This is a genomic window from Rhizobium sp. 01T437 (assembly GCF_056398505.1).
The window spans coordinates 1-416,515 of the sequence record NZ_JBFTPM010000005.1; the positions used below are offsets into that span (position 1 = coordinate 1).

The window sequence follows — 416,515 nt, forward strand, 5'->3', positions numbered from 1 at the left end:
GCCAATCCGCTTGAGTTTCTTTAGAACGAAAGACTTCGTCGCCAGCAGCGCCGCCGCCCTCGTTCAGTGAGTGGGCTTATAATCCCCTCACATCGAAACAGTCAACACCACCCAACCAACTTTTTTGACATTTTTGTAACATGTTGATTTTGTTGACAGTTTTACGGCCTCCGGTCGAAGGGAGGAATTTTCCCGTCAAATCACCCCGTTTCGGATCGACTTTCGCCGATTCCGGCCAATCAGCGTCGGCTTCGTGTGCTGCCTTTATATGGGCCGGCGTGCAGGTGATTTCCAGGACGCTTGCCTCAACCGTCCCGATCGGTAGTTTGACACGGATATATCCATGCCTTTGGGGAGTTCGGAATGCTTGTCCTCGATGAAGATCAGACGCGGTCAGCGCTGCCTTGGGTGCAGCTCATCGATGCAATCGAAGCGATGTTTCGAAGTGATTGCGTTATGCCCGTCCGCCATCATCACGACATGGAGGTTCCAGGAGAAGAGAATGCCACCCTGCTGCTCATGCCGGCCTGGCTTCCCGGACAATATACGGGCATCAAGACGGTTTCGGTGTTTCCCGGCAATGTTCGTCGCAGCCTGCCTGCGATCTTCGGGAGCTATCTGCTTTCTTCTGCGGCAACCGGACAGATGCTGGCCGTCATCGAGGGCGGAGAATTGACGGCGCGGCGGACGGCAGCGACCTCGGCCTTGGCATCGCGCTATCTTTCCCGGACAGATGCAGAAGAAATGCTGGTCTGCGGCACCGGCCGACTTTCACTTAACCTCATGCAGGCACACGGGACAGTCAGGTCGATCCGGCGCTACCGTATCTGGGGGCGCAATAGCGAGGCGGCAGAGAGGGCGGCGGAGGAAGCGCGGGCTCTTGGGTTGCGGGCCGAGGCGGTGAGCGATATTGAAGCGGCCGCAAGAACAGCTGATATCATTTCCTGTGCGACACTCTCCAGTGAGCCACTTGTTCGTGGCGAATGGCTGAGGCCCGGCGCCCATCTCGATCTGGTTGGCGCCTTTAAGCCCAGCATGCGGGAGAGTGACGATGCGGCCGTGTTGCGCTCCGCCGTCTATGTTGACACGAGGGCAGGCGCGCTGAGCGAAGGCGGCGACATCGTCCAACCTTTGAGGAGCGGGCTGCTGAAAGAGAGCGATATACGCGGTGAACTGGCAGAGCTAATATCAGGTGCCTGTGACGGGCGGAAAGATGCACAAGAGATTACCCTCTTCAAATCCGTCGGCGCAGCGCTCGAGGATCTGGCCGCTGCCATCCTTGCCTATGAAATGGTGACGAACCGAAAGTGAAGACGACGCCTTCTTTGCCGGAGCTTCCGGTTTCGCATGTGCTGCCTGATATCAGCGCGGCGCTTGGCAAGGAGAAACGAGCCGTGCTTTCGGCTCCTCCAGGCGCCGGCAAAACGACGCTCGTACCGCTTCATCTGCTCGGCCAGGCCTGGCGCGACGACGGGAAGATCATCCTGCTGGAGCCCCGCCGGCTGGCGGCGCGCGCCGCGGCGAGCCGGATGGCGTCCCTACTCGGCGAGCAGGTGGGCGAAACGGTCGGTTACCGCATGCGCCTGGATAACCGGATATCGGCAAGGACGCGGATCGAGGTTGTCACCGAGGGCGTCTTTGCCCGCATGATCCTCGATGATCCCGAACTCTCTGACATCTCGACCGTCATCTTTGATGAGTTTCACGAGCGGTCGCTGGATGCCGATTTCGGCCTTGCGCTGGCGCTCGACGTTCAATCGGCGCTTCGCGAGGACCTGCGTATCCTTGTGATGTCGGCCACGCTCGATGTCGGACGGGTCGCTGCGCTGCTTAATCATCCGCCTGTTATCGAGAGTACGGGGCGAAGCTTTCCGATTGATATCCGTTATCAGGACCGGCCGGGCGGCGAGCGAATTGAAGAGGCGATGGTGCGGGCGATCGCCGGTTTTCATGCGAGCGAATCCGGATCGATTCTCGCCTTCCTTCCTGGCCAGGCGGAGATCACCCGGACGGCAGAGCGGCTCGAGGGGCGGTTCGGCGCCGAGACGCTGATTGCACCGCTCTACGGCAATCTCAGCCAGAAGGAGCAGGATGCGGCGATCCGCCCTGCTGCACCGAGCACGCGCAAAATCGTGCTTGCGACCTCGATTGCCGAAACGTCGATCACCATCGACGGCGTGCGGATCGTGATCGACAGCGGGCTGCAGCGACTGCCAGTCTTCGAGGCATCAACGGGCATCACGCGGCTGGAAACCGTGCGGGTGTCGCGCGCTTCGGCCGATCAGCGCGCCGGCCGCGCGGGAAGGACAGAACCTGGCATCGCGATCCGCCTATGGCATCAGGGCCAGACCGCGGCACTTCCGGCCTTCACGCCACCACAGATTCTTTCGAGCGATCTTTCCGGTCTCGTGCTCGATCTCGCCCATTGGGGCGTTCAGGATACGAAATCGCTCGCTTTTGTCGATCAGCCGCCGGAGACGACAATCAAGGAAGCACGCGCGCTATTGGTGCAGCTTGGGGCGCTGGACAAAGACGGCGCGTTGACGGCGCGAGGGAAGGTAATGCGCGACCTCGCCCTACCGCCGCGGCTGGCTGCCATGGTGGTTTCGGCTGGCGAATCGGGTCATGCCAGGGATGCGGCGCTGATATCCGTGCTGCTGACCGAGCAGGGGCTCGGCGGCACCAGCATCGATCTGGAAGAGCGTCTCCGACGGTTCAAAGGTGAAAAAGGCGAAAGGGCCGAGGCTTCGAGACGGCTCGCAGGAAGACTCTCAGAAGGCCTCAATAAGGTTTCGAGTGCTGAACCTGCGCTCGCAGGAAGGCTTCTGCTGCATGCGTTCCCGGATCGAATCGCGCTTCAGCGCGGCGCGCGCGGGCGGTATGTCATGGCGAACGGCCGAGGCGCCGAGCTTGCAGAGACCGAGCGGCTGGCCGGCAGCCAGATGCTCGTAATCGCCGATCTGACGGGTCGGGCTGCGCAGGGGAGAATTCTGGCGGCAGCGGACGTCTCCCGCGCCGACATCGAAGCCGAGCTGCCGGGCGAAATCCGGACGGACGATCAGACCTTTTTCGACAGGCAGAGCCGGCAGGTGCGGGCACGCCGAGCCACAAGACTCGGCGCGATTGTTTTCGAGGAAGCGCCGCTTCCGCGCCCGTCGGGCGAGGCGGTGGTACGGGCGCTTGCGCAAGGATTGCAGGAGCTGGGGCTCGATCAGCTTCCCTTTTCCAAGGAGGCTCTACAGCTTCGGGAACGGATCGGCTTCCTACACCGGACGATCGGTGAACCATGGCCCGATATGAGCGAGGAAGCACTGCTTGACCGCATGGAAGACTGGTTCATCCCTTTCCAGATGGACGCGCGAGGGCTTTCGGATATTTCCGCCTCCGGGCTCTCCAACGGACTGATGGCACTCGTGCCACACGACCTGCAGCGCGATCTCGCACGGCTTGCACCAACGCATTTCGAGGCGCCGACGGGGCAACGCCATCCTATCCAATACGACGGCGAAGAACCGACGCTGACGATCCGGGTACAAGAGCTCTTCGGTCTCAAGCAGCATCCGGCGATCGCCGGCGGACGATTGCCTCTGCTGCTGGAGCTTACTTCGCCGGCCCACAGGCCGATCCAGACGACCCGCGACCTGCCGGGTTTCTGGGCGGGCTCGTGGAAGGATGTGCGCGCGGATATGCGGGGGCGCTATCCAAGACATCCCTGGCCGGAAAAGCCTGATGAGGCAGCGCCGACGACAAGGGCAAAGCCCCGTGGTACATAATCCGCCGGCGTTGGAGCGCCGTACGTCTATTCGGACGCACAAAGGACACTCTAACTCTTTGAATCTACGCATCAGGCGTTCCAAAAATCGATTCCGATTTTCGGGCCGATGCTGTAGGAGTGTGGCGTGATTGAGAAGACCGAAATCCAGACACAGGAAGACAGGCTAAGCAGCCGCCGGCTACGCCTGCAGACTTTGGTACGGTTGCGATGGCTGGCGGTCACCGGCCAGGCGGTAACAGTCTTCATCGTCGCGTTCCTGTTGAAATTCCCGCTGCCGCTGGTTGCCAGCTGCTCGCTGATTGCCGCACTCGCCGGGGTGAATTTCTATCTGACAATTCGCTATCCGCCGACCCACCGGCTTGAGCCGCGTGCCGCTTTCGCGCTTTTGGGGTTCGACCTTCTGCAGCTCTGCGCGCTGCTCTTCATTACTGGCGGCCTTGCCAATCCCTTTGCAGCACTGGTCTGCGTTCCCGTCATCATTTCCTTCGCCTCACAGCCGATCCGCTACAGCACTGCATTGATCGGCTTTGCAATGGTCTGCATTACCGTGCTTGCCTTCTCGCCCTTTCCGCTTCCGTGGTTCGACGGGATGGAAATCAACGTGCACAATGTCATGCAGTTCGGCGTCTGGTGTTCGATCGCCTCGACCATGGCCTTTGCCGCCTTCTATGCCTATCGGGTGTCGATGGAAGCAAGCCAGCTTGCCGACGCGCTGGCGGCAACTGAGTTGGTGCTGCAGCGGGAAAAGCACCTATCCCAACTCGACGGGCTTGCGGCCGCTGCTGCGCATGAGCTCGGCACGCCGCTTGCCACCATCAGCGTCGTCGCCAAGGAGATGGAGCGCGAGCTCAAGAATGACGACCGGTTCCGCGAGGATGTGCAGCTTCTGCGCAGCCAGAGCGAGCGCTGCCGCGACATCCTTCGCCGGCTGACGACGCTCTCTGCCGAGGGCGAGGCGCATCTGCGGCGGCTACCCCTTTCCTCGATGATGGAGGAAATCGTGGCGCCACATCGCGAATTCGGCATCAAGCTGGAATTGATAGAGAAGAGCCCGCGCAGGGGCGAGCCTGTTACCGACCGCAATGCCGGCATCATGTACGGGCTCGGCAACCTCGTCGAGAACGCTGTCGACTATGCGCGGGAGAAGGTGACGGTCACGGTCGAGCACGATCACGAAAAGGTGCTCATCGTCATCGAGGACGACGGCAACGGCTACGCGCCCGATATTCTGACGCGGATCGGTGAACCCTACGTCACGAAACGGCAGAGGGAAGATACGGCTGGAGGCCTGGGACTGGGGCTTTTCATCGCCAAAACGCTGCTGGAGCGCTCCGGCGCATCTTTGATTTTCGAAAACCGTGATCCGGAAAATGCCGGCGCTCGCATTCGAATCGAATGGCCACGCGTATTGATAGACGCAAATTCGACAAAATGACTTTGTGGGCATAAACAGAATATAAGCGGTTGACGCATTCGGACATTCAACCGCCAGGACCGTAGCGATGACAGATCAGAACCACGAGATTTCCGCCGGCTCCAACGAGGAGCATATCGGGCCTGACCCGAGCCTGCTGATCGTCGATGACGACGGCCCCTTTCTGCGTCGCTTGGCACGGGCCATGGAGGCACGCGGCTTTCATGTGGAAACGGCCGAATCGGTGGCGGAAGGTGTGGCAAAGTCCAAGGGCCGGCCGCCGAAATATGCGGTGGTCGACTTAAGACTCGGCGACGGCAACGGTCTCGATGTCATCGAGGCGATTCGCCAGCGCCGCGACGACACGCGAATCATCGTGCTGACGGGCTACGGCAATATCGCCACTGCGGTGACCGCCGTGAAGCTCGGGGCTGTGGATTACCTGGCGAAACCTGCTGATGCCGATGATGTGTTTGCGGCACTCACTCAACGGCCCGGGGAAAAGGCGGAACTGCCGGAAAACCCCATGTCGGCGGATCGCGTACGCTGGGAGCATATCCAGCGTGTCTACGAAATGTGCGAGCGCAACGTGTCTGAGACGGCACGTCGGCTCAACATGCACCGTCGCACGCTGCAGCGCATCCTCGCCAAACGCGCACCGAAATAGTCAGACATTATCCACGTTGAACGGCTTGCCGTTTGCCCATTCGGCCATCATCAGCCGCTGTGCGGCTGCGCGCGAAAAGTTGAGCGTTACAGCCTTGCGGGTCGCCGGCGGCAGACGGTGTTCAGGTGCTTCGCGCAGCATATGCGCCCCGTAACCATCTGAAAGAAAAAGGCCGCACTCCTCTGGAAATATATCGACAGGCACATCCTTGTGTGTTGCAAAGAATAGCCGGTCGCAATGCAGACGGTAATCCGGCCATTTGCGATCGACCTTAAAGTCCTCGATCGACGTCTTGATCTCGATGATCCAGACCTCTCCCTTTTCAGAGATGGTAATCAAATCGGCCCGGCGGCCGCTCGCCAGAGGCAGTTCCGGCAGCACTGCGTGGCGCATATCGTGGAGCAAAATCTGCATGCCACGGCGCACCATCATGGCCCTGTCCGATTGCCGGCCATCGATTAACGGATTGTTATTGTAAACGCTCAAAATCGTCATGGATAAGTGTCAGGGGGCCTTGGTCATTGTTGCAAAAAAGCCATGCGCTTTTAATTTGCGGCGCAGATGGATTTTGTCGCACCGCAGCAGCCTTGCAAAGGCAAAGTTAATCGAAAATAAACCATAAGCAACGATGGTCGAAAGACTATCCTCCCTTGCCCCAAAACCTTCACGAGTCATCCATGCGCATCCGCAATGCATTCCCTGTATTTGGCCTGCTGGCGACCCTGGCACTGGCCGGCTGCTCCACGACGTCTGAATCCGCGTCCGTCGATGACAAGGGCGCAGGTCCGACCGTTCAGACGGCACAAATCTTCAATGACGCCTATGGTGTCACGTCGGATGCCGGATACTCCCTGCCGGCAATTCCGATCGACCGCGTCAAGCCGGAATTCCGCCGGCAGATCGTCAGCTACCAGAGCGACGAACGTCCGGGCACGATCATCGTCAACACGCGCGAGCGTCACCTCTATTATATCCTGCCTAACGGCAAGGCCGTCCGGTACGGGATCGGCGTCGGCAAGCAGGGCTTTGCATGGTCCGGCACGGCCTATGTCGCCTGGAAGCAAGAATGGCCAAACTGGCATCCGCCGAAGGAAATGGCCGTCCGTCGTCCTGAAATCGCCAAGTATGTCGAAGACGGTATGGGTCCAGGCCTCACCAACCCGCTCGGCGCACGCGCCATGTATCTCTTCAACGATAAGGGCCAGGACACGCTCTTCCGCCTGCATGGTACCCCGGAATGGGCATCGATCGGCACCGCCGCTTCTTCTGGCTGCATCCGCCTGATGAACCAGGATGTGATCGATCTCTACAGCCGCGTCCGTCCGGGCAAGACCACCTCCAAGGTCATCGTTATCCAGTAAGCTAAAAGCTGAATTCGGTATAAAAAAGGCCGCCGGACTTTTGCGTCCGGCGGCCTTTTTGTATCTGGCATGCTCAGGCTCAGGCGGTCTGCTTTGCCTTGAGCTCGATGCGGCGGCGATGCAGGACCGGCTCGGTGTAGCCGTTCGGCTGTTCCCTGCCCTTCAGGACCAGATCGAGTGCTGCCTGGAAGGCGATCGAACCATCAAAATTTCCGGCCATCTGGATGTAGGCCGAATCGCCGGCATTCTGCTGGTCGACGACGGCGGCCATACGCTTCATCGTTTCGACGACCTGCTCCTTCGTGACGATCTTGTGGTGCAGCCAGTTCGCCATGTGCTGGGCGGAAATCCGCAGTGTGGCGCGGTCTTCCATGAGGCCGACATTGTTGATGTCAGGCACCTTGGAGCAGCCAATGCCCTGGTCGACCCAGCGCACGACGTAACCCAGAATGCCCTGCGCATTGTTGTCGAGCTCGCGCTGGATTTCTTCCGGCGTCCAGTTCGGCCGTACAACGACAGGCACCGAGAGAATATCGGCGAGCTTGGCGCGAGTACGATCTTTCAGGCCTTCCTGCACCTTGGCGACATTGATCTGGTGATAGTGCGTGGCATGCAGAGTGGCGGCCGTCGGCGACGGCACCCAGGCGGTGTTAGCCCCGGCCTTCGGATGGGCGATCTTCTGCTCCAGCATCGCGGCCATCAGATCGGGCATGGCCCACATGCCCTTGCCGATCTGCGCGTGGCCGGAGAGGCCGCATTCGAGGCCGATATCGACGTTCCAGTTTTCGTAGGCTCCAATCCAGGCGGCCTGCTTCATGTCTCCTTTGCGGATCATCGGGCCGGCTTCCATAGAAGTGTGGATTTCATCGCCTGTCCGATCGAGGAAGCCCGTGTTGATGAAGACGACCCGTTCGCGGGCAACGCGGATGCATTCCTTGAGATTGACCGTCGTGYGGCGCTCCTCGTCCATGATACCCATCTTGATGGTGTTGCGCGCCATGCCGAGGGCATCTTCAACGCGTGAGAAGATCTCGACTGCGAAGGCGACCTCTTCGGGGCCATGCATCTTCGGCTTGACGACATACATGGAGCCGGCACGCGAATTCTTGCGGCGTCCCGATGGGCCGACGTCGTTGAGCGCAGTCAGGCCGGTGATCACGGCATCCATGATGCCTTCCGGAACCTCGTTGCCATCGCGATCGACGATCGCCGGATTGGTCATGAGGTGGCCGACATTGCGCACCAGCATCAGAGAGCGGCGATGCAGTTCGAAGCTCCGCCCGCCGGGCGCCGTATAGGCGATATCCGGATTGAGCTTGCGAACGAATGTCGAACCGGCCTTGGCCACTTCCTCCTGCAGGTCGCCCTTCATCAGGCCGAGCCAATTGCGGTAGACGACGACCTTGTCCTCGGCATCGACGGCCGCAATGGAATCTTCGCAGTCCATGATCGTGGTGATGGCCGATTCCAGCCAGACGTCAGAAATATGGGCCGGGTCGGTCTTGCCGATCGCGGTCGAGGCATCGAGCACGATTTCGATATGGATGCCGTTATTCTTCAGGAGAATATGGGTCGGCGCGTTCGCATCACCGCGATAGCCGGCAAAGTGCCCGGCATCCTTCAGCGCCAGTGCTTTGCCATCGACGGCAGCAATCGCCAGAGCACCATTCTTGACGACGAAGGAGCCGACATTCTTCCAGGAGCTGCCATCGAGGGGAACGGCGGAATCGAGGAAATTGCGCACCCAGGCGATGACCCTTTCGCCGCGCTTGGGGTTGTAGCCCTTGCCTTTTTCGGCGCCGTCCGTTTCTGGGATGGCATCGGTGCCATAGAGCGCGTCATAGAGCGAACCCCAGCGAGCATTGGCGGCATTCAATGCGTAGCGGGCGTTCATGACGGGAACGACGAGCTGCGGGCCGGCAAGAGAGGCGATCTCGGCATCGACATTGGCAGTCGAAACCTGAAAATCCGGCCCTTCGGGCAGGAGATAGCCGATCTCTTTCAGGAAGGACTGATAGGCGTCCATATCCGTCGGTGCGCCGTTTCGGCGATACCAATCGTCGATGTTTACCTGCAGCTGGTCGCGCTTCAAAAGCAGCGCACGGTTCTTCGGCGCCAGATCATACACGATCGCCGAGAAGTCGGCGAAGAACTTGTCCGCATCGATTGCGAGGCCCGGCAACACCTCCTTCACGAGGAAATCATGAAGGACGGCTTCGATGAAGAGACCATTCTTTTCAATACGGCTCATGCTGTGTCTCCCTTGCAGTGGCAGCTTTTTTCATGCTGCCACTTTGCCCGGCTTTCATTCACAGTCAATTCAGCAACAATTCGAAAGATTTATGCAGGCTTGGAAACAGTCCGGCGGGTCACGCGCATCGGAAGGCCGTTTTGCGGCTGCGTCGTCAGCTTCTGCACCGGCCAGGGATTCGTCTGATCGGTCGAATCGAAACGGTGGTGCTGCATCAGGACGGCGAGCGCGATAACCGCTTCCTGAAGCGCAAAGGTGGCGCCGATGCAGACGCGCGGACCGGCGCCGAACGGCAGGAACTGGAAACGGCCGATGGAAGCACGGTTTTCCGGCAGGAATCGTTCCGGCATGTAGGCGCGCGGCCGATCCCAATGGAGTTCATGGCGATGCAGCGTCCAGGGCATGACGAGCACGGTGACGCCAGCCTTGATCTCGACACGCTCGCCCTTGGGGCTGGTCCATGAATCATCTGCAATGGCAGCGCGATTGATCGAAGGAGCTGGCGGATAAAGGCGGAGTGCCTCCTCGAAGGCGGCGCGGGTCTGTGGCATCAAATCCGGCCATTCGACCGGTTCTGCGCCTGACGCGAGGACCCTGTCGATCTCCTCTTCCATCGCCTCGCGGATATGCGGGCTGTTTGATACGCAATAGAGCGTCCAGGCGAGCGCGCGGGCGGTTGTCTCGTGGCCCGCACCGATGAAGGTCAGGATATTGTCCTCGATCTCCCCCTTCGTCAGGCCATCGGGACCGGCCTGCTCCAGCAGCAGGGTCAGGAAATCGTTCGGCGCCGTGCTGCGGTCGGCCCTCATCTTCGCAAGCCGCATATCCATGGTGTTGCGGACGATGGCACGGAACTTCTCAAGGACCTTCTGGCCGCCGATGCGCGTCACACGTGGAACCCAGGACGGCGCACGCAGCAGATCCATCGGATCGACGCGGCCCATACGATGCAGCAGCTCGTTGACATCATCGGCGAAGTGGCCGCTCGATGTGACGATCTCACCGGAAAACAACGTGTCTGCGAGAATGGCGAAGGTCAGTTCCGTCATGTCGGTGCTGATATCGAAAATCGTGCCGGCCTCGCCGACATCGGCATATTTGCGGGCGTAATCTTCCGACTGGCGCAGCATCTGGCTGGCAAAGCCCCTGGCATGCCGGGGCGTGAAGACGGGGGCGACGGCCTTGCGCGAGCGTTTCCAGACAGGGCCTTCCGCAGTCAGAAGCCCATCGCGCAGGATCGGGCGCAGGACGAGCTGACGGACATCGGACATGCGATAGTTGTTGGCGTTATCGACCAGCACATGTTTGATGAGGCCGGGATCGTTGACGATCAGCGTTCTCTGGCCAAAGAAATTGGTGCGGATCCAGGGCAGCGTATAGGACGGCTCGCCCCATAGCTCCAGCGGATTACGGAAAATCGTCCTGATGATCTCGAGCCGCGACGGCGGCACAGTGCGCGGCAGCGGTGCCGGCGGAACGAAGGGGTCCGGACGCATGTCCATCAGCATAGCCTTTCCCGGGAGATGTCGGTCCCGGCAGGCTTGAAACTAGAGCAGGCCTTTGAGCTGGTCCAGTTTGTCGTTGATCAGCCAGCCGTAATAATTTTCTTCCGGCCAGACCGTCGTGCCGGAGGAACGATTCCTGGCGGCAAGGGCTGCGGCGCGCTGACGGGAATTGCCGACATTATAGAGTGTCGCCGTGACGCCCGGATTGTCAGAGATATCCATGCCGGCGATCTCCTTATAGTCGTCGATCGATCTGCGGATCGAGGCGGCGACGAAGGCAAGCGAGATGTCTGGGTCCATGATCGCCTTGTAGACCGAGCCGGCATTCTTCTCGTTGAGCTTCGGATAGCCGGAAACGCGGGATACGAGATCAGACAGCATCAACGCCGTCAGTGGGTTGACCTGGCCAAGGCCGAAGGTCTGGCCTGCATAGAAGGGCTGGAAGAAGACGGCGCTGAAGCGGTTGTTCGGGAAGCTCTTGCCGCCAACGGTCTTTCCACGAAAATCGCTTTCCCAGACATCCTCGCGGCAGCTCCAGAGCGTGTAGGAATCGCTCTTGCTGTTGCAGGCGGCAAATTGCGGCCGGTCGACGAAATCGTCGACGTTCTCGCCATCATAGGCAAAGCGGAAGCTCTCACCGGCATAGGAAGCGGCCTTCACGTAGTAGGCCTGCAGGCGGTCATAGGCATCGACATTGTAGGTGTGTTCGCCGACGATCGCACCGATCACATGGATCGGATTGATGCCATAGGCGTTCGAAACCTTCTTGATCTTGCCGAGGAGCTCGTGATCGGTCGACAGGAGGTCGTACACCTTCTCATATTTGATATCGAAGGTCGTCTTGGTGCCCTTGGTGCGGCGGACCGAAGCGCCTGGAATATCCGGCTGCTCGGCATGACGGTTGCCGGGCGGAACAGCCTGCGCCGCAAGCGCAGGAACCGAGCCCGCAATGGTCATGGCAATCACAAGGCTTGTCAAAAGGCGTCGCACGATCTGCTTTCCCGTCTTTCCCTGTCGTCTTCGTGGCGGCTGACTGGACCAGAATCTTGTCCGAATAAAGCCGTACAAAAAACAAAGCGGGCCTTTCACTAAAAAGTAAAAGGCCCGCTGTCGAGAGTTCAGATCGTCAAAGTTTTTGCATTACCTGCGCAAAGACAGGAAACGATGTTTCCCGATCACAGGATGAAGCGCGACAGGTCAGTATTCTGCGCGAGATCGCCAACATGCTCGCGTACGTAAGCGGCGTCGATCTTCACATCCGTGCCGGCGCGATCCGGTGCGTTATAAGAGATGTCGTCCAGCACCCGCTCCATGACCGTCTGCAGGCGGCGCGCGCCGATATTTTCGACGGAGGAGTTCAGATGGACGGCGACATCGGCGAGCGCATCGATCGCGTCATCGGTGAAATCGAGCGTCAGGCTTTCGGTTTCCATCAGTGCCTTGTACTGGCGAATGAGGCTTGCCTCGGTTTCCGTCAGGATGCGGCGGAAGTCTTCCTTGTTCAGCGGACGAAGCTCGACGCGGATCGGCAAGCGGCCCTGCAATTCCGGCAGCAGATCCGACGGCTTGGAAACATGGAAGGCGCCGGAGGCGATGAAGAGGATGTGGTCCGTCTTCACCGGGCCGTATTTGGTGGAAACCGTCGTGCCTTCGACGAGCGGCAGCAGGTCGCGCTGGACGCCTTCGCGGGAAACGCCGGCGCCAACACCGCCATCGCGGGCCGCGATCTTGTCGATTTCGTCGAGGAAGACGATGCCGTCATTTTCAACCGAGCGCACAGCCTCGCGCTGGATGACTTCGTTGTCGATAAGCTTGTCGGACTCGTCGCGGACCAGATCGGTGTAGGAGGCCTTCACCGTGGTGCGCACCTTCTTGGTGCGGCCGCCCATCGCCTTGCCGAACATTTCCGACAGGTTCAGCACACCGATATTGGCGCCCGGCATGCCGGGGATATCGAAGCCGCCCATGCCGGAGCCGGTATCGGCCACTTCGATGTCGATTTCCTTATCGTCGAGTTCGCCATTGCGCAGCTTCTTGCGGAAGCTTTCACGGGTCGCGGGCGAGGCCGTCGCACCGACCAGCGCATCGAGAACGCGCTCCTCGGCGCTCATATGGGCCTTGGCCTGAACCTCGGCGCGCTTCTTTTCACGCACCAGGCCGATGCCGACTTCGACGAGATCGCGGATGATCTGCTCGACATCGCGGCCGACATAACCGACCTCGGTGAACTTCGTGGCTTCGACCTTGATGAAAGGCGCGCCGGCGAGCTTGGCGAGGCGACGGGAGATTTCCGTCTTGCCGACGCCGGTCGGGCCGATCATCAGGATATTCTTCGGCATGACTTCATCGCGCAGGCTCGGATCGAGCTGATGACGGCGCCAGCGGTTACGGAGCGCGATCGCCACGGCGCGCTTGGCCTCATGCTGGCCGATAATATAGCGGTCGAGCTCGGAAACGATCTCGCGGGGAGAAAAAGTAGTCATATCAGATCCGTTTCTTCGGGTGGGTCCATAACCATGAAATGGGCTGGACCATATATTGATGTTCTCGTGTCGAAATGCCGGAAGCCTGCCTTTTCGTAAGCGCGGATCGCTCTTGGATTCGCCGGATCGGGATCGATTACGATCCGCGTCGCGCCGGCAGCGAAAAGTTCGGCAGCCATCTGCCTGACAATCGTGCTTCCGTGACCCTTGCCCAGCAAGTCCGCATCGCCGATCGAAATATCCAGTCCGAGCGTGCCTTTCGGCTGATCCTGATAAGGATGGCCCTCTTCAAGATGCGGATCGTAACTCTGGAGATACGCAATCGGCGCTCCATCCAGTTCCACGATCATCGGCCGTGTTTCCACGCTCGTCATAGACTCCCTGATCGAAGCAAGCTCCTTGTCAACAGCGCCCCACCATTCCGCAATATGCGGCTCACCGAGCAAGCGCGCCAAAAGCGGAAAATCTCCGTCAGCGACATCGCGGAATGTATATCGGGGTACGCTGTCAGCCTTCGACATCCAGCGTTTCCACGATGACGTTGTGGTTCGTATACACGCAGATGTCGGCAGCAATATCGAGCGCACGGCGGGCGATCTCTTCAGCGGACTTGTCGGTGTCGGCAAGCGCAAGAGCTGCGGCAAGCGCAAAATTGCCGCCCGAACCGATGGCCATGACGCCATGCTCGGGCTCCAGCACGTCGCCATTGCCGGTGATGGCGAGCGTCACCGTTTTGTCGGCGACGAGCATCATGGCTTCGAGATTGCGCAGGTAACGGTCGGTGCGCCAGTCCTTGGCAAGCTCGACAGCGGCGCGCATCAGCTGACCCGGATATTGCTCCAGCTTCTTCTCGAGCCTTTCCAGAAGCGTGAAAGCGTCAGCCGTCGCTCCGGCGAAACCGGCGATCACTTCGCCCTTGCCGATGCGGCGGACCTTGCGGGCATTACCCTTCATGACGGTCTGGCCGAGGCTGACCTGGCCATCGCCGGCCACCACGACCTTGCCGCCTTTTCGAACTGTAATAATTGTCGTCATCAAACACCTGCTGCCCCAACTCGCGGGCGGTTACAGCGGGCCGAACATCGGCCCTGTCCAACCCTATGTAAGAGGGTCCGCCGCGATTGCAAATGGCCTGCCTTTTCTGCCCTCGCGCTTCTGGATATTTCGCAATGCGCCTGATAAAGAACCACCTTGATTTCAAGGAGAAAGCCATATGGCCGAGACCGCAGCAAGCCGCACGGGTAGCGTTTCCCGCAAGACCAACGAGACCTCCATTTCCGTTTCCGTCAATCTCGACGGCACCGGTAAATCGACGATTTCGACGGGCGTCGGCTTCTTCGACCATATGCTGGAACAGCTTTCGCGACATTCGCTGATCGACATGGAAATCGGGTCCAAGGGCGACCTGCATATCGACGACCATCACACGGTCGAGGATACCGGCATCGCCATCGGCCAGGCGATTTCGAAGGCGCTCGGCGACCGCCGCGGCATCACGCGTTACGCCTCGATCGATCTCGCCATGGACGAGACGATGACGAAGGCGGCTGTCGATCTCTCCGGCCGTCCCTTCCTCGTCTGGAACGTCTCGTTCAGCGCGCCAAAAATCGGTACTTTCGATACCGAACTCGTGCGCGAGTTCTTCCATGCGCTTGCGCAAAATGCCGGGATCACCCTGCATATTCTCAACCACTATGGTGCCAACAACCACCATATTGCAGAGACATGCTTCAAGGCCGTCGCCCGCGTTCTACGCACGGCGACAGAGATCGATCCGAGACAGGCGGGCCGTGTTCCCTCGACGAAGGGCACGCTCGTCTGAGCCCCAGCAGGGAGCGTCAGATGGTATCCAGCTACGTTTTTCTTGTTCCGCCTGATGGTCAGCGCGAGGACACGCGCACGATCCGCGATGGTTTCTCGTGGCTTGCCTTCCTCTTCCCCTGGATTTGGCTGCTTGCGCATCGCCTCTGGCTTCATGCGATCATTGCTTTCGCACTACAGGCGATCGGCGGCGTGCTGACGGAAGAGCCAGGCTTCGGGCCGGCGGGCATGGCACTTGCCTTCGCGGTCAACCTGTTCGTCGGGTTCGAAGGACAGAATTTCCGCATCCGCAATCTCGCCTCCCGCGGCTGGCGGGAAGAGGCGGCGATCGGCGCTTCCTCGATCGACCTTGCGGAAGAGATCTATTTTTCCAATATCGAGACCGGCGCCGCTCTGAAAGCGCCCGAATGGAACCAGGCTTCCGGCCCACAAGCGCGGCAGAGCCATTCCACGTCCCTCGGTCTCTTCGGTTTTGATGGAGGACGCAAATAATGCGCGTCGCAATTATCGATTACGGCTCTGGCAATCTGCGCTCGGCCACCAAGGCTTTCGAGCGCGCGGCCCGCGAAGCCGGCATCGAGGCGGAGATCAATCTGACCGACAAGGCGGAGATCGTTGCCGCGGCCGACCGTATCGTGCTGCCGGGTGTCGGCGCCTATGCCGATTGCCGTCGCGGGCTCGATGCCGTGCCCGGCATGACGGAAGCCCTGCTCGAAGGCGTCGAGCGGAAGGCGCGTCCATTCCTCGGCATTTGCGTCGGCATGCAGCTCATGTCCTCACGCGGTCTTGAGAAGACGACGACCCAAGGCTTCGGCTGGATTCCGGGCGATGTCGTCGAGATGACGCCTGCTGATCCAGAGCTGAAGATCCCGCAGATCGGCTGGAACACGCTCGACCTGAAACATGAACATCCGCTTTTCGACGGCATCCCAACCGGGCCAGATGGCCTGCACGCCTATTTCGTGCACTCCTACCATCTCGCCGCCGAAAATGCCGGCGACGTCATTGCCACCACCGACTATGGCGGGCCGATGACGGCCTTTGTCGGGCGGGACAATATGGCCGGCTCCCAGTTCCACCCGGAAAAAAGCCAGAAGCTTGGGCTGGCGTTGATCGCGAATTTCCTGCGCTGGGCGCCGTAAAGGCTGGCTTTTAATACGCGCGCCTTATTTCCCCTTTAATTGAAAGGGCAGTTACAGGAGCGCGCCCAATGCCGGCTTCGCGGAAATCAGGCAAGATATTCTACAGGCTGCGACCCTCCAGAGAGGGGCAGCCACCTTTTGTCGATATCAGGCTGCCCGGCGGGACGATCATCCGCCAGGTCGATGAGGCCCTACATCGCAAAGCACTCGCGAACGCGGCCAAGGCACTCAAAGAGAGGCTCGGCGGCTGATGCAGGAAACCTTTCCAGGAAACGAGAATTCACGGCTGCGATCAGGCGAAATAAGCGCCGACGATCTCGCCGAAGCGGTGCTGGAATTCTACATCGAAGGCGAAGACGATCTGATCGGCCTGCTTGCCTATGCTCTTTACGAGCGCCAGAAGCGCGACTTCATCGTCAGCCATCGCAAGCGCAATGCCGGCCGCTCGCCCAACGAGGTGGAAATCGCGGCGGTGACAAGCAACTACCTCTCGGCCGATCTGCGCAGCACGCTGCGCGACCGCGCCTCGCAGATCCTTTCGAGCTATGCCGATACCTATGTCGAAGCCATGGAGCCGCAGATCCAGCTCGTGGCCACCAACAGCGAAGCGCTGCGGCAGGCGCGCGATATCGAAAAGTCCGTGAAGAAGCGCACCGGTTTCTGGCGACAGGTCCGAGTGGCCTTCACCGTAATCCTGCTGCTGATCGTGCTTTTTGCCGCGGTCGCCATTGCCGCTGTCTTTTTTCGTTCGGATATCGTAGATGCGTGGAATGCACTGATGGTGCCCACGACGCTACGGACTTGAGACGAATGATCCTTTTTCCCGCGATCGACCTGAAGGGTGGACAATGCGTTCGCCTGAAGCTCGGCGACATGCAACAGGCAACGGTCTACAACACCGATCCGGCTGCCCAGGCGAAATCCTTCGAAGAGCAGGGTTTCGAATGGCTGCACGTGGTCGATCTCGACGGCGCCTTTGCAGGACATTCGGCTAATGGCGACGCCGTTGAAGCGATCCTCAAGGCCACGAAAAATCCGGTTCAGCTTGGCGGCGGCATCCGCACGCTTGAGCATATCGAGAATTGGCTGTCGCGCGGGCTGCGTCGCGTGATCCTCGGCACCGTTGCCGTCCGTGACCCGGCGCTCGTCATCGAAGCCTGCAAGACATTTCCGGGCCGTGTCGCCGTCGGCATCGATGCCAAAGGCGGCAAGGTGGCCGTCGAAGGCTGGGCGGAGGCTTCCGAACTCGGCATTATCGAACTCGCAAAGAAATTCGAGGGCGCTGGCGTTGCCGCGATCATCTATACTGATATCGATCGCGACGGCATCCTGACCGGCATCAACTGGACATCGACGCTGGAGCTGGCGGACGCTGTCTCCATCCCGGTCATCGCATCGGGCGGCCTCGCCTCGATCGAAGACATCAAGCGCATGCTGCAGCCGGACGCCCGCAAGCTTGAAGGCGCCATCTCCGGCCGGGCCCTTTATGATGGGCGGATCGACCCCAAGGAGGCGCTCGATCTCATCAAGGCCGCACGGGCAAAGGAGACCACATAATGACCCTGAAAGCCCGCGTGATCCCCTGCCTCGACGTCAAGGACGGCCGTGTCGTCAAGGGCGTCAATTTCCTCAATCTGGTCGATGCCGGCGATCCCGTCGAGGCGGCGAAAGCCTATGATGCGGCCGGCGCCGACGAGCTGTGCTTCCTCGACATCACCGCCTCCTCGGACAATCGCGAGACGATCTTCGATGTCGTGGCGCGCACGGCCGAGCAGTGCTTCATGCCGCTCACCGTCGGCGGCGGCGTGCGGACCATTGCCGATATCCGCAAGCTGCTGCTTTGCGGTGCCGACAAGGTCTCGATCAATTCGGCTGCGGTCAACAATCCGGATTTTGTGGCCGAAGCGGCTGACAAGTTCGGCGACCAGTGCATCGTCGTGTCGATCGATGCCAAGCGCCGGCTGACGCAAAAAGTCGGCGGCGACAATCTCAGCGCCTGGGAAATCTATACGCATGGCGGCCGCAACGCGACCGGCATCGACGCGGTGGAATTCGCCCAGAAGATGGTCGCCCGCGGCGCTGGCGAACTGCTCGTCACCTCCATGGACCGCGACGGCACGAAGATCGGCTACGATCTGGAGCTGACGCGGGCGATTGCCGATTCCGTCCGTGTGCCCGTCATAGCGTCGGGCGGTGTGGGTGATCTCGACGACCTGGTGGCCGGTGTGAAGGAAGGCCATGCCAATGCGGTGCTTGCCGCATCAATCTTCCATTTCGGCACCTATTCCGTAGGCGAAGCAAAACACTATATGTCTGAGCGCGGCATCGCGATGCGCCTCGACTGAGTTTGAAAGCAATATCATGAGCGGATTTTCCCTTTCCGACCTTGAGCGGATCGTCGAAGAACGGGCGAAGGCCTCTCCGGACGAATCCTGGACCGCCAAGCTGGTGGCCAGCGGCCAGCAGAAAGCAGCCAAGAAACTCGGCGAGGAAGCGATCGAAGCTGTCATGGCGGCCGTCACCAACGACCGCGATAACCTCACCTATGAAGCAGCCGACGTTCTCTATCACCTAATGGTCGTATTGAAGATTGCTGAAATACCGCTAGAGAATGTCATGACCGAACTTGCGCGAAGGACCGCGCAATCCGGCCTCAAGGAAAAGGCCATCCGGCAGAGTTCATGAGCATCGCGACACAGATTATCGGAGTGGCGGAAAAGCTGGATCACTTCCAGAGTGCATCCTTTTCCCCCTATCACTTCTTCACATCGAAACAGTGGGCGAAGTTTCGTGCCGACACGCCGATGACGCTGACGGCCGATGAGGTCAAACGGCTCCGCTCCATGGGCGACCCGATCGACCTCGACGAAGTCAGGCGCATCTACCTGTCGCTCTCGCGCCTGCTTTCCGCGCATGTGGAATCCTCGCAGCTGCTGTTCGAGCAGCGCAACCGTTTCCTCAGCCTGTCGGACGTGACGAAGACGCCATTCGTGATCGGCATTGCCGGTTCGGTGGCCGTCGGAAAATCCACCACGGCGCGTATCCTGAAAGAGTTGCTCGGCCGGTGGCCTTCCAGCCCCAAGGTCGATCTCGTCACCACGGACGGTTTCCTCTATCCCAATGCCGTGCTGAAGCGCGAGAACCTGATGCAGCGCAAGGGTTTTCCGGAAAGCTACGATACGGGCGCGATCCTGCGTTTCCTGTCGGCGATCAAGGCTGGCCTGCCGGATGTGAAGGCGCCTTCCTATTCGCACCTCGTCTATGACGTGCTGCCGGACGAATATAAGATCGTCGACCGGCCTGACATCTTGATCTTCGAGGGCATCAATGTTCTGCAATCGCGCGATCTGCCAGCTGACGGCAAGATCGTCCCGATGGTGTCCGACTTCTTCGACTTCTCGATCTATATCGACGCCGAGGAAACCCAGATCCACAACTGGTATGTGACGCGTTTTATGCGGCTCAGGGAAACGGCCTTCCGGGATCCGAATTCCTACTTCCATCGTTACGCATCGATCAGCGATGAGGAAGCGATCGCGATCGCGGAGGACCTCTGGGCGAACATCAACCTCAAGAACCTGCGCCAGAACATCCTGCCGACACGGCCGCGCGCGGATCTCATCCTGCGCAAGGGCAAGGACCACTTGATCGAGCAGGTGGCACTGCGCAAGCTCTAGGATTTTGGTGGGTTAGGGATTAACGCGGCGAAGCGTCAGGTTGATGCGCCCGCCGTTCTTCAGAAGCGTCGAGCTGGCCGGGTAGATGCGGTCCACGCCGTGGAAGCAGAGCCGCCCCTCCCCACCCAGAATGACGAGATCACCGCTCGACAGTTTGAAGGACATGGTCTTGTCGTTACGGTTCATTCCACCCACGCGAAACAGGCAGGCATTGCCGAGCGAAATCGAGACGACCGGCGCTTTCAGGTCGTTCTCGTCCTTATCCTGATGCAGGCCCATGCGCGCTTCATCAGAGTAGAAATTGACGAGGCAGGCTTCGGGCGGCTTGTCATAGCCCGAAACATCGTTCCAGATTTCCAGCAATTCCGAAGGGATTGACGGCCATGGCCTGCCGGTCGCCGGATGCATCGGCTGGTAGCGGTAGCCGCGCTCCTTGTCCGTGACCCAGCCGAGCGAGCCGCAATTGGTCATCCGGACCGACATAGGCTTGCCGGTGCCCGGCATGACCGGCACGTAGAGTGGCGCTTCAGCGACTATAGTCCTGATCATGCCCACTAGCGCTTCCTGACGGGCGCGATCCAGATATTCGGGAAGATGGCGGACGCCGCTCAGGAGTTCCGGCATTTCATTCTCCGCCGCCCGGCCGGCCGCGCATCTTCTTGACTTCCGAACGGCCGGATTTTTCCTTCAGCCTCCGTTCAATCGAGCCCTTGGTCGGCTTTGTCTTCTTACGCGGTGGCGGTGGCGGCTTGGCGGCCTCCAGGACCAGTTCCTTCAGCCGCTCGCGCGCATCCTCGCGGTTGCGGTCCTGGCTGCGGAACCGGCTTGCCTCGATCATCAATACGCCGTCCTTCGACATGCGCCTGCCGGCAAGCTTGATCGCATTGGCCTTGACCCGCTCGTTGAGTGAGGGCGAGTTCGGGATGTTGAAGAAGAGCTGGACGGCGGTCGACACCTTGTTGACGTTCTGACCGCCCGGACCGCCCGCCAGAACGAACTGTTCCGTCAGCTCCCATCCGGCGATGGTGATCCTGTCGTTAATATAGAGCGCGTCGCTGGCCATATCGCCTTCTAGCGCATAATGGCTGCGAATTGAAAGCGGGTGAAATCCAGCGCAAGGGCGACGAAAACCCGGCGCTGGCGCGACCGGAAACCCGGCGCTGGGAACACCGGGTTTCACGTGAATCGCCAAGGATTTGGCGAATTATTCGGCAGCGACCTTGATGCCGGGTGCTGCATCGCGCACGCCGCAGTCGACATGATCCTCGAACTTGGCGAAGTTGGCGATGAACATGGAGACCAGCTTTTCGGCCTGCGCGTCATAGGCCGGCTTGTCGGCCCAGGTCGAACGCGGATCAAGGATGCCGGTGTCAACGCCTTCGACTGCGACCGGAACGGCAAAGCCGAAATTTGGATCAGCGCGAAGCTCAGCCTTGGCGAGTTCGCCCGAAAGGGCAGCCGTCAGCAATGCGCGGGTTGCCTTGATCGGCATGCGTTTGCCGATGCCGTAGGCGCCGCCGGTCCAGCCGGTGTTGACGAGCCAGCACTCGACCCCGTGGCGGCCGATGAGCTCCTTCAGCAAGTTGCCGTATTCGGCCGGATGGCGCGGCATGAAGGGAGCGCCGAAGCAGGTCGAGAAGGTTGCTTCCGGTTCCACGACACCCTTTTCCGTGCCAGCCACCTTGGCGGTGTACCCAGAGAGAAAGTGGTACATGGCCTGGTCGGGCGTCAGCTTGGCGATCGGCGGCATGACGCCGAAAGCGTCGGCCGTCAGCATGATGATGGTTTTCGGATGGCCTGCGAGACCGGTTTCCGATGCATTCGGAATGAAATCCATCGGGTAGGCGCAGCGTGTGTTTTCGGTCAGCGACGCATCATCGAAATCCGGCTCGCGGTTTTCGTTGAGAACGACGTTTTCAAGTACGGTGCCGAAGCGCTGGGTGGTGGCATAGATTTCCGGCTCAGCCTCTGCCGAGAGGCGAATGGTTTTGGCGTAGCAGCCGCCTTCGAAATTGAAGATGCCGTTTTCACTCCAACCGTGCTCGTCATCGCCGATCAATGTGCGGGCCGGATCGRCCGAAAGCGTCGTCTTGCCGGTGCCAGAGAGGCCGAAGAAGACAGCGGCATCGCCGGCGGGGCCGACATTGGCCGAGCAGTGCATCGGCATGACGCCCTTGGCGGGCAGCAGGTAGTTCAGCACGGTGAAGACCGATTTCTTCATCTCGCCGGCATAGGAGGTTCCGGCAATCAGAACGATGCCGTTCGTCAGATCGCAGGCGATCACCGTTTCGGTGCGGCAGCCATAACGCTCCGGATCGGCCTTGAAGCTCGGCAGGTCGATGATTGTCAGCTTCGGCGCAAAACTAGCAAGCGCATCGGCCTTCGGACGGATCAGCAGGTTACGGATGAAGAGCGAGTGCCAGGCGAATTCGGTCACAACGCGGGTCGGCAGCGCCTGCTCTGCATCGGCACCGCCGATAAGATCCTGCACAAAGAGGTCCTTGCCGGCGGCGTGAGCGAGCATGTCCTTATGCAGCAGGGCGAAATGCTCCGGCGACATCGGCTTGTTGTTGTCCCACCAGATCTGGCCATCGGTGTCTTCGTCGCGGACGACGAACTTGTCGCGCGGCGAGCGGCCCGTGTGCTGGCCGGTAGTCGCGCGAAGGGCGCCTTGGGCTGTCAGTTCGGCCTCTCCCCGGCGAATCGATTCCTCATAGAGAAGAGCGGCAGAGAGGTTGTAACGTACGCTCCGTACGTCGCTGAAACCGATCGTCGCCAGCTCGATTGCCTGGTTATGAACTCCGAACGTCTCCATAGCTTTTCCCTTCGCTGAGGCGCCTTGGCCGTTAAAATTAGCGCGAAAATAAGAGGAGAAATTTTAAATGGCAATAGCCTTAATCCAAGAAAAGACAATGATATCAAATAATTAATCGATTTAAATTCTCGAAGTCCATTTTAAATCGTTTGAAGACCGCCTGTTGAAACAACTTGTCGCACCACTTCCGATTGCCGCTTATACGGGTAGGCAATCTACCCCTTTATCTTTGCCACAATTTGTTCCACCTTTATCCTCCATAAGCGCAACCGGTCACGAAGACCGCCTGGGGACGACCAATCCGGGAGATTGCGCACTGATGACGGAGACCAACACCATGCCGACAATCGCGCTCGTTGACGACGACCGCAACATCCTCACTTCCGTGTCGATTGCACTGGAAGCAGAAGGATATAAGGTCGAGACCTACACGGACGGCGCTTCCGCGCTGGATGGCCTGCTCGCGCGTCCGCCGCAGCTGGCGATCTTCGACATCAAGATGCCGCGCATGGATGGCATGGAGTTGCTTCGCCGGCTTCGCCAGAAGTCGGACATCCCTGTCATCTTCCTGACTTCCAAGGATGAGGAGATCGACGAGCTCTTCGGCCTGAAGATGGGCGCCGACGATTTCATCACCAAGCCCTTCTCCCAGCGTCTGCTGGTCGAGCGCGTTCGCGCCGTTCTGCGCCGCGCGTCCAGCCGCGAGGCGGCGGCGGCCAGCGGCGGCGTTTCTGCAGCCGGCGCGCCGAAGGCGGGTGCAGTTCAGCAGGCCCGTTCGCTCGAGCGCGGCCAACTGGTCATGGACCAGGAACGCCATACCTGCACCTGGAAGGGTGAGGCAGTCACCCTCACCGTCACCGAATTCCTGATCCTGCATTCGCTGGCCCAGCGCCCGGGTGTGGTGAAAAGCCGCGACGCCCTGATGGATGCCGCCTATGACGAACAGGTGTATGTTGATGACCGCACCATCGACAGCCACATCAAGCGGCTGCGCAAGAAGTTCAAGATGGTCGATACTGACTTTGATATGATTGAAACGCTTTACGGTGTGGGTTATCGCTTCCGCGAAGCAGCCTGACGCCTCGAGGCGCGGCAAGAGACGGTTGAGGGCGGCGGGCCGGTCAAGCTGGCCCCGCCCTCCGAAAGGGCCTGTCATTGGCACAGTTGGTGCAGGAAAGGGATCTGGATGATGCGGAGGGTGTGAGCACCCGACGCGTCAGGGGAAGGCGTTGGTCGCATCCCTTCACCCTTATCCGCCGCATCTTCGGCAATGCCGTCTTTTCGAGCCTGACGCGCCGCATTGTCTTCTTCAACCTTGCGGCCCTGCTCGTCCTCGTCGGTGGCATTCTCTACCTCAACCAGTTCCGCGAAGGCCTGATCGACGCGCGCGTCGAGAGCCTGCTGACACAGGGTGAAATCATCGCCGGCGCGGTTTCGGCCTCGGCCTCCGTCGACACGAACTCGATTACCATCGATCCGCAGAAGCTGCTCGAACTGCAGGCCGGCCAGAGCATTACGCCGGTTCCGAACGACGAGGATCTCGAATTCCCGATCGATCCGGAAAAGGTGGCACCCGTTCTTCGGCGGCTGATCTCGCCGACCCGCACCCGCGCCCGCATCTTCGATGCCGATGCCAATCTGCTGCTCGATTCCCGGCATCTCTATTCGCGTGGCCAGGTGCTGCGTTTCGACCTGCCGCCGGTGGAGGAAGAAAAACAGACCTGGAGCGAATGGTTCACAGCCCTCTTCAACAAGGCACTGCAGCCGGGCAATCTTCCGGTCTACAAGGAAGCGCCTGGTGGCGACGGCTCGATCTATCCCGAGGTGATGAACGCGCTGACGGGTGTACGCGGCGCAGTCGTGCGCACGACTGAAAAGGGCGAGCTCATCGTTTCGGTTGCCGTGCCGATCCAGCGCTTCCGGGCCGTGCTCGGCGTGCTGCTACTGTCGACGCAGGCCGGCGATATCGATAATATCGTGCATGCCGAGCGTCTCGCCATCATGCGCGTCTTCGGTGTTGCGACTCTCGTCAACGTGCTGATGGCGCTCGTGCTTTCCTCGACCATCGCCAATCCGCTGCGCCGGCTTTCGGCGGCCGCCATCCGGGTGCGCCGTGGCGCCAAGGAACGCGAGGAAATTCCAGACTTTTCGGCGCGCCAGGACGAAATCGGCAACCTTTCCATAGCACTGCGCGAAATGACGACGGCTCTCTACGACCGGATCGATGCGATCGAGAGCTTTGCGGCCGATGTCAGCCATGAGCTGAAGAACCCGCTGACCTCGCTGCGTAGCGCCGTCGAAACACTGCCGCTCGCCAAATCCGACGATTCCAAGAAGCGGCTGATGGATGTCATCCAGCACGATGTCCGCCGTCTCGACCGTCTGATCAGCGATATCTCGGATGCATCCCGCCTCGATGCCGAGCTTGCGCGCGTTGATGCCGGCTCTGTCGATCTGGAAGTATTTCTGCGCGACCTCATCGACGTATCGCGCCAGATCCGCAGCACCAAGAAGAAGGTCGAGATAGACTATACCGTCGATCGCAAGCCGAACGTCAAGACGCGCTTTGTCGTCAAAGGACATGACCTGCGTATCGGCCAGATCATCACCAACCTGATTGAAAATGCCCGTTCCTTCGTACCGGAGCAGAATGGCAAGATCACGGTGCGTTTGGTCCGTACCCGTTCCCGTTGCGTCGTCTATATCGAAGACAACGGTCCGGGCATCCAGGCGGAGAATATCGACCGCATCTTCGAACGCTTTTATACCGACCGGCCAGAATCCGAAGGCTTCGGTCAGAATTCCGGCCTCGGGCTTTCCATCAGCCGGCAGATCGCCGAGGCGCATGGGGGTTCATTGCGGGCCGAAAACATCGTCGACGACGAGAGTGGCAAGCTGCTCGGCGCCCGCTTCATCCTTGCCCTTCCGGCCGATGCCGCGGCATGATCAACATCCACGCCACCGCAATCGTGATCGGAAAGACCGGCCTGCTGTTCACCGGCCCCTCAGGCTGGGGCAAGTCGATGACCGCTTTTACCTGCATGGCCGAGGCTCGGCGGCAGGGTGTTTTTTCTGTCCTCGTGGCCGATGATCAGGTACTTCTTTCGAAACAGGACGGAGTAATCACTGCCGCCTGTCCGCCCGCTATTGCCGGGCTCATCGAATTGCGCGGCACCGGGATCGTAAAGCACTATCATATCGCCCAGGCAGCGATGCATTTTGCAGTCCTGCCAGCCAGCGCCACGGGCGAAAACCGGCTCCCTGCGGAGGGAGAAACCGTCGTTCTTGCCGAGGGTTTCGAACTGCCTGTACTGCGACTATTGCCCAATCTTCCCCTGCCTCTTGCCGTGTTGATCGCAAAAGCACCGGAAATAGGAAGTTGAGGCCTTCCGGACGGCCCGATACGGCCTATATATTTATATTTTTATCTTGCACTTCGGCTTTTGATCGCCAAGATGTGCCCCCACCGGTGGACGTAATTGCTGCGTTGCGATATTGGGGCCACGGTTTGCGTATGCCATGGGAGCAGTAATATCATGATCGGACTTGTGCTTGTCACTCATGGCAAGCTGGCTGAAGAGTTTCGTCATGCCGTAGAGCACGTCGTCGGTCCTCAGAAATTCATCGAAACGGTCTGCATCGGACCGGAAGACGATATGGACCAAAGACGACAGGACATTCTCGAAGCCGTTTCCGGCGCAGACGACGGCCATGGCGTCGTCATTCTCACCGACATGTTCGGCGGTACCCCTTCCAATCTCGCAATCTCGGTGATGAGCAGTGGCCACACCGAAGTCATCGCCGGCGTCAACCTGCCGATGCTGATCAAGCTCGCCGGCGTACGCGGCGAGAACAATATGGAAAAGGCACTTGCCGAGGCTTCCGAGGCAGGCCGCAAATACATCAATGTTGCGAGCCGGGTCCTGAGCGGAAAGTAAGAAGCCTCCATGACACCGCTCTCCCGGGAACTCCTTATTATCAACAAGCGCGGCCTGCATGCGCGCGCCTCGGCAAAGTTCGTCCAAACGGTCGATGCCTTCGATGCAACGATCACCGTTTCCAAAGATGGCATGACGGTGGGGGGAACCTCTATCATGGGCCTTATGATGCTTGCAGCAAGCCCCGGCTCCAGCGTCATCGTCTCGGCGACCGGCAACCAGGCTGCCGAAGCACTGAATGCCCTCGATCAGCTCATCCAGAACAAGTTCGGCGAAGAAATCTGATCTTCAGCGCCATATAAAGATATAAAGACTTCTTTATATCCCCGTTGCCTTCACGGCCGAAGCCTGCTAAACGGCGAGCATGACGTGCATTCCGCACGTGTTCGATCCGTTGCGGTCATCGTCGCGTCCTTGCGATGTTTTTGAGATGTTTTCAGCCTGGAGAGCCCTATGAGCACTGAAAAAGATTATGTTGTCGCCGATATCGGTCTTGCAGATTTCGGCCGCAAGGAAATCACCATCGCCGAAACCGAAATGCCCGGCCTGATGTCCTGCCGCGCCGAATTCGGTGAATCCAAGCCGCTGAAGGGCGCGCGTATCACCGGCTCGCTGCACATGACGATCCAGACGGCCGTTCTCATCGAGACGCTGGTCGCCCTCGGCGCCGAAGTCCGCTGGGCTTCATGCAACATCTTCTCGACGCAGGACCATGCCGCTGCCGCGATCGCTGCTTCCGGCGTTCCGGTCTTCGCGATCAAGGGCGAATCTCTCGAAGATTACTGGGTCTACACCGACAAGATCTTCCAGTGGGCCGATGGCGGCCTCTCCAACATGATCCTCGACGATGGCGGCGATGCCACCATGTACATCCTTCTCGGCGCTCGCGCCGAAGCCGGTGAGGACGTTCTCTCCAATCCGCATTCCGAAGAAGAAGAAATCCTCTTCGCGCAGATCAAGAAGCGCCTCGCCGCTTCGCCCGGCTGGTTCACCAAGCAGCGTGAAGCCATCAAGGGTGTCACCGAAGAAACCACGACAGGCGTCAACCGTCTTTACCAGCTCAGCCAGAAGGGCCTCCTGCCGTTCCCGGCGATCAACGTCAACGATTCCGTCACCAAGTCGAAGTTCGACAACAAGTACGGCTGCAAGGAATCGCTGGTTGACGGCATCCGCCGCGGCACCGACGTGATGATGGCCGGCAAGGTTGCCGTCGTSTGCGGTTACGGCGATGTTGGCAAGGGTTCTGCGGCTTCGCTTTCCGGCGCTGGCGCCCGCGTCAAGGTCACGGAAGCCGATCCGATCTGCGCCCTGCAGGCCGCCATGGACGGTTATGAAGTCGTTCTGCTCGAGGACGTCGTTTCCTCCGCCGATATCTTCATCACCACGACCGGCAATAAGGACGTCATCCGCATCGACCATATGCGTCAGATGAAGGACATGGCGATCGTCGGCAATATCGGCCACTTCGACAACGAAATCGAAGTCGCTGCGCTGCGTAACCTGAAGTGGACAAACGTCAAGCCGCAGGTCGACCTGATCGAGTTCCCGAAGGGCAACCGCATCATCCTTCTCTCCGAAGGCCGCCTCTTGAACCTCGGCAACGCGACGGGCCATCCGTCCTTCGTCATGTCGGCCTCGTTCACCAACCAGACGCTGGCGCAGATCGAGCTCTTCACCAAGCCCGGCCAGTACGAGAACAAGGTCTACATCCTGCCGAAGCACCTCGACGAGAAGGTCGCGCGCCTGCACCTCGACAAGCTCGGCGTAAAGCTTACCCAGCTCAGCGAAGAGCAGGCTGCCTATATCGGCGTGAAGCCGCAGGGTCCGTTCAAGTCCGACCACTACAGGTACTGATTTCGCCTTCGATATCCACAAGATGTGGTGGCCCCGGCATTGACAAATGCTGGGGCTTATTTTTTGGGCGCTCTCTTTCCGACGATTCCCTTCCGAAGTATTGTTTTGAGACTTGATTCGTGGCTTCGGAGCTCTCCGTTTTCCACGAAAATGGGATGTCTTGTCGTGATGCGGCACATTAAAGGACGGAGACATACCGAGGATGTCGGAAATGAAACACAGCCTGCCCAGCCAGGTGGAGGGTCGCGCATATGCCGCTGACCGGCCGCTTCAGGCAGGCCGAAAATATAGGTTTGCCGCGGTCCCTGTGACTGCAAGGCAAAAGCATTGGTCTTTGGCACGTATTGCAAAGCTGTGCGCTGCGAGCACTGCAGTCATCGCACCGGCTTGGCCGGTTCTGGCGCAGGCGCAGCCAAGTATTGGTGCGTCGGCACATCTTTTCACCTCCTCGCAAGTTGTTGGCCTTTCCGTCGTCATTGGCGTTATTTCGGCCGCCCTGCTTTCGACGCTCTGGCTGGTGCGGCAGCGCGGCAATCTCGAAAATGAAAGCCGCGAGATCCGCTCGGCGCTTTCGGACGCGCAGCAGCGCATCTCCCAATATGAGGCGCTCATTGCCGACAAGAACCGGCGCATCGTCATCTGGGATGGCGTCGCCCGGCCGGAACTGCTCGGCCAGCTTCCGCCGGAAACAGGCGCTCCACAGGACAATGAATTCCTTGCCTTCGGTCTCTGGCTGAAGGCGCGATCGGCTTCCGAGCTGGAGCGGGCGGTCGGCCGTCTCCGTGAACAGGCCGAGAGTTTCGACATGGTGATCGAGACTATCAGAGACGAGGTAATCGAAGCACAAGGCCGAGTTTCCGGCGGTCGCGCCTTCGTGCGCTTCGTGGCGCTCAACAATCTGCGCGCCGAGCTGGCTGAATTGAAGATTGAGCGCGATCGGCTGATGACGTCGATCTCGGCCTTCCAGAGCATGCTGGACGCCATCGACATGCCGGCCTGGCAACGTGATACCGCCGGGCGTCTGACCTGGGTAAACCATGCCTATGGCGATGCCGTGGAAGCGCAATCGCCGCAGCAGGCCGTTAATGAAGGCCGTGAAATCCTGACGACGATCGCCCGCGAGCGCATCCACGCCACGGCAACGCCGGAATCGCCTTTCCACGACACAATTTCGACAGTCGTGCGCGGCAACCGCACGTTCTTTGATGTGGTCGACGTAAAGGTCCCCAGCGGCTCGGCCGGCCTTGCCGTCGATGTTTCCGATATCGAAGCGGTTCGCGCCGAACTGGAGCGGACGCTTAAGAGCCATGCTGAAACACTCGATCATCTGGCGACACCCGTCGCCATTTTCGACGGTGATCGCCGGCTGCAATTCTACAATCAGGCCTTCGTCTCGCTCTGGGAGCTCGATATCGCGTTCCTCGAAAGCAAGCCTGACAACAGTGAGCTTCTGGAACGCCTTCGTGCAGCCAAGAAACTGCCCGACCAGCTGAACTGGAAATCGTGGAAGGAAACGGCGCTTTCCGTCTATCGTTCGCTCGATACGCAATCCGACCTCTGGCACCTGCCGAACGGGCAGACGCTGCGCGTCTTTGCGACCGCGCATCCGCAGGGTGGTGCTACCTGGGTTTTCGAGAACCTGACCGAACAGGTGGATCTCGAAACGCGCTACAATACGCTGGTGCAGGTGCAGGGCGAGACGATCGACCATCTGTCGGAAGGCGTTGCAGTCTTCGGGCCTGACGGCCGTATCCGCCTCTCCAACCCCGCGTTCCGGGCGCTCTGGGGCATCACGGAGACCGAAGCCAAACCCGGCACGCATATCCGCGGCATCGGCGAGGCTTGCGCCCCGTCCTATGACCAGCCCGACGGCTGGAAGACCTTTGCAGAGTTGATCACCAGCTTCGACGACGAGCGTCGTTCCAGCCAGGGAACGCTCGAACTGCTGTCTGGCCTCGTGCTCGACTTTGCTGTCATCCCGCTGCCCAACGCTCAGACCATGCTGACCTTCGTCAACATGACCGACAGCGTACGGGCCGAACGGGCGCTGACGGAAAAGAACGAAGCGCTGCGTAAGGCGGACGAGCTGAAGAATGACTTCGTGCAGCACGTCTCCTATGAGCTGCGCTCGCCGCTGACGAACATCATCGGCTTCACCGATCTGCTGCGCACGCCGGGTGTGGGGCCGCTGAACGCGCGGCAGGCCGAATATATCGACCATATCGCCACCTCGTCCTCCGTGCTCTTGACGCTCGTCAACGACATCCTTGATCTCGCGACTGTCGATGCCGGCATCATGCGGCTGAACTATGCGGAAATCGATCTCGCCGACCTTCTCGACGACGTTTCCATGCAGATCGCCGACAGGCTGCAAGAGAGCGGCGTTTCGCTGGAGATCACCGCGCCCGCCTATCTGGGCTCGATCGTTGCCGATCCGCAGCGGCTGAAGCAGATCCTGTTGAAGCTTCTCGCCAATGCCGCCAATTTCTCGCCCGAGGGCGCATCGATTGCGCTGGAGTGCCGCCGGGAAGGTACGGACTTCGTCTTCTCGGTGCGGGATCGCGGCCCCGGCATTTCGCCCGATATGATCGCGACCGTTTTCGACCGTTTCGCAACAGGCGCCAAGAGCGGAAAGCGTGGCGGCGCCGGGCTTGGCCTCTCGATCGTCGACAGCTTCGTCAGCCTGCATAATGGCGAAGTCAGCATCGACAGCGAGCCCGGCAGGGGAACAATGGTGACCTGCCGCATCCCTTCCATCAACCTGCCGCATTCCGTCGCTGCCGAATGACGCAAAGCGACGCTCTCTCGTTTTTCCTGGAAGACGAGGCGGCAACCCTCCGCCTCGGCAATGATCTGGCGCTGGCGCTGAAGGCCGGTGATTGCTTGGCACTGTCGGGCGATCTCGGCGCCGGAAAATCTTCGCTGGCGCGGGCTTTCCTGCGCACTATGGCTGATGATGACGGGCTGGAAGTTCCGAGCCCCACTTTTACGCTGGTGCAATCTTACGATCTGCGCATTCCCGTCTCGCATTTCGATCTCTACCGGCTCGGCGACCCCTCGGAACTGACGGAGCTCGGCTTCGACGAAGCGCTTGAAAACGGCATCTGCATCGTCGAATGGCCCGAGATGGCGGAAGGTGAGTTGCCCGTATCGCGCATCTCCCTGCGGCTCGAACATGAAGGTACCGGCCGTCGTGCCACAATCACGGCGCCGGAGAAGACTGGAGACCGTATCCATCGCGTGCTCGCGATCCGCAGCTTCCTTGCCGATGCCGGTTACGGAGAAGCCAAACGCCGATTCCTGACCGGGGATGCCTCGCTTCGGGCCTACGAATACGTCTATCCGAGCGACGCTTCGCGAAAGATACTCATGGACTGGCGGCCGCATCCCGAGGGACCACCGGTCTATGACGGCAAGCCCTATCCCAAGGTCGCGCATCTGGCACAGGACGCCTATCCTTTCGTCGCGATCGCCGATGCGTTGCGCGAGCGGGGCTTTGCGACGCCGGAGATCTACAAGGTCGATTATGAGCAGGGCATACTGCTGATCGAGGATCTCGGCACTGAAGGCATTCTGGACGAGAACGGCCAGCCGATTGCCGAGCGCTACCGCGCGAGTGTCGCCTGCCTTGCCCATCTTCATTCGATGCAGATCCCGCAGGAAATCCCGGTTACGGCCACACATACGCATCACATTCCGGATTTCGATCGCACCGCCATGAAGATGGAAGTGCGGCTCGTGCTCGACTGGCATATCGCCTGGAAACGGGGCACGGGGCCAACGGATGCCGAGCGTGACGATTATCTGGCGATCTGGGATAATCTGATCGACGAGCTGCAATTGGCCGAGAAGAACCTGCTGCTGCGTGATTTCCATTCGCCCAACATCATCTGGCGCGAACATGAAAGCGACATCCGCAAGATCGGCATCATCGACTTCCAAGATGCGATGATCGGACCGACCGCCTATGATCTTGCTTCCATCGTTCAAGATGCCCGCGTCACGATCGAACCGGATCTCTTCCGTCAGTTGATGGACGACTATCTTTCGCTCCGACAGGCCCAAGGCGGTTTTGACGAAGCTGGATTCATGAAGGCATGGGCTATCATGTCGGCGCAACGCAACTGCAAGCTTGCCGGCCTGTGGGTGCGGCTCTTGCAGCGGGACGGCAAACCCGGCTATCTGCAACATATGCCGCGTACGCTGTCTTATCTGAAGGTGGCGCTGGAACACGAGGCGCTTGCCCCCTTGCGCGAATGGTGCACAAGGGCTGGAATAGTCCCAGTCGAATCATAAGACCGGATCAGTATGACCATCAGACAAGCCATGGTACTGGCCGCGGGGCTCGGAACCCGCATGCGCCCGATTACCAACACGATTCCGAAGCCTCTTGTGAAGATCGGCGGAAAGCCGATGATCGACTATGCGCTGGATTCGCTTGTCGAAGCCGGCGTAGAGCGGGCTGCCGTCAATGTCCATCATTTCGCCGACCAGATGGAAGCTCACCTTAAGAGCTATCCCGGGCTTGATATCCTCGTTTCCGACGAGCGCGAGGCGCTGATGGATTCCGGCGGCGGGCTGGCGAAGGGGCTGAAGCTGCTCGGCCGCGAACCGGTTTTCGTCATGAATGCTGATCTTTTCTGGATCGGCGAGCCGGCGGGTCAACCAAGCAATCTGCGACGATTAGCCGGATTCTTTGATGCCGAGCGCATGGATATGGCGCTGCTCTGCGTGCGCATCAAGGACACGACGGGGCATAACGGCAAGAATGATTTCAGCCTGGGGTCTGACGGTCGATTGACGCGCTATCGCGACGATCCCTCCAATCCGGTTGTTTATGCCGGTGCGATTGTCATGTGCCCTGCGCTGCTGGACGATGCACCCGAAGAACCCTTCAACCTCAATATCTATTTCGACAAGGCGATCGCCCGCGGCCGGCTTTTCGGCATGGTGATGGAAGGTCATTGGCTGACGGTCGGCACGCCTGATGCGATTGACGATGCGGAGGAGACGATCCGGCGGTTCCGGACGTTTGCGTGACGCATGGTAGAGCGGCACCGGCCACGCATTCTGACGATCCCATCCGGCCTTCCCTTCCTGAAGACGCTGGCAAGTTCGCTTTGTGACGGACGCCTGACACCGCTTTTCCGGCATGATCCCGCCGATCCGCTTTCGCTTGCCAAGGTGACGATCTATCTGCCGACCCGACGCGCCGTACGCGTGCTGCGTTCGGAATTCGTCGATCTGCTCGGCGGCCGTTCGGCGATCCTGCCGGTCATCCGGCCACTGGGAGAGACGGATGACGACAGCGGCTATTTTGACGAAGCGCTGCCCGCGACCATCGATCTTGCCCAACCGCTTTCCAATACCGCGCGCCTTCTGGAACTGGCGCGGCTGATCCTTGCCTGGCGCAACAAGCTGCCGGAGATCGTCCGACACATCCATTCGGAATCGCCTCTCGTCGCGCCAGCAAGCCCGGCGGATGCCATCTGGCTTGCCCGCAATCTGGCGGAACTGATCGATTCGATCGAAACCGAGGATCTTGCATGGTCTGAACTCGGCAAGCTCGATACGGGTGACTATGCGGCCTGGTGGCAATTGACGGCGGAATTCCTGCAGATCGCCAGTGCCTTCTGGCCGGACCGTCTGATCGAACTTGGGCGATCGTCGCCGGCCCGCCATCGCAATGCCATTCTGCGCGCCGAAGCCGGCCGGCTCTCGATGATGAGGCCTGCCGGTCCGATCATCATTGCCGGTTCGACGGGTTCGCTTCCTGCCACGGCCGATCTCATCGGCACCGTGGCGAACCTTCCAGAAGGCGTGATCGTGTTGCCCGGCCTCGACCTTTCCATACCGGAGGAGCACTGGTCTCTGGTCGCTCCTGATCTCCTGCCGGGTCAACGGGCCAATCCAGCGAGCCGCACACATCCGCAGTATGGTCTTTCCCTTCTGCTGAAGCGGCTGAAACTCACCCGCGAGGACGTTCAGCCGATCGAGGAAGCGGAAGCCGATCTGCGCTCTCGGGCGGAAGTCCTCTCGCGGGCGCTGACTCCATCGGAAGCCACAAGTGGCTGGGGCGATTGGAAAAAAGACCTGCCGGAAGGGACCGTTGCCGCGGCATTCGCGGACGTATCGATGATCGAAGCCGCCAACGAGCGCGAGGAGGCGACGGCGATTGCCGTTGCCCTGCGGCTTTCGCTGGAACAGCCGGGCAGAGATGGCGAAAGCAGGGCCGCGCTTATTACGCCAGACCGCAATCTGGCGCGCCGTGTTATGGCGGAGCTTTCCCGCTTCGGCATTCTCGCCGACGATTCGGCCGGTACGCCACTTTCGGCAACGCCGCAGGGCACGCTGCTGCAATTGCTCCTGGAATCGACGCTGCGTCCCGGCGATCCTGTCGCCATCGTTTCGCTGCTCAAACATCCGCTTGCCCGCTTCGGGCTGGAGCGTGGCTTTCTGACCGGGGCCGTCGAGGCATTGGAGTTGCTGGCACTGCGCGGCGGCGTGACGGAAGTGAATATCGGATCGCTCGAACAGCTGCTCGACCATCAGCTTTCGGAACAGGCGCTCGACAGGCACGTGCCGGTGTGGCGCAAATCGCTGCCATCTGAAGCGGCAGAGATGGCCCGCAGGTTAGCCCAGAAAATTGAACGTGCCGTGGAGCCGCTGGTTTCGGCGCTCGTGCGGCATCGTGGGGATGATGATGGCCAGACGACGGGCATCGCGCTCTCGCAATGGGCCGAACGGACGGGCCGCGCTCTGGAAGGTATCGCTGCCGACGAACATGGCAATCTGGCAAGCCTCTGGTCCGGTGAAGCGGGCGATGCCCTGGCAAGCCTGCTTGGCGAAGTCATCGATACCGATGGCCAGATGGAAGCGGATGGGCCGCAATGGATCGATATCATGGTGGCGCTCTCCGCCGGCCATGCCGTGAAGCCCGGTGCCCTCAGCCACCCTCGCCTCTTTATTTTCGGTACGCTGGAAGCGCGCCTGCAAAATGTCGATACACTGATCCTCGGCAGCCTCAATGAAGGATCATGGCCGGGACAKACCGCCAACAATCCCTTCGTCTCCCGTATGATGAAGACAGAAATCGGGCTGGAGCCGCCGGAACGGCGCATCGGCCAGCTGGCACATGATTTCGAGATGGCGAACGGCACGCGCCATCTGATCTATTCACGCGCCTTGCGTCAGGGTTCGACGCCAACGGTCGCCTCCCGATGGCTGCAACGGCTGCTGGCGCTCGGCGGCGAAGATTTCGAAGAGCAATTGCGCAAGCGGGGCGCGCGCTTCGTTCACTGGGCAAACCAGATAGACCTCGGTGACAATCAGGCGCCAGCGCAGAGGCCCTCCCCAAAGCCGCCACGGGAACTGCAGCCCAAATCCTATTCCTTCAGCGAAGTTGGCCGGCTGCGCCGCGACCCCTATGCGATTTATGCGCGGCGCGTGCTGCGGCTCGATCCCGTCGACCCGTTCAATCGCGATCCGGGCGCGGCGGAACGCGGTACTCTCTACCACAAGATCATCGATCGCTTTGTTCGCGAAGACCATATGGCAGGAACGCAGGAGGCGGCAGCGGCGATGGAAATCATCCTGACCGAACTCTTCGACATGGAGCAGTTGCCGCCGCATATCGACGCCGTCTGGCGGCCGCGCTTCCGCGAAGTTGCGCGCGCTTTCCTCAACTGGGAGGCCGGGCGGCAGCCCGATGTGCAGAAGAGGCTGACGGAAGTGAGGGGCGGCGTCGAACTCGAGGGGATCGATATCCGGCTCACCGGCGTTGCCGACCGTATCGATATCAAGGGGCCAAACAGCGCCGACATCATCGACTACAAGACCGGCTACAACCCCTCTCCCACACAGGCCCGCGCCTTGCTCGACCCGCAGCTCGCGCTTGAGGCCGCCGCCCTTCAGGCCGGCGCTTTCCGTGATGCCGGCAGCCTGGTACCGAACGACCTCCTCTATGTCCGCTTGCGGCCGGGCAGCCGCTTCCTGGTGGACAAGGTCAATAATGAGGAGGCCAACAGCGACAAGGCAAAATCGGCAATGCAGCTTGCCGAGGAATCGATCGACCAGCTGGTGAAATTGGTCACCCTGCTGCAGTCGGGCGAACGAGGTTTTACCTCGCGGCTGATCCCAGCCCAACAATTCGATTTCGGCGGCGATTACGATCATCTTGCCCGCGTTGCGGAATGGGCAACCGCTGACCCGGAAGGAGGAGGCGATGAATGATCCGACCGCGCTTCCCGAGGGCGATGATCCCGGTACCTGGATCGGCTGGACGACGATCCAGCAGGCGATCGCTTCTGATCCGGCCCGTTCTGCCTGGGTTTCGGCCAATGCCGGCTCCGGCAAGACACATGTTCTGACCCAGCGGGTGATCCGGCTGCTGCTTGCCGGGGCACGGCCTTCCGCCATTCTCTGCCTCACCTATACGAAGGCTGCCGCCTCCGAGATGTCGAACCGCGTTTTCGAGCGGCTGGCAGAATGGGCGATTTTTCCGGATGAGGAACTTGCGAGACGCATCACCCAGATCGAAGGTCGTGAGCCGGATTCGCTAAAGCTCGCCGAAGCAAGACGACTGTTTGCCAAGGCGCTGGAAACACCCGGTGGGCTGAAGATCCAGACGATCCACGCCTTCTGCGAAGCGCTGCTGCACCAGTTTCCGCTGGAAGCGAACGTCGCCGGACATTTCTCCGTCCTCGATGACCGGGCGGCAGAGACGCTGCTTGCCGATGCGCGACGCTCGCTGCTGACGGCAACGGCACCGGAGAACGACCGGAACCTCGCTGGCGCCTTCACCTATGTGCTTAATCTCGGCGATGAAGCCGGGCTTGAAAATCTGCTCGGCGAGATCGTTGCCAACCGCAACGCCATACGCCGCTTCATAACCGCTGCCGAACAGCATGGCGGCGCCGACAAGTTGCTGCGAAAGAAACTCGGGCTCTCAGCTGACGATACGGAAGAGGGGCTGGCCGAGCGATACTGGCCCTTGCCGGGGCTCTCGGATGCGGTGCTGGAACTTTACCTTTCGCTCGCCGCTGCAAAGGGTGGCGCGAAGGCTCAAGACGTCGCCGAGGGCTTGCGTCGTGCCGCCCGCGAACGGGATGTTACCGCGCGCGCGCAGATTCTGGAGAAAGTTTTTCTGACATCGAAAGGTGAGCCGAAGACGGACGGGCAATTCTTTGTCAAGGCGATGCTTGCCGAAGCACCGCAGCTTAGTGATGCTATCGCTTCTGCGCGTGCGCATGTCGTCAATTGCCGCGACCGGCTGAAATTGATGCGGATGCACACAGCAACCCATGCCGCTCTCGTGCTCGCGGACCGTCTGAACCGGGATTATGAGGAGCTGAAAAAGCAGCGCAGCCATCTCGACTTTGAGGACCTGATCACCCGCACTGCGGACCTGCTCACCAAGAGCGGCGTCGGTCCGTGGATCCATTACAAGCTCGATCAGGGTATCGACCATATCCTCGTCGACGAGGCGCAGGATACCAGCCCTATTCAATGGAGCGTTATCCAGTCGCTGGCGGAGGATTTCTTCTCGGGAGAAAGTTCGCGGCCTGTCGTCCGGACACTGTTTGCCGTCGGTGACGAGAAACAGTCCATCTATTCCTTCCAGGGCGCGCGGCCGGAGCGGTTTTCCGAGGAGAAGGAACGAACGCAGCGTCGCGTGCAGAACAGCGGCCTCGCCTTCTCGACCGTTCGCCTGCCGCTGTCCTTCCGCTCMACCTCCGACGTGCTGCTCGCCGTCGATCACATCTTCACCCCACCGGAGAATGCACGCGGCCTCGGCACCGAGCCGGTCGTTCATCGCTCCAGCCGTATCGGCCACCCTGGGGCCGTCGATCTCTGGGAAATGGTCGTGCCCGATGTCGTGGTAAAGGACGAGGACTGGACTGCTCCCTTCGACGCGACGCCCGAGAGCGCACCAGCCGCCGTTCTTGCACGGCGCATCGCTCACACGATCGGTACTCTCGTCGGACTCGAAACGATCGTCGAAAAGGGCAAGGAACGCTTCATAGAAGCCGGCGATATCCTCGTTCTCGTCCGCAAACGCGACGCCTTCGTCAATGCGCTGACGCGTGAACTGAAGCGGCGTGGCGACATTCCCGTCGCCGGCGCGGACCGGCTGGTACTGACCAGTCATATCGCCGTACAGGATCTGCTGGCGCTCGGCCGTTTTCTGCTCCTGCCGGAAGACGATCTTTCGCTCGCCGCTCTCCTGAAAAGCCCTCTCTTCAATCTTTCGGAGGAGGATATTTTTGCGGTTGCAGCGCTGCGCGACGACCATGAAAGCGTCTGGCACCATCTTCGCAAATATGCCGCTGACGGTAATGAGCGCCTCGGCGCGGCCGTCACAAGGCTGGAGCTCTTTCTTGCCCAGTCCCGAAGCCTTTCGGTCCATGATTTCTATGCCCGTGTCCTCGGCAGTCATGGCGGCAGGCGGCAGTTTCTGGCGCGTCTCGGTAGCGAAGTCAGCGATATCCTCGACGAATTCCTGACCTTTGCGCTCGATCACGAGACATCGGGTCTCCCCGGCCTGCAATCCTTCATCTCGACGCTTGAGCTTGAAGCGCCGGAAGTGAAGCGCGAACAGGACAAGGGCCGCAACGAGGTGCGCATCATGACGGTGCATGCCTCCAAAGGTCTCGAAGCGCCAATCGTCTTTCTGGTCGATGGCGGCTCCAAGGCTTTTACCCACACCCACCTGCCAAAGCTCCGGCTGCTTGATGCCGGGCCGGACGAGCCGCCGATACCGGTGTGGATTCCCGTCAGTGATCTCGGCAATTCGCTGACGTTGACCGATGCAGCACGCATCCAGCTTCTTGCCGAAGAGGAATACCGGCGCCTGCTCTACGTGGCGATGACACGCGCCGCCGACCGGCTGATCGTCTGCGGCTATCGCGGCGTGCGGCTGAACAACGACACCTGGCATATGATGATTTCCACTGCGCTCGATGCGGAGCATCCGCATGTCGAAAAGGCAACGTTCTCGGGCCCGGACGGAGAGTGGGACGGCATGCGCTGGCGTGTGCCGCAGGTCGAGCGCAGCTTCGAGCGAATGGACCGTGCGCCTGAGCGGGCAACGGTCGAAATGGTTCCCCCAGACCTGTTCCGCCCTCTACCGCCGCAGAAACAATTGCCGCGGCCACTCAGCCCTTCCGGTGCCGGAACGATCATTGATGAGGAGGCCGATGATCTCCTGGTGACCTCACCGCTCTTCGGCGATCAAGAGGGCAGCGATCGTTCCCTGGAAAAGGGCCGTCTTATCCATCGGATGCTTCAGGCTCTTCCCGATATTCCGGTGGAGGAGCGGGCCGATGGAGCGAAGCGTTATGCTGAACGCGCCGCGCGATTCTGGCCGGCTATAGAGCGGCAGGCTTTAGTCGATTCGGTTGTGAAACTATTGCATGATGAGAGGCTTCAAGCCGTCTTCAATGTTCATGCTCAGGCAGAAATCTCGATCATGGGAACCTTGACACTGGAAGGCCGGGAGTATGCAGTCTCCGGTCGGATTGACCGGCTTGCTGTCCTGCCAGACAGCGTCGTCATTCTGGACTACAAGACAAATCGCATTCCACCGACAAGCGAAGACAAAATCCCTTTTGCGCACAAGGCGCAGCTTGCGATCTATCGAGAAATACTGAAGCCGCTCTATCCTGCCAAACGGATCGATTGCATGCTGGTCTATACGGAAAATGCGACCATCCATACTCTTGGCGAACAGGCTTTGGCTTCGGCACTTGCAGGACTCAACACAAAGTGAAATATCGGACATTGAAATTCCGGCACCGCACCCTCACATGTTACGCAACAGCAAATTCCGGTAAAGGAGCAGCCTATGGCTACCGTTAAGGTCGATATCAACAACTTCCAGTCGGAAGTTCTGGAGTCCGCAGAACCCGTCGTCGTCGATTTCTGGGCTGAATGGTGCGGTCCGTGCAAAATGATTGCTCCGAGCCTCGAAGAAATCGCGACGGAACTGGCCGGCAAGGTCAAGGTCGCCAAGCTCAACATCGATGAAAACCCGGAACTGGCCGCCCAGTTCGGCGTTCGCTCGATCCCGACGCTCGCGATCTTCAAGGGCGGCGAAGTTGCCGATATCTCGATCGGCGCAAAGCCGAAGACGGCGCTTTCCAACTGGATTTCCAGCGCAGCCTGATGATATCGATAGTTCGATGCAAAAAGCCCGGCACTTGCCGGGCTTTTTCATTTAGGGGGTGTGCCGTTTTCCGCCAGCACGTCGCCCACGAGATAAAGAGAGCCGCCTATGAGGATACGCGGCGGCGGCGCCTCCGGGTCAACAGTCGAAGCGATGGCGTCCAGGGCGTCGATGACTGATGACATCGGCTCGGCCACGAGACCGGCATCATAGGCGGCGTGGGCCAGAATCACCGGATCGACCATTGCTTCGCTGCCACGGATCGGCACGCAATAGATCTTCTCTGCCAGGTCCGCGAAGGCCTTGAAATAGCCGACCGGGTCCTTGGTGTTGATCATGCCCGATATCAGGAACAGCGGACGGGACTGGCGTTCTTCGAAATTCGCCATGGCTTCAGCAATCACCTCACCGGCACCGGGATTGTGGCCGCCATCGACCCAGATTTCCGACCGTGCCGGCGCGTGGCTCAGAAGCCTGCCTTCCGTCAATTTCTGCAGGCGGCCGGGCCACTCCACCGTTTCCATTGCCTTTTCCATCATCGACTCGGCGACGGTAAAGCCTGCAGCCTTGACAGCCCTGATGGCGGCTGCGGCATTGGCATATTGATGGCGACCAGGAAGGCGCGGCAAAGGCAGATCCGCGAGGCCGAAATCATCCTGATAGATCAGCCGGCCATATTCCTCGTGCGCGATGAAGTCCTGGCCGAAAACGGCGCTCGGGCAGTGCAACCGCTCGGCCGTCGACATCAGCACGTCAAGGGCTGCGTCATACTCCTGATGGCCAATGACGACGGAATGGCCGCGTTTCATGATGCCGGCCTTTTCCGCAGCGATCAGCTCCACCCGGTCGCCGAGATAGGGTTGATGATCGAGTGAAATCGGCATGATGACCGAAACGGCGGGATCCTCGATGACGTTCGTCGCGTCGAAACGACCGCCGAGACCGACCTCGATGATTGCGGCATCGGCTGGATGTTCAGAGAAAAGAATGAAAGTGACGGCCGTCAGTATTTCAAAGACGGTGATCTTCTCCCCGCCATTGGCCTTCGCCACGCGTCGCAAAGCTTCTGCGAAAACTGCATCATCAACCAGTTGACCACGCCCACTTGGAACACCCAGACGGTAACGTTCATGCCAGTTTACGAGATGCGGAGAGGTATGGACATGGACACTGTAGCCGCCCGCTTCCAGAAGCGCGCGGCAGAAAGCCGACGTCGAGCCTTTGCCGTTGGTGCCGGCGATATGGATGACGGGGGGAAGGTTCCGCTCCGGATTGCCAAGCGCCTCCAGAAGGCGCTTGATGCGATCCAATGACAAATCGTAGCCCTTGGGATGCAATCCCATGAGCTTTTCGATCTCCTGCGCCGCCTCACTCACTGCGATCTGGCCTCTGTCTGTCATCGGCCCGCCCTATTCTGTGAGATCTGCTGCTCAGGCGCTCGCCGCCAGAGCAATCACCCCATTGGCATCATTTGCTGCCGTAGCCGGCTTCTTGGTCAGGATTTTCAACAGACGCGCCAGCGTCTCCGGAATATCATGACGCTTGACGACCATGTCGACCACACCATGTTCCAGAAGATATTCCGAGGTCTGGAAGCCCTCGGGGAGCTTTTCACGCAGCGTCTGTTCGATGACGCGCTTGCCGGCAAAGCCGATTTCGGCGCCCGGTTCGGCCAGATGAATATCGCCAAGCATGGCGTAAGAGGCCGTTACGCCGCCGGTGGTCGGGTTTGTCAGAACCACGATGTAGGGCTGGCCTGCTTCCTTGAGCATGTCGACGGCCACCGTCGTGCGCGGCAGCTGCATCAAGGATAGAATGCCTTCCTGCATGCGCGCGCCGCCCGAGGCCGGGAACATGACGAGCGGGCACTTCTCCGCAATCGCGCGTTCGAAGGCTTTGACGATCGCTTCGCCGGCAGCCATGCCGAGCGAACCGCCGATGAAGTTGAATTCATGAACGACCGCGACGAGCCTCAGGCCCTTCACGCTGCCGAGACCGGCGAGGATCGTATCTTCCTGCTCGGTCTTGAGGCGGCTGTCGCGCAGACGGTCGCTATACTTCTTGGAATCGCGGAACTTCAGCGGATCCTGGGCGACCTTGGGCTGCGGCAAGGCTTCATATTCGCCGTTGTCGAACAGGTCGATAAGGCGCGCCTTTGCCGGCATCTTCATGTGGTAGCCGGAAGCGGGAATGACCCACTTGTTGCTTTCGAGGTCCTTGTGAAAGACCATCTCGCCCGTTTCCGGGCACTTGATCCAGAGGTTCTCCGGCACTTCGCGACGGCCCAGCATGGAATTGATCCGCGGGCGAACGTAGTTAGTGATCCAGTTCAACTCGAATACTCCTGATTGACTAGTGCCAATGTGGGGAAACTATTCGGCAGCAACAAGGCGCGCCGAACGCGTTCCTGTGGAAAGACCGCGAACGAGTGTCGCAACGGCCTGAACCGTGTCGGCTGTCGCCTTTCCCTCCGCCGTCAGGGTGTTGGCTACCTGATTGACGATTGCAGTACCGACAACCACACCATCGGCCGAAGCACCGATGACCTTTGCGTGCTCCGCCGTCTTGACGCCGAAGCCGACGCAAACGGGCAGATCGGTATGGTCCTTGATGCGCTTGACCGCACCCGAAATCAGCGACGGATCCGGCAAAACCGAACCGGTGATGCCGTTCATGGAAACATAATAGACAAAGCCAGACGTGTTCTTCAGCACGGTCGGCAGGCGCTTCTCGTCCGTCGTCGGCGTTGCCAGACGAATGAAATTGATGCCCTTCTTCAGCGCCGGGATGCAGAGCTCGTCATCCATTTCCGGCGGCAGGTCGACGATGATCAACCCGTCGATGCCGGATGCCAGCGCATCATCGAGAAACTTCTCGACGCCGTAGATATAGATCGGGTTGTAGTAGCCCATCATGACGATCGGCGTCGTGTCGTTGGTCTTGCGGAAGTCGGCCGCGAGCTGCAGCGTCTTCTTCAGCGTTTGACCGCCCTTCAGGGCGCGCTGGCCGGCCAACTGGATCGCCGGGCCATCGGCCATCGGATCGGAAAAGGGCATGCCGAGTTCGATGACGTCGGAGCCGGCTTCCGGCAGCGCCTTCATGATGCCTAGCGAGGTCTCATAGTCGGGATCGCCGCCCATGAAATAGGTTACGAGCGCCGGGCGGCCTTCCGCCTTCAGATCGGCGAAGCGTTTATCCATACGTGCGGTCATGTCTTTTTACTCACCCATTCCCAGGATCTTGCCGACGGTGAAGATGTCCTTGTCGCCGCGGCCGGAGAGGTTCATCAGGATGATCTCGTCCTTGCCCATCTTGGGCGCGCGCTTGATGACTTCGGCAAGCGCATGCGAAGGCTCGAGCGCCGGGATGATGCCTTCGAGGCGCGTCAGCGTCTGGAAGGCTTCGAGCGCCTCATGGTCCATGATCGGCACGTATTCGGCGCGGCCGATATCGTTCAGCCACGAATGTTCCGGGCCGATGCCGGGATAATCGAGGCCGGCCGAAATCGAATGGCCTTCCTTGATCTGCCCGTCATTGTCCTGCAGCAGATAGGTGCGGTTGCCGTGCAGCACGCCCGGCGAACCGGCGGTGATCGAGGCACAATGCTCGTCGCCCTGTAGGCCCTTGCCGCCAGCTTCGACGCCGACGATCTTCACGCTCTCGTCATCCAGGAAGGGATGGAAGATGCCGATCGCGTTCGAACCGCCGCCGACAGCTGCGATGACGAGATCCGGCAGGCGACCTTCGGCCTCAAGCATCTGCTGCTTGGCTTCCGTGCCGATGACGGCCTGGAAATCGCGCACCATTTCCGGATAGGGATGCGGGCCGGCGGCCGTGCCAATCAGGTAATAGGTGTCATCGACGTTGGTGACCCAGTCACGCAGCGCCTCGTTCATGGCGTCCTTCAGCGTGCCGCTACCGGCAGTGACCGGCTTTACTTCGGCACCCAGCAACTTCATGCGGAAAACATTCGGCGCCTGACGTTCGACGTCGGTCGCGCCCATGTAGACGACGCAGGGGAAGCCGAAGCGGGCCGCGACGGTGGCGGAAGCAACGCCATGCTGACCGGCGCCGGTTTCAGCGATAATGCGCGTCTTGCCCATGCGCTTGGCGAGCAGGATCTGGCCGATGCAATTGTTGATCTTGTGCGAGCCGGTATGGTTCAGCTCTTCACGCTTGAAATAGATCTTGGCGCCGCCGAGATGCTGGGTCAGGCGCTCGGCGTAATAAAGCGGGCTCGGACGGCCGATATAGTGGGTACCGAGATGCTTCAGTTCCGCCTGGAATTCCGGGTCCTTCTTCGCCTTTTCCCACTCGTCCTGCAACTCGAGGATCAGAGGCATCAGGGTTTCGGCCACGAAGCGGCCCCCGTAAATGCCGAAGCGTCCATCTTCATCCGGACCGGAACGGAAGGAATTCGGTTTAGGCGTCTGGTTCACTTTTAACTCCCTGAGGTCGTTTCAGGCAAACATGCCTCTTCGACCGCATCGAAAAACTCATCGATCATGGCTACGCTCTTCACACCCGGTGCACTCTCGACACCCGAGGCGGTATCGACACCCGGTGCCCTGGTGATTGCAAGCGCTTGCCCGACATTGGCCTTGTTAAGCCCACCGGAAAGCATGTAGTCGACACTGTCGTCAAGCCAGGTGAGCAGGCTCCAATCAAAGGAAACGCCGTTACCACCAGGCAGTTCAGAGCCTTTCGGCGGCTTGGCGTCGAAGAGGAAACGGTCGGCGATGCCGATATAGGCCTCGACCCTTTTCAGGTCATCGGCGGTACGAACAGGCAATGCCTTGATAACAGGGATGCCGTACACTGCCTTGATGGTCAGCACGCGCTCCGGGCTTTCGCTGCCGTGGAGCTGCAGCATATCGGGACGCAAAAGCGCAACGATTTCATCGAGATCGTCATTGCTCGGATCAACCACGACGGCGACGATCTTCGTCTTGCCGCGCGCCGGCTCGGCGAGCTTGCCTGCCATGTCAGGCTCGACATATCGCGGGCTCTTTTCGAAAAAATTAAAGCCAATATGCGTCGCACCGCGCTTCAATGCGCGCTCGATCGCTTCAGGCGTCTTCAAACCACAGATCTTGATATCTGGTCTCATGGCAGCGAAGTGACATGAAATGGGCTCAGAGTCGAGCCAATTTGCAATGCTGGCCGCATTTAAGGCAGGCCGCTTAATCGAACTCTATAGCGTGCAACTGACTGCCGTGACGCTTCAGCCAGGACTTCGCCTCTTCCATGTGCGGGCAGAGCTTCTTGCAGAGCGCCCAGAAGTGTGGACCGTGGTTCATTTCCTTCAGATGCGCGACCTCATGGGCGGCGAGATAATCAATCACCGAAGGCGGCGCCATGACGATGCGCCAGGAGAAGCTCAGATTTCCTTCCGAGGAGCAGGAACCCCAGCGGCTGCGGGTATCCTTCATCGAAATGGAGCGGATCGGCGCCTTGATGGAACCGGCATGCAGGCGCGATAATCTCTCAAGATCGCTGCGCGCCTCCTTCTTGAGGAAGGTCGCGATGCGCCGGCCGATATGTTCCGACATGCCGCTGACGCGAAGTACCGGTTTGCCTTCCATCACGACAGCCTCAGTCAGCCCACGCAGGCTGCCCGTGTGCTCGATGCGATGTCTGACACCGCGAAAGAGAATTTCGCCGCCGTCGCGCAGGCCCGTATCTGTCGAGAATTTCGCGAGTTTGGTCAGCAGCCAGCCCTGATGCCGATCAAGGAAGGCGTTGACTTCGCGGGCGGCAAGCCCCTTCGGCACCGTCATCTTCAATGCACGGCCGCCCGGCTCGATACGGAGCGTGATCCGGGTTGCCCGATCATGCTGCTTGATCGTCAAGGGCATCAGACGGCCGGCGACATCCAGCGTCCGCTTTTCGGGCGGCGACGGTTTTTTCGTCGTACGGCGGATCTTCGGAAGCGGAAACATAGGGGTTTTCTATACGATTCGGGGGAAATCCGGGCAAAGAAAAACCGGCATCGTCTCCGATGCCGGCCGTAGATTCTTTATGATCATGCCTTATGGCGTCTGGTATTCGGCGACCGGACCATTGTCGTCGCGTCTGCTGTTCTTGCGTTCGCGCATGAAGCGGTCGAATTCTTCCTGGTCCTTGGCGCGGCGAAGCTCGCGCAGGTAGGAATCGAATTCCTCACGCATTTCATCGAGCTTGCGGCGCTCTTCCTCCATGCGATCGAGCTCGGCCTTGCGCCAATCGTCGAAAGCGACGTTGCCCGTCGAGAAATGCGGGCGGTGACGGCCGTGCGAACGGCGGCAGCCTGCAAAGAAGCCATCCGTTGCCTGGTTGACGTCACGCTTGAAGCCACGCAGCCGCTCGCCGAAGATGATATAGGCAAGCATGGCCAGCCCCAGAGGCCAGAAAACCATGAAGCCGAGGATCATCAAGGCAACGGTAGCCGGAGTCCAATCCGGGCGAAGCAATGCTGACTGGTTCATCGTGCGGTATCCTCGCGTTCAGCACCCGACAGGATGCCGAGTGCTGAAAAAACAGATGGTTACCGCGGAACCGGCCTTCAAGACGATTTCAGGTTAAATCGAACAAGATCTTGAATCGATGGCATTAAATCAGCGTTTTCTAACTCAGGCCGATTTGCCGCCCTTGATGACGCGCTGGACCGGTGGCTTCTTGGCGCGGGAATGCTGGCGCGTGAAGCTGACGATGCGGGGCGCGATCTCGCGGCGAAAGCGGGAACCGTTGAAGACGCCATAGTGGCCGACATCCGGCTGCAGGTAATGCATGCGCATGTGCTCAGGGATGTTTACGCAGATGGTCTGCGCTGCATGCGTCTGGCCGACACCGGAGATATCGTCGTTCTCGCCTTCTACGGTCAGCAAGGCCACGTTGCGGATGGCCGAGGGATCAACGCGCTTGCCGCGATGCATCAACTCGCCTTTCGGCAGCGCATGCTTCATGAAGACCTGCTCGACGGTCTGCAGATAAAATTCCGCGGTAAGGTCCATGACGGCGAGATATTCGTCGTAGAAATCGCGGTGCTTTTCCGGTTCGCCGTCGTTCTTCACCAGATGCATGAAGAATTCTTTGTGGGCGATCAGGTGCCGGTCGAGGTTCATCGACATGAAGCCGGAAAGCTGCAGGAAGCCCGGATAGACAGATCGCATGAAGCCCGGTTGCGGCCAGGGCACGTTCATGACGACATTATCGGCAAACCATTCGAGCGGCCGTTCCTTGGCAAGATTGTTGACGGCTGTCGGATTAATGCGGGTATCGATCGGACCGCCCATCAGCGTCATGGACGACGGGGCGAGCGGATCCTTGGCCTCTTCCATGATCGCGGCAGCGGCCAGCACCGGCACGGAGGGCTGACAGACCGCGACGACATGGGTGTCATGGCCGAGGAAATGCAGCATCTCGATGACGTAGTCGATATAATCGGAAAGGTCGAAGGTGCCTTCGGTCATCGGCACCATGCGCGCATCGATCCAGTCCGTGATGTAGATATCGGCGCTGGGCAGAAGGGCCCCGACGGTGCCACGCAGCAGCGTCGCATAGTGGCCGGACATCGGCGCGACGATGAGGATGCGCGGGTCGCCGCTGTGGCCAGCCGGAACATCGCGAGAGAAATGCAGGAGATTGCAGAAGGAGCGCGCCCAGACGACTTCCTCGCGCACGGAAACCTTCTTGCCGTCGATGACGGTCTCATTGAGCCCGAATTCCGGCTTGCCGTAACGGCGCGTCGTGCGCTCGAACATTTCGAGACTGGCCGAAATGGTGCGCCCCAGCGGGGTCTGTGAGAAGGGGTTCAGCGGATTGGAATAGGCAAAACGCATGATATCTGCTGCAGCGCGGAAAGGAGCCAACGCTGCATGGTTCAATTCATAAAGCTGGTAGAACATGGAGGGCGCCACCTTTCTCTATCCGGCAAAGACGACGCCAATTGAAGGGCACCGGACTCTTTCCGTTAACGCTGGCACATCAACGTAGGCTAACAGGTTTTTGCTGCACAGCAACATAACATTACAGTTTGAAAGAAAAATGCCGGAAAATTGATCTCCGGCATTATCTTGGCGCACAAAGTTTAAGCTTTTCAGCAAGAAAAGTCGTTAACGGTCTGCTACGAAGAGCTGCTTCTGGGTGCCGAGACCTTCGATACCGAGTTCGACGACGTCGCCGTCCTTCAGGTAACGCGGCGGCTTCATGCCCATACCGACACCCGGAGGCGTACCCGTCGAGATAACGTCGCCCGGATGCAGGGACATGAACTGGCTGAGATAGGACACGACGAAAGCCACGCCATAAACCATGGTTTTCGTGGAACCGTTCTGCATCGTCTGGCCGTTGACCTTGAGCCACATGCCGAGGTTCTGCGGATCGGCAACTTCGTCTTTGGTGACAAGCCAGGGGCCGATCGGTCCGAAGGTGTCGCAGGATTTACCCTTGGTCCACTGGCCCGAGCGCTCGGTCTGGAAGGCGCGCTCTGAGACGTCGTCGGAAACGCAGTAACCAGCAACGTAATCCAGCGCTTCGGCCTCGCTCACATATTTCGCGGTTTTGCCGATAACCACGCCAAGTTCGACTTCCCAGTCGGTCTTTTCAGAACCGCGCGGGATCAGCACATTGTCGTTGGGACCAACGATTGCCGAAGTCGCCTTCATGAAAATAACAGGTTCGGGCGGCACGGTTGCACCGGTTTCGGCCGCATGGTCGGAGTAGTTCAGGCCGATGCAGATAAATTTGCCGGTGCCAGCAACACAGGCGCCGATGCGGCCGGGCGCCAGTTCCGGCAGGCTCTTCGGGTCAAGGGCCGCGATTTTCGCTAGACCTGCCGGCGTGATCGCCTCGCCGCCGATATCGGCCACGTGAGCGGAAAGATCACGGATCTTGCCATCGGCATCGAGCAGGGCCGGCTTTTCGCGGCCCGCTTCTCCAACGCGCATCAGCTTCATGAATGTCCTCCTCAATGGAAAGTAGATGCGCCACCTATGAACGAATTATTCATCGGTGTCATTATGACTTGCCACGGAAGCGGTACGCCCGCTTAGAAAATTTCCGCCAGTGATGGACCAACCGGAACGATACGCGTGGGGTTGAGGCTGTCGATCGAATAATAGCCGCGCTTGATGTGATCGAAATTCACGGTCTCGGCAATGCTGGGCCAATCCAGCATCCGCCGGCAGAAGGACTTGAGGTTAACATAGTCGGAGAGACGCCGCAGATTGCATTTGAAGAGACCGTGATAGGCGACATCAAACCGCGCCAGCGTGACGAATAGACGGATATCGGCCTCCGTCGGATGGTCGGCAAAGAGGAAACTGCGTCCTTCAAGCTGCGGTTCAATCCAGTCGAGGCAAGCGAAAACTTCGGCAAAGGCCTCTTCATAGGCAACCTGCGTCGTTGCGAATCCGGTGCGATAAACGCCATTGTTCAAGGACGAATAGATACGCTCGTTGAAGGCATCGATTTCACCGCGTCGAGCGGCCGGATAAAGATCGAGACCGCCGCGGGCAAGATCGCCAAAGCCGCTGTTCAGCATGCGCAGAATGTCGGAGGATTCGTTGTTGACGATTGTTGCACGCTTTTTGTCCCATAGAACGGGGACCGTTGCTCGCCCGGTAAAATGGGGATCCGCTTTTGTGTAGATCTCGTGCATGTAGGTGACGCCGTTCAGTTCATCCGAAGTCGCGCCGGGATAATCGCCAAAACGCCAGCCCTGTTTGCTGAGCGCCGGTTCGACGATCGAAACCGAGATGATGTTCTCAAGTCCCTTCAGCTTGCGGCCGATCAGCGTGCGCGAAGCCCAGGGGCAGATATAGGCGACGTAAAGATGATAACGTCCGGCTTCCGCGGCAAAATGACCCTCGCCGGTCGGACCTGCGCTGCCGTCAGGTGTCACCCAGTTGCGAAAGCTCGATATCTGGCGGACGAAACCACCCTTCTCATCCTTCGCCTGGACCGGCTGCCAGTCCTCGGTCCATTTCCCATTCACCAGCATGCCGCATCTCCTGATCGATCGGATTTGACGGTGCTTTACCGGGAGTTCCTCGCGCGTGTAAGGCCAGTTTCTGGAAACAGATTGTGCACTGGCTGTGACCAAACTTTGCTTGCCAAGCAAGCGATCACGGAAATATCACTTAAGTGATCTCCGCAATGGAATCCCCCGTCCATCGCCAACTTCCGGAAGCTAGCATGACGAAAGCCAATAGCCGCGAATCCGAATATCCAATCGATCCGATGTTTCTCGACCGTTGGTCGCCCCGCGCCTTTACCGGCGAGACCATCGAAGAAGCCCAGCTTCTGACGCTTCTCGACGCCGCACACTGGGCGCCGTCCTCCGCAAATATGCAGCCCTGGCGGTTCCTCTACGCCTTAAAAGGCTCCGCGCACTGGGAAGAATTTGTGAGCCTGCTCAACGAATTCAATCAAGAATGGGCGAAGAACGCTTCAGCGCTGATCTTCGTGGTCTCACGCAGCTTCAACGGCGCCCGCAGCGAGGGACGATCGAGCTATACGCACTCTTTCGATGCCGGCACAGCCTGGGGCCATCTTGCCATGCAGGCCGGCATTTCCGGCTTCTATGCCCATGGCATGGGCGGCATCAAGCATGACGAGATCAAGGAAAAGCTTGAAGTCCCCGATGGTTACCGCGTCGAGGCCGGCATTGCCGTCGGCCGCATCGCCGACAAGAGCATCCTTTCCGAGCGCAACCGCGAGCGCGAATTCCCGAGTCAGCGCAAGCCGCTCTCGGAGGTCGCCTTCAACGGCCATTTTATCGGCAACGATTGATCAGAAAATAAAAAGCCCCGCAAGCCAGATGGCTGCGGGGCTTTTTCGCGACTGATTTTTGGTCAGATATCGAGGTTTGCGACGCTCAGCGCATTGTCCTGGATGAATTCGCGCCGCGGCTCGACTTCATCGCCCATCAGGCGGGCAAAGAGGCCGTCGGCATCGGTCGCATCGTTGACCTTGACCTGCAGCAGCGAGCGAACGTTCGGATCGAGCGTCGTTTCCCAGAGCTGTTCGGCGTTCATTTCGCCGAGACCCTTATAGCGCTGCATCGTCAGGCCCTTGCGGCCGCTTGCGAAAACTGCATCGAGAAGGGCGCGTGGACCGGAAATTTCGACATCGCCATCCCGTCGGCTCAGCGCCGGCGGCGTCTGATAGATTTCCTTCATCCGCGGCGTGAGCTGGTCGATAAAACGGGCATCCTGGGAGCCGATCAGCGCCATATCGAGCACGATGACCTCCTTGACGCCGCGGACCATGCGCTCCAGACGAATGCCGCCCTCGCTGGTGACGCTGCCCTCCCAGCCGCGCTCGGTTTCTTCGGCGATGATATCAAGCCGCCTGGCGACTTCGATCGCCAGTTCCTCAGCGCGTTCGGCATTGCTGACCAGTTCGGCATTCAACGCACCGGCTATGGCCGCCTGTTCGACGACCGCACGATTGTAGCGCGAATGCAGATTGTCGAGCAGTGCGCGCAGGCGTAGGGCATCGTGAATGACCTCGTTCAAGTCCTGTCCGACGCGAACTTCGCCGCTGGCGAGCTTGAGCGCCGCATCGTCCAGACCCTGGGCAATCAAATAGTCTTCCAGCGCCTTTTCATTCTTGACGTACTGCACCGACTTGCCACGCGAGACCTTATAGAGCGGCGGCTGGGCGATATAGAGATGGCCGCGCTCGATCAACTCCGGCATCTGGCGGAAGAAGAAGGTGAGCAGCAGCGTACGGATATGGGCGCCGTCGACGTCGGCATCCGTCATGATGATGATCTTATGGTAGCGCAGCTTTTCGACGTTGAACTCGTCCTTGCCGATGCCGGTGCCGAGCGCGGTAATCAGCGTGCCGATTTCCTGGCTCGACAGCATCTTGTCGAAACGAGCGCGTTCGACATTGAGGATCTTGCCGCGTAGCGGCAAGATGGCCTGATTTTCGCGCGATCGCCCCTGCTTGGCCGAACCGCCTGCCGAGTCACCCTCGACGAGGAAAACTTCGGACTTGGCCGGATCGCGCTCGGAGCAGTCAGCCAGCTTGCCGGGCAGCGAAGCGATATCGAGCGCACCCTTACGGCGCGTTAGTTCGCGCGCCTTGCGGGCCGCTTCGCGTGCGGCAGCGGCTTCGACAACCTTGCCGACGAGAACCTTGGCTTCGCTGGGATGTTCCTCGAGCCAGGTGCCAAGGGCCTCATTGACGAGGCTTTCGACAACAGGACGGACCTCCGAAGAAACGAGCTTGTCCTTGGTCTGCGACGAGAACTTGGGATCCGGTACCTTGACCGAGAGCACGGCAGTCAGGCCTTCGCGACAATCGTCACCGGTGAACGTCACCTTTTCCCTCTTGGTGATACCCGAGGTGTCGGCATAGGAGGTGATCTGACGCGTCAGCGCAGCGCGGAAACCGGCCATATGCGTGCCGCCGTCGCGCTGGGGAATGTTGTTCGTGAAGCAGAGCACATTCTCGTGGTAGCTGTCGTTCCACCACATGGCCACCTCGACGGTGATGCCATCCTTTTCGCCGCGGATCGCGACCGGCTTTTCGACAAGAGGCTTCTTGGCGCGATCGAGATAGGAGACGAAGGCCTCGAGGCCGCCGTCATACATCATCTCTTCCTGCTTGATGTCGGAATGGCGCTTGTCCGTCAGCAGGATGCGGACGCCGGAGTTGAGGAAGGCCAGTTCGCGCAGACGGTGCTCAAGTGTGCCGTAGTCGAACTCCGTCATGGTGAAGGTTCCGGTGCTCGGCATGAAGCTGACTTCCGTGCCGGTCTCGTTGGCCGCTTCGCCCGTCACCTTCAGTGGGGCATCGGCGACGCCATGGGTGAAGCTCATCTCATGGATCTTGCCCTGGCGGCGGATCTTCAGCTTCAGCCAGACGGACAGCGCATTGACGACCGAAACGCCGACGCCATGCAGGCCACCTGAAACCTTATAGGAATTCTGGTCGAACTTACCGCCGGCATGCAGCTGGGTCATGATGACCTCGGCCGCCGAAACGCCTTCGCCAGTATGGATATCCGTCGGAATACCGCGGCCGTTATCCGTCACGGTCACCGAACCATCGGGATTGAGCGCGACGGTCACGATATCGGCATGGCCGGCCAGCGCTTCGTCGATTGCGTTGTCGACGACTTCGTAAACCATGTGATGAAGGCCGGAGCCATCATCGGTGTCGCCGATATACATGCCCGGGCGCTTGCGCACGGCATCAAGGCCCTTCAGGACCTTGATGGAATCTGCGCCATATTCGGTGTTTACGCCGTTTTCCGTCGCGGGTGCATCGGTCATTCTGTTGAGATTTTCCCTGTTGTCGTAAGCAACGGCGCGCCTTGCGAATCACCGGCTTTTTCAATGTCGAATATAGGTTTTTTGCAGCGAGTTCCCAATGGCAAGGCCCTAAAACAAGGCATAAATCAGGGGATTATGACGCTTTTCCGTCCCCTTTGCCGTCATTTTCAAGAAGCGCCGATAACCGGGCGATATCGGCGCTGTCAAGGCTGCGAATTCGCTTGGCCAGACGATTGGCAAATTCGGTATATTCGGGCGGCAGGCCCGAGGTATCGACGACTACGCGCGGATCGGAAGAGCCGGCAACGAGGAAGAGTTCTTCGGCCTCGTCCCAGATGATGTTGAAATAGCCGGCAATGCGCTGCAGCAGATCGAAGCTCGGTACGCCGCGCTTTCCATGCTCGAGCGCCGAGAGATAGGCAGGCGAAACATTGAGCGCCGCCGCCATCTGTTTCTGCGTCACGCCCTTGCGGGCGCGCAGCTTGCGAACTGCTTCTGCAAACGGCGTCACGATGTTTCCCCGGCCCGCCGCGAGAGGCGGATATAGAGGGCGCCTGCGCCACCATGATGTTGGGCCGCTGGCTCATAGGACGAAATCAGAAAACGGAATTCCGGCTTGGAGAACCAGAGCGGCACCGCGCGCTTCAAGGCGCCTTCGCTGCCCATTGAGCTGCCCTTGCCTGTGATGACGAGGACGTGCCGCATACCGCGTTCATGCGCGCGGATCAGGAAATCGAGCAGGAAGGAATGCGCTTCGCTCTGGACCATGCCGTGAAGATCAATCCGTGCTTCCAGCGCCAGTTTTCCTTTGGCGATCTTGCGCTTGACCGGCCGCTCCAGCGGATGGTGGACGCCCGAGGGCTGTTTTACGGGCGCCTGAGCTACCGGTTGCTGCGGAAGCGGCGTGGCCGTCTTCTGCTTTTCCGCCTTTTCCTGTTCGGCTGCCGCTTCGGCCTCCGCCAGGAAGGCGTCGAGCGCAGTCAGTTCATCCGTCTTGCCGGGCATGGGCCGGGTACTGCGAGCGACCCTGCCCCAGAGGATTCTCTCGTCTGAGCTGAGCTTGCGGTCCTTCGCCATCAGAGGAACCTCGCTGCAGCGGCATTGGGGATGAGAATTGCGAAATCGGCATCATTGCGTACCGTTCCCGCCAACTCGCCTGCAGCATGGCCCGAACCGGTGAAAATATCGCCGCGCGCGGGACCGACAATTGCCGAACCGGTGTCCAGCGCCAGCATCAGCCGTTGAAACGGCTTGCCGGCATCGAGATGTGTGAGGCTTTCGGAGCGGATGAAGAATGGAAAACCGAAAGTATGGATCAGGCGGTCGACAGCGAGCGAACGCCCCGCAAGCAGCGGCACCTTCGCTGCGGCGATCGGTCCGGCATTCGGATGGTCCACCGGTGCTTCCCGGAAGAAAATATAGGATCGGTTATGCCAGAGGACTTCGTCGACTTGGTCCGGATGGGTGGCAAGCCATGCGCGGACCGACTGCATGGAAATTTTCGCACGGTCGATCTCGCCACGGTCGATCAATAGCTTGCCGATCGCCGAAAATGCGTGGCCGGCTTTTGCGGCGTAGGTGATGCGGCCGATCCTGCCATCCGGATAGCGCAGACGGGCAGCACCCTGCACATGGACGAAGAAAAGATCGACCTTCGATTTCGCCCAGGCGATCTCAAGACCACGGCCCTCAAGATAGCCCTGATCGATGTCGTGGCGATCCGGATAGGCATCGATCAGCCCATCACGCAAACGTCCAAATGCGTAGGAACCATCAAACTGCGCGGGACGATTATGATCATCGAGATCGATGAGATCATCCGGGCGTCGGTAGACCGGAAAACGAAAGGTCGCATCCTGTCTGTCGGAAACATCGATTTCGGGTTCGTAGAAGGCGGTGACAAAACCACTGATGCCGTCGGTCCGGACAATCCGGAATGGCTGACAGTGCTTTTCAAAAAAGCCACGCGCTTCCTTCGCCGAAGACGGACGAAATGTTTCTGCTTCCTCCAGCAATGGAAGGAGATCGGCTGAACTCAGCCCCAGCGAACCGGTACGATAAGGTTTCGTTTCGGAAATATGCCGGCGACAGGTAGCCATAACTTCAAAAAGGCTGGAGGGATCGTCATCCCTCCAGCCTTCCATTGCGTCGAAACTGACTGCCTGAAGGGCAAAGCCGGCTGCGTCAGTCATGTTCCGATTCAGTCGCGACGAGTTTCCAGTTGGGGTCGCGCGATCGCGTATCGCGAGCGAACGTCCAGAGATCGTTGACCTCCGCGACATTCTCGGCATCGCCGTCGATCAGCGTGTCGCTCTTGTCGTAGGTGGCAGAGATCAGCTGACTGATGATGCGCACGGTGATCTGCGCCTCGCTGCCCTTGGTCTCGGCATGGGTGATCTCAGCCTTGTCGATGCCCACGAAAGTGGACTTCATCTTCTCGCCCTTGTTTTCGCGATCGCTGATCGCCGCGTCGAAGCCATCATAGACTTCTCGGGAGAGAAGGTTCTTCAGCGATTTGCGGTCACCATCAGCAAAGGCCATGACGATCATCTCGTAGGCCATACGGGCGCCATTCAAGAATTCCTTCGGGTCGAAGGAGGGATCAGCTCTGTTGAGCGCACGCAGCGATTCGTTCAGCGGCGTGCCGGCCGGTGCGAAAGCGTCGATGGCGGAAAAGCGGTCTTCCTCTTCCCCGTTCACATCGCGCCGCGGCAGGGTCACGACCTTGCCGGCATCGGCGCTGTCGTTCTGCACGGCATCCCGTGGCGTATAGAGATCACGCGGCGGCTTCTCATTTCCCGTGCGGCGTCCGAGAACGGATCGAAGCTGAAAGAAAATCAGCACCGCCGCCACCAAGAAAAATAATGTGATGAAGTCGTTTGAACTCATATCCCGCCGTTCACTGTTAACATCCCTGATTTCTACCCCCATATAGTCCGGCTATACGAATGATTCAAATCATGGCTGGTATCTTCGCCAGTGCCAAGAGGAGCCCGAGCCACTCGGGGTAAAGAGATGCGTTTTTCCATGCTGCCGGTTTTCGCGCTGCTTCTGCCGCTTGCCGAGATCGCTGGCTTCGTAATTGTCGGCCGCGCAATCGGACTTGCCGCGACGCTGGCGCTTGTCGTACTGGGCTTTGTCGTCGGCTCCTTCCTCTTGCGCCGGCAGGGTATTGGCATCCTGCGCCGCATGTCCGCCGAAGGGCGCAGCGGTACCGTGCCCGGGCGGGAACTGCTCAATCCGGCGATGACTGTCATCGCCTCGCTGCTCTTCATCATCCCGGGCTTTCTGTCCGATATACTGGCGATCCTGCTTCTTATCCCGCAGGTTCGCAATCTGCTCTGGCGGTCGATCGCAAAGCGTTTCGTTGTCGTTGGCGCGAGCGGCGACGGTTTTTCGGCTTCTTCGCGTTCGGAATTTCGAGGCCGGCCAGGCAAGCCGGACGATTCAAAGGTGGTCGATCTCGATGAAGAGGACTATCATCGGGAACCGAACGGCAAGTCGCCCTGGTCTGGCAAACGGCTCGGAGACTGATATGGCGGCGCATTAACTGCGCCGGACGCCCAGGGTTGTAAGCCTATTCCCGAAATGTTAGATGGCGGCACCATTCAATGCCCCTCGAGGAAAATCCCATGGCAGACGATAACAGCAGCAACGGCGCAGCGAGCCCGACCCTTTCGATCCTTGCCCAGTACGTCAAGGATCTTTCCTTCGAAAACCCGGGCGCACCGCGCTCGCTTCAGGCCCGCGACAAGGCACCGGCGATCAACATCAATGTAAACGTCAATGCCAATCCGCTGGCCGAAACGGATTTCGATGTCGTGCTTTCGCTGATCGCTGAAGCCAAGGAAGGCGACAAGACGGTCTTCCACACCGAGCTCGTCTATGGCGGCGTCTTCCGCGTTGCCGGCTTCCCGCAGGAGCACATGCTGCCGGTTCTCTTCATCGAGTGCCCGCGCATGCTCTTCCCGTTTGCCCGCCAGATCATTGCCGACGTCACGCGCAATGGCGGCTTCCCGCCGCTGATGATCGACCCGATCGATTTCGCACAGATGTTCGCACAGCGCGTTGCCGAAGAACAGGCCCGCTCCAAGGTTCAGGCCGTTCCGAACTAAGCCGGTTTTGCAGGCTCTCGAATTCAAATGCCCGGGTTTTGCCCGGGCATTTTTATTTTCAGTTGAGCTGATCGTATTTCGACCAGACGGCCTTTTGACCAAGCTTGGCGACTAGGGCGTCATGTGCCTCAACTTCCGCTTCGCTCAATCGCGGCGCCAGCGGCCGCGGCCTCTCCATGATGGCAGCGACCACGACTTCTTCCACCTCGGTATCGCTTTTGCTCCGGCTCGCAGATCCCGCGACGCCGAGCCCCAGTGCAGCCTGCCTGCCGCCGATCATCTCGATATAGACTTCGGCGAGAAGTTCGGAGTCGAGGAGAGCGCCGTGTTTGGTACGGTGCGAGTTGTCGATGCCGTAACGGCGGCAGAGAGCATCGAGCGAGTTCGGTCCCATTGGATGCTTCCGGCGGGCAAGCGAGAGCGTGTCGACAACGCGATCTGGCAGGATCGGCGGCATGCCGAGCCTGRCAAGCTCGGCATTCACAAAGCCCATGTCGAAAGTGGCGTTGTGGGCGATCCACTTGCCATCGCCGAAAAATTCCAGAATCTGCTCGAAGACATCGGCAAAAGGCGGCTTATCCTTCAGGAATTCGTCGGTGATGCCGTGGACGGCGAGCGCATCGGGATGAACCTTCTGATCACCCGGATTGACGAAGAGGTGCAGCGTTCTTCCTGTCGGAAAATGATTGAAGAGTTCAATACCGCCGATTTCGATGATGCGGTCCGTGCGGTTGTCGAGGCCGGTGGTTTCCGTATCGAAAATGATCTCACGCATGTGGGACTTCTTCCTTCGCTATCCGCTTCTTCAAGTCGGCGACGATATCTGCCACCTGTTCTCTTGTCGTCTCGATGCTGTGGCTGCTATCCACGATGTAGTCGGCCCGACGGCGTTTTTCCGCATCTGATATCTGGCGGGAGAGAATCATATTGAATTTTTCTTCCGTCATGTTCGGGCGCGCAAGCACCCTCTCCCGCTGAATCTGTGGATCGGCGCTGACGACGACAATAACATCCACCCTCTGATCGGCGTCGGTTTCGAAAAGCAGAGGGATGTCGAGCAGGATCATATCTGCTCCCGCGGCCTCCTGCCGTGCCAGGAATTCACTCTCCCGCTTGCGCACCAGGGGATGAACAATCTGTTCGAGCCGCTTGAAGCCAGCTGGATCTCGAGCGAGTTGCCTGCCAAGTTCCTGACGGTCGACGGTACCGTTCTTCATCGTGCCGGGGAAAGCTGCATCGACCAGAGGTGCCGCCTCGCCCGCATAGAGATCGTGCACGACAGCGTCAGAATCGTTGACCGCGACACCGGCTTCGGCAAAGAGCTTCGCCGCCGTCGACTTGCCCATTCCGATGGAGCCGGTGAGGCCGATCTTCAGCATCAGTGTTTTTCCATATCCGCTGTTATCAATGCGCGCAGCGTTTCATCAACGACAGGCCGCATGCCGAACCATTTTTCAAATCCCGGAACCGCCTGGTGCAGGAGCATGCCGAGGCCATCGACGATAGCAAAACCTTGTTCCTCTGCCTGTGCGAGGATCGGTGTTTTCAGCGGCACATAGACGATATCCGTGACGGCTGCGTCCGAAAGCATTGGCGAGAAATCGATGGCGGGTGCCGCCTCTCCGTCCATGCCGAGAGAGGTGGTGTTGATGAACAGCCCCGCCCCTGTCATTACTTCGGCGAGTGCGGCGGTCGGATGGGCGTGGACCTTCGGGCCGAAGCGGTCGGCCAGTTCCTGCGCCCGCTCAACTGTGCGGTTGACGACGTGGATTTCTTTGAAGCCGCGGTCGCGGACCGCCTGAATGACAGCGCGACTTGCACCGCCGGCGCCGAAAATGACGACCTGGTCATGCCGGTCCCATCCGGGATGACGTTCATCGAGATTGGCGGTAAAGCCGCGGCCGTCCGTGTTGGTCGCAAGAAGTTTTCCGTCCTCCAGCCACAGCGTATTCGATGCGCCGAGTTCTTCCGAGAGTTCGTCCGGTTGGTCGGCCAGTTTGAACGCCATCTCCTTGTGCGGGATCGTGACATTGCCGCCAACGAAACCGGCGCTGCCGTTCTTTAACGAGGCGATGAAATCTGCAAAGATTTCCGGGGCAACCTCATGCGCCCGATAGCTACCGGGCAGATCGAGCGTCTTCAGCCAGTAGCCGTGGATCAATGGTGAGCGCGAATGCTTGACGGGAAAACCCGTGACAAACGCTTTCGGCCCGTGTGTTTCACGTGAATCATCCATCGATCGCATCCAGTTCCCGGAGTTTTGCAAGGAGAGGCAACATCGGCAGACCGAGGATCGTGAAATAATCTCCGTCGATCTTCTCGAACAGCTGGATCCCTTCCCCCTCAAGCTGATAGGCACCGACGCTTGCCAGAGCCTTTGGTCCCACGCGCTTGAGATGGCGCGCAATAAAATCATCGGTCAGCGGACGCATCGTCAGTTCCGCATGCGCCACGTGCTGCCATAGGACTTCGCCATCTCTGACAATCGCAATCGCGCTGTTCAAGCGGTGTGTTCTGCCGCCAAGCATGCTCAGATGATTGGCTGCATCCGCCATATCCTTGGGCTTGTGAAAGACCTGAGCGCCGAGCGACATCGTCTGATCCGAGCCGATGACGAGTGCATCGCCGAAGCGCCGGCTGACCTCATCCGCCTTTGCTTCGGCAAGAACGAGCGCCACCTGATCGGGCGTGGCGCCCGATTTTTCCAGAGGGGCCTCGATTGCCCGTTCATCGATGTGAGCGGGATGCGCTTCAAAGGCCAGACCGGCATTTTCCATCAGCATCCGCCGGAATGGGCTCGACGATGCGAGAACGAGCTTTGGTGTCATCCCAGTTCCTCTGGAGCGATTCAGTTGTTCAGCGCTTAACGCAGCTTCGGGCGCAGGGCAACGATCGCCGCTGCCGTTTCCTCGATCGAGCGCCGGGTGACGTCGATCATCGGCCAGTTATGGCGGGCACAAAGAGAGCGCGCATATTTCAGCTCCTCCGAAATTGCTGCACGGTCGGTATAGTGTTCCTGGTCGAAACCCGGCGTCGATCCGAGCAGACGATTTTCGCGGACTTGAGAAATCCGATCCGTGGTGGCGATAAGGCAGACGATCAAAGGTTTGGTCGCGGCCGCCAAAGCCTCGGGCAAAGGCACGCCATAGACGATCGGGATATTCGCGGTCTTGATGCCACGGTTTGCGAGATAGATGCTGGTCGGCGTCTTCGACGTACGGCTGATGCCGACGATGACGACATCGGCTTCGTTATAATCCTCCGGCATTTGACCGTCGTCATGGTCCATGGTGAAATTCAACGCTTCGATGCGCGCGAAGTAGCCGGCATTCATCACGTGCTGAGCGCCGACCCGCCTTCTGGAGGGAGCGCCGAGATAGATCTGGAATGCGCCGATAACCGGTTCCAGAACATTGACCGAGGCCACGCCCATTTCTGCGCAGCGTTCATCAATGATGCTGGCAAGCTCCGGATCGACGATCGTGTAGAGAACAATGCCGGGTTCACTGTCGATCGCCTGAAGCACCGGCATCAGCTGCTTGCGGTTTCTGATCAGCGGATAGACGTGTTCGATCGGCTGAGAAGACTTGAACTGCGCCGACGCGGCACGACCGGCGGAGATCAGAGTCTCTCCGGTCGAGTCAGAAATCAGATGCAGATGGAAGAAGTTCGTTCTGTTCTCCACGCTATTTTCCGCTGCCTGTTGAAAAGACTGGACAGCGAAGAGCTAATGGCGTGGCCGGGATCGAGGCAAGGGAAAACATGCCTCCTTATCCACATCCGGAACTTTCGGAGGTCGTTTCAGAGATGCCTGTGGAGTGTGGGGACTGTGGTTATGCTTCCCAAAACGATGCACAGCTTATCCACAAGATGGGTGACAAAATGAATTCCTGGAACCTTCTGGAATCTATGCGGGATTCGAATTTCCTACCGGTTTAAGCGCAAATATACGAATCTCGGTTCCCGCTAACTCAGCCTGCGCGACAAATCGCGCTGTCAGTGGATGGATTTTAATCCTTGATAGACACCGACTCTAAGAAATAGAAACCTTTTAAAATATCTTTGTATTTTTATAGGGAAGAAGCGCTTGAGCAAAACGCGCCGGAAAATTATGCGGGTTCTTGATGGCGAGACCCTGACGCCCCCACCCCTCTGGCTCATGAGGCAGGCGGGTCGATATCTGCCCGAGTACAGGGAAACGCGCGCGAAGGCAGGAAGTTTCCTCGATCTCTGTTATTCGCCTGATCATGCCGTCGAGGTCACGCTTCAGCCGATACGCCGCTATGGCTTTGATGCCGCTATCCTGTTTTCCGATATCCTGGTCATCCCTGATGCGATGAAGCGCAATGTGCGCTTTACCGAGGGGCATGGCCCTGAGATGGATCCGATCGACGAGGCGGGTATCGCCGGCCTGGATGGAGAAAGCGTTGTCGATTACCTGCAGCCAGTCCTGGAGACGGTGAAGCGCCTGAGGAATGAGCTGCCCACTGAGACAACCCTCCTTGGCTTCTGTGGCGCGCCCTGGACGGTTGCGACCTACATGATTGCCGGTCATGGCACGCCGGATCAGGCACCCGCTCGCCTCTTCGCCTACAGGCATCCGCGCGCCTTCGAATACCTGCTGATGCTGCTTGCGGATGTCTCTGCAGATTATCTCGTGGCGCAGATCGATGCTGGCGCTGATGCGGTGCAAATCTTCGATTCCTGGGCCGGTGTCCTCGGCGAGAGGGAATTTGAAGCTTTCGCAATCCGTCCCGTGGCGCGCATGATCGCGTCGATCAGGGCGCGGCGGCCGCAAGCGCGGATCATCGCCTTTGCCAAAGGTGCGGGCTACATGCTCAAGACTTACCGGCAGAAAACCGGAGCAGATGCGATCGGGCTCGACTGGTCCGTACCACTTGCCTTTGCCGCCGAGCTGCAGAAGGACGGACCCGTGCAGGGCAATCTCGATCCGATGCGTGTCGTGGCTGGCGGTCATTCGCTGGAGGAAGGTATCGACGATATTCTTCAGGTGCTCGGAGATGGACCGCTGATCTTCAATCTCGGTCATGGCATTACGCCGCAGGCGGATCCAGAGAATGTACGCCTTCTTGTGGAGCGCGTGCGTGGCACGGGGGCTGCGTGATGGAAAAGCAGACGGATCAAAAGCCGGGTGCCTATGCCCGCCGGCGTGCCCATTTTGCGCTGGCCTTCTTCGCTCTTCTGGCTGTCGGGCTCTTCGTCTGGAACCCTGATAATCTCTATCTCTGGATCAAGGCCCTTCACATCATCGCCGTGATCTCGTGGATGGCCGGGCTTTTCTACATGCCCCGCCTTTTCATCTACCACACGGATGCAGAACCTGGTTCGGTTCAATCCGAGACCTTCAAGGTGATGGAGCGGCGGCTGCTCAAGATCATCATGAACCCGGCGATGATGTTGACCTGGATTCTCGGTCTTTATCTCGCCTGGTCGGTCTATGGTTTCCACGGCGGCTGGCTACATGCGAAGATCGGGTTGGTTGTCCTCCTGACAATCGTCCATGTTTTTTTCAGCAGAGCTGTCCGGGCGTTCGAACGGGATGAAAACCGTCGCTCGGCACGTTACTGGCGCTTCATGAACGAGGCGCCAACAGCACTGATGATCCTCATCGTTATCCTGGTGGTGGTGAAGCCTTTTTGAAGCCCTGGGGTTGCTGAGGTTAAATTTCAGTCATTTTAAGCAGCCCCCTTGCGGGTCGGGTTCCGACTCGCTATTTTCCGGCCATCTCATCTTCGTGGCATGTGTGTAGAGTTCAGTCGCCTGCGAGCCCCTTTCGCAGTACCGAATACGACCCAACATCGCCTTTCCCCTTATAAAATAACGAGTATTGGTCACTTCATGGCTGAAATGAAGCTTCAGGAACTTAAGAGTAAATCCCCGACGGATCTTCTGGCTTTTGCCGAATCGCTCGAGGTCGAAAATGCGAGCACGATGCGCAAGCAGGAGCTCATGTTTGCAATCCTCAAGGTTCTTGCCAGCCAGGATATCGAAATCATCGGTGAAGGCGTCGTTGAGGTCCTGCAGGATGGTTTCGGGTTTCTGCGCTCCGCAAATGCCAACTATCTGCCCGGCCCGGACGATATCTACATCTCTCCCTCCCAGATTCGCCGCTTCTCTCTGAAGACCGGCGATACGGTCGAGGGTCCGATCCGCGGTCCGAAGGAAGGCGAACGTTATTTCGCGCTTCTCAAGGTCAACACAATCAATTTCGATGATCCCGAAAAGATCCGTCATAAGGTTCACTTCGACAACCTGACGCCGCTCTATCCGAACGAGCGTTTTAAGATGGAACTCGATGTTCCAACCTCCAAGGATCTCTCGTCGCGTGTCATCGATCTCGTGGCACCGCTCGGTAAGGGCCAGCGTGGTCTGATTGTTGCTCCGCCACGTACGGGTAAGACGGTTCTGCTCCAGAATATCGCTCACTCGATTACAGCGAACCATCCGGAATGCTATCTGATCGTTCTGCTCATTGATGAACGTCCTGAAGAAGTCACGGACATGCAGCGCTCCGTGCGCGGCGAAGTCGTCTCGTCGACGTTCGATGAGCCGGCAGTCCGCCACGTTCAGGTCGCCGAAATGGTGATCGAAAAGGCCAAGCGCCTCGTGGAACATGGCCGTGACGTTGTCATCCTGCTCGATTCCATCACCCGACTTGGCCGCGCCTACAATACTGTCGTTCCTTCGTCCGGTAAGGTTCTGACTGGTGGTGTCGATGCCAACGCGCTCCAGCGCCCGAAGCGCTTCTTCGGTGCAGCACGTAACATTGAAGAAGGTGGTTCGCTCACCATCATCGCAACGGCTCTCATCGACACGGGTAGCCGTATGGACGAAGTTATCTTCGAAGAGTTCAAGGGCACCGGTAACTCTGAAATCGTTCTCGATCGTAAGGTCGCTGACAAGCGTATCTTCCCGGCCATGGATATTCTCAAGTCGGGCACGCGCAAGGAAGACCTGCTCGTTCCGCGTCAAGATCTGCAGAAGATCTTCGTTCTGCGCCGTATCCTCGCTCCGATGGGAACGACCGATGCGATTGAATTCCTCATCGACAAGCTGAAACAGACGAAGAATAATGGTGACTTCTTCGACTCGATGAATACCTGATTATTAGCCGGATTCCTCACACTGAGGCTGGTGAGTCGTTCACACGACCACCAGCCTTTTCTGTTTCGAATTAATTCGGAAACGAACTGATAGGCCGAAGACCATATGGAAACGTGGAACGACACCATATTTGCTCTTTCGAGTGGCGCCCCGCCGTCAGGTGTGTCGGTTGTTCGTGTCAGTGGCCCCCAGACCAGTCTAATCCTAGAGGCGCTGATTGGCGGGGTTCCATCACCGCGAACGGCCACCTACAGAACGATTCGGACTCGGAACGGTTTTCCGATCGATGCAGGGCTAGTTCTTTTCTTTCCTGGTCCGGCTTCCTTTACCGGCGAAGACTCTGCGGAATTCCAGGTTCACGGTTCCAGAGCAGTCATATCGGCCCTCTCGAGAGAACTGGCAATCTTTCCCGGGACGAGACTTGCAATGGAAGGCGAGTTCAGTCGTCGCGCCTTTGAAAACGGCAAGCTCGATCTTGTTGAGGTTGAGGGATTAGCGGACCTTATCGCGGCTGAAACGGAAATGCAGCGTCGTTTGGCGCTGGAACAGAGCTCTGGCGGTCTGTCGCGCCTATATGATTCGTGGGCGGAACGAATTACACGCTCCCGCGCCTTGATTGAAGCCGAACTGGATTTTCCGGATGAAGACGACGTTCCCGGGTCTGTTTCGGATCAGATCTGGGTGTCGTTGGCGGAGCTTCGGCGAGAGATGGAGGATCATCTTTCCCATGCTGAAATGGGAGAGATTGTCCGAGATGGTTTTAAAGTTGTTATTGCTGGGGCGCCCAATGCTGGTAAGTCCAGCTTGATGAACTGGTTTGCGCAAAGGGACGTGGCAATCGTTACCGACATAGCTGGCACGACGCGCGACGTGCTTCATGTCGATATCAATCTGAATGGCTATCTGGTCAAGCTCTACGACACAGCGGGTTTGCGAGACACAGCCGATATAGTAGAGCAGGAAGGTATCAAGAGAGCGCAGCTGGCATTGAACAATGCTGATCTCGTGCTCTTTCTGGCCGACATGGGGTCGCCGTCACCAATAGATCCTATCGACTTGGAACGCGCTTCATCGCATGTTATTGTTGGCACCAAGCGGGACCTATATTCTTTAACTGCTTCATACGACCTTCAGATTTCCACGACGACAGGTGAAGGTCTTCCGGAACTTCGGGACTTTGTTTCTTCCTTCATCGAACAGAAGTTTGAGGGATTGTCTTTGTCCGTTCCGACACGGGAGCGACATAAGGATTCGCTCTCGAAATGCCTGACTGCCCTATCGGCGGCAATCGATCAGGCAGAGCAAAGCCTGGAGATCAGGGCGGAATCTTTAAGATTCGCCGGTGATCATCTGGGGCGCATCACTGGACGGGTCGACGTTGAAGATCTTCTTGGCGTCATCTTTTCGGAGTTTTGTATCGGAAAATGATTCACGTGGAACGCCGGCGGCAACGGCGTGAGAAGTTTCACGTGAAACCTTTTGTGGAGTAGCGCATGAGCGCCAGTAGTTATGACGTTATCGTGATCGGAGGCGGTCATGCCGGATCGGAAGCAGCCGCGGCTGCCGCGAGGATGGGCGCGAAAACTGCCTTGATCACGCATCGGCGTGACACGATCGGCGTAATGTCCTGCAATCCGGCCATCGGCGGGCTTGGCAAGGGCCATCTTGTTCGCGAGATTGACGCGATGGATGGTCTCATGGGCCGTATTGCTGATGCCGCAGGTATCCAGTTTCGTATGTTGAATAAGAAGAAGGGTGCAGCGGTGCGTGGCCCGCGCACTCAAGCCGATCGCAAGCTCTATCGACTCGCCATGTTGAATGCCATCGAGGCAATTGAGAACCTTGATGTGATCGAAGGCGACGCATTTGATTTGAATATCAAAAGCAATCGAGTCGCTGGCGTAATAATGAAGGATGGAAGGCTCATCGTAGGCCCGTCGGTTGTTATCACGACAGGCACGTTCCTTCGGGGACTTATCCATATAGGAAATGAGAAGACACCTGCAGGACGCACCGGGGAGCCACCTTCGATGGGGCTTTCAACGACGTTCCTGCGATTGGGTTTGAAGTTGGGCCGTCTCAAGACAGGAACACCGGCTCGCTTGAACGGGAAAACGATTGATTGGGAATCTGTCGGGCGTCAGGCTGCCGATGACGAGCTGGTGCCGTTCTCCTTCATGACCGATCGGATCGTGAATCCACAGGTCGAATGCGGCGTAACGCGAACAACAGAGGCGACGCACCGCATCATCGTCGCTAACCTGCAAAAATCGGCGATGTATTCTGGACAGATCGAAGGTGTCGGTCCGCGATATTGCCCATCGATTGAAGACAAGCTCGTTAAGTTTGGCGAGAGGGACGGACATCAGATTTTCTTGGAACCTGAAGGGCTTGACGACGATACCGTCTATCCAAACGGGATTTCGACGTCGCTGCCGGCCGACGTTCAAGCCGCGTTCATCAGGACGATTCCTGGTCTGGAGCGCGTAGAAATATTGCATCCTGGCTACGCGATTGAATATGACCATGTCGACCCAAGAGAGTTGACGGCAACATTGGAAGTTAAAAAACTTCCAGGGCTCTTTTTGGCTGGGCAGATTAACGGGACGACAGGTTATGAAGAGGCCGGCGCCCAGGGTCTTGCTGCAGGTCTCAACGCCGCATTGTCGAGTGGCAATTCCAAACCTTTTATGTTCAGTCGTACGAACTCCTATATCGGCGTCATGATTGATGACCTGACGACGCGGGGTGTTACGGAGCCGTATCGAATGTTTACATCTCGCGCCGAGTATCGATTGACACTCCGCGCCGATAATGCTGACGCGAGGCTTACGCCAGGTGCGATCGAACTTGGGGGTGTTTCCACTGAACGCCAAGCTCGTTTTGTGGCATATCAAGAAGAGTTGGAGAGCGGTCGAACGCTCCTTCAGTCTCTATCCGTTACGCCGAATGAGGCGCGTAAGGCAGGACTTAACCTCAATCTCGATGGCCAGCGCCGAACTGCCTATGAACTTCTTTCCTATCCCGAATATGCATTTTCGCAGTTGGAGCAGGTGTGGGGAGATCTGAAGTCCTTCTCCGAGAAGGTTGTCGAGGCTCTGGAGATAGAGGCGGTCTATTCGGTTTATATGGATCGTCAGACCGCGGCCATCGAGGCACAGCGGCGAGATGAGGCGCGCTTGATTCCTGAGGGCTTTGACTACAGCAGCCTTTCGGGACTCTCGAATGAGCTGAAGAATAAGCTCAACACACAGAGGCCGGCCAACATCGCTCAGGCTCTGAAAGTGGAAGGCATGACGCCAGCGGCGATTTCGCTTTTGCTGGTGCATTTGCGTCGCGGTGAAAGTGTTCGTGGGCAGGTTGCATAGTCGCTGCAAGGTTTGAGAGTCTTCGGGAATGGAATTAAACGGATTGCGTGTTTCACGTGAAACACAAGAACGTCTGCAATATTTCGCAGAGCTTTTCACGAAATGGGCCAAGGCGATCAACCTCGTCGCCCCTTCGACCATGAGTGATATGTGGAACCGGCATATCGCGGATAGTGCGCAGATATTTCAGATCTCCCCTCACCCGCAAACCTGGATCGATCTCGGAAGCGGCGGCGGTTTTCCGGGTGTGATCACCGCGATCTTCCTGGCCGAACAGCAACAAGGTTGGGTTCACCTGGTGGAGAGTAACAATAAGAAGGCGGCATTTCTGCGCACCGCTTTGCGAGAAACCGGCGCGCGAGGCGAGGTACACGCTATCAGGATCGAAGATGCGCCGGTAGCAATATCTGCTTGCGACGCTATTTCCGCCCGTGCGCTAGCCGATCTCGATAAGCTGATTGAATACGCGGCGCCCTGGATGGTTGGAAAGGATAATAATCGCGCATATTTTCATAAAGGCCGGGATTACCAAAGAGAGATCCAGAAAGCACATGGCCGCTGGAGTTTTGATCTGCTAGAACACAATAGCGCTGTTGAGCAAGATTCTGTAATTCTCGAAATATCAAGTCTCCAGCGCCTGGTCTAACGAAACGGATATTGCGGCAATGGCTGGCGAACGTAATCGGATTATCACCATCGCAAATCAAAAGGGTGGCGTCGGCAAGACGACCACCGCAATCAATTTGGCAACCGCTCTCGCCGCCATTGGCGAGCGGGTGTTGATTATCGATCTGGACCCACAGGGCAATGCAAGTACTGGTTTGGGTATTGATCGACGCAATCGTAAGCTTTCCTCTTACGATCTGATGGTCGGGCAAGCTGGTGTCGCGGAGACCGCGTTGGAAACGGCAGTTCCTAATCTCTTTATTGTTCCGTCGACGATGGATCTTCTCGGAGTCGAGATGGAAATCTCCCAGCAGAGCGATCGCGTCTTCAAGCTCAAAAAGGCGTTGTCTTCCTCTGAGGCGGTGTCTTTTTCTTACATTCTTCTCGATTGCCCGCCTTCTTTCAACCTGCTGACGATGAATGCGATGGCGGCTGCCCATTCCGTGCTGGTGCCGCTGCAGTGCGAGTTCTTCGCGCTTGAAGGTTTGAGCCAGCTTCTGGAGACCGTCAACCAGGTTCGCCGGACGGTCAATCCGCAGCTCGATATTCAAGGCATCGTGCTGACGATGTTCGATGCTCGTAATAATCTGGCGCAGCAGGTCGTCAACGACGTGCGGACTCATCTCGGTGAGAAGGTCTATCACACACTTATCCCGCGGAATGTCCGTGTTTCTGAAGCGCCCTCATACGGCAAGCCGGCTATTCTCTATGATCTCAAGTGCGCCGGCAGCCAGGCCTATCTGCAGCTCGCATCGGAAGTTATCCAGCGGGAGCGGCAGAGACTGGCAGCTTGAAAGAGTGCATGACAGAGTAAGCGAGTTTTGAACATGAATGACGATACATCGAAAAGACGGCTTGGCCGCGGCCTCGCAGCCCTTATAGGCGAAATGGATCAGCCTGTTCCGGCCGAGGCGGAGCGGTCTACGGTCAGCGCCGACCGGATGATCCCTATCGAGTTCGTCATTCGCAACCCTCGCAACCCTCGTCGTTTCTTCGATGATGCCGAGCTTCACGACCTTGCGAGTTCGATCCGCCAGCATGGGATCGTGCAGCCAATCGTCGCCAGAACGCTCGCGCGGGACCGCTATGAAATCATAGCCGGCGAAAGACGTTGGCGGGCAGCCCAACTGGCGGGTTTGATCGAAATCCCTGTTATTATCAGGGATGTTGATGACAAGACAGCGCTGGAAATTGCGATCGTTGAGAACGTTCAACGCTCCGATCTCAATGCTCTCGAAGAAGCGCTCGGGTATGAGCAGCTCATCGCCGAATATGGATATACCCAAAATGATCTCGGTGAGATTATCGGCAAGAGCCGCAGCCATGTCGCCAATTCGTTGCGCCTATTGAAGCTGCCCGAGCCCGTTCGGGACATGCTGGCTGCTGGAAGCCTTTCAGCGGGGCATGCGCGAGCGCTGGTTTCCACATCAGATCCCTCCGCACTCGCGCGTACGATTGTTTCCAAGGGCATGTCGGTGCGCGATGCGGAGAAGCTTGCGCAGCACGACATCAAGGCTCAGTCAGAGCCACACGCGCCCGTTCAAAAGAACCAGAAGGATTCCGATACGCTGGCTCTGGAGCAGACGCTATCGGATACGCTCGGGCTTGATGTATCCATCAATCACAAGGCCAGTGGCGGTCAGATTCGCATCTCTTACAAATCCCTGGAGCAGCTCGAGGAAGTCTGTCGGCTTCTGGAACGCCGCTGATCAGACTTGAGGGCGTCTTGACGACTGCAGTGTCGTTGAGAGCAACGTCTGCATGGCGATGCTGTCTTCCAATATCTGACGCTGTCTCGTTTGAAGGACAGCTGCCTGCAGGCGCTTTGTTTCACGAGAGATGGCGTCTGCACTCCAGCTTTTTAACGCCTGTTCTATAATCGGCTTGCGGCGGAAATGAAGATGTCTGCCCAGCGTCTGCATGATTTGCGCGGGCGGCAGTCTCTTGTCATCCATCTCCGCGCGCATCGTATCGAGAAGCTGAAATTGTCGAAGGCAGGCCTGGAGGACCAGAAAAACTGAGGTTTTGGAACTGGTGATCTTCTGCATCGCATGCAGGAAACTGTTGCTGTTGCCGCTTAATATCGCGTCCACGGCATCATCGACCGAAATTGCACTGGCGTCCCCGATTATTTCGGTAACGTGATGATCGTCGATCGTTCCCATGCCTCGGCAATAGAGCGCCAGTTTGCGAATTTCGTTTCTGGAAGCAATTCTGTCGCCGCCGATCAGCGCGACGAGGGCTTGCCTGGCAGCAGGCGTTATGCCCAACCCTTCGGTGGAAAGTTCGTTGTCGATCAGCGCGTTCAGCGCTCGGCCGTCGTCAGCATAGCAGGGGATGGCAACTGCTGCGCTACGAGCAGCCTCGACTGTCTTGCGTAAGGCAGATCCCTTTTTCAGGTCACCTGCTTCGATGATGATGCTGACTGCTTCAAGGGAAGCGCCGGACAGAAACGCGACAGCATCGACGAGATATTTCTCGTTCGCAGCACCCTTTACCCATATCAGCTTTTCACCGCCGAAAAGACCGATGGATTGGGCTTCATCAACCAACCGGCCAGGCTCTTTCTGCAGATCGCCGACATCAAGCTTGGTGACGGAGAACGGATCGTTCTGATCTATGCCAGTCTTTCCAGCGATCATACCGGCGCGCTCGGAAACGAGTCCACGGTCCGGACCATAGATCAGATAGATGCGGTACAGGCGTGCGGATTTCTGCAGAAACCCTTCAAACTCATGGGATTTGATTTCCGCCACGCCACCGCTCCCTTAGCGGCTGAGTGCGGCGGCGAGATCCGCTCCCACGAATTCGGCCGCCTGATTGGCGGCGCGATTTTCCGCATCGAGAATTGCTCGCTGCTTGGCAAATTCCTGGCTCGGGAAGTCAACCAGAGACGTTGCGGAGCGGCTACCGGCCTTGACAACCTGATTGTCCTTCGTCGTCCGCAACGTATAGCTAACCGTCACGTTCGCGCGTCCTGCGCGAGACGTATCCGAGGACTGAACAAGCAAAGTATCGGCAACGTACGACGAAACTTGCATATCAACCATGTAATCCGGCTTCTCAGGTTCACCGGCACCGCGGGAAGCCAGGAAGATCAGACGATTGCGAACTACCTGTCCGACACGCGTGCCCGCTTCGGAAAAGCCGACGGAGCCGAGCTTTTCGGTAACGCCGGTACTTTCGGAATAGAGCGGCCGAACCTGGCAGGCGGAAAGAAACGCCGTGGACACAAGGATCGTGACGATGCCGGCGCGGCGCGCAAGCTTGCGGGCGAAATCAGACGACAATGTTTACAATCCTCTGTGGAACCACGATGATTTTCTTGGGTGCCTGACCGTTCAAGGCGCTCTTCACCGCGTCCAATTCCAGCACGGCTTCGGTGACGGCATTCTGATCTGCGTCGCGCGAAATTGTCAATTCGGCGCGCTTCTTGCCGTTGATCTGGACGGGCAGGATCACGTCGTTCTCGACGACCAGCGATTCGTCATAGTCCGGCCAGGCCGTATGGGCGATCAGCTCCTTGTTCCCAAGGGTCATCCAGCATTCCTCAGCCAGATGCGGCGTCATGGGCGCAACGAGCTGGATGAGGATCTCGGCGGCATTTCGGATGGCAGCCCGATAGGCTGCATCGCCCTCACCGGCTGCGACCTTCGTCAGCGGACCTGCCAGCGCGTTGACGAGTTCGTAGATGCGGGCGACTGCTTTGTTGAACCAAAGCCTGTCATAGTCGTTCTGGACCGCCTTCAACGTCTTGTGGGCGAGTTGAGAGATTGCGAGGGCTTCGCCGTCTTTCGCCGGCTTCGGTTCCACAGTGGAGAGCACTTCAGCCGCTTCCGAAATCAGACGCCACAGCCGCTGTGTGAAGCGGTGAGCACCTTCAACGCCGGCTTCCGACCAGATCACGTCGCGCTCGGGCGGAGAGTCTGACAGAACGAAGAAGCGGGCGGTATCGGCGCCGTAGGAGGCAATGATATCGTCGGGGTCCACGACGTTCTTTTTCGACTTCGACATCTTTTCGATCGAGCCGATGGTGATTTCTTCGCCGCCTTCCAGCAGATAGGCGTTGCGCTTCCCATCGATCTCCTCGATGCGGATATCGGCGGGGGAAATCCATTCGCGATGCATGCCGGCGCCGCGGCTATAGGTTTCGTGGACCACCATACCCTGGGTGAAGAGACCCTTGAAAGGCTCCTTGACGTCCACGTGGCCTGTCTCGCGCATCGCGCGGGTGAAAAAGCGCGAATAGAGCAGATGCAGGATCGCGTGTTCGATACCGCCGATATACTGGTCTACCGGCAGCCAGCGATTGGCCGCAGCCGGGTCGGTCGGCTGCTTCTCCCAGGGTGCCGTGAAGCGGGTGAAGTACCAGCTGGAATCGACGAATGTGTCCATCGTGTCCGTCTCACGACGCGCATCTTTGCCGCATTGCGGGCAGGCGACGTGCCGCCAGGTCGGGTGACGATCCAGCGGATTACCGGGTTGATCGAAAGTTACATCCTGCGGCAGCTTTACCGGCAGGTCCTTTTTCGGAACCGGTATGACGCCGCAGTCATCGCAATGGATGACCGGAATGGGGCAGCCCCAGTAACGCTGGCGGGAGATACCCCAGTCGCGCAGGCGGAAATTGACCTTGCGTTCGCCCTGCGGCGCATTGCCGAGCAGGGTGGAAGACAGTTTGTCGGCAACGATCTGGAAGGCTTGGTCCGCCGTCTTGCCATCGAGGAAGCGTGAGTTGATCATCACGCCCTCGCCGTCATAGGCGACATCGCCGATGGTGAAGCTTGCGGCATCACCATCCTCAGGCATGACGACCGGCACGACCGGCAGACCATACTTGCGGGCGAAATCCAGATCTCGCTGGTCGCCGGAGGGGCAGCCGAAGATGGCGCCCGTGCCGTAATCCATCAAGACGAAATTGGCGACGTAGACCGGCAGTTCCCAGGAAGGATCGAGTGGATGCTTCACGCGGATGCCGGTATCCATGCCCTTCTTCTCGGCCGTCTCGAGCGCGGCAAGAGAGGTACCGGCACGGCGGCATTCCTCGCAGAAGGCCTCGATGTCAGCATTCCTTCCCGCGGCCTCCTTGGCGAGCGGATGATCAGCGGCGATCGCCAGGAAGGAGGCGCCAAACAGCGTATCCGGACGGGTCGTGTAGACCACCACTTCGGTTTCGCCGGCAGGTGCGGTTTCCGGGACGATCTCCCAACGGATCGTGAGACCCTCAGAGCGACCGATCCAGTTCTTCTGCATCAGCCGCACTTTTTCCGGCCACTGGTCCAGCGTATCGAGCGCGTCCAGCAGGTCCTGGCTGAAATCAGTGATCTTGAAGAACCACTGCGTCAGTTCGCGCTGTTCGACCAGCGCGCCGGAACGCCAGCCGCGGCCGTCGATGACCTGTTCGTTGGCGAGAACGGTGTTGTCGACCGGATCCCAGTTCACCTTGGACTGCTTACGGTAGACGAGGCCCTTTTCCAGGAAGTCCAGGAAGAGATGCTGCTGCTGCTGGTAATATTCGACATCGCAGGTGGCGAATTCGCGGGACCAATCCAGCGACAGGCCCATCGCCTTCAGCTGTGCCTTCATCGAGCCGATATTCTGATAAGTCCAGGATGCGGGGTGTACGCCGCGCTCCATCGCCGCATTTTCCGCCGGCATGCCAAAGGCGTCCCAACCCATCGGATGGAGGACGTTATAGCCGCGGGCACGCTTGTAGCGCGCCACGACGTCACCCATAGCGTAGTTGCGGACATGGCCCATGTGGATACGGCCCGACGGATAAGGAAACATCTCTAGGACGTAATATTTCTCGCGCGGATCGGAGTTATCGGTCTCGAAGACCTTTTCCTCGTTCCATTTCTGCTGCCAGCGGGGCTCGGCATCGCGCGGATTGTAACGTTCGGTAGCCATGTATCAGAATTTCCGGAAAATCAGGGGAGGTTGGTCGAGACCTTCACCATGAAACCAACCAAGCGTCAAGTTTTGCGGGCGCCTCACGCGTTCGATCTTGGCTATGAGGCGATTTCGCAGCGAGAAGTCTTGGCAAGGCCACGGCAGCCCAGTAGTGCATTGCCGATGGATTTATGCCTGTTATCGGGACGGAACGATGGAACTTCAAGAGCGGTTGAAAGAAGTATGGTCCAGGATTGCTGCAGCGGAGCGGGATGCGAGTCGTCCGGAACGTTCCGTGCAGCTGGTGGCGGTCTCCAAGACCTTTGAGGCTGATACCATTCGCCTGGCGATCGAAGCTGGTCAGCGCGTCTTCGGAGAAAACCGCGTTCAGGAAAGCCAGGGAAAATGGCCGGAACTGAAGGCGGAAACGCCCGGCATCGAACTGCACCTCATCGGCCCGCTGCAATCCAACAAGGCTGCCGAAGCGGTTGCGCTCTTCGACGTGATCGAGACCATTGACCGTGAGAAGATCGCGCGTGCCATTGCCGAGGAAATGAAGCGGCAGGGCAAGGCGCTGCGTCTCTATGTGCAGGTCAATACCGGCCTGGAGCCACAGAAGGCCGGCATTGCACCTGACGATACGGCAGCTTTCGTGAACTTCTGTCGCGATGAGCTCGGCCTTGCCATTGAAGGGCTGATGTGTATTCCGCCGGCGGATGAAAATCCCGGTCCGCATTTCGCCCTGCTAGCCAAGCTCGCAGAAAACTGCGGCGTCAAAAAACTCTCCATGGGTATGTCCGGTGACTACGAGATTGCCATTGCGTTCGGTGCTACCAGCGTGCGCGTCGGCTCGGCGATTTTCGGCACGCGTTAACAAATGGCGGAAAACGACCTCTTCGAATCAGAGGATTGCTCATGATTCGAGGAGGTATCCGGTGGCCGTTGTTTGGAAAGCGATAATATTCATTAATACGAAAAAAAGTTTAAGCGGGCGGCTTTTCTGGTTAATGCCCGACCGCACATCGTTAGCGGCATTCCCCTAAGATACTTAAATTATTGAATAATTTTTGCCGATTTCTCGCGCTTTTCCAAAGCCGGTTGACTGTCGCCGCAAGCCCTAACGAGAGCTTAAATTAAATTTTCCGCAAAGCTAATTGAGGAATTATTAACTATGTTGGGCGCAACCATTCGTTAACGGCAATGACCCAGCTCTCTCGGGTTTTGCATGAAGCGTCGCCGTTACCGGACTCGTCCGGATGACCCCTTTCACTTTGATTGCGGAAAACGGAACATGACAAGCATCCTCACCAACAACGCTGCTATGGCAGCGCTGCAGACCCTGCGCGGCGTAAATGACAGCCTCAAGGATACCCAGGGCCGCGTCTCCTCGGGCTATCGCATCGACAAAGCTGCTGACAATGCTGCCTACTGGTCGATTGCAACGACCATGCGTTCGGACAACAAGGCCCTCTCGGCTGTTTCCGACGCTCTCGGCCTCGGCGCTGCAAAGGTCGATACGGCCTACACCGCCATGGACAACGCCATCGACGTCGTCAGCGAAATCAAGTCCAAGATCGTCGCCGCCACGGAAAAGGGCGTCGACAAGACCAAGGTCCAGGAAGAAATCGATCAGCTGCAGGAACAGCTGGTGAGCATCGCTCAGTCGGCTTCCTTCTCCGGTGAAAACTGGGTCGCCGGCGCTTCGGGCACGAAGAGCGTCGTCTCCTCCTTCGTCCGTGACGGTTCTAATGCCGTTTCGGTCAAGATGACGGACTATGTTCTTGATGCTGGCACGCTCGGCAACGTGTTGTTCGGCATGAACAGCAATGGCACGATCCAAACGACGAGCGGCATTATCGGCACCGCATTCAACGGCACTTATGGCAACGTCACCATCGTCATGCCGTCGATTTATGCGCTCGATATCACAACCTTTACCCAAGGCCAGCTTGATGGAGCGCTTTCCGGCGTCGAACTCGTGCTCCAGGCCATGACGAATGCAGGCTCGCAGCTCGGTTCGATTTCGACCCGAATTCAGTTGCAGGAAACCTTCGTCAGCGCTCTGGGTGACTCGATCGACTCCGGTGTCGGCCGCCTCGTCGACGCCGACATGGAAGAAGAGTCCTCCAAGCTCTCTGCCCTGCAGACGCAGCAGCAGCTCGCGATCCAGTCTCTCTCGATCGCCAATTCCTCGGCGCAGAACATTCTCTCGCTCTTCCGTAGCTAATAGCACGCAGGAGAAGGGCAACAAAAAACCCCGCCATTGGCGGGGTTTATTCATTTCAGGATATGACGATCTCAGAAGTGATCGTCTTCATCCTCGTCCTTGGGGGTTGAGCGCAGCGAGCTCAACTTGCGGAAGACGGCATCGGCGTCGATTTCCTTTTCTTCCTCACGCTCGTAGCTCGGCGTCAGACGCTCGGTTTCCTGAGCGGACTGCAGCGTTGCTCCGAGTTCGGCAGCGGTTGGCAGCGGACGGCCCTTGGATGCCTTTTCCACTTCCATGTCGAGATCGATCTGGCTGCAAAGGCCGAGTGTGACCGGGTCCATCGGTGCCAGGTTTGCCGAATTCCAGTGGGTGCGCTCGCGGATCTGCTCGATCGTCGACTTGGTGGTGCCGACGAGACGCGAGATCTGGGCATCCTTCAGTTCCGGATGGTTGCGAACCAGCCAGAGAATGGCGTTCGGGCGGTCCTGACGCTTGGAAACGGGCGTATAGCGCGGGCCACGGCGCTTGGATTCCGGCACGCGGACTTTCGGCTCGGAAAGCTTCAGCTTGTAGTTCGGGTTGCCCTCTGCGCGGGCGATTTCATCGCGGGAAAGCTGGCCGGTGGCGATCGGGTCCAGGCCTTTGATGCCCTGCGCGGCTTCGCCATCGGCAATCGCCTTGACTTCGAGCGGATGCAGTTTGCAAAACTGAGCGATCTGGTCGAAAGACAGGGCTGTATTGTCGACGAGCCAGATGGCAGTCGCCTTTGGCATGAGCAGCTGTTGAGCCATGGATATAGTCCTTCTATCGTCCGCGCCGGTCGCGGTCCGTGGATTGTCACCACAATGTCCGGGAAATATGGCGCTATATAACCGCACTGTCGCAGAATTGCAATTCTTCAGAAATGAAATGACCTTTGTCTAATTGCCGTCATCAGACTACCTGATATGAATTGCGCAATTCGAGTCCCGGTCGCTGCGTCGAAACCATCGGCCGTTGCATAGCCTTGTGAGGAGGAGTTCCCATGTCGGAGAAGATCTATCCGGTTTCCAAACCGGTGAAGACCCGTGCGCTGATCGATCAGGCCAAGTACGAGCAATGGTACGAGGAAAGCATTGAAAACCCCGACAAGTTCTGGGGTAAACACGGCAAGCGCATCGACTGGTTCAAGCCCTATACCAAGGTCAAGAACACGTCCTTTACCGGCAAGGTCTCGATCAAGTGGTTCGAGGATGGCCAGACCAATGTTTCCTATAATTGCATCGATCGTCACCTGAAGACGAACGGCAACCAGACCGCCATCATCTTCGAAGGCGACAACCCCTATATCGATAAAAAGATCACCTATAACGAGCTCTACGAGCATGTCTGCCGCATGGCGAACGTGCTGAAGAAGCATGGTGTCAAGAAGGGTGACCGCGTCACCATCTACATGCCGATGATCCCGGAAGCGGCCTATGCGATGCTCGCCTGCGCCCGCATCGGCGCGGTGCATTCCGTCGTCTTCGGCGGCTTCTCGCCGGAGGCGCTGGCCGGCCGTATCGTCGACTGCGAATCCACCTTCGTCATCACATGCGACGAGGGTATCCGCGGCGGCAAGCCGGTTCCGCTAAAGGACAATACAGATACCGCCATCCATATCGCGGCTCGCCAGCATGTCACGGTCAACAAGGTGCTCGTCGTGCGCCGCACCGGCGGCAAGACCGGCTGGGCGCCGGGTCGCGACCTCTGGCACCATCAGGAAATCGCCACGGTGAAGCCGGAGTGCCCGCCAGTGAAGATGAGGGCGGAAGACCCGCTTTTCATCCTTTACACTTCGGGCTCTACAGGCAAACCGAAGGGCGTGCTGCATACGACGGGCGGTTATCTCGTCTATGCGGCGATGACACATGAATATGTCTTCGATTACCACCCCGGCGATATCTACTGGTGCACGGCCGATGTCGGCTGGGTTACCGGTCACTCCTATATCGTCTACGGGCCGCTCGCGAACTGTGCGACGACACTGATGTTCGAAGGCGTGCCGAATTTTCCGGACCAAGGCCGTTTCTGGGAAATCATCGACAAGCACAAGGTCAATATCTTCTACACGGCGCCAACGGCGATCCGCTCGCTCATGGGCGCTGGCGACCATTTCGTTACCCGCTCTTCCCGCGAGAGCCTGCGCCTGCTCGGCACGGTCGGCGAACCGATCAATCCGGAAGCCTGGGAATGGTATTACAATGTCGTCGGCGACAAGCGTTGCCCCGTGATCGATACGTGGTGGCAGACGGAAACTGGCGGCCATATGATCACGCCGCTGCCGGGCGCCACCGACCTCAAGCCCGGTTCGGCCACCAAGCCCTTCTTCGGCGTCAAGCCGCAGCTCGTCGATAATGAAGGCAAGGTGCTGGACGGTGCCGCCGACGGCAATCTCTGCATCACCGATAGCTGGCCGGGCCAGATGCGTACGGTCTATGGCGACCACGAGCGCTTCATCCAGACCTACTTCTCCACCTATAAGGGCAAGTATTTCACCGGTGACGGCTGCCGCCGCGACGAAGACGGTTATTACTGGATCACCGRCCGCGTCGATGATGTTCTGAACGTCTCCGGCCATCGTCTCGGTACGGCGGAAGTCGAATCCGCCCTCGTCTCGCACAATCTCGTCTCGGAAGCTGCTGTCGTTGGTTATCCGCACCCGATCAAAGGCCAGGGCATTTATTGCTACGTCACGCTGATGGCTGGCAATGAGGGCACAGACGAGCTGCGCCAGCAGCTTGTCAAACATGTGCGTGGGGAAATTGGCCCGATTGCAGCACCCGACAAAATCCAGTTCGCGCCCGGCTTGCCGAAGACTCGTTCGGGCAAGATCATGCGCCGCATCCTGCGCAAAATTGCCGAGGATGATTTCGGTTCGCTTGGCGATACCTCGACGCTGGCAGATCCGGCCGTTGTCGAAGATCTGATCGCTAACCGGCAGAACAAGGCTACGGCTTGAGTCAAAGGGCCGCTCCACCGTCAGGAGCGGCCCTATTCTTCCGCGCAGAAAACCTGTGGTTTGCGACCGCCATCATAGGCGCGGACCAGTCCTTCCGAAAGAAGATCCTGTGCGGGATTGCGCCCATCCGCGAAGGTGACATTGGCGAGAATTCGTCCGAAATATTTGTCGCCGGCGATCTCCCTCAGCTGGATAATGGAGACGCCTGATATCATTTGTTCAAGCGCATCTCGTGCCTCGAGACCAGCCTTCCGGATTTCAGCGCATTTCGAATGGATTTCGGGCGCGTCTATGCCGCGAATGCGGACATAGACTTCCATGGTCTGCTGCGGCCAGGGTGTTGCGGCAACCAGCAGCGTATCTCCGTCAATGATCCGGATAATCTTCGCCGATACAGGTCCTTCGATTTCGTCCCGCGCCGCGAGGGCCGGCACAGACGAGAGAGACAACAGAAGGATCGAGAGTGGCTTGAGCATAACAGGAATAAATTCCGATTATGCCGCAAAGTCAATGGGAATATTTACCTAGAAATCGATCGTGCGGCCATTGATTTCATAGTCACCGAAGCGGGAGGGTTCGGCTCCGCCACGTCCGCCGATCTCCGGTGGCAGTTCCGCCGGCTTAGCGTTTTTGCGGCGCTCCTCGGCTTCGGCCAGTGCACGCTTGGCGGCAGGGGAAAGCATCTTGCGCGGCGGATCGGAGCCCTCTGGCACCGGGGTTTCCACATTATCATTGTCGGCCGTCTGCATGCTGCACTCCCGCCTGAAAATATTGAAAATGGCTGGCGAATAACCAAATCATAGTGCGTTGGCGCCGGGATTTAAAGCATCGCGCCGCAATCAAGGAGATGGAGACCTCTGATGAACCTCGTGCGTACTGCCATGTTGCTTGCCTTCATGACGGCGCTTTTCATGTTTGTCGGCTTTTTGATCGGCGGCCGGGGCGGCATGATGATCGCCTTTCTCATCGCTGCCGGCATGAATTTCTTCTCCTACTGGAATGCCGACCGGATGGTGCTATCGGCCTATCGGGCGCAGGAGGTCGATGAGCGCAACGCCCCGGAATTCTATCGTATCGTGCGCGATCTCGCCCGTAATGCCGGCCTGCCGATGCCGAAGGTCTATCTCTATGACAGCCCTCAGCCGAATGCCTTTGCGACTGGCCGCAATCCGGAGAATGCCGCCGTCGCGGCCTCGACCGGCCTGCTTGCCGCCCTCTCGCCAGAAGAGGTTGCAGGCGTGATGGCCCATGAGCTTGCTCACGTCCAGAACCGCGATACGCTGACCATGACGATCACCGCCACGCTGGCCGGTGCGATCTCGATGCTCGGCAATTTCGCCTTCTTCTTTGGCGGTAATCGCGAGAACAACAACAATCCCCTGGGCTTCGTCGGCGTGCTCGTCGCGATGATCGTGGCGCCGCTTGCCGCCATGCTGGTGCAAATGGCAATCAGCCGCACGCGCGAATATTCGGCCGACAGGCGGGGTGCTGAAATCTGCGGCAATCCGCTATGGCTTGCGTCGGCGCTCGGCAAGATCGCCCGCGGCGCGGCGCATGTGCCGAACTACGATGCGGAGCGCAATCCAGCCACTGCGCACATGTTCATCATCAATCCGCTCTCCGGCGAGCGGATGGACAACCTCTTTTCGACCCATCCGAACACCGAAAATCGTATTGCAGCCCTACAGGAAATGGCACGGGGAGGCTTCGACGTCTCGACGCCGCCGGTTCGCGCTGCTAATCCGACACGCAAATCGCGGTCGGTTCCGAATACGGGTTCCGGCAGCGGTGGCTCGCAACCGCCAAAGGGTCCGTGGTCTTGAATTCAGACGGCAAGAAGAAGCCAGCTCACAAACATAAACCTTCCGCAGAAGGCTCAGCGCCGGCGCCGGTAAAACCCGGCCTGCCGGCGCGTGCTGCTGCCGCCAAGATCCTTGCCGCCGTCGTCGACAAAAAACTGCCGCTCGATGGCGCGCTGGATCACGAGCATGGAAATCCGGCCTACAAGGCGCTTGGGGAAAGCGATCGTGCTCTGGTCCGCGCCATCCTCAACACCACGCTCAGGCATCTGCCCCGCATCGATGCCGCCATTGCCTCGCTGCTCGAAACGCCGTTGCCGGAAGGTGCCCGAGCTTTGCATCATGTGCTTGCGGTAGGTGCTGCGCAGATTCTCTATCTTGACGTTCCCGATCACTCCGCCGTCGACCTTGCGGTCGAACAGGCCAATCAGGATCCTCGCAATCGGCGTTTCGCCAAGCTCGTCAATGCGATCCTGCGCCGTCTTAGCCGCGAGAAGGAGCGCATCCTTGCCGAGATTGCTGACATTCCGCCAATGCCGGCCTGGTTCATCGCGCGGCTTGCGAAAGCCTATGGGGAAGAGCAGGCACTTGCCATTTCCGAATCCCAGCTTGAACCGGCAGCCATCGATCTTACCGTTAAATCCGATGCCGCAGGCTGGGCGGAGCGCCTGAACGGCACTGTGCTACCCACCGGCAGCGTGCGGCTTTCCGCTTTTGAAGGCGGTATTCCCTTGCTTACCGGCTTTGAAGAGGGTGAATGGTGGGTTCAGGATGCGGCCGCGAGCATTCCAGCAAAGCTCTTCGGTGATCTCACTGGCAAGCGTGTTGCCGATCTCTGCGCTGCGCCGGGTGGCAAGACTGCCCAGCTTATCCTTGCCGGTGGCAAGGTGACGGCGATCGACCAGTCCGAAAATCGGCTGAAGCGCTTGTGCTCCAATCTGGAGCGGCTGGGCCTCGAAGCTGATACGATCGCGGTAGATCTCACGAAATTCGAACCGTCGGAGCGTTTCGATGCGATTCTCCTCGACGCGCCCTGCTCTTCGACAGGTACGACGCGCCGGCATCCCGACGTGCTCTGGACGAAAGGCGCCGAGGATATCGCCAAGCTCGCAGCACTGCAGGAGCGTCTTCTGCGCCATGCTATTACCCTGCTGAACCCCGGCGGTGTGCTCGTCTTTTCCAACTGCTCGCTCGATCCGCAGGAGGGCGAAGAGGTTGTGGCCCGTGTTCTCGAAGATGTGAAGGGCGTGGAACGAGTGCCGGTCGATGCCGCAAAATGGCGCGGTATGGAGCAGGCCATTACACCGTTGGGCGAGTTTCGCACGCTCCCTACAATGCTGGATATGTCAGATGGTTTTGCGTCGGGCCTCGACGGCTTCTACGCCGCGATGCTCAGACGCATCTAAATGCTATTATATTCTAACTTCATCACAAAATAATACATCGTAGCTAATGAAATCGGTTTTGATTCATCTATTCTTAACTACGAGGGTCAATAGACAATTGATATGCAGTCCGGTCGGCGTCTTGCGAGCATGTATGTTCGGGAAGCTTGGCGGCGCGGTACGCGCCGTGCCGCACTTCTGCGTTTGCGCTTCTCCCGCCATGCCATACCGGTGCCGGAACGCCTGATCGTCGCGCCGACGGATCTGAGAGGCATCGATTCACACGTCGCCGAAGAAATCATGGACGGCCGGTTTCCGCTTGCCGGTCGTATGTTGGAAACCGAGGGGAAATCCCCCTTCACGTTGACCCTTCCGTCGCGTGCTTTCGCGGTCAGGCTTCATAGCTTCGGCTGGCTGCGGCATATGCGGGCCAACAAGAGTGAGCGCGGTTCGGCCGTTGCCCGCGTGATCGTCGATAGTTGGCTCTCGATCCATGGAGGCCGTATCGAAGGCATCGCCTGGGAGACCGACGTCGTCTCGCAGCGTGTCATCGCCTGGCTGTCGCATTCTCCGATCGTCCTACAGAACGCGGATCGTGGTTTCTATCGCCGCTTCATGAAGTCACTCGCCTTCCATATCGGCTATCTGCGCCGTATGGCGCCCTATTCGGCCGGCGAAGTCCGCTTCCGCCTGCGCATTGCGCTCGCGACGGCTTCTGTCGCCATGCCGGTGCGTGCCTCGACAATCCGGCGAGCCGCCCAGGCGCTCGACCGCGAATTCGATAACCAGATTCTGCCTGACGGAGGCCATATCTCCCGCAATCCACGCGTCGGGCTTGAGCTGCTGCTCGATCTGCTGCCGCTCCGGCAGACCTATGTCAATCTCGGCCACGACCTGCCGCAGAAACTGATCTCCGGTATTGACCGCATGTACCCTGCCCTGCGCTTCTTCCGCCATCAGGATGGAGATCTGGCGCTCTTCAACGGTGCGACATCCACGATGGCGGACGAGCTGATGTCCGTCCTGCGCTACGACGAGACTGCGGGTCAGCCGTTCAAAGCGCTACCGCATTCCCGCTATCAGCGACTTGCCGCCGGCAAGACGGTGATCATTGCCGATACCGGACCACCCTCGCCCGCCTGCTTCAGAACAGCCCATGCAGGCAGTCTCTCCTTCGAAATGTCCTCAGGCCGCTACCGCTTCATCGTCAACTCGGGATCGCCGAAATTCGCGGGTCAACGCTATGTCCAGATGGCCCGCACCACGGCTGCCCATTCCACCGTGGTCCTGAACGATACCTCCTCCAGTCGGTTCTCTCCCTCGGCTTTTCTGGCCCATATGATGACGGAGCCGGTGGAAACGGTTGCCGCCGAGCGCGTGGAGACCGAGGATGGCCGTGAAGGCATCAAGGCGAGGCATGACGGCTATCTCGATGCTTTTGGCGTGATCCATGAGCGGGAGCTGACACTGAACGCCGCTGGCTCCATCGTGACCGGCATGGACCGTTTCGTGACGGACGACCGATATCACAGCGAAGGTCCGCTGCGGGCGGTTGCCCGCTTCCACGTCCATCCCGCCATCGTGCCGCGGCAGAACGATACGGAATCCGTGCTGCTAACGGCGCCGGATGGCGAAAGCTGGTTGTTTTCCTCACCCGGCAATGAAGTGCTGATCTCGGAAGATATTTTCTTTGCCGACAGCGCCGGTATCAGCAGCTCGGACCAGATCGAGATTGACTTCGATTTGGCGGAGAAACCTGAAATTCGCTGGTTTTTATCGCGCAAGGGCTAGCGGCTGTTTGCGCCGGCTCCAAGCTGTGCTAACGCGGCCTCATCAAACGTCCCTTGCCCGGATGTCTCCCGCGAAGCCCGAACGGAGAAGGTTCATGGCCGTCATTTCCAAGAAAATCCCCGCCCCCGACAAGGTCGAGATCAAGACTGCACTGCTTTCTGTCTTCGACAAGACCGGTATCATCGAACTTGCCCGTGCGCTTTCGGCGCGTGGCGTGCGCCTGCTGTCGACCGGCGGCACCTACAAGGCGATCGCGGCCGAAGGACTTGCCGTAACCGACGTTTCCGAAGTGACGCAGTTTCCGGAAATCATGGATGGCCGCGTGAAGACCCTGCATCCCAAGGTGCATGGCGGCCTGCTGGCGATCCGTGACGATGCCGAACATCAGGAAGCCATGAAGACACATGGGATCGACGGCATCGACCTGCTGGTCGTCAATCTCTATCCCTTCGAGGATGTTCGTGCGGCCGGCGGTGACTATCCGACGACGGTGGAGAATATCGATATCGGTGGCCCGGCAATGATCCGCGCTTCGGCCAAGAACCATGCCTATGTCACCGTCATTACCGACCCGGCCGACTATGCCGAGCTGGCCGAGCAACTGTCAGCTGATGCCGGCAAGACGGCCTATGCCTTCCGCCAGCGCATGGCGGCCAAAGCCTATGCCCGTACTGCCGCCTATGACGCTGCCATCTCCAACTGGTTTGCTGAGGCGCTTTCGATCGATACGCCGCGTCATCGCACCATCGGCGGCGTGCTGAAGGAAGAGATGCGCTACGGTGAAAACCCGCACCAGAAGGCCGCCTTTTACGTGACGGGCGAAAAGCGCCCGGGCGTTTCGACAGCCGTCCTGCTGCAGGGCAAGCAGCTTTCCTATAACAATATCAACGATACCGATGCGGCCTATGAGCTCGTTGCCGAGTTCCTGCCGGAGAAGTCGCCGGCCTGTGCGATCATCAAGCACGCCAATCCCTGCGGCGTCGCGACCGGTTCAACGCTTCTCGAAGCCTACAAGCGGGCGCTTGCCTGCGATTCCGTCTCGGCTTTCGGCGGCATCATCGCGCTGAACCAGACGCTCGATGCGGCGACGGCTGAAGAAATCATCCAGCTCTTCACCGAGGTCATCATTGCGCCTGACGTCACCGAAGAAGCCAAGGCGATCGTCGCACGCAAGCCGAACCTGCGCCTGCTCTCGGCCGGTGGCCTGCCGGATGCGCGTGCGGCAGGCATCACTGCCAAGACCGTTTCCGGCGGCCTGCTCGTCCAGACCCGCGACAACGGCATGGTCGAGGATCTGGAACTGAAGGTGGTCACCAAACGCGCGCCGACGGCCCAGGAACTCGAAGACATGAAGTTCGCCTTCAAGGTCGGCAAGCATGTGAAGTCGAATGCTGTGGTCTATGCCAAGGACGGCCAGACCGCAGGTATAGGCGCCGGCCAGATGAGCCGTGTCGATTCCGCCCGCATCGCTGCGCTCAAAGCTGAGGAAGCGGCCAAGGCGCTCGGTCTCGCCGTTCCGATGACACGTGGTTCGGCAGTCGCTTCCGAGGCCTTCCTGCCCTTCGCCGATGGCCTGCTATCGATGATTGCTGCCGGCGCTACCGCCGTGATCCAGCCGGGCGGTTCGATGCGCGATCAGGAAGTCATCGATGCTGCAAACGAGCACAATGTCGCGATGGTCTTCACCGGCATGCGCCATTTCCGCCATTAAGCGGAGCCACGGATATAACCCCCCGGCTTTGCGGCCGGGGGAATTTGTCAGGCGCGGTCTGCCGGATAGGGCGTGCGGATCAACAGCACCAGGCCTCCGGCCAGGAACAGGATCAGCGTCGACATGCCGAGATGCGCCGATCCGGTCAAATAGGTCACGATCGAAAACAATAGCGTTGCCATGAAGCTCGTGGCGCGGCCGGAGAGCGCATAGATGCCGAAATAGCGGCCGGCTTCTTCAAGGCTGACGCTGCGCGCCAGATAGGAGCGCGACGAGGCCTGCACCGGGCCAAAAGCAAGACCGATCAATAGGCCATAGAGGATATAGGCTTTTTCCGCCATCGTGCCGAAAAGCCCACCGCTATCGGCGGTCGAAAGCGGCATCAGCCCGAAGAAAGTGTAGCCCGGGCCGGTGGAGATAATGCCGATCGTGGCCAGCAACAGCATGGTGAGGCTGATGATGACAGTCACCTTCGAGCCGATCCCCCTGTCGACGCGTCCGGCAATCAGGCAGCCGAGGATCGCCACGACATTGAGAATGATTCCGTAGATGCCGATCTCGATCGTTGCCCAGCCGAACATGCCCGCCGCGAAGGCGCCGCCGAGGATCAGCAGGCCGTTGACGCCATCCTGATAGATCATGCGGGCGATAAGGAAGGTCAGGATATTGCGGCGCGTCTTCAGTTCGCCGAGCGTATTGCGCAATTCCTTGAGGCCGAAGCGCACGGCAAAGCCGAAAGGCAGTCCCTTGCGGGCATCCGGTGTAAAGAAAAACATCGGTAGGATGAAGATCAGATACCAGACGGCCGAAATCGGACCGGTGACGCGCGCATCCTCGCCCGTATGAGGATCGAGACCGAAAAGCGGGTCGAGGCCCAGAATGGTCTTGCCACTTTCCGGGCTGCCGGCCAGCAGTGCCACGACGGCAATCAGCACGATCATACCGCCGAGATAGCCAAGACCCCAGGCGGTGTTGGAAAGCTTGCCAACCTCATCCTTGCCGACAAGGCGCGGCATCATGGAATCGTTGAATACGATCGAAAACTCCGCCGAGATCGAGGCGAGGATCATGAAGATGACGGGATAGATAATTGGCGAGCCTGGTGCCGCAAACCAGAGGCAGCAGAGGCTGACGACCTTTATCACAGCGAAGAAGGCGATCCAGGGTTTGCGGGCGCCGGACTGGTCGGCAATAGAGCCCAGTATGGGAGACAGGATGGCGATGATGATCGAGGAGATCGTCGCCATATTGCTCCACATCGTCTGCGCGGAGACGGGATCGGCCGTCAGCCGCGAGACGAAGTAGGGGCCGAAAATGAAGGTGGTGACCACAGTGAAGAAAGGCTGGGCTGCCCAATCGAAGAGCATCCAGCCCCATATGCCCTTCTCCGTGGCTTTCGGCGGCTGCGTTCCTGTCCAGTCAATGCGATTCAAGCGTCCGCTCCTTTTTGGGGCGGACTGTCTCATCTCGCCCGGTCGCGCGCAAGATCGGTCAGGATGCCTGCGGCAACAGTGATGCGGGCGAGGTTCGGATCGGCACCGTCGCTGAGGCTCGCAAGCTCCTCGACGATGCGGTTGATGCGGATCCTGTCCTGCGCATGCCAGGCCTGGACTGGCTGCTTTTCCTTGCCATGATCCGAAAGCGCGGAGATCACGATATCGCGACGGGCGCTGGCGATCTGGTCGATGCTGCGGGCAAGCGCGAGGTTTTCATAGTGGTCCGACGTAATGATGCGGTTGCCCGCAGCAAGCAGCCGGCCGACACGGAAGGTCTGGGTGACGGCGAAATAGTTTTCGGCCGCACGCGGCAGCGCCTCGCCCGTCCGTTCAGCGATCTGCATGATTTCCGGCACGAGGGCGAGGGTCGGTAGGGCTGCAATTTCGGCGGCCAGTTTTTCCGGCAGGCCGGCCTGCTGGTACTCCTGCTGGCGCGCTGAGACTTCGGTTGCCGCCTGCTCGGCAAAGGCGGGTTTGAGTTTTTTCAGGGCAGCCTGCAGCCGGCTAATGATTTCAGCCATCCCGCCTCGGGTCACGCCGGTCTTCAGCAGCAGACGTGTTAGCACGATGAAACTATTGGTGATCTCCTCGTAAATCCGGTTCTGGACCTCGCCGGAAACCTTGTTGTCCAGGGCATCGGTTTCGGCCCATAGCCGGTTGAGATCAAAGCCGTCACGGGCGACGATCGCGGCGCGCACGACCTCAGAGGCAGAGGCCGCTGTGGCATCCATCATGCTCACGGCAAAGCCCGGCCCGCCGCGGTTGATCGCCTCGTTTGCGAGGACAGTCGCGACGATTTCCCGCTTCAGCCGGTGAGTGTCGATGTCGGATGCGTTCGACTTCTGCATCTTGGCCGGGAAGTAGTTGAAGAGCGTGCTGACGAAATAAGGGTCATCAGGCAATTCACTGGCGATCAGCGCGTCGAAGAGCACGATCTTGGCATAGGAGAGCAGCACGCCGATCTCGGGGCGCGTTAGCGGCCGTCCGGCCGTATAACGTTCGGACAGCGAGGCGTCGTCGGGAAGCGTCTCGACCTTGCGGTTCAGCTGGCCGGCTGCTTCCAGCACGCTCATGAAACGGCCGAGTTCCAGGCCGTTCGCGGTTCCTTTCCGGGATGTCAGCGAGATCGCCAGGGATTGCAGGTAGTTGTTGCGCAGCACGAGGCCGGCCACTTCATCGGTCATGCTGCCGAGAAGCTGGTCGCGCTTTGCCCGGCTGAGGCGTTGTTCATGCATGGCGTTTGCCAGTGCGATCTTGATATTGACCTCGACGTCCGACGTGTTGACGCCGGCAGAGTTGTCGATGGCATCGGAATTGCTGCGTCCGCCCTTCAGGCCATAGGCGATGCGGCCCTTCTGCGTGACGCCGAGATTGGCACCCTCGCCGATTACCTTGGCGCGCACTTCGTCAGCCGTGATGCGGATCGGATCGTTGGCGCGGTCGCCCACTTCCGCATCGGTTTCCGACGCGGCCTTCACGTAGGTGCCGATGCCTCCAAACCAGAGCAGGTCGACCGGGCTCCTCAGGATCGCCGTCATGATCTCGAAGGGCGTGGCCACCGCTTTGTCGATGCCGATTGCGGCTACGGCCTCCGGCGTCAGCGTAACCGACTTTGCCGAGCGCGAAATGATCATGGCGCCTTTCGAGAGCACGGACTTGTCGAAGTCCTGCCAGCTCGAGCGCGGAAGATTGAACAGGCGCTGGCGCTCGCGAAGCGTCTTTTCCATATCCGGGTCGGGGTCGATGACGATGTCGCGATGATCGAAGGCGGCCAGCAGCCGGATCTTCGGCGAGAGCAGCATGCCGTTGCCGAAAACGTCACCGGACATGTCGCCAACGCCTGAGACCGTAAAGGGCGTCGTCTGGATATCGATGTCCATTTCGCGGAAATGACGTTTTACGGTTTCCCAGGCGCCGCGTGCGGTGATGCCCATCTTCTTGTGGTCGTAGCCGGCCGAGCCACCCGAAGCGAAGGCGTCGTCCAGCCAGAAGCCCGCTTCCTGAGCGAGGGCATTGGCGGTGTCGGAGAAGGTTGCCGTGCCCTTGTCGGCAGCGACGACGAAATAGGGATCATCGCCATCGAGACGCACTGTATTGTCAGGCGGGATGATGTCGGCGCCGGAGATGTTGTCAGTGATGGAAAGCAGCGTACGGATATAGGTTTTGTAGGCTTCCCTGCCCGCATTGAAGACCTCGTCGCGGCTGCCGCCGATCGGCAGTTTCTTGGGATAGAAACCGCCCTTGGCACCGACAGGCACGATCACAGCATTCTTGACCTGCTGCGCCTTCACGAGACCCAGAACTTCGGTACGGTAGTCCTCGGCGCGGTCCGACCAGCGCAGGCCGCCACGGGCGACGCGGCCGAAGCGCAGGTGCACCCCTTCTACTTCCACGCCGTAGACGAAGATTTCGCGGAAGGGCTTCGGTTCCGGCAGGCCATCCACTAGGTGCGGGTCAAGCTTGAAGGCGAGCATCGCCTTCGGTGTCCCATCGGCATTGCGCTGGAAATAATTGGTGCGCAGCGTTGCATCGACGATATTGACATAGCGGCGCAGGATACGGTCGTCATCCAGGCTCGGGACGTCGGCAAGCTCGGCTTCGATTGCCTGATGCAGTTCGGCGAGCTTCTTGATACGCGCCTTTTCCGACAGCTTCGTATCGAGCGTGTCGTGGAACAGGCGGAAGATCGAAGCGGCGATAACAGGATATTTGTCGAGGGTGGTTGCGATATAATCCTGCGAATAGGCGATGCCGGCCTGGCGCAGATAGCGCGCATAGGCGCGCAGCACACTAACCTCGCGGGCCGAGAGACCGGCCGACAGGATCAGCCGGTTGAAGCTGTCATTGTCGATCGTGTCGCTGAAGGCTGCGACGAAGGCTTCTTCGAGTGGTGCGCCAAAACGTGCGAGGTCAATGTCCGCACCGCTGCGAGCCTCGAGTTCCATGTCGTGCAGCACGACGATGTTGATGGCGCTGTCGGCGGCCGGAACTTCGATATCGAAGGTCCGTTCGCTCAGGACGTTGAAGCCGAGGTTTTCGAGTAGAGGCACGCGGCGCGACAGCGGCAGCTGCTCGCCGGAATGGAAGATCTTCAGCGACAGGATGCGGCCGCGTTCATCGTCCTGGCGATAGTAGAATTCGATGCGGATCGGCTCGCCGGCGGCGCATGCGGCGATGTCGGGCAGATCGCCGACCGCTTCATCCGGCGTGAAGGCTTCCTGGAAGGCGTTGCTGACGCCGAGCTTCGGCGCCTTGGGACCGGCGAGCATCTCGAAGCGGCTGTCCCAGCGCGCGGTGATCTGGCGGATCGTCTCTTCGAGCTTGGCCTGATGGATGCGTGGCGTCTTACCGCCCGAGCGGCCGATGATGAAGTGAACGCGTGCCACGCCGCCTTCCGGGAAGGCCGGATAATAGGCGGAAACGCGGCCGTCATAGACGGTTTTCAGATAGGCGCCGATGCGTTCACGCACGATCGAGTCATATTCCTCGCGCGGTACGAAGATGATGACCGAGACGAAACGGTCGAAATGGTCGATGCGCGGCAGCACCCGCACGCGCGGGCGATCGGCGAGGTCATTGATCTGTTCTGCAAAGGTCGCGAGCAGGGGGGTATCGATCTGGAAGAGATCGTCACGCGGATAGGATTCCAGGGTGTTGTCGAGCATGCGGCCCGAGTGGCTCATCGGGTCGAAGCCGAAATGCTCCTTCACTTTTTCGATCTTGGACCGCAGCAGCGGAATTTCAGAGGCCGAAGAGGTGTAGGCAGTCGAGGTGAACAGGCCGACAATGCGCAACTCGCCTGTCACGTTGCCTTGCGCGTCGAAGCGCTTGACGCCGACATAATCCATATAGGCACGGCGGTGGACAATGGATTTCACATTAGCCTTTGTGACGATCAGGAAATCGGGACCATCGAGGAAGGCGAGAATTTCCGGCGTCGTCGTCACGGCGTCCTTGCCGGTGCGCAGAACAAGAACCTCGGGATTGGAGAGAATGCCGAGGCCTGTTCCCTTGTCGCGTTCGACCTTGGAATCGGGACCCTTGCCGGAATAGACGTAGTCGCGCATGCCGAGGAAGGTGAAGTTCTCGTCGCGCAGCCAGGTCAGGAATGCGATCGCCTCGTCGCGGTCGGCCTTCTTGCGGCTGGCGTTGTAATTCGAAAGCTCTGAAATCACCTCATCGACGCGGGCAACCATCGGCTTCCAGTCGGAAACGGCAAGCTCTACCTGCTCGAGCACTGCCTTGATCCGCTTGATCAGGTCGGCGGCCTGGGAGGGGCTCAGCGGCGAAATGTGAAGCTGGATGTGGCTCACCCGTTTTGCCGGGTCGCTCGGCGCATCGGCGGAATAGAGTTCCGGGGCCTTGCCGTCTTCCAAGATCAAGATCGGATGAACTGCCATGTAGATGTCGCGGTAGGTGCTGGTCACCTCACCCATGACGGATTCGTAGAGGAAGGGCTTATTGTGATCGGTCACCGAAAGGATGGAGATTGCAACGCCATCGGGCGTGACATCGGCGACCGTGTCGATGCTGACGCGCGGCACCTTACCGTTCCAGGCGCCGAGCTCGGCTGCCGAGTGTACGGCGGAAAGCGCAAGCATTTCTGGGGTGTAGAGTTCGAGATCGTCGCCGCTTGCACGGCCGAAGAGGATTTCGGGATCGAGATGGGGCTCGCCGGTCGCGGCCGCGATCTTGCGCGCGCTTTCGATCTGCTTTTCCCGTTTTGGATTGTTTCTGGTGGCCATGGATCATCCCCCCGATTGTTTTGATGTGGGCAAGGTAGCAGAAGGTTCTTCGAAAGAATCCTTAAAAGAGGGCTTCGAAAAGTAGTTTTCGTGCTTTTTTGGCTATGCTGGCGAGAGATTTCGAAAGCTTTTAGGTCGTTTTATGCCGATCGACGGCAAAATGACTTTATCCGGCTTTTCCGTCCCGCCGCACATTTCCACGCTCCCGTGAAGAATGGTTGACAGCGCCTCGTCAAAAAGATCATCAACGGCGGTCGAAATTCGGATTCGGATGCCATGTCGGAAAACGCAGCGGGCGCAGTCATCGTCATCTCCAGCCATGTCGTGCGGGGGTCGGTTGGCAACCGTGCCGCGGTCTTTGCGCTGGAAACGCTTGGCCATCAGGTCTGGGCGCTGCCGACGATCGTGCTGCCCTGGCATCCCGGTCATGGCCGTTCGACACGGCTGACCTTCGCCGAGGCCGATTTCGAGGCGGCGATCGACGACCTCATTCGTGCGCCGTGGATCGGCGAGGTCAAGGCCGTCTTGTCGGGCTACTTCGGCAACGCAGCCCAGGCCCGCTCCGTCGCGAAACTCGTCGCATCCTTGCGCGAGAAGAATCCGGAGCTGCTCTATGTCTGCGATCCGGTCATGGGTGATCTCGGCGGCCTCTACGTGCCGGAAGCGACAGCCGAGGCGATCCGTGACCATCTGATACCGCTTGCCTCGCTCGCAACGCCGAACCGATACGAACTTGCCTGGCTTTCAGGCGCGGCACTCGATGACAACAACGCGGTCATGGAGGCCGCACTTTCGCTCGGCCCCTCTCGCATGCTGGTCACATCGGCGGTGCCGATGATGGCGGGCGGCACCGGCAATCTCTATCTCTCCGGAAGGCATGCTCTGCTTGCCGAACACCGTGTCGTTGAAAACCCACCAAATGGGCTCGGCGACCTGCTTGCCGCCCTTTTTCTCTCTCGCCTGCTCTCGGGCATGGAGGATGAAAAGGCGCTGCAGCTGGCGACCGCCAGCGTGTTCGAGGTGCTGGCGCGCGCTGTCAAGCGCGGCAGCAACGAGCTGATGCTGGCAAGCGATGCCTCCAGTCTTTCGACGCCGATGGCAATGGTACAGATGCGTCACCTTGTTCATCCTGCGCAGCGGCGGAAAAAATAGGTCTCAGGCTTTTGCAGCGCAGCAGTTGATCTTGGCTCACGCGCGCGCTAATCCAGAGACATGATGAGCTTCCCCAACTCCCTGCTGGACGGTTATCGCAACTTCATGAGCGGGCGATATGCCGATGCCCGCGACCGGTATCGGCAGCTCGCGGAAAACGGACAGAACCCGACGACGCTCGTTATTGCCTGTTGCGACTCGCGCGCGGCTCCCGAACTGATATTCGATGCAGGGCCGGGCGAACTCTTCGTCATCCGCAACGTCGCCAACATGGTGCCGCCTTATGAACCTGACGGCCATTTCCATTCCACGTCGGCAGCGCTCGAATTCGCCGTGCAGGCTCTGAAGGTCAAGAATATCGTTGTCATGGGCCATGGCCGCTGCGGCGGTATTCGCGCAGCCCTCGATCCCGATGCCGAGCCTTTGTCATCCGGCGATTTCATCGGCCGGTGGATGTCGCTCGTTCGCCCTGCCGCCGAACAGATCGGCAGCAACGACGTCATGACGCCGGCCGAACGGCAGACTGCGCTGGAGCGGGTCTCCATCCGCAATTCGATCAACAATCTCAGATCGTTCCCTGATATCAAGGCGCTCGAGGAAGAGGGCAAGCTGGAGCTTCACGGCGCCTGGTTCGATATTTCGACTGGCGAGCTCTGGGTGATGGATTCTGAGACACTCGATTTTATCCGTCCCGAAATCTAGGGATAGACCGCTTTATCAGTTTTTTAAGATATTCCACTAGGCTGCGCTTGCAGGCAGCATATGCGCGTGGATTAGTCATGAATTTCGAAGTGCTGAAATTCAAGAATATCAGAAGGGCAGTACTGGCTGCCATTCTGCTGCCCTTCGTCTTCATGATCGCCGAAGGCGTGGTGTTGATCCGCTCCTCGCTCATGCAGTACCGCGCGCTCGAAAATGACCATCTCTTTGCCGATGTTCTTGCTCGCGGAGGATCGATTGCTGCCAATGAGATTCTGGCGGAACTCGTCGCGACGCGAACCTACATCAACAATCCGGACGGGATGACCAGGGCGGCCATGATGGAAAGGCGCAGCGCGCTCGACAGCGAACGCGCGCGTTTCAACGCCAGCCTCCCGCCCGTTGAAACGCTCGATCTCGGTCTGCAGTCACAGCTTTCCGATCTGCGCCTTGCTTACAGCCGTATCGTTGCAGCGCGTTCGGCGGTTGATCAAGGTTACTACGGCAAAGGCGGCAACCCCGTTCATATCTATGGTCAGGCCGGATTGAAGCAGCTCGGTCTCGTCTCGTCGCTTTCGTCAAGGATCCATGATCCTGTGTTGATGCGCAAATCCAGCGAGCTGATGAGTATCCTGCTGACCTATTACGGTGAGCGGCTGATCGGCAACCTTGGCCAGCGTTATTTCGACCAAACCGACTTTTCCGCCATGTCGCATGAGCAGCTCGTTCAAGGCGAAATGATGCTCGGTAACGGCATGGATCGCTTGCGTTTTCATTCTTCCTCGCCTGTCGTCCGGGAGATCCTTGCCTATAGGGCTCAGCCCGACGAGGTCTGGGCCGATACATTCACGAAGGCCATGGTTTCCGGCGCGCTACGGCCGGACAAGGCGATCCGAGACAAATGGATTGGTATCCAGAACGAGCGGCTGGATTTCCTGCGGCAGAAAATCGCCTCCGTCACCGATGATATTCATGTGACCGGACAGAAGCTGTCGATACGCTCGCACATTCACATGACGGTCGTGCTTGCGTTGTCATCCGGATTGGTGTTGCTCGTTGCCCTTATTGTGGCGCTTGCGGTTCGGGGCATCCGTCTCGTCGCCCGTGTCACCGAAGAGCGTGAACTGCTCATCAACGAGCTGCGCAATGCTGCCCAAACCGATCTTCTGACAGGCCTTTATAATCGCCGTGGCTTCGAGGCCGCCGCTTTAGCACTTCTGATGCAGGCTGAATATGGATCACGCTGGATTTCCGTCGTGCTATTCGATCTCGATCACTTCAAGAAAATCAACGACGTGTATGGCCATGACGCAGGCGATATCGTGCTGAAGCACGTAGCCGGCATCGCACGGGAAAGCTTCCGCTCCTTCGATCTGCTGGTGCGCCACGGCGGCGAGGAGTTCATGGCGTTGCTGCCGGATTCGACACCTGAGGATGCGGCCATCGTTGCGGAACGCGTCCGGTTGGCCATCGAGGCTGCTGACATCGCGCTGCCGAGTGGTGAGCATCTGCGGGTTACGGCAAGCTTCGGCTGTGCGGGACGTGCAAATGCCGTGAGCAATCGCAATTTCGATGATCTGGTGAAGCGCGCCGACCTGGCGCTCTATGCCGCCAAGGCCTCGGGACGCAATTGCGTCGTTGCCGGGCCGATTGTTCCTGCCGCGGCACCGCAGGAAGAGCGGCGCAAGGCTGCCGGCGGAACCCACGATTTCCGCAGTTGAAAAACGCCGCATTCGCATGCGGCGCTCGTATCATTTTCCTATTGAACGTCTTTTCAGTTGCCGTCGATCTGCTGACCGATATAGGCGATTGCCTGCTGATAGACCGTTGCGGCATTCCAGCCCTGGATGGCGACGAAGTTCGGCTCGCCCGGCTGGTAACCGGCGCCGGCGCGCCAGCCGTGACCCCTGAGGAAATTGGCAGTCGAGGCCAGCGCATCAGCGCGGGAGCCGACCATATCGACGCGGCCGTCACCGTCACCGTCCGCGCCGAAGCTTACAACGTTGCGCGGCAGGAACTGCGTCTGGCCGATTTCGCCATGGGCAGCACCCCGGGCTTGCGGGCTGAGATAGCCTTCCGAAACGAGCTGCAGGGCTGCATAAAGTTGGTCGGTGAAATATTCCGAGCGACGGCAGTCATAGGCGAGGGTGGAGACTGCGGACATCGTATGCTGGTTGCCCATATAGCTGCCGAAGCCGGTTTCCATGCCCCAGATGGCGATCAGCGGGCCGGCCGGAACACCGAAGCGGCGCTCGATCGAGGCGAAGAGAGCCTGATTGGCGGCTTTCATCGAACGCCCGCGAGAGATGACGGCCGCACCGCCGCGCTTCTTCATGAAAGCGTCGAAGGACAGCTTGAAGCTCTTCTGGCCGCGGTCGGCGGCGATCGTCGGCTTGTTATAGCTGACATTGGCGAAGGCACGGCTCAGGACTGACTGGCTGACGCCATTGGCCGCTGCCGTCTGCTTGAAGTCGGCGACCCAGGCATCGAAACCGGCACTGGTGTTGCCGCATTGGGCACCCTGCGCGAACGCCGGTACCGCATGGAGGACGCCCATTGCCGCGGCGGCCGCCAGAATCAATTTTATCATGCGCATTGAGAAACCCCGCTCTCGATCTGCATAGCTTTTAAGCCGGGCAAGAGAATGCCAGCCACCGGCGACTTTGTCACGATCACCTTTTAGCGAACGCTTATACGGCGGTATTTGCCCGAAAAAGCCCCGCTCGTCGAGCAGGGCTTTAGCATATTATGGTTTACAAATGGTTTCAGGCTGCCTGCTTGCGCGGCTTGACGAGGCCACGATTGATGAGCAGCTCAGCGATCTGGATGGCGTTGAGAGCCGCACCCTTGCGCAGGTTGTCGGAGACCACCCAGATGTTGAGGCCGTTTTCGACGGTCGCATCTTCGCGGATGCGCGAAATGAAGGTCGCGTCCTCGCCGGCAGATTCGTATGGCGTGATGTAGCCGCCATCCTCGTGCTTGTCGATGACGAGGCAACCCGGCGCATCGCGCAGGATATCGCGGGCCTGGTCGGCCGTGATCTCGTTTTCGAATTCGATGTTGACCGATTCCGAGTGGCCGATGAAAACAGGAACGCGGACCGCGGTGCAGGTCACCTTGATCTTCGGATCCAGCATCTTCTTCGTTTCAGCCAGAACCTTCCACTCTTCCTTCGTGTAGCCGTCTTCCATGAAGGTATCGATGTGCGGAATGACGTTGAAGGCGATGCGCTTGGTGAACTTCTTGTTCTCGATCGGATCAGCAACGAAGACGGCGCGTGTCTGGTTGAAGAGTTCGTCCATGCCATCCTTGCCGGCGCCGGAAACCGACTGGTAAGTCGAGACGACGACACGCTTGATCTTGGCGAAGTCATGCAGCGGCTTCAGCGCGACGACGAGCTGGGCGGTCGAGCAGTTCGGGTTGGCGATGATGTTGCGCTTTGTGAAGAGCGAAATCGCGTCCGGATTTACTTCCGGAACGATCAGCGGCACGTCGGCGTCGTAGCGCCAGGCCGAGGAATTATCGATGACGACGCAGCCCTGCTGGCCGATCTTCGGGGAGACGCGCTTGGAAACCTCGCCGCCGGCCGACATCAGGCAGATATCGGTGTCGGAGAAATCGTAATTCTCCAGATTGGAGACCTTCAGCGTCCGATCGCCGTAGGAAACCTCGAGGCCCTGGGAGCGCGAGGAGGCGAGTGCTACGACTTCATCGGCCGGGAAACCGCGCTCGGAGAGAATGTTGAGCATTTCGCGCCCGACATTTCCGGTGGCTCCGGCAACTGCAACTTTGAAACCCATTTCTCAAGCTCTCTTTCTCTTCTCTCCTCTTGTCCGGTGAGGGGGGAAGCGCGATATCATCGCGGCTTCCTGTCCCCAGCCGGGCCGGGGAGAGAGCGGCAGGCCAGAGACGTCAGACGGTTTTCGTCGTCGTTTTGGCCTTGGTTTTGGAAGAAACCGGAACGGCAAAATCCAACCGGGCATTTTCTGCCAGGTTATTGCGCTCAGCGATGGCGTGCTCGTGGCGAACCATGGATATTCCTTTTCCGTCGTTGCTCATAAAAGGTTTTCCACAGGAGTCAAGGTTTTTACGTGTGGGACGAGAGTAGGAGAAGGGCGCTGCAATGCTGCGGCGTTTTGTCATCCCTCTGTCATTGCCGGGGGGTATCCCCGACCCGTTGTAATGACTGCAACGAAAAACGGGGGTTTTTCCATGCGTATGCTTCTCGCCGCTTTCGCGGCCACCACGATTCTTGCCGGCGCTGCTCAGGCAGCTTCGATCTATCCGCTTGATCGCGCTACGATTCTTGCCGGTTCGCCGTTCGACTTCAAGGTCGAACTCAGCAAGCAGGTCAAGCCGGAAGACGTGAAGATCACGGTCAACGGCCAGGATTACAAAACTGTCCTCGGGGGCGAGGCACAGTTCGTCGAGCTGGAAAAGGGCAAAGAAGACAAGGCTCTCGGTTCCGCTCTCCTGCTGCGCGGCCTGAAGATTTCCGCTCCGGGTGCCTATAAGGTCGAGATTGCCGCCGGCGACGAGACGAAGTCTGTAACCTGGAACGTCTACGACACCGCGGCCCAGCCGAAGGCAAAGAACATCATCTTCCTGCTCGGCGACGGTCTTTCCGTTGCGCATCGCACGGCTGCCCGCATCATGTCCAAGGGCATGACGGAAGGTAAAGCGAATGGCCGCCTGAACATGGACGATCTCGAGCGCATGGCGTTCATTGGAACGTCGGCGACGAATGCCGTTGCCACGGACTCGGCCAACACCATGTCGGCTTACATGACCGGCCATAAGACGGCCGTCAACGCGATTGGCGTTTATGCGGACCGTACGCCTGACTCGCTCGATGATCCGCGCGTTGAAACCTTCGCAGAGGCCGTTCGCCGCATGACGAAAAAGTCTGTCGGCATCGTTGCTACGGCCGAAGTCGAAGACGCCACGCCGGCTGCCGTCGTTTCCCATACCCGCAACCGCGGCGACAAGGCCGACATCGTCGGCATGTTGCTCGAAGTCAAGCCGGAAGTCCTCCTTGGCGGCGGATCGGCCTATTTCCTCGGCAAAGAGGTCGCCGGTTCGAAGCGCAAGGACAATCAGGATTACATCAAGCTGTTCCAGGATGCCGGCTACAAGCTCGCGACCGACAAGAACGAGCTTGCGGCCAATGCATCGGCTGAAGGCAACCTTCTCGGTCTCTTCCATACCGGCAACATGGACGTTACGCTTGATCGTGAGTTCCTGAAGAAGGGCACCGTCGACAAGTTCCCGAACCAGCCGGGTCTCGTCGACATGACCAAGGTCGCGCTCGACCGTCTGTCCAAGAATCCGGAAGGCTTCTTCCTCATGGTTGAAGGCTCCTCGATCGACAAGATGTCCCATCCGCTCGATTGGGATCGTGCCGTCGTCGATACCATCGAATTCGACAAGGCGGTCGGTGTAGCCCGCGAATTCCAGAAGGCTCACCCGGACACGTTGATCGTCGTTACCGGTGACCACACGCATGGTGTTTCCATCATCGGCACCGTCGATGACGAAAAGCCGGGCACGGAAATGCGCGAAAAGGTCGGGACCTATGCCGAAGCTGGCTTCCCGAACTACAAAGACGAGAATGGCGACGGTTATCCCGATAAGATCGACGTCAGCCGCCGCCTGTTCCTGAGCGCCAACAACGGCCCTGACCATTACGAGACCTTCCGTCCGAAGCTCGAAGGCCCGTTCGTTCCGGCTATCCAGAACGAAAAGAAGGAATACGTCGCTAACGAACAGTACAAGGATGTTCCTGGCGCCGTCTTCGTTCAGGGCAATATTCCGAAGAGCGGCGACAGCGGTGTTCACGCCGTTGACGACGTCGTTCTGCAGTCGGCCGGCCCGGGTGCTGAAGGCTTCCATGGCTACATGGAACAGAGTGATGTCTACCGCGTGCTGGCAGACACTTTCGCTCTCGGTGCCAAGCAGACGAACTGATCCACCGATCTGGCAAGGCCGCTTGCCGACCTTGCCTCTTTCATCGATCATGATCCCGGCCGCCTAGCGGCCGGGATTTGGTTCCTGGAGATCGCCATGGAAAAATTCTCTTCGCTGCAGCTCAGCAGACGCCAACTGATCAGTGCTGTCGTTACGCTTCCCTTCGTCGCTTCCCTTGCTCGCGCTGCCGATTCTTCGCTCACTTTCAACGAGCTCTACGGCAAGTTCGGTGTGCTCGGGCTCGAATTCTCCGACAAGGTGAAAACGCTTGCCGGCAAGGACATCAGCATGAAGGGCTTCATGGCTCCGCCGCTGAAGGCAGAGGCGCAATTCTTCGTACTGACCGAAGTGCCGATGTCGCTCTGCCCGTTCTGTTCGTCGGATGCGGATTGGCCGGACAATATCGTCGTCGTTTATCTCGGCGAGAAGCAGACCTTCGTGCAGCCGAGCCAGACGATCGAGGTGCGTGGTATATTGGAATATGGATCCTGGCAGGATCCCGAGACTGGTTTCGTCAGCCTGCTGCGCATCCGCCAGGCCGAATATTTCACTGTCTGAGCATCGATGCTGGCTCTCGATATTGAACATCTCGCCGTGACCTTTCCCGGCTTATCGGCGCCTGCGCTCGCGATCGATCATTTGTCGATTGCCGCCGGCAGCCGTATCGCAGTGACGGGCGGCTCGGGCTCCGGTAAAAGTACCTTCGTCAATGTCGTCACCGGACTAGAGCGGGTTCGCGAAGGCTGCATCAGCTGGAACGGCGAGGATATCGTCGGGTTTTCCGAAAGTCGCCGCGACCGCTTCCGGGCGGCCAATATCGGACTGGTCATGCAGGAGTTTCACCTGTTCCCCGGCCTGTCGGCCGTTGAAAACGTGCTGTTGCCGGCGCGGCTTGCACATGCTGCGACGTCGGCGATCATCGCGCGCGCCCATGATCTTCTTGACATCGTCGGTCTCAATCGTGCCGGGCAGAAGATCGAGACCATGTCGCGCGGTGAAATGCAGCGCGTGGCGATTGCCCGGGCGCTCTTGCGCAAACCCGGCGTCGTCGTCGCCGACGAGCCGACCGCCAGCCTCGATGCGGAAAGCGGCGATGCCGTCGGTGATCTGCTGCTCGATCTTGCCGTGGCCGAAGGCAGTACTCTGATCGTCGTGTCGCACGATCCCCGCCTTGCCGGCCGTCTTGATCGCCGCCTTACATTCCGCTCCGGTCGTATCATCGACGATTCCGACATTAAGGGAGCGGCCGCATGATCCGCTTCATCCTCGCCGATCTGCGCCGTCTTTGGGCTGGTTCCCTCGTTGTCGTGCTGCTGGTAGCGCTTGCCACGGCACTCGGCGTTTCCGTCATCCTGCAGGAACGTGCCTTACGTCTTGGCAGCGCCCGTGCGGCCGACAAGTTCGATCTCGTCATCGGCGCGGGCGGCAGCGAAACCCAGCTCGTGCYATCGTCGATCTTCCTGCAGCCGTCTGCGCTGCCGCTGATGTCCGGCGACGTTCTGGCTAGGCTTACTGCCGATCCGCGCGTTGAATGGGCTGCCCCCGTCGGCTTCGGCGATTCCTTCTCGGGCTATCCGATCGTCGGCACGACGAGGGCGTTGACGGAAACGATTTCCGGCGGCTTTTCCGAAGGCCAGGTTTTTGCCAGTGAGGGCGAGGCTGTCATCGGCTCGAACGTCGACCTTGCCATCGGCGGCGAGATCAAGCCGATGCACGGCACGATCGAAACCGGCGGCCATACTCATACCGAGCTCGCCTATCATGTGACGGGGCGCCTGCAGCCGACAGGCACAGCCTGGGACCGCGCCATTCTCGTTCCGATCCAGGCCGTCTGGCATATCCATGGATTCGAAGCGGGCGAAGAGCATGAGCACGCCGCGGAGGCGGATCACCACGAGGAAGGCGTGCACGCGGAAGGTGCCCATGAGGATGCCGACCATCATGCGGAGCCTGATCCCCATGCCGGACTGAACGAGAGCTGGACCGCGGAAACGCCCGGTCTTCCGGCCATCCTCGTCAAGCCGAAGACGATTGCCGATGCCTACAAGCTGCGGCAGGACTATCGCAATGGCACGACGATTGCCGTTTTTCCCGGCGAGGTGCTGACCAATCTCTATGCGACGCTCGGTGATGCCAAGCAGATTCTCGTTGCTGTCGCCTCCGGCGCGCAGGTGCTCGTCGCCGCCTCGCTGATCCTCGTGACTGTCATCCATATCGGCCAGCGTCGGCGGCAGATTGGTGCGCTACGCGCCTTCGGTGCTCCCCGCGGCGCGATCTTCGGCATTGTCTGGCTGGAATTCTTTATCCTCGTCGCCGTTGGAGTCGGGCTCGGCTTTACGCTTGGCTATGGTGCAGCACTCATTCTTTCCAGCTTCTTCTCGCAGAGCAGCGGCGTCAACCTGCCCGTCGGCTTCGCACGCGAAGACGGAACGCTTGCGGTGATCCTTCTCGCCTTCGCCGCTGTCCTCGCCGCCTTGCCGGCGGTGCTCGCCTACCGGCAGTCTCCGGCCCAGGCTTTGCGAGCGTGAAGATTGCAGCGTGCCTGCTCCGCCACGGCAAGAGCCATGCTGCAGCAATTCCGTGCACAAAAATTAGACTAAAGTCATAATCCCAAAGCATCCCTCTTTCTGATGCGTCTTTTCTGTCAAACTCTCGTCAGGCGTGTCGCGGCCAGGGGTATGCTTTGAGGAGAGTAGGCCGCGACCGTTGCTCATCACTCTGTGGAGGACAGACAATGGCAAATGTCGCAAGCGTCGACGGTGCGAAAGCCGGTCCGATGACGGGCGAGGAGAAGAAGGTCATCTTCGCCTCGTCGCTCGGTACGGTTTTCGAATGGTATGATTTCTATCTTTACGGTTCGCTCGCCACCTATATCGGCGCGACCTATTTCACCCAGTATCCGGAAGCGACGCGTAACATCTTCACGCTGCTCGCCTTCGCTGCGGGCTTCCTGGTGCGTCCGTTCGGCGCATTGGTCTTCGGCCGCCTCGGCGATCTCGTCGGCCGCAAATACACCTTCCTGGTGACCATTCTCATCATGGGCTTCTCGACCTTCCTGGTCGGCATCCTGCCGGGTGCTGCTTCCATCGGCATTGCCGCTCCGATCATCCTGATCGGCCTGCGCCTGCTGCAGGGCCTGGCGCTCGGCGGCGAATATGGCGGTGCGGCCACTTACGTTGCCGAACACGCGCCGAACGGTCGCCGCGGCTATTTTACGTCCTGGATCCAGACGACGGCAACGCTCGGCCTGTTCCTGTCGCTGATCGTCATCGTCACGGTTCAGTCGATCATGGGCACGACCGCCTTCGCCGCCTGGGGCTGGCGCATTCCGTTCCTCGTCTCGGTCGTCCTGCTCGGTATCTCCGTCTGGATCCGGTTGAAGATGAACGAGTCGCCCGCCTTCCAGCGCATGAAGGCGGAAGGCAAGGGATCGAAGGCACCGCTGACGGAAGCATTCGGCCAGTGGAAGAATGCCAAGATCGCGCTGATCGCGCTTTTCGGCGCTACCATGGGTCAGGCGGTCATCTGGTACGGCGGTCAATTCTACGCCCTGTTCTTCCTGCAGAACGTGCTGAAGGTCGATCTGCAGTCGGCCAATATCATGGTCGCGATTGCCCTCTTCCTCGCCACGCCATTCTTCGTCATCTTCGGTGGACTGTCGGACAGGATCGGTCGCAAGCCGATTATCATGGCGGGGTTGCTCATCGCAGCAGTCACCTATTTCCCGCTGTTCAAGGCGATGACTTTTACGGCAAATCCAGCCCTCTATGAGGCGCAGGCGACGATCCGGGCAACGGTGACGGTGGATCCGGCGGATTGCAAATTCCAGTTCAATCCGACCGGTACCTCCAAGTTCACCAGTTCATGCGATATCGCAACGGCGTTCCTGACCAAGAACTCGGTGCCTTATGATGTGGTGCCGGGTCCGGCCGGCCAGCCGGCGACCGTGAAGGTCGGTGACGACACGATTACCGGTTACGACGCCGTCGCAGCCGGTGCCGATGCCGCCAAGACCAATGCTGCCTTCGAAAAGGGCGTCAATCTTGCCCTTCATGATGCCGGCTATCCGCTGAAGCGCGGTGCTGCCAAGGTTGCCGATGCCAAGCTCGATGCCTTCATCGCCGCCAATCCGGAACTCACCCTCAATGCCGATGCGATACGCGCCGGCCAGAAGGAAACGCTGCCGGCCGACAAACTCGTTGCCGGCAAGCTGCTGACGGCGGATGAAGCGAAAAGCGTCACCGACATGGCCGTCTACACGATCCCTGGTGGCGGTTCGTTCGCGATGGTGGCCGATCCTGCTCGCGTCAACTGGGTCGGCACGATCGCCGTCCTGTTCGTGCTCGTGCTCTACGTGACGATGGTTTACGGCCCGATTGCGGCGCTGCTGGTCGAGCTCTTTCCGACCCGCATCCGCTATACCGGCATGTCGTTGCCCTATCATATCGGCAACGGCTGGTTCGGCGGTCTGCTGCCTGCTACGGCCTTTGCGATGAGTGCTGCCGCCGGCAATATCTACTACGGCCTCTGGTATCCGATCGTCTTCGCATCGATCACGCTGGTCATCGGCCTGCTGTTCCTGCCGGAAACCAAGAACCGGGATATTCACGCGCTGGACTAAGGCACTTGGATATCGTGAAAATAAAGCCCGGCGCTCGAAAGGCGCCGGGTTTTTCATGCGTTATTTCTCTCATGCGCCATTTCTTATGCGTTTGGGAAGTATCGCTTGGACATCGGCCAGCCATCCGGCGCAAGTTTGAAAAGCAGGCCGTAGCGCGCAAAGACGATTGCCGTCAGGAGCGAGAACCAGGCGCCAAAGGCAAGGCCGGCAATGACATCGCTCGGATAGTGCGCGCCGACCATGACACGCGTCATGCCGAGCCAGATGGCACCGGCGATGAAGGGAACCCGGTAGCGCGGGAAGAGCAGCGCAAAGGCGGCAAAGAAAGCGCCCACTGTGGTCGAATGGCCTGACGGGAAACTCTCCAGTGCTGCATGGCCGGAGAAGGGCGTGAAGGAAAGCACCCCGAGGTCCTGGAAATGTTCGGGGCGCGCGCGGCCGATCGTGCGCTTCAGAAGGTTTGCGAGCAGGCCGGAAAAGACGACGGTCGTAAACAGGTAGGCGCCGATCCAGCTCACATAGAGTGCCTGGGCCCTTGCCTTTGCGCTGTTCAAAAGCTTGTAGCCGGCTCTACCGTGGAAGAAGAGCAGGACGCTGGTGAGGATCAGCCAGGCGGAATCGCCGAAATCGGTCAACATCTCGCCGAAGCGCTGAATGGACTCCGGCAAATGGCCGGCACCGATTGGCGCATCGAAGATCAGCATGGAAAGGATGACGGCGTTCAGCGTAATGAAAAGGCATGCGCGCCACCGCAATGGTGGCATGACGCATCTATTTCTGCGCCAGCGCCTGTCCAAGGAGACTAGAAGTTCCCGCATTCCGACTATCCGTATAACCCTTGGGTATGAGATAGGCGGTAAAAATGCACAGGATTACGACAGAGGGCGGGCTTCCTCAGATAATTCTAATCAATTTTGGTAATGGCCCAATTCGTACCCTGAAGGAGAAGATCAGGCCGAGGTGAGCGGGCGTGGTAGCGGTGGCAAATGCGACCCGTGCGCCGAATGCCAGACCTGCCGCGACATTGTTCATAGGAGCGGGGGAATGCTGGCTTCAAATAAAAAAGCCCTCCGCATGAGGTGCGAAGGGCTGAAAAGCGTTTCACGTGAAATATCAGGCAGAAAGAGCCTTGAACTCGTCGAGGATCGCGTCGCCCATCTCGACGGTGCCGACCTGTCGGCTGCCTGGTGCCATGATGTCGCCAGTGCGGATGCCCTTGTCGAGCACGTTGGCGATCGCCTTTTCGAGGTTGTCTGCTTCCTTGACCAGATTGAAGGAGTAGCGAAGGCACATGGCGAAGGAGGCAATCATGGCGATCGGATTGGCGATGCCCTTGCCGGCGATATCGGGTGCCGAGCCGTGAACCGGCTCATAGAGCGCCTTGCGCTTGCCGGTCTTTCCGTCAGGTGCTCCGAGCGAGGCAGAAGGTAGCATCCCGAGCGAGCCGGTCAGCATGGCGGCAACGTCCGAGAGCATGTCGCCGAAGAGGTTGTCGGTGACGATGACGTCGAACTGTTTCGGCTGGCGCACGAGCTGCATGCCGCCGGCATCCGCCAGCATATGTTCGAGCTGCACGTCTGAATATTCCGCCTTGTGCGTCTCCGTCACGACCTGGTTCCAGAGCACGCCTGATTTCATGACGTTGCGCTTTTCCATGGAGCAGACGCGGTTGTTGCGGGTGCGGGCCATTTCAAAGGCGACACCGGCAATGCGCTCGATCTCGTAGGTGTCGTAAACCTGCGTGTCGATGCCGCGCTTCTGGCCATTGCCGAGATCGATGATTTCTTTCGGCTCGCCGAAGTAAACACCGCCCGTCAACTCGCGAATGATGAGGATGTCGAGACCCTCGACCAGTTCCGGCTTCAGCGAGGAAGCGGAAGCGAGTGCGGGATAGCAGATCGCCGGACGCAGGTTAGCGAAAAGTTCCAGATCCTTGCGCAGCCGCAGCAGGCCGGCTTCCGGGCGTACTTCATAGGGAACGCTATCCCACTTCGGGCCGCCGACGGCGCCGAAGAGCACAGCGTCGGCTGCAAGAGCCTTCTTCATGTCGTCTTCGGAGATCGCGGCGCCATGCGCATCATAGGCGCAGCCGCCAACGAGCCCTTCGTCGGTGACGAAACCGGCATTCATCGCCTCGTTCATGTAAGCGATGATCTTGCGGACTTCGCCCATGGCCTCGGGGCCGATGCCGTCACCCGGCAGCAGGAAAAGATTGCGCACTGTCATGAAACCCTCCGCGGAAAAACAAGCTGCGGCTTCTTAGACCCCGGAAATGGGCATTTCAAGCGAGAGAAGGGGTGAATCGGTACGCTTGCCTCCGCGTCATGTGATGTCTGACAAGGTTGCTCCCGTGCCTGCAAACGAGCTAGAACGACAGGCCTGCCTTTCTTTCCCTGGATATTCTTTCATGTCTTTTGCGCCCCTTCATCTCGACACTCCTCTGATCCAGACAGCGCCCGATTTCAGCGCCAGCGGCAAGCCGCTTTGGTTAAAGCTCGATGCGCTACAGCCTTCAGGCAGCTTCAAGCTGCGCGGTGTCGGCCGGCTTTGCCAGCATGAGGTTCAAAACGGTGCGCGTGAGATCTTCTGCGCCTCCGGCGGCAACGCCGGCGTTGCCGCAGCCTATGCCGGACGGGCGCTCGGCGTGCCGGTGACCATCGTCGTACCTGAGACGACGGCACCTGATGTGCGCCGGACGATTGCAGCAACGGGCGCCAATGTGCTGGTTCATGGTTCTGTCTTCGATGAGGCCAATGCGCATGCGATCGAACTCGCCGAAAGCCGCAAGGCGACCTATGTGCATCCTTTCGACCATCCGCTCCTGTGGGATGGCCATGCGACGCTGATCGATGAGGTGGTGGCAAAAGGTGCCAAATTCGATTGCGTCGTTACCAGCGTCGGCGGCGGCGGGTTGCTTGCCGGCATCGTCGAGGGGCTGAAGCGGAACGGGCTTTCGGACGTGCCTGTCATTGCCGTCGAGACGGAAGGAGCTGCATCATTTCATACAAGCCTCAAGGCCAATGAGCGTATTTCGCTGCCGGCCATTACATCGATTGCTACCTCGCTCGGCGCGCGGCAAGTGGCGCAGCATGTCTTCGATCTGCCGAAGCATCACCCGATCGAAAGTGTTCTCGTCAGCGATGTCGATGCCGTGGCTGCCTGCCTGAAGTTTGCCGATGCGCAGCGCATCCTGGTCGAACCGGCCTGTGGTGCCGCACTTGCCGTTGCCGATGTGCATGCCGGTCTGCTGTCGCGCTTCAACAATCCGCTGATCGAAGTCTGCGGCGGTATCGGCGTGTCGCTTGAAAAGCTCAGCGTCTGGAAAGAAAAGTTTCTCTGAGATCCGGACAAAGAAAAAGCCGGGCGAAAGCCCGGCTCGATCTCAAAGCAATTTGGTGAGGCTCAGGCAGCCCAGGGGTGCGAAGCGGCGTTCTTCTTTTCGAACTCGTCGATCGCCTTGCCCTTTTCCATGGTCAGGCCGATATCATCGAGGCCGTTCAGCAGGCAGTGGCGCTTGAATTCATCGAGATCGAACTTGATCGAGCCGCCGTCCGGACCGGTGATTTCGAGGTTTTCAAGGTCGACCGTCAGAATGGCGTTGGAGCCGCGCTCGGCGTCGTCCATCAGCTTGTCGAGGTCTTCGTGGCTGACCTGGATCGGCAGGATGCCGTTCTTGAAGCAGTTGTTATAGAAGATGTCGGCGAAGCTGGTGGAGATCACGCAGCGGATGCCGAAATCGAGCAGCGCCCATGGAGCGTGTTCGCGCGAGGAGCCGCAGCCGAAGTTGTCACCGGCAACCAGGATCTTTGCCTCGCGGTAAGCCGGCTTGTTCAGCACGAAATCGGGGTTTTCGGAGCCGTCTTCGTTGTAGCGGGCTTCGGCGAAAAGGCCCTTGCCAAGGCCGGTGCGCTTGATGGTCTTCAGATAGTCCTTCGGAATGATCATGTCGGTGTCGATGTTGACGACCGGCAGAGGGGCTGCAACGCCCGTGAGCTTCACGAATTTATCCATGACCTATGCTCCATTTCAGCAAAACGTACTTTCTGATTTTGCATCTATTCCAGTTTCCCGCCGAAATGAAGAAGAATCTTTCGCTGATGGAGGCCACGCGGTGTTTCGCGCGGCCTGCCGATTGCGCGTGTCCCTTTACTTGGACGGTGCATTCAGACCCCAGAGCACGCCGAACGGATCACGAAGCTGGCCGTAACGATCGCCCCAGAACATCAGTTCGATGGGCATGACCACTTCGGCGCCGGCAGCAACGGCGCGATCCCACCAGGAATCGATATCGTCGATAACCAGCTGGATGGCGAAACCTTCATGGCCTTTGAAGGGATGGCCATATTCCGGATAGGCATCCGACAGCATGAGCGAGCTGCCGTTGATGTAGAGATGTACATGCATCGTCCGGCCGCTTTCGTCGACCGGCACGAGATAGGCTTCTTCGGCGCCGAAAGCCTTCTTGTAGAATTCCGCAGCCTCCACCGCGCCATCGACCGTCAGGTATGGCAACAGGCCATTCTTGACCGGCGGCATCTTGACCGGGTTGCTGTCCGTCGTCGCGTCCATGCTCGTTCTCCATTCGCTTTAAATGCCGGCTGAATGCCTGGCCGCTTCAAAGACGTAACAAGGGAACATGAGCCGACAATGTCGGTCAGAATTTTCAGTGAAAAGTGATCAGAGATCGATGATCGTGCCGCGGCCGTCGTTCCAGACACGCATCTCGCGCTTGCCGTCAGTGCGCGCGCGGACGGGAGCGGGCTTCATCTTCATCGAAAGGGCGCGGCCCACCATGAGCACGGTCAGGATACCGCCAACGGCAAGCGTGACCGAGAAGGTGAGAAGCAGCATGGCCACGAAAACGGTAGCGCCGGCAAGCATGAAGAAGATGGAGCGAATGTTCTGCATTGGTTTGAAACCTTTCTACGGAAAGGAATGTGGTCCTTCTTTTTCCTCTCTGCAAGCCAAGCATGGCTTTTTGTTGTCTTGCCGGACTTTGCGAAGCTTGGCACTAATTGGTGATGAGCCGAACACCACCTCTCCGTTCCCTGCGTCTGCGCCGCTCCGTGCTGAGCGTACCCGCCATCAATGCGCGTGCGCTTGAAAAGACCTATTCCCTTGATTGCGATGCCGTTATTTTCGATCTGGAGGATTCCGTCGCGCCCGAGAAGAAAGCGGAAGCGCGCGACAATCTGAAGGCGTTTTTTGCCGGGCGGCCGCTCGAGGGCAAAGAAAGGATTGTCCGCATCAACTCTTTGTCATCCGGTTTCGGGCTGGCGGATTTGGAACTGGTCAAGGCGCTTTCGCCCGATGCCGTTCTGCTTCCAAAGGTGGATGAGCCACAGGATGTGATGGCCGTCAGCGACCTGCTCGCCGAGGCCTATGCGCCGGAAGAGTTGCGCATCTGGGCGATGATCGAGACGCCGCGGGGCGTACTGAATGCCGCAGCGATTGCCGAATCCGGCCGCACGCCAGGCTCGCGGCTCGATTGCCTCGTCGTCGGCCTCAACGACCTGCGCAAGGAAACSGGCGTCTTGCCGCAGCCGGGKCGGACCTATYTSGTGYCCTGGCTGATGCAGGTCGTTCTGGCGGTGAAGGCCTATGGGCTCGATGCGCTCGACAGCGTGTTCAACGATTTTCGGGATGGCGATGGCTTCAATGCCGAATGCGGTCAGGGCCGAGCCATGGGTTTTGCCGGCAAGATGCTGATCCACCCGGCGCAGATTGCAGCCGCCAATATGCATTTCGGACCAAGTGCGGAGGAGATCGCGGAGGCGGAGGCCATCATTGCCGCCTTCGCTGATCCGGCGACGGAGGGGCAGAACGTCATCAATGCGAACGGGCGGATGATCGAGCGGCTGCATCTTGTCCAGGCCGAAGCTCTGGTCCATAAAGCGGACCTGATTTCCCCAAGAAAGCCCGCCTGATGAAACTCTACCGCTTCCTGACCGGTCCCGACGACGCCTCCTTCTGCCACAAGGTCACGGCGGCACTGAACAAGGGCTGGTTGCTGTCCGGCTCCCCAACCTATGCCTTCAATGCTGCGACCGGCCAGATGCAGTGCGGCCAGGCCGTCTTCAAGGAAGTCGAGGGCAAGGATTATCACCCGGACATGAAGCTGTCCGAGCAATAAGTCAGCGTTCAGCAGCCTCTTCGGCGCTTTCCTCGATACGCTCCATGTCATCGTCGCTGAGGCCGAAGTGGTGGCCGATCTCATGGATCAGTACATGGGTGATGATGTCACCCAGCGTTTCGTCGTTTTCGGCCCAGTAGTCGAGGATCGGACGGCGGTAGAGGCGGATGCGGTTCGGCATTTCGCCGGTTTCCAGGGTGAACCGCTCCGAAATGCCGCGCCCCTCGAAAAGGCCGAGCAGGTCGAAGGGTGTTTCCAGCGCCATATCCTCGAAGACTTCGTCATCGGGAAAGTCTTCGATTTCGATGGTCAGATTGGTCGTCAGCTTGCGAAATTCGTCCGGCAGATGGCTGTAGGCCTCCATTGCCAGCGACTCGAAGGTGCTGATCGTCGGCGCATGGCGGTCCCGCCAATCATCGCTCTGGTCTATGCGGGCCATAAATATTCCTTCCTTTGCCGGCCCATATAGAACCTTTATCGCCGATTTTCGAGTGCGGAATCAAAGGCAGGAATAAATTCTTATGAAATGATCATTGACTCTTCATTAGAGCTCTGGAATCTATAAGAACATAACAGGAACAAGACGAGTGGAGAGAACGCCGTGGCGCAGACCGCCCTGGCGCGCGAGCGGCTTTTTGCGCTCCGCGAAACCATTGCCCGACTGGAAAGAAAAGCCGCGCCGGCGCTTGCCGCGGCGGAACGGGAAGCCCTGGCGGAAGGACGCGAGAGGCGGCAGGAATGTATGCTGACGCACCTGCCTTTCGGGGTGGAAGCACTCGATGAAGCGCTGGAAGGCGGCCTTCAGCTCGATGCGATTACCGAATTCCGCGCGGCGAGTTCCGGCGATGCAGGGGCGGCAAGCGGTCTGGCGATGGCCATTGCGGCGCGACTGCAGAAGCAGGAGGAGGATACCCGCAGGCCGCTGCCGCTGCTCTGGATCGGTGATGCCGTCGGCACACTGGAGGCGGGTCGTCCCTATGCTCCGGGGCTGAAGGATTTCGGGCTGAAGCCGGAAAGGTTTTTCCATGCCGCGCCGCGCAAGCTGGAGGATGCACTCTGGCTGGCGGAAGCGGCCATAGAAAGTGCTGCCTTCTCGGCCGTCGTCTTCGAAGTGCGCGGCAATCCCCTGCATTTCGGCCTGACCGAAAGTCGCAGGCTCAGTCTCAGGGCACGCGCCGTCCGCCGTCCGCTCTTTCTCGTCCGCCAGGCCGGGGAGGAGGAGGCGAGCAGCGCTGTCTTCCGTCTGCATGTCGAGCCGGCGCCGTCTGATCTGCGGTCGTTGCCGGATGGATCAAAATTTTCCGGCAGCATCGGCAATCCGATTTTCCGTCTCACGCTGGAGAAGAGCCGCAATCCGGCCCCGCTCTCCTTTCTTCTGGAGTGGAACCCCCATGAACGCGAATTTTTCCCCGTCGACGAGCCAAGCTTCGCTCGGCCTCCAAGCGAACAGTCAGCGCATTCTGGCACTCAGCTTTCCGCATCTGCCAACGGATCGTATCGCCCGCAGGCGATGGGGCCTGTCCTGGCGTTCGAAAGGGCGTCCTGAAGCGGCACCCCTCGTCTGTTCCGGTAAGCTCAACAATGCCATGCGGTTGACGGCGCTGGATGAATTCGCCGAGAAGCTGGGGCTGAGGAAGGAACAGGGCGTTGCCGAAGCGCGCGCCATGTTTCCGGCGCTTGATGTCGTGGAAGAGGATCCTGCGGCCGATCGCCGGCTACTGGAAGGGATCGCCGACTGGTGCGACGGCTATACGCCGATGGTGGCGCTCGACGGCAAGGACGGGCTGTTTCTCGACATTACCGGCTGTGCCCATCTCTTCGGCGATGAAAGCACTCTTCTCAGGGATATTCTCTCGCGACTCTTCCACATGGGGCTCGATGCGCGATGCGCGATCTCCTCATCGCCGGGCCTTTCCTGGGCCGTCTCCCGCTTCGGGCAGGGCGGCGTCGTGGAAGACGAAGAGATGGAGCGTATGCTGATGCCGTTGCCTGTCGCGGCCTTGCGGCTTGAGGGCCAGACTGTCGATGCTCTTAGGAAGCTCGGTCTCAAATATGTCGGCGACGTCATTCATGCGCCGCGGGCGCCGCTGACCCGCCGCTTCGGGCCAACGCTGCTTCTGCGCCTTGATCAGGCGCTCGGCCGTGAGGAAGAACCGATCTCGCCTCGGCTTCCTGTCGCTAGCCTCTCATCCGAACGCCGTCTGGTCGAGCCGATCGGCACGGAAGAGCAGATCCTTGCCGTTACCGGACAGGTCGCCGTGTCGCTAAAACCGTCCCTGGAAGCGCGCGGCGCCGGCGGCCGGGTGTTCGAACTGGTGCTGTTTCGTGTCGATGGCAGGGTTTTCCGCATCTCCGTCGGTGCCTCACGGCCGCTTCGCGAGCCCAAACTCGTTGCCGGGCTGTTTTCCGAGCGGCTGCAGATGATCTATGACGATATCGACGCCGGTTATGGCTTCGAGATCCTGCGCCTGAATGTGCTGCGGCACGACCCGTTCAACGAGGCGCAGGGTGATTTCGAGGGCGACCGGCAGGGGGAGATCTCGCTTTCGAGTTTTGTCGACCGTGTCGCGGCCCGGCTTGGTTCGGACTGCCTGCAAAGCTTCCAGCTTCGCGAGAGCCATGTGCCGGAGCGCGCCGTGATCACGGTGCCGGCAATGGAGAGCCTTCCGGCCCGGCGGAAAGCGGAGCAGGGAAGCGCACTTCCTTTCCGTGAGGAGCGCCCTTTGCGTCTCTTTGCAACGCCGGAACCGGTCGATGTCGCATTTGCCGAAGTGCCCGATGGTGCGCCGCAAACCTTCCGTTGGCGACGCCTACAGCATCAGGTGGCGAGGAGCGAAGGCCCTGAACGGATTGCCATGGAATGGTGGATCGATGGCGATAATGCCGAAGCGCGAGACTATTTCCGGATCGAGGATGAGGCCGGACATCGCTTCTGGATCTATCGCCGGGGTCTCTACGGTGAGAACCCTGATCCTCGCTGGTTCATGCACGGGGTCTTTGCATGAGGCCCGAACCCGCATTTTTCGAGATCGGTGCGAAGACGAATTTCTCGTTCCTGGAAGGCGCTTCGAAGCCTGAAGAGATGGTCGTGCAGGCTGCCTGCCTGAAGCTTGACGGCCTCGGTATTGCGGATCGGAATTCGGTTGCCGGTGTGGTGCGGGCGCATGCGCAAGCACAGCAGCTTGAGGAGAGATACAGGAACAGGGATGCGATTTTAGCCGAGGCGCAGAAGAAGGGAAAAACGGAGATCATTCTCGATCCCGTCCGGGTTCAGCCGGGTGCCCGTCTCGTCTTCACGGACGGAACGCCTGATATCCTTGCCTATCCGCAAAACCGTAAAGGCTGGGCAAATCTCTGCCGCTTGCTCAGCGCCGGCAATCTGAAGGAGGGAGCAGTCAAGGGAACCTGCATCCTGACGGAAGCGGAGCTTATGGAATGGGGCGACGAGATGATGCTCGCCCTTATCCCCGATCGGGCCGCCGTGAATGATCCTGCCCGCCAGTCGGCACTTGAAGAGTATCTGGAACGGTTTCGCAAACGCTTCCGCAAGGCATTTTTCCTGGCGCTGTCGCCGACCTATGACGGCCGCGATCGGCAGGCTTTTGCAGCGCTTGCCATGCTTGCCGCCCGCAACCGAGTGCCGCTAATCGCGACCAATCAGCCACTTTATCATGATCCCGAGCGTCGGCCGCTTTCGGATATCGTGATCGCCATCCGGGAGCATCTGGAGATATCGAAAGCCGGATTCTTTCTGGCGCCGAATGGAGAGCGGTATCTCAAGGATTCACGTGAAATATTCAGGATCTTCCGGGATTACCCGGACGCGGTCGAGAATACGCAGGTGTTTTTTGACAAGCTGAGTTTTTCGCTGAATGAGTTGAAGCACAATTATCCGCCTGAAAACGATCCCGGCGAAACGCCGCAGGAGACTCTCGAAAGGTTGACGAGAGCAGGTGCGGCAAAACGCTATCCTGATGGCGTTCCCGAAAACGTGGCGAAGCAAATCAATTACGAGTTGAAGCTCATCGGCGACAAAAACTATGCCTCTTACTTCCTGACCGTTCATAGGATCATTCACTACGCTCGCTATGTGCTTAAGGTTCTGTGTCAGGGCCGGGGCTCGGCCGCCAATTCGGTTATCTGTTATTGTCTTGAGATCACAGAAGTCGATCCTCAAAAGAGCACACTTCTCTTCGACCGCTTCATTTCGATGGATAGGGATGAACCGCCGGATATTGATGTTGATTTTGAGCACGAGCGGCGGGAAGAGGTTATCCAATCCATCTATAAGAGATATGGCCATGAGCACGCTGGGCTGACGGCTGCGGTCACAAGCTATCGTACTCGTTCGGCCGGACGTGAAATCGCCAAAGCCTTCGGTCTGTCGGAGGATGTCCAGTCGGCAATCAGCAGTCTCGTCTGGGGCTGGTCAGAAGATAATCTCTCAGAGCGGGATGCGAAGGCAGCAGGCCTCGATATCAAGGATCCGGTAACACGGAACGTATTGAAATATGCCTCCGAAATTCTCAGCTTTCCGCGTCATCTTACTCAGCATGTCGGTGGTTTCGTCATAACGCGGGACCGGCTCGACGAGGTCGTGCCGATCATGAAGACGGCAATGCCGGATCGCTATATGATCGAGTGGGATAAGGATGATCTCGATAATGTCAAAGTCCTCAAGGTGGATGTTCTAGCGCTAGGCATGCTGACCTGTTTACGCAGGGCTTTCACGCTGCTTGAACTGCACTACGACGTGAAGAAAACACTCGCCGACCTCGGCAATAAAGAACACGGTGAGGAGGGCGGACCAGTTTATGACATGATGGGTCGGGCCGACACACTCGGCGTCTTCCAGATCGAAAGCCGGGCGCAGATGAGCATGCTGCCGCGCCTGAAGCCGAGAGTGTTTTACGACCTTGTCATCGAAGTGGCCATCGTCCGGCCAGGACCGATTCAGGGTGATATGGTGCATCCATACCTGAAGCGCAGAGAGCTGCAGAAAAAGAATCTTCCAATCGAATATCCAAGCGAGGAACTCAGAACTGTTCTTGAAAGAACCCTCGGGGTTCCCTTGTTTCAGGAGCAAGCCATGCAGATTGCCATTACCGCAGCTGGCTTTAAGCCAGCAGAGGCCGACCGGCTTCGAAGAGCAATGGCGACCTTTAAAAGAACCGGTACGATCGGCAATTTCCAAGAGCGGTTCATTGAGGGAATGACCGCAGATGATCGATATACAAAAGAGTTCGCGGAGCAATGCTTCAATCAGATCAAAGGCTTTGGTGAATATGGCTTCCCCGAAAGCCATGCAGCCTCATTCGCCCTGCTCGTCTACGCATCCTCTTGGCTGAAAGCCTATTATCCCGACGTCTTCTGCGCGGCGATGCTGAATTCGCAGCCGATGGGCTTTTATGCCCCGGCGCAGCTGGTCCGGGATGCGCGCGAGCACGGCGTAAAGATCCTGCCGGCCGATATCAATCACTCAGATTGGGAATGCACTCTGGAGGCAGCGGTTTTTGACCGAGCAAGTGTTGATTTCCGCCACGGCGAGATGCGGGATATCATCAAGACTCGCCACGCTGTGCGACTTGGCCTTCTGCAGATCAAGGGTGTTTCCGTTAAAGATATGGAGCAGCTCGTCGAGAATCGTGGCGAGGGTTACCATTCTGTGCGTGATCTCTGGCTGCGCTCGGGTTTGCAGAAATCCGTTATCGAACGGCTGGCGGATGCGGATGCTTTCCAATCTCTTCAGTTATCACGACGTCAGGCGCTCTGGGCGGTGCGGGCGCTGGATGTGAAAAGCGCAACCGAGGAGCTGCCGCTCTTCGAGAAGGTCCGCCACATCGATCTTCAGCCCGAGCCGGCTGCGAAGCTGCCGGATATGCTGCCGGGAGAACAGGTCATCGAGGATTACCGCTACCTGTCGCTATCCTTGAAAGGGCACCCCGTTTCCTTCCTGCGCAAGGAGCTAGGCAAGGCAGGTGTGATGCGCAATGTCGATCTGCTTCGTGTCGCGAATGGGAGACGAGTGACGATCGCGGGGCTGGTGCTGGTGCGCCAGCAGCCGGGTTCCGCGAAAGGTGTGATCTTCATGACGTTGGAGGATGAGACCGGTGTTGCCAATGCCATCGTCTGGAAGAAGGTCTTCGAAAGATACCGCGCAGTGGTCATGGGCGCTCGGCTGGTGAAGATCTACGGCAAATTACAAAGCCAGAGCGGTGTCATCCATACCGTCGTCGAACATATCGAGGATATGACGCCGCTACTCGGTATCCTTCAGCGAGAGACAAAACGCTTTGGCGTCAGCGAGCGCTCGGACGAGGTATTGCGCCCGACACAGGATCATCGACAGCGGAAGGCGGCGGATATTCTGGCGCGGGACAACCTGCTCGGAAAGATCGGCGAGCGAAGGCCATCAGAACAAGCGAAAGATGGTGATATCGCGGAGACTGCGAGCGTGATGCCGCGCGGGCGTAATTTCCACTGATGGGCCTTTGCAGCCAGGAAATTGATGCTTCTTAAGGACTTAAGGATGCGCTCGCTGGTGTGTGATATCCTGCCGCTGAATCGTGATCGGACGAGGGTCGCGAATTTTCTTGACAGTTCCCATCTTCTTTTGCAGAAAACACGATAGTAAGTGTCATGTTTGGAATGAAGACGTGCTCGTCTGCAGTTGCAATTACATAACCGACAAGGAAATCCGGGACGTCATCAACAATCTTCTCGACGAAGATTGTTGGCAGCTTATCGTGCCGGCGAAGGTCTATCACGCCATGGCCAAACGCGGCCGTTGCTGCGGCTGTTTCCCGAACGTTGTCGATATCATCATCCAGACAACCGAAGATTATCATGCCCGTCGCCACTCGACGGAAACGGAAATATTTGATTTCATGTCCCGCTTGAAACAATTCCACGAGGAAAACAGGAGAGCGGACATTGAAAGGCGACAAAAAAGTCATCGAGCGGCTTAACGAGGCCCTTTTTCTAGAGCTCGGTGCAGTCAACCAATATTGGGTCCACTATCGCCTTCTTGAGGACTGGGGTTACACCAAGCTCGCCAAGAAGGAACGCGCCGAATCGATCGAGGAAATGCACCATGCCGACCGTCTGGTCGCACGTATCATCTTCCTCGAAGGCCATCCCAATCTGCAGACGCTTGCGCCGCTGCGCATCGGTCAGAACGTCAAGGAAGTTCTGGAGGCCGATCTTGCCGGCGAATATGACGCCCGTACTGCCTACAAGAAATCGCGCGATATCTGTCACGACGCCGGCGACTACGTTTCCATGAAGCTTTTCGAAGAGCTGCTGGCAGACGAGGAAGGCCATATCGACTTCCTCGAAACGCAGCTCGAACTGCTCGAGAAGATCGGCGAAGCCAAATATGGTCAGCTCAACGCAGATTCGGCCAACGAAGTCGAATAATTCGTCATCGGCAATCTTATCTCAGCCGGTCGCCTTTAAGGCGGCCGGTTTCGTTTTGGAACGCATTGATGACAGCTTCGTTCGATGCTCAATCTTCTGGGATCAAGCCGGAAAGGTGGCTGAATTCCGCCACGACCCGTTCATAGACCGCGCGCTTGAAGGGAACGATCAGGCCGGGCAGGTCTTCCATCGGCTTCCATTCCCAAGCGTCGAATTCCGGCTCATGGCCGCCGGGCGGCGGGTTGATGGCGATCTCACTTTCGTCGCCCTCGAAGCGGAAGGCGAACCAGCGCTGTGTCTGGCCGCGGTACTTGCCCCTTAGCCCGATGCCGATCAGCTGTGGCGGCAGGTCGTAATTGATCCAGTCCTTGGCCTCGGCGAGCAGCGTCACGGTCCGGATGCCGGTCTCTTCGTAAAGCTCGCGATAGGCTGCCTCCAGTGGATCTTCGCCCTTGTCGATGCCGCCCTGCGGCATCTGCCAGAGCTGGGGCGAACCGTCATACTCCGAATTACCGTCGGGAATGCGCCGCCCGGCCCAGACAAGGCCCTCGCGGTTGAGGATCATTACACCGACGCAGGGGCGATAGGGCAGGTCCTCGGCTTTTACGGTCGCCTGGCTCATGGTTTTCTCCGCTTAGGGATTCTTGGGGTCGTTGACGAGCGCTGCGACGCCGACAATCTCGATGCCGCGCATAGTCGCTTCCTCGCTCCATTTGGAGATCGCGTCAATGCTCTCGTCGAAGGCCGAGGCAACACCGATTGCCTGGCCGTTGCGGCGGGCGATGCGCTCCAGTTCGTCGAGTTTTTGCAAGATGGTGTTCACATCGACCTGGCTGTCCAGTTGCAGGTCGGCGAAAGCGTAAGGAAGCTCCGTGCCTTTGGCGACCACGGCGGTTTTGGACTGCGCGGAAGTCCCGTCGTCGAGGAACAGCAGGCCACGCTTGCCGATATCCCGCATGACCGGTTCCATAGCCTTGGGATCGGAGAGGAAACGTCCGCCCAGATAGTTCATGATGCCGGTATAGTTGGTGATCTCACCCATCGCCCGGTGCAGGCTTTCGAGATTGCGCGCCACAGGCTTCGACGTCAGCAGCGTGTCCGGCCCTGGATCATTAGCTGGATAATCGAACGGCTCCAGCGGCACCTGCAGCAATATTTCATGGCCGCCGCGCCGCGCATCCTGCATCCAGCGCTGCAGACTGTTGCCACTAGCAGCAAAGGCGAAAGTGATTTCTTCCGGCAATTGCTTGATGGCGCGCTGCGTGCCGGTCTGGCTGAGACCGAGGCCGCTGAGGACGATCGCGATGCGGGTGCCGCGCGTGCCGGACCACGGCCGCGCATATTGATCCATCGGCCGTCGGCCATCGGGACCCGTGATAGGCAGCCGGCCGAAGGGTGTCTCTTCGAGCAGATTGTCGTTGGGGATGGCCGCCATGCGAGGATCCTGGCCCATCTGCATGGCGTCGACTAGAACCGGACCGCTGCCGTCGCGCGGGCGAGGGCTGTATTTAGTGACGACAGAACCATCGCCTGTCACCATCCGTTCTACATTGGCACCGGATTGCGGCTCGGAGCGCGGCATGCCGTTTGCCGCCTGATTGCCAGATGCCTGCGGCTCCTGGATCGTATCGGTTGGCGGCGCGGCCGCTGTGTCCTGCAATGCCGGAGGCTTCGACTGCTCGAGGCCATCATTGCGAAATGCGGTGTAAAGTGAAAAGCCGCCAATCGCGACAAGGCAGACGCTCGCGGCAATCTGTCCGATCCGCAATATGCCGGGGCGCTTTCGCGCGGCCTTGCGGTTGCGGCCTAGAGGTGCATGCAGGTCCGTTCCCAATTCGTTGCCACTCCAAAACCGGGAAACAGCAGAAAGTCTCAAGGCCGGGTGAGCTGCCCGGCCTTGAGATCGATGGATTACTTGGCGACGACGGCCTTTTCAGGGTCCGGCGGGAAGGACGGGTCAGTCTTCTTGCCGCGCAACAGATCGAGCGCGTAGTTGAGCTGGACGTCATCCTTGGGATCCGGCGGGACGTAGGCAATCGAGCCCGAACCTTCGTCGGTCTCGCTCTGGCCCTTGATGTGGCCGCGCAAGGCAGATTCGCCCTCGGTCACCATCTTGCCCTGAAGATCGGCCGGAAGGGGCTCTTCCACCTTGATGTCAGGCGTAATGCCGGTGCCCTGGATCGAGCGGCCCGACGGCGTGTAGTAAAGCGCCGTCGTCAGGCGCAATGCACCGTTTTCGCCGAGCGGAATGATCGTCTGGACAGAGCCCTTGCCGAAGGAACGCGTGCCGAGAACGGTGGCACGACGCAGGTCCTGCAGGGCGCCGGCAACGATTTCCGATGCGGAAGCCGAGCCACCGTTGATGAGAACGATGAGCGGCTTGTGGTCCGTCAGGTCGCCCGGACCAGCGTTGAAGCGGCGTGTTTCGTCCGGATTGCGTCCGCGGGTGGAGACCACTTCGCCACGTTCCAGGAAAGCGTCGGAAACGTTGATCGCCTGATCCAGCAAGCCGCCGGGGTTGAGGCGCAGGTCAAGGACAAAGCCCTTGAGCTTGTCGGCCGGAACGGTCGCCTTGATCTTCTGGATCGCCTTTTCGAGATCCGGATAGGTCTTCTCGGTAAAGGAGATGACACGCAGGTAGCCGACATCGTCCTCGACGCGGGACTTCACGGCCTGCACGGCAACGACATCGCGCACGATCGTCAGTTCGATCGGCTTGTCAGCGCCCTTGCGGATGAGTGTCAGCTTGATCGGCGTGTTGACGGCGCCACGCATCTTTTCGACGGCGTCTTCGAGCTTCAGGCCGCGAACAGACTGGCCATCGATTTCCGAGATATAGTCACCGGCCAGAACGCCAGCCTTGGCAGCCGGAGTATCGTCGATCGGGGTGATGACCTTGACGAGTTCGTCTTCCATGGTGACTTCGATACCGAGGCCGCCGAACTCACCCTTGGTCTGGGTGCGCATGTCTTCGGCGTCCTTCGCATTCATGTAGCTGGAATGCGGATCGAGCGAGGACAGCATACCATTGATGGCGCTTTCGATCAGCTTGTCCTCGGCCGGCGGCGTTACATATTGTGCACGCACGCGTTCGAAGACGTCACCGAATACCGAAAGCTCCTTATAGGTCGATGCTCCCGCCGCCTCTGCAGGCACGCCTGCGGAGTAAATGACGCTCATCGCGGTCGCGCCCATCAGTGCGCCGACCAGAACAAGAGAAGCCCTACGAATCATTGCGTGCCTTTCCAGTGTCTTTGGCGGTCCACCACGGTCGGGAATCGACCGGTTTACCGTCCTTTCGAAACTCAATGTAAAGCGTTGGCCGATCTGTTTCCAGCGCCAATGCTGTTGCGCTTGCCACTCTTTTCGCACCCATCACGGCCAGGGGCTCGCCGGAGAAAACGAATTTTCCCTGACGGGTGCTGATCGTATCCATGCCTGAGAGAACCAGGTGATATCCGCCGCCAGCGTCGAGAATGATCATCTGGCCATAGCTGCGGAAAGCGCCGGCGAAAACCACCAGCCCATCAGCAGGGGCCGTCACTACCGTTTCAGGATTGGTCGCGACCGTCATTCCCATGGCCTCGTGTCCGGTGCCGTCGGCATCGCCGAACTGGCGCAGAGTATCGCCTGCCACAGGCAGCTCCAGTTTCGCCTTCAATTCTCCGAAGGGATATGCKGGCGCAATGCGGTTTTTATCGGGCACTCCGCTGTCGGCCAGGGCCTTCGCCTGGGCGCGCTGCTCGTCCGTCAGGAGCTTGCGGTTCTCCTCTGCCTGCCTGGCGGCAGCGGCGGCATCGCGTACGGAGGCGATTTCCGTTTCCATGGAAGCGACGAGGCTTTCGAGCGTCGTTGCCTTGCCTGCCAGCTCCTGAGACCGCTGCTTTTCGGCTTCCAGTTCGGCGGCGTTGGAGCGGCCCAGCTTGTCGTTTTCGGCAAGCAGCAGATCCATGCGCCGCTCCTCCTCCAGGCTGTTTGCCATGGTGGTGGTCAGGCCTTCCCTCTCCTTGGCGCTCGCCGTCTGCAGCGCAGCAAGGCTGGCCAGATCGGCTGCGAGTTTTTCCGTCTCCTTGCGGATGCCTGGCACCACGGCGCCGAGCAGAATGGCGCTGCGAACAGAGGCGAGCGCATCGTCGGGGCTGACGAGAAGGGCGGGTGGCGGGTTGCGGCCCATGCGCTGAAGAGCGGCCAGAACCTCGGCCAGAACGCCGCGACGCTCATGCAGCGAGCGGCGGATGCCGTCTTCCTTGACGCCGAGCTCAGCAAGCTTCTTTTCGCTGTCGAGGATCTTGCCTTCCAGGGATTTGCGCCGCGCGGCGGAATCGATCAGCGCCTGGCGGATGCTTGCCGTGCTCTTTTCCAGATTGCCGATGCTGCTTTGAAGCTCGGTCACCTTATCGGAGGACAGGCTGATGGTCTTCGACAGCTTATCGAGCTCTGCCCTCGTCTCGTCGCGCTTCTTCGCAAGCTCGGCGGCAGGGTCTGGCGGCGGCTGTTCGGCTGACGTGACCGGAGCCGCTGGTTCGGCTGCTGCCGGCGGTGGCGGTGCATCCTGCGCCTGCACGGCAAACGGGTTTCCCGAAATAACAATGGCGGCCACACCGAGCCCTGCGGCAACGGCCGGCAGAAACAGGCGGGATCGCTTGGGGGCAGCTCTCGTCATGCGTGTCGGGGTTTACTCGTTCAAATCGCCCGGAACCTAAGCTGATTTGGGGCTGTTGGCCAGAAAGTTTGAATGAGAAGAGGCTCTGAGGCAAAACACGGCTGCGTGAGTGTTTTGGGCTGCATCAGACGCGATGATAAGGGTGGCCGGACAGGATGGTCACGGCCCGATAGAGCTGTTCGGCAATGAGCGTGCGGACGATCTGATGAGGCCAGGTCATCTTGCCAAGGCAAAGGATCATGTTGGCGCGGTCGTAGAGGGAAGGGTCGAGGCCATCGGCACCGCCGATTGCGATCGTCAGGTCGCGTTTGCCCTGATCGCGGTAGCCGCCGAGAAGATTGGCGAAAGCTTCGCTGTCCAGCGCCTTGCCGCGTTCGTCGAGGAGAATGAGGATGCTGCCTTCGGGGAGCGATTTCAGCAGCATGGCCGCTTCCTCGCGTTTGCGGGTCTCCGCATTGGAGGCGCGGCTTTCGGCCACTTCGGCGATACGAGAGAATTCCAAGCCGACCGCGGGACCGGCCTTTGCAAAACGGTCGAAATAACGGGCCGCAAGATCCTTTTCGGGGCCGGACTTCAGCCGTCCCACCGCAAAAAGACCAATCCGCATTCATCCGCTCCTGCTATGCCGCGCTTTGGAAGCGCAAAGTAAGCTTACCGGCCAGCCGTCTAAAGCTGGCCCGGTCAGTTACCACGTCCCAGGCGCCGGGCGAATGCCAGGCTGCCTGTCAGTGCCGTGTTTCCTCGTCCATATCCGGAGCCGCCCACATCTTTTCGATGTTGTAGAACTCACGAATTTCGGGACGGAACACGTGCACAATGATGTCACCGGTATCGATCAGGATCCAGTCACCGCCTTCCTGACCTTCGACGCGGGCAGTACCGAAGCCCTCGTCCTTGAGATCAGTCAGAAGATGATCGGCGATCGCCATGACATGCCTGTTCGAGCGGCCGGAGACGACAACCATGTAGTCTCCCAGCGCCGATTTTCCGGCAATGTTGATGGTGACGATATCTTCAGCTTTGGAGTCCTCGAGGCTGACGAGGACGGCTTCCAGAGCACGGGCGGCGGCATCGGCGCCACGTTCCGCACCCTTCGGGATAACGGCAAGCGTTTTTCCCTTGGCGTGTACTGTTGTCAGTGCTTTCCCTTTCCTGGAATGACAAACCATGCACAACACGGATCCAGCAGAACCGGATCATGGTTAAGATAGGCATCAAACCATTAATGTTTCAAGACGCGGCGCAGCGCGCGAACGGCGGAAAGCCGCATTTGGCGTCACGAAATCGAGATTTCGACCCTCGGTCGAGCTGGAGTTGCGGTGTACAGCGTCTGCGGTCGGGCGTAAAGTGCCGGTGATTTCCGCAAATACCGACCGAAATGACCGAAACCGCCAAAAATCCGCTCGCACCCGTCCTGCGAATCACCTTTCCCGATGACGATCGCCTCGGCCACGGCAAGATGGAACTGCTCGAGCATATCCGCGAGACAGGCTCGATCTCGGCGGCCGGCCGCGCCATGGACATGTCCTATCGCCGTGCCTGGATGCTGGTTGCCGAGATGAACCGCATGTTCAAGGCGCAGGTGGTGGAATCGCAGCGCGGCGGCCAGAAGGGTGGTGGTGCGGCACTGACGCCATTCGGGGAGCTGCTGCTGGCGCGCTTTCGCGACATGGAAAAGACGGTGCGCACCAGCCTTGCCGATGATCTCGCCTGGCTGGAAAACAACCGCAATCTGCAGCCGGACGGCCGGCGCTGATCAGGCTTCCAGTGCCACCGTCTTGATAACGGCGAAAGCCGGCATGCCCGGGCGTAGTCCCAGACGCTCGCAGGACAGAGCGGTGATGCGCGAGAGCACAGCGTCGCCGGTGCAATCGAGGCGGATCTCGACGGTTCCATCCTCCGTCGGCGAAACCTGCGTGACGGTTCCCTCCAGAATGTTGAGGGCGCTCAACCCTTCCGGCTTTCGTGTTGCCAGCATCACGTCTCGGGCGGGGATGTGGATGCGCACGGGCTTGCCTATGGCGGGCGCGGCACCAGGAACATAGAGCTTGCCCGCCTTCAGCAGCACTGTCGAAATCCGATGGGCCAAATCGATACTTTCGACTGTGCCTTCCAGCACGGCACCCGCTTCCTTTCGGTCTTCCGGGAGCAGCGACGAACGACTGAGGATTTCTGCTGCGGGGCCTGCGGCTTCCACCTTGCCGTCGCGCATGACCACGACCCGATTTGCCAGGCGCGCGACTTCGGAGATCGAATGGCTGACATAGACGATCGGAATATCCATCTCGTCACGCAGACGCTCAAGATAGGGCAGAATCTCCGCCTTGCGGGCTTCGTCCAAGGCGGCCAGGGGCTCGTCCATCAGGAGCAGGCGCGGCGAAGAAAGCAGTGCGCGACCGATTGCGACACGCTGCTTTTCGCCCCCCGACAACTTCGAAGGGCTGCGGGCGAGCAACTGGCCGATGCCGAGCAGGTCGACGACACGATCGAAATTTTCAATGCGTGCGGATTTCGGTGTGAACCAGCGGCCATAGGAGAGGTTTGTCCGGACGCTCAAGTGCGGAAAGAGCCGCGCTTCCTGGAAGACGTAGCCGAAACGGCGGCGGTGCCGGGGAACGAAGATGCCCTTTGCCGTATCCGTCAGCGCCTCGCCGTCGAGCAGGACCCGGCCTTCGGCCGGTCGGGTGAGGCCAGCAATGATGCGGATCACGGAGGTCTTGCCGGAGCCGGAACGGCCGAAGAGCGCCGTCACACCGCGTTCGGAGGTGAAGGCGGCATCGAGCCCGAAGGCGCCGAGGCGATGTCTTGCTTCGACGATGAGCGTCATTCCGGATCGATCCTCCGGCCGGCGAGATACGCGAGGAATTCCGACGCGAGCAGGGCCAGCATGGAAATGGCGATGGAAATGAGGGTGAGCCGCATGGCGACGGCGTCACCACCAGGCACCTGAGTAAAAGTATAGATGGCGGTCGACAGGGTCTGCGTTTCGCCCGGGATATTGGAGACGAAGGTGATGGTGGCGCCGAACTCGCCCATCGCCTTGGCAAAGCAGAGGATCATGCCGGTAATGACGCCGGGAATGATCAGCGGCAGCGTGACGGTCAGGAAGACTAATGCCGGGCTCGCGCCGAGCGTTCCGGCCGCTTCCTCGAGCTTGCGGTCGACGGCCTCGATGGAGAGACGGATGCTGCGCACCATCAGTGGAAAGCCCATGACGCCGCAGGCGAGTGCTGCACCCGTCCAGCGGAAGGAGAGCACGATACCCAGATATTGATCCAGCAGGCTGCCGATCGGGCCGCGGCGGCCGAAAAGGATGAGGAGAATAAAGCCGGTAACAACAGGTGGCAGGATCAGCGGCAGATGGACGATGCCATTCAGGATGGACTTGCCCCAGAAGCGGCCGCGGGCAAGCAGCAGGGCGACGAGGATGCCGAGCGGCAGGCTTGCCACCATGGCGACGAAGGAAATGCGCAGGCTCAGCAGGATCGCCGTCCATTCCTCATCGCTCAAGCCGAACATATCCAAGCGTCATCTTCTCCGAAACAGTGAAGGCCCGCCGAAGCGAGCCTTCACGCTAAGCTTTGGGCGCCAATTACGCAATTATTTCAGGATGGTGAAACCCTGCGCAGTGAAGAAAGGGGCAGCCTTGTCCGACTTCAGGAAGTCGAGATAGGCAGCAGCATCCGGGTTCTTGCTCTCGGCGAGCAGGGCGATCGGATAGATGATCGGCGGATGGGAATCGGCCGGAAAGGTTCCGACGATTGCAACGCCCTTATCGGCGGCCGCATCGGTCTGATAGACGATGCCGTATGGCGCTTCGCCGCGGGAAACGAGGGCGAGGGCGGCACGCACGCTTTCTGAATAGGCAACCTTGGTCTCGACGGACTTCCAGACGCCGAGTTTGTCGAGCGCTGTCTGGCCATACTTGCCGGCCGGAACCGATTTCGGCTCACCCATGGCGAGCTTGCCGTCGCCGATGAGGCTTGCGAGATCGAAGCCCGCCTTGATTTCAACTGGCTTCTGCTTGCCGTTTTCAGCGACCAGAACAAGGCGGTTGCCGAGCAGGTTGGAGCGTGTGTCCGCCTTGATCAGTTTTTTATCGGCGACGTAATCCATCCAGTTCAGGTCGGCAGAAATGAAGACGTCAGCCGGGGCTGCATTTTCGATCTGCTTTGCCAGTGCACCGCTTGCTGCGTAAGAAGCAACAGCTTCCTTGCCGCTTTCCTTGGCCCAGGCGGCGTTGGCCGCATCAAGCGCATCCTTGAGGCTTGCGGCGGCGAAGACAGTTACCTTTTCGGTGGCTGCGGCAGGCGTCGAAAGCGCTGCTGCACCAAGCCAGATGGCCGAGATCGCGGCGGTTGCCAGTTTCATCCAGTGGCGGCGGCTCTGCATAATTTATTCTCCCCGGGCTCGAAATATTTAGACGAATATAACGGCGTGTGAGCTTTGGCTAGAGTTGTATTTCATAAAACATAACGACGGCGGAGACGTGATTTGTCCGCGCCGTCTCTTCACGCATTCGTGAGGCGCATGGCTCCCGTCAAGCCTAGAGTTCGTGAGGCAAAAATGTGGCGCTTCTGCTTGGTAAATGGCAAGGGATCTGGCAAGCCAGTTTGGATCGACCTGTTTTTGCTGATAAAACTGGCAGGGAATTCGATTCAGTTCCACGGAGGTTTGCATTTCGTGCATTGCTGCAATGCACTAGCCTATATTCACCTTCTGAACAAATGTGCTAAAACACAATCATCCGACGGCTTCTCCTCCTCCCATAGCCGTCCGATAGGATCGACAACACTCCTCCTCCCAGTTGTCGATCAAGTTTTAAGCCCGACGCACCTCCTCCCGCGTCGGGCTTTTCATTTCTGGGAACTTTCAAACAATCCGATTTATTCCGYGGCCTTGTGCGAATCGCCGTTGCGGATGGCTGTCGAGCTCAAAGTCGAGCGTGGACCATGAATGAAGGTCCAGGCGGGTGCCGGCTTCTTCCAGAGAACACGGGCATCATCTTCATCGATGCGGGCAAAGGCAAAGGTCTTGGCCATTTTCGAGGAAAGGTAAGAGAGCGTCGAGCCCGGCCGGTCGATGACAGCGATCGGGAAGGTTCGCGCAATATTCTGCCATTTCTGCCAGCGATGGAAATTTTGCAGGCTGTCGGCGCCCATGATCCAGATGAAATGCACATGCGGGTTACGCGCCTTCACGCGGGCAAGCGTATTGGCCGTGTAGCTCACGCCAAATGCCTGTTCGAAGGCGGTGACCTTGATATGCGGGTCGGTGGCAATGCTCTCGCTGCGCGCTATACGCTCCGAAAGTGGTGCCAGATAATTGCGGCTTTTCAACGGATTGCCCGGTGTCACCATCCACCAGAGCTGATCCAGCCCCAGGCGGCGGATGGCGATTTCGGCGACCAGGGCATGGCCTTCATGCGGCGGATTGAACGAGCCGCCGAATAGACCGACGATCATGCCGCGTTCGCTATGCGGCATGCGGAGATAGCGCCGGTCTATATGCTCTGTGGTCACGTCAGGGCCGCGTCTGTCCATGACCGCGAACGCGGTATTTAAAGGAGGTGAGCTGCTCGACGCCAACAGGGCCACGCGCATGCATCTTGCCGGTGGCGATGCCGATCTCCGCACCCATGCCAAATTCACCGCCATCGGCAAACTGGGTCGAGGCGTTATGCAGCAGGATGGCCGAGTCGATCTCCGTAAAGAAGCGTTCGACGACTTCAGGGTCTTCGGCAAGCACGGCTTCGGTATGGTTCGACGAATATTTCTGGATATGGTCGATCGCGCCGGAAATGCCGTCAACGACGGCAACGGAAATGATGGCATCCAGATATTCGGTCGACCAGTCTTCTTCGGTGGCAGGCTTCAGGCCCGGCACGACCTTGAGAACCGTGGCCGAACCGCGAACCTCGCAGCCGGCTTCAATGAGAGCCTCGATCAGTGGCGTCAGATGCGTGCCGATGGCGGCGCCGTCGAGCAGCAGGGTCTCGGCTGCGCCGCAGACGCCGGTGCGGCGCATCTTGGCATTGACGATGATGTTCTTGGCCATTTCGAGATCGGCGGAGGCGTCGACATAGATATGGCAGAGGCCTTCGAGATGGGCGAAAACTGGTACGCGTGCCTCGCTCTGAACGCGAGCAACGAGGCTCTTGCCGCCGCGCGGCACGATAACGTCGATTGCACCATCAAGCCCGCGCAGCATGGCGCCGACAGCGGCGCGATCTGTCACGGGTACAAGCTGGATCGCATGTTCCGGTAGACCGGCTGCCTTCAGGCCCTCGACCATACAGGCATGGATCGCAGCCGAGGAACGGCGCGAATCCGAACCGCAGCGCAGGATCACCGCATTGCCGGCCTTCAGGCAGAGCGCACCGGCATCGGCCGTGACGTTCGGCCGGCTTTCGAAGATGACGCCGATGACGCCGAGTGGCGTGCGGACGCGTTCGATCTTCAGGCCATTCGGACGATCCCAGGCGGCGATGACTTCGCCGACAGGATCGGGAAGAGCGGCGATCGCGCGGATGCCCTCGGCCATTTCCGTGACGCGCTTGTCGTTCAGCGTGAGGCGGTCGATGAAGGAGGTGAGCATGTCCGTGCCCTCCACATCCTTCAAATCCTTGGCATTTTCCGAAAGGATCTGAGCCTTGTTCGCCATGATAGCATCGGCCATGGCGTTGAGCGCCTTGTTCTTGGCGTCGGTTGGAGCAAAGCCCAATGGTCGCGCGGCGGCCTTGGCCTTGCGGCCGATGTCGTTCATCAGCACGTCAATGTCAGGGCTCTGCGCAACTGTATCAAGCATAGCTTGCGTCCTTCTTCTGCCTTTCCGATTTCGAACCAATCTGCGCCGTCATGACCATATCGTCGCGATGGACCATGGCGGCGCGACCGGGATAACCGAGGATCGCCTCGATGTCTGCCGATTTGCGACCGGCGATCTGGCGGGCTTCCTCCGCATCGTAGCTGACCAGCCCACGGGCGACCTCGCGGCCGGAGGGGGCGATGATCGCAACCGTATCGCCGCGGGCGAAATTGCCGGAGATGCTGCGCACGCCAGCGGGCAGCAGGCTCTTGCCAGCGCCGAGTGCGGTGACGGCGCCTTCATCGAGATGCAGCATGCCGGCCGGCTGAAGCTGTCCGGCGATCCAGGTCTTGCGGGCGGTAACGGGCGTGCCCGAAGGCGCAAACCAGGAGGAACGCGCACCGTTTTCGATTGCCGAAAGCGGACTTTCCGTCTTTCCCGACGCGATGATCATGGCGCAGCCCGAAGTCGTCGCAATCTTGCCGGCATCGATTTTGGTGCGCATGCCGCCGCGTGAGAGTTCCGAGGCCGCACCACCGGCCATGGCTTCGATCTCGGGGGTGATTTCCGCAATGGTTTCCAGGAATTGCGCATCCGGATCGAGATGCGGCGGCGCGGTGTAGAGACCGTCGATATCGGAGAGAAGGATCAGCAGGTCGGCACCGGTCATGGTGGCGACGCGGGCAGCAAGGCGATCATTGTCGCCATAACGGATTTCGCTGGTTGCGACCGTGTCGTTCTCGTTGATGATCGGCACGGCGCCGATCTTCAGAAGCTGATTGATGGTGGCGCGGGCGTTGAGGTAACGGCGCCGCTCTTCGGTATCGCCCAAGGTCAGCAGGATCTGGCCGGCGACGATCTCATCGTGTGAGAGGCTTTCGGACCAAGCCCGGGCCAACGCGATCTGGCCGACGGCCGCTGCCGCCTGGCTTTCCTCCAGCTTCAGGGCGCCGGAGGGAAGATCGAGCACCGAGCGGCCAAGAGCGATGGCACCGGAGGAGACCACGAGCACATCGACGCCTTTGGACTTCAGCGCAGCGATATCGGCGCACATGGCATCGAGCCATGATTTCTTCAGGCCGGTCTTGCGATCGACCAAGAGCGCGGAGCCGATCTTGATGACGACGCGGCGATATCGGTCCAGCGGCTTGCGATTACTCATCGCTCTCGTCCTCGTCGGTGAGGATCATGTCGCGATGGCGCAGTTTTGGCGTCTTGGCCGGCTTCTCTACCGTATTGGCTTCGACGATGATGTCGCGCAGCGCGCGCAGCACTTCCGTCATTCCCTTGCCGGTGACGGCGGAAATCAGGAAGGGTGTCTTGCCGCAGGCCTTGGCGAGTTCCTTGGCCTTCTTCTTCAGGGTCGCATCGTCGAGTACGTCGATCTGCGAGAGCGCGACAATTTCCGGCTTGTCGACCAGGTCGTTGCCATAGGCTTCGAGCTCGTGCTTCACCGTCTTGTAGGCCTTGCCGACCTTTTCCTCCTGGGCAGAGACGAGATGCAGCAGTACGCGCGTGCGCTCGACATGGCCGAGGAAGCGGTCGCCGATGCCCACGCCCTCATGCGCGCCTTCGATAAGACCGGGAATATCGGCAAGGATGAATTCTCGCTCGTCGATGGTCGCGACACCGAGGTTGGGGTGCAGCGTCGTGAACGGGTAATTGGCGATCTTCGGCCGGGCGCGTGTCACGGAAGCGAGGAAGGTGGACTTGCCGGCATTCGGCAGGCCGACGAGGCCGGCATCGGCAATCAGCTTCAGGTGCAGCCAGATGGTCTTTTCTTCGCCCTCAAGTCCGGGATTGGCCCAGTCCGGCGCCTGATTGATCGAAGACTTGAAGTGGGTGTTGCCGAAGCCGCCATTGCCGCCTTTTGCGAGGCAGAAGCGCTGGCCTTCCTCGGTCAGGTCGCAGATGAGGCTTTCCTGATCCTCTTCGAAGATCTGCGTGCCGACGGGAACCTTGAGCGTCACGTCGTCGCCGTTGGCGCCGGTGCGGTTCTTGCCCATGCCGTGCATGCCGACCTTGGCCTTGAAGTGCTGCTGGTAACGAAAATCGATCAGTGTGTTGAGGCCGTTGACGGCTTCTACCCAGACGTCGCCGCCGCGCCCACCGTCGCCGCCATCCGGCCCGCCGAACTCGATGAACTTCTCACGACGGAAGGAAACGCTGCCTGCGCCGCCATCACCCGACCGGATATAGACCTTTGCTTCATCGAGAAATTTCATTTTACTTCCAGTACTCGGTGCGTTTGGGCGACCCCTCTTGGCCCATTCGATATAGGCGGTTCAGGCGGAGGTCAAAGAATATCGTGATTTTTGCGAGCTATAACATACAGTACGGCTTCGGTCTCGATGGCAGATACGATCTGGAACGCGTCGTCAAAAGTCTCGAAGGCGCTGATGTCATCGCCCTGCAGGAGGTGACGAGAGGTTTCGTTCGGAACGATTATGCCGACATGCCTGATATCATTGCGGCCCTGTTTCCCGACCATTTCTGGGTCTATGGACCGGCCTGCGACATACATGTCGAGGCGCCGGAAGGCCAGGTTTCCCCGCCGCGCGGCACCCGTTTCCAGTTCGGCAATATGGTTCTGTCGCGCTGGCCCATCCTGTCGACGCGAACGCTGCTTCTGCCGCGCAGCCGCACGGTCGACAAGATCAATTTGCAGCGCGGCGCGACGGAAGCCGTTATTGCCATGCCTGATGGTGCTGTCCGCGTCTATTCCGTCCATCTCGACCACGTTTCCATCGACGAGCGCATTGCGCAACTCCACCATCTCGGAGACCGCATCAATGCGTTCATTCAGGAAGGCGCGTCGCTGACCGGAGCATGCGAATTCGGGCTTCCCGAGCCGCCGCTGCCGGAGGATTACATTATTATGGGCGATTTCAATATGGAGCCGGAATCGCCGGAATACTGCACCTTCGCTGGCGCCTTTGACGGGTTTTACGGCCGCACGGCGCGGATCGGCACGCCGATCGATGCCTTTGCGGCGCTTGGCGCCTATGGGCCCGGCAGCTACAGCTGGATGGATCCGGAAGATCACGGCAGGCGCATGCATATCGATTACTGTTTCGTCAGTTGCGGCCTCAAGGACCGGTTGAAATCCGCTGTCATTGATACGAATTCCCTGGGTTCCGATCATTTTCCCCTCCGGGTCGAGATCGGCGATTGAAAGGACGCCGCCTTAAGCGCGGCGTCCTTCTTATGTCAGGCGACCTTTTTCTGCTGCAGAGCGCCTGGCTGCAGCACGGTTTCGATATGGGCGACCATGGTGTTGCGGGCGAAGGAGTAGATTTCGCTGCAGCCGGTCATCCGGAAACCGAGCTTTTCCTGCAGCCGGAGTGATGCAGGATTGTCGGCAAAGACGCCCGAATGAACCGGAACGTCAGGCATGCGCCGCGAGAAACGCTCGAGCATGGCTTCGGCCGCCTCGCTCATATAGCCGCGCTGCCAGTAGTAGCGGTTCAGCCAATAACCGAGGTGCCAGCGGCCGTGACGAAGTTCGATCGACACATTGCCGATATGGACGTCGTCATTGCCTGTTATTGCCAGTGCCCAATCCGGCATGACGCCCGATATGACCGGAACCAGCCAGTCCAGCGCATCCTGCCGGTCATAGGGGGCGGGAACGCGGGCCAGCATGCGGGTGACTGCGAAATCGGAAAGCGATTCCGCAATCGCCGGAGCGTCACTCAGCCTATGCGGGCGAAGCGTTAGCCTTGCCGTTGATATGACCGGCGCGGGGCCGGGCATCATGGGCTTGGTCCCGGGTCTTTGCAGGGGTGCGGCATTCATGAGATTGCCCCCCAGCTTCTGAGCGACATCCAGGTCTTGCGGTCGAGCCGGTACCATTCGACCGGCACATTGCTGCCTAGCGCCAGCGATGCGGCAAGACCGGATCCCTGGAACTGGAAGCCGCACTTCTGGATGACGCGGCGCGAGGCGACGTTCATGACCCGGCAGCGGGCATCGATCTGCTCGACCTGCTGCCTCGTCCTGAACACCATGTCGACGAGGGCATGGCATGCCTCGGTCATATAACCCTGGTTCCAATAGGGCTCGCCCAGCCAGTAACCGATCTCGACGGTCTTCTCGTCGGTATGCGGTTCCACGCCGCAGCAACCCATGAAGGCGCCGTTCTCGGCCTTGGTGATCGCATAGACGCACTTGCCAATCTCGCCATTTCGCGTACGCCAAACAAAGTCGGCGGCATCATTGGCGGTATATGGGTGCGGCATACGCGATACCATGGTGGCGACTTTGGCGTTGTTGGCGAGATGGGCAAGGGCGTCAATGTCTTCTTCGTGGGGCGCGCGCATGACGAGCCTTTCCGATAACAAGACAGGGCAATCGGTCCTTAACCGCTCCGGCCTCAGCCGTTCCATGGGAGACCGCTGGTCTTCCCTGGGCGACCGTGATTGGTCGACCCTTGTCATTTCGCCTTGCATGTTCAGTCCTCCTGTTTGGACAAAGAAAAAGGGGAGATGGCGCCCCATCTCCCCTGTTTTCTGGACTGAACCTGGTATGGCCAGCCGGGTCGATGAGACGCCGGCTGTTTTAGAGCGCTACCGGCTTATTCCGCTGCTTCCGCTTTCGGCATTACAGACACGTACACGCGACCATTGGCCTTCGTTCGGTAGTCCACATTGCCAGCCGTAAGCGCAAAAATGGTGTGATCCTTGCCGAGGCCGACATTGGCGCCCGGATGCCACTGGGTTCCGCGCTGGCGAACGATGATGTTGCCTGCTACGACGTTTTCGCCGCCGAACTTCTTCACGCCGAGGCGCTTGGAATCGGAATCGCGACCGTTACGCGAGGAACCGCCAGCTTTTTTATGTGCCATTGGAGTTCTCCTTTAAACCTGAAACCCGTTGATCTTACTTGGCGGCCACGATGTCCGTGATACGGACAACCGTGTGATGCTGGCGATGGCCGCGCGAACGCTTCGAATTCTGACGACGACGCTTCTTGAAGGCGATAACCTTCTTGCCGCGGGTCTGGTCGACGACTTCCGCCTTGACGGAGGCGCCGGTTACGAAGGGCGCACCGATCGCTGCGTCGGCGCCTTCGCCGATCACGAGGACTTCGGTGAATTCAATGGAGTCGCCAGCGGTGGCTTCAAGCTTCTCGATGGTCAGCACGTCATTGGCTGCCACGCGATACTGCTTACCGCCGGTCTTGATGACTGCGAACATATTTTGTCCTTTCATGTTCGATCCAGCTCTCCCCGCAAAGCGCAGGTGGCTGTCTTCTTATCAGTCGAAGTTAAGCAGGGATTTCAGGGAACTGGCCCGGAACTCTGGTCTGCCGGTGAAGCCCCACGCGAGCGCGAGGCGGGCAAGGGGCGGATTACTCCACTCCTATTGCGAAAGCGGGATACGCGAGTGACAAAAAGGTGTCAAGGCAAAAGGATGGAAAAGCTTGAGATTTCGGCTTGCCAGTCTGTCATTTGCTCGTTATGAGAACGCCCGCGCCGAACAAGCGCCGACCGAGACCGCGGAGAGGTGGCAGAGTGGTCGAATGCACCGCACTCGAAATGCGGCATACCTGCAAGGGTATCGTGGGTTCAAATCCCACCCTCTCCGCCATCGTCAATCAACCATCGGCAGTAAGGCAGGCTCGCAAGGGCGTCAGCCGGCGGACCGTCGCAATATCGCCTTCGGTCATGCCGGGCGCGTTGCCTGTGACCGCCCCTTCGCATTGGTGGCAGCCAGGCCGGCGAGGCTGGTGGCATCCGAAGCAAGCTCGTAGGTCGGGCCGAGGAAGCTGCCGACTATCGAGCGCGAGGCGTAGCGGCTTGCCGACGCTTCCTGGCTGGCATTCGGAAAGAGTGCTGATGCGCCGGTATGGAGGCTGGGCGCACCCAACTTCTCCAGTGCATGGATGAAAGCGCCGATCGTCGTCATGCCGACGATGCCGCCGACGAGGCGGGTCTTGTCTTCCTGCAGGCCGTGGATCTGCACGCGCTGATTGGAGGCGATGGCGAAGGATTTGAACTGCAGCAGCGCGCCCGACAGGCGTTGACGCAAAGAGCGGCACGTCGCCCACGCCCCTATGACGATGTCGGAATCAACGTCCTTGTTTGATCGCAGCGCGGAAGGCGCGGCGAGCGGTTGCGGCAATCGCGTCGTCGCCCCCGGCTTCGGTATTGGCGACCTTGCCGCCATCAAGCGTTTCGCCGTGGTGGGCGAAGAACCGGCCCAGGTCTTCGGCGCGCTGCTCGCCGATGCCGAGGAAGCCCATATAGGCACGCTCCTTGGCCTGCAGGGAGGCAAAGCCGCTTTGCGCCGCCTTCTTGGCATTCGCCAAAATGCGATTCTGGATCATGCGCGAGGCGAGCGTTTTTTGAAAATCATCCCAATGCAGCAGGCCGGTCATGCGCGAGAAGCCGACTGTCAGATTGCCCAGGAAGCGCTCGAACACGGCGCCGTGGGCATACCGATGTCACGGGTCAACCTGCAGCGCTCACAATATCCGTTCTGGCCAGCGATCATTTATTCTTCAAGAGCCACATCTTGCCTGCCATGGTAATGCCCTGCGCGGAGGTCTCTGGGGTCGCATCTGCGTCCAGGTTCTGCAGAAAGCCGTAGTCTCGCAATTCGTTCAACGTGGTCGTTGTCAGGAATTTCACCTTGATCGGCCGCTCCTTGAAACGGTCGGTCCTGGCATAGGTGACGGTCGCGTTCAGATGGGTCCATTTATTGCCGTCCTGGGCAAACAGGTCACCGTCCTTGGCGAGTTTCAAACCCCTGATCTGGGTCGGCGTCAGCGAAACCATCGTCGCCGGCGCGGTGTCTTTGGTGCTTTTTTCGGTTGTAGTCAAAGTTCGGTCCTTGAATGGTGTAATCGTTTTGAAATGCGGGTCTGTGACATTCTCTGCAGTCGCCTTTTATCGCCGCCCGCAGCACGGACATGGCAGGCCTGGCAGCGGGTTTGCGACCGGCATGTCCGATTTCGACCCGGTACGGTTGGAAGCCGGCGGTGGCGGCTCTTCGGCACGGGCGGATTGCGGATCGGTGGCAGTTCAATACCAACGAAAAAGGCCAGACATCCGCCTGGCCTTCTATGCCTTCATCACCATGCCAGTACATCCGTGGTCATGGGGAGTTAAGCCTTAAGCGGCCTGAAGCTGGCCTGCGGACATTTTGCCGGACCTTTGGTCCTGCTCAAGTTGATAGCCAAGCTTCTGACCTTCAACGATTGAGCCCATGCCAGCGCGCTCGACTGCGGAGATGTGAACGAAGACGTCCGCACTGCCGTCGTCAGGCTGRATGAAGCCGAAGCCCTTGGTGSCGTTAAACCATTTAACTGTGCCGGTGGTCATAACAAACCCTTTCATAGCAACGATTAATCTGCCGCCGGGCGACGCACGGCGGTTGTTTCGACTTTTGAGAGGGAAAGTTGATCAAGAAGCGCAAAGCGCAGCAAAAACAAATAACGGCAAACAAAGTATCGATGGCGCTCTATATCCATTACTGGTTATCGCGTCAACCTTTGTTCCTCAAAGTTTTGAATTCGCTACCAAAGGGTGTATTTCTGTGTCGTTGATCTGGATCACACTCTAATCGGCTCCGGAGATCGATTTTGCGTTCGCGGGCTGGGTTGTGCATGCGACCGACAAGGCCAGCTTTCTCTTCGAGGCGGCAAGCGTCCTGACAGCTCATCCCGCGTGGCTGCTACGCTTCGCGCTTTTTGAAGCGTCGCGACGGGAAGCAATCCAACTGTCAATCTCTGAAGGAGCATAGGCGATCCTTGACCGCTGAGATTGCGGCGTATCAGAAGAAAGGGCGAGGTAACCCGCCCTTCTTGTGCTTCTCATCTGGAAACCATTGCGGCGAATTCAAAGACCATCAATCTTGCGATCGGAATCGAGGGGTTCCGATTGAGTCACCGAACCGGGCTGAAGGTTTGCGAGCAGGGATGAGACTACATTGTCTCCGGTGAAGCCCGCCTCTTTCAACAATTGATCGAGAACAGGCTTATTCGCCTGATAGTTCAGCAACTGGCCGGCAAGTCCGTCGCCGAGTCCGATGTTTCCGCCTTTGGCATCACCGCCGTTGCGTCCCAGCATGCCGCCGGTGTCAAAAATGCGGATATCGGAAATCTTCTCGATCGGCTTCACCGCCTCTGCCAGCGCCTGCGGAATGATGCGTATGCGCTCGCGCAGGATTTCGTAATCGATGATTGCTGCGCTCAACCGGTTGCGTGCTTGGTTTAGGAGAGCTTCGCTTTCGGCTTCCGCCTTGCCGGTTTCCAGAATGCCTTTCGCCTTGATGACCGCAGCGTCTGCCTCTGCCACTGCCAGCGTCTTGATCGCATCGGCCTGGTCGACAGCAGCCTGCTTTTCGGCTTCGGCGCCGACGGTCACGGCGGTCGCTTCGGTTTCCGCCTTCTTACGGGCGTCGATAACGGCGATCTGGCGCTCGCGTTCGGCGATCTCGACAGCCTTGGCGGTCGAAACTTTTTCCTCCGCCGCGATAGCCAAAGCCCTCGCCCCTTCTGCCTTTGCCTTCGCTTCGGACTCCTCGCGGCTCTTGGTTGCGACGGCAATCGCGCTTTCCTGGGAAACAATCTGCAGGTCGCGGCGGGCTTCGGTGTCACGCTGCTGGACGGCGCGGGACGCGTCGATATTTGCGCTTTCACGAACCTGTTTGGCGAGAGCTTCACGCTCGGCAATCGCCTGTTCGGTGGTAATGCGGGCTTCCTCTTCCGCACGCTTGGCAGCCTGCTCCTGCTGGGCGGTTTCCGCGCGTGTCGCGGCTGACTTGTTGGCGATATCGCGCTCCTGGTTCAGTTCGGCTTCTCGCTTGGTGCGCTCGATTTCGAGTGACTGCTGGCGCGCCTCGAGATCCTTCTGGGCGATGGCGACTTCCGTGTCGCGCACGATCTCGTTGCGTTCCTTCTTGCGGCTTTCGGTGATGCGGGTCAGCGTTGCAAGGCCCTGTGCATCGAAGAAATTGTTGGCGTTGAAATGTTTGATGTCGGTTTGGTCGAGGCGGGTCAGCGACACCGATTCCAGCTCAAGGCCGTTTGATTGCAGGTCGGCGCCCACGGCCTCCTGCACGGCCTTGACGAAGTCCATGCGCTGCTCCTGCAGGGCGTCAAGGTTCATGGTGGCTGCGACGGAGCGAAGACCGTCCACGAATTTCGCCTCGATCAAAATCCGCAACTGCTCGGCATCGTTGGTGCGATTGCCGAGGGTTTGCGCTGCGAGTGCGATCGATGAGGCGTCCGGTTTGACGCGCACATAGAATTCCGCGCCGATATCGACCCGCATACGATCCTTGGTGATGAGCGCGTCACCTTCGCCACGCCGTACCTCAAGCCGCAGTGTCTTGAGATTGACGCGCGCTATAGACTGAAAGATCGGGAGGACGACCGAGCCGCCATCAAGGACGACCTTCTGGCCGCCAAGACCGGTGCGGACGTAGGCCTCGTCCCGGCTGGATCTGGTGTAGAGTGTTGCGAAAACCAGGCCAATGCCCAGGATCAGTACAAGGCCGATAATGGCCGGCAATAGCAGATCAAATATCATGGTGACTCCCCGGTATATGTATCCGGCGCCTTCAGCATGTCTGACGGAGCCGTGATGGCTATGAAAATATTGGATTCGTGGTCGACAATGAGGACCTGGGCGCCGATTGCCATGGGTGGTTCGTTCGGCGCGGCTCTGGCCCTGAACGTATGCCAATTGCTGTGCCGGTCCTTGATGCGAACACGGCCGGGCAGCCCTTGATCCAACGGCCCGACTGTCACTTCGCCAGTCCTTCCGATGAATTCGGCGAGGTCGACGGCATAGGTCTCATCACGTGGTACGAGCCGACCGACGATCCTGGTCAGGGAACGGACTTCAGGGATAGCGATAAGAAAAGCAGGCACCGCGGCCACGAGTGTCGGCAAAGGTAACCAAAGGGTTCGGGCAATTGCCTGGAAAACAAAGCCGTTTATGGCAAACATGCCGAGAAACAGCATCAGCAGCACCAGAACCGGAACTCCACCATAGTTGAGCCATGACAGAAGCCCCGACATGCCACTACCGTGATCGTCGGGTAACGCCTTTCCGATCAGTTCGCTGAGCGAAAATCCAATCAAAAGGCAGCACATTTCCAGAAGGGTTAGTGCAGCCAGTATGATTGCCGCAACCGCAAAGGGGGTGGAGTGAGGGTCGAGGAAAAGATCCATTGGCGCTTAATTCTGACCGGCCTTGAGCTGGGCGAGCCGGGCTTCAATAGCCTGTTCACGATGCAGACGGTCAAGTTCGTCCAGTTCTGCGCTTGCACCCTTATCCTCGGACGGAACTCCTGTGAGGCGTGAGACGGCCGCGGCCGCGCGGGCTGCCCCGTCAGTCGGCCGGTTTCGGCCGGCTGCAGTGTCGGAAGCCTCATGCAGATGTTGAAGACTACGCTTCAAAGCGGCGAGCTTTTCTTCTGCCTCACGGCGTGTCGCCAGGATTGCCTGAAGCGCTTGCTGGCCCTCATCCAGCTGTGTTCTGGCGGCCGATAGGGCATTGTCGAGTGCCGCAAGCTGCGCCTCCAGATCGATCTGTCTTGCCACGCCTGCCTTCGCAAGGTCATCTCGATTGGCCGACATGGCTGTGCGGATCTTGTCATCGAGGGTGCGCCGATCAGCTTCGATCTCGCTGCGCCGGGTCTGGATGCGATATTCTTCCGCCCGTGATTTGCCGAGGTCCACGCGGGCTTCATCGGCAGCAGAATCGATGTCACGAAGCGCCTGTTCGACGATCACGATCTTGTTTGCTCCTTCGGCTTTGTCGACGGCAGCATTCGCAAGTCCGGCGATAAGGCGACCTACGCGCGACAATATCCCTTCACTTGTCATGATATTGATCTCCCTTCGGTTTGCATGCGGAGTGACGCCGATATCGATCTGATAGGCACCATTGTTGGCAACGAGCTGAGCCGCAAAGATGTTGATCGATCCGTTCGAATAGCCCGCCACGTCATAAGGAACGATCATCCGGCCACGAACGGTCGCGAGTGACAGCGTTGCGGGTCCCTTTATCGAGAACAGTTTTTCATCCAGTGGCAGTCTTGCCGGTGATATCGGATGGTTGCGATTGGATGCGAAGTCACGCAGACCGAGGGTGACCAGCCTGGCCGGCAGACCGGTTTTCTCCCGAACGGTTTCGTAAGCCAGCTCATGTAGCGTGACGAGATTTGCCCCGCCTTCTTCCGTCAGCATCTCATCAAGCATGGCGATCATTGCCGTATAGGCGGCAAATGTCTCATCCAAAGCCCGTTTTGCCTCGGGATCAGGCGAAAGGTCGTAGCGTAAAATCGATGTGTGAGCTGTTTGTGCCATACAGAAAAATGTAAAGCACTGCTTTTGTGCTTTCAATAGGCAATTTCAGTTTTTGGTTGAATTTTATTTTGGAAATTAATCTGCAGGCATGTATCGGAAGTCGTGCTCTGCTTTTGTGCAGCGTTGTTGCGTGGCACTTCTCAGGAGGACCGTATCACCATCCACGGTGAGGACCATGTTCACACCTGGAAGGCCTGTAAGATCAAGCTGATCAATACGAAGAACGCCGAACAAAGGATGGGAATGACCCAATTCCCGATTAAGCGGATAAATTTATCCCTCTCTGATTGTCTTCGCCAGGTTATGCAATCATTTTTGGTAACGCAATCGTTCAGGGCTTTGAGGGCTGCAATGGTGGCGTTTCGTTCGCGTAACTCTCACAACGATTTGAAAAGAGCTTTTCACTCAGAAAATCGACGAGGACGCGGACCTTGGGCGAGAGTTGCCGGTTGGATGGCCAGAGGAGATGGAACTGGGCAGGGGCGTCTATATGGGCGTCCAGCACGGTGCGCAGTCTGCCGTCGGCTAGCGGGTCGCGCGCGAGAAAATCCGGCATGCAGCCGATGCCCATTCCGCTGATGGTGGCGCCGCACAGGGCTTCCATATTGTTGCACGTCAGTACTGTTCGGGTTCTGATTTCCGGATGGTCAGGGGAGAGGCTGAGCGGCCAAGGCTGCAGCTTTCCGGAATTGGGAAATCGGAACCGGACGCTCCGATGACCTTCGAGATCACGGGGGCAATCGGGGGTGCCGTGTTTCTCCAGATAGGCAGGTGCGGCGCATAGCAAGAGTTGAAACGGGCGCAGCGCACGCGACATCAGTCTTGAATCGGGCAATGTCCCGCTACGGATTGCAACATCGACGCCTTCTTCGATCAGGTCGACAATCCGGTCGTTGAAGTCGAGATCCAGTTCGACTTCCGGGTAGAGGTTCACGAATTCCGGCAGGATCGGCAGGATCAGATGGTAGCTGACCAGCGGCACGCTGACGCGCAACCGTCCCCGAGGGGTTGCGACAGCCTGAGCGAGCGAGGCCTGGGCGTCTTCCAGGTCATCAAGGATACGCCGGCAGCGCTCGTGGAACAGGCGGCCTTCTTCCGTCAGCCGCAAGCTTCGTGTCGAGCGCTGGAACAGGCGGACGCCGAGTTGTTGTTCAAGCGCGGTCACAGCCTTGCCGACAGCCGAGGCGGAAAGGCCGAGAGCCCGGCCGGCGGCGACGAAACTTCCAAGATCCGCCGTTCTGACGAATGCCGTGAGGCCACCCAGAGGTTGGTCCATATGCAGATCCATTCGAGCGGTTTCTTCCTTTATATGCGGAACAAACCATAGGTTATCGAAGAATTATCCTCAATTTATGCTGCTTTCCGCAATCGAAGTCCAGGCGTTTCAGCGCCCCGCGCACCTCCCAAGCGCGTTCCACCCTCGAACCAGCGGATATCCGATGACCGTTCCCCACAAGTTCAAACCTACAAGTATCGCGGAGAAACTCTTCGTCTTGATCGCCGTCTGCTCTGCGGCCGCGGCTATGCCGCTCACCTTCACTGGTCCCGCGGTGGCCCTGCCGGCGATCAGTGCCGAACTTGGCGGCAGTCCCATTGCCCATAATTGGGTCACCAATGCCTTCATGCTGACATTCGGCAGCACATTGATGGCGGCAGGTGCGCTGGCAGACAGCTATGGCCGCAAACGCGTTTTCCTGTGCGGGCTTGCCGCCTTCATCCTGTTTTCCGGCGGGCTTGCCTTTTCGCCTGACATTATCTGGTTCGACAGCCTTCGCGCGCTTCAGGGTTTTGGCTCGGCCGCGGCCTTTTCCGGCGGAATGGCATCGCTGGCACAGGAGTTTGACGGAAAGGAACGCATGCGCGCCTTCAGTCTCGTCGGTGCAAGTTTCGGTATTGGCCTGGCGTTTGGACCGATGGCGTCGGGCATGATGATCGAGGCCTTCGGGTGGCGGGCGATTTTCGCACTCGTGGTTGGCCTCGCTATCCTGGCTTTCGTTTTCGGGGCGGTATTCCTGACGGAAACCCGCGACCCCGAGGCAAGGGGGCTCGATTGGCCGGGCGCGATCAGCTTCACGCTTGCCCTATCGCTCTTTACTTATGGCGTGCTGCGGGCGCCGGAAAGCGGCTGGAGCGATGCTCTTACGCTTGGACTCATTCTTGGCTCGGCGCTGCTGATGGCCCTCTTCTGCTTCATCGAGCACCTCGTAAAGCGGCCGATGCTTGATCTGACGCTCTTCCGCTATCCTCGCTTTGTCGGTGTGCAGCTCCTGGCGGCTGCTCCCGCTTATGCTTTCGTCGTCCTGCTGATCCTACTGCCGGTGCGCTTCGTCGGTGTCGAGCGTTTGAGCGCGGTCGCCGCCGGACAGATGATGATCGCGCTTTCCGGTCCGCTTCTCATCCTGCCGATCGCGGCCGGGCTGCTGACCCGGTGGTTGCCGGCAGCAACGATCTGCAGCGTCGGTCTCGTCATTTCGGCTGCCGGTCTCTTCTGGCTTGCGCACATTCCCGTCGGTTCGGACCATGTGGCGCTTATCGCACCGCTGCTGACGATTGGTATCGGCATCAGCCTGCCCTGGGGTCTCATGGACGGACTTGCCGTCAGTGTCGTGCCGAAGGAGCGTGCCGGCATGGCAACCGGGATCTTCAGTACGACCCGCGTCGCCGGCGAAGGGGTGGCGCTCGCCATCGTCAGTGCGGTCCTCTCCGCACTGACGCAGTCCTATCTTGGAACAAGCCATGAAGCGACAGTGGCGGCACAGCGACTGGTGACGGGGGATCTCTACGGTGCGGGCCAGGCTCTTTCCAGCATGGGAGAACTGGAACTCATCCGTGCCTATAATAGTGCCTTCGGCCTGCTTCTGTGGTTTCTGACCGGCATTACCATTCTGACGGCAATCGTCATTTTCACCTTCATGGGACGAGGTACCGGCGAAGCCGGGGAGGCGGCTGAAGAGTCTATCGCTGTCTGAACATATCAGGGCGGATGAACGTTTTCGCCCTTTTAACTATAGATGCTGAAAAACTACTCTTTTCGAAGCAATTTATCCTGCAAAATTACATCCCGCAGTAACGACTCCTAAAGTCCAGACTGGCACTTTTATTCTCATTGGTATTGCGTGTGCATATTTACTGGCTGGGGTTTTGCAATGAGTCGTAATCGGGATGATTGGGTAAGCCAGCGGGCATATGCCATCTGGGAAGAGGAAGGCCGGCCGCATGGTCGGGGCGAAAGCCACTGGGCACAGGCGCTCAGGGAGTTCGAACAGCTCGAAGCCACCAAGGCTTCTGCCGATGGGAGCGATCTCATCGAAAAGCTGAAGGCAGCAGGGCGCCTGATGCGGGCTTATGACGAGGCTGAGGCACAGGATAGTGAGAGCAGCCGGCGCAAGGCGGCCGGCCGCTAGGCTCGGCTGAGGCCGGCGCCGCAGAGGCGCTTTTATATACTGAATACTAAAAGCCGCTGGCCGTCGTGCCGGCGGCTTTTTCATTGTCAGGCCGGCTTGTTCGCAATCATGACGAAGCCCCAAGCGAGCATCACAGCTCCTTCCGATCCTCCCTGATTACTGGCGAGCGGCCCAACTGAGACCGCGCCGGAGAATGAGGGGCATGTAGGGGTGGCTGAATTCAGCGGCGACATGGCCAAGTGCGGAGTAGAAGACGCGGCCCTCGCCGAAATGTCGCTTGAAGACGACGGGCATCGCGACATTGCGCGCGGCAGRATCGTACTGGCCGGTGAAGGTCGTGGTAGCGAGGATTTCGACCGAGGGGTCGTAATGCAGATAATACTGCTCCGAGCGGTAGTCGAAGTCCGGAATGCCTTCCATCAGCGGATCGTCCTGCCGCGTTACGGCAACCCGGAAGTCAATGATATTGCCGGGATGGGCAACCCAGGTGACGCCGGAGACGTAGCGGAAGAGTGCACTTTCCTTGAAGGAGGTGGCAAGGCAGCCGTGATGGCCGCCGAGGCCGAGGCCACCGCGAACAGCTTCGACCAGGGCATCCGCATGCGGCTTTTCCAGCTTCTCGCCGGTAATGATCGGCACCAGCAGATCGGCCCTAGCGAGAAGCTGCGAGCCGAATATGCCGAGATCATTGGTGATTTCGACTGCAAAGCCATCCTCACGCAGCAATTCGCCGACGATATTGGCGCAGGGTTCCGGCTCGTGGCCCAGCCAGCCGCCCCAGACGATGATCGCCTTTTTCATATTTCCTCCTCTAGGCCTGAATAAGCAGGCTTTCGACGGTAACATTATAGCGCAACGGTTCGTCGGCCAGATGTCGCCCGATCTCTGCGACAACTAAACGGCTGAGACGGCCGCGTTCATTGCCGACGTCGCTAGCGATATAACGAATGGCTTTGATGCGAAAGCCGTTGCCGGCATACTCGAGACGTGTCCGGTTTTCTATGTGGCCGGCAAGTCAATCGCCCTGCCGAAAGGCGCATTCCGTATGCAAGCCGTCTCTAATCTTCTTATTTTTGCAGATATGTAACCGAGATAACTTTTTCCTGACGTGTAACTTGGCTAAGGTCCGCGCATCTGTGGCTTGCAAAAGGTGAGATGTATGGCAGGTGAAACGGTACTCGTCGTCGGCGGCGCTGGGTATATAGGCTCGCATACGTGTCTCGATCTGGCGAACAAGGGCTACAAGCCCGTCGTCTTCGATAATTTTTCCAACGGCCATCGCGAATTCGTCAAATGGGGACCGGCGGAAGAGGGTGATATTCGCGATCGCGCCCGGCTCGATGAGGTGCTGGCAAAGCACAAGCCGTCGGCGATTCTGCATTTTGCGGCGCTGATCGAAGTCGGCGAATCGGTCAAGGATCCGGTCTCGTTCTATGAGAACAATGTCATCGGCACACTGACGCTGCTGTCGGCAGCGCAGGCCGCCGGCATCAATGCTTTCGTCTTCTCCTCCACCTGCGCGACCTATGGTCTGCCGCAGAGCGTGCCGCTTGATGAGACGCACCGTCAGGTGCCGATCAATCCCTATGGCCGCACCAAATATATCGTCGAGCAGGCGCTTGCCGATTACGACCAGTACAAGAGCCTTCGCTCCGTCGTGCTGCGCTATTTCAATGCCGCCGGTGCCGATTTCGAAGGCCGGATCGGTGAATGGCACCAGCCGGAAACACATGCGATCCCGCTGGCGATCGATGCGGCGCTGGGCCGCCGCCAGGGTTTTAAGGTTTTCGGCAGCGATTACGAGACGCGCGACGGCACCTGCGTGCGCGACTATATCCATGTTCTCGATCTTGCCGACGCGCATGTGCGCGCCGTCCAGTATCTCCTGGATGGCGGTGAATCCGTCGCGCTCAATCTCGGCACTGGCACCGGTACCACTGTGAAGGAATTGCTCGGCGCCATCGAGGACGTCTCCAACAAGCCCTTCCCGGTCGAATATATCGGTCGTCGCGAAGGCGATTCGCACACGCTTGTCGCCAATAACGACAAGGCGCGGGACGTGCTGGGCTGGGTGCCGCAGTATGATCTCTCGCAGATCATTCAGTCGGCCTGGAACTGGCATGCGAGATCAAATCATCACTGAACGCGGGTCACGGCCCAACGTTCTCGTCATCACTGCGGATCAATGGCGCGGCGATTGCCTCTCGGCTGTGGGGCACGCCTGCGTCAGGACACCGAATGTCGATGCCCTGGCGAGGGAGGGAACGCTTTTCCGGCGCCATTATGCCGGTGCGGCTCCCTGCTCGCCAGCGCGCGCCACACTTTATACCGGCCTCTACCAGATGAACCACCGGGTCTGCCGGAACGGCTCGCCGCTCGACCGGCGGTTCGACAATCTGGCGCTGGCGGCAAGACGGGCGGGTTACGATCCGACGCTGTTCGGCTATACGGACACGGCGCCCGATCCGCGCGATATGGATGCCAATGATCCACATCTGACGACCTATGAAGGTGTGCTGCCGGGTTTCACTGTTCGCCAGCTTCTGCCGGAGCATGAGAGGCAATGGCTTTCCTGGCTGCGCTTGCGCGGCCACGCTGATGCCGTCAGCCGTGATATCCATATTCCGGTCGGCACTGCAGCAGGGGAAATCTCGAATGCGGCGCCAGCCTATTCACGCGAAGAGACGCAGACCGCTTTCCTGACCGGGGAATTCACCCGCTGGATGGGCGAGCAGGATGCGCCGTGGTTCGCGCATATTTCCTTCCTGCGGCCGCATCCGCCCTTCTCTGTGCCGGAGCCGTTCAACCGCATGTTCAAGCCGAGCGAAGGCCCGGCCTTTGCACGTGCGATAGGCCGCGAAATGGAACAGCAAGGCCATCCCTATCTCGCCTATGCCATGCCGCGTGCCGACAAGGGCAGTTTCATCCATGGGGCGGAAGGGCCGCTCAGCGATTTGAGCGCTGCCGACTTCGACGCCATCAGGTCGATCTACTACGGGATGATCGCCGAGGTAGACGACCAGCTCGGGTGCATCTGGCAAGCGCTGAAGGATGCCCGCGAGTGGTACAACACGATCGTCGTCTTCACGTCCGATCACGCCGAGATGGCGGGTGATCACTGGACCCTCGGCAAGGGCGGCTATTTCGACGGCAGCTATCATATTCCGCTCGTCATCCGTGATCCTGGCGTGGCCTCCGCCGGCGGTATCGTCGAGAATTTCACCAGTGCTGCCGATGTGTTCCCTACGCTCTGCGATCGGCTCGGTATCAGGCCTGCCAATGGCATCGATGGGCGCTCGCTTGCGCCTTTCCTCGATGGCGGCGTGGCGCAGGGCTGGCGGGATGCGGCTTTCTGGGAATTCGATTTCCGGGATATCGCCCATGGCGAGGCGGAGCGGCATTTCGGCCTTCGGTCGAACGAACTGAATCTTGCCGTCATCCGCGACGAGCAATTCAAATACGTGCATTTCACCGCATTGCCGGCGCTGCTCTTCGATCTCGTCAACGATCCGATGGAGCTGCGCAATCTTGCCGATGATCCGGCCTATGCCTCGGTGCGGCTCAACTATGCTGAACGGCTGCTGTCGCTCAGGGCACGGCATCTGGATCAGACGCTTGCCTATACCGAACTGACGGAAAAAGGGCCGGTAATGTACCGGCCCTGATTAAACATCAGAAATTTCCGAGGAAATCCCGCTTGCCGACCGGCGCCCCCTGGTTGCGCAGGATGGCGTGTGCCGTCGTCACGTGAAAATAGAAGTTCGGCAGTGCGAAGAGGGCGACATATTCGATGCCAGGAACAACAGAGCCATTGCGGCCCGGCACGGTGATTTCTCTCACATCGCTACCATCAAGAGCTTCGGCAGTGAAGCTCGCAAGGTAAGCTTCGGTCTTGGCCATACGTTCGCGCAGGTCGGCGATCGTCGCTTCATTGTCCTCGAATTTAGGCGCGTCAGTCGCCGTCAGGCGGGCGAGCGCGAACTTGGCGCTATCGCTGGCGCGCTGGTACTGGCCGGAAAGCGGCAGCATATCCGGGGCGAGGCGAGCGTTTACGAGGATGGTCGGGTCGATCTTCTTTTCCTCGGCATAGGCTTCCGCCTTGTCGAGATAGGTCTTCAGGCTGGCAATGCCGCGCTGGAACATGGGCACGGTCAGGCGATACATCGAAATGGACATTGTCCTGTCTCCAAAATCTTTAAAAAACAGCCGGTGTGCGCAGGCTGTTCGGGGCTCCGACTAGATGGGGATCTCTACAGCTTTCGCAATAAGCGCCTGTGACGGTTCACCGCCCATCATGGCCGGATTGCAACAGGCCGATCATGCAGAATTCGCCACAACAGGTGTCGTCTATTCGGCAACGCAGCCGAAATCGGCAAAGAGGCTTGACGCCGTTTCGATAAAATGGAATGAATATTCCGCGAAACAAATTTTACGGTTTGTTTGTTCCGTTTTGACGGAGCCGCCACGGGAGAGGCGGCGTGGGATTGAGGTCTGCAGACGGATGTCTGAGGCCCCGGCGTGAGGAGGGTGCAGCCGGGCACCGCTTTGTGGAGGAAATGCAATGAAAAAATTCATCCTGGGAACTGCGATGGCGCTCGTCCTGTCGACGGCCGCACACGCAGAAACCGTCGGCGTTTCGATGGCCAAATTCGACGACAACTTCCTGACCGTTCTGCGCAACGGCATGACCGATTATGCAAAGACGCTTAGTGGGGTCACGCTGCAGGTTGAAGACGCGCAGAACGACGTTTCCAAGCAGCAGAGCCAGATCCAGAATTTCATCGCTTCCAAGGTCGATGCGATCATCGTCAACCCTGTCGATACCGATGCGACGACGGCGATGTCGAAGCTTGCGGYCGATGCAGGCATTCCGCTGGTTTACGTCAACCGCCAGCCGGTCAACGTTGACACGCTGCCGGACAAACAGGCTTTCGTGGCTTCCAACGAGCAGGAATCCGGCACGCTGGAAACCAAGGAAATCTGCCGTATTCTCGGCGGCAAGGGCAAGGCCGTGGTCATTATGGGCGAGCTCTCCAACCAGGCTGCGCGCATGCGGACCCAGGACGTTCATGACGTCATCAAGACGGACGAATGCAAGGGACTGGAGATCGTGGAAGAGCAGACGGCCAACTGGGATCGCACTCAGGGCGCCGACCTGATGACCAACTGGCTCTCCAGCGGCATAGAGTTCGACGCCGTGATCTCCAACAACGACGAAATGGCGATCGGCGCCATCCAGGCGCTGAAGGCCGCCGGCAAGGATATGACCAAGGTCGTCGTCGGCGGCGTTGACGCTACGCAGGACGCGCTTGCCGCCATGCAGGCGGGCGATCTCGACGTCACCGTATTCCAGGATGCCGCCGGCCAGGGCAAGGGGGCGCTCGATACGGCACTCAAGATTGCCAAGGGCGAAAAGGCCGACAAGAAGGTCTACATCCCCTTCCAGCTCGTCACGCCTGCCAACGTCAAGGACTTCGTCACCAAGAACTGAGGCAAACGCCAAGCAGGATGCGGGCTCTGCCCGCATCCTTTCAGCCTGTCCGTATCCGGAGGAGATGATATGGCCGTCAGCCCGTCAACCATGGCCGCCGTGCGCGCGAGCGGCGCAGTTCCGAATGCGGAATATCTCTTGAGCGCAGAGGGCGTTCGCAAGGAGTTTCCAGGCGTCGTCGCGCTCGACGATGTGCAGTTCCGGCTGAAGCGCGCCTCCGTGCATGCGCTGATGGGTGAAAATGGCGCCGGCAAGTCGACGCTAATGAAGATCCTCGCCGGCATCTACACGCCCGACAAGGGCGATATCCGCCTGAAAGGGGTCGAAATCCGGCTGAAATCTCCGCTCGATGCGTTGGAGAACGGCATCGCCATGATCCATCAGGAACTGAACCTGATGCCGTTCATGACGGTCGCGGAAAACATCTGGATTCGCCGCGAGCCTAAGAATCGCTTCGGTTTCGTCGATCATGGCGTGATGCATCGCATGACCGAGGAGCTGTTTGCCCGGCTCAATATCGCGATCGATCCCGATATCGAGGTCCGCTACCTCTCGGTCGCAAACCGGCAGATGGTCGAGATCGCCAAGGCAGTTTCCTACAATTCCGACGTCCTCATCATGGACGAGCCGACTTCTGCGTTGACGGAGCGCGAGGTCGAGCATCTTTTCCGTATCATCCGCGACCTTAGGTCCCAGGGCATCGGGATCGTCTACATCACCCATAAGATGAACGAGCTCTTCGAGATCGCCGACGAGTTCTCCGTTTTCCGCGACGGCCGCTATATCGGCACGCATGCCTCGACCGAGGTCACCCGCGACGACATCATCCGCATGATGGTCGGGCGCGAGATCACCCAGATGTTCCCCAAGGAAGAGGTGCCGATTGGCGAGGTCGTGCTCTCGGTCAAGGATCTCTGTCTCAACAGGGTCTTCCGCGACGTCTCCTTCGAGGTGAGAGCCGGCGAGATTCTCGGTGTGGCCGGCCTTGTCGGCTCCGGGCGCTCGAACGTCGCCGAAACGCTGTTTGGTGTAACGCCGGCAAGCTCCGGCACGATCGAGCTTTTCGGCAAGCCGGTGACCATATCCTCGCCGACCGAGGCCATCCGTCACCAGATGGCGTTTCTGACCGAGGATCGGAAAGACACCGGTTGCCTGCTGATCCTCGATGTTCTGGAGAACATGCAGATTGCCGTCCTGCAGGACAGATATGTCAAGGGCGGCTTCGTGCAGCAGGGTGCGATCGAGGCGACCTGCGAAGACATGGCAAAAAGGCTACGCGTGAAAACGCCCAATCTTTACGAGCGCGTCGAGAATCTTTCGGGCGGCAATCAACAGAAAGTGCTGATCGGGCGCTGGTTGCTCACCCATCCGAAGATCCTGATCCTCGACGAGCCGACGCGCGGCATCGATGTCGGCGCCAAGGCGGAAATTCATCGGCTGGTCACCGAAATGGCGCGCAACGGCGTGGCGATCATCATGATCTCGTCCGAGATGCCCGAAGTGCTCGGCATGAGCGACCGCATCATGGTCATGCATGAAGGACGCGTGACCGGTTTCCTCAATCGCGATGAAGCAACGCAGATCAAGGTGATGGAACTGGCTGCGCAGTGATGCGCTGTCCGCGATCGCCAAAGGGAGGTTTGACATGACTACCAAGGCAGCAGAGGGTACGGCTCCGCTCGCAACCCGGCCGAGAAGGCGACGCATGCCGCCGGAACTCAGCATCTTCCTCGTGTTGGTTGGCATTGCGCTCATCTATGAAATCCTTGGCTGGATCTTCATCGGCCAGAGCTTCCTTCTGAACTCGCAGCGCCTGACGATCATGATCCTGCAGGTTTCCGTCATCGGCATTATCGCCGTCGGCGTCACCCAGGTCATTATCACCGGCGGCATCGATCTTTCGTCGGGCTCGGTCGTCGGCATGACAGCGATGATCGCAACGAGCTTCGCCCAGTCCTCTACCTGGGGACGAGCCGTCTTCCCCTCGCTGACCGACCTGCCTGCTCTCGTGCCGATCATGATCGGCCTGCTGATCGGGGCGGCGGCCGGTCTCGTAAACGGTGCGCTCATTGCCTACACAAAGATACCGCCGTTCATCGCAACGCTCGGCATGTTCGTTTCAGCCAGAGGTGTGGCGAAGTGGTATACGAAGGGACAGCCGGTTTCGGGCATCACCGAGCAGTTCCATTTCATCGGAACCAAGGCATGGCCGGTCGTCGTTTTCCTCGTCGTCGCGCTGATCTTTCACATTGCGCTGCGCTACACCCGCTACGGAAAGTTCACCTATGCCATCGGCGCGAACCCGCAGGCAGCGCGCGTTTCCGGCATCAATATCGAAGCGCATCTCGTCAAGGTCTATGTGATTGCGGGACTGCTTGCCGGTCTTGCCGGTATCGTCACGGCAGCGCGCGCTGAAACCGCGCAAGCGAGCATGGGGGTCGGGTATGAACTCGACGCGATTGCCGCGACCGTCATCGGCGGCACCTCGCTCACAGGTGGCGTCGGCCGCATCACCGGCACCGTCATCGGCACCATCATCCTCGGCGTCATGACATCAGGCTTCACGTTCCTCAGGATCGACGCCTATTACCAGGAAATCGTCAAGGGCGTCATCATCATCGCGGCCGTCGTCATCGACGTCTACAGGCAGAAGAAACGAACCAAGCACTGAACCGAAAAAGGGGGGCTTCGGCCCCCTTCATTGTTTCATGGAGAATGGCTGCGATCACAACGAGGGATCCAGGGCTTCCGATGTCTTCAGATGTTGCGTGAGTTTCTGGCGATCACCCAAAATCATCTCGGAAGGAATATCGGCCGGGTAGAAGAGAGCGATTTCCAGTCCCTCCGCGATAGCGTCATCCGTTGGTCCCGGCAGCTCTTCCTCACGCATCCGTGCTTCGAAGACGGTGAGCAGAAAATCGAAGGTTTCGCCTTGTGGTGAAATAAACTTTTTTCGTTCGAGTTCGATCAGATCTACCAGGTCCAAAGACACGCCGATCTCTTCTATTATCTCCCGGCGAAATGCAGCGGAGAAATCCTCGCCCTCTTCGACCGTTCCGCCCGGCAGAGACCAGCCTGCATGCATGCCGCTTCTCTTGGCCAGGACGATTTGGCCTCTGGCATTATGGATGATGCCGATCGCTCCGCCCAACGCCCGGCGGGAAAAGTGCTTGTGTTTCTGTGTCTCAAAATCGGCTTCCGGCAAGGGCTGATCGGCTGTCGTCAGCCTGGCATCCGGGTATTGTCGAATAAGCGCCTGGAAAATTTCCTCACTCATGGGGTTCTCTCAGATCATTGGCAGAAAAAGACATTCCGCGGCGATCGAGCCTGTGGACCGCGGCATCCAAGGTATTTGCGACATTACCTTTTTGCATCGCAAAATTGCACGGTTTCCACATTGCGCATTTGTAAAAAAATAGGTGGCGCTTTCTGCCAGCTTTTCTATTCTTGCCGCTTCGATCCGCCCGTTCGGGCAGTGCAGGAAAGCAGATGCAACTCGTATTCGACGGTCATAACGACGTTCTCCTTCGACTCTGGTCCCATGCGAAAGACGGAAATGATCCGGTTGCGGAATTTGCTGATGGTACGACCGCGGGCCATATAGATGCCCCGCGGTCAAAGGCCGGCGGTCTGGCGGGCGGCCTTTGTGCTATCTACATTCCCTCAGGCGATCTGGTTTTTGCCGATCCGGATGGGAACGGCCATTACGCGACGCCGCTTGCTGCCCCCCTTGATCCACTGCCGTCGCTCACAATTGCTACGGAAATGGCGGCGATTGCGCTCCGGCTCGACCGTGCCGGCGCCTGGCGGCTCTGCCGCACGGTGAAAGATATCCGTAAGGCGATGGCATCAGGCATTTTCGCTGCTGTCATGCATATCGAAGGCTGTGAGGCGATCAGCGCCGATCTTGCTGCGCTTGATGTCTTTTATGCCGCCGGGCTGCGTTCGCTCGGCCCGGTGTGGAGCCGGCACAATATCTTCGGTCATGGTGTGCCGTTTGCCTTCCCGAGCTCGCCGGATACGGCGCCGGGTCTGACGGAAGCCGGTTTCGCGCTGGTGCGCGAGTGCAACCGCCTCGGAATCATGATCGACCTTGCCCATATCACCGAGAAGGGCTTCTGGGATGTGGCGAAGACGAGCGATCAGCCGCTCGTAGCCAGCCATTCCAACGTCCATGCACTGACGCCGGTCGCGCGCAACCTCACCGACAGGCAACTCGATGCGATCCGTGAGCGTCGCGGGCTCGTTGGCGTGAACTACGCCACCGCGATGCTTCGTCCGGACGGCCGCTCCGATGTAGACACGCCGCTTTCCGACATGATCCGCCACATCGACTATCTCGTGAACCGCGTCGGGATCGACTGCGTGGCGCTCGGCTCGGACTTTGACGGCGCTACCATTCCGGAAGAAATCGGTGATGCCTCCGGCAACCAGAGGCTGATTGCCGCTCTCCGGCAAGCTGGCTATGGTGAGGAGGACTTGACCAAAATGGCCAGCGAAAACTGGCTTCGCATTCTGGCTTCGGCGTGGAGGGAAGAGGACGCCTGAAACCAAATAATACTTAGTAATCAATCAAAACAGGGGAACAAACCATGATGATTACCAAACTCAACCGCAGCTTCCGTCTTCTTTCCGCAGGGGCTGCGCTTTCGCTCCTGATGGTAGCAGCGCCTGCGGCCTTTGCAGAGACGCCGAAGGACACGCTCGTCGAAGGTTTTGCCATCGACGACATCATCACGATGGATCCGGGCGAGGCTTTCGAGCTTTCGACTGCGGAAGTCACCAGCAACACCTACAGCCTGCTCGTTCGTCTCGACATGAACGACACGTCAAAGATCAAGGGCGATCTCGCCGATAGCTGGACCGTTTCCGATGACGGCCTGACCTATACGTTCAAGCTGAAACCGGGTCTGAAGTTTGCCTCCGGCAATCCGATCACCGCCGAAGACGTTGCCTGGTCCTTCGAGCGTGCCGTGAAGCTCGATAAGAGCCCTGCCTTCATTCTCACCCAGTTCGGGCTGACCGGCGACAACGTCACCGAAAAGGCAAAGGCCGTCGATCCGACCACCTTCACCTTCACCGTCGACAAGCCCTATGCGCCGAGCTTCGTGCTGAACTGCCTGACGGCAACGGTGGCTTCCGTCGTCGACAAGAAGCTGGTTCTCGATCATGTGAAGCCGGTCACCGTCGATGCCGACCACAAGTACGACAACGACTTCGGCAACGAGTGGCTGAAGACGAATTATGCCGGCTCCGGCGCTTACAAGCTGCGTGAGTGGCGCGCCAACGAAGTCGTCGTCATGGAGCGCAACGACAATTATTACGGCGAGAAGGCGAAGCTCAATCGCGTCATCTACCGCTACATGAAGGAAAGCTCGGCTCAGCGCCTGGCGCTTGAGGCCGGTGATATCGATATCGCCCGCAACCTGGAGCCCGGCGACCTTGACGCCGTGACCAAAAATGCGGATCTCGCGACCACCAATGCGCCGAAGAGCACGGTCTATTATGTCAGCCTCAACAGCAAGAACGAGAACCTGAAGAAGCCTGAGGTCCAGGAAGCCTTCAAGTATCTGGTCGACTACGATGCGATCGGCGCGACCCTCATCAAGGGTATCGGCGAGATCCATCAGACCTTCCTGCCGACCGGCCAGCTCGGTGCGCTGAACGAGAACCCCTATAAGCTCGATGTTGCCAAGGCGAAGGAACTGCTCGCCAAGGCAGGCCTGCCGGATGGCTTCTCGGTCACCATGGATGTGCGCAACACGCAGCCGGTCACCGGCATTGCCGAATCCATGCAGCAGACGCTCGCCCAGGCCGGCGTGAAGATGGAAATCATCCCCGGTGACGGCAAGCAGACGCTGACCAAGTACCGCGCTCGCACGCACGACATATATATCGGCCAGTGGGGCTCGGACTATTTCGACCCGAACTCCAACGCCGATACTTTCACCTCCAACCCGGACAATTCGGATGCCGGCACGGTGAAGACGCTCGCATGGCGCAATACCTGGGAAGCGCCCGAGCTCGACAAGGAAACGAAGGCTGCTCTGCTCGAACGTGACGCCGCCAAACGTGCAGCCATGTATGAGGATGTCCAGAAAAAGTTCCTGGCCAACAGCCCCTTCGTCGTCATCTTCCAGCAGATCGAAGTGGCCGGCTATCGCAAGAGCCTCAAGGACTTCAAGCTGGGTCCCAGCTTCGACACGAACTATGTAGGCCCGATCGCGAAGTGATGAGCCGGCTAGGCTGATCCAGTGAGCATCGTCGAAACAAGACAGGAGGCGCGGCCCCGCAAGGGCCGTGCACTCTCCTTTGCGAAGGCGCTGGGGCGTTTCCTCTTCGCCGCCGCCACCACCTATCTCGGCCTTCTGGCCGTCACCTTTTTCATCGGCCGCGTTGTGCCGATCGATCCCGTGCTCGCCATACTCGGCGACCGCGCGCCGACCCATGTCGTGGAGCGTGTTCGCCGCGAGATGGGGTTTGACCTGCCGCTCTACGAGCAGTTCTACTTCTATCTGAAGGGCATCCTTTCCGGTGATTTCGGCAATTCCGTCCTGACCACCAATCCGGTCATGGTCGATATTCGCCGCGTCTTCCCGGCCACGCTGGAACTTGCGACCGTCGGCACCATCATCGGCTCCTTCATCGGCGTGCCGCTCGGCGTACTCGCTGCCGTGCGCCGCGGCAGCATTGCCGATCAGGTCGTGCGCGTCATCGGCCTCGTCGGCTATTCGGTGCCGATCTTCTGGCTGGCGCTGATCTCGCTCGTCATCTTCTATGCGCAGCTGCGCTGGGTGGCTTTCCCTGGCCGCATCGACATTGTCTATGAATACAGTTTTACGCCGGTTACCGGCTTCTATCTCCTCGATAGTGCCTGGCAGGGGCAGTGGGATGTTTTCTATGACGTCTTCCGCCACATCATCCTGCCGGCCTCGCTGCTCGGCTATTTCTCGCTCGCCTATATTAGCCGCATGACCCGCAGCTTCATGCTGAACGAGCTGTCGCAGGAATATGTGGTGGCAGCCCGCGCCAAGGGCCTATCGGAAAAGCGGGTGATCTGGGGTCATGCGCTGAGAAATGCGGCGGTGCCGCTCGTGACCGTCATAGCGCTTTCCTATGCAGGCCTGCTTGAAGGCTCGGTGCTGACGGAGACAGTCTTCTCCTGGCCCGGCATCGGCCTCTACATCACCAACTCGCTGCAAAACGCCGACATGAACGCCGTACTTGGCGGCACGATCGTCATCGGCACGGTCTTTGTCGGCATCAACCTTATTTCCGATCTTCTCTATCGGATACTCGACCCGAGGACGCGAAACCGATGACGGTTCCGACCACGCCTTCCACGCCCTTGAGCCGCCGTGACTGGTTGCTGTCCGATCGGCCGCGGTCGCGCACGCAGGCTCGGCTCGGCCGCGCCTACGTTACCTGGCGGCAGTTTACGGCAAACCGGCTTGCCGTCGTCGGCCTGCTGATCATCGTGGCGCTGCTGCTGATTGCTGCCTTTGCCAATCTGATCGCCACCCACAATCCCGTTGTCGGCGATCTCATGAATGCCCGCCTGCTGCCGCCCGGCAGCGCCGGCTATCTGCTCGGCACCGACGATCAGGGCCGCGATATCTTCTCACGCCTCGTTTACGGCTCGCGGCTGACACTGCTCGTGGTCGTGCTGGTCGCCATTATCTCCGCGCCGGTCGGCCTCATCGTCGGCACTGTGTCGGGCTATGCCGGCGGCTGGGTGGATGCGACGCTGATGCGCATCACCGATATCTTCCTTGCCTTCCCGAAGCTCGTCCTGGCGCTTGCCTTCGTCGCAGCCCTCGGGCCCGGCATCCAGAACGCCATCATCGCCATCGCCATCACCTCCTGGCCGCCTTATGCGCGCATCGCCCGCGCCGAGACACTGACGGTCCGGCGGTCCGACTATATCTCGGCGGTCAAGCTGATGGGCGCCTCGCCGCTGCGCATCATCGTCCGGCACGTCATGCCGCTCTGTATTTCCTCGCTTATCGTGCGTGTGACGCTCGACATGGCGGGCATCATCCTGACGGCCGCCGGCCTCGGCTTCCTCGGCCTCGGCGCACAGCCGCCACTGCCGGAATGGGGCGCAATGATTGCCTCCGGGCGCCGCTTCATCCTCGACCAGTGGTGGGTGGCGGCCATGCCCGGCATTGCCATCCTCGTCGTCAGCCTCGGCTTCAACCTGTTGGGTGACGGCCTGCGCGATGCCCTCGATCCGAAGGAGGCCGGCCAATGAGTTCGCTTTTGACCGTCGAAAACCTGCGTGTCAGCTATCCGACCCGCACTGGTGTTATCGAGGCCGTACGCGGCGTGTCGTTCACGCTCGGTAAGGAGCGTCTCGGTATCGTCGGCGAATCCGGCTCCGGCAAATCGCAGACCGGCCGCGCCATCATGGGGCTGACACCGACGCACGGTGTCGTCACCGCCGACGCGCTGGATTTCAGCGGCCTCGATCTCCTCAAGGCTTCGGCTGCCGAACGGCGCAAGCTGCGCGGCAAACGTATCGCCATGATCCTGCAGGATCCGAAATATTCGCTCGATCCAGTCATGACCATCGGCAAGCAGATCTGCGAAACATTGCGCACTCATGAGAAGGTCGGCAAAGGCGAGGCGCGGGACCGTGCGCTCGACATGCTGGAAGCGGTGCAGATCCGCGATCCCAACCGCGTCTTCGATCTCTATCCTCATGAGGTTTCGGGTGGAATGGGCCAACGCGCGATGATCGCCATGATGCTGATCGCCGGGCCGGAGCTGCTGATCGCAGACGAGCCCACTTCGGCCCTCGACGTAACAGTCCAGCTCGATGTCTTGAGGATCATGGACCGGCTGGTGTCCGACCGCGGCATGGGGTTGATCTTCGTCTCCCACGATCTGAGGCTCGTCTCCTCTTTCTGCGACCGTGTTATCGTCATGTATGCCGGTCGTATTGTCGAGGAGATTGCCGCATCCGAGCTTCGCAACGCGAAGCATCCCTATACGCAAGGCCTGCTGAATTGCATGCCGCAGATCGGTGAAGACAGGCATCCGCTGCCGGTTCTCGACCGCAAGCCGGAGTGGGCTCTATGAGTACGGCGCTGTCTGCAGACCACCTTGGTGTCGTCTACGACCATTTCCATGCGTTGAAAGATGTGAGCGTTGCCATCGAAAGCGGCGAATCCTTCGGCCTCGTCGGTGAGTCCGGCTCGGGCAAGTCGACGCTGCTGCGCGCGGTCGCCGGACTTGCGCCTGTCAGCGAGGGAACGATCCGCATTCACGGCGAGCCGCTGAAAGGCTCGAAACGCAGCAAAGGCTTCTATCGAAGCGTCCAGATGGTGTTCCAAGACCCCTACGGCTCGCTGCATCCTCGCCAGACCGTCGACCGGCTGCTGCTGGAGCCGCTCGCCATCCATGGCATCCGTGACAGCGAGAAGCGCATCGCCCGGGCGCTCGACGAAGTCGGGCTCGGCAATGGTTTTCGCTTCCGCTACCCGCACCAGCTTTCCGGAGGCCAGCGGCAGCGTGTGGCGATCGCCCGCGCATTGATTGTCGAGCCATCCATCCTGCTGCTCGATGAGCCGACATCGGCGCTCGACGCCTCCGTACAGGCGGAGGTTCTCAATCTGCTGGAGCAGATCCGGCGGGACCGGAAACTGACATTCGTCATGGTCAGCCACGATCTCGGGGTCATCACCCATATGTGCAAGAGGCTTGCCGTGATGCGCGGCGGCGCTGTTGTTGAACGGCTGACATCGGCCGAACTTGCCGCCGGGAGCGTTCACGAGGAGTACACGCGAAATTTGATGATCGCGAGCAAGGGTTTCGTGAAGGCTTGAAAGCCAATGTTTTCAAGCCCTTGAAAAATCTCGCATGCTGCTGGCGTTAAGGATAATGCTTCCCTAAAACACGACCATTCGACTAGACTATTGACAGCTGCCTTAGTTCTGTCATGATCCCGTTAACGACCGTTAGCTTTCGTGATCGATGGAGGTTGAGGCATGTTCTTTCTCGGTGGGATGACCATGGGTTACCTCGATCCTCCTGTTAAGGTCGAGCGGAGGGAAACCGCCTCCGTGACTATCCCGGCGGAAAAGGATCGCCGGTTGATCGAAACATCCCCCAATGCACCCCAGAGCGACAGCGCCGTGGAGCGTTCCTGGATCTGGGCATGGCGCACACTCTGCTGAGTTGACGCCTGGGTGGATTTTCTCTTCCGTCTGCTCTGGACGGAATTTTATCTCTACCTACCTTATAGAGAATGTAAGAATATAAATGCGAGCCGGCAATTCGGCCGCAAAACAAACAGGCGGAGGCGACACATGGCAAATCTGGGTATTTCGCATACTCATGTGAACCAGTACGGATCCGTGCCGGCAAAGAAGCCGGTCACCACGCGGCACAGAATCCAGACCGCGATCCATGCAACATTTTTCACGGCGGCTTTCCTTTTTGTCGTCGCTATGGTTTGCGGCGTCGTCGGCTGACACCGGCGCGTTCGAGGCGCTGACTGATGGCGCCTATTTGATCGAATATTTTCCTATCCGGAACAATTGGGATGCGCTGGCATTCTCCTGACACTTCGGTGTTGTTTAGGGAGAGTGGCCGTGAAAGGCATCCTGCTGTGGCTGATCGGTATCCCGATCCCATCGTCATCCTTCTTTACCTGTTCCACACAGTCTAGCCCATTCCGGAAAGTAGGCCTGAGGCGCTGATAGTGCCGGGAACGTCGTGCAGGCGCATGGATATCGTCCATGCGCCTTTTTCACGCCGGCGGAAGGGAAGCGGAGAAACAGGTTCTCTGACTTGAATTATCGCAAGAATGTCCAACTTTCCCGGGTGGCTTCGCAGAGAGGGCATAAGTCGGCATGACCACTCGCAAAGTTATGTCCGAAGCTGGTCGGTTCGTTGCTCCAAAGCGCTCCGACCGTCCGTTTATCTTGCTTTTCCCGACTTCGAAGATGACCGGCGCGTTCATGCGAGAGTCATCAAAAGCAATGCAGAACCTAGCCGAATTATAACGTCGTTTGGATCCAGAACCGAACCCATGGCCATTTCAAGTCCGTCTCCGAGCCTGTCGTACGAGCCTGAGAACACGCAGATCGACCACAGTGATTCGATCCGCTCGACTTATCTGTCCAACGAGGACATCAGGGCCATGGGCGAAAGCGTCGCCTGCGGTACCGTGAGCGAGTTGCCGGCCTTTACAGCGTTCGATTTCTTTGCGCGCCACAAGGAAAACGAGAGGGAAATCCTGCGCGTCTACCGCACGACTGCGACCGATGCCGAGGCCGGGGAGGCGATCACGCCGGCCGCCGAATGGCTGCTGGACAATCACTACATCGTCGAGGAAGCAATTCAGGAAGTCCGCCGCGACTTCCCGCGCCGGTTCTATCAAGAACTGCCGCTCATGAAAGTCGGCAGCGTCGAAATCCCGCGCACGCTCGTATTGGCCTGGCTCTATGTCGCCCATACTCACGGCACCATCTCACAGGAAAGCCTGACAGCGCTGGTCGACGGCTTTCAGCAGCACGAAACCCTCAAGATCGGTGAGCTCTGGGCGCTGCCGTCGCTGGTGCGTTACGTGCTGGTCGAAAACCTCCGTCGTATTTCGAGCCGCGTCGAGCGMAGCCGCMGCCTGCGCCGTCGCGCCAATGAGGCCGCCAACGAATTGGTGCGTCTCGCCGACACCGCAAAGGCTGCCGCCTATCTGAAGACGCTGGAAGAGCTTGCCGAGGACAACACTTTCTCGACCCAATTCCTCTATCGCATGCGTGATGGTTCGCAGACGTCGAGTCTGGCGATCTCGTGGCTCGACGAACGCTTGGAAAAGCTTGGGCGTGACAGCGAGGAAGCGATGATGGCGGAGCATAGCCGCCTCTCCGCAGGCAATGTCACGATGGGCAACATCATCCGCAGTCTGCGCGAGATCAACGATGCGGAGTGGTCGGTCTGGGTCGAGCAGGTCAGCCACGTCGACAGGTTGCTCTGGGATCAGTCCGACTACGGTGATCTCGACTCCGGTTCGCGCAACAGCTATCGTCGGCAGATCGAAAGGCTTGCCAGGCGCTCGCCGCTGAGCGAGGTGCAAATTGCTCAGCTTGCTGTCGATATGGTGTCCGAGGCCAGGCTTTCCGATGAGCCGCGGCCGCACAAGCCTGATATTGGCGGCTTCATTGCGGGCGCTCAACGCCTAAAATTCGAAGCGCGCGCAGACTACCGCCCGACGCTGGCGCAGCACGTCATTCGCGCGGTGCGCAAATTCAATTGGATGGCGATCGCCATTCCGGTCGCGCTGATCACGATCATCGCCATGGGGATCGTCGGTGGGTTCATGGCCAATGCCGGTATGGGGTCGGTTGAAATCGCCCTGCTGCTCATCCTGTTCGCGTTGCCGGCCTCGGAAGGTGCGAGCGGGCTTTTCAACACTGTTCTCTCTTTCTTCGTCACGCCGGCGCGGCTTGTCGGTTATGAGTTCAAGCAAGGCATTCCGGAGGATGYGCGCACGCTCCTCGTCGTGCCGTGCCTGATTTCTGATCGCGATAGCGTCGACGAGATGGTCCGCAATCTCGAGGTCCATTATCTCGCCAATCCACGCGGCGAGATCTATTTTGCGTTGCTGAGCGACTGGCCGGATAGCGAGGTTGAGGAAACCTCCGCCGATCTCGAAGTGCTGGAATATGCACGCCGGGAGGTCGCTAATCTCTCAGCCCGCTATGCCCATGACGGCAAGACGCGCTTCTATCTGCTGCATCGCCGCCGCCTCTACAATCCATCTGAAGGCGTATGGATGGGCTGGGAGCGCAAGCGCGGCAAGCTGCACGAGTTGAACCTGCTGCTGCGCGGCGACCGCGATACGACCTATCTGCCGGGCGCCAACACCGTGCCGGCCGATATAGAATATGTCATGACGCTCGATGCCGATACGCGCCTGATGCGCGATACCGTCACCAAACTCGTCGGCAAGCTCCACCACCCGATCAACCGCCCGGTCATTAACCCGGAAAGCGGGCGTGTCGAAAGCGGCTACGGCATTCTGCAGCCGCGCGTCACACCGTCGCTGACGACAGGCAAGGATGCGTCGGTCTTTCAACGCGTCTTTTCGATCAATCGCGGTCTCGATCCCTATGTTTTCACGGTTTCGGATGTCTATCAGGATCTTGCGGGCGAAGGGACATTTACCGGCAAGGGCCTCTATCATGTCGATGCCTTCGAGGCTTCACTGAAGGGGCGTATCGAGGAGAATTCGGTGCTCAGCCATGATCTTCTCGAAGGTTCGATGGCACGTTGCGCACTCGTCACCGATCTCGAACTCGTCGAGGACTTTCCGGTACGCTACGAGGTTGAAACCTCGCGCCAGCATCGCTGGGTGCGCGGCGATTGGCAGCTTCTGCCCTATATGTTCAGTCCGAAACACGGCGTCACCGCGCTCGGGCGCTGGAAGATGTTCGACAATCTGCGCCGGTCGCTGACACCGATCACCTGGTTCCTCGCTTCCGTGCTCGGCTGGTATCTGATGGAGCCATTTGGGGCGCTGATCTGGCAGATCCTGTTGATTTTCTGCCTGTTCGTGGCGCCGACCCTTTCGCTCATCAATGGCATCATCCCGCGCAGCAGCGATATTGTCGCCAGCGCCCATCTTTATACTGTCTGGTCGGATATTGCGGCTGCCGATGCCCAGGTGGCGCTGCGCATCATCTTCATTGCCGACACCGTCTGCATGATGGTGGATGCGATCGGCAGATCGCTCTATCGTCTCTTCGTCAGCCGCAAGCTGCTCTTGCAGTGGCGCACAGCGGCCAGCGTCGGGGCCGGCAGTCAGGGCACCATCCTCTCCTACTATAGAGCGATGTGGCATGCTCCTGTTCTGGCGATTCTGTCGGTCGCTTTCGCCGCATTGTCGGGAAGTGACTCATTCCTCGTCGGCATTCCTTTTGCGTTCCTTTGGATCTGTTCGCCCGTCGTCGCTTGGTATGTGAGCCAGTCGGCCGAGACGGAAGACCGGCTCGACGTGCCGGATGTGGTCTCCAGCGAGCTGCGCAAGATTGCTCGCCGCACCTGGCGCTACTTCGAAACCTTCACGACGGCGGAGCAGAACTATTTGCCGCCTGACAACGTGCAGGAAACGCCCCACGTCATCGTGGCGACTCGCACTTCGCCCACAAATATTGGTGTCTATCTCCTGTCCGTCATTTCCGGCCGCCATTTCGGCTGGTTCTCCTTCGAGGAGACGATCGAGCGCCTGGAGCAGACGATCGCCACGGTCGACCGCATGGAAAAGTTCCGCGGCCATCTCTTCAACTGGTATCACACCGATACGCTGCAGACGCTTGGACCTCGCTACGTTTCGGCGGTCGACAGCGGCAATCTCGCCGGTCACCTGATTGCCATTTCCTCGGCCTGCCGCGACTGGGCGGAAGCACCCTCGGCACATGTCCAGGGCAATCTCGACGGCGTCGGTGACACGGCCGGCATTCTCGATGAAGTGCTGGCCGACCTGCCTGACGACCGCAAGACCGTTCGGCCGCTGCGCCGCCGTCTGGAAGAGCGTATTGCCGGCTTCCAGAATGCGCTTGCCGCCGTCAAGCGCGAGCACGAATTTGCCTCGATCCGTGTCATCAACCTTGCCGTTCTGGCGCGCGACATCCAGAACCTTGCCGGCAACCTGCATCACGAGGTGAAGTCGAAGCAGACGGAAGAGGTCACGTTGTGGGCGGCCTCGCTGGTCAAGGTCTGCGAGGCACACATCTCCGATAGTACCTTCGACCTTTCCAATATCGATGCGTTGCGCCCCCGCCTGGTCGCGCTCCGCGACAAGGCCCGCGATCTCGCCTTTTCAATGGATTTCGGCTTCCTATTCCGTCCGGAACGTCGCCTGCTGTCGATCGGGTATCGCGTGGAAAGCGGCGAGCTCGATGCGGCCTGCTACGACCTTCTGGCCTCGGAATGCCGTCTTACCTCGCTCTTTGGTATCGCCAAGGGCGATTTGCCGACGGAGCATTGGTACAAGCTTGGCCGCCAGGTCGTGCCAGTCGGCTCGCGTGGCGCGCTGGTCTCCTGGTCCGGCTCGATGTTCGAATATTTGATGCCGCCGCTCGTCATGCAGGAGCGCGGCGGAGGTATCCTCAACCAGACCAACAATCTCGTCATTGTCGAACAGATGAACCATGCCCGTAAGCTCGGTACGCCCTGGGGCATCTCGGAAGCGGCCTTCAATGCCCGCGACCATAACCTCAACTATCAGTACACGAACTTCGGCGTGCCGACGCTCGGCCTGAAGCGCGGTCTCGGCCACAATGCTGTCATCGCGCCCTATGCCTCGCTGCTCGCCAGCCAATATGACCCGGAAGCATCGCTCGAAAACCTGCAGAGGCTTCGCAAGCTCGGCGCCCTCGGCAAATTCGGCTTTCACGACGCCGTCGACTTCACGCCGACACGCGTTCCTGAAGGCAGGAAATGTGCAGTCGTCTACAATTACTATGCCCACCACCATGGCATGTCGATCGCCGCTGTCGCCAACGTTGCCTTCAACGGCCATCTGCGTGAACTCTTCCACTCCGATCCGGTCATCGAAGCGGCCGAACTGCTGCTGCAGGAAAAAGCGCCACGCGACATCCCGGTCATGAGCGGCAAGGATGAATCTGATACGCCCGCCAGCATCCAGGACGAGTTGATGCGGCCCGTCATCCGTAAAATCGCCGATCCGGCATCGCGCGAACGAGAGCTCGTCTTCCTGTCGAACGGCCATTATTCCCTGATGCTGACGGCAACGGGCGCGGGTTATGCTCGCTGGAACGGTCTATCCGTCTCCCGCTGGAAGGCAGATCCGACCGAGGACCGCTGGGGCAATTTCATCTTCCTGCGCGATACGGTGACCAATGAATGGTGGTCAGCAACATCAGAACCGAAGCGCGTGGAGGGCGAAACAGTCCGAGTGGAATTTGCTGACGAGAAGGCCGTGTTCAGCAAGGTTCTTGGCGAGCTTACGAGCGAGGTCGAATGTATCGTTGCCACCGAGCATGATGCGGAAGCCCGCCGCCTGACACTGTTCAACATAGGTGCGGAAGATCGCTTCATTGAAGTGACGTCCTATCTCGAACCGGTCATCACATCCGACGACATGGACAACGCGCATCCGGCTTTCGCCCGCATGTTCGTCAAAACGGAGATCGATACGCGCGGCGACGTCATCCGTGCCGAGCGCAACAAGCGCGATCCGAACGAAGCGAATATGAGTATCGCGCATCTGATTGTCGACAACGCCGGGGATACGCGACATACGGAATTCGAAACCGAGCGGAGGACGTTCATTGGTCGTGGCCGCAGCCTTTCGAATGCCGCTGCTTTCGATCCGGGTGCCAGCCTTTCCGGCACAGACGGTTTCACGCTGGATCCTATCCTGTCGTTGCGCCGGACGGTGCGCGTGCCGGCCGGCAAGAAGGTCAGCGTGATCTTCTGGACGATTGCAGCGCCTGATCGTGCCGAGGTGGATAAGGCCGTCGATCGCTATCGCCATCCTGATGCCTTCAACCACGAACTCATCCAGGCCTGGACGCGCACGCAGGTGCAGATGCGCCATGTCGGTGTCAGTTCGCAGCAGGCGGCAGCGTTCCAGTATCTCGGCCGCTATCTTGTCTATCCCGACATGCAGCTTCGCGGCGACTATGGCGCCGTCCGGGCCGGCATGCAGTCGCAGTCGGCACTTTGGCCGCTGGCGATTTCGGGCGATTTCCCGATCTTCATGCTGCGTATCGATGACGAGATGGATCTCGAAATCGCCCGCGAAGCGTTGCTGGCGCAGGAATATCTGCGTTCACGCGGCGTGACCGCCGATCTCGTCATCATGAACGAACGGGCCTCCTCCTACGCACAGGATATGCAGCACGCGCTCGACGCCATGTGCGAGGGCGTGCGCCGCATGGGCCAGGCCGATGGTCTGCGCCAGCACATCTTCGCAGTCCGTAAGGATCTGATGGAAGAGGGCACCTATCAGGCGCTGATCGCCGCCTCGCGCGTGACGTTGCATGCGAAGAACGGCAAGGTGATTGGTCAGATCAACCGGGCCCGCATGCTGTTTAGCCCCGTCAAGGAAGAGCCGGAGGACACGGAAAAAACCGAGCGTGCTGGAATGCCGGGCAAGCGCATACCGCCTCTGCCTGCCCCGGCTATCAAGACCGTTGCGATCGAGGAGGAAGGCGATCTCGACTTCTGGAATGGCATCGGTGGCTTTGCCCGCGACGGCAGTGAATATGTGGTGCGCCTGCCGGGCGGACAGGCGACGCCGCAGCCTTGGATCAATGTCATCTCGAATGACCGGTTCGGCTTCCATGTGTCAGCCGAAGGTGCCGGTTTCACCTGGAGCGTCAATTCGCGTGATTACCAGCTCACCTCCTGGTCGAACGATGCGGTCATCAACCGTTCCGGCGAAGCCCTCTACATAGCGGACCTCGAAAGTGGCGCGGTCATGACGCCGTTTGCAGGGCTTTCCCGTCGCAACGATATTCGTTTCGAAGCGCGCCACGGTCTCGGCTATTCCACCTTCTCCAGCACGCAGCATAAGATCGCGCTGGAAGTGACGCAGACCGTGCATCGCGAGAAGCCGGTGAAGCTGCAGCGCCTGCGCCTGCGCAACGCCGGTTCGGCAAGCCGCAAGCTCAGACTCTACGCCTATGTCGAATGGGTCCTTGGGAATAATCCGCAGAAGACTGCCTCTTTCATCCTGTCGAAACGTGACGAGGAGACAGGGGCACTGTTTGCGACGAACCCCTATAGCATCGACTATTCGGATCGCACCGCCTTCTTCGCCGCAAGCGAGACGGTTTCGAGTTTCTCGGCAAGCCGTTGCGAGTTCATCGGCAAGAGCGGGACGATTGAGGCGCCTGTCGCCGTGACTGCCGCCGCTGCTCTTTCCGGCTCCACGGACCTTGAAGGCGATCCAGCGGCGATCCTTGCGATCGATATCGAACTCGGCGCCAACGAAGAGCGCGACGTCACTTTGTTCCTGGGTGATGCGTCCACCCAAGAGGAGGCGCGCACCCTGCTTGCCGATATCAGAAAGGCCTCATTCGATGAGGCGGTGCAGGCGAACCTAGGTTTTTGGCAGGAATTCACCGGCAAGCTGCAGATCTCGACGCCGGATAAGGGCATGAACAACCTCGTCAATACCTGGCTGCCCTATCAGAGCCTCGGCTGCCGCATCATGGCCCGGACGGCCTTCTACCAGGCGAGTGGTGCCTTCGGCTTCCGCGACCAGTTGCAGGATACGCTCGCCTTCGTGTTGCAGGAGCCCGCGCTTGCGCGAGGCCAGATCATCAATGCGGCCTCGCGCCAGTTCCGCGAAGGCGACGTACAGCACTGGTGGCTGCCGGGGACGGGAGCCGGCGTACGTACCATGATCTCCGACGATGTCGTGTGGCTCGCCTATGCGATCGATCATTATTGCAGTGTCAGCGGTGACAAGAGCGTGCTCGATGAGCAGCTTGCCTTCCTCGAAGGTCCGGCCCTGCTGGAAGGCCAGCATGACTCCTTCTTCAAGCCGGAAATATCCGAGGATACGGTAAGCATCTATGAACATGCAGCCCTGGCGCTCGATCTCGCCATTGCTCGCAAGGGAACGAACGGCCTGCCGCTCTTTCTCGGCGGCGACTGGAATGACGGGATGAATCGCGTCGGCATCGACGGCGGGGGCACGAGTGTCTGGCTCGGCTGGTTCCTTGCCGGCACATTGCGCTCTTTCATACCGTATGCCGAAGACCGGGGCGACAAGGCCCGTGCGAAGCACTGGAAGGCGCATCTCATCGAACTCAAGAAGGCGCTCGAAAGCGTTGCCTGGGACGGTGATTATTACCGCCGCGGCACTTTCGACGACGGCACGCGGCTTGGCTCGAAGGAGAGCCTGGAATGCCAGATCGATTCGATTGCACAGTCCTGGAGCGTGCTCTCAGGTGAAGGTGATCCGAAGCGGGCCGTCAAGGCGATGGATGCGGTGCTCGACCAGCTGGTTGACGAAGATGCACGGATCATCCGTCTCTTCACACCGCCTTTTGAAAGGTCGCTGAAGGATCCAGGCTATATCAAGGCCTATCCGCCCGGCGTTCGCGAGAATGGTGGCCAGTACACACATGCCTCGACCTGGGTGGTCATGGCGCTGGCGAAATTGAAGCGGGGTGACGATGCCCTGCGCTGCTTCCAGATCCTCAATCCGATCGCCCATTCGCTGGACAAGGCGGCGGCCGAACGGTATCGCGTCGAGCCCTATGTCGTGGCGGCCGATGTCTATGGACATGCCCCCTATGTCGGGCGCGGTGGCTGGACCTGGTACACCGGCTCGGCCGGCTGGCTCTACCGCGCGGCGGTGGAAGGTATCCTCGGTATCCGGCTAAAGGGTGGACAACTTTTTGTGAACCCGTCGCTCCCTTCCAATTGGGACGGGTTTGCGGCAGAGATCGAACGCGACGGAAGCAAATACCGCATTTCGGTCTCAAAAGCGTCCAATGCTGAAGGCTACACTCTGTCGATAAACGGCAGCGAAGTCGCCAATCCCCACGAGGGATATCCGGTCGGATAACAGCAATCTCCAAGCTGATTTTCCGGCGATTCGCGCGGCCAGAGGGGGAACCCTTTTGGCCGGCGTAGCGTTTGCAAAACGGATAACAGGAGAGACACCATGGCAGGTATGCCGACCAAAGCCATTGGCGCCCAACGAACTTCCATATCAGTGGCGGCGTCCAAGCGTGATACGAGGCTCGATGTGATTCGTGGTCTCGCGCTCATCACGATCTTCATCAATCACGTTCCGGGGCAAATCTTCGAATATATCACGACCAAGAATTTCGGCTTTTCCGATGCCGCCGAAGCCTTCGTGCTGATCTCGGGCATTGCAGTCGGTCTTGCCTATGGCTCGCGCTTCAAGGCGGGTAAGCGGCTGGAAATGGCGATCAAGGCGGCAAAGCGCGCCTTCACGCTTTATCTTGCCCATATGATCACCACTTTCGTGACGCTTGTGCTGTTCATCTGCGGCGCCTGGTTGTTCCACCGGCCGGGGCTATTGGTCGAGATCAATATTCTGGCGGTGCTGATGAACCTGAAGGAGGGCATTCCGGCCCTGCTCCTGCTCGGCCACCAGATCGGCTACAACAATATCCTGCCGATGTATGGCGCACTGATGCTGATGGTGCCGCTGATCCTGCTGCTGAACGAGAAGAGCGCGCTGCTGGCGCTTGCCGTTTCCGGCACTGTCTGGCTGCTTGCGGGCATTTACCAGATCGCGCCGCAGAACATGCTTTTCGAGGGAGACTGGTTCCTCAATCCCTTCTCCTGGCAGTTCCTGTTCACGATCGGCATCGTCTCGATGATGCATGTCAAGCGCGGCGGCACGCTTCCTCGCCATCCGCTGCTTTTCGCGGTGGCACTCGGCTATGTCGTGCTCTCCTTCATCTGGGTGACGGCGCGTCTCTGGGATTTCGGAAACTATCTTGCAGCACTTGGCCTGCCCGCCGTGCTGACCGGCTTCGACAAGACCTTCCTGTCGCTGCCGCGCCTTCTGCATGTGCTGGCGCTCGCCTATCTGGTGATCAATATTCCGGCGGTATCACAAGCTTTCCGCCGCCCGGCCGATCACCCGCTGACGATCCTCGGCCGGCACTCGCTCAATATCTTTGTCGCCGGTACCATCCTGGCGATGGTTGGGCAGGTGCTGCTCTACATTACCAACCGCGACCAGATCATCGGTCCGATCTTCGTGCTTGTCGGCATCGCCGCCCAGTTCGCCTATGCCTATCATCTCGAATACAAGCGCGAACAGGAAAAGACCCGGCCTCTTGCCGGCGGCGCCATTCCGGTGCCCGTCCGCGTCGGCCGTGGAGTGGACGCCTATAGCCAGGGCAAGCGCAAATAGGCAGGCTTTCTTAAGGAAATACGGAGCCGGCGGTCGAAGAGGCCGCCGGCTTTTTCTTTTCGCCGAGCGTTGGATGGCTACGCCTTGACGCTGTTGTTCCAGGTGGAATGCGCAGCTGCAAGCGGGAGGATAAACCTCCGGGATCACTATGAGATTTTGATTTTTTAGCCGTTCGTCACGAATGGAACGGCTACGCGCTCCGCTCCATTTTGGCTTCCTGAGGCAATGCCAATGATAGGGAGCACGAAGATGTACTTCGAACTCAAGGACGCCACAGCCGATATCCTCGCCAGGAGCCGTCGGCATAACGAACTCTGCGATCTTCCGCTTGACCTGATCTCCTCCGAACGCGAGGCCTATGATATTCAGGCGATTGCGCAGGATGCGCTGGGTTTCGAGCGCAAGGGCTATGCGCTTGTCGGCACGAGCGAGGAATCGCGCCGCATCCTCGGTCTCGCAAGGCCGATCTATTCCGAAATTCCCGGTTCTGCACTTCTTGCCGGCACGAAGGAATTCCGGCTGCCGGCAGGCACCATCGGTGTCCAGTGTGAGCTGGTTTTCACGATGCTGCGATCCTATCCGGATATCGGAGAGCCGATCAACCTCGACAGTGCTGCTGAAGCCGTGCTCGATTGCCGCCCGGCCGTCGGCATTCTCGGCCGGCGCACGCGGCGGGTCTTTACGGGAGATTACGCAGCGATCGCCGACTTCGGCCTGCATGTCGCAACCCTCTGCGGTGATCATACCGGGGCGCTGACATCAGCCGATCTTGCCGGTATCGATATTACGACCTTCCAGTTCAAGCAGACGGTCTTTTCGGGGACATCCGCATCGGTCATGGGCAATCCGCTCAATGCCGTCGTCTGGCTGGCAAGCCGGCTTTCGGCGAACGGCAGGCAGCTTCAGGCCAACGATATCGTTGCGACGGGATCGTGCACGACCATTCTTCAGGTTTGGCCCAGCCAGCATCTGGCGGCTGATTTCGGACCGCTTGGACAGGTCGAATGCATCTTTGCGTGACACGCATTTCAAACTGAAAGGACAGGTTATGAGGCCGCAGCGAAAGCCATTCATTGTCGAGATCAAGAAGACGAAACAGTTCTGCCGCAAGCCGGTTCCGGCCGAGGCCAATCGCCCAGACGCCGCAATGAAGACACGGACAAAGACGGCTGTCGGCCTGGCCATCCGGAGCGAGGCGCGCGCCTGATGGCTAGTCGCAACGYTCCTCACGAATATTTCCTGCTTGATGCCGCGAAGGCAGACGGCCCTGTGGTCGGTCATCTTCGCGGCAAACCGATTTCTGCCGTGGTCATCGACCGGAACGGTGGCTGCTATCGGTTTGTCGGCGTTGCCGCCAGAGATGGCCGAGGCCGGCTTGATGTCATGTCGCTCAAACAGGGCGAATGGATCCTTGCACCTGACCTGGTCTATGCAGAAGCGGCTTAGCGGCTCTACGGATCAATCCTTGCCGATGATGATAACAAGCGGGTCTGCCCACAGCGATTCACAGGGAATCCCACGCAACAAAAAGGCCGGAAGAGCGATGCCCTTCCGGCCTTTTGTCGTGTCCTTGCGAAGCCGATCAGGCAGCTTCGGTCGTATGGGCCTTGCGGACTTCGTCGTCCGTCAGGATGCCGCTGGCGCGGAGCAGAGCGGCGAAGCGGCCGTTCGAGTGGCTGAGCTCATCGAAGCTGCCGTGCTCGACGATGCGGCCGTTATCCAGGAACAGCACCATATCCGCCTCGCGGACCGTCGAGAGACGGTGGGCGATGATGAAGGTCGTGCGGTTCTGGCGCAGGTTGTCGATCGCTGCCTTGACGCGGGCTTCCGTCTCGACGTCGAGAGCGGAAGTCGCCTCGTCCAGCACCAGGATCGGCGCATCCTTGAGAATGGCGCGGGCGATCGCGATACGTTGGCGTTCACCGCCGGAGAGCTTGTTGCCGCGCTCGCCGACATGGGTGTCATACTGCTCGTCGCGGTTCTCGATGAAGTCGGCAGCGGCAGCCGCTTCGGCGGCGCGGCGCATATCCTCTTCCGAAGCGTTCTCGCGGCCGAGGCGGATATTGTCGCTGATCGAGCGGTTCAACAGGCCCGCGTCCTGGAAGACGGTGGCGATATAGCGGCGCAGCGATTTGCGCGTGACCTTGCTGATATCATGGCCGTCGACGAGGATCTGACCGCCCTGCGGGTCGTAGACGCGCTGGAGCAGGTTGACGAGCGTCGTCTTGCCGGCGCCGGTCGGGCCGACGATCGCAACCGTCTGGCCGGCCTTAACCTTGAAGGAGACGTTGTGCAGGCCCTGCGAGCTGTTGGCGAAGCCGAAGGAGACGTCGTTGAACTCGACATCGCCCTTGACGTCCTTGATCTCGCCGTTGCCAGCCGGCTCTTCGCGTTCGCGGACGGAATCTTCCAGATTGTAGAAGTCTTCCAGCTTCGAACGGGCTTCGAAGATCTGCGTGGCGAACTGACGCATCAGGTCCAGGCGGGCAATCAGCAGGTTGGCGAAGCCGATGAAGGCGATGACGTCGCCGACGCGCAGTTCGCCATTCTGGACGAGCACGGTGCCGATGACGAGTACGATCATCATGGCGATCGTCGAGGCCATGCGGTTCAGCGCGCTGGCAAGTGCCCACCAGTCGAGTACCGGATACTGCGCCTGTAGCAGGCGATCGGCGAAGGACTTCAGCGCACGCGTCTCGGCATCGATGCGGTTATAGCTATGGAGAACCGAGACGTTGCTGATGGAATCGCTGACATGGCCGAAGACGGTATGATAGTGGTTTTCGACCGAAGCCTGGCCGTCCTTGGTGCGGCTCATGACCACGCGGCCGATGATCCAATAGGCGATACCGAGTACGATCAGGACTGCGGAGAGACGCAGATCCATGGACATCGCAGTCGGGATAAGCAGACCAAGCGCAATGACCGTCGAAAGATGGTTGCGCATGAACTCCAGCCACAGGCCGAACAGGGTTTCGCAAGCGCGCAGCAGCGTGTGCAGCGCGTTGGATGTGCCCCGCTGGTGGTGCCAGGAAAGCGGCATGGAGATGATACGGCCGAATGCCTCGGTCAGAAGCGTCGCGCGGCGGCCATGGGCCAGCCTGTCGGCTTCGCGTGCCACGAGGACAAACGCTATGGTGTTGAAGACGGCAAACGCCGCCCACATCATGAGGATCGGCTTGACCTCGCCCTTGCCGGAAATCGCATCGATGATGCGGCCGAACAGGATCGGCTCGGCGATGGTGATCGCCGCCAATACGATGTTCGCGATAACGACGAGGGATACGCGGAGCTTGTAGGCGCCGAGATAGCGCAGAGCCCTTGCATAGACCTTGAATAACGACACGTCGGAACCTCTTTTTGCATCTGCGAAAAACGGGATGATACGATGCTACAAAAACCTACCTGAACCGACGATTAACGGGATATTCAGGTTTGGAATCCGGCTTCGAAATTCGCGCGTTCGGTGCGATCGCTCAGTGCGATAAGTGACCATAGTTTCGAAATTGTTGCTTAGGCATAGATCGCGACAATTTGCGCTTGCATTCCCTGGAGCGTCTAGCGCACCATCCAGTTTGTGAACTGCAATTTTTTAATAAAGACCGTTCAGCGGCGGGTTATCAGGCCTGCTCCGGCGGCCTCGTTGGTCCGGGCAAGGGGCATTTTGTGCAAATTCATTCTTTAATTCAATTACTTGTTATTCTAGAGGAACATTCCGACAGCGAAAGCGCGGTCGAAGAACTCGACAAGGTGATCCGCGCGAACGGATTCGATTTCTATGGTCTGCTTCGCCATCCCAAGCAAGGAGACAACCCATGGAGTGTGACTATGGCCAGCCGGTGGCCAGACAGATGGTCACACGTCTATACGGTGAAAAAATATGTGCTCGTCGATCCGACCGTGCGGTATCTTGCACATGCGCAGCGGCCCTTCCGCTGGCGCGACAGCATGGCTGCTTTTAGGGCCGACCCGCATCAGCGTCGCATGGAGCAGATGATGGTCGATGCCTTCGGCCATGGGCTGGAAGACGGCTATGTCTTCCCGATCTACGGACGAAACGGCATCCTGGGCAGCCTCAGCCTCGGCGGCAAGCCCGTTGAGCTCTCACCGGCTGAAATCTCGCTTTTCGAGGCGATCGCCCGCAAGGCCTTCTGGCGGCTGCTCGATCTGCAGGGCGAAGCCGCAGCGCTGGAAACGGTGCCGATAACCGACACACAGCTGACCCGGCGCGAAATGGAAATCCTGCATTATCTTGCCGAGGGCATGACCTCGATGGAAATCAGCAAGCATCTGAAGATCTCCAATCATACGGTCGACTGGTACATGAACGGTCTGCAGGATAAGCTGAAGGCGAAGAACCGGCAGCAGGCGGTGGCGCTTGCTTTCCGGTATGGTTTGATTACCTGAGATCTAGAGAAATTCTATTTCGTCGAGACGAGGGAAATTGAACTTTCTGTAACAGCACGTTAAGAATTCTCTTCGCGGGTGCAGCATGGCCCGTTTTTCGTGCTTTGAGGAGAGTACATTGCCCATATCGAAGATTCTTGTCGCCAACCGTTCCGAAATCGCCATCCGCGTCTTCCGCGCGGCCAATGAGCTTGGAATAAAAACGGTCGCGATATGGGCTGAGGAAGACAAGCTGGCGCTGCACCGCTTCAAGGCCGACGAGAGCTATCAAGTTGGCCGCGGCCCGCATCTCGCCCGCGACCTCGGGCCGATCGAAAGCTATCTTTCGATCGACGAAGTGATCCGTGTCGCCAAGCTTTCCGGCGCCGACGCCATTCATCCGGGCTACGGCCTGCTTTCGGAAAGCCCTGAATTCGTCGATGCCTGCAATGCTGCAGGCATCACCTTCATCGGCCCGCGGGGCGATACGATGCGCCAGCTCGGCAACAAGGTGGCAGCACGTAATCTCGCCATTTCTGTCGGCGTGCCTGTCGTGCCGGCCACCGAGCCGTTGCCTGACGATATGGCGGAAGTCGCCAAGATGGCCGCTGCGATCGGCTATCCGGTCATGTTGAAAGCCTCCTGGGGCGGCGGCGGGCGCGGCATGCGTGCCATCCGCTCGGAAGCCGATCTTGCTCGCGAGGTGACGGAAGCCAAGCGCGAGGCGATGGCCGCCTTCGGCAAGGACGAAGTCTATCTCGAAAAGCTCGTCGAGCGCGCCCGTCACGTCGAAAGCCAGATCCTCGGCGATACGCATGGCAATGTCGTGCATCTCTTCGAGCGTGACTGCTCCATCCAGCGTCGTAACCAGAAGGTTGTCGAGCGCGCGCCCGCCCCATATCTGTCAGAAGCGCAGCGTCAGGAACTTGCCGCTTATTCGCTGAAGATCGCGCAGGCGACGAACTATGTCGGCGCCGGCACCGTCGAGTATCTGATGGATGCCGATACCGGCAAATTCTACTTCATCGAAGTCAATCCGCGCATCCAGGTCGAGCACACGGTCACCGAAGTCGTGACCGGTATCGATATCGTCAAGGCGCAGATCCACATCCTCGACGGTTTCGCGATCGGCACCGAGGAATCCGGTGTGCCGAAGCAGGCGGATATCCGCCTCAACGGCCATGCGCTGCAGTGCCGTATCACGACGGAAGATCCGGAGCATAATTTCATTCCGGACTATGGCCGCATCACTGCCTATCGTTCGGCATCGGGCTTCGGCATCCGTCTCGATGGCGGCACGTCCTATACCGGCGCGATCATCACTCGCTTTTACGATCCGCTGCTGGTCAAGGTGACGGCCTGGGCGCCGAATCCGCTGGAAGCCATTTCGCGCATGGACCGCGCGCTGCGCGAATTCCGTATCCGTGGCGTCGCCACCAACCTGACCTTCCTTGAAGCGATCATCACGCATCCGAAGTTCAGGGATAACACCTATACGACGCGTTTCATTGACACCACGCCTGAGCTCTTCCAGCAGGTCAAGCGCCAGGACCGCGCCACCAAGCTTTTGACCTATCTCGCCGATGTCACCGTTAACGGTCATCCCGAGGCGAAGGATCGCCCGCGGCCATCGGAGGATGCCGCCAAGCCGGTCGTACCCTACGCAGACGGCGGCAAGATTCCCGATGGTACGAAGCAGCTTCTCGACCAGCTCGGCCCGAAGAAATTCGGCGAGTGGATGCGCGAGCAGAAGCAGGTGCTGCTGACCGATACGACGATGCGTGACGGTCACCAGTCGCTGCTCGCCACCCGCATGCGCACCTATGATATTGCCAGGATCGCCGGCACCTATGCGCATGCGCTGCCGAATCTCCTGTCGCTGGAATGTTGGGGTGGTGCGACCTTCGACGTCTCCATGCGCTTTCTGACCGAGGATCCGTGGGAGCGTCTGGGGCTGATCCGTGAGGCGGCTCCCAACCTTCTGCTGCAGATGCTGCTGCGCGGCGCGAACGGCGTCGGCTACAAGAACTATCCTGACAATGTCGTGAAATATTTCGTTCGTCAGGCCGCCAAGGGCGGCATCGACCTTTTCCGCGTCTTCGACTGCCTGAACTGGGTGGAGAATATGCGCGTGTCGATGGATGCCGTCGCCGAGGAGAACAAGCTCTGCGAAGCGGCGATCTGCTACACGGGCGACATCCTCAACTCCGCCCGTCCGAAATATGACCTGAAATATTATACGGACCTTGCCGTCGAGCTCGAAAAGGCCGGCGCGCATATCATCGCGCTGAAAGACATGGCGGGCCTCCTGAAGCCGGCCGCGGCCAAGGTGCTGTTCAAGGCGCTGCGCGAAGCGACCAGCCTGCCGATCCACTTCCATACGCATGATACGTCGGGTATTGCCGCGGCCACAGTTCTTGCTGCCGTGGATGCCGGCGTCGATGCCGTCGATGCGGCGATGGATGCACTGTCAGGCAATACCTCGCAGCCCTGCCTCGGCTCCATCGTCGAAGCGCTGCGTGGCTCCGAGCGCGATCCGGGCCTCGATCCGGAATGGATCCGCCGCATCTCCTTCTATTGGGAAGCGGTTCGCAATCAGTATGCGGCCTTCGAGAGTGACCTCAAGGGACCGGCATCGGAAGTCTACCTGCACGAAATGCCGGGCGGTCAGTTCACCAACCTCAAGGAACAGGCCCGTTCGCTGGGGCTCGAGACCCGCTGGCACCAGGTGGCACAGGCCTATGCCGACGCAAACCAAATGTTCGGTGATATCGTCAAGGTGACGCCCTCGTCCAAGGTCGTTGGTGATATGGCGCTGATGATGGTGAGCCAAGACCTGACGGTTGCCGATGTGGTCAGCGCTGAGAAGGAAGTCTCTTTCCCGGAATCGGTCGTCTCCATGCTGAAGGGCGATCTCGGCCAGCCTCCGTCAGGATGGCCGGAGGCGCTGCAGAAGAAGGCGCTGAAGGGCGAGCAGCCCTATACGGTCCGTCCCGGCTCGCTGCTTGACGATGCCGACCTCGACGCGGAGCGCAAGGCGATCGAGACCAAGCTGGAGCGTGAGGTCAGCGACTTCGAGTTTGCCTCCTACCTCATGTATCCCAAGGTCTTCACCGATTTCGCTCTGGCCGCCGATACCTACGGCCCCGTCTCGGTGCTACCGACGCCCTCCTATTTCTACGGCCTCAAGGATGGCGAAGAGCTGTTTGCCGATATCGAAAAGGGCAAGACGCTGGTCATCGTGAACCAGGCCATGAGCGGCACCGATAGCCAGGGCATGGTCACCGTCTTCTTTGAACTCAACGGTCAACCGCGTCGCATCAAGGTGCCGGATCGGGCGCACGGCGCTTCGGGGGCTGCGGCTCGTCGCAAGGCGGAAGCCGGCAATGCCGTTCATGTCGGGGCGCCAATGCCAGGCGTCATCTCGCGTGTCTTCATTGCACCTGGCCAGGTCGTCAGTGCCGGTGACGTACTCGTCTCCATCGAGGCGATGAAGATGGAAACGGCGCTGCATGCGGAAAAGGACGGCACGATTTCTGAAGTCCTGGTCAAGGCCGGCGACCAGATCGACGCCAAGGATCTGCTCGTCGTCTATGCCGGTTAAGAAGACGACGGACAATCGTTTCTGACATCACCCGACTGTGTATGATCGTGTCGTTAAAAAGCTGATTTTTCTATGAGTTAGCAGCCTTCTCGCCTTGCCGGGCGAGGAGGCTTTCTCATAGACTTCAGCTCCCATTACCGCCCCCAAGACCAATCAGGGACCATCTCATGAGCAAGTTGAAGATTGCCGTCATCGTCGGCAGCACGCGTATTGGCCGTTTCGCTGAACATCCGGCCAAGTGGATCGCCGGGCTCGTCGGCCAGCGTTCCGATCTCGAAGTCGAAGTTCTCGATCTTCTCGACTACCCGATGCATTTCTTCGGCGAAGAGCGCGCCACCACGGCGGAAAGCGAAACCGCCGAGCGCTGGAAGAAGAAGCTGCGCGAATTCGACGGCTTCATCTTCACGGTCGCCGAATATAACCATGCTCCGACGGCTGTTCTGAAGAACGCGATCGATCTCGGCGAATTCATCCATAAGCCGGTCAGCTTCGTCGGTTACGGCGGCGTCGGCGGTGCACGCGCCGTCGAGCAGCTTCGTCTGGTCTTCGTTGAAATGAGTGCAGCTTCTGTCAGGACGGGGGTTCACATCGCGTTCAGCGAATATCTTGCCGTTCTGAAGGAAGGCAAGAGCCTCGGCGATTACGCGCATCTGAACGAAGCCGCCAAGAACTTGCTCGATCAGCTGACCTGGTGGGGCAATGCGCTGAAGGCAGCACGTGCCGTCGTCACGGCCGCCTGATCGGAATTTTCGTATGCCGGGATGTTCCCATCCCGGCATCGCCTCAAATATCGTAGGTATGAGCGGCGTTGATGGTAGAGATGAAGCGCTTGGTGCGCTCCTTCTCCGGCGTGTTGAAGATCGCTCTGGCGCTGCCTGTTTCCACCACGCTGCCGGCCTCCAGAAAAACCACGTCATTGGCAATCTTGGAGGCGAGTCTGAGATCATGGGTCGCCATGACCATGGTCGTACCTTCGCGGGCAAGCTGGCCCAGCACATCCACCACTTCCGCTGACAGTTCAGGATCAAGCGCGGACGTCGGCTCGTCGCAGAGCAATACGCGCGGCGAAGGTGCAAGCGCGCGGGCGATCGCCACGCGCTGCTGCTGGCCGCCGGAGAGCGTCGAGGGCCAGGCATCGGTCTTGTGCGCCATGCCGACCTTGGTCAGCAGTTCCATGGCGCGTTCTCGCGCCTTTTCCCTTGGCCATTTCAGGACTGTGACCAGACCTTCCATGACGTTTTCGATCGCCGTCTGATGCGGAAATAGCTGAAAGTTCTGGAACACCATGCCGGTCTGGCGACGGATCTTCTGGATTGCCTGCCAGCCGACACGCTTGCCGGGCGTGAAAGAAAGCGTTTCTTCGCCGAGGCGGATGGTGCCTACGGTCGGGATTTCCAGGAGATTGATGCAGCGGAGCAGGGTGCTCTTGCCGCCGCCGGAGGGGCCGACTAGGGCGGTGACGCTGCCTTCCGGGATGCGGATGCTGATATCTTTCAAGATGACGGCGTCGCCGAAGCGCTTTTCGATATTGGAAAGCTCGATCATGCATTTGCCTCCAGCATTCCGCCATAACGGGCGAAGCGACGCTCCAGCCGCTGCTGCAGCGTCGAGAGTACGGAGCTCAAGGCGAGATAGATCAGCGCCGCCTCGATATAAAGGATCAGCGGTTCGTAGGTGGTCGCGACGATGCGCTGCGCGGCCTGGAAGAGCTCGGGTACTGTGATGGCTGCTGCGAGCGAGGTATCCTTGACCAGTGAAATGAAGGTATTCGACAGCGGCGGTACTGCGACGCGGGCGGCTTGCGGCAGGATGGTGCGGTTCATGGCCTGGCGCCAGCTCATGCCGATAGAATAGGCCGCTTCCCATTGGCCCTTAGGCACAGAGGAGATGACGGCGCGGATAATTTCGGAGCTGTAGGCGCCGATATTCAGCGTGAAGCCGATCAGCGCTGCCGGGAAGGCGTCAAGCAGGATGCCGATGCTCGGCAGGCCATAAAAGATCACGAAGAGCTGGACGAGCAGTGGTGTGCCGCGGATGACCCAGACATAGAAACGAGCAATGGCCGCAACGGGCGCGGGTCCGAAAAGGCGGGCGATCGCGGTGATCAGGCCCAGGATCAGGCCGAAGGCGAAGGAAAGCAGGGTCAAGGGGATGGTGAAGATCAGCCCCGCCCAGAGGAGCGAGGGAAGCGATTCCGCCATCAGTTGGAGCCAGTGCGGCAAGGGCGTGTCCTCAAGAAAAGACGCGTCCGGCGAGTGTTCGCCGGACGCTTTCTCATGCAGCTATAAATGATATGGCGGCAGCGCGAAACCGCCGGTGTCAGGACTTACTTCGAAACGTCCTGGCCGAAATACTTGTCGGCGATCTTCTTGTAGGTGCCGTCAGCCTTGATGTCGGCGAGCGCCTTGTTGATCGCTTCGAGCAGTTCCGGCTCGCCCTTGCGGATGATGACGCCGGAATAGTCGGCATTTTCCTGCTGGGCGACGATCTTCACCGGAGCGTCCGGCTTGTGCTTCTTGAAGTCGAGGAAGGAGAGGCTGTCGTTGATCGTTGCGTCGGCGCGCTTCGTCAGGACGAGCTGGATCGACTGATCGAAGCCGTCGGTGCCGACGAGTTCGGCGCCCGCTTCCGTGGCGATCTTGCCGAAGTTGCTGGTCAGCGACTGGGCGGACTTCTTGCCCTTGAGATCGGCGAAGGTCTTGATGCTGTCGTCGCCGTCGCGAACGATCAGTACGGCCTTCGACGCGATATAGGGTTCGGAGAAGTCGTACTTCTGCTTGCGCGCGTCGGTGATACCGACCTGGTTGATGACGGTGTCATAACGCTTGGCGTCGAGGCCGGCGATCAGGCCGTCCCATTTGCCTTCGATGAACTCCGCCTTGACGCCGAGCTTGGCGGCCACCGCTTCGCCGATCTCGACGTCGAAGCCGACGAGCTTGCCGCTTTCGTCATGATAGGTGAAGGGCGCATAGGTGCCTTCCGTGCCGATCTTGAAGACGCCGGCAGACTTGATGGCGCTGAGGTTTTCGCCGGCATGGGCGGGCAGCAGGGCTGCAGCCTGAATGAGGGCGGCGGCGGCGACGGTTTTCAACCAGTTCATTGTTCTATCCATCCTTGGGAAGATTGTCTTCGGATGGTCGATACATCGCAGAAAATTGCGGTATCGAAAGCGTAGAAAACTGCAAATAAAAGCAGCAACTGCGAATATTTTTCTCAAGCTGCCACTCTAACCACGAATCCGGCTGAAACCGGTATCAGGCCACGGCGCGACGACGCAATTTTTCGCTGACGATGATGATCAAGCCCGCGCCAAGAATCATCACCGCACCAACAACGACATTCTGCGTGGGTACATCAGCCCAAATCAGATAGCCGAGGATGAAGGCCCAGACGAGCGATGTATATTCGAAGGGCGCGAGCACCGACACTGGAGCCTGACGCATGCCTTCAAAGAGGGCGAACTGGGCGCAACCGGCGACGACACCGGTACCGATGAGCAGGGCGAGTTGCGTGAGGGTTGGGGTCTGCCAGGTGTAGATCACGGCAATACCGGTCATTATGAGGAAGAAGACGTTGGAGACCGCAAGCTGGATGATAGTCTTCTCATGCAGCGAGGTTTTGCGCAGCAATACCATGGCGGAAGCCCAGAGTACGGCCGCCTGCAACGCCAGATAGACCGGCCAGGAGATCGTGAGCCCAACCGGATTGCAGGCGATGAGCACGCCGACGAAGCCGACACCGACCGCAAGCCAACGGGCGGGGGTGACCTCTTCCTTCAAGATGAACCAGGCGAGCAAGGTGCCGACGACGGGTGCTGCGTAATAGAGCGTCGTGACCTCGGCGAGCTGCAGATGACTTGCGGCAGTGTAGTATGAAAGCCAGGCACAGAGCAGAAGGATGCTACGGGCAATCATCGGCTTGATGATCGGCGAGGTGATCGCCTGATGCACAAGCTTGCTGCGGCCATAGGCGAGGCAGCCGAGAAGGATAGTGAGACTGCGGAAGAACAGGATCTGCCAGACGGGAATGCTCGCCGTCAAAACCTTGACGATCGCATCATGGAAAGTGAACGCCATATAGGCGGCGGTCGTGAGCAGGATGCCCAGGCTGACGGAGTTTTTCACGGGGATGTACCAGAGGCGGGCTATGCCGGCGGGAATCGGGAATGCCTGATCGATAGTCCTGCCCCTGAAGCCGGTCAATATGCGAGATTTCGCCCTGTTCGTGGAGCTTTGTTTCAGAGCGTCAGAAAACGTGTGATCGTGCATGTTGCGTGCATGTTCGTCAGTGTTTATGCATGTTTTTAGATTTTGAAGGATTGATCCGGTATAAACATGCAAGATTTCTTGTTGCGGGAACGCCAGACTGTCATTTCCGAGCGGCTCAAGACGCATGGCCGCGTGCTGGCTGCGGAATTGGCAGTCGAATTCGGGGTCTCGGAGGATACGGTACGGCGCGATCTGCGCGAGATGGCAGCGGCAGGGCTCTGCGAGAGGGTATATGGCGGAGCATTGCCGATTTCGCCGGCGCACGGAAGCCTGACCCAGCGCATGAGCTTTGCTGCCGAACGGAAACAGGCGCTGGCCCGCGCCGCGGCAGAGGAGATCGTTGCAGGTACGACGGTATTCTTCGATGCCGGCAGCACCAATCTGGCGATTGCCAACGCTTTGCCGGCCGATCTTCCGTTGACCGCCGCCACAAACGCGCCGGCGATTGCCGCGGCCCTGATCGAGAAGCCCGGTGTCAACGTCATCCTGATCGGCGGTCTAGTCGACCGTCAAACCGGCGGTTCGCTTGGCGCCAAGGCATTGCGGGACATGGAGCAGCTAGCGCCCGACGTCTGCATCCTGGGCGCCTGCGGCGTCGATATCGAGGCGGGTTTGACGACTTTCGGCTTCGAGGATGCGGAGTTCAAGAGGTTCGCCACATCCAGGAGCAAGCGGGTCATGGTAGCTGCGACATCGGAAAAATTCGGTACGGCTGCGCCACACAGCGTTCTGCCGGTCGCGCATTGCGAATGCCTTATTGTCGAGCACGATGCGGATGCCGCCATGCTCGAACAATACCGTGCACGCGGGTGCCGGACGATCATTGCGGGCAAGACGGCTTGAGACCGTTCCGCCTTTTACGGGGATCGGGCAGGCAAGCCTGATCAAGAGGAAAGACAAGGAAATGGATAATAATGTGAGTGCAGCGCCGTGGGTACGGAGCGGCTTCATTACAAGGAGCAGAGCGGCGGTCTCGCTGCTCTTTCTCATGAATGGTTTCGTCGTCGGCTGCTGGGCGCCGAAGATTCCCGACTTTGCCGAGCGGCTGGGACTCACCAAGTTCGAGCTTGGGCTGATGATCCTCGTCTTCGGTTTCGGCTCGCTGGTGATGATGCCAATCGCCGGCGCGCAGATCGCCAAGCATGGTTCACGCGTTGTCGTGCGGGTGCTCGCCGTGTGTTTGCTGCCAATGCTTCTGGCGCTGACGCTGGCTCCCAATGTCATCACAGGGGCGATCTCGCTCTTTCTGTTCGGCGGTTTCATGGGCGCGATGGACGTGGCAATGAACGCCAATGCCGTGGCGGTGGAAAAATCCATGCGCCGCGCGATCATGTCATCCTGCCATGCGTTCTGGAGCCTTGGCGGCCTGATCGGCTCCGGCCTTGGCGGCCTGGTGATCTCCAAGCTCGGCATTCTCGGCCACGCAGAACTGGCGACCGTGCTGGCCGCTGTCTTCCTTGCCGTCGCCTGGCCGATGGTCCTGGCCGATCCGCCGCATCCCGATACCAAAAAGGAGAAGACGAAGCTGCCGATGGTGCCGCTGCCCTGGCTGCTCGGTGTTATGGCGCTGTTCTGCATGGTGCCGGAAGGTGCTGTCCTCGACTGGGGTGCGCTTTATCTCAGGCAGGAAATGGGTGCGTCGGTTGCCCTCTCCGGCCTCGGCTTTGCGGCCTTCTCGGCGGCCATGGCGACCATGCGCTTTGCCGGCGATCTCGTCCGCGATCGTCTCGGCGGGGTCAAGACGCTGCGCATCTGCACGCTCTTTGCCATCGTCGGCATGCTGCTTGCGAGCCTTGCGCCGGATGCCGAAATCGCCATCATCGGCTTCGCGCTTTGCGGTATTGGTATTTCGAACATGGTGCCGATCGCCTTTTCGGCGGCGGGCAACATCCCCGGCCTGAAGCCCGGTATCGGCATCTCCGTCGTCACGACCCTGGGCTATTCCGGCATGCTAGTGGCGCCTTCGGTGATCGGCTTCGTGGCCGAGCATGTGGGTTTTGCGGCCGTCTTCATGGCACTGCCGGTGCTGCTGCTCGTCGTTCTCGCATTCTCCAGGCTCGCGCAATATGCCGACGGGGTTTCGGGTGGCGGCCACTGAGCCGCCTCCAAACAAAAGTGATATACGGGGCGGTTGACAAGCTCGCGGGCTTGATCCACCTGAAAGGCTCTGTTTTCCGGGTGCAAGAGCTCTTTATGTCTGCTTTCGATTTCGATCCGAAACCGCGCCGCGCTTCCGTTGCCGTCGATGTCGGCGGTGTCATCGTCGGCGGCGGTGCGCCGGTCGTCGTGCAATCCATGACCAACACGGATACGGCGGATGTGGATTCCACGGTTGCGCAGGTGGCTGCACTCCATCGCGCCGGCTCGGAGCTGGTGCGTATCACCGTCGACCGCGACGAAAGCGCTGCCGCCGTGCCGAAGATCCGCGAGCGGCTGCTGCGCCTCGGCATGGATGTGCCACTGATCGGCGACTTCCACTATATCGGCCACAAGCTGCTTGCCGATCATCCGGCCTGCGCCGAAGCGCTGGCGAAGTATCGCATCAATCCCGGCAATGTCGGCTTCAAGGACAAGAAAGACAAGCAGTTCGCCGAAATCATCGAGATGGCGATCCGCTATAACAAACCGGTGCGCATCGGGGTCAACTGGGGTTCGCTGGACCAGGAACTGCTGACGCAGCTGATGGACAAGAACCAGGCCGAGGGATCGCCGCTTTCGGCCCGACAGGTGACGCACGAGGCGATCGTGCAGTCCGCGCTGCTTTCAGCCCAGCTTGCCGAAGAGATCGGTCTGCCGCGCAACCGCATCATCCTGTCGGCCAAGGTCAGCCAGGTTCAGGATCTGATCGCCGTCAATTCCATGCTCGCCGAACGCTCCAACCATGCGCTGCATCTCGGCTTGACCGAAGCCGGCATGGGCACCAAGGGCATCGTCGCCTCTTCGGCTGCGATGGGCTATGTGCTGCAGAACGGCATCGGCGATACGATCCGCATTTCGCTGACGCCGGAGCCGAATGGTGACCGCACCCGCGAGGTGCAGGTGGCGCAGGAACTGCTGCAGGTCATGGGTTTCCGCCAGTTTGTGCCCGTCGTCGCGGCCTGTCCCGGCTGTGGGCGCACGACCTCGACGGTATTCCAGGAACTCGCGCAGAACATCCAGAACGACATTCGCAAGAATATGCCAATCTGGCGTGAGAAATATCCGGGTGTGGAAGCGCTCAATGTCGCCGTCATGGGCTGTATCGTCAATGGACCGGGCGAAAGCAAACATGCCGATATCGGCATTTCGCTTCCGGGCACCGGCGAGACGCCGGCTGCCCCCGTCTTCATCGACGGCAAGAAGGCCCTGACGCTGCGCGGCCCAAATATCGCCTCGGATTTCGAGGCGCTCGTCATCGACTATATCGAGAAACGTTTCGGCCAGAAGACGGCAGCGGAGTAATCATTCCGCTTTTCGACGACTTGGGGCTGGATGGTACCGCCCTTCTCCTGTCTCAGCTCTTGCGTTCGGCCACGAAGTGGGCAGCGGTGATCAGCAATGCGGCGCGCTCTCCATAGGGAGCGAGCAGTTCTTCCGCGTCCTCGACATGCTGACGCAGGCGCTTCTCCGCCCATTCCATGCCGTGAAGTGCCACCAGCGTTCCCTTGCCGCGTGCGGCATCCTTGCCGGTCGCCTTGCCCATTGTCTTGATATCGGAGATCAGGTCGAGAATATCATCGGCAAGCTGGAAGGCGAGGCCGATCTTTTCGCCGAAGCGGCGCAGGCGCTGCCGGTCTTCGGCCGAAGCGCCGGCAATGATGGCGCCGGCCTCGCAGGCGAAGCGGATCAGCGCACCTGTCTTCATCGCCTGCAGGCGGATGATGCCAGCTTCATCGGGCGCCTGCTTTTCCGCTGCAAGATCAAGGGCCTGCCCGCCGGCCATGCCGCCGAGGCCAGCGGCGCGGGCGATCGCCAGAACGAGTTCTGTCTTGCTGCGGTCTGGCAGGTCGGTTTCCGACGCGGCGATGATGTCGAAGGCGTAGGTCAGCAGGCTATCGCCGGCCAGAATGGCAGTCGCTTCGTCGAATTTGATGTGTACCGCCGGCTTGCCGCGGCGCAGGTCGTCGTCGTCCATAGCCGGCAGATCGTCGTGAACGAGCGAATAGCAATGGATGCATTCGAGTGCTGCGCCGACGCGAAGTGCTGCCTGCCTGTTGCCGCCGAGAAGTGCTGCGCTTTCCACGACAAGGAATGGACGCAGGCGTTTGCCGCCATTCAGGACGGCGTAGTGCATGGCGCTACGCAAGAGGTCGGGACGGGCGATCTCGTCGGACAGTACGTTAGGAGAGAGCAGGAGATCGAGCAGCGCCTCGATCTCGGCGGCGCTGTTTTTCAACCGTGTCTCGAATGTTTCCCGCTTAGCGTCCATGCGCGCTCTTTGGCACGGCAGAACGGCTGCTGGCAACGGAATTGTCGATCACAGCGTCAAGATTTCCGCTGCACTCTGGCAATGACGGTTTTCAGGCGGTATGACAACGACAAGGGCGAAATCGGACTGGGACATTGGATATAGCGCCGCAGACAGAGGAGAGCGTCGATGCGCCGGTTCGCCGGCGCTGGGTTGGAGACCGCCAGGTGCTGAAGCGCATTGTTCTTGCCGTTCTGGCAGTGCTGCTTTTTCCCTATGTGCTGATCCTTCTCTATCTGCTGCCCTTCATCCATCCGGTTTCGACGCTTATGCTGCGCGACCTCGTGCTTCTCCGCGGCTATGACCGGCGGTGGGTGTCGATTGACGATGTTGCGCCTGTGCTCGTGCAATCGGTGATGATGTCGGAAGACGGGCAATATTGCTTTCACGGCGGTGTCGATTGGGGCGAGATGCGTATGCTGGTCGAAGATACGCTGAAGGGCCAGGAGACGCGCGGCGGCAGCACCATTCCCATGCAGACGGCGAAGAACCTCTTCCTCTGGAACAGCCGCTCCTTCATCCGCAAGGGATTGGAACTACCGCTGGCCGTCGGTTCCGACTTCGTTTGGTCGAAGCGACGGCTGATGGAGATTTATCTCAATATCGCCGAATGGGGGCCAGGCATTTACGGTATCGAGGCGGCTGCGCAATATCACTTCAAGGTGCCTGCCTCGAAGCTTACGCGCCGCCAGGCATCGTTGCTTGCGGTTTCGCTACCGAACCCTATCGATCGCAATGCCGGAAAACCCGGACGAGGGCTGCGCAGGCTTGCAGCGCTCATCGAACGGCGGGCGCAGGGCTCGGGCGATTACATCAAGTGCATCTATGATTGAATCAGAACTTGTCGTTGGAAGCGGCAAGCGTCATCTGACATTCTTGATCCTGCCATATGGGCGAATGCATCAGAAATCAAAGCCCCGAGTCGCCCATGACCACCACGACACTTTCGCCCGAGCTTCTTCAGTATTCGAAGACCCATAATCCGGCTCCGCCGCGGCATCTCGGCTCTCGCTATCACAAGCTCGGCGGCTTCCTGCCGGAGCAGGGTAACACGATCGTCTGCCATCCCCCGAGGGGCTCACGAACGCAGCAGGTGCTTATCGAAGCGCGTGAGAGATATCTGGCGATGCCCGAGGCATCACAATTCATCTTCACGCCAATCACCAGCCTCCATATGACGCTTTTTGAAGGCGTGATCGAGACCGGCCGCAAGGAGAACCATTGGCCTGATAATATTCCGCTCGATACGCCGATCGATGACATGACGGAGCTCATGGGCGCGCGGCTCGAGGGCTTCAAAATGTTTGATCCCTTCAAGGTCGCGATCGTCGAAGCTCGTCCGTCCGGCTTGCTCCTCGAGGGTGCGACAGAGGATGACCGCAAGGTTATGCGCGCCTGGCGCGACGCATTCGCCGATCTCCTCGGTTACCGTCAGCCCAACCATGAGAATTACAAGTTCCACATGACCTTCACCTATGCGATCGAGCGGCTGGAAGACGAGGCGCTGCCGCGCTGGCAGGCAATGCTTGACGAGGTGACAGAGGATATCCGCAGCGGGGCGCCTGTACTGGAACTCAACCCGCCGGCCTTCTGTGTGTTCGAGGATATGAACCACTTCCACGAACTGCTGATCTTCGATTTCGAACCCTGACAGGAACACACCATGGACAAGCTGACGCTCTATATCGCCAACAAGAACTACTCTTCCTGGTCGTTCCGGCCATGGATGGCGCTGACGGGCGTCGGCATCGATTTCGAAGAGGTGCTGATCCCCTTCGATTATCCAAACGGCAATCCCAACATCAAGGCGGTCTCGCCGAGCGGCCATGTGCCCCTGCTGCAGCATGGTGCGCTGAAGATCTGGGAATCCTTCGCGATCATCGAATATGTAGCCGAGCTTTACCCAGATGCCGGGTTGCTACCGAAGGATCGTGCCGAGCGGGCGCTCGCCCGTTCGGCCTCCATGGAGATGATGTCGAGCTTCCGGGCGCTGCGCAGCGCTTGCCCGATGAATATCCGCCGGCCGAAGGGCAAGATCGCGCTGCCTGATGGCGTCTCCGCTGATATTAGCCGGATTGAGACGATCTGGCGCGATCTTCTGCAGAAATCCGGTGGGCCGTTCCTCTTCGGTGCCTTCGGCGGAGCGGATGCGATGTTTGCGCCCGTCGTCAATCGCTTCGATATCTATGATCTCGTCAGCAGCGCCGATATACTGGCTTATATGAACGCGATGAAGGCGCACCCGGCCTGGCGGAAGTGGGAAGAAGCAGCGCGAGCCGAGCCGTGGATCGTACCGGAAGACGAAGTCTGAGCGGAGAACTAGAGGCATCGCAAAAAATACATATGGGGACTGGTCAAGACCGCCCCTTGCATGTATAAGCGCGCAAAATTCCGAAATCGCGACATGTCCGTTTCGGCCGCCAGTCTGGCCGTGGGAATGTTTTGCCCGCAAGTGGAGTAAGAGAAATGGCTGTACCGAAGAGAAAAACGAGCCCGTCCAAGCGCGGCATGCGCCGTTCGGCTGATGCGCTGAAGGCTCCGACCTATGTCGAAGACAAGAACTCCGGCGAACTGCGTCGCCCGCACCATATCGATCTGAAAACCGGTATGTACCGTGGCCGTCAGGTTCTGACACCGAAGGAAAACGCATAATTCTTTATGCGGCTTGTCCGATGAAAGTTTTGAAGGCCGGCTCGACGCCGGCCTTTTTCTTTTCAAGATTATTATAATCTTCAGTGCCTTGAAGTGAGGCGGTGATGTCAGGCAGTATTCCCTAGAGATCAGGGAGATTTTTCTGCATGATTACCGCAATGCCGCTGATGGTTATTCCATTTATTCTTTACAATCTGGCGATGCTGGGCCTGATGGGCGGCGGCGGAATTCCCTCGCTCCAGCACGATGTGATCGTGCTGTCGATGCTTTCGGGCGCAATCTGGAGCATGGCGCTCGGCGATCTCTTCATCGTCGTGGCGCTCGTCGTACTCTTCATCGAGATCCTGAAGGCGACCCGGAACGCTTCCGGCAACCTCATCAACCACATGCTATCGATGCTGGTCTTCATCGCTTTCCTGGTCGAGTTTCTTCTCGTCCAGGATGCGGCGACCCAGGTCTTCTTCATCCTGATGACCATTGCGCTGATCGACGTGATCGGCGGCTTTGCGGTGTCGATCCGCAGCGCCGGCCGGGACGTTTCGATCGGCCTATAGGTTGTCGAGCTTGTTCTGCAGCGCGCGAAGCTGTTCCTTCAGCTCGTCGATGTCCTTCGCCTCTGCCTTGCGGCTTTCCTTCGGCGGCGGTGTCATGAAGGGTGAGAACATCTGCATGGCCTGCTGGAACATCTCGGTATTCCGGCGGACCTGCTCCTCGACCATTTGCATGGGAAGCTGCAGGTTCTTGCTGAGCGGCGTTTCACCGAAGGCACGGTTCACCTGCTCACGAATCTGCGACTGCTGTTCCGTGAAAGCGCGCATGGAATGTTCCAGGAAGCTCGGAACGACCATCTGCATCTGGTCGCCGTAGTAGGTGATCAGCTGACGCAGGAAGGAGATCGGAAGCAGCGTGTTGCCGGTCTTCGATTCCTGCTCGAAAATAATCTGGGTCAGTACCGAATGCGTGATGTCGTCACCGCTTTTGGCGTCCTGGACGACAAAATCCTCCCCCTTCTTCACCATCTCCGCCAGGTCTTCCAGCGTCACATAGGTGCTGGTGCCTGTATTATAGAGGCGGCGATTGGCATATTTCTTGATTACGATCTGACCCTCAGTCTTCGCCATATCAGTCTCCCGAACCCCGTCTGATTGTATGGATACTCCTCCACCAGAGACTGTAGACGCAAAAGAAGGGCGGTGACAATCTCTTTGTGCGATGCGGCAACCCCTTTCCCTGTACGGATAAATCCATTCGAGGGCGCTGCAGCAAATGGTGGAATAGTCTTGGCATTTGACTTGCGCCTGCAGCTTTGTCAGTTTCCACTTATATGTGTGATGAGAAACGAGGAAACCACCCCATGAGCAGTTCATCCGTCGTCATCGCCAGCGCAGCGCGCACCGCTGTCGGTTCCTTTAACGGTGCTTTCGGCACAATTCCCGCGCACGAGCTCGGCGCGGCCGCCATCAAGGGCGCGCTGGAGCGGGCAGGTGTTTCTCCCGAAGACGTGGACGAGGTCATCCTTGGCCAGGTCCTGCAGGCCGGCGAGGGCCAGAACCCCGCTCGCCAGGCGGCGATGAAGGCCGGTGTTCCCAAGGAAGCGACGGCCTGGAGCGTCAACCAGCTCTGCGGTTCCGGCCTGCGCGCCGTTGCCCTCGGTATGCAGCAGATCGCGCTCGGCGATGCGAAGATCATCGTCGCCGGCGGTCAGGAATCCATGTCGATGGCGCCACACGCGGCGCATTTGCGCGGCGGCGTGAAGATGGGCGACATGAAGATGATCGACACCATGATCAAGGACGGTCTAACCGACGCCTTTTACGGCTATCACATGGGCGTTACTGCAGAAAATATCGCACGCCAATGGCAGCTTTCGCGCGATGATCAGGACCAGTTCGCCGTCAGCTCGCAGAACAAGGCCGAAGCCGCGCAGAAGGCTGGCCGCTTCAGGGACGAAATCGTTCCCTTTGTCATTCAAGGCCGCAAGGGTGACGTAACCGTCGATGCCGACGAATATATCCGCCACGGCGCGACGCTGGAGGCTATGGCCAAGCTGCGGCCCGCCTTCGACAAGGATGGCACGGTGACAGCGGCGAATGCCTCCGGTCTCAACGACGGCGCTGCCGCAGCCGTGCTGATGAGCGAAGCGGAAGCGTCGCGACGCGGCATCCAGCCGCTTGCCCGCATCGTTTCCTGGGCGACAGCCGGTGTCGATCCGCAGGTCATGGGGACTGGCCCGATCCCTGCCTCCCGCAAGGCGCTGGAAAAGGCCGGCTGGTCCGTCGGCGATCTAGACCTCGTCGAGGCTAATGAAGCCTTCGCGGCCCAAGCCTGCGCCGTAAACAAGGATCTCGGCTGGGATCCCAATATCGTCAACGTCAATGGCGGCGCGATTGCGATCGGTCATCCGATCGGCGCTTCGGGTGCGCGCGTTCTCAATACGCTCCTCTTCGAAATGAAGCGCCGCGGCGCCAAAAAGGGTCTCGCGACGCTATGCATCGGCGGCGGCATGGGTGTCGCGATGTGCTTCGAGGCAATGTAAATAGCGTACTATGCATGTTTCTTGAGGCCTGCCCGAGAGCGGGTTGACAACAACTGGGGAGCGGAACATGAGCAGAGTGGCTTTGGTCACTGGTGGTACGCGCGGCATCGGCGCGGCGATTTCGATGGCGCTAAAGAATGCCGGCTATAAGGTTGCTGCCAGCTATGCTGGCAATGATGAAAGGGCCAAGGCATTTCACGATGTTACCGGCGTCCCGGTCTTCAAGTGGGACGTGTCTGACTATGTTGCCTGCGGCGAAGGTATTGCGAGGGTCCAGGCCGAACTCGGTCCGGTCGAGATCCTCATCAACAATGCCGGCATCACGCGCGATGCGATGTTTCACAAGATGACGCCGCAGCAGTGGCATGAGGTGATCAATACCAACCTCACCGGCCTCTTCAACATGACGCACCATGTCTGGAGCGGCATGCGTGACCGCAGCTTCGGCCGCATCGTCAATATCTCCTCCATCAACGGCCAGAAGGGCCAGATGGGGCAGGTGAACTATTCTGCCGCCAAAGCCGGCGACCTCGGATTTACCAAGGCGCTTGCCCAGGAAGGTGCGGCCAAGAACATCACCGTCAATGCCATCTGCCCCGGTTATATTGGGACGGAAATGGTGCTTGCGGTGCCGGAAAAGGTGCTGAATGAGAAGATCATTCCCCAAATCCCGGTTGGGCGCCTCGGTGAACCCGAGGAGATCGCGCGGTGCGTGACCTTCCTCATTTCCGACGATGCCGGTTTCATTACCGGTTCGACGTTGACGGCCAATGGCGGTCAGTTCTTCGTCTGAACCTATTTCTTCTGGCTGTGGGCGTAGCTGCTCGGGAAGCCGCCGGCACTGTCATAGGGGCCGGCAGATGCGCCATAGGCCGCGAGGGCAATGGTGATGAGGGCGGCGATTGCGATGATCCTGTTCATGGTCGTGTCCCCCTGCGGACGGGCACTCGGATAGTTGCCATCACGCGGTTCGGTTCATTGATGCTGTCAGGCGTTTGGATGACGCCGTCTATTGGCTTTGACGGGCACTTTCTGGACGGCGCGGTCCTGGCTGCGGAGAGCAGCGACTGCCGTCGTGAGGAAAGCCGAGGCGATCAGGACGGCGACGGCGGAATTCAGGAAAATCTGGGCCATGGTAGCGTTCCTTTTCATTCACGGGCGGCACATGCGCTGCCCTTGCGATGTTGAAAGGAATATGCGCTTGGTCCTGGCGGCGCAGTAGATTTGACTTCAGCGACCGATCGTCAACGCGGTGTTGACGACAAAAGCGCGCAAGAAAAACGGGCGCCGAAGCGCCCGTTCAAAATTTCCGATGGGCCGATGCTGATTAGCGGCAACGCGCTTCGTAACGGCGGCCGTAACGGTCGCGATAGATGCAGTAGCCTTGACGTTCGACCGAATGGCCGATCAACGCGCCTGTCAGACCGCCGGCGACTGCGCCGACTGCCGCGCCACCCCAGCTGTTGCTGACGGCGCCGCCGATGATGGCGCCCGTGCCCGCACCAATCGCCGTGCCCTGCTCCGTCGGAGTGCAGGAGGCGAGAGCGCCAATGAGAGCGCAGCTAAGAACAATCTTTTTCATGTCTAACTCCCCAGGTTACCGGCCTTTAAATTCGGCCCATCAGTACAAGAATGATAATGATGACGAGAACTAACCCCAAACCACCGGAAGGTCCATAGCCCCAGCCGCGGCTATAACCCCAATTCGGCAAGGCGCCGACCAATAACAGAATAAGGATAATAAGAAGTATCGTGCCAAGCATGGTGTCTGTCCTGCCTCATTCTCATTTCGACTGGACAAGAAACCCACTTCCGCGTTTTTTGTTCCCGGCTAAACTCTCAGAATATCACGGCGGCGTTATCGCCCATTGCGACAGAAGCCGAATTTAGCCGGTTCCTTCGAAAGCAAGTCGGCGAAATGCTATCGGGCATTTTCAAGCTATGGTTAAAACTTTCTTTGAATACAATATGTTGCGGTGAACAAAGCGGGAAAATGAAAATGTCTCCGATTCGTCAGCGATTCGTTCCGGCTTTGATCAGCCACGGCTTTTCATCGGCCCACCGGCGCCGGCCTGTTTAAGGTTCCGTAAATTCGGCATGCAAAAGATTAACGCGATCCAACAGCTCGGAATGGCTGCGCAAACCCGGAACCCGTATCTTGGGATCGGTGGCGAAAACGCCCACAAGATCTCGCCGTGAACGAAAAGGGAAAACCTCGACATCAGCGATTCGTCTCCGATTCGTTCCGGCTTTGGTCGAAGCGTTAATTTCGGGCTTGACCTTTGCGTTTTTACGATGCGGCAAGAAGCGTTAATCGCGGTTGCCAACATTTGTTCTCATGCGAGTCTACAGATTCAGCATCTAGTGTAAAAAAGCGATTCAAAATCAATACTTAGCCGTGAACAAAAGCTGAATCAGCCGGAGTCAGCGATTCGTCTCCGATTCGTTCTCAAGCTGTTCCGAATCTTAAATCAAAGACTTAGCGGGCTGTGACTTCCATGCTCAATCCAAAGTCTATTTCAAATCTGCCCTTGCGTTTGGAGCTTCGGCTGTCCATGTGTTCTGTGCCTCATTCGCAGCTCCGACTTGACCCTGGGGCGTCACCGCCTCACTTGCATGGAACATGACCCTGACTTCGCAGCCGATGATACTGAGCGGGCGCGGCGTGACCGCGGTGCTCGGGCCGACCAATACCGGCAAGACCCATTATGCGATCGAACGCATGGTGGCGCATGGTACGGGTGTCATCGGCCTGCCGCTCCGCCTGCTGGCGCGCGAAGTCTATACGCGCGTGGTCGAAAAGGTCGGCGCCCATAACGTGGCGCTGGTGACCGGCGAAGAAAAGATCTCGCCGCCGAATGCGCGTTTCTCCGTCTGTACGGTCGAAGCGATGCCACGGGAAACCAAGGCAGCCTTCGTCGCCATCGATGAAGTGCAGCTCGCGGGAGATCTCGAGCGCGGCCATATTTTTACAGACCGTATCCTTCATCTGCGCGGCCGCGAGGAGACGCTTCTGCTGGGTGCTGCCACCATGCGGCCGATCCTGCAGCAGCTTCTGCCGGGGATTACGGTCACGGAGCGGCCGCGGCTTTCCCACCTTCTCTATGCCGGGCAGAAGAAGATCACCCGGCTGCCGCAGCGTTCGGCGATCGTCGCCTTCTCGGCGGACGAAGTTTATGCGATTGCAGAACTGATCCGGCGCCAGCGCGGCGGTGCGGCTGTCGTGCTCGGAGCGCTCAGCCCGCGCACCCGCAATGCGCAGGTCGCGCTCTATCAGGAGGGCGACGTTGAATATCTCGTCGCGACCGATGCGATCGGCATGGGCCTCAATCTCGATGTCGACCATGTGGCCTTCGCGCAGGACCGGAAGTTCGACGGATATCAATTCCGCAACCTCAACCCCGGCGAACTCGGCCAGATCGCTGGCCGCGCCGGCCGTCATGTGCGTGACGGAACCTTTGGCGTAACCGGCCAGGTTTCACCCTTCGACGAGGAACTCGTGCAACGCATCGAGGGCCATGAGTTCGACAATATCAAGGTTCTGCAGTGGCGTACCAAGGATCTCGATTTTTCCTCGACACAATCTCTGCGGGCAAGCCTTGAGACCGGCCCCCGCGTGCCGGGTCTGACCCGGGCGCTGCCGGCCGTCGACCAGCAAGCGCTCGAACATTTGTCGCGCTATCCGGAAATTATTGATCTCGCTAGCACGCCGGCGCGGGTTGAAAAGCTCTGGGAGGCTTGCGCTCTGCCGGACTATCGGCGCATAACGCCTGCGCAACATGCCGATCTTATTTCTACCCTCTTTTCCGATCTAGTGCGCTATGGCACGGTGAACGAGCAGTTTCTAGCCGAACAGGTTCACCGTTCGGATCGGACAGATGGAGAAATTGACACGCTTTCGGCGCGAATCGCGCAGATAAGAACCTGGACCTATGTATCGAATCGGCCCGGCTGGCTTGCCGATCCGACACACTGGCAGGAAAAGACGCGGGAAATCGAAGATCGATTGTCCGATGCGTTACATGAAAGGTTGACGAAACGCTTTGTTGATCGCAGGACATCTGTGCTCATGAAGCGCCTGAGAGAGAATGCGATGCTGGAAGCTGAAATCAGTGTGAATGGCGATGTCTTTGTTGAAGGACATCATGTGGGGCAGTTGACCGGGTTCCGTTTTACGCCTGTCGGTGGAACGGACGGGCCGGACGCCAAGGCGGTTCAGGCTGCGTCGCAAAAGGCGCTTGGGCTCGAATTCGAAGCTCGCGCCGCGCGTCTGCATGCGGCGGGCAATGCCGATCTGGTGATCGGCTCTGACGGTCTGGTGCGGTGGCTCGGCGATCCCGTGGGCCGCCTTTCGGGCAGCGATCATGTGATGCGTCCGCGCGTCATTCTGCTGGCCGACGAACAGCTCACCGGCAATGCGCGCGATCATGTCGCCGCCCGTATCGAGCGTTTCGTCAATCATCATATCAGCACGGTGCTGAAGCCGCTCGACGATCTGTCGCGCGCCGAAGACCTGCAGGGCCTTGCCAAGGGGCTTGCCTTCCAGCTCGTCGAAAATCTCGGCGTGCTCTTCCGCCGCGACGTGACGGAAGAAGTGAAGTCGCTTGATCAGGATGCGCGCGCCTCCATGCGCCGCTACGGCATTCGCTTCGGCGCTTATCATATCTTCGTGCCGGCGCTTCTGAAGCCGGCGCCGGCGGAGCTCATCACCCTGCTCTGGGCGCTGAAGAATGACGGCCTCGACAAGCCGGGCTACGGCGATCTCATTCCGGTGCTCGCCGCCGGCCGTACCTCTGTGGTCACCGATCCGAGCTTCGAACGTATGTTCTACAAGCTCGCGGGCTTCCGTTTCCTCGGCAAACGCGCCGTGCGCATCGACATCCTCGAGCGTCTTGCCGATCTCATCCGTCCGCTTCTGCAGTGGAAGCCGGGTCAGGGCACGCGTCCGGAAGGCGCCTATGACGGTCGCCGCTTCACGACGACGACGGCGATGCTGTCCATTCTCGGCGCGACGCTCGAAGACATGGAAGAGATTCTCAAGGGTCTCGGCTACCGCGCCGATGCCGTGAAGGCCGAAGAGGCAGCCGCATTCCTCGCAACGCAGGATGTAGCATCCGCTCCGGCTGTGGCGGTGACTGAGGCCGCAGCAGAGGAAACGGCTGAAAAGGCCGACCATGATGACGCAGACGGCGCTTCGGAAGAAACGCCCGCTGTCGAAGCCGCACCTGTGGCTGCGGAAACGCCTGCAGTTGCCGAAGATTCGGCTGAGGCGGGCGAAGCTGCAGAGCCGAAGCCGGTTCTCCTGTGGCGCCTCGGTGGCCGCAACGAAAACCAGCGCCAGGCGCGCGGCCATGGCGACCGCCGTGGCGGACAGGGCCAAGGCCAGGGTCAGGACCGCGGTGAGCGCAACAATCGCCGCCAGGGCGGTGGCGAAGGCGGCGAGGGCCGGGACGGCAATCGCAACAATAACCGCAACCGGGATGGCGGCAATCGCGACGGTAACCGGGAAGGCGGCAATCGTGACGGCGGCAATCGTGATGGGGGCAGGCCTCAGCATGCGCGCAATGACCGCAACGAGCAGCGCGGCGACCGTCAGGACCGCAAGGATCGTGGTGATCGCAACGACCGTAACAACAACCGCAGCAATTCGCAGCCGCTGCGCTTCGAGGCGAAGCCGCCGCGCAAGGAGAAGCCGATCGATCCGGATTCGCCCTTTGCCAAGCTTGCAGCGCTCAAGGAGCAGATGAAGAAGTAGTCATGGGTGGAGAGACACAGCCAGGGAGCGGTTCGCGCCAGCGCATCGACAAATGGCTGTTCTTCGCGCGCATGGTGAAATCGCGCTCGCTGGCGCAGAGCCATATCCAGTCCGGTCACGTCAGTATCAATGGCACACGTTGTGGGCAGCCGAGCCAGACGGTCAAGGTGGGCGATCGCGTCGAGCTGACGCTGGAGCGGCGGGACATCATTCTCGTCGTCCGGCTGCCTGGCGAGCGGCGCGGACCCTATGAGGAGGCGAAGCTGCTCTATGAGGATCTGTCGCCGCCTCCGGATGTGGCAAAACGCCTCACTCCCTATGAGCAGGCTATTCGAGCCACCGGCTCCGGAAGACCGACGAAAAAGGAACGGCGCGCAATCGACAGGCTGATGTCGGATGAGGATTAGAAAACTCTTCCTGCCCTCAGCTTTTCGAAGATCGTTTGTCCTTGAAATCCTGCTGTAAAGCCGATACGTGACACACAACCTGCCGGGTAGTGTGCTTGCCTCCCAAGCCTGTCCACGCTTTCTCTCCGGCTTAGGGGACAGGCGCGACGTTCCAGGTTGCCCGGCCCCGCCCGTATGGCAAATCCTGGAGTTCTTCATGACCTATGTCGTGACCGACAATTGCATTCGCTGCAAATACACTGATTGTGTTGAAGTCTGCCCGGTCGACTGTTTCTACGAGGGCGAGAATTTCCTCGTTATCCATCCCGATGAGTGCATAGACTGCGGTGTTTGCGAGCCGGAATGTCCGGCCGAGGCGATTAAGCCCGATACCGAGCCGGGTCTCGACAAGTGGCTGAAGATCAACGCTGAATATGCGAGCATCTGGCCGAACATCACGGTCAAGAAAGAGCCGTTGGCCGAGGCCAAGGAGCTGGACGGCGAGACCGGAAAATTCGAGAAATACTTCTCGGAAAAGCCCGGTAGCGGCGACTGAAAATTTCGACGTGCGGTGCCGATGAAACCGGGTTCAGCGGCAGCTTAAACGTTTCAAATTACGCGTGAGTCACATGGGCGCTATGTGTTGCCCACATGACTCACGTTAAGCAAATTATTGATTTCCTCATATTTTTGTGATACGTTCACCACACTGTTCCATTTGTGGCATGACGCATGCCCAAAAACCATCACGAAAGTAAAACAAATCCGTACGCGGTTTCCGTGACATATCAATAACTTGAGCTGTCGGATCCCAAGATCGCGCGCAAGGATACCTTTTGCTTCTGTCTGGTGGAACCAGAGTGAAGTCACCCGACGGATTTAACCGTCTCATCCGGGCCTGACTGACCCGGCTCCGGCCGCCGCCGGTAGCGTAACAGGGAGTTTTTGATTAGAATGACCACCCAGCAGAAAAAACCTTCTACCGCACGTCACGGCTTCAAGACTGGTGAATCGATCGTGTACCCCGCACATGGCGTCGGTACCATCACGGCTATCGAAGAGCAAGAAGTCGCCGGCATGAAGCTTGAACTTTTCGTCATCGATTTCGAAAAGGACAAGATGCGTCTGAAGGTTCCGGTCGCGAAGGCCATGAGCATCGGCATGCGCAAGCTTTCCGAGACCGACTTCGTCGAGCGCGCCCTCAAGGTCGTGCAGGGCAAAGCTCGCGTCAAGCGCACCATGTGGTCCCGCCGCGCCCAGGAATATGATGCCAAGATCAATTCCGGTGACCTGATTTCCATCGCAGAAGTCGTTCGCGATCTTTACCGTGCCGAGAACCAGCCAGAGCAGTCCTATTCCGAGCGCCAGCTCTATGAGGCTGCCCTCGACCGCATGGCTCGCGAAATCGCTGCCGTCAACAAGATGTCTGAAACCGAAGCAGTTCGCCTCGTCGAGACCAATCTCAACAAGGGTCCGAAGCGTGGCAAGGTAATCGAGGAAGACGACTCTCAGGACGAAGCTGCTTAATAGCGCATTGTTTTTGCTGATAAAAAAACCCGGCCTTGGTGCCGGGTTTTTTATTGGAACTTTTTCGCCGCTACGACGTTCATACACAGTAATGCGGACATAACCGGAGCCCACAAAGCTCGGTTTGACTTCCGCCGGAGCTGTTAACGTTCGATGAGGAGCGGATCATGATTTCCAGAATTTGCCTTTCCGGCAATCTCAAGAAACAGATCCAACCCTGCCGTCTTGACGGCACATGACGAGAGATAGGGCCTCCTCCTGAAAAGTCCAGGAGGAGGCCTTTATGCATTCAAGACCCTAGTTTGCTCCGGCGCAGTGATGTTCCGGGAACGATGTTTGCTTGTTCATTTTTAGGCACGTGGCCCATTTAGGAGAGCGATATGAAGAACATGTCAGCAGATCGGCGCATGATCAAAATAGCAATGGCGGCTCCCTATCTTGCCCGTGAAGAAGAGCATAATCTGGCCATTCGCTGGAAAGATCACGAAGACCGCGGCGCCCGCAATCAGATCGCCATGGCACACATGCGCCTCGTCATTTCCATGGCAGGCAAGTTCCGCAATTTCGGCCTGCCGATGAGCGATCTCGTGCAGGAAGGCTATGTCGGGCTTCTGGAGGCCGCGGCCCGGTTCGAACCAGCGCGAGATGTGCGCTTTTCCACGTATGCAAGCTGGTGGATCCGCGCCTCGATCCAGGACTATATCCTGCGCAATTGGTCGATCGTGCGCGGCGGAACGAGTTCGGCCCAGAAGGCGCTGTTCTTCAATCTGCGGCGCCTGCGCGCCAAGCTTGCCAAGGGCGACACGCAGCTGACACTGCAATCCATTCATCAGGAAATCGCCGCTGCCCTTGGTGTTAGCCTTGCCGACGTGCAGACCATGGACGCGCGCCTTTCCGGCAATGACGCCTCGTTGCAGGCGCCTTCCGTCTCGGGTGATGCCGACAGTGCAGAAAAGATGGATTTCCTCGTCAGCGACGAACCGCTGCCGGATGAGCAGGTCTCGAACATGATCGACGGCGAACGTCGTCGCGTCTGGCTTGCGTCTGCCCTCAAGCATCTCAACGAGCGTGAAATGAAGATCATCAGCGCGCGGCGCCTCGCCGAAGACGGGGCGACACTCGAAGAGCTCGGCGCCGACCTCGGCATTTCCAAAGAGCGCGTGCGCCAGATCGAAAGCCGGGCGATGGAAAAGCTTCGCACGGCGCTCGTCAGCGCCGATCCGCACATGGCAGCCTATGCCTAACAGGAATTACTCCCCAGCAGCACAGACTGGCCCGGCATAAGCCGGGCCTTCTTTTATTCTGAGATAATCTTCACGCGGTCGCCGGGAGAAACGGCAGCGCCCGTCGGCAGGGCGTTGATCAGTTTGAAGAGATCGAGCTTGCGATCGGTACCCATCATGCGGGAAGCGAGCGTGGTGATGTTCTCGCCAGGGCGGACTGTGACCACCCGCACGCGAAGCGGCTTCAGCGAAGCGGCTTCGTCCGGCGTCATACGGCGGAAGCTTGCGCGCAGAACGCCTGCCGTCGGCTCCAGCGACGGGCTGCCTTTCGGCACCGCCGTCAGAAAGCGGAAGATCTGATTGTTGTTTCTGATGACCGTGACATCGAAGTCCCAGCGGTCGGCAGTGGCGCGCGCGGTCGCAGCCTCCATGCCATTGACGTTGATCGGCTGGATGGTCGAGGGATCGAGGCCGGTAACCCAGCCACTGGAAATGTAATTCGTCAGGCTCTGGTTCTGGTTGTCGGCCACGCCGTCAAAGCGGATGGCGATATCGTTCGGGCCGGTTGCCATGACGGCCTCGACCTTGTTGTCGATGCTGAAGTCGGGCGGCACATCGAAGCGGATGCCGAGGCCGCCGTGCAGGAAGGTCTGGCCGCGCACATAACCCTCTTCCGGACTGTCGCCGTAGAGAAGGCCGTCGATGCCATCGAGATAGTAGTCGCGGCCCTTGTCGCCGACTGCGCCTTCCTGGCCGAAGGCGCGAGCATGGGTGCGGGCAAGCTCGATGCGCTGGGCGGAATTCGGATGGCTCGACAGGAAGTCCAAGCTCTGGTCGGCCTCGGGATCGACCGACATGAAGCGGCTATAGGCGGCCATGGAATCGAGGAAACGGGCTGCGGCGTAAGGATCATAGCCGGCTTCGCCGAGCATGCGCACGCCGATGACGTCGGCCTGCAGTTCTTGCTGACGGGAGAAAGCGGCAAGACGCAGCTTGCCGCGGGCAAGCGCCTGTTTGCCGGCTATATCGCTCGACAGCACTTCGGCGACGACACGGCTGGCAATGACTTCCGCCTCTTCGCGCTTCTGCCGCTCGATGCCATGGTTTGCGGTGACGTGGCCCATCTCGTGTGACAGAACGGCCGCGACTTCCGAGGCATCGTTGGCGAGCGCTAGCAGGCCGCGAGTGACATAGAGATAACCGCCCGGCAGTGCGAAGGCGTTGATAGCGGGCGAGTTCAGGATGGTGATGCGGTAGGACTGGCTCGGATTTTCCGAGACGGCCGTCAGCGCGCCAGCGATGCGGGCGACGAGGCGCTCGGTCCTGGCGTCCTTATACTCGCCGCCATAACTCGCAACGATGCGCGGATGCTCGCGGGCGCCCATGGCGGCGCGCGGGTCGTTCTTCTGCACTTCATCGACGATTTGCGGATTAGACGAAGGGCCGACGGTCGGCTGATAGGATTGCTGGATCAACGACTCGCAGCCGTTCAGCGCAACGGCGCAGGCCGACAGCAGCAGGAAACGGCACGCCCAACGGCGCGGCGCAAAAAAGGCATCCCTGGAAAGCGCGGGCGATTTCCACGTCGTCATACTGTCCAGTCTGTCTCTCCGCACCATTTTAAGTCGCCGGTCTGCCGCATCTTCGGGCCGGCCGTTGCCAGGAAAATTCAATAGGCTTCCGCCTCGGTTCTCGCGCTGCACAATCGGCCGATCCAAGTCTTTGCTGTAGCCGATTTCCGCGTGGGTTGCATAGCGAGACTCTATCTAAATGTGGCGCCGTTGCATTTCGGCAATGCCCCGCCTGTCGAGGCACTTCTCGCTCCGATGAAATTATGGCGAAAGTTCCATCGCAAGTGCAGATTCCGGCTGCACTGCGGAAAAAATCGGTCAGTACGGCGACCGATGCGGGCACGCGTAACATTCGCGCGAATAATACAATTAATGATGGTGTTTTCGAGCCGACTAAATTGAAGAGGCGCGGAGGCCGCGCGCCCTGTGCTTACTCCGCGGCTTCGGCGGCGGCGGTGGTCTGGCTGGTCTTCTGTTCGCCGGCGCGGGGGAGTTGCACCGGCTTCAGCATGATGGCGGCGATCAGACCGATCAAAGCGATGCCGCAGGAGGTCGTGAACAGCGGCGAGAAGGCGGAGGCGTAAGCATTAGCCACCGCCTGACGGCTGGCTTCGGGAAGTGCTGCCATCATCTTCGGCGTCAGCTCCTCGATATTGGCCACCCCCGGGATGGAGGAGCCGAGCCTGCCGAGCTGCGATGCAATGATTGCACCGTAAATGGAGATGGCAATCGAGGCGCCGCCCATACGCGACAGCGTGACCGAGCCGGTCGCGGCACCCACATCGCGGGCCGGTGCGGCATTCTGAACGCCGATGACCGGAACCTGCTGGGCAAGGCCGATACCGATGCCGTGCAGCAGCATGATCGCGCCGATGAAGGCAATCGGTGTGCCGGCATGAACCTGCGAGATCAGTGCAAAAGCGATGGCGCTGYAGGTGAGGCTGGCGATGGCGAAGGGCTTGTAGCGGCCGGTCTTCGAAATGATGCGGCCGGCAGTCAGGGAGCCGCAGACGAGACCGCCTGTCAGCAAAATGAAGAGCAGACCGGCGCCCGACGGCGAAAGGCCTGTCGTCGTCTGCAGGAACAGCGCGAGGTAGTTGACCATGCCGATGGCGATCGCACCGCCCATGATCGAGATCACCAGCAGCAGGCTGAAGGTGGAATTGCGGAAAAGCGCCAGCGGCACGATCGGCTCCGGCGCGCGACGTTCGACGAAAACCCAGGTGATGGCGCAAACGACACCGAAGGCGATTATGCCGATGCTCTGCGGCGAGATCAACGCACCGAAAAGCTCGCTGCTGTCGGTCGCAAGCACGATGCTGGTTGTCGTCAGCGCCAGCAGCAGTGCGCCGGCATAATCGATCTTCGGTCGGCGATGCGGCTTGCGGTAAGGCAGCATGAAGGCGAGGCCGGTAAGCACGATGAAGCCGATCGGCACATTGACGAGGAAGATCGAGCGCCAGCCGAAGAGATCGCTCATCGTGCCGCCGAGGACAGGGCCAATGGCGCCGGAGGCCATCAGTACGAGGCTGGAATAGCTCTGGTAGCGGGCACGTTCGCGCGGCTCGAAGAGGTCGGCGTTGACGGCGAAGATCGAAACCATGATGCCGCCGCCGCCGAAGCCCTGCAGCACGCGGGCGGCAATCAGCGTGTTCATCGAGACGGCGAGACCGCAGACGGCGGAGCCCACAGTGAAGATCGCGATCGCCGTCATCATCACATATTTGCGGCCGAAAAGATCGCCGAGCTTGCCATAGAGCGGCATGACGGCGCTGAGCGCCAGCAGATAGGCTGAACCGATCCAGCCGAAGCGGTCCAGATGACCGAATTCGCCGACGATGGTCGGCAGTGCGGTGGAGACGATCTGGTTATCCAGCGTCGCCATGAACATGGCGGTCATCAGGAAGAAGAAGAGGATGAGCCGCCGACGGGGATCCGTTACGAGCGGTGCGGGGGCAAGTTGCATATCCATGGGATGGACCATTTCGTTACGTAGATGTCTTATGTGCTAATGTCATGTATTTGTCAATGGCACATTATTGATATTGGCATATTTTATTTTCAGCACCGGTCTGTTATGGTTTCGTCATGAACGAGACCTTGACCAAGACAAGAACGACCGAGCTTGATGATCCGTTGGAGAGCGTGCCGCGCATCGGCCGCACGATGACGCGCATGCGAATGATGACAGGACGCCGGCTGATCGGCCGCCTGGCGATCCAGAGCGTGGCGCCGGATCTGGAACTGTCGCATCTCGACGTACTCGATGCCGTGCGCCGCGCGCAGGAAAACGGCGAGGTAACGGTCGGCGCCATTGCCGAGATGCTGCGCATCGATCCGTCGAGGGCAAGCCGCGTCGTGTCGGATATGGTGGGCCGAAACGTCCTGCGCCGTGAGGCTTCGCAGGCGGATGCACGGCGTATCGTCGTCGTCATGACCCCGCTCGGGAAGGATCTGCTGGCGGAAATCCGGGCCCAGAAGCTCGCCTTCGTTTCCGAGGTTGTGCGGGACTGGCCACAGGAGGAGATCGACACTTTCTCGCTGCTGTTCGAGAAATTCATCGGCGGCTACGAGGCGATCTTCCTTTCCCGCGACAAGGATACGCCGGGCTAAGAAAATAGTCCGAGCGTTTGATCTCGCTCAAGCCGACCCATCCAAGGCAAGCATAAGTCTCTCCTCGTTCGACGACATCAGGAGAGATTCACATGAAACATCATCCGCTTCGGCTGAGGGGTATTTTTGCCGCTATCGTTTTCGCATCCTTCGGGCATGCGGCGCTTTCAGCCGATCTGACGCCTTCGGCGGGCTCGCCAATGGCCACGCAAAGCCCATGGCAGGTACGCCTTCGTGCGCTTGGCGTGATCACGCGCGACAACGGCTCAGTCGACGGCATTCCCGGATCCGATCTGTCCTATTCGGACACGGTGATTCCGGAAGTGGATATCTCCTATTTCTTCACCGACAATATTTCCGCGGAGCTCATTCTCGGCACGACCTATGCCAATGTGCATGGCGAAGGCCCGATTGCCGGCCTCGGGGAAATCGGCAAGACGTGGCTGCTGCCGCCGACGCTGACGCTGCAATATCATTTCACCGATTTCGGTGCCTTTCAGCCCTATCTCGGTGCGGGTGTGAACTACACGGTCTTCTACAATCAGTCCGGCAAGAGCGCCGACAGCCTCGATGTGAAGAACACATTCGGCGTCGCGCTGCAGGCCGGTTTTGACTACATGTTCGATGAGCATTGGGGTGCGAACCTGGATGTGAAGAAGATCTTCCTGCGTCCGGATTTCGATGCGACAGTCGGTGGTGCCGATGTCAACGGCAAGGCGAAACTGGATCCCTGGCTGATCGGCGCCGGTGTCACCTATCGCTTCTAGAGCATTTGATTGACGCAATTCCGGTCGCAAAATCGCGGCACGCTTTTGCGGGAATTGCTTTAAGGGAAAGGCACCGGATATCCGGCGCCTCTTCCCCTTCACCCCCCGTTTGCGCTATGGGCAATGCCCATGAGCCAATCCACCTTCACCATCCTGCTCGGCGGGACACTCAGCCTGACGGATCGTCTGCGCGACGCCGTGCGGGAAAGCCGGTTCATCGCGGCCGACGGCGGCATGCGGCATGCGGCGGCACTTGGCGTGGTGCCGGAACTGTGGGTTGGCGATTTCGATTCCACGCCACCCGATCTCGATGGCGCTTTTCCCGATGTGCCGCGCCAGCCCTATCCAGCCGCAAAGGCTGCGACGGATGGTGAAATTGCCGTTACCGAGGCGATCGAGCGTGGTGCCAAACGCCTGATCCTTGCGGGTGCGCTGGGCGGTGAACGGTCCGACCACGCCTTGCAGCATCTGCTCTACGCCGTGGAGTTGGCGGAGGAAGGCTTCGACATGCTGCTGACCTCGGGCAGTGAGGAGGCCGTGCCTTTGCTTCCCGGCTCGCTGGAGATCGATCTTCCGCCGGGCAGCCTGTTTTCCGTGCCGGGCTTCAGCGAGCTGCGTGGCCTGTTCATCGAAAATGCCCGCTATCCGCTCGCCGACTTCCATTTGCCCTTCGGCTCGTCGCGCACCATTTCCAATGTGGCGGAGGGGCCTGTGCGCTTCTCGCTTGCCAGCGGCAGGGCCATCGTGCTCGCGCGGCCCTATGATCTTTCCGGAGTCTGATACTTGGCGCCTCCCATTCTGAAACTCGACGATATCTTCCTGAGCTTCGGCGGTGCACCGCTTCTGGCGGGGGCTGCCCTGCAGGTGGAGTCCGGCGACAAGATCTGTCTCGTGGGCCGCAACGGCTCAGGCAAATCGACGCTTCTGAAGATCGCAGCAGGCCTCGTCGACGCGCAGTCAGGTGAAGTCTTCCGCCATCCAGCGTCCACGGTGCGCTATCTGGAGCAGGCGCCGGATTTTGCCGACTTCCAGACCGTGCAGGCCTATGCCGAAGCCGGCCTCGGGCCGGGCGACGATCCCTATCGTGTCAGCTACCTGCTCTCGCATCTGGGGCTGACCGGCGAGGAAAATCCTAAGAACCTTTCCGGCGGCGAGGCGCGCCGCGCAGCACTTGCGCGCGTGCTGGCGCCGGAGCCCGACATCCTGCTGCTCGACGAGCCAACCAACCATCTCGACCTGCCGACCATCGAGTGGCTGGAAGGCGAATTGCAGAAGACGCGCAGTGCGCTGGTGCTGATCTCGCACGACCGCCGCTTCCTTGAAAAGGTCTCGACGGCCACCGTCTGGCTCGACCGCGGCACGTCTCGCCGGCTCGACAAGGGCTTTGCGTTTTTCGAGGCGTGGCGGGACCAGGTGTTGGAGGCGGAAGAGCTGGAGCAGCACAAGCTCGGCAAGGCGATCGAGCGTGAGGAGCACTGGCTGCGTTATGGCGTGACGGCACGACGCAAACGCAACATGCGCCGGCTTGGCGAGCTGCAGACGATGCGTTCGCAGTATCGTGGCCACAAAGGGCCGCAGGGAACGGTACAGGCAAGCGCTTCCGATGCGCAGGAATCCGGCAAGCTGGTGATCGAGGCCGACAAGATCACCAAGAGCTATGACGACCGGCCGATTGTCGCGCCGTTCTCGATCCGCGTGCATCGCGGCGATTGTATCGGTCTCGTCGGCCCGAACGGCGCCGGCAAGACGACGCTTTTGAAGATGCTGACTGGCCAGCTTGCGCCCGACAGCGGCACGGTGAAGCTCGGCACCAATCTTGATATCGCGACCCTCGACCAGAAGCGTGAGGACCTGAACCTGGAGGATACGCTTGCCAACTACCTGACGGACGGGCGTGGGGAGAACCTGCTGGTCAATGGCGAGCAGCGGCATGTGACCGGCTACATGAAGGAATTCCTGTTCCAGCCGGAGCAGGCGCGCACGCCGATCAGGAACCTCTCCGGCGGCGAACGTGCCCGGCTGATGCTGGCGCGCATCCTGTCGCGGCCGACGAACCTGCTCATTCTCGACGAGCCGACCAACGATCTCGACATCGAGACGCTGGATCTCTTGCAGGAGATCGTCACGGGTTTTGCCRGCACCGTCATCCTCGTCAGCCACGATCGCGACTTCCTCGACCGTACGGTGACCTCGACGATTGCGCCGGCCAATCCGGAAGCGCCGGACGGGCGCTGGATCGAATATGCCGGCGGCTATTCCGATATGCTGGCACAGCGCAAGGGTGCGGCCGAGGAGCGCCGCAGGGCCGAGAAGGCGGCGGAAAAGCCTAAGGCGCAGGAGACTGCGGCTGCCGCTCCTTCCTCCTCGAAGGTCAAGCTCTCCTACAAGCAGAAATTCGCACTCGAAAACCTGCCGAAGGAAATGGCCAAGGCAGAGGCGGAGATCGGCAAGCGTGAGGAGAAGATGGCCGATCCGAATCTCTTCACCAAGGATCCGGCAACCTTTAACCGGCTGGCATCCGAGATGGAGAAGCTGCGCGAAAGCCTGACCAAGATGGAAGAGGAATGGCTGGAACTCGAAATGCTGCGCGAGGAGCTGGAAGGCTGATCCGATAAAAATTTCCTGAAATGTCGGATCGGGTGGTTTTTCTCCGTCCTTGGGCCGAACGTGATCGACGGCATGGTGCCGCCACGTCATAAGGGAGATTTTTCATGCGCATGATTTTTGTGAACCTGCCGGTCAAGGATCTCGTCAAGTCGAAGGAATTCTTCTCGGCGCTCGGCTTTTCCTACAATCCGAATTTTACCACCGACGATGCTGCCTGCATGATTGTCGAGGAAAACATCTATGTGATGCTGCTGACCCACGGTCATTTCCAGCAGTTCATCGAGGGCGATATTGCCGATACGACGAAGGGCAAGGAAGTGCTGACCTGCCTTTCGGCCGGCAGCCGCGATGAGGTGGATGATTACCTCAAGAAGGCGCTGGCAGCGGGCGGCGAGCCCTGGAAGCCGATCCTCGATATGGGGCCGATGTATGGATGCAGCTTCCAGGACCTCGACGGCCATGTCTGGGAAATCATGTACATGGACATGTCTGCTGCCGGTTGAGCCGGTCTTTTCAAAGGTCTTTCGCGGACTCCGGCGTCTGGAACCGGATTGTCGGGGTCCGCTTTCCTCACTTTTCCTTGATTCGCCCGCGCCGCGTCATGCGGCATAGAGTGCCGCTCAGCTGGGGATCGTGCCGATCAATGGCGACAAGGAAGAGTTACATGTCTTGCAAATCCTATACCAGAATATTGACGGCGCTTGCCGCCAGCGGCTTCGTCGTGCTTAGCCTTTCGCAGGCGGCGATTGCTCAGGAAAACCAGCGCGTGCGCGTTCGTGGCACGATCGAGAGTCTCAACGGCGACACGCTAACCGTCAAGACCCGCGAGGGCAGCGATGCGACGGTGGCGCTCAAGTCCGGCTGGAAGGTCTCGGGTATCAGGAATGCTTCTGTCGATGATATCAAGGTCGGCGATTTCGTTGGTGTCGCCTCCTTGCCGAAGGGCACAGGTCCCGATGGCGCGATCGAGGTGTTGATCTTCCCGGCCGCGATGAAGGGCACCGGCGAAGGCAGCCGTCCGTGGGACGTGCAGCCGAACAGCTCGATGACGAATGCGACCGTCAGCAATGCGGTCAAGGCTGTCGACGGCCACACGATCACGCTCACCTATCAGGGCAAGGAAAAGACCATCTCGATTGCTGAGGGTACGCCGATCGTCACCTTTGCGCCGGCAACGAAAGATGATCTGAAGCCGGGTGCCGGCGTTATCGTCATGGCGGAAAGGGCAGCTGACGGCAGCATCTCGGCCGCGCAGGTCGCCGTCGGCATCAACGGCGTGATGCCGCCGATGTAAGCTCTCCTGGAGTAATTCCAGCCAAACCGCTGCACACTTCTCCTACTGGAATTGATCAGAGCGCCGGGGCAGGAGCTGCCGCGGCGCTCGATCCTGCAACGGACGCTACCGGTTCATCACCGGATTTCGAAGGCAGCGCCAGCAGATGCAGTGTGCGCGGATGCAGCGCTTCCAGATAGGTCTCCGAGCGGCCGATATAGATCATGCCGGTATCCGGCATCGTGGCAAGCAGCTTCGTCATCGTGTGCTGCCATTCCGGCTCCATGCCTTCGAGCACTTCGTCGAAGACGGCCCAGCGCGGCTTGACGAGGAGCAGGCGGGCAAAGCCGATTGCCTTCTGTTCATCGGCATCGAGAAGCTTGTCCCAGCGCGCGCGGCTATCGAGGCGGGCGACCAGCGAATGCAAGCCGGCAGCCTCAAGCGCAGCTTCGATGGCCGCCGTGTCATAGGCTTCGGGTTTTTGGGGGAATGCGATCGCCTCGCGCAGCGTTCCGCCCGGCACATAGGCGACCTGGGGGATGAAGAGGATGTCGTCAATCGGCGGCAGGCCTATTGTGCCTTTGCCGCAGGGCCAGAGGCCGGCCATGGCCTGGAAGAGCAGGCGGCGGTTCACGCTGTGATCGCCGTTGATCATCACCTTTTCGCCGGCCCTGATCGTCACATCCGTTTCGCGCATCTGGAAGCCGCCGCAATCGTCGATATCCTCGCCAAGCTTGGCAACGATGACGATATCCTTCAGCGTCAGCCTGTCGGGCGCGGTTTCCTCGTAGACGATTGCGTCCTTCAAATCGAAGCCATCATCCATCTCCTGAAGCGCCTGGCGGAAATCGGTGACGCGCATCAGCGTGGCGCGCCATTCGGCAATCGGGCCGAAGTTGGCGACATACCAGCGCAGCGCCGTATTGACCTGGTTGAAGGCGCCAACCGACATCATCAGCTGGCCGAAAGTGAGCCCGCCGGAGAAATAAGCGGGGGCTGCAACAATGATCGGGATAACGATAACCAGCCAGCCATAACCCGCCGAGACCCAGGTCAAGTTGGTATTGGCCATGGCGAGCCGCTTGATCACGGTAAGGACGTTGCTGATATCGCCGTTGATGCGCTTGCGCTCGTTCTCTTCGCCGCGCGCCACTGTTATCGCCGGCATGTTCTCGTTGGCATGCATCAGCGCAAAGCGCAGTTCGGCTTCCTTCGAGAACCGGTCGGCATTGAGCTTGACGAGCTTACGGCCAACGACCTGGCTCAATAACGAGGCCGATGCGGCGTAGAAGATCGCCGCCCAGACCATGTAGCCGGGGATGGTGAAGCTGTGGCCGCTGATATGGAAGATGAAGCCGCTCGAAAGTTCCCACAAGACGCCGATGAAACTGACGAGCAGGATGGTCGATTGCAGGAGGCCGAGAGCGAGGTTGGTGGTGCTTTCGGCAAGATTGCGGGAATCTTCGTGAAGGCGCTGGTCCGGGTTAACGCCGAGGATGCCGATGGTGGAGAGCTTGAGGGCGCGCTTGCGCTCCAGCCACTGATCGACGAGATCGCGTGAGAGGCCTTCGCGCATGTAGAGGGCGGTCATCTGGTTCAGCCATGCCTGCAGCACGTTGAGCAGCAACAGCGCACCGGCGATCATCGCGAAGACTTCGAGCTGGCGGAAGAACTCGCCGAGATCACGACGCTCGAGGGAATCGTAGAAAGGGGCGTTCCATTCGTTGAGGATCACCTGTCCATAGGCGGTCATTAGGATGATGACGACAAGCAGGATCGCAAGCCCCACGACCTTGCCGCGAACCTGCGAATTCCAGAATGCGGAGAACATCACTCCAAGCCGATATGTCAGGCTGAGATCATACCCCACCCGGTCCTGACTCTGGATGCCCTTCCCTCCTTTTACGTCATTTTTCATTATTTTTTCCAAAATCGCCCATCACACCATTAATAACATGGGGGCGTTACTGGTCCATCAACAGATTCCACCACCCATAAAGAAAGCGTGATGGCTTGTGCAGCTGTCTCTATTGACAGTTGATTCGCAGCGCGACTGGCGCTAATTAAGATATATCGTGGTGATTTGGCCGGCCGGCTTGCAGCCACGTTAAATAAATCGCTAAAGGGCCGCGTGCGGACCGGTAGCGATTCTTTCGCCGCCGGTTTTTTATTTTGATCGAGTTGACCGCAATGCCCATCAAGATCCCCGATACGCTGCCTGCCTTCGAAACCCTCGTGAACGAGGGCGTGCGGGTGATGACCGAAACGGTGGCGATCCGCCAGGATATCCGCCCCTTGCACATCGGGCTGCTCAACCTCATGCCGAACAAGATCAAGACCGAGGTGCAGATGGCGCGGCTTGTGGGCGCATCGCCGCTGCAGGTGGAATTCTCGCTGATCCGCGTCGGCAACCACAAAGCCAAGAACACATCTGAAGAACATCTGCTCGCCTTCTACCAGACCTGGGAGGAAGTGAAGCACCGCAAGTTCGACGGCTTCATCATCACGGGCGCGCCGATCGAGACGCTGCCTTACGAGGACGTTACCTATTGGAAGGAAATGCAGCAGATTTTCGACTGGACACAGACAAACGTCCATTCGACCATGAATGTCTGCTGGGGTGCGATGGCGGGGATTTATCATTTCCACGGCGTGCCGAAGTATGAACTGAAGGAAAAGGCCTTCGGCGTTTACCGCCACCGTAATCTCAAACCCTCTTCCGTTTATCTCAACGGCTTCTCTGATAATTTCGAGGTTCCGGTGTCGCGCTGGACCGAGGTGCGCCGGGCCGACATCGAGAAGGTCGACGGCCTCGAGATCCTAATGGAATCGAGTGAGATGGGCGTCTGTCTAGTCCACGAACCGAAGGGTCGGCGGCTCTATATCTTCAATCATGTCGAATATGATTCCACGTCTCTTTCGGACGAATATTTCCGCGACGTGAATGCTGGCGTGCCGATCAAGATGCCGCACAACTACTTCCCGCATAACGATCCGGCGCTTGCGCCGCAGAACCGCTGGCGCAGCCACGCGCATCTGCTTTTCGGCAACTGGATCAATGAGATCTACCAGACGACGTCCTACGATATCGAAGAGATCGGATCAGACATCTGAGCGTCACCGGGCAGGTTTACAAATAATGCCGCCGCATTTCTGCGACGGCATTTTGTTTTCCGGCCTCGCCCGGTTGCGGTTTGCAGGAAATGGGGGCAGGTTCCGGTTCCTGAATCCTAGGGATGGAGTGAGCGTCGATCATGACGAACAAGTTGGAACGGGAAGTTTTCGGACAGACGAAGGACGGGGAGACCGTCCATCGCGTCGTCATCCGCGGCGGCGGACTGACGGTCAAGGTATTGAGCTGGGGCGCAGTGATCCAGGATATCAGGCTCGAGGGCCATGATGCGCCGCTGGTGCTCGGCTTCGAGGATTTAGGCAGCTACCTCTCGCATTCGCCTTTCTTCGGCGCGACGCCGGGACGCTGTGCCAACCGCATCGGTGACGGCAAGTTCACGCTCGACGGCAAGGACTACCAGCTCGAACTGAACGAGAAGGGCGTCACGCATCTTCACGGCGGCAGCAACAATATCGGTACGCTCGTTTGGACGATCGTCGAGCACGAGACCGACCGTGTCGTGCTGAAGATCGTCGATCCCGATGGCCGCGCCGGCTATCCCGGCAACTGCACGGTCCAGGCGACCTATCGCGTGCATGGCAATGGCGAGCTTTCCGTCAACTACGAGACGACGACGGACCAGCCGACGATCGCCAATGTCTGCCAGCACTCCTATTTCAATCTCGATGGCCGGGAGGATGCGCTGGYGCATGACATCATGATCGCTGCCGACCACTATTTGCCGACCAATGAGAAGCAGATACCGACCGGYGAGATCCGCTCTGTCGAGGGCACCGCGTTCGATTTCCGCGCGATGGCGCCGATGAAGCGTTTCGCCGGTCAGGAGCAGGCGCTCTACGACCATAATTTCTGCTTCTCGAGCGAGCGCACGGCCAAGCGCTCCGTCGTACTTGCCCGCAGCTTGCATTCCGGCGTTTCGCTGGAAGTGCGCACGACCGAGCCTGGCGTACAGTTCTATGCCGGCTTCAAGCTCGGCGTGCCGGTGCCGGGTCTCGGTGGCCGCAAGTATGCGCCATTCGCAGGCTTCTGCCTGGAAACGCAGATCTGGCCTGACGCCATCAATCATGCAGGCTTTCCGAACGCGGTTCTGCGTCCAGGTGAGGTACTGCGGCAGGAAACGGATTACATCTTCACGAAGAACTGAGTTCAGCCATCCTGTCAGGATCAATGAAAACCCTCGCGGTGTCCCGCGAGGGTTTTTCTTTTTGGTGAAGCGAATCCGACTTGCCGATTGGTTCTAAATAGGTTCTATTATGCATCCATGGATAGAACCAGTCTGATAGCGGAACTGAATGGCCGGGGGCTGCGCGATGAGGCGGCAACAGGGCCGCTTTACAAGCGGCTAGCGCAGGCGCTCACGGGCCTCATTCAGGAAGGTCTGCTGAAGCCCGGAACCGCGCTGCCCGGCGAACGCGACCTGGCGGAAGCCCTGAAGCTTGGCCGAGTGACGGTTCGGACAGCCTATCGCGATCTCATGACATCGGGTGCGCTGGAATCTCGCCACGGCAGCGGCACCTTCGTTTCCAGCAAGGTGGAGCGCATGGAGCAGTCGCTATGGCGACTTTCCTCCTTCTCGGCGGACATGCGCTCGCGTGGGCGCTCGCCGGCGGCGAAGATCCTGTCGCGTACCATCAACAATCCGTCTCCCGAAGAATCCTTCCTGCTCGGCCTCAGTGTCGATGAGCCTGTGCTGCGGCTCGACCGCCTTCGTCTGGCTGACGGGCTGCCCCTCGCCATCGAACGCGCCGTCGTGCCGGTCAAGTTTCTCGGCGTGGATGCCGGCGGTGAAGGCTCGCTTTATGACGCGCTTGCACAGAGCGGCCACAAGCCGGTGCGCGCCATGCAGCGCCTGACGGCCGTCACGCTCGATCCTTCATCGGCGGCTATCCTTGATGTCAAGGCCGGTGCGCCGGCGCTTCTGATCGAACGCGTTTCACGCCTGGAAGACCAGCGCGTCGTTGAATACACCCGCTCGCATTATCGTGGTGACGCCTATGATTTCGTCGCTGAACTGAGAATTGGAGATGACCTATGAGTGAGAACCAGTCATTGATGCTGCAGGAGGCGGGCCAGTCGCCCGAAGTGGTCGCTACCCTGCTCGAAAAGGAAAAGCCGGTCTTCGCAGAAATCGCCCGGCTGTTCTCATCCGCCCACCCGAGCGTCGTCACGACAGCGGCACGCGGCTCTTCCGACCATGCGGCGACCTTCTTCAAATATCTGTTCGAGATTACCTGTGGCGTGCCGGTCGCCTCGATCGGGCCGTCTATTGCTTCCGTTTATGGTGCCTCCCTGCATCTGAAGGGCGGCATCCATTTCACCGTTTCACAGTCTGGCGCGAGCCCTGACATCGTGGCGCTGCAGGAAGCGGCCAAGAAGGGCGGGGCGACGACGATTGCCGTCGTCAACGTCACTGACAGCCCGCTCGCCAAGCAGGCCGATCTTGTTCTCGGCCTCAATGCCGGTGCTGAAAAGAGCGTCGCGGCGACCAAATCCTTCATCGCATCTGTTGCCGCCCTCGCTGGCGTGACGGCTGCGATCGGCGGCAAGGCCGATCTGCAGGCGGCGCTTGAGAAGCTTCCGGCCGCTCTTTCCGCGACGTCCGGCATCGAAACCAAGGCAGCCGAGGATGTGCTGTTCAACGCCGCCTCGCTTTATACCGGCGGCCGCGGCACGGCTTTCGCTATCGCTCTCGAGGCGGCACTGAAGGCCAAGGAGACGGCTGGTCTTCACGCGGAGGCCTTCTCTCTTGCGGAACTGATGCACGGCCCGATGCGCCTCGTACAGCCGGGCTTCCCGATCATCGGTTTTGTGCCTGAGGATGCCGCCTACGACAACAATGTAAAGGCACTGGAGCGCCTGCAGAAGCTTGGCGCTACCACCGTGCCCTTCTCGACGAAGCCGCTTGCCGGCGTCAATCTGCAGGTTCCGACGACCGGCAACGGTCTCGTCGATCCCCTGGTTTCGCTGCTCGTCTACTATCGCCTGATCGAGTCCGTCACCCGCCGGAAGGGCTTCGATCCGGACAAGCCGGCCAACCTTCTCAAGGTGACGGAGACCGTCTGATGACCCGCAAGATCTTCACCGGCGCGCGTATCTTCGATGGCGAACGTTTCCATGACGAACGGGCGCTGATCGTCAAGGACGGACGCGTCGAGGCGATCGTCGGCCTGAATGATCTGCCCGAGGGCGAAGTTGTGACACTGGCAGGCGGCGTGCTGTCTGCCGGTTTCATCGATGCGCAGGTCAATGGCGGTGGCGGCCGCATGCTGAACGACGAGCCGTCGCCGGGTTCGATGTATATGATCGCAGACGGGCATCGGTCGTATGGAACGACGGCACTGCTGCCGACGCTGATCACCGATACGGCCGAAGCGACGGCTGCCGCGATCGAGGCGGCGAAAGTCGCGGTGAAGACCAACCGTGGTGTTGCCGGCCTGCATCTGGAAGGTCCGCATCTGGCGCCGGCGCGCAAGGGTGCGCATCTCGCCGAGCTGATGCGCCCGGTCGAGGACAAGGACGTCAAGGGTTTTATCGCCGCGCGCGAGGCGATCGGCACGCTGCTCGTCACCATGGCGGCGGAGCAGGTGACAGTTTCGCAGGTGCGTGAGCTGAGCGAAGCGGGCGTCATCGTCAGTATCGGCCATTCCGACAGCACCAGTGAGGCGGCGGAAGCCCGTTTCGATGCCGGGGCTCGCGGTGTGACGCATCTCTTTAACGCCATGAGCCAACTGGCGCACCGCGCGCCGGGCCTCGTTGGTGCTGCGATCGACCATCCAGCGGTCTGGTGCGGCATCATCGCCGATGGACATCACGTCGATCCGAAGGCGTTGCGCACGGCGCTGCGTGCCAAGCGCGGCGAGGGCAAACTTTTCTTTGTGACCGACGCCATGTCGCTGGTCGGCTCGCAGCTGGATACGTTCACGCTGAACGGCCGCACCGTGCGACGCGAAAGGGGCGGCTTCTGTTCGAAACTGGTCCTTTCGGACGGCACGCTAGCGGGTTCGGATGTCGACATGGCTTCAACGATCCGCTACGGCGCCACCTATCTGGAGCTGACGCTTGCCGAGGCACTCAGAATGGCGACGCTCTATCCGGCGCGTTTCCTTCGGCTTGCCGATCGCGGCCACCTTTCGCCAGGCGCGCGCGCCGATCTCGTGCATTTCACCGATGCGATCGAAGTGACGGCGACTTGGCTAAACGGCGAAGCAGCTTGAAGGAGAGCGGCGGATGAGTGACATCACGGACGCTTATTTCTCCAATCTGATCGGCCGGCTGGAAGAGTTGAAGCGGGCATTAGCCGAACCAATGGCGCAGGCCGCCGCCGCGATCCTTGAGGCTGCCCGTGGCGACAAGCGTGTCTATGTCTTCGGCACCGGCCATTCGCATATGCTGGCGGAAGAGGTGCACTACCGCGCCGGCGGACTTGCCTTTACTGTGCCCGTTCTCGTCGGCTCGGCCATGCTGCATGAGGGTGCGGTTATCAGCTCGGTCTATGAGCGCACGCAGGGCCTGGTGCGGCCAATGCTGGAGCGTTACGGCATGCAGCCGGGCGATGTCATCATCATCGCCTCCAATTCAGGCGTGAATGCCGCGCCGATTGAGGCGGCCGACTATGCGCGTGAGATCGGCGCCAAGGTGATCGCCATCACCTCGATCGCCTATTCGACGGCGATCGCCAATGGGCGCCGGCGGCTTGCCGATGTGGCCGACGTGGTTCTGGATAACGGGCTGCCGCCGGGTGACGCCGTTCTTGATCTCGATGGCACGGGTCTGCGGGTCGGGCCGGTCTCGACGGCGGTGGGCGTCACCGTCATCAATGCCATCTTTGCGGATGTCGCCTCCGAGCTTTCGAAATCAGGCGATGCGCCTGTTTATCTCAGCGCCAACATGCCGGGCGCTGCAGAAATCAATCAGAAGCTCGTGAAGAAATACCGGCCGCGTAACCCGCATCTCTGAGCAGGAGGCCGGCGTTTTTGCCGGTCTTTCTCTATTGGCGCCGGAAGCGAATGAGTATTTCCGATTAAATGAAAACGGCCCGAAGCGGTTGCTTCAGGCCGTCCGAATGTCTGGAAACTGATGCAATCAGTTCTTGGCGCGCTCGACGTAGGAATTGTCTTCCGTTGCAATGACGACGCGGGTGCCGGCATCGATATGCGGCGGAACCAAAGTGCGGATGCCATTCGACAGGATCGCCGGCTTGTATGAGGAGGATGCCGTCTGGCCCTTCACGACCGGTTCGGTCTCAACGATCTCGAGGGTGACGTGGCGCGGAAGTTCGAGCGCCAGCGGAATGCCTTCGTGGATCGACAGAATGCAGGTCATGCCTTCCTGGAGGAAGGCCTTCTGGTCGCCCATGGTGTCAACGTCGACGACGACCTGGTCATAGGTGGCCGGGTTCATGAAGTGGAAGCCTTCGCCGTCTTCATAAAGGTACTGGAAGTTGACGTCTTCGACGAAGGCACGCTCGACCTGCTCGGTGGTGCGCCAACGCTCGGAAACCTTCACACCGTCGACGATGCGGCGCATGTCGACCTGGGTAACCGGCGTGCCCTTGCCCGGGTGGAAATTCTGAGCCGTGAGAACGACGTAGAGCTTGCCGTCGACATCGAGAACGTTGCCCTTGCGGACCGAAGAGGCGATGACCTTGACCATAAGACTTCCTTGTAAGTCGGCTTTCAGCGTCGTAGAGGACAGTCAGAATGGCCTTGAAGACGCAAAATGTTTTTTCTTCGGGGCGGCACTAACCTAAAATCGCGTAAATAGCCACCCCATCCCGGCCGAATCCGGCAAGGAAAGCGTTGAATGAACCTCACGAGCGCCAAGGCGTCTCCCTGGTGGACGCCATCAGTGCATGCCGATCGCCGTCCGTTCCTTATCGGACGTAACGCGATCCAGTCAGCGCTGCGCGGTTACTTCGCCCGTGAGGACTTCATCGAGGTCGATACCGCGACGCTGCAGGTGTCTCCGGGCAACGAGGCGCATCTGCATGCCTTTGCGACGCAAGCGCTGACGACGGACGGACAGGCTGCGCCCTTCTACCTACACACGTCGCCGGAATTTGCCTGCAAGAAGCTTTTGGCCGCCGGTGAAGAACGCATCGCCTGCTTTGCGCATGTCTATCGCAACCGCGAGCGCGGGCCGCTGCACCATCCTGAGTTCACAATGCTCGAATGGTATCGGGCGGGTGAGAGCTATGAGAGCCTGATGATGGATTGCGTGCGCATGCTGGCGCTCGCTGCCGAAACGGTGAAGACCGCAACGCTTACCTATCGCGGCGCCGAGTGCGATCCCTTCGCCGGGCCGGAGCGTATCAGCGTTGCAGAAGCGTTCGGTCGCCATGCCGGCATCGATCTTCTGGCTTCTGTATCTGCTGACGGCTCCACCGATCGCGAGCATCTTGCCGCCGAAATGCGGCGGGTCGGCATGCGCGTTGCCGATGACGATCATTGGGCTGATCTCTTCAGTCGGGTGCTGGTGGAGAAGGTCGAGCCGTATCTCGGCTTTGGCCGTGTCACCATCCTTGACGAGTATCCTGTTTCGGAAGCGGCTCTTGCACGGCCTTCGGCGCGCGATCCGCGCGTGGCGGAGCGTTTCGAGCTCTATGCCTGCGGGGTCGAGCTTGCCAACGGCTTTGGTGAACTGACAAATGCCGCCGAGCAGCGGCGCCGTTTCGAGATCGAGATGGCAGAGAAGATGCGGGTCTATGGCGAGACCTATCCGCTCGACGAGGATTTTCTGGCGGCGCTGGCGGTCATGCCGGAAGCGAGCGGCATCGCGCTCGGCTTCGACCGGTTGGTGATGCTGGCGACAGGTGCGTCACGGATCGATCAGGTGCTCTGGGCGCCGGTCGCGGAGTACGGCCGATGAATGTCATGCGTCCGATCAAGAGCGTCGACGATCTCGTCAGGGCGGGGCTCGTCGAGGAAGCCGAACGGCTGGCGCTCGATGAGGTCGCCGCGCGCTATGCCATCGCGCTGACGCCTGCCATGGCAAGGTTGATCGATCATGCCGATCCGGCCGATCCGATTGCCCGGCAGTTCGTGCCCGATATGGCGGAACTCGTTATCACGCCCGAGGAACGGGCCGACCCCATCGGGGACCATGCGCACAGCCCGGTTGAGGGCATCGTGCATCGCTATCCGGACCGCGTGCTGTTGAAGGCCGTGCATGTCTGCCCGGTCTATTGCCGCTTCTGCTTCAGGCGCGAGATGGTAGGGCCGCAGGGGCTCGGCACGCTCGATCCTTCAGCACTGGCTGCAGCCTTCGACTATATCCGCGGGCGTGGCGAGATCTGGGAAGTGATCCTGACTGGCGGCGATCCACTGGTGCTCTCACCAAGACGTCTTGGTGAGATTCTCGTTGAGCTTGCCGAGATCGAGCATGTGAAGATCGTGCGCTTCCATACGCGCGTGCCCGTCGTCGATCCGCAGAAGATCGATGCGGAATTGATAGCGGCGCTGAAAGCGAGCGGCAAGACCATCTATATTGCGCTTCACGCCAACCATCCGCGTGAGTTGACGACTGAAGCACGCGCCGCCTGCGCCCGTCTCGTCGATGCCGGCATCGTCATGGTCAGCCAGTCGGTGCTCCTGAAGGGCGTCAATGACGATCCCGACGTGCTGGCAGAACTTATGCGGGCCTTCGTCGAGACGCGCGTGAAACCTTATTATCTGCATCATCCGGATCTTGCGCCCGGCACCAGCCATTTCAGGTTGTCGATAGAAGAGGGGCAGAAGATCGTCGCCTCGCTTCGCGGCCGCATCTCCGGTCTCTGCCAACCGACCTATATTCTCGATATTCCCGGTGGTTACGGCAAGGCCGTGATTGGCGAGAGCGCTGTGAAGACGACCGGGGAGGGCTGCTACTCGGTGTCGGACTATCGCGGCGGCGAGCATTCCTATCCGCCTGCCGGTTAACGCAAAAGCGCGCTCCCGGCGTACCATTTCTGCACTTGATACAGCCGGGGCCATTTACTGCCGGTCGTCTCAGGCCACATCAAACTATTGATAGGTATGAAGTATTAGGCCTCAAGCGGGCATGATTTGTAAAATGCAAAGTATGAGCGATAGTCATATTTAACTAATTACATTAGCGGAATTTTCTGTTTTCCGCACTAAAAGCACTCCCATGAAAAGGCGATGAATGCCGGCTCAGGATCATGAAAATCTGGAGTTAATGGGATGAACAAGACAATCCGCGACCTCGTAGCCAAGTTCGGTAAGCTTCCTGTTCCAGTTGATCAGGTTGCCGACGATGCGGATCTCTACGCTGCGGGTCTGACGTCCTTCGCCTCGGTGCAGCTCATGCTTGGCATCGAAGAGGCATTCGACATTGAATTTCCTGACAATCTCCTGAACCGCAAGTCCTTTGCAAGCATCTCGGCGATCACCAAGACGGTCGATCTCATCCGGGATAGCCGAAAGGTCGCCTGATGAACTTCCCGGTCAAGATCACGGAAGACAGCCTGGTCGCAAGGGCTGCCCGCGTCGCAGAAATTGCGGCAAAACATGCGGATGCCGTCGATTTCGAAGGCCGGTTCCCGCAGGAAGCCGTCAACGCGATGAAGACCGAGCGCCTGCTCGGTATCCAGATTCCCCGCCATCTCGGTGGCGAGGCCGCTTCCATCACCCAGATCGCCGAATTGTGCTCGATTCTTGGCCAGGCCTGCGCGGCAAGCGCGATGGTCTTTGCCATGCACCAGATCAAGCTTTCGAGCCTCGTCGAACACGGCGTCGACAGCGAATGGCATAGCGCCTTCATGCGCCGTATCGCCGCCGAACAGCTCCTGATCGCTTCCGCCACCACCGAAGGTGGGATCGGCGGCAATCTGCGCAACAGCATCTGCGCCATCGAGATCGACGGCGATATCTGCAGGCTGCAAAAGGACGCGACCGTCATTTCCTACGGCTCGCATGCCGATGCAATTCTCATCACCTCGCGCAGCCATCCGCAGGCCGCTTCTTCCGATCAGGTACTGACCGCCTTCCTTAGGGATCAGTATACGCTCGAAAAGACGCATGTCTGGAACACGCTCGGCATGCGCGGCACCTGCTCTGACGGCTTCCTGTTCAAGGGCGAGGCGCCGGCTGCACAGATCCTGCCGAAACCCTTTGCCGAAATCGCTGCGCAGTCGATGCTCGCCTCCTCGCACCTGCTGTGGAGCGGTGTCTGGTACGGTATCGCGGTCGATGCCGTTTCCCGCGCCCAGGCCTTCGTGCGTGTCGCTGCACGCAAGTCTCCCGACGCCACGCCGCCCGGCGCGCTTCGCCTCGCGGAGGTTTCCAACCTCCTGCAGATGGTGAAGTCGAACGTCGTTGCCGGCCTCAAGGCCTATGAGGATGCCAAGGTTGACGGCGACAAGCTCTCGTCGATGGGCTTTGCAGTAGCGATGAACAATGTGAAGATCGCCTCTTCGGAAACCATCCTGGAAATCGTCAATCACACCATGCTGATCTGCGGCATCATGGGCTACAAGAACGGTACGCCCTTCAGCCTCGGACGCCATCTGCGCGATGCCCATTCCGCACAGCTCATGATCTCGAACGACCGCATCCTCGGCAATACGTCGAGCATGCTTCTTGTCCATAAGCAGGACACTAGCCTACTGGGGTAAAGCCATGGATATGCAGACTTCGTTTCTGGACCGGCTCTTCGAGTCCGGTCTGCTGATCGATACCGGCGTCGACGGTCTTTATGGCCGCAGCGGCCAGTTCGAAGATGTCATTGCCGCCTTCGAACGGCTGATCGACAAGTTCGGCGGCGGCGATGGCGCAGAGGCGATGCGTTTTCCGCCCGGCATGAACCGCGCGCTCTTCGAAAAGAGCGGCTACATGAAAAGCTTCCCGCAGCTTGCCGGCACGGTGCACAGCTTCTGCGGCGCCGAGCTTGACCATATGAGCCTGCTGCAATGCATGGAAGTCGGCGAGGACTGGACCAAGGACCAGAAGGCGACCGACATCGTGCTGACGCCGGCAGCCTGCTATCCGCTCTATCCGACCGTTGCCAAGCGCGGCAATCTGCCGGCCAAGGGCGGGCTCTTCGATCTGCAATCCTACTGCTTCCGTCATGAGCCTTCCAAGGATCCGGCCCGGCAGCAGCTTTTCCGCATGCGCGAATATGTCTGCATGGGCACCGAGCAGCATGTGACCGATTTCCGCCAGAGCTGGATGGACCGCGGTGTCGAAATGATGAAGCAGGTCGGCCTCGACGTGACGATCGATGTTGCCAACGACCCGTTCTTCGGTCGTGCCGGCAAGATGATGGTCAACAACCAGCGCGACCAGAACCTGAAATTCGAGCTCTTGATCCCGATCACGTCCTCTGCAAACCCGACGGCCTGCATGAGCTTCAACTATCATCAGGACTCGTTCGGCGTGAAGTGGGGCCTGAACCTTGAAGACGGCAGCGTGGCCCACACCGCCTGCGTCGGCTTTGGGCTGGAGCGCATTGCGCTCGCGCTCTTCCATCATCACGGCCTTGACGTCAAGACATGGCCGGCAAGCGTGCGGAAAGTCCTGTGGGGCTGAGCGGCTCGATGACATCGGTCTTTGCGGGTATCGATCCCGATGCCTACAAGCCGCATGCGCTGCATTCCGGTGAGCGCATGTGGCCGGAGACCAATTGCTACATCGATCTCTGGATCGAGGTGCTCTCGACATTCGGCGTTGCGCCGGAGGCGATGCTCGGTTTCACGTTGACGCAGGATTTCGAGGGCGACCAGTTCACCTTCTTCAAGGTGCCGCTGGAGGATCTCGAAGCGCTCTACGGCATCCGCGCCACCGAGCTTGCGATCTACGACTGCGTCGAGCGGCATGTCGAGGTGCAGATCGCCCGCGGTCGGCTCTGCCTCATCGAGATGGATTCCTTCTACATGCCGGATACGCGCGGCACCGCCTACCGGCAGGAACATGGCAAGACGACGATTGCGATCAACCGGCTGGACTTTGCCGGCAAGCGTGTCGACTACTTCCACAACGCCGGCTATTTCCGCATCGAGGGGGAGGATTTCGACGGGTTGTTCCAGTCCCATCTGACGGATGAGGATGCGCCGTTCCTGCCCTATACGGAATTCGCCAAGTTCCCGGAACGCCCTGTCGGCGAAGCACATCTGCGCAAGGTTTCCCGTCGGCTCCTGGGCTTCCATTTCCATCGCCGACCGAGCGCCAATCCGATCCGCGCCTTTGCCGAGGTCTTTCCGTTGCAGGTTGAGGCAGTAGCCGATCGGCCCTTTGGCTTCTTCCACAAGTATGCCTTCAACACGCTGCGGCAGGTAGGTGCGAATTTCGAACTCGCAGCTGATCATTTGACCTGGCTTTCGTCCGGTGAGTTCGGTGTTGCGGCCGAAGAGGCGCGCCGTATCTCGGAAGCGGCGAAGTCGGTTCAGTTCCAGCTTGCCCGCGCCGTCACCCGCCGCAAGTTCGAACCGTTGAAAGCGGCACTTGATCCGGCAGCCGATGCATGGGATTCGATGATGGCATCGCTCGCGGAGCGAGTCTGAAGCCGGAGATCTGACCATGCGCGGGCGGTTGGCAAGCATCGGGGCTGAGGAAAGCTTGCTTTCCGAAGGGTGGAATCTGGTTCTGACCGAGCCTGACGCCTGCGCGACCCCTCACGATATCCACCTTTCGGCGCAGTTCATTCCTGCACCTGTTCCAGGCACCGTCGCAGCGGCGCTCGAAAGAGCAGGGCTGTTCGATCGGGAAAATCCACAACCGCTGAACACCAAGGACGCCTGGTACCTGACCCGCCTCTTCGATACGGAGCCGGGTGAGGCGATCCTGCGTTTTGAGGGGCTGGCGACGATCTGCCATGTTTTTCTCAACGGCCAGGAAATCCTCTTTTCCGAGAGCATGTTCACTGCGCACGAAATGCCGGTGACGCTGACAGGCGGTGATGAACTGGCGCTCTGCTTCCGGGCGCTTGGCCCACGTCTGTCGGAGCCCGGGCCGCGTGCTCGCTGGCGACCGCATATGATTACGCCTCAAGGGCTGAAGAATGTCCGCAACACGCTGCTCGGGCATATGCCCGGCTGGTGTCCGGAGATCCATGCCGTTGGGCCGTGGCGGCCGATTTCGCTCGTGCGTCGGGGCGCGGCCTCGGTCGATAATGTTTCGGTGCGCGCGGTGTTGGAGGAAAACGGCGTGGGGCGACTCAGCGTTTCGCTTTATACCGCTGGCGAAGAGCCGGTGATGCTGTTGCGTTGTGCCGGCGCCGAACAGGGTTTCGAGAAGATCGGCGATCGGCATTATTCGGTGATTCTCAAGCTTTCCGACATCGAGGCGTGGTGGCCGCATACGCATGGTGTGCCGCATCTCTATGACGTGACGCTGGTTATCGATGGCGAAGAACATTCGCTGGGCAAAGCCGGTTTTCGCCGTATCGAGGCCGACCATGGCGCTGATGGCAATGATTTCGCGCTTGGCGTCAACGGCGAGCGGGTCTTCTGCCGCGGCGCAGTCTGGACAACGGCCGATATCGCACGGCTGCCTGGCGAGCGGGCCGATTACGAGCCTTTCCTGCGGCTTGCTGCCGAGGCCGGCATGAACATGATCCGCATCGGCGGTACCATGGCCTATGAAACGCCCGACTTTTTCGCGCTCTGCGATGCGCTCGGGCTAATGGTCTGGCAGGACTTCATGTTCGCCAATTTCGACTATCCGAAGAATGACAAGGCTTTTATCGGCCATGTACATGCCGAGGTGGAAGAGTTTCTGCACAGCGTACAACTCTCGCCCTCGCTAGCGGTGCTCTGCGGTGGCAGCGAAATCCACCAGCAGGCGGCGATGTTCGGCCTGCCCGCCGATTTCTGGAGCGGGCCGATCACCGACGAGATCATACCGGCGATCTGCCAGCGCATGCGGCCGGATGTGCCCTATGTGCCGAATTCGCCCTGTGGCGGGGCGATGCCCTTTTCGCCCAACGCCGGCGTGACGCATTATTACGGCGTCGGCGCCTATATGCGGCCACTTGAGGATGCGCGCCGCGCTGAGGTGCGCTTTGCGGCCGAAAGCCTCGCGTTCGCACATGTACCGCAGCAAAGGACCTTGCAGCGGTATCTCGACGTGCCCTCAGTTCACAGTCCGCTCTGGAAAGGGCGGGTACCGCGCGACCGCGGTGCTTCCTGGGATTTCGAGGATATCAGAGATTTCTATCTCGGGCTTCTCTACGATCTCGATGCGGCCAGGCTCCGTCGCGAAGACCCCGAGCGCTATCTCGATCTTTCGCGCGCCGTAACAGGCGAGGTGCTGGAGGAGACCTTTGCCGAGTGGCGACGCAAGGGATCGTCCTGCAATGGCGCGCTCGTCTGGACCCTGCAGGATCTGTTGCCGGGTCCCGGCTGGGGCGTGATCGACTCCACCGGCGAGCCGAAGCCTGTCTGGCATGCAATGCGCCGCGCCTTCCGTCCGGTGCAGGCAGTTTTTACGGACGAGGGGACGAACGGCCTCTATGTCCACGTCATCAACGAAACGGATAAGGTGGTCGCTCTCGAACTCGATGTTGCCTGCCTGCGCGAGGGGCGTCAGCAGGTCGCGAGCGGCAGCAAGGCTTTCAATCTCGACCCGAGAAGCGTGGAGCGTATCGCTTGTACCGATCTCTTCGGTGGCTTCTTCGATGCGACCTATGCCTTTCGTTTCGGCGCGCCGTCGCATGACGTCAGCGTTGCCTGGCTGAGGTCGACGATGGACGGAGCGTTGCTCGCACAGGCTTTCCATTTTCCGCGCGGCCGAGCCAAAGCCTTCCACGACGCGACGATCGAGGCATCTTTCACGCGTGAGGGCGATGATTGGTTCATCACGCTTGCGACCGACAGGCTGGCCCAATCTGTCCATATCGATGTCGAAGGCTACCGGGCGGAAGAGGACTGGTTCCATCTGGCACCGGGCCCTGCCAAGCGAGTGAAGCTCATCGCCGCTGCGGGCACTGACGGCGATGCATTGCCGGCAGGCGAAATCAGGAGCGTCGGCGCCGCGCGCCATTTCGCGCTTTAAGGGCTAGGGAGCGGTCATGACCATCAGAGTGCAGGCGGAAGAGGCTCTGCGGGGCGTCTATCGGAGCGTGCGCGGGCATCTGCTGCAGCGGCTTATCGTCAAATCGCGGCTTGCCTTCAATCCGCGCCGGCCGGTTGAGATCGTCGGCTATCTGTCGATGGCGGCGGGTGTAGGCGAATCCGCGCGACTTTGCGTTGGTGCGCTTTCGCGGGCGGGCCGTGAGATCATGCTGGCTGATGTCAGCACGCATCCGGATGAAGGCAAGCTGGTGGAGTGGGCATCTACACAGGTTTCCGACGGCCAGCCGGGAAGCCGCATATGGCATCTCAATCCGCCCATGCTGCCGCGCGCTATCCTGAAGAAAGGCCTCGGTAATTTCACCCGTGCCTTCAATATCGGTTATTGGGCCTGGGAGCTTGAAGTGGTGCCGGCAGAATGGCGCAATGCCATGCACTATATGAACGCCGTCTTCGTTCCCTCGGAATTCACCAGGCGGGCAATCGCGCCGCATACGACTGCACCTGTCATTGTCGTGCCGCACCCGGTGGCCGAGCGGCCGGCGGCTGACGGTATCAGGCAGAAATTCGGAATTGCCGAGGATGCTTTCCTCGTATCGTTCATCTTCAGTGCCGGCTCCTCGATCAACCGCAAGAACCCGCAGGCGGCGATCGAAGCCTTCAGGCTCTTCAGCGCCGAATGCCCCAATGCCTTCCTGCTGATGAAGGCGAGCGGCAACCCGGCCAGGGACGAGGCGCTTCGGGCGCTCATGCAATCCGTGGAAGGCGACCGCAACATCAGGATCGTTACCGACAATCTGGCGAGTTCGGAGATCAACGGCATTATCCGCGACTCCAACGCCTATCTTTCGCTGCATCGCTCGGAGGGCTTCGGCCTGACGGTGGCTGAAGCGATCATGCATCGCACGCCCGTCGTCTCGACAGGATGGTCGGGCACGGTCGATTTCTGCGATCCGGACAATACATGGCTGGTCGAGCCGTCTCTCACTCCCGTCATCGACAGCCATCCGGAATTTGCCGATCTCAAGGATGCCGTCTGGGCCGACCCCTCGCCAGCGGCCGCGGCGGTCCATCTGAAGAACATCTATTCCGATTCTGATGGTGCGTGGCAGAAAGCGGAGGGGGCTCGGACCTATCTGATGCGCCATCTTGCCGAGCACAGCTACGACAAGGCGCTTTCAAGGCTTTCGGCGATGCTGGCGAGCTAAGCTGAGCGCCTCACTCCCCTTTATTTTAACATTTCCAATTTAGAGATGGCTTGTTTTCGGCCGCAATGCGGCTTCTAGCGGATGGACGGATGTCGAAGGGCATTATTGCAAACTCGGTGATGAATGCGGCGGCGGGCATGCTGCTTCTGGTGACGGGATTCGTTTCCTCGATCATAACCGCACGCCTGCTCGGCCCCGAGGCCAATGGCATCGTCGCCTTTTCACTCTGGCTCGTTGTCACAGGGGCCTCGATTGCTGAGCTCGGCTCCAGCATCACGCTTCTGAAGACGCTGCCGCAGCTTTCTGCGCAGGGCTACAGCTTCGAGCAACGTAGGGGATTTGCCTCGATCCTAGTCACCTTCATGGTCTGCTCCACGTTGGTGCTGCTGGGGCTTTATGCCCTGTTCTTCCTGACATCGGAGGAAATGCACTGGGCCGATACCGCGCCGTCGGTGGCGCTTGTGACAGGCATCCTTTTCTTCGTCCAGGCGATTGGCTCCTTCGTCAAATTCTACCTCATCGGCGAAAAGCGGCTTGGCACGTTCTTCCAGCTGACGTTGATCGTCTCGGTTTTCCAGCTTGTGGGCGTAGCGGTCGGTGCCGTCTTTTACGGTGTGCAGGGTGTGCTTGTCGGTTACTCGCTCGGCCAACTCGTGCTTTTCGTCGCTACATTGCCGATCCTCTTTACCCGTCGTGACCGCTGCGGCGTCTCGCTCAAATATCTGGCTTCGTCGTCGGTCATCCTGTCGATGCAGTTCGTCATCGATTCGATCTTCCTCAACCGCATCGAGCTGCTTTTTCTGCAGCAGTTCTGGTCGGTGGAAATGGTCGGTTTCTATGCTGCCGGCCTGTCGATCGCCAATATCGCGCTGCAGCTTCCCATCCAGATGAGCGGCAGCCTGCTGCCCTATTATTCTGAACGGCGGCATGCCAGCGCCGACTCGAAATTCCCGGTCGAGGCCTTTGCCGCCGTCATCCGCAGTATGGCCTATATTGTGCTGCCCATGAGCCTCGGGCTTGCTGCGATCTCTACCGAACTTGTGCATGTGGTCTTCGGCGAAGCCTTCGACCGAAGCGGCGGAGTTGTCGCCCTGCTTGCGCTCGTCGCGCCTGCCTACACTCTCATGCAGGTTCTCAGCCTGTACCTGCTTTCAATCGACAAGGCCAATGTACGGTTGAAAATCAGTGTGATAGGTGGCCTCCTGATGGTAGTGGGTTGTTTACTCATCGTACCTAGTCTTGCCGCCGAGGGTGCCGCGCTTGTGCGCATAGCCGTATTTGTTGCGATGTCGGTAATGATGGTCAGACAAACGGGATTCGGAACTCAGCTTTCGGGCCTTTATCTCAGCCTTACGAAGATTACTCTCGCGGCGGTATTTTGCGGCTGCGGTGCGACTACTGCACTCGAGCTCGTCCAGGGTCCGATTGGTCTTGTCGCGGCGATCATCGCTGGCACATTTACTTATTTTGCTGCGTTGAAAGTCCTCCGTGCTGTGCCGGCCGAAGATATCCAGGTGCTGCGCTCGATCCTCGACAAGATGCCGGCGCTGCTGAAGGGACCGGCAAGGCGCGTGGTCAATTTCATCACCCCGCCGACGCCCGAAGGGGGAGAGAAGAAACCTGATAACGAGGAGTTCTCGCGCGAGCCGGCAGAAGGCGCCGGCCGTGCCGCTGCTCTTCCCGTGGTCTTCGATGGCACAATCGGTCTGTTCATGCCGGAAAAGCCTGACGTTGCAAGACGCTCGGCTGCCGTTCTCTTCGTCAGTCCCTGGGGTTTCGAAGAAATGTGCACGCGGAAATTCTACCGCGTCGCGGCAGAGCATTTTTCCGATATCGGCGTACCGAGCCTGCGTTTCGACTATACGGGCACCGGTGACGCGCTCGATTTCGGAAATCAGACGCCGAGCCTGGAAATCTGGAAGAATTCCATCCGCGCGGCCGCTGTAAAGCTGAAGGCGCTCAGCGGCTGCTCGCAGATCATTCTTGTCGGCCAGAGTCTCGGCGGCACGCTTGCTCATTTGACCGGCCATTCGATCGAGGGCGTCGACAGTGTTGTGCTGCTTGCGCCTATTTTGAGCGGCAGAGGCCATCTGCGTGAAATCAACATGTGGTCGCGGATCATCCATGCCGACCTCGGTCTCGGCAAGGAACATGCGCCGAGCGCCCAGGTGCAGATCGCCGGTCTGACCTTGCCCGACGCGATTGCTGCGGAAATCGGCAAGCTCAATATCAGCTCACCGCAGGACCTGGCGGCACCGAATTACCTCATCCTCGAACGCCCGGTTCGGGTTGACGATACGGCCTTCGCCGACGCACTGAGGGCGCTCGGCGGCAATGTCGAGCAGCGCGTTTTCGAAGGTTATGACGAGCTGGTCACGAACCCGCTCTTTGCCAAGACGCCGATGGCAGTCATCGCGCTGCTCAGCGAATGGCTTGTCGAGACAACCACGCCTGCCGCATCCGCTGGTCACTCTCCGCAGGAGGTCGAAAACCAGCCGCTCGCGGGTGATGGTTTTGAGGAAATTCCGGTTCGTTTCGGAGCCTTTCAGCATCTCATCGGTGTCGTCAGCCGGCCGCAGGGCGAGATCAAGGGTAATGCCGTGCTCTTCATGTCGACAGCTTATGACCGGCATGCCGGCTGGGGTCGTACGACGGTTGATATGGCGCGTGAGCTCGCTCGCCAGGGCGTCGTTTCGCTGCGTTTCGATTCCGCCAATGTTGGCGACAGCGTTCCGCGCCCGGATGCGCCGGAACAGGTTCTCTATTCGGCGACGCAGACGGAAGACGCGCTCGCCTCGCTGGATCTCTTGGAAAGCTTTGTCGCCGGACCGATCATGGTCGCGGGTCGCTGCAGCGGCGGTTATGTGGCCCTGCGCGCGGGCATCGAGGATGAGCGTTTGAAGGCGATCGTTTCCATTAATCCCTTCGTCTACTACTGGGATCCCGAGATGCCGGTGCGGCGCGAGCATGTTGTCTCTGTTCCGCGCAGCGTCGACGACTACGGTCAGCGGATGATGAGGCTCGACACGGTCAAGCGGCTGTTCCGCGGGGAGGTTGATGTTTTTGCGGCCCTGCAGAACATCTTTATCGCGATCGGCCGCCGGCTCTCACCACGCATCGCGCCGCTTGTCGAACTCATTCCGGGCCGCCGTGACATCGCGCGGCAAGTGCGCCAGTCCTTTGCGGCGCTCGGCAAGCGCAAGGTGCCGCTGACACTGATCTACAGCGAAGGCGATGTCGGTCTCGACCACATGTATTTCCACTTCGGCCCGCGCGGGCACAAGTTTACCCGGCACCCGAATGTGCGGGTGGTGATGCTGCAGGATGCCGATCACAACCTGACACCACCGGAATCGCGCAAGCTGGTGCTAGACGAGATCGTCCGGCTTGCGAAGGCTTGAGAATTTCCTGATTTGTTAGAGCATTTCCGGGATTCGAAGAAAAACGGAAATGCTCTAAACGGCAATGCCGATCGACCGGTAGAGGTCGACATAGCGTTCGGCGACCGCGTTCCACGAATAAGCGTGCGCGGCCTGAACAAGGCTCTCCCGCAGCGCTGCACCCTCGGCGCTTACTTTCCGGTAGGCTTCCTCGATCGCGTCAGCGGCCCGATCCGGCTTCATGAAGTCGGCGAGAATGATCTCCTCGTGCCGCCCGGCAAGTACGCGGTAAGCCTCATTGGAGTTCAGGACCGGCTGCAGGCCGGCGCTCATCGCTTCCAGCGCGACGAGGCCGAAGCCTTCATATTCCGAGGCGGAAGCGAAAAGGGATGCTTTTGCGATGATCTCGCGGATCGATTGATTATCCGGCGAAATAGTCAGGGTGACGGCTGTGTCCAGCGACCTTGCCGTGATCTCGCGCCTGAGATCAGCGGCGTTGAGATCGGATTCGGCGCCGATGATATCGAGACGCCAGCCGGGATTGCGTTTGACGAGCGCTGCCGTTGCATCCAGTAGCAGATCGAGCCGCTTGTTTACCGAGAAGCGCCCGATAGTGACGACGCGCCGTTCAGGGGTGCGCGAGGCGGCATCGGCGAATTTGCCGATATCGGCGCCATTCTCGATGGTAATGCCATCGGGGACGATCTGGATGAACTGGCTGAGATCGGACGCACTGCAGCAGACTACGCGGCGATAGGCGCTCGCCGAGAGCCGTGTCAGCGTCCTGAACCAGACTTTCTTGATCGCCAGGAATTTCTTCGTGTGAAAGAAACCGCCATGGGTCGTGACCACCATGGGCTTGCGGTGCAGGAGCCTTCCCCAGGCGAGCGCATCGAAGAAGAAATCGATGGCGTGGACATGGATGAGATCGGCATCGCCGATATGGCGGAATACCTGCGGCGCTAGCGGATAACGGCTGCTGCCTGACCAGGGAATACGAATAACCTCGACGCTGTCGATGGTTTCGCGTCCCGGAAGCTTGTCGTCGGGAGCGGTGAAGAGGGAATCGAGGGTGACGACACGGACGCGGTATCCGCGCTTCAGCGTCTGGCGGGCGAGATTGGCAACCACATCTTCCAGGCCGCCGCGGTTCGGCAGAAACTGTCGCACGACATGCACGATGAGGGGCGCAGCATTAAGCTGCGGCCTTTTCTCGACGGTCTTTTTCATGGAGAGGGACATTTCCCACCTATTCTCTGTGGGAATGACCAGCCACGCCGGCCGTTAAGGTGCGGTATATGAAGATGCCCCCGCGACCGGCTTTATTAGCAAAAGGGTTAACCGGTTCAGAACGCCTTGAAGGTCAATGTCGTCAGCGAGCGGACGATGCCGGGGATGTTGGCGATGTTGTCATTGATGAACTTGCCGATATCCTGGCCTTCTTCGATGTAGACCTTGAGCAGCAGGTCGTAATTGCCTGATGTCGAGTAGAGCTCCGAGACCAGTTCGGTCTTGTAGATGGCGTCGGCGACCTCGTAGGTCTTGCCTGGGGCACACTGGAGCTGGACGAAGATCGGCTTCATGGGAATTTCCTGCATCGAATTCTGATGGCGCGCATAATGGTCGAAACCGCTGCTGCGATGCAAGCCGTTCCTTACGTCTCCTGATTCGAACAGGCTTCGGAGATAATCCAATCGCGGAAGGCGGCGAGCGGCGCGTAATCGGCGCGTTCCGGCGGGAAGGCGAGATAATAGCGTTCGCGGCTTTCCATCTCGCGGTCGACGGCGGCGATGAGAGCGCCGCGCTTCAGTTCTTCCTGGATGAGGAAAGTTGGCAGCAGTGCGACACCGAGGCCGGCGATTGCCGCCTGCGCTGCCGTGGCAAACTGGTCGAACAACATGCCGTGCACGCTTTCGAAGACGACGCCGTTATCGGCAAACCAGCGCTCCCAGGCATCGGGCCGGGTTGTCAGATGCAAGAGGGGCGCCGTCAGCAGGTCTTCCGCGCGGGAGATCGCATTGCGCTTGAGGAAATCCGGGCTGCAGGCGGGCAGCGTGCGTTCAGACATCAGGAAGGCGAGTTCCGCGCCCGGCCAGTGGGGATGACCGAAGTGGATGGCGGCATCGATGGAATCGAGCCGGAAATCGAAGGAGGAGAGCCGGGTTACGAGGTTGATCGTGACCCCCGGATTGGCGGCGAGAAAGCGGCCGAGGCGCGGCGCCAGCCAGCGCGTGCCGAAGGTCGGCAGGATGGCGAGGTTCAAAGTACCGCCATGCGGGTTAGCGCGCAGGTTTAGCGAGGCGCTGGAGATACGGCGGAGTGCCTCGCGGATCTCACGCGCGTAGGCGTCTCCGGCAAGAGTAAGTCGCACGGTCTGGCGTTCGCGCAGGAAAAGCTCGACGCCGAGTTGCTCCTCCAGCGCCTTGATCTGGCGGCTGACGGCGCTCTGCGTCAGGTCGAGTTCGCGCGCTGCTGACGTTACGCTGCCGGTTCGCGCCACTGCTTCGAAGGCGGCGAGATGCGAGATCGACGGCAAAAAACGTCTTGGCGAGAGCATGATCATTCCATTTCAGAATGAACTATTTCCGAAACGTCGATATTCACGGCTTCGGCGGCCTTGTAAAGAACTTCATCCTGCAAAATCGGAATGAACGCGGAGTTTCCTCATGCCCGGCGCTTTCGTCTCCACGGATCGCATCCGTTCGCTTTTCACCGAAGCCATGTCGCAGATGTACCGGATGGAAGTGCCGCAATACGGGACGCTGATCGAGCTCGTGGGGGAGGTCAACGCCGAAGTCCTCGCAAAAGACGGGGAATTGAGCGAGCGGCTTCGGCGTGCAGGCGAGCTGGAGCGCATCGATGTCGAGCGTCATGGCGCGATCCGTCTCGGAACGGCCGAAGAGCTTTTCACGATCCGCCGGCTCTTTGCCGTCATGGGGATGCAGTCGGTCGGTTACTACGATCTCTCGGTCGCCGGCGTTCCCGTACATTCCACCTGCTTCCGGCCTGTCGATGAAGCGGCGCTGAACGTCAATCCGTTCCGCGTTTTCACCTCGTTGTTGCGCCTGGAACTGATCGAAGACGAAGAGTTGCGCGCTGAAACCGCGGCAATCCTCGCCAGACGGCGCATCTACACACCGCGTGCCATCGCCCTCATCGAACAGCATGAGAAGGCCGGCGGTCTGATGGAAGCGGAAGCTGCGGAGTTCGTTGCCGAGGCGCTGGAAACCTTCCGCTGGCACGGCGAGGCGACGGTCAGCGCCGCGGCCTACAAGCGTCTGCATGATGCGCATCGCCTCATTGCCGATGTCGTCAGTTTCAAGGGGCCGCATATCAACCATCTGACGCCGCGCACACTCGATATTGATGAAGTGCAACGGCGCATGCCGGAGCGCGGCATCACGCCCAAGGCCGTCATCGAAGGCCCGCCGCGGCGCAATTGCGATATCCTGCTGCGGCAGACGAGCTTCAAGGCTCTGGAAGAGCCGATTGCTTTTACCGGCGAGGCCGGGGCGACATCAGGCACGCATACGGCCCGCTTCGGCGAGATCGAACAGCGCGGCGTGGCGCTGACGGCCAAGGGCCGGGCGCTCTATGATCGGCTGCTTGCCTCGGTGCGCGGCGAAGTGCAGGTCGGCGCGTCGGGCGCGAAGGCCGGCGATTACGATGCCGAGCTTGCCGAGCGGTTCAAGGCATTGCCGGATAGCTGGGATGAATTGCGGCGCCAAGGATTAGCCTTCTTCCGCTATTCGGCGACGCCCGAAGGTATCGCGGCCAAGGGACAACTGCCCTCCGATCCGGACGCGTTGATTGCCAAGGGCTATCTGCGGTTCGATCCCGTTATCTACGAGGATTTCCTGCCTGTCAGCGCGGCCGGTATCTTCCAGTCGAACCTCGGCACGGACCAGCAGCAGAATTATGCGACGCGCTCGAACCGGGATGCCTTCGAGGAAGCACTCGGCGCGAAGGTTCAGGACGAGCTCGCGCTCTATAGCGAGCGGCAGGCTGCCTCGCTCGACATGGCCATGGAAAAGCTCAGCCTTTCGGGCCTGAAGCTAAAGACGGTCGCCTGATATTTGGCCGCTTCCGCGAGGGCGGAGGCGGCGCTAGAGTACCGATTTCGATCCTGACTGGACTGTCCGATGCTCAATGATCCACGCTCCCACGGCCTGTGGGAAAAGACTGCTCCCCAGCCACCCGTCACGTCTGTGGTGGAAGGCGCCACCGAGGCCGATGTCGTCATCGTCGGCGGCGGCTATACCGGCCTTTCTTCCGGCCTGCATCTGGCCGAGGGCGGGTCGCGAGTCGTGCTGCTCGAGGCCAAGGAGATCGGCTTCGGCGGCGCGGGTCGCAATGTCGGCCTCATCAATGCCGGCATGTGGGTCATGCCTGATGACCTGCCCGGTGTGCTCGGCCCGGTCTATGGCGAGCGTCTGCTTGACCTGCTTGGCAACGCGCCACGGCTGGTCATGGCGCTGATCGAAAAGCACGGCATTGCTTGCGAGCTGGAGAAACAAGGCACTCTGCATTGCGCCGTCGGTCCCGATGGGTTGAAGGAAGTCGAGGAACGCTACAAACAATGGTCGGCGCGCGGCGCGCCCGTGGCGTTGCTCGATGCGGATGAGACGGCAAAACGCATCGGCACGAATGCCTATGCCGGGTCGCTGCTCGACATGCGGGCCGGCACGCTGCAGCCACTTGCCTATGCGCGCGGGCTTGCCCATGCGGCGCAGAAGGCGGGTGTCGTGTTGCATACGGCAAGCCCTGTTATCGCAACCGAGCGGCAGGGTGGCCGCTGGGTGGTGAAGACGGCGCGCGGACAGGTGAGCGCCGACTGGATCATCGTGGCGACCGACGCCTACAGCACCGGCCCCTGGGAGCAGGTGCGCAACGAGCAGGTGTTTCTGCCCTATTTCAATTTTGCCACCGTGCCGCTCGGCCACAATCTGCGCCAGTCGATCCTGCCCAATCACGAGGGTGTGTGGGATACAAAGGAAATCCTCTCCTCCTTCCGGATGGATCAGGCCGGCCGCCTGGTCTTCGGCAGCGTCGGGGCGTTGCGCAATACTGGCCTTTCCGTGCACAAAGGCTGGGCGAAGCGCTCGCTGAAGCGGCTTTTCCCCGAGATCGGCGATATCGAATTCGAATGTGAATGGTACGGGCAGATTGGCATGACCGACAATGCACTGCCGCGCTTCCACAAATTCGCTCCCAATGTCATCGGCTTTTCGGGCTATAATGGCCGCGGGATCGCGCCCGGGACAGTGTTCGGCCGCACTTTGGCGGAGCATATTCTTGGCCGGATGGCCGAAGCGGATCTGCCTTTGCCGCTGACCGATCCTCGCGAGCCGAGCTTCCGCGCGCTCAAGGAAGTATGGTACGAAGCCGGCGCTCAGGTCGCCCATTTCGCCGATGCCCGTTTCTGAGAACAACAAGACTGGAACCAAGATAATGACCATCGCTGTCCTCGATCTCGCCACCGAAACCGCCAAGCTGCTCGCCGACCTCGGCGTCGATGCCAAGAGCTATACGGGCGGCACGCTGTCCGTCGCTTCGCCGATCACAGGTAAGGAAATCGGCAAGCTCAGGGAACATTCCGTCGCGGACGCCAAGGCAGCGATCGACGCCGCGCACACGGCTTTCCTCGAGTGGCGGGCCGTTCCGGCGCCGAAGCGCGGCGAGCTGATCCGCCTGCTCGGCGAAGAGCTGCGGGCCTCCAAGGTTGCGCTCGGCCGCCTGGTCTCGATCGAAGTCGGCAAGATCACCTCCGAAGGCCTCGGCGAAGTGCAGGAAATGATCGATATCTGCGATTTCGCAGTTGGCCTTTCCCGCCAGCTCTATGGCCTGACGATTGCCACCGAGCGCGCCGAGCACCGGATGATGGAAAGCTGGCATCCACTTGGCGCCATCGGCATCATCTCGGCCTTCAATTTTCCTGTGGCTGTCTGGTCGTGGAATGCGGCACTCGCCATCGTCTGCGGCAATTCCACGGTCTGGAAGCCTTCGGAAAAGACGCCGCTGACGGCGCTCGCTGTGCAGGCGCTGTTCGAGAAGGCGCTGAAGCGTTTTGTTGCCGAAGGCGGCAAGGCGCCGGCAAATCTCTCGACGCTCCTGATCGGCGGCCGCGAGGTTGGCGAAGTGCTGGTCGACCATCCGAAGATCCCGCTCGTTTCAGCCACCGGCTCCACGGCCATGGGCCGCGCCGTAGGTCCGCGCCTGTCGCAGCGCTTTGCCCGCGCAATCCTGGAGCTTGGCGGCAACAATGCCGCAATCGTCTGCCCGACGGCCGATCTTGATCTGACGCTGCGGGGGGTTGCCTTCGCGGCCATGGGCACGGCCGGCCAGCGCTGCACGACGCTGCGCCGTCTCTTCGTGCATGAGAGCGTCTATGACCAGCTCGTTCCGCGGCTGAAGAAGGCCTATGGTTCGGTGACGATCGGCAATCCGCTGGAAACGGGCACGCTGGTTGGCCCGCTGATCGACGGGCAGGCCTTTGACAAGATGCAGACCGCTCTCGGCCAGGCAACGGCCGCCGGCGGCGCTATCGTTGGTGGTGAGCGCGTCGAGAACGGTTCGGCAGAAGCCTTCTATGTTCGCCCCGCACTCGTCGAAATGTCTGAGCAGGCCGGCCCGGTCGAGCAGGAAACCTTCGCGCCGATCCTCTACGTCATCAAGTATAGCGATTTCGACGCTGTGCTGGAGCTGCACAACGCCGTACCGCAGGGCCTGTCGTCCTCGATATTTACCAACAATATGCGCGAAGCGGAGACCTTCCTGTCCTCGCGTGGTTCGGATTGCGGCATCGCCAATGTCAATATTGGTCCGTCCGGTGCTGAGATAGGCGGAGCCTTTGGCGGCGAGAAGGAGACCGGCGGCGGCCGTGAATCCGGTTCGGATGCCTGGAAGGCTTACATGCGACGCTCCACCAACACCGTCAATTACGGCAAGACCCTGCCGCTGGCGCAGGGTGTCAAGTTCGACGTCGAATAAGCTAACGCATTGGGATCTAAAAAGCGACGCCTCACCGGCGTCGCTTTTTTTGACGAAATCCGGATTTATTCCCCGCGAAGATGAAAGATTGAGTCAAGATAATGTGATGTTATTTTTGACCTCGAAACTTGAAGTAATCAGTCAACAAAAATATACGCCTGCCATCACCCTTGGGAGCTCGGGTGACATCGCCACGGAGGCCATCATGAAAATTGCTCTTAACCGTCTTTCCGGCGCGCTTGCTCTTGCCGCTTCACTTCTCGCAGCCACCGCGCTCGCAGGCAGTGCCAATGCGCAGCAGTCCGAAGGCATCGTCGTCTATAATGCCCAGCACGAAAGCCTCGGCCGCGAATGGATCGATGCCTTCACCAAGGAGACCGGCATCAAGGTCACCATGCGCCAGGGCAGCGATATGCAGTTCGCCAATCAGATCATCCAGGAAGGCGATGCTTCGCCCGCCGACGTTTTCCTCACCGAAAACTCGCCGGCCATGACGCTGGTCGATGGCGCCGGCCTGTTTGCGCCGATCGAGAAGGATACGCTGGATCAGGTTCCGGAGCAGTATCGCCCGGCTGATGGCATGTGGACCGGCATTGCCGCGCGCACGACCGTTTTCGCCTATGACAAGACGAAGCTGACCGAAGAGAAACTGCCGAAGTCGATGCTCGACCTGCAGGACCCGGCTTGGAAGGGCCGCTGGGGTGCCGCTCCCGCAGGTGCCGACTTCCAGGCAATCGTTGCTGCCTTCCTGCAGCTGAAGGGTGAAGACGCTACCAAGACCTGGCTGAAGGGCCTCAAGGACAACGCCACCCCCTACAAAGGCAACAGCGTCGCCATGAAGGCCGTCAACGCCGGTGAAGTCGAAGGCGCGATCATCTATCACTATTACTGGTTCGGCGATCAGGCCAAGACCGGCGAAAACAGCAAGAATGTCGGCCTGCACTATTTCAAGAATGAAGATCCGGGCGCTTTCGTCAGCGTTTCGGGCGGCGGCATCCTGAAGTCCACGCAACACATGAAGGAAGCTCAGGCTTTCCTGAAGTATCTCACCAGCAAGGCTGGCCAGACCGTGCTTAAGGACGGCGATTCCTTTGAATACGCCATCGGCAAGGATGCAGCCTCCAACGACAAGCTGGTGCCGCTTTCCGACCTCAACGCGCCGAAGGTTGAAGCCTCGACCCTCGACAGCAAGAAGGTCGTGGAGCTGATGACCGCCGCCGGCCTTATCTAACCTTCCTGCCGCAGTCTTCTTCCAGCCAAAACTATTGCTTTTGGCTCAAGAAAACCTTAGGGCATGACGAAATCCGGCAACCGCTCCTCAAAGGCGGTTGCCTTCCTTTTTCAGCGTGTGAAGGCATCGGCCTTGCTGCAGGACAATAGATTGCTCGCATCCGGCAACGAGGCGCCAAGGGTCTCGCGAATGGTTTTGCCGCGCTGGCGCATGCCGCACGCTTCCGTCGTTCTCGTCGCATCTGTTGTGGCGATCTTCAGCCTCGTGCCGCTCGGCTTCATCGGATGGGTAACCTATGATGTCGGCTGGGAAACGGTAAAAACGCTGGTCTTTCGCCCGCGGGTCGGCGAGCTTCTCGTCAATACGGTTCTTTTGGAATCGATCACTGTTCCGCTGTCTATCGCGCTTGCCGTCACACTCGCCTGGCTGACGGAGCGGACGGATATCCCGTTCGCACGGCTCTGGGCGTGGCTAGCCATTGCCCCGCTTGCCGTGCCGGCCTTCGTGCATTCCTATGCCTGGGTCAGCCTGCTTCCAGGCATGCGCGGGTTGCAGAGCGGCGTCTTTGTTTCGGTGCTTGCCTATTACCCCTTCCTCTATCTGCCGGTTGCCGCGGCACTCCGCCGGCTCGATCCGGCCATCGAGGACGCCGCTGCTTCGCTTGGCCTCGATCCGTGGCGGGTCTTCTTCCGCACGGTCCTGCCGCAGCTTCGCCTGGCCATCTGCGGCGGCTCGCTGCTGATCGCGCTGCACCTGCTGTCGGAATACGGTCTGTTCGTGATGATCCGCTTCGACACGTTTGCAACCGCGATCGTCGACCAGTTCCAGTCTTCCTACAACAGCCCGGCTTCCAACATGCTCGGCGGCGTGCTCGTCGCCTGCTGCCTGTTCCTGCTCGGCCTCGAGATCCTGCTGCGCGGCAATGAGCGATATGCACGCGTTGGCTCCGGCTCGGCGCGCCCGGCAGACCGTCGCCGGCTCGGCTGGTTCGTAGTGCCCGCCGTGGCTCTGCCGATCGTCCTCGCAGCGCTGACGCTCGGCGTGCCGCTGATCACGCTCGGCCGTTGGCTTTATCTCGGCGGGCTCGGCATCTGGCGCATCGAGGTGGCGAGTGCCTTTGCACAGACGATCGTTCTCGCCGTCGCCGGTGGCGTGCTGACGACGATCGCTGCTGCCCCTATGGCCTGGCTCTCTGTGCGCGCGCCGGGCCGCTTCCAGCGCATCCTCGAAGCCTGCCACTATTATGTCGGTTCGCTGCCGGGTGTCGTCGTGGCGCTTGCGCTTGTCTCGATCACCGTCCGTCTCATCCTGCCGCTCTACCAGACCTTTGCAACGCTGCTGGTCGCCTATGTACTGCTCTTCCTGCCGCGCGCCATGGTCGGCCTGCGCGCCAGCATCGCGCAGGCGCCTGTCGAGCTGGAGCGGGCGGCAATGGGGCTTGGCCGCACGCCGGGACAGGCAGTGCGCCAGATCACCATGCGGCTCGCAGCGCCGGGTGCTGCTGCCAGCGTGGCGCTCGCAGCACTCGGCATCACCAATGAATTGACGGCCACGCTGATGCTGTCGCCAAACGGCGTCGATACGTTGGCGACAAAATTCTGGTCGATGACCAGTGAGATCGATTATGTCTCTGCAGCACCCTATGCCTTCATGATGGTCGTGCTATCGCTGCCGCTCACCCTCATGCTCTATGCCCAATCGAAACGGACTGCCGGCCAATGACGCTGCTTACGATCGACGCTATCAGCAAGCGCTATGGGCCGGTTCAGGCCTTGAAGGATATCTCGCTTGAAGTGCAGGCGGGCAGCCGCACGGCGGTTGTCGGTCCCTCCGGTTCCGGCAAGACGACGCTGCTGCGTATCATTGCCGGCTTCGAACAGCCTGACGTCGGCCGGGTAACGCTCGATGGTGAGGTGCTCGCTGACGGGCCGGTATGTGTTCCTGCCCACAAGCGCGGTATCGGCATCGTCTCGCAGGATGGCGCGCTCTTTCCGCATTTAAGTGTCGCAGAAAATATCGGTTTCGGTTTCGAGCGCGGTGCGCCGGATCGCGAAAAGCGAATTCGCGACCTTCTGGAAATGGTGGAGCTGGAAAACAGTATGCTGGATCGCCGCCCGCACCAGCTTTCGGGGGGCCAGCAGCAGCGTGTGGCGCTTGCCCGTGCGCTCGGCCGCCGGCCGCGCCTGATGCTGCTGGATGAGCCGTTTTCCGCCCTGGATACAGGCCTCCGCGAAAACATGCGAAAGGCCGTGGCCCGCGTGTTGCAGGCCGCCGGCATCACTGCCGTCCTTGTGACCCACGATCAGGGTGAGGCCCTGTCCTTTGCCGATCAGGTTGCGGTATTGCGCGAGGGGAAGCTGGTGCAGGCCGGCACGCCGCAGACGCTCTATCTCAAGCCGCGAGATCGCGAGACGGCGCTTTTCCTTGGCGATGCGGTCATGCTGCCGGCGATCATCAAGAATGGTTTTGCCGATTGTGCGCTCGGCAGCGTGCCGGTTGAGGGGGGCCATCAGGGCAAGGCGGAAATCATGCTGCGGCCGGAACAGATCCGCGTCGTTGTCGGTGAGGACAACGCGAAATATGGCGGRCGTGTCGTGGATGTAGAATTCGGCGGCGCGACCTGCACGGTGGCGGTGTCGCTTGCCGCTGTCGCCCTGCCGCCGATCCTGATCAAGACATCGAGCGTGGCGTTGCCGGCGCGGGGCGATCTCGTTCGCCTCGATATCGCCGGCAAGGCGCATGTTTTTTCGCGCTAGGTTCAGCCTGCCTTCAAAGCCAGCTCCTGCGGCTCTTCGCCAGCCAGCCAGCCGCCGGTGAAGCCAGCGCGCTCGAGGCCGAGGCGGATGACCGGATTCCTGCGCATCAGCTTCCAGATGAAGTCTGAGCGGTCATTCTCGACCGTCATGACGAGGAGGCCCTGGTCTATGGCCACGGTTCGGTCATCGACCCAGCCCTCAGGCCGCTTGGTCTGGACTGTCGGGTTGAAGCCGCCGGGGAAGCCGCCTTCCAGAAGCAGGTTCGGATAGGTCGTCAGCAGCGCCTTGGTGCCGTCTAGGGCAGCCTGCCGGTCGTAAGGCAGGCAGCCGAGCGCTGCCCAGGGCGCGATCGTGCCGTCATCGGGGCCGAGCGGAGCACCGCGGGCGGCATAACCCAGTACTTTCGGGCTGCGGCCACCGCGCATGCGCCGCGTCGGCGGCGGGCCATCGCAAGCCGTGAAGCCCCAGATATCCTTGCTGTAGCCGACGAACTGGCCGGGATTGCGTTCCGCGTAGTCGCGCTGGACGTTGATGACGACCTGCGTGTTGCGGAAATAGTCCCAGTTCCGCTCGACCATCGGCTTGTCCTGGATGCCTCGGAAATCGATCCAGGCATGGGAGAAGAGATGGATGAAGAGCGGGCCGGCGTAGAGATAGGGCTGCTCGTTGAAGATCATCCACGAATAGCTTGCCGTGAAGGCGTCGTAGCTCGATTGCGGGATCGGGTAGGTCGGTGATGCCAGCGCCAGTGTGTAGAGGATGATCGCTTCATCGAAGCCATGGTAGCGCCAGCGCAGAAAGCCCGAAGAGGGCTTCCAGCCCATCGAGATACAATCGCCCTTGTTCAGCGCCCAGCGCCAGTCGACGCGCTCATAGATGAATTTTGCGAGCGTGCGGATCTCGGTCTCGGTTTGATCCTCGCCGTCGAAATATTGTGCGGCGGTCAGGATGCCGGCGACGAGCAGAGCGGTATCGATGGTCGAAAGCTCGCTGTTCCAGGCGCGGTTGCCGGTATCCACGTGCAGGAAGTGGTAGAAGAAGCCGCGATGCCCGGTCGCGTGGCGTTCTGTGCCCTGCTTGGCGTTGGCGAAAAAGTGCAGCGTGTTGAAGACGCGCTCTGCAGCTTCCGCGCGGCTGATCCAGCCGCGCTCCACGCCGACAGGATAGGAGGAAAGTCCGAAGCCGACCGCAGCGATGCTCGCCGGCACGCCGGGGATCGACGTATCCGGCACAAGGCCGTTTTCAGAATTGGAATATTTCAGGAAATATTTGAACGCTGAGTGCTGCAGCCTGTCGACTAGCGCGGCATCAATGTCTTCAATCCGTTGCAGCATGTGCTCCTGCCCAACTGTTCTATCGCCCCATGCTTCAACATGGTGGCTGCCCCCAGGCAAATCAAACCTTTTTGATTCGCAAGGATAAGAGAACACAAACGTCGGCGATTGGCGTTAATAATTCCCAGTGAAATAATATCTGGAATAAATGATATAAGCGATGCAGCAAAAGGGATTAAACCGCACCCCCCGGGATGTGGTCCGTCCCGTGCAATACCTACCATCCTTAAGCTGTCGGTTGAGCCTCCTGGGCTAGCTCAGGCGGCTTCCTCCATCCGCACCATATGGCCTGCTACGACCTCACGGAACTGACGCTTCGGAGGCACGTAACCCACGGGGCGGACGGGGCTTTTCAGTTCGTCGGTGCCGAGGTTGCGGCGGATGCCGCGGCGGGCGGGATCCGGCACCGGAACAGCCGCCATCAGCTTCTTGGTGTAGGGATGCTGCGGATTGCGGAAGAGCTCTTCGCGCGGGCCGATCTCGACGATCTCGCCAAGATACATGACCGCAACGCGGTGGCTGACACGTTCGACGACCGCCATGTCGTGGGAGATGAAAAGGAAGGCGAGGTTGAGGCTCTGCTGCAGATCCATCAGCAGATTGCAGACCTGCGCCTTGATCGAAACGTCGAGGGCGGACACGCTTTCATCCGCGACGATCACCTTCGGGTCGAGCGCAAGAGCGCGGGCGATGCAGATGCGCTGGCGTTGGCCGCCGGAAAATTCATGCGGGTAGCGCTTCATCATATCCGGCTTCAGGCCGACGCGTTCGAGCAGGTCGGCCGCCTTTTCGCGGGCCTGGGCGCGGGTGCCTAGACCATGTTCGACAATGGGTTCGGCGACGGCCGCTCCCACGGTCATGCGCGGATTGAGGCTCGCGAAGGGGTCCTGGAAGATCATCTGGATGCTGCGGCGCATGTGACGCAGGCTGATGGCGTCGAGGTTCAGCACGTCATAACCGTCAAGGCTGACGGAGCCGCCATTCGGCTGCACCAGACGGGTGATCGAACGTCCGGTGGTGGATTTGCCGCAGCCGGATTCGCCGACGAGCGACAGCGTCTCGCCCTGGAAGAGTTCGAAGGACACATCCTCCACGGCGTGGATGGCGCCAGTCTTGCGGCCGAGGAGGCCGCCGCGAATATCGAAGCGGGTGACGAGGTTCTTCACTTCGAGGATTGGCGTCTTGCGGCGGTCGACGGTTTCGGCCACTTCTACCGGCTCGCGGCGTTCGCCAGTCGCGGTGTCGATCACCGGGAAACGCAACGGCCATTTGCGGCCATCCATCGAGCCGAGCCGCGGCACGGCAGAGAGCAGGGCGCGCGTATAGGGATGTTTGCCGCGATTGAAGATATCGTCTGTCGTGCCGGTTTCGACCGCTTCGCCGCGATACATGACGATAGTGCGATCGGCGATCTCGGCGACGACGCCCATGTCATGGGTGATGAAGAGAACGGACATGCCTTCCTCTTCCTGCAGCACCTTGATGAGGTCGAGGATCTGGCCCTGGATGGTGACGTCGAGCGCCGTGGTCGGTTCGTCGGCGATCAAAAGCTTCGGCCTTGACGCGAGTGCCATAGCAATCATGACGCGCTGGCGCATGCCGCCGGAAAACTGGTGCGGATATTCATCGAAGCGGGAGGCGGCATTCGGAATGCGCACCTTCTCCAGGAGGCGGATGGTTTCGGCTCGTGCGTCAGCCTTGCTGATATCGCCGTGGCAGGTGAGTGCCTCGGAAATCTGCCGGCCGATGGTGAAGATCGGGTTCAGGCTGGTCATCGGTTCCTGAAAGATCATGGCGGCATCCTTGCCGCGCACGGAACGCATCTCCTTGTCGGAGAGGGAAAGGATATCGCGGCCGTTGAGCGTGATGCTGCCTTCGACGCGGCTTGAGCCCTTGGCGAGCAGGCGCATGATGGAAAGCGAGGTGACGCTCTTGCCAGACCCGCTCTCGCCGACGATGGCGACTGTTTCCCCCGGCATGACATCGAAGGAGACATTACGGACGACGGATCTCCACTCGCCGTCGGCGAGAAAAGAGGTTGCCAGGTTCCGGACGGAAAGAACCGGAGAGACGGATGCTGCAGGCTGATCACTCATATCGTTCCCTTATTCTTTTTGTGCCGGAGGCAGGTTCTTCTTCCGGAGAGGCTTCAGGTCTTCAAAGGCGTGGCGAAAGAGGCAGACGGCCGTCCTTCCGCAAGGCGCGCGGCTTCCAGCGCCGCGATCTTTTCATCGATCTCGCGCCTGTCAATCATTCCGTTCGGGTTGGCTTTGGTCGCCATCGTTTCGGCCACATGCATGTAGCGCTCCTGCGCTACCGCATAGAGCCGGCGCAGTTCGGCGAGCGGATCGGGATGATCGTCCGCGCGGATGCTGAGCCAGGGATAATCCTGATCGCGGTGGACGAGGAGAGCGGCAGACTGCTTGCCACGCTTGTCGCCGCCGGCATCCTCGCCGGCCTGCATGGCTTCGAGCAGGCGCTCGATGAAGGGCTTATCCATCGCCTTCTTATAGGTGGCAAGCGTCTCGGCGACGACATCGGGGCCGGCCAGCATATTGCCAGCGACGGAAACATTGTCGTCGATCAGATGACCGGCCCAATCGATGCATTTGGCGCCGGTGAAGGCGGCATTGCGGCCGAGCGCATCGATCAGGTGAAGCTGGCGTTGGTCTCGGCCGGCATCACGGGCGGTCAGTTCAGCGATGATCTCATCCGGCGCCTTGCCGGTAGCAAGCAAAGCGAGCCCATCCGTACCGTAGAGCGGGCTTACGAAGGCCTGCGTCGCGACTGCGCCGATGCCGCCGCGGATATGCGGCACCAGCCCGCCGACCGCAAAGAAGCGGGTGGCGACGGCAATGCCGAGATAGCCTGTCTCAGGATCACGGGCGACGATGGACCAGGTCATGCTTATCTCCCGATCGCATAGGCCTGCATGAGGCGCGGTGTGGCGGCGGCACGCAACAGACCGTCGGCATCGCGGCGGGCTGCCGTCAGGCGGCCGATGGTCCAAGGCTCGGCGACGGTGAGCTTGTGGCCGCGGGCACGCAGACTGTCGAGTACGGTAGCGCTGAAATTGCCTTCCACCATCAGACCACCCGGTTCACGCGTGCGCGGATAGAAGGAGCCGGGGAAGTGCGAGGTGTGGAAGAGCGGCTGGTCGATTGCCGCCTGCAGGTTCATCTTGTGGTGTACATAGCGCAGGAAGAAGGAGAGCTGCCACTGTTCCTGCTGGTCGCCGCCGGGCGTGCCGAAGGCGAGCGTCGGGCGTCCTTCATAAAGGCCAAGCGAAGGCGTCAGCGTGGTGCGGGGGCGCTTGCCAGGAGCAAGCGATGTCGGAAGTCCGGGCTTGAGCCAGAACATCTGGGCGCGCGAATTCAGGCAGAAGCCGAGGCCCGGAATGATCGGCGAAGACTGCAGCCAGCCGCCCGAGGGGGTGACTGAGACCATGTTGCCTTCACGGTCGATGACGTCGATGTGGACGGTGTCGCCGCGCTTTTCCGTCAGATGCGCCATGGTCGGCTCGTAGACGGCGCCGGTCTTGGAATCGGCGCCGAGCATGTCCATCGTCACATCATATTGCTGCTCGAAACCCGCCACCTTGCCGGGGCGAAGATCGAAGGAGGCTTCGCCCGTGATGAGCTTGCGGCGGGCGGCGGCGTAGGTGTCCGACAGAAGATGGTCGAGCGGTATATCGGCGAAGTCAGGATCGCCGTAGTAGACCTCGCGGTCGGCGAAGGCGAGCTTCATGGCTTCAGTGACAGTGTGGACGAAATCGGCACCATCTGGCGCCATCGAGGCGATATCCATATCCCTAAGGATCGACAGGGTCTGCAGGAAGACAGGCCCCTGGCCCCAGGGGCCGATCTTGGCAACCGTCCAGCCGTGATAGTCGTAGGTCTGCGGCTCTTCGATCTTTGCCGACCAGTTGGCCATGTCGTCAGCCGTCAGCACCGCCTTGTGGCGGCTGCCGCTCGCATCCATCACTTCGGCCGTCTTCAGATAGTTTGCGATCTTCTCGGCGACGAAGCCGCGGTAGAAGGCGTCGCGGGCCGCTTCGATCTGCGCCTCGCGGCCCTGCTTTGCTTCCGCTTCGGAAATGATGCGCTTCCAGGTCTCAGAGAGAACCGGGTTCTTGAAGTTGGAATGTGGCTCGGGAACCGAGCCGCCCGGCACCCAGGTCTCATAGGAGGTCGGCCATTCCTTTTCGAAGAATTCGGCGAGCCCCTTAATGGTGGCGGAAACGCGCGGCAGCATGGGATGGCCGTTTTCGGCGTAATAGATTGCCGGCTCCAGCACGTCGCGCACGCTCAGCCTGCCGTAGTCGCGCAGCATCAGCATCCAGCCGTCGAAGGAGCCGGGAATGACGGTTGCCAGAAGGCCGTCGCCGGGGATCAGCTTCAGGCCCTCGGACGTATAGTGCTCGATAGTGGCGCCTGCCGGGGCAGGGCCTTGGGCACAGATGACCTCGACCTTGTCCTTCTTCTTGGAATAGATGATCGCCGGCATGTCACCGCCGGGGCCGACGAGGTGCGGCTCGAGGATCTGCAAGGTGAAGCCGGTAGCAACCGCCGCATCGAAGGCGTTGCCGCCCTTTTCCAGGATGCTCATGCCGACGGCCGAAGCAATCCAGTGCGTAGAGGTGACGACGCCGAATGTGCCCAGAATTTCGGGGCGGGTCGTGAATGCGGTCATTTCATATGTCCTTTCGAAGGGTCATGCTTCGCGCGGATCGAGCGCATCGCGCAGGCCGTCGCCCAAGAGATTGAAACCGATAACGACGAGGAAGATGGCAATGCCGGGCCACATCGCCATCCACGGCGCCTGGCTCAGGAAGTTCTTGGCAACGTTCAGCATCGAACCCCAGCTTGGCGCCGGCGGCTGCTGGCCGAGGCCGAGGAAGGAGAGGCTGGCTTCGGCGATGATGGCGGTCGCGATCGTCAACGTCGCCTGCACGAGGATCGGTGCGAAAACATTCGGCAGGATGTAGCGGGTGATGATGCTGAAATGGCGAAGACCGATAGAGCGCGCGCCTTCGATGTATTCCTCGGTCTTGACCGCCAGTACCTGGCCACGCGTCAGCCGCACGAAAATCGGCATGGCCGAAAGGCCGATCGCGATCATCGCATTGCTGAGGCTCGGGCCGAGGAAGGCGGCAAGCGCGATCGCGGTGATCAAGAAAGGCATCGCCAGGAAGGCTTCGGTGATGCGGGAGATGATCATGTCGATCCAGCCGCCGAAATAGCCTGAGATCAGGCCGAAGGGCACGCCGATCAGAACGGCGATCGCCACGGAAAAGACGCCGGCCATCAGCGAGGCCTGCGCGCCCCAGATCATGCGGGAGAGAATATCGCGACCGATATCATCAGTGCCGAGCCAATGGGCGGCGGATGGCGCCTTGCGGATCGTCGACCAGCTCGTGGCGTTCGGATCGGGGAGCGGCAGGAGCGGCGCGATGATGGCAAGGATTGCGAAGAAGGCGATGATGGCGAGGCCGACGAGCGCGCCCTTGTTGGCTTTCAGCTTGCGCCAGGCGCGGCTCGGCGAACGCTGCTCTGCAGACGTGGCGGGCGCGGCTGCGACTTGATCGATTGCGGTCATAGCGAAGCTCTCATGCGCGGATTGAGAAGAACATAGAGCACATCGGCCACAAGGTTCATCAGGATAAAGCCAATCGCCGTGCAGATGACGACGCCCTGGACGACGGCGTAATCGCGATTGAAGACGGCATCGACGATGAGCTTGCCGAAGCCGGGAATGGTGAAGATTTGCTCCGTGAGGACCGCACCGGCAAGCAGCTCGCCAAACAACAGAGCAGTGAGTGTGACGATCGGTAGGAGGGCATTGCGGAAGCTGTGCTCCAAGACCACGGATCTTTCCGAAAGCCCCTTGGCGCGGGCAGTGCGGATATAGTCGGCGCTCAAGACGCTCAGCATCGCCGACCGGGTGTGGCGCATCAGTGTGGCGGCAAGTGCATTGCCGAGCACGAAGGAGGGCATTAGCATCGTCTGGATCGAGCGCAATGGATTGGAGAAGAACGGCTCGTAGCCCGAGGCTGGAAGCCAGCCGAGATTCACCGAGACCAGCAGGATCAGCATGATGCCGAGCCAAAAGTTCGGGATCGACAGGCCTGTGAGTGCGATGAGGTTGGCGAGATAGTCAATGATCGTGTTTTTCTTGACCGCGGCCAGGATGCCCATGGGGACGCCGATGACGAAGGCGAAGATCATCGACATGATCGCAAGCTGGATGGTGACCGGCAGCTTTTCGGCAACGAGTTCGAGCACCGGCTGGTTGGTGCGCAGCGAAATGCCAAGATCACCCTGAAGCGCTGAGCCCAGCCAGTGGAAATACTGGTAGGGGACGGGATCGTTGAGGTGATACTTTTCCCGCAGGAACTCCAGCACCTGCGGGTCGCGTTCTTCGCCGGCCATGGCCAGAACCGGATCGCCCGGCAGTAGCTTCTGCAGCGAGAAGACGAAGATCGAAATGATCAGCAGAGTTGGAATGGCGACTAGCAGCCGCTTGGCGATGAACCTGTACATGGGCGCTCCGATAGCATTAGCGGGACCCGGCGGAAGTCCGCCGCGTCCCTCAAGTGTGGGCTATCAGCCTTCCTTCTTCACGCCGACGAGGCGGATCATGCCGTCGGGCGAAGCAACGAAGCCGGTGATGTTCTTGTGCAGCGCCCAGATCCAGGACTGGTGGCCAAGGAAGATGATCGGCAAATCGTCATTTAGGATTGCGGTTGCGGCATCATATTTCTGCTTGCGCACGGAATCGTCAGGAGACTGGCGAGCCTCGTTCAGCAGCTTGTCGACGTCGGCATTGCAATATTTGCTGTCGTTCAGGCCGGCTCCGCAGGTGACGAACTGCTGGATATTGCCATCAGGATCGACGCGGCCGGACCAGTCGGAACGGCTGAGCTGATAGTTTCCGGCGGTCTGTTCGTTGAGCAGGGTCGCAAATTCCGTCGCCTTCAGGGTCAGGTCGAAGCCCGCTTCGGCGACCATCGACTGGATGATCTGCATCATCTGCATGACGACGGGGCTGTTCGGAACCTGCATTTCAACCGGAATGCGGTCGAAGCCAGCCGCCTTGACGAGGGCCTTCGCCTTCTCGACATCGCGGGCCGGAACCGGGACGTCCTTGTCGAACCAGGGGCTGCTCGGCGGGAAAGGCTGGTTGCCGGCGACGCCGGTGCCTTCGAAGACGATCTGCATGGCAGCATCGCGGTCTATCGCCAGCGAGAAGGCCTGGCGCAGGCGCTTGTCCTTGCCCATCGGGTTGTCGGCGCGCGCGCCGTTGCCGATATTGGCGTAGATGCCGAGCCAGCCCGTGTTGACGACATCCGTGTAGACGAGTTTCGGATCGCTCTTGACCGTTTCGGCATCGGTTGCGGCCAGACGCTCGATCATGTCGAGATCGCCGGAGCGCAGGTTGGCGAGGCGTACGGTCGAATCCGGGATCGGTAGATAGGTAAGCTTGTCGATGAAGACATTGTCCTTGTTCCAGTAGTCCTGGAACTTTTCGAGCACGATACGGTCCTGCTGGACGCGTTCGACGAATTTGAAGGGGCCCGCGCAGACGGGATGGTCGCCAAACTTCGCGCCGAGTTCCTTTGCGGCCTTCGGCGAGACGATCATGCCGGCGCGGTCGGAAAGCTGGGCCAGCAGAGTGACGTCGGGGCTCTTCAGCGTGAACTTGACTTCGTATTCGCCTGACGCCTCGACCTTCTGGACGGAGCTCAGCTCGCTCTTGCGACGCGATTCCGGCAGGGTCATGTTGCGCTCGATGGTGGCGACGACGGCTTCAGCGTTGAAGGGCGTCTCATCCTGGAACTTCACGCCCTGGCGAAGCTTCATGGTGAGCGCTTTGCCGTCGGCCGACCAGTTCCATTCCGTCGCAAGCTGCGGCACGATCTTCAGGTCGGACGAGACGTCGACGAGCTTGTCGCACATCGCGGTATAGACGATACGGCCGACGAAGGTGCGCGACTGCGCGGGATCAAGCACGTCGGCGTCGTCCTGCAGGCCGATCTTCAGTTCGGTCGCGAAAGCGGGAAGCGCAAAAAGCGCTGCCGCTGCGGCTGTGGTCAGCAATCTGGCGAATTTCATTTCATTCTCCTCTGTTATGTTTTTGTTTCACGTTTGTCGTGCCGAGCCGTCGGTTATCTCCGCTGTGCTTTTTCCCCGCTCAGGTAGGCTCCTTCTCGACCTCCGTTCCGCTGTGGTCGAGAGAGGTGATGCGGATGARGCTTTCCTGCAGCGTCAGCAGGTGCTGGCGCATGGCTTCGCCGGCTTTTCCCGGATCGCGGGCGGCGATAGCATCGACGATGGCTGTGTGCTGGCCATGGGTGACTTCGCGCGTGCGGCTGGCGCTGCGGGCGCGCTCGCGGATCGTCTGCCAGGCTTCGTCCTGGCGCACTCGGTTGATGACGTCGAAGATCGTCAGGAAGAATGTATTGCCGGCGCATTGGGCGATCTGGCGATGCAGCGCGCCATCCCAGAGTTCGCGGCCGTCGGCATCCGTGCTTTCGTAGATCTTCTTCACCAGATCATACATACGCTCGACATCGGCCGCCTTGGCGCGCATGGCCGCAAGCTGCGCAAGCTGCGGTTCGACGCGCAGGCGCACTTCCATGATTTCCATGAGATCGGTGTCGGCGATGATGGAATCGACATGGTTGCTCCAACCGTCCGGCCGCTTGCCGGCAAAGGTGCCGGAGCCTTGCCGGCGCCAGATGCGGCCTTCGGCTTCCAGCACTTCCAGGGCGCGGCGGATGGAGCGGCGACTGACGCCGAGGATTTCGGAGAGCGTACGTTCGGTTGGCAGCTTGCCATCGGCATCGAGACTATCCGACTGCAGGAGAGCCCTCAGCTTCTCCAGCGCGTAGTTCGAATTGCCTTGCGTTTCGTCCATGATTGGCTGAACCAATTTAATATTGGTTCAATGCAAACCAAATCCAGCGGATCGTCAAGCGCTTTTTTGTGCAAATAAATATCTGCCCGTTTATTGATCGAATGGCAAGGATTTACGGCAGATCCAAAGGTAGGCGCACGTTTTGACGAGAACCGCACGCCAGGCAAGCGTGCGGTACCAAAAATCAATTGGTTCGCCTTTCAAGCCTCAGCGGTTCGCGGAGCGCGCAGAAAGGAAAGCCTGCGGCTCGAAGCCGAAATCCTTGTCGAAAGGATAGGTCGGGTGCTCTTTGCGCAGGCGCGGCAGGCGCTCGACGAACTGGTCGACGACACCGGCCGAGAGCGCCATGAGGTTGGGATTGGCGATCGGTGCGAGTTCCGGCGAGAGATAACCCGACTTGACGACGACGATCTTTGCCGTGCGCGGATCAAGACCGAGGCGGGTAAAATCGACGATGTTGTGATAGGGGCGGCGCTTGGCGGAGAGCACCAGATCGATGCCACCGATGGAAACGACGGCCTGGCGGTCGGCCGCGTCAGCGGTTTCGCGGAGGAACTTCACCATGAAGCGTCCCGTCACCGGCTTGCTGCCCTTGGTATCGAGCGAGGCGCCGACCGTCAGCTCCAGGGTGGCGCCGATGCCCGCAGCATAGCAGGTCTCGGTGGCCGCCTTATCGGCGATGCCGGCGAAGACGACACCGGTAGCGCCCTTTGCAATCAGTTCGGCCAATACGTCGGCTCGGTCGCCCACGCCGCCGCCGGTCGGGTTGTCGCCGGATTCGGCAAGCACGACGGGGCCGGTGGGACTGGCGATCGCCTTGGTGACGCACTCCTCGATCGAGCCGGTCTCGCAGCCGAACACGAATTCCTCACGTACGTCCCAATAGGCCCTTGCCAGGCGCTTTGCCTCGCGCTCCAGCACCGCGCGGTCCGTGCCGGTCATGATGGCGGCGGCGGTGGCGCGGGGTTCGTCAGCCCAGACGTAGCCGACCATCAGCGAAGCATCCCAGACGCCGTCGAGCGCGTCGATGCCGGGCAGTTCGGCGTAAAGGCTCTTTGCTGGTTCATCGACGGTGCTGGTGCGTTCGCCCGGCAGGACGACGGGGATTGGCGCCCAGAGCAAGGTGGGTTTCACGCCCGTCTTCAGGCTTTTCACCAGCATGGAGACCGAGCGGCGCATGGTCTCCTCGACATCGATATGCGGCGCAGTGCGATAGGTGGAGTACATGTCGAGCGCATCGAGGATGCGCTGGGTGACGTTGCCATGCAGGTCATAACTGGCCGAAATCGTGCAGTGATCGCCGACGAGCGCGCGGGCTGCACTGATCCAGTCGCCTTCCGCATCTTCCATGCCTTCGACATACATGGCGCCGTGCATGGCGAGATAGAGGCCGTCGAGTGGCAGCAGTGGCTTCAGGCGTTCCAGGAACTCGGCCTTGAAGGCCTCATAGGTGTGGCGCGCGACCGGGCCGCCGGCGATGGCGCGGGCATGGATCGTCGGCAGGAATTCGGCGTCGTAGTCCCCAAGGAACGCGAAATAGGGGGCTGCCAGCAATCCTTCGCCGCGCACCACCCGGAAATCCTTCTCCTCGTTCAGGACGGGATTGTATGTGCTGCATTCGATGTGAATGCCACCGACGGCGATGCGCATGGGAAACCTCAGCTTAAATTGGGACCAATCAGGAAATTATGGGCGGCGATGCTGGCAGCGCCCCGCGCCCAGACGTCACTATCGACGCGACGGGTGCGGATCGGCGTCTGGCCGGCATAACGCGGAAGAACATTGGCTTCGATCGCCTGCTGCACGACCGTGCCGAACAAGCCGTCGAAAGAGCCCTCGACATGGGTCACGAGGATCATGCCTGGGTCGTTCATCTGGATCAGGTGCGAGATCGCAAGACCGAGGGCTGCGCCGGCCTTGTGGATGATGGCGATCGCCTCGGCGGTGCCGAGCGAGGCTTCCTCTTCCAGCTCGGACAGAGAAGTGCATTTCAGACCGGCGGCCCGCGCCATCTCCTTGATCGCCTTCATGGAGGCGATGGTATCCAGGCAGCCGCGCTTGCCGCAGCGGCAGGGCGCGCCGCCCGGCTCGATCGTCGCATGGGCGATTTCGCCCGCACCGCCATGATTGCCGCGATAGAGCCTGCCGTCGATGAAATGGGCACAGCCGATGCCGTCTCCGAGCGAGACGACCGAGAAATTCGGCGTGTCGCGGGCTATGCCGAACAGCTTCTCGCTGACGGCGACGGCCTTGGCGTCGTTTTCGATGAAGGTATCGACGCCGCTTGCGTGACGGATGATTTCGGCAAGCGGCACGTCCTGCCAGCCAAGCAGAGTGGATTGCACACAGGTTGCCTGCTTTTCATCGACGAAACCGGATAGCGCCACGCCGATGCCGGCAAGCTTCGAGCTTGCCTGCGGGTGGCCCTTCAGGATTTCCGGCAGGCCGTAGGCGATGGCATTGGCGATGACCTTGGGATCACGGGAATGGGGCAACTGCTGACGGGCGATGATATTGCCGTTGAGATCGCTGAGGATCATCGGCGCGGGATCTTCAAGAAGCGAGATGCCAATGAAGAAGGCGCATTCGGGTTTCAGGTCGAGTAGTACGGAGGGCCGGCCCTGGCCGTAGACGGTCTCCGTCTCGTGCAGCACGCCGCGATCGATCAGCTCGCGGGCAATGCCGCTCATCGCCGCTTTGCTGAGCCCGATCGCGGAAGCAAGATCGGTCCGGCTTAAGGGGCCTGACTCGCTTATGACCCGCAGGAGCTCGCGCTGCGACGAATTGAACATACAAATTCCCGATCTGCCGACGTGCTATTTAGCCTTGACAATAAGTTTACAAAATGAACCAATCAACCAAAATAAATTACAAAATTGATCAAAGCCGACCTGAGGGCCGGTTTTAAGAATCAACAAGAGGGTGAACCAATGGAAATCATTCGCAAGAGATTTATCAGTACTCGCCATTTCGCATTGAGCTGCGCCGTCGCCGGAGCGCTGTTTGCGCCGTTTTCAGCCTTCGCTTCCACGCTGACGGTCATGCAGACAGAAGCGCCGCGCTCGATGGATCCGGGTGATCAGACGGCGACGTTTACAGCCGCGGTTCTGGATCCGATGTATGAGGGCTTACTTTCCCGCGCTAGGGATTTGAGCCTGCAGCCGGCGCTTGCCACCGAATGGTCGAGCGACGCTGCCGGCATTGTCTGGACCTTCAAGCTACGCCAGGGCGTGAAATTCCATGACGGCACGCCGTTTGATGCCGATGCTGTGGCGAAGAACTTCGCCCGCCATCTCGACACCAAGCGCGGCCTTGCCGCCAGCGGTCGTCTGCGCACCTTTATCGACAGCGTTACGGCTGTCGATTCCTCGACCGTGCAATTCAAGCTCAAGAAGCCTTACCCGGCCTTCCTAGCGCTTCTGACCACCGGCGCCTGCCTGATGGTCAGCCCGACCGCGGATGCTGCCGGCACGATCGGCAGCAAGGCCGCCGGCACCGGTCCCTACAAACTGCAGGAATACAAGTCCGGCGAATATGTGCTGGAAACGAAGAATCCCGACTGGTGGGGTGGCGCGGCCAAGGGCGCCGACGAGATCAAGTGGACCTGGACAGCTGAGCCGTCGGTCATGAACATGGCACTGCAGACGGGCGATGCCGATATCGTCAACCCGCTGCCGGCGGCCTTTGCCAAGCAGCTCGCAGCCAATCCGGACATGAAGGTCAACAAATCAGACGGTTCGGCGGTGTTCTGGGTTTCGCTCAACACGAAGCTGAAGCCGCTCGACGATGCGCGTGTGCGCCAGGCTCTGAACTATGCGACCGACCGCGACGGCCTCGTCAAGGCGATCATGCAGGGCAATGCGACGCCGGCAAATTCGCCGTTGGCGCCGGTCACACCCGGCTATGACAAGACGCTTGCGCCTTACACCTATGACGTTGACAAGGCGAAGAAGCTGCTCGCCGATGCCGGCTATCCTGATGGCTTCTCGATGACAACAATCGTGCAGGAGCCCGAGGCACGCATCGGCGAACTGCTGCAGGCCATGTGGGCGAAGGCCGGCGTGAAGCTTGACGTGCAGCGCATGGAAAGCGGCGTCTGGGCGAAGGCGGCCTTTGCCGATCCGGCCGGCAAGGCGGCTGCCAATACGGGTTCGGTGATCGCGTCGTGGTCTTCGGGCGTCAATGGCGCCGACCTGCAGTTCCGTCCGCTCTATTATTCGGCAAGTGCTTCGCCTGCCAGCGCCAATCTCGGCTTCTTCAACGATCCGAAGCTCGATGAGTTGATCGACAAGGCAGCCTCGACGCTGGACGAGAAGGCGCGCAATGCGATCTATGTCGATGCCCAAAAGGAGGTCAACGAGCAGGCACCGCACGTTCTCCTCTATACGACGCAGGATCTCTATGCCGCCCGCAACAATGTGAAGGGCGCCTGGGTCATCCCGGGAGGCCAGGTCGTGGTCAAGGAAGCCACCAAGGACTGATGCGAAACCGGGCGGGCCGCGCAATGCGCCGCCCGCCTGATTCACTGAAAATGACGGTCCGATGAAAGCCTATATTCTCAAGAAGCTGCTCGCATTGCCGCTGATCCTGATCGGCGTGTCGCTGCTCATCTTCATCGCCATCCGCGCGCTTCCCGGCGATCCGGCCCGCATGATGGCCGGCCCCGAAGCCACGCAGGAGGCGGTCGATAATATGCGCGCCCGCCTGGGGCTCGATCGCAGCATTGCCGAACAATATGGTTCGTTCGCCTATGGCGCCGTCAGGGGCGATCTCGGCATGTCCCTCAAGTCGAAGCTGCCCGTTGTCGATGAAATCGCCGAGCGGATGCCCTTTACGTTGGGTCTTGCTATCACCGCCTATCTACTGGCGATTGCGATCGGCGTGCCGGCCGGCATGATCGGCGCGATCTACCGGCATGGCTGGCCGGACCAGGCCGTGATGTTGCTTGCCATCGCCGGCGCTTCCATTGCCAATTTCTGGCTGGCGCTGATGGCGATGAACACGTTCTCCGTCAGTCTCGGTTGGTTGCCGCTTCTTGGCGCCACCTCGTGGAAAAGCTTCATCCTGCCGTCGATCACACTCGCGGTGCTGCCGATGGCCGTCATCGCCCGCATGACGCGCTCCAGCATGATCGAGGTATTGGCACAGGATTATATCCGCACAGCGCGAGCCAAGGGTGTGGCGCCCAGCTCGATCTACTGGAGCCATGCGCTAAGAAACGCGCTGATCCCGATCGTCACTATCGTGGGGCTGAATTTCGGCAGTCTGATCGGCGGCGCCGTCGTCACCGAATCGGTCTTCAACTGGCCTGGCATCGGCCGCTTGCTCGTCGATTCGGTGCGCTATCGCGACTATCCGGTCATCCAGGGTGTGACGCTCGTCGCTGTCACGGGTGTCGTCGTCATGAATTTCTTGGCGGAAATGGCGATCGCCGCGCTCAACCCGAAGATAAGGTTCGACTGATGGCGATGAGCGAAGCGGAAAAGGTTTCGACCGGCAACAGCGGCCTGCGCCGCGCCTTGCGCTGGCTCGCCACGCATAAGGGCATCACCATCGGCGGCGGGTTTATCGGCATTATCGTCCTGATGGCGATCTTTGCGCCACTCATCACCTCGGCCGATCCCTATTCGCAGGATCTGCTTTCGACCATGCTGGAACCATCCTGGGAACATCCCTTCGGCACCGATGATAACGGCCGCGACATTTTCGCCCGCGTGCTCTACGGCGCTCGCATTTCGCTGCTGGAGGTCATTCTCAGCGTCGGACTTGCTATCACGGTCGGCGTGCCGCTCGGCATTGTCTCGGGCATGACGGGGCGCTATGTCGACCAGGCGATCATGTGGTGCATGGATATTCTCTTTGCCTTTCCAGGCATCGTACTCGCCATCCTGATCGTCAGCGTGCTCGGCACCAGTCTCGTCAACCTGCTGATCGCCATCGCGATCTTCTCGGTCCCGGTCTACGCGCGGCTCAGCCGCAACCTGACGCTCGGCCTCAAGGCGATGGATTATGTGGAGGCGGCGATTTCGCTCGGCGTGTCGCGCCACCGGATCATGACGCATTACATCCTGCGCAATGCGATCGGCCCTATCATCGTGCAGTCGACACTGACGGCAGGCACCGTCATCCTATCGGCCGCAAGCCTATCCTTCCTCGGCCTCGGTGCACAGCCGCCGCTTCCGGAATGGGGCGCGATGATGAGTGATGGCCGCAACTATCTCGGGCTCAACATCTACATGTCGCTCTTTCCGGGCCTCGCGATCATGATGACCGTACTCGGCTTCAACATTCTCGGCGACGGCCTGCGCGACCTGCTCGATCCACGGAAATAGGAAAGCAACAAGGGATGCGAATGCGCAGCGTACTGCGCGTTTCATCATCTCGGTTGGGAAGTTTAGGAAAACTGGAGCGGGCGAAGGGATTCGAACCCTCGACCCCAACCTTGGCAAGGTTGTGCTCTACCCCTGAGCTACACCCGCTCAAATCCGCACCGGTCCGGGGTAGTAAGTAGCGGACCGTGGGCGCCACCTTGCGGCGACGGGCGCTATATCGCCCAAACGATTTTCAAATGCAACAGGGAAATGACGGAAAAACGAAGAAAAGTTCCAGCGGTGGAAAACCGGCTTCGGAAACGCCGCGAATGCAGGGCAAAGCGTCGGTCCTGAAGATTGCCAAGCTCATGAGGCAGACGTAAGCAGGCAGTCCAATCTGCCCCTCTCCTGTCTGACGGAATGACGATGACCGAAAACAAGCCCAAGACTCGCCAGGATCTTCTCGCCTTTCTCGATGGCCTTGGCATTGTCCACAGCACCAAGGACCATGCACCGGTCTTCACGGTGGCCGAATCGGTCGCGCTGCGGGATGAGATCCCGGGCGGGCACACCAAGAACCTGTTCGTGAAGGACAAGAAAGATCGTTATTTCCTGCTGACCGTGGAAGAAAATGCTGCCGTCGACCTCAAGCAGGTTCATACTCTTATCGGTGCTTCCGGCCGCGTCTCTTTCGGCAAACCCGAGAAGCTGATGGAATATCTTGGTGTCATTCCGGGCGCCGTTACCGCGCTCGGCGCGATCAACGATGCCGGCAACAATGTCACTTTCGTGCTCGATGCGGATCTGATGCACGATGACATCATCAACTGCCATCCGCTTTCCAACGATGCGACGACTTCGATCGCCAGCGCCGATCTGATACGATTCATGGAGGCGACTGGGCATAAGCCGCTTGTCTTGAAAGTGACGTCCTGACATACGATTTTAGCGCTATCAGAGACGCCGGCAGATCGGCGCGGCGGGAGATACCTATGAGCGGCAGCGACAATCCTTATAACGGTTCCTTTGGCAACCAGATGTCGGCAACGGCAAGTTATGGCGCGGTACCTCAGCCTGCGGCGGGCGGCGGGTATATCAAGGACACGACGACGGCAAATTTCACCAGGGACGTTCTCGAAGAATCGCGCAACCAGCCGGTGCTGGTCGATTTCTGGGCGCCATGGTGCGGTCCGTGCAAGCAGCTGACGCCGGTCCTGGAAAAAGTTGTCAATGAGGGGCAGGGCCGCGTCAAGCTCGTCAAGATGAATATCGACGATCATCCCTCGATCGCCGGCCAGCTCGGCATCCAGTCCATTCCAGCCGTCGTCGCCTTCGTCAACGGCCGCCCGGCGGATGGCTTCATGGGCGCGGTGCCGGAAAGCCAGGTTCGCCAGTTCATCGATCGTCTTGCAGGTCCTGAAGGTGCGGATCAGGCTGCCGAAATCGAAGGTGCTCTGGCGCAGGCTGGCGAACTGCTCGCTGCCGGAAACATCAACGAAGCGGGCCAGCGTTATGGCGCGGTCATGCAGGCCGATCCGGAAAATGCCAAGGCGCTTGCAGGCATGGCCGAATGCCTGATCGCAGCCGACCAGCATGGCGAGGCCCGCCAGATGCTGAGCGAGCTGCCGGAAGAGCTTGGCAAGGATGCCGGCATCCAGGCGGTCCTGAAGAAGCTCGACCAGATCGAAGAAGCCCGCAAGCTCGGCGATCCCGTCGCCCTGGAACGTGAGCTGGCATTGAATCCCGATCATCATGAAGCGCGCCTGAAACTCGCCAAGATCCTCAATGTCGAAGGCAAGCGCGATGAGGCTGCCGAGCACCTGCTCACCATCATGCGCAAGGATCGCGCCTTCGACGATGATGGTGCGCGTCGCCAGCTTCTGCAGTTCTTCGAGGTTTGGGGCTTCAAGGATCCGGCGACGGTTTCGGCCCGTCGCAAGCTTTCATCGATCCTGTTTTCCTGAGTTTGCCGCATCCGCCCTTGCGTTTTTACACAAGGACACCACATTTCTCGTGAGGACGGGCGCCGCAAATGCGCGCGCCGAGAGAGCGCGGGACTAGTCTTCATGCAAGTCGGCAATGCGAGATATCTGAAGCCCGGCGATCTACCGGATGAGATTGCAGTTTTTCCCTTGACCGGTGCGCTTCTTCTGCCTGCCGGGCAGTTGCCGCTCAATATCTTCGAGCCGCGTTATCTTGCGATGTTCGATGCCGCACTGACCGGAAACCGTCTGATCGGCATGGTGCAGCCGGCACACGGCGAGCATGAAGACAAGACTCATGCTCCTGAGCTTGCGGCTGTCGGCTGCCTTGGCCGGATTACCTCCTATGCCGAAACCGGTGACGGGCGCTATATCGTCTCGCTCACGGGCGTGTGCCGCTTCCGGCTGCTTGAAGAGAGATCGCATGGCCAACCATTCCGCAGCTTTCGCATCGCGCCGTTCATATCAGATCTCTCCGCCGAGAACGAAGAAGATGCAGTTGACCGCAGCGCGCTGCTGACGGCTTTCAAGGCCTATCTTGATGCCAATAAGCTTGAGGCGGACTGGGAGAGCGTGGAGCGGGCGAGCAACCTTACCCTCGTCAATTCGCTCGCGATGATGTCGCCTTTCGGCCCGGCCGAAAAGCAGGCGCTGCTCGAAGCGCCCGATCTCAAGACAAGGGCGGAAACCCTGATCGCCATCACCGAAATCGTGCTCGCGCGCGTTTTCGGCGATTCCGATACCGTGCTGCAGTAGAGGGCGCGATGGACGAAAAACTGAGCCGGGTCGATCCCAAACTTCTCGAACTTCTCGTCTGCCCGCTTACCAAGGGACGGCTTTCCTATGACCGCGAACACAACGAGCTGGTCTCGGAAAAGGCGCGTCTTGCCTATCCGATCAGGGACGGCATTCCGATCATGCTCGTTTCGGAAGCGCGCACACTCGAAGACTGAGCTCTAAAGAGTTCCATTGTTTTTACGCAATTCCGGACGCAAAACCGCAGCACACTTTTGCTGGAAYTGCTCTCATTCAGATCGTTTCACCCGACAGCAGCCGCGGATTGTCCTTGGCGGTTGTTCCTGCCGCCTGGCCGATGAAGAAGGATTTCAGGCCGGGCAGGCGATCGACGATGCCGAGGCCGAAGTCGCGGGCGATGCGGATCGGCGCCATGTCATTGGAAAACAGCCGGTTCAACACATCTGTCGTGACGCCCATGCGGAAGGTGTCGAAACGGCGCCAGCTCTGGTAGCGCTCCAGAATATTGATGGCGCCGATATCGAGCCCAAGGCGATCGGCGTCCACGATGGTTTCGGCGAGGGCGGCCACATCCTTGAAGCCGAGATTGAGGCCCTGGCCAGAAATCGGATGGATGCCGTGTGCGGCATCACCGGCGAGCGCAAAGCGCGGCGCGACGAAGGAGCGGGCAAGTGTGAGGCCGAGCGGGAAGGCGCGCTTGTCGCCAACCACCTTGAGAGCGCCGAGCTTGTGGCCGAAGCGGCGTTCAAGTTCCTCCTCGAAAACCAGATCGTCGGCGGCGACGAGCCTGACGGCGTCATTCGTCCGCTCGGTCCAGACGAGTGACGAGCGGTTGTTGCGCAGCGGCAGGATGGCGAAGGGGCCGGATGGCAGGAAATGTTCTTCGGCGCAGCCGTGGTGCGGGCGTTCGTGCTCGACGGTCGTGACGATGCCGGACTGACCGTAATCCCAGGTGACAGTCTTGATCCCTGCAAAATCGCGCAGTCTGGAGCGCACACCATCGCAGGCGATCAGCAGGCGCGATTGCAGCGTGCTGCCGTCGGAGAGGCTGATCTCGATATCGGTATCACCCGTCTTCAGGCCGGTGGCGCTCAAGCCATGGCGGATGTCGATACCGAGCCGCTCGCAGGCGCCGCGCAGCGCGCCGACCAAAACGACATTTGGGATCATGTGGGCAAACGGACGGCCATCGGCCACTTCGCCGTCGAAGGTCAGGAAGATCGGGCGGACAGGATCGGACATCTTGGAATCGGTTACGATCATCTTGGTGATCGGCTGGGCCTCCGGCTCGATCTCGTCCCAGATGCCGAAGACTTCGAGCATCTTCGTCGCCGCCGCAATGATGGCAGAAGCGCGCATGTCCTTTTTCCAGGCGTGCTCGGGTGCCGCTTCGACGACGCCGATATTGAGATGCGGTGCTGCCTGCTTGACTGCCACGGCCACGGACAGGCCGACATAACCTCCGCCTACAACCAGCATGTCCAGCATCGTCCGCTCCTGTTACTTTCTACGATCAGATGCGATCTATATAGATCATCATACTGTCACTTCCTACCGCCGGGAGCCGAACAAATGACGGAACAAACGGGCAAGCCCACCGCTATGGAAACATTGATTTCGACCCTCGATATCGAGCCGATCGAGGTCGATATCTTTCGCGGCCGCAGTCCGCAGGTCGGCTGGCAGCGTGTGTTCGGTGGGCAGGTGATCGCCCAGGCGTTGATGGCGGCGCAACGCACTGTGGAAGGCGAGCGGTTCATTCACTCGCTGCACGCCTATTTCATGCGTCCTGGCGATCCCTCCGTGCCGATCATCTATCAGGTTGAGCGCATCCGCGACGGGTCGAGCTTCAACACGCGCCGGGCCGTCGCGATCCAGCACGGCAAGGCGATCTTCGCGCTGTCGGCCTCGTTCCAGGTCGAGGAACCAGGCTTTGACCACCAGATCCCCATGCCGCCGGTGCCGATGCCGGAAACGCTGCTCGGCGAACAGCAGATCAAGGAACAGTATCTCGCTCATGCTCCGGCGGCGGTACGCAAATATTGGGAGCGCGAAAGGCCGATCGAAATCCGGCCTGTCTCGCTCAAGCACTATTTTACGAGTGAGAAGCTCGAACCGCAGCAGGATGTCTGGGTTCGTGCTACCGGTCCCGTGCCGGACAGCAGGCTCTATCAGGCCGCCGTGCTTGCCTATCTCTCGGACATGACGCTACTTGATGCGTCGCTACATGCCCACGGAACATCCATTTTCGATCAGAACCTGCAGGTTGCAAGCCTCGACCACGCCATGTGGTTCCACCGTCCCAACAAGCTCGATGACTGGCTGCTCTATACGCAGGACAGTCCGTCGGCTTCGGGCGCTCGGGGATTGACTCGCGGTAGCCTTTTTACTCGATCCGGTGTCCTGATCGCGTCGGTGGCGCAGGAGGGTCTGATTCGGAAAAAGGCAAATGAATAAATAATGTGCATATTTATAAATTTGCGCATTATTTGTGCGCTTATTGGCCCATCATTTGCCTGTTTATTGACGTCATCAATTATAGTCTTTATATTTCAATAACTTATAGACTGTCACGAATCTGGCACGTCCTTTGAATGTCTATCGCCGGTCGCTGGTCAAGAAACCGTCAGCGGCAAGGAGAGTCGGCTCCGCGCCGAGGATAACGAAGGATGGGAAACCAGATGAAAATTGTGATGGCCATTATCAAGCCGTTCAAGCTCGATGAGGTCCGCGAAGCCCTCACGGCGATCGGCATTCAGGGCCTGACTGTGACCGAAGTGAAGGGCTACGGTCGCCAGAAGGGGCACACTGAAATCTATCGCGGCACTGAATATGCGGTCAGCTTCCTGCCGAAGCTCAAGATCGAAATCGCGGTCGCATCCGAAATCGTCGACAAGGCGGTAGAGGCCATCGCAGCATCTGCCAAGACCGGCCAGATCGGTGACGGCAAAATCTTCGTCTACTCGATCGACCATGCCGTGCGCATCCGTACGGGCGAGACCGATTCAGAAGCGCTGTAAAAAGAACGGCAGATCAAGGAGCTATTTCCAATGTCAATTTCGAAGTTTTCCTCCAACATCGCACGGGTAGGCGCCCTTTCGGCCGCTCTCCTGGCGCCGGTCGTCGCTTTCGCGCAGGAAGCAGCCCCGGCAGCCGCCGATGCTGCAGCCGCTGCTGCTCCGGCCATGACGATGGATAAGGGCGACAATACGTGGATGCTCGTCTCCACGGTGCTCGTTCTGCTGATGACCATCCCGGGCCTTGCGCTGTTCTACGGCGGTCTCGTCCGCGCCAAGAACATGCTGTCGGTTCTCATGCAGGTCTTCATGATCACGGCTGTCGTCATGATCATCTGGGTCACCTACGGCTATTCGCTCGCCTTCACCGATGGCGGCTCGCTGAACAGCTTCGTCGGCGGCTTCTCCAAGGCTTTCCTCGCCGGTGTCACACCGTCTTCGCTGGCTGAAACCTTCACGAAGGGTGTGGCCATTCCGGAACTCACCTTCATCTGCTTCCAGATGACCTTCGCCTGCATCACGCCGGCCCTGATCGTCGGCGCCTTCGCCGAGCGCATCAAGTTCTCGGCCGTCATGCTCTTTGTCGTCCTGTGGGTCACCTTCGTCTACTTCCCGATGGCGCACATGGTCTGGTTCTGGGGCGGCCCGAGCGCCTACACTGCGCCGGCTGGCTTCATCTACTCCCTCGGCGCGATCGACTTTGCAGGTGGCACGGTCGTTCACATCAATGCCGGTGTCGCCGGCCTGATCGGCGCCATCATGCTCGGCAAGCGCACGGGCTATAAGAAGGAAATCATGGCTCCGCACTCCATGACCCTGACGATGGTCGGTGCCTCGCTTCTCTGGGTCGGCTGGTTCGGCTTCAACGCCGGCTCCAACCTCGAAGCCAACGGCTATGCATCGCTCGCAATGATCAACACCTTCGTTGCAACGGCTGCTGCCGCTGTTTCCTGGTGCATCGTTGAAAGCTTCGCTCGCGGCAAGGCTTCCATGCTGGGTGCCGCTTCGGGTGCCGTCGCTGGTCTCGTTGCCGTTACCCCGGCTGCCGGTTTCGCCGGGCCGATGGGCTCGATCGTTCTCGGTCTCCTCGTCTCGCCGGTCTGCTACTTCTTCGTCGACGTCGTGAAGAACAAGTTCAACTATGACGACTCGCTCGATGTCTTCGGCGTCCATTGCATTGGCGGTATCTTTGGCGCCATCGGCACCGGCATCCTCGTCAACCCGGCTCTCGGCGGCGCTGGTATCGTCGATTATTCGACACCAGACTTCGCAGCCACCTATCTCGGCACGGGTGCACAGGTCTTCAATCAGCTCAAGGGCGTACTGGTCACGATCGCCTGGTCGGGCATTGGTTCGGCGATCCTCTACAAGATCGTCGATGTCATCATCGGCCTGCGCGTTTCGGTCGAAGCCGAGCGCGAAGGTCTCGACCTCGCAACGCACGGCGAAGCCGCTTACCACTCCTGATCACAGGGTTTGCGGCGCCCGGCACAAGGGCGCCGCTGAACGGCCCGTCGCGGCCTATCTAACCATAAGCCGCTCTTGGCCCGGACCTTCACAGGTTCGGGCCCTTTTCTTTTTAGTGATCCGGCATATGCATGGTTAACATCGCTTTAACTCTACTTTGATTAGGTGGAGCGGACGCATTTGGCGCGGCGAAGCATTGGCGATTCGCGTGCCCCCAGGCATTGGACGGGTTAGACACATGGCAAGAAGCACGTCGCCGGCGATGGATGGTCGTCCTGACCGGTTCTCCTTCTCGGCATTCATGCTGCGGCAGATCCAGGCTCTGATCGGCTTTGCGGTCTTCCTGGTCTTAGCGCTCGTGGTTGCGGCGCTTGCGACATGGAACGTCACCGATCCCAGCTATTCCTACGCCACCGGTAACCTGCCGACCAACATACTCGGTTATAGCGGTGCTGMCTTTGCCGACGTCGCCATGCAGTTCCTGGGGCTCGCAAGCGTCGTTTCGATGCTGCCGATCGTTGCCTGGGCGCTGGCGCTGATTTCCGGCCGGCGCATCAGCCGTATTCCGGCGCGCGCCGGCGCCTGGCTCGTGGGCACTATACTTTCCTCCGCCGTCATCGGCTGCTTCCCGCCACCGCTCACCTGGCCGATCCCGAATGGTATCGGCGGTGTTATCGGCGACATGATCCTGCGTTTTCCTGCACTCTTTGTCGGTGCCTATCCGACCGGCGTTTTCGCCACCGCCGTCGGCTGCATCTTCGCCGTCCCGACCGCGTGGATGATGCTCTTTGCAGCCGGCATCGTTGGCCGCAGTGAACTCGATGAGGAGGAAAACGAAGAAGAGGATTATGTCGATACGCGCAGCAAGGTGCGTGTCGTCGGCGATGAGGACGATGAGGACGACGGGTCCCGCTGGATGGCCTTTAGCGGCGCCATGACGCACGCCTGGTATATGAACCAGGCACGTTTCCGACGGCTTTTTGGCATGGGACCGCGTAAGCGCCGCCAGAGCGATTTCGAATCACCTTATGACTTCAACGATGACGAATTCGGTACGCTGAACGAGCCGGTGCGCGCCAAGCCCACAGCGCGCGGCGAGCGTATGGATCCTTCCATGGAGCCGCGTGCCGCTTCGAGCCGTCGGGTCGTTTCGGCGCCTTCTATCTCGCTCAACGACGATGAGGACGAGGACGACGATCCGCCATTCAATACCGACATGCCGCCGCGTCCGGCCGATATCCTGCCCGATGACGATGATGACGATTGGATGATCCGCGCRCCGGCCAAATCGGCCGGTAAACCCGAGCCGCGTGTCATTCCTGCCTCCGCCCGTCCAAAGCTCGGCGCCCGCGTCGAACGCGAGGCGCAAGGTTCGTTCATCCGGCCGGAAGGCTTCCAGCTTCCCTCCATGCATCTGCTTGCGGAGCCGAAGAATGTCGTGCGCGATTCCACGCTTTCGGCCGACGCGCTGGAGCAGAATGCCCGCATGCTGGAAGGCGTGCTGGAAGATTTCGGCGTCAAGGGCGAGATTATCCATGTTCGCCCCGGTCCGGTCGTCACGCTCTATGAACTGGAGCCGGCACCCGGCATCAAGTCGTCCCGCGTCATTGGCCTTGCCGACGACATCGCCCGCTCGATGAGTGCGATTGCCGCCCGCGTCGCCGTCGTGCCGGGCCGCAATGCGATCGGCATCGAGCTGCCGAACCAGACGCGTGAAACCGTCTATCTGCGCGAGCTCATCGCCTCGCGTGATTTCGAAAGCTCCAAGGCGAAGCTTGCCATGGCGCTTGGCAAAACGATCGGCGGCGAGGCTGTGATCGCCGATCTCGCGAAGATGCCGCATCTGCTCGTCGCGGGTACCACCGGTTCGGGTAAGTCCGTTGCCATCAACACGATGATCCTGTCGCTGCTCTACCGTATGACGCCGGAGCAGTGCCGCCTGATCATGATCGATCCGAAGATGTTGGAACTCTCCGTCTATGATGGCATTCCGCATCTGCTTTCCCCTGTCGTCACCGATCCAAAGAAGGCCGTCGTTGCGCTCAAATGGACCGTCCGCGAGATGGAAGAGCGCTACAAGAAAATGTCGAAGATCGGTGTTCGCAACATCGACGGCTTCAATACGCGCGTCGAGCAGGCGCTTGCCAAGGGAGACACGATCTCGCGCACGGTGCAGACCGGTTTCGACCGGCAGACCGGCGAGGCGGTCTACGAGACCGAAGAGTTCGACCTGCAGCCGATGCCCTATATCGTCGTCATCATCGACGAAATGGCCGACCTGATGATGGTCGCCGGCAAGGATATCGAAGGCGCGGTGCAGCGCCTTGCGCAGATGGCGCGTGCGGCCGGCATCCATGTCATTATGGCAACGCAGCGTCCGTCGGTCGACGTCATCACCGGCACGATCAAGGCGAACTTCCCGACGCGCATCTCTTTCCAGGTTACGTCCAAGATCGACAGCCGCACGATCCTCGGCGAGCAGGGTGCCGAACAACTGCTCGGTATGGGTGATATGCTCTATATGGCAGGCGGCGGTCGCATCCAGCGCGTCCATGGTCCGTTCGTGTCCGACGTCGAGGTCGAAGAGATCGTCTCCTACCTGAAGACACAGGGCTCGCCGCAATATCTCGATGCCATCACTGCCGATGACGACGAGGATGGCGATTATGGTGGTGGTCCGGCAGGTACGTCAAATCTCGCCGATTCGGAAGATCCCTATGACCAGGCAGTTGCCATCGTGCTGCGCGACGGAAAGGCCTCAACTTCTTATGTTCAGCGCAGGCTCGGCATCGGCTATAATCGTGCGGCATCGCTGATCGAGCGCATGGAGCAAGAGGGCATCATCGGCCCGGCGAACCATGCCGGTAAACGCGAGATTCTTGTGCCGACGGATGGAGATATCCTCGACCGTTGAGGAAAGAATATTTGATGGCGCAGCCCATCCGGTGGAAACCTCGGAGGATGTAATCCGTTACCTTTCACCGGGCGATCGCGGCGCCTTGAAGACGCCGCCTTTCGGCGGCATGCAGACCGCATACAGGAGGTTCACATGACCAACTCCGCGTCCATCTTTTCCGGCCTGCCGGTAACCCGCCGTGACGTTCTTGGCGTTTTCGCTGTTGCGGCCGTTGCAACCGCTGTTCCGTTTCCCGCTCTTGCCCAGGTTGCCCAGGCGGCAGCACCCGCTGCCAACAGTGCCACGGCACAGGCGATTGCCGATCATTTCTCCGGCGTCGCCACCATGCAGGGCGAGTTCGTGCAGTTTGGCCCTCGTGGCGAACAGACCGGGGGCAAGTTCTTCATCGAGCGTCCCGGCAAGCTGCGCTTCAACTATGACGATCCGTCGCCGATGCGTGTCATTGCCGATGGCAGGAACGTCGCGATCGGCAACGTGAAGCTGAAGACCTGGGATCTCTATCCGCTTTCCAAGACGCCGCTCAGCCTGCTACTCGCGCCGCATATTGATCTTTCCGCCGGCATGGTGAAGGGCGTGAAGCAAGAGTCCGATCTGACAACGATCTCGCTCGGAAATAATACGGTGTTCGGCAACTCGACCATCACGATGATGTTCGACCCGAAGACCTATGACCTGCGCCAGTGGACGATCACCGACAACCAGGGCAAGGACACGTCGGTGATGATCTTCAACGTGAAGACCGGCGTTGCCTTCGACGAGCGCGTCTTCCGCGTGCCCTACGAGGATATCAAGGGCACCTCGGCAAACCGCGACTAGAGCCCTGTGCGTCCATTCGGACGCACAGAGGACGCTCTATCTCGTCGAATCCACGCATCAGGCTTTCCGAAAATCGATCCCGATTTTCGGGCCGGTGCTGTAGCGCTTTTCGGTTGATCGCCGGCCGCTTTTGCCTGCGGCCGGTTTTCTCGCTGACGCCTTTGCTCTAAAGCCTTTTCAGAGGGATCTGAAAGGGTATGGCATGAGCTTCTCCATCACCACCTGGAATATCAATTCGGTGCGGCTGCGCATGCCGATCGTCGAGCAGCTCGTGCTGAAGCACAGGCCCGATATCCTTTGCCTGCAGGAAACCAAGGTCACGAACGATCTCTTCCCGTTGGTACCGCTGCGCGCCATGGGCTACGAGCACATCATCATCCACGGCCAGAAGGGCTATCATGGCGTTGCCATCGCCTCGCGCCTACCGCTGACCGAGGATCACCGTCAGGATTACTGCAATGTCGGCGATGCGCGCCACATCTCGGCGGTCTTCGAGTGCGGCAACCGGCGCATCCGCCTGCATAATTTCTATGTTCCTGCCGGCGGCGACGAGCCGGACCGGATGATCAATCCGAAATTCGGCCACAAGCTCGATTTCATCGAGGAGATGAAGAACCTCAAGGCGAGCGCCGAACCGAACACGTCAGCCATTCTCGTTGGTGATCTCAATATCGCGCCGCTGGAACATGATGTCTGGTCGCACAAGCAGCTTTTAAAGATCGTCAGCCATACGCCCGTCGAAACTGACGGGCTACTCGAGGTGATGAAGCGTGGCGGCTGGCACGATCTCATGCGCCAGCATGTACCTGCCAATGAGAAGCTCTATACGTGGTGGAGCTATCGCGCGAAGGATTGGGAAGCTGCCGACAAGGGCCGGCGCCTCGACCATATCTGGTCCTCGCCCGACCTCGGTCCGCATCTGCAGCGCATCGAGGTGCTGAAGGAAGCACGCGGTTGGGAGCGGCCGTCCGACCATGTGCCGGTGACCGTACATCTCAACCTCTGAAACGTCAGCTGAAACGGTGAAACTGGCTTGCGGCCTGTGCCGCGAGATCGGCAATGCTGTCGCGGATACGGTTTTCCATAATGCGAGCCGCCGAGGGATATTCCTCGATCAGGCGAAGGAACAGCGCCCGCGTAATGCGGATGATGCCGGTATCTTCGCGGGCAATTGCCGTGAACTTGCGCTCCACCAGCGTTATAAGAGCCAGCTCCGAGATCAATGCACCGGCGCCAGCGATGGCTTCGGTTCGCGCCATGCCATCCGAGCCCGTCACGCTAAGTTCGAGGCTACCGCTCGTGATCACATAGGCGCTTTCGGCGGGCGAGCCCTGACGGAACAGCATCTGCCCCGCCGCAATCACCCGACGGTCTGCGCCGAAGGCAATCAGGCGCAACTGGTCGTCGTTCATGTCCTTGAAGAGCGGAAGCTGCGCCAGCAGATTGATATCGTCGGAAAGAGACATGCTACGGGATGATCTTGTAGCCGCCGTTTTCCGTCACGAGGATCTCGGCGTTGGACGGATCCCGCTCGATCTTCTGGCGCAGACGGTAAACGTGGGTTTCCAGCGTGTGTGTGGTAACGCCGGAATTGTAGCCCCAGACTTCTTCCAGCAGTACGTCGCGGGTCACGACCTTCTGTTCGGCGCGGTAGAGGTAGCGGATGATCGCCGCCTCCTTTTCCGTCAGACGGATCTTCTGGCCGTTGTCGGTGGTCAGCAGCTTCTGGCTCGGCTTGAAGAGATAGGGGCCGACGGTGAAAGTGGCATCTTCGCTCTGCTCATGCTGGCGAAGCTGCACGCGAATGCGCGCCAAAAGCACAGCGAAGCGGAAAGGTTTTGTCACATAGTCGTTGGCGCCGGCCTCAAGGCCAAGGATCGTGTCTGAATCCGTGTCGTGACCGGTCAGCATGATGATCGGCGCCTTGAAGCCACCCTTGCGCAGCAGCTTTACCGCCTCGCGGCCGTCCATATCGGGCAGGCCGACGTCCATGATCAGCAGATCGACCGGATTGGAGCGGGCGGCCTGGACGCCCTTGCCCGCGGTCGCTTCCTGCAGGACCGAGAATTCCTCATACAACGACAATTGCTCCGTCAGCGTCTGGCGAAGGTCGTCGTCGTCATCCACCAGAAGAATGGTGCGTGCGGTCATGCGGGTGCGTCCTTGCGTTGGTCAGATACTCCTACGCCAAATTCCACATTTGGCAAGGATTGGCGATCTGCTGCTGTTGCTGCCTAGGGTCTCATATGGTTTCAATCGAAGCCCAAGGCAATTCAAGAACATGCGAGAAAAATGGAAAAAGCAAGGCGAGAGCGAAATGGGCAGCCCTCAACGCTCGTGGTGCGTGCCGCGCCGGGCCAGCCAAACAGAGCTATCGTCTGCTTTGGCCCGCTCACCTTGCCCGCCGCGATCGGCCGTAGCGGCCGGACCGTGATCAAGCGGGAAGGCGACGGGGCGACGCCGATTGCTGCCATGCGGCTGCTCTACGGTTTCCGGCGCGGCGAACGAAACGGCCGTCTCCCTACAGCGCTGCCCATCAAGCGCATCCGGTCCGACATGCTGTGGTGCGATCAGCCCGCCGATGCGAATTACAACAGGCTGGTCAAGGCGCCGTTCAAACCGAGCCATGAGGAGATGAAGCGGAAGGACGGGCTTTATGATATCTGCCTGGTGCTCGACTGGAACGTGACCTCTCGGGCGCGCAATCGCGGCTCAGCGATCTTTTTCCATCTCATCCGGCCAGGATACGAGCCGACCGCCGGCTGTGTTGCGATCAGCGCTCGCGACATGCGCCGCATTCTGCCTCACCTCAGAAAGGGAACGATCCTCCGCGTTCTCTGATTGTATTGCGGGCTCTCTGTCCTATATGGACTTTCGACCGGACGCGCGGGCTGCGATGCGTCCAGGGAAAACCGCTTCGCGGCTTCAATTCATGCCCCATTCAATTCGTGTCTTTGGCCAATCCTTCAAACTTCCGGAGATATATTGTGACCACTCAGCCCATCATTACCTTCCACGACGGACATTCCATTCCCCAGGTGGGTCTCGGCGTCTGGCAGACGCCGCAGGATATCGCGGCTCCGACCGTGCGCGCCGCACTTGCCGCCGGCTATCGCCACATCGATACGGCGTCCGGTTATGACAACGAAGAGGGCGTCGGCGAAGGCATCCGCTCCTCAGGCATCGACCGCAAGGATATCTTCGTCACCACGAAACTGCGCAATACCGACCAGGGCTATGACAATGCACTGCGTGCCTTCGAGGTTAGCCTGAAGAAGCTCGGTAGCGATTATATCGATCTCTATCTCATCCACTGGCCGTCGCCGCATCGCGCGCTTTATCGCGAAACCTGGAAGGCTTTCGTGCGCTTGCGGGAAGAAGGCCGCGTCCGCTCCATCGGTGTGTCGAACTTCTATCCAGACCATCTCGACCATATCGTCGGCGATACAGGCGTGGTTCCCGTCATCAACCAGATCGAGCTGCATCCGGATTTTCAGCAGAAGGCGGCGCAGGAAGCGCATAAGAAGCTGAACATCGTCACGGAATCCTGGAGCCCGCTCGGTCAGGGCCGCTTCATTTCCAATCCGGTCATCGGTCAGATTGCTGCCAAGCACGGCAAGACGCCGGCGCAGGTGATCATCCGCTGGCACATCGATACCGGCCTCGTCGTCATTCCGAAGTCGGTGACGCCCTCGCGCATCGAGGAGAACTTCAATGTCTTCGATTTCAAACTGGATGGCGAAGACATGGCCGCGATCGCCAAGCTCGATAGCGCCGGCGCTCGCATGGGTCCGGATCCGTACACGGCGACGTTCTAAGCGCTGTCTCCTCTGCATCTGCTCAACTAAAAAGCCCGGCGCTCGCGCGCCGGGCTTTTATCATCTCGGATGTCCGAGAGAGATCAGTTCCACTCACGGATATCGACGAAGTGGCCGGCAATCGCGGCTGCGGCGGCCATGGCCGGCGAGACGAGATGTGTGCGGCCCTTGAAGCCCTGGCGGCCTTCAAAGTTGCGGTTCGAGGTCGAGGCGCAACGCTCGCCCGGCTTCAGGCGGTCGTCGTTCATGGCGAGACACATGGAGCAGCCCGGCTCACGCCAGTCGAAGCCGGCCGCCTTGAAGATCTTGTCGAGGCCTTCGGCTTCTGCCTGTTCCTTCACGAGGCCGGAGCCCGGAACGATCATGGCATCGACGGTCGACGCAACGGTCTTGCCTTCAACAACCTTGGCGACCTCGCGCAGATCCTCGATGCGGCCGTTGGTGCAGGAGCCGATGAAGACGCGGTCGAGGGTGATATCGGTCATTTTGGTGCCCGGCTTCAGGCCCATATAGTCGAGCGCGCGCCATTTGGAGGTGCGCTTCGTCTCGTCCTGGATATCGTCAGGGTTCGGTACGATACCCTGCACGGAAATCACGTCCTCGGGTGAGGAACCCCAGGATACGATCGGCGGCAGGTTGGCAGCATTGAGCACGACGACGCGGTCGTAATGAGCGCCTTCATCGGTCTGCAGTGTCTTCCAGTAGGCAATCGCCTGTTCCAGCGCCTCGCCCTTCGGCGCACGCGGCTTGCCCTTGATGTATTCGAAGGTCTTTTCGTCAGGGGCGATCAGACCAGCGCGGGCTCCGCCTTCGATCGTCATGTTGCAGATCGTCATGCGACCTTCCATCGACAGCGCGCGGATAGCTTCGCCCGCAAATTCGATGACGTGGCCGGTGCCGCCGGCCGTGCCGATCTCGCCAATGATGGCGAGGATGATGTCCTTGGCGGTTACATGCGGTGGAAGCAGGCCGTCGACCCGCACCAGCATGTTCTTCGCCTTCTTCTGGATCAGCGTCTGGGTCGCCAGGACATGTTCGACCTCGGAGGTGCCGATCCCATGCGCCAGCGCGCCGAAGGCGCCGTGCGTCGAGGTGTGGCTGTCGCCGCAGACAATGGTCATGCCGGGCAAGGTGAAACCCTGTTCCGGACCGACGATGTGAACGATGCCCTGACGCTTGTCGCTTGCCGAGTAATACTCGACGCCGAATTCGGCCGCATTGGTTGCCAACGCTTCGACCTGGATGCGGCTTTCCTCATTCTTGATGCCGAGATGGCGGTCGGGTGAGGTCGGAACGTTATGGTCGACGACGGCAAGCGTCTTTTCAGGCGCGCGAACCTTGCGGTGGGTCATGCGCAGGCCTTCGAAGGCCTGCGGCGAGGTGACTTCGTGGACCAGGTGACGGTCGATATAGAGAAGACAGGTGCCGTCAGGCTGTTCATCGACCAGGTGGTCGGCCCAGATCTTGTCGTAAAGGGTACGCGGTGCGCTCATGGCTATAGTCCGTTTTGGCTGGAGCATGGAATTTAAGGATATGGCGGACAAGCTCCGCCGGCCGTCATTCGATCAACGAAGTCGGCTGTTGAGCGCACCGGAAACGCACGCAAAGAAACGTGCCGGCAGGCGATAATGGTCCTGCAGCACGAAAATATGCGCACCGATGCATCTGAATTTGGATTCCATGGCGCTGGATATAGCGATTTTTGATCGAAACGGCAATTCGAATCGTGCGACGGCTCTAGCGTCGCGGCATCTGCTTCATCTTTTTCTCGATCCGCCGCAGGAAGAGCGACAGGCCGATTGTCAGGATCAGGTAGATATAGGTGACGATCGAATAGGTCTCGAAGAAGCGGAAGGAGCCGGAGGCATAGACCTTGCCCATCTGCGTGATGTCGGCGACACCGAGAACGGAGACGAGGGAGGAATCCTTCACCATCGAGACGAAGTCGTTGGAGAGCGGCGGGAAGATCACCCGGATCGCTTGCGGGAAGACAACGAGCCTGAAACGGCGGTAGCGCGACAGGCCGAGCGACTTGGCCGCCTCGATCTGGCCGATATCGACGGACTGGAAACCGGCGCGGAAGATTTCGGCAATGAAAGAGGAATAGCCGATCATCAGGGCGATGATGGCGCGCCACATCAGCGACAGATCACGCACGAGGATTGGCTCAGCAATACCGGCCTTCACCAGGGGGGTGATCAGGAAATTATAGGCTGCGACAACGCCCGGCGCGCCGACGAAGGCGATATAGAAGAGCAGCACGAGGATTGGAATGCCCCGGATGATCTCGATGTAGAAGCGGGCGATCTGGCGCAGCACGATACTATCGGAGAGGCCAAGTAGAGCAATGCCCAGACCGAGCACGGTCGCCAGCACAAAGGCGACGAGTGTCACGAACACGGTAATGCCGGCACCATTCACGACGGTCCGGAAGACCTGCGTGTAGATGTCGTTGGTGATGATGACGACGGCGAGAACGATGCCGATCAGAACAAGCACGACCAGCCACCAGGGACGGTCGTCCTTCTCGTGTCGCGGGGATGGTGGTAGTGCCATCTGCGATCGCTCGGGGGATTACTGGCCCATCTTGTAGTCGAGGAACCACTTCTTGTTCAGCGCATCAAAGGTGCCGTCCGCCTTCAGGTCGGCAATGGCGGCATTGACGGGAGCGACGAGATCGGAACCCTTCGGGAAGATGAAGCCGAAATCCTCGGTGCCGAGCGGTTCGCCGACGACCTTCAGCCCGCCATTCGAGGAATCGACATAACCCTTGGCAGCGACACTGTCGGTCAGGACGAGATCGACATCGCCGGTCTTCAGAGCCTGCACCGTTGCGCCGAAGGTTTCGAAGAGTTTGATGCGCGGGTTCTGTTCGTTGCCATCGAGGATTTCATAGACGGCGGTATAGAATGGTGAAGTGCCGGGCTGGGCGCCGATCAGGCCATCGTTGAAGGCACCGAAGCTCTTGGCGTCGGTGAAACGCTTCTCATCGCCACGAACCAGCATGAACTGCTGTGAGCGCATATAGGGATCGGAGAAATCAACCTTCTGCTTGCGATCGTCCTTGATGGTGATGCCGGTCATGCCGATGTTGTACTGGCCGTCGGACACGGCCTGGATCATCGCGTCCCAGCTGGTGTTCTGGTATTCGACCTTGAAGTTCAGTCGCTTGGCAATCTCGTTCATCGCGTCATATTCCCAGCCGATCTGCTGACCGGACTTGGGGTCGACGAACTGCAGCGGCGGATAGGCGTTTTCCGTCACCACGACGACAGTCTTGCCGCCAAGATCCGGCAGGCCGGCGGCGAAAGCTGCGAGCGGCGAAAGCATTGCGGCGGTCAGGCCGGCAAGAATAGTGCGGCGAAAGAACATGGTGTGGCTCCCCAATATTTGAACGGCAGAATTGTCATGGAAGATGCTGATATGGCAAGGCTGCAGGCGCTACACACTGGCGCAAAAAAGAAAAGGCGGCCCAAAGACCGCCTTTCCCATGCAATGATTTCGCTTTCGCGAGCTGCTTATTCAGCCGAACCTTCAGCAGCGGCTGCAGCTTCTGCGGCGGCCTTTGCTTCAGCGGCTTCTGCTGCTGCCTTTTCGGCGGCGAGAGCCTGAGCTGCTGCAACCTTTTCAGCTTCGATACGTGCCTTTTCCTCGGCAAGGGCCTGACGCTCGGCATCGTTGAGCTTGCGGGCGCGGGTGCCGGTGTTCTCGACGATACGAGCCGACTTACCGCGACGATCGCGCAGGTAATAGAGCTTGGCGCGACGGACCTTACCGCGGCGAACGACTTCGACGCTTTCGATCATCGGGGAGTAGACCGGGAATACGCGCTCGACGCCTTCGCCGTAAGAGATCTTGCGGACCGTGAAGTTTTCCTGCAGGCCGCCGCCGGAGCGCGCGATGCAAACGCCTTCGTAGGCCTGAACGCGGGTACGGTTGCCTTCCGTGACCTTCACGTTGACACGGACTGTGTCGCCCGGGGAAAACTCAGGAAGGGTGCGCTTGGCTTCGATCTTGGCGGCCTGTTCGGCCTCAAGCTGCTGAATGATGTTCATCGTCTTAACCTTTGGTTCTTCTGAAACAGCCAGAGCGCTCACACTGTCCTTCGGTCGATGCCTCCGGAGTTTGCCCTTGCGGGCGGGAGCGGATTCGCCATTCTTTGTTTGCTGGCAGACGGGGTTAAACCCCATTTCCGCGTGCGCCATTACACGAAAGACTTCCACCTGTCATCCCTTGAACGACAAATTTGTGAAATCAGCCCGTTTTTTCGGGCTTCTGCGCCCTAATCAGGTCTGGCCGCCGTTCTTTTGTTAGCGAGACGGATTGTTCATGGCGCCACTTCTCGATGGCGCCGTGATTGCCGGAAGTGAGGATCGCCGGAATCTCGCGGCCTTCCCATTCCTGCGGGCGGGTATAATGCGGATGTTCCAGAAGTCCGCCTTCGAAGCTTTCATGCAGGCCGGAGAGGTCATTGCCCATGACACCCGGCAGGATGCGGACGATCGCGTCGAGCAGGATCAACGCTGCCGGCTCGCCGCCTGACAGTACGTAATCGCCGATCGAGACTTCCTCGAGTTCGCGTGCCTTGATCACACGCTGGTCGACGCCTTCGAAACGGCCGCAGACGATGATCACCCCGTCGCCGGCCGCCAGCTGCCGCACGCGCTCCTGCGTCAGCGGCTTGCCGCGCGGGCTCATCAGCAGGCGCGGGCGGTTGTCATTTTCAGAAGCGCTGTCGATGGCCCGGGCGAGCACATCGGGCTTCAGCACCATGCCGGCGCCGCCGCCGGCCGGCGTATCATCGACGGTTCGGTGTTTATCCGTCGCAAAATCGCGGATCTGCACGGTATCGAGCGACCATTGTCCACGCTCTGCCGCCTTGCCGGCAAGCGAAAAATCCAGATGGCCCGGAAACATTTCCGGGTAGAGTGTCAGCACGGTCGCCCGGAAAGCCATGGCGCCTACTTCTTTTTCTTCGGCTTGCCGGGGGCGAGCCCCTTCAGGTCGTCGGGATTGTCGACGAGGCCGGCTGCAAGCGGATCAATAAGCAGCTTGCCGGCTTCAAGGTCGATTTCCAGCACGGAGGCTTCCGAAAAGGGGATCAGCACCGGACGCTTGCCGGGACCTTTGAGCTCCAGAAGATCGCCGGCGCCGAAATCGAAGACCCCGGTCACTGTGCCGTAACTGGTGCCCTGATCGTCGAAGGCTTCGAGCCCCTCCAGATCGGCATAGAAGAACTCGTCGTCCTCCAGTTCCTCATCCGACAGATTGTCGCGTTCGATATAGAGTTCCAGGCCGTTCAACGCCTCGGCGGCGTTGCGGTCGTTGACGCCGCGGAAGCGGACGACGACGATATTCTTCATTTCGCGCAGTTCGAGAACTTCGAAAACGCGTCCATCCATGCTGTGTAGGTGGCCATAGTCGCCGAGCGCGGTCGGATCGGCCGTATAGGCCTTTACACGCACCTCGCCGCGAATGCCCTGCGCGCCGCCGATGGTTGCCATCAGCACCGGATTTTCAAGCTTGGTCATGGGTTCCTTCATTCGAACGCAGGCAAGAAGCTGAGATCACGCTTCTCATAAACGAAGTGCGTGGGAATGGAAACGAAAACGGGCGGCATGTCGCCATGCCGCCCGTCTGGATTGGGTCGAAACCGATTATTCGGCGGAAGTAGCAGCTTCAGCGGCGTCAGCAGCCTTCTGAGCCTTTTCGGCAGCGCGCTCCTGAGCCTTCTTGCCCGGCTTTGCCTTTTCCGGGTTGTTGCGGGTTTCGCGCTTGGAGATGCCGGCTTCGTCGAGGAAGCGCAGGACGCGGTCGGTCGGCAGGGCGCCCTGATCGAGCCAGTGCTTGATGCGCTCGCCGTTCAGCTGAACGCGCTTTTCGTCGTCCTTGGCGAGCATCGGGTTCCAGGAACCGAGGCTCTCGAGGAAGCGGCCGTCACGCGGGCTGCGGGCATCGGCGAGAACGACGTGGTAGTACGGGCGCTTCTTGGAACCACCGCGTGCGAGACGAATTTTCAGTGCCATGTTCTTTACTCCTTAGGCTTTTCTTGAACCGCTTCGTTGAGCGGCATGGTTATCGGGCTGCGGCGCTCTGTTCAGCGTGGTCCGCAGCGATCTGCTCATGATGCCGGATGACTTCCTTGATGACGAAGTTCAGGAACTTCTCGGCGAAATCCGGGTCCAGATGCGCATCTTCGGCAAGCTGACGAAGACGAGCGATCTGGTATTCCTCGCGCGCCGGATCGGCCGGCGGCAACTTGTACTTAGCCTTCAGCACGCCGACCTCTTTGGTGCAGCGGAAGCGTTCGGCCAGAATGTGGACGAGCGCCGCATCGATATTGTCGATCGACTGGCGGTAGCTCGAAAGCTGGGCTTTGACGTCTGGATCAATCATGGGGCAGGCGATCCTTTCACTTCTTCTTGGGCAATCCGGGCAGGCCCGGGAAACCACCACCGAGGCCCGGCAGCTTTGCGCCGCCAAGACCGGGCAATCCGCCCGGCAAGCCTCCGCCTAGACCGGGCATACCCCCACCCGGCTTTCCGAGACCCGCGGCTTCCGCCTGCTTCTGCAGCGCTTCAAGCTGCTTCGGGTCGATATTCGAGAGATCAGGCATGCCGCCCATGCCGCCGAGGCCCCCCAGCCCCATCTTGCCGGCAAGGCCGCCCATCATCTGCTTCATCATGCCGCCTTTGCCCTTGCCGCCCATCATCTTCATCATGTCGGCCATCTGCCGATGCATCTTCAGAAGCTTGTTGATGGCGGCCGCATCGGTGCCAGAGCCGGCAGCGATGCGCTTCTTGCGCGAATGCTTGAGCATATCAGGGTTGGCGCGCTCGGCCTTGGTCATCGACTGGATGATGGCGATCTGGCGGCCGAACAGCTTGTCGTCCAAGCCGGCGGCGGCCATCTTGTCCTTCATGCCGGCCATGCCGGGCATCAGGCCCATGATGCCGCCCATGCCGCCCATCTTCTGCATCTGACGCAGCTGGTCGGCGAGGTCGTTCAGGTCAAACTTGCCCTTGGCCATCTTGGCGGCCATAGCAGCCGCCTTTTCGGCGTCGATGTTTTCAGCAGCCTTCTCGACGAGCGAGATGATATCGCCCATGCCGAGGATACGGTCGGCGATGCGACGGGGATGGAATTCCTCCAGCTCGCCCATTCGTTCGCCGACGCCGATCAGCTTGATCGGCTTGCCGGTGACGGCGCGCATGGAAAGGGCCGCACCGCCGCGGCCATCGCCATCCATGCGGGTCAGTACGAGGCCGGTGATCCCGACGCGTTCATCGAAGTTGCGGGCGAGGTTGACGGCGTCCTGGCCGGTCAGGCTATCGGCGACCAGCAGGATTTCGTGCGGGTTCGACCTCTTCTTGATGTCGGCCATTTCGACCATCAAGGGTTCGTCGATATGGGTACGGCCGGCGGTGTCGAGAATGACGACGTCATGGCCGCCGAGTTTCGCAGCCTGAACGGCGCGGGCGGCGATATCGGTCGGAGACTGGCCGGCAATAACAGGCAGCGTGTCGATATTGGCCTGGGCGCCGAGCTGGCGAAGCTGCTCTTGCGCTGCCGGACGGCGCGTGTCGAGCGATGCCATCAGCACCTTCTTCTTCTCGCGCGTCGTCAGGCGATTGGCGATCTTTGCCGTCGTCGTCGTCTTACCAGAGCCCTGCAGGCCGACCATCATGATGACGACCGGGGCGGCTGCATGAAGGTCGACACCGACACCTTCGCCGCCGAGCATCTCGATGAGCTCGTCATGGACGATCTTGACGACCATCTGGCCGGGCTTGATCGACTTCAGGATCTCGGCGCCAACGGCCTTTTCACGGACGCGGTCGGTAAAGGAGCGGACGACTTCAAGCGAAACGTCGGCTTCCAGAAGCGCACGGCGAACCTCCCGCAGCGCTGCGGAAACATCACTTTCCGAAAGCGCGCCACGGCCTGTCAGTCCATTCAGGATGGAACCAAGACGGTCCTGGAGGTTCTCAAACATCGGTTCTTCCTTGATACGTTTCGGGGAGTTTTGGGATGCCCTGGAACGTCGTGCTTTTCCTTGACGAAAACAAGACGCAAAGCCAAAAAGCACCCGAGGGCGCAGCGCGCTGTCGGGTGTTGACCTCCGGAATCCAGTCCCGGTCGGCGGCTCGGAGTCTGTTACTCGTCGCAGATTTGGCGCGATAAACAGGAAAGCCGCGGGAAAGTCAAGGCGAATGCGTTCAACGGCGTCGTGGGAGACTTTTCTGAAGTCGCGCGGCAGGAGCGGTGCAGGGATATTCCGCTACGCAGCCGGTCCGCGGTAACGGAAGTATATATCTATATACACTAACATATTCGCTTTAAAATTCGCCGATGTTTAGTTGAATATTTTGATCGGTGGGCCGAATTCACGCTAAATCCCAGTTGCAAAATATTCCGCTTCTGATTCTACTTTCTACTTAAGTAAATTCTGTAAAATGATTCATGAATATCCTTGATGCCGAATGAATCGGCGGAGATATCAAATGATAAACCCAGATATAGAAAGCTGGGCGCTGGCGCGCGCCCATAATATAGTTCTGCGGGAAGGCCTGAATTTGGCGAAGGCGGCGCAGGACCTGGATCGCAAACGGTCCCGCTTGCTGGTATACGAGCTCAGAAAGGTCATAACCGCTGCTATCGTCGAAGCCCACGCGGCGTCTCTCAATTCCGAAGGCACGGTGCGATAGATCTGGATTTCGCCTGGTTTCCAAAGGCTGACTGTGCCGTACGTGTTCTAATTTCGCGGGGCCTGGCCCTTATGCGTAAGAAAGAGGGCGAACCTCGCTTGGCGCTCACCCACTGGTAATCCCCGAGCATTTCCGCCATATACAGCCAAAACGCAGCGGAAATAGTCAGATGAGTAACACGGTCGAATTCGCGAAGATGAACGGGCTTGGTAACAAGATCCTGGTTGTCGACATGCGTGGGCGGACCGACAAGGTGACGCCGCAGGCGGCGATCGCACTCAATGCCGATGCCGAGACGCAGTTCGATCAGATCATGGCGATCCATGATCCGAAGGCGCAGGGTACCGATGCATATATCGACATCCTCAATTCGGATGGCTCGAAGGCGCAGGCCTGCGGCAATGGCACGCGTTGCGTCGTGCAGGCGCTCGCCGCCGAGACCGGCAAGAAGGCCTTCACCTTCCAGACGGTCGCTGGCATCCTGAACGCAGTCGAGCATGAGGATGGCACGATCTCCGTCGACATGGGCCGGCCGGTTTTCGAATGGAACCGTATTCCACTTGCTGAAGAATTCCATGATACGAGCCGCATCGAGCTGCAGATCGGGCCGATCGATAATCCGGTGCTGCATTCGCCTTCGGCCATGTCGATGGGCAATCCGCATGCGATCTTCTGGGTCGATCGCGATCCGATGAGCTTCGATCTCGAACGTTTCGGGCCGCTGCTCGAAAACCATCCGATGTTCCCGGAAAAGGCGAATATCACGCTGGCGCAGGTTATCTCGGATTCGGCGCTGCGGACACGCACCTGGGAACGTGGCGCCGGCCTGACGCTCGCCTGCGGTTCGGCTGCCTGTGCCTCTGCTGTCAGTGCTGCGCGCACCGGCCGCACCGGCCGCAAGGTGACGATCGACGTCGCCTCCAGCCCGATCCGCCAGCCGTTGACGATCGACTGGCGCGAGGACGACCATGTCGTCATGACCGGCCCCGCCGAATGGGAATGGTCCGGTGCGCTCGATCCTTCGACCGGCACATGGTCCCGCGATGCCGAACGTGGGGCGGAAGCGCGGTGAGCGGCGTCGAGGTCATTACCTTCGGCTGCCGTCTCAATACCTATGAATCCGAAGTCATGAGATCGCAGGCGGAAGCGGCTGGGCTCAACAATGCCATTCTGGTCAATACCTGTGCCGTGACAGGCGAGGCCGTGCGCCAGGCCCGGCAGGCGATCCGCCGCGCGCGCCGCGACAATCCGCATGCCCGCATCATCGTCACCGGCTGTGCCGCCCAGACGGAAAAGCAGACCTTCGCCGAAATGGCCGAGGTCGATGCCGTGCTCGGCAATGAGGAGAAGTTGAAGGCTGCCTCCTATCGCGCGCTTCCGGATTTCGGCGTTTCGGCGGAAGAGAAGCTGCGTGTCAACGACATCATGAGCGTGCGCCACACCGCGCCGCAGATGGTCAAGCATATTGACGGCCACGTGCGCGCCTTCATCCAGGTGCAGAACGGCTGCGACCATCGCTGTACCTTCTGCATCATCCCCTATGGCCGCGGCAATTCGCGTTCGGTGCCGATGGGGGCCGTGGTCGATCAGGCCCGCAATCTCGCGGAAGGCGGCTATCGCGAAATCGTTCTGACCGGCGTCGATGCTACGAGCTATGGCGCAGATCTTCCCGGCGAGCCGACGCTTGGGCTGCTCGCAAAGACGCTGCTCAAGCAGGTGCCTGACATACGCAGGCTGCGGCTATCTTCGATCGACAGTATCGAGGCCGATCGCCATCTCATGGACCTCGTCGCGGACGAACCGCGCTTCATGCCGCATCTGCATCTTTCCCTGCAGCATGGCGACGACATGATCCTCAAGCGCATGAAACGCCGTCATCTGCGTGCCGATGCTCTGCGTTTCATCGAAGACGTGCGCCGGCTACGGCCGGAGATCAGCTTTGGCGCAGATATGATCGCCGGCTTTCCGACCGAGACCGAAGAGATGTTCGAGAACGCGGTGCGCCTCGCCGAAGAAGCCGACATCGCGCATCTGCACGTCTTCCCCTACAGTCCACGGCCCGGCACACCTGCCGCGCGCATGCCGCAGCTCGATCGCTCGCTCATCAAGGATCGCGCCGCTCGCTTCCGCGCCACTGGACAGATGCTGCACCAGCGCCATCTGGACAAGATGGTCGGAACGCGGCAATGGCTGCTGGTGGAAAATAACGGTCTTGCCCATACGGAAAACTTCACGCTTGTCGCCGTGCCCGGTCTTCGCCCGCGCGATATCGTCGAAGCGACGATATCAGGCCACGACGGCAAGCATCTCCACATGCAATTGACGGCTGCCGCGGCGGCCTGACATCACGGACAGCTCATGGCGCTCAGTTTCATCAAAAAGGTCTTTACCTTCGGCAAGCCGGCGGGAGAGCCTGTGCCAGAGGCCGTTGAAAGGGAGCTGGAGCCGCGCTCGCGCGACGAAGATCTGCCAGTTGCTGACGATCCAGTTCTTGCCGAGGAGATGGACACGGCTGGCGGACCTGCGGCCGATCTCGATGAAGCTGTAGCAGAACAGGAGCCTATTGAAGGCGAGCCGGAATTGCTCCCGATCGCCGATGATCTGAGCGATATGGGTGTCGTGCCCTTGTCGCTGCTGGAAGCAGAGGCGGAAGCGGCTGCAGATGACGTCGCGGCGGCACCCCCCTCTGTCTCTTCGGGACATCTCCTCCATCAGGGGAAAGATCATTTGGAGGATGATGCTGCCGTAAGAGCGGAAGGCCGGGTCGAGCCAACTGAGACATTTCCGGAAGAAATTCCGACTCACGACGCCCTGGAAATTCCTGCTGAGGTAGAGCAGGATTCTCAATCCTTGCCGATCTCCCACCTTTTAGGGGAGATGTCCGGCAGCACAGAGGGGGGTGCCACCTCCGACGAGCCGGCACCGAGCCCTATCCTTCCCAAAGGCTTCGCCACCGGACCGACCGCTGAACCGGAACCGGTTGCTGCGCCGCAGCCGAGACTTTCCTGGTTTCAGCGCCTGCGCAATGGCCTCGCGCGCACCTCCTCGCAGCTTACCGGCCAGATCACCGCACTCTTCACCAAGCGCAAGCTCGATGACGAGACGCTGCAGGATCTCGAAGACCTGCTCATCCAGGCCGACCTCGGCGTCGAGACGGCCATGCGGGTGACCGATACGCTCGCTTCAGAGCGCTACGGCAAGGATGTGACCGGCGAAGATGTCAGCCGTATCATGGCGGCCGAAATCGCCAAGGTGCTGAAGCCGGTCGCCAAGCCGTTGCAGCTCGATCTTTCGCACAAGCCGCATGTGATCCTCGTCGTCGGTGTCAATGGCACCGGCAAGACGACGACAATCGGCAAGCTTGCGGCGAAGCTTTCCGGCTCCGGCCTGAAGGTGATGCTGGCGGCCGGCGATACGTTCCGTGCTGCGGCCATCGAGCAGCTGAAGATCTGGGCCGATCGCACTAAGTCCGAATTTATCGGCACCAAGCTCGGCGCGGATGCGGCAGGCCTTGCCTATGATGCCTTCGAACAGGCGAAGGCCAGGAAATGCGATGTGCTGATCATTGATACGGCTGGTCGCCTGCAAAACAAGGCGGAGCTGATGGCCGAGCTCGAGAAGATCGTGCGCGTGCTCGGCAAGCTCGACCCGGATGCGCCGCATACCGTTCTCCAGACGCTCGATGCGACGACGGGTCAGAACGCGCTCAATCAGGTGGAAATCTTCCGCAATGTCGCCGGCGTCAGCGGGCTGATCATGACCAAGCTTGACGGCACGGCGCGCGGCGGCATTCTGGTAGCGATCTCGGCCAAGCATAAGCTGCCGGTCTATTTCATCGGTGTCGGGGAAGGCGTCGACGATCTCGAACCGTTCGAGGCAGAGGATTTTGCGCAGGCCATTGCCGGTATTGGCCAATGATGCCACAGATTAGCCGTTGATGGCTTGCATGCATTGCAAAAAAGCAGGTTTGAAGAAGCATGACGACTGAAAGCGATACTACTCCCAGCGCCGCAGACCGGCACCATCCGCTTCTGAAACTGGCGCTGGAACTCGGGCCGCTTCTGGTCTTTTTCTTTGCCAATCTGCGTGGCGAGTGGCTTGTCGCGCGTTTTCCGGCATTGACTGAGCTGGGTGGTCCGCTTTTTGTAGCGACCGGCCTATTCATGGGCGCAACTATTCTCTCGCTGGTGGTTTCCAAGATCATGCTCGGCCATCTGCCGATCATGCCCTTCGTTTCGGGCATCGTCGTGCTGATCTTCGGTTCGCTGTCGATCTGGCTGCAGAACGAAACCTTCATCAAGATGAAGCCGACGATCGTCAATGCGCTCTTCGGTTTTGCCCTGCTTGGCGGCCTCGCCTTCGGCAAGTCGCTGCTCGGTTATGTCTTCAACGCTGCCTTCCAGCTCGATGCCGAAGGCTGGCGCAAGCTGACGATCCGCTGGGGCATCTTCTTCCTGTTTCTTGCGGTGCTGAACGAAGTCGTCTGGCGTAATTTCTCGGATAATTTCTGGATTGCTTTCAAGGTCTGGGGCACGATGCCGATCACCATCATCTTCACCATGGCGCAGATGCCGCTGGTGCTGAAGCACAGCATTTCCACCGAGGCTGAAAGCGAGAAGTGACTGTTATCGACGGCGCCGACCGGTCACGGCATCAGATCTTCTGGTTTTCCGCCTGCCTTGCGGTTCTGGTTGCCCAGATCGTTGCCGAATATTTGTTGGGCCGAGTGCCGATCTGCACCTGCGGCTACGTCAAGCTGTGGGAAGGCACGGTCAATTCCAGCGGCAATTCCCAGCATCTGTCGGACTGGTACACGCCGTCGCATATCATTCACGGCTTCCTGTTCTACGGGCTGGCGCATCTCGTGCTCCGCGGCAAGCCGTTTGCGGCGCGACTGCTTCTGGCTGTTCTCATCGAATCCGGCTGGGAGCTTCTGGAAAATTCGCCTCTCATCATCGATCGCTACCGCACGGCGACGATCTCGCTCGATTATTACGGCGACAGCATCATCAATTCGGCCATGGACACGATCTTCATGGCCGTCGGCTTCTTTTTCGCCTCAAGAGCGCCTGTGGCGCTGACCGTTGCCATTGCCATCTTCTTCGAGATTTTCACCGGTTATATGATCCGGGACAATCTCACGCTGAATGTACTGATGCTGATCTGGCCGGTCGAAGCGATTAAGGTCTGGCAGGGCGGTGTTTAGAGCCTTTCCTGGTCAGAATGCCGCAATCTGACCAGGAAAGGCTCTAGGAAACCGGCTTGCTCAGTGCCTTTTCCATTGCTGGAAAAAGACCTTCCTTCAGGCTGATATCGTCGAAGGGGCCGACACGCTTGTAGATGATCGTGCCATCGGGCGCGACGAGATAGCTTTCCGGAATGCCGTAGACACCCCAATCGATTGCCGCCTTGCCGTTCGGGTCGACGCCGATGGCATGATAGGGGTTGCCGAGTTCACCGAGGAAGCGCAGGGCGTTCTCGTTCTTGTCCTTGTAGTTGATCGCGACGATGTTCAGCCGCCCATCTTCGGCAAGCTGCTTGAGAAGGGGATGTTCATCGCGGCAGGGAATGCACCAGGAGGCGAAGACGTTGACGAGGGTGAGCTTGCCCTTGACTGCCTCATCCGTCAGCGCCGGCAGATTGGAGCCTTCGAGCGCCGGCAGGTTTAGCGACGGCGCCTTGGTGCCGATTAAAGCGGAGGGGATTTCGGCGATATTCTTGCCGTGAAAATCCTGGTCATAAAGCATTTTCGCTGCCGTTGCCGCGATGCCGCCGAAGACGAGCAGCGGGATCAGGGCAAGCGCATAGCGGCTGACGCTGCGGCTTTTCGGCCTATTCTCTTGCGGAGCCGCGGTCATTCGTCGTCCTTCGGTCGGGCGGACCGGCGGCGGATACCGGCGGCTTCAAGCGCTGCCAATTCCTTCTGGCGTGCACGCCCATCAGTCCAGGTCCAGAGCGTCACCGCGATCGTCACTACAGCGGCAAAGCCATAGGAACCGTAGACGTAGAAAGCGTAGGAGCCCATCGCTATTCCTCCCGGCTTGCCATGCGGGCGGCCATGCGGCGCTGGGAGGCGATGCGGCGGCGCCAGATCTCGTTTCTCATCGCCATCAGATGCAGCGTGAAGAAGAGCAGGGTGAAGGCGATCGCCATGATCAGCAGCGGGCGCAGGAATTCCGGATCGATCGCCGGTCCATCGAGGCGCAGGACGCTTGCAGACTGATGCAGCGTGTTCCACCAGTCGACCGAAAACTTGATGATCGGAATGTTGACGAAGCCGACGAGAATGAGCACGGCGGTGACGCGCGCAGCCTTCGAAGGCTCATCCATGGCGCGGTTCAGCGCTATCAGGCCGAGATACATCAGGAAGAGGATGAAGACGGAGGTGAGCCGCGCATCCCAGACCCACCATGTGCCCCACATGGGCTTGCCCCAGAGTGAGCCGGTGACGAGTGCAAGCAGGGTGAAGGCGGCGCCGAGCGGAGCTGCGGCCTTGGCCGAAACATCCGCCAGCGGATGGCGCCAGACGAGCGTGCCGATCGCCGAAATGCTCATGATCGTATAGCACATCATGGAGAGCCAGGCGGAGGGTACATGCACATACATGATGCGCACCGTCTCGCCCTGCTGATAGTCGCCCTCGGTCGAGAAGCTCAGATAGAGCCCGATGATAAAACAGAGGGCCGTGATGCCGGCCAGCCATGGAATGACGCGCGATGCCAGCGCCAGAAACCGCGTCGGGTTGGCGAGATCGCTGAATTTGCTGATGGCAAGGCTCGTTTCGCTCATATCCGCTTCCTTACCTTGATCCGCCGGGAGCCGCAATCGAAGCGCCGATCAATCCGCCGTGTTTCTGAGCGCAAGGGCTGCCGCGGCCGGACCGATGACGGCGAAGAAGAGCGTCAGGGCGATGAGGATCAGAAATGGCGGCAGGAAGGGCGACGGTCCCACAACCGCTGCATAGGTGGCGCTGACGCCAAAGATCAGCACGGGGATCGTCAGCGGCAGGATGAGTACCGAGACCAGCAGGCCGCCGCGGGGTAGCGCGACGGCAACGGCTGCACCGACAGCGCCAATGAAGGTGATTGCCGGCGAGCCGACAAGGAGCGTGAGCATGGTCGCGCCGATCGCCGTCTCGTTCATGTTCATGAAGAGGCCGAGCAATGGGGAGGCGATGACGAGCGGCAGGCTGGTTGCGGTCCAGTGCGCGGCGCATTTGATGAGCACGGTCAGCACCAGCGGCGTTTCCTGCATCAGCATCAAATCGAGCGAACCGTCGTCACGCTCTGCCTGGAACAAGCGGTCGAGCCCGAGCAGGGCAGCGAGCAGCGCACCGATCCAGACGATGGCCGGCCCGATGCGAGAGAGAAGCGCAAGATCAGGCCCGACGCCGAAGGGGATGACGGCGACGATCGTCAGGAAGAACAGAATGCCGATCAGTGCGCCGCCGCCGGCGCGGATGGAGAGTCTCAGGTCACGCAGGAAGAGGGCGGTCATCCCCACACTCCCTGGTCCACCCCGGCAAAACCGGTCATTTTCAATTCCCTGGTCCCTTCCAGCCCAAGAGGCTGATGCGTCGCGGCGACGACAATCCCGCCTTCCCTGCGATGCGCCTCAATCAATTCCGTAAACAACCTGTCTGCACTTGCGTCCAGCGCTGCAGTCGGCTCGTCCAAGATCCAGACCGGGCGATGCGCGACCAGAAGCTTGGCGAAAGCGAAGCGGCGTTGCTGGCCGGCCGAGAGGTAGCCGAAGGGCAGGTGGGTGATGCCGGGCAGGCCGACGGCTTCGGCGGCTTCCTCGGTGCTCAGACCGGCGGCTTTGCCGAGTCCAAGGAAGGATCTCCAGAAATCCAGATTCTCTGCAACCGTAAGTTCAGTCTTCATGGCGTTACGATGGCCAAGGTAGTGGCTCGCTTCCGCTGCCGGACGCCTCTCGGCACCGACCGAATCAGAGACTGTGACGGAGCCTTTTTCCGGCCTCAAAAGACCGGCGATGACGCGCAATAAAGTGGACTTTCCCGATCCGTTTTTACCCGTCAAAATCAGTGCTTCGCCGGCCTGCAAGTGAAAGGAAACGTTAACGAAAATCAGATCCTCACCGCGCCGGGCTGCCAGATTTTCAGCGGTGAGATGCATGCATCGGCTCTTTCTTCATTGGCACCATCGGCAAGCTCAAAAAATGTCCGATTTTGACCTTTGTCGCTATGGCAAGTCTTTACGAAATTATCTATAAGACCTGCAACCACGCCAGCGGTCGGCGTGAATTTCATCCTTGCGCCGAACTTGGGGTCTTTCCTCACGTGCGGACAGCGGAAATGGCCGTACCCGCATCCTGATGTGCATTAAGTGCATAGGCGTTCGCACGACTGTGTTGGCTATCAGAAACGGGGTCTCTCGTGTCTAAATCTCTTGACAGTTTCAATTGTCGGTCCACGCTTTCCGTTGGTGGAAAGGACTACGTCTACTACAGCCTGCCGAAGGCTGAGGCAAACGGTCTCCCCGGCGTATCGAAGCTCCCCTATTCGATGAAGGTGCTGCTGGAAAACCTGCTGCGCTTTGAAGACGGTCAGTCGGTCACCAAGGAGCACATCCTTGCCGTCGCCGAATGGTTGAACAACAAGGGCGCTGTCGAGAATGAAATCGCCTATCGTCCGGCCCGCGTGCTGATGCAGGACTTCACCGGCGTTCCCGCGGTTGTCGACCTTGCCGCGATGCGCGATGCAATGGTCTCGCTCGGCGGCGACCCGGAAAAGATCAATCCGCTCGTTCCCGTCGACCTCGTCATCGACCATTCCGTCATCGTCGATGAATTCGGCACGCCGCAGGCCTTCGCCAGGAACGTCGAGCTGGAATATCAGCGCAACGGCGAGCGTTACCGCTTCCTGAAGTGGGGCCAGCAGGCATTCAAGAATTTCCGCGTCGTTCCTCCGGGCACCGGCATCTGTCACCAGGTCAATCTCGAATATCTCGGCCAGACCGTCTGGACGAAGGAAGAGGACGGCGAGACGATCGCCTATCCGGACACCTGTGTCGGCACCGACTCGCATACCACAATGATCAACGGCCTCGGCGTTCTCGGCTGGGGTGTCGGTGGTATCGAAGCTGAAGCCGCCATGCTCGGCCAGCCGGTTTCGATGCTTCTGCCTGAGGTCATCGGTTTCAAGCTGACCGGCAAGCTGAAGGAGGGCGTGACCGCGACCGACCTCGTTCTGACCGTCGTGCAGATGCTGCGCAAGAAGGGCGTCGTTTCCAAGTTCGTCGAATTCTTCGGCCCTGGCATGGACAACATGCCGCTCGCCGATCGCGCGACAATCGGCAACATGGGTCCGGAATACGGCGCGACCTGCGGCTTCTTCCCGGTCGACGGCGAAACCATCAACTACCTCACCATGTCCGGCCGCACGCATGACCGGATAGCGCTCGTTGAAGCCTATTCGAAGGCGCAGGGCATGTGGCGCGACGGCGATGGTTCCGACCTCGTCTTCACTGATACGCTGGAACTCGACCTCGGCGACGTCGTGCCGTCGATGGCCGGCCCGAAGCGTCCGGAAGGCCGTATCGCGCTCGAAAACATCGCGACCGGTTTCGCCGGCTCGATGGACGCCGACTACAACAAGCCCGGCCAGCTTAACAACCGCTATGCGGTCGAAGGCACGGATTTCGATCTCGGCCATGGTGACGTGGCGATTGCCGCCATCACGTCCTGCACCAACACCTCCAACCCGTCGGTGCTGATCGCTGCCGGCCTTCTCGCCCGCAATGCTGTCGCCAAGGGCCTGAAGACCAAGCCGTGGGTCAAGACCTCGCTTGCTCCGGGATCTCAGGTCGTCGGCGAATATCTCGCCAAGTCCGGCCTGCAGGCTGACCTCGACAAGCTCGGCTTCAACCTCGTCGGCTTCGGCTGCACGACCTGTATCGGCAATTCCGGCCCGCTGCCGGCGCCGATCTCCAAGACGATCAACGACAAGGGCCTGATCGTTTCCGGCGTGCTCTCGGGCAACCGCAACTTCGAAGGCCGCATCTCGCCCGACGTTCAGGCGAACTACCTCGCTTCGCCGCCGCTCGTCGTCGCTTACGCTCTTGCCGGTACGGTCCAGAAGGATCTGACCAAGGAGCCGATCGGCGAAGACCAGGATGGCAATCCGGTTTATCTCAAGGATATCTGGCCGACTTCAAAGGAAGTCCAGGAATTCATCCTGAAGTACGTCACCCGCGAACTCTACGAAACAAAGTACGCCGACGTCTTCAAGGGTGACGAAAACTGGCAGGCCGTTCAGGTTCCCCCGGGCCAGACCTATGCGTGGGACGATGATTCGACCTATGTCCAGAACCCGCCCTACTTTGTCGGCATGGGCAAGAAGGGCACCGGCATTTCCGATATCAAGGGCGCCCGCGTTCTCGGCCTCTTCGGCGACAAGATTACCACCGACCACATTTCCCCGGCCGGTTCGATCAAGGCTGCTTCGCCGGCAGGCGCCTACCTGCTTGGCCACGACGTCGCAGTCGCCGACTTCAACCAGTACGGCACGCGCCGCGGCAATCACGAAGTCATGATGCGCGGCACCTTTGCCAACATCCGCATCCGCAACTTCATGCTGGGCGCGAACGGCAAGGAAGGTGGCTACACCATCCACTATCCGTCCAAGGACGAGACCTCGATCTACGATGCGGCCATGCAGTACAAGGCCGAAGGCGTTCCGCTCGTCATCTTCGCCGGCGTGGAATATGGCAACGGCTCCTCGCGTGACTGGGCTGCGAAGGGCACGAACCTGCTCGGCGTCAAGGCCGTGATCGCCCAGAGCTTCGAGCGTATCCACCGTTCGAACCTGGTCGGCATGGGTGTCATCCCCTTCGTCTTCGAAGAGGGCACGACATGGCAGAGCCTCAACCTTAAGGGCGACGAACTCGTTACCATCGAGGGCCTCGAAAACATCAAGCCGCGCGAAAAGAAGATCGCCAAGATCACCTATGCCGACGGCACGGTGAAGGATGTTCCGCTGGTGTCGCGCGTCGACACGCTGGACGAGGTCGTCTACCTCAACAATGGCGGCATCCTGCAGACGGTTCTGCGCGATCTCGCAGCCTGATTGTTAAGATACTTGCCTGATAATGACCGCCGGAGAGCAATTTCCGGCGGTTTTTCTTTGTGGAAAACGAGGCTGTTTCACTGCTCACGGTGATGTGTTTCGGCCGCCATCCGCCTGGGGCTCCGTCTCACCCGTTCGTGACTTTCCGTTTGGACCCGGAAGGATTATTCGTACGTTCATATCTCAGAGCCGGCAGTTCAGGACCGCTGCCGACCCTGGAAAAGAGGTGCTGGTGAATGTCCCCGCGTTTTATGATCCCACTGATCGCCGGGCTTGCTTTTGCAAGTCCGCTCCTGGCCGAAGATGGTACGCCGAAAGGCGTCGTTGAGCTGTTCACGGCGCAGGGCTGCGCCTCCTGTCCGCCGGCCGATGCCGCATTCCGCAAGCTCGTCAGCCAGGGCAATGTCATCGCACTCGCCTATCATGTCGACTACTGGAATTATCTCGGCTGGGCCGACACGCTGAGCTCGAAGGAAAATACCGAGCGGCAATACGGCTATGCCCGCATGATGGGCCGCAGCAACGTCTATACGCCGCAGGCAATCGTCAATGGCCGTGACCATCTCGCAGGCGCCGATCTTGCCGGCATCAACGGCAAGATAAACGGCTATGCCAACGAGGGCAAAGGCCTGACCGTGCCTGTCAGCGCTCGCATGAGCGGCGACCAATTAGAGATCAAGCTCGGCGCCGGCCAGGGCAAGGCCAATGTGGTGATCGTCTATTTCGACAAGGAAAAAACGATCGACGTCGAGAAGGGTGAAAACAGCGGCCAGAAGATTTCCTACCTCCACAGCGTGACCGATGTGGAGACCGTCGGCATGTGGGATGGCAAGGCTACGACGCTCACTCTGCCGGCCAGCGTGATGGAAAAACCCGATCTCGAGGGATCAGCGATTCTCTTGCAGTCTGTGACGGACAACGGTGATCCGGGAGCGATTCTCGGCGCAACAGTCGTCATGGCAGGAAAAAATATCTAAGGATTTCATCCGCTTGCGGATGAATTCCAGGCGGCCCGGCCAAGCGTATTCGGGGCTGGGGTTAAGGTCGATACGCTCCGCCGGGCCCTTTGGCGCGCTGGCGCCAAACTGGAGCCTATAGTTCTCTTGGAAATGAGGCGCTGTTTTGACTGAAATGCGGCACTCCGGAGAAAGCAGGTTTCGTCCCCAGTGTGACAGTCGGTGCCCTTGCAATTTGCCGCGGCTCGGGCAAACTGTCACTCTCCTGTCACACGTGGAGGTCTTGGGAGTCTGATGACAGATACGCCGGATTTGCGACACGGCGAAAGCCGCTCAGTCGACAATAGCTCTTCAACCGTCGTTGATCTCAAGGAATACAGACAGAACAAAGATCCGATGCCGGTGACATTTCACCGGCGGGAGCTCGACCAGATTTTGTGGATCTACGGTCGAATGGTGGGCGAAGGCGAGTGGAAAGACTATGCCATCGACCATACTGGCGAGAAGGCGGTGTTTTCCGTCTTCAAGCGTTCGGGCGAAATGCCGCTCTTCCGCATCGAAAAAAATCCGAAGCTTGCCGCCAAGCAGGGCGCCTATTCGGTCGTCAACTTCAACGGCATGATCCTGAAGCGCGGCCACGAGCTTGGGCCGGTCCTGAAGGTGTTCGACAAGTCGCTGAAGCTCGTCGACAAGTAAGCGATATCAACCCTTGAACAGCGTGCCCGGATAGGCCTCAAGGTCAGGATGGGTTTCCGTTCCTTCGCCCAGTCTTCGCTGCATCAGCATCGTATCCAGCCAGCGGCCGTGCTTGTAACCGGCACCCTTCATCAGACCGATCTCTTCAAAACCCAGTGAACGGTGAAGCGCGATAGACGCCGGGCTTGCACCGCCGATGACGGCGGTCATCTGGCGGAAGCCAGAGACGGTGCAGCGCGAAATCAGCTCTCCAAGGAGCAGCTTGCCGATACCCTTGCCGCGCGCCTCCGTGCCCAGATAAATCGAATCCTCGACCAGCCAGCGATAGGCAGGACGGGTGCGGAATGCCGAGGCATAGGCATAGCCGAGCAGGGTTCCGTCCTCGGCTGTCGCGGCGATGTAGGGATAACCCTGCTCGCGAATAGCAGAGTAGCGAGCCGTCATTTCCGCTTCGGTTGGCGGTACGAGTTCATAACTCGAGATGCCGTTCAGCACGGACTCGCGGTAGATTTCAGTAATGGCGGGAAGATCGGAAGGAAGGGCGTCGCGCAGGAGAGGGAGCATTTCGGATCGATCGGCACGGTTGAATGAAGGCTTACGTTGAAGCACTCCAGCGAACTGCCCGCAACAAAAAAGGCGGCCGAAGCCGCCTTTTCGTTTTTCAGTCCAGCCTGCTTACTTACGGTTGCCCATGAACTGCAGCAGGAACATGAAGAGGTTGATGAAGTCGAGGTAGAGCGTCAGCGCGCCCATGATGGCCTTGCGGCCGGCGACGTCATAACCGTCTGCTTCGAAATACATTTCCTTAATGCGCTGCGTGTCGTAGGCGGTGAGGCCTGCAAAGATCAGCACGCCGATCGCGGAGATCGCGAACTGCACGGCGGACGAAGCCAGGAAGATGTTGACGATCGAAGCGATGATCAGGCCGAAGAGACCCATGATCAGGAACGAACCCATTGCCGACAGGTTGCGCTTGGTCGTGTAGCCGTAAAGCGACAGCGCACCGAAGGAGGCGGCCGTCACGAAGAAGGTCTGTACGATGCTCTGGCCGGTATAAATTATGAAGATTGACGATAGCGACAACCCGACCAGTGCGGAATAGACCCAGAAAGTGGTCTGCGCTGCAGCCACGCTCATCTGGTTAATACGGAAGCTCAGGAAGAACACGGCAGCAAGCGGCGCAAGAATGACAACCCAGCGAAGCGGGCTTGCATAAATCGCCTGACCGAATGCAGTTAGCTCGCCATTGGCGAAAGCGAACTGGAATGACAGATAGGCGGCCACACCAGTGATCGCCAGACCCAGCGCCATCAGGTTGTAGACCTTGAGCATATAAGCGCGGAGGCCTTGATCAATCACTTCGCCGGCTTGTGCGCGGCTTTGATAGTTACGGAGATCAGCCATAGTTTCCTCTTACAAGCTCCGATGGAAATACGGTGTCGGGTTTACGACCCGGGCGCCGCTGCGGAGCTTCCAGCATGCCTGCTGACAATATGAGGCTTTCGTTCAATTCAAACAAGGCCTTTGCAATCTGCCGTTCGGTTAAATCGCCGTAAGGTGAAGGGATTTGGGGCCCTCGCCCGTTACAGCTCGCGCAAAACGGGTGCTGCCTTCTGTCCGAGGATACGCCAGGTGCCGATTAGGCCGATACCGACGGTCAATACTAGGGCTGTGACAAGGGTGAGACCTGCGACATCAGGCATGAAGCTGGAGGGCAGGCGCATGATGCGGCTGACGATGAACCAGGCAGCCACACTGCCGGCAAAAAGCGCGAAAATGGCGGTGGCAACACCTAGGATGAGATATTCATAGCTGAAGGCGCGGATCAGCATGGTTCTCGTCGCACCGAGCGTTTTCAGCACCACCGCATCATGCGTGCGTGCCCTGTTGCCGGCGGCAAGTGCGCCAGCCAGCACGAGGACGGAGGCGATGAGTGCAACGGAAGCTGCGGCGCGGATCGCAGTCGCAAGCTCGCCAACCAGCTGGTTGACGATATCGATCGCGTCCTTGACGCGGACGCTTGTGATCGTCGGATAGGCGTTGGTCACCGATTTCAGGATCGCGGCGTCTTCAGTCTCGGTCGATGCGGGATCTGTCAGTGTCGCCAACCATGCATGCGGAGCGCCGCGAAAGGTGTTCGGCGAGAACACCATGACAAAATTGATCGACAGCGATTCCCATTCGACCCGCCGCAGATTGGCAATTTTGGCGGTGATGTTGCGGCCGAGAACGTTGACGGTGACGATATCGCCGATCTTGAGGCCCAGCTCATGCGCCTCCTCGGCCGAGAAGGAGACGAGCGGCTCGCCGCTATAGTCCTTGCCCCACCACTGGCCTTCGGTAAGGACGGAATTCTCCGGTGGGCTTTCCTCGTAGGTAATGCCGCGGTCGCCATTCAGCACCCAGCGGCCCGCCGCCGGCACATTCATCTTGGTCACATCCTGGCCATTGAAGGCGATGATGCGGCCGCGCAGCATCGGCACCTCTACCAGTTTGCCGTTCGGGGACTGGGTATGGATCAGGTTGCGGAAGGCATCGACTTCGGCGCTCTGGATATCGACGAAGAAGAAGTTCGGCGCACCTTCACTCATGCGGCCGGTCAGCTGCTGTCGCAGGTTGCCGTCGATCAGTGTGAGGGTGACCAGCAGTGCAAGGCCGAGACCGAGCGAGAGGACGACGGAGGGTGTCAGTGCTCCGGGGCGATGGATATTGCCGATCGCCAACCGCAGCGCCGGCGAGTTGACGCGTGGGCTTCTGCGCGCCAGCCAAGCGATCAAAGCCGCGACGAGGCGCAGGATGACGAAGGCGAAAATGATGGCGCCGACGAAGATCACGGCGATGAAGCGGTCATAGGCGGTAAAGATGGCAAGACCTGCGAGCGCAGCCATGAAGAGCGCGGCGAGTAACACGTAGGGCCAGGAGGGCAGGTGGCGTGCCTCGAAACCTTGCTCGCGGAAGAGTGCGGTTGCCGGCACTTCGCGCGCATGACCGAGCGGCAGGATGGCAAAGGCAAGCATCGTCAGCATGCCGAAGAGGGCTGCAAGCAGCAGAGCGCCGGGATAGAGGGTCGGATCGGTGGAGACCGGCAGGAACTGGGCCAGGAACTGTGCGGCCAGCATCGGGGACAGCGCTCCGAGCACAAGGCCGATCAGGATACCGCCCGCCGCGATAATGGCGATCTGGAAGAGATAGATCCAGACCACGACGGCTGCCGGAGCGCCCAGGCATTTGAAGGTCGCGATCGTCGTACGTTTGGCATCAAGGAAGGCGCGCACCGCGTTGGCGACGCCGACGCCGCCGACGATCAGAGCGGTCAGGCCGACCAGCGTGAGGAATTGCGAAAAGCGGGTGATGTTTTCCGTCAGCGATGGGGCGGGGCGATCGCTGGTGCGGATGGACCAACCGGCCGAAGGGAATTCCCTGGTGGCGCGGGCCTGGATACCGCTCATCGTGCTGCGGTCTTCCAGCTTGATCTTGTAGGCATGTTCCACAAGGCTGCCGGTCTGGATCAGGCCGGACGCCTGAAGTGCGTTTCGGCTGACGAGCATGCGGGGGGCGAAGCCGAAGCCTTCCGAGAGCGCATCCGGCTCGGTCTTGACCGTGCCCGTGATGCTGAGCTTGACGTTGCCGAGGAGCAGTTCGTCGCCGATCTGCAATCCCAGTCGCTCCAGCAGCAGCGGAGCGACGACAGCGCCATAGGTGCCGCCTTCGCCTGATAGCAGGGAGGCGAGCGGATAGTTCGGCTTCGCTTCAAAAGTGCCGTAGAGCGGATAGGCATCGTCGACGGCCTTGACCTCGACCAGCGCTTGATCGGATCCATCCGGCTTGCGAGCCATGGAGCGCAAGCCGGTGGAAACGGAGACTTCGCCAAGGCCACGCAGGAAATTCATTTCCTCTGGCGTTGCCTCACGGTTGTTAAGTTCGAAGCGGACGTCACCGGCCAAGAGCTCCTGCCCCTGCGAGGCGATCGTATCGGTGATCGATTGTGAGACAGAGTTGACGGCAGCGATCGCGGCGGTGCCGAGCGCGATACAGGCGAGGAAGATGTAGAAGCCCCTCAAGCCGCCGCGCAGCTCGCGAAGGGCCAGACGGAAGGCGAGCGAGATGCGCGGAGTGACGATCGTCATGCAATCGCCGCCTCGGACCGACGGACGGCGCTGTCGCCCTCGATGCGCCCGGAGCGGACGCGGATCTGGCGCGAGCAACGATTGGCGAGGCCGATATCGTGGGTCACGAGCAGCAGGGTCATGCCGCGTTCGGCCTGCTTGGAAAACAGGAGGTCGGCGATTTGCCGGCCGGTATCGGTGTCGAGATTGCCGGTCGGCTCGTCAGCAATCAGCAGGGCAGGCGAGGGGGCGAGCGCACGGGCGATCGCCACACGCTGCTGCTCGCCGCCCGAGAGCTGGCCGGGATAGTGGCTCAGGCGTTCGCCCAGGCCGACGGAGTTCAGCTCGCGTTCGGCGATCTCGAAGGGGTTGGGAACATTGGCGAGCTCAAGCGGCACTGCGACATTTTCCAGCGCCGTCATGTTGGCGATCAGATGGAAGGACTGGAAGACGATGCCAATGTTGCGGCCGCGGAAATCGGCGACCTGATCCTCACTCAGCGCATGCAGGGGCGTGTCATTGATGTTGATCTCGCCGCTGTCGAGCTTTTCCAGGCCTGCAAGCACCATCAGCAGCGTGGACTTGCCGGAGCCCGAAGGGCCGACGATACCGACGGATTCGCCCGCGCTGATCTCCAGATCTATGCCTTTCAGCACATGGACCGAGGCAGCGGCATTACCGAGCGTCAAATCGGCGTGTTTCAGATCGATGATGGTTTTGGCCAACAGAAATCGCCCTATATAGTTCCGTAACCGAATGGCCGCATAACGGCACCTAGCCAATCTAGGGAAAGCATTATGAGATTTAAAGTTGCCGCCCTTCACTTCGCTGTCATCGTCTTCTTGCTGATTTTCTCGACAGTTGCCGAAGCGCGCACGATCAATCTGGTCGGGTTTGGCGACAGCCTGATGGCGGGCTACCAGCTGCCGCCGGGCGACGGCTTTCCCGAGAAGCTGCAGGCGGCAATGAAAGCGAAGGGGATCGACGTTTCGATTACCAATGCTGGCGTTTCCGGCGACACGACCACGGGCGGGCTTGCGCGAATCGATTGGTCCATTCCTGACGGAACCGACGGGGTTATCCTCGAACTCGGCGCCAATGATGCGCTTCGCGGCATTCCGCCGGAACAGAGCGAGAAGAATCTCGACCAGATGATAAGCCGGTTAAAAGAGCGCGGCATTGCTGTACTCCTTGCCGGCATGATGGCGCCGCCGAACATGGGTGCGGACTATGCCGAACGCTTCAACCCGATCTACCAGAAACTTGCGGAAAAACATGGGGTTGAGCTTTATCCATTTTTCCTCGACGGTGTGGTCCTGGATGCCGGCCTGAAGCTCGATGACGGCATGCATCCCAATGCCAAGGGCGTGGATGTGATGGTGGAGAAGATGGAGCCGGCTGTCACAAAATTCGTCGAGACGATTTCTTCTGTGAAGAAATAGGGGCTTGCACAGGTTTGTAATGCGTGATTCCGTGTGAGCACCTGCAAAAGATTCGGGGAGTGCTCGTTATGCCGAGACTTTTTACCGCCCTCGAAATTCCGCGCAATGCGGCGATGAGCCTGTCATTGTTGCGCGGTGGTCTTCCCGGAGCTCGATGGATCGATGTGGAGAATTACCACATCACACTTCGCTTCATCGGCGATGTCGATGGACGCACGGCAGACGAAATCGTCGAGCGTCTCGATCGCATCGATCGGCCGGAATTCCAGCTCCGGCTTGAAGGCATCGGCTCCTTCGGCTCCAAAAAACCGCATTCGATCTGGGCGGGAGTTTCTCCTTCGCCTGAAATGTACGCCTTGCAGGGCGAGATTGAGCGGATCTGCCAGCGCATCGGCCTGCCGCCGGACCCGCGCAAATTCACGCCGCATGTCACGCTTGCCCGCCTGAAATATTCGCGCGTCGACGATGTTGTTCACTATCTCGCCGGCCGCGGCAATTTCCAGACATCGACCTTCACCGTGCCGCGTTTCGTGCTTCTGTCGTCGCGCGAATCGGTTGGCGGCGGACCTTACCTGACTGAAGAGGTCTTCCCGCTCCACGAGCCAAGGCTGGTGCCCAGCGTCTCTAGCAGTGTGCTGCAGCCGCTGAAGAGCCTGGCGTAAACGAACTCGAAGTCTTCCCGGTCGCCATAATAGGGATCGGGAATATCTTCCCCGGTGCCGAGCGCGAAATCGCCGAAGAGATGGATGTTGTCCGCGTGCGATGAACGCTGGCGCAGTTCCGCGACATTCGAGCGGTCCATGGCGAGTATCAGATCGAAATCGTCAAAATCCTCAGGTAATATCTTCCGGGCGCGCTGCCCGGTGATGTCTATGCCATGCGCGCTTGCGGTGATGATCGAGCGTCGGTCGGGAAGTTCTCCCTGATGCCAGCCGCCGAGACCAGCGGAATCGATGCGGAAAGCATCGCCAAGGCCAGCCTCACCCGCGACATGGCAAAATATCCCCTCGGCAAGCGGAGAGCGGCAGATATTGCCCATGCAAACAAAGAGGATGCTGATACGTTTCATCTGAGAATCCGACGGAAGGATGAAAGGAACATGGCATGAAAATGGAAAAGCTGGAAAGGCCGGCGATCAGCCAGTTGCTTGGCGAACTCACGGGCTGGACGCTCGATGATGCGGCAGGTTCGATTTCGAAGACATTCAAATTCGCGAATTTCGTGGAAGCTTTCGGTTTCATGACGGAATCGGCACTTGCGGCCGAAAAACTCAACCATCATCCGGAATGGTTTAACGTCTATTCCCGCGTCGAGGTGAAGCTCAACACGCATGATGCCGGCGGGTTGACGGAGCTGGATTTCAAGCTCGCAAAGGCCATGGAGAAGGCGGCGGCGCGGCGGGCTGTGTGAATCGGCCGATTGAAACGGCTTGCGCCGTCACCATATTTTCGGAGCGACCACAAGGGATATCGGGATGGACGAGGTCAAATACGGGGAAATTCTGTTGCCGGGCGACGAGGATACGCAGAACCGTCGTGAAAAGACGGTGAGGCAGAAATTCTGGCCGACCTTTCGCCGCGCCGTGCGGCAGATTCCTTTCTCCCGCGATGTGGTTGCCGGTTTCTACTGCGCGCTCGATCCGCAGACGCCCACCAGAGTGCGCGGCGTTCTCTTGGCAGCCCTTGCCTACTTCGTCATGCCGGTCGATATCATCCCCGATATCTTCGCCGTTATCGGCTTTTCGGACGATGTCGCCGTCCTGTCGGCAGCCTTTGCCATGGTGAGGGGCAACATCCGGCCGAGCCACTACGAGGCGGCCGATCGCGTTCTCGCGGACCGTTCCGAAGACGGCATGAAGACGATCTAAAGCGCGTGGCGATCTTTCAGATCCGTTCGCCGCACTTTAGGTCTTCGTTTTTACGCATGTCGTTATCGCAAAACCGCTGCACACTTTTGCGCGACATGCTTTAGACCTCTTCCCGCTCCAGCAGGTTTCTGAGCTTGCCGAAGGCGAGCCTGATGCGTGATTTCACCGTGCCGAGCGGCAGGCCGGTCGCATCTGCGATTTCGGTATGCGACTGGCCAAGGAAGAAGGCAGCCTGCAGCAGCGCCCGCTGCTCCTCGGGCAATTGACTTACGGCATCGCGCACCTGCGCATCGCGGTCGTCATTGGCGACGATTTCGTCGGCGCGCAATTCCTCCGGCGGCTGTAGCGTCGGATCCTCGCCATCGAGAACACGGACCTGAGCGCGGCGCTGCAGATCGATGCGCCGGTTGCGCGCGATGCAAAAAAGCCAGGTGGAAAGCGAGGAGCGGGCCGGGTCGTAGAGAGCGGCCTTATGCCAGAGAACGATCATGATTTCCTGCACCAGTTCCTCGGCCTCGCCTGGTGTCATTTTCTGGCGCATCAGCCATGATTTCAGGCGCGGTGCGAAATAGTCGAAGAGTACGGAGAATGCGGACTCGTCGCGCTCATCGGCAACGGCCTTTGCGAGGGCAGCGAAACGCTGTCTTTCCTCGGCATCCATCCCTCTCACGAACTCCCTGCAGTCAAGATTTCGGTCTGAATTTCCTTATCTTAACGACCTACAACGGATTTTAGAAAGGTCAAACTCTTGCCTGAATCTTTGTGTCTTAAATTCACCCGAACCGATGGGCTGGGCCATCAAGACAGTGCGCAATCTCACGCGCCGCTGTCGGTTCGCAAGTTAACAGTCGGGCGAAAATGAAACAGTCAGATACAATTCGCAGCCATTGTTGACCATTTGGTAACCTGAATTAAGTCAAAATAAAGCAGATCGTGATTATGCGCCGCCCGCAATGATCGCTTCGGGCCTTGAACCGCAAGAACCGGCAGGAATTCCATGTTCGTAAAAAGTATCGTATCCGCTTTCGCCCTCACAATTGCTATGTCCGGAGTGGCGGCAGCGCAGCAGGCGGCATCAGCAGCAGCGGCGCCGACCCGCATCCAGCAGTTCCAGGCATGGGGTGCCTATTCCTACAAATCGGGCGCCTCCACCGTCTGCTACGTGCTTTCGGTGCCGACTGCCAAGCAGCCGGCGAGCGTCGATCACGGCGACAACTTCTTCATCGTGTCGCAGCGCCCGGGTCAGAACATCTCCTACGAGCCGCAGGCGATGATGGGCTATTCGCTGCAGGAAAACTCGAAGGTTAACGTCGTCATCGACAACAAGACCTTCGTGATGTTTACCAAGGACAAGGCCGCCTGGGTCGAGAACGCCGCGCAGGAGCCTGCGCTCGTCGCAGCCATGAAGACGGGTCATTCCATGACTGTCAACGCGGTTTCGCGCAAGGGCACCGGCACTTCCTACAGCTATTCGCTTTCGGGCATTTCGGCTGCACTGAAGCAGATCGAAAGCTGCAAGTAAGCTGATTGATTAAGGCAATGTTTCGAAGGCCGGCCTTGTGCCGGCCTTCGTCGTTTCCATCTATAGTGACGCTTCCATCTCTCGATACGTGGGTCTAGTGACGTGGAGGGAAAATGATGCTAAAGCGGCGCGCAACTGCGGAAGGATGGCGATCTCATCGCCGCTCCGCCCATTCATTTCTGCAATCATGCGTCAACGGCCCCGCAAGTCTTCCGGCTTTCCGGGATGGTTGCCATGTTGAGTTCGGGATTAGAAGATTATGTCCGTTATGGATGCGATGACCGTTGCCAAGCCCGCCGCGCGGGCGCCTCTCGGCACTGAGCTTTCGCCAAAGCCCTCGCTGATCGGTTTGACGCGCGAGGAAATGGGTGCGGCGCTGCGCGAAAAGGGTGTGCCGGACAAGCAGATCAAGATGCGCGTCTCGCAGCTGTGGAACTGGATCTATGTGCGCGGCGTCTCCGACTTCGACCACATGACGAATGTCGCCAAGGACATGCGCGAGATGCTGAAGCAGCATTTCACTATCGCCCGACCCGAAATCGTCGAAGAACAGATTTCCAATGACGGTACGCGCAAGTGGCTGCTGCGCTTTCCGCCGCGCGGCGCCGGCCGGCCGGTCGAGATCGAGGCTGTCTATATCCCCGAGGAAGGGCGCGGCACGCTCTGCATTTCCAGCCAGGTCGGCTGCACGCTGACCTGTTCCTTCTGTCATACCGGCACCCAGCGGCTGGTGCGCAACCTGACGGCCGAGGAAATCCTCTCACAGCTTCTGCTCGCCCGCGACCGCCTCGGCGACTTCCCGGACCGCGACGTGCCTGTCGGCGCCATGGTGCCGTCAGAGGGCCGCAAGGTCAGCAATATCGTGATGATGGGCATGGGCGAGCCGCTCTATAATTTCGATGCCGTGAAGCAGGCGCTGCTGATCGCGACTGACGGCGATGGCCTGTCGCTGTCCAAGCGCCGCGTGACGCTTTCCACCTCCGGCGTCGTGCCTGAAATTCTCCGCACCGGCGACGAAATCGGCGTCATGCTGGCGATCTCGCTGCATGCGGTGCGCGACGACCTGCGCGATATCCTCGTGCCGATCAACAAGAAGTATCCGCTGAAGGAGCTGATCGAGGCCTGCAAGAACTATCCCGGGCTTTCGAATGCGCGGCGCATCACTTTCGAATATGTGATGCTGAAGGACGTCAACGACAGCCTGGAAGACGCCAAGGGACTGATTCAACTCTTGAAGGGCGTACCGGCGAAGATCAATCTCATCCCTTTCAATCCCTGGCCGGGCACGAACTACCAGTGTTCCGAATGGGCACAGATCGAGAAGTTTGCCGATTTCATCAATTCGGCCGGCTACGCTTCGCCGATCCGTACGCCGCGTGGCCGCGACATTCTCGCCGCCTGCGGCCAGCTCAAGTCGGAATCCGAGCGCATGCGCAAAACCGAGCGCCTTGCTTTCGAAGCAATGATGATCGCCAACCACGGCGCCGATGATTGATCAGCAAGTTTGATCCTCATTACAATTCTCCGCGATTGATTAACGGGGGCGCTTTTCCTAAAAGTGCCCCCAAAATTATCATGGAGGACACTCATGCGTTCAATTCTAATGGCTTTTGCCGCAACTTTGGCCCTGACGCTGCCGGCGAAGGCCGATGACGTCACGGTTGCTGTAACCGCGATCGTCGAACATCCGGCGCTCGATGCGGCTCGCAACGGCGTGCGCGATGCGCTGGCCGCTGCCGGCTACAAGGAAGGCGAGAATCTCAAGTTCATCTTCGAATCCGCGCAGGGCAATCCGGCAACGGCAGCCCAGATCGCCCGCCAGTTCGYGGGTGACGAACCCGATGTCATCGTGCCGATCTCCACGCCGTCGGCCCAGGCCGTCGTTTCCTCAACGCGTGATATCCCTGTCGTCTTTACCGCCGTGTCCGATCCGCTCGGCGCGCAACTCGTCAAGAACATGGACAAGCCGGGTGGCAACGTGACCGGTCTTTCGGACATGTCGCCGGTCGGCGAGCATATCGCGCTGATCAAGGAAATCCTGCCGAACGTGAAGACGATCGGCTACCTCTACAATTCCGGCGAGGCGAACTCCGTCTCGCTGCTGGCAGCGCTGAAGGCCGAAGCCGACAAGGCCGGCATCACGATCGTCGAATCTGCTGCAACGAAGTCCGCCGAAGTGCAGGGCGCTGCCCGTGCGCTTGTCGGCCGCGCCGATGCGATCTACATCCCGACTGACAACACGATCATCTCGGCTCTCGAAGGTGCGGTTGCCGTTGCCGAAGAGAGCAAGCTGCCGCTCTTCACCGCCGATACGGATTCCGTTTCGCGTGGCTCGATCGCAGCGCTTGGCTTCAACTATTATGATGTCGGCAAGCAGACGGGAGAGATCGTCGTGCGGGTGCTGAAGGGTGAAAACCCGGGCGACATCGCGGTGAAGACCGCAGCTGGCAGCGACCTCGTCATCAACAAGTCTGCTGCGGCGAAGATGGGCGTGACTCTGCCGGAAAGCGTTATTTCACGCGCCAACAAGGTCATCGAATAAACGACCGTCGTTCCAAGGTCTTAGTGACAATCAGCCGCTCCCGTTTGCACGGGGGCGGCTGTTGCATTACAGGGCCGCGCGCCAGATGGCGCGCAAAGGACCCTGTAACAGTGTAAAAACTGCGCATAATCCTTTCCTTAAATCGGTTCCGATTTAAGGGGTTATGCGCTAAAAGGCTCTGGTTTCGCGACGGGCGGAACGGAAACAAAAAGGGGCTAAAAGCCTTGAGCCAAATCGCATTCTGGGGGGCCGTCGAGCTCGGCCTGGTCTATTCCTTCGTCGCCCTCGGCGTCTATCTTGCCTTCCGCGTCCTCGATTTTCCGGACCTGACGGTGGACGGGTCGTTTCCGCTCGGTGCGGCGGTGACGGCCGTGCTGATCATCGCCGGCGTCAATGCCTGGCTGGCTGCGCTGATTGCGATGGGAGCGGGGGCTGCGGCCGGTATGGTGACGGCGCTCCTCAATGTACGCTTCAAGATCCTCAATCTGCTCGCCTCGATCCTGACGATGATCGCGCTTTTTTCCGTCAATCTGCGGGTGATGGGAAAGCCGAATGTCGCGCTCATCAATGCCGATACGATGATCAGCCCCTTCTTCGGCCATGGGCTCAGAGATTTTTACGTGCGGCCGCTTTTCGTCGGCGTTCTGGTTGTCATCGCTGTCATTGTCGTCTGGCGCTTCCTTGAAAGCGATGCCGGGCTTGCGATGCGTGCGACAGGCGCCAATGCCCGCATGGCTCGCGCCCAGGGCGTCGATACCAGCCGGCAGATCTATCTGGGCATGGCGATTTCCAATGCGCTGGTGGCGCTCGGCGGCGCGCTCTTTGCGCAGACCAACGGTTTTGCGGATGTCACTTCGGGTGTCGGCACCATCGTCGTCGGCCTTGCTGCGGTCATCATCGGCGAGACGCTTCTCGGGCGGCGGGGGCTGCTGATTGCGCTTGTCGGATGCGTGTTCGGCTCGATCATCTACCGCATCGCCATCCAGCTTGCGCTGTCGAGCGATGTCATCGGCCTGCAGGCCTCTGACCTCAATTTCGTGACCGCGGTTCTCGTGACGGTCGCGCTCATTCTTCCCCGCCTTCGCGGAGGTGCCGCATCGTGATCAGTGTCAAGGATATCAAGGTCGTTTTCGGGCGTGGCACGCCGCTGCAGAAACAGGCGCTGAACGGTGTGAGCCTGACCATCGAGGAAGGCTCCTTCGTCACCGTCATCGGCTCCAACGGCGCCGGCAAATCGACGCTGCTCGGCGTGCTCGCCGGTGATGTCATTCCGAGCGAAGGCTCGGTTCTGATCGGCAAGACCGATGTGACGCGCAAGTCCACATCGGCACGTGCCGGTTTGGTGGCACGTGTCTTCCAGGATCCGCTGACGGGAAGTTGCGGTGCGCTGTCGATCGAGGAAAACCTTGCTCTGGCGGCCCGCCGCGGCGAAAAACGTGGGCTTGCATCGGCGCTTGGCGGCAACAGGCGCGATTATTTCCGGGAGCGGATTGCCGAGCTGAACCTCGGGCTGGAAAACCGGCTGAAGGACCGAATGGATCTTCTGTCGGGCGGCCAGAGGCAGGCCGTGTCGCTCGTCATGGCGACGCTTGCCGGCTCCGAAGTGCTGCTGCTCGATGAACATACGGCAGCGCTCGATCCGGGCATGGCCGAGTTCGTGATGACCCTCACGCAGAAGATCGTCTCGGAGCGCAAGCTCACGACGATGATGGTGACGCATTCCATGCGGCAGGCGCTGGATTACGGCCACCGCACGATCATGCTGCACGGCGGGGAGATCGTTCTCGACGTTGCCGGCGACAACAGGAAGAACCTGCAGGTCGAAGACCTGATCGCCATGTTCCGCAAGATGCGTGGCCAGACGCTCGACGACGATGCCCTGCTGATTGGTTGACTAGCTAATCAGCGTGCCTGGGTGAGCAGGATCTTGGCGGCGAAGACCGAGAAGACGCCGGCAAAGGTATAATCCATGCCGCGCAGCACCTTCCTGTTGTTCTGCAGCCAGCTCGACAGCCAGTCGGCCGCCATGACGACGGCCGCGTTGACCGGCATGCCGACCAGGATGAAGCAGAAGCCGAGGAAGAGCAGCTTGTGCGTGACGGCGGGGTCGTTGGCGCTGACGAACTGCGGCAGGAAGGTCATGAAGAAGATGATGACCTTCGGGTTCAGCAAGTTGACCCAGAAACCCGAGGAGATGTTCGAGAGGATCGTGCCCTTCGGGCCTTCGACCTTGGCAACCGTCAGCTTCGAGCCGAAACGGATCGCCTGCAGGGCCAGCCAGAAGAGATAGGCCGCACCGCCGGTCTTCAGGATCAGGAAGGCGGTTGGGGAAGCGGTAATCAGCGCCGAAATGCCGAAGGCAACCAGCATCGTGTGCACGACGATGCCGAGGCTCGTGCCGAGCACCACGAAAAGCGCTGCCTTCTTGCCCTGCGCAAGCGCACGGCTGATCGACAGGGTCATGTCAGGGCCGGGGGTTGCCGCAAGCAACAGCGTGGCGGCGGCAAAGGCGAGAAGCGTCGGAAAGCTCGGCAGGAAGTCCATGGTCTACTCTGAAAGCCGGAAAAGTTCTGACGATCTCTTATCCGGCTTTCAGAAAATTACCAATCAAACCTTGTGATGGCCCCGATTACTTCTGTTCGAGGAAGGCCTTGAACTTGTCGGCATAGTCCTTGTGCCAGCGCGACAGCGGCGGACGGTTCTCGATGATGTCGCCGATCGCCCAGGCCATGCGACGCTCGTCGACCGGGCGGGCGACGTCATTATCCGGGCAGAGGATGTAGAAATCGCCGCGCTCAAGGCTTTCGACCATGAAATCGACAGTCTGTTCCGGCGTCCAGGCGCCAGCAGGCTTCTCCCTGCGGTCGCCCTTGGTGAGACCGGTGAAGACGAAGCCGGGGATCAGCAGATGCGCGGAAATACCCGCGCCTTCAGTGTTGCGCAGTTCATGCTCAAGCGCTTCGGTGAAGACCTTCACACCGGCTTTGGAGACGTTATAGGCCGGGTTGCCGGGCGGCGTGGTGATGCCCTGTTTGGAGCCGGTGTTGATGATGAGGCCCGGCTCGTTATGGGCGACCATGCCGGGGCCGAAGGTTCTGACGCCGTTGATGACGCCGAGAAGGTTGACGGCAAGGATATTGTCCCAATTGGACTGGGCGCTGAAGATCGATGTTTCCGGGCCGATGCCGGCGTTGTTCATCAGCACATGCACGCGGCCGAAGCGCTGGATGACGGCGCGCTCGAGAGCTTCGATCTGCTCTTTCTGCGAGACATCGGTTTCGACGGCCATCACATGTTCCTGGCCGGCAATTGCCTCGAGTTCGGCGCGGGCATCTGCCAGCCTGTCGCCGCCGAGATCGGCGATGACGACGCTCATGCCGAGCTTTGCAAAGTATTTCGCGGCGGCAAGGCCGATGCCGGAAGCGCCGCCGGTGATGACGGCAACATTGGATTTCTTGAAAATGGCTTGAATATTCGTCACGGGACGGGCCTCTCCTCAGAGCATTGTTCGGACGATGCCGAATATGGGCTCCGGTTCCTTGCTGTCAAACCTTATCGGGCCCTATCGGGCCGGTTGCTATCCTCGTTGCCCTTGCGTCACGCGCCAATCTCGATAAAAGTGCCGCGATACCGGGCTTTGCGGGTGTGCCGCGGCCTCTATGCAACGGACCTCATCATCATGGCATCATACAAAGACGTGAAGAAAGTCGTGCTCGCCTATTCGGGCGGTCTCGATACCTCGATCATCCTGAAGTGGCTGCAGACCGAGCTCGGCGCTGAAGTCGTGACCTTCACGGCCGATCTCGGCCAGGGCGAAGAGCTGGAACCGGCGCGCAAGAAGGCCGAGATGCTCGGCATCAAGGAGATCTATATCGAGGACGTGCGCGAGGAATTCGTGCGCGATTTCGTCTTCCCGATGTTCCGCGCCAATGCCGTCTATGAAGGCGTCTATCTGCTCGGCACCTCTATTGCCCGTCCGCTGATCTCCAAGCACCTGATCGAGATCGCCAAGAAGACCGGTGCCGATGCGATCGCTCACGGTGCAACCGGCAAGGGCAATGACCAGGTTCGCTTCGAGCTTTCGGCCTATGCGCTGAACCCCGATATCAAGATCATCGCCCCGTGGCGCGATTGGTCCTTCAAGAGCCGTACCGACCTGCTCGAATTTGCCGAAAAGCATCAGATCCCGGTCGCCAAGGACAAGAAGGGCGAGGCTCCCTTCTCCGTTGACGCCAACCTTCTGCACTCCTCGTCGGAAGGCAAGGTCCTGGAAGATCCGGCGATTGAAGCGCCTGAATACGTGCATATGCGCACGATCTCGCCGGAAGCTGCGCCCGACAAGGCGACCACCATCAAGGTCGGCTTCCGCAAGGGTGATGCCGTCTCGATCAACGGCGTCGAGATGTCTCCTGCGACGCTGCTTGCGGCGCTCAACAATTACGGCCGCGACAATGGTATCGGCCGCCTTGACCTCGTCGAAAATCGCTACGTCGGCATGAAGTCGCGCGGTGTCTACGAGACCCCCGGCGGCACGATCCTGCTTGCGGCGCATCGCGCCATCGAGTCGATCACGCTCGACCGTGGTGCCGCTCACCTGAAGGATGAGCTGATGCCGCGTTATGCCGAACTCATCTACTACGGCTTCTGGTTCTCGCCGGAGCGCGAAATGCTGCAGGCACTCATCGACAAGAGCCAGGAGCATGTCGAAGGCGAAGTGACGTTGAAGCTCTACAAGGGCAATGTCATGGTCATCGGCCGCGAGAGCGAAAAGTCGCTCTATTCCGACAAGCTCGTCACTTTCGAAGACGACCAGGGCGCTTACGACCAGAAGGATGCCGCCGGCTTCATCAAGCTCAACGCGCTGCGCCTTCGCACGCTCGGCAAGCGTAACCTGAAGAAGTAAGCGGCTTCAGACCGATCTCAAAAAGGCCCGCCGGCTCTGCCGCGCGGGCCTTTTCTTTGTCGTGCCGATTGCAGGTTGTAACGTCTTGACGCGGCAGGGGTATCGCATAAGCTGAGCCATCATCACCGGAGCATTTCCATGCCGCAATCCCTGTTTCTCGGCGCCTTCCTGGCGGCGCTTTTTTATGTGCTCATTCCCGGCCCGGCGTTCCTGCAGCTTCTCGGCATTGGCGCCGGGCAGGGGCGCAAGGCAGGCGCTTTCTTCATGATGGGTCATCTCGTTGGCGACATCATCTGGTCGGGACTGGCGCTGGTTGCGATCGTCGGGGCCAAGACGATCGGCACGTTCGTATTCGACCTGCTCGGACTTGCCTGCGGTTTCTATCTCGCCTGGATCGGCTGGAGTGCCGTCAATGCCAAGCCGAAGGCCGAGGGGCAGGCGCTGATGGTGGTGGAGCGGCCGTTCCGCCGCGGACTGATTTTCGGCGTCACCAATCCCAAAGGCTATCCAGTGGCGCTTGCCACCTTCACGGCGCTGGTCGCGGGCTCGGCGAGCGCGCTCGATTTCGAGGCTCTGCCCATGCTGCTCAGCGTTTCCTTCGTCGGTTTCGTCACGGCTGACATCATCCTGATCGGCATCATCGGCGCCGGCGTCGTGCGCCGCTTCTACCGCGCGCATGAACGGCTGATCGTCCGCTGCTCCGGTGTGCTCTTCATGGGCTTTGCCGTACAGGCGCTGTGGCACGCCACACCCGGCCTGCTTGGCTGGCGAAAGGCCTGATCAGGCCTCGTTGACGAGAAAGCCGACGACCGAATTCAGCGTCTGAACCTCATTCGGATCGCCGATCGACATGGCGATCTGAAGCTGGTTGCGATAGTAGTCGAGGAAGTTGAAGCTCGTGCCGTCTGTGACGTTGGACAGGTCGATGACATTGCCGAGCGGATCGATCGCGTGCATCGGCAGCGGTTCGGATATCGCGGCAAACGTATTCTGATCGATCAGGCCATTGTCGTAGCCCTGGCGCGCATAGCTGCGCAATTCACCCGGGCTGACGGCTGTAAAATCGAGCGCCTGCCCGTTGTCAGGGGCTTCGATCTGGAACGAGCCTTGGGCGATAGTCGGCTTAGGCTCAATTGTAATATCAGCGGTCTTCGAACTTTTTGCGTTATTATTGGGATTATTTTTGAATAGCAAACTCTGAGAAGACCGCACGGAAAAGATTTCCATGCGCATGTCCTCTTACATGAAGATTAAAGGGAAACTAGCGTCTCGGCCTGATTCGCGTCAATCATTAACGATTGGTTAATTTTTATGTATCAATTCTTGCCCCTAAGATTTAGCCGGGGCGGGCAAAAGTCCGAGTCAGCCACATATCAATTCCGTGATGGCCTTCCTATATTACCGATCCACTTGCCGGCATAAAGGACTTTCATATGTCTTCTCCCAGTCAATTCAATCAGGCACTTGTCAACTGGAATGGCCTTCATGGCCTGCCGCGTTTCGATGCGGTCGCCGATGGCGATTTCGCTGCTGCCTTTGAGTCCGCTCTCGCCTCGCACGAAGGAGAGATCGACGCGATCGCTGGTAACAAGGAAGAACCGAGTTTCGACAATACAGTCGTCGCGCTCGAAATTGCCGGAGATGAGCTGTCGCGCGTTTCCGCGCTTTTCTGGAATCGGGCAGGCGCCCATACCAACGACGTCATCCAGGCGCTGGAGCGAGATATTTCGCCGAAGATGTCGCGGCATTATTCGAAGATCGGCATGAATGCTGATCTCTTCAAGCGCATTGATACACTCTGGGAAAAGCGCGAAAGCCTCGGTCTGACGCTGGAACAGACCCGAGTGCTGGAGCGGCACTGGAAAGGCTTCGTGAAATCGGGCGCGAAGCTGCCGAAGGCCGAGCAGGAGAAACTTGCCGCGATCAACGAAAAGCTCGCAGGGCTTAGCACCAGTTTCGGGCAGAATGTGCTCGCCGACGAGAAGAGCTGGTCGCTGATCCTTTCCACGGAAGAGGAACTTGCCGGCATTCCCGATTTCCTGCGCGACGCGATGGCGGCAGCTGCCCGTGAGCGCGGTGAGGGTGGCAAATATGCCGTGACCCTGTCGCGCTCGATCATCGAGCCCTTCCTGACTTTTTCGGAGCGCCGGGATCTGCGCGAGCAGGCCTTCAAGGCCTGGGTGGCGCGCGGTGAGAATGTCGGTGCGACCGACAATCGCGGCATTATCAGAGAGACGCTGGCCCTGCGCGACGAAGTGGCGAAACTTCTCGGCTACGGCAACTTCGCCGAATTGAAGCTCGATAACACGATGGCGAAGACACCCGAGGCTGTGAACGATCTGTTGCGCGCTGTCTGGGCCAGAGCGGTGAAACGCGCCCATGAGGAAGAAGCCGATATTGCCGGGCTGATCGCTACCGAGGGCAAGAACCACGAGGTCATGCCCTGGGACTGGCGCCATTATGCGGAGAAGATCCGCGCGCAGCGGTTCAATTTCTCGGAAGCGGAATTGAAGCCCTATCTGCAGCTCGAAAAGATCATCGATGCCTGCTTCGATGTTGCCGGCCGGCTGTTCGGCATTCGCGCGGTGGAGAAGAAGGGCATTGCTGCCTACCATCCCGATGTGCGCGTCTTCGAGATTCGCGATCGGGATGACAAGCTGGTCGCGCTCTTCCTCGGCGATTATTTCGCTCGCAGCTCGAAACGGTCAGGCGCCTGGATGAGCTCCTTCCAGTCCCAGCACAAGCTGACGCTGAAGAACGGCCATCACGGCGAGTTGCCGATCATCTACAATGTCTGCAACTTCGCAAAACCGGCCGAAGGCAAGCCCGCCCTACTTTCGCTCGATGACGCGCGCACGCTGTTCCACGAGTTCGGTCATGCTCTGCATGGCATGCTCTCCAACGTCACCTATCCCTCGGTCGCCGGTACAGGCGTCTCGCGTGATTTTGTGGAACTGCCCTCGCAGCTCTACGAACACTGGCTTACGGTTCCCGCCATCCTTAGGGAATATGCCGTGCATTTCGAGACCAGGGAGCCGATGCCGCAGGCATTGCTCGACAAAGTTCTGGCAGCCCGCACCTTCAATTCCGGCTTCAACACGGTGGAGTTCACCTCCTCGGCATTGGTCGACATGGCCTTCCATACCCGCGACAAGGTGGAAGACCCGATGGCGGTGCAGGCGGAAGTGCTTGCCGAAATCGGCATGCCGAAATCGATCGTCATGCGCCACGCCACGCCGCACTTCCAGCATATCTTCTCCGGCGGCTATTCGGCGGGTTATTACTCCTACATGTGGTCGGAAGTGCTCGATGCCGATGCCTTCGCCGCCTTCGAGGAGACGGGCGATGCCTTCAATGGCGAAATGGCCAGGAAGCTTCGGGACAATATCTACTCCACGGGCGGCTCCGTCGATCCTGAGGATGCCTACAAGGCTTTCCGCGGCAAGCTGCCGAGCCCGGATGCGATGCTGGTCAAGAAGGGGCTTGCGACCTTCGAGGAATTGACAGGCAGCGACGCTTAAGACAGTTTGATGACATAGAGCAGAGCGGCATGGTGATAGCCATGCCGCAGCTTTCGCGTGCCACCCCCTTTCGCAATCGCGAAAAAAACGGTATGAGCGCGCCAAACATAAATGGCGCGTCCACTAAGCGTAGCGCCCCAGCCTCAGAGATTATGACAAATGGCACTTCGCAACATCGCGATCATCGCGCACGTTGACCATGGCAAAACGACCCTCGTCGACGAGCTCCTGAAACAGTCCGGTTCGTTCCGCGAGAACCAGCGCGTTGCAGAACGCGTGATGGACTCGAACGATCTCGAAAAGGAACGCGGCATCACCATTCTCGCCAAGGCGACCTCGGTGGAATGGAAGGGTGTCCGCATCAACATCGTCGACACCCCCGGCCACGCCGACTTCGGCGGTGAAGTCGAGCGCATTCTCTCGATGGTGGATGGCGCGATCGTTCTCGTCGACTCCTCCGAAGGCCCGATGCCGCAGACGAAGTTCGTTGTCTCGAAGGCATTGAAGGTCGGTCTTCGTCCGATCGTCGCGATCAACAAGATCGACCGTCCGGATGGCCGCCACGAAGAAGTCATCAACGAAGTCTTCGATCTCTTCGCCAATCTCGATGCGACCGACGAGCAGCTCGACTTCCCGATCCTCTACGGTTCCGGTCGCGATGGCTGGATGAACGTCAACCCGGAAGGTCCGAAGGATCAGGGTCTCGCGCCGCTTCTCGACCTGGTGCTCAAGCATGTGCCTGAGCCGACTGTCGAAGAAGGTCCGTTCCGCATGATCGGCACGATCCTCGAAGCCAACCCCTTCCTCGGCCGTATCATCACCGGCCGCATCGCATCGGGCTCGATCAAGCCGAACCAGGCCGTCAAGGTCCTCGGCCAGGACGGCAAGCTGATCGAAACCGGCAGAATTTCCAAGATCCTCGCCTTCCGCGGCATCGAGCGCACGGCGATCGAAGAAGCGCATGCGGGCGACATCGTCGCGATTGCAGGCCTCTCCAAGGGTACCGTCGCCGACACTTTCTGTGATCCGGCCGTCTCGGAAGCCATGAAGGCGCAGCCTATCGATCCGCCGACGGTCACAATGTCCTTCATCGTCAACGACAGCCCGCTGGCYGGCMSYGAAGGCGACAAGGTGACGAGCCGCGTCATCCGCGACCGTCTCTTCAAGGAAGCCGAAGGCAACGTCGCCCTGAAGATCGAAGAAGCCGAAGGCAAGGATTCGTTCTACGTGTCCGGCCGCGGCGAACTTCAGCTCGCCGTTCTCATCGAAACCATGCGTCGCGAAGGCTTCGAGCTTGCCGTATCGCGTCCGCGCGTCGTGATGCACAAGGATGAAAGCGGCCAGCTCCTGGAGCCGATCGAGGAAGTCGTCGTCGACGTCGACGAAGAACATTCCGGTGTCGTCGTGCAGAAGATGTCCGAACGCAAGGCCGAAATGGTCGAGCTGCGTCCGTCGGGCGGCAATCGTCTTCGCCTGCGTTTCTACGCACCGACCCGTGGCCTGATCGGCTACCAGTCGGAGCTGCTGACCGATACGCGGGGCACGGCGATCATGAACCGCCTGTTCCACGACTACCAGCCCTACAAGGGCGTAATCGGTGGCCGCGTCAACGGCGTGCTGCTCGCCAACGCTTCCGGTGAAGCCGTCGCCTATGCAATGTTCAATCTGGAAGACCGCGGCCCGATGATCATCGAGCCGGGCGAAAAGGTCTATGCCGGTATGATCATCGGCATCCATTCGCGCGACAACGACCTTGAAGTCAATGTCCTCAAGGGCAAGCAGCTCACCAACATCCGCGCCGCCGGCAAGGACGAAGCCGTGAAGCTGACGCCGCCGATCCGCATGACGCTCGATCGTGCGCTCTCCTGGATCCAGGACGACGAACTGATGGAAGTGACGCCGAAGAACATTCGTCTGCGCAAGATGTATCTCGATGCCAACGACCGCAAGCGTTTCGAAAAGTCGAAGGCAGCTCTCTAAGAGCTTCGGCTACTCCTTTAAAACCCCGGCCTTCGCGCCGGGGTTTTTTATTGTGCGCTGCGTCGATTCCGACTTGTGACAATCGTTAAAAAAGCGTTAAATTTTGCCTGTCGTCCACATATCAAGCCTGTGGGCAATCGATCACAATGCGGTCGACGCATATGGTTAATTGCCTCCGGCAGGACCAGAGTAAGCGTTATGAAGACGTTGTCGATCGATGTCCGGCGGGCTGAACCGCATGATGCCCGAGCCATTTCGGAAGCCCATCGGCTTTCCTGGCAGCATACTTATGCGGGCATCATTCCACATCGTGCTCTGACCCAGATGATTGAGCGCCGCGGTGAAAACTGGTGGCGCAAAGCTACTCGCGGCCCGGCGACATTGCTCGTTCTGGATGTGGCGGGGACCGTCGCTGGTTATGCGACCCTCGGCCTTAATCGCGCCCGCGCGCTGCCTCAGGAAGGCGAAATCTACGAACTCTATTTGCGCCCGGAATATCAGGGTATCGGCCTCGGCAAGCTGCTTTTCGGCGAAGCCCGGCGGCTTTTGAAATCTCTGGGCTGCAACGGCCTGGTCGTCTGGTGCCTGGAAGAAAATGAAACGGCCGCCGACTTTTATCGCGACCATGGCGGTATCGATTTCTGCGAAGGTATAGAAAATTTCGACCATAAGCAGATTAAAAAGATCGGCTTCATCTGGAACTGATTGCGGGTGCCGCGGCCTCGCATCCTTTATTAGAAAAATTATATATTCTGCCCGTCTCGCATATTAAGCATTGCTTGCGAGGCATGTTGCGTTGCGTCATGAAACCGATTAACTGGCTTCGAGCAATTCAACCTCCCGGGAGTTTCCTATGCGCATCGATGCCGTTTCAATCGGTAAGAATCCACCTGAAGACGTCAATGTCATCGTCGAGGTTCCGGTCGGCGGTCATCCGATCAAGTATGAAATGGACAAGGAAGCCGGCACGCTGGTCGTCGATCGTTTCCTCTACACGCCGATGACCTATCCGGGTAACTACGGTTTCGTACCGCACACGCTGTCCGAAGACGGCGACCCGATCGACGTTCTGATCGCCAGCACCCGTCCGCTGGTTCCGGGCTGTGTCATCAATGTCCGCCCGATCGGTGTTCTGAAGATGGAAGACAATTCCGGCAAGGACGAGAAGATCATCGCCGTCCCGTCGCCGAAGCTGACGCTGCGCTACGAGAAGGTCAAGGATTACACCGACCTTCCGGAAATCACGGTGAAGCAGATTGAGCACTTCTTCGAGCACTACAAGGATCTGGAGCCTGGCAAGTGGGTGAAGATCTACGGCTGGGGCGATTCCAAGGAAGCCGGCGAGCTCATCCTCGAAGCGATCGAACGCGCCAAGAAGGAAAAGGCCTGAGCCTCGCTTTTACGCAATTTCGGACGCAAAACCGCTGCATAGCTTTGCTGGAATTGCTTTAGCCGAACAGCCCTTCGAGCTTTTTCATCACATCCTCCGGGTCGCCATCGATCCGGAGGATTTTTTTGCGCGACGTATCGCCGGAAGCAAGGCTGACCGAGGACTTAGGAATGCCCAAAGACTTGGCGACGAGTGCTATCATTGCCTTGTTGGCTTTTCCCTTTTCCGGTACGGCGGTGACGCGCGCCTTCAAGAGCATGCCGCCTTCGCCATCTGGTTCGATCCCGTCGATGGCATCCCGCCCGCCATTCGGCGTCAGCCGTACGGCAAGACGGATATGATCACCGGAAAGCCTCCAGGGGTGGTTCAAGCGACCAGCGAGAACAGGAAGGGCCTGATCGGATTGTTGAGTATAGCCTGTATGAATAGGATGATCAGCAGCAGGACAATCGGAGAGATGTCGATGCCACCCAGATTGGGCAGAAAGCGGCGTATGGGCCGCAATGCAGGTTCAGTCGCGTTATAGAAGAACATACCCAACTGGTTCACAAACTGGTTGTTCGAATTGATGACGTTGAATGCGTACAGCCACGAGAAAATGGCGCTGGCAATGATCACGTACCAATAGAGGTTCAAAGCCACATTGATGATTAGAAATATGGCTTCAAGAATTCCCGCCATTACCGTCTCCAGTTCGTTGTTGACAGATATGTAGACATTGGCGATTAAACGAGCAAGGGCCGTGTGGAGACGCATGGCAAATCATGTTTAACGGGTCGCTCCGCAGGCAATTCCGCACCCGCTTTCTCGGAAAAGCTTCATGTCGCTTTCGCCCACCGGAGACCGTTTTGCCGCGTTCCGGCATCCGTCCTATACACGCTTCTTCTTCGCGCGGTTCCTGCTTTCCTTCTCGCAGCAGATCGTCAGCGTCGCCGTTGGCTGGCAAATGTACGACCAGACCGGGAGCGCCATCTATCTCGGTCTGATCGGACTTGTGCAGTTCCTGCCGTCTCTTGTGCTGATCCTCGTCACCGGCTCGGTGGCGGACCGGCATAATCGCCGCGCCATCGCCTCGATCTGCTCGCTCGTCAGCGCGCTCTGTACGCTCGCGCTGCTCGGAATGACGATCACCGGCAGCTTTTCACCGATCCCAGTCTTCATCGTGCTTTTGGTCTTCGGCATCGAGCGGGCGTTCATGACGCCGGCCGTGCAGTCGCTTGCGCCCAACCTCGTGCCGGAGACGGATCTCTCCAATGCGATCGCATGGAATTCGTCCTCCTGGCAGCTGGCGGCCATCACCGGCCCTGTGCTCGGCGGTCTGCTTTACGGCGTCAGCGCTTCGACGGCCTATACGGTCGCCGTCATCTTTTCTGCGCTCGGCGCGATCCTGCTCTACATGATCCCCAAGCCGCCGCAGAAGACGATGGGCGAGGCCAGGAACTGGGACATGATCCTCGGCGGCTTCCGCTATATCCGGGAAGAAAAGGTGGTGCTTGGCGCCATCTCGCTCGATCTATTCGCCGTTCTGCTTGGCGGCGCTACCGCGCTGATGCCGATCTTTGCGCGCGATATCCTGACGCTCGGGCCGTGGGGTCTCGGCCTGCTTCGCTCGGCACCGGGTGTGGGCGCCATCATCATGGCGATCTTCCTTGCCGCCTATCCGCTGAAGCATAAGGCCGGCATATACATGTTCATCGGCGTGGCGATCTTCGGCCTCGGCACGATCGTGTTCGGCTTCTCGACCAATACCGAGGTGTCCATCGCGGCGCTTGCTATCATGGGCGCTGCGGACATGATCTCGGTCTATGTCCGTGAAAGCCTGATCGCGCTCTGGACGCCTGATCATCTGCGCGGCCGCGTCAACGCGGTCAATACGGTGTTTGTCGGCGCATCAAACGAGCTCGGGGAGTTCCGCGCGGGTACTATGGCATCGGTTTTCGGCGCCGTCCCGGCCGTCATTATCGGTGGCATCGGTACGCTCGCCGTAGCCGCCATCTGGGCAAGCGGCTTTCCGAAACTCAGGAAGATCGATACGCTCGACGCGCCTATACGAGAAGCGGTGTAGCGGCTGCTGCCGTCCTGCCCTCGAAGACGATATCCAGGAAGCCGTCGAGCCAGGCTTTCAGCGGCGCATCGAACAGCATGCGGCCTTCCAGATGCTCGCGTCCCTGCTGCGCGTTCGGCAGGATGAAGCGGTGCGCGCCGTGCACGACCCAGCGATGCATCATCACCCGTGTCAGCTCCGCATGGAATTGCAGGCCCCAGGCATTGTCGTTATAGCGGAAGGCCTGGTTGGGATAGGCGTCGCCGGATGCCAGCAACTCGGCGCCATGCGGCAGTTCGAATCCTTCCCGATGGAAGTGGTAGACCATTTTCGGCCAGCGCATCAGCCGCCGGCCTCTCTCGGTCGTATGCAGCGGATACCAGCCGATCTCTGTCGACCCGTCACTATTGGCGGCGACCTTGCTGCCAAGATTGCGAGCCAGCATCTGTGCACCGAGGCAGATGCCGAGATAGGGCCGGTTTTCCTTGAGTGGCACTTCCAGCCAATCGATCTCGGCCTTGACGAATTCGTCTGGGTCATTGGCGCTCATCGGGCCGCCGAAAATCACCGCACCGGCATGGTTTTCAAGGGTGCAAGGCAGAGGGTCGCCAAGGACGGGGCGACGGATATCGAGATCATAACCTTTCTCGACGAGAAGCTGGCCGACACGACCGGGGCTGGAGCGCTCCTGATGAAGAATGATGAGAATAGGGCGCCTGTCGCGTCTCATGCTTCTGTCAGTCAGTGTCATCCTGCACCACCTGTGCGTCCGTAACCCTTGCGGCCGCCTCCTGCCGCTTCTGAATACGCTCACGGGAAGACACACCCAGGAGATCGGCAATCCGCCAGATCACATGGTCTTCCATTTCGCTTCGCTCGCCATCGGCATAGACGATATCCCAGAGAATGCCGATCAGCTCCAGACGCTGCTCGGTATTGAGATGTCTCTTTAGATCGGAGGTGAAGCGGAAATAATCAACCGCCGAGCTTTCGGCTTCCAGCCCCGCGGCCATCAGCGCATCAAGCTGTTTGCCGTCGAGCGCATATTGCTCCTTCAGGAGTTTGCGCAGCCGCTTCTTTTCGCTGTCCTTGATCTGGCCGTCGGCCTCCATGACCTGCATACAGAGTGCAGCGACTGCGATGCGCGGGTCATCGGGGGCAAAGCCTGCCTTGGGGCGGTCGGCGGTCAGATTCTGGAAGAATGCCTGAAAGCGTTCGAACATGCGGTTTTTCGTTCCATTTTAGAAAAGGCGGAGCCGTGTCTTGGGTTCCGGTTCCATCTTGGGATCGCGGACGCCGGGGTCATCCGGCAGGCCGCCAAAGAAGGGTTTAGGTTCAGACGTAGCAGGAACCGGCCGGGACGCGGACGGTTCGGCAGTTTTTGCCGGTGCGGGTGACGAAGTTGCCGGGCGCACGGCTTCGGCAATCGTCGCTGCCCGTTCCAGCTCGATGATGCGGTGGTCGTTGACCACGCTTTCCGGCCGGGTTTCGCGCAGCGGCGGTAGGGTCTTCAGCGCCGTTTCGATAGAGGCGGTCGAACCTTCCTCGACCGGTCCTTCGAGCTGGCCGAAAGGTGCCTTCCATTCGAAGGCGTCGAGACGGCCGGTCACCGGCGAAACCGGCAGCCATTTGTCCGAAACGAAACCATCGGCAACCCAGGCCGGATCGCGCGGCGCCTTCAGCGCCTGTGCCAGCCAATGGCGCACGCGACCCTGATCGCCGGTCTCCGCTTCCTCGATATCCGCAAGCAGCAGGAGGGCCGCTTCACGGGGTTCGATACGGGCGGCAGCTTCCGCCTTGGCGCGGGCCTTGGAGAATTCCCGTGCATCGAGCGCCGCCTGTGCGACGACGAGGAGAGATTCGACATTGTTCGGCCGCATGCCTTCCAGCCGCTCGGCGCGCTTCAGGCGGTCAAGCGTTGAATCGCCGCTGCGGGCGCGGACATAGACGCGGCCAATCTCGGGATGCGGTCCAGCCTTCCAGGTCTGTTCGAGAATGGTGGCAGCCTTGCGGATGCCGCCTTCGCGGAACAGCGCCTTTGCGGCAATCAGGGCGGCGGGTACAAAATCCGCCGATAGCTTCAGCGCCTGCAGCGCATCATCGCGGGCACCGGCGGGATTGCTTTCCAGCTTGTCATCGGCGCGGGCTGTCAGCAGCACGGCATGCAGGCGGTTTGCCTCGGCTTTTTCGACAACCTTGGCGGCCTTCTGCTGTTCCAGCAGACGGATGGCGTCATCCCAGCGACCGGACTGGCTGCGATATTCGAGCGTCGCCTGCGCGGCCCAGGGCAGGTAGGGCGCGTTATCGGCTGCCTTTTCCGCGTACTGGCGGGCAGCCTCGTTGGCACCGAGGCGCTTGGCCTCGAGGTAAAGACCGCGCAAGCCAAGTTCACGCGTTTCGGGATCATTGGCCATGGCCTCGAATTTGGAACGCGCTTCATCATAGCGGCCTTCGATGAGAGCGGCCTGTGCTTCGAGAAGATTGATCAACGGCTCCTGATCGGCGCGGATGAGGCCGCGTGAGCGGGCGGCCATCTTGCGGGCGAGCAGGGCATTGCCTGCGCCGGCGGCGATGAGGCCGGTCGACAGGGCCTGATAGCCGCGATCGCGTTTGCGAGCGCGGAAAAAGCGCGTCACGGAATGCGGCGAAGTCCAGATCAGGCGGACGAACCACCAGGCCACCATGACGGCAGCGATCAGCGCGATGATGGCGCTTGCCGCGACGATCAGCCTGGTCTGGTAGATCTGGCCTTCCCAGATCAGCGACAGATCGCCGGGGCGATCGGCAAGCCAGGAGAAACCATAGGCGAGAACGAGGACGAGGAGCGCGAAGACAACCAGGCGGACCATGCTCATCCTTCCTTGCCGGTGCCGGAAATGGCCTTGGAGAGAGCACCGCCAACGAGATCCTCGACGCGGATACGAGCTTCGAGTGACTGCTTGAAGGCGGCGGAAGCCTGTTTTGCGGTCGCAGGCAGGCTGTTCCATTCGGTGGCTGCACCGGGCAGATCGCCGTTCTTCACCTTGTCCTCCATGCGCGCGGCAATCGCTTCAACGCTTTCGCCTTCCACATTGCCGACCGGGCGGACCGAGACCAGAGACTTGGCGCTCGACATCAGCCGATCCGACCAGCTCTGGTTGGGATCGGGCTGGTTGACAGATTCGACGATAGCGGTGGCAACATCCGGAACCTGACGGATCAGTTCGGCGCGTGAGGGCACGCCGGTCTCGGCAAAGCCGCGCAGATCGGTTGCAGCCGGATCATCGGGTGCTACGCCGGCAAATGTATCGAGTTCGGCGATGAAGGGGCCGCCACGGTCGATCGCGGCCTTGAGAGCGGCGGCGGCGATGGCGCGGGCGACGGCGACATCCTCGCGCGGTTCGTTCAGCTTCTTTTCGGCTTCGGCAAGGCGGCTCGTAATGTCGGCGCCGTTTGAGGCCTGCTGTTCGGTGGTCTGCGCAAGGCTCGTCTTCAACTGATCAATCTGAGCTGTCAGATCTGCAATCTTCCGGTTGAGTGCTTCGACATCGGCCGAGCCGGTCGATGTGCCGGACGCCGGTGTCTGAGGGGCCGCTTCGAGAGCTGCGATGCGCTTTTCGAGGGCACTATTATCGACGGCTGGCGGCGGATTGGCGGCAAGGCCTGCGACCGATTGCTTGAGGCCTTGGATCTCGCCGGATAGGTCGGCCACTTCGGCAGAGTTCGTCTGCTGGGTGGAGGAGCCCGGCAGATAACCGGCATATTGAATCGCGCCGGCGCCAAGCAGGGCGACAAGGCCGCCGAAAATGCCAGCGGCAATCAGGCCCGACGTGACCACGCCCTTCTGTGGCGAAGGCGACTGTACCGGTTCCGATGATGGGGGCTCCTTCGGGAGGGGCTCTTCCTGCGCGCCGGCGGCGCGGTCGCTCTCGTGTTCCGACAGCGGTTCACCGCCGGCTTCCGCAGCGGCTACGGCTTCGGCAACAGGCGCGTCATCGGCTGCTTGTGCGGCTTCTTCGGCAGGCTTTTCAGAATCAGCCGCCGAGGCGAAGTCCTGCGCGTCCAGGTCAATCGTGACCGGCTTGTCGGAGCTCTTCGAGTGGCGTGGCGGATTTCCCGATACCATGAGGTCCTCATTATCCTGCATTGCAACGAAACTAGACAGGGATGGCAATTAAGGGAAGAGGTTAGATCAAATTTGGGCGGCTAAGGCCTTCTAAGCAGCGACAAAAGGCTTTTTTCATCCGGCATCGGCGAAATCTCCAGGACTGTCCTCAAAACGGATGGAACAGCTTCTGCTACAGTGTTGCTGAGACAAATGAGACGGATTTTCGGCAGCTGCAGCAAAAGGGACTCTACCTGCGGGATATGAAAGAAATTTCCGGCCGTGTGGCGGGAATAGAAAAGAACAGCATCAGGAGGGCTGTTCGTCAGGAGAGCTGCGACGGCCTCGGGGCTGGGCGCGACAGGCTCCATCCGGTAACACTCGGCCACTGAGAAGTGCCGCCCGAGCTCCGTCAGACGCGTCTCGAAGGTCTCGGCGCGCGGACTGCCGGCGAGATAGAGAAGCGTATCGACCTTGTTTGCTGCGATCAGCTCGGCCAGCTCGCGGCCGCTGCCCGACGACGCCGTGACAGAATGGAATCCCAGCTTGCGGGCCTCGTCGGCCGTCGTTTCGCCAACGGCAAAGAGACGGCGCGAAAAGTGAGGGGCCAGCGCTTCCCCCAGAGACTGCAAGGTGCGCACCGCTTCGGCGCTTGTGATGGCTATCGCCCCAGTGCTTGTTTCCAGAGCCTGCCGAGCGGCCGCCATGTGGTGGACGGGGCGGGTGAGCGGCAGCAATAGTGGCTCGTGACCCAGCTCGCGCAAACGTTGAGCGGTGCGCTCGCCCGAATGCGCCGGACGGGTGACGAGCACGCGCATGCAGGCTAGCTCCAGTCCTCGAAGAAGCTGCTGCCGGCCCTTGCGCGCACATCCTGTCCGGCGCGGGTGCCAAGTGCAGCGGCATCACGGCGGTTGCCGTCGATGGTGATCGCATGCTGGTGGCGGCCGTCAGGCGTGAGGATGAGGCCCGAGAAGCGGATCTGATCACCCTCGCAGACGGCGTAACCGCCGATCGGCGTGCGACAGGAACCATCGAGGGCGGCAAGGAAGGCGCGCTCGCAAGAGACCGTGTCGAAGGTCGGCACATCATTGATCGGCGCTAGCAGCTCGTCGATCCTTGTGTCGCCGATGCGGTTTTCGATGCAGATCGCGCCCTGGGCGGGTGCCGGCGGGAAGCTGTCGGGGTCGAGAATATCGGTGATCACCTCGACCTTGCCGAGGCGCTTGAGGCCGGCAAGCGCCAGAAGCGTCGCATCGACCTGGCCTTCCTGCAGCTTGCGCAGGCGCGTGTCGACGAGGCCGCGGAAGGTGATGACATTGATATCCGGCCGCATACGGCGGATGAGCGCCTGACGGCGAAGCGAGGAAGAGCCGACCGTCGCACCATGCGGCAGGTCGATCAGCTTCGGCGCGGTGCGGCCGATGACGGCGTCGCGGATATCTTCGCGCGGAAGGTAAGTGGAGAGATAGAGACCTTCCGGCAGGACAGTCGGCATGTCCTTGCTCGAATGCACGGCGAGATCGAGATCGCCGGCGACGAGCTGCTGCTCCAGTTCTGCCGTGAAAAGTCCCTTGCCGCCGATCTCGGCCAGCGAGCGGTCGGTGATGCGATCGCCCTTGGTGGTCAGCACGACGATCTCGAACATCTCCTGCGGCAGATTGTGGGCTGCCATTAGCCGGTCGCGGGCTTCGTGTGCCTGCGCGAGCGCCAGCGGGCTGCCGCGTGTGCCGATCCGGAAAGGTTTTGTTTGCATCCGCTTTGATCCGTTGTTACCGGAGTTCTCGTAAACAGGTTTAACCCCTATCGCAATCAACGAACAGGTTTCATGGCTCCCTTTCTGCGTATCCTCGGCATCGAGACAAGCTGCGACGAGACCGCCGCTGCGGTCGTCGAGCGCGATGCTGAAGGCCGCTCCAAGGTGCTGTCGGATGTCGTTCTTTCCCAGCTGGACGAGCATAGCGCCTATGGCGGCGTGGTGCCGGAGATCGCCGCGCGCGCCCATGTCGAAGCGCTGGACGAGTTGATCGACGAGGCCCTAAAGCGCGCCAATGTGTCGCTCTTGGATGTCGATGCGATCGCCGCGACATCCGGCCCCGGCCTGATCGGGGGGCTGCTTGTCGGGCTGATGACCGGCAAGGCGATCGCCAAGGCAGCCGGCAAGCCGCTTTATGCGGTCAACCATCTCGAAGGCCATGCGCTGACGGCGCGGCTGACGGACGGTCTTTCTTTTCCCTATCTCATGCTGCTGGTTTCCGGTGGCCATACGCAGCTCATCCTCGTGCGCGGCATCGGCGAGTACGAGCGCTGGGGCACGACGATCGACGATGCCCTGGGTGAGGCCTTCGACAAGACGGCGAAACTGCTCGGCCTTCCCTATCCCGGCGGGCCGGCAGTGGAGCAGATGGCGCAGGGTGGCAATGCCGATCGCTTCAATTTTCCGCGGCCGCTCGTCGGCGAGGCACGGCTCGATTTTTCGTTCTCGGGCCTGAAGACGGCTGTGCGGCAGGCGGCGACCGAGATTGCGCCTCTGACGGATCAGGATGTCGCCGATATCTGCGCCTCGTTCCAGAAGGCGATTTCCCGCACGATGAAGGATCGCATCGGCCGCGGCCTGCAGCGGTTCAAGACGGAATTTCCAAACCTTCCGGAAAAGCCTGCGCTTGTGGTGGCCGGTGGTGTCGCCGCAAATTTGGAAATCCGCAGCACCCTTCAGGCACTCTGCGACAAGAATGGCTTCCGCTTCATTGCGCCGCCGCTCCGCCTCTGCACCGACAATGCCGTGATGATCGCCTGGGCCGGGCTGGAACGCATGGCGAAGGGTGTTGCGCCTGACGATCTCGATGTGCAGCCGCGTTCGCGCTGGCCGCTCGATACCAAGGCCGAGACCATGCTCGGATCCGGAAAGCGGGGAGCCAAGGCATGAGCGAGCGCATCGCCGTCGTCGGATCGGGAGCTTTCGGCACGGCGCTTGCGACCGTCATTGCCTTGACGGGGCGAAATTCGGCAATCCTTGTCGGTCGCGATCCGTCGCTGATCGAAGACCTCAAGGCAGAGCGGCTGCATGATGCTGTTCTGCCTGGCATCCCACTGCCGGAAACACTGGAATTCTCTGCTGAGGCGGATGCAATCGGTGATGCGGGCATCGTGCTCTTTGCCATGCCGTCACAGGCGCAAGCGGACGCCGCGCGGCAGTATGGTCCTTACCTGGCTAAGGATGCCGTTGTGGTCACCTGCGCGAAGGGTATCGAACGGCAGACCGGTGCGCTTCTGACCGACATGCTGGAGCGGGAATTGCCCGATCATCCGGTCGGCGTGCTCTCGGGTCCAGGCTTTGCCGCCGATATCGCCAAGGGGCTGCCGACAGCCATGGCGATCGCTGCGGCCGACATGCAGGTTGCCGAGCGGCTGGCGCAGGCGATTTCCGGCCGCACCTTCCGGCTCTATGCCTCGGCAGACCGCATCGGCGTGCAGCTTGGCGGAGCATTGAAGAATGTACTGGCGATTGCCTGTGGCATCGTCGAAGGCCGCGGTATCGGCGATTCGGCGCGTGCGGCGTTGATTGCCCGCGGGCTTGCCGAGATGTCGCGCTTTATCGTCGCCAAGGGCGGCAACGCCGATACCGCGCGAGGGCTTTCCGGCCTCGGTGATCTGGTGCTGACGGCAACCAGCCATCAGTCGCGCAACCTGCGTTTCGGCATCGCACTCGGGCGCGGCGAAAAGGTAGACCCTTCGCGCGGCGAGTTGGTGGAAGGGGCTTTTGCTGCGGCGGTTGCCTCGCGGCTTGCAGAAGAGCTCGGCGTCGAGATGCCGATCACCGATGCGGTTTCAGCGATCATCGAAGGCAAGCTCGGCATATCCGAAGCCATCGAACAATTGATGACACGTCCGATTACGACCGAATAGGAGACAGATATGCTTTTCGCCCTTCTCTGCAAGGACAAGCCCGGCCATCTCAACGTGCGCATGGAAACGCGCTCGACCCATCTCGATTATCTCAACAAGCTGAATGCCGAAGGCAAGCTTGCCATGGCCGGCCCGTTCCTCGATGCGGAAGGCAAGCCGAATGGCAGCCTCGTGATCGTCCATGCCGAAACGGCTGATGATGCCAAGGCACTCGGCGCTGCCGATCCCTATGCACTCGCCGGCCTGTTCGAAAGCGTCGAGGTGAAGCCCTTCAACTGGGTCTTCAACAAGCCGGAGGCCTAAACGGGATGGCGCACTGGCTTTATAAATCCGAGCCCGCAGCCTGGTCCTGGGAAAAGCAGAAGGCGGCTGGCGAGAAGGGTACCGAATGGACCGGTGTGCGCAACTACCTTGCGCGCAACAATATGCGGGCCATGCAGATCGGCGACAAGGGTTTCTTCTATCATTCCAATGACGGGCTGGAGATCGTCGGTATCGTCGAGGTCTGCGCGCTTTCGCATCCGGATTCGACGGCGAAGGGCGACGATCGCTGGGATTGCGTCGATATCCGCGCCGTCATGGATGTGCCGAAGCCTGTGACGCTGAAGGCCATCAAGGCAAACGAAAAGCTGTCCAAGATGTCGCTGGTCACCTCGATGCGGCTTTCCGTGCAGCCGGTGACGGATGACGAATGGGCCGAGGTCTGCCGCATGGGCGGTTTCGACAACCCGCCGCGCTGAGCAGCTTTGAAGACCGACCCGGAAACCTTCATCCTTGCCAATACCAGCCTGCTTGCGCCGCCGCATGTGCCGGAGATCCGGCTGTACCTGGCCAGCGAGGCCCATGAGCTCTGGCTGAAGACGGAAGAGGAGCTGGAGGCGATCGGCCTGCCGCCGCCTTTCTGGGCCTTTGCCTGGGCGGGCGGCCAGGGGCTGGCGCGCTATGTTCTCGATCACCTCGAGACGGTCGCAAGAAAGCGGGTGCTCGATTTTGCAAGCGGTTCGGGACTGGTTGGAATTGCCGCAAGCAAGGCTGGTGCGACCAAGGTGACGGCCGCCGATATCGATCCGTGGTCGCAGACGGCAGTGCGGCTGAATGCGGCCGCCAATTCGGTCTCGCTGGACTTCACTGAGGCCGATCTTATCGGTCAGAATGTCGATGCGGATGTGGTTCTCGCCGGCGACGTTTTCTACGACAAATCCTTCGCCAGTGCGCTGGTGCCTTGGTTCGAGACGCTCGCGGCCGGGGGCAAGGACGTGCTGGTCGGCGATCCCGGACGCGCCTATTTGCCAAAGGACAGGCTGGAATTCTGCGCCGTCTATGAAGTGCCCGTCACGCGGGCGCTTGAAGACAGCGAGGTCAAGAAGACGACGGTCTGGCGGTTCAGGCCCTAGGGCCGGATGACGCAGACATTGGCCTCATAAGAGCAGGGATCATCGGCGATGCCGACATCGATGACCTTGGCCTTCGGGGCAAGGTTGCGTTCCGGCGCAGCCAGACGATAGTACCCGTCGCCGCCGACATAGGTTCCGCCATCCGTCTGATAGGCATAGGACGATCCGGCGTAGAGGCCGTTGCTCCCGTAGTTCTGGTCATAGCTCTGGGGCTGGGACGCAATGACGACGATGTTGCTGCTACCGTAGCGGCTCGTCCCCGGATAGTTGAACTGCTTCAGAAAAGGGGTGCGCGGGCGATAGCGGACGACGTTGTCGCGTGTGAAGTGCAGGCCACTATCCCAGTGAGTGCGCCTGCCGAGGAAGACGCCGTCATTAAAGCCGTGATGGCGCGGAAAGCGATGATCGAAGTGGCGCTCTCCGGCTGCAGCAGGCAGCGCTGTCAGCACCGCAAGGAGAGCAAGGATGGTCTTGGACAGACTGCGAAACATGGACCAAACTCCGAAACGCTAACAAATCGTTAACGCCAGATTGCGCCAAAAGGCGAGGCTTGTCCACGCAGCCGTGCGTCAGCTTAAAAATTGAGCGAAAGAGACGAGTTTCATCGAGTTGAAAACTTCCCGGTAACGCGAATCGATTAAATTAAAAGCAGGCAGCAATTATGCTTGTCGTCAGGGGTTTCGGTGATTAAACGTCGACAATGATGCAACGCACACAGAATTTTGTCATTCGTGTGGTTGACTGAGAAATGCCCCTGACATCAAGGGCAAAGAGAAGACGCCGCGAGGTTCTGATGGCGAATGTGACAAACCGGCCCCTGTCGCCGCATCTACAAATTTACAAGCCAATTCCCACCATGGTCATGTCGATCGTTCACCGCATCACCGGTGGCGCTCTGTACTTCGGCACGCTGCTGATTGCCTGGTGGCTGATCGCGGCCGCCACCGGCCAGGCCTATTATGATTGGGCCAACTGGGTGCTTGGCAGTATTATCGGCAAGCTCGTCCTGCTCGGTTACACCTGGGCGCTGATCCACCACCTGCTCGGCGGCTTCCGCCACTTCATGTGGGACCTCGGACATGGTTTCGAGAAAGAATTCTCGACCAAGCTCGCCATCGCCAATATCATCGGATCGCTCTGTCTGACCGTGCTGGTCTGGGTGATCGGCTTCATCATTCGCTTCTGAAGGTCGCACTCATGGATATGCGCACTCCTCTGGGCAAGGTTCGCGGCCTCGGCTCCGCCAAGGAAGGCACCGATCACTTTTGGCGCCAGCGCCTGACGGCCGTTGCCAACGTGCCCCTCATCATTTTTTTCGCCATCTTCATGATCGTCTATGCCGGTGCGCCTTATGCCGACGTGGTTCGTGCACTCTCGAACCCGTTCGTCGCCGTCATCATGGGCCTGATGGTCATTTCCGGCACTATCCACATGAAACTCGGCATGCAGGTCATCATAGAAGACTATGTTCACGGCGAGATCGGCAAGCTGCTGCTCCTGATGCTGAACACCTTCTTCGCTGTTCTGATCGCCGGCCTCTGTCTCTTCGCCATTCTGAAAATTGCATTCGTAGGATAACCGTATCATGGCAATGTCTTCACCCGCTCAGAATGGGAAGGCCTACACCTATGTCGACCATTCCTATGACGTAATCGTCGTCGGCGCCGGCGGCGCCGGCCTGCGCGCCACGCTCGGCATGGCCGAACAGGGCTTCCGCACGGCCTGCATCACAAAGGTATTCCCGACCCGCTCGCACACGGTTGCGGCCCAGGGCGGCATCGCTGCCTCGCTGCAGAACATGACGCCTGACAGCTGGCAGTGGCACCTTTACGACACCGTCAAGGGTTCCGACTGGCTCGGCGACGTCGACGCCATGCAGTATCTGACCATGGAAGCGCCGAAGGCGGTCTATGAGCTGGAGCACTACGGCGTGCCCTTCTCGCGCAATGAGGAGGGCAAGATCTACCAGCGCCCGTTCGGCGGCCACATGCAGAATTTCGGTGAAGGCCCGCCGGTGCAGCGTACCTGCGCCGTTGCCGACCGTACCGGCCACGCCATCCTGCACACGCTCTACGGCCAGTCGCTGCGTAACAATGCTGAATTCTTCGTCGAGTATTTTGCGCTCGACCTCATCATGTCCGATGACGGCAGCCGTTGCACCGGCGTGATCGCATGGTGCCTGGACGATGGCACGATCCATCGGTTCGCGGCCAAGATGGTGGTGCTCGCGACCGGCGGTTACGGTCGCGCCTATTTCTCGGCAACCTCGGCCCATACCTGCACCGGCGACGGCGGTGGCATGGTGGCCCGTGCCGGCCTGCCGCTGCAGGATATGGAATTCGTACAATTCCACCCGACCGGCATCTACGGCTCCGGCTGTCTGATCACCGAGGGTGCGCGCGGCGAGGGCGGCTATCTCGTCAACTCCGAAGGCGAGCGTTTCATGGAGCGCTATGCGCCGTCGGCCAAGGATCTGGCCTCGCGCGACGTCGTTTCGCGCTGCATGACGCTGGAAATCCGCGAAGGCCGCGGCGTCGGCAAGAACAAGGATCACATCTTCCTGCACCTCGATCATCTCGATCCGGCCGTGCTGCATGAGCGCCTGCCGGGCATTTCCGAGAGCGCCAAGATCTTCGCCGGCGTCGATGTGACCCGCGAACCGATCCCGGTTCTGCCGACCGTTCACTACAACATGGGCGGCATTCCGACGAACTACTGGGGCGAGGTTCTCAATGCCGACAGCTCCAATCCGGAACGCATCATCCCCGGCCTGATGGCCGTCGGTGAAGCCGGCTGCGCCTCGGTTCRCGGCGCAAACCGTCTCGGCTCCAATTCGCTGATCGACCTTGTGGTCTTCGGCCGTGCGGCCGCGATCCGCGCCGGCGAGGTCATCGACCGTGCATCGCCGGTGCCGGCGCTGAACATCGCCGCCTGCGACAAGATCATGGATCGTTTCGACGGTCTGCGCCACGCCAGCGGTGGCACGCCGACGGCCGTGCTGCGCGAAAAGATGCAGCGCGCCATGCAGGAAGATGCGGCCGTGTTCCGTACGCAGGAATCGCTGGAATCCGGCTGCCGCCGCCTTTCGGAAATCTGGGGCGAACTCAAGGATCTCAAGGTCACCGACCGCTCGATGATCTGGAACTCCGACCTTGTCGAAACGCTGGAACTGCAGAACCTGATGGCCAATGCCATCACCACGATCTACGGCGCCGAGGCCCGCAAGGAAAGCCGCGGCTCGCATGCCCGCGAGGACTATACGTCAGGTCCGTTCGCAGGTCGCGACGACGTCAACTGGCGCAAGCACACGCTGGCCTGGGTGAACGAGGCTGGTGATGTGAAGCTCGATTACCGGCCTGTCCACACCGACCTCATCGCAGACGGCATCGATCCCCACAAGATCGAGCCGAAGGCCCGCGTATACTGATCAGAGGAACCTGACATGGTTGAACTCGCTCTCCCGAAGAATTCCCAGATGCGCGAAGGTAAGGTGTGGCCGAAGCCGGCGGGTGCCAAGAACACCCGTGAGTTCCGCGTCTATCGCTGGAGCCCGGATGACGGCCAGAACCCGTCGATCGATACTTTCTACGTGGATATCGACGATTGCGGGCCGATGGTTCTCGATGCGCTTCTCTACATCAAGAACAATATCGATCCGACGCTGACGCTGCGCCGTTCCTGTCGTGAAGGCATCTGCGGTTCCTGCGCGATGAATATCGACGGCACGAACACGCTTGCCTGCACCAAGGGCATGGACGACATCAAGGGCACGGTGAAGATTTACCCGCTGCCGCATATGCCTGTGGTCAAGGATCTGGTCCCGGATCTCAGCAATTTCTACGCCCAGCACCGCTCCATCGAGCCCTGGCTGAAGACGGTTTCGCCGACGCCTGCCAAGGAATGGAAGCAGAGCCATGAGGACCGCCAGAAGCTCGACGGTCTCTATGAATGCATCCTGTGTGCCTGCTGCTCGGCCTCCTGTCCGAGCTACTGGTGGAACGGTGACCGCTATCTCGGCCCAGCCGTCCTGCTGCAGGCCTATCGATGGCTGATCGATAGCCGCGACGAAGCGACCGGTGAGCGCCTCGACAATCTCGAGGATCCGTTCCGACTTTATCGTTGCCACACGATCATGAACTGCGCGCAGACCTGCCCGAAAGGTCTGAACCCGGCCAAGGCAATCGCCGAAATCAAGAAGATGATGGTCGAGCGTCGCGTGTGAGTGCTGACGCTTCAGCCGGCATCGAAGATTTTGATTCCGAGGCGGTCGCCGAAATCCGGTCGCGGCTCGCCTCGGTCAAACAGCATGGTATCCGCATCGGTTTTGCGATCGAAAGCGGAAGCCGCGCCTGGGGCTTTCCCTCGCCAGACAGCGACTATGATTGCCGTTTCGTCTACGTCCGTCCGGTCGCTGACCATATCGGACTGGTCTCGCATCGGGATGTGATCGAGTTTCCGATCGTGGGTGATATAGACACTGGCGGTTGGGATCTGCGCAAGGCGCTGCTGCTTGCCCTCAAAGGCAATGCCGTTGTCGTCGAATGGGTAAAATCGCCAATCGCCTATGAAGAAGAGCCCGGATTTCGCAGCCGTCTTTCCAGCGTGCTTGACGAGATCATGCTGCCGCAGAAGATTGCGCTGCACTATGTCGGTCTGCTGCGCAGTCACTGGCAGATGCATGGGGACGGGCCAATCAAGCTCAAGAAGCTGCTTTATGCGATTCGTCCGGCAATTGCGCTCGAATGGATGCGCTCGAATGAGTTTCAGAAGCTGCCGCCGATGAACATGATGCAGTGTCTTGCGGCAGTCACCATCGATGAGACATTACGCAAGGCTATTCATGAATTGGTGATCGTCAAAGGCCAGACGCGCGAGATGGGCGAGGGCCTGCCGCCTGAGTGTATCCAATCCTTTCTCGCGGCATCAATTGAGCGTTATCAGGACTTCGCCGAGCGAATCAAACTTGATCAGGAAGCGGACGGACGAGCACAACACCTTGCTGACATATTTTATCAGCAAGAAGTCCAGCGAGCGGTCGGTTGAATTGTGCCAGTTTCGCCATAGGTGTCGTGAAAGCGTTTTGGATTGTGCTGACTTGATTAACCAAAGTGAAATACGGTAATCGAACCTACAATTGAAATATCTCTGCGGTTGAGGCGGACATTCGGGAGCTTGATGATGCAGTTGCGATATGTGGTGACGGGTCTAACGGCCGCTCTGGCCTTGGCGGGATGCCAGCGCACCTCATATGATTACAGCAGTAACAGCGCACCTCCGCCGTTGACCGCGCAGCCGGTACCCTCCGTGCAGGGCGGCCAGCTTCCGCCGCCGACCGGGCAGTTTCCCGCCGCGCCGACCTCGACGGCGCCGATGGCTGGTGTTCAGCCGGGTGGCGTTGCGCCTGCGACCTCTCTTGATGTCACCAAGGAATCGATGGTCGGCAGCTGGCGTGTCAACGGTACCTGCGACATGTTCCTGACGCTCACCAATCTCGGCAGCGGATCGCGCGGCGGTACGCGCGGTTGTGTTGGCGAGCTGACGGCTATGGGCTCCTGGGAAGTTTCCGGCAAGCAGGTTCTGCTCAAGGACCGCAGCGGCAACCAGATCGGCTCCGTCTACAAGGTTGCCGACAAGAGCTTCAATGGCCAGACCTCGACCGGCCAGCCGATCACCCTCAGCCGGTAAGACAATCCGGCGGGGTTCCGCCGGTTACGCATAGGCGGACAAGCCCTCATGCAGCCAATGCCAGACTATTCGCTCAGCGTCACCGAGCAGCTCAAATCGCTGACTGCTTCGGAGACGTTGCAGGTTGATTCCGCCCAGATAGATGTGGCCAAATGCCTCGACCGGGTGCTTGCCGCTCTTAAGCAGAAGCGGCCCGCCGCCAAGAGCAGCGCGCTCGGCTGGCTGTTTGCATCCAAGAAGAAGACGGAGACCGGCATCAAGGGCCTCTATATCCATGGCAGCGTCGGGCGCGGCAAGACGATGCTCATGGACATGTTCTTCCAAATGGCGCCCTGCCGGAAAAAGCGGCGCGCTCATTTCCATGAGTTCATGGCCGATGTGCACAATCGCATCGCTGCTCACCGGCTGAAGCTGAAGAACGGCGAGACGAAGCAGGCCGATCCGATGCCGCCGGTCGCCGCTGCCCTTTTCGAGGAAGCGGAACTTCTCTGCTTCGACGAATTCACCGTCACCGATATCGCCGATGCGATGATCCTGTCACGGCTGTTTTCCGAGCTTTTCGCGCGCGGCTGCGTGCTGGTGGCGACCTCGAACGTCGAGCCCGACAATCTCTACAAGGACGGCCTCAATCGCGGGCTTTTCCTGCCTTTCGTCGGTCTCCTCAAAAAATATGTCGAGATCGTCTCACTCGATTCGCCGACCGACTACCGGATGGAGAAGCTGAACAGTCAGCCGGTCTACCTCATCCCGATCGATGAGCGCACTGACATGGCGATGGATGCGTCCTGGACGCAGGCGCTGCACGGTCGCAAGGCGCAGCCGACGGACGTTGCCATGAAGGGGCGGGCAATCCATGTGCCGCTCGCCGTTGATCGCATGGCACGCTTCTCCTTCTCCGATCTCTGCGAAAAGCCGCTGGGCGCTGCCGATTTCCTGGCCATCGCCGAACGCTTCGATACGATCTTCCTCGATCACATTCCCTTGCTCGGCCCTGAAAAGCGGAACCAGATCAAACGCTTCATCATTCTGATCGATACGTTCTACGATCATGGCACCCGCCTCTATGCTTCCGCCGCTGCCATGCCTGAATATCTGCTCGTCGAAAGACGCGGCACCGAAGGCTTCGAATTCGATCGTACGGCATCTCGTCTTTTTGAGATGAGAAGCGCGGAATATCTCGCGGCGCATCATGAACGGCGGGCTGCCGAGTAACACTTTGGTGACAATTGATCTTACGTTTACGTAAGAATTTTAATATCTAAACGATTGAAATTGCTGCACCAAAAATAATGGATTGCCATTTTTTGGCTTTAGGTCTATGCGATTGCGGCATTGGGCGATGCCCGCGCGTCGCCCGACGGATTTTGATCGCAAAGGAAAAGCGAAATGGCGCGTAACAAGATCGCACTCATCGGTTCTGGCATGATTGGTGGCACGCTGGCGCATCTCRCCGGCCTGAAGGAACTGGGCGACATCGTCCTCTTCGACATTGCCGACGGCATTCCCCAGGGCAAGGGTCTCGACATCGCACAGTCCTCCCCGGTTGAAGGCTTCGACGCCAATCTGACCGGCGCCAGCGACTATTCTGCGATCGAAGGCGCTGACGTCTGCATCGTCACTGCCGGCGTTCCGCGCAAGCCAGGTATGAGCCGCGATGACCTTCTCGGCATCAACCTCAAGGTCATGGAGCAGGTCGGCGCCGGCATCAAGAAGTATGCCCCGAACGCTTTCGTGATCTGCATCACCAACCCGCTCGACGCGATGGTCTGGGCGCTGCAGAAGTTCTCCGGCCTGCCGGCCAACAAGGTCGTCGGCATGGCCGGCGTTCTCGACTCTTCGCGCTTCCGTCTTTTCCTCGCCAAGGAATTCAACGTTTCCGTTCAGGACGTCACGGCCTTCGTTCTCGGTGGCCACGGCGACACGATGGTGCCGCTCGCCCGTTATTCGACCGTTGGCGGCATTCCGCTGACCGACCTCGTCACCATGGGCTGGGTCACCAAGGAACGCCTCGAAGAAATCATCCAGCGCACCCGCGACGGCGGTGCCGAAATCGTCGGCCTGCTCAAGACCGGTTCGGCCTACTATGCTCCGGCCGCCTCTGCGATCGAAATGGCTGAAGCCTACCTCAAGGACAAGAAGCGCGTTCTGCCCTGCGCTGCCCACCTCACGGGCCAGTACGGCGTGAAGGACATGTATGTCGGCGTTCCCACGGTCATCGGTGCCGGCGGCGTCGAGCGCATCATCGAGATCGATCTCAACAAGACCGAGAAGGAAGCCTTCGACAAGTCGGTCGGCGCTGTCGCTGGTCTCTGCGAAGCCTGCATCAACATCGCGCCCGCCCTCAAGTAACCGGTGCGCTGACGTTATCGAAATAGGGATAAACCCATGAACATTCATGAATATCAGGCCAAGGCTCTGCTGAAGGGCTATGGCGCGCCGGTCGCGCAGGGTGTGGCTATCCTCAAGGTTGAAGAAGCCGAGGCTGCCGCCAAGTCGCTTCCCGGCCCGCTCTACGTGGTCAAGAGCCAGATCCATGCGGGCGGCCGCGGCAAGGGCAAGTTCAAGGAGCTCGGCCCGGATGCCAAGGGCGGTGTCCGTCTCGCCAAGTCGATCGATGAAGTCGTTGCCCATGCCAAGGAAATGCTTGGCAATACGCTGGTAACCGCGCAGACCGGCGAAGCCGGTAAGCAGGTCAATCGCCTCTACATCGAAGACGGTGCCGACATTGCCCGCGAGCTCTATTGCTCGCTCCTGGTCGACCGTTCGGTCGGCAAGGTGGCCTTCGTCGTTTCGACCGAAGGCGGCATGGATATCGAAGCAGTCGCTCACGACACGCCTGAGAAGATCCACACGATCGCCATCAATCCGGAAGCCGGTGTGACAGCTGCCGACGTTGCTGCGATCTCCAAGGCGCTTCAGCTCGATGGTGCAGCTGCAGAAGACGCCAAGACGCTCTTCCCGGCGCTCTATAAGGCCTTCGGCGAAAAGGACATGGCCCTGCTCGAGGTCAATCCGCTGATCGTCATGAAGGATGGCCACCTGCGCGTCCTCGACGCAAAGATGTCCTTCGACGGCAACGCTCTGTTCCGCCATGACGACGTGAAGACGCTTCGTGACGAGACGGAAGAAGACGCCAAGGAAATCGAGGCCTCCAAGTGGGACCTCGCCTATGTCGCGCTTGACGGCAACATTGGCTGCATGGTCAACGGCGCAGGCCTTGCCATGGCGACGATGGACATCATCAAGCTTTACGGCAAGGAGCCGGCGAACTTCTGCGACGTCGGCGGTGGCGCCGGCAAGGAGAAGGTTGCTGCAGCCTTCAAGATCATCACCGCTGACCCCAAGGTTGAAGGCATTCTCGTCAACATCTTCGGCGGCATCATGAAGTGCGATGTCATTGCCGAGGGCGTCATTGCCGCGGTCAAGGAAGTCGGTCTCAAGGTTCCGCTCGTGGTTCGCCTTGAAGGCACGAATGTCGATCTCGGCAAGAAGATCCTGAACGAATCGGGTCTGGCGATCACGGCGGCTGACGATCTCGACGATGCGGCCAAGAAGATCGTCGCGGCGATCAACGGCTGAGGACGGTCATGGCCTTCCAGTCTACGCCCACCGCTGCTCATTTCCGCCTCAACGCCTTTGCGGGTGCTTGGGAGGGAGAAGAGTATGTCGCGGCGTCGGCGTGGACGAGCGAAGGCAAGGCCATTGCTGAGCTTTCCAGCGAGACGCTGTTCGGGGGCTTCTTCCTCGAACAGCGCTATCGCCAGACGCGGGATGGCGCCGTTTCGTTCGAGGCCCGAAATGTTTTCGGTTTCGACGCTTCGGACCAGGCTTACAAGCTCTACCAGTTCGACAGCGCGGGTTTCGCGCCGCCTTCGCCGGCATCCGGCGAGTGGAATGGCGATGAACTCATGCTGATCAAGACTTCGCCGCGCGGCAGACAGCGCACCGCGTTCACATTTGAAAATGAAGACTGCTACCGGATGGGCGTCAGCTTTTCGCCTGCAGGCAGCGATACTTGGCAGGAGGTCGTCAGCGGCATCTATCGTCGCGCGTCTCTTACGTCTTCCAACCTCTTCTAGACAAAGGCCCCGCATGTCTATTCTCGTCAACAAAGACACCAAGATCCTTGTTCAGGGTCTGACCGGCAAGACCGGTACATTCCACACCGAACAGGCGCTTGCTTACTACGGCACGCAGATGGTCGGTGGTATTCACCCGAAGAAGGGTGGCGAAACCTGGACCGGCTCCAAGGGCGAAAGCCTGCCGATCTTCGCAACCGTTGCCGAAGGCAAGGAAAAGACCGGCGCCAACGCGTCCGTCATCTATGTTCCGCCGGCAGGTGCAGCTGATGCAATCATCGAGGCGATCGACGCCGAGATCCCGTTCATCACCTGCATTACCGAAGGCATCCCGGTCCTGGACATGGTTCGCGTCAAGGCTCGCCTCGAGCGCTCCAAGTCGCGCCTGCTCGGTCCGAACTGCCCGGGCATCATGACGCCGGAAGAATGCAAGATCGGCATCATGCCGGGCTCGATCTTCCGCAAGGGTTCGGTCGGCATCGTTTCCCGTTCGGGCACGCTGACCTACGAAGCCGTCTTCCAGACCTCCAACGAAGGTCTCGGCCAGACGACGGCTGTCGGCATCGGCGGCGACCCGGTCAAGGGCACCGAGTTCATCGACGTGCTCGAAATGTTCCTGGCGGATGAAGCTACGACCTCGATCATCATGATCGGCGAAATCGGCGGTTCGGCTGAAGAAGACGCAGCGCAGTTCCTCAAGGACGAGGCCAAGAAGGGCCGCAAGAAGCCGATGGCCGGCTTCATCGCGGGCCGTACGGCGCCGAAGGGTCGCACCATGGGCCATGCCGGTGCTGTGGTTTCCGGTGGCAAGGGCGACGCTGAATCGAAGATCGCGGCGATGGAATCGGCAGGCATCAAGGTGTCGCCGTCTCCGGCTCGCCTCGGCAAGACGCTGGTTGAAGTCCTCAAGGGCTAAACCAACTTATATACCTCGGGCGGAGGAACGGCATCCCGGCCTCCGCCCGGCTCTCTATTTCAATGCGGATGCGTCGCGGACAGGCGACAATCGGAATGCGGCAGCCGGCGATGAAGCCGGCAAATTCATCTAAGTCAGGAGGCGGGCGGAAGCGTCCGCGTAACACCATGGCACGGCAAGAAGCCAACGAGCAATTTCAGATCACCTCGTTTCTGGATGGCGCCAATGCTGCCTATATTGAGCAGCTCTACGCCCGTTATGAAGACGATCCCAATTCGGTCGACGATCAGTGGCGGTCCTTCTTCAAGGCGCTGGAAGAGGATCCTGCTGATGTGAAGAAGGCAGCCAAGGGGGCTTCCTGGCGCAAGAAGAACTGGCCGCTGCAGGCAAGCGGCGATCTCGTCTCGGCGCTCGATGGCGACTGGGGCATCGTCGAAAAGGTCATCGAGACCAAGGTAAAGGCGAAGGCCGAAGCCGCTGGTCAGCCAGCAGGCGCAGCCGACGTGCTGCAGGCGACGCGCGATTCCGTTCGCGCCATCATGATGATCCGCGCCTATCGCATGCGCGGCCATCTGCACGCCAAGCTCGATCCGCTCGGCATTGCTGCCGCGGTCGAGGATTATCACGAACTTTCGCCCGAAAATTACGGCTTCACGGCTGCCGACTACGATCGCAAGATCTTCATCGATAACGTGCTCGGCCTCGAATATGCGACCCTCCGCGAGATGATCGAAATCCTCGAGCGCACCTATTGCTCGACCCTCGGCGTCGAATTCATGCACATCTCCAATCCGGAAGAAAAGGCATGGATCCAGGAACGTATCGAAGGTCCGGATAAGGGTGTCGCTTTCTCGGCTGAAGGCAAGAAGGCGATCCTCGCCAAACTCGTCGAAGCCGAAGGCTACGAACAGTTCCTCGACGTCAAGTTCAAGGGTACCAAGCGCTTCGGCCTGGACGGCGGTGAATCGCTGATCCCGGCACTCGAACAGATCCTCAAGCGCGGCGGTCATCTCGGCCTCAAGGAAGCCGTGTTCGGCATGGCCCATCGCGGTCGCCTGAACGTGCTTTCCCAGGTCATGGGCAAGCCGCACCGCGCCATCTTCCACGAGTTCAAGGGCGGCTCCTACGCTCCTGACGAAGTCGAAGGTTCGGGCGACGTGAAGTACCATCTGGGTGCTTCCTCCGACCGTGAATTCGATGGCAACAAGGTGCACGTCTCGCTGACGGCAAACCCGTCACACCTCGAAATCGTCGACCCTGTCGTCATGGGCAAGGCGCGCGCCAAGCAGGACATGAGCGCTACGGTATGGGACGGCGATATCATCCCGCTGTCGGAACGCGCCAAGGTTCTGCCGCTCCTGATCCACGGCGACGCGGCCTTTGCCGGCCAGGGCGTCATTGCCGAAATTCTCGGCCTGTCCGGTCTGCGCGGCCACCGCGTTGCCGGCACGATGCATGTCATCATCAACAACCAGATCGGCTTCACCACGAACCCGGCCTTTTCGCGCTCGTCGCCCTATCCGTCCGACGTCGCCAAGATGATCGAAGCACCGATCCTGCACGTCAATGGCGACGATCCGGAAGCCGTGGTCTATGCGGCGAAGATCGCGATGGAATTCCGCATGAAATTCCACAAGCCTGTCGTGCTCGACATGTTCTGCTACCGTCGCTATGGCCACAATGAAGGCGATGAGCCGTCCTTCACGCAGCCGAAGATGTACAAGGTCATTCGTGGTCACAAGACAGTCCTGCAGCTCTATGCTGACCGTCTCGTTCGCGAAGGCCTGCTCACCGACGGCGAAGTCGAAAAGATGAAGGCCGACTGGCGCGCCCATCTCGAGCAGGAGTTCGAGGCTGGCCAGCACTACAAGCCGAACAAGGCTGACTGGCTGGACGGCGAATGGTCCGGCCTGCGCACGGCTGACAATGCCGACGAACAGCGCCGCGGCAAAACCGCCGTGCCGATGAAGACGCTCAAGGATATCGGCCGCAAGCTGTCGGAGATTCCGGCTGGATTCAACGCGCATCGCACGATCCAGCGCTTCATGGAAAACCGTGCCAACATGGTCCAGAGCGGCGAAGGTCTCGACTGGGCGATGGCCGAAGCGCTGGCTTTCGGTGCGCTCGTGGTCGAGGGCCACAAGATCCGTCTGTCCGGTCAGGATTGCGAACGAGGCACCTTCTCGCAGCGCCACTCGGTTCTCTACGATCAGGAAACCGAAGAGCGCTACATTCCGCTTGCGAACCTGTCGCCGACACAGGCCCGTTACGAAGTCATCAACTCGATGCTTTCGGAAGAAGCCGTTCTAGGCTTCGAATACGGCTATTCGCTGGCTCGTCCGAATGCCCTGACGCTCTGGGAAGCCCAGTTCGGCGACTTTGCAAACGGTGCGCAGGTCGTGTTCGACCAGTTCATCTCGTCTGGCGAACGCAAGTGGCTGCGCATGTCGGGCCTCGTCTGCCTGCTGCCGCATGGCTATGAAGGCCAGGGTCCGGAACACTCGTCCGCCCGTCTGGAACGCTATCTCCAGCTCTGCGCGGAAGACAACATGCAGGTCGCCAACGTCACGACGCCGGCGAACTACTTCCACATCCTGCGCCGCCAGCTGAAGCGCGACTTCCGCAAGCCGCTGGTCCTGATGACGCCGAAGTCGCTGCTGCGCCACAAGCGCGCTGTCTCGACGCTTGCCGAAATGGCCGGCGAATCTTCCTTCCACCGTCTCCTGTGGGACGATGCCGAGGTCATCAAGGATGGTCCGATCAAGCTGCAGAAGGATGCCAAGATCCGTCGCGTCGTCATCTGCACCGGCAAGGTCTATTACGACCTGCTGGAAGAGCGTGAAAAGCGCGGTATCGACGACATCTACCTGCTGCGCATCGAGCAGCTCTATCCGTTCCCGGCCAAGGCGCTCATCAATGAGCTGTCCCGCTTCCGGAACGCCGAGATGGTCTGGTGCCAGGAAGAACCGAAGAACATGGGTGCCTGGTCGTTCATCGACCCGTATCTCGAATGGGTGCTTGCCCATATCGATGCGAAGTACCAGCGCGTTCGCTACACGGGTCGACCGGCCGCCGCTTCCCCGGCAACGGGCCTGATGTCCAAGCATCTGTCGCAGCTCGCCGCGTTCCTCGAGGATGCGCTGGGCGGCTAACAAAAAGAGGGAAGCGCGATGGCATATTTCTTCATGAGACTTGTGCCGCCGCGCTCCACGTTCCCGCATGACGGGACCGGGGAGGAAATGGCGGCGATGAAGCGCCATGCCGAATATTGGCACCAGAAGGCCCTTGCGGGATCGGCGATTGCCGTCGGTCCCGTTTTCGAGGCTGGAGGGGCTTTCGGCGTCGCGATCGTCGAGGTTGCGGATCAGGCGGCAGCCAAGGCGCTTGCTGATGCCGACCCGATCATCACGTCCGGCTTCGGTTTCCGTTTCGATGTCTCGCCAATGCCCTCAATCATTCTCCGGCCGCAGGCCGGGACCGCCATCTAACACGATAACAAGCACAATCAGGATTTGAACAATGGCCACAGAAATCCGCGTTCCAACACTCGGTGAATCCGTCAGCGAGGCAACCGTCGGCACCTGGTTCAAGAAGGTCGGCGACGCCGTGAAGGCCGACGAGCCCATTCTCGAGCTTGAAACCGACAAGGTGACCATCGAAGTTCCGGCTCCGGCGTCCGGCACGCTTTCGGAAATCGTCGCCCAGGCTGGCGAGACGGTTGGTCTCGGTGCGCTTCTCGGCCAGATCGCCGAAGGTGCGGCTGCCGCAGCTGCTCCAGCTGCCGCTGCCCCTGCAGCAGCACCTGCTCCGACGCCAGCTGCTCCGGCTGCTGCCGCTGCCGCTCCGGCCGCCTCCGTATCCTCCATGCCGCCGGCTCCGGCTGCGGCAAAGATGCTGGTGGAAAACAATCTCTCGGCCGATCAGGTCGATGGTAGCGGCAAGCGCGGCCAGGTTTTGAAGGGGGATGTCATCGCCGCTGTCGCCAAGGCTGCAGCAGCTCCAGCCGCTGCACCGGCAGCGCCTGCTGCTCCGCGCGGTCCTTCGACGGTAGAAGATGCCGGCCGCGAAGAGCGCGTGAAGATGACGCGCCTGCGCCAAACGATCGCCAAACGCCTCAAGGATGCACAGAACACGGCTGCGATGCTCACCACCTACAACGAGGTGGACATGAAGGCCGTCATGGACCTGCGTAACAAGTACAAGGATGTCTTCGAGAAGAAGCACGGCGTGAAGCTCGGCTTCATGGGCTTCTTCACCAAGGCCGTTACGCACGCGCTCAAGGAGCTGCCGGCCGTCAACGCCGAGATCGACGGTACCGACATCATCTACAAGGCCTACTGCCATGTCGGTATGGCTGTCGGCACCGACAAGGGTCTGGTCGTTCCCGTCATCCGTGACGCCGACCAGATGTCGATCGCCGAAATCGAGAAGGAGCTCGGTCGTCTTGCCAAGGCAGCCCGTGACGGCTCGCTCTCCATGGCCGAGATGCAGGGCGGCACTTTCACGATCACCAATGGTGGTGTCTACGGTTCGCTGATGTCCTCGCCGATCCTCAATGCGCCGCAGTCGGGCATTCTCGGCATGCACAAGATCCAGGAGCGTCCGGTCGCCATCGGCGGTCAGGTTGTCATCCGCCCGATGATGTATCTGGCGCTCTCTTACGACCACCGCATCGTCGACGGCAAGGAAGCCGTGACCTTCCTCGTGCGCGTCAAGGAAAGCCTGGAAGATCCGGAACGTCTGGTTCTGGACCTCTAAGCGGAGCGATCTGCCATGCGAGACCGGATCATGCGAGCGGCGGGCGCAGTGTTATGCGCCACGGTTGCCTTCATGCCGGTCTCGGCTTTCGCCTTCGATGTGAACAAGGCGAGCAGCAATTTCGACTTCGTGTCGCTTGATGATGCGGAGCTTTCCGCACGCCACATCAAGACTAACGACATGGGCAATGTCGAACTGACCTCGGGCCGTATCGTTGCCGCCGATCCGCTGGCACAGCCGGATCGGCCGGCATTGGCAAAGACGGTTCCTGTCGGTGAATATCCGGTACGGCTCTATGAGGCTTTTGGTCGGGTTGCGGCGGCAAGCATGCGCTTTGCCGAGGGCAAGCCCGATCACTGGGAGCTTGCGACCATTCCGGGCCAGGATGTCGCTACGCTGAAGGATGACGAGATCTTCGGCTATCCTGTCGATGCCGGTCTCGGCAGCTATATGGATGCCGACACGCTTGATCTAATCGGGGAACGCGAGCAGCAGGTGCAGGCTGCAAAGCCGGATTCCGACGTGAACTATTATGACGTGGTCGCCTCCGAACTCGATGCCAACAAGGGGGTCTATGACCTGCACCGGCCGATCGCCGGCAAGAAGGGCAATGTGGCGATGTTCTGGAGCGGCTGGGGCGATGGCTTCTATCCGGTGTTCTGGGGACTGGACAAGGACGGGCGTCCGCTGGTGCTGCTGACGGATTTCCAGGTCACCGAGAATGCCGACGGGCGCAGGGAGCCGAACCACAAATGAACGGGCAGGGCACATGCTGACCAAGCAGAAAAGTGTAGTCGCGATGGTGATCGCCGCGCTTTCCTACGCGCCGGCTTCGGCCATTGCCGCCGATTGCAAGCAGGGCAAGGCGATCTACGCCGATCGCGATGGTGCCTACGAACTGCGCTTTTCGCCGATTACGTCTGAAGCCGTGACGTCAAGCCACCAGTTCAAGCTCAGCGCGCTCAAGACCTCAGTCGTCATGGATGGCTATGTCATGCCCTCGGACGATCCGGAGCGCACCATGGGCATGGTCCTGTTCAACTGCCCGGATGGCGACGTCACGGGTGCCGATCTCGATGCCTGCACGGTCTGGCAGGGCTTCGTCTATCGCGCAATTGCCGATGGCGGGCTCGATAACCTGCAGTCCGGTGACAGCCCGGCAACCGAAAAGATCGTCTTTCCCGGCCTCGGCCCAGCGATCCGCCAGTCTTCCGCCTGGGGTGACGGCAAGGCGACCGTCGCTCCCTGGGATGTCCTCGATTTCAAGGGATGCGCACAATGACCGACAGTCCCGTTCTTCTCGTTACCGGTGGCAGCCGTGGCATCGGTGCTGCAGCCTGCCTGGCCGCCGCGCGTCACGGTTGGCGCGTTGCGGTGAACTATGCCTCGAATGAAGAGGCGGCAAATGCCGTGGTCTCCGAGATCAAGAAGGCTGGCGGCGATGCGATCGCGATCAAGGGCGATGTCGGCAATGCCGCCGATATCGTCTCGATGTTCGAGGCGGTCGATAGGCATTTCGGGCGGCTGGATGGGCTGGTGAACAATGCCGGTATTGTCGATTGCATCGCGCGTATCGATGAAATGTCGGCCGAGCGCCTCGAGCGGATGATGCGAATCAATGTGACGGGTTCGATCCTTTGCGCCGGCGAGGCTGTGCGGCGCATGTCCACCCGACACGGCGGACAGGGCGGCGCGATCGTCAATATCTCCTCCATGGCGGCGGTGATTGGCGGGCCGGCACAATATGTCGACTATGCTGCATCGAAAGCAGCCATCGATACGTTCACAATCGGACTTTCTAAGGAAATCGCGGCCGAGGGTATCAGGGTGAATGCGATCCGCCCCGGCATCATCGAAACGGATATTCATGCCTCCGGCGGACAGCCGGACAGGCCGAAAGAAATGGCTTCATCGATCCCGATGAAGCGAACCGGACAGGCGGAAGAGGTGGCCGATGCGATCGTCTATCTGCTTTCGTCTTCCGCATCGTACATAACAGGCGCGATCCTCAATGTGAGCGGCGGGCGCTAGTCAATAACGCAAAGGGAAAAAGTAATGTCCTATGATGTGATTGTTATCGGAACCGGCCCAGGCGGCTATGTCGCGGCAATCAAGGCTGCGCAGCTCGGCCTCAAGGTCGCCGTCGTCGAGAAGCGCGCCACTTACGGCGGCACCTGCCTGAATGTCGGCTGCATTCCCTCCAAGGCGCTGCTGCATGCTTCCGAGATGTTCCATGCAACGCATCATATAGAAGAGCTCGGCATCGAGGTCGCTGCTCCGAAGCTCAATCTCGAAAAGATGCTGGCGCACAAGGATGCGACGGTAAAGTCGAACGTCGACGGCGTTGCCTTCCTCTTCAAGAAGAACAAGATCGATGCCTTTCACGGCACCGGCAAGATTGTCTCCGCCGGCAAGGTCTCGGTGACCGCCGAAGACGGCACGGTTCAGGAAATCGAAGGCAAGAACATCGTCATTGCCACGGGTTCCGACGTCGCCGGCATTCCGGGCGTGAAGGTCGATATCGATGAGAAGATCATCGTATCCTCGACCGGCGCCATTGCCCTGGAGAAGGTGCCGGAAACGATGATCGTCGTCGGCGGCGGTGTCATCGGCCTTGAGCTGGGTTCGGTCTGGTCGCGCCTCGGTGCCAAGGTCACCGTCATCGAATTTCTCGACAAGATCCTCGGTGCGATGGATGCCGACGTGTCCAAGCAGTTCCAGCGCATGCTGGGCAAGCAGGGCATCGACATCAAGCTGAGCTCCAAGGTGACCGGCGTCGAGAAGGGCGACAAGGGCGCCAAGGTGACGTTCGAGCCGGTCGCTGGCGGCGCTGCGCAGACGCTTGAAGCCGATGTCGTCCTGATCTCCACGGGCCGCATTCCCTACACGGCAGGCCTTGGTCTCGAAGAAGCGGGCGTCAAGCTCGACAATCGCGGTCGCGTTGAAATCGACGGCCACTTCAAGACCAATGTCGAGGGTATCTATGCGATCGGCGACGTCGTGAAGGGCCCGATGCTGGCGCACAAGGCCGAAGACGAGGGTGTCGCGCTCGCCGAAATCCTCGCCGGCCAGCACGGCCATGTGAACTATGACGTCATCCCGAGCGTCGTCTACACGCAGCCGGAGGTCGCCTCCGTCGGCAAGACGGAGGAAGAGCTGAAGGCCGCCGGTGTCGCTTACAAAGTGGGCAAGTTCCCATTCACGGCAAACGGCCGCGCCCGCGCGATGCTGGCGACCGAAGGTTTCGTGAAGATCCTGTCCGACAAGGAAACCGACCGAGTGCTCGGCGGCCATATCGTCGGCTTCGGCGCCGGCGAGATGATCCACGAGATTACCGTGCTGATGGAATTCGGTGGTTCGGCAGAAGACCTCGGCCGCACCTGCCATGCGCATCCGACCATGTCGGAAGCCGTGAAGGAGGCAGCACTCGCTGCCTTCTTCAAGCCGATCCATATGTAAGATTAAATATCAGCAATCATTCACAATGCCGCTTGCCTTCGGGCAGGCGGCGTTTTTATTTGGTAGGCAAGTTTCGCTAACTATTTGATGAAAGCCAAGAAAATGAATGGTCGCGTCGTTTCCGGCTATAGCCTTTCCCAGCGTTTCCTTCACTGGGCGACCGTGCTCCTGGTCCTCTTCAACCTTCTTTTGCCTGATGGCATGAATGCCTGGTACCGGCTTGTCCGCCATGGCGGCACGCCATCGCCGGAACAGATCGCTTCGGCCAATATCCACGCCTATGTCGGTATCGCAATCCTGCTTATGACGATCCTGAGGCTCGGCCTGCGCTTCGTGCGGGGCGTACCGCCTGAAGCCGCAGACGAACCGGCGATCTTTCGGCTCGCTGCACGGCTGGCGCATGCGAGCCTCTATCTCCTGCTGCTCGCTCTGCCTGCTTCAGGCATTCTGGTCTATTATTTTGGTGCGCAAGCATTGGGCTCACTGCATGCCGACGTCCTGAAGCTCATCCTCTGGATCGTCATTGTCGCGCATGTCTTTGGTGCGCTGGTCCACCAGTTCTATTGGAAGACAGATGTATTGCGGCGCATGACGATGGGCTGAGAAGGACGACGGTCAGTTGACCGCCGTGACCGTGAAGCCCTGCTGACGCAGCAGTTCGATGACACCAACCTTGCCTGGGAGGTGCAGGGCACCGACGGCCATGAAGACGTTGCCGTTGGCGAGGATGGGGGCGGCGCGTTCGGCCATCACCTTATTGCGGTCGAGGATGATGCGCTGTTCGAAGGCGGCGTAATCGCTGCTCTCGTCGCTGCCTTCCGGCGATACGGTCTTCAGCATCGGCATGGTCATGCCGATATCGCCGGAGAGATAGATGTCGGTCATGGTTTCGACAACGTCGTTCATCTTGGCTCCGAGTTCCAAGGTTTCGATCAACGACTTCAGATGAAATTCGACCGGCAGCTCGGCCATGGCCTGCAGCTGTTCGGCAAGGGTTTCCAGCCCTTTGACCTGTTTGCCTTCGGCAGCCGCATCGGCGGCGATCTTCTGGTCGAGGAACTGCACACCCTTCGCCTTGCGGGCGATCTCGCAGGCGGGAAGTGCCACGACGCTTGCGATCATCCAGGGGCGCATGCGCGAAACGGCCGAGAGCGGGATGCCGCGCTGCTTCAGTCCGGCTTCGAGGCGGGTATAGTCCTCAGGCGAAAGAAGCTTTTCGATGGTCGTGCCGTCCGTGAACATCATCAGGTCCGGTCTCATTAGAAGTGATGCAGTGGCCTTCTTCTCATCGAGGATTTCGTCGGACTCGATGACGACAGTATCGGCACCGTCATGGGCTTCCTGGGCACGGGGCGGCAGGTTCGAGACGCGTGGATCGGTGACGTGCATGGTGCCGAGCAGCCAGGAAGTCTTGAGGCCCGGCTTTTCGATCTTCCAGAAAATGCCTTTGCCGTTCGGTGTGGCATCTGCCTCTTTCACCGCTTCGGCATACCGGCCCGGTTCGTTCTGTTGTAGCTCCGTGAGCAGGTTCTTTCCGGTGCAGCTATCTTCGGTGGCATCGGCCGGCGTGACGGAAAAGACGACTGCAAGCAATGCGGCGGCAAGCAGCATGTGAAAGGCGGCGATCAGCCAGAGCAGGATATTGCCCGGCTGGGCCATATGGAAAATGCGGTGGCCGATGGAGATCGTCATGATGGTAATCCGGTCACATGTGCTTCAAGCCTCATGCTCTACGCCGGGCTTGCGCATATTCCTTTAAGAGACAGCGTTAACGAAGGCTTATGCGCGCGGATGCGCCCTATCATACACCTCCAGAAGCCTTGATGCATCGACGCCGGTATAGACCTGCGTGGTGGAGAGGCTGGCATGGCCGAGCAACTCCTGAATGGTGCGCAGGTCACCGCCGCCGGCCAGCAGATGCGTGGCGAAGGAGTGGCGCAGCGCATGCGGGGTCGCCGTTTCCGGCAGGCCGAAGGCACTGCGCAATTTCTGCATGGCGCGCTGGATGATGGCAGGCTGCAGCTTACCGCTGCGGGCGCCTCGAAAGAGCGGTTCGCCTTCGTCAAGATGAAAGGGGCAGAGCGCTCGGTATTTCTCAACCGCTTCGAAAACGATGGGCAACAACGGCACGAGGCGCGTCTTGTTGCCTTTACCGGTGATGCGCAGCGTGGTGGTGCCGGTCCTGATATCAGCAGGCGTCAGGTCGAGTGCTTCGGAAATGCGCAGGCCGCAACCGTAAAGCAGCGTCATAACGGCGGCATCGCGTGCGGCAATCCAGGGTTCATCGTGGAGCTGGGCTTCGTTGCTGACAACGGTGATGGCCTGTCTGTCTGACAGAGGCTTCGGAAGAGATTTCGGTTGCTTCGGGGATCGCACGGCACCGGCGCCCGCCGCATTCACGAGGCCCTTCTTTTCAAGGTGACGCAGAAAAGAGCGAATGCCGGCGAGATTGCGAGCAACCGAGCGGGCGCCGGAGCCCTCCTTGCGCCGAGCCGCCAGAAAGGCGCGGAAGTCGGCCGGGCGCAGCGTTTCGATATCGCGCAGCGTCGCCGGGCCACCGAGATGACCGGTCATGAAGGTCAGGAACTGACGCGTGTCGCGCTCATAGGCATCGAGCGTATGTTCGGAAAGGCGGCGCTCCCGGGCGAGGTTTTCGAGCCAGGCGCTGCGTTCCGTCATGAGGTGCGGATCGGCGATGATCAGGAGTTCATTCACGGTTTTGGCTCTTGAATTTGCTTTCGGTGACGCCAATTCTGAAACAGTGGCGTTATGGAATTGCTAATGCTTGCCAAGCCCTTGTCATGTATCGATCATAATTCATTGAGATAGCTTATAGCTTCCGTAAAACAGGAATTTTCATGGCACGGCGCGATTCCATGACGGCCTTTGGACAGCTCGCGGAAGCGATTGCCCTGGTTTCACACGGAAAGCCCGGCCATATCGTCGATACGCTGATTGCCGAGCGCGGACAGAAGATCGTCCGCCACCCTCTGTGGCCGCTGATGCGACCGTTTCTCTATACGCTGCTGCGCTACAACAAGGCGCTCGAATTCGCCAATGACGTCGCCAACATGCCGGGCTTCCAGTCGTTCGAATATATGAGCAACCTACTGAAGCTCGATATCAGCGTCACCAATGCCGAGCGCATTCCGGCGTCCGGCGGTTTCATACTCGTCAGCAATCATCCGACCGGCATTGCCGATGGCGTGGCGGTGTTCGATCTCCTGAAGACGCGCCGGCCGGACATGATGTTCTTCGCCAACCGGGATGCGGTACGCGTCAATCCGCGCTTTGCAGAAATGATCATCCCGGTCGAATGGCGCGAGGAATTCAAGAGCAAGCTCAAGGCGCGCGAGACACTGCAGCTCACCAACCATGCGGTGAAGGAGGGCAAGGCGACCGTGCTCTTCCCTTCGGGCCGTATCGCCTATTGGGCAAATGGGCGATTGAACGAGCGGCCGTGGAAAACCTCCGCCGTCGGCCTTGCCCGCAAATACGGTCTGCCGATCCTCCCTGTTCACATGACAGCGCGGAATTCCGGGCTTTTCTACTGGTTTGCCAAATGGTCGACCGAACTGCGTGACATGACGGTCTTCTATGAACTTCTGAACAAGAAGGGCGACCGTTTCGATTTCGTCATCGGCAATCTCATTCCTGCCGAAGAGCTCGACGGCGATCTGAACGAGGTGACGAAGGCGCTCGAAAGGCACACGGTCTATGATATGGCTGTCGATGGGGACTCACGCTTCGTGCCTGTGTCCCGGCAACTGGTGCCGGAGCCCGTTGCGGCCCATTCTTTTTAGCGTTGCTTTGCGCTAAAGCGGAGGCATGCGTCTTCGCTCCATGTTTGCCAAGAATTACCGGTCACTGCGCTCGATCCGCATGGATCTGGCGGATACGACGCTGTTTCTCGGCGAGAATGGCGCCGGCAAGTCCAATCTCTATCGTGCGCTGCAGCTTGTGCAGGCGGCGGTTCGCGGGCGGCTGGCCTATGAACTTGCTGCCGAAGGTGGAATGCTCTCAGCTCTCTGGTCCGGGCCACGCCGCACATCCGATGGGCCAGCTCGAATCCGCCTGGAAGTCGAGATCATCGACGAGGAGCGCGCAGTCACGTTCCGGTATCATGTCGAGGCGGGGTTGCGCCCGCCGAAGGCCGCTGCGGGCTTTGCGCTCGAACCGCAGATCAAAGCTGAAGAGCTTTCCGTCGAAACCGGCCGCCGCGCGGTGACGATGATGAAGCGGGCAGGTCCCGGCATCTCCGTTCGCGATAGTGCTGGGCGTATGCAGGACTATCCGGACGAGGCGCTGACATCGGAAACGGCGATCGCCCTGCTCGGGGATGCCGGCCATTTCCCCGAGGTTGCCGCCTTCCGTCGCATCGTCAATAATTGGCGCTTCTTCCACGGTTTTCGCACTGACAGGGCTTCTCCGCTTCGCCATCCCTGCCTTGCCGTCACCAGTCCCATGCTAGATGAGGATGGTGCCAATCTCGCCGCCGTCTTTGCGACGCTCGCCCATACGCGGCAGGATACGGTCGAGCTCGATCGCATCCTGGCATCGGCGCTCGGTGGCGCAAGGCTTATCGTGCCTGAGCCGGGCGAGACGGCGGAGTTCGGCCTGATGCTGCCGGATTTCCCGCACCGTGTCTTCCATCCGCGTGAACTGTCCGATGGGCAGATTCGCTTCCTCGGTCTTGCGGCCGCACTACTCTCTTATCGGCTGCCAGCGCTCATCGCCCTGAACGAGCCGGAGGCGAGCCTGCATCCCGATATGCTGGTGCCGCTCGCCGATATGATCGCCGAAGCGTCAAAGAGCAGCCAGGTCTGGATCGTCACCCATTCGGTGCAACTGGCCGAGGCGGTGCGCGAACGCTGCGGCGTTCGTCCGCGAAAGGTTATCCGTGAGAATGGCGCCACGTGGATCGAAGGCATGCGGCTAACGGGAACGATCGCTGGTGAAGACGATGATGATTAACCCTCATTGTCGGCGGGTTCCATTTTACGGCCGTTGCGGGCATGGTCTGCCGCGATGAGTACAGATTCGTCCGATCTTTTTGGCGCGCTTTTCGAAGCCCCGCCCGTGACCCGCACGGTTCCGGTGCTGGTACCGATGCCGGCGCCAAGGCCCTATTCCTACTCGGTGCCTGAAGGCATGGCGGTCGAGCCCGGCTCGGTGGTGCAGGTGCCGCTTGGGCCGCGCCAGGTGATCGGTGTCGTCTGGGATGGCGGCGAAGATGGTGTGGATCCAAAGAAGCTCAGGCCCATCACCCATGTCTTCGATTGCCCGCCACTGACCAAGGAGATGCGGGATTTCATCGACTGGGTCGCCGCCTATACGCTTTCCCCACCCGGACTGGTCGCGCGCATGGCGCTGAGGGCGCCGAATGCCTTCGAGCCGGAGCCGATGGTGGAAGGATTGCGCTTCGTCGGCGGCGAGCCGGAGCGGATGACGCCGGCGCGCGCCCGCGTTCTCGACACCGCCGCGGACGGGCTGTCCTGGACGCGGACCGGCCTTGCGCATGCTGCGGGTGTTTCCACCAGCGTCGTCGATGGGCTCATCGCGCTAGGCATTTTCGAGACGATCTTCCTGCCGCCGCCACCTGTCGTCGCCGAGCCTGATCCGGACTTTACCGGTGYCCGCCTCGAAGGACCGCAGAAGGAAGCTGCCGAGGAAATTCTGGATGAAGTGCGCAAGGGCGAGTTCGCGGTTTCGCTAATCGACGGCGTGACCGGCTCCGGCAAGACGGAAGTCTATTTCGAGGCGATCGCCGAGACGCTGCGACAAGGCAAGCAGGTCCTGATCCTGCTGCCCGAAATTGCGCTGACTGCGAGTTTTCTCGAACGCTTTCAGGATCGGTTCGGCGCGAAACCTGCCGAATGGCATTCCGACCTTGCGCCGCGCACTCGCGAAAAGGTGTGGAGGCAGGCGGTAACGGGAGAGGTGCGGGTCGTTGCCGGCGCGCGTTCGGCGCTGTTCCTCCCTTTCGAAGATCTCGGCCTCATCATTGTCGATGAAGAGCATGATCCTGCCTATAAGCAGGAGGATCGCGTCTATTACAATGCACGCGATATGGCGGTCGTTAGGGCGCGGATCGGCGATTTTCCCGTAGTACTCGTTTCGGCGACGCCTTCGGTCGAGAGTCAGGTCAACGGCCAGAGCGGTCGCTACAGCACGATCCATCTGCCGACGCGTTTCGGCGATGCCGCGCTGCCCGACCTGCATCTGGTCGACATGCGGCGCCATGCGCCGGAACGCGGCGGTTTTCTGTCGCCGGTACTGGTCCGGGCGATCGGCAAGACGGTGGAAAAGGGCGAGCAGGCCCTGCTCTTCCTCAATCGCCGCGGCTACGCGCCGCTGACGCTCTGCCGTGTGTGCGGTCATCGTTTCCAGTGCCCGCAATGTTCGAGCTGGCTGGTGGAGCATCGCTTCCGCCGGCAGCTGCAATGCCACCAGTGTGGCCATTCTGAGCCGACACCGGAGGCTTGCCCGGAATGCGGAACGCTCGACCACCTCGTCGCCTGCGGGCCGGGTGTGGAACGCATCGCCGAAGAGGTGGAGCGGCATTTTCCTGACGCGCGCACCATCGTGCTCTCTTCCGACATCATGGGTGGAGTGAAGCGGCTACGGCTGGAGCTCGATGCCATCGCCAAGGGCGAGGCGGATATCGTCATCGGCACGCAGCTTGTCGCCAAGGGGCACAACTTTCCGCTGATGACGCTGGTCGGCATTGTCGATTCCGATTTGGGGCTGGCAAATGGCGACCCTCGCGCGGCGGAGCGGACCTTTCAGCTTCTGTCACAGGTTACGGGCCGCGCCGGTCGAACGGGCCTGAAGAGTCATGGCCTGCTGCAGACCTATCAGCCGCAGCATCCTGTCATGCAGGCAATCGTCTCCGGCGATGCGCGGGCTTTCTACGATCGCGAAATAGGCGAGCGGGAACGCGCTGCCCTGCCGCCCTTCGGCAGGCTCGCCTCGATCATCGTATCGGCAGACACGCGGCAGGATGCGGAAAACCATGCGCGCGGCATGCGCAACGTCGCGCCACAGGTTTCGGGCATTTCCGTTCTAGGACCGGCGGAGGCGCCGTTGGCGCTGGTGCGTGGGCGCCATCGTTTCCGCCTCCTCGTGCATGGTCGCCGGAATTCCGACATGCAGGCCTATCTCAGGGCGTTGCTCGCACAATCGCCGAAGGAGCGCGGCTCGGTTCAGGTGCAGCTCGACATCGATCCGCAGAGCTTCCTGTAGATCATTTGCGCCCAGCGTTTTCGGATGTCGCTGATCGTGGCATAAACGCAGAATCAGCTGATGATTTGGGGGGCGGCATGGAATTCTACTTTCCGACGGAATTTGGCGAGCAGCTTGCCTTTGGTGCTGCGGCCTTCACCGCGCTTGCCGGCTTTATTATCATGTTCGCCCCCGGTCTTGCCATGCGGGCTTTCGGTCTGGCGCCACGGGGCGAGCGGCGTGAGGGTTACAGCGAAGTTCGATCGATGGGCGGCCTCTATCTTGGTCTCGGGGTTGCCGCGATCATGCTGGCGCAGGACTGGACCTATCTGGCGCTCGGAGCTTCCTTCGCGATGGCTGCTTTTGCGCGCATCATCTCCATCCTTTCTGATAGGGGGAGTACGCTCCTCAATTATTTACTTCTGGTTGTACAGGCGGTCATAGCCGCATTGCCCCTGCTTCATGTGTTTGGCTTCCTTCAGGGCTGATCCAGAGCCGAAATTAAAGCGTTTCGCAGGCCGCTCTCGGGTGTTTCGGCAATTTTGCTGATAGAAAATCATGCGAATGGCGTATTCGGGCGTTACGCGTGTTGCGAGTCCGGACATCCTATGTTAGACGGACCCCGAATTTCGGAAGAAGCAAGAGGCTTCTCTTGCGATTTCTGGGGGAAATCAAAACGAATTCAAAGTCATAGGTTCGGCGCCCGCCGAAAGTCGGATTTTGAATTGAAATCAGGGAAATTTGTGCCCGTGGCAGACACGTCCCAGCTTACTTCTGGTGTTGCAGAGCGCTATGCCTCGTCGCTTTTCGAGCTCGCGCTCGAAGAAGGCGCCGTTGACAGCGTTACCGCTGATCTCGATCGTTTCCAGGCGATGCTGGACGAAAGCGAAGACCTGAAGCGCTTTGTCCTGAGCCCGGTCTTTTCCGCAGAAGATCAACTCAAGGCCATCATCGCTCTCAGCGAAAAGGCTGGTCTCTCTGGCTTCTTTGTCAATTTCCTGAAGGTCGTGGCGCGTAACCGCCGCCTGTTTGCCCTGCCGGGCATGATCAAGGCCTTCCGCATCATTGCCGCCAACCATCGCGGCGAAATTTCTGCCGAAGTCACTTCGGCCCATGCTCTGATCGCAGAGCAGGAAAATGAATTGAAGGCGGCGCTGAAGGGCGTCACCGGCAAAGACGTGGCGATTGCTGTCACGGTTGATCCGTCAATTCTTGGTGGTCTGATCGTCAAGGTCGGGTCCCGTCAGATTGACACGTCTCTTCGTACCAAACTCTCTACCCTTAAGCTTGCATTGAAAGAGGTCGGCTGATGGATATCCGCGCTGCGGAAATTTCCGCAATTCTTAAAGACCAGATCAAGAACTTCGGCAAAGAGGCAGAAGTCTCGGAAGTCGGCCAGGTTCTGTCCGTTGGTGACGGTATCGCTCGCGTTTACGGCCTGGACAATGTTCAGGCCGGTGAAATGGTCGAGTTCCCCGGCGGCATCCGCGGCATGGCGCTCAACCTTGAATCCGACAATGTCGGTGTCGTTATTTTCGGCTCCGACCGCGACATCAAGGAAGGCGACACTGTCAAGCGTACCGGCGCGATCGTCGACGTTCCGGTTGGTCCGGAACTGCTCGGCCGCGTTGTCGACGCTCTCGGCAACCCGATCGACGGCAAGGGCCCGATCAATGCGACCCGCCGTTCGCGCGTCGACATCAAGGCTCCGGGCATCATTCCGCGCAAGTCGGTGCATGAGCCGATGTCAACCGGCCTCAAGGCCATCGACGCGCTCATCCCGGTTGGCCGCGGCCAGCGCGAGCTCGTCATCGGCGACCGCCAGACCGGCAAGACCGCAATCCTTCTCGATGCGTTCCTCAACCAGAAGGCCATCCATGACAACGGTCCGGAAGGCGAAAAGCTTTACTGCGTCTACGTCGCCGTCGGCCAGAAGCGTTCGACCGTCGCGCAGTTTGTCAAGGTGCTCGAAGAACGCGGCGCACTGAAGTATTCGATCATCGTCGCTGCGACCGCTTCCGATCCGGCACCGATGCAGTTCCTGGCTCCGTTTGCCGGCTGCGCCATGGGCGAATATTTCCGTGATAACGGCATGCATGCGCTGATCGGTTATGACGACCTGTCCAAACAGGCCGTTTCCTACCGCCAGATGTCGCTGCTGCTGCGCCGCCCGCCGGGCCGCGAAGCTTATCCGGGTGACGTTTTCTACCTGCACTCGCGTCTTCTCGAGCGCGCTGCAAAGATGAACGACGACAAGGGTGCCGGTTCGCTGACCGCTCTGCCGGTCATCGAGACCCAGGGCAACGACGTTTCGGCCTTCATTCCGACCAACGTGATCTCGATCACCGACGGCCAGATCTTCCTCGAAACCGACCTGTTCTATCAGGGTATCCGCCCGGCCGTTAACGTCGGTCTGTCTGTTTCCCGCGTCGGCTCCGCGGCTCAGATCAAGGCGATGAAGCAGGTTGCCGGCTCGATCAAGGGCGAACTTGCCCAGTATCGCGAAATGGCCGCCTTCGCCCAGTTCGGTTCGGATCTCGACGCTGCCACGCAGCGCCTGCTGAACCGCGGCGCGCGCCTGACCGAACTCCTGAAGCAGCCGCAGTTCTCGCCGCTGAAGACGGAAGAGCAGGTCGCTGTGATCTTCGCAGGCGTCAACGGCTATCTCGACAAGCTGCCGGTCGCATCGGTCGGCAAGTTCGAACAGGGCCTTCTGTCCTACCTGCGTTCGGAAGGCACTGCCATCCTCGATGCGATCCGCACCGAAAAGGCTATCAGCGACGTGACAAAGGGCAAGCTCACCGCTGCTCTCGACAGCTTCGCCAAGTCTTTCCAGTAATCGGGCCAGGTTAGGACGGATAACGGATGCCTTCACTTAAGGATCTGAAAAACCGGATCGCCTCCGTCAAGGCGACGCAGAAGATCACCAAGGCGATGAAGATGGTCGCCGCGGCGAAGCTTCGGCGTGCGCAGGAGGCGGCCGAGGCCGCCCGGCCTTACTCGCAGCGTATGGGTGCGGTCCTGGCGAACATCGCCAAGGCCGTTACCGATGCGGACGGCGCGCCGGTCCTGATGACCGGCACGGGCAAGGATCAGGTTCACCTGCTCGTCGTCTGCACGGCCGAACGTGGCCTGTGCGGCGGCTTCAACTCGCAGATTGCTCGCTTTGCTCGCGATCACGTTCGCAAGCTGGTCGCCGAAGGCAAGACGGTGAAGATCTTCACTGTCGGCAAGAAGGGCTACGACATCCTGCGTCGCGAATTCGCGTCGCTGATCGTCGAGCGCAAGGAACTGCGCGAAGTCAAGAAGATCGGTTTCGAGAATGCCGACCAGATCGGCAAGCGTCTCATCGAGATGTATGAAGCCGGTGAGTTCGACGTCTGCACGCTGTTCTATTCGGAATTCAAGTCGGTGATCAGCCAGATCCCGACCGCGCAGCAACTCATCCCGGCCAAGGCTCCTGAAGCTGTCACCGAAGATGCAGCCCATGCTGGTGCCGTCTATGAATACGAGCCGGATCCGGCGTCGATCCTCGACGAGCTGATCCCGCGCAACATCTCTGTCCAGATCTTCCGCGCTCTCCTTGAGAACGTTGCGGGCGAAATGGGTGCCAAGATGAGCGCGATGGACAATGCGACGCGCAATGCTGGTGAGATGATCAACAAGCTGACGTTGAGCTACAACCGTCAGCGTCAGGCTCAGATCACCAAGGAACTGATTGAAATCATTTCGGGCGCGGAAGCGCTCTGAGGTTAGGAAAAGAGGGTCAGAAAATGGCTGAGGCAGCTACCCCCAAGACCGGCTCTGTCGGCAGAGTCACACAGGTTATCGGCGCCGTCGTTGACGTTGCTTTCGAAGGCGAACTGCCGAAGATCCTGAACGCGCTGGAAACCGACAACAACGGCAACCGTCTGGTTCTCGAAGTTGCTCAGCACCTCGGCGAAAACGTAGTCCGTACCATTGCGATGGACTCGTCCGAAGGTCTTGTTCGCGGTCAGAAAGTCACTGATACCGGTGCTCCGATCATGGTTCCGGTCGGTAACGAGACGCTCGGCCGTATCATGAACGTCATCGGTGAGCCGGTCGACGAAGCTGGTCCGTTGGTTACCGCTCACAAGCGTTCGATCCACCAGGACGCTCCGGCTTATGTCGATCAGTCCACGGAAGCGCAGATCCTTGTCACCGGCATCAAGGTCGTCGATCTTCTCGCGCCTTACGCACGCGGCGGCAAGATCGGCCTTTTCGGTGGTGCAGGCGTTGGCAAGACCGTTCTCATCATGGAACTGATCAACAACGTTGCCAAGGCGCATGGTGGTTACTCGGTTTTCGCAGGGGTCGGTGAACGCACCCGCGAAGGCAACGACCTCTACCACGAAATGATCGAATCGAATGTCAACAAGCACGGCGGTGGCGAAGGCTCCAAGGCTGCACTCGTTTACGGCCAGATGAACGAACCGCCGGGCGCTCGCGCTCGCGTCGCTCTGACGGGTCTTACGGTTGCAGAACACTTCCGCGACCAGGGCCAGGACGTTCTGTTCTTCGTCGACAACATCTTCCGCTTCACGCAGGCTGGCTCGGAAGTGTCGGCTCTGCTCGGCCGTATTCCTTCGGCCGTGGGTTATCAGCCGACGCTCGCAACTGACATGGGTCAGATGCAGGAACGCATCACCACGACGACGACGGGCTCGATCACCTCGGTTCAGGCCATTTACGTTCCGGCCGACGACTTGACTGACCCGGCACCGGCAACCTCGTTCGCCCACCTGGACGCAACGACCGTTCTGTCGCGTTCGATCGCTGAAAAGGGCATCTACCCGGCCGTCGATCCGCTCGACTCCACGTCGCGCATGCTCGACCCGATGGTTGTCGGCGAAGAGCATTACGAAGTGGCCCGCAAGGTCCAGTCGACGCTGCAGCGCTACAAGGCTCTGCAGGACATCATCGCGATCCTCGGCATGGACGAACTGTCCGAAGAGGACAAGATCGCCGTTGCCCGCGCCCGCAAGATCGAGCGCTTCCTGTCGCAGCCGTTCTTTGTTGCCGAAGTCTTCACCGGCTCGCCGGGCAAGCTCGTTGCTCTCGAAGACACGATCAAGGGCTTCAAGGGCCTCGTCAACGGCGAGTACGACCATCTGCCGGAAGCAGCCTTTTACATGGTCGGTTCGATGGACGAAGCTGTCGAGAAAGCCAAGAAGCTCGCAGCAGCTTGATGAGCGACGCTCAGGACGAGATATTCTGCTGCGACACCCTCAAAAGTGTCGTGACAGAGCTTCCTGAACCGGCGGCGCCGACCATCTACCGTGCCGATAACGGCGTGATGATGATGGTTGTCGGGCTGGCCCAGAGCGAGGAAGGCCTCGGTTATCTCGACCATGCGATAATGCACTGCCCGTTCTGCGGGACCAAACTGCAAGATGCAGAAGCCATAGCCGAGAAGGTAAGTCACTGATGGCTGACAATTTCAACTTTGAGCTCGTTTCGCCGGAGCGTCTGCTGCTGTCGGAGATGGTGACCGAGGTCGTCATTCCCGCGACCGAAGGCGAAATGACGGTCATGGCCAATCATGCGCCGACGATGACGACCATCAAGCCGGGCATTGTGAGCGTTCGTTCCTCTGCCGGCTCGAAGCAGGACTACGTCGTGTTCGGCGGTTTCGCCGACATCCTGCCGACTGGCTGCACGCTGCTTGCCGAATCCGCTGTTCCGGTCCAAGAGCTCAACAAGGATGAACTCACTCGCCGCATCGAAGCTGCGAAGAAGGAACTCGAAGATGCCGAGCATCACGAGCACAAGTCCAGGCTAGAGCACTTTATCCTGGAACTGACCCATCTGCGCGGTGTCGTCCAGCAGGACTGATCGGCTCAGCCAGAGATAAAAAGAGTGAGAAAAGCGGCTTTCAAGGCCGCTTTTCTTTTTGCCAAGCCCGCCGCAACGGGCTTCAGCCATGCGTTGCCGGCAGCACGGAGAACCGCATGGAGGTGACCAAGACATCCTGGAAAGTTTCTTGATGCCGGGCAGGCAGTTCTCATCACGGCGAAGGTTGCGGTTTCCACTCGGACCACGGAAACGAAAACAGGCGGCCTTTTACCGCCTGTGCCGGAGATTTCCTTAGTAGGAGCTTCTTAGAAGCCAGTGCCACCGCGCAGTTCGGACAGCAGCGTGCCGAACAGGATCTTCATATCCAGCCGGAGGCTGAAATTTCTGATGTAATAGATATCGCTGGCGATGCGGGCGCGTGCCTCTGTCGGGCGCTCTGTCGGGCCGCGCCAGCCGCGCGTCTGGGCGAGGCCGGTAATGCCCGGCCGCATCAGATGGCGATAATGATATTCGGGCACCAGTTCCTCGTAGAGCATGCCGGCCGCGCGCATGTTGATGGCATGGCAGCGGGGGCCGACGAGCGACATATCGCCTTTGATGACGTTGAGAAGCTGCGGCAGCTCGTCGATGTTGGTCTTGCGCAGGAATGCGCCGATCCGCGTCACGCGCCGGTCACCCTTGACTGTCTGTTCGATACCGGTGGGATCGCAGAGATCCGCCCGCATGGAGCGAAACTTGTAGACGGTGATCTTGCTGCCCTTCAGGCCCCAGCGAATCTGCCGGAAAAACACCGGCCCGCCATCATCGATCACGATGAGAAGTGCGATCGTCAGAAGGACGGGAAACAGGACGACCAGAGCGCATGTTGCACCGAAAATGTCGAAAGCTCTCTTCAAGCCGAGCTGAAGCCTGTTCCGGCCATCCAAAGAGGCAAAGCTTTCGGGTTGGCGAATGTTGGAATTCGCTGCGTCGAGAGCCATCATCTTCACTGTTTTTGCAGCGAAGGCCGTGTCTTGAAGCTTATTTGAGGTAAACACGTTCATTAAGCAACGTCCGTGGAAATACTCGCATATTGCGTCGCGCTGGCACAAATACATGGACGAGATCGATTTGTCACCCGCTTCCTTAATGTTTTCGTAACCGTAACAGAGCCAAATTTGGGAGTATTTCGAATATGTCCCTGATATTTTTGGTTGGCTGGGAATTAACTATATTGAGTAATGGCTGAATTCTTGCGCGTTATGCGTGCGGCGCGCCGTATTGCCTGTCGTTCGACAGCGAAATAGCTGAAGCTTGCGAGAAGAAAAATGATCGCCGTCGCAAAGATGCAGCCGATAAACCAGTCCCGTAGCGGATGATCTTCGCCGATGCCGAATATGGCCGGAGAGATCGTCTGCATCGAGGTCAGAACGATATCCTGCCAGATATAGATGCCGAATGAGACGGTTGCCGTGAAGCGCATGAAGGCATTGTCGAGCGATGCCGCAAGCAGCACGGAGCGCGAGAGGGCTACAAGCGCAACAGCGATCATGACCGGAAACAGCGGAAAGGCGTAGGGGATTCCGAGCCATCCATAGGCTTCCCAAGGTCCGCCTGTTGACAGCGGCAGTTGGAAGCTGGCGGTGACCAGGCAGGCGAACGCAACGATGTCGAACCAGATCTGACGTTTTCGCGGCAACATGATCTGAATGCCGGCTGTGAGCGCACCGAGCGCAAAGACGGCGAAGAAACCGACAGGATTATAGTTCGGCATCCACTCCTTCGCGCCGCCCTGCATGCCAAACTGCCAGCCACGATCAATCTCGTTGGGGGGAACAAGCGTGCGGAAGGTCTCGTGGGCAAGCAGCGTCACGGCAATGATGCCGAGCCAGGCAAGGCGCGTGACGAGCGGAGAACGGTGTTTTTCCGGGATAACGAAAAGCCAGAGGAAGCCAAGCGGCAGCAGCACGTAGCTCGTTACTTCGAAAGATATGGACCAGAGCGGGCCGTTGCCTTCGACAGGAAAGAAGGTGCGCCAGTGCCATTGGCTCATGAAGAAGAGCCCGCTGACATAGCGCATAACAAGTTCCGGCGTCAGTGCGTGCCCGAGCAACGTAATGCTGAGGATGAAGCCCGCCGTCAGAGCCACCCAATAACCTGGCACGATGCGGGCCGCACGACGCAGCACATAGGTGCGCAGATCAGGCATGGCGCAACCGGCATCAAGGGAACGCCAGAACGGCAAGGCCAGCAGGAAACCGCTGAGGATGAAGAAGATGGCGACGCCGAAATTGCCGAAGCGCAGGGCAGTCAGCGTCGGCTGCAATCCCTCGGTCTTGTTGAGGTCGATGCGCAGAATGAGATGGTGGATGAGGACAAGCAGGCAGGCGGCTGCACGCAAGAAATCCGCTCCGGCCACCCGGTCCTGCTGCTGCATGTCACTCCCTCGCTCCTTGCTGGATTTTGCAGCGGAAAGCTGCTGCCAGCAAGGGCAGGCTCATCTCAGCCAAGCAGATCGTTGGTGTAATACCCGGAAAAGTCGGGCTTTTCCTTCAGCGCCGCACCATTGGTATCGAGCAGGATGCCATGGTCGAACAGGAAAGCGCCGATCGCTTCGGCCTTGGCCGGATTGATGATGCCGATCGTGCCATTGTCGCCCTTGAGGAAATGGCCTTCGACCAGCGCTTTTTGCGATGCCTTGACCAGTTCGGTATTCAGCAACGCGCCGTTGCTGCCGGCAATCAGGAGGTCACAGGCCTCGTCCGGATTTTCGACCGAATAGGCGTAACCCTTGAGCGTTGCCTGGATGAAGGCGCGGGCATTTTGCGGATTGGCCGAGAGATAGGCGTCGCTGGAAGCGATCGCGGTCGTCTGTTCGTCGGGAATGCCGTAATCGCTATAGCGCCAGCGGCCGACCTGCCGGTTCTCCAGTTGGGCCGCGATGCCCTCCCAGGTGTAGATTTCCAGCGTGAAATCCACGGCGCCGTTATCGAGCGCCTCATAGGCCGAGGTGCCGAGCGTGACATTCTGGAAGGTGCCCTTGCCGCCGTCGTTGCGGATCATCGCGGAGACGAGCGCCTCCTCCCATGCGCCGCCGAAACCGCCATAGGTTTTTCCGTCCAGGTCCTTGGGACTTTTGATATCGTTGCGGCCGCCCTTGAAGATCAGCCTGCCGGTTTCCGTCTGCACGACGGCATAGACGAGTTTCACATCAGCGCCGGCGGCGCGCTGGGTAAAGGTCTCGATCTCTCCGCAAATGCCGAAATCGGCAACGCCGTTCGCGACCAGCGTGCCAGCGCTGGTATCGGCATAGGGCAGGATCTCGACATCGAGGCCGGCGGCCTCATAGAAGCCTTTCGCCTTGGCGACATAAATGCCGATATGATTGGTGTTCGGTGTCCAGTCGAGTGCGATGCGCACCTTGGCGGCGGATTGGGCGAAGGCAGCACGGCCGGCGAGGCTTGCGGCCATGGCGGCAAAAAGGGTTTGTCGGCGGGTGAGAAGCATCGGGACCTCCTCAGGTTCTTTGCGGATGCAGCAATGTTTGAAGAATTTCGGTTTCGATCGCCTGGGCGGCCGGAGAGCCGAGATCGGCAAGCGTGCGCGGCCTTTTCAGCGGCACTTCGAATTCCCTGATCACGGCCGCCGGGCGGGCCGAAAGCACATAGATGCGGTCAGACAGGAAAACGGCTTCCCGCACATCATGGGTGATCAGCAGGGCCGTCCAGCGATGATCGGTCCACATGCCCTGCAGCCATTCCTGCATCTGGGTGCGGGTCAGCGCGTCGAGGGCCCCGAAGGGCTCGTCGAGCAGCAGCATGTCCTGCCGCTGGATCACGGTGCGCAGCAGGGCCGCGCGCTGGCGCATGCCGCCCGAAAGGGCCGCGGGATAGTGATGTTCGAAACCGGCAAGGCCGAAGCGTTCAAACAGAGGGGCGGCAGCCGCTCGCGCCTGGCTGCGGCGCATGCCGTGCACTTCGAGGCCAAGGATCGCATTGTCGATGACGCTGCGCCACGGCATCAGCGCATCACGCTGGGGCATGAAGGCGAATGCGTGCGCCGCTTGTGAAAGCAGCATGCCGTCAAAGAGAATGTCGCCTTTATCGGCCTGCAGCGCCTGTGTCAGCAGGCGGAGGATCGTCGACTTGCCGGAGCCGGAGGGACCGACGATCGAGACGAATTCGCCTCTGGCGATATGAAGAGAAATGTCCTTCAGCACTTCCATGTCGTCGAAGGACTTCGAGACGTTCTTCAACTCAAGCATCCCGCTCATGGGCGTTTCTCCGCAGGAGATTGCCAGGGCATGACGAAACGCTGCACCGCCAGCGTGAGACCGAAGAGGCAGAGGGTCAGGAGGGCGCTCACGACGACGGCGGCAAGCACGAGGTCGGGCCGGAAATTGTTCTTGGCATTGAGGATATAGATCCCGAGGCCACGTGCGGCACCTGCATATTCGGCGAAGATAGCGCCGACCACGGCATAGGTGATCGAAATGCGCAGGCCGGCAAAGAAGAAGGGCATGGCGGAGGGGAGCCTTGCCAGGCAGAAGATGCGCCAGCGGCTTGCCTTCATGGAACTCAGAAGCTCGGCGATATCCCGGTCCGTCGCTTCATAGCCCTGCAGCAGGGCGACCAGCAGCGGAAAGAAGGTGACGAGAGCGACGAGCAGAAGCTTCGGCAGCAGCCCGAAACCGAACCAGAGCACGACCAAGGGGGCAATCGCGACCAGCGGCAATGTCTGGCTGACGATGAAGAGCGGCAGCAGCGCGCGGCGCATGAAGGGCACGAAATCCATCAGCACAGACGAGGCGAAGGCGAAGACCAGCGACAAAGCGAAACCGCCGAGCGTCGCGCCAAGCGTCGGCCAGGTATTGTCGAGCAGCGCCTGCCTGTTCAGCCAGCCCTGCGTAAGGATGCGCGAAGGCGAGGGCAGGATGGAGGGTTTGATGCCGGAGAGATCGACATAGAGCTCCCAGACGGCCAAGAAGGCAAACACGGCAAGAATGGCGGGCAAGGCCCGCCTCAGTGGTGTAAATATCGAATCCGGTTTCGATAAGGTCATTGCCGTCAGGCGTCTCAGGCTTTGCTCGGGCTGTTCGCGGAGACCGTGATATCCAGCGTCACATGGCCTTCGGGATCGCCGAAGCGATAGAAGGCTTCATGAATGGTCGCGAAGATCGCGCCGGCGTCGCCGCGCAGCTTGGTGCAGAAATTCTTGGAGCGGTCGAATGTGCCCGAGCGCTTCAGGAAATCGATGCAGCCGTAAATCTCGTCCATATGGGTGCCTGTTCCCATAACGTACAGAGAAAATTGGGCGGCCGTTGGCTGGCCGGTTTCTGTGGTGTCCTTGACTGCCGCGATCGCGGCTTCCACTCGCTCGGCGAGCGGCTCGGATCGATTGGAAGACAGGCCGGCGCCGCAGATTGCATCATCCGGTTCGCCGGGGCAGCCCCGCGAGATCGCGGCGGACAATACGCAATGCTCGCCGCTTGCGGCAGCCGAGACGAAGAGGTCGCGCATGGCGGCAAACAGCACGTCGGGCGGGCCGACCATCAGCGTGGAAATATCGTCGGTTTCGATGCGAAGATGATCACGATAGGGGTCAAGAGCCTTGATCGCTTCAAGGATGATGCCGACGAAATTGCCGGACATCGGATATAGAGACACTTGTGCGCCGGAAAACATTTGGACCTCGCTCCGCTGGCATTACCCAGATCAGCTTTGAAGGGTCCGGAGGCATGCGCCTCACATCTCAGCCCCGGCAATTCGGAGCTCCCCCGTGAAATTGTGGCGGAAGCTAGCACCGGGCCTGCGATACCGCAACCGTAAAATTCCCATCCGGCTACACGGTCGGAAAGGGCCAGGGCAGTTCGGACGCAGCTGTCAAGTGTCGGGAGGAACACCCGGACGGAGGTCCTGTCCGGGTGYCCAGCCGGTTCCGTACCTGCCAGAAACGGAATCGGATGTCGTTGTCTCAGGCGGCGATGCCGGCATAAGGAGTGTCGCTGCGGGCAGCGATCAGCGCCTCAGTCCACCATTGCAACTGGGCCATCATTCGGGAAAGCCGGCGCAACGCATCCTCCGGATCCTGCAGCCGGCCGTCATTGTCGAAACGGCGCCAGGGGGAACTGAAGCTGACGGCATCGCAGATCGTGACGGCGTGAAGCTCCGCAAAGACGAGGCGGAGCTGTTCGACCGCCCGCAATCCGCCGGAGACGCCGCCATAGCAGACGAAAGCGATCGGCTTGCCGTGCCAGGGCTCGGCGAAGAGATCGATGAGGAATTTCAGGGAAGCGGTGAAGCTGTGGTTATATTCCGGCGTGACGAGGATGAAGCCATCGGCCTGATGGAGCCTATCTGCAAGCCGTCTTGCCTCCGGATGATGCGGTACATGCTCTCGCGGCAGCGAAAATGCCAGCGGGTCGATGATGTCGATCTCGAATTGTGGAAAGCGGGTCAGCTCTCTTTCGAGCCATTTCACAACCCTGTCGCAGATGCGCCCCTCGCGCGTGCTGCCGTAGATGACGGCAAGCCTCATGGGTTTCCGCATGCATTGCTCCTTCTCGTTGCGGCTTTACGGCCTCGGGAGCGCAGTCTATAAAACCTCAACTAATATTGAGGTCAATGGGTCATGCAGAAAAATCCGGCATTCTCCTTGAGCAGGCTCCTGACGGTGGGCGAGGTGGCAGAGCGCAGCGGACTTGCGGTTTCCGCCCTGCATTTCTACGAGGCGAAGGGGCTGATCTCCAGCATCCGCACCCGCGGCAACCAGCGCCGCTACGGCCGCGATGTGCTACGGCGCCTCGGCATTATCAAGGTGGCGCAACGCGTCGGCATTCCGCTTGCCGAAATCCAGACTGCCTTCGAGACCCTGCCGCAGAGCCGGACGCCGACAGTCGAGGACTGGCAGAAACTGTCGGCGCTGTGGAAGGATGATCTCGATGCCCGCATCAAGCAGCTGAGCCTGCTGCGCGACCATCTGACGGGCTGTATTGGCTGCGGCTGTCTCTCGATCGACGCCTGTCCGCTGCGCAATCCCTTTGACGTGCTCGGCAGGCAAGGCGCCGGTGCGCGGCTTCTTGATCCGGGGGCCTAGACCTTCGGGCTTTCTTTTGGCTGATGGCCGCATATGTTAGGTCTGATTGCGTAAACGGCGGGCCGACCCGCAAGGAGGAGAGCTTCGTGTTTCATCCCAAATTGTTCGAAAACCGCAATGTCGTCGTGACAGGTGCTGGCCGTGGTATTGGCCTCGAAGTTGCCCGACAGTTTCTGGATTGCGGTGCGCGCGTGCTTGTCCATACGGGGCGCCATGGGGAACGCGAACTGCCGGATTTTCTCCTGACCGCCGAATCGGAGCGCCGGGCCTTGCTGTTGCCGGCAGATTTCCTGCAGCCGGGCGGGGCTGCGGAGTTTGCGGAAGAGGCGCTCGAATTCTTCGACAAGGTGCATGTGTTGGTCAACAATGCTGGCACGATGTATGGGCGTTTTCCAGCCGGTGAGCTAACCGATGCCGATTATGAGACTGTCGTGCGCCTCAACCAGACGTCGGTGGTGGAGTTGACGCGGGCGCTGCTTCCAGCGCTCCGCGCGGCTCAGGGCGCTGCTATCGTCAATACGGTTTCGATTTCGGCGCTGACGGGCGGAAGCCCCGGTTCTGCAATCTATTCCGCATCAAAGGCATTTGTTGCGACCTATTCGAAAGCGCTGGCCAGAGAGCTTGCGCCTGATGGTATCAGGGTCAACTGCGTCTCGCCCGGCACGATCGAAACCGATTTCCATGCACGCTATTCATCGCGTGAAAAGCTGGAGCAGACCCGCAAGTCGATACCACTGCAGCGGCTCGGAACGGCAGAGGATTGTGCCCCCGCCTATCTCTTCCTGGCGGCTCCATCGCTCTCAGGTTACATCACAGGTCAAGTCCTGGAGATCAATGGTGGCCAGCTTATTTGCTGATTTGTTTGGACTTTTTTTGGGATTTCGCGACATTTGACGAATTCGCTTCTGCGAATATGATATTGTACTGATCTATCCTATTACCTCCTTCCGAGAAGCAAATGCCATTGCCTAAACCGAAGCCGGGTATGACCGGCCAGGACTTGCAGAAGCTTGCTGACAAAGCCCACGAGGCGAGCGATCTCCTGAAGGCGCTAGCCCATCAAACCCGGTTGCTCATCCTCTGTATCCTGTCGGAAGGGGAAAAGACGGTCGGCGAAATCGAGGATATCCTTGGAATACAGCAGGCTATGGTGTCCCAGCAGCTTGCGCGACTGAGGCTCGAAGGCCTCGTCAATACGCGGCGCGAAGGGCGGCTTGTCTATTACAGCATGGGCAACGAAAGCGTCATGGCTTTCCTCGAATCACTTTTCAGTCTCTTTCCGGTTGCCGAGACGGGCTGAGCCTGCCGGCTCTTGCGAAGCCGAACGGCAAGCCGCAAAGATAGGCCTCATGCCGAATTCGGCAGGGAGGCTGGATGATCGACAAGCTGGAATTCTTCATCGCACTCGCCAACGAGAAACATTTCGGTCGTGCGGCAGAGGAATGCGGCGTCTCCCAACCCACGCTCTCGGCCGCCATTCGCCAGCTCGAAGATCAGCTCGGCGTCATGCTGGTGCAGCGCGGCTCCCGCTTTCAAGGATTGACGCCGGAAGGGCAGCGCGTGCTTGAATGGGCGCGGCGCATCGTCGGCGACACGCGCACCATGCGCGAGGAAATGCGCGCCGCCCGCAAGGGTCTCTCCGGCCATCTGCGTCTGGCGTCCATTCCGACTGCGCTCGCGATGCTGTCGCGAATCACAACGCCCTTCCAGGAAAGGCATCCCGACGTCACCTTCTCCATCGTCTCGCGCAATTCGCTGCAGGTGCTGAGCATGCTTGAAAATCTCGAGATCGATGCCGGCGTCACCTATCTGGAAAACGAGCCGCTCGGGCGCGTCACTTCGGTGCCCCTCTATGCGGAGCGCTATAATCTCATCACCGCGGCCGGCAGTCCGCTCTCGGATCGCGAGAGTGTGACATGGCGTGAAGTGGGTGATCTTCGGCTTTGCCTATTGACGGCTGACATGCAGAACCGGCGTATCATCAACCGGCATTTGGCCGAAGCAGGGGCGACAGTCCATCCGACACTCGAATCGAATTCGATGATCGTGCTTTTTTCGCATGTGCGGACCGGCCGCTGGGCAAGCATTATGCCGCGTAACGTTGCGATATCATTCGGCTTTCCTGCGGAGATCCGGATGATCCCGATCGTCGAGCCGGAAGCGCACCATCTCGTCGGCCTTGTTGCTCCCTATCGGGAACCTTTCACGCCGCTTGTCTCCGCCTTGTTGCATGAAGCAAGAACACTCGTTGAAGACGCGGAACTTTGATAGAAAAAAACTATCAAGCAACGAGACTGCTTTATTGATTGCAGCCTGCTTCCCTGAGACAGTTCGGCAGAATTCGCAATGACATGGGGAGTTTTGCGGTTTTCACGGAACGCGCAAGCCGAAGGGAGGCTGCATATGAACATACCTATCGCTCAGGGCGATATCGCCGGGCGTATCCGCTCGATCGTAGCTGATCTTCGATCCCTCGAAGGCCCACTGCTCCCCATTCTGCATGAGGTTCAGGACGAGTTCGGTTACGTGCCGCAGGAGGCCCTGCCAGTCATCGCTGATGAACTCAATCTTTCTCGCGCCGAGGTCCACGGTGTCGTAACCTTCTATCATGATTATCGTGATCATCCTGCCGGTCGGCACGTGCTGAAGCTCTGTCGCGCCGAAGCCTGCCAGTCGATGGGTGGCGATGCACTGGCCGAGCGTATCAAGACCCTGCTCGGCATCGATTTTCATCAGACGACACTCGACGGCAGCGTCACACTGGAGCCGGTCTACTGTCTCGGTCTCTGTGCCTGCGCGCCGGCAGCCATGTTCGATGGCGAATTGCATGGCCGCGTCGATGACGAACTGGCGGCCGAACTCGTCGAGGAGGCGCGCCGATGACTGTGAAGATTTATGTTCCGCGCGATGCCGCAGCGCTCTCGCTCGGGGCCGAGAAGGTGGCAATGGCGATTACCCAGGAGATCGCCGCCCGCGGCCTTGATGCGACCGTCGTGCGCAACGGCTCGCGCGGAATGTTCTGGCTGGAGCCGCTGGTCGAGGTTGACGTGTCCGGGAAACGGATCGGTTATGGGCCGGTCAAGGCGAAGGATGTCGTCGGGCTGTTCGACGCGGGACTGATGGACGGCGGGGCGCATGCGCTCTGTCTTGGGGAGGTCGAGGACCTCCCGTTCCTGAAAGGCCAGACCCGTCTCACCTTTGCCCGCTGCGGCATTACCGATCCGCTTTCGCTTGACGATTACGAGGCCCATGGGGGGCTTGCCGGTCTTCGCCGTGCAGTGTCGATGCAGCCTGCCGATGTCGTCAAGGAAGTCACCGATTCCGGCCTTCGCGGCCGTGGCGGCGCGGGCTTTCCGACCGGCATCAAATGGAAGACGGTGCTCGATGCCGCGGGTTCGCGCAAATATATCGTCTGCAATGCAGATGAGGGCGACAGCGGTACCTTTGCCGACCGGATGATCATGGAAGGCGATCCTTTCGTGCTCATCGAAGGCATGGCGATTGCCGGGCTCGCGACCGGCGCCACGAAAGGTTTCGTCTATACGCGCTCGGAATATCCGCATGCGATCGCCACGATGGCGCAGGCGGTGGAAATCGCCCGCAAGGCTGGCATTCTGGGCGCTTCGGTGCTCGGCTCCGGCAAGGAATTCGACATGGAGATCCGCACCGGTGCGGGCGCCTATGTGTGCGGCGAGGAAACGGCGCTGCTCAACAGCCTCGAAGGCAAGCGGGGCATCGTGCGCGCCAAGCCGCCGCTGCCGGCGCATAAGGGCCTGTTCAACTGTCCGACCGTCATCAACAACGTGATTTCGCTCGCGTCGGTGCCTGTAATCATGGACAAGGGGGCCGCTTTCTATCGCGATTTCGGCATGGGCCGGTCACGCGGCACCATCCCGCTGCAGATCGCCGGTAATGTGAAATATGGCAGTCTCTACGAAACCGCCTTCGGTCTTTCGCTCGGCGATATCGTCGAGAAGATCGGCGGCGGTACGGCGTCCGGCCGGCCGGTGAAGGCGGTGCAGGTGGGCGGGCCGCTTGGCGCTTATTTCCCGCGAGCGCTCTTCGATACCCCGTTCGACTATGAGGCGTTTGCAGCCAAGGACGGCCTTATCGGCCATGCCGGTCTCGTCATCTTCGACGATACGGCCGATATGCTGAAGCAGGCGCGTTTCGCGATGGAATTCTGCGCCGTAGAAAGTTGCGGCAAGTGCACCCCCTGTCGCATCGGCTCGACGCGTGGTGTCGAAACGGCCGATAGGATCGCTCGGGGCATCGAGCCCGAAAAGAACCGCGAACTGCTGGCCGACCTTTGCAATACGATGAAGTTCGGATCGCTTTGCGCGCTCGGTGGTTTCACGCCCTATCCTGTCATGAGCGCGATGACGCACTTCCCCGAAGATTTTGTCCCGACTCCTCTCATTGAAGCGGCGGAATAGGCCATGTCTCTCATTCACGAAATCGACTACGGAACGCCGGCTTCGAAATCCGAAACGATGGTGACGCTGACCATCGACGGCCGGCAGGTGACGGTTCCCGAGGGAACCTCGATCATGCGCGCCTCTATGGAGGCCGGCATTCAGGTGCCGAAGCTCTGCGCGACCGATATGGTCGATGCCTTCGGTTCCTGCCGCCTCTGTCTGATCGAAATCGACGGCCGCAACGGAACACCCGCCTCCTGCACCACGCCGGTGGCATCCGGCATCGTCGTCCATACGCAGACGGAGCGGCTGAAGAATATCCGCCGCGGCGTCATGGAGCTTTATATCTCCGACCATCCGCTCGATTGCCTGACCTGTGCGGCCAATGGCGATTGCGAGCTGCAGGACATGGCGGGTGCCGTCGGTCTGCGCGACGTGCGCTACGGCTACGAGGGCGACAACCACGTCAAGGCGCGCAACAGCGGCGAGATCAATCTGAAATGGATGCCGAAGGACGAGTCCAATCCGTACTTCACCTATGATCCGTCGAAGTGCATCGTCTGCTCCCGTTGCGTGCGTGCCTGCGAGGAGGTGCAAGGCACCTTTGCGCTGACGATCGAGGGGCGCGGTTTCGGGTCGCGCGTTTCGCCCGGTATGCACGAGCATTTCGTCGATTCCGAATGCGTGTCCTGCGGCGCCTGCGTGCAGGCCTGCCCGACCGCGACGCTGACGGAAAAATCAGTCATCCGCATCGGCCAGCCGGAACATTCAGCCGTCACGACCTGCGCTTATTGCGGCGTCGGCTGCTCCTTCAAGGCGGAAATGCGCGGCGAGGAGCTGGTGCGCATGGTGCCGTGGAAGGATGGGCAGGCAAACCGCGGCCATTCCTGCGTCAAGGGTCGCTTCGCCTATGGCTACTCAACCCACAAGGACCGCATCCTCAACCCGATGATCCGCGAGAAGGTGACGGATCCCTGGCGTGAGGTGACCTGGGACGAGGCCTACGCCCATGTCGCTTCCGAGTTCCGCCGCATTCAGTATCAGTATGGCCGTGAAGCGATCGGCGGTATCACATCGTCCCGCTGCACCAACGAAGAGACTTACCTTGTCCAGAAGCTGATCCGCGCCGGCTTCGGCAACAACAATGTCGATACCTGCGCCCGCGTCTGCCATTCGCCGACCGGCTATGGACTGGGCCAGGCTTTCGGCACATCGGCCGGCACGCAGAATTTCGACAGTGTCGAACAGTCCGATGTGGTCATCATCATCGGCGCCAATCCGACCGACGGCCATCCGGTCTTCGGTTCGCGCCTGAAGAAGCGGCTGCGGCAGGGTGCCAAGCTTATTGTCATCGATCCGCGTCGTATCGATATTATCCGCTCGCCGCATGTGGAGGCATCTTTCCATCTGCCGCTGAAGCCCGGCACCAATGTCGCAATCATGACGGCGCTTGCGCATGTGATCGTGACCGAAGGCCTCTACGACGAGAAATTCATCCGCGAGCGTTGCGACTGGTCGGAGTTCGAGGATTGGGCGGCTTTTGTCGCCGAGCCGCAGCATAGCCCGGAAGCCGTCGAGAAGTTTACCGGCGTGAAGCCGGAAGATGTGCGCGGCGCTGCCCGGCTTTTCGCGACCGGCGGCAATGGCGCCATCTATTATGGTCTCGGCGTGACCGAACACAGCCAGGGCTCGACGACGGTCATGGCGATCGCCAATCTTGCCATGGCGACCGGCAATATCGGTCGTCCCGGCGTCGGTGTGAACCCGCTGCGTGGCCAGAACAATGTACAGGGCTCCTGCGACATGGGCTCCTTCCCGCATGAGCTGCCGGGCTATCGCCACATCTCTGACGATGCGACGCGCGATATCTTCGAAAAGCTCTGGGGCGTGAAGCTCAATAACGAGCCGGGCCTGCGTATTCCGAACATGCTGGATGCTGCCGTCGACGGCTCCTTCAAGGGTATCTATATTCAAGGCGAAGACATTCTGCAGTCCGATCCGGACACCAAACATGTCGCCGCCGGCCTTGCCGCCATGGAATGCGTCGTCGTGCAGGATCTCTTCCTGAACGAAACGGCGAACTATGCGCATGTCTTCCTGCCGGGTTCTACTTTCCTCGAAAAGGACGGCACCTTCACCAATGCCGAGCGCCGCATCAACCGCGTGCGTAAGGTCATGACGCCACGCAACGGCTATGGCGACTGGGAAGTGACGCAGAAGCTCGCCCAGGCCATGGGCCTCGACTGGCACTATACGCATCCGTCCGAGATCATGGACGAGATTGCCGCGACGACGCCGAGCTTCGCTTCGGTCTCTTACGACTATCTCGACAAGATGGGCTCCGTTCAGTGGCCCTGCAACGAGCAGCATCCGCTCGGCTCGCCGATCATGCATGTGGATGGATTCGTGCGCGGCAAGGGCAAGTTCATCCGCACGGAATATGTGGCAACCGACGAGCGCACAGGTCCGCGCTTCCCGCTGCTTCTCACCACCGGCCGCATTCTGAGCCAGTATAATGTCGGGGCGCAGACACGCCGCACCGACAATGTCATCTGGCACTCCGAAGACCGGCTGGAAATTCATCCGCATGATGCCGAACAGCGCGGTATTCGCGATGGCGATTGGGTGAAGCTCGGCAGCCGCTCCGGCGATACGACGCTGCGCGCATTGATCACCGATCGCGTGGCGCCCGGCGTCGTCTATACGACCTTCCACCACCCGGATACGCAGGCGAATGTCATCACGACGGACTTTTCCGACTGGGCGACCAATTGCCCGGAATACAAGGTGACGGCGGTGCAGGTTTCGCCCTCCAACGGCCCGTCCGAGTGGCAGGTCGAGTATGACGAGCAGGCCCGTCAGTCCCGCCGCATCGCCAGCAAGATGGAGGCGGCGGAATAATGACCGAAAGGCCGACCCGCATAAGCGTGACGGAGGTCGCCCGAAGGGGCGGCGTCATGACACGGGGCGAGCGTATCGTGCCCGAGGAAGTGCCGATCGCCTTTTCCTATGGCGGCAGTTCTCATGCGGTCATGATGGGCACGCCCGGTGACCTCGAGGATTTCGCGGTCGGTTTCAGCCTTACGGAGGGCATTATCACCGACCGCAGCCAGGTCGCTGGTGTCGAGCTCATCGAGGACGAGAAGGGTATCGACGTCCAGGTGACGCTTGTTGATGATGTCGAGGACGCGCTCAGAAAGCGGCGGCGCAGCATGGCGGGGCCTGTCGGCTGCGGCCTCTGCGGCATCGAGTCGATCGAGCAGGCGGTCAGGAAGGTGCCTGATGTTTCCAAGACCGAGCTGTCGCTGTCGCATGCTGATATCGTGCAGGCGATCGCGCTGCTCAACGATTCCCAGCCGCTGCATCGCGAGACGCGAGCCGTTCATGGCGCCGGCTTCTACATCCCCGGCAAGGGATTGATCGCCGTGCGTGAGGATGTCGGCCGGCACAATGCGCTCGATAAGCTCTGTGGCGCCGTCATCAGGGCGGGGCAGGCCGGCGCTTCCGGCGCTGTCGCCGTTACCAGCCGCCTTTCCGTCGAAATGGTTCAGAAGACGGCGATCCTCGGCGCGCCCGTGCTGATCGCCATTTCCGCGCCGACGGCACTTGCCATCCGCACGGCCGAGGAAGCCGGCATGACGCTTGTCGCCCTCGTTCGCGGTGAGGATTTCGAGATTTTCACCCACCCGCATCGCCTGTCGCCAGGAAGCATCGCCGATGTCGCATGATACCAAGACCAAACTCGTCTATATGGCAAACCAGATCGCAACCTTCTTCAAGACACAGCCCGAAGGCGAGGCTGCACAAGGGGTTGCAACGCATATCAATAAATTCTGGGAGCCGCGCATGCGGCGGCAACTCTTCGAAATCCTGGAAAAGGAAGATAATGGCCTCGACGCACTCGTGCTGCAGGCCGTGCCCCTGATCCGGAAACCGGAGCCGGCAGAACAGCCACTTCGATAGCCAAGACCATTGCAGAAGTTTTCGTTGGCCGTGAGGATGTCGCCTGTGGGAGTAAATTCGATCACGGCCTGCGAGCGTGAAATGGCTTCGAGCTTGCCGGCGTCCTCGACGGCGCGCTTCTTGGCCTCGGTAATGTCGGAGGCGAATTTCACCACCTTGAAAGGTTTGCCGTGCTTGAAGACAGGGTTGTAGGAGGCCTGGATCCAGATCTCGCGATTGCCCTTTGCCAAGCGTCATGCATGTATGGGGAGCTTGGGTAACAAAAAACCGCCCTTGTGAGGCGGTTCTTCATCTCAATTATTTGGCAAACTGCTTGGCGTGGCGATCAGGCGGCCAGTTCGTCCGTCTCGTTTTCCTTGAACATCTTTGCGAGGTTCAGGAAGCAGATCATGCCGTTTTCGGAAGCGATGATACCTTCGCAGAACGCACGGTCGAAGGACGCGGTCACTTCCGGAACGGGTTGAACATGGCTGGAAGAAATCGTCAGGATGTCGGAAACGCGATCAACCAGCATGCCGATGACCATATTGTGCACTTCGGCGACGACAATGGCGCTGCGCTCGTTGGCGACAGTGCTCTTCATGCCGAGCTTGTAGGCGAGGTCGATGATCGGGATGACCGAACCGCGCAGGTTCATGACACCGATGACATCTGCCGGGGAGTGCGGGATCGGCGTCGACGGCGCCCAGCCGCGGATTTCGCGGATGGTCGTGGTCTTCACGCAAAACTCCTGATCGTGCAGGCGGAAGGCAATGATTTCGAGCGTGTCGCCGCTGAAGCTAGTGGAGTTGATCGTGGCCATTAGAATTCTTCCCAACTATCGTAAGCCAGGGCAGAAGCGACAGCGCCACCATTGGCGCGGACGAGCTTTGCCTTCATACCACGCGATGGCTTTGCACCCGGCGAAGCATCGTTACGGTTATCGATGACATTAACGGAAGAGTGTTGCCCAAATCTAAACTGCGAGACGAGATTGCGAAGGTTTTCAGTCTCGGACGAAAGTCGGGCGCTTGCCGCAGTCGTCTCCTCCACCATGGCCGCATTCTGCTGTGTGCCCTGATCCATGACGTTGACGGCCTTGTTGATTTCCACAAGCCCGGTCGATTGTTCGCGCGAGGACTCGACGATCGCCGTGACGTTGACGTCGATATTGCCGACCTGGGCGACGATCCGTTCCAGTGCCTGACCGGTCTGGCCGACAAGGTCGACACCGCTTTTCACGTGCTCCGAGGAGGTGGTAATAAGCGCCTTGATCTCCTTGGCGGCGCTGGCCGAGCGCTGCGCGAGTTCACGCACCTCCTGGGCGACGACGGCAAAACCCTTGCCGGCTTCGCCGGCACGCGCAGCCTCGACGCCGGCGTTCAACGCTAGCAGATTGGTCTGGAAAGCGATCTCGTCGATCACTCCGATGATATTGCTGATCTCGCGCGAGGATTTCTCGATCTGACCCATGGCGTCGACCGCCTTGCGGACGATACTGCCGGAATGTTCTGCGCCGCGCTTCGTTTCCGCGACAAGCCCGCCTGCTTCGGCGGCGCGGCCGGCGCTGTCGGCAACGGTCTGGGTGATTTCATCGAGTGCGGCGGCGGTTTCCTCGACGGTCGCGGCCTGCTGTTCGGTGCGTTTGGACAGCACGTCTGCGGCTTCCTTCGTTTCACGCGCACCGCTGGCGATCGCCTCGGCGTTGTTGAGAACCGTGCGCATGGCGCTGCCGAGCCTGTCGATCGCGGCATTGAAATCGGTCCGGACCTTCTCCAGCGCGGGCGGGAAAGGATTTTCGACACGCTTCGTCAGATCGCCCTCGGCAAGCGCGGTCAGGCCGGTTGCCAGATCATCGACAGCACGGACGCGTTCGGTGACGTCGGTCGCGAATTTAACGACCTTGAAGATCCGGCCGCTCATGTCAAAGATAGGGTTATAGGATGCCTGGATCCAGACAACTTTGCCGCCCTTGCCGATGCGCAGAAATTCCTCGGCGACGAACTGGCCGGCGGCAAGCTTCTTCCAGAATTCCTTATAGGCTTCGGAGCGCACATAGTCCGGCTCGCAGAACATACTGTGGTGCTTGCCGCGGATCTCCTCCAGCCGGTAACCCATGACCGAGAGGAAATTGTCGTTCGCCAGCAGGATTTCGCCATCCGGCGTGAACTCGATGACGGCCTGAGCCCGCGAGAGGGCAGCGATCTTGCCTTCGGCATCGGCAGCTTTCAGTTTGACTGCGGTCACATCGCTTGCCAGCTTGACGATCTTGTAGGGTTTGCCGCCCGACATCAGCGGGTTGTAGCTAGCCTGGATCCAGACCTCGCGGCCGTCCTTGCCGATGCGCTTGTATTCACCGGCATCGAATTCGCCCCGACCGAGCTTCCGCCAGAATTCCCGGTAGGCCGGGGAGGCGACATAATCCGGCTCACAGAAAATACTGTGATGCTTGCCGACAATGTCGCTGAGCTTGTAGCCCAGCGCCCGGCAGAAATTCTCGTTCGCGTTCAGGATCTTTCCCTGCAGGTCGAATTCGATCGTCGCCTGCGATTTCATGAGAGCTGTGACGATCGCACGTGAATCCGGCGTCGCACCCAACGAAAACAATGACATTTCAATCCCCCGATGTGTGATGGCAACCAGCCGACGTCTCGGAGAATGGTTCGGATTTCGCGCATGACGGACCGCAGTAAAACTGCAGTATATCCGGCAATACTTGAAAGTCCGTCCGGCCTCGCAAACGCAGCGGGTCGGCCCAATTCATTCGTGAACCCCATGGCCCTAAGATGCGGAGCTGATCTCTAATCGCATCAATTAAATATAATTTCTTGATTAAGAATTAGTAACCAAATCTACTTTTGACCGGATTTTGACAGCTTCTCATGAATTTTAACAGATGAAATCTAGTTTCATCTGAGAATATCCGGCATCGGTTGCAAAATAATCCGCAACTTTACTTTAGGTTATTGTCTTTTCAATTTGCGAGATCGCCCAATCGACCTGTTCCTTAGTGATGATCAGCGGCGGCGCGAAGCGAATCGTGTGGTCGTGCGTGTCCTTGGCGAGGAGACCGCGATCCTTCAGTGCGTAGCAGTATTGCCGGGCACCACCGGCCTCCGGCTCCAATTCGACCGCAAGCATCAGGCCACGGCCGCGCACGTCCTTGACGATGTTGGAGCGAATGGAGCGCAGACCTTCGAGAAAATAGTCGCCCATCGTCTCGGCGTTCTCGATCATTCCTTCTTCAGTCAGCACCTTCAGGGCCGCGCGGGCGACCGCACAGGCCAACGGGTTGCCGCCGAAGGTCGAGCCATGCTGGCCGGGCTTGAGCACGCCGAGGACTTCAGAATTCGAAAGCACGGCTGAAACAGGATAAAAACCGCCGGAGAGCGCCTTGCCGATGAGCGTCACGTCGGCTTCGATACCTTCATGTTCTTCGGCGAGCAGCTTGCCGGTGCGCCCAAGGCCGGTCTGGATTTCGTCGAGGATGAGCGTGACGTTGTTTGCCGTGCAGAGTTCGCGCACGCGGGTAAAGTAACCGACCGGCGGAATGATGACGCCAGCCTCGCCCTGGATCGGCTCGATCAGTGCTGCGACGGTATTGGCATTGATGGCCGCCGCGAAGGCCTCTGCATCACCGAAGGGAACGATGCGGAAGCCCGGCGTATAGGGCCCGAAGCCGGTACGGGCGTCGGGGTCAGTCGAGAAGCTGATGATGCTCAGCGTGCGGCCGTGGAAATTGTTGGCGCAGACGATGATCTCCGCCTTGCCCTCCGGGACGCCCTTCACCTCATAGCCCCATTTGCGGACCGCCTTGATGGCGGTCTCGACGGCTTCCGCACCTGAGTTCATCGGCAGGATCTTGTGGGAGCCAGTCAGCGCGGCCAGCTCTTCATAGAGATAGGCGAGCTGGTCGTTGCGGAAGGCGCGCGAGGTGAGTGTCAGGCGGCCGGCCTGCTCGACCATGGCGGCAAGGATCTTCGGATGGCAATGGCCCTGGTTGACGGCAGAATAGGCCGAGAGGCAGTCGAGGTAGCGCTTGCCATCCGTGTCCCAGACATGAACACCTTCCCCTCGCGTCAGCACGACATCAAGCGGCTTGTAGTTATTGGCTCCAAGACGTTGTTCGGTGGCGATGAGGTTCGACGAGATGTTCATGGCCGGTGCTCCCTTATGCGGCGCGTGTAGGACGATCGAAGATACGGCGGCCGAAGAGGCTTGCCGTCATCTCCACCATGATGCGGGCACTCTTGCCGCGGTCATCAAGGAAAGGATTGAGTTCAACGAGGTCGAGCGAGGAGACGAGGCCGCTGTCGGACAGCATCTCCATGATGAGGTGCGCTTCGCGGAAGGTGGCACCGCCGGGAACGGTGGTGCCGACGCCGGGCGCAAAATCCGGATCGAGGAAATCGACGTCGAAGCTGACATGCAGCAGGCCGTTCGCCTTCTCGATCGTTTCCAGGATCTGGCGGAGGATTATAGCCACGCCCTGTTCATCGAGCGAGCGCATGTCGAAGACATTGACGCCGTGCTTGCGGATTTCGACGCGCTCGGAGGCATCGACTGAGCGGATGCCCACCTGGAAGATCTTCTTCGGATCGACGAGTGCACGGTCCTTCGGCAGGATCTCTGCAAAATCCGCCAGACCGCAGAAGAAGGCGACGGGCATGCCGTGAATATTGCCCGACGGCGAGGTCTCGGGCGTATTGAAATCCGAATGGGCGTCGAGCCACAGCACGAAGAGCGGGCGGTCTTTTTCAGCGGCATAACGCGCCATGCCGGAGACGCTGCCCATGGAAAGGCTGTGGTCGCCACCGAGGATTAGCGGGAAGTGGCCGGCTTTCGCCGCATCATAGGTGGCTGCTTCGAGCGCACGCGTATAGGCGCCAACGATGCGAAGATTATGTGCGTTCGGGTGGTTGGGAAGGTCTCTGGCCGGGACGATGCTGAGATCGCCCGTGTCGACAACAGTGTGGCTGAGATCGGTCAGCGCCTTGTCGACACCCGCAATGCGCAATGCTGTCGGTCCCATGCCGGCACCCCTGCGGCCGGAACCTTCTTCAAGGGGAACACCGATAAGAGCGACAGATCGAGATTGTACTTCCATTCCGAGGGCTCCGTTCTGAGGCCTGTTTTGGCCGATAGTGGGATAAAGTGGCGGCGGCAAATAGATGGAAAAGTGTCAGAAATGGATTATGATTGCGCAGATTGATAAAGCTAATTTGACAAAGTGAAACCGTGGACGATCTCGACAATGAGCTTCTGAGTGCCCTTCGGCACAATGCGCGAATCTCCGTCTCATCGCTTGCGGCGCTGACGGGGGCTTCGCGGGCGACGGTTGCCACGCGCATCGACCGGCTGGTGGAAAATGGCACGATTGCCGGCTTCACCATCCGCACCGGTCACGAGACGCGTTCCGCCGGCGTTCGGGCCATCGTCATGATCGAAGTGCATGGCAAGCTTGCCGACAAGGTGGCAACCCAGCTTCGCGGCTTGCCACAGGTGCGCGCGCTGCACAGCACCAACGGCAAATGGGATTTCGTCGCCGAGCTCGAGGACCGTGACCTCGTTTCCTTCGACGAGACGCTGCGCCGGATACGCCTCTTCGACGGCATCAATACCACCGAAACCAACATTCTGCTGAAGACAAGCAAGGCGAGCTTTTAGGCTTCAATTTTCCAGGCTGGCCTCAATATTCATGCTCATAGACGATGCCGGCTTCACCCGCGCCATTGCCGCCGGCGGCACCGCGCAGCTTCACGCCGCGGCCGACATCCAGATTGATGATTGCCTTGGCGCCGGCTTCTCCGCCCTGCTGCAGCTCGAAATAGGTCCGTTCGTTGAGGTAGCGGCCGACACTGACGCTGGTCCGGCCCTTCGCATCCGTGCTGATGTCGAGGTCGTCGACGCCGAGCTGGTTGCGGAGCCCTTCGAAGAGCGAGGTCGAGCGGTTGCCAGCGAGCTGGCTGACGGCATCGGCAAGCTGGGCGATCTGCACCGGCGACAGGCGGGACATGGATTGGCCGAAGATGAGCTGGGCCAGCACCTCATCCTGCGGCAGCGCAGGCGAGGAGGAGAAGGTGATGGCGGGATCGGTTGCAAGGCCCGCGACATTCACCGTGAGCGTCGTGCTGCCTGACGTGGAAGTGGCCTCCATATCGAGAGCAGGCGTCAGATCGCCGGCAAAGGTGATGCGGCTTCGGTCGGAGAAATCGAGCCGGCGATTGAGGATCGTCAGACGGCCGCGGCGCATGGTGAAGGCGCCAGTAACTTCGGGTGCGGCAGCCGAGCCGCGGATCGTGATGTTACCGCCGACTTCCGCGTCGATGCCACGGCCGCGCACGAAGATCTGCGAGGGTGCATCGAGCTGGATATCCAGCATGATGGTCGAAGATTTTTCCCGGGGCTGCTGCTGAGCATTGTCCCTGAGCTGGGCGAGCACGGCGGGCGGCGCGTGGATATGGCGGATATCGATTTCACGCAGCGATGTCGGCAGCCTCTCTGGCACGGTGATCGAAGCCTTGTYGATGTGAAGCTTACCATCAAGCGTTGGATTGGAAAGCAGCGGTCCCCTAAGGCCGAGCGTGCCGTCGACCGTTGCGACAACCAGCGTGCCGTCGACATAGACCGCGTGGTCCAGGCGGATGGAAAGATCGGCGGGGAAGGTGCCGCTGATGCCAACCGAGCCGCTCGCCGAGATCGAGCCGCCGCTTGCGAGCCTGCCGTTCAAGCGGGAAATCACTGCCTGCTGGCCGTTGAACGTGATGGTCGCGCCAAGGCCTTCGAGGGCGAGGTTGCGGCGCACGTCGATCAGCTTTGCGCCATCCGTCGTCACTGTGCCGTTGATGACAGGGGCAGCCGTCGTGCCGCTGACTTCCAGGTTCACATTGGCGACGCCTTCGGCAACGAGACCTTGCTGAGCGAGCTGCGCACCGAGAACGGCGAATGGAAGACTGCCGTTGAAGCGCATCGACATGGCACGGTTGCCTGTCATTGCGAGAGTGCCGCCGCCTTTCAGCGACAATCCGCCGTCGCCGGCAAGGCTGGTGTCGACCGTCAGGCGGTTGTCGGCCAGCTTGCCGCTTGCGCCGATAGTGAGCGGGGCGAGGCCGGCGCCCTTCGTCTGGTTCGTTTCGGCATTCTTCCAGTCGACCTTGAAATCGATCGAGGGAAGGGGAAGCGATCCCGAGGCAGTCGCTGTCGCCGTGATGGCGCCTTCGGCACCAAGGTTCGGAACAAACCCATTAGCAACGGCCGCCGGCAGATTGGCGATATCGGCCTTGGCATTGACGCCCTTGATGGTCGTTCCGGCTATATCGAGATTGCCCGCTGCCTTCAGCGAGACACCGCCATTGCCGTTAAGATTCGCGTCGAAATCCAGCCGGTTTTTGCTGAGTTTGCCCGAAGCGGCGAGCGTCAGGCCGGAGAGGCCGGCAGTCCTGGTCTGTTTCGTTCCGGCGTTTTTCCAGTCGATCTTGAAATCGGCGGAGGGGGCGGTGAGCGATCCGGAGGCTGTCGCCGTCGCTGTGACGATGCCTTCGGCTCCAATATCAGGGACGAACCCATTGGCGACGGCGGCCGGCAGATTGGTGATATCGGCCTTCGCATCGATGCCCTGGATCGTGGTGCCCGCCAATGCGAGATTGCCGGCCGCTTTCAGCGAGACGCCACCTTTGCCATTCAAATTGGCGTCGAAATCCAGACGGTTGCTGACGTATTTGCCCGAAGCGGCGATTGCGAGGCCTGAGAGGCCGGCGGTCTTCGTCTGGCTTGTTGCTGCGTTTGCCCAGTCGAGCTTGAAATCGACCACTGGTTCCGTCGGCGTACCCGAGGTGACGGCGGTGCCGGAGATTATGCCCTCAGCGCCGAGGCCGGGTACGAAGCCGTTAGCGATATTTGCCGGCAGGCCGGCAATGTTGGCATTGACGGCGAGATCGCGAATTGTCGTGCCATCGATCGTCACGCCGCCATTTGCCTTCAGAAGCGCACCATTATCGCTGCCGAGATTGGCGTCGAAATCGACCCTGTTGCTTTCATATTTGCCAGTGGCCTTGGCGGAAAGGCCGGTGAGTCGGTTGCTCTTTGTCTGGCGCGTTGCAGCATTCGCCCAAGCAAGATCGAAGGTGACTGCCGGTGTCGGCAGCGAGCCGGAGGCCGACGCCTTGCCGGAAATCGTGCCTTCGGCGCCCAGATCGGGAACGAAGCCGTTCGCGAGGCCGGCTGGAAGGTTTGCGAGATCTGCATCGACCTTCAGATTGCGCACTGCCGTCCCAGCAAGCTCGACATTGCCCGTCGCCTTCAGCGACAGGGCCTTCGGTCCGGCGAGTATGGCATCGAAATCGAGTTTCTGGTCAGCAAAATGGCCGGTTGCCGCAAGGTCCAGTCCGGTCAGGCCGGCGGTCTTGGTGTGCCGCGTCGTGGCGTCCTGCCAGCTGAGCTTGAAATCCGCAGCCGGTGCGGCAGGCGTGCCTGACGCCGAGGCTGTGCCGGAAATCGTTCCACCGGCATCGAGATCCTTCACGAAACCGTTGGCGATATTGGCGGGAACATTCGCGAGGTTTGCGTCGACCTTGATGTCGCCGATTGTGGTTCCGGTAATAGCGACATTGCCGAGCGCTTTCAGCGATAGTCCGCCCTTGCCGGTGAGCGCCGTATCGAAATCGAGCTTGTTATCCGCAAACCTGCCGGATGCACTAAGCGACAGACCGGCAAGCCTGGCGCTCTTTGTCTGGCTCGTCGCGGCGTTTTTCCAGTTCAGCTTGAAATCGGCCGCTGGTGCTGCGGGCGTGCCCGTTGCCGTAACCGTTCCCGAAATCGTACCTTCGGCAGCGAGATCGGGAACAAAGCCGTTGGCGACCTTTGCCGGCAGGCTGACGATGTCGGCGTTGATATTGAGGGTCGGACCGTTCGGATCCGCAAGGCCGATGTCGCCCGCCGCCTTCAGGGAAAGGCCGTCAGCGCCGCTAATGCCGCCATCGAAGTTCAGCCTGTTGTCGGCGAAGGTGCCCGATGTCGAGATGCCGAGAGGGGCGATGCCGGCGCCTTTTGTATGGCTGGTGGCCGCATCCTTCCAGTCGAGCTTGAAATTGACGGCGGGGGCGGCCGGTGTCCCGGTTACGTTCACCGTCCCGGAAATCGTGCCGTCAGCGGCAAGGTTGGGAACGAAGCTGTTGGCAAGGCTTGCCGGCAGGTCGGTAATGACGGCATCGAGCTTCAGGGTCTCACCAGCCGAACCGGTGACCGATACCGAGCCGCTGCCGGTCTTGACGGTCAGGCCGTTCAGGCTGGCAACTCCCTTGGTGACGTTGACCTGTGCGGGTGACGCCAGTTCGACCGGAATGTTGTGCGGCTTGGCGGCGAAGCGGTCGAGACTGAGATCGATCATGCCGCCTGCAGACTGCACGCTGCCGGCGGCCTGCAGCGGATTGCCGTCATAGCCTGCATCCAGATTGAAGTCGGTGCGGGTCTGCTGTTGGGCGAAATCAAGCGCAATGCCGGTAAGCTTGTTGGTACCGACGCCGAACTCGTCGGCCCGTATCGTGCCGCTGGCTGCAAAAGCTTGAAGGTCGCTGACGGTCACGTCGATCGTCGGCTTGGCGATCGTCAGCGTATCGCGGCGAATGCCGCTGCCGTTGGCGGCAACCTTGAGCGCGATCTTGCCGTCATTGCCAGTAATGTCGACGGAGCCCTTGAGGTCGCCTTCCGCCTTCTGGCCACCGAGAGCGGCAAGCAGACTGATATCAGGGAAGTCGAAGGTCAGCGCGCCAGCCGGCGTCATGCCTGACGAAAGCGTGAGGTTGCCCGCCAGGCGATTGCTGCCGACATCGGCCGTCAGCGCGGGGATAGAAATGATTCCCTTCTCGGATTTGACGTCCCCATTTATGCCGATCGGCTGGCCGTCGATCGTGCCGGTCGCGGCGATCCGGCCCTGCGGAGCAGTAGGATCGGCGGAGCCCGTCAGGTCGATATTGAGATCGCCGACCTTGCGATCGGCCATCTGCAGGCTGGCGGCTTTCACATTGGCGGTGAGTGCAAGTGCCGGAAGCGTGCCGCTTGCCTTGACGCTGTAATCCGCTTCCCCACTCGTGCCTGACAGCAGCCTGCCGATATCGGGAAGCTTGCCGGCGAGATCGGCCGTCAGCACGTCCTCATCGAGCGTGACGTTGCCGCCTGCCTCGATGGTCGGGGATTTGATCGTGATGTTCGACAGCGTCACCTTGGAGGGGATCGTGCCGGCAATCTGGGTTTCGAGGTTGATCGGTGCATCGAACTTTTCGGCAACAGCCGGCGGCAAGGCGGCGGGCTGGACGGTAAATTTCGCATTGCCGGTCAGCGTATTGTCGGCCAGGCGATAGGAGCCGTTGAGATCGGCGCCGATATTGGCGCTTTCGACCGTCGTGCCGTTGAAGCCGATGCCGTTGCGCGAAATCTGAAGCGGCGCGACGAGTGTGATCGGACCCCGAACGGCGCGGTTGAGGTTGGGCTCGGTGAAGGTGGCGTCACCCGCGACGAGGCGCAACTGGATATCGCCGGCACCATTGGCGAGATTGAAGGCATCGCTCTTGGCCGTCAGCTTGACGTTGCCGATATCGGCCTGTGGCATCGTGGCGGAATCCAGCGACCCGCTGGCGTTGATGCGCACGGCCTGAGCCTGTCCGGTCATCGCCAGATTGAGGCCCGAAATCATGAAGCGCGCTTCGCCATCGGCAAGCGGCCAGCGGAAATCGACCGGACCCGAGGTGCCGAGCACATTGGCATTCAGGCTGTTATTGCCGGCAGGATCGAGCGTGCCGGAAGCGGCGATGACGACGCTGCCGGTCGCGAGATTGCCGGTCTGAATATCGATCTTGCCATGATCGTCGAAGGTCGCGGATACATCGATATTCGTCTGGCCTGCAAAAAGCGGCCGGAATGCCATGGGGAGCAACGAGCTTACATCGCCGCCGCCCTTGAGGTCGAGATGATGCAAGCCGTCGGGCGTGATTGCGTGCTTGCCTTCCAGCGAGGCACGTTGCTGGCCATCGAGGGCAGCCTGCAGCTTGCCGTTCCAGTCCGAGATCGGACCTTCGCCGTTGAGCGCAATATTGACCGCCGGGCTGCCGGGCAGACCGAGAAAGCCGGCGAGCAGGCCGCCCTGCGGTTCGGCAAGCTGGGCGTTCAGCCGCAGATGGCCGTTTGCCGGGGTGAAGGCGATATCGGCGGAGAGCTTTGCGTCGGGAACCTGGTGGCGGTTGACGTTAACAAGCGCTTCGCCGCCATCGCCATCGGCTCTGAGGTTGCCGGTGGCGGCAAGCGAGAAGGCGCGGCCGGTCAGCGGTGCGCCAAGGGAAATATCGGGCAAGGCGATATGCTCGATATCGATCTTCAGCGGCAGCCGGAAGCCTCCGCTGCTTCCTTCCTCCGGAGTCGCCGGCCTGGACGGGAGGGTGCGTACCGGCTGGCGGCGCACGTCGATGGAGGCGACTGATACCTGTCTGGCGTGGAAGGTGCCGGTCAGCAGCGCCAGGGGATTCCAGTCGACGGCGATGCCGCGGATTTCTGCAAATGTGCCACGCGTGTCCGACAGGGTGATCTCGGCTGCGCGCAAGCCGCCGGTCAGCAGGCCCTCGGGTTCGCGCACGGATATCGTCATATCGCGGTTGGACAGCGCGGAAGCGACATTCTCGGTGATGATGCGGGCACCGAAAGAGGTGAAGCCGAAGATCGCCAAAGCAATGACGGCAAGGATGATCGCCGCGCCGAGGCCGTAGCCGACGAGCCGCATTATCCAGTTCATGATTTTCGCCAACATTTGCATAAGAGCGGACACTATCCCGTTTTCATGACAGCTCACAGGTCGGAAAACACTGCGAAATCGGCATTTCTGATAACTGGCCTAGAACGACTGGCCTATGCCGGCATAAATTCCATAATCCGTCCCACCGTCGTACTTGTTCAGCGGTACGGCAAAATCAAGCCGAAGGGGGCCGAAAGGCGTTGCATAGCGGATACCGGCGCCTGCGCCGGCCCGGATATCGGAAAAATCAGGCGCAATGCTGTCCGAAACCGTGCCGACATCGATGAAGGGCACGATGCCGATCGTATCGGTGATCCTGATACGCGCCTCGAAGGAGCCGGTCACATAGGAGCGGCCGCCAGTGGCCTCGCCGTTTTCGTTATAAGGCGAGATTTCCTGATAGCCGTAGCCGCGCACGGAGCCGCCGCCGCCGGCGAAGAAACGCTGGGTGGCGGGAATATCCTGAACGCCGTCGCCGCCGATCAGCGTGCCGGCCGCGAGCTTGGCGGCCAGCACGATGCCGTCTTCGGCGCCGAGACCGAGATAGCCTGATATCGAGCCCTCGAAGGCTGAATAGACCGTTCCGTTCATGAACTCATAGCCCGGCTTTGCCGACAGCGTGGCGTGGTAGCCCCCGGTCGGATTGAATTTGTCGTCGCGGGCGTCGCGATCATAAGTGATAGGCAGCGTGAAGGTCAGATAATTGTTGTTGCCGAAAGCGTCGTCGTCATTCTCGAAGCTCACCTCGCCGGCTGCAGAGATGGTGTCCTGATCCGTCAATTCATAGGAGAGGCCGAGCGAGGCGGTGATGAGCTTGGCGTTATAGGCATCCGGATTTTGCGTCTTGGCGACGATCCCGGCCTTCAGGGTGGCGGACGGATGAATGAAGCCCGGTTTCGTGAAGAGAATGCCGGCGGAGTAATCGAGATCGCCGAGGTCGGACGCTTCGCCGAGGCGTGAGACGGCGCCTTCGATGCGCAGCGATTCGGCCCCGCCGAACAGGTTGCGATGGCCCCAGTAACCGTTGACGCCGAAACCGTCGATCGTCGAATATTGCGCGCCGATGCCGAGGTAACGCCGCTTGCCTTCGGAAACCTCGATCGTCATGGGCAAGGTACCATCGGAGGCCAGCGCGTCGCCTTCGTGGATCGTCACACTGGAGAACACGCCAAGTGCGCGCAGGCGCTCGCCTGCCTTCCTCAGTGCCTCGGGCGAATAGGCTTCGCCCTTCTGCAGGCGGGAATAGCGCTGGATGAATTCCGGCTTGACCCTTTCCTCCCCAGTCACGCCGACGTCGCCGATCGGAGCAACCGGACCACCTTCGGCAGCGAGAACGATATCGGCGGTGTTCTTGCTGTGGTCGGCGACCACGCGCCGCTCGGTCAGCTTGGCAAAGGGCCTTCCTTCGCTCTTCAACTGGTCGACGATCGTATCGCCGGCCTTGATGATGGCGAGCGAGCCGGCTTGCTCGCCGGGCGCCAGATCATAATCGGCGGGATTGCGGTTCGCAGCATCGCCGCCGAACTGCACTTCATTGACAGTGAAGACCGGGCCAGGCGCTATATCCACCTTGACCGGGACGGGCTTTGAACGATCGAAAGTCGGGTTCGGCGRCAGATCGTCTATGTTGCGGCCATCGATGGTAATCGTCACCACGCCGCCGTAGCGCGCCTTTTCGTAGAGTGTGGCGATTAGTCTGTCGCGGTCGTCGCGGGCTTTCACGACGACGCCAAGATCTCCTGAAACCGGACGGTTCTTGTCGCCGACGAGACGAGAGCTGTTCTCCAGCGCCTTCTTGAGGTCGCTATCGGCTGTCCCGGCCTGGAGGTCGACATCATAGCGCACAGGATCGGGCACCTGCAGGTTCTCGTCCTCGTCCTTGCCGAATATGGTGATACCAAAAAGCTTGAATGCGTAAGCATTGCCCACGAGGACTGGTGAAAATGCAGCCGCCGCTGCGACCACCACCATGGCGCCTGCTCGATACGCAATACCCGCTCTCAGGCCCGTCCCTCTAATCCGCATCCGCCGCTTTTTGGTTACATTAAAATGAAGCTCTGCGTTGCCCAGCCGATAGTAAGCTTAGCGGCAAAATCGCGCCACGTGTACCAATTTAAACTGCTGGCGCACTAATTTAGTACAAAAAAATCCCGGACGAGGGTCCGGGATTTCCATTTTTCCCACTCTGATTGCAGATCTCAGCGGCAATCATCGATGTAGCGGCGACCGTACCGGTCCCGGTAATAGCATTGGCCGGGCTGCTCTGCGACCCTGCCGATAAGCGCGCCCGAAACGCCACCGATCGCTGCGCCGACTGCCGCGCCGCGCACGTCGCCGGTGACCACGCCGCCGATAACGGCGCCAGACGCTGCGCCGATACCGGCACCTTGTTGCGTGGGTGTGCAGCTTGCGATCGAAAGACCGATCAATGCGAGTACGAGGACTTTTTTCATCTCTTCTCTCCGAGGTTTTTGGCGCCCCAGCGGGCGGATGTCGTCCCTAACGTGTTTTTCTCAGGCTAGCCCGAAAACTATGTCGCAAGAAGGGCTTGTCTACCACCATCGAGCTTTTTTTCGTAAGGCGCGGGTTTCTTTCCACGATTAAAAGCGAATTTTTCGCCGGAATTGACGTCGATCAATTTCCCCGATGACGGCTCGCATATTTTTTATCTGGAATCATTCAAAAGTCTGCGCCTTTTGCCGCAGTTGATGTTAAATCAGGGACGAAAGGGTTGACGTCCGGTTGCCGTCTCAGCAAGAAACAGCCGTACGAACTGGAGCATATGATGGATTTCGAAGCGTTTTTCAAAAGCGAGCTGGACGGGCTTCACACTGAGGGCCGTTACCGCGTTTTTGCCGATCTGGAGCGCCATCGCGGTAACTTTCCGCGTGCGACGCGCCACACGGCGAATGGCGAACAGGAAGTGACCGTCTGGTGCTCCAACGACTATCTCGGCATGGGCCAGCATCCCAAGGTGATCGAGGCGATGAAGGAAGCCATCGATCACTGTGGCGCGGGTGCGGGAGGCACCCGGAATATCTCTGGCACCAACCACTACCATGTTCTGCTCGAACAGGAGCTCGCCGATCTGCACGGCAAGGAAGCCGCGCTGACCTTCACATCCGGCTATGTTTCCAACTGGGCAGCGCTTGGTACGCTTGGCGCCAAGATCCCTGGCCTCATCATCTTCTCCGATGCTTTCAACCATGCCTCGATGATCGAGGGCATCCGCTACGCCAAGTGCGAGAAGGTCATCTGGAAGCACAATGACGTGGCCGACCTGGAAGCCAGGCTCGCTGCTGCCGATCCCAAGGCGCCGAAGCTCATCGCCTTCGAATCCGTCTATTCGATGGATGGCGATATCGCGCCGATCAAGGAAATCTGCGATCTCGCAGATAAGTATGGCGCCATGACCTATCTCGATGAGGTGCATGCCGTCGGCATGTACGGTCCGCGCGGCGGCGGCATTGCCGAGCGCGAAGGCCTGATGGACCGGATCACCGTCATCGAAGGCACGCTTGCGAAGGCTTTTGGCGTCATGGGAGGTTATATCGCGGCTTCCGCGGCGCTCTGCGATTTCATCCGCTCTTTTGCGTCGGGCTTCATCTTCACGACGTCGCTGCCGCCGGCCCTCGCTGCCGGCTCGGTCGCCTCGATCCGGCATCTGAAGGCAAGCCCCTTCGAGCGCGCGCGCCATCAGGATCGCGTGCGAAAACTGCGCACGCTGCTTGACCAGCAGGGCATTCCGCACATGCCGAACCCGAGCCATATCGTGCCGGTCATGGTCGGCGATGCCGCCAAGTGCAAGTGGATCTCGGATCTGCTGCTCGACAATTTCGGCGTCTATGTGCAGCCGATCAACTATCCGACGGTGCCGAAGAAGACCGAGCGCCTGCGTATTACGCCAACGCCGCTGCATTCGGATGCCGATATCGAGCATCTCGTCAGCGCGCTGCATTCGCTCTGGTCGCGCTGTGCGCTTGCCCGTCACGTCGCTTGACGTCACGGCGCCTGATTTTTCAGGAAAATTTCTTTATCGGATGAGCCCGGCAGCCCGTTGCCGGGCTTCCTTGTCTGCGGCGAACACATCGTCCATCGTCGCGGCCGCTGGCAGATCGATGAGATCGTCCATCACTTTTTCGGTGATCTCGGCCATGGCGAGGAAGGGCAGGCGGCCCTCGATGAAGGCTTCGAGCGCCACTTCCTTGGCGCCGTTCAGCACCGCGCCCTGTACACCGCCGCGCGTCATCGCCAGCCGGGCAAGCCGCAGGGCAGGGAAACGTTTTTCATCTGGAGCCTCGAAGTCCAGCCGCGCGAGCTTGGCGAAATCCAGCCGTTCGATCGGCAGGTTCGCCCGGCGCGGATGGGAGAGAGCGTAGCCAATTGCGGTGCGCATATCCGGCGCGCCGAGCTGTGCCAGCACCGAGCCATCCGTATAGCCGACCATCGAATGGATGACCGATTGCGGATGAACGATCACCTCCACCTGCTCGGGGCGCAGGCCGAAAAGGTGCTTCGCCTCGATCATCTCCAGCGCTTTGTTGAACAGCGACGCACTGTCGATGGAAATCTTCAGGCCCATCGACCATCTCGGGTGGGCACGTGCGGTCTCTACCGTGACGTTGGCCATCTCCTCCAGCGAGGATGTGCGGAAGGGGCCGCCTGACGCCGTCAGGATGATACGTTCCACGGCGTGGCGTTGGTTTTCCTCCAGCACCTGGAAGATCGCATTGTGTTCGCTATCGACAGGCAACAGCTTGCCGCCACCGTTTTTCACCGACTCGATGAAAAGATCGCCTGCCGAAACAAGACATTCCTTGTTGGCGAGCGCGATATCGGCGCCGCGGCGTGCAGCGGCAAGAGTAGGAGCAAGGCCGGCCGTGCCGACGATGGCTGCCATCACCCAGTCCGCCTCGCGGTCTGCTGCCTCCATCAGGCCGGATTTGCCGGCAGCGACTGCGATGCCGCTGCCCGAAAGCTCGCTTTTCAGTGATTCGTAATGCCGGTCATTGGCGATGACAGCCAGCTGCGCGCCCGACGATTTCGCTTGCTGGGCCAGCAATTCTACATTGCCGTTGCCGGTCAGGACGGAAATTTCGAAATTGTCCCGGCCGCCCAGATGATCGATGACATTGAGCGTATTTTGGCCGATCGAGCCGGTCGAACCGAAGATACTGAGGCGCCGAGGCGCGGTTTTGCTCGTCATCATGGTCGATTTCGCAAGAAATTGCATATTCGGCATCGGCTCTACAGGGGATCGCGGGAGGCAGCAAGTGTGCGGTGCAGCAAATTTCAGCTCCAGAGGGGTTTACATAGGTCCGCCATGATGTGATCCTGATAAAGGTCCTCACGGGGATGATCATTTGCTGCGGCCGGTTGCGGTCGAAAAAGGCAAATCCGCTGGGCACTGATGTGTCCGACGAGCAACCGGCAATTTATGCCATTGGCCGCGGGCCAAAGAAAAATCGAAGACTGAACCGGGATTGCGTGTCTGCGCCGTCCTTCATTGCGTTCGACGCGAGCGCTCCACGTCCGCTCTGCGCCTATCAGTGCGCGATCGGCGTGCTAGTTCAAACGATGCGATATTATGACGAAAATAAAGATTGCATGCTTTGTTTTTGCGCTTCTGCCACTGGCCAATCCGGTATTTGCGGATGATCTGGTGATCTGGTCGCCGGTGAAGGTATCCACCCGTTCCTACAAAACGACGGTCGGGTTCCGCCTGCCGATGGAATGGGAGACGAGCGCCGGCGCAGATCTCGCACTGGCTTCCAACCAGAGCGGGGCACCGTTGCCGAATTCCGGCCAGGCGATGCTCTGGGGCAAGCTGCAGAAGGTGAGCGTTACGCCGGCCAGCCGTGCGCAGCAGGATGTGACGCTGCAGGTCGATACGTTACGCGGCAGCGGCGCGCTTATGCTCAGCCGTTCGCGAAGCTGGATACTCTCAGATTCGCTCGACATGCAGACGACACGCGCGGTGAGCCTCGGTTACAACGCCGTCGATGCGCGGCAGGCGACGGTGTCGGCTTCGCAGGCGGTTAAGCTGATCTATCCGTGGACCGGTACATCGATTTCGGCCGGGAGCAGCGTCAGCGATTTCAATGGCGACTTTTCCAGCACCGTTGCCATCAGCCAGAACATCCTACCCAATCTCGGCCTGAGCGCGTCTGTGGCCGATCCGCTTTCGACGGGGCGGACGGGAAATGTCAATTTGAACTATCAGCTTCGCTGGTAGGCGAAACCAAAGTCCTGTCCGCCGCGTTTCTCCCTCACCACCAAGGAGGACAGAACGATGGTCTTCAAGGAACAGACATTTCACGGTCATCTGCCCGAGGTTGAGGCTGAATATGCCAACCGCGCGACGCTGGAATCTGCGGTTGCCAATGCGCTGGCCGTTGCTGGCGGTATCGATGCATCCGATGTCGAGGTTACGGCCGAAGGCGACGAGATCGTTTTGAGCGGCCACGTCGGTACGGTTGATGAAATCGAGCGGGCAACAGTCATCGCAAGAACAGTTGAAGGCGTGCATACGGTTCGAAACCGTATTTTGCTTGCTGACTCGATGGTTAACGTTCGACATTAACCATTAACGGAACATTAACTTTCTGTAAGTTCATCCGAGTCGACCCCTGACCTAGGTTTGGACCTATTCCACAGCCCCCGGAAAGTCAGGTATTTCGATGCATCAGATGGAAATGATCAACCGTCGGACATGGAGCAACCCGCTCTCCCGACGCGACTATCGCAATAGCAGCGGCTTCATCAATGAAGGCGAACGTATGGTGTTTGGCATTGGCCTCGCCAATGCCAAAGGCGGCAGCGTCCTCGATATCGGCGTCGGCGGTGGCCGCACGGCAGCGCTTCTTGCCAGGGAGGCCGGCACCTATGTCGGCATCGACTATACGCCCGAGATGGTGACGCTTGCGCGCTCCAACCACCTGGGTCTTTGCTTCGAAAATATGGATGCACGTGATCTTTCGGCCTTTGCCAATGGCTCCTTCGATCTCGTCGTTTTCAGCTATAACGGCATCGACTCCGTCGACGCGGATGGACGCAGATCGGTCCTGCGTGAAGTCTCGCGCGTGCTGAAGGCCGGCGGCACGTTTGCCTTTTCGACCTTCAATCGCAACTGGGACGGTTTTGGCAAAAACCGCGCCCGCTCCTCAATCGTCTGGTCCAACCACCCGGTGAAGCTGAGTTTCCGGCTCCTCAAGCACGCGATGGGACTGGTGCGGGAGCGCCGTTTCGCGCCACTGGAGCAGCGGTATGGCGAACATGCGATCTTACTGCATCGCGCCCATGATTTCGGCATCATGGTCTATGCCACGACACCCGGCCAGCTGCGCTCACAACTCACCGAAAGCGGCTTTAACGGCGAGCCGTTGCTCTTTTCGGTCGATGGTCGCCCGCTCGGTGGCGAAACACTGGCAGACGAGGAATATTTCCACGTCGTGGCACGCAAGCCGTCGCTCAGCTGATCAGCCGAAGCGCTCGGTCAGGAAGCCGGCGGGCGCCTTTTCACCAATGAGCCGATCGGTCTTATGTGTGGTGACGGGGCCTTGCGGCTGGTAGCTGACGGCGATGAGCAGACCGCAGGCGATTGCGCCGCCAATTGCAAGCAGGGTCACTCGAATACGCATGATGGATACTCCTGTTTTTCCGGTAAAACGCAGGAAAAATTCCGAAGTTCCTCATGCTTCAGAAAAGCAGACCCCGACTGGGTTTCCAGCCGGGGCCCGAAATCGTTCTCGTGTCTGAACAGCCGGAGACTTCGTCATGAGACAGATCGGAAGGGCCGTCACACTGGCCGTCGGACTTGCCGGCGGGACGCTTTTTTCGCAGGCGCCGGAATTTGCACAGCAATATCGCCAGCGGATCGGCGGGGCGATCGACGAGCTCAGGGTCATGGTCGACGACTTCACGAAACAGGCCGCAGACCATCATCTCGATCGTCAGCAGGCGCTCGATGTCTATGCCCGTTCTCCTGACGATTTCCTGCGCGATCGCGGCCTTTCGATGCGCAGTACGCTGGAGCGCTATGAGCGCCTCGTCACCCAGCAATCGGATCTTGGCGACGCGGCACCAGTCGCCAAGCCCTTCGTGCTGATGCGCAATGCCGATGAGGGGATAGTTGCCAATACATGGCGTGACTTCGTGCCCGGCGTCCCCGTCAGCTTCGCCGGCCTCGTCTGGGCGGCAATCGGGTTCGTCGGCGGGCGGGTCGTCGCGGCACTGTTCGGGGTTGGCGCAAAACGCGCCGTGCGGTGGCGACCTGGCTATCGGTGAGAGAATGGTGATCCCGACGCGATTCGAACGCGTGACCCCCAGATTAGGAATCTGGTGCTCTATCCTGCTGAGCTACGGGACCACTTGGTTGCCATGCATACAAAAGGCTTGGCAGGAAGCCAAGCCTTTTCAGTGTTTCTAATGTCGTTTCATCTCAGGCGCCGAGGCGCTGTTCGGCAAGGCGCACCCAGTAGGAAATGCCGTGGGCGATTGCGTCGTCGTTGAAGTCGTAGGCGGGGTTATGCAGGCCGGCGGTGTCGCCGTTGCCGATGAAGATGAAGGCGCCGGGACGGGCATTCAGCATGTAGGAGAAATCCTCGCCGCCCATCATCGGATCGACCTCGGGATTGACGTTGGCTTCGCCGGCAATGTCGCTGGCGATGGCGACGGCATGTTCCGTTTCATCCGCATGATTGAAGGTAACGGGGTAGTTGCGGTGGAAGTTGATGTCGGCTGCCGCACCATGGGCAGCGCAGATGCCTTCCACGACTTCGCGGAGGCGCGCTTCGGCCTGGGCGCGCACCTCGTCATCCAGCGTGCGGATCGTGCCGGCGAAGGTTGCGTCATTGGGGATGACGTTATGGGCGAAGCCGGCATTGAATTTGGTGACGGAGACCACGACCGAACGTAGCGGATTGACGCTGCGCGAGGCGATCAACTGCAGGTTCGAGACGATCTGCGCGCCGATCGCGATCGGGTCGATCGTACGGTGCGGCTGCGCCGCATGGCCGCCGCGGCCCTTGATGGTGACGGTGAACTCGTCGGTCGCCGCCATGATGGGGCCTTTGCGGGTGGCGAACTGACCGACGGGCAGGCCCGGCAGATTGTGCATGCCGTAGACCTCTTCGATGCCGAAGCGCTCCATCATGCCGTCCTTGACCATCAGGTTGCCGCCGCCGCCGCCTTCTTCGGCGGGCTGAAAGATCACAGCGACATTGCCATTGAAGTTGCGGGTCTCTGCGAGATATTTCGCTGCACCGAGTAGCATGGCGGTGTGGCCGTCATGGCCGCAGGCGTGCATCTTGCCAGGTGTTTTCGATGCCCAAGGTTTGCCGGTGATTTCGGTGAGCGGCAGGGCATCCATATCGGCGCGCAGGCCGACCGTGCGGGCACCTTCGCCCTTGCCCTTGATGAGGCCGACGACGCCGGTGCGACCGATGCCGGTGACGATTTCATCGACGCCGAATTCCTTAAGCTTTTCAGCAACGAAGGCAGCCGTATTTTCGACCGCGAAGAGAAGTTCCGGCCGCGCATGGATGTGGCGGCGCCACTCTGCGACTTCGTCCTGAAGTTCGGCGGCTCTATTCAGAATCGGCATTCTTGGCTTCCTGTAAATGAAATGCGTGGGGCCTGTCTGAAAGCATCACAAGGGCGTGATGCCTTGGAAATAACTTAGTCAATGACCTTTGCCATGTCATAGCCATATAGGGTAAATAGGGGAAGGTTTCGAGATAATTCCCTGAAGGACGAGCACTTGTCGACGCGCCACGATCGTTTGTTCGCCGCTTTGCGGCCCTTTTCTTTTATAGCGACAGCAACAGCGGTTCTTGTCTCGTCCGTTACACTTGCCAAGGCCAACCCGCATATTCTCGTCGACGTGCAGACTGGTCGCGTGCTGGAGCATGAGGAAGCCTTCCGCAAGTGGTATCCGGCTTCGCTGACCAAGCTGATGACCGTCTATACGGTGTTCGATGCGATCCGCTCCGGCCAGATCAACCTCGACACACCCGTCGTCATGAGCAAGCGGGCCGCGTCGGCGCCACCGGCCAAGATGGGCTTCAAGCCTGGCCAGAAATTCACGCTCGACAGCGCGTTGAAGATCCTGATGGTGAAGTCGGCCAATGACATTGCTGTTGCCGTTGCGGAAGCGGTCGGCGGCACCCAGGAAGCTTTCGTCGTGCGCATGAATTCCGAGGCGGCGAAGCTCGGCATGTCGGATTCGCATTTTGTCAATCCGAACGGCCTGCCGGGCAACGGCCAGTATACGACGGCGCGTGACCTTGCGATCCTGACGGTGGCGCTGCGCCGCGACTTCCCGCAATATGCCGGTTATTTCTCGCTGGAAGGCTTCACGAACGGCAAGCAGAACGTCCCGAACATCAACATGCTGATCGGCCGCTTTGCTGGCGCCGATGGCATGAAGACCGGCTTCATCTGCGCCTCGGGCTTCAATCAGATCGGTTCTGCGACGCGCAATGGCCGGACGCTGGTTTCCGTCGTTCTCGGCACCGACAGCCTGGCGGCTCGCGCCGATGCTACTGCCAACCTGTTGCAGAAGGGCTTCACCACGCAGTTTGCGGCAAATGACACACTAGGCTCGCTGAGGCCCTACGGTCCGGGGCAGGACCAGGTGAACGACATCACGGCCGATATCTGCAGCGCCAAGGGCGCGAAGGTGCGCAGCGAAACGCGCGACGAAGTCGGCCGCATGAAGGTGCAGTCGCCCTATATTCACGAGATGGATCACGAGCCGCAATTCGTATTCGCCGGCCTCATTCCGGGGCAGGATCCGCAGCCGGTCGCGCAGAACGACAAGACCGCCAAGGGCGATGCTGTGGAAGCGCTTGCCAATGTGCCTGTTCCGCTCCCGCGGCCAAAATCCTTCTGAGGAAAAACCATGAGCACGCTTAGCGACAAGATCCCGGTCACCATCCTGACCGGCTTTCTCGGCGCCGGTAAATCGACGCTTCTGAACCGCATCCTCAAAGATCCTGCCATGAAGGATGCGGCCGTCATCATCAACGAATTCGGAGATGTCGGCATCGATCATCTGCTTGTCGAAAGTTCCGGTGATTCCATCATCGAGCTCTCCGATGGCTGCCTCTGCTGCACCGTGCGTGGGGAACTGGTCGATACGCTGGCGAACCTGATTGATGCAGTGCAGACGGGCCGTGTGAAGCCGGTCAGACGCGCGGTCATCGAAACCACCGGCCTTGCCGATCCGGCTCCCGTCATGCAGGCGATCATGGGCAATCCGATCATTGCGCAGAATTTCGAGCTTGATGGTGTGGTCACCGTCGTCGATGCCGTGAATGGCCTGCAGACGCTCGATAATCACGAAGAGGCGCGCAAGCAGGCGGCTGTCGCCGATCGGCTGATCGTTTCGAAACAGAGCATAGCCGGCGATACGGATACGCTGATGGCACGTCTGCATGGGCTCAATCCGCGCGCCGCCGTCATGGACGCCGACAGCGATGAGGCAGGCTCAGCGCGTATTTTCGTCAACGGGCTTTATGATCCCGGCACAAAAATCGCCGATGTCCGCCGCTGGCTGCATGATGAGGACGAGCATGAGGGCCATCATCATCACGACCATGGCCATGATCACGGTCATCACCATCATCATGGCCACGAGCATCAAGACCCGCACGATATCAACCGTCACGATGCGTCGATCCGCTCCTTCTCGATCATCGAGGAGAAGGCAATCGATCCGATGGCGCTCGAAATGTTCATCGATCTCCTGCGTTCGGCGCATGGGGAGAAGCTTCTGCGCATGAAGGCGATCATCGCCACCTCAGACCGGCCGGAGCGCCCGCTGGTGCTGCACGGCGTCCAGAGCATCTTCCACCCGCCGGTGCGGCTTGCTGCCTGGCCGAATCCTGAGGACCGGCGCACGCGCATGGTGCTGATCACCAAGGATCTGCCTGAGGCTTTCGTGAAAGATCTCTTCGACGCCTTCCTGGGCAAGCCTCGGATCGACACGCCTGACCGGGCTGCGCTCAGCGACAATCCGCTCGCCATTCCRGGCATGCGGATCTAATCAGAAAACGCTCTATCCCTTGCGGATCAGGAAACGGTGGCCGCGCTCGGTCTTTTCCGTGCTAACAAGCTCGTGGCCATCTTCATTGCAGAAATGCGGGATATCGATGACGGCAAGCGGATCGCTGGTGTCGACGAGGATCATCGCACCGCTCGGCATAGCCGCCAGCTTCTTGCGCGTCTTGATGACGGGAAGCGGGCATTTGAGCCCGCGCAGATCGTAGAGAATGGCGTCCAAGCCAATCAGTTCCTGGCCCAGAACTTCCAGAACGGCTTCTTGGTGGCGTCGGCGGTTTCCTGCGGCGCGGGCTCGGGCGCGGCATAGGCCAGCGGGTTCTGCATCGGTACCGGGATGTTTGCCGGCAGTGCTGCGGCAACGGCAGTCACTTGAGCCTGCGTTGTCGGCGTTGCGCCATTGGCAGTCTTGGCGGCAACGCTCTGGGCGGACTGCTTGGCCATCATGTCTTCAAGTTCAGCGACCTTGACCATGCGGCCAGCTTCCAGCGATGTGCCGGTTGGCGCATAGGCCAGTTCACGGCCTTTGCGGAGCTTGGCGACAACGGCCTTGCGCTCGGCCTCCGTCGGGTCGTACCAGGCAAGGCCGTCATATTTCTTCAGGGCCGTCTGATAATCGGCATCATAGGTCTTGCCGTAAGAAGCGAGAGCCACCGTCAGCGCCGGCGGCGTTGACATGGCTGGGCACTTGCCGGCCGGATTGAAGCTGCCGCCATCGGTTGCCTGCTGGTTGAAGACGTATTTCTTCTCGCAGACATTCACTTCCGGCGGGCGCTTGGTGACTTCGAAATTGTCGTAGCCGACCTTCAGCATCTTCCAGAAATCGTAATTCGTATCGAGGCGGTGCTTGACCATGTTCTCGGCGGTCATGCGGAAGGGGAACGCCTGAAGCTGAACGCTTTCCTGGCCGCCCTTGAAGGCGTCACGGGCAAAGGCGTAGATTTCCAGAACCTGCTGGTCGGTCATCGAATAGCAGCCGGACGATGAGCAGGCGCCATGGATCATCAGATCGCTGCCGGAGCGGCCGTTGACGGCATCATACCGGTTCGGGAAACCGGTGTTGATCGCCAGATAATATTTGGAATTGGGGTTCAGGTTGGCGCGGCTCAGGTTGTAGAAACCTTCCGGCGCCTGCCGGTCGCCGGTCTTCACCTTCGGGCCGAGCTTGCCGGACCAGGCGCAGATCTTGTAGCCGGCGATCTTCTCAAACCGATTGTCCGTCTTCGCCTTCCAGACTTCCAGCGCACCTTCTTCCTTGAAGATGCGGATCATGATCGGCGAGTTGCGGTCCATGCCCTTGGCCGATATGTCGGCAAGGATGTGGGCGGGAAGCGGCTGCTCCACCTTGTTCTTGACGGTCGAAAGGTCGATGCCTTGAGCCGATTCCAATGCATCATTGCAGCCGGTCAGAGCCAGCGCCATGAGCGAAACATAGGCAAAATGACGTATGCGCATTCAATCAGCCCATCAATAATGCGACCCAACCCGCTTGCGGAAACCGGGCGTAGCGCGGAATCATAGGCGGCTTATACTTGATAAATCCTTACCAGCCTATGACTTACCCCAAGGTGCCCTGCAAGCGCTGATGTTACAGATAACATTATTGTGGCCAAGATTTGGCCCCAATCAACTGCGCCGACCTGTGGATTTTACAGATTGCGGCCCATGGCGAGGAACTTCTGGCGGCGGTCATTGCGCAGTTGTTCGCCGGAACGGGAGGCCATTTCGGCAAGCGCGTTGGAGATCATATCGCCGGTGGCGGCGATGACGCTGTCGGGATCGCGGTGGGCGCCGCCGAGCGGCTCGGGGATGATGCCGTCGATGACGCCGAGGGCCTTCAAGTCCTCCGCCGTGATCTTCATGTTGGTCGCAGCTTCCTTGGCGCGGGTGGAATCGCGCCAGAGGATCGAGGCAGCACCTTCCGGCGAGATGACGCTGTAGATCGAATGTTCGAGCATGTAGACGCGGTTGCCGGTAGCAATCGCTATCGCGCCGCCCGAGCCGCCTTCGCCGATGACGATCGAGATCAGCGGCACCTTGACGCCGAGGCACATCTCCGTCGAACGGGCGATGGCTTCGGCCTGACCGCGCTCTTCGGCGCCGACACCCGGATAGGCGCCTGCGGTATCGACGAGGGTGATGACCGGAAGCTGAAAACGATCCGCCATTTCGAGGATACGGATCGCCTTGCGGTAACCTTCAGGACGGGCGCTGCCGAAATTGTGCTTCAGGCGGCTCTTGGTGTCGTTGCCCTTCTCCTGGCCGATGACGGCGACCGGCTGGCCGCGGAAGCGGGCAAGACCGGCCTGGATGGCGGCATCCTCGGAAAACTTGCGGTCGCCGGCAAGTGGCGTGAATTCCTGAAAGAGTGTCTTGGCGTAATCGACGAAATGCGGACGCTGCGGATGGCGCGCGACCTGCGTCTTCTGCCAGGCGTTGAGCTTCGAATAGATCTCGACGATCGCCTCGCGGACGCGGACTTCGAGCCTGCCGACTTCGTCGGAGGTGTCGATGCTTTCGTCTTCCGTCGCCAGCTTCTTAAGCTCGATGATCTTACCTTCGAGGTCGGAGATCGGCTTTTCGAAGTCGAGATAGTTGTGCATGAGGTGCGTTTCCGTTCCTTGTGCGCGGGGCAGTTTCCTGGTTCCGCCCCTTGTCGCCGGTCCTATTCGTGCTTTTTCGCCTGTTTTGCAAGGGGGTGGTGCGTATGGACGAGCTGCTGGAGCCGTTCTTCCAGAACATGCGTATAGATTTGTGTCGTCGAAATGTCTGAATGGCCGAGGAGTTCCTGCACGACACGCAGGTCCGCGCCATTGGCCAGAAGGTGGCTCGCGAAGGCGTGTCGCATGACGTGTGGCGAAATCATCGACGGCGTGAGGCCGGCGCGGATTGCCAGATTCTTGAGATCGCGGGCGAAAACCTGGCGCGGCAAGTATCCCTCTTTTGAGGCGGCCGGGAAGAGCCAGGGGCTCTCCTGGGGCTGTTTTGATGCGGCGTTTTCAGACGCCAGCATGCGGCCGTAGGATTTCAGAGCGGCAATGGCCGATTGGGAAAGCGGTACCAGCCGCTCCTTGTTGCCCTTGCCGCGGATCATCAGGAAACGGCCTTCCTGATCGAGAACGCGGGCTGGAAGCGAGACGAGTTCGCTGACACGCATGCCGGTGGCATAGAGCAGTTCCAGCAGCGCCAGCATGCGCATGCGATGAAGCCGGCCGGGGGCAGGGTCAGCGGCCTCGGTTTCTGCCTGAGTAAGCAGCTTGGTCACTTCCTCGACGCCCATCGTCTTCGGCAGGGAGCGGCCCTTCTTCGGCGCATCGAGAATGCCGGTCGGATCGTCGGTGCGCAGGCCCTCGGCATAGAGGAATTTGTAGAACTGCCGCATGGAGGCAAGGCGGCGGGCCTGTGAGGAGGGTTTGAAACCCTGCGCGGATAGCGAGCCGAGATAGGCGCCGAGATCGCCCGAAGCCGCTTCGGTCAGGCGAATGCTGCGGCCGTGAAGGAAGGAGCGCAAGTCGTCCAGATCGCGTTCGTAGGATTGCAGCGTATTGACTGCAGCACCCCGCTCGGCACTCATCATTTCCAGAAATGATTCCACATGGACGCGGCCGAGATCCTTCATCGCGTCACTTCTTCGTGGTGTTGATCGTGCCGGTCGACGGCGGGTTCACCCGCTCGGAGGGGATGCGGATCGTCACATCGCGTTCCTGCGGCTCGACGAAGGTGACGAGCGCCCACATCGCTCCATAGATCAGTCCGGCGATGACCGCCAGGACGGACAGGAAACGGATCAGGCTCGGCATCCGACTACTCCTTAGAACTCTGCTTCTGTTATAAGAAGCATGTTTGCAAGTGCAAGAAGCGGCAGTGAGACCATGATTCCCTTGCCCGCGACTTGACGCTACACCCGCATTTGTCGATACCGTTTGCAAACAAAGTGTGAATGGACCGATGAGTGAACCCCCAGTTTCCGTTGCAGACAGCCTGAGAGATAGAGCTCGCGCCGCGCTTGGTTCACGCAATCTGATCCTCGTCGGCCTCATGGGTGCCGGAAAATCCTCGGTCGGGCGCCTCGTTGCGCAGCAGCTCGGCGTTCCCTTCATCGACAGCGATATAGAGATCGAGCGCGTTTCGCGCATGACGATCACGGAGCTTTTCGCGGCCTATGGAGAAGAAGAGTTCCGGGCGCTCGAAGCGCGGGTGATAAAGCGCCTGCTGAAAGGCGGTCCGCGTGTCGTCTCTACCGGCGGCGGCGCCTTCATCAACGCCCGCACGCGCAGGCATATCAAGAAGGGCGGCCTTTCGGTCTGGCTGAAGGCCGATCTCGACGTGCTCTGGGACCGGGTCAACAAGCGCGATACACGTCCGCTGCTGAAGACCGAAAACCCGAAGCAGACGCTCGAAAATCTGATGAACGCCCGCTACCCCGTTTATGCCGAAGCCGATCTCACGGTGCTTTCGCGCGACGTGCGCAAGGAAGTCATGGCCGATGAAGTGCTGAGAGCCGTGGTCGAGGCCCAGAAGGAAAGTGCAGTATCATGAGCGCGATCACCCCCGCTTCCGCCGTCCGCAAGGTGCATGTACCGCTTGGCGAACGTGCTTATGACATTCTGATCGGGCCAGGGCTGATCGCCAGCGCCGGGGGCGAGATCGGCTCGCGGCTCAAGGGCCGCAAGGCGGCTATCATCACTGACGAGCATGTGGCGCCGCTTTATCTCGATGCCTTGAAGGCGAGCCTCGACGCTGCCGGCATCGTCTCGGCTGATGTCGTGCTGCCGGCCGGAGAGAAGACCAAGAGTTTCGAGCATCTGATCAATGTCTGCGACAAGGTTCTCGAAGCGCGCGTCGAACGCAATGACTATGTCATCGCGCTCGGTGGCGGCGTCATCGGCGACCTCTCGGGTTTTGCGGCTGGCATTGTCAGGCGCGGCGTGCGCTTCGTACAGGTGCCGACCTCGCTGCTCGCCCAAGTGGATTCCTCCGTCGGCGGCAAGACCGGCATCAATAGCCGCCACGGCAAGAACCTCATCGGCGTCTTCCATCAGCCGGATCTGGTTCTCGCCGATACGGATGTCCTGAATTCCCTGAGCGAACGCGAATTCCGCGCCGGTTATGCCGAAGTCGCCAAGTATGGCCTGATCGACAAGCCGGACTTCTTCGCCTGGCTGGAGAACAACTGGCAGGCGGTCTTTGCAGGCGGTTCGGCCCGTATCGAAGCAATTGCGGTCAGCTGCCAGGCGAAGGCGGATGTCGTGGTTGCTGACGAACGGGAAAACGGCCAGCGGGCGCTGCTCAATCTCGGCCACACCTTCGGCCACGCGCTGGAGGCCGCGACCGCCTATGACAGCAGCCGGCTGGTTCATGGTGAAGGTGTTTCGATCGGCATGGTGCTGGCGCATGAATTTTCGGCGCGCATGAACCTTGCAAGCCCCGATGATGCCCGCCGCGTCGAGGCGCATCTAAAGGCTGTCGGCCTGCCGACCCGCATGTCGGAAATCCCGGGCACCCTGCCGCCGGCCGAAGTGCTAATGGATGCGATCGCGCAGGACAAGAAGGTCAAGGGCGGTAAGCTCACCTTCATTCTTACACGCAGCATCGGCCAGTCCTTCGTCGCCGATGACGTGCCGGCTTCCGAAGTGATCAACTTTCTCAAGGAAAAACATCCCTGATGTCAGTCGAAGGCACCCTGGCGTTTTTATCGGTCTACTGGCCGGAGATCGTTTCGATCGTGGCCCTGGTATTGATGTCTGCCTTCTTTTCGGGGTCCGAAACCGCGCTGACCGCCGTTTCGAGAAGCCGGATCCATACATTGGAAGCCAATGGCGATGAGCGCGCCGGTCTCGTCAGAACCCTCATCGAGCGTCGTGACCGGCTGATCGGTGCGCTGCTGATCGGTAACAACCTCGCCAATATTCTCTCCTCGTCGCTGGCGACAAGCGTATTTCTGGGGATCTTCGGCAATTCTGGTGTGGCGCTGGCAACGCTTGCCATGACTATTATCCTTGTCATCTTCGCGGAGGTTCTGCCGAAGAGCTGGGCGATCTCCACGCCGGAGCGTTTTGCGCTCAATGTTGCAATACCGACACGGCTCTTCGTCGCCGTGGTCGGTCCGCTCTCTTCCTTCGTCAATGCGATCGTGCGCCGGATCCTCGGTCTTTTCGGGATCAACTTGTCGCGCGAAGTCTCGATGCTGTCAGCGCATGAAGAGCTGCGCGGCGCCGTCGACCTGCTGCATCGCGAGGGTTCCGTCGTAAAGGCCGACCGTGACCGTCTGGGTGGCGTGCTCGATCTCGGCGAACTCGAGCTTTCCGATATCATGGTCCACCGCATGGCGATGCGGGCGATCAATGCCGACGATCCGCCGGAATCCGTGGTCCGGGCGGTCCTCGAAAGTCCCTATACGCGCATGCCGCTATGGCGCGGTACGATCGACAACATCATCGGCGTCGTACACGCCAAGGATCTGTTGCGGGCGCTCGCCGAGCCGAACATGGAGCCGCAGCAGCTCGACATCGTGAAGATCGCCCAGAAACCCTGGTTCGTGCCCGACAGCACCAATCTCGAAGACCAGCTCAATGCCTTCCTCCGCCGCAAGCAGCATTTCGCCGTCGTCGTCGACGAATATGGCGAGGTGCAGGGCGTCGTGACGCTCGAGGATATTCTCGAAGAGATCGTCGGCGATATCTCAGACGAACACGATATAGACATGCAGGGTGTGCGCCAAGAGGCAGACGGTTCCATCGTCGTCGATGGTGGCGTATCAATCCGCGATCTCAACCGCGCACTCGACTGGAACCTGCCGGACGAGGAGGCGACGACGATTGCCGGTCTCGTCATCCATGAATCGATGACCATTCCCGAAGAGCGACAGGCCTTCACTTTCTACGGCAAGCGCTTCGTCGTCATGAAGCGGGAAAAGAACCGCATCACCAAGCTGCGCATCCGCCCCGCCGAGGAAGACGAGGCCAAGCCCGCCTGACCAAGATTTCCGTTACCGGCGCCATTTCCGTGCGCCGGCTCATCCTACAGGATCTGACATGTTCGACATTCTCTGGCGATCCGTCGCCATCGGCATCGGGGCAACCGTCCTCATGGATATCTGGGCGATCCTGCTCGCAAAGCTCGGCGTGACGCCGTCGCCGAACTGGGCGCCAGCCGGCCGCTGGTTCTGGCATCTCGGCAAGGGCAAGGTCTTTCACGATAATATCGCTGATGCCGCGCCCTATGCCAACGAGCTGGCGCTCGGCTGGATCGGCCACTACGCGGTCGGAATCCTCTACGGCATTCTGCTGGCGATCTTCGTCGGTCCGGCCTGGTTTGCCGCGCCGACTTTCCTGCCGGCCTGGATCCTCGGCATCGTCACCGTCGGTGCGGGCTGGTTCCTGATGCAGCCGGGTCTTGGGCTTGGCTGGGCGGCTTCGAAGACGCCGAATCCCACGAAGGTCCGTGTGCTCAATCTGCTCGCCCATACCGTCTTTGGTTTCGGGCTTTACGCGACGGCGCTGATTATCCGCTAGAGCAATTCACGCAAAAGTGCGCAGCGGTTTGTGTCCGGAATTGCATGAAAGTAGGCTCTACCAGCGCGTCGGTTCGCCCGGCGCAGCCGGCTCGACGGCCAATGCGTGAAGCCCGGCATCCAGCTCGGGCTTCAAGAGGTCGGTGATCGCCCTATGCCGTTGCAGCCGAGACATGCCGACGAATTTTGCAGAGACGATGCGAACGCGCATATGCGTCTCGCCAGTGCCCGTGATGTCCGGCTGGTGGCCGGCATGCAGATGGCTCTCGTTGATGACGGAGAGGCGTTCGGGTGCGAAGGTCGCCTTGAGCTTCTCTTCGATGCTGGTCTGGAGTGTCATCACGGGGTCTTTTGAGTTCATGGAAAAGGTTCCCACCAAGCCAGCAACATTCCCGTTTGTCAATTCTTGTTGTCAGCAGTCAGCAGCCCCATAATTAGCGCCGCCATGAGACTTGATTCCAAATACTTCGATCGCATCCGAACGCGCCGCAGGCGAGAGCAGGAGCCCGAACAGGCGCCTCCAAGCTGTCAGTGGGACGGCTGCGACAAAAAAGGCACGCATCGCGCTCCTGTGGGACGCAATGCGGAAGGCCAGTTCTTTTTGTTCTGTTTCGAGCACGTCAAGGACTACAACAAGGGATACAATTATTTCTCCGGCCTCTCGGACGGCGAAATTGCGCGCTACCAGAAGGAGGCGATCACCGGTCATCGCCCCACCTGGACGGTCGGCGTCAACAAGGATGCCAAGAACAGCCCGCTGCATGCCGAAGTTCGCTCCGGCGCCTATTCGCGCGTGCGTGATCCGTTCGGTTTCGTGAAGGAAGGTAGCGGTAAGGGCAGCGGCCCGCGTTTTCCGCAAGCCCGCAAGCTGAAATCGCTGGAAGCCAAGGCTTTCGATACGATGGGACTTGCGGCGAACGCCACCTCGGCGGAGATCAAGAGCAAGTACAAGGAACTGGTCAAGAAACATCACCCCGATGCGAATGGCGGCGATCGCGGCTCGGAAGAGCGTTTCCGCGCCGTCATCCAGGCCTATCAATTATTGAAGCAGAACGGTTTTTGTTAATTCCCGTCCTTGCTCTTAAGCTTCAATCGGGTATGGTCCACATCGGCTGAGGCCGCAGGCAACCGCGGCATACATTTGTGCGTTTTCCCGACATCGCCTCTGCCGACCTTCCGGACGCGGCGTTTCTTGTCCGGGACTCTTTCAAGAATGCTCGCCAGCGGTCATTATCCCGCCGAGGTTTCGTTTCAGTCCCGGAGAAGTATCGCCGACGTTCCGACCTGACGGGCGCGGAATAAATATCGCGGCGTCATGATTGCGAAATGGCCTGAGACAGTATGGCCGGGTGCCATCACCCGCCTTGGAGACATGATGAGCAAGATCGAACTTGATATTTCCGAACTGCCCGACACCACCGTTTCGGTCCGCGAGGCCTTCGGCATCGATTCCGACATCCGCGTTCCCGCCTACAGCAAGGGCGACGCCTATGTGCCGGATCTCGACACCGATTACCTCTTCGACCGTGAGACGACGCTCGCGATCCTCGCCGGCTTTGCCCATAACCGACGCGTGATGATCTCCGGCTACCACGGCACGGGTAAGTCTTCGCATATCGAGCAGGTTGCCGCGCGCCTCAACTGGCCTTGCGTGCGTATCAACCTCGATAGCCATGTCAGCCGTATCGATCTCGTCGGCAAGGACGCGATCGTCGTCAAGGACGGGCTGCAGGTCACCGAATTCAAGGACGGCATCCTGCCTTGGGCCTACCAGCACAATGTCGCGCTCGTCTTCGACGAATATGATGCCGGCCGCCCGGACGTCATGTTCGTCATCCAGCGCGTGCTGGAATCTTCCGGCCGCCTGACGCTGCTCGACCAGAGCCGTGTCATCCGTCCTCACCCGGCCTTCCGCCTGTTTGCGACCGCCAACACCATCGGTCTTGGGGATACGACGGGTCTCTATCACGGCACGCAGCAGATCAACCAGGCACAGATGGACCGCTGGTCGATCGTCTCGACGCTGAACTATCTGCCGCACGACCACGAAGTGAATATAGTCGCCGCCAAGGTGAAGAGCTTCGGCAAGGACAAGGAMGGCCGTGATACGGTTTCCAAGATGGTCCGCGTTGCGGATCTCACGCGCGCTTCGTTCATGAACGGTGATCTCTCCACGGTCATGAGCCCGCGTACAGTCATCACCTGGGCCGAGAATGCCGAGATCTTCGGCGATATCGCCTTCGCCTTCCGCGTTACCTTCCTCAATAAATGTGATGAGTTGGAGCGTCCTCTGGTGGCCGAGCACTATCAGCGCGCCTTCGGCGTGGAACTGAAGGAAAGCGCGGCCAACATCGTGCTGGGGGCTTAAGGCCAGTCGATCATGGCATCTCGTGGTGACAATTCGAAAGCAAAGCCTGGTGCGCCCGTCGATGTCGAGCCGTTGCGGCGGGCGATAACGGGCTGCGTGCGCGCAATCGCGGGTGATGACCAGGTCGAAGTGGCCTTCGCCAATGAGCGTCCCGGCATGACAGGCGAGCGCATTCGTCTGCCGGAGCTTTCTAAGCGTCCGACGGCGCATGAGTTGGCGGTGACGCGTGGCCTTGGCGATTCCATGGCACTGCGTATCGCCTGCCACGACGAGAAGGTCCATTCCAGCATGGCGCCGCAGGGCTCGGATGCCCGGGCGATCTTCGACGCTGTCGAGCAGGCGCGCGTGGAATCGATCGGTTCGCTGCGGATGGAAGGCATGGCTGCCAATCTGCGTTCCATGACCGAGGAGAAGTACGCCAAGGCGAATTTCACCGGAATCGAACGGCAGGAAGATGCGCCGATCGGCGAAGCCGTTGCGATGATGGTGCGCGAAAAGCTCACCGGCCAGAAGCCGCCGGCTTCGGCCGGAAAAGTTCTCGACCTGTGGCGTTCCTTCATCGAAGACAAGGCTGGCAGCGAGCTCAACAATCTCACCGGTGTCATCAACGACCAGCAGGCCTTCTCGAAGGTCATCCGCAATATGCTTTCGGCCATGGAAATGGCCGAGGAATATGGCGATGACGACAGCGATCCTGACGCCGACGATCAGTCCAACGAGGATGATCAGCCGACCGGCGACGAGCAGAACGAGGATGAGGTCGACGAGGATGCCGGCAGCGATGCCGCACCCGTCGAAGATAGCGAAGTCTCCGACGAGCAGATGGAGGACGGCGAAACCGAAGGTGCCGAAATCTCCGACGACGACATGATGGAAGAGGGCGATGACGATTCCGAGACGCCGGGCGAAACCCGCCGTCCGAACACGCCGTTTGCTGATTTCAATGAAAAGGTCGATTACCACGTCTATACGGAGGAATTCGACGAGATCATTACGGCCGAAGAGCTGTGCGATGCCGCCGAACTGGAGCGCCTGCGCGCCTTCCTCGACAAGCAGCTGGCGCATCTTCAGGGCGCTGTCGGYCGTCTTGCCAACCGCCTGCAGCGCAAGCTGATGGCGCAGCAGAACCGCTCCTGGGATTTCGATCTCGAGGAAGGCTATCTCGATACGGCCCGCCTGCAGCGCATCATCATCGATCCGACACAGCCGCTCTCCTTCAAGATGGAGCGCGACACGCAGTTCCGCGATACGGTCGTGACGCTGCTGATCGACAATTCCGGCTCCATGCGCGGCCGGCCGATCACGGTTGCCGCGACCTGCGCCGATATCCTGGCGCGCACGTTGGAGCGCTGTGGCGTCAAGGTAGAGATCCTCGGCTTCACGACAAAGGCCTGGAAAGGCGGTCAGGCACGCGAGAACTGGCTTGCCAATGGCAAGCCGCAGACGCCCGGTCGTCTCAACGACCTGCGTCACATCGTCTACAAGTCGGCCGATGCCCCGTGGCGGCGCGCACGCACCAATCTCGGCCTGATGATGCGCGAAGGCCTGCTCAAGGAAAACATCGATGGAGAAGCGCTGATCTGGGCGCATAATCGCCTGCTGGCGCGGCGCGAGCAGCGCCGTATCCTGATGATGATTTCGGATGGTGCGCCGGTCGATGATTCCACGCTTTCGGTCAATCCGGGCAATTATCTGGAGCGGCATCTGCGGGCCGTGATCGAACAGATCGAGACGCGTTCTCCGGTCGAGCTTCTGGCAATCGGCATCGGCCATGACGTGACACGTTACTATCGCCGCGCCGTGACGATCGTCGATGCGGACGAGCTTGCCGGCGCTATGACAGAGCAGCTTGCCGAATTGTTCGAGGATCATGCCGCACAGCCGCGTGGTGGCCGCCTGCGCCGCGCTGGCTGATACAGTTTCGGGGAAAACATCCGCATGGCGTTTGAAAACCTGTCCCGCGCGGCTCTGCTTGTCCTTGGCCTCGCGACAGGCTTGTCAGGCGCTCATGCGGGCGAGCCTGCGAAGATCATCAGCCGCAAGATTTCGGATTTCCATATCGGCCGCGACGAAACCCGCTTCGGCCCCGTGGAATTTATCGGCGGGCTGGAGATGGTGTCGAGCAATTCCCTTTTCGGCTCGCTTTCCTCCATCCGCATGCGCCCTGACGGCAACGGTTTCATCGGCGTGCTCGATACCGGGCACTGGCTGACGGGCAGCATCGAGCGCGATGCCAAGGGCAGGCTGTCCGGTCTTTCCGGTGTCGAGATCACGCCAATGCGGGATCGTGTTGGCCGGATCTATGAGGGAAAGGGGCGCATGGATGCCGAAGGGCTCGCGCTCGATGGCGACCGGATTCTCGTTTCCTTCGAGCAGGACCATCGCGTCGACGTCTATCCGGATCCCGGTTTTCTCGACTCGCGATCCTTGTCGACGGTCGGGATCCTCATTCCCCGCGACGAGATGCGGGCAAACCGCGGCATTGAAACCGTTGTCGTAGCCCCCGACTCGAGCCCGCTGAAAGGCGCGCCCGTAATCGTGGCGGAGCGTAGCCTCGACGAGGACGGCAACCGGCTTGCAGCTATTCTGGGCGGGCCTCTGAAGGGGCAGTTCACGGTCGAGAAGGATGGCAGCTTTGATGTGACTGACGGTGCCTTCCTGCCGGGCGGGGACCTGCTGCTGCTGGAGCGGCGCTTCAACATGGCCGAAGGTATCGGCATGCGCATTCGCCGCATCAAGGGAGCAGACATCAAGCCCGGCGCCATCGTGAACGGCGAGCTGCTCGTCGAGGGCAACTTCAATTACGATATCGACAATATGGAAGGACTCGATACCTTCCAGGCAGCCGATGGCACGACGCATGTCATCCTGGTGTCGGACGACAATCACTCCATCCTGCAGCGCAATCTGATGCTGGAATTCCGGCTGGTCGATTGAGCGGCCTTCGAACGGCTGTCATAACTCTGCGCTATGCGGACCATCCCTTTCGATATCAGCCTTTGAGAGTTGTATGATGCGCATCCATATCACGGGAGCCTCGGGCTCCGGCACGACCACGCTTGGCCTGGCGCTGGCCGAGCTGCTCGACATCCGTCATCTCGATACGGATCATTTCTTCTGGATGCCGACCGATCCGCCCTTCACGACGCAGCGCGAGGTTGGAGCGCGTATCGCGATGCTCAGGCAAGAAGCGCTGCCCGATGCCGGCTGGGTGCTTTCCGGCTCGGCGATAAAATGGGGTGCGGAATTCGAGCCACTATACGATCTGGTGGTCTTTCTGAGGATCGATCCCGTCGCGCGTATGGAGCGCATCCGCAAGCGCGAGGAGGAGCACTACGGCGAGAGGATCAGGCCCGGTGGCGACATGGCGGTGAAAAGCCGCGAATTCATGGAATGGGCAGAGAGCTACGATACGGCGGGACCGGAACGCCGAAGTCTCGTTGGGCATGAGGAGTGGCTGAAGACGCTGACGAGGCCGATTTTGCGGCTCGATTCATCACGGCCTGTCGATGAACTCATCGCGGAGGTGCTGAGCCACCCGGCGGTCATTGCAGGGCGCCTTCAGTCGTCGTGAGATCTGCAAATGGCGTTGCCATCGGTTGGCGCGGGCTGGCTGCAGTAAGGTCTGCAG

The 416,515-nt window shown here is 59.8% G+C and carries 390 protein-coding genes, 3 tRNA genes, 1 pseudogene and 2 riboswitches; of the genes and pseudogenes, 227 read left to right on the forward strand and 167 right to left on the reverse strand.

The genetic code is table 11. The features are described from left to right. Positions 1-363 precede the first annotated feature (363 nt). From lhpI to AC1DM5_RS10935, 4 genes are all read left to right on the forward strand, one after another. Positions 364-1,311 (forward strand): bifunctional Delta(1)-pyrroline-2-carboxylate/Delta(1)-piperideine-2-carboxylate reductase, encoded by a 948-nt coding sequence (gene lhpI / locus AC1DM5_RS10920; protein ID WP_477819831.1) that lies wholly within the window; start codon positions 364-366, stop codon positions 1,309-1,311. Beyond that, positions 1,308-3,773: an ATP-dependent helicase HrpB gene (gene hrpB / locus AC1DM5_RS10925; protein ID WP_477819832.1), complete on the forward strand. Its 2,466-nt coding sequence runs from the start codon at positions 1,308-1,310 to the stop codon at positions 3,771-3,773. Before lhpI ends, hrpB begins: the two co-directional genes overlap by 4 nt. Positions 3,774-3,899: 126 nt before the next feature. Further along, positions 3,900-5,210, forward strand: a complete 1,311-nt coding sequence (locus AC1DM5_RS10930) for an ActS/PrrB/RegB family redox-sensitive histidine kinase (protein ID WP_477819833.1) — start codon at positions 3,900-3,902, stop codon at positions 5,208-5,210. A gap of 67 nt (positions 5,211-5,277) precedes the next feature. Beyond that, a complete protein-coding gene (locus tag AC1DM5_RS10935) occupies positions 5,278-5,856 on the forward strand; it encodes an ActR/PrrA/RegA family redox response regulator transcription factor (protein ID WP_025670009.1) in 579 nt (192 codons plus the stop codon). Here AC1DM5_RS10935 and AC1DM5_RS10940 read toward each other — a convergent pair whose 3' ends face one another. Then, positions 5,857-6,351, reverse strand: coding sequence for an MmcB family DNA repair protein (locus AC1DM5_RS10940; protein ID WP_477819834.1), 495 nt, complete (start codon positions 6,349-6,351; stop codon positions 5,857-5,859). It abuts the gene before it with no gap. A gap of 9 nt (positions 6,352-6,360) precedes the next feature. Continuing rightward, positions 6,361-6,531, reverse strand: a complete 171-nt coding sequence (locus AC1DM5_RS10945) for a hypothetical protein (protein ID WP_477819835.1) — start codon at positions 6,529-6,531, stop codon at positions 6,361-6,363. Positions 6,532-6,533: 2 nt separating this feature from the next. Here AC1DM5_RS10945 and AC1DM5_RS10950 point away from each other — a divergent pair, with 2 nt between their 5' ends. After that, positions 6,534-7,217: a L,D-transpeptidase gene (locus AC1DM5_RS10950; RefSeq protein WP_477819836.1), complete on the forward strand. Its 684-nt coding sequence runs from the start codon at positions 6,534-6,536 to the stop codon at positions 7,215-7,217. A gap of 79 nt (positions 7,218-7,296) precedes the next feature. Here AC1DM5_RS10950 and AC1DM5_RS10955 read toward each other — a convergent pair whose 3' ends face one another. From AC1DM5_RS10955 to hslV, 6 genes are all read right to left on the reverse strand, one after another. Next, a complete protein-coding gene (locus tag AC1DM5_RS10955; protein WP_477974982.1) occupies positions 7,297-9,468 on the reverse strand; it encodes a malate synthase G in 2,172 nt (723 codons plus the stop codon). 89 nt (positions 9,469-9,557) lie between these two features. Then, on the reverse strand, positions 9,558-10,970 hold the full coding sequence (locus tag AC1DM5_RS10960) for a cytochrome P450 (protein ID WP_477819838.1): 1,413 nt from the start codon (positions 10,968-10,970) through the stop codon (positions 9,558-9,560). 45 nt (positions 10,971-11,015) lie between these two features. After that, on the reverse strand, positions 11,016-11,963 hold the full coding sequence (locus AC1DM5_RS10965; RefSeq protein WP_477819839.1) for a DUF1402 family protein: 948 nt from the start codon (positions 11,961-11,963) through the stop codon (positions 11,016-11,018). Positions 11,964-12,148: 185 nt separating this feature from the next. Continuing rightward, the gene (gene hslU, locus AC1DM5_RS10970; protein ID WP_113183717.1) at positions 12,149-13,456 is read right to left on the reverse strand and encodes an ATP-dependent protease ATPase subunit HslU; all 1,308 of its coding nucleotides are present in this window, start codon (positions 13,454-13,456) and stop codon (positions 12,149-12,151) included. Then, complete coding sequence (locus AC1DM5_RS10975; RefSeq protein WP_477819840.1) at positions 13,453-13,977, reverse strand: GNAT family N-acetyltransferase; 525 nt, start codon at positions 13,975-13,977, stop codon at positions 13,453-13,455. The genes hslU and AC1DM5_RS10975 overlap by 4 nt, the downstream gene beginning before the upstream one ends. Next, entirely contained in the window at positions 13,964-14,491 is a 528-nt protein-coding gene (gene hslV, locus AC1DM5_RS10980; protein ID WP_477819841.1) for an ATP-dependent protease subunit HslV, read from the reverse strand. The genes AC1DM5_RS10975 and hslV overlap by 14 nt, the downstream gene beginning before the upstream one ends. Before the next feature lie 178 nt (positions 14,492-14,669). Between hslV and hisB the strand changes: the two genes are divergently transcribed. The 9 genes from hisB (at position 14,670) to coaA (ending at position 20,096) form a co-directional block, all read left to right on the forward strand. Next, the gene (gene hisB, locus AC1DM5_RS10985) at positions 14,670-15,278 is read left to right on the forward strand and encodes an imidazoleglycerol-phosphate dehydratase HisB (RefSeq protein WP_477819842.1); all 609 of its coding nucleotides are present in this window, start codon (positions 14,670-14,672) and stop codon (positions 15,276-15,278) included. A gap of 20 nt (positions 15,279-15,298) precedes the next feature. Then, positions 15,299-15,769, forward strand: coding sequence for a DUF2628 domain-containing protein (locus tag AC1DM5_RS10990; protein ID WP_477819843.1), 471 nt, complete (start codon positions 15,299-15,301; stop codon positions 15,767-15,769). Next, a complete protein-coding gene (hisH, locus tag AC1DM5_RS10995; RefSeq protein WP_113322134.1) occupies positions 15,769-16,419 on the forward strand; it encodes an imidazole glycerol phosphate synthase subunit HisH in 651 nt (216 codons plus the stop codon). Before AC1DM5_RS10990 ends, hisH begins: the two co-directional genes overlap by 1 nt. Before the next feature lie 68 nt (positions 16,420-16,487). Beyond that, positions 16,488-16,670: a hypothetical protein gene (locus tag AC1DM5_RS11000; protein WP_477819844.1), complete on the forward strand. Its 183-nt coding sequence runs from the start codon at positions 16,488-16,490 to the stop codon at positions 16,668-16,670. Beyond that, on the forward strand, positions 16,670-17,224 hold the full coding sequence (locus tag AC1DM5_RS11005) for a hypothetical protein (RefSeq protein ID WP_477819845.1): 555 nt from the start codon (positions 16,670-16,672) through the stop codon (positions 17,222-17,224). The genes AC1DM5_RS11000 and AC1DM5_RS11005 overlap by 1 nt, the downstream gene beginning before the upstream one ends. A gap of 5 nt (positions 17,225-17,229) precedes the next feature. Further along, entirely contained in the window at positions 17,230-17,976 is a 747-nt protein-coding gene (gene hisA, locus AC1DM5_RS11010) for a 1-(5-phosphoribosyl)-5-[(5-phosphoribosylamino)methylideneamino]imidazole-4-carboxamide isomerase (RefSeq protein ID WP_477819846.1), read from the forward strand. Beyond that, entirely contained in the window at positions 17,976-18,764 is a 789-nt protein-coding gene (gene hisF, locus AC1DM5_RS11015) for an imidazole glycerol phosphate synthase subunit HisF (protein WP_113183711.1), read from the forward strand. Before hisA ends, hisF begins: the two co-directional genes overlap by 1 nt. 16 nt (positions 18,765-18,780) lie before the next feature. Next, a complete protein-coding gene (locus AC1DM5_RS11020; RefSeq protein ID WP_477819847.1) occupies positions 18,781-19,104 on the forward strand; it encodes a phosphoribosyl-ATP diphosphatase in 324 nt (107 codons plus the stop codon). Continuing rightward, the gene (gene coaA / locus AC1DM5_RS11025) at positions 19,101-20,096 is read left to right on the forward strand and encodes a type I pantothenate kinase (RefSeq protein ID WP_310389856.1); all 996 of its coding nucleotides are present in this window, start codon (positions 19,101-19,103) and stop codon (positions 20,094-20,096) included. The genes AC1DM5_RS11020 and coaA overlap by 4 nt, the downstream gene beginning before the upstream one ends. Before the next feature lie 12 nt (positions 20,097-20,108). Here the strand turns inward: coaA and AC1DM5_RS11030 are convergent, their stop codons facing one another. The 3 genes from AC1DM5_RS11030 to AC1DM5_RS11040 all read right to left on the reverse strand — a co-directional run bounded on the left by AC1DM5_RS11030 (position 20,109) and on the right by AC1DM5_RS11040 (position 22,911). Then, on the reverse strand, positions 20,109-20,720 hold the full coding sequence (locus AC1DM5_RS11030; protein ID WP_477819848.1) for an alpha-ketoglutarate-dependent dioxygenase AlkB family protein: 612 nt from the start codon (positions 20,718-20,720) through the stop codon (positions 20,109-20,111). A gap of 1 nt (position 20,721) precedes the next feature. Beyond that, on the reverse strand, positions 20,722-21,159 hold the full coding sequence (gene arfB / locus AC1DM5_RS11035; protein WP_310389852.1) for an alternative ribosome rescue aminoacyl-tRNA hydrolase ArfB: 438 nt from the start codon (positions 21,157-21,159) through the stop codon (positions 20,722-20,724). A gap of 141 nt (positions 21,160-21,300) precedes the next feature. Continuing rightward, a complete protein-coding gene (locus tag AC1DM5_RS11040) occupies positions 21,301-22,911 on the reverse strand; it encodes a phosphoenolpyruvate carboxykinase (RefSeq protein ID WP_477974984.1) in 1,611 nt (536 codons plus the stop codon). 337 nt (positions 22,912-23,248) lie between these two features. Between AC1DM5_RS11040 and AC1DM5_RS11045 the strand changes: the two genes are divergently transcribed. The 12 genes from AC1DM5_RS11045 (at position 23,249) to trxA (AC1DM5_RS11100) (ending at position 40,869) form a co-directional block, all read left to right on the forward strand. After that, the gene (locus AC1DM5_RS11045; protein WP_477819946.1) at positions 23,249-23,989 is read left to right on the forward strand and encodes a response regulator transcription factor; all 741 of its coding nucleotides are present in this window, start codon (positions 23,249-23,251) and stop codon (positions 23,987-23,989) included. 77 nt (positions 23,990-24,066) lie between these two features. Further along, the gene (locus tag AC1DM5_RS11050; RefSeq protein WP_477819850.1) at positions 24,067-25,857 is read left to right on the forward strand and encodes a stimulus-sensing domain-containing protein; all 1,791 of its coding nucleotides are present in this window, start codon (positions 24,067-24,069) and stop codon (positions 25,855-25,857) included. Further along, positions 25,854-26,294: an HPr kinase/phosphorylase gene (locus AC1DM5_RS11055; RefSeq protein WP_477819851.1), complete on the forward strand. Its 441-nt coding sequence runs from the start codon at positions 25,854-25,856 to the stop codon at positions 26,292-26,294. The genes AC1DM5_RS11050 and AC1DM5_RS11055 overlap by 4 nt, the downstream gene beginning before the upstream one ends. Before the next feature lie 153 nt (positions 26,295-26,447). Beyond that, on the forward strand, positions 26,448-26,849 hold the full coding sequence (locus AC1DM5_RS11060) for a PTS sugar transporter subunit IIA (protein ID WP_007813746.1): 402 nt from the start codon (positions 26,448-26,450) through the stop codon (positions 26,847-26,849). Between the two features lie 9 nt (positions 26,850-26,858). After that, positions 26,859-27,134: an HPr family phosphocarrier protein gene (locus AC1DM5_RS11065; RefSeq protein ID WP_007813748.1), complete on the forward strand. Its 276-nt coding sequence runs from the start codon at positions 26,859-26,861 to the stop codon at positions 27,132-27,134. Between the two features lie 168 nt (positions 27,135-27,302). Then, positions 27,303-28,703 carry an adenosylhomocysteinase gene (gene ahcY, locus AC1DM5_RS11070; protein WP_477819852.1) on the forward strand — a complete coding sequence of 467 codons (1,401 nt, stop codon included), beginning with the start codon at positions 27,303-27,305 and terminating at the stop codon, positions 28,701-28,703. Positions 28,704-28,905: 202 nt separating this feature from the next. Next, positions 28,906-31,491, forward strand: a complete 2,586-nt coding sequence (locus AC1DM5_RS11075; protein WP_477819853.1) for a sensor histidine kinase — start codon at positions 28,906-28,908, stop codon at positions 31,489-31,491. Next, positions 31,488-32,999, forward strand: coding sequence for a tRNA (adenosine(37)-N6)-threonylcarbamoyltransferase complex ATPase subunit type 1 TsaE (gene tsaE, locus AC1DM5_RS11080; protein ID WP_477819854.1), 1,512 nt, complete (start codon positions 31,488-31,490; stop codon positions 32,997-32,999). Before AC1DM5_RS11075 ends, tsaE begins: the two co-directional genes overlap by 4 nt. A 12-nt stretch (positions 33,000-33,011) precedes the next feature. Next, a complete protein-coding gene (locus AC1DM5_RS11085) occupies positions 33,012-33,743 on the forward strand; it encodes a nucleotidyltransferase family protein (protein ID WP_477819855.1) in 732 nt (243 codons plus the stop codon). Positions 33,744-33,746: 3 nt separating this feature from the next. Next, the gene (gene addB / locus AC1DM5_RS11090; protein ID WP_477974986.1) at positions 33,747-36,935 is read left to right on the forward strand and encodes a double-strand break repair protein AddB; all 3,189 of its coding nucleotides are present in this window, start codon (positions 33,747-33,749) and stop codon (positions 36,933-36,935) included. Beyond that, positions 36,928-40,473 (forward strand): double-strand break repair helicase AddA, encoded by a 3,546-nt coding sequence (gene addA, locus AC1DM5_RS11095; RefSeq protein ID WP_477819857.1) that lies wholly within the window; start codon positions 36,928-36,930, stop codon positions 40,471-40,473. Before addB ends, addA begins: the two co-directional genes overlap by 8 nt. 75 nt (positions 40,474-40,548) lie before the next feature. Continuing rightward, positions 40,549-40,869: a thioredoxin gene (gene trxA, locus AC1DM5_RS11100; protein WP_007813761.1), complete on the forward strand. Its 321-nt coding sequence runs from the start codon at positions 40,549-40,551 to the stop codon at positions 40,867-40,869. 47 nt (positions 40,870-40,916) lie between these two features. On the opposite strand, the gene AC1DM5_RS11105 is transcribed toward trxA (AC1DM5_RS11100), so the two are convergent. From AC1DM5_RS11105 to AC1DM5_RS11150, 10 genes are all read right to left on the reverse strand, one after another. Continuing rightward, positions 40,917-42,269: a bifunctional folylpolyglutamate synthase/dihydrofolate synthase gene (locus AC1DM5_RS11105; RefSeq protein WP_477974988.1), complete on the reverse strand. Its 1,353-nt coding sequence runs from the start codon at positions 42,267-42,269 to the stop codon at positions 40,917-40,919. Between the two features lie 30 nt (positions 42,270-42,299). Beyond that, on the reverse strand, positions 42,300-43,202 hold the full coding sequence (gene accD, locus AC1DM5_RS11110; protein ID WP_477819859.1) for an acetyl-CoA carboxylase, carboxyltransferase subunit beta: 903 nt from the start codon (positions 43,200-43,202) through the stop codon (positions 42,300-42,302). Positions 43,203-43,241: 39 nt separating this feature from the next. Then, complete coding sequence (trpA, locus tag AC1DM5_RS11115) at positions 43,242-44,081, reverse strand: tryptophan synthase subunit alpha (protein WP_477819860.1); 840 nt, start codon at positions 44,079-44,081, stop codon at positions 43,242-43,244. 6 nt (positions 44,082-44,087) lie between these two features. Beyond that, positions 44,088-45,308, reverse strand: a complete 1,221-nt coding sequence (trpB, locus tag AC1DM5_RS11120) for a tryptophan synthase subunit beta (RefSeq protein ID WP_477819861.1) — start codon at positions 45,306-45,308, stop codon at positions 44,088-44,090. A gap of 2 nt (positions 45,309-45,310) precedes the next feature. Further along, positions 45,311-45,979 carry a phosphoribosylanthranilate isomerase gene (locus AC1DM5_RS11125; protein WP_477819862.1) on the reverse strand — a complete coding sequence of 223 codons (669 nt, stop codon included), beginning with the start codon at positions 45,977-45,979 and terminating at the stop codon, positions 45,311-45,313. A 73-nt stretch (positions 45,980-46,052) separates the two neighbouring features. Next, complete coding sequence (locus AC1DM5_RS11130) at positions 46,053-46,811, reverse strand: M48 family metallopeptidase (protein WP_477819863.1); 759 nt, start codon at positions 46,809-46,811, stop codon at positions 46,053-46,055. 90 nt (positions 46,812-46,901) lie between these two features. Further along, positions 46,902-47,336 (reverse strand): DUF2852 domain-containing protein, encoded by a 435-nt coding sequence (locus tag AC1DM5_RS11135; protein WP_477819864.1) that lies wholly within the window; start codon positions 47,334-47,336, stop codon positions 46,902-46,904. 144 nt (positions 47,337-47,480) lie between these two features. Beyond that, positions 47,481-48,755, reverse strand: a complete 1,275-nt coding sequence (locus tag AC1DM5_RS11140; RefSeq protein WP_477819865.1) for a polyhydroxyalkanoate depolymerase — start codon at positions 48,753-48,755, stop codon at positions 47,481-47,483. A gap of 207 nt (positions 48,756-48,962) precedes the next feature. Next, complete coding sequence (locus AC1DM5_RS11145; protein ID WP_037102235.1) at positions 48,963-49,805, reverse strand: fumarylacetoacetate hydrolase family protein; 843 nt, start codon at positions 49,803-49,805, stop codon at positions 48,963-48,965. 92 nt (positions 49,806-49,897) lie between these two features. Further along, the gene (locus AC1DM5_RS11150; RefSeq protein WP_477819866.1) at positions 49,898-50,851 is read right to left on the reverse strand and encodes a glutathione S-transferase family protein; all 954 of its coding nucleotides are present in this window, start codon (positions 50,849-50,851) and stop codon (positions 49,898-49,900) included. A 194-nt stretch (positions 50,852-51,045) separates the two neighbouring features. On the opposite strand from AC1DM5_RS11150, the gene AC1DM5_RS11155 reads away from it, so the two are divergent. Beyond that, on the forward strand, positions 51,046-51,642 hold the full coding sequence (locus AC1DM5_RS11155) for a nitroreductase family protein (protein ID WP_477819867.1): 597 nt from the start codon (positions 51,046-51,048) through the stop codon (positions 51,640-51,642). A 62-nt stretch (positions 51,643-51,704) separates the two neighbouring features. Here the strand turns inward: AC1DM5_RS11155 and gyrB are convergent, their stop codons facing one another. The 5 genes from gyrB to AC1DM5_RS11180 all read right to left on the reverse strand — a co-directional run bounded on the left by gyrB (position 51,705) and on the right by AC1DM5_RS11180 (position 57,029). After that, entirely contained in the window at positions 51,705-54,140 is a 2,436-nt protein-coding gene (gene gyrB / locus AC1DM5_RS11160) for a DNA topoisomerase (ATP-hydrolyzing) subunit B (protein ID WP_477974990.1), read from the reverse strand. A gap of 133 nt (positions 54,141-54,273) precedes the next feature. Continuing rightward, a complete protein-coding gene (locus AC1DM5_RS11165; RefSeq protein WP_113322164.1) occupies positions 54,274-54,651 on the reverse strand; it encodes a helix-turn-helix domain-containing protein in 378 nt (125 codons plus the stop codon). Continuing rightward, positions 54,648-55,217, reverse strand: a complete 570-nt coding sequence (locus tag AC1DM5_RS11170; protein ID WP_477819869.1) for a Smr/MutS family protein — start codon at positions 55,215-55,217, stop codon at positions 54,648-54,650. The genes AC1DM5_RS11165 and AC1DM5_RS11170 overlap by 4 nt, the downstream gene beginning before the upstream one ends. Continuing rightward, positions 55,217-56,332 (reverse strand): murein transglycosylase A, encoded by a 1,116-nt coding sequence (gene mltA, locus AC1DM5_RS11175; RefSeq protein ID WP_477819870.1) that lies wholly within the window; start codon positions 56,330-56,332, stop codon positions 55,217-55,219. Before mltA ends, AC1DM5_RS11170 begins: the two co-directional genes overlap by 1 nt. Then, positions 56,325-57,029, reverse strand: a complete 705-nt coding sequence (locus AC1DM5_RS11180; protein WP_477819871.1) for a Tim44/TimA family putative adaptor protein — start codon at positions 57,027-57,029, stop codon at positions 56,325-56,327. The genes mltA and AC1DM5_RS11180 overlap by 8 nt, the downstream gene beginning before the upstream one ends. Before the next feature lie 126 nt (positions 57,030-57,155). Here AC1DM5_RS11180 and AC1DM5_RS11185 point away from each other — a divergent pair, with 126 nt between their 5' ends. Both AC1DM5_RS11185 and secB read left to right on the forward strand, forming a co-directional pair. After that, the gene (locus AC1DM5_RS11185) at positions 57,156-57,674 is read left to right on the forward strand and encodes an FxsA family protein (protein WP_477819872.1); all 519 of its coding nucleotides are present in this window, start codon (positions 57,156-57,158) and stop codon (positions 57,672-57,674) included. 98 nt (positions 57,675-57,772) lie between these two features. Continuing rightward, positions 57,773-58,255, forward strand: coding sequence for a protein-export chaperone SecB (gene secB / locus AC1DM5_RS11190; protein ID WP_477819873.1), 483 nt, complete (start codon positions 57,773-57,775; stop codon positions 58,253-58,255). Positions 58,256-58,313: 58 nt separating this feature from the next. On the opposite strand, the gene dnaQ is transcribed toward secB, so the two are convergent. Genes dnaQ through AC1DM5_RS11215 form a run of 5 tightly spaced genes read right to left on the reverse strand, consistent with a single transcriptional unit; the run spans position 58,314 to position 61,940 of the window. Then, the gene (gene dnaQ / locus AC1DM5_RS11195) at positions 58,314-59,030 is read right to left on the reverse strand and encodes a DNA polymerase III subunit epsilon (protein ID WP_477974992.1); all 717 of its coding nucleotides are present in this window, start codon (positions 59,028-59,030) and stop codon (positions 58,314-58,316) included. After that, entirely contained in the window at positions 59,023-59,634 is a 612-nt protein-coding gene (gene coaE / locus AC1DM5_RS11200; protein WP_477819875.1) for a dephospho-CoA kinase, read from the reverse strand. Before coaE ends, dnaQ begins: the two co-directional genes overlap by 8 nt. Continuing rightward, the gene (locus tag AC1DM5_RS11205; protein ID WP_477819876.1) at positions 59,634-60,491 is read right to left on the reverse strand and encodes a shikimate dehydrogenase; all 858 of its coding nucleotides are present in this window, start codon (positions 60,489-60,491) and stop codon (positions 59,634-59,636) included. The genes coaE and AC1DM5_RS11205 overlap by 1 nt, the downstream gene beginning before the upstream one ends. Beyond that, positions 60,484-61,083, reverse strand: a complete 600-nt coding sequence (locus tag AC1DM5_RS11210) for a Maf-like protein (protein WP_477819877.1) — start codon at positions 61,081-61,083, stop codon at positions 60,484-60,486. The genes AC1DM5_RS11205 and AC1DM5_RS11210 overlap by 8 nt, the downstream gene beginning before the upstream one ends. Positions 61,084-61,118: 35 nt before the next feature. Beyond that, complete coding sequence (locus AC1DM5_RS11215) at positions 61,119-61,940, reverse strand: pyruvate, water dikinase regulatory protein (protein WP_007813808.1); 822 nt, start codon at positions 61,938-61,940, stop codon at positions 61,119-61,121. 402 nt (positions 61,941-62,342) lie between these two features. Here AC1DM5_RS11215 and hemE point away from each other — a divergent pair, with 402 nt between their 5' ends. From hemE to AC1DM5_RS11255, 8 genes are all read left to right on the forward strand, one after another. After that, positions 62,343-63,380: a uroporphyrinogen decarboxylase gene (gene hemE / locus AC1DM5_RS11220; RefSeq protein ID WP_477819878.1), complete on the forward strand. Its 1,038-nt coding sequence runs from the start codon at positions 62,343-62,345 to the stop codon at positions 63,378-63,380. Next, on the forward strand, positions 63,380-63,916 hold the full coding sequence (gene hemJ, locus AC1DM5_RS11225) for a protoporphyrinogen oxidase HemJ (RefSeq protein WP_007813813.1): 537 nt from the start codon (positions 63,380-63,382) through the stop codon (positions 63,914-63,916). Before hemE ends, hemJ begins: the two co-directional genes overlap by 1 nt. A 198-nt stretch (positions 63,917-64,114) precedes the next feature. Further along, positions 64,115-65,380 carry a transcription termination factor Rho gene (gene rho, locus AC1DM5_RS11230; RefSeq protein WP_113183685.1) on the forward strand — a complete coding sequence of 422 codons (1,266 nt, stop codon included), beginning with the start codon at positions 64,115-64,117 and terminating at the stop codon, positions 65,378-65,380. A gap of 105 nt (positions 65,381-65,485) precedes the next feature. Then, positions 65,486-66,808: a tRNA uridine-5-carboxymethylaminomethyl(34) synthesis GTPase MnmE gene (mnmE, locus tag AC1DM5_RS11235; RefSeq protein ID WP_477819879.1), complete on the forward strand. Its 1,323-nt coding sequence runs from the start codon at positions 65,486-65,488 to the stop codon at positions 66,806-66,808. Between the two features lie 65 nt (positions 66,809-66,873). Continuing rightward, complete coding sequence (mnmG, locus tag AC1DM5_RS11240) at positions 66,874-68,748, forward strand: tRNA uridine-5-carboxymethylaminomethyl(34) synthesis enzyme MnmG (RefSeq protein WP_477819880.1); 1,875 nt, start codon at positions 66,874-66,876, stop codon at positions 68,746-68,748. A 28-nt stretch (positions 68,749-68,776) separates the two neighbouring features. After that, entirely contained in the window at positions 68,777-69,394 is a 618-nt protein-coding gene (rsmG, locus tag AC1DM5_RS11245; protein ID WP_477819881.1) for a 16S rRNA (guanine(527)-N(7))-methyltransferase RsmG, read from the forward strand. A gap of 19 nt (positions 69,395-69,413) precedes the next feature. After that, complete coding sequence (locus AC1DM5_RS11250) at positions 69,414-70,208, forward strand: ParA family protein (RefSeq protein WP_477819882.1); 795 nt, start codon at positions 69,414-69,416, stop codon at positions 70,206-70,208. Positions 70,209-70,241: 33 nt separating this feature from the next. Beyond that, positions 70,242-71,123 carry a ParB/RepB/Spo0J family partition protein gene (locus AC1DM5_RS11255; RefSeq protein WP_477819883.1) on the forward strand — a complete coding sequence of 294 codons (882 nt, stop codon included), beginning with the start codon at positions 70,242-70,244 and terminating at the stop codon, positions 71,121-71,123. Here the strand turns inward: AC1DM5_RS11255 and holA are convergent, their stop codons facing one another. The 3 genes from holA to leuS are packed head-to-tail and all read right to left on the reverse strand — an operon-like array spanning position 71,124 to position 75,324. Beyond that, positions 71,124-72,170, reverse strand: coding sequence for a DNA polymerase III subunit delta (holA, locus tag AC1DM5_RS11260; RefSeq protein WP_477819884.1), 1,047 nt, complete (start codon positions 72,168-72,170; stop codon positions 71,124-71,126). A gap of 12 nt (positions 72,171-72,182) precedes the next feature. Further along, positions 72,183-72,704 (reverse strand): LPS assembly lipoprotein LptE, encoded by a 522-nt coding sequence (gene lptE / locus AC1DM5_RS11265; RefSeq protein ID WP_477819885.1) that lies wholly within the window; start codon positions 72,702-72,704, stop codon positions 72,183-72,185. Beyond that, positions 72,694-75,324 carry a leucine--tRNA ligase gene (gene leuS, locus AC1DM5_RS11270; protein WP_477819886.1) on the reverse strand — a complete coding sequence of 877 codons (2,631 nt, stop codon included), beginning with the start codon at positions 75,322-75,324 and terminating at the stop codon, positions 72,694-72,696. The genes lptE and leuS overlap by 11 nt, the downstream gene beginning before the upstream one ends. 196 nt (positions 75,325-75,520) lie before the next feature. Here leuS and AC1DM5_RS11275 point away from each other — a divergent pair, with 196 nt between their 5' ends. Continuing rightward, positions 75,521-76,180: a YggS family pyridoxal phosphate-dependent enzyme gene (locus AC1DM5_RS11275; RefSeq protein ID WP_477819887.1), complete on the forward strand. Its 660-nt coding sequence runs from the start codon at positions 75,521-75,523 to the stop codon at positions 76,178-76,180. Positions 76,181-76,597: 417 nt separating this feature from the next. Beyond that, complete coding sequence (locus AC1DM5_RS11280; protein ID WP_477819888.1) at positions 76,598-77,533, forward strand: flagellin N-terminal helical domain-containing protein; 936 nt, start codon at positions 76,598-76,600, stop codon at positions 77,531-77,533. 71 nt (positions 77,534-77,604) lie between these two features. Here the strand turns inward: AC1DM5_RS11280 and AC1DM5_RS11285 are convergent, their stop codons facing one another. Next, on the reverse strand, positions 77,605-78,306 hold the full coding sequence (locus AC1DM5_RS11285) for a DUF1013 domain-containing protein (RefSeq protein ID WP_037102176.1): 702 nt from the start codon (positions 78,304-78,306) through the stop codon (positions 77,605-77,607). Positions 78,307-78,539: 233 nt separating this feature from the next. Between AC1DM5_RS11285 and acs the strand changes: the two genes are divergently transcribed. Continuing rightward, entirely contained in the window at positions 78,540-80,495 is a 1,956-nt protein-coding gene (acs, locus tag AC1DM5_RS11290) for an acetate--CoA ligase (protein ID WP_477974994.1), read from the forward strand. A 32-nt stretch (positions 80,496-80,527) separates the two neighbouring features. Here acs and AC1DM5_RS11295 read toward each other — a convergent pair whose 3' ends face one another. Continuing rightward, positions 80,528-80,971, reverse strand: coding sequence for a thermonuclease family protein (locus AC1DM5_RS11295; RefSeq protein ID WP_477819890.1), 444 nt, complete (start codon positions 80,969-80,971; stop codon positions 80,528-80,530). A gap of 48 nt (positions 80,972-81,019) precedes the next feature. Further along, positions 81,020-81,244 (reverse strand): DUF1674 domain-containing protein, encoded by a 225-nt coding sequence (locus AC1DM5_RS11300; protein ID WP_477819891.1) that lies wholly within the window; start codon positions 81,242-81,244, stop codon positions 81,020-81,022. Between the two features lie 111 nt (positions 81,245-81,355). On the opposite strand from AC1DM5_RS11300, the gene htpX reads away from it, so the two are divergent. The 4 genes from htpX to purH all read left to right on the forward strand — a co-directional run bounded on the left by htpX (position 81,356) and on the right by purH (position 87,181). Next, entirely contained in the window at positions 81,356-82,318 is a 963-nt protein-coding gene (gene htpX / locus AC1DM5_RS11305) for a zinc metalloprotease HtpX (protein WP_113183673.1), read from the forward strand. Then, the gene (locus tag AC1DM5_RS11310; protein WP_477819892.1) at positions 82,309-83,700 is read left to right on the forward strand and encodes an RsmB/NOP family class I SAM-dependent RNA methyltransferase; all 1,392 of its coding nucleotides are present in this window, start codon (positions 82,309-82,311) and stop codon (positions 83,698-83,700) included. Before htpX ends, AC1DM5_RS11310 begins: the two co-directional genes overlap by 10 nt. 102 nt (positions 83,701-83,802) lie before the next feature. After that, a complete protein-coding gene (locus AC1DM5_RS11315; RefSeq protein WP_113183671.1) occupies positions 83,803-85,470 on the forward strand; it encodes a heparinase II/III domain-containing protein in 1,668 nt (555 codons plus the stop codon). Between the two features lie 94 nt (positions 85,471-85,564). Next, positions 85,565-87,181 carry a bifunctional phosphoribosylaminoimidazolecarboxamide formyltransferase/IMP cyclohydrolase gene (purH, locus tag AC1DM5_RS11320; RefSeq protein ID WP_113183670.1) on the forward strand — a complete coding sequence of 539 codons (1,617 nt, stop codon included), beginning with the start codon at positions 85,565-85,567 and terminating at the stop codon, positions 87,179-87,181. 47 nt (positions 87,182-87,228) lie between these two features. Here purH and AC1DM5_RS11325 read toward each other — a convergent pair whose 3' ends face one another. Together AC1DM5_RS11325 and AC1DM5_RS11330 are read right to left on the reverse strand one after the other, a co-directional pair. Next, positions 87,229-88,647 carry an MFS transporter gene (locus tag AC1DM5_RS11325; RefSeq protein WP_113183669.1) on the reverse strand — a complete coding sequence of 473 codons (1,419 nt, stop codon included), beginning with the start codon at positions 88,645-88,647 and terminating at the stop codon, positions 87,229-87,231. Further along, positions 88,644-93,422: an NAD-glutamate dehydrogenase gene (locus tag AC1DM5_RS11330; protein WP_113183668.1), complete on the reverse strand. Its 4,779-nt coding sequence runs from the start codon at positions 93,420-93,422 to the stop codon at positions 88,644-88,646. The genes AC1DM5_RS11325 and AC1DM5_RS11330 overlap by 4 nt, the downstream gene beginning before the upstream one ends. Before the next feature lie 276 nt (positions 93,423-93,698). Between AC1DM5_RS11330 and pdxY the strand changes: the two genes are divergently transcribed. From pdxY to AC1DM5_RS11345, 3 genes are all read left to right on the forward strand, one after another. Further along, positions 93,699-94,574: a pyridoxal kinase PdxY gene (gene pdxY, locus AC1DM5_RS11335; protein ID WP_037102147.1), complete on the forward strand. Its 876-nt coding sequence runs from the start codon at positions 93,699-93,701 to the stop codon at positions 94,572-94,574. 60 nt (positions 94,575-94,634) lie between these two features. Continuing rightward, the gene (locus tag AC1DM5_RS11340; protein WP_113183667.1) at positions 94,635-95,276 is read left to right on the forward strand and encodes a carbonic anhydrase; all 642 of its coding nucleotides are present in this window, start codon (positions 94,635-94,637) and stop codon (positions 95,274-95,276) included. Positions 95,277-95,368: 92 nt separating this feature from the next. Beyond that, entirely contained in the window at positions 95,369-96,994 is a 1,626-nt protein-coding gene (locus AC1DM5_RS11345; protein ID WP_113183734.1) for a GGDEF domain-containing protein, read from the forward strand. A 53-nt stretch (positions 96,995-97,047) separates the two neighbouring features. Here AC1DM5_RS11345 and AC1DM5_RS11350 read toward each other — a convergent pair whose 3' ends face one another. The 3 genes from AC1DM5_RS11350 to AC1DM5_RS11360 form a co-directional block, all read right to left on the reverse strand. Continuing rightward, positions 97,048-97,869 (reverse strand): lytic murein transglycosylase, encoded by an 822-nt coding sequence (locus tag AC1DM5_RS11350; RefSeq protein ID WP_007824758.1) that lies wholly within the window; start codon positions 97,867-97,869, stop codon positions 97,048-97,050. Positions 97,870-98,038: 169 nt separating this feature from the next. Then, positions 98,039-99,073 (reverse strand): aspartate-semialdehyde dehydrogenase, encoded by a 1,035-nt coding sequence (locus AC1DM5_RS11355; protein ID WP_113322194.1) that lies wholly within the window; start codon positions 99,071-99,073, stop codon positions 98,039-98,041. Between the two features lie 112 nt (positions 99,074-99,185). Beyond that, positions 99,186-99,416 (reverse strand): hypothetical protein, encoded by a 231-nt coding sequence (locus AC1DM5_RS11360; protein ID WP_439016900.1) that lies wholly within the window; start codon positions 99,414-99,416, stop codon positions 99,186-99,188. Positions 99,417-99,485: 69 nt separating this feature from the next. Between AC1DM5_RS11360 and AC1DM5_RS11365 the strand changes: the two genes are divergently transcribed. The 5 genes from AC1DM5_RS11365 (at position 99,486) to AC1DM5_RS11385 (ending at position 105,861) form a co-directional block, all read left to right on the forward strand. Next, entirely contained in the window at positions 99,486-101,240 is a 1,755-nt protein-coding gene (locus AC1DM5_RS11365) for an alkaline phosphatase (protein ID WP_477819894.1), read from the forward strand. 96 nt (positions 101,241-101,336) lie between these two features. Then, a complete protein-coding gene (locus AC1DM5_RS11370; RefSeq protein ID WP_477819895.1) occupies positions 101,337-101,798 on the forward strand; it encodes a hypothetical protein in 462 nt (153 codons plus the stop codon). A gap of 6 nt (positions 101,799-101,804) precedes the next feature. Continuing rightward, the gene (locus AC1DM5_RS11375; RefSeq protein ID WP_477974997.1) at positions 101,805-102,494 is read left to right on the forward strand and encodes an ABC transporter ATP-binding protein; all 690 of its coding nucleotides are present in this window, start codon (positions 101,805-101,807) and stop codon (positions 102,492-102,494) included. Continuing rightward, positions 102,491-103,768, forward strand: coding sequence for an ABC transporter permease (locus AC1DM5_RS11380; RefSeq protein WP_477974999.1), 1,278 nt, complete (start codon positions 102,491-102,493; stop codon positions 103,766-103,768). The genes AC1DM5_RS11375 and AC1DM5_RS11380 overlap by 4 nt, the downstream gene beginning before the upstream one ends. A 206-nt stretch (positions 103,769-103,974) precedes the next feature. Then, positions 103,975-105,861 carry an MFS transporter gene (locus tag AC1DM5_RS11385; protein ID WP_477819898.1) on the forward strand — a complete coding sequence of 629 codons (1,887 nt, stop codon included), beginning with the start codon at positions 103,975-103,977 and terminating at the stop codon, positions 105,859-105,861. Positions 105,862-105,944: 83 nt separating this feature from the next. Here AC1DM5_RS11385 and lpxE read toward each other — a convergent pair whose 3' ends face one another. After that, a complete protein-coding gene (gene lpxE, locus AC1DM5_RS11390) occupies positions 105,945-106,679 on the reverse strand; it encodes a lipid A 1-phosphatase LpxE (RefSeq protein ID WP_477819899.1) in 735 nt (244 codons plus the stop codon). 295 nt (positions 106,680-106,974) lie between these two features. Next, complete coding sequence (leuB, locus tag AC1DM5_RS11395) at positions 106,975-108,087, reverse strand: 3-isopropylmalate dehydrogenase (RefSeq protein ID WP_477819900.1); 1,113 nt, start codon at positions 108,085-108,087, stop codon at positions 106,975-106,977. A 181-nt stretch (positions 108,088-108,268) separates the two neighbouring features. On the opposite strand from leuB, the gene AC1DM5_RS11400 reads away from it, so the two are divergent. After that, positions 108,269-109,201 carry a pyridoxal-phosphate dependent enzyme gene (locus tag AC1DM5_RS11400; protein ID WP_477819901.1) on the forward strand — a complete coding sequence of 311 codons (933 nt, stop codon included), beginning with the start codon at positions 108,269-108,271 and terminating at the stop codon, positions 109,199-109,201. A 62-nt stretch (positions 109,202-109,263) separates the two neighbouring features. On the opposite strand, the gene leuD is transcribed toward AC1DM5_RS11400, so the two are convergent. The 3 genes from leuD to AC1DM5_RS11415 form a co-directional block, all read right to left on the reverse strand. Next, positions 109,264-109,872: a 3-isopropylmalate dehydratase small subunit gene (gene leuD / locus AC1DM5_RS11405; protein ID WP_113322202.1), complete on the reverse strand. Its 609-nt coding sequence runs from the start codon at positions 109,870-109,872 to the stop codon at positions 109,264-109,266. A gap of 135 nt (positions 109,873-110,007) precedes the next feature. After that, positions 110,008-110,430, reverse strand: coding sequence for a VOC family protein (locus AC1DM5_RS11410; protein ID WP_477819903.1), 423 nt, complete (start codon positions 110,428-110,430; stop codon positions 110,008-110,010). Between the two features lie 108 nt (positions 110,431-110,538). Further along, entirely contained in the window at positions 110,539-110,769 is a 231-nt protein-coding gene (locus tag AC1DM5_RS11415; protein ID WP_477819904.1) for a hypothetical protein, read from the reverse strand. Positions 110,770-110,882: 113 nt separating this feature from the next. On the opposite strand from AC1DM5_RS11415, the gene AC1DM5_RS11420 reads away from it, so the two are divergent. Continuing rightward, positions 110,883-111,788 carry an HpcH/HpaI aldolase/citrate lyase family protein gene (locus AC1DM5_RS11420; RefSeq protein WP_477975001.1) on the forward strand — a complete coding sequence of 302 codons (906 nt, stop codon included), beginning with the start codon at positions 110,883-110,885 and terminating at the stop codon, positions 111,786-111,788. Then, positions 111,788-111,994: a DUF1737 domain-containing protein gene (locus AC1DM5_RS11425; RefSeq protein ID WP_132656078.1), complete on the forward strand. Its 207-nt coding sequence runs from the start codon at positions 111,788-111,790 to the stop codon at positions 111,992-111,994. The genes AC1DM5_RS11420 and AC1DM5_RS11425 overlap by 1 nt, the downstream gene beginning before the upstream one ends. A 1-nt stretch (position 111,995) precedes the next feature. On the opposite strand, the gene AC1DM5_RS11430 is transcribed toward AC1DM5_RS11425, so the two are convergent. Further along, positions 111,996-112,433, reverse strand: a complete 438-nt coding sequence (locus tag AC1DM5_RS11430) for a metallopeptidase family protein (RefSeq protein ID WP_477819906.1) — start codon at positions 112,431-112,433, stop codon at positions 111,996-111,998. Between the two features lie 162 nt (positions 112,434-112,595). Here AC1DM5_RS11430 and AC1DM5_RS11435 point away from each other — a divergent pair, with 162 nt between their 5' ends. From AC1DM5_RS11435 to bfr, 5 genes are all read left to right on the forward strand, one after another. After that, complete coding sequence (locus tag AC1DM5_RS11435) at positions 112,596-113,540, forward strand: ImuA family protein (protein ID WP_477819907.1); 945 nt, start codon at positions 112,596-112,598, stop codon at positions 113,538-113,540. Beyond that, positions 113,512-114,999 carry a Y-family DNA polymerase gene (locus tag AC1DM5_RS11440; protein ID WP_477819947.1) on the forward strand — a complete coding sequence of 496 codons (1,488 nt, stop codon included), beginning with the start codon at positions 113,512-113,514 and terminating at the stop codon, positions 114,997-114,999. Before AC1DM5_RS11435 ends, AC1DM5_RS11440 begins: the two co-directional genes overlap by 29 nt. Further along, a complete protein-coding gene (locus AC1DM5_RS11445; RefSeq protein WP_477975003.1) occupies positions 114,996-118,478 on the forward strand; it encodes an error-prone DNA polymerase in 3,483 nt (1,160 codons plus the stop codon). Before AC1DM5_RS11440 ends, AC1DM5_RS11445 begins: the two co-directional genes overlap by 4 nt. Before the next feature lie 85 nt (positions 118,479-118,563). Beyond that, positions 118,564-118,962 (forward strand): (2Fe-2S)-binding protein, encoded by a 399-nt coding sequence (locus AC1DM5_RS11450; protein ID WP_477819948.1) that lies wholly within the window; start codon positions 118,564-118,566, stop codon positions 118,960-118,962. After that, positions 118,928-119,413, forward strand: coding sequence for a bacterioferritin (gene bfr, locus AC1DM5_RS11455; protein ID WP_477819909.1), 486 nt, complete (start codon positions 118,928-118,930; stop codon positions 119,411-119,413). Before AC1DM5_RS11450 ends, bfr begins: the two co-directional genes overlap by 35 nt. A gap of 88 nt (positions 119,414-119,501) precedes the next feature. Here bfr and AC1DM5_RS11460 read toward each other — a convergent pair whose 3' ends face one another. The 6 genes from AC1DM5_RS11460 to rsfS all read right to left on the reverse strand — a co-directional run bounded on the left by AC1DM5_RS11460 (position 119,502) and on the right by rsfS (position 125,245). Further along, positions 119,502-120,035 carry an RNA pyrophosphohydrolase gene (locus AC1DM5_RS11460; RefSeq protein ID WP_007824800.1) on the reverse strand — a complete coding sequence of 178 codons (534 nt, stop codon included), beginning with the start codon at positions 120,033-120,035 and terminating at the stop codon, positions 119,502-119,504. Between the two features lie 12 nt (positions 120,036-120,047). After that, positions 120,048-121,247: a divergent polysaccharide deacetylase family protein gene (locus AC1DM5_RS11465; protein WP_477819910.1), complete on the reverse strand. Its 1,200-nt coding sequence runs from the start codon at positions 121,245-121,247 to the stop codon at positions 120,048-120,050. A 77-nt stretch (positions 121,248-121,324) separates the two neighbouring features. Then, positions 121,325-122,647, reverse strand: coding sequence for a S41 family peptidase (locus AC1DM5_RS11470; RefSeq protein WP_477819911.1), 1,323 nt, complete (start codon positions 122,645-122,647; stop codon positions 121,325-121,327). After that, positions 122,637-124,046 carry a murein hydrolase activator EnvC family protein gene (locus AC1DM5_RS11475; protein ID WP_477819949.1) on the reverse strand — a complete coding sequence of 470 codons (1,410 nt, stop codon included), beginning with the start codon at positions 124,044-124,046 and terminating at the stop codon, positions 122,637-122,639. The genes AC1DM5_RS11470 and AC1DM5_RS11475 overlap by 11 nt, the downstream gene beginning before the upstream one ends. Before the next feature lie 154 nt (positions 124,047-124,200). Further along, a complete protein-coding gene (gene rlmH, locus AC1DM5_RS11480; RefSeq protein ID WP_477819912.1) occupies positions 124,201-124,683 on the reverse strand; it encodes a 23S rRNA (pseudouridine(1915)-N(3))-methyltransferase RlmH in 483 nt (160 codons plus the stop codon). Positions 124,684-124,801: 118 nt separating this feature from the next. Further along, entirely contained in the window at positions 124,802-125,245 is a 444-nt protein-coding gene (gene rsfS / locus AC1DM5_RS11485) for a ribosome silencing factor (RefSeq protein WP_007824813.1), read from the reverse strand. Between the two features lie 209 nt (positions 125,246-125,454). Between rsfS and AC1DM5_RS11490 the strand changes: the two genes are divergently transcribed. Continuing rightward, entirely contained in the window at positions 125,455-125,832 is a 378-nt protein-coding gene (locus tag AC1DM5_RS11490; protein WP_477819913.1) for a winged helix-turn-helix domain-containing protein, read from the forward strand. On the opposite strand, the gene modC is transcribed toward AC1DM5_RS11490, so the two are convergent. From modC to obgE, 7 genes are all read right to left on the reverse strand, one after another. Beyond that, positions 125,833-126,903, reverse strand: coding sequence for a molybdenum ABC transporter ATP-binding protein (modC, locus tag AC1DM5_RS11495; protein ID WP_477819914.1), 1,071 nt, complete (start codon positions 126,901-126,903; stop codon positions 125,833-125,835). It lies immediately after the preceding gene. Continuing rightward, positions 126,900-127,601, reverse strand: a complete 702-nt coding sequence (gene modB / locus AC1DM5_RS11500; protein ID WP_439016885.1) for a molybdate ABC transporter permease subunit — start codon at positions 127,599-127,601, stop codon at positions 126,900-126,902. Before modB ends, modC begins: the two co-directional genes overlap by 4 nt. A 75-nt stretch (positions 127,602-127,676) precedes the next feature. Next, entirely contained in the window at positions 127,677-128,468 is a 792-nt protein-coding gene (gene modA, locus AC1DM5_RS11505; protein ID WP_477819915.1) for a molybdate ABC transporter substrate-binding protein, read from the reverse strand. 494 nt (positions 128,469-128,962) lie between these two features. After that, positions 128,963-129,562, reverse strand: a complete 600-nt coding sequence (locus AC1DM5_RS11510; RefSeq protein WP_477975091.1) for a nicotinate-nucleotide adenylyltransferase — start codon at positions 129,560-129,562, stop codon at positions 128,963-128,965. Between the two features lie 37 nt (positions 129,563-129,599). After that, positions 129,600-130,883 carry a glutamate-5-semialdehyde dehydrogenase gene (locus AC1DM5_RS11515; RefSeq protein ID WP_477819916.1) on the reverse strand — a complete coding sequence of 428 codons (1,284 nt, stop codon included), beginning with the start codon at positions 130,881-130,883 and terminating at the stop codon, positions 129,600-129,602. After that, a complete protein-coding gene (gene proB, locus AC1DM5_RS11520; protein ID WP_477819917.1) occupies positions 130,876-132,045 on the reverse strand; it encodes a glutamate 5-kinase in 1,170 nt (389 codons plus the stop codon). Before proB ends, AC1DM5_RS11515 begins: the two co-directional genes overlap by 8 nt. Continuing rightward, positions 132,038-133,108, reverse strand: a complete 1,071-nt coding sequence (gene obgE, locus AC1DM5_RS11525) for a GTPase ObgE (protein ID WP_477819918.1) — start codon at positions 133,106-133,108, stop codon at positions 132,038-132,040. Before obgE ends, proB begins: the two co-directional genes overlap by 8 nt. A gap of 83 nt (positions 133,109-133,191) precedes the next feature. On the opposite strand from obgE, the gene AC1DM5_RS11530 reads away from it, so the two are divergent. Next, entirely contained in the window at positions 133,192-134,058 is an 867-nt protein-coding gene (locus AC1DM5_RS11530) for an endonuclease/exonuclease/phosphatase family protein (RefSeq protein WP_477819919.1), read from the forward strand. A gap of 35 nt (positions 134,059-134,093) precedes the next feature. Here AC1DM5_RS11530 and AC1DM5_RS11535 read toward each other — a convergent pair whose 3' ends face one another. The 4 genes from AC1DM5_RS11535 to rplU all read right to left on the reverse strand — a co-directional run bounded on the left by AC1DM5_RS11535 (position 134,094) and on the right by rplU (position 136,081). Beyond that, positions 134,094-134,681 (reverse strand): GNAT family N-acetyltransferase, encoded by a 588-nt coding sequence (locus tag AC1DM5_RS11535; RefSeq protein ID WP_477819920.1) that lies wholly within the window; start codon positions 134,679-134,681, stop codon positions 134,094-134,096. Further along, on the reverse strand, positions 134,678-135,334 hold the full coding sequence (locus tag AC1DM5_RS11540) for a GNAT family N-acetyltransferase (protein ID WP_477819921.1): 657 nt from the start codon (positions 135,332-135,334) through the stop codon (positions 134,678-134,680). Before AC1DM5_RS11540 ends, AC1DM5_RS11535 begins: the two co-directional genes overlap by 4 nt. Before the next feature lie 125 nt (positions 135,335-135,459). Next, the gene (gene rpmA / locus AC1DM5_RS11545; RefSeq protein ID WP_007824841.1) at positions 135,460-135,729 is read right to left on the reverse strand and encodes a 50S ribosomal protein L27; all 270 of its coding nucleotides are present in this window, start codon (positions 135,727-135,729) and stop codon (positions 135,460-135,462) included. A gap of 34 nt (positions 135,730-135,763) precedes the next feature. Beyond that, positions 135,764-136,081, reverse strand: a complete 318-nt coding sequence (rplU, locus tag AC1DM5_RS11550; RefSeq protein WP_037102071.1) for a 50S ribosomal protein L21 — start codon at positions 136,079-136,081, stop codon at positions 135,764-135,766. Between the two features lie 303 nt (positions 136,082-136,384). On the opposite strand from rplU, the gene AC1DM5_RS11555 reads away from it, so the two are divergent. Continuing rightward, positions 136,385-136,474 (forward strand) — tRNA-Ser (locus AC1DM5_RS11555). A 75-nt stretch (positions 136,475-136,549) separates the two neighbouring features. Here AC1DM5_RS11555 and AC1DM5_RS11560 read toward each other — a convergent pair. From AC1DM5_RS11560 to AC1DM5_RS11595, 8 genes are all read right to left on the reverse strand, one after another. Beyond that, entirely contained in the window at positions 136,550-136,915 is a 366-nt protein-coding gene (locus AC1DM5_RS11560) for a hypothetical protein (RefSeq protein ID WP_477819922.1), read from the reverse strand. Between the two features lie 40 nt (positions 136,916-136,955). Then, the gene (locus AC1DM5_RS11565; protein ID WP_477819923.1) at positions 136,956-137,309 is read right to left on the reverse strand and encodes a hypothetical protein; all 354 of its coding nucleotides are present in this window, start codon (positions 137,307-137,309) and stop codon (positions 136,956-136,958) included. 67 nt (positions 137,310-137,376) lie between these two features. Further along, positions 137,377-137,664, reverse strand: a complete 288-nt coding sequence (locus AC1DM5_RS11570; RefSeq protein WP_477819951.1) for a hypothetical protein — start codon at positions 137,662-137,664, stop codon at positions 137,377-137,379. Positions 137,665-138,000: 336 nt separating this feature from the next. Further along, positions 138,001-138,210 (reverse strand): cold-shock protein, encoded by a 210-nt coding sequence (locus AC1DM5_RS11575; protein ID WP_477975005.1) that lies wholly within the window; start codon positions 138,208-138,210, stop codon positions 138,001-138,003. Positions 138,211-138,726: 516 nt separating this feature from the next. Continuing rightward, positions 138,727-140,421, reverse strand: a complete 1,695-nt coding sequence (locus AC1DM5_RS11580; protein WP_477819924.1) for a flotillin family protein — start codon at positions 140,419-140,421, stop codon at positions 138,727-138,729. Next, complete coding sequence (locus AC1DM5_RS11585) at positions 140,418-141,068, reverse strand: OB-fold-containig protein (RefSeq protein WP_477819925.1); 651 nt, start codon at positions 141,066-141,068, stop codon at positions 140,418-140,420. The genes AC1DM5_RS11580 and AC1DM5_RS11585 overlap by 4 nt, the downstream gene beginning before the upstream one ends. Before the next feature lie 6 nt (positions 141,069-141,074). Beyond that, entirely contained in the window at positions 141,075-142,208 is a 1,134-nt protein-coding gene (locus AC1DM5_RS11590; RefSeq protein ID WP_477819926.1) for a PspA/IM30 family protein, read from the reverse strand. Positions 142,209-142,539: 331 nt separating this feature from the next. Next, positions 142,540-143,484 (reverse strand): LysR family transcriptional regulator, encoded by a 945-nt coding sequence (locus AC1DM5_RS11595; RefSeq protein ID WP_477819927.1) that lies wholly within the window; start codon positions 143,482-143,484, stop codon positions 142,540-142,542. A gap of 163 nt (positions 143,485-143,647) precedes the next feature. Here AC1DM5_RS11595 and AC1DM5_RS11600 point away from each other — a divergent pair, with 163 nt between their 5' ends. Together AC1DM5_RS11600 and AC1DM5_RS11605 are read left to right on the forward strand one after the other, a co-directional pair. Then, entirely contained in the window at positions 143,648-145,177 is a 1,530-nt protein-coding gene (locus AC1DM5_RS11600; protein WP_477819928.1) for an MFS transporter, read from the forward strand. 177 nt (positions 145,178-145,354) lie between these two features. Further along, positions 145,355-145,612 carry a DUF2934 domain-containing protein gene (locus tag AC1DM5_RS11605; protein ID WP_477819929.1) on the forward strand — a complete coding sequence of 86 codons (258 nt, stop codon included), beginning with the start codon at positions 145,355-145,357 and terminating at the stop codon, positions 145,610-145,612. Between the two features lie 156 nt (positions 145,613-145,768). Here the strand turns inward: AC1DM5_RS11605 and AC1DM5_RS11610 are convergent, their stop codons facing one another. After that, positions 145,769-146,413, reverse strand: a complete 645-nt coding sequence (locus AC1DM5_RS11610; RefSeq protein ID WP_477975007.1) for a ThuA domain-containing protein — start codon at positions 146,411-146,413, stop codon at positions 145,769-145,771. Positions 146,414-146,771: 358 nt separating this feature from the next. Between AC1DM5_RS11610 and galE the strand changes: the two genes are divergently transcribed. Together galE and AC1DM5_RS11620 are read left to right on the forward strand one after the other, a co-directional pair. Next, positions 146,772-147,755 (forward strand): UDP-glucose 4-epimerase GalE, encoded by a 984-nt coding sequence (galE, locus tag AC1DM5_RS11615; protein ID WP_310390503.1) that lies wholly within the window; start codon positions 146,772-146,774, stop codon positions 147,753-147,755. Then, positions 147,733-149,277: an alkaline phosphatase family protein gene (locus AC1DM5_RS11620; protein WP_477819931.1), complete on the forward strand. Its 1,545-nt coding sequence runs from the start codon at positions 147,733-147,735 to the stop codon at positions 149,275-149,277. The genes galE and AC1DM5_RS11620 overlap by 23 nt, the downstream gene beginning before the upstream one ends. Positions 149,278-149,284: 7 nt before the next feature. Here AC1DM5_RS11620 and AC1DM5_RS11625 read toward each other — a convergent pair whose 3' ends face one another. Beyond that, a complete protein-coding gene (locus AC1DM5_RS11625; protein ID WP_477819932.1) occupies positions 149,285-149,788 on the reverse strand; it encodes a DUF1993 domain-containing protein in 504 nt (167 codons plus the stop codon). Between the two features lie 385 nt (positions 149,789-150,173). Here AC1DM5_RS11625 and AC1DM5_RS11630 point away from each other — a divergent pair, with 385 nt between their 5' ends. The 3 genes from AC1DM5_RS11630 to AC1DM5_RS11640 all read left to right on the forward strand — a co-directional run bounded on the left by AC1DM5_RS11630 (position 150,174) and on the right by AC1DM5_RS11640 (position 153,774). Further along, entirely contained in the window at positions 150,174-151,103 is a 930-nt protein-coding gene (locus AC1DM5_RS11630; RefSeq protein WP_477975009.1) for a sugar ABC transporter substrate-binding protein, read from the forward strand. A 69-nt stretch (positions 151,104-151,172) separates the two neighbouring features. Further along, entirely contained in the window at positions 151,173-152,714 is a 1,542-nt protein-coding gene (locus AC1DM5_RS11635) for a sugar ABC transporter ATP-binding protein (protein ID WP_477819934.1), read from the forward strand. 34 nt (positions 152,715-152,748) lie between these two features. Further along, a complete protein-coding gene (locus AC1DM5_RS11640) occupies positions 152,749-153,774 on the forward strand; it encodes an ABC transporter permease (RefSeq protein ID WP_477819935.1) in 1,026 nt (341 codons plus the stop codon). A gap of 54 nt (positions 153,775-153,828) precedes the next feature. On the opposite strand, the gene AC1DM5_RS11645 is transcribed toward AC1DM5_RS11640, so the two are convergent. Next, positions 153,829-154,380 (reverse strand): NUDIX hydrolase, encoded by a 552-nt coding sequence (locus AC1DM5_RS11645; RefSeq protein ID WP_477819936.1) that lies wholly within the window; start codon positions 154,378-154,380, stop codon positions 153,829-153,831. Positions 154,381-154,592: 212 nt separating this feature from the next. Here AC1DM5_RS11645 and AC1DM5_RS11650 point away from each other — a divergent pair, with 212 nt between their 5' ends. The 12 genes from AC1DM5_RS11650 (at position 154,593) to AC1DM5_RS11705 (ending at position 173,436) form a co-directional block, all read left to right on the forward strand. Then, the gene (locus AC1DM5_RS11650) at positions 154,593-155,651 is read left to right on the forward strand and encodes a dipeptidase (RefSeq protein WP_477819937.1); all 1,059 of its coding nucleotides are present in this window, start codon (positions 154,593-154,595) and stop codon (positions 155,649-155,651) included. A 44-nt stretch (positions 155,652-155,695) separates the two neighbouring features. Continuing rightward, positions 155,696-157,336, forward strand: a complete 1,641-nt coding sequence (locus tag AC1DM5_RS11655; RefSeq protein WP_477819938.1) for an ABC transporter substrate-binding protein — start codon at positions 155,696-155,698, stop codon at positions 157,334-157,336. A 21-nt stretch (positions 157,337-157,357) separates the two neighbouring features. Beyond that, positions 157,358-158,425, forward strand: coding sequence for an ABC transporter permease (locus tag AC1DM5_RS11660; protein WP_477819939.1), 1,068 nt, complete (start codon positions 157,358-157,360; stop codon positions 158,423-158,425). Further along, positions 158,422-159,357 (forward strand): ABC transporter permease, encoded by a 936-nt coding sequence (locus AC1DM5_RS11665; RefSeq protein ID WP_477819940.1) that lies wholly within the window; start codon positions 158,422-158,424, stop codon positions 159,355-159,357. The genes AC1DM5_RS11660 and AC1DM5_RS11665 overlap by 4 nt, the downstream gene beginning before the upstream one ends. Continuing rightward, positions 159,354-160,187, forward strand: a complete 834-nt coding sequence (locus AC1DM5_RS11670) for an ABC transporter ATP-binding protein (protein WP_477819941.1) — start codon at positions 159,354-159,356, stop codon at positions 160,185-160,187. Before AC1DM5_RS11665 ends, AC1DM5_RS11670 begins: the two co-directional genes overlap by 4 nt. Continuing rightward, on the forward strand, positions 160,184-160,933 hold the full coding sequence (locus AC1DM5_RS11675) for an ABC transporter ATP-binding protein (protein WP_477975011.1): 750 nt from the start codon (positions 160,184-160,186) through the stop codon (positions 160,931-160,933). Before AC1DM5_RS11670 ends, AC1DM5_RS11675 begins: the two co-directional genes overlap by 4 nt. 162 nt (positions 160,934-161,095) lie before the next feature. Further along, on the forward strand, positions 161,096-161,284 hold the full coding sequence (locus tag AC1DM5_RS11680) for a hypothetical protein (RefSeq protein WP_113319858.1): 189 nt from the start codon (positions 161,096-161,098) through the stop codon (positions 161,282-161,284). 857 nt (positions 161,285-162,141) lie between these two features. Next, positions 162,142-170,661, forward strand: a complete 8,520-nt coding sequence (locus AC1DM5_RS11685; protein WP_477975013.1) for a glycoside hydrolase family 94 protein — start codon at positions 162,142-162,144, stop codon at positions 170,659-170,661. Positions 170,662-170,760: 99 nt separating this feature from the next. Further along, the gene (locus AC1DM5_RS11690) at positions 170,761-171,990 is read left to right on the forward strand and encodes an OpgC family protein (RefSeq protein WP_477975015.1); all 1,230 of its coding nucleotides are present in this window, start codon (positions 170,761-170,763) and stop codon (positions 171,988-171,990) included. 249 nt (positions 171,991-172,239) lie between these two features. After that, the gene (locus AC1DM5_RS11695; RefSeq protein WP_477821483.1) at positions 172,240-173,010 is read left to right on the forward strand and encodes a 2-keto-4-pentenoate hydratase; all 771 of its coding nucleotides are present in this window, start codon (positions 172,240-172,242) and stop codon (positions 173,008-173,010) included. A 28-nt stretch (positions 173,011-173,038) separates the two neighbouring features. Then, on the forward strand, positions 173,039-173,197 hold the full coding sequence (locus tag AC1DM5_RS11700; protein WP_477821484.1) for a hypothetical protein: 159 nt from the start codon (positions 173,039-173,041) through the stop codon (positions 173,195-173,197). Then, positions 173,197-173,436 carry a hypothetical protein gene (locus AC1DM5_RS11705; protein ID WP_477975017.1) on the forward strand — a complete coding sequence of 80 codons (240 nt, stop codon included), beginning with the start codon at positions 173,197-173,199 and terminating at the stop codon, positions 173,434-173,436. Before AC1DM5_RS11700 ends, AC1DM5_RS11705 begins: the two co-directional genes overlap by 1 nt. 136 nt (positions 173,437-173,572) lie before the next feature. Here the strand turns inward: AC1DM5_RS11705 and AC1DM5_RS11710 are convergent, their stop codons facing one another. Next, positions 173,573-175,336: a glucan ABC transporter ATP-binding protein/ permease gene (locus AC1DM5_RS11710; RefSeq protein WP_477975019.1), complete on the reverse strand. Its 1,764-nt coding sequence runs from the start codon at positions 175,334-175,336 to the stop codon at positions 173,573-173,575. A 320-nt stretch (positions 175,337-175,656) separates the two neighbouring features. On the opposite strand from AC1DM5_RS11710, the gene AC1DM5_RS11715 reads away from it, so the two are divergent. The 3 genes from AC1DM5_RS11715 to AC1DM5_RS11725 all read left to right on the forward strand — a co-directional run bounded on the left by AC1DM5_RS11715 (position 175,657) and on the right by AC1DM5_RS11725 (position 180,720). After that, a complete protein-coding gene (locus AC1DM5_RS11715) occupies positions 175,657-176,397 on the forward strand; it encodes a LuxR family transcriptional regulator (protein ID WP_037102023.1) in 741 nt (246 codons plus the stop codon). Positions 176,398-176,515: 118 nt separating this feature from the next. Next, positions 176,516-179,980 (forward strand): pyruvate carboxylase, encoded by a 3,465-nt coding sequence (gene pyc / locus AC1DM5_RS11720; RefSeq protein ID WP_477821487.1) that lies wholly within the window; start codon positions 176,516-176,518, stop codon positions 179,978-179,980. Positions 179,981-180,147: 167 nt separating this feature from the next. Beyond that, positions 180,148-180,720, forward strand: coding sequence for an NADPH-dependent FMN reductase (locus AC1DM5_RS11725; protein WP_477821488.1), 573 nt, complete (start codon positions 180,148-180,150; stop codon positions 180,718-180,720). 43 nt (positions 180,721-180,763) lie between these two features. Here AC1DM5_RS11725 and AC1DM5_RS11730 read toward each other — a convergent pair whose 3' ends face one another. The 4 genes from AC1DM5_RS11730 to AC1DM5_RS11745 all read right to left on the reverse strand — a co-directional run bounded on the left by AC1DM5_RS11730 (position 180,764) and on the right by AC1DM5_RS11745 (position 184,104). Further along, positions 180,764-181,525: an amino acid ABC transporter ATP-binding protein gene (locus AC1DM5_RS11730; protein WP_113183627.1), complete on the reverse strand. Its 762-nt coding sequence runs from the start codon at positions 181,523-181,525 to the stop codon at positions 180,764-180,766. After that, a complete protein-coding gene (locus AC1DM5_RS11735) occupies positions 181,522-182,202 on the reverse strand; it encodes an amino acid ABC transporter permease (protein WP_477821489.1) in 681 nt (226 codons plus the stop codon). The genes AC1DM5_RS11730 and AC1DM5_RS11735 overlap by 4 nt, the downstream gene beginning before the upstream one ends. A gap of 104 nt (positions 182,203-182,306) precedes the next feature. Further along, complete coding sequence (locus AC1DM5_RS11740; RefSeq protein WP_477821490.1) at positions 182,307-183,080, reverse strand: amino acid ABC transporter substrate-binding protein; 774 nt, start codon at positions 183,078-183,080, stop codon at positions 182,307-182,309. Between the two features lie 154 nt (positions 183,081-183,234). Next, complete coding sequence (locus AC1DM5_RS11745) at positions 183,235-184,104, reverse strand: DMT family transporter (protein WP_477975021.1); 870 nt, start codon at positions 184,102-184,104, stop codon at positions 183,235-183,237. 210 nt (positions 184,105-184,314) lie between these two features. On the opposite strand from AC1DM5_RS11745, the gene AC1DM5_RS11750 reads away from it, so the two are divergent. The 3 genes from AC1DM5_RS11750 (at position 184,315) to ispG (ending at position 187,689) form a co-directional block, all read left to right on the forward strand. Continuing rightward, entirely contained in the window at positions 184,315-185,091 is a 777-nt protein-coding gene (locus tag AC1DM5_RS11750; protein ID WP_477975023.1) for a DeoR/GlpR family DNA-binding transcription regulator, read from the forward strand. 61 nt (positions 185,092-185,152) lie between these two features. Next, positions 185,153-186,346, forward strand: a complete 1,194-nt coding sequence (locus tag AC1DM5_RS11755) for an MFS transporter (protein WP_477821493.1) — start codon at positions 185,153-185,155, stop codon at positions 186,344-186,346. 95 nt (positions 186,347-186,441) lie between these two features. After that, positions 186,442-187,689, forward strand: a complete 1,248-nt coding sequence (gene ispG, locus AC1DM5_RS11760) for a flavodoxin-dependent (E)-4-hydroxy-3-methylbut-2-enyl-diphosphate synthase (RefSeq protein ID WP_007827555.1) — start codon at positions 186,442-186,444, stop codon at positions 187,687-187,689. 52 nt (positions 187,690-187,741) lie between these two features. On the opposite strand, the gene AC1DM5_RS11765 is transcribed toward ispG, so the two are convergent. Next, a complete protein-coding gene (locus tag AC1DM5_RS11765) occupies positions 187,742-188,656 on the reverse strand; it encodes a polyprenyl synthetase family protein (protein ID WP_477821494.1) in 915 nt (304 codons plus the stop codon). Between the two features lie 134 nt (positions 188,657-188,790). On the opposite strand from AC1DM5_RS11765, the gene mtgA reads away from it, so the two are divergent. The 5 genes from mtgA (at position 188,791) to AC1DM5_RS11790 (ending at position 191,901) form a co-directional block, all read left to right on the forward strand. Continuing rightward, positions 188,791-189,528 carry a monofunctional biosynthetic peptidoglycan transglycosylase gene (mtgA, locus tag AC1DM5_RS11770; RefSeq protein WP_477821495.1) on the forward strand — a complete coding sequence of 246 codons (738 nt, stop codon included), beginning with the start codon at positions 188,791-188,793 and terminating at the stop codon, positions 189,526-189,528. Between the two features lie 95 nt (positions 189,529-189,623). Beyond that, a complete protein-coding gene (locus AC1DM5_RS11775) occupies positions 189,624-190,346 on the forward strand; it encodes a DUF1868 domain-containing protein (protein ID WP_477821496.1) in 723 nt (240 codons plus the stop codon). 12 nt (positions 190,347-190,358) lie between these two features. Continuing rightward, a complete protein-coding gene (locus AC1DM5_RS11780; protein ID WP_477821497.1) occupies positions 190,359-191,006 on the forward strand; it encodes a glutathione S-transferase family protein in 648 nt (215 codons plus the stop codon). Between the two features lie 155 nt (positions 191,007-191,161). Continuing rightward, positions 191,162-191,347 (forward strand): 50S ribosomal protein L32, encoded by a 186-nt coding sequence (gene rpmF, locus AC1DM5_RS11785; RefSeq protein WP_026186748.1) that lies wholly within the window; start codon positions 191,162-191,164, stop codon positions 191,345-191,347. A 146-nt stretch (positions 191,348-191,493) separates the two neighbouring features. Then, the gene (locus AC1DM5_RS11790; RefSeq protein ID WP_477821498.1) at positions 191,494-191,901 is read left to right on the forward strand and encodes a hypothetical protein; all 408 of its coding nucleotides are present in this window, start codon (positions 191,494-191,496) and stop codon (positions 191,899-191,901) included. Here the strand turns inward: AC1DM5_RS11790 and phaR are convergent. Then, a complete protein-coding gene (phaR, locus tag AC1DM5_RS11795; RefSeq protein WP_113319841.1) occupies positions 191,896-192,468 on the reverse strand; it encodes a polyhydroxyalkanoate synthesis repressor PhaR in 573 nt (190 codons plus the stop codon). The genes AC1DM5_RS11790 and phaR overlap by 6 nt on opposite strands. Positions 192,469-192,701: 233 nt before the next feature. Here phaR and AC1DM5_RS11800 point away from each other — a divergent pair, with 233 nt between their 5' ends. Beyond that, positions 192,702-193,883, forward strand: a complete 1,182-nt coding sequence (locus tag AC1DM5_RS11800) for an acetyl-CoA C-acetyltransferase (protein ID WP_477821499.1) — start codon at positions 192,702-192,704, stop codon at positions 193,881-193,883. A gap of 67 nt (positions 193,884-193,950) precedes the next feature. Continuing rightward, on the forward strand, positions 193,951-194,676 hold the full coding sequence (phbB, locus tag AC1DM5_RS11805; protein ID WP_477821500.1) for an acetoacetyl-CoA reductase: 726 nt from the start codon (positions 193,951-193,953) through the stop codon (positions 194,674-194,676). Between the two features lie 2 nt (positions 194,677-194,678). Here the strand turns inward: phbB and AC1DM5_RS11810 are convergent, their stop codons facing one another. The 4 genes from AC1DM5_RS11810 to AC1DM5_RS11825 all read right to left on the reverse strand — a co-directional run bounded on the left by AC1DM5_RS11810 (position 194,679) and on the right by AC1DM5_RS11825 (position 195,646). Next, positions 194,679-194,804: a hypothetical protein gene (locus AC1DM5_RS11810; RefSeq protein WP_477821501.1), complete on the reverse strand. Its 126-nt coding sequence runs from the start codon at positions 194,802-194,804 to the stop codon at positions 194,679-194,681. A 66-nt stretch (positions 194,805-194,870) separates the two neighbouring features. Beyond that, positions 194,871-195,017, reverse strand: a complete 147-nt coding sequence (locus tag AC1DM5_RS11815; RefSeq protein ID WP_439016851.1) for a hypothetical protein — start codon at positions 195,015-195,017, stop codon at positions 194,871-194,873. 193 nt (positions 195,018-195,210) lie between these two features. Continuing rightward, entirely contained in the window at positions 195,211-195,465 is a 255-nt protein-coding gene (locus AC1DM5_RS11820) for a YMGG-like glycine zipper-containing protein (protein ID WP_132655954.1), read from the reverse strand. 25 nt (positions 195,466-195,490) lie between these two features. Then, a complete protein-coding gene (locus tag AC1DM5_RS11825) occupies positions 195,491-195,646 on the reverse strand; it encodes a DUF3309 family protein (protein ID WP_007825451.1) in 156 nt (51 codons plus the stop codon). An 860-nt stretch (positions 195,647-196,506) separates the two neighbouring features. On the opposite strand from AC1DM5_RS11825, the gene AC1DM5_RS11830 reads away from it, so the two are divergent. The 5 genes from AC1DM5_RS11830 (at position 196,507) to AC1DM5_RS11850 (ending at position 202,795) form a co-directional block, all read left to right on the forward strand. Then, positions 196,507-199,638 carry a helicase-related protein gene (locus tag AC1DM5_RS11830; RefSeq protein ID WP_477821502.1) on the forward strand — a complete coding sequence of 1,044 codons (3,132 nt, stop codon included), beginning with the start codon at positions 196,507-196,509 and terminating at the stop codon, positions 199,636-199,638. 2 nt (positions 199,639-199,640) lie between these two features. Continuing rightward, on the forward strand, positions 199,641-200,045 hold the full coding sequence (locus tag AC1DM5_RS11835; protein WP_477821503.1) for an RNA-binding S4 domain-containing protein: 405 nt from the start codon (positions 199,641-199,643) through the stop codon (positions 200,043-200,045). A 196-nt stretch (positions 200,046-200,241) separates the two neighbouring features. Then, entirely contained in the window at positions 200,242-200,580 is a 339-nt protein-coding gene (gene fdxA, locus AC1DM5_RS11840) for a ferredoxin FdxA (RefSeq protein WP_477821504.1), read from the forward strand. Between the two features lie 398 nt (positions 200,581-200,978). Continuing rightward, positions 200,979-201,551, forward strand: coding sequence for a CarD family transcriptional regulator (locus AC1DM5_RS11845; RefSeq protein ID WP_007825443.1), 573 nt, complete (start codon positions 200,979-200,981; stop codon positions 201,549-201,551). A gap of 380 nt (positions 201,552-201,931) precedes the next feature. Then, positions 201,932-202,795: an RNA polymerase factor sigma-32 gene (locus tag AC1DM5_RS11850; protein WP_007825441.1), complete on the forward strand. Its 864-nt coding sequence runs from the start codon at positions 201,932-201,934 to the stop codon at positions 202,793-202,795. Between the two features lie 53 nt (positions 202,796-202,848). Here AC1DM5_RS11850 and AC1DM5_RS11855 read toward each other — a convergent pair whose 3' ends face one another. After that, positions 202,849-204,393, reverse strand: a complete 1,545-nt coding sequence (locus tag AC1DM5_RS11855) for a M48 family metalloprotease (protein WP_477821505.1) — start codon at positions 204,391-204,393, stop codon at positions 202,849-202,851. Positions 204,394-204,775: 382 nt separating this feature from the next. After that, positions 204,776-206,317, reverse strand: a complete 1,542-nt coding sequence (locus tag AC1DM5_RS11860; RefSeq protein WP_477975025.1) for an MDR family MFS transporter — start codon at positions 206,315-206,317, stop codon at positions 204,776-204,778. 116 nt (positions 206,318-206,433) lie between these two features. On the opposite strand from AC1DM5_RS11860, the gene AC1DM5_RS11865 reads away from it, so the two are divergent. From AC1DM5_RS11865 to AC1DM5_RS11890, 6 genes are all read left to right on the forward strand, one after another. Next, the gene (locus AC1DM5_RS11865; RefSeq protein ID WP_477821507.1) at positions 206,434-206,958 is read left to right on the forward strand and encodes a MarR family winged helix-turn-helix transcriptional regulator; all 525 of its coding nucleotides are present in this window, start codon (positions 206,434-206,436) and stop codon (positions 206,956-206,958) included. A gap of 92 nt (positions 206,959-207,050) precedes the next feature. Beyond that, the gene (locus tag AC1DM5_RS11870; protein WP_477821508.1) at positions 207,051-207,725 is read left to right on the forward strand and encodes an OmpW/AlkL family protein; all 675 of its coding nucleotides are present in this window, start codon (positions 207,051-207,053) and stop codon (positions 207,723-207,725) included. A 129-nt stretch (positions 207,726-207,854) separates the two neighbouring features. Beyond that, positions 207,855-208,505 (forward strand): thiamine diphosphokinase, encoded by a 651-nt coding sequence (locus AC1DM5_RS11875; protein ID WP_477821509.1) that lies wholly within the window; start codon positions 207,855-207,857, stop codon positions 208,503-208,505. A gap of 3 nt (positions 208,506-208,508) precedes the next feature. Continuing rightward, on the forward strand, positions 208,509-210,332 hold the full coding sequence (locus AC1DM5_RS11880) for an ABC-F family ATP-binding cassette domain-containing protein (RefSeq protein ID WP_477975027.1): 1,824 nt from the start codon (positions 208,509-208,511) through the stop codon (positions 210,330-210,332). Positions 210,333-210,436: 104 nt separating this feature from the next. After that, the gene (locus AC1DM5_RS11885; protein ID WP_477821511.1) at positions 210,437-210,835 is read left to right on the forward strand and encodes a VOC family protein; all 399 of its coding nucleotides are present in this window, start codon (positions 210,437-210,439) and stop codon (positions 210,833-210,835) included. Between the two features lie 161 nt (positions 210,836-210,996). Continuing rightward, a complete protein-coding gene (locus AC1DM5_RS11890) occupies positions 210,997-211,626 on the forward strand; it encodes a DUF5666 domain-containing protein (protein ID WP_310385203.1) in 630 nt (209 codons plus the stop codon). Positions 211,627-211,681: 55 nt separating this feature from the next. Here the strand turns inward: AC1DM5_RS11890 and AC1DM5_RS11895 are convergent, their stop codons facing one another. Then, the gene (locus AC1DM5_RS11895) at positions 211,682-213,523 is read right to left on the reverse strand and encodes an ABC transporter ATP-binding protein/permease (protein ID WP_477821512.1); all 1,842 of its coding nucleotides are present in this window, start codon (positions 213,521-213,523) and stop codon (positions 211,682-211,684) included. Between the two features lie 147 nt (positions 213,524-213,670). Continuing rightward, positions 213,671-213,748: riboswitch (SAM riboswitch) on the forward strand. 47 nt (positions 213,749-213,795) lie between these two features. Between AC1DM5_RS11895 and metA the strand changes: the two genes are divergently transcribed. The 6 genes from metA to AC1DM5_RS11925 all read left to right on the forward strand — a co-directional run bounded on the left by metA (position 213,796) and on the right by AC1DM5_RS11925 (position 219,694). Beyond that, the gene (gene metA, locus AC1DM5_RS11900; RefSeq protein ID WP_477821513.1) at positions 213,796-214,719 is read left to right on the forward strand and encodes a homoserine O-acetyltransferase MetA; all 924 of its coding nucleotides are present in this window, start codon (positions 213,796-213,798) and stop codon (positions 214,717-214,719) included. A gap of 140 nt (positions 214,720-214,859) precedes the next feature. Next, positions 214,860-215,882 carry an aldose epimerase family protein gene (locus AC1DM5_RS11905; RefSeq protein WP_477975029.1) on the forward strand — a complete coding sequence of 341 codons (1,023 nt, stop codon included), beginning with the start codon at positions 214,860-214,862 and terminating at the stop codon, positions 215,880-215,882. Positions 215,883-215,999: 117 nt separating this feature from the next. Continuing rightward, positions 216,000-216,773: a GntR family transcriptional regulator gene (locus AC1DM5_RS11910; RefSeq protein ID WP_477821515.1), complete on the forward strand. Its 774-nt coding sequence runs from the start codon at positions 216,000-216,002 to the stop codon at positions 216,771-216,773. After that, positions 216,770-217,801, forward strand: a complete 1,032-nt coding sequence (locus tag AC1DM5_RS11915) for an SIS domain-containing protein (protein ID WP_477821516.1) — start codon at positions 216,770-216,772, stop codon at positions 217,799-217,801. Before AC1DM5_RS11910 ends, AC1DM5_RS11915 begins: the two co-directional genes overlap by 4 nt. Then, positions 217,801-218,952 (forward strand): N-acetylglucosamine-6-phosphate deacetylase, encoded by a 1,152-nt coding sequence (nagA, locus tag AC1DM5_RS11920; RefSeq protein ID WP_477821517.1) that lies wholly within the window; start codon positions 217,801-217,803, stop codon positions 218,950-218,952. The genes AC1DM5_RS11915 and nagA overlap by 1 nt, the downstream gene beginning before the upstream one ends. A gap of 13 nt (positions 218,953-218,965) precedes the next feature. Beyond that, positions 218,966-219,694, forward strand: coding sequence for an SIS domain-containing protein (locus tag AC1DM5_RS11925; protein ID WP_037101955.1), 729 nt, complete (start codon positions 218,966-218,968; stop codon positions 219,692-219,694). Between the two features lie 126 nt (positions 219,695-219,820). Here AC1DM5_RS11925 and efp read toward each other — a convergent pair whose 3' ends face one another. Beyond that, positions 219,821-220,390, reverse strand: coding sequence for an elongation factor P (gene efp, locus AC1DM5_RS11930; RefSeq protein WP_037101953.1), 570 nt, complete (start codon positions 220,388-220,390; stop codon positions 219,821-219,823). A gap of 150 nt (positions 220,391-220,540) precedes the next feature. On the opposite strand from efp, the gene epmA reads away from it, so the two are divergent. The 9 genes from epmA to AC1DM5_RS11975 all read left to right on the forward strand — a co-directional run bounded on the left by epmA (position 220,541) and on the right by AC1DM5_RS11975 (position 233,352). Further along, complete coding sequence (gene epmA / locus AC1DM5_RS11935) at positions 220,541-221,605, forward strand: EF-P lysine aminoacylase EpmA (RefSeq protein ID WP_477975031.1); 1,065 nt, start codon at positions 220,541-220,543, stop codon at positions 221,603-221,605. Beyond that, positions 221,602-222,654, forward strand: coding sequence for a lysine-2,3-aminomutase-like protein (locus tag AC1DM5_RS11940; RefSeq protein WP_477975033.1), 1,053 nt, complete (start codon positions 221,602-221,604; stop codon positions 222,652-222,654). Before epmA ends, AC1DM5_RS11940 begins: the two co-directional genes overlap by 4 nt. A gap of 264 nt (positions 222,655-222,918) precedes the next feature. Further along, on the forward strand, positions 222,919-223,170 hold the full coding sequence (locus AC1DM5_RS11945) for an acyl carrier protein (RefSeq protein ID WP_477821520.1): 252 nt from the start codon (positions 222,919-222,921) through the stop codon (positions 223,168-223,170). Continuing rightward, positions 223,170-224,351, forward strand: coding sequence for an acyl-CoA dehydrogenase family protein (locus AC1DM5_RS11950; protein WP_477821521.1), 1,182 nt, complete (start codon positions 223,170-223,172; stop codon positions 224,349-224,351). Before AC1DM5_RS11945 ends, AC1DM5_RS11950 begins: the two co-directional genes overlap by 1 nt. A gap of 4 nt (positions 224,352-224,355) precedes the next feature. Next, entirely contained in the window at positions 224,356-225,264 is a 909-nt protein-coding gene (locus AC1DM5_RS11955) for an amino acid--[acyl-carrier-protein] ligase (protein ID WP_477975035.1), read from the forward strand. Beyond that, on the forward strand, positions 225,255-226,235 hold the full coding sequence (locus tag AC1DM5_RS11960; RefSeq protein ID WP_477821553.1) for a DUF1839 family protein: 981 nt from the start codon (positions 225,255-225,257) through the stop codon (positions 226,233-226,235). The genes AC1DM5_RS11955 and AC1DM5_RS11960 overlap by 10 nt, the downstream gene beginning before the upstream one ends. Positions 226,236-226,251: 16 nt before the next feature. Then, positions 226,252-228,726, forward strand: coding sequence for a glycoside hydrolase family 2 protein (locus AC1DM5_RS11965; protein ID WP_477821523.1), 2,475 nt, complete (start codon positions 226,252-226,254; stop codon positions 228,724-228,726). A 46-nt stretch (positions 228,727-228,772) separates the two neighbouring features. Continuing rightward, positions 228,773-229,951 carry a glycosyltransferase family 4 protein gene (locus AC1DM5_RS11970; protein WP_477821554.1) on the forward strand — a complete coding sequence of 393 codons (1,179 nt, stop codon included), beginning with the start codon at positions 228,773-228,775 and terminating at the stop codon, positions 229,949-229,951. 89 nt (positions 229,952-230,040) lie between these two features. Further along, on the forward strand, positions 230,041-233,352 hold the full coding sequence (locus AC1DM5_RS11975) for an oligosaccharide flippase family protein (protein ID WP_477821524.1): 3,312 nt from the start codon (positions 230,041-230,043) through the stop codon (positions 233,350-233,352). A gap of 54 nt (positions 233,353-233,406) precedes the next feature. Here AC1DM5_RS11975 and AC1DM5_RS11980 read toward each other — a convergent pair whose 3' ends face one another. The 3 genes from AC1DM5_RS11980 to AC1DM5_RS11990 form a co-directional block, all read right to left on the reverse strand. After that, positions 233,407-234,573, reverse strand: coding sequence for a glycosyltransferase family 4 protein (locus tag AC1DM5_RS11980; protein WP_477821525.1), 1,167 nt, complete (start codon positions 234,571-234,573; stop codon positions 233,407-233,409). A 104-nt stretch (positions 234,574-234,677) separates the two neighbouring features. After that, on the reverse strand, positions 234,678-234,914 hold the full coding sequence (locus tag AC1DM5_RS11985) for an Lrp/AsnC ligand binding domain-containing protein (RefSeq protein WP_007825394.1): 237 nt from the start codon (positions 234,912-234,914) through the stop codon (positions 234,678-234,680). Positions 234,915-234,985: 71 nt separating this feature from the next. Beyond that, complete coding sequence (locus AC1DM5_RS11990) at positions 234,986-235,894, reverse strand: LysR family transcriptional regulator (protein WP_477821526.1); 909 nt, start codon at positions 235,892-235,894, stop codon at positions 234,986-234,988. Positions 235,895-235,997: 103 nt separating this feature from the next. Here AC1DM5_RS11990 and hglS point away from each other — a divergent pair, with 103 nt between their 5' ends. From hglS to AC1DM5_RS12020, 6 genes are all read left to right on the forward strand, one after another. Beyond that, the gene (gene hglS, locus AC1DM5_RS11995) at positions 235,998-237,404 is read left to right on the forward strand and encodes a 2-oxoadipate dioxygenase/decarboxylase HglS (RefSeq protein ID WP_477821527.1); all 1,407 of its coding nucleotides are present in this window, start codon (positions 235,998-236,000) and stop codon (positions 237,402-237,404) included. A 69-nt stretch (positions 237,405-237,473) separates the two neighbouring features. Then, a complete protein-coding gene (locus AC1DM5_RS12000) occupies positions 237,474-238,757 on the forward strand; it encodes an NAD(P)/FAD-dependent oxidoreductase (protein ID WP_477821528.1) in 1,284 nt (427 codons plus the stop codon). A gap of 25 nt (positions 238,758-238,782) precedes the next feature. Then, positions 238,783-240,321, forward strand: a complete 1,539-nt coding sequence (amaB, locus tag AC1DM5_RS12005; protein ID WP_477975038.1) for an L-piperidine-6-carboxylate dehydrogenase — start codon at positions 238,783-238,785, stop codon at positions 240,319-240,321. A 205-nt stretch (positions 240,322-240,526) separates the two neighbouring features. Further along, positions 240,527-241,552 carry an iron ABC transporter substrate-binding protein gene (locus AC1DM5_RS12010; RefSeq protein ID WP_477821530.1) on the forward strand — a complete coding sequence of 342 codons (1,026 nt, stop codon included), beginning with the start codon at positions 240,527-240,529 and terminating at the stop codon, positions 241,550-241,552. 63 nt (positions 241,553-241,615) lie between these two features. Continuing rightward, entirely contained in the window at positions 241,616-243,274 is a 1,659-nt protein-coding gene (locus tag AC1DM5_RS12015) for an ABC transporter permease (RefSeq protein WP_477821531.1), read from the forward strand. Further along, positions 243,271-244,308: an ABC transporter ATP-binding protein gene (locus AC1DM5_RS12020; protein ID WP_477821532.1), complete on the forward strand. Its 1,038-nt coding sequence runs from the start codon at positions 243,271-243,273 to the stop codon at positions 244,306-244,308. Before AC1DM5_RS12015 ends, AC1DM5_RS12020 begins: the two co-directional genes overlap by 4 nt. 2 nt (positions 244,309-244,310) lie before the next feature. Here AC1DM5_RS12020 and AC1DM5_RS12025 read toward each other — a convergent pair whose 3' ends face one another. From AC1DM5_RS12025 to AC1DM5_RS12070, 10 genes are all read right to left on the reverse strand, one after another. Beyond that, positions 244,311-245,642 carry a glucoamylase family protein gene (locus AC1DM5_RS12025; RefSeq protein ID WP_477821533.1) on the reverse strand — a complete coding sequence of 444 codons (1,332 nt, stop codon included), beginning with the start codon at positions 245,640-245,642 and terminating at the stop codon, positions 244,311-244,313. A 257-nt stretch (positions 245,643-245,899) separates the two neighbouring features. After that, entirely contained in the window at positions 245,900-247,738 is a 1,839-nt protein-coding gene (locus AC1DM5_RS12030) for an ABC transporter ATP-binding protein (protein ID WP_477821534.1), read from the reverse strand. A 53-nt stretch (positions 247,739-247,791) separates the two neighbouring features. Then, complete coding sequence (locus AC1DM5_RS12035) at positions 247,792-248,547, reverse strand: DUF1028 domain-containing protein (RefSeq protein WP_477821535.1); 756 nt, start codon at positions 248,545-248,547, stop codon at positions 247,792-247,794. 2 nt (positions 248,548-248,549) lie between these two features. Then, positions 248,550-250,334, reverse strand: a complete 1,785-nt coding sequence (locus AC1DM5_RS12040) for a gamma-glutamyltransferase family protein (protein WP_477821536.1) — start codon at positions 250,332-250,334, stop codon at positions 248,550-248,552. Positions 250,335-250,355: 21 nt separating this feature from the next. Beyond that, the gene (locus AC1DM5_RS12045; protein WP_477821537.1) at positions 250,356-251,240 is read right to left on the reverse strand and encodes an ABC transporter permease; all 885 of its coding nucleotides are present in this window, start codon (positions 251,238-251,240) and stop codon (positions 250,356-250,358) included. Continuing rightward, on the reverse strand, positions 251,237-252,184 hold the full coding sequence (locus AC1DM5_RS12050; protein ID WP_477975040.1) for an ABC transporter permease: 948 nt from the start codon (positions 252,182-252,184) through the stop codon (positions 251,237-251,239). The genes AC1DM5_RS12045 and AC1DM5_RS12050 overlap by 4 nt, the downstream gene beginning before the upstream one ends. Before the next feature lie 63 nt (positions 252,185-252,247). Then, positions 252,248-253,756: an ABC transporter substrate-binding protein gene (locus AC1DM5_RS12055; RefSeq protein ID WP_477821539.1), complete on the reverse strand. Its 1,509-nt coding sequence runs from the start codon at positions 253,754-253,756 to the stop codon at positions 252,248-252,250. A 79-nt stretch (positions 253,757-253,835) separates the two neighbouring features. Beyond that, positions 253,836-254,561, reverse strand: coding sequence for a FadR/GntR family transcriptional regulator (locus AC1DM5_RS12060; protein ID WP_477975042.1), 726 nt, complete (start codon positions 254,559-254,561; stop codon positions 253,836-253,838). Between the two features lie 207 nt (positions 254,562-254,768). After that, positions 254,769-256,211, reverse strand: a complete 1,443-nt coding sequence (locus AC1DM5_RS12065) for a M81 family metallopeptidase (RefSeq protein ID WP_477821541.1) — start codon at positions 256,209-256,211, stop codon at positions 254,769-254,771. A gap of 8 nt (positions 256,212-256,219) precedes the next feature. Further along, on the reverse strand, positions 256,220-257,353 hold the full coding sequence (locus AC1DM5_RS12070) for an ROK family transcriptional regulator (protein WP_477821542.1): 1,134 nt from the start codon (positions 257,351-257,353) through the stop codon (positions 256,220-256,222). A 138-nt stretch (positions 257,354-257,491) separates the two neighbouring features. On the opposite strand from AC1DM5_RS12070, the gene AC1DM5_RS12075 reads away from it, so the two are divergent. From AC1DM5_RS12075 to AC1DM5_RS12085, 3 genes are all read left to right on the forward strand, one after another. Further along, entirely contained in the window at positions 257,492-259,042 is a 1,551-nt protein-coding gene (locus AC1DM5_RS12075; RefSeq protein ID WP_477821543.1) for an ABC transporter substrate-binding protein, read from the forward strand. A 61-nt stretch (positions 259,043-259,103) separates the two neighbouring features. Then, positions 259,104-260,024 carry an ABC transporter permease gene (locus AC1DM5_RS12080; RefSeq protein ID WP_113319798.1) on the forward strand — a complete coding sequence of 307 codons (921 nt, stop codon included), beginning with the start codon at positions 259,104-259,106 and terminating at the stop codon, positions 260,022-260,024. Next, positions 260,024-260,893, forward strand: coding sequence for an ABC transporter permease (locus AC1DM5_RS12085; RefSeq protein ID WP_477821544.1), 870 nt, complete (start codon positions 260,024-260,026; stop codon positions 260,891-260,893). The genes AC1DM5_RS12080 and AC1DM5_RS12085 overlap by 1 nt, the downstream gene beginning before the upstream one ends. Before the next feature lie 72 nt (positions 260,894-260,965). Here AC1DM5_RS12085 and AC1DM5_RS12090 read toward each other — a convergent pair. Then, positions 260,966-261,040 (reverse strand) — tRNA-Gly (locus tag AC1DM5_RS12090). A gap of 258 nt (positions 261,041-261,298) precedes the next feature. Between AC1DM5_RS12090 and AC1DM5_RS12095 the strand changes: the two genes are divergently transcribed. From AC1DM5_RS12095 to AC1DM5_RS12110, 4 genes are all read left to right on the forward strand, one after another. Next, on the forward strand, positions 261,299-261,808 hold the full coding sequence (locus tag AC1DM5_RS12095; RefSeq protein ID WP_037101876.1) for a prolyl-tRNA synthetase associated domain-containing protein: 510 nt from the start codon (positions 261,299-261,301) through the stop codon (positions 261,806-261,808). Positions 261,809-261,864: 56 nt separating this feature from the next. Beyond that, a complete protein-coding gene (gene trxA / locus AC1DM5_RS12100; protein ID WP_477975044.1) occupies positions 261,865-262,836 on the forward strand; it encodes a thioredoxin in 972 nt (323 codons plus the stop codon). Positions 262,837-262,938: 102 nt separating this feature from the next. After that, positions 262,939-263,610, forward strand: a complete 672-nt coding sequence (locus tag AC1DM5_RS12105) for an LON peptidase substrate-binding domain-containing protein (RefSeq protein ID WP_007814604.1) — start codon at positions 262,939-262,941, stop codon at positions 263,608-263,610. An 8-nt stretch (positions 263,611-263,618) separates the two neighbouring features. Continuing rightward, entirely contained in the window at positions 263,619-263,807 is a 189-nt protein-coding gene (locus tag AC1DM5_RS12110) for a Trm112 family protein (protein ID WP_007814601.1), read from the forward strand. A gap of 76 nt (positions 263,808-263,883) precedes the next feature. On the opposite strand, the gene AC1DM5_RS12115 is transcribed toward AC1DM5_RS12110, so the two are convergent. Continuing rightward, positions 263,884-265,098 carry a ubiquinone biosynthesis hydroxylase gene (locus tag AC1DM5_RS12115; RefSeq protein ID WP_477821546.1) on the reverse strand — a complete coding sequence of 405 codons (1,215 nt, stop codon included), beginning with the start codon at positions 265,096-265,098 and terminating at the stop codon, positions 263,884-263,886. An 84-nt stretch (positions 265,099-265,182) separates the two neighbouring features. Between AC1DM5_RS12115 and tesB the strand changes: the two genes are divergently transcribed. The 6 genes from tesB to AC1DM5_RS12145 all read left to right on the forward strand — a co-directional run bounded on the left by tesB (position 265,183) and on the right by AC1DM5_RS12145 (position 272,833). Next, positions 265,183-266,067: an acyl-CoA thioesterase II gene (gene tesB, locus AC1DM5_RS12120; protein ID WP_477821547.1), complete on the forward strand. Its 885-nt coding sequence runs from the start codon at positions 265,183-265,185 to the stop codon at positions 266,065-266,067. A gap of 212 nt (positions 266,068-266,279) precedes the next feature. Then, a complete protein-coding gene (locus tag AC1DM5_RS12125; protein ID WP_007814595.1) occupies positions 266,280-266,630 on the forward strand; it encodes a P-II family nitrogen regulator in 351 nt (116 codons plus the stop codon). A 30-nt stretch (positions 266,631-266,660) separates the two neighbouring features. Continuing rightward, complete coding sequence (locus AC1DM5_RS12130) at positions 266,661-268,094, forward strand: ammonium transporter (RefSeq protein WP_477821548.1); 1,434 nt, start codon at positions 266,661-266,663, stop codon at positions 268,092-268,094. A gap of 238 nt (positions 268,095-268,332) precedes the next feature. Then, the gene (locus AC1DM5_RS12135; RefSeq protein ID WP_477975046.1) at positions 268,333-271,008 is read left to right on the forward strand and encodes an FtsK/SpoIIIE family DNA translocase; all 2,676 of its coding nucleotides are present in this window, start codon (positions 268,333-268,335) and stop codon (positions 271,006-271,008) included. Between the two features lie 135 nt (positions 271,009-271,143). Next, on the forward strand, positions 271,144-271,827 hold the full coding sequence (locus AC1DM5_RS12140) for an outer membrane lipoprotein carrier protein LolA (RefSeq protein ID WP_477821550.1): 684 nt from the start codon (positions 271,144-271,146) through the stop codon (positions 271,825-271,827). Between the two features lie 202 nt (positions 271,828-272,029). Further along, a complete protein-coding gene (locus AC1DM5_RS12145) occupies positions 272,030-272,833 on the forward strand; it encodes an exodeoxyribonuclease III (protein WP_477821551.1) in 804 nt (267 codons plus the stop codon). 4 nt (positions 272,834-272,837) lie between these two features. Here AC1DM5_RS12145 and AC1DM5_RS12150 read toward each other — a convergent pair whose 3' ends face one another. Next, a complete protein-coding gene (locus AC1DM5_RS12150) occupies positions 272,838-273,293 on the reverse strand; it encodes a cyclic nucleotide-binding domain-containing protein (RefSeq protein ID WP_113319785.1) in 456 nt (151 codons plus the stop codon). A 1-nt stretch (position 273,294) separates the two neighbouring features. After that, complete coding sequence (locus AC1DM5_RS12155) at positions 273,295-273,978, reverse strand: response regulator transcription factor (protein ID WP_007814583.1); 684 nt, start codon at positions 273,976-273,978, stop codon at positions 273,295-273,297. A 141-nt stretch (positions 273,979-274,119) separates the two neighbouring features. Here AC1DM5_RS12155 and AC1DM5_RS12160 point away from each other — a divergent pair, with 141 nt between their 5' ends. Beyond that, complete coding sequence (locus tag AC1DM5_RS12160) at positions 274,120-274,668, forward strand: L,D-transpeptidase family protein (RefSeq protein ID WP_113319784.1); 549 nt, start codon at positions 274,120-274,122, stop codon at positions 274,666-274,668. A gap of 146 nt (positions 274,669-274,814) precedes the next feature. Continuing rightward, complete coding sequence (locus tag AC1DM5_RS12165; protein ID WP_477821911.1) at positions 274,815-275,645, forward strand: aldo/keto reductase; 831 nt, start codon at positions 274,815-274,817, stop codon at positions 275,643-275,645. A gap of 83 nt (positions 275,646-275,728) precedes the next feature. Here the strand turns inward: AC1DM5_RS12165 and leuC are convergent, their stop codons facing one another. The 9 genes from leuC to ffh all read right to left on the reverse strand — a co-directional run bounded on the left by leuC (position 275,729) and on the right by ffh (position 283,641). Next, a complete protein-coding gene (gene leuC / locus AC1DM5_RS12170) occupies positions 275,729-277,138 on the reverse strand; it encodes a 3-isopropylmalate dehydratase large subunit (RefSeq protein WP_477821912.1) in 1,410 nt (469 codons plus the stop codon). Between the two features lie 244 nt (positions 277,139-277,382). Continuing rightward, entirely contained in the window at positions 277,383-278,201 is an 819-nt protein-coding gene (locus AC1DM5_RS12175; protein WP_477821913.1) for an amino acid ABC transporter permease, read from the reverse strand. A gap of 18 nt (positions 278,202-278,219) precedes the next feature. Next, the gene (locus AC1DM5_RS12180) at positions 278,220-279,017 is read right to left on the reverse strand and encodes a basic amino acid ABC transporter substrate-binding protein (protein ID WP_477821914.1); all 798 of its coding nucleotides are present in this window, start codon (positions 279,015-279,017) and stop codon (positions 278,220-278,222) included. 146 nt (positions 279,018-279,163) lie between these two features. Beyond that, the gene (gene rplS, locus AC1DM5_RS12185) at positions 279,164-279,700 is read right to left on the reverse strand and encodes a 50S ribosomal protein L19 (RefSeq protein WP_037070794.1); all 537 of its coding nucleotides are present in this window, start codon (positions 279,698-279,700) and stop codon (positions 279,164-279,166) included. A 199-nt stretch (positions 279,701-279,899) separates the two neighbouring features. After that, the gene (trmD, locus tag AC1DM5_RS12190) at positions 279,900-280,601 is read right to left on the reverse strand and encodes a tRNA (guanosine(37)-N1)-methyltransferase TrmD (protein WP_477821915.1); all 702 of its coding nucleotides are present in this window, start codon (positions 280,599-280,601) and stop codon (positions 279,900-279,902) included. 5 nt (positions 280,602-280,606) lie between these two features. Next, a complete protein-coding gene (gene rimM, locus AC1DM5_RS12195) occupies positions 280,607-281,176 on the reverse strand; it encodes a ribosome maturation factor RimM (protein ID WP_477821916.1) in 570 nt (189 codons plus the stop codon). Positions 281,177-281,302: 126 nt separating this feature from the next. Next, positions 281,303-281,671, reverse strand: coding sequence for a 30S ribosomal protein S16 (gene rpsP / locus AC1DM5_RS12200; RefSeq protein ID WP_477821917.1), 369 nt, complete (start codon positions 281,669-281,671; stop codon positions 281,303-281,305). Between the two features lie 49 nt (positions 281,672-281,720). Continuing rightward, complete coding sequence (locus AC1DM5_RS12205; RefSeq protein WP_037101839.1) at positions 281,721-282,041, reverse strand: chorismate mutase; 321 nt, start codon at positions 282,039-282,041, stop codon at positions 281,721-281,723. A 16-nt stretch (positions 282,042-282,057) separates the two neighbouring features. After that, on the reverse strand, positions 282,058-283,641 hold the full coding sequence (gene ffh, locus AC1DM5_RS12210) for a signal recognition particle protein (protein ID WP_477821918.1): 1,584 nt from the start codon (positions 283,639-283,641) through the stop codon (positions 282,058-282,060). Between the two features lie 487 nt (positions 283,642-284,128). On the opposite strand from ffh, the gene AC1DM5_RS12215 reads away from it, so the two are divergent. The 6 genes from AC1DM5_RS12215 to AC1DM5_RS12240 all read left to right on the forward strand — a co-directional run bounded on the left by AC1DM5_RS12215 (position 284,129) and on the right by AC1DM5_RS12240 (position 289,559). Beyond that, positions 284,129-284,353, forward strand: coding sequence for a hypothetical protein (locus AC1DM5_RS12215; protein WP_183749420.1), 225 nt, complete (start codon positions 284,129-284,131; stop codon positions 284,351-284,353). Between the two features lie 169 nt (positions 284,354-284,522). Further along, the gene (gene dapF / locus AC1DM5_RS12220) at positions 284,523-285,425 is read left to right on the forward strand and encodes a diaminopimelate epimerase (RefSeq protein ID WP_477821919.1); all 903 of its coding nucleotides are present in this window, start codon (positions 284,523-284,525) and stop codon (positions 285,423-285,425) included. After that, entirely contained in the window at positions 285,422-286,696 is a 1,275-nt protein-coding gene (gene mtaB / locus AC1DM5_RS12225) for a tRNA (N(6)-L-threonylcarbamoyladenosine(37)-C(2))-methylthiotransferase MtaB (protein ID WP_477821920.1), read from the forward strand. The genes dapF and mtaB overlap by 4 nt, the downstream gene beginning before the upstream one ends. A gap of 15 nt (positions 286,697-286,711) precedes the next feature. Then, positions 286,712-288,271, forward strand: a complete 1,560-nt coding sequence (ftsY, locus tag AC1DM5_RS12230) for a signal recognition particle-docking protein FtsY (RefSeq protein WP_477821921.1) — start codon at positions 286,712-286,714, stop codon at positions 288,269-288,271. 59 nt (positions 288,272-288,330) lie between these two features. Further along, positions 288,331-288,975, forward strand: a complete 645-nt coding sequence (locus AC1DM5_RS12235; protein ID WP_477821922.1) for a septation protein A — start codon at positions 288,331-288,333, stop codon at positions 288,973-288,975. Continuing rightward, positions 288,972-289,559, forward strand: coding sequence for a DUF2585 domain-containing protein (locus AC1DM5_RS12240; RefSeq protein WP_477821923.1), 588 nt, complete (start codon positions 288,972-288,974; stop codon positions 289,557-289,559). Before AC1DM5_RS12235 ends, AC1DM5_RS12240 begins: the two co-directional genes overlap by 4 nt. A gap of 43 nt (positions 289,560-289,602) precedes the next feature. Here the strand turns inward: AC1DM5_RS12240 and AC1DM5_RS12245 are convergent, their stop codons facing one another. From AC1DM5_RS12245 to ccmA, 5 genes are read right to left on the reverse strand one after another with little or no spacing between them, the layout of a single operon-like run. Further along, positions 289,603-290,211 (reverse strand): DsbE family thiol:disulfide interchange protein, encoded by a 609-nt coding sequence (locus AC1DM5_RS12245; RefSeq protein ID WP_477821924.1) that lies wholly within the window; start codon positions 290,209-290,211, stop codon positions 289,603-289,605. Further along, positions 290,208-290,378: a heme exporter protein CcmD gene (gene ccmD / locus AC1DM5_RS12250; protein WP_477821925.1), complete on the reverse strand. Its 171-nt coding sequence runs from the start codon at positions 290,376-290,378 to the stop codon at positions 290,208-290,210. Before ccmD ends, AC1DM5_RS12245 begins: the two co-directional genes overlap by 4 nt. A gap of 2 nt (positions 290,379-290,380) precedes the next feature. Continuing rightward, positions 290,381-291,142, reverse strand: a complete 762-nt coding sequence (locus tag AC1DM5_RS12255) for a heme ABC transporter permease (RefSeq protein WP_477821926.1) — start codon at positions 291,140-291,142, stop codon at positions 290,381-290,383. Between the two features lie 48 nt (positions 291,143-291,190). Beyond that, positions 291,191-291,850: a heme exporter protein CcmB gene (ccmB, locus tag AC1DM5_RS12260; RefSeq protein WP_007814552.1), complete on the reverse strand. Its 660-nt coding sequence runs from the start codon at positions 291,848-291,850 to the stop codon at positions 291,191-291,193. Then, complete coding sequence (gene ccmA / locus AC1DM5_RS12265; RefSeq protein ID WP_477821927.1) at positions 291,847-292,491, reverse strand: heme ABC exporter ATP-binding protein CcmA; 645 nt, start codon at positions 292,489-292,491, stop codon at positions 291,847-291,849. The genes ccmB and ccmA overlap by 4 nt, the downstream gene beginning before the upstream one ends. A 260-nt stretch (positions 292,492-292,751) precedes the next feature. On the opposite strand from ccmA, the gene acnA reads away from it, so the two are divergent. The 3 genes from acnA (at position 292,752) to AC1DM5_RS12280 (ending at position 297,094) form a co-directional block, all read left to right on the forward strand. After that, positions 292,752-295,442, forward strand: coding sequence for an aconitate hydratase AcnA (gene acnA / locus AC1DM5_RS12270; protein WP_477821928.1), 2,691 nt, complete (start codon positions 292,752-292,754; stop codon positions 295,440-295,442). Positions 295,443-295,678: 236 nt separating this feature from the next. Further along, entirely contained in the window at positions 295,679-296,419 is a 741-nt protein-coding gene (locus AC1DM5_RS12275; RefSeq protein WP_439016794.1) for a DUF1223 domain-containing protein, read from the forward strand. Positions 296,420-296,692: 273 nt separating this feature from the next. Further along, positions 296,693-297,094 carry a DUF2794 domain-containing protein gene (locus AC1DM5_RS12280; protein WP_037101807.1) on the forward strand — a complete coding sequence of 134 codons (402 nt, stop codon included), beginning with the start codon at positions 296,693-296,695 and terminating at the stop codon, positions 297,092-297,094. Positions 297,095-297,100: 6 nt separating this feature from the next. On the opposite strand, the gene AC1DM5_RS12285 is transcribed toward AC1DM5_RS12280, so the two are convergent. From AC1DM5_RS12285 to AC1DM5_RS12300, 4 genes are all read right to left on the reverse strand, one after another. Further along, a complete protein-coding gene (locus AC1DM5_RS12285; RefSeq protein WP_477821929.1) occupies positions 297,101-297,658 on the reverse strand; it encodes an N-acetyltransferase family protein in 558 nt (185 codons plus the stop codon). A gap of 111 nt (positions 297,659-297,769) precedes the next feature. Next, positions 297,770-298,498: a Bax inhibitor-1/YccA family protein gene (locus AC1DM5_RS12290; protein ID WP_007814543.1), complete on the reverse strand. Its 729-nt coding sequence runs from the start codon at positions 298,496-298,498 to the stop codon at positions 297,770-297,772. Between the two features lie 179 nt (positions 298,499-298,677). Continuing rightward, the gene (locus AC1DM5_RS12295) at positions 298,678-301,221 is read right to left on the reverse strand and encodes an ABC transporter permease (protein ID WP_477821930.1); all 2,544 of its coding nucleotides are present in this window, start codon (positions 301,219-301,221) and stop codon (positions 298,678-298,680) included. Then, a complete protein-coding gene (locus AC1DM5_RS12300; RefSeq protein ID WP_477821931.1) occupies positions 301,218-301,925 on the reverse strand; it encodes an ABC transporter ATP-binding protein in 708 nt (235 codons plus the stop codon). Before AC1DM5_RS12300 ends, AC1DM5_RS12295 begins: the two co-directional genes overlap by 4 nt. Positions 301,926-301,997: 72 nt before the next feature. Here AC1DM5_RS12300 and AC1DM5_RS12305 point away from each other — a divergent pair, with 72 nt between their 5' ends. Both AC1DM5_RS12305 and thpR read left to right on the forward strand, forming a co-directional pair. Continuing rightward, on the forward strand, positions 301,998-302,642 hold the full coding sequence (locus tag AC1DM5_RS12305) for an arylesterase (protein ID WP_477821932.1): 645 nt from the start codon (positions 301,998-302,000) through the stop codon (positions 302,640-302,642). A gap of 68 nt (positions 302,643-302,710) precedes the next feature. Continuing rightward, positions 302,711-303,304 (forward strand): RNA 2',3'-cyclic phosphodiesterase, encoded by a 594-nt coding sequence (thpR, locus tag AC1DM5_RS12310; RefSeq protein WP_477821933.1) that lies wholly within the window; start codon positions 302,711-302,713, stop codon positions 303,302-303,304. Here thpR and AC1DM5_RS12315 read toward each other — a convergent pair. Beyond that, on the reverse strand, positions 303,211-303,711 hold the full coding sequence (locus tag AC1DM5_RS12315) for a low molecular weight protein-tyrosine-phosphatase (RefSeq protein WP_477821934.1): 501 nt from the start codon (positions 303,709-303,711) through the stop codon (positions 303,211-303,213). The two genes, thpR and AC1DM5_RS12315, sit on opposite strands and share 94 nt — an antisense overlap. A gap of 35 nt (positions 303,712-303,746) precedes the next feature. Between AC1DM5_RS12315 and AC1DM5_RS12320 the strand changes: the two genes are divergently transcribed. Both AC1DM5_RS12320 and AC1DM5_RS12325 read left to right on the forward strand, forming a co-directional pair. Beyond that, positions 303,747-304,052 carry a 4a-hydroxytetrahydrobiopterin dehydratase gene (locus AC1DM5_RS12320; RefSeq protein ID WP_477821935.1) on the forward strand — a complete coding sequence of 102 codons (306 nt, stop codon included), beginning with the start codon at positions 303,747-303,749 and terminating at the stop codon, positions 304,050-304,052. 64 nt (positions 304,053-304,116) lie between these two features. Further along, complete coding sequence (locus AC1DM5_RS12325; protein WP_029868950.1) at positions 304,117-304,509, forward strand: YkvA family protein; 393 nt, start codon at positions 304,117-304,119, stop codon at positions 304,507-304,509. Positions 304,510-304,609: 100 nt separating this feature from the next. On the opposite strand, the gene AC1DM5_RS12330 is transcribed toward AC1DM5_RS12325, so the two are convergent. After that, complete coding sequence (locus AC1DM5_RS12330) at positions 304,610-305,170, reverse strand: sigma-70 family RNA polymerase sigma factor (RefSeq protein ID WP_477821936.1); 561 nt, start codon at positions 305,168-305,170, stop codon at positions 304,610-304,612. Between the two features lie 336 nt (positions 305,171-305,506). Between AC1DM5_RS12330 and AC1DM5_RS12335 the strand changes: the two genes are divergently transcribed. From AC1DM5_RS12335 to AC1DM5_RS12355, 5 genes are all read left to right on the forward strand, one after another. Then, on the forward strand, positions 305,507-306,031 hold the full coding sequence (locus AC1DM5_RS12335) for an invasion associated locus B family protein (protein ID WP_007814524.1): 525 nt from the start codon (positions 305,507-305,509) through the stop codon (positions 306,029-306,031). A 259-nt stretch (positions 306,032-306,290) separates the two neighbouring features. Then, on the forward strand, positions 306,291-307,526 hold the full coding sequence (rlmN, locus tag AC1DM5_RS12340) for a dual-specificity RNA methyltransferase RlmN (RefSeq protein ID WP_477821937.1): 1,236 nt from the start codon (positions 306,291-306,293) through the stop codon (positions 307,524-307,526). 93 nt (positions 307,527-307,619) lie between these two features. Next, on the forward strand, positions 307,620-308,573 hold the full coding sequence (locus AC1DM5_RS12345; RefSeq protein ID WP_477975049.1) for an ABC transporter substrate-binding protein: 954 nt from the start codon (positions 307,620-307,622) through the stop codon (positions 308,571-308,573). 224 nt (positions 308,574-308,797) lie between these two features. Next, positions 308,798-309,676 (forward strand): ABC transporter permease, encoded by an 879-nt coding sequence (locus AC1DM5_RS12350; RefSeq protein ID WP_477975051.1) that lies wholly within the window; start codon positions 308,798-308,800, stop codon positions 309,674-309,676. Next, positions 309,673-310,467, forward strand: a complete 795-nt coding sequence (locus tag AC1DM5_RS12355) for an ABC transporter ATP-binding protein (RefSeq protein WP_477821940.1) — start codon at positions 309,673-309,675, stop codon at positions 310,465-310,467. Before AC1DM5_RS12350 ends, AC1DM5_RS12355 begins: the two co-directional genes overlap by 4 nt. Before the next feature lie 8 nt (positions 310,468-310,475). Here the strand turns inward: AC1DM5_RS12355 and AC1DM5_RS12360 are convergent, their stop codons facing one another. Both AC1DM5_RS12360 and AC1DM5_RS12365 read right to left on the reverse strand, forming a co-directional pair. Further along, on the reverse strand, positions 310,476-311,117 hold the full coding sequence (locus tag AC1DM5_RS12360; RefSeq protein WP_477821941.1) for a LysE family translocator: 642 nt from the start codon (positions 311,115-311,117) through the stop codon (positions 310,476-310,478). 85 nt (positions 311,118-311,202) lie between these two features. After that, complete coding sequence (locus AC1DM5_RS12365; protein WP_477975053.1) at positions 311,203-312,054, reverse strand: SDR family NAD(P)-dependent oxidoreductase; 852 nt, start codon at positions 312,052-312,054, stop codon at positions 311,203-311,205. A 198-nt stretch (positions 312,055-312,252) separates the two neighbouring features. Between AC1DM5_RS12365 and AC1DM5_RS12370 the strand changes: the two genes are divergently transcribed. Together AC1DM5_RS12370 and AC1DM5_RS12375 are read left to right on the forward strand one after the other, a co-directional pair. Further along, a complete protein-coding gene (locus tag AC1DM5_RS12370; RefSeq protein WP_113299663.1) occupies positions 312,253-313,476 on the forward strand; it encodes an argininosuccinate synthase in 1,224 nt (407 codons plus the stop codon). 138 nt (positions 313,477-313,614) lie between these two features. Further along, positions 313,615-314,256, forward strand: a complete 642-nt coding sequence (locus AC1DM5_RS12375) for a LysE family translocator (RefSeq protein ID WP_477821943.1) — start codon at positions 313,615-313,617, stop codon at positions 314,254-314,256. On the opposite strand, the gene AC1DM5_RS12380 is transcribed toward AC1DM5_RS12375, so the two are convergent. Next, positions 314,257-314,703, reverse strand: a complete 447-nt coding sequence (locus tag AC1DM5_RS12380; RefSeq protein ID WP_477821944.1) for a hypothetical protein — start codon at positions 314,701-314,703, stop codon at positions 314,257-314,259. Between the two features lie 206 nt (positions 314,704-314,909). Here AC1DM5_RS12380 and AC1DM5_RS12385 point away from each other — a divergent pair, with 206 nt between their 5' ends. The 4 genes from AC1DM5_RS12385 (at position 314,910) to ppa (ending at position 320,367) form a co-directional block, all read left to right on the forward strand. Next, positions 314,910-316,997: a M3 family metallopeptidase gene (locus tag AC1DM5_RS12385; RefSeq protein ID WP_477975055.1), complete on the forward strand. Its 2,088-nt coding sequence runs from the start codon at positions 314,910-314,912 to the stop codon at positions 316,995-316,997. Between the two features lie 159 nt (positions 316,998-317,156). Beyond that, positions 317,157-318,977 carry a translational GTPase TypA gene (typA, locus tag AC1DM5_RS12390; protein ID WP_477975057.1) on the forward strand — a complete coding sequence of 607 codons (1,821 nt, stop codon included), beginning with the start codon at positions 317,157-317,159 and terminating at the stop codon, positions 318,975-318,977. A gap of 198 nt (positions 318,978-319,175) precedes the next feature. Continuing rightward, entirely contained in the window at positions 319,176-319,682 is a 507-nt protein-coding gene (locus tag AC1DM5_RS12395; protein WP_477821987.1) for an N-acetyltransferase family protein, read from the forward strand. 148 nt (positions 319,683-319,830) lie between these two features. Next, positions 319,831-320,367: an inorganic diphosphatase gene (ppa, locus tag AC1DM5_RS12400; RefSeq protein ID WP_477821946.1), complete on the forward strand. Its 537-nt coding sequence runs from the start codon at positions 319,831-319,833 to the stop codon at positions 320,365-320,367. A gap of 58 nt (positions 320,368-320,425) precedes the next feature. Here ppa and AC1DM5_RS12405 read toward each other — a convergent pair whose 3' ends face one another. Both AC1DM5_RS12405 and AC1DM5_RS12410 read right to left on the reverse strand, forming a co-directional pair. Continuing rightward, positions 320,426-320,737, reverse strand: a complete 312-nt coding sequence (locus AC1DM5_RS12405) for a DUF167 domain-containing protein (RefSeq protein WP_113319747.1) — start codon at positions 320,735-320,737, stop codon at positions 320,426-320,428. Then, a complete protein-coding gene (locus AC1DM5_RS12410; protein ID WP_477821947.1) occupies positions 320,734-321,123 on the reverse strand; it encodes a YggT family protein in 390 nt (129 codons plus the stop codon). Before AC1DM5_RS12410 ends, AC1DM5_RS12405 begins: the two co-directional genes overlap by 4 nt. Before the next feature lie 64 nt (positions 321,124-321,187). Here AC1DM5_RS12410 and AC1DM5_RS12415 point away from each other — a divergent pair, with 64 nt between their 5' ends. Then, the gene (locus tag AC1DM5_RS12415; protein WP_477821948.1) at positions 321,188-322,432 is read left to right on the forward strand and encodes an MFS transporter; all 1,245 of its coding nucleotides are present in this window, start codon (positions 321,188-321,190) and stop codon (positions 322,430-322,432) included. On the opposite strand, the gene AC1DM5_RS12420 is transcribed toward AC1DM5_RS12415, so the two are convergent. Genes AC1DM5_RS12420 through hemC form a run of 6 tightly spaced genes read right to left on the reverse strand, consistent with a single transcriptional unit; the run spans position 322,413 to position 328,248 of the window. Continuing rightward, a complete protein-coding gene (locus tag AC1DM5_RS12420; RefSeq protein ID WP_477821949.1) occupies positions 322,413-323,162 on the reverse strand; it encodes a glutamine amidotransferase in 750 nt (249 codons plus the stop codon). The two genes, AC1DM5_RS12415 and AC1DM5_RS12420, sit on opposite strands and share 20 nt — an antisense overlap. Next, entirely contained in the window at positions 323,149-323,634 is a 486-nt protein-coding gene (locus AC1DM5_RS12425) for a tellurite resistance TerB family protein (RefSeq protein WP_439016780.1), read from the reverse strand. Before AC1DM5_RS12425 ends, AC1DM5_RS12420 begins: the two co-directional genes overlap by 14 nt. A gap of 18 nt (positions 323,635-323,652) precedes the next feature. Beyond that, the gene (locus AC1DM5_RS12430; protein ID WP_477975059.1) at positions 323,653-325,260 is read right to left on the reverse strand and encodes a heme biosynthesis HemY N-terminal domain-containing protein; all 1,608 of its coding nucleotides are present in this window, start codon (positions 325,258-325,260) and stop codon (positions 323,653-323,655) included. Between the two features lie 2 nt (positions 325,261-325,262). Beyond that, positions 325,263-326,537 carry a COG4223 family protein gene (locus AC1DM5_RS12435; RefSeq protein WP_477821951.1) on the reverse strand — a complete coding sequence of 425 codons (1,275 nt, stop codon included), beginning with the start codon at positions 326,535-326,537 and terminating at the stop codon, positions 325,263-325,265. A 59-nt stretch (positions 326,538-326,596) separates the two neighbouring features. After that, the gene (locus AC1DM5_RS12440) at positions 326,597-327,313 is read right to left on the reverse strand and encodes a uroporphyrinogen-III synthase (RefSeq protein WP_477821952.1); all 717 of its coding nucleotides are present in this window, start codon (positions 327,311-327,313) and stop codon (positions 326,597-326,599) included. A 5-nt stretch (positions 327,314-327,318) separates the two neighbouring features. Next, the gene (gene hemC, locus AC1DM5_RS12445) at positions 327,319-328,248 is read right to left on the reverse strand and encodes a hydroxymethylbilane synthase (protein ID WP_477821953.1); all 930 of its coding nucleotides are present in this window, start codon (positions 328,246-328,248) and stop codon (positions 327,319-327,321) included. Positions 328,249-328,320: 72 nt separating this feature from the next. Here hemC and tsaD point away from each other — a divergent pair, with 72 nt between their 5' ends. Genes tsaD through AC1DM5_RS12470 form a run of 5 tightly spaced genes read left to right on the forward strand, consistent with a single transcriptional unit; the run spans position 328,321 to position 331,792 of the window. After that, the gene (tsaD, locus tag AC1DM5_RS12450; RefSeq protein ID WP_477821954.1) at positions 328,321-329,418 is read left to right on the forward strand and encodes a tRNA (adenosine(37)-N6)-threonylcarbamoyltransferase complex transferase subunit TsaD; all 1,098 of its coding nucleotides are present in this window, start codon (positions 328,321-328,323) and stop codon (positions 329,416-329,418) included. Beyond that, positions 329,415-330,398, forward strand: coding sequence for an NAD(P)H-dependent glycerol-3-phosphate dehydrogenase (locus AC1DM5_RS12455; protein WP_477821955.1), 984 nt, complete (start codon positions 329,415-329,417; stop codon positions 330,396-330,398). The genes tsaD and AC1DM5_RS12455 overlap by 4 nt, the downstream gene beginning before the upstream one ends. Before the next feature lie 9 nt (positions 330,399-330,407). Next, a complete protein-coding gene (locus AC1DM5_RS12460) occupies positions 330,408-330,701 on the forward strand; it encodes a YciI-like protein (protein ID WP_477821956.1) in 294 nt (97 codons plus the stop codon). A gap of 5 nt (positions 330,702-330,706) precedes the next feature. Next, entirely contained in the window at positions 330,707-331,138 is a 432-nt protein-coding gene (locus AC1DM5_RS12465; RefSeq protein ID WP_477821957.1) for an EVE domain-containing protein, read from the forward strand. A 6-nt stretch (positions 331,139-331,144) separates the two neighbouring features. Further along, complete coding sequence (locus AC1DM5_RS12470) at positions 331,145-331,792, forward strand: class I SAM-dependent methyltransferase (protein ID WP_477821958.1); 648 nt, start codon at positions 331,145-331,147, stop codon at positions 331,790-331,792. On the opposite strand, the gene AC1DM5_RS12475 is transcribed toward AC1DM5_RS12470, so the two are convergent. Then, positions 331,789-332,283, reverse strand: a complete 495-nt coding sequence (locus AC1DM5_RS12475) for a hypothetical protein (RefSeq protein WP_477821959.1) — start codon at positions 332,281-332,283, stop codon at positions 331,789-331,791. The genes AC1DM5_RS12470 and AC1DM5_RS12475 overlap by 4 nt on opposite strands. Positions 332,284-332,585: 302 nt before the next feature. On the opposite strand from AC1DM5_RS12475, the gene sdhC reads away from it, so the two are divergent. From sdhC to AC1DM5_RS12570, 19 genes are all read left to right on the forward strand, one after another. Then, positions 332,586-332,978: a succinate dehydrogenase, cytochrome b556 subunit gene (gene sdhC / locus AC1DM5_RS12480; protein ID WP_112545617.1), complete on the forward strand. Its 393-nt coding sequence runs from the start codon at positions 332,586-332,588 to the stop codon at positions 332,976-332,978. Positions 332,979-332,989: 11 nt separating this feature from the next. Next, positions 332,990-333,370 (forward strand): succinate dehydrogenase, hydrophobic membrane anchor protein, encoded by a 381-nt coding sequence (sdhD, locus tag AC1DM5_RS12485; RefSeq protein ID WP_112545616.1) that lies wholly within the window; start codon positions 332,990-332,992, stop codon positions 333,368-333,370. Between the two features lie 7 nt (positions 333,371-333,377). Further along, complete coding sequence (sdhA, locus tag AC1DM5_RS12490; protein ID WP_477975061.1) at positions 333,378-335,219, forward strand: succinate dehydrogenase flavoprotein subunit; 1,842 nt, start codon at positions 333,378-333,380, stop codon at positions 335,217-335,219. A 15-nt stretch (positions 335,220-335,234) separates the two neighbouring features. Further along, entirely contained in the window at positions 335,235-336,014 is a 780-nt protein-coding gene (locus AC1DM5_RS12495) for a succinate dehydrogenase iron-sulfur subunit (RefSeq protein WP_477821961.1), read from the forward strand. Further along, on the forward strand, positions 335,912-336,835 hold the full coding sequence (locus AC1DM5_RS12500; RefSeq protein WP_477821962.1) for a nucleotidyltransferase domain-containing protein: 924 nt from the start codon (positions 335,912-335,914) through the stop codon (positions 336,833-336,835). The genes AC1DM5_RS12495 and AC1DM5_RS12500 overlap by 103 nt, the downstream gene beginning before the upstream one ends. Before the next feature lie 135 nt (positions 336,836-336,970). Continuing rightward, positions 336,971-337,477 carry a protease inhibitor Inh/omp19 family protein gene (locus AC1DM5_RS12505; RefSeq protein WP_477821963.1) on the forward strand — a complete coding sequence of 169 codons (507 nt, stop codon included), beginning with the start codon at positions 336,971-336,973 and terminating at the stop codon, positions 337,475-337,477. Between the two features lie 48 nt (positions 337,478-337,525). Then, the gene (zapE, locus tag AC1DM5_RS12510; RefSeq protein WP_477821964.1) at positions 337,526-338,689 is read left to right on the forward strand and encodes a cell division protein ZapE; all 1,164 of its coding nucleotides are present in this window, start codon (positions 337,526-337,528) and stop codon (positions 338,687-338,689) included. Between the two features lie 174 nt (positions 338,690-338,863). Further along, on the forward strand, positions 338,864-339,826 hold the full coding sequence (gene mdh, locus AC1DM5_RS12515; RefSeq protein ID WP_477975063.1) for a malate dehydrogenase: 963 nt from the start codon (positions 338,864-338,866) through the stop codon (positions 339,824-339,826). A 36-nt stretch (positions 339,827-339,862) separates the two neighbouring features. Then, positions 339,863-341,056 carry an ADP-forming succinate--CoA ligase subunit beta gene (sucC, locus tag AC1DM5_RS12520; RefSeq protein WP_477821965.1) on the forward strand — a complete coding sequence of 398 codons (1,194 nt, stop codon included), beginning with the start codon at positions 339,863-339,865 and terminating at the stop codon, positions 341,054-341,056. Between the two features lie 8 nt (positions 341,057-341,064). After that, the gene (locus AC1DM5_RS12525; RefSeq protein ID WP_477821966.1) at positions 341,065-341,556 is read left to right on the forward strand and encodes a DUF1579 family protein; all 492 of its coding nucleotides are present in this window, start codon (positions 341,065-341,067) and stop codon (positions 341,554-341,556) included. A gap of 13 nt (positions 341,557-341,569) precedes the next feature. Beyond that, positions 341,570-342,472 (forward strand): succinate--CoA ligase subunit alpha, encoded by a 903-nt coding sequence (gene sucD, locus AC1DM5_RS12530; protein ID WP_477821967.1) that lies wholly within the window; start codon positions 341,570-341,572, stop codon positions 342,470-342,472. A gap of 167 nt (positions 342,473-342,639) precedes the next feature. Beyond that, positions 342,640-345,624 (forward strand): 2-oxoglutarate dehydrogenase E1 component, encoded by a 2,985-nt coding sequence (locus AC1DM5_RS12535; RefSeq protein WP_477821968.1) that lies wholly within the window; start codon positions 342,640-342,642, stop codon positions 345,622-345,624. Between the two features lie 18 nt (positions 345,625-345,642). Beyond that, a complete protein-coding gene (locus AC1DM5_RS12540; RefSeq protein ID WP_477975065.1) occupies positions 345,643-345,960 on the forward strand; it encodes a YciI family protein in 318 nt (105 codons plus the stop codon). A gap of 31 nt (positions 345,961-345,991) precedes the next feature. Then, a complete protein-coding gene (gene odhB / locus AC1DM5_RS12545; RefSeq protein WP_477975067.1) occupies positions 345,992-347,230 on the forward strand; it encodes a 2-oxoglutarate dehydrogenase complex dihydrolipoyllysine-residue succinyltransferase in 1,239 nt (412 codons plus the stop codon). Positions 347,231-347,245: 15 nt separating this feature from the next. Next, a complete protein-coding gene (locus tag AC1DM5_RS12550; RefSeq protein WP_477821971.1) occupies positions 347,246-347,986 on the forward strand; it encodes a DUF4241 domain-containing protein in 741 nt (246 codons plus the stop codon). 13 nt (positions 347,987-347,999) lie between these two features. Beyond that, complete coding sequence (locus AC1DM5_RS12555; RefSeq protein WP_477821972.1) at positions 348,000-348,512, forward strand: hypothetical protein; 513 nt, start codon at positions 348,000-348,002, stop codon at positions 348,510-348,512. Further along, positions 348,509-349,261: an SDR family oxidoreductase gene (locus AC1DM5_RS12560; protein WP_477821973.1), complete on the forward strand. Its 753-nt coding sequence runs from the start codon at positions 348,509-348,511 to the stop codon at positions 349,259-349,261. The genes AC1DM5_RS12555 and AC1DM5_RS12560 overlap by 4 nt, the downstream gene beginning before the upstream one ends. Before the next feature lie 24 nt (positions 349,262-349,285). Beyond that, positions 349,286-350,689, forward strand: a complete 1,404-nt coding sequence (lpdA, locus tag AC1DM5_RS12565; RefSeq protein WP_477975069.1) for a dihydrolipoyl dehydrogenase — start codon at positions 349,286-349,288, stop codon at positions 350,687-350,689. A gap of 102 nt (positions 350,690-350,791) precedes the next feature. Then, positions 350,792-351,292 (forward strand): cytochrome b, encoded by a 501-nt coding sequence (locus AC1DM5_RS12570; protein WP_477821988.1) that lies wholly within the window; start codon positions 350,792-350,794, stop codon positions 351,290-351,292. Between the two features lie 12 nt (positions 351,293-351,304). Here the strand turns inward: AC1DM5_RS12570 and AC1DM5_RS12575 are convergent, their stop codons facing one another. Next, positions 351,305-352,381 carry a TraB/GumN family protein gene (locus AC1DM5_RS12575; RefSeq protein ID WP_477821975.1) on the reverse strand — a complete coding sequence of 359 codons (1,077 nt, stop codon included), beginning with the start codon at positions 352,379-352,381 and terminating at the stop codon, positions 351,305-351,307. Between the two features lie 87 nt (positions 352,382-352,468). Then, on the reverse strand, positions 352,469-353,404 hold the full coding sequence (locus AC1DM5_RS12580; protein ID WP_477821976.1) for a tyrosine recombinase XerC: 936 nt from the start codon (positions 353,402-353,404) through the stop codon (positions 352,469-352,471). A gap of 143 nt (positions 353,405-353,547) precedes the next feature. Here AC1DM5_RS12580 and AC1DM5_RS12585 point away from each other — a divergent pair, with 143 nt between their 5' ends. The 10 genes from AC1DM5_RS12585 (at position 353,548) to AC1DM5_RS12630 (ending at position 363,769) form a co-directional block, all read left to right on the forward strand. Then, on the forward strand, positions 353,548-354,492 hold the full coding sequence (locus tag AC1DM5_RS12585) for a GNAT family N-acetyltransferase (RefSeq protein ID WP_477821977.1): 945 nt from the start codon (positions 353,548-353,550) through the stop codon (positions 354,490-354,492). 25 nt (positions 354,493-354,517) lie between these two features. After that, entirely contained in the window at positions 354,518-355,663 is a 1,146-nt protein-coding gene (locus AC1DM5_RS12590; protein ID WP_477821978.1) for an AAA family ATPase, read from the forward strand. A 54-nt stretch (positions 355,664-355,717) separates the two neighbouring features. Further along, positions 355,718-357,934 carry a primosomal protein N' gene (locus AC1DM5_RS12595; RefSeq protein ID WP_477975071.1) on the forward strand — a complete coding sequence of 739 codons (2,217 nt, stop codon included), beginning with the start codon at positions 355,718-355,720 and terminating at the stop codon, positions 357,932-357,934. A 77-nt stretch (positions 357,935-358,011) separates the two neighbouring features. Beyond that, on the forward strand, positions 358,012-358,401 hold the full coding sequence (locus tag AC1DM5_RS12600; protein ID WP_477821980.1) for an AGROH133_08824 family phage infection protein: 390 nt from the start codon (positions 358,012-358,014) through the stop codon (positions 358,399-358,401). A gap of 255 nt (positions 358,402-358,656) precedes the next feature. Beyond that, positions 358,657-359,223: a F0F1 ATP synthase subunit delta gene (locus AC1DM5_RS12605; RefSeq protein ID WP_477821989.1), complete on the forward strand. Its 567-nt coding sequence runs from the start codon at positions 358,657-358,659 to the stop codon at positions 359,221-359,223. Continuing rightward, positions 359,223-360,752 (forward strand): F0F1 ATP synthase subunit alpha, encoded by a 1,530-nt coding sequence (gene atpA, locus AC1DM5_RS12610; protein ID WP_477821981.1) that lies wholly within the window; start codon positions 359,223-359,225, stop codon positions 360,750-360,752. The genes AC1DM5_RS12605 and atpA overlap by 1 nt, the downstream gene beginning before the upstream one ends. A gap of 26 nt (positions 360,753-360,778) precedes the next feature. Next, a complete protein-coding gene (locus tag AC1DM5_RS12615) occupies positions 360,779-361,663 on the forward strand; it encodes a F0F1 ATP synthase subunit gamma (protein ID WP_477821982.1) in 885 nt (294 codons plus the stop codon). A gap of 23 nt (positions 361,664-361,686) precedes the next feature. Beyond that, positions 361,687-363,123, forward strand: coding sequence for a F0F1 ATP synthase subunit beta (gene atpD, locus AC1DM5_RS12620; protein WP_310384953.1), 1,437 nt, complete (start codon positions 361,687-361,689; stop codon positions 363,121-363,123). Further along, positions 363,123-363,362: a hypothetical protein gene (locus AC1DM5_RS12625; protein WP_477821983.1), complete on the forward strand. Its 240-nt coding sequence runs from the start codon at positions 363,123-363,125 to the stop codon at positions 363,360-363,362. Before atpD ends, AC1DM5_RS12625 begins: the two co-directional genes overlap by 1 nt. Beyond that, positions 363,362-363,769 carry a F0F1 ATP synthase subunit epsilon gene (locus AC1DM5_RS12630; RefSeq protein ID WP_477975073.1) on the forward strand — a complete coding sequence of 136 codons (408 nt, stop codon included), beginning with the start codon at positions 363,362-363,364 and terminating at the stop codon, positions 363,767-363,769. The genes AC1DM5_RS12625 and AC1DM5_RS12630 overlap by 1 nt, the downstream gene beginning before the upstream one ends. 266 nt (positions 363,770-364,035) lie before the next feature. Here the strand turns inward: AC1DM5_RS12630 and AC1DM5_RS12635 are convergent, their stop codons facing one another. The 7 genes from AC1DM5_RS12635 to AC1DM5_RS12665 form a co-directional block, all read right to left on the reverse strand. Beyond that, a complete protein-coding gene (locus tag AC1DM5_RS12635) occupies positions 364,036-364,773 on the reverse strand; it encodes a sugar transferase (protein ID WP_477821985.1) in 738 nt (245 codons plus the stop codon). Between the two features lie 161 nt (positions 364,774-364,934). Next, complete coding sequence (locus AC1DM5_RS12640; RefSeq protein ID WP_477975075.1) at positions 364,935-366,146, reverse strand: acyltransferase family protein; 1,212 nt, start codon at positions 366,144-366,146, stop codon at positions 364,935-364,937. 65 nt (positions 366,147-366,211) lie between these two features. After that, positions 366,212-367,216 (reverse strand): ABC transporter substrate-binding protein, encoded by a 1,005-nt coding sequence (locus AC1DM5_RS12645; RefSeq protein WP_477822222.1) that lies wholly within the window; start codon positions 367,214-367,216, stop codon positions 366,212-366,214. A 10-nt stretch (positions 367,217-367,226) separates the two neighbouring features. After that, a complete protein-coding gene (locus AC1DM5_RS12650; protein WP_477822276.1) occupies positions 367,227-367,973 on the reverse strand; it encodes an ABC transporter ATP-binding protein in 747 nt (248 codons plus the stop codon). Between the two features lie 5 nt (positions 367,974-367,978). Further along, on the reverse strand, positions 367,979-368,770 hold the full coding sequence (locus tag AC1DM5_RS12655; RefSeq protein ID WP_477822223.1) for an ABC transporter permease: 792 nt from the start codon (positions 368,768-368,770) through the stop codon (positions 367,979-367,981). A 14-nt stretch (positions 368,771-368,784) separates the two neighbouring features. After that, positions 368,785-369,393 (reverse strand): YkoF family thiamine/hydroxymethylpyrimidine-binding protein, encoded by a 609-nt coding sequence (locus AC1DM5_RS12660; RefSeq protein WP_477822224.1) that lies wholly within the window; start codon positions 369,391-369,393, stop codon positions 368,785-368,787. Then, a riboswitch (TPP riboswitch) is annotated at positions 369,384-369,497 on the reverse strand. It overlaps the preceding gene by 10 nt. Before the next feature lie 185 nt (positions 369,498-369,682). Further along, on the reverse strand, positions 369,683-370,258 hold the full coding sequence (locus AC1DM5_RS12665; RefSeq protein WP_477822225.1) for an NADPH-dependent FMN reductase: 576 nt from the start codon (positions 370,256-370,258) through the stop codon (positions 369,683-369,685). Positions 370,259-370,339: 81 nt separating this feature from the next. Here AC1DM5_RS12665 and soxR point away from each other — a divergent pair, with 81 nt between their 5' ends. The 9 genes from soxR (at position 370,340) to AC1DM5_RS12710 (ending at position 379,185) form a co-directional block, all read left to right on the forward strand. Further along, the gene (gene soxR, locus AC1DM5_RS12670; protein ID WP_477822226.1) at positions 370,340-370,804 is read left to right on the forward strand and encodes a redox-sensitive transcriptional activator SoxR; all 465 of its coding nucleotides are present in this window, start codon (positions 370,340-370,342) and stop codon (positions 370,802-370,804) included. 86 nt (positions 370,805-370,890) lie between these two features. Next, complete coding sequence (locus AC1DM5_RS12675; RefSeq protein ID WP_477822227.1) at positions 370,891-371,661, forward strand: SDR family NAD(P)-dependent oxidoreductase; 771 nt, start codon at positions 370,891-370,893, stop codon at positions 371,659-371,661. A 101-nt stretch (positions 371,662-371,762) separates the two neighbouring features. Beyond that, positions 371,763-372,104: an ArsR/SmtB family transcription factor gene (locus AC1DM5_RS12680; RefSeq protein WP_007822309.1), complete on the forward strand. Its 342-nt coding sequence runs from the start codon at positions 371,763-371,765 to the stop codon at positions 372,102-372,104. 74 nt (positions 372,105-372,178) lie between these two features. Continuing rightward, positions 372,179-373,072 (forward strand): LysR family transcriptional regulator, encoded by an 894-nt coding sequence (locus AC1DM5_RS12685; RefSeq protein WP_113324240.1) that lies wholly within the window; start codon positions 372,179-372,181, stop codon positions 373,070-373,072. Positions 373,073-373,207: 135 nt separating this feature from the next. Further along, the gene (locus AC1DM5_RS12690) at positions 373,208-373,687 is read left to right on the forward strand and encodes a formate dehydrogenase subunit gamma (protein ID WP_477822229.1); all 480 of its coding nucleotides are present in this window, start codon (positions 373,208-373,210) and stop codon (positions 373,685-373,687) included. Further along, positions 373,684-375,240, forward strand: coding sequence for a formate dehydrogenase beta subunit (locus AC1DM5_RS12695; RefSeq protein ID WP_477822230.1), 1,557 nt, complete (start codon positions 373,684-373,686; stop codon positions 375,238-375,240). The genes AC1DM5_RS12690 and AC1DM5_RS12695 overlap by 4 nt, the downstream gene beginning before the upstream one ends. A 3-nt stretch (positions 375,241-375,243) precedes the next feature. After that, the gene (gene fdhF / locus AC1DM5_RS12700) at positions 375,244-378,123 is read left to right on the forward strand and encodes a formate dehydrogenase subunit alpha (RefSeq protein ID WP_477822231.1); all 2,880 of its coding nucleotides are present in this window, start codon (positions 375,244-375,246) and stop codon (positions 378,121-378,123) included. Beyond that, positions 378,123-378,950: a formate dehydrogenase accessory sulfurtransferase FdhD gene (fdhD, locus tag AC1DM5_RS12705; protein ID WP_477822232.1), complete on the forward strand. Its 828-nt coding sequence runs from the start codon at positions 378,123-378,125 to the stop codon at positions 378,948-378,950. The genes fdhF and fdhD overlap by 1 nt, the downstream gene beginning before the upstream one ends. Then, positions 378,940-379,185, forward strand: coding sequence for a formate dehydrogenase subunit delta (locus AC1DM5_RS12710; RefSeq protein WP_477822233.1), 246 nt, complete (start codon positions 378,940-378,942; stop codon positions 379,183-379,185). Before fdhD ends, AC1DM5_RS12710 begins: the two co-directional genes overlap by 11 nt. Here the strand turns inward: AC1DM5_RS12710 and AC1DM5_RS12715 are convergent. From AC1DM5_RS12715 to rocF, 5 genes and pseudogenes are all read right to left on the reverse strand, one after another. Continuing rightward, positions 379,179-379,418, reverse strand: a pseudogene (locus tag AC1DM5_RS12715) (methyl-accepting chemotaxis protein); the annotation flags it as partial. The gene AC1DM5_RS12710 and the pseudogene AC1DM5_RS12715 overlap by 7 nt on opposite strands. Before the next feature lie 92 nt (positions 379,419-379,510). Next, positions 379,511-379,987 (reverse strand): chemotaxis protein CheW, encoded by a 477-nt coding sequence (locus AC1DM5_RS12720; RefSeq protein ID WP_007822287.1) that lies wholly within the window; start codon positions 379,985-379,987, stop codon positions 379,511-379,513. After that, positions 379,987-381,777, reverse strand: coding sequence for a methyl-accepting chemotaxis protein (locus tag AC1DM5_RS12725; RefSeq protein ID WP_477822234.1), 1,791 nt, complete (start codon positions 381,775-381,777; stop codon positions 379,987-379,989). Before AC1DM5_RS12725 ends, AC1DM5_RS12720 begins: the two co-directional genes overlap by 1 nt. A 345-nt stretch (positions 381,778-382,122) precedes the next feature. Beyond that, a complete protein-coding gene (gene rocD / locus AC1DM5_RS12730; protein ID WP_477822235.1) occupies positions 382,123-383,322 on the reverse strand; it encodes an ornithine--oxo-acid transaminase in 1,200 nt (399 codons plus the stop codon). A gap of 13 nt (positions 383,323-383,335) precedes the next feature. Further along, positions 383,336-384,271: an arginase gene (rocF, locus tag AC1DM5_RS12735; RefSeq protein ID WP_477822236.1), complete on the reverse strand. Its 936-nt coding sequence runs from the start codon at positions 384,269-384,271 to the stop codon at positions 383,336-383,338. A gap of 131 nt (positions 384,272-384,402) precedes the next feature. On the opposite strand from rocF, the gene AC1DM5_RS12740 reads away from it, so the two are divergent. Then, positions 384,403-384,831, forward strand: a complete 429-nt coding sequence (locus tag AC1DM5_RS12740) for an Lrp/AsnC family transcriptional regulator (RefSeq protein WP_113324229.1) — start codon at positions 384,403-384,405, stop codon at positions 384,829-384,831. 22 nt (positions 384,832-384,853) lie between these two features. Here the strand turns inward: AC1DM5_RS12740 and AC1DM5_RS12745 are convergent, their stop codons facing one another. From AC1DM5_RS12745 to AC1DM5_RS12755, 3 genes are all read right to left on the reverse strand, one after another. Beyond that, positions 384,854-390,961 (reverse strand): translocation/assembly module TamB domain-containing protein, encoded by a 6,108-nt coding sequence (locus tag AC1DM5_RS12745; protein WP_477975077.1) that lies wholly within the window; start codon positions 390,959-390,961, stop codon positions 384,854-384,856. A gap of 78 nt (positions 390,962-391,039) precedes the next feature. Further along, complete coding sequence (locus tag AC1DM5_RS12750) at positions 391,040-392,965, reverse strand: autotransporter assembly complex protein TamA (RefSeq protein ID WP_477975079.1); 1,926 nt, start codon at positions 392,963-392,965, stop codon at positions 391,040-391,042. Positions 392,966-393,138: 173 nt separating this feature from the next. Continuing rightward, complete coding sequence (locus tag AC1DM5_RS12755) at positions 393,139-393,393, reverse strand: YMGG-like glycine zipper-containing protein (RefSeq protein WP_007822262.1); 255 nt, start codon at positions 393,391-393,393, stop codon at positions 393,139-393,141. A 332-nt stretch (positions 393,394-393,725) separates the two neighbouring features. On the opposite strand from AC1DM5_RS12755, the gene hemA reads away from it, so the two are divergent. Beyond that, complete coding sequence (hemA, locus tag AC1DM5_RS12760) at positions 393,726-394,940, forward strand: 5-aminolevulinate synthase (RefSeq protein ID WP_477822238.1); 1,215 nt, start codon at positions 393,726-393,728, stop codon at positions 394,938-394,940. 33 nt (positions 394,941-394,973) lie between these two features. On the opposite strand, the gene dxr is transcribed toward hemA, so the two are convergent. Next, positions 394,974-396,149, reverse strand: a complete 1,176-nt coding sequence (dxr, locus tag AC1DM5_RS12765) for a 1-deoxy-D-xylulose-5-phosphate reductoisomerase (RefSeq protein ID WP_477822239.1) — start codon at positions 396,147-396,149, stop codon at positions 394,974-394,976. Positions 396,150-396,527: 378 nt separating this feature from the next. Here dxr and AC1DM5_RS12770 point away from each other — a divergent pair, with 378 nt between their 5' ends. The 3 genes from AC1DM5_RS12770 (at position 396,528) to AC1DM5_RS12780 (ending at position 398,418) form a co-directional block, all read left to right on the forward strand. Then, the gene (locus AC1DM5_RS12770; RefSeq protein WP_477822240.1) at positions 396,528-397,175 is read left to right on the forward strand and encodes a hypothetical protein; all 648 of its coding nucleotides are present in this window, start codon (positions 396,528-396,530) and stop codon (positions 397,173-397,175) included. A gap of 57 nt (positions 397,176-397,232) precedes the next feature. Then, the gene (locus AC1DM5_RS12775; protein ID WP_477822241.1) at positions 397,233-397,523 is read left to right on the forward strand and encodes a BON domain-containing protein; all 291 of its coding nucleotides are present in this window, start codon (positions 397,233-397,235) and stop codon (positions 397,521-397,523) included. Positions 397,524-397,629: 106 nt separating this feature from the next. Then, complete coding sequence (locus tag AC1DM5_RS12780; RefSeq protein ID WP_477975081.1) at positions 397,630-398,418, forward strand: class I SAM-dependent methyltransferase; 789 nt, start codon at positions 397,630-397,632, stop codon at positions 398,416-398,418. Here AC1DM5_RS12780 and AC1DM5_RS12785 read toward each other — a convergent pair whose 3' ends face one another. After that, positions 398,419-398,580: a hypothetical protein gene (locus AC1DM5_RS12785; protein ID WP_477822243.1), complete on the reverse strand. Its 162-nt coding sequence runs from the start codon at positions 398,578-398,580 to the stop codon at positions 398,419-398,421. Positions 398,581-398,716: 136 nt separating this feature from the next. Here AC1DM5_RS12785 and AC1DM5_RS12790 point away from each other — a divergent pair, with 136 nt between their 5' ends. Further along, entirely contained in the window at positions 398,717-399,226 is a 510-nt protein-coding gene (locus AC1DM5_RS12790; protein ID WP_477822244.1) for a DUF2937 family protein, read from the forward strand. A 5-nt stretch (positions 399,227-399,231) separates the two neighbouring features. Here AC1DM5_RS12790 and AC1DM5_RS12795 read toward each other — a convergent pair. Beyond that, positions 399,232-399,308: transfer RNA gene (locus AC1DM5_RS12795), tRNA-Arg, on the reverse strand. Between the two features lie 72 nt (positions 399,309-399,380). Next, the gene (locus AC1DM5_RS12800) at positions 399,381-400,544 is read right to left on the reverse strand and encodes a M20 aminoacylase family protein (protein ID WP_477822245.1); all 1,164 of its coding nucleotides are present in this window, start codon (positions 400,542-400,544) and stop codon (positions 399,381-399,383) included. Positions 400,545-400,700: 156 nt separating this feature from the next. Here AC1DM5_RS12800 and AC1DM5_RS12805 point away from each other — a divergent pair, with 156 nt between their 5' ends. Continuing rightward, positions 400,701-401,834, forward strand: coding sequence for a D-alanyl-D-alanine carboxypeptidase family protein (locus AC1DM5_RS12805; RefSeq protein ID WP_477822246.1), 1,134 nt, complete (start codon positions 400,701-400,703; stop codon positions 401,832-401,834). A gap of 9 nt (positions 401,835-401,843) precedes the next feature. Further along, the gene (locus AC1DM5_RS12810; protein ID WP_477822247.1) at positions 401,844-402,989 is read left to right on the forward strand and encodes a CobW family GTP-binding protein; all 1,146 of its coding nucleotides are present in this window, start codon (positions 401,844-401,846) and stop codon (positions 402,987-402,989) included. A 12-nt stretch (positions 402,990-403,001) separates the two neighbouring features. Here AC1DM5_RS12810 and AC1DM5_RS12815 read toward each other — a convergent pair whose 3' ends face one another. From AC1DM5_RS12815 to AC1DM5_RS12835, 5 genes are all read right to left on the reverse strand, one after another. Beyond that, the gene (locus tag AC1DM5_RS12815) at positions 403,002-403,226 is read right to left on the reverse strand and encodes a sulfurtransferase TusA family protein (RefSeq protein ID WP_477822248.1); all 225 of its coding nucleotides are present in this window, start codon (positions 403,224-403,226) and stop codon (positions 403,002-403,004) included. A 5-nt stretch (positions 403,227-403,231) separates the two neighbouring features. Then, complete coding sequence (locus tag AC1DM5_RS12820) at positions 403,232-404,458, reverse strand: L,D-transpeptidase family protein (RefSeq protein WP_477822249.1); 1,227 nt, start codon at positions 404,456-404,458, stop codon at positions 403,232-403,234. Between the two features lie 194 nt (positions 404,459-404,652). Next, positions 404,653-405,606, reverse strand: a complete 954-nt coding sequence (locus AC1DM5_RS12825; protein ID WP_007822237.1) for an acetyl-CoA carboxylase carboxyltransferase subunit alpha — start codon at positions 405,604-405,606, stop codon at positions 404,653-404,655. A 62-nt stretch (positions 405,607-405,668) separates the two neighbouring features. Further along, the gene (gene xerD, locus AC1DM5_RS12830) at positions 405,669-406,622 is read right to left on the reverse strand and encodes a site-specific tyrosine recombinase XerD (protein WP_477822250.1); all 954 of its coding nucleotides are present in this window, start codon (positions 406,620-406,622) and stop codon (positions 405,669-405,671) included. Between the two features lie 4 nt (positions 406,623-406,626). Continuing rightward, positions 406,627-406,803, reverse strand: a complete 177-nt coding sequence (locus tag AC1DM5_RS12835) for a hypothetical protein (RefSeq protein ID WP_007822234.1) — start codon at positions 406,801-406,803, stop codon at positions 406,627-406,629. A gap of 148 nt (positions 406,804-406,951) precedes the next feature. Between AC1DM5_RS12835 and AC1DM5_RS12840 the strand changes: the two genes are divergently transcribed. Genes AC1DM5_RS12840 through AC1DM5_RS12855 form a run of 4 tightly spaced genes read left to right on the forward strand, consistent with a single transcriptional unit; the run spans position 406,952 to position 410,517 of the window. Further along, on the forward strand, positions 406,952-407,542 hold the full coding sequence (locus AC1DM5_RS12840; RefSeq protein WP_477822251.1) for a shikimate kinase: 591 nt from the start codon (positions 406,952-406,954) through the stop codon (positions 407,540-407,542). Then, a complete protein-coding gene (gene aroB / locus AC1DM5_RS12845; protein ID WP_477822252.1) occupies positions 407,539-408,669 on the forward strand; it encodes a 3-dehydroquinate synthase in 1,131 nt (376 codons plus the stop codon). The genes AC1DM5_RS12840 and aroB overlap by 4 nt, the downstream gene beginning before the upstream one ends. Continuing rightward, on the forward strand, positions 408,669-409,979 hold the full coding sequence (locus tag AC1DM5_RS12850; protein ID WP_477822253.1) for an HlyC/CorC family transporter: 1,311 nt from the start codon (positions 408,669-408,671) through the stop codon (positions 409,977-409,979). The genes aroB and AC1DM5_RS12850 overlap by 1 nt, the downstream gene beginning before the upstream one ends. A gap of 58 nt (positions 409,980-410,037) precedes the next feature. After that, positions 410,038-410,517, forward strand: coding sequence for a DUF2938 domain-containing protein (locus tag AC1DM5_RS12855; RefSeq protein ID WP_477822254.1), 480 nt, complete (start codon positions 410,038-410,040; stop codon positions 410,515-410,517). A 57-nt stretch (positions 410,518-410,574) separates the two neighbouring features. Here AC1DM5_RS12855 and AC1DM5_RS12860 read toward each other — a convergent pair whose 3' ends face one another. Then, entirely contained in the window at positions 410,575-410,856 is a 282-nt protein-coding gene (locus AC1DM5_RS12860; RefSeq protein ID WP_037071995.1) for a BolA family protein, read from the reverse strand. 105 nt (positions 410,857-410,961) lie between these two features. Between AC1DM5_RS12860 and AC1DM5_RS12865 the strand changes: the two genes are divergently transcribed. The 5 genes from AC1DM5_RS12865 (at position 410,962) to AC1DM5_RS12885 (ending at position 416,458) form a co-directional block, all read left to right on the forward strand. After that, entirely contained in the window at positions 410,962-411,582 is a 621-nt protein-coding gene (locus AC1DM5_RS12865) for a J domain-containing protein (protein ID WP_113319712.1), read from the forward strand. A gap of 309 nt (positions 411,583-411,891) precedes the next feature. Next, positions 411,892-412,884: a cobaltochelatase subunit CobS gene (cobS, locus tag AC1DM5_RS12870; RefSeq protein ID WP_477975083.1), complete on the forward strand. Its 993-nt coding sequence runs from the start codon at positions 411,892-411,894 to the stop codon at positions 412,882-412,884. Between the two features lie 12 nt (positions 412,885-412,896). After that, a complete protein-coding gene (cobT, locus tag AC1DM5_RS12875; protein ID WP_477822256.1) occupies positions 412,897-414,798 on the forward strand; it encodes a cobaltochelatase subunit CobT in 1,902 nt (633 codons plus the stop codon). Positions 414,799-414,822: 24 nt separating this feature from the next. Next, complete coding sequence (locus tag AC1DM5_RS12880; protein WP_477822257.1) at positions 414,823-415,821, forward strand: esterase-like activity of phytase family protein; 999 nt, start codon at positions 414,823-414,825, stop codon at positions 415,819-415,821. A gap of 73 nt (positions 415,822-415,894) precedes the next feature. Next, positions 415,895-416,458, forward strand: coding sequence for an ATP-binding protein (locus tag AC1DM5_RS12885; protein ID WP_477822258.1), 564 nt, complete (start codon positions 415,895-415,897; stop codon positions 416,456-416,458). The last annotated feature ends 57 nt before the right edge of the window (positions 416,459-416,515 follow it).

Excerpts from the sequence above, each read along its gene's own strand:
- AC1DM5_RS11145 (WP_037102235.1), bottom strand. The coding sequence starts at position 49,805 with ATGAAGCTGATGCGCGTTGGAGAAGCGGGCCGCGAAAAGCCGGCCCTG.
- AC1DM5_RS11045 (WP_477819946.1), top strand. The coding sequence starts at position 23,249 with ATGCCGACAATCGCGCTCGTTGACGACGACCGCAACATCCTCACTTCC.
- AC1DM5_RS12410 (WP_477821947.1), bottom strand. The coding sequence starts at position 321,123 with ATGCGTCTCCACACGGCCCTTGCTCGTTTAATCGCCAATGTCTACATA.
- hslV (WP_477819841.1), bottom strand. The coding sequence starts at position 14,491 with ATGACGACAATTATTACAGTTCGAAAAGGCGGCAAGGTCGTGGTGGCC.
- AC1DM5_RS12360 (WP_477821941.1), bottom strand. The coding sequence starts at position 311,117 with ATGGACTTCCTGCCGAGCTTTCCGACGCTTCTCGCCTTTGCCGCCGCC.
- AC1DM5_RS12290 (WP_007814543.1), bottom strand. The coding sequence starts at position 298,498 with ATGGCTGATCTCCGTAACTATCAAAGCCGCGCACAAGCCGGCGAAGTG.
- AC1DM5_RS11670 (WP_477819941.1), top strand. The coding sequence starts at position 159,354 with ATGAGTTCGCTTTTGACCGTCGAAAACCTGCGTGTCAGCTATCCGACC.
- atpA (WP_477821981.1), top strand. The coding sequence starts at position 359,223 with ATGGATATCCGCGCTGCGGAAATTTCCGCAATTCTTAAAGACCAGATC.
- AC1DM5_RS11980 (WP_477821525.1), bottom strand. The coding sequence starts at position 234,573 with ATGTCCCTCTCCATGAAAAAGACCGTCGAGAAAAGGCCGCAGCTTAAT.
- AC1DM5_RS11945 (WP_477821520.1), top strand. The coding sequence starts at position 222,919 with ATGAACAAGACAATCCGCGACCTCGTAGCCAAGTTCGGTAAGCTTCCT.
- AC1DM5_RS11075 (WP_477819853.1), top strand. The coding sequence starts at position 28,906 with ATGTCGGAAATGAAACACAGCCTGCCCAGCCAGGTGGAGGGTCGCGCA.
- hemJ (WP_007813813.1), top strand. The coding sequence starts at position 63,380 with ATGGAAAAGCAGACGGATCAAAAGCCGGGTGCCTATGCCCGCCGGCGT.
- AC1DM5_RS12840 (WP_477822251.1), top strand. The coding sequence starts at position 406,952 with ATGAGTGAACCCCCAGTTTCCGTTGCAGACAGCCTGAGAGATAGAGCT.
- AC1DM5_RS11535 (WP_477819920.1), bottom strand. The coding sequence starts at position 134,681 with ATGAATGCCGCACCCCTGCAAAGACCCGGGACCAAGCCCATGATGCCC.
- AC1DM5_RS11055 (WP_477819851.1), top strand. The coding sequence starts at position 25,854 with ATGATCAACATCCACGCCACCGCAATCGTGATCGGAAAGACCGGCCTG.
- AC1DM5_RS12550 (WP_477821971.1), top strand. The coding sequence starts at position 347,246 with ATGCGAGACCGGATCATGCGAGCGGCGGGCGCAGTGTTATGCGCCACG.
- AC1DM5_RS12395 (WP_477821987.1), top strand. The coding sequence starts at position 319,176 with ATGAAGACGTTGTCGATCGATGTCCGGCGGGCTGAACCGCATGATGCC.
- AC1DM5_RS12375 (WP_477821943.1), top strand. The coding sequence starts at position 313,615 with ATGCCGCAATCCCTGTTTCTCGGCGCCTTCCTGGCGGCGCTTTTTTAT.
- rlmH (WP_477819912.1), bottom strand. The coding sequence starts at position 124,683 with ATGCGGATTGGTCTTTTTGCGGTGGGACGGCTGAAGTCCGGCCCCGAA.
- AC1DM5_RS12600 (WP_477821980.1), top strand. The coding sequence starts at position 358,012 with ATGGAATTCTACTTTCCGACGGAATTTGGCGAGCAGCTTGCCTTTGGT.
- AC1DM5_RS11750 (WP_477975023.1), top strand. The coding sequence starts at position 184,315 with ATGCAAGATTTCTTGTTGCGGGAACGCCAGACTGTCATTTCCGAGCGG.
- mltA (WP_477819870.1), bottom strand. The coding sequence starts at position 56,332 with ATGACTGACGCAGCCGGCTTTGCCCTTCAGGCAGTCAGTTTCGACGCA.
- AC1DM5_RS12110 (WP_007814601.1), top strand. The coding sequence starts at position 263,619 with ATGGACGAAAAACTGAGCCGGGTCGATCCCAAACTTCTCGAACTTCTC.
- phaR (WP_113319841.1), bottom strand. The coding sequence starts at position 192,468 with ATGGCGAAGACTGAGGGTCAGATCGTAATCAAGAAATATGCCAATCGC.
- AC1DM5_RS11910 (WP_477821515.1), top strand. The coding sequence starts at position 216,000 with ATGGATAGAACCAGTCTGATAGCGGAACTGAATGGCCGGGGGCTGCGC.
- AC1DM5_RS11020 (WP_477819847.1), top strand. The coding sequence starts at position 18,781 with ATGAGCGGATTTTCCCTTTCCGACCTTGAGCGGATCGTCGAAGAACGG.
- AC1DM5_RS12385 (WP_477975055.1), top strand. The coding sequence starts at position 314,910 with ATGTCTTCTCCCAGTCAATTCAATCAGGCACTTGTCAACTGGAATGGC.
- epmA (WP_477975031.1), top strand. The coding sequence starts at position 220,541 with ATGAACCTCACGAGCGCCAAGGCGTCTCCCTGGTGGACGCCATCAGTG.
- AC1DM5_RS12065 (WP_477821541.1), bottom strand. The coding sequence starts at position 256,211 with ATGCGCATCGCCGTCGGTGGCATTCACATCGAATGCAGCACATACAAT.
- AC1DM5_RS12640 (WP_477975075.1), bottom strand. The coding sequence starts at position 366,146 with ATGCAGCAGCAGGACCGGGTGGCCGGAGCGGATTTCTTGCGTGCAGCC.
- AC1DM5_RS11595 (WP_477819927.1), bottom strand. The coding sequence starts at position 143,484 with ATGGACCAACCTCTGGGTGGCCTCACGGCATTCGTCAGAACGGCGGAT.
- trpA (WP_477819860.1), bottom strand. The coding sequence starts at position 44,081 with ATGACCGCACGTATGGATAAACGCTTCGCCGATCTGAAGGCGGAAGGC.
- efp (WP_037101953.1), bottom strand. The coding sequence starts at position 220,390 with ATGGTCAAGGTCATCGCCTCTTCGGTCCGCAAGGGCAACGTTCTCGAT.
- AC1DM5_RS11325 (WP_113183669.1), bottom strand. The coding sequence starts at position 88,647 with ATGAGACAGTCCGCCCCAAAAAGGAGCGGACGCTTGAATCGCATTGAC.
- AC1DM5_RS12125 (WP_007814595.1), top strand. The coding sequence starts at position 266,280 with ATGGGAAACCAGATGAAAATTGTGATGGCCATTATCAAGCCGTTCAAG.
- AC1DM5_RS11355 (WP_113322194.1), bottom strand. The coding sequence starts at position 99,073 with ATGGGTTTCAAAGTTGCAGTTGCCGGAGCCACCGGAAATGTCGGGCGC.
- AC1DM5_RS12430 (WP_477975059.1), bottom strand. The coding sequence starts at position 325,260 with ATGGTCCGCCTGGTTGTCTTCGCGCTCCTCGTCCTCGTTCTCGCCTAT.
- AC1DM5_RS12155 (WP_007814583.1), bottom strand. The coding sequence starts at position 273,978 with ATGACCGCACGCACCATTCTTCTGGTGGATGACGACGACGACCTTCGC.
- AC1DM5_RS11740 (WP_477821490.1), bottom strand. The coding sequence starts at position 183,080 with ATGAACTGGTTGAAAACCGTCGCCGCCGCCGCCCTCATTCAGGCTGCA.
- AC1DM5_RS11975 (WP_477821524.1), top strand. The coding sequence starts at position 230,041 with ATGTCGAAGGGCATTATTGCAAACTCGGTGATGAATGCGGCGGCGGGC.
- AC1DM5_RS11250 (WP_477819882.1), top strand. The coding sequence starts at position 69,414 with ATGGCTGGCGAACGTAATCGGATTATCACCATCGCAAATCAAAAGGGT.
- AC1DM5_RS11425 (WP_132656078.1), top strand. The coding sequence starts at position 111,788 with ATGAAACTCTACCGCTTCCTGACCGGTCCCGACGACGCCTCCTTCTGC.
- AC1DM5_RS11845 (WP_007825443.1), top strand. The coding sequence starts at position 200,979 with ATGACCACCCAGCAGAAAAAACCTTCTACCGCACGTCACGGCTTCAAG.
- AC1DM5_RS11185 (WP_477819872.1), top strand. The coding sequence starts at position 57,156 with ATGCGTTTTTCCATGCTGCCGGTTTTCGCGCTGCTTCTGCCGCTTGCC.
- AC1DM5_RS12645 (WP_477822222.1), bottom strand. The coding sequence starts at position 367,216 with ATGCTTCTCACCCGCCGACAAACCCTTTTTGCCGCCATGGCCGCAAGC.
- hisB (WP_477819842.1), top strand. The coding sequence starts at position 14,670 with ATGGCCGAGACCGCAGCAAGCCGCACGGGTAGCGTTTCCCGCAAGACC.
- trxA (WP_007813761.1), top strand. The coding sequence starts at position 40,549 with ATGGCTACCGTTAAGGTCGATATCAACAACTTCCAGTCGGAAGTTCTG.
- AC1DM5_RS11400 (WP_477819901.1), top strand. The coding sequence starts at position 108,269 with ATGTCTTTTGCGCCCCTTCATCTCGACACTCCTCTGATCCAGACAGCG.
- zapE (WP_477821964.1), top strand. The coding sequence starts at position 337,526 with ATGCAGCCAATGCCAGACTATTCGCTCAGCGTCACCGAGCAGCTCAAA.
- ccmD (WP_477821925.1), bottom strand. The coding sequence starts at position 290,378 with ATGGGCTCCTACGCTTTCTACGTCTACGGTTCCTATGGCTTTGCCGCT.
- AC1DM5_RS11895 (WP_477821512.1), bottom strand. The coding sequence starts at position 213,523 with ATGAAAAATGACGTAAAAGGAGGGAAGGGCATCCAGAGTCAGGACCGG.
- AC1DM5_RS10975 (WP_477819840.1), bottom strand. The coding sequence starts at position 13,977 with ATGTCGAAGGCTGACAGCGTACCCCGATATACATTCCGCGATGTCGCT.
- AC1DM5_RS11360 (WP_439016900.1), bottom strand. The coding sequence starts at position 99,416 with ATGACAAAACGCCGCAGCATTGCAGCGCCCTTCTCCTACTCTCGTCCC.
- AC1DM5_RS11675 (WP_477975011.1), top strand. The coding sequence starts at position 160,184 with ATGAGTACGGCGCTGTCTGCAGACCACCTTGGTGTCGTCTACGACCAT.
- AC1DM5_RS11695 (WP_477821483.1), top strand. The coding sequence starts at position 172,240 with ATGTACTTCGAACTCAAGGACGCCACAGCCGATATCCTCGCCAGGAGC.
- AC1DM5_RS11445 (WP_477975003.1), top strand. The coding sequence starts at position 114,996 with ATGAGGCCCGAACCCGCATTTTTCGAGATCGGTGCGAAGACGAATTTC.
- AC1DM5_RS11605 (WP_477819929.1), top strand. The coding sequence starts at position 145,355 with ATGAGTCGTAATCGGGATGATTGGGTAAGCCAGCGGGCATATGCCATC.
- AC1DM5_RS11350 (WP_007824758.1), bottom strand. The coding sequence starts at position 97,869 with ATGCGCATGATAAAATTGATTCTGGCGGCCGCCGCGGCAATGGGCGTC.
- AC1DM5_RS12885 (WP_477822258.1), top strand. The coding sequence starts at position 415,895 with ATGATGCGCATCCATATCACGGGAGCCTCGGGCTCCGGCACGACCACG.
- AC1DM5_RS12690 (WP_477822229.1), top strand. The coding sequence starts at position 373,208 with ATGAACATACCTATCGCTCAGGGCGATATCGCCGGGCGTATCCGCTCG.
- amaB (WP_477975038.1), top strand. The coding sequence starts at position 238,783 with ATGACCATCGCTGTCCTCGATCTCGCCACCGAAACCGCCAAGCTGCTC.
- AC1DM5_RS11755 (WP_477821493.1), top strand. The coding sequence starts at position 185,153 with ATGGATAATAATGTGAGTGCAGCGCCGTGGGTACGGAGCGGCTTCATT.
- AC1DM5_RS11825 (WP_007825451.1), bottom strand. The coding sequence starts at position 195,646 with ATGCTTGGCACGATACTTCTTATTATCCTTATTCTGTTATTGGTCGGC.
- AC1DM5_RS12245 (WP_477821924.1), bottom strand. The coding sequence starts at position 290,211 with ATGACCGCGGCTCCGCAAGAGAATAGGCCGAAAAGCCGCAGCGTCAGC.
- hemA (WP_477822238.1), top strand. The coding sequence starts at position 393,726 with ATGGATTTCGAAGCGTTTTTCAAAAGCGAGCTGGACGGGCTTCACACT.
- AC1DM5_RS11210 (WP_477819877.1), bottom strand. The coding sequence starts at position 61,083 with ATGACACCAAAGCTCGTTCTCGCATCGTCGAGCCCATTCCGGCGGATG.
- atpD (WP_310384953.1), top strand. The coding sequence starts at position 361,687 with ATGGCTGAGGCAGCTACCCCCAAGACCGGCTCTGTCGGCAGAGTCACA.
- AC1DM5_RS11815 (WP_439016851.1), bottom strand. The coding sequence starts at position 195,017 with ATGGCCCAGATTTTCCTGAATTCCGCCGTCGCCGTCCTGATCGCCTCG.
- AC1DM5_RS12150 (WP_113319785.1), bottom strand. The coding sequence starts at position 273,293 with ATGTCTCTTTCCGACGATATCAATCTGCTGGCGCAGCTTCCGCTCTTC.
- AC1DM5_RS11490 (WP_477819913.1), top strand. The coding sequence starts at position 125,455 with ATGACCGAAACCGCCAAAAATCCGCTCGCACCCGTCCTGCGAATCACC.
- AC1DM5_RS11865 (WP_477821507.1), top strand. The coding sequence starts at position 206,434 with ATGAACGAGACCTTGACCAAGACAAGAACGACCGAGCTTGATGATCCG.
- AC1DM5_RS12655 (WP_477822223.1), bottom strand. The coding sequence starts at position 368,770 with ATGACCTTATCGAAACCGGATTCGATATTTACACCACTGAGGCGGGCC.
- AC1DM5_RS12075 (WP_477821543.1), top strand. The coding sequence starts at position 257,492 with ATGGAAATCATTCGCAAGAGATTTATCAGTACTCGCCATTTCGCATTG.
- AC1DM5_RS11415 (WP_477819904.1), bottom strand. The coding sequence starts at position 110,769 with ATGCAGAACATTCGCTCCATCTTCTTCATGCTTGCCGGCGCTACCGTT.
- AC1DM5_RS11125 (WP_477819862.1), bottom strand. The coding sequence starts at position 45,979 with ATGAGACCAGATATCAAGATCTGTGGTTTGAAGACGCCTGAAGCGATC.
- AC1DM5_RS12575 (WP_477821975.1), bottom strand. The coding sequence starts at position 352,381 with ATGACGATCTCCATCGGCCACCGCATTTTCCATATGGCCCAGCCGGGC.
- AC1DM5_RS11620 (WP_477819931.1), top strand. The coding sequence starts at position 147,733 with ATGCGAGATCAAATCATCACTGAACGCGGGTCACGGCCCAACGTTCTC.
- AC1DM5_RS12855 (WP_477822254.1), top strand. The coding sequence starts at position 410,038 with ATGTTCGACATTCTCTGGCGATCCGTCGCCATCGGCATCGGGGCAACC.
- AC1DM5_RS10935 (WP_025670009.1), top strand. The coding sequence starts at position 5,278 with ATGACAGATCAGAACCACGAGATTTCCGCCGGCTCCAACGAGGAGCAT.
- rplU (WP_037102071.1), bottom strand. The coding sequence starts at position 136,081 with ATGTTCGCAGTCATCAAGACCGGCGGTAAGCAGTATCGCGTGGCAGCC.
- AC1DM5_RS12435 (WP_477821951.1), bottom strand. The coding sequence starts at position 326,537 with ATGCAGGATAATGAGGACCTCATGGTATCGGGAAATCCGCCACGCCAC.
- trxA (WP_477975044.1), top strand. The coding sequence starts at position 261,865 with ATGAGCGGCAGCGACAATCCTTATAACGGTTCCTTTGGCAACCAGATG.
- AC1DM5_RS11570 (WP_477819951.1), bottom strand. The coding sequence starts at position 137,664 with ATGGTTTCGCTGACGCCGACCCAGATCAGGGGTTTGAAACTCGCCAAG.
- AC1DM5_RS11170 (WP_477819869.1), bottom strand. The coding sequence starts at position 55,217 with ATGGCGAAGGACCGCAAGCTCAGCTCAGACGAGAGAATCCTCTGGGGC.
- rsmG (WP_477819881.1), top strand. The coding sequence starts at position 68,777 with ATGGAATTAAACGGATTGCGTGTTTCACGTGAAACACAAGAACGTCTG.
- AC1DM5_RS11340 (WP_113183667.1), top strand. The coding sequence starts at position 94,635 with ATGATGAGCTTCCCCAACTCCCTGCTGGACGGTTATCGCAACTTCATG.
- AC1DM5_RS12440 (WP_477821952.1), bottom strand. The coding sequence starts at position 327,313 with ATGCGCGTGCTCGTCACCCGTCCGGCGCATTCGGGCGAGCGCACCGCT.
- AC1DM5_RS11585 (WP_477819925.1), bottom strand. The coding sequence starts at position 141,068 with ATGGATCTTTTCCTCGACCCTCACTCCACCCCCTTTGCGGTTGCGGCA.
- AC1DM5_RS12095 (WP_037101876.1), top strand. The coding sequence starts at position 261,299 with ATGACCGAAAACAAGCCCAAGACTCGCCAGGATCTTCTCGCCTTTCTC.
- AC1DM5_RS12145 (WP_477821551.1), top strand. The coding sequence starts at position 272,030 with ATGAGCTTCTCCATCACCACCTGGAATATCAATTCGGTGCGGCTGCGC.
- AC1DM5_RS12015 (WP_477821531.1), top strand. The coding sequence starts at position 241,616 with ATGACGAAATCCGGCAACCGCTCCTCAAAGGCGGTTGCCTTCCTTTTT.
- AC1DM5_RS11515 (WP_477819916.1), bottom strand. The coding sequence starts at position 130,883 with ATGCTTGATACAGTTGCGCAGAGCCCTGACATTGACGTGCTGATGAAC.
- AC1DM5_RS12180 (WP_477821914.1), bottom strand. The coding sequence starts at position 279,017 with ATGTTCTTTCGCCGCACTATTCTTGCCGGCCTGACCGCCGCAATGCTT.
- AC1DM5_RS11830 (WP_477821502.1), top strand. The coding sequence starts at position 196,507 with ATGACCCTGACTTCGCAGCCGATGATACTGAGCGGGCGCGGCGTGACC.
- trmD (WP_477821915.1), bottom strand. The coding sequence starts at position 280,601 with ATGGCTTTCCGGGCGACCGTGCTGACACTCTACCCGGAAATGTTTCCG.
- AC1DM5_RS12415 (WP_477821948.1), top strand. The coding sequence starts at position 321,188 with ATGTCGCTTTCGCCCACCGGAGACCGTTTTGCCGCGTTCCGGCATCCG.
- AC1DM5_RS12175 (WP_477821913.1), bottom strand. The coding sequence starts at position 278,201 with ATGGCACTACCACCATCCCCGCGACACGAGAAGGACGACCGTCCCTGG.
- AC1DM5_RS12335 (WP_007814524.1), top strand. The coding sequence starts at position 305,507 with ATGTTCGTAAAAAGTATCGTATCCGCTTTCGCCCTCACAATTGCTATG.
- AC1DM5_RS11295 (WP_477819890.1), bottom strand. The coding sequence starts at position 80,971 with ATGCTCAAGCCACTCTCGATCCTTCTGTTGTCTCTCTCGTCTGTGCCG.
- AC1DM5_RS11925 (WP_037101955.1), top strand. The coding sequence starts at position 218,966 with ATGAGTGACATCACGGACGCTTATTTCTCCAATCTGATCGGCCGGCTG.
- AC1DM5_RS12630 (WP_477975073.1), top strand. The coding sequence starts at position 363,362 with ATGGCTGACAATTTCAACTTTGAGCTCGTTTCGCCGGAGCGTCTGCTG.
- AC1DM5_RS11870 (WP_477821508.1), top strand. The coding sequence starts at position 207,051 with ATGAAACATCATCCGCTTCGGCTGAGGGGTATTTTTGCCGCTATCGTT.
- AC1DM5_RS12650 (WP_477822276.1), bottom strand. The coding sequence starts at position 367,973 with ATGCTTGAGTTGAAGAACGTCTCGAAGTCCTTCGACGACATGGAAGTG.
- AC1DM5_RS12215 (WP_183749420.1), top strand. The coding sequence starts at position 284,129 with ATGAATCGGCGGAGATATCAAATGATAAACCCAGATATAGAAAGCTGG.
- AC1DM5_RS11780 (WP_477821497.1), top strand. The coding sequence starts at position 190,359 with ATGGACAAGCTGACGCTCTATATCGCCAACAAGAACTACTCTTCCTGG.
- aroB (WP_477822252.1), top strand. The coding sequence starts at position 407,539 with ATGAGCGCGATCACCCCCGCTTCCGCCGTCCGCAAGGTGCATGTACCG.
- AC1DM5_RS12665 (WP_477822225.1), bottom strand. The coding sequence starts at position 370,258 with ATGCGGAAACCCATGAGGCTTGCCGTCATCTACGGCAGCACGCGCGAG.
- htpX (WP_113183673.1), top strand. The coding sequence starts at position 81,356 with ATGAACCTCGTGCGTACTGCCATGTTGCTTGCCTTCATGACGGCGCTT.
- modA (WP_477819915.1), bottom strand. The coding sequence starts at position 128,468 with ATGCAGAGCCGCCGCCACTGGATGAAACTGGCAACCGCCGCGATCTCG.
- AC1DM5_RS11955 (WP_477975035.1), top strand. The coding sequence starts at position 224,356 with ATGGATATGCAGACTTCGTTTCTGGACCGGCTCTTCGAGTCCGGTCTG.
- mnmE (WP_477819879.1), top strand. The coding sequence starts at position 65,486 with ATGGAAACGTGGAACGACACCATATTTGCTCTTTCGAGTGGCGCCCCG.
- AC1DM5_RS12115 (WP_477821546.1), bottom strand. The coding sequence starts at position 265,098 with ATGCTGGACATGCTGGTTGTAGGCGGAGGTTATGTCGGCCTGTCCGTG.
- AC1DM5_RS12035 (WP_477821535.1), bottom strand. The coding sequence starts at position 248,547 with ATGACCTGGTCCATCGTCGCCCGTGATCCTGAGACAGGCTATCTCGGC.
- rpsP (WP_477821917.1), bottom strand. The coding sequence starts at position 281,671 with ATGGCACTGAAAATTCGTCTCGCACGCGGTGGTTCCAAGAAGCGCCCG.
- AC1DM5_RS10940 (WP_477819834.1), bottom strand. The coding sequence starts at position 6,351 with ATGACGATTTTGAGCGTTTACAATAACAATCCGTTAATCGATGGCCGG.
- thpR (WP_477821933.1), top strand. The coding sequence starts at position 302,711 with ATGCCGAGACTTTTTACCGCCCTCGAAATTCCGCGCAATGCGGCGATG.
- AC1DM5_RS12465 (WP_477821957.1), top strand. The coding sequence starts at position 330,707 with ATGGCGCACTGGCTTTATAAATCCGAGCCCGCAGCCTGGTCCTGGGAA.
- AC1DM5_RS11775 (WP_477821496.1), top strand. The coding sequence starts at position 189,624 with ATGACCACCACGACACTTTCGCCCGAGCTTCTTCAGTATTCGAAGACC.
- sdhC (WP_112545617.1), top strand. The coding sequence starts at position 332,586 with ATGGCGAATGTGACAAACCGGCCCCTGTCGCCGCATCTACAAATTTAC.
- AC1DM5_RS12780 (WP_477975081.1), top strand. The coding sequence starts at position 397,630 with ATGGAAATGATCAACCGTCGGACATGGAGCAACCCGCTCTCCCGACGC.
- AC1DM5_RS12835 (WP_007822234.1), bottom strand. The coding sequence starts at position 406,803 with ATGCCGAGCCTGATCCGTTTCCTGTCCGTCCTGGCGGTCATCGCCGGA.
- AC1DM5_RS12695 (WP_477822230.1), top strand. The coding sequence starts at position 373,684 with ATGACTGTGAAGATTTATGTTCCGCGCGATGCCGCAGCGCTCTCGCTC.
- AC1DM5_RS11635 (WP_477819934.1), top strand. The coding sequence starts at position 151,173 with ATGGCCGTCAGCCCGTCAACCATGGCCGCCGTGCGCGCGAGCGGCGCA.
- AC1DM5_RS11540 (WP_477819921.1), bottom strand. The coding sequence starts at position 135,334 with ATGCAAGGCGAAATGACAAGGGTCGACCAATCACGGTCGCCCAGGGAA.
- ccmB (WP_007814552.1), bottom strand. The coding sequence starts at position 291,850 with ATGACCGCCCTCTTCCTGCGTGACCTGAGACTCTCCATCCGCGCCGGC.
- modC (WP_477819914.1), bottom strand. The coding sequence starts at position 126,903 with ATGACGCTCATCGTCGAAGCAAGACATCGCCTCGGCGCCTTCGGGCTC.
- AC1DM5_RS12800 (WP_477822245.1), bottom strand. The coding sequence starts at position 400,544 with ATGCCGATTCTGAATAGAGCCGCCGAACTTCAGGACGAAGTCGCAGAG.
- AC1DM5_RS11850 (WP_007825441.1), top strand. The coding sequence starts at position 201,932 with ATGAAGAACATGTCAGCAGATCGGCGCATGATCAAAATAGCAATGGCG.
- AC1DM5_RS12460 (WP_477821956.1), top strand. The coding sequence starts at position 330,408 with ATGCTTTTCGCCCTTCTCTGCAAGGACAAGCCCGGCCATCTCAACGTG.
- AC1DM5_RS11275 (WP_477819887.1), top strand. The coding sequence starts at position 75,521 with ATGGAACTTCAAGAGCGGTTGAAAGAAGTATGGTCCAGGATTGCTGCA.
- AC1DM5_RS11030 (WP_477819848.1), bottom strand. The coding sequence starts at position 20,720 with ATGCCGGAACTCCTGAGCGGCGTCCGCCATCTTCCCGAATATCTGGAT.
- AC1DM5_RS12585 (WP_477821977.1), top strand. The coding sequence starts at position 353,548 with ATGGCACGGCGCGATTCCATGACGGCCTTTGGACAGCTCGCGGAAGCG.
- rocF (WP_477822236.1), bottom strand. The coding sequence starts at position 384,271 with ATGGAAGTACAATCTCGATCTGTCGCTCTTATCGGTGTTCCCCTTGAA.
- AC1DM5_RS12770 (WP_477822240.1), top strand. The coding sequence starts at position 396,528 with ATGACGAAAATAAAGATTGCATGCTTTGTTTTTGCGCTTCTGCCACTG.
- AC1DM5_RS12105 (WP_007814604.1), top strand. The coding sequence starts at position 262,939 with ATGCAAGTCGGCAATGCGAGATATCTGAAGCCCGGCGATCTACCGGAT.
- AC1DM5_RS11915 (WP_477821516.1), top strand. The coding sequence starts at position 216,770 with ATGAGTGAGAACCAGTCATTGATGCTGCAGGAGGCGGGCCAGTCGCCC.
- AC1DM5_RS11315 (WP_113183671.1), top strand. The coding sequence starts at position 83,803 with ATGCAGTCCGGTCGGCGTCTTGCGAGCATGTATGTTCGGGAAGCTTGG.
- AC1DM5_RS11765 (WP_477821494.1), bottom strand. The coding sequence starts at position 188,656 with ATGGACGCTAAGCGGGAAACATTCGAGACACGGTTGAAAAACAGCGCC.
- AC1DM5_RS12070 (WP_477821542.1), bottom strand. The coding sequence starts at position 257,353 with ATGTTCAATTCGTCGCAGCGCGAGCTCCTGCGGGTCATAAGCGAGTCA.
- AC1DM5_RS11155 (WP_477819867.1), top strand. The coding sequence starts at position 51,046 with ATGACGAAAGCCAATAGCCGCGAATCCGAATATCCAATCGATCCGATG.
- hisH (WP_113322134.1), top strand. The coding sequence starts at position 15,769 with ATGCGCGTCGCAATTATCGATTACGGCTCTGGCAATCTGCGCTCGGCC.
- xerD (WP_477822250.1), bottom strand. The coding sequence starts at position 406,622 with ATGAAGGATCTCGGCCGCGTCCATGTGGAATCATTTCTGGAAATGATG.
- AC1DM5_RS12590 (WP_477821978.1), top strand. The coding sequence starts at position 354,518 with ATGCGTCTTCGCTCCATGTTTGCCAAGAATTACCGGTCACTGCGCTCG.
- AC1DM5_RS11280 (WP_477819888.1), top strand. The coding sequence starts at position 76,598 with ATGACAAGCATCCTCACCAACAACGCTGCTATGGCAGCGCTGCAGACC.
- AC1DM5_RS11790 (WP_477821498.1), top strand. The coding sequence starts at position 191,494 with ATGATTACCGCAATGCCGCTGATGGTTATTCCATTTATTCTTTACAAT.
- AC1DM5_RS11810 (WP_477821501.1), bottom strand. The coding sequence starts at position 194,804 with ATGAACAGGATCATCGCAATCGCCGCCCTCATCACCATTGCCCTCGCG.
- AC1DM5_RS11985 (WP_007825394.1), bottom strand. The coding sequence starts at position 234,914 with ATGAAGCCGATCTTCGTCCAGCTCCAGTGTGCCCCAGGCAAGACCTAC.
- AC1DM5_RS11365 (WP_477819894.1), top strand. The coding sequence starts at position 99,486 with ATGCGTATGCTTCTCGCCGCTTTCGCGGCCACCACGATTCTTGCCGGC.
- AC1DM5_RS12820 (WP_477822249.1), bottom strand. The coding sequence starts at position 404,458 with ATGCGCATACGTCATTTTGCCTATGTTTCGCTCATGGCGCTGGCTCTG.
- AC1DM5_RS10945 (WP_477819835.1), bottom strand. The coding sequence starts at position 6,531 with ATGACTCGTGAAGGTTTTGGGGCAAGGGAGGATAGTCTTTCGACCATC.
- AC1DM5_RS11875 (WP_477821509.1), top strand. The coding sequence starts at position 207,855 with ATGAGCCAATCCACCTTCACCATCCTGCTCGGCGGGACACTCAGCCTG.
- coaA (WP_310389856.1), top strand. The coding sequence starts at position 19,101 with ATGAGCATCGCGACACAGATTATCGGAGTGGCGGAAAAGCTGGATCAC.
- ispG (WP_007827555.1), top strand. The coding sequence starts at position 186,442 with ATGTCTGCTTTCGATTTCGATCCGAAACCGCGCCGCGCTTCCGTTGCC.
- AC1DM5_RS11000 (WP_477819844.1), top strand. The coding sequence starts at position 16,488 with ATGCCGGCTTCGCGGAAATCAGGCAAGATATTCTACAGGCTGCGACCC.
- rsfS (WP_007824813.1), bottom strand. The coding sequence starts at position 125,245 with ATGGTTTGTCATTCCAGGAAAGGGAAAGCACTGACAACAGTACACGCC.
- AC1DM5_RS11890 (WP_310385203.1), top strand. The coding sequence starts at position 210,997 with ATGTCTTGCAAATCCTATACCAGAATATTGACGGCGCTTGCCGCCAGC.
- AC1DM5_RS12540 (WP_477975065.1), top strand. The coding sequence starts at position 345,643 with ATGGCATATTTCTTCATGAGACTTGTGCCGCCGCGCTCCACGTTCCCG.
- AC1DM5_RS11060 (WP_007813746.1), top strand. The coding sequence starts at position 26,448 with ATGATCGGACTTGTGCTTGTCACTCATGGCAAGCTGGCTGAAGAGTTT.
- AC1DM5_RS11700 (WP_477821484.1), top strand. The coding sequence starts at position 173,039 with ATGAGGCCGCAGCGAAAGCCATTCATTGTCGAGATCAAGAAGACGAAA.
- hslU (WP_113183717.1), bottom strand. The coding sequence starts at position 13,456 with ATGACTACTTTTTCTCCCCGCGAGATCGTTTCCGAGCTCGACCGCTAT.
- AC1DM5_RS11855 (WP_477821505.1), bottom strand. The coding sequence starts at position 204,393 with ATGGTGCGGAGAGACAGACTGGACAGTATGACGACGTGGAAATCGCCC.
- AC1DM5_RS11800 (WP_477821499.1), top strand. The coding sequence starts at position 192,702 with ATGAGCAGTTCATCCGTCGTCATCGCCAGCGCAGCGCGCACCGCTGTC.
- AC1DM5_RS11105 (WP_477974988.1), bottom strand. The coding sequence starts at position 42,269 with ATGACAGACAGAGGCCAGATCGCAGTGAGTGAGGCGGCGCAGGAGATC.
- AC1DM5_RS12275 (WP_439016794.1), top strand. The coding sequence starts at position 295,679 with ATGTCCCCGCGTTTTATGATCCCACTGATCGCCGGGCTTGCTTTTGCA.
- rho (WP_113183685.1), top strand. The coding sequence starts at position 64,115 with ATGGCTGAAATGAAGCTTCAGGAACTTAAGAGTAAATCCCCGACGGAT.
- AC1DM5_RS12790 (WP_477822244.1), top strand. The coding sequence starts at position 398,717 with ATGAGACAGATCGGAAGGGCCGTCACACTGGCCGTCGGACTTGCCGGC.
- AC1DM5_RS12085 (WP_477821544.1), top strand. The coding sequence starts at position 260,024 with ATGGCGATGAGCGAAGCGGAAAAGGTTTCGACCGGCAACAGCGGCCTG.
- AC1DM5_RS12140 (WP_477821550.1), top strand. The coding sequence starts at position 271,144 with ATGACCAACTCCGCGTCCATCTTTTCCGGCCTGCCGGTAACCCGCCGT.
- AC1DM5_RS12285 (WP_477821929.1), bottom strand. The coding sequence starts at position 297,658 with ATGCTCCCTCTCCTGCGCGACGCCCTTCCTTCCGATCTTCCCGCCATT.
- AC1DM5_RS12680 (WP_007822309.1), top strand. The coding sequence starts at position 371,763 with ATGCCATTGCCTAAACCGAAGCCGGGTATGACCGGCCAGGACTTGCAG.
- AC1DM5_RS12325 (WP_029868950.1), top strand. The coding sequence starts at position 304,117 with ATGGACGAGGTCAAATACGGGGAAATTCTGTTGCCGGGCGACGAGGAT.
- AC1DM5_RS11640 (WP_477819935.1), top strand. The coding sequence starts at position 152,749 with ATGACTACCAAGGCAGCAGAGGGTACGGCTCCGCTCGCAACCCGGCCG.
- AC1DM5_RS11065 (WP_007813748.1), top strand. The coding sequence starts at position 26,859 with ATGACACCGCTCTCCCGGGAACTCCTTATTATCAACAAGCGCGGCCTG.
- AC1DM5_RS12420 (WP_477821949.1), bottom strand. The coding sequence starts at position 323,162 with ATGACACTGACTGACAGAAGCATGAGACGCGACAGGCGCCCTATTCTC.
- AC1DM5_RS11255 (WP_477819883.1), top strand. The coding sequence starts at position 70,242 with ATGAATGACGATACATCGAAAAGACGGCTTGGCCGCGGCCTCGCAGCC.
- AC1DM5_RS12295 (WP_477821930.1), bottom strand. The coding sequence starts at position 301,221 with ATGACGATCGTCACTCCGCGCATCTCGCTCGCCTTCCGTCTGGCCCTT.
- AC1DM5_RS11600 (WP_477819928.1), top strand. The coding sequence starts at position 143,648 with ATGACCGTTCCCCACAAGTTCAAACCTACAAGTATCGCGGAGAAACTC.
- AC1DM5_RS12725 (WP_477822234.1), bottom strand. The coding sequence starts at position 381,777 with ATGTCATTGTTTTCGTTGGGTGCGACGCCGGATTCACGTGCGATCGTC.
- obgE (WP_477819918.1), bottom strand. The coding sequence starts at position 133,108 with ATGAAATTTCTCGATGAAGCAAAGGTCTATATCCGGTCGGGTGATGGC.
- AC1DM5_RS12370 (WP_113299663.1), top strand. The coding sequence starts at position 312,253 with ATGGCATCATACAAAGACGTGAAGAAAGTCGTGCTCGCCTATTCGGGC.
- hisF (WP_113183711.1), top strand. The coding sequence starts at position 17,976 with ATGACCCTGAAAGCCCGCGTGATCCCCTGCCTCGACGTCAAGGACGGC.
- AC1DM5_RS11590 (WP_477819926.1), bottom strand. The coding sequence starts at position 142,208 with ATGGCACAAACAGCTCACACATCGATTTTACGCTACGACCTTTCGCCT.
- fdhF (WP_477822231.1), top strand. The coding sequence starts at position 375,244 with ATGTCTCTCATTCACGAAATCGACTACGGAACGCCGGCTTCGAAATCC.
- AC1DM5_RS12535 (WP_477821968.1), top strand. The coding sequence starts at position 342,640 with ATGGCACGGCAAGAAGCCAACGAGCAATTTCAGATCACCTCGTTTCTG.
- AC1DM5_RS12030 (WP_477821534.1), bottom strand. The coding sequence starts at position 247,738 with ATGAGTGATCAGCCTGCAGCATCCGTCTCTCCGGTTCTTTCCGTCCGG.
- AC1DM5_RS12555 (WP_477821972.1), top strand. The coding sequence starts at position 348,000 with ATGCTGACCAAGCAGAAAAGTGTAGTCGCGATGGTGATCGCCGCGCTT.
- AC1DM5_RS11730 (WP_113183627.1), bottom strand. The coding sequence starts at position 181,525 with ATGATCGAGCTTTCCAATATCGAAAAGCGCTTCGGCGACGCCGTCATC.
- AC1DM5_RS11470 (WP_477819911.1), bottom strand. The coding sequence starts at position 122,647 with ATGATTCGTAGGGCTTCTCTTGTTCTGGTCGGCGCACTGATGGGCGCG.
- AC1DM5_RS10990 (WP_477819843.1), top strand. The coding sequence starts at position 15,299 with ATGGTATCCAGCTACGTTTTTCTTGTTCCGCCTGATGGTCAGCGCGAG.
- AC1DM5_RS11205 (WP_477819876.1), bottom strand. The coding sequence starts at position 60,491 with ATGGATGATTCACGTGAAACACACGGGCCGAAAGCGTTTGTCACGGGT.
- coaE (WP_477819875.1), bottom strand. The coding sequence starts at position 59,634 with ATGCTGAAGATCGGCCTCACCGGCTCCATCGGAATGGGCAAGTCGACG.
- AC1DM5_RS12720 (WP_007822287.1), bottom strand. The coding sequence starts at position 379,987 with ATGGCCACGATCAACTCCACTAGCTTCAGCGGCGACACGCTCGAAATC.
- AC1DM5_RS12080 (WP_113319798.1), top strand. The coding sequence starts at position 259,104 with ATGAAAGCCTATATTCTCAAGAAGCTGCTCGCATTGCCGCTGATCCTG.
- AC1DM5_RS12280 (WP_037101807.1), top strand. The coding sequence starts at position 296,693 with ATGACAGATACGCCGGATTTGCGACACGGCGAAAGCCGCTCAGTCGAC.
- galE (WP_310390503.1), top strand. The coding sequence starts at position 146,772 with ATGGCAGGTGAAACGGTACTCGTCGTCGGCGGCGCTGGGTATATAGGC.
- hglS (WP_477821527.1), top strand. The coding sequence starts at position 235,998 with ATGCCCGGCGCTTTCGTCTCCACGGATCGCATCCGTTCGCTTTTCACC.
- AC1DM5_RS11580 (WP_477819924.1), bottom strand. The coding sequence starts at position 140,421 with ATGATATTTGATCTGCTATTGCCGGCCATTATCGGCCTTGTACTGATC.
- ftsY (WP_477821921.1), top strand. The coding sequence starts at position 286,712 with ATGGCGCTCAGTTTCATCAAAAAGGTCTTTACCTTCGGCAAGCCGGCG.
- pdxY (WP_037102147.1), top strand. The coding sequence starts at position 93,699 with ATGTCGGAAAACGCAGCGGGCGCAGTCATCGTCATCTCCAGCCATGTC.
- AC1DM5_RS12010 (WP_477821530.1), top strand. The coding sequence starts at position 240,527 with ATGAAAATTGCTCTTAACCGTCTTTCCGGCGCGCTTGCTCTTGCCGCT.
- AC1DM5_RS11650 (WP_477819937.1), top strand. The coding sequence starts at position 154,593 with ATGCAACTCGTATTCGACGGTCATAACGACGTTCTCCTTCGACTCTGG.
- fdhD (WP_477822232.1), top strand. The coding sequence starts at position 378,123 with ATGACCGAAAGGCCGACCCGCATAAGCGTGACGGAGGTCGCCCGAAGG.
- AC1DM5_RS11330 (WP_113183668.1), bottom strand. The coding sequence starts at position 93,422 with ATGGCCACCAGAAACAATCCAAAACGGGAAAAGCAGATCGAAAGCGCG.
- AC1DM5_RS12495 (WP_477821961.1), top strand. The coding sequence starts at position 335,235 with ATGGTTGAACTCGCTCTCCCGAAGAATTCCCAGATGCGCGAAGGTAAG.
- phbB (WP_477821500.1), top strand. The coding sequence starts at position 193,951 with ATGAGCAGAGTGGCTTTGGTCACTGGTGGTACGCGCGGCATCGGCGCG.
- AC1DM5_RS12025 (WP_477821533.1), bottom strand. The coding sequence starts at position 245,642 with ATGCTGCAACGGATTGAAGACATTGATGCCGCGCTAGTCGACAGGCTG.
- AC1DM5_RS12505 (WP_477821963.1), top strand. The coding sequence starts at position 336,971 with ATGCAGTTGCGATATGTGGTGACGGGTCTAACGGCCGCTCTGGCCTTG.
- dxr (WP_477822239.1), bottom strand. The coding sequence starts at position 396,149 with ATGATGACGAGCAAAACCGCGCCTCGGCGCCTCAGTATCTTCGGTTCG.
- AC1DM5_RS11820 (WP_132655954.1), bottom strand. The coding sequence starts at position 195,465 with ATGAAAAAGATTGTTCTTAGCTGCGCTCTCATTGGCGCTCTCGCCTCC.
- AC1DM5_RS12055 (WP_477821539.1), bottom strand. The coding sequence starts at position 253,756 with ATGAAATTCGCCAGATTGCTGACCACAGCCGCAGCGGCAGCGCTTTTT.
- rpmA (WP_007824841.1), bottom strand. The coding sequence starts at position 135,729 with ATGGCACATAAAAAAGCTGGCGGTTCCTCGCGTAACGGTCGCGATTCC.
- AC1DM5_RS12635 (WP_477821985.1), bottom strand. The coding sequence starts at position 364,773 with ATGAACGTGTTTACCTCAAATAAGCTTCAAGACACGGCCTTCGCTGCA.
- AC1DM5_RS12570 (WP_477821988.1), top strand. The coding sequence starts at position 350,792 with ATGAATGGTCGCGTCGTTTCCGGCTATAGCCTTTCCCAGCGTTTCCTT.
- rocD (WP_477822235.1), bottom strand. The coding sequence starts at position 383,322 with ATGAACATCTCGTCGAACCTCATCGCCACCGAACAACGTCTTGGAGCC.
- AC1DM5_RS12235 (WP_477821922.1), top strand. The coding sequence starts at position 288,331 with ATGACGACTGAAAGCGATACTACTCCCAGCGCCGCAGACCGGCACCAT.
- AC1DM5_RS11285 (WP_037102176.1), bottom strand. The coding sequence starts at position 78,306 with ATGGCTCAACAGCTGCTCATGCCAAAGGCGACTGCCATCTGGCTCGTC.
- AC1DM5_RS12040 (WP_477821536.1), bottom strand. The coding sequence starts at position 250,334 with ATGACCGCATTCACGACCCGCCCCGAAATTCTGGGCACATTCGGCGTC.
- AC1DM5_RS12825 (WP_007822237.1), bottom strand. The coding sequence starts at position 405,606 with ATGCACAACTATCTCGACTTCGAAAAGCCGATCTCCGACCTCGAAGGT.
- AC1DM5_RS12255 (WP_477821926.1), bottom strand. The coding sequence starts at position 291,142 with ATGAGCGAAACGAGCCTTGCCATCAGCAAATTCAGCGATCTCGCCAAC.
- AC1DM5_RS12305 (WP_477821932.1), top strand. The coding sequence starts at position 301,998 with ATGAGATTTAAAGTTGCCGCCCTTCACTTCGCTGTCATCGTCTTCTTG.
- AC1DM5_RS12710 (WP_477822233.1), top strand. The coding sequence starts at position 378,940 with ATGTCGCATGATACCAAGACCAAACTCGTCTATATGGCAAACCAGATC.
- AC1DM5_RS11680 (WP_113319858.1), top strand. The coding sequence starts at position 161,096 with ATGTTCTTTCTCGGTGGGATGACCATGGGTTACCTCGATCCTCCTGTT.
- fdxA (WP_477821504.1), top strand. The coding sequence starts at position 200,242 with ATGACCTATGTCGTGACCGACAATTGCATTCGCTGCAAATACACTGAT.
- AC1DM5_RS12525 (WP_477821966.1), top strand. The coding sequence starts at position 341,065 with ATGGCCTTCCAGTCTACGCCCACCGCTGCTCATTTCCGCCTCAACGCC.
- AC1DM5_RS11430 (WP_477819906.1), bottom strand. The coding sequence starts at position 112,433 with ATGGCCCGCATAGACCAGAGCGATGATTGGCGGGACCGCCATGCGCCG.
- rpmF (WP_026186748.1), top strand. The coding sequence starts at position 191,162 with ATGGCTGTACCGAAGAGAAAAACGAGCCCGTCCAAGCGCGGCATGCGC.
- tsaE (WP_477819854.1), top strand. The coding sequence starts at position 31,488 with ATGACGCAAAGCGACGCTCTCTCGTTTTTCCTGGAAGACGAGGCGGCA.
- purH (WP_113183670.1), top strand. The coding sequence starts at position 85,565 with ATGGCCGTCATTTCCAAGAAAATCCCCGCCCCCGACAAGGTCGAGATC.
- AC1DM5_RS11665 (WP_477819940.1), top strand. The coding sequence starts at position 158,422 with ATGACGGTTCCGACCACGCCTTCCACGCCCTTGAGCCGCCGTGACTGG.
- lhpI (WP_477819831.1), top strand. The coding sequence starts at position 364 with ATGCTTGTCCTCGATGAAGATCAGACGCGGTCAGCGCTGCCTTGGGTG.
- AC1DM5_RS12775 (WP_477822241.1), top strand. The coding sequence starts at position 397,233 with ATGGTCTTCAAGGAACAGACATTTCACGGTCATCTGCCCGAGGTTGAG.
- AC1DM5_RS12455 (WP_477821955.1), top strand. The coding sequence starts at position 329,415 with ATGAGCGAGCGCATCGCCGTCGTCGGATCGGGAGCTTTCGGCACGGCG.
- rlmN (WP_477821937.1), top strand. The coding sequence starts at position 306,291 with ATGTCCGTTATGGATGCGATGACCGTTGCCAAGCCCGCCGCGCGGGCG.
- AC1DM5_RS12785 (WP_477822243.1), bottom strand. The coding sequence starts at position 398,580 with ATGCGTATTCGAGTGACCCTGCTTGCAATTGGCGGCGCAATCGCCTGC.
- AC1DM5_RS11135 (WP_477819864.1), bottom strand. The coding sequence starts at position 47,336 with ATGAACCAGTCAGCATTGCTTCGCCCGGATTGGACTCCGGCTACCGTT.
- secB (WP_477819873.1), top strand. The coding sequence starts at position 57,773 with ATGGCAGACGATAACAGCAGCAACGGCGCAGCGAGCCCGACCCTTTCG.
- AC1DM5_RS12315 (WP_477821934.1), bottom strand. The coding sequence starts at position 303,711 with ATGAAACGTATCAGCATCCTCTTTGTTTGCATGGGCAATATCTGCCGC.
- AC1DM5_RS10960 (WP_477819838.1), bottom strand. The coding sequence starts at position 10,970 with ATGGACATGCGTCCGGACCCCTTCGTTCCGCCGGCACCGCTGCCGCGC.
- sdhD (WP_112545616.1), top strand. The coding sequence starts at position 332,990 with ATGGATATGCGCACTCCTCTGGGCAAGGTTCGCGGCCTCGGCTCCGCC.
- dapF (WP_477821919.1), top strand. The coding sequence starts at position 284,523 with ATGAGTAACACGGTCGAATTCGCGAAGATGAACGGGCTTGGTAACAAG.
- AC1DM5_RS11370 (WP_477819895.1), top strand. The coding sequence starts at position 101,337 with ATGGAAAAATTCTCTTCGCTGCAGCTCAGCAGACGCCAACTGATCAGT.
- AC1DM5_RS12625 (WP_477821983.1), top strand. The coding sequence starts at position 363,123 with ATGAGCGACGCTCAGGACGAGATATTCTGCTGCGACACCCTCAAAAGT.
- ffh (WP_477821918.1), bottom strand. The coding sequence starts at position 283,641 with ATGTTTGAGAACCTCCAGGACCGTCTTGGTTCCATCCTGAATGGACTG.
- leuC (WP_477821912.1), bottom strand. The coding sequence starts at position 277,138 with ATGAGCGCACCGCGTACCCTTTACGACAAGATCTGGGCCGACCACCTG.
- AC1DM5_RS12755 (WP_007822262.1), bottom strand. The coding sequence starts at position 393,393 with ATGAAAAAAGTCCTCGTACTCGCATTGATCGGTCTTTCGATCGCAAGC.
- AC1DM5_RS12615 (WP_477821982.1), top strand. The coding sequence starts at position 360,779 with ATGCCTTCACTTAAGGATCTGAAAAACCGGATCGCCTCCGTCAAGGCG.
- AC1DM5_RS12130 (WP_477821548.1), top strand. The coding sequence starts at position 266,661 with ATGTCAATTTCGAAGTTTTCCTCCAACATCGCACGGGTAGGCGCCCTT.
- AC1DM5_RS11990 (WP_477821526.1), bottom strand. The coding sequence starts at position 235,894 with ATGATCATGCTCTCGCCAAGACGTTTTTTGCCGTCGATCTCGCATCTC.
- AC1DM5_RS10950 (WP_477819836.1), top strand. The coding sequence starts at position 6,534 with ATGCGCATCCGCAATGCATTCCCTGTATTTGGCCTGCTGGCGACCCTG.
- AC1DM5_RS11460 (WP_007824800.1), bottom strand. The coding sequence starts at position 120,035 with ATGAGCCAGGCGACCGTAAAAGCCGAGGACCTGCCCTATCGCCCCTGC.
- tesB (WP_477821547.1), top strand. The coding sequence starts at position 265,183 with ATGACGGAACAAACGGGCAAGCCCACCGCTATGGAAACATTGATTTCG.
- tsaD (WP_477821954.1), top strand. The coding sequence starts at position 328,321 with ATGGCTCCCTTTCTGCGTATCCTCGGCATCGAGACAAGCTGCGACGAG.
- sucC (WP_477821965.1), top strand. The coding sequence starts at position 339,863 with ATGAACATTCATGAATATCAGGCCAAGGCTCTGCTGAAGGGCTATGGC.
- AC1DM5_RS12050 (WP_477975040.1), bottom strand. The coding sequence starts at position 252,184 with ATGTACAGGTTCATCGCCAAGCGGCTGCTAGTCGCCATTCCAACTCTG.
- leuB (WP_477819900.1), bottom strand. The coding sequence starts at position 108,087 with ATGACAGTGCGCAATCTTTTCCTGCTGCCGGGTGACGGCATCGGCCCC.
- AC1DM5_RS12425 (WP_439016780.1), bottom strand. The coding sequence starts at position 323,634 with ATGTTCGAACGCTTTCAGGCATTCTTCCAGAATCTGACCGCCGACCGC.
- AC1DM5_RS12880 (WP_477822257.1), top strand. The coding sequence starts at position 414,823 with ATGGCGTTTGAAAACCTGTCCCGCGCGGCTCTGCTTGTCCTTGGCCTC.
- lpxE (WP_477819899.1), bottom strand. The coding sequence starts at position 106,679 with ATGCGGGAACTTCTAGTCTCCTTGGACAGGCGCTGGCGCAGAAATAGA.
- rimM (WP_477821916.1), bottom strand. The coding sequence starts at position 281,176 with ATGACCAAGCTTGAAAATCCGGTGCTGATGGCAACCATCGGCGGCGCG.
- AC1DM5_RS12205 (WP_037101839.1), bottom strand. The coding sequence starts at position 282,041 with ATGATTGATCCAGACGTCAAAGCCCAGCTTTCGAGCTACCGCCAGTCG.
- AC1DM5_RS12685 (WP_113324240.1), top strand. The coding sequence starts at position 372,179 with ATGATCGACAAGCTGGAATTCTTCATCGCACTCGCCAACGAGAAACAT.
- AC1DM5_RS12850 (WP_477822253.1), top strand. The coding sequence starts at position 408,669 with ATGTCAGTCGAAGGCACCCTGGCGTTTTTATCGGTCTACTGGCCGGAG.
- AC1DM5_RS11005 (WP_477819845.1), top strand. The coding sequence starts at position 16,670 with ATGCAGGAAACCTTTCCAGGAAACGAGAATTCACGGCTGCGATCAGGC.
- odhB (WP_477975067.1), top strand. The coding sequence starts at position 345,992 with ATGGCCACAGAAATCCGCGTTCCAACACTCGGTGAATCCGTCAGCGAG.
- soxR (WP_477822226.1), top strand. The coding sequence starts at position 370,340 with ATGCAGAAAAATCCGGCATTCTCCTTGAGCAGGCTCCTGACGGTGGGC.
- arfB (WP_310389852.1), bottom strand. The coding sequence starts at position 21,159 with ATGGCCAGCGACGCGCTCTATATTAACGACAGGATCACCATCGCCGGA.
- lpdA (WP_477975069.1), top strand. The coding sequence starts at position 349,286 with ATGTCCTATGATGTGATTGTTATCGGAACCGGCCCAGGCGGCTATGTC.
- AC1DM5_RS11690 (WP_477975015.1), top strand. The coding sequence starts at position 170,761 with ATGGCAGGTATGCCGACCAAAGCCATTGGCGCCCAACGAACTTCCATA.
- AC1DM5_RS11130 (WP_477819863.1), bottom strand. The coding sequence starts at position 46,811 with ATGTTTCCGCTTCCGAAGATCCGCCGTACGACGAAAAAACCGTCGCCG.
- AC1DM5_RS11885 (WP_477821511.1), top strand. The coding sequence starts at position 210,437 with ATGCGCATGATTTTTGTGAACCTGCCGGTCAAGGATCTCGTCAAGTCG.
- AC1DM5_RS12865 (WP_113319712.1), top strand. The coding sequence starts at position 410,962 with ATGAGACTTGATTCCAAATACTTCGATCGCATCCGAACGCGCCGCAGG.
- sucD (WP_477821967.1), top strand. The coding sequence starts at position 341,570 with ATGTCTATTCTCGTCAACAAAGACACCAAGATCCTTGTTCAGGGTCTG.
- AC1DM5_RS12320 (WP_477821935.1), top strand. The coding sequence starts at position 303,747 with ATGAAAATGGAAAAGCTGGAAAGGCCGGCGATCAGCCAGTTGCTTGGC.
- AC1DM5_RS12660 (WP_477822224.1), bottom strand. The coding sequence starts at position 369,393 with ATGTTTTCCGGCGCACAAGTGTCTCTATATCCGATGTCCGGCAATTTC.
- AC1DM5_RS11385 (WP_477819898.1), top strand. The coding sequence starts at position 103,975 with ATGGCAAATGTCGCAAGCGTCGACGGTGCGAAAGCCGGTCCGATGACG.
- nagA (WP_477821517.1), top strand. The coding sequence starts at position 217,801 with ATGACCCGCAAGATCTTCACCGGCGCGCGTATCTTCGATGGCGAACGT.
- rplS (WP_037070794.1), bottom strand. The coding sequence starts at position 279,700 with ATGAACATCATTCAGCAGCTTGAGGCCGAACAGGCCGCCAAGATCGAA.
- AC1DM5_RS11300 (WP_477819891.1), bottom strand. The coding sequence starts at position 81,244 with ATGCAGACGGCCGACAATGATAATGTGGAAACCCCGGTGCCAGAGGGC.
- hemC (WP_477821953.1), bottom strand. The coding sequence starts at position 328,248 with ATGCAAACAAAACCTTTCCGGATCGGCACACGCGGCAGCCCGCTGGCG.
- AC1DM5_RS11140 (WP_477819865.1), bottom strand. The coding sequence starts at position 48,755 with ATGTTCTACCAGCTTTATGAATTGAACCATGCAGCGTTGGCTCCTTTC.
- proB (WP_477819917.1), bottom strand. The coding sequence starts at position 132,045 with ATGAGTAATCGCAAGCCGCTGGACCGATATCGCCGCGTCGTCATCAAG.
- AC1DM5_RS11940 (WP_477975033.1), top strand. The coding sequence starts at position 221,602 with ATGAATGTCATGCGTCCGATCAAGAGCGTCGACGATCTCGTCAGGGCG.
- AC1DM5_RS12380 (WP_477821944.1), bottom strand. The coding sequence starts at position 314,703 with ATGGAAATCTTTTCCGTGCGGTCTTCTCAGAGTTTGCTATTCAAAAAT.
- leuS (WP_477819886.1), bottom strand. The coding sequence starts at position 75,324 with ATGGCTACCGAACGTTACAATCCGCGCGATGCCGAGCCCCGCTGGCAG.
- AC1DM5_RS12160 (WP_113319784.1), top strand. The coding sequence starts at position 274,120 with ATGGAAAAAGCAAGGCGAGAGCGAAATGGGCAGCCCTCAACGCTCGTG.
- AC1DM5_RS11085 (WP_477819855.1), top strand. The coding sequence starts at position 33,012 with ATGACCATCAGACAAGCCATGGTACTGGCCGCGGGGCTCGGAACCCGC.
- AC1DM5_RS12000 (WP_477821528.1), top strand. The coding sequence starts at position 237,474 with ATGCTCAATGATCCACGCTCCCACGGCCTGTGGGAAAAGACTGCTCCC.
- AC1DM5_RS11835 (WP_477821503.1), top strand. The coding sequence starts at position 199,641 with ATGGGTGGAGAGACACAGCCAGGGAGCGGTTCGCGCCAGCGCATCGAC.
- AC1DM5_RS11625 (WP_477819932.1), bottom strand. The coding sequence starts at position 149,788 with ATGTCCATTTCGATGTATCGCCTGACCGTGCCCATGTTCCAGCGCGGC.
- AC1DM5_RS12330 (WP_477821936.1), bottom strand. The coding sequence starts at position 305,170 with ATGGATGCCGAGGAAAGACAGCGTTTCGCTGCCCTCGCAAAGGCCGTT.
- AC1DM5_RS11950 (WP_477821521.1), top strand. The coding sequence starts at position 223,170 with ATGAACTTCCCGGTCAAGATCACGGAAGACAGCCTGGTCGCAAGGGCT.
- AC1DM5_RS11965 (WP_477821523.1), top strand. The coding sequence starts at position 226,252 with ATGCGCGGGCGGTTGGCAAGCATCGGGGCTGAGGAAAGCTTGCTTTCC.
- AC1DM5_RS12475 (WP_477821959.1), bottom strand. The coding sequence starts at position 332,283 with ATGTTTCGCAGTCTGTCCAAGACCATCCTTGCTCTCCTTGCGGTGCTG.
- AC1DM5_RS11375 (WP_477974997.1), top strand. The coding sequence starts at position 101,805 with ATGCTGGCTCTCGATATTGAACATCTCGCCGTGACCTTTCCCGGCTTA.
- gyrB (WP_477974990.1), bottom strand. The coding sequence starts at position 54,140 with ATGACCGATGCACCCGCGACGGAAAACGGCGTAAACACCGAATATGGC.
- mnmG (WP_477819880.1), top strand. The coding sequence starts at position 66,874 with ATGAGCGCCAGTAGTTATGACGTTATCGTGATCGGAGGCGGTCATGCC.
- AC1DM5_RS11655 (WP_477819938.1), top strand. The coding sequence starts at position 155,696 with ATGATGATTACCAAACTCAACCGCAGCTTCCGTCTTCTTTCCGCAGGG.
- AC1DM5_RS12860 (WP_037071995.1), bottom strand. The coding sequence starts at position 410,856 with ATGACACTCCAGACCAGCATCGAAGAGAAGCTCAAGGCGACCTTCGCA.
- metA (WP_477821513.1), top strand. The coding sequence starts at position 213,796 with ATGCCCATCAAGATCCCCGATACGCTGCCTGCCTTCGAAACCCTCGTG.
- AC1DM5_RS11150 (WP_477819866.1), bottom strand. The coding sequence starts at position 50,851 with ATGCTGGTGAATGGGAAATGGACCGAGGACTGGCAGCCGGTCCAGGCG.
- AC1DM5_RS12560 (WP_477821973.1), top strand. The coding sequence starts at position 348,509 with ATGACCGACAGTCCCGTTCTTCTCGTTACCGGTGGCAGCCGTGGCATC.
- AC1DM5_RS11180 (WP_477819871.1), bottom strand. The coding sequence starts at position 57,029 with ATGAGTTCAAACGACTTCATCACATTATTTTTCTTGGTGGCGGCGGTG.
- ppa (WP_477821946.1), top strand. The coding sequence starts at position 319,831 with ATGCGCATCGATGCCGTTTCAATCGGTAAGAATCCACCTGAAGACGTC.
- leuD (WP_113322202.1), bottom strand. The coding sequence starts at position 109,872 with ATGGATAAATTCGTGAAGCTCACGGGCGTTGCAGCCCCTCTGCCGGTC.
- AC1DM5_RS11725 (WP_477821488.1), top strand. The coding sequence starts at position 180,148 with ATGAGCAAGTTGAAGATTGCCGTCATCGTCGGCAGCACGCGTATTGGC.
- AC1DM5_RS11410 (WP_477819903.1), bottom strand. The coding sequence starts at position 110,430 with ATGGACGCGACGACGGACAGCAACCCGGTCAAGATGCCGCCGGTCAAG.
- hisA (WP_477819846.1), top strand. The coding sequence starts at position 17,230 with ATGATCCTTTTTCCCGCGATCGACCTGAAGGGTGGACAATGCGTTCGC.
- AC1DM5_RS12045 (WP_477821537.1), bottom strand. The coding sequence starts at position 251,240 with ATGACCGCAATCGATCAAGTCGCAGCCGCGCCCGCCACGTCTGCAGAG.
- ccmA (WP_477821927.1), bottom strand. The coding sequence starts at position 292,491 with ATGCATCTCACCGCTGAAAATCTGGCAGCCCGGCGCGGTGAGGATCTG.
- AC1DM5_RS11645 (WP_477819936.1), bottom strand. The coding sequence starts at position 154,380 with ATGAGTGAGGAAATTTTCCAGGCGCTTATTCGACAATACCCGGATGCC.